The 421,996-nt window shown below is 70.5% G+C and carries 411 protein-coding genes, 4 tRNA genes and 2 pseudogenes (1 of these 417 running past the window's edge); 243 read left to right on the top strand and 174 right to left on the bottom strand.

The features are described from left to right. Positions 1-119: 119 nt before the first annotated feature. Together AB0300_RS08790 and AB0300_RS08785 are read right to left on the bottom strand one after the other, a co-directional pair. The gene (locus tag AB0300_RS08790; protein WP_025104138.1) at positions 120-1,619 is read right to left on the bottom strand and encodes an ABC transporter substrate-binding protein; all 1,500 of its coding nucleotides are present in this window, start codon (positions 1,617-1,619) and stop codon (positions 120-122) included. Between the two features lie 168 nt (positions 1,620-1,787). Then, positions 1,788-3,149 (bottom strand): MFS transporter, encoded by a 1,362-nt coding sequence (locus AB0300_RS08785; RefSeq protein WP_025104139.1) that lies wholly within the window; start codon positions 3,147-3,149, stop codon positions 1,788-1,790. Between the two features lie 152 nt (positions 3,150-3,301). On the opposite strand from AB0300_RS08785, the gene AB0300_RS08780 reads away from it, so the two are divergent. The 3 genes from AB0300_RS08780 to AB0300_RS08770 are packed head-to-tail and all read left to right on the top strand — an operon-like array spanning position 3,302 to position 5,732. Further along, positions 3,302-3,952 (top strand): GntR family transcriptional regulator, encoded by a 651-nt coding sequence (locus AB0300_RS08780; RefSeq protein ID WP_060922906.1) that lies wholly within the window; start codon positions 3,302-3,304, stop codon positions 3,950-3,952. A gap of 5 nt (positions 3,953-3,957) precedes the next feature. Beyond that, positions 3,958-4,800, top strand: coding sequence for an SDR family NAD(P)-dependent oxidoreductase (locus AB0300_RS08775; protein WP_366215858.1), 843 nt, complete (start codon positions 3,958-3,960; stop codon positions 4,798-4,800). Between the two features lie 20 nt (positions 4,801-4,820). Beyond that, the gene (locus AB0300_RS08770) at positions 4,821-5,732 is read left to right on the top strand and encodes a hypothetical protein (RefSeq protein WP_366215857.1); all 912 of its coding nucleotides are present in this window, start codon (positions 4,821-4,823) and stop codon (positions 5,730-5,732) included. A gap of 27 nt (positions 5,733-5,759) precedes the next feature. Here the strand turns inward: AB0300_RS08770 and AB0300_RS08765 are convergent, their stop codons facing one another. Next, positions 5,760-6,347: a helix-turn-helix domain-containing protein gene (locus AB0300_RS08765; protein WP_025104143.1), complete on the bottom strand. Its 588-nt coding sequence runs from the start codon at positions 6,345-6,347 to the stop codon at positions 5,760-5,762. A gap of 77 nt (positions 6,348-6,424) precedes the next feature. Here AB0300_RS08765 and AB0300_RS08760 point away from each other — a divergent pair, with 77 nt between their 5' ends. The 3 genes from AB0300_RS08760 to AB0300_RS08750 are packed head-to-tail and all read left to right on the top strand — an operon-like array spanning position 6,425 to position 9,139. Beyond that, positions 6,425-7,339: an NAD(P)/FAD-dependent oxidoreductase gene (locus AB0300_RS08760; RefSeq protein WP_366215856.1), complete on the top strand. Its 915-nt coding sequence runs from the start codon at positions 6,425-6,427 to the stop codon at positions 7,337-7,339. Between the two features lie 25 nt (positions 7,340-7,364). Beyond that, on the top strand, positions 7,365-7,631 hold the full coding sequence (locus tag AB0300_RS08755) for a hypothetical protein (RefSeq protein WP_060922902.1): 267 nt from the start codon (positions 7,365-7,367) through the stop codon (positions 7,629-7,631). A gap of 32 nt (positions 7,632-7,663) precedes the next feature. Continuing rightward, positions 7,664-9,139 (top strand): amino acid permease, encoded by a 1,476-nt coding sequence (locus AB0300_RS08750; protein WP_366215855.1) that lies wholly within the window; start codon positions 7,664-7,666, stop codon positions 9,137-9,139. A 56-nt stretch (positions 9,140-9,195) separates the two neighbouring features. Here AB0300_RS08750 and AB0300_RS08745 read toward each other — a convergent pair whose 3' ends face one another. The 8 genes from AB0300_RS08745 to AB0300_RS08710 form a co-directional block, all read right to left on the bottom strand. Further along, positions 9,196-11,349 carry a peptidase C14 gene (locus tag AB0300_RS08745; RefSeq protein ID WP_366215854.1) on the bottom strand — a complete coding sequence of 718 codons (2,154 nt, stop codon included), beginning with the start codon at positions 11,347-11,349 and terminating at the stop codon, positions 9,196-9,198. A gap of 104 nt (positions 11,350-11,453) precedes the next feature. Next, the gene (locus AB0300_RS08740) at positions 11,454-12,380 is read right to left on the bottom strand and encodes a GNAT family N-acetyltransferase (RefSeq protein WP_315109305.1); all 927 of its coding nucleotides are present in this window, start codon (positions 12,378-12,380) and stop codon (positions 11,454-11,456) included. Then, complete coding sequence (locus AB0300_RS08735; protein ID WP_366215853.1) at positions 12,377-13,390, bottom strand: hydroxyacid dehydrogenase; 1,014 nt, start codon at positions 13,388-13,390, stop codon at positions 12,377-12,379. The genes AB0300_RS08740 and AB0300_RS08735 overlap by 4 nt, the downstream gene beginning before the upstream one ends. Continuing rightward, positions 13,387-14,472, bottom strand: coding sequence for a dihydrodipicolinate synthase family protein (locus tag AB0300_RS08730; RefSeq protein WP_051582230.1), 1,086 nt, complete (start codon positions 14,470-14,472; stop codon positions 13,387-13,389). The genes AB0300_RS08735 and AB0300_RS08730 overlap by 4 nt, the downstream gene beginning before the upstream one ends. After that, on the bottom strand, positions 14,472-15,506 hold the full coding sequence (locus AB0300_RS08725; RefSeq protein WP_085604397.1) for an NAD(P)-dependent oxidoreductase: 1,035 nt from the start codon (positions 15,504-15,506) through the stop codon (positions 14,472-14,474). The genes AB0300_RS08730 and AB0300_RS08725 overlap by 1 nt, the downstream gene beginning before the upstream one ends. Positions 15,507-15,527: 21 nt before the next feature. Next, the gene (locus AB0300_RS08720; protein ID WP_085604394.1) at positions 15,528-16,433 is read right to left on the bottom strand and encodes a carbohydrate ABC transporter permease; all 906 of its coding nucleotides are present in this window, start codon (positions 16,431-16,433) and stop codon (positions 15,528-15,530) included. Beyond that, positions 16,430-17,335: a sugar ABC transporter permease gene (locus AB0300_RS08715; RefSeq protein ID WP_366215852.1), complete on the bottom strand. Its 906-nt coding sequence runs from the start codon at positions 17,333-17,335 to the stop codon at positions 16,430-16,432. Before AB0300_RS08715 ends, AB0300_RS08720 begins: the two co-directional genes overlap by 4 nt. Before the next feature lie 67 nt (positions 17,336-17,402). Next, a complete protein-coding gene (locus tag AB0300_RS08710) occupies positions 17,403-18,644 on the bottom strand; it encodes an extracellular solute-binding protein (RefSeq protein WP_102208546.1) in 1,242 nt (413 codons plus the stop codon). 186 nt (positions 18,645-18,830) lie between these two features. On the opposite strand from AB0300_RS08710, the gene AB0300_RS08705 reads away from it, so the two are divergent. From AB0300_RS08705 to AB0300_RS08660, 10 genes are all read left to right on the top strand, one after another. Continuing rightward, positions 18,831-20,000: an ROK family protein gene (locus tag AB0300_RS08705; protein WP_366215851.1), complete on the top strand. Its 1,170-nt coding sequence runs from the start codon at positions 18,831-18,833 to the stop codon at positions 19,998-20,000. After that, positions 19,997-21,016, top strand: coding sequence for a Gfo/Idh/MocA family oxidoreductase (locus AB0300_RS08700; RefSeq protein WP_366215850.1), 1,020 nt, complete (start codon positions 19,997-19,999; stop codon positions 21,014-21,016). Before AB0300_RS08705 ends, AB0300_RS08700 begins: the two co-directional genes overlap by 4 nt. Beyond that, positions 21,013-22,035 (top strand): Gfo/Idh/MocA family oxidoreductase, encoded by a 1,023-nt coding sequence (locus tag AB0300_RS08695; RefSeq protein WP_366215849.1) that lies wholly within the window; start codon positions 21,013-21,015, stop codon positions 22,033-22,035. The genes AB0300_RS08700 and AB0300_RS08695 overlap by 4 nt, the downstream gene beginning before the upstream one ends. A gap of 271 nt (positions 22,036-22,306) precedes the next feature. Beyond that, on the top strand, positions 22,307-23,101 hold the full coding sequence (locus tag AB0300_RS08690; RefSeq protein WP_025104157.1) for an SDR family oxidoreductase: 795 nt from the start codon (positions 22,307-22,309) through the stop codon (positions 23,099-23,101). Positions 23,102-23,390: 289 nt separating this feature from the next. Beyond that, positions 23,391-24,392, top strand: coding sequence for a magnesium/cobalt transporter CorA (gene corA / locus AB0300_RS08685; protein WP_025104158.1), 1,002 nt, complete (start codon positions 23,391-23,393; stop codon positions 24,390-24,392). Positions 24,393-24,515: 123 nt separating this feature from the next. Then, entirely contained in the window at positions 24,516-25,043 is a 528-nt protein-coding gene (locus AB0300_RS08680; RefSeq protein ID WP_025104159.1) for a hypothetical protein, read from the top strand. Between the two features lie 165 nt (positions 25,044-25,208). After that, entirely contained in the window at positions 25,209-25,946 is a 738-nt protein-coding gene (locus tag AB0300_RS08675; protein ID WP_366215848.1) for an SGNH/GDSL hydrolase family protein, read from the top strand. Between the two features lie 98 nt (positions 25,947-26,044). Beyond that, on the top strand, positions 26,045-26,785 hold the full coding sequence (locus tag AB0300_RS08670; RefSeq protein ID WP_366215847.1) for a peptidase E: 741 nt from the start codon (positions 26,045-26,047) through the stop codon (positions 26,783-26,785). Further along, positions 26,782-28,137 carry an anaerobic C4-dicarboxylate transporter family protein gene (locus AB0300_RS08665; protein ID WP_025104162.1) on the top strand — a complete coding sequence of 452 codons (1,356 nt, stop codon included), beginning with the start codon at positions 26,782-26,784 and terminating at the stop codon, positions 28,135-28,137. The genes AB0300_RS08670 and AB0300_RS08665 overlap by 4 nt, the downstream gene beginning before the upstream one ends. A gap of 1 nt (position 28,138) precedes the next feature. After that, entirely contained in the window at positions 28,139-29,473 is a 1,335-nt protein-coding gene (locus tag AB0300_RS08660) for a threonine/serine exporter family protein (RefSeq protein ID WP_025104163.1), read from the top strand. Here the strand turns inward: AB0300_RS08660 and AB0300_RS08655 are convergent. The 5 genes from AB0300_RS08655 to AB0300_RS08635 form a co-directional block, all read right to left on the bottom strand. Then, on the bottom strand, positions 29,470-29,724 hold the full coding sequence (locus tag AB0300_RS08655; RefSeq protein WP_025104164.1) for a type II toxin-antitoxin system RelE/ParE family toxin: 255 nt from the start codon (positions 29,722-29,724) through the stop codon (positions 29,470-29,472). The genes AB0300_RS08660 and AB0300_RS08655 overlap by 4 nt on opposite strands. Next, complete coding sequence (locus AB0300_RS08650; RefSeq protein ID WP_025104165.1) at positions 29,721-29,984, bottom strand: type II toxin-antitoxin system Phd/YefM family antitoxin; 264 nt, start codon at positions 29,982-29,984, stop codon at positions 29,721-29,723. Before AB0300_RS08650 ends, AB0300_RS08655 begins: the two co-directional genes overlap by 4 nt. Positions 29,985-30,085: 101 nt before the next feature. Beyond that, on the bottom strand, positions 30,086-30,679 hold the full coding sequence (locus tag AB0300_RS08645; RefSeq protein WP_303709621.1) for a DUF305 domain-containing protein: 594 nt from the start codon (positions 30,677-30,679) through the stop codon (positions 30,086-30,088). Positions 30,680-30,745: 66 nt separating this feature from the next. After that, positions 30,746-31,135, bottom strand: coding sequence for a DUF6153 family protein (locus AB0300_RS08640; RefSeq protein WP_366215846.1), 390 nt, complete (start codon positions 31,133-31,135; stop codon positions 30,746-30,748). A 44-nt stretch (positions 31,136-31,179) separates the two neighbouring features. Further along, entirely contained in the window at positions 31,180-31,734 is a 555-nt protein-coding gene (locus AB0300_RS08635) for an ECF transporter S component (RefSeq protein ID WP_029989525.1), read from the bottom strand. 48 nt (positions 31,735-31,782) lie between these two features. Between AB0300_RS08635 and AB0300_RS08630 the strand changes: the two genes are divergently transcribed. Then, positions 31,783-34,344: a LuxR C-terminal-related transcriptional regulator gene (locus tag AB0300_RS08630; protein ID WP_366215845.1), complete on the top strand. Its 2,562-nt coding sequence runs from the start codon at positions 31,783-31,785 to the stop codon at positions 34,342-34,344. A 51-nt stretch (positions 34,345-34,395) separates the two neighbouring features. Here the strand turns inward: AB0300_RS08630 and AB0300_RS08625 are convergent, their stop codons facing one another. Beyond that, complete coding sequence (locus AB0300_RS08625; RefSeq protein ID WP_366215844.1) at positions 34,396-39,594, bottom strand: isopeptide-forming domain-containing fimbrial protein; 5,199 nt, start codon at positions 39,592-39,594, stop codon at positions 34,396-34,398. Positions 39,595-40,037: 443 nt separating this feature from the next. Here AB0300_RS08625 and AB0300_RS08620 point away from each other — a divergent pair, with 443 nt between their 5' ends. Genes AB0300_RS08620 through AB0300_RS08605 form a run of 4 tightly spaced genes read left to right on the top strand, consistent with a single transcriptional unit; the run spans position 40,038 to position 42,286 of the window. Then, positions 40,038-40,379 (top strand): PadR family transcriptional regulator, encoded by a 342-nt coding sequence (locus AB0300_RS08620; protein ID WP_366215843.1) that lies wholly within the window; start codon positions 40,038-40,040, stop codon positions 40,377-40,379. 1 nt (position 40,380) lies between these two features. Then, the gene (locus AB0300_RS08615; protein ID WP_025104172.1) at positions 40,381-40,752 is read left to right on the top strand and encodes a DUF1048 domain-containing protein; all 372 of its coding nucleotides are present in this window, start codon (positions 40,381-40,383) and stop codon (positions 40,750-40,752) included. Further along, positions 40,749-41,522 (top strand): ATP-binding cassette domain-containing protein, encoded by a 774-nt coding sequence (locus AB0300_RS08610; protein ID WP_366215842.1) that lies wholly within the window; start codon positions 40,749-40,751, stop codon positions 41,520-41,522. Before AB0300_RS08615 ends, AB0300_RS08610 begins: the two co-directional genes overlap by 4 nt. Further along, a complete protein-coding gene (locus tag AB0300_RS08605) occupies positions 41,519-42,286 on the top strand; it encodes an ABC transporter permease (RefSeq protein WP_101847789.1) in 768 nt (255 codons plus the stop codon). Before AB0300_RS08610 ends, AB0300_RS08605 begins: the two co-directional genes overlap by 4 nt. A gap of 135 nt (positions 42,287-42,421) precedes the next feature. Here the strand turns inward: AB0300_RS08605 and AB0300_RS08600 are convergent, their stop codons facing one another. The 6 genes from AB0300_RS08600 to AB0300_RS08575 form a co-directional block, all read right to left on the bottom strand. Continuing rightward, positions 42,422-43,924 (bottom strand): lipase maturation factor family protein, encoded by a 1,503-nt coding sequence (locus AB0300_RS08600; protein ID WP_366215841.1) that lies wholly within the window; start codon positions 43,922-43,924, stop codon positions 42,422-42,424. A 56-nt stretch (positions 43,925-43,980) separates the two neighbouring features. Next, positions 43,981-44,958: a choloylglycine hydrolase gene (gene bsh, locus AB0300_RS08595; RefSeq protein WP_315108949.1), complete on the bottom strand. Its 978-nt coding sequence runs from the start codon at positions 44,956-44,958 to the stop codon at positions 43,981-43,983. Positions 44,959-45,102: 144 nt separating this feature from the next. Beyond that, complete coding sequence (locus AB0300_RS08590; RefSeq protein ID WP_025104177.1) at positions 45,103-46,011, bottom strand: glycine betaine ABC transporter substrate-binding protein; 909 nt, start codon at positions 46,009-46,011, stop codon at positions 45,103-45,105. 163 nt (positions 46,012-46,174) lie between these two features. Then, positions 46,175-47,134: a proline/glycine betaine ABC transporter permease gene (locus tag AB0300_RS08585; RefSeq protein WP_366215840.1), complete on the bottom strand. Its 960-nt coding sequence runs from the start codon at positions 47,132-47,134 to the stop codon at positions 46,175-46,177. Beyond that, positions 47,134-48,495, bottom strand: a complete 1,362-nt coding sequence (locus AB0300_RS08580; RefSeq protein ID WP_238695662.1) for a glycine betaine/L-proline ABC transporter ATP-binding protein — start codon at positions 48,493-48,495, stop codon at positions 47,134-47,136. Before AB0300_RS08580 ends, AB0300_RS08585 begins: the two co-directional genes overlap by 1 nt. A 331-nt stretch (positions 48,496-48,826) precedes the next feature. Further along, positions 48,827-49,942, bottom strand: a complete 1,116-nt coding sequence (locus tag AB0300_RS08575) for a methyltransferase (RefSeq protein WP_126894268.1) — start codon at positions 49,940-49,942, stop codon at positions 48,827-48,829. Positions 49,943-50,147: 205 nt separating this feature from the next. Between AB0300_RS08575 and AB0300_RS08570 the strand changes: the two genes are divergently transcribed. From AB0300_RS08570 to AB0300_RS08555, 4 genes are all read left to right on the top strand, one after another. Further along, positions 50,148-50,537, top strand: a complete 390-nt coding sequence (locus tag AB0300_RS08570) for a GntR family transcriptional regulator (RefSeq protein ID WP_025104181.1) — start codon at positions 50,148-50,150, stop codon at positions 50,535-50,537. Beyond that, positions 50,534-51,451, top strand: coding sequence for an ABC transporter ATP-binding protein (locus AB0300_RS08565; RefSeq protein ID WP_126894269.1), 918 nt, complete (start codon positions 50,534-50,536; stop codon positions 51,449-51,451). Before AB0300_RS08570 ends, AB0300_RS08565 begins: the two co-directional genes overlap by 4 nt. Beyond that, positions 51,451-52,137 (top strand): hypothetical protein, encoded by a 687-nt coding sequence (locus AB0300_RS08560; RefSeq protein ID WP_071327961.1) that lies wholly within the window; start codon positions 51,451-51,453, stop codon positions 52,135-52,137. The genes AB0300_RS08565 and AB0300_RS08560 overlap by 1 nt, the downstream gene beginning before the upstream one ends. A 175-nt stretch (positions 52,138-52,312) precedes the next feature. Further along, on the top strand, positions 52,313-53,431 hold the full coding sequence (locus AB0300_RS08555) for an aromatic acid exporter family protein (RefSeq protein ID WP_366215839.1): 1,119 nt from the start codon (positions 52,313-52,315) through the stop codon (positions 53,429-53,431). Between the two features lies 1 nt (position 53,432). On the opposite strand, the gene AB0300_RS08550 is transcribed toward AB0300_RS08555, so the two are convergent. Continuing rightward, positions 53,433-54,023 (bottom strand): helix-turn-helix domain-containing protein, encoded by a 591-nt coding sequence (locus tag AB0300_RS08550; protein ID WP_025104185.1) that lies wholly within the window; start codon positions 54,021-54,023, stop codon positions 53,433-53,435. A gap of 70 nt (positions 54,024-54,093) precedes the next feature. Here AB0300_RS08550 and AB0300_RS08545 point away from each other — a divergent pair, with 70 nt between their 5' ends. Then, positions 54,094-55,392, top strand: a complete 1,299-nt coding sequence (locus AB0300_RS08545) for an MFS transporter (RefSeq protein ID WP_366215838.1) — start codon at positions 54,094-54,096, stop codon at positions 55,390-55,392. A gap of 15 nt (positions 55,393-55,407) precedes the next feature. Here AB0300_RS08545 and AB0300_RS08540 read toward each other — a convergent pair whose 3' ends face one another. Together AB0300_RS08540 and AB0300_RS08535 are read right to left on the bottom strand one after the other, a co-directional pair. Then, the gene (locus AB0300_RS08540; RefSeq protein WP_025104187.1) at positions 55,408-55,941 is read right to left on the bottom strand and encodes a hypothetical protein; all 534 of its coding nucleotides are present in this window, start codon (positions 55,939-55,941) and stop codon (positions 55,408-55,410) included. Between the two features lie 201 nt (positions 55,942-56,142). Continuing rightward, positions 56,143-56,361 carry an SCO4848 family membrane protein gene (locus AB0300_RS08535; protein WP_025104188.1) on the bottom strand — a complete coding sequence of 73 codons (219 nt, stop codon included), beginning with the start codon at positions 56,359-56,361 and terminating at the stop codon, positions 56,143-56,145. A 119-nt stretch (positions 56,362-56,480) separates the two neighbouring features. Between AB0300_RS08535 and AB0300_RS08530 the strand changes: the two genes are divergently transcribed. Genes AB0300_RS08530 through AB0300_RS08515 form a run of 4 tightly spaced genes read left to right on the top strand, consistent with a single transcriptional unit; the run spans position 56,481 to position 61,671 of the window. Next, on the top strand, positions 56,481-57,104 hold the full coding sequence (locus tag AB0300_RS08530; protein ID WP_238695663.1) for a sigma-70 family RNA polymerase sigma factor: 624 nt from the start codon (positions 56,481-56,483) through the stop codon (positions 57,102-57,104). Then, positions 57,101-57,556 (top strand): hypothetical protein, encoded by a 456-nt coding sequence (locus AB0300_RS08525; protein WP_025104190.1) that lies wholly within the window; start codon positions 57,101-57,103, stop codon positions 57,554-57,556. Before AB0300_RS08530 ends, AB0300_RS08525 begins: the two co-directional genes overlap by 4 nt. Positions 57,557-57,606: 50 nt before the next feature. Beyond that, a complete protein-coding gene (locus AB0300_RS08520) occupies positions 57,607-59,178 on the top strand; it encodes a S8/S53 family peptidase (RefSeq protein ID WP_025104191.1) in 1,572 nt (523 codons plus the stop codon). A gap of 48 nt (positions 59,179-59,226) precedes the next feature. Beyond that, positions 59,227-61,671, top strand: coding sequence for a CHAT domain-containing protein (locus AB0300_RS08515; RefSeq protein WP_366215837.1), 2,445 nt, complete (start codon positions 59,227-59,229; stop codon positions 61,669-61,671). Positions 61,672-61,927: 256 nt separating this feature from the next. Here AB0300_RS08515 and AB0300_RS08510 read toward each other — a convergent pair whose 3' ends face one another. The 5 genes from AB0300_RS08510 to AB0300_RS08490 are packed head-to-tail and all read right to left on the bottom strand — an operon-like array spanning position 61,928 to position 66,488. Further along, a complete protein-coding gene (locus AB0300_RS08510) occupies positions 61,928-62,704 on the bottom strand; it encodes a DeoR/GlpR family DNA-binding transcription regulator (protein ID WP_303709603.1) in 777 nt (258 codons plus the stop codon). After that, entirely contained in the window at positions 62,701-63,633 is a 933-nt protein-coding gene (locus AB0300_RS08505; protein WP_366215836.1) for a class II fructose-bisphosphate aldolase, read from the bottom strand. The genes AB0300_RS08510 and AB0300_RS08505 overlap by 4 nt, the downstream gene beginning before the upstream one ends. Continuing rightward, on the bottom strand, positions 63,630-64,574 hold the full coding sequence (locus AB0300_RS08500; RefSeq protein WP_085604327.1) for a 1-phosphofructokinase family hexose kinase: 945 nt from the start codon (positions 64,572-64,574) through the stop codon (positions 63,630-63,632). Before AB0300_RS08500 ends, AB0300_RS08505 begins: the two co-directional genes overlap by 4 nt. Further along, on the bottom strand, positions 64,571-65,563 hold the full coding sequence (locus AB0300_RS08495; RefSeq protein ID WP_303709599.1) for an ROK family protein: 993 nt from the start codon (positions 65,561-65,563) through the stop codon (positions 64,571-64,573). The genes AB0300_RS08500 and AB0300_RS08495 overlap by 4 nt, the downstream gene beginning before the upstream one ends. 25 nt (positions 65,564-65,588) lie before the next feature. Beyond that, the gene (locus AB0300_RS08490; protein ID WP_085604321.1) at positions 65,589-66,488 is read right to left on the bottom strand and encodes an SIS domain-containing protein; all 900 of its coding nucleotides are present in this window, start codon (positions 66,486-66,488) and stop codon (positions 65,589-65,591) included. Between the two features lie 282 nt (positions 66,489-66,770). Here AB0300_RS08490 and AB0300_RS08485 point away from each other — a divergent pair, with 282 nt between their 5' ends. From AB0300_RS08485 to AB0300_RS08475, 3 genes are read left to right on the top strand one after another with little or no spacing between them, the layout of a single operon-like run. Next, the gene (locus tag AB0300_RS08485) at positions 66,771-68,015 is read left to right on the top strand and encodes an extracellular solute-binding protein (RefSeq protein ID WP_025104198.1); all 1,245 of its coding nucleotides are present in this window, start codon (positions 66,771-66,773) and stop codon (positions 68,013-68,015) included. A gap of 31 nt (positions 68,016-68,046) precedes the next feature. Further along, the gene (locus tag AB0300_RS08480; RefSeq protein WP_025104199.1) at positions 68,047-69,018 is read left to right on the top strand and encodes a sugar ABC transporter permease; all 972 of its coding nucleotides are present in this window, start codon (positions 68,047-68,049) and stop codon (positions 69,016-69,018) included. A gap of 2 nt (positions 69,019-69,020) precedes the next feature. Then, on the top strand, positions 69,021-69,947 hold the full coding sequence (locus tag AB0300_RS08475) for a carbohydrate ABC transporter permease (protein ID WP_025104200.1): 927 nt from the start codon (positions 69,021-69,023) through the stop codon (positions 69,945-69,947). 176 nt (positions 69,948-70,123) lie between these two features. Here AB0300_RS08475 and AB0300_RS08470 read toward each other — a convergent pair whose 3' ends face one another. Next, positions 70,124-71,287 (bottom strand): ROK family protein, encoded by a 1,164-nt coding sequence (locus tag AB0300_RS08470; RefSeq protein ID WP_085604318.1) that lies wholly within the window; start codon positions 71,285-71,287, stop codon positions 70,124-70,126. Between the two features lie 122 nt (positions 71,288-71,409). Between AB0300_RS08470 and AB0300_RS08465 the strand changes: the two genes are divergently transcribed. From AB0300_RS08465 to AB0300_RS08450, 4 genes are all read left to right on the top strand, one after another. Further along, on the top strand, positions 71,410-72,507 hold the full coding sequence (locus AB0300_RS08465; RefSeq protein ID WP_366215835.1) for an ROK family protein: 1,098 nt from the start codon (positions 71,410-71,412) through the stop codon (positions 72,505-72,507). 103 nt (positions 72,508-72,610) lie between these two features. After that, positions 72,611-73,204 carry a short chain dehydrogenase gene (locus AB0300_RS08460; protein ID WP_025104203.1) on the top strand — a complete coding sequence of 198 codons (594 nt, stop codon included), beginning with the start codon at positions 72,611-72,613 and terminating at the stop codon, positions 73,202-73,204. Then, the gene (locus AB0300_RS08455) at positions 73,204-73,746 is read left to right on the top strand and encodes a GNAT family N-acetyltransferase (protein ID WP_025104204.1); all 543 of its coding nucleotides are present in this window, start codon (positions 73,204-73,206) and stop codon (positions 73,744-73,746) included. The genes AB0300_RS08460 and AB0300_RS08455 overlap by 1 nt, the downstream gene beginning before the upstream one ends. A gap of 67 nt (positions 73,747-73,813) precedes the next feature. Beyond that, positions 73,814-75,520, top strand: a complete 1,707-nt coding sequence (locus AB0300_RS08450) for a long-chain-fatty-acid--CoA ligase (protein ID WP_366215834.1) — start codon at positions 73,814-73,816, stop codon at positions 75,518-75,520. Positions 75,521-75,529: 9 nt separating this feature from the next. On the opposite strand, the gene AB0300_RS08445 is transcribed toward AB0300_RS08450, so the two are convergent. Further along, positions 75,530-75,829 (bottom strand): chorismate mutase, encoded by a 300-nt coding sequence (locus tag AB0300_RS08445; RefSeq protein ID WP_025104206.1) that lies wholly within the window; start codon positions 75,827-75,829, stop codon positions 75,530-75,532. Between the two features lie 62 nt (positions 75,830-75,891). Between AB0300_RS08445 and AB0300_RS08440 the strand changes: the two genes are divergently transcribed. Next, positions 75,892-77,112 (top strand): AI-2E family transporter, encoded by a 1,221-nt coding sequence (locus tag AB0300_RS08440; protein ID WP_366215833.1) that lies wholly within the window; start codon positions 75,892-75,894, stop codon positions 77,110-77,112. 157 nt (positions 77,113-77,269) lie between these two features. Here the strand turns inward: AB0300_RS08440 and AB0300_RS08435 are convergent, their stop codons facing one another. The 10 genes from AB0300_RS08435 to AB0300_RS08390 form a co-directional block, all read right to left on the bottom strand. Then, on the bottom strand, positions 77,270-78,190 hold the full coding sequence (locus AB0300_RS08435; protein WP_025104208.1) for an ABC transporter substrate-binding protein: 921 nt from the start codon (positions 78,188-78,190) through the stop codon (positions 77,270-77,272). A 34-nt stretch (positions 78,191-78,224) separates the two neighbouring features. Next, complete coding sequence (locus AB0300_RS08430) at positions 78,225-78,944, bottom strand: ABC transporter permease (RefSeq protein ID WP_126894217.1); 720 nt, start codon at positions 78,942-78,944, stop codon at positions 78,225-78,227. Next, on the bottom strand, positions 78,941-79,624 hold the full coding sequence (locus AB0300_RS08425) for an ABC transporter permease subunit (protein ID WP_025104210.1): 684 nt from the start codon (positions 79,622-79,624) through the stop codon (positions 78,941-78,943). The genes AB0300_RS08430 and AB0300_RS08425 overlap by 4 nt, the downstream gene beginning before the upstream one ends. Then, a complete protein-coding gene (locus AB0300_RS08420; protein WP_025104211.1) occupies positions 79,621-80,481 on the bottom strand; it encodes an ATP-binding cassette domain-containing protein in 861 nt (286 codons plus the stop codon). The genes AB0300_RS08425 and AB0300_RS08420 overlap by 4 nt, the downstream gene beginning before the upstream one ends. Positions 80,482-80,533: 52 nt before the next feature. After that, complete coding sequence (locus AB0300_RS08415) at positions 80,534-80,836, bottom strand: DUF427 domain-containing protein (RefSeq protein WP_085604301.1); 303 nt, start codon at positions 80,834-80,836, stop codon at positions 80,534-80,536. Positions 80,837-80,971: 135 nt separating this feature from the next. After that, positions 80,972-82,408, bottom strand: a complete 1,437-nt coding sequence (locus AB0300_RS08410) for an NAD(P)/FAD-dependent oxidoreductase (RefSeq protein WP_366215832.1) — start codon at positions 82,406-82,408, stop codon at positions 80,972-80,974. A 579-nt stretch (positions 82,409-82,987) separates the two neighbouring features. Continuing rightward, complete coding sequence (locus AB0300_RS08405) at positions 82,988-83,569, bottom strand: biotin transporter BioY (RefSeq protein ID WP_025104214.1); 582 nt, start codon at positions 83,567-83,569, stop codon at positions 82,988-82,990. 75 nt (positions 83,570-83,644) lie between these two features. Beyond that, complete coding sequence (locus tag AB0300_RS08400) at positions 83,645-85,033, bottom strand: MFS transporter (protein ID WP_025104215.1); 1,389 nt, start codon at positions 85,031-85,033, stop codon at positions 83,645-83,647. A gap of 68 nt (positions 85,034-85,101) precedes the next feature. Next, positions 85,102-86,205 carry a beta-propeller fold lactonase family protein gene (locus AB0300_RS08395; protein ID WP_366215831.1) on the bottom strand — a complete coding sequence of 368 codons (1,104 nt, stop codon included), beginning with the start codon at positions 86,203-86,205 and terminating at the stop codon, positions 85,102-85,104. 5 nt (positions 86,206-86,210) lie between these two features. Continuing rightward, positions 86,211-87,497 (bottom strand): adenylosuccinate synthase, encoded by a 1,287-nt coding sequence (locus tag AB0300_RS08390; RefSeq protein WP_025104217.1) that lies wholly within the window; start codon positions 87,495-87,497, stop codon positions 86,211-86,213. 214 nt (positions 87,498-87,711) lie between these two features. Between AB0300_RS08390 and AB0300_RS08385 the strand changes: the two genes are divergently transcribed. Further along, entirely contained in the window at positions 87,712-88,395 is a 684-nt protein-coding gene (locus tag AB0300_RS08385; RefSeq protein WP_029989539.1) for a Pr6Pr family membrane protein, read from the top strand. 79 nt (positions 88,396-88,474) lie between these two features. Here AB0300_RS08385 and AB0300_RS08380 read toward each other — a convergent pair whose 3' ends face one another. Then, a complete protein-coding gene (locus AB0300_RS08380) occupies positions 88,475-89,836 on the bottom strand; it encodes an NAD(P)/FAD-dependent oxidoreductase (RefSeq protein ID WP_126894220.1) in 1,362 nt (453 codons plus the stop codon). Between the two features lie 151 nt (positions 89,837-89,987). Here AB0300_RS08380 and AB0300_RS08375 point away from each other — a divergent pair, with 151 nt between their 5' ends. The 11 genes from AB0300_RS08375 (at position 89,988) to AB0300_RS08325 (ending at position 102,549) form a co-directional block, all read left to right on the top strand. Beyond that, positions 89,988-90,983 (top strand): DMT family transporter, encoded by a 996-nt coding sequence (locus AB0300_RS08375; protein ID WP_366215830.1) that lies wholly within the window; start codon positions 89,988-89,990, stop codon positions 90,981-90,983. A 107-nt stretch (positions 90,984-91,090) separates the two neighbouring features. Beyond that, positions 91,091-92,179, top strand: a complete 1,089-nt coding sequence (locus AB0300_RS08370; RefSeq protein WP_366215829.1) for a MoxR family ATPase — start codon at positions 91,091-91,093, stop codon at positions 92,177-92,179. Between the two features lie 31 nt (positions 92,180-92,210). Then, a complete protein-coding gene (locus AB0300_RS08365) occupies positions 92,211-93,098 on the top strand; it encodes a DUF58 domain-containing protein (protein ID WP_366215828.1) in 888 nt (295 codons plus the stop codon). After that, positions 93,085-93,573 carry a hypothetical protein gene (locus AB0300_RS08360; protein ID WP_062637591.1) on the top strand — a complete coding sequence of 163 codons (489 nt, stop codon included), beginning with the start codon at positions 93,085-93,087 and terminating at the stop codon, positions 93,571-93,573. Before AB0300_RS08365 ends, AB0300_RS08360 begins: the two co-directional genes overlap by 14 nt. Then, a complete protein-coding gene (locus AB0300_RS08355; RefSeq protein ID WP_315107059.1) occupies positions 93,564-94,550 on the top strand; it encodes a VWA domain-containing protein in 987 nt (328 codons plus the stop codon). Before AB0300_RS08360 ends, AB0300_RS08355 begins: the two co-directional genes overlap by 10 nt. Continuing rightward, a complete protein-coding gene (locus AB0300_RS08350) occupies positions 94,547-95,599 on the top strand; it encodes a VWA domain-containing protein (protein ID WP_025105213.1) in 1,053 nt (350 codons plus the stop codon). Before AB0300_RS08355 ends, AB0300_RS08350 begins: the two co-directional genes overlap by 4 nt. A 215-nt stretch (positions 95,600-95,814) precedes the next feature. Then, the gene (locus AB0300_RS08345) at positions 95,815-99,354 is read left to right on the top strand and encodes a PKD domain-containing protein (RefSeq protein ID WP_366215827.1); all 3,540 of its coding nucleotides are present in this window, start codon (positions 95,815-95,817) and stop codon (positions 99,352-99,354) included. A 125-nt stretch (positions 99,355-99,479) separates the two neighbouring features. Next, positions 99,480-100,232, top strand: a complete 753-nt coding sequence (locus AB0300_RS08340) for a hypothetical protein (RefSeq protein WP_366215826.1) — start codon at positions 99,480-99,482, stop codon at positions 100,230-100,232. Beyond that, the gene (locus AB0300_RS08335) at positions 100,226-101,329 is read left to right on the top strand and encodes a DUF4064 domain-containing protein (RefSeq protein ID WP_366215825.1); all 1,104 of its coding nucleotides are present in this window, start codon (positions 100,226-100,228) and stop codon (positions 101,327-101,329) included. Before AB0300_RS08340 ends, AB0300_RS08335 begins: the two co-directional genes overlap by 7 nt. A gap of 27 nt (positions 101,330-101,356) precedes the next feature. Then, the gene (locus tag AB0300_RS08330; protein WP_315107066.1) at positions 101,357-102,055 is read left to right on the top strand and encodes a phosphotransferase; all 699 of its coding nucleotides are present in this window, start codon (positions 101,357-101,359) and stop codon (positions 102,053-102,055) included. An 86-nt stretch (positions 102,056-102,141) separates the two neighbouring features. Next, the gene (locus AB0300_RS08325) at positions 102,142-102,549 is read left to right on the top strand and encodes a pyridoxamine 5'-phosphate oxidase family protein (RefSeq protein WP_025105208.1); all 408 of its coding nucleotides are present in this window, start codon (positions 102,142-102,144) and stop codon (positions 102,547-102,549) included. A gap of 21 nt (positions 102,550-102,570) precedes the next feature. Here the strand turns inward: AB0300_RS08325 and AB0300_RS08320 are convergent, their stop codons facing one another. Further along, a complete protein-coding gene (locus AB0300_RS08320) occupies positions 102,571-103,278 on the bottom strand; it encodes a ZIP family metal transporter (protein WP_085604240.1) in 708 nt (235 codons plus the stop codon). A gap of 79 nt (positions 103,279-103,357) precedes the next feature. Between AB0300_RS08320 and AB0300_RS08315 the strand changes: the two genes are divergently transcribed. The 3 genes from AB0300_RS08315 to argG are packed head-to-tail and all read left to right on the top strand — an operon-like array spanning position 103,358 to position 105,479. Next, positions 103,358-103,591, top strand: coding sequence for an AbrB/MazE/SpoVT family DNA-binding domain-containing protein (locus tag AB0300_RS08315; RefSeq protein WP_249521388.1), 234 nt, complete (start codon positions 103,358-103,360; stop codon positions 103,589-103,591). After that, positions 103,554-103,991 carry a PIN domain-containing protein gene (locus AB0300_RS08310; RefSeq protein ID WP_366215824.1) on the top strand — a complete coding sequence of 146 codons (438 nt, stop codon included), beginning with the start codon at positions 103,554-103,556 and terminating at the stop codon, positions 103,989-103,991. The genes AB0300_RS08315 and AB0300_RS08310 overlap by 38 nt, the downstream gene beginning before the upstream one ends. 42 nt (positions 103,992-104,033) lie before the next feature. Next, positions 104,034-105,479 (top strand): argininosuccinate synthase, encoded by a 1,446-nt coding sequence (argG, locus tag AB0300_RS08305; RefSeq protein ID WP_025105204.1) that lies wholly within the window; start codon positions 104,034-104,036, stop codon positions 105,477-105,479. A 48-nt stretch (positions 105,480-105,527) separates the two neighbouring features. On the opposite strand, the gene AB0300_RS08300 is transcribed toward argG, so the two are convergent. Beyond that, positions 105,528-106,235: a GntR family transcriptional regulator gene (locus tag AB0300_RS08300; RefSeq protein WP_366215823.1), complete on the bottom strand. Its 708-nt coding sequence runs from the start codon at positions 106,233-106,235 to the stop codon at positions 105,528-105,530. A 202-nt stretch (positions 106,236-106,437) separates the two neighbouring features. Between AB0300_RS08300 and AB0300_RS08295 the strand changes: the two genes are divergently transcribed. The 5 genes from AB0300_RS08295 to AB0300_RS08275 all read left to right on the top strand — a co-directional run bounded on the left by AB0300_RS08295 (position 106,438) and on the right by AB0300_RS08275 (position 113,226). Then, complete coding sequence (locus AB0300_RS08295; RefSeq protein ID WP_025105202.1) at positions 106,438-107,064, top strand: TetR family transcriptional regulator; 627 nt, start codon at positions 106,438-106,440, stop codon at positions 107,062-107,064. After that, entirely contained in the window at positions 107,061-107,822 is a 762-nt protein-coding gene (locus tag AB0300_RS08290) for a hypothetical protein (RefSeq protein ID WP_216353862.1), read from the top strand. The genes AB0300_RS08295 and AB0300_RS08290 overlap by 4 nt, the downstream gene beginning before the upstream one ends. Then, positions 107,819-109,654 (top strand): YhgE/Pip family protein, encoded by a 1,836-nt coding sequence (locus AB0300_RS08285; RefSeq protein WP_085604231.1) that lies wholly within the window; start codon positions 107,819-107,821, stop codon positions 109,652-109,654. The genes AB0300_RS08290 and AB0300_RS08285 overlap by 4 nt, the downstream gene beginning before the upstream one ends. Before the next feature lie 132 nt (positions 109,655-109,786). Next, a complete protein-coding gene (locus AB0300_RS08280; protein ID WP_366215822.1) occupies positions 109,787-112,429 on the top strand; it encodes a penicillin acylase family protein in 2,643 nt (880 codons plus the stop codon). A gap of 35 nt (positions 112,430-112,464) precedes the next feature. Further along, a complete protein-coding gene (locus AB0300_RS08275) occupies positions 112,465-113,226 on the top strand; it encodes an alpha/beta hydrolase (RefSeq protein WP_249521394.1) in 762 nt (253 codons plus the stop codon). Between the two features lie 66 nt (positions 113,227-113,292). Here AB0300_RS08275 and mnhG read toward each other — a convergent pair whose 3' ends face one another. From mnhG to AB0300_RS08245, 6 genes are read right to left on the bottom strand one after another with little or no spacing between them, the layout of a single operon-like run. Further along, positions 113,293-113,682: a monovalent cation/H(+) antiporter subunit G gene (mnhG, locus tag AB0300_RS08270; RefSeq protein ID WP_366215821.1), complete on the bottom strand. Its 390-nt coding sequence runs from the start codon at positions 113,680-113,682 to the stop codon at positions 113,293-113,295. Beyond that, positions 113,679-113,948, bottom strand: coding sequence for a monovalent cation/H+ antiporter complex subunit F (locus AB0300_RS08265; protein WP_025105196.1), 270 nt, complete (start codon positions 113,946-113,948; stop codon positions 113,679-113,681). Before AB0300_RS08265 ends, mnhG begins: the two co-directional genes overlap by 4 nt. After that, positions 113,945-114,538, bottom strand: a complete 594-nt coding sequence (locus AB0300_RS08260; protein WP_062637626.1) for a Na+/H+ antiporter subunit E — start codon at positions 114,536-114,538, stop codon at positions 113,945-113,947. The genes AB0300_RS08265 and AB0300_RS08260 overlap by 4 nt, the downstream gene beginning before the upstream one ends. After that, positions 114,535-116,088, bottom strand: coding sequence for a Na+/H+ antiporter subunit D (locus AB0300_RS08255; protein ID WP_062766066.1), 1,554 nt, complete (start codon positions 116,086-116,088; stop codon positions 114,535-114,537). The genes AB0300_RS08260 and AB0300_RS08255 overlap by 4 nt, the downstream gene beginning before the upstream one ends. Next, a complete protein-coding gene (locus tag AB0300_RS08250; RefSeq protein WP_025105193.1) occupies positions 116,085-116,675 on the bottom strand; it encodes a Na(+)/H(+) antiporter subunit C in 591 nt (196 codons plus the stop codon). The genes AB0300_RS08255 and AB0300_RS08250 overlap by 4 nt, the downstream gene beginning before the upstream one ends. Next, positions 116,675-119,647 carry a Na+/H+ antiporter subunit A gene (locus AB0300_RS08245; RefSeq protein WP_062766063.1) on the bottom strand — a complete coding sequence of 991 codons (2,973 nt, stop codon included), beginning with the start codon at positions 119,645-119,647 and terminating at the stop codon, positions 116,675-116,677. Before AB0300_RS08245 ends, AB0300_RS08250 begins: the two co-directional genes overlap by 1 nt. A 120-nt stretch (positions 119,648-119,767) precedes the next feature. Between AB0300_RS08245 and AB0300_RS08240 the strand changes: the two genes are divergently transcribed. After that, positions 119,768-121,270, top strand: a complete 1,503-nt coding sequence (locus tag AB0300_RS08240) for a hypothetical protein (RefSeq protein WP_366215820.1) — start codon at positions 119,768-119,770, stop codon at positions 121,268-121,270. A 13-nt stretch (positions 121,271-121,283) separates the two neighbouring features. On the opposite strand, the gene AB0300_RS08235 is transcribed toward AB0300_RS08240, so the two are convergent. Then, positions 121,284-122,345, bottom strand: coding sequence for a LacI family DNA-binding transcriptional regulator (locus AB0300_RS08235; RefSeq protein WP_366215819.1), 1,062 nt, complete (start codon positions 122,343-122,345; stop codon positions 121,284-121,286). 60 nt (positions 122,346-122,405) lie between these two features. Here AB0300_RS08235 and AB0300_RS08230 point away from each other — a divergent pair, with 60 nt between their 5' ends. After that, a complete protein-coding gene (locus tag AB0300_RS08230) occupies positions 122,406-123,644 on the top strand; it encodes an MFS transporter (RefSeq protein WP_025105189.1) in 1,239 nt (412 codons plus the stop codon). A gap of 1 nt (position 123,645) precedes the next feature. On the opposite strand, the gene AB0300_RS08225 is transcribed toward AB0300_RS08230, so the two are convergent. Then, complete coding sequence (locus AB0300_RS08225; protein ID WP_025105188.1) at positions 123,646-124,290, bottom strand: response regulator transcription factor; 645 nt, start codon at positions 124,288-124,290, stop codon at positions 123,646-123,648. Then, positions 124,287-125,483, bottom strand: a complete 1,197-nt coding sequence (locus AB0300_RS08220) for a histidine kinase (protein WP_366215818.1) — start codon at positions 125,481-125,483, stop codon at positions 124,287-124,289. Before AB0300_RS08220 ends, AB0300_RS08225 begins: the two co-directional genes overlap by 4 nt. 115 nt (positions 125,484-125,598) lie before the next feature. On the opposite strand from AB0300_RS08220, the gene AB0300_RS08215 reads away from it, so the two are divergent. Further along, the gene (locus AB0300_RS08215) at positions 125,599-126,447 is read left to right on the top strand and encodes a GAP family protein (protein ID WP_366215817.1); all 849 of its coding nucleotides are present in this window, start codon (positions 125,599-125,601) and stop codon (positions 126,445-126,447) included. Positions 126,448-126,482: 35 nt separating this feature from the next. Then, positions 126,483-127,178: an endonuclease NucS gene (gene nucS, locus AB0300_RS08210; RefSeq protein ID WP_060923428.1), complete on the top strand. Its 696-nt coding sequence runs from the start codon at positions 126,483-126,485 to the stop codon at positions 127,176-127,178. A gap of 2 nt (positions 127,179-127,180) precedes the next feature. Here nucS and AB0300_RS08205 read toward each other — a convergent pair whose 3' ends face one another. Continuing rightward, complete coding sequence (locus AB0300_RS08205; RefSeq protein WP_085604211.1) at positions 127,181-127,396, bottom strand: hypothetical protein; 216 nt, start codon at positions 127,394-127,396, stop codon at positions 127,181-127,183. 144 nt (positions 127,397-127,540) lie between these two features. Here AB0300_RS08205 and AB0300_RS08200 point away from each other — a divergent pair, with 144 nt between their 5' ends. Then, positions 127,541-128,206, top strand: a complete 666-nt coding sequence (locus tag AB0300_RS08200; RefSeq protein ID WP_338567054.1) for an HAD hydrolase-like protein — start codon at positions 127,541-127,543, stop codon at positions 128,204-128,206. Between the two features lie 92 nt (positions 128,207-128,298). Here the strand turns inward: AB0300_RS08200 and AB0300_RS08195 are convergent, their stop codons facing one another. Further along, positions 128,299-128,505: a cold-shock protein gene (locus AB0300_RS08195; protein ID WP_017203899.1), complete on the bottom strand. Its 207-nt coding sequence runs from the start codon at positions 128,503-128,505 to the stop codon at positions 128,299-128,301. Positions 128,506-128,985: 480 nt separating this feature from the next. Between AB0300_RS08195 and AB0300_RS08190 the strand changes: the two genes are divergently transcribed. Then, entirely contained in the window at positions 128,986-129,807 is an 822-nt protein-coding gene (locus AB0300_RS08190) for a shikimate 5-dehydrogenase (RefSeq protein WP_172400053.1), read from the top strand. 15 nt (positions 129,808-129,822) lie between these two features. On the opposite strand, the gene AB0300_RS08185 is transcribed toward AB0300_RS08190, so the two are convergent. Next, entirely contained in the window at positions 129,823-130,260 is a 438-nt protein-coding gene (locus AB0300_RS08185) for an SRPBCC family protein (RefSeq protein WP_126893808.1), read from the bottom strand. Between the two features lie 148 nt (positions 130,261-130,408). Between AB0300_RS08185 and AB0300_RS08180 the strand changes: the two genes are divergently transcribed. The 4 genes and pseudogenes from AB0300_RS08180 to AB0300_RS08165 all read left to right on the top strand — a co-directional run bounded on the left by AB0300_RS08180 (position 130,409) and on the right by AB0300_RS08165 (position 133,562). Next, positions 130,409-131,728, top strand: coding sequence for a cytochrome P450 (locus AB0300_RS08180; RefSeq protein ID WP_366215816.1), 1,320 nt, complete (start codon positions 130,409-130,411; stop codon positions 131,726-131,728). 105 nt (positions 131,729-131,833) lie between these two features. Then, positions 131,834-132,106 (top strand): annotated as a pseudogene (locus AB0300_RS08175) (ATP-binding cassette domain-containing protein); the annotation flags it as partial. 77 nt (positions 132,107-132,183) lie between these two features. Then, positions 132,184-132,819, top strand: a pseudogene (locus AB0300_RS08170) (ABC transporter ATP-binding protein); the annotation flags it as partial. Further along, complete coding sequence (locus tag AB0300_RS08165) at positions 132,816-133,562, top strand: ABC transporter (protein WP_172400052.1); 747 nt, start codon at positions 132,816-132,818, stop codon at positions 133,560-133,562. The pseudogene AB0300_RS08170 and the gene AB0300_RS08165, both read left to right, overlap by 4 nt. Before the next feature lie 112 nt (positions 133,563-133,674). Here AB0300_RS08165 and AB0300_RS08160 read toward each other — a convergent pair whose 3' ends face one another. Beyond that, a complete protein-coding gene (locus AB0300_RS08160) occupies positions 133,675-133,944 on the bottom strand; it encodes a hypothetical protein (RefSeq protein WP_139833234.1) in 270 nt (89 codons plus the stop codon). A gap of 34 nt (positions 133,945-133,978) precedes the next feature. Between AB0300_RS08160 and AB0300_RS08155 the strand changes: the two genes are divergently transcribed. The 4 genes from AB0300_RS08155 to AB0300_RS08140 all read left to right on the top strand — a co-directional run bounded on the left by AB0300_RS08155 (position 133,979) and on the right by AB0300_RS08140 (position 137,009). Next, positions 133,979-134,341 carry a hypothetical protein gene (locus tag AB0300_RS08155; protein WP_139833233.1) on the top strand — a complete coding sequence of 121 codons (363 nt, stop codon included), beginning with the start codon at positions 133,979-133,981 and terminating at the stop codon, positions 134,339-134,341. A gap of 194 nt (positions 134,342-134,535) precedes the next feature. After that, positions 134,536-135,720 carry a zinc-dependent alcohol dehydrogenase gene (locus tag AB0300_RS08150; protein WP_025105179.1) on the top strand — a complete coding sequence of 395 codons (1,185 nt, stop codon included), beginning with the start codon at positions 134,536-134,538 and terminating at the stop codon, positions 135,718-135,720. A gap of 69 nt (positions 135,721-135,789) precedes the next feature. Continuing rightward, positions 135,790-136,035 carry a hypothetical protein gene (locus AB0300_RS08145; RefSeq protein ID WP_025105178.1) on the top strand — a complete coding sequence of 82 codons (246 nt, stop codon included), beginning with the start codon at positions 135,790-135,792 and terminating at the stop codon, positions 136,033-136,035. Further along, the gene (locus AB0300_RS08140; protein ID WP_366215815.1) at positions 136,032-137,009 is read left to right on the top strand and encodes an SRPBCC family protein; all 978 of its coding nucleotides are present in this window, start codon (positions 136,032-136,034) and stop codon (positions 137,007-137,009) included. The genes AB0300_RS08145 and AB0300_RS08140 overlap by 4 nt, the downstream gene beginning before the upstream one ends. Positions 137,010-137,017: 8 nt before the next feature. Here the strand turns inward: AB0300_RS08140 and AB0300_RS08135 are convergent, their stop codons facing one another. Both AB0300_RS08135 and AB0300_RS08130 read right to left on the bottom strand, forming a co-directional pair. Next, positions 137,018-137,329 carry a hypothetical protein gene (locus AB0300_RS08135; RefSeq protein ID WP_366215814.1) on the bottom strand — a complete coding sequence of 104 codons (312 nt, stop codon included), beginning with the start codon at positions 137,327-137,329 and terminating at the stop codon, positions 137,018-137,020. A 137-nt stretch (positions 137,330-137,466) separates the two neighbouring features. Then, the gene (locus AB0300_RS08130) at positions 137,467-137,601 is read right to left on the bottom strand and encodes a hypothetical protein (protein ID WP_255218720.1); all 135 of its coding nucleotides are present in this window, start codon (positions 137,599-137,601) and stop codon (positions 137,467-137,469) included. Between the two features lie 359 nt (positions 137,602-137,960). Here AB0300_RS08130 and AB0300_RS08125 point away from each other — a divergent pair, with 359 nt between their 5' ends. The 5 genes from AB0300_RS08125 (at position 137,961) to AB0300_RS08105 (ending at position 141,098) form a co-directional block, all read left to right on the top strand. Continuing rightward, complete coding sequence (locus AB0300_RS08125) at positions 137,961-138,227, top strand: hypothetical protein (RefSeq protein WP_366215813.1); 267 nt, start codon at positions 137,961-137,963, stop codon at positions 138,225-138,227. After that, on the top strand, positions 138,224-138,538 hold the full coding sequence (locus AB0300_RS08120; RefSeq protein WP_062766051.1) for a hypothetical protein: 315 nt from the start codon (positions 138,224-138,226) through the stop codon (positions 138,536-138,538). Before AB0300_RS08125 ends, AB0300_RS08120 begins: the two co-directional genes overlap by 4 nt. Before the next feature lie 27 nt (positions 138,539-138,565). After that, positions 138,566-139,039 carry a MarR family transcriptional regulator gene (locus tag AB0300_RS08115; RefSeq protein ID WP_062637668.1) on the top strand — a complete coding sequence of 158 codons (474 nt, stop codon included), beginning with the start codon at positions 138,566-138,568 and terminating at the stop codon, positions 139,037-139,039. Then, positions 139,036-139,839 (top strand): SDR family oxidoreductase, encoded by an 804-nt coding sequence (locus AB0300_RS08110; protein WP_366215812.1) that lies wholly within the window; start codon positions 139,036-139,038, stop codon positions 139,837-139,839. Before AB0300_RS08115 ends, AB0300_RS08110 begins: the two co-directional genes overlap by 4 nt. Positions 139,840-139,961: 122 nt before the next feature. Then, positions 139,962-141,098: a calcium:proton antiporter gene (locus AB0300_RS08105; RefSeq protein WP_366215811.1), complete on the top strand. Its 1,137-nt coding sequence runs from the start codon at positions 139,962-139,964 to the stop codon at positions 141,096-141,098. A gap of 6 nt (positions 141,099-141,104) precedes the next feature. Here AB0300_RS08105 and AB0300_RS08100 read toward each other — a convergent pair whose 3' ends face one another. Next, positions 141,105-142,514: an MFS transporter gene (locus AB0300_RS08100; RefSeq protein ID WP_315104474.1), complete on the bottom strand. Its 1,410-nt coding sequence runs from the start codon at positions 142,512-142,514 to the stop codon at positions 141,105-141,107. A 131-nt stretch (positions 142,515-142,645) separates the two neighbouring features. Between AB0300_RS08100 and AB0300_RS08095 the strand changes: the two genes are divergently transcribed. Next, the gene (locus AB0300_RS08095; protein WP_366215810.1) at positions 142,646-143,647 is read left to right on the top strand and encodes a LacI family DNA-binding transcriptional regulator; all 1,002 of its coding nucleotides are present in this window, start codon (positions 142,646-142,648) and stop codon (positions 143,645-143,647) included. A 3-nt stretch (positions 143,648-143,650) separates the two neighbouring features. Here AB0300_RS08095 and AB0300_RS08090 read toward each other — a convergent pair whose 3' ends face one another. Beyond that, entirely contained in the window at positions 143,651-144,583 is a 933-nt protein-coding gene (locus AB0300_RS08090; protein WP_366215809.1) for a nucleoside hydrolase, read from the bottom strand. Positions 144,584-144,632: 49 nt separating this feature from the next. Here AB0300_RS08090 and AB0300_RS08085 point away from each other — a divergent pair, with 49 nt between their 5' ends. Further along, on the top strand, positions 144,633-145,493 hold the full coding sequence (locus AB0300_RS08085; RefSeq protein ID WP_062766038.1) for a ribokinase: 861 nt from the start codon (positions 144,633-144,635) through the stop codon (positions 145,491-145,493). A gap of 22 nt (positions 145,494-145,515) precedes the next feature. On the opposite strand, the gene AB0300_RS08080 is transcribed toward AB0300_RS08085, so the two are convergent. The 4 genes from AB0300_RS08080 to AB0300_RS08065 form a co-directional block, all read right to left on the bottom strand. Then, positions 145,516-145,983, bottom strand: a complete 468-nt coding sequence (locus tag AB0300_RS08080) for a hypothetical protein (protein WP_025105166.1) — start codon at positions 145,981-145,983, stop codon at positions 145,516-145,518. 64 nt (positions 145,984-146,047) lie between these two features. After that, positions 146,048-152,767, bottom strand: a complete 6,720-nt coding sequence (locus tag AB0300_RS08075; RefSeq protein ID WP_366215808.1) for a GEVED domain-containing protein — start codon at positions 152,765-152,767, stop codon at positions 146,048-146,050. A gap of 120 nt (positions 152,768-152,887) precedes the next feature. Then, positions 152,888-153,349: a hypothetical protein gene (locus AB0300_RS08070; RefSeq protein WP_366215807.1), complete on the bottom strand. Its 462-nt coding sequence runs from the start codon at positions 153,347-153,349 to the stop codon at positions 152,888-152,890. Positions 153,350-153,433: 84 nt separating this feature from the next. Further along, positions 153,434-153,516, bottom strand: a tRNA-Leu gene (locus tag AB0300_RS08065). A 144-nt stretch (positions 153,517-153,660) separates the two neighbouring features. Here AB0300_RS08065 and AB0300_RS08060 point away from each other — a divergent pair. Genes AB0300_RS08060 through pknB form a run of 7 tightly spaced genes read left to right on the top strand, consistent with a single transcriptional unit; the run spans position 153,661 to position 162,539 of the window. Then, positions 153,661-154,386, top strand: a complete 726-nt coding sequence (locus AB0300_RS08060) for a DUF3662 and FHA domain-containing protein (protein WP_025102897.1) — start codon at positions 153,661-153,663, stop codon at positions 154,384-154,386. Continuing rightward, positions 154,383-154,904 (top strand): FHA domain-containing protein, encoded by a 522-nt coding sequence (locus tag AB0300_RS08055; protein WP_366215806.1) that lies wholly within the window; start codon positions 154,383-154,385, stop codon positions 154,902-154,904. The genes AB0300_RS08060 and AB0300_RS08055 overlap by 4 nt, the downstream gene beginning before the upstream one ends. A 7-nt stretch (positions 154,905-154,911) precedes the next feature. Continuing rightward, positions 154,912-156,216 carry a protein phosphatase 2C domain-containing protein gene (locus AB0300_RS08050; RefSeq protein ID WP_025102895.1) on the top strand — a complete coding sequence of 435 codons (1,305 nt, stop codon included), beginning with the start codon at positions 154,912-154,914 and terminating at the stop codon, positions 156,214-156,216. Next, positions 156,213-157,598 (top strand): FtsW/RodA/SpoVE family cell cycle protein, encoded by a 1,386-nt coding sequence (locus AB0300_RS08045; RefSeq protein WP_025102894.1) that lies wholly within the window; start codon positions 156,213-156,215, stop codon positions 157,596-157,598. The genes AB0300_RS08050 and AB0300_RS08045 overlap by 4 nt, the downstream gene beginning before the upstream one ends. A gap of 1 nt (position 157,599) precedes the next feature. Beyond that, entirely contained in the window at positions 157,600-159,054 is a 1,455-nt protein-coding gene (locus tag AB0300_RS08040; RefSeq protein ID WP_025102893.1) for a penicillin-binding transpeptidase domain-containing protein, read from the top strand. After that, the gene (locus AB0300_RS08035; RefSeq protein ID WP_366215805.1) at positions 159,051-160,802 is read left to right on the top strand and encodes a serine/threonine-protein kinase; all 1,752 of its coding nucleotides are present in this window, start codon (positions 159,051-159,053) and stop codon (positions 160,800-160,802) included. The genes AB0300_RS08040 and AB0300_RS08035 overlap by 4 nt, the downstream gene beginning before the upstream one ends. Positions 160,803-160,847: 45 nt before the next feature. Further along, positions 160,848-162,539 carry a Stk1 family PASTA domain-containing Ser/Thr kinase gene (pknB, locus tag AB0300_RS08030; protein WP_025102891.1) on the top strand — a complete coding sequence of 564 codons (1,692 nt, stop codon included), beginning with the start codon at positions 160,848-160,850 and terminating at the stop codon, positions 162,537-162,539. Between the two features lie 15 nt (positions 162,540-162,554). Here pknB and AB0300_RS08025 read toward each other — a convergent pair whose 3' ends face one another. From AB0300_RS08025 to AB0300_RS08015, 3 genes are read right to left on the bottom strand one after another with little or no spacing between them, the layout of a single operon-like run. Beyond that, entirely contained in the window at positions 162,555-163,187 is a 633-nt protein-coding gene (locus tag AB0300_RS08025; protein ID WP_025102890.1) for an aminodeoxychorismate/anthranilate synthase component II, read from the bottom strand. Further along, positions 163,184-163,339 (bottom strand): membrane protein, encoded by a 156-nt coding sequence (locus AB0300_RS08020; protein ID WP_036292274.1) that lies wholly within the window; start codon positions 163,337-163,339, stop codon positions 163,184-163,186. Before AB0300_RS08020 ends, AB0300_RS08025 begins: the two co-directional genes overlap by 4 nt. 22 nt (positions 163,340-163,361) lie before the next feature. Next, positions 163,362-164,156: a class E sortase gene (locus AB0300_RS08015; protein WP_303709544.1), complete on the bottom strand. Its 795-nt coding sequence runs from the start codon at positions 164,154-164,156 to the stop codon at positions 163,362-163,364. Between the two features lie 104 nt (positions 164,157-164,260). Between AB0300_RS08015 and AB0300_RS08010 the strand changes: the two genes are divergently transcribed. Next, entirely contained in the window at positions 164,261-164,500 is a 240-nt protein-coding gene (locus tag AB0300_RS08010; protein WP_025102888.1) for a cell division protein CrgA, read from the top strand. Between the two features lie 150 nt (positions 164,501-164,650). Here AB0300_RS08010 and AB0300_RS08005 read toward each other — a convergent pair whose 3' ends face one another. Next, positions 164,651-165,544, bottom strand: a complete 894-nt coding sequence (locus tag AB0300_RS08005; protein WP_366215804.1) for a rhomboid family intramembrane serine protease — start codon at positions 165,542-165,544, stop codon at positions 164,651-164,653. Positions 165,545-165,565: 21 nt separating this feature from the next. Beyond that, a complete protein-coding gene (locus tag AB0300_RS08000) occupies positions 165,566-166,123 on the bottom strand; it encodes a peptidylprolyl isomerase (RefSeq protein WP_025102886.1) in 558 nt (185 codons plus the stop codon). A gap of 146 nt (positions 166,124-166,269) precedes the next feature. On the opposite strand from AB0300_RS08000, the gene AB0300_RS07995 reads away from it, so the two are divergent. Further along, complete coding sequence (locus tag AB0300_RS07995) at positions 166,270-166,767, top strand: hypothetical protein (protein ID WP_025102885.1); 498 nt, start codon at positions 166,270-166,272, stop codon at positions 166,765-166,767. Next, positions 166,764-167,246 (top strand): YbaK/EbsC family protein, encoded by a 483-nt coding sequence (locus AB0300_RS07990; RefSeq protein ID WP_366215803.1) that lies wholly within the window; start codon positions 166,764-166,766, stop codon positions 167,244-167,246. The genes AB0300_RS07995 and AB0300_RS07990 overlap by 4 nt, the downstream gene beginning before the upstream one ends. A 14-nt stretch (positions 167,247-167,260) precedes the next feature. On the opposite strand, the gene AB0300_RS07985 is transcribed toward AB0300_RS07990, so the two are convergent. Beyond that, positions 167,261-167,683, bottom strand: a complete 423-nt coding sequence (locus AB0300_RS07985; protein WP_025102883.1) for an NUDIX domain-containing protein — start codon at positions 167,681-167,683, stop codon at positions 167,261-167,263. A 134-nt stretch (positions 167,684-167,817) separates the two neighbouring features. On the opposite strand from AB0300_RS07985, the gene AB0300_RS07980 reads away from it, so the two are divergent. Next, a complete protein-coding gene (locus AB0300_RS07980; protein WP_025102882.1) occupies positions 167,818-168,264 on the top strand; it encodes a hypothetical protein in 447 nt (148 codons plus the stop codon). Between the two features lie 50 nt (positions 168,265-168,314). Further along, a complete protein-coding gene (locus tag AB0300_RS07975; RefSeq protein ID WP_366215802.1) occupies positions 168,315-169,436 on the top strand; it encodes a Xaa-Pro peptidase family protein in 1,122 nt (373 codons plus the stop codon). A gap of 9 nt (positions 169,437-169,445) precedes the next feature. On the opposite strand, the gene AB0300_RS07970 is transcribed toward AB0300_RS07975, so the two are convergent. The 13 genes from AB0300_RS07970 to AB0300_RS07910 all read right to left on the bottom strand — a co-directional run bounded on the left by AB0300_RS07970 (position 169,446) and on the right by AB0300_RS07910 (position 183,615). Then, positions 169,446-169,521: transfer RNA gene (locus AB0300_RS07970), tRNA-Ala, on the bottom strand. Positions 169,522-169,547: 26 nt separating this feature from the next. Further along, a tRNA-Ile gene (locus AB0300_RS07965) sits at positions 169,548-169,621 on the bottom strand. Between the two features lie 85 nt (positions 169,622-169,706). Then, positions 169,707-170,615 (bottom strand): DUF4097 family beta strand repeat-containing protein, encoded by a 909-nt coding sequence (locus tag AB0300_RS07960; protein WP_366215801.1) that lies wholly within the window; start codon positions 170,613-170,615, stop codon positions 169,707-169,709. Next, entirely contained in the window at positions 170,612-171,301 is a 690-nt protein-coding gene (locus AB0300_RS07955) for a response regulator transcription factor (RefSeq protein ID WP_366215800.1), read from the bottom strand. The genes AB0300_RS07960 and AB0300_RS07955 overlap by 4 nt, the downstream gene beginning before the upstream one ends. Continuing rightward, entirely contained in the window at positions 171,289-172,620 is a 1,332-nt protein-coding gene (locus tag AB0300_RS07950; protein ID WP_366215799.1) for a sensor histidine kinase, read from the bottom strand. The genes AB0300_RS07955 and AB0300_RS07950 overlap by 13 nt, the downstream gene beginning before the upstream one ends. A 161-nt stretch (positions 172,621-172,781) precedes the next feature. Beyond that, positions 172,782-173,186, bottom strand: a complete 405-nt coding sequence (locus AB0300_RS07945; RefSeq protein ID WP_025102877.1) for a DUF3566 domain-containing protein — start codon at positions 173,184-173,186, stop codon at positions 172,782-172,784. Further along, positions 173,183-175,738, bottom strand: coding sequence for a DNA gyrase subunit A (gene gyrA / locus AB0300_RS07940; protein ID WP_025102876.1), 2,556 nt, complete (start codon positions 175,736-175,738; stop codon positions 173,183-173,185). The genes AB0300_RS07945 and gyrA overlap by 4 nt, the downstream gene beginning before the upstream one ends. Before the next feature lie 72 nt (positions 175,739-175,810). Beyond that, entirely contained in the window at positions 175,811-177,892 is a 2,082-nt protein-coding gene (gene gyrB / locus AB0300_RS07935; RefSeq protein WP_025102875.1) for a DNA topoisomerase (ATP-hydrolyzing) subunit B, read from the bottom strand. Positions 177,893-178,010: 118 nt separating this feature from the next. After that, positions 178,011-178,520, bottom strand: a complete 510-nt coding sequence (locus tag AB0300_RS07930) for a DciA family protein (RefSeq protein WP_025102874.1) — start codon at positions 178,518-178,520, stop codon at positions 178,011-178,013. Beyond that, positions 178,513-179,727: a DNA replication/repair protein RecF gene (gene recF / locus AB0300_RS07925; protein ID WP_366215798.1), complete on the bottom strand. Its 1,215-nt coding sequence runs from the start codon at positions 179,725-179,727 to the stop codon at positions 178,513-178,515. Before recF ends, AB0300_RS07930 begins: the two co-directional genes overlap by 8 nt. A 52-nt stretch (positions 179,728-179,779) precedes the next feature. Continuing rightward, positions 179,780-180,922 carry a DNA polymerase III subunit beta gene (dnaN, locus tag AB0300_RS07920; protein ID WP_025102872.1) on the bottom strand — a complete coding sequence of 381 codons (1,143 nt, stop codon included), beginning with the start codon at positions 180,920-180,922 and terminating at the stop codon, positions 179,780-179,782. A gap of 482 nt (positions 180,923-181,404) precedes the next feature. Beyond that, positions 181,405-182,796, bottom strand: a complete 1,392-nt coding sequence (gene dnaA / locus AB0300_RS07915) for a chromosomal replication initiator protein DnaA (protein ID WP_062765903.1) — start codon at positions 182,794-182,796, stop codon at positions 181,405-181,407. A gap of 183 nt (positions 182,797-182,979) precedes the next feature. After that, a complete protein-coding gene (locus AB0300_RS07910) occupies positions 182,980-183,615 on the bottom strand; it encodes a hypothetical protein (RefSeq protein ID WP_025102870.1) in 636 nt (211 codons plus the stop codon). A gap of 152 nt (positions 183,616-183,767) precedes the next feature. Between AB0300_RS07910 and AB0300_RS07905 the strand changes: the two genes are divergently transcribed. The 12 genes from AB0300_RS07905 (at position 183,768) to AB0300_RS07850 (ending at position 195,645) form a co-directional block, all read left to right on the top strand. After that, entirely contained in the window at positions 183,768-185,051 is a 1,284-nt protein-coding gene (locus AB0300_RS07905; RefSeq protein ID WP_157544401.1) for a hypothetical protein, read from the top strand. Then, a complete protein-coding gene (locus AB0300_RS07900; protein WP_029989164.1) occupies positions 185,048-185,539 on the top strand; it encodes a hypothetical protein in 492 nt (163 codons plus the stop codon). The genes AB0300_RS07905 and AB0300_RS07900 overlap by 4 nt, the downstream gene beginning before the upstream one ends. A gap of 129 nt (positions 185,540-185,668) precedes the next feature. Beyond that, entirely contained in the window at positions 185,669-185,806 is a 138-nt protein-coding gene (gene rpmH / locus AB0300_RS07895; protein WP_022879826.1) for a 50S ribosomal protein L34, read from the top strand. A 6-nt stretch (positions 185,807-185,812) separates the two neighbouring features. Then, entirely contained in the window at positions 185,813-186,163 is a 351-nt protein-coding gene (gene rnpA, locus AB0300_RS07890; RefSeq protein WP_081811539.1) for a ribonuclease P protein component, read from the top strand. After that, positions 186,160-186,510: a membrane protein insertion efficiency factor YidD gene (yidD, locus tag AB0300_RS07885; RefSeq protein ID WP_062765898.1), complete on the top strand. Its 351-nt coding sequence runs from the start codon at positions 186,160-186,162 to the stop codon at positions 186,508-186,510. The genes rnpA and yidD overlap by 4 nt, the downstream gene beginning before the upstream one ends. Before the next feature lie 3 nt (positions 186,511-186,513). Continuing rightward, positions 186,514-187,584, top strand: coding sequence for a membrane protein insertase YidC (gene yidC / locus AB0300_RS07880; RefSeq protein WP_060921330.1), 1,071 nt, complete (start codon positions 186,514-186,516; stop codon positions 187,582-187,584). After that, positions 187,581-188,072 (top strand): R3H domain-containing nucleic acid-binding protein, encoded by a 492-nt coding sequence (locus tag AB0300_RS07875; protein ID WP_025102865.1) that lies wholly within the window; start codon positions 187,581-187,583, stop codon positions 188,070-188,072. The genes yidC and AB0300_RS07875 overlap by 4 nt, the downstream gene beginning before the upstream one ends. 24 nt (positions 188,073-188,096) lie before the next feature. After that, positions 188,097-188,744 carry a 16S rRNA (guanine(527)-N(7))-methyltransferase RsmG gene (rsmG, locus tag AB0300_RS07870; RefSeq protein ID WP_062765888.1) on the top strand — a complete coding sequence of 216 codons (648 nt, stop codon included), beginning with the start codon at positions 188,097-188,099 and terminating at the stop codon, positions 188,742-188,744. Positions 188,745-191,892: 3,148 nt separating this feature from the next. Continuing rightward, positions 191,893-192,816 carry a ParA family protein gene (locus AB0300_RS07865; protein WP_025102863.1) on the top strand — a complete coding sequence of 308 codons (924 nt, stop codon included), beginning with the start codon at positions 191,893-191,895 and terminating at the stop codon, positions 192,814-192,816. Beyond that, positions 192,816-193,790, top strand: a complete 975-nt coding sequence (locus AB0300_RS07860; RefSeq protein WP_025102862.1) for a ParB/RepB/Spo0J family partition protein — start codon at positions 192,816-192,818, stop codon at positions 193,788-193,790. Before AB0300_RS07865 ends, AB0300_RS07860 begins: the two co-directional genes overlap by 1 nt. Positions 193,791-193,851: 61 nt before the next feature. Next, positions 193,852-195,300: a sugar porter family MFS transporter gene (locus AB0300_RS07855; protein WP_197426474.1), complete on the top strand. Its 1,449-nt coding sequence runs from the start codon at positions 193,852-193,854 to the stop codon at positions 195,298-195,300. A gap of 9 nt (positions 195,301-195,309) precedes the next feature. Further along, the gene (locus tag AB0300_RS07850; protein ID WP_025102860.1) at positions 195,310-195,645 is read left to right on the top strand and encodes a hypothetical protein; all 336 of its coding nucleotides are present in this window, start codon (positions 195,310-195,312) and stop codon (positions 195,643-195,645) included. Between the two features lie 110 nt (positions 195,646-195,755). Here AB0300_RS07850 and trxA read toward each other — a convergent pair whose 3' ends face one another. From trxA to AB0300_RS07830, 4 genes are all read right to left on the bottom strand, one after another. Continuing rightward, positions 195,756-196,079, bottom strand: a complete 324-nt coding sequence (trxA, locus tag AB0300_RS07845; protein ID WP_025102859.1) for a thioredoxin — start codon at positions 196,077-196,079, stop codon at positions 195,756-195,758. Positions 196,080-196,147: 68 nt separating this feature from the next. Beyond that, the gene (gene trxB / locus AB0300_RS07840; protein WP_025102858.1) at positions 196,148-197,122 is read right to left on the bottom strand and encodes a thioredoxin-disulfide reductase; all 975 of its coding nucleotides are present in this window, start codon (positions 197,120-197,122) and stop codon (positions 196,148-196,150) included. A 79-nt stretch (positions 197,123-197,201) separates the two neighbouring features. Continuing rightward, positions 197,202-198,818, bottom strand: coding sequence for a murein biosynthesis integral membrane protein MurJ (murJ, locus tag AB0300_RS07835; protein WP_366215797.1), 1,617 nt, complete (start codon positions 198,816-198,818; stop codon positions 197,202-197,204). Then, on the bottom strand, positions 198,811-201,006 hold the full coding sequence (locus tag AB0300_RS07830; protein WP_366215796.1) for a DUF6049 family protein: 2,196 nt from the start codon (positions 201,004-201,006) through the stop codon (positions 198,811-198,813). The genes murJ and AB0300_RS07830 overlap by 8 nt, the downstream gene beginning before the upstream one ends. A gap of 105 nt (positions 201,007-201,111) precedes the next feature. On the opposite strand from AB0300_RS07830, the gene AB0300_RS07825 reads away from it, so the two are divergent. From AB0300_RS07825 to AB0300_RS07815, 3 genes are all read left to right on the top strand, one after another. After that, the gene (locus AB0300_RS07825) at positions 201,112-202,611 is read left to right on the top strand and encodes a methyltransferase (RefSeq protein WP_338567026.1); all 1,500 of its coding nucleotides are present in this window, start codon (positions 201,112-201,114) and stop codon (positions 202,609-202,611) included. Between the two features lie 28 nt (positions 202,612-202,639). Beyond that, entirely contained in the window at positions 202,640-203,698 is a 1,059-nt protein-coding gene (locus AB0300_RS07820) for an LLM class flavin-dependent oxidoreductase (RefSeq protein WP_315104345.1), read from the top strand. Between the two features lie 97 nt (positions 203,699-203,795). Next, complete coding sequence (locus AB0300_RS07815) at positions 203,796-204,446, top strand: dihydrofolate reductase family protein (RefSeq protein WP_366215795.1); 651 nt, start codon at positions 203,796-203,798, stop codon at positions 204,444-204,446. A gap of 81 nt (positions 204,447-204,527) precedes the next feature. Here AB0300_RS07815 and AB0300_RS07810 read toward each other — a convergent pair whose 3' ends face one another. Continuing rightward, a complete protein-coding gene (locus AB0300_RS07810; RefSeq protein WP_366215794.1) occupies positions 204,528-206,291 on the bottom strand; it encodes an alkaline phosphatase family protein in 1,764 nt (587 codons plus the stop codon). A gap of 83 nt (positions 206,292-206,374) precedes the next feature. On the opposite strand from AB0300_RS07810, the gene AB0300_RS07805 reads away from it, so the two are divergent. Then, positions 206,375-207,073, top strand: a complete 699-nt coding sequence (locus tag AB0300_RS07805; protein ID WP_366215793.1) for a PrsW family glutamic-type intramembrane protease — start codon at positions 206,375-206,377, stop codon at positions 207,071-207,073. A gap of 112 nt (positions 207,074-207,185) precedes the next feature. On the opposite strand, the gene AB0300_RS07800 is transcribed toward AB0300_RS07805, so the two are convergent. From AB0300_RS07800 to AB0300_RS07760, 9 genes are all read right to left on the bottom strand, one after another. Then, positions 207,186-208,229 (bottom strand): ABC transporter ATP-binding protein, encoded by a 1,044-nt coding sequence (locus AB0300_RS07800; RefSeq protein ID WP_366215792.1) that lies wholly within the window; start codon positions 208,227-208,229, stop codon positions 207,186-207,188. After that, entirely contained in the window at positions 208,229-209,029 is an 801-nt protein-coding gene (locus AB0300_RS07795; protein ID WP_366215791.1) for an ABC transporter permease, read from the bottom strand. Before AB0300_RS07795 ends, AB0300_RS07800 begins: the two co-directional genes overlap by 1 nt. Positions 209,030-209,031: 2 nt before the next feature. Further along, complete coding sequence (locus AB0300_RS07790; protein ID WP_060921346.1) at positions 209,032-209,859, bottom strand: ABC transporter permease; 828 nt, start codon at positions 209,857-209,859, stop codon at positions 209,032-209,034. Further along, positions 209,856-210,938, bottom strand: a complete 1,083-nt coding sequence (locus AB0300_RS07785) for an ABC transporter substrate-binding protein (protein ID WP_338567023.1) — start codon at positions 210,936-210,938, stop codon at positions 209,856-209,858. Before AB0300_RS07785 ends, AB0300_RS07790 begins: the two co-directional genes overlap by 4 nt. A 42-nt stretch (positions 210,939-210,980) precedes the next feature. Then, positions 210,981-211,451 (bottom strand): DUF3830 family protein, encoded by a 471-nt coding sequence (locus AB0300_RS07780; RefSeq protein ID WP_025102846.1) that lies wholly within the window; start codon positions 211,449-211,451, stop codon positions 210,981-210,983. Next, positions 211,448-212,206: a gamma-glutamyl-gamma-aminobutyrate hydrolase family protein gene (locus tag AB0300_RS07775; protein WP_366215790.1), complete on the bottom strand. Its 759-nt coding sequence runs from the start codon at positions 212,204-212,206 to the stop codon at positions 211,448-211,450. Before AB0300_RS07775 ends, AB0300_RS07780 begins: the two co-directional genes overlap by 4 nt. Beyond that, entirely contained in the window at positions 212,203-213,693 is a 1,491-nt protein-coding gene (locus tag AB0300_RS07770; RefSeq protein ID WP_366215789.1) for an aldehyde dehydrogenase family protein, read from the bottom strand. The genes AB0300_RS07775 and AB0300_RS07770 overlap by 4 nt, the downstream gene beginning before the upstream one ends. Positions 213,694-213,808: 115 nt before the next feature. Further along, positions 213,809-214,834 carry an Lrp/AsnC family transcriptional regulator gene (locus AB0300_RS07765; RefSeq protein ID WP_366215788.1) on the bottom strand — a complete coding sequence of 342 codons (1,026 nt, stop codon included), beginning with the start codon at positions 214,832-214,834 and terminating at the stop codon, positions 213,809-213,811. Between the two features lie 142 nt (positions 214,835-214,976). Next, positions 214,977-217,553, bottom strand: coding sequence for a fibronectin type III domain-containing protein (locus AB0300_RS07760; RefSeq protein ID WP_366215787.1), 2,577 nt, complete (start codon positions 217,551-217,553; stop codon positions 214,977-214,979). Between the two features lie 243 nt (positions 217,554-217,796). Between AB0300_RS07760 and AB0300_RS07755 the strand changes: the two genes are divergently transcribed. Beyond that, a complete protein-coding gene (locus tag AB0300_RS07755) occupies positions 217,797-219,224 on the top strand; it encodes a CCA tRNA nucleotidyltransferase (protein ID WP_366215786.1) in 1,428 nt (475 codons plus the stop codon). A gap of 88 nt (positions 219,225-219,312) precedes the next feature. Here AB0300_RS07755 and treZ read toward each other — a convergent pair whose 3' ends face one another. From treZ to AB0300_RS07730, 5 genes are all read right to left on the bottom strand, one after another. Further along, a complete protein-coding gene (treZ, locus tag AB0300_RS07750; RefSeq protein ID WP_025102840.1) occupies positions 219,313-221,055 on the bottom strand; it encodes a malto-oligosyltrehalose trehalohydrolase in 1,743 nt (580 codons plus the stop codon). After that, positions 221,052-223,400, bottom strand: coding sequence for a malto-oligosyltrehalose synthase (gene treY / locus AB0300_RS07745; RefSeq protein ID WP_338567018.1), 2,349 nt, complete (start codon positions 223,398-223,400; stop codon positions 221,052-221,054). Before treY ends, treZ begins: the two co-directional genes overlap by 4 nt. Continuing rightward, complete coding sequence (gene glgX, locus AB0300_RS07740) at positions 223,397-225,571, bottom strand: glycogen debranching protein GlgX (protein ID WP_366215785.1); 2,175 nt, start codon at positions 225,569-225,571, stop codon at positions 223,397-223,399. The genes treY and glgX overlap by 4 nt, the downstream gene beginning before the upstream one ends. Continuing rightward, the gene (locus tag AB0300_RS07735; RefSeq protein ID WP_025102837.1) at positions 225,568-225,852 is read right to left on the bottom strand and encodes a hypothetical protein; all 285 of its coding nucleotides are present in this window, start codon (positions 225,850-225,852) and stop codon (positions 225,568-225,570) included. The genes glgX and AB0300_RS07735 overlap by 4 nt, the downstream gene beginning before the upstream one ends. 105 nt (positions 225,853-225,957) lie before the next feature. After that, positions 225,958-226,527, bottom strand: coding sequence for a dihydrofolate reductase family protein (locus tag AB0300_RS07730; RefSeq protein WP_025102836.1), 570 nt, complete (start codon positions 226,525-226,527; stop codon positions 225,958-225,960). Positions 226,528-226,597: 70 nt separating this feature from the next. Between AB0300_RS07730 and AB0300_RS07725 the strand changes: the two genes are divergently transcribed. The 5 genes from AB0300_RS07725 to AB0300_RS07705 all read left to right on the top strand — a co-directional run bounded on the left by AB0300_RS07725 (position 226,598) and on the right by AB0300_RS07705 (position 231,236). Then, positions 226,598-227,164 carry a TetR/AcrR family transcriptional regulator gene (locus AB0300_RS07725; RefSeq protein ID WP_085605279.1) on the top strand — a complete coding sequence of 189 codons (567 nt, stop codon included), beginning with the start codon at positions 226,598-226,600 and terminating at the stop codon, positions 227,162-227,164. 82 nt (positions 227,165-227,246) lie between these two features. After that, complete coding sequence (locus tag AB0300_RS07720) at positions 227,247-228,569, top strand: GAF domain-containing protein (RefSeq protein WP_338567015.1); 1,323 nt, start codon at positions 227,247-227,249, stop codon at positions 228,567-228,569. Positions 228,570-228,739: 170 nt separating this feature from the next. Continuing rightward, positions 228,740-230,290 (top strand): aldehyde dehydrogenase family protein, encoded by a 1,551-nt coding sequence (locus AB0300_RS07715; protein WP_366215784.1) that lies wholly within the window; start codon positions 228,740-228,742, stop codon positions 230,288-230,290. Between the two features lie 70 nt (positions 230,291-230,360). Continuing rightward, entirely contained in the window at positions 230,361-230,750 is a 390-nt protein-coding gene (locus AB0300_RS07710) for a DUF779 domain-containing protein (RefSeq protein ID WP_366215783.1), read from the top strand. 81 nt (positions 230,751-230,831) lie between these two features. Continuing rightward, positions 230,832-231,236, top strand: coding sequence for an arsenate reductase ArsC (locus AB0300_RS07705; RefSeq protein WP_366215782.1), 405 nt, complete (start codon positions 230,832-230,834; stop codon positions 231,234-231,236). Positions 231,237-231,243: 7 nt separating this feature from the next. Here AB0300_RS07705 and AB0300_RS07700 read toward each other — a convergent pair whose 3' ends face one another. Further along, complete coding sequence (locus AB0300_RS07700) at positions 231,244-232,155, bottom strand: LysR family transcriptional regulator (protein WP_062765846.1); 912 nt, start codon at positions 232,153-232,155, stop codon at positions 231,244-231,246. Between the two features lie 103 nt (positions 232,156-232,258). Here AB0300_RS07700 and AB0300_RS07695 point away from each other — a divergent pair, with 103 nt between their 5' ends. Beyond that, on the top strand, positions 232,259-233,644 hold the full coding sequence (locus AB0300_RS07695; RefSeq protein ID WP_366215781.1) for an MFS transporter: 1,386 nt from the start codon (positions 232,259-232,261) through the stop codon (positions 233,642-233,644). Next, complete coding sequence (locus tag AB0300_RS07690; RefSeq protein ID WP_366215780.1) at positions 233,641-234,387, top strand: 3-hydroxybutyrate dehydrogenase; 747 nt, start codon at positions 233,641-233,643, stop codon at positions 234,385-234,387. Before AB0300_RS07695 ends, AB0300_RS07690 begins: the two co-directional genes overlap by 4 nt. Positions 234,388-234,391: 4 nt before the next feature. Here the strand turns inward: AB0300_RS07690 and AB0300_RS07685 are convergent, their stop codons facing one another. Beyond that, on the bottom strand, positions 234,392-235,030 hold the full coding sequence (locus tag AB0300_RS07685; protein ID WP_366215779.1) for a TetR family transcriptional regulator: 639 nt from the start codon (positions 235,028-235,030) through the stop codon (positions 234,392-234,394). A gap of 63 nt (positions 235,031-235,093) precedes the next feature. Here AB0300_RS07685 and AB0300_RS07680 point away from each other — a divergent pair, with 63 nt between their 5' ends. Further along, positions 235,094-236,407, top strand: coding sequence for a glycosyltransferase (locus AB0300_RS07680; protein ID WP_126893768.1), 1,314 nt, complete (start codon positions 235,094-235,096; stop codon positions 236,405-236,407). A 224-nt stretch (positions 236,408-236,631) separates the two neighbouring features. Here the strand turns inward: AB0300_RS07680 and AB0300_RS07675 are convergent, their stop codons facing one another. Together AB0300_RS07675 and AB0300_RS07670 are read right to left on the bottom strand one after the other, a co-directional pair. Beyond that, positions 236,632-237,720, bottom strand: a complete 1,089-nt coding sequence (locus AB0300_RS07675; protein ID WP_366215778.1) for a hypothetical protein — start codon at positions 237,718-237,720, stop codon at positions 236,632-236,634. Continuing rightward, positions 237,717-238,622: a hypothetical protein gene (locus AB0300_RS07670; protein WP_366215777.1), complete on the bottom strand. Its 906-nt coding sequence runs from the start codon at positions 238,620-238,622 to the stop codon at positions 237,717-237,719. The genes AB0300_RS07675 and AB0300_RS07670 overlap by 4 nt, the downstream gene beginning before the upstream one ends. A gap of 65 nt (positions 238,623-238,687) precedes the next feature. On the opposite strand from AB0300_RS07670, the gene AB0300_RS07665 reads away from it, so the two are divergent. Next, the gene (locus tag AB0300_RS07665) at positions 238,688-239,047 is read left to right on the top strand and encodes a hypothetical protein (RefSeq protein WP_338567007.1); all 360 of its coding nucleotides are present in this window, start codon (positions 238,688-238,690) and stop codon (positions 239,045-239,047) included. Position 239,048: 1 nt separating this feature from the next. Here the strand turns inward: AB0300_RS07665 and AB0300_RS07660 are convergent, their stop codons facing one another. After that, positions 239,049-239,636 carry an Lrp/AsnC family transcriptional regulator gene (locus tag AB0300_RS07660; protein WP_234024180.1) on the bottom strand — a complete coding sequence of 196 codons (588 nt, stop codon included), beginning with the start codon at positions 239,634-239,636 and terminating at the stop codon, positions 239,049-239,051. Positions 239,637-239,787: 151 nt separating this feature from the next. Between AB0300_RS07660 and AB0300_RS07655 the strand changes: the two genes are divergently transcribed. Genes AB0300_RS07655 through AB0300_RS07635 form a run of 5 tightly spaced genes read left to right on the top strand, consistent with a single transcriptional unit; the run spans position 239,788 to position 244,995 of the window. Beyond that, positions 239,788-241,371, top strand: coding sequence for an ABC transporter substrate-binding protein (locus AB0300_RS07655; RefSeq protein WP_366215776.1), 1,584 nt, complete (start codon positions 239,788-239,790; stop codon positions 241,369-241,371). Between the two features lie 10 nt (positions 241,372-241,381). Continuing rightward, the gene (locus tag AB0300_RS07650; protein ID WP_025102820.1) at positions 241,382-242,443 is read left to right on the top strand and encodes an ABC transporter permease; all 1,062 of its coding nucleotides are present in this window, start codon (positions 241,382-241,384) and stop codon (positions 242,441-242,443) included. Further along, a complete protein-coding gene (locus tag AB0300_RS07645; RefSeq protein ID WP_025102819.1) occupies positions 242,440-243,351 on the top strand; it encodes an ABC transporter permease in 912 nt (303 codons plus the stop codon). The genes AB0300_RS07650 and AB0300_RS07645 overlap by 4 nt, the downstream gene beginning before the upstream one ends. Further along, complete coding sequence (locus AB0300_RS07640; protein WP_062765819.1) at positions 243,348-244,163, top strand: ABC transporter ATP-binding protein; 816 nt, start codon at positions 243,348-243,350, stop codon at positions 244,161-244,163. Before AB0300_RS07645 ends, AB0300_RS07640 begins: the two co-directional genes overlap by 4 nt. Then, on the top strand, positions 244,156-244,995 hold the full coding sequence (locus AB0300_RS07635) for an ATP-binding cassette domain-containing protein (protein ID WP_366215775.1): 840 nt from the start codon (positions 244,156-244,158) through the stop codon (positions 244,993-244,995). Before AB0300_RS07640 ends, AB0300_RS07635 begins: the two co-directional genes overlap by 8 nt. A gap of 59 nt (positions 244,996-245,054) precedes the next feature. On the opposite strand, the gene AB0300_RS07630 is transcribed toward AB0300_RS07635, so the two are convergent. Beyond that, positions 245,055-245,759 (bottom strand): hypothetical protein, encoded by a 705-nt coding sequence (locus tag AB0300_RS07630; protein ID WP_051582178.1) that lies wholly within the window; start codon positions 245,757-245,759, stop codon positions 245,055-245,057. Between the two features lie 224 nt (positions 245,760-245,983). Here AB0300_RS07630 and rpsF point away from each other — a divergent pair, with 224 nt between their 5' ends. The 6 genes from rpsF to AB0300_RS07600 all read left to right on the top strand — a co-directional run bounded on the left by rpsF (position 245,984) and on the right by AB0300_RS07600 (position 250,309). Continuing rightward, positions 245,984-246,352 (top strand): 30S ribosomal protein S6, encoded by a 369-nt coding sequence (rpsF, locus tag AB0300_RS07625; protein ID WP_021201450.1) that lies wholly within the window; start codon positions 245,984-245,986, stop codon positions 246,350-246,352. Between the two features lie 5 nt (positions 246,353-246,357). Continuing rightward, positions 246,358-246,861, top strand: coding sequence for a single-stranded DNA-binding protein (locus AB0300_RS07620; RefSeq protein ID WP_025102815.1), 504 nt, complete (start codon positions 246,358-246,360; stop codon positions 246,859-246,861). 71 nt (positions 246,862-246,932) lie between these two features. Further along, a complete protein-coding gene (rpsR, locus tag AB0300_RS07615) occupies positions 246,933-247,187 on the top strand; it encodes a 30S ribosomal protein S18 (protein WP_017203799.1) in 255 nt (84 codons plus the stop codon). A gap of 11 nt (positions 247,188-247,198) precedes the next feature. Then, positions 247,199-247,651: a 50S ribosomal protein L9 gene (gene rplI, locus AB0300_RS07610; RefSeq protein ID WP_025102814.1), complete on the top strand. Its 453-nt coding sequence runs from the start codon at positions 247,199-247,201 to the stop codon at positions 247,649-247,651. A gap of 140 nt (positions 247,652-247,791) precedes the next feature. Next, positions 247,792-249,927: a CapA family protein gene (locus AB0300_RS07605; RefSeq protein WP_161973053.1), complete on the top strand. Its 2,136-nt coding sequence runs from the start codon at positions 247,792-247,794 to the stop codon at positions 249,925-249,927. Positions 249,928-249,943: 16 nt separating this feature from the next. Further along, positions 249,944-250,309, top strand: coding sequence for a cupin domain-containing protein (locus AB0300_RS07600; RefSeq protein WP_071329808.1), 366 nt, complete (start codon positions 249,944-249,946; stop codon positions 250,307-250,309). 206 nt (positions 250,310-250,515) lie between these two features. On the opposite strand, the gene AB0300_RS07595 is transcribed toward AB0300_RS07600, so the two are convergent. Together AB0300_RS07595 and AB0300_RS07590 are read right to left on the bottom strand one after the other, a co-directional pair. After that, positions 250,516-252,213, bottom strand: coding sequence for a hypothetical protein (locus tag AB0300_RS07595; protein WP_366215774.1), 1,698 nt, complete (start codon positions 252,211-252,213; stop codon positions 250,516-250,518). 102 nt (positions 252,214-252,315) lie between these two features. Continuing rightward, the gene (locus AB0300_RS07590) at positions 252,316-253,380 is read right to left on the bottom strand and encodes a hypothetical protein (protein WP_366215773.1); all 1,065 of its coding nucleotides are present in this window, start codon (positions 253,378-253,380) and stop codon (positions 252,316-252,318) included. A 516-nt stretch (positions 253,381-253,896) separates the two neighbouring features. On the opposite strand from AB0300_RS07590, the gene dnaB reads away from it, so the two are divergent. Beyond that, on the top strand, positions 253,897-255,270 hold the full coding sequence (gene dnaB, locus AB0300_RS07585; RefSeq protein ID WP_025102810.1) for a replicative DNA helicase: 1,374 nt from the start codon (positions 253,897-253,899) through the stop codon (positions 255,268-255,270). A gap of 9 nt (positions 255,271-255,279) precedes the next feature. Here dnaB and AB0300_RS07580 read toward each other — a convergent pair whose 3' ends face one another. Then, the gene (locus AB0300_RS07580; protein WP_366215772.1) at positions 255,280-255,912 is read right to left on the bottom strand and encodes a winged helix-turn-helix transcriptional regulator; all 633 of its coding nucleotides are present in this window, start codon (positions 255,910-255,912) and stop codon (positions 255,280-255,282) included. Between the two features lie 91 nt (positions 255,913-256,003). On the opposite strand from AB0300_RS07580, the gene AB0300_RS07575 reads away from it, so the two are divergent. Next, positions 256,004-256,480: a hypothetical protein gene (locus AB0300_RS07575; RefSeq protein WP_249521450.1), complete on the top strand. Its 477-nt coding sequence runs from the start codon at positions 256,004-256,006 to the stop codon at positions 256,478-256,480. Here the strand turns inward: AB0300_RS07575 and AB0300_RS07570 are convergent. Next, positions 256,477-257,082, bottom strand: coding sequence for a TetR/AcrR family transcriptional regulator (locus tag AB0300_RS07570; RefSeq protein WP_366215771.1), 606 nt, complete (start codon positions 257,080-257,082; stop codon positions 256,477-256,479). The genes AB0300_RS07575 and AB0300_RS07570 overlap by 4 nt on opposite strands. A gap of 32 nt (positions 257,083-257,114) precedes the next feature. On the opposite strand from AB0300_RS07570, the gene AB0300_RS07565 reads away from it, so the two are divergent. Next, complete coding sequence (locus tag AB0300_RS07565) at positions 257,115-258,107, top strand: DMT family transporter (protein WP_366215770.1); 993 nt, start codon at positions 257,115-257,117, stop codon at positions 258,105-258,107. Here the strand turns inward: AB0300_RS07565 and AB0300_RS07560 are convergent. From AB0300_RS07560 to AB0300_RS07535, 6 genes are all read right to left on the bottom strand, one after another. Beyond that, entirely contained in the window at positions 258,047-258,274 is a 228-nt protein-coding gene (locus AB0300_RS07560; RefSeq protein ID WP_025102805.1) for an RNA-binding S4 domain-containing protein, read from the bottom strand. The two genes, AB0300_RS07565 and AB0300_RS07560, sit on opposite strands and share 61 nt — an antisense overlap. A gap of 28 nt (positions 258,275-258,302) precedes the next feature. Continuing rightward, on the bottom strand, positions 258,303-259,181 hold the full coding sequence (locus AB0300_RS07555; RefSeq protein WP_366215769.1) for a hypothetical protein: 879 nt from the start codon (positions 259,179-259,181) through the stop codon (positions 258,303-258,305). Positions 259,182-259,350: 169 nt separating this feature from the next. Continuing rightward, complete coding sequence (locus AB0300_RS07550) at positions 259,351-260,676, bottom strand: HAMP domain-containing sensor histidine kinase (RefSeq protein WP_366215768.1); 1,326 nt, start codon at positions 260,674-260,676, stop codon at positions 259,351-259,353. Beyond that, positions 260,669-261,346, bottom strand: a complete 678-nt coding sequence (locus AB0300_RS07545) for a response regulator transcription factor (RefSeq protein WP_025102802.1) — start codon at positions 261,344-261,346, stop codon at positions 260,669-260,671. The genes AB0300_RS07550 and AB0300_RS07545 overlap by 8 nt, the downstream gene beginning before the upstream one ends. Positions 261,347-261,464: 118 nt before the next feature. Then, entirely contained in the window at positions 261,465-261,998 is a 534-nt protein-coding gene (locus AB0300_RS07540; protein ID WP_366215767.1) for a putative immunity protein, read from the bottom strand. 5 nt (positions 261,999-262,003) lie between these two features. Beyond that, positions 262,004-262,456: a DUF6194 family protein gene (locus AB0300_RS07535; RefSeq protein ID WP_366215766.1), complete on the bottom strand. Its 453-nt coding sequence runs from the start codon at positions 262,454-262,456 to the stop codon at positions 262,004-262,006. A 67-nt stretch (positions 262,457-262,523) separates the two neighbouring features. Here AB0300_RS07535 and AB0300_RS07530 point away from each other — a divergent pair, with 67 nt between their 5' ends. After that, positions 262,524-263,324 carry a MerR family transcriptional regulator gene (locus tag AB0300_RS07530; RefSeq protein WP_366215765.1) on the top strand — a complete coding sequence of 267 codons (801 nt, stop codon included), beginning with the start codon at positions 262,524-262,526 and terminating at the stop codon, positions 263,322-263,324. Here AB0300_RS07530 and AB0300_RS07525 read toward each other — a convergent pair. After that, a complete protein-coding gene (locus AB0300_RS07525) occupies positions 263,257-264,006 on the bottom strand; it encodes a DeoR/GlpR family DNA-binding transcription regulator (protein WP_366215764.1) in 750 nt (249 codons plus the stop codon). The genes AB0300_RS07530 and AB0300_RS07525 overlap by 68 nt on opposite strands. A 54-nt stretch (positions 264,007-264,060) precedes the next feature. Here AB0300_RS07525 and AB0300_RS07520 point away from each other — a divergent pair, with 54 nt between their 5' ends. Beyond that, complete coding sequence (locus AB0300_RS07520) at positions 264,061-264,426, top strand: DUF4406 domain-containing protein (protein ID WP_366215763.1); 366 nt, start codon at positions 264,061-264,063, stop codon at positions 264,424-264,426. 9 nt (positions 264,427-264,435) lie between these two features. Continuing rightward, positions 264,436-264,612, top strand: coding sequence for a hypothetical protein (locus AB0300_RS07515; protein WP_025102796.1), 177 nt, complete (start codon positions 264,436-264,438; stop codon positions 264,610-264,612). Positions 264,613-264,682: 70 nt separating this feature from the next. Here the strand turns inward: AB0300_RS07515 and AB0300_RS07510 are convergent, their stop codons facing one another. The 5 genes from AB0300_RS07510 to AB0300_RS07490 form a co-directional block, all read right to left on the bottom strand. Beyond that, on the bottom strand, positions 264,683-266,047 hold the full coding sequence (locus AB0300_RS07510; protein WP_029989156.1) for an LLM class flavin-dependent oxidoreductase: 1,365 nt from the start codon (positions 266,045-266,047) through the stop codon (positions 264,683-264,685). A gap of 74 nt (positions 266,048-266,121) precedes the next feature. Further along, entirely contained in the window at positions 266,122-266,829 is a 708-nt protein-coding gene (gene pnuC / locus AB0300_RS07505) for a nicotinamide riboside transporter PnuC (protein ID WP_366215762.1), read from the bottom strand. A gap of 2 nt (positions 266,830-266,831) precedes the next feature. Beyond that, positions 266,832-267,359: an N-acetyltransferase family protein gene (locus AB0300_RS07500; RefSeq protein ID WP_366215761.1), complete on the bottom strand. Its 528-nt coding sequence runs from the start codon at positions 267,357-267,359 to the stop codon at positions 266,832-266,834. A gap of 2 nt (positions 267,360-267,361) precedes the next feature. Continuing rightward, entirely contained in the window at positions 267,362-268,279 is a 918-nt protein-coding gene (locus AB0300_RS07495; protein WP_126894528.1) for a DUF808 domain-containing protein, read from the bottom strand. A 48-nt stretch (positions 268,280-268,327) separates the two neighbouring features. Next, the gene (locus AB0300_RS07490; protein ID WP_060923475.1) at positions 268,328-269,050 is read right to left on the bottom strand and encodes a FadR/GntR family transcriptional regulator; all 723 of its coding nucleotides are present in this window, start codon (positions 269,048-269,050) and stop codon (positions 268,328-268,330) included. A gap of 128 nt (positions 269,051-269,178) precedes the next feature. Between AB0300_RS07490 and AB0300_RS07485 the strand changes: the two genes are divergently transcribed. From AB0300_RS07485 to msrA, 10 genes are all read left to right on the top strand, one after another. Then, positions 269,179-270,774 carry an ABC transporter substrate-binding protein gene (locus tag AB0300_RS07485; RefSeq protein ID WP_126894529.1) on the top strand — a complete coding sequence of 532 codons (1,596 nt, stop codon included), beginning with the start codon at positions 269,179-269,181 and terminating at the stop codon, positions 270,772-270,774. 76 nt (positions 270,775-270,850) lie between these two features. Continuing rightward, positions 270,851-271,807: an ABC transporter permease gene (locus AB0300_RS07480; protein ID WP_366215760.1), complete on the top strand. Its 957-nt coding sequence runs from the start codon at positions 270,851-270,853 to the stop codon at positions 271,805-271,807. A 1-nt stretch (position 271,808) separates the two neighbouring features. Then, the gene (locus AB0300_RS07475; protein ID WP_366215759.1) at positions 271,809-273,860 is read left to right on the top strand and encodes a dipeptide/oligopeptide/nickel ABC transporter permease/ATP-binding protein; all 2,052 of its coding nucleotides are present in this window, start codon (positions 271,809-271,811) and stop codon (positions 273,858-273,860) included. After that, on the top strand, positions 273,857-274,657 hold the full coding sequence (locus AB0300_RS07470; protein ID WP_062637826.1) for an ATP-binding cassette domain-containing protein: 801 nt from the start codon (positions 273,857-273,859) through the stop codon (positions 274,655-274,657). The genes AB0300_RS07475 and AB0300_RS07470 overlap by 4 nt, the downstream gene beginning before the upstream one ends. 15 nt (positions 274,658-274,672) lie before the next feature. Continuing rightward, the gene (locus tag AB0300_RS07465) at positions 274,673-275,617 is read left to right on the top strand and encodes a dihydrodipicolinate synthase family protein (RefSeq protein WP_366215758.1); all 945 of its coding nucleotides are present in this window, start codon (positions 274,673-274,675) and stop codon (positions 275,615-275,617) included. After that, entirely contained in the window at positions 275,617-276,549 is a 933-nt protein-coding gene (locus tag AB0300_RS07460; protein WP_366215757.1) for an ROK family protein, read from the top strand. Before AB0300_RS07465 ends, AB0300_RS07460 begins: the two co-directional genes overlap by 1 nt. Beyond that, the gene (locus AB0300_RS07455) at positions 276,546-277,232 is read left to right on the top strand and encodes a putative N-acetylmannosamine-6-phosphate 2-epimerase (RefSeq protein ID WP_062765763.1); all 687 of its coding nucleotides are present in this window, start codon (positions 276,546-276,548) and stop codon (positions 277,230-277,232) included. The genes AB0300_RS07460 and AB0300_RS07455 overlap by 4 nt, the downstream gene beginning before the upstream one ends. Continuing rightward, the gene (locus tag AB0300_RS07450) at positions 277,229-278,146 is read left to right on the top strand and encodes a DUF4862 family protein (RefSeq protein WP_161973081.1); all 918 of its coding nucleotides are present in this window, start codon (positions 277,229-277,231) and stop codon (positions 278,144-278,146) included. Before AB0300_RS07455 ends, AB0300_RS07450 begins: the two co-directional genes overlap by 4 nt. A gap of 107 nt (positions 278,147-278,253) precedes the next feature. Then, positions 278,254-278,721 (top strand): peptide-methionine (R)-S-oxide reductase MsrB, encoded by a 468-nt coding sequence (gene msrB / locus AB0300_RS07445; RefSeq protein WP_062637836.1) that lies wholly within the window; start codon positions 278,254-278,256, stop codon positions 278,719-278,721. After that, positions 278,718-279,260 (top strand): peptide-methionine (S)-S-oxide reductase MsrA, encoded by a 543-nt coding sequence (msrA, locus tag AB0300_RS07440; RefSeq protein WP_025102782.1) that lies wholly within the window; start codon positions 278,718-278,720, stop codon positions 279,258-279,260. Before msrB ends, msrA begins: the two co-directional genes overlap by 4 nt. Positions 279,261-279,348: 88 nt before the next feature. Here msrA and AB0300_RS07435 read toward each other — a convergent pair whose 3' ends face one another. The 5 genes from AB0300_RS07435 to AB0300_RS07415 all read right to left on the bottom strand — a co-directional run bounded on the left by AB0300_RS07435 (position 279,349) and on the right by AB0300_RS07415 (position 283,926). Further along, positions 279,349-280,149 (bottom strand): alpha/beta fold hydrolase, encoded by an 801-nt coding sequence (locus AB0300_RS07435; protein WP_366215756.1) that lies wholly within the window; start codon positions 280,147-280,149, stop codon positions 279,349-279,351. Positions 280,150-280,266: 117 nt separating this feature from the next. Further along, positions 280,267-281,736 (bottom strand): catalase, encoded by a 1,470-nt coding sequence (locus AB0300_RS07430; protein WP_025102780.1) that lies wholly within the window; start codon positions 281,734-281,736, stop codon positions 280,267-280,269. A gap of 64 nt (positions 281,737-281,800) precedes the next feature. After that, entirely contained in the window at positions 281,801-282,220 is a 420-nt protein-coding gene (locus AB0300_RS07425) for a Fur family transcriptional regulator (RefSeq protein ID WP_025102779.1), read from the bottom strand. A gap of 69 nt (positions 282,221-282,289) precedes the next feature. After that, complete coding sequence (locus AB0300_RS07420; protein ID WP_025102778.1) at positions 282,290-283,207, bottom strand: DnaJ domain-containing protein; 918 nt, start codon at positions 283,205-283,207, stop codon at positions 282,290-282,292. A 65-nt stretch (positions 283,208-283,272) separates the two neighbouring features. Continuing rightward, positions 283,273-283,926 carry a YigZ family protein gene (locus tag AB0300_RS07415; protein WP_303709267.1) on the bottom strand — a complete coding sequence of 218 codons (654 nt, stop codon included), beginning with the start codon at positions 283,924-283,926 and terminating at the stop codon, positions 283,273-283,275. Between the two features lie 133 nt (positions 283,927-284,059). Between AB0300_RS07415 and AB0300_RS07410 the strand changes: the two genes are divergently transcribed. From AB0300_RS07410 to AB0300_RS07400, 3 genes are all read left to right on the top strand, one after another. Beyond that, positions 284,060-285,301 (top strand): sensor histidine kinase, encoded by a 1,242-nt coding sequence (locus tag AB0300_RS07410; RefSeq protein WP_366215755.1) that lies wholly within the window; start codon positions 284,060-284,062, stop codon positions 285,299-285,301. Next, entirely contained in the window at positions 285,298-285,921 is a 624-nt protein-coding gene (locus tag AB0300_RS07405; protein ID WP_025102775.1) for a response regulator transcription factor, read from the top strand. Before AB0300_RS07410 ends, AB0300_RS07405 begins: the two co-directional genes overlap by 4 nt. 78 nt (positions 285,922-285,999) lie before the next feature. After that, entirely contained in the window at positions 286,000-286,452 is a 453-nt protein-coding gene (locus tag AB0300_RS07400; RefSeq protein ID WP_025102774.1) for a DUF2871 domain-containing protein, read from the top strand. A 3-nt stretch (positions 286,453-286,455) separates the two neighbouring features. Here AB0300_RS07400 and cycA read toward each other — a convergent pair whose 3' ends face one another. Continuing rightward, the gene (gene cycA, locus AB0300_RS07395; RefSeq protein ID WP_238695705.1) at positions 286,456-287,919 is read right to left on the bottom strand and encodes a D-serine/D-alanine/glycine transporter; all 1,464 of its coding nucleotides are present in this window, start codon (positions 287,917-287,919) and stop codon (positions 286,456-286,458) included. 176 nt (positions 287,920-288,095) lie between these two features. Here cycA and AB0300_RS07390 point away from each other — a divergent pair, with 176 nt between their 5' ends. Together AB0300_RS07390 and AB0300_RS07385 are read left to right on the top strand one after the other, a co-directional pair. Then, a complete protein-coding gene (locus AB0300_RS07390) occupies positions 288,096-289,568 on the top strand; it encodes an MATE family efflux transporter (RefSeq protein ID WP_366215754.1) in 1,473 nt (490 codons plus the stop codon). Between the two features lie 113 nt (positions 289,569-289,681). Then, on the top strand, positions 289,682-290,083 hold the full coding sequence (locus tag AB0300_RS07385; protein ID WP_139833269.1) for a hypothetical protein: 402 nt from the start codon (positions 289,682-289,684) through the stop codon (positions 290,081-290,083). Positions 290,084-290,086: 3 nt separating this feature from the next. Here the strand turns inward: AB0300_RS07385 and AB0300_RS07380 are convergent, their stop codons facing one another. Next, a complete protein-coding gene (locus AB0300_RS07380) occupies positions 290,087-291,754 on the bottom strand; it encodes an AMP-binding protein (protein ID WP_366215863.1) in 1,668 nt (555 codons plus the stop codon). Between the two features lie 84 nt (positions 291,755-291,838). Continuing rightward, on the bottom strand, positions 291,839-292,306 hold the full coding sequence (locus AB0300_RS07375; protein ID WP_025102769.1) for an Lrp/AsnC family transcriptional regulator: 468 nt from the start codon (positions 292,304-292,306) through the stop codon (positions 291,839-291,841). A gap of 112 nt (positions 292,307-292,418) precedes the next feature. On the opposite strand from AB0300_RS07375, the gene AB0300_RS07370 reads away from it, so the two are divergent. Both AB0300_RS07370 and AB0300_RS07365 read left to right on the top strand, forming a co-directional pair. Beyond that, a complete protein-coding gene (locus AB0300_RS07370; RefSeq protein WP_366215753.1) occupies positions 292,419-293,657 on the top strand; it encodes a PLP-dependent aspartate aminotransferase family protein in 1,239 nt (412 codons plus the stop codon). Positions 293,658-293,807: 150 nt separating this feature from the next. Beyond that, complete coding sequence (locus AB0300_RS07365; protein WP_366215752.1) at positions 293,808-295,214, top strand: hypothetical protein; 1,407 nt, start codon at positions 293,808-293,810, stop codon at positions 295,212-295,214. Between the two features lie 94 nt (positions 295,215-295,308). Here AB0300_RS07365 and AB0300_RS07360 read toward each other — a convergent pair whose 3' ends face one another. Then, positions 295,309-295,779, bottom strand: coding sequence for a hotdog domain-containing protein (locus AB0300_RS07360; RefSeq protein WP_081811533.1), 471 nt, complete (start codon positions 295,777-295,779; stop codon positions 295,309-295,311). Between the two features lie 136 nt (positions 295,780-295,915). Here AB0300_RS07360 and AB0300_RS07355 point away from each other — a divergent pair, with 136 nt between their 5' ends. Next, positions 295,916-296,530 carry an ATP-dependent Clp protease proteolytic subunit gene (locus tag AB0300_RS07355; protein ID WP_366215751.1) on the top strand — a complete coding sequence of 205 codons (615 nt, stop codon included), beginning with the start codon at positions 295,916-295,918 and terminating at the stop codon, positions 296,528-296,530. Continuing rightward, on the top strand, positions 296,527-297,129 hold the full coding sequence (locus AB0300_RS07350) for an ATP-dependent Clp protease proteolytic subunit (protein ID WP_366215750.1): 603 nt from the start codon (positions 296,527-296,529) through the stop codon (positions 297,127-297,129). Before AB0300_RS07355 ends, AB0300_RS07350 begins: the two co-directional genes overlap by 4 nt. Positions 297,130-297,199: 70 nt before the next feature. Here the strand turns inward: AB0300_RS07350 and AB0300_RS07345 are convergent, their stop codons facing one another. The 3 genes from AB0300_RS07345 to ribA all read right to left on the bottom strand — a co-directional run bounded on the left by AB0300_RS07345 (position 297,200) and on the right by ribA (position 298,751). Then, on the bottom strand, positions 297,200-297,550 hold the full coding sequence (locus tag AB0300_RS07345; RefSeq protein WP_062637860.1) for a helix-turn-helix transcriptional regulator: 351 nt from the start codon (positions 297,548-297,550) through the stop codon (positions 297,200-297,202). 62 nt (positions 297,551-297,612) lie between these two features. Beyond that, the gene (locus AB0300_RS07340) at positions 297,613-298,083 is read right to left on the bottom strand and encodes a MarR family transcriptional regulator (RefSeq protein ID WP_062767021.1); all 471 of its coding nucleotides are present in this window, start codon (positions 298,081-298,083) and stop codon (positions 297,613-297,615) included. 17 nt (positions 298,084-298,100) lie between these two features. Continuing rightward, the gene (gene ribA, locus AB0300_RS07335) at positions 298,101-298,751 is read right to left on the bottom strand and encodes a GTP cyclohydrolase II (protein ID WP_062765739.1); all 651 of its coding nucleotides are present in this window, start codon (positions 298,749-298,751) and stop codon (positions 298,101-298,103) included. 106 nt (positions 298,752-298,857) lie between these two features. Between ribA and AB0300_RS07330 the strand changes: the two genes are divergently transcribed. Next, positions 298,858-299,697, top strand: coding sequence for a sulfurtransferase (locus AB0300_RS07330; protein ID WP_315107919.1), 840 nt, complete (start codon positions 298,858-298,860; stop codon positions 299,695-299,697). On the opposite strand, the gene AB0300_RS07325 is transcribed toward AB0300_RS07330, so the two are convergent. After that, on the bottom strand, positions 299,685-300,611 hold the full coding sequence (locus AB0300_RS07325; protein ID WP_025102759.1) for a hypothetical protein: 927 nt from the start codon (positions 300,609-300,611) through the stop codon (positions 299,685-299,687). The genes AB0300_RS07330 and AB0300_RS07325 overlap by 13 nt on opposite strands. A gap of 290 nt (positions 300,612-300,901) precedes the next feature. On the opposite strand from AB0300_RS07325, the gene AB0300_RS07320 reads away from it, so the two are divergent. From AB0300_RS07320 to AB0300_RS07310, 3 genes are read left to right on the top strand one after another with little or no spacing between them, the layout of a single operon-like run. Next, positions 300,902-301,552 (top strand): acyl-CoA synthetase, encoded by a 651-nt coding sequence (locus AB0300_RS07320; protein WP_102209785.1) that lies wholly within the window; start codon positions 300,902-300,904, stop codon positions 301,550-301,552. Then, the gene (locus tag AB0300_RS07315) at positions 301,549-301,908 is read left to right on the top strand and encodes a hypothetical protein (protein ID WP_060922574.1); all 360 of its coding nucleotides are present in this window, start codon (positions 301,549-301,551) and stop codon (positions 301,906-301,908) included. Before AB0300_RS07320 ends, AB0300_RS07315 begins: the two co-directional genes overlap by 4 nt. A gap of 49 nt (positions 301,909-301,957) precedes the next feature. Then, positions 301,958-303,391, top strand: coding sequence for an MFS transporter (locus tag AB0300_RS07310; protein ID WP_085605202.1), 1,434 nt, complete (start codon positions 301,958-301,960; stop codon positions 303,389-303,391). Positions 303,392-303,395: 4 nt separating this feature from the next. On the opposite strand, the gene purB is transcribed toward AB0300_RS07310, so the two are convergent. Together purB and AB0300_RS07300 are read right to left on the bottom strand one after the other, a co-directional pair. Further along, positions 303,396-304,778, bottom strand: coding sequence for an adenylosuccinate lyase (gene purB, locus AB0300_RS07305; RefSeq protein WP_366215862.1), 1,383 nt, complete (start codon positions 304,776-304,778; stop codon positions 303,396-303,398). Then, positions 304,775-305,314 (bottom strand): low molecular weight protein-tyrosine-phosphatase, encoded by a 540-nt coding sequence (locus tag AB0300_RS07300; RefSeq protein ID WP_025102754.1) that lies wholly within the window; start codon positions 305,312-305,314, stop codon positions 304,775-304,777. Before AB0300_RS07300 ends, purB begins: the two co-directional genes overlap by 4 nt. Before the next feature lie 164 nt (positions 305,315-305,478). Between AB0300_RS07300 and AB0300_RS07295 the strand changes: the two genes are divergently transcribed. Continuing rightward, the gene (locus AB0300_RS07295) at positions 305,479-305,733 is read left to right on the top strand and encodes a hypothetical protein (RefSeq protein ID WP_366215749.1); all 255 of its coding nucleotides are present in this window, start codon (positions 305,479-305,481) and stop codon (positions 305,731-305,733) included. After that, positions 305,730-307,025 (top strand): hypothetical protein, encoded by a 1,296-nt coding sequence (locus AB0300_RS07290; protein ID WP_366215748.1) that lies wholly within the window; start codon positions 305,730-305,732, stop codon positions 307,023-307,025. The genes AB0300_RS07295 and AB0300_RS07290 overlap by 4 nt, the downstream gene beginning before the upstream one ends. A gap of 25 nt (positions 307,026-307,050) precedes the next feature. Here AB0300_RS07290 and AB0300_RS07285 read toward each other — a convergent pair whose 3' ends face one another. From AB0300_RS07285 to AB0300_RS07275, 3 genes are read right to left on the bottom strand one after another with little or no spacing between them, the layout of a single operon-like run. Next, positions 307,051-307,455 carry a phage holin family protein gene (locus tag AB0300_RS07285; RefSeq protein WP_025102751.1) on the bottom strand — a complete coding sequence of 135 codons (405 nt, stop codon included), beginning with the start codon at positions 307,453-307,455 and terminating at the stop codon, positions 307,051-307,053. Positions 307,456-307,489: 34 nt separating this feature from the next. After that, entirely contained in the window at positions 307,490-307,873 is a 384-nt protein-coding gene (locus AB0300_RS07280; protein ID WP_025102750.1) for a type II toxin-antitoxin system death-on-curing family toxin, read from the bottom strand. A gap of 3 nt (positions 307,874-307,876) precedes the next feature. Beyond that, complete coding sequence (locus tag AB0300_RS07275; RefSeq protein ID WP_029989149.1) at positions 307,877-308,083, bottom strand: ribbon-helix-helix protein, CopG family; 207 nt, start codon at positions 308,081-308,083, stop codon at positions 307,877-307,879. Between the two features lie 67 nt (positions 308,084-308,150). On the opposite strand from AB0300_RS07275, the gene AB0300_RS07270 reads away from it, so the two are divergent. From AB0300_RS07270 to AB0300_RS07245, 6 genes are all read left to right on the top strand, one after another. Beyond that, on the top strand, positions 308,151-309,218 hold the full coding sequence (locus tag AB0300_RS07270; RefSeq protein WP_062765724.1) for a histidinol-phosphate transaminase: 1,068 nt from the start codon (positions 308,151-308,153) through the stop codon (positions 309,216-309,218). A 105-nt stretch (positions 309,219-309,323) separates the two neighbouring features. After that, on the top strand, positions 309,324-310,451 hold the full coding sequence (locus AB0300_RS07265) for a thiamine pyrophosphate-dependent dehydrogenase E1 component subunit alpha (RefSeq protein WP_366215747.1): 1,128 nt from the start codon (positions 309,324-309,326) through the stop codon (positions 310,449-310,451). An 11-nt stretch (positions 310,452-310,462) separates the two neighbouring features. After that, complete coding sequence (locus tag AB0300_RS07260; RefSeq protein ID WP_062638040.1) at positions 310,463-311,428, top strand: alpha-ketoacid dehydrogenase subunit beta; 966 nt, start codon at positions 310,463-310,465, stop codon at positions 311,426-311,428. Between the two features lie 28 nt (positions 311,429-311,456). Beyond that, positions 311,457-312,821: a dihydrolipoamide acetyltransferase family protein gene (locus AB0300_RS07255; protein ID WP_025102745.1), complete on the top strand. Its 1,365-nt coding sequence runs from the start codon at positions 311,457-311,459 to the stop codon at positions 312,819-312,821. A gap of 52 nt (positions 312,822-312,873) precedes the next feature. Then, on the top strand, positions 312,874-313,497 hold the full coding sequence (locus AB0300_RS07250) for a flavin reductase family protein (protein WP_025102744.1): 624 nt from the start codon (positions 312,874-312,876) through the stop codon (positions 313,495-313,497). Between the two features lie 17 nt (positions 313,498-313,514). Continuing rightward, positions 313,515-314,186, top strand: a complete 672-nt coding sequence (locus tag AB0300_RS07245) for a winged helix-turn-helix domain-containing protein (protein ID WP_197426471.1) — start codon at positions 313,515-313,517, stop codon at positions 314,184-314,186. Positions 314,187-314,413: 227 nt separating this feature from the next. Here the strand turns inward: AB0300_RS07245 and AB0300_RS07240 are convergent, their stop codons facing one another. Further along, positions 314,414-315,628, bottom strand: coding sequence for an ROK family protein (locus AB0300_RS07240; RefSeq protein ID WP_366215746.1), 1,215 nt, complete (start codon positions 315,626-315,628; stop codon positions 314,414-314,416). Between the two features lie 96 nt (positions 315,629-315,724). Between AB0300_RS07240 and AB0300_RS07235 the strand changes: the two genes are divergently transcribed. From AB0300_RS07235 to AB0300_RS07155, 17 genes are all read left to right on the top strand, one after another. Further along, positions 315,725-317,050: an ABC transporter substrate-binding protein gene (locus AB0300_RS07235; RefSeq protein ID WP_366215745.1), complete on the top strand. Its 1,326-nt coding sequence runs from the start codon at positions 315,725-315,727 to the stop codon at positions 317,048-317,050. After that, positions 317,047-317,991, top strand: a complete 945-nt coding sequence (locus AB0300_RS07230) for a sugar ABC transporter permease (protein WP_172400071.1) — start codon at positions 317,047-317,049, stop codon at positions 317,989-317,991. Before AB0300_RS07235 ends, AB0300_RS07230 begins: the two co-directional genes overlap by 4 nt. Then, positions 317,991-318,869, top strand: coding sequence for a carbohydrate ABC transporter permease (locus AB0300_RS07225; RefSeq protein ID WP_085605188.1), 879 nt, complete (start codon positions 317,991-317,993; stop codon positions 318,867-318,869). The genes AB0300_RS07230 and AB0300_RS07225 overlap by 1 nt, the downstream gene beginning before the upstream one ends. Before the next feature lie 39 nt (positions 318,870-318,908). Next, positions 318,909-320,600, top strand: coding sequence for a glycoside hydrolase family 13 protein (locus AB0300_RS07220; RefSeq protein WP_366215744.1), 1,692 nt, complete (start codon positions 318,909-318,911; stop codon positions 320,598-320,600). 63 nt (positions 320,601-320,663) lie between these two features. Further along, complete coding sequence (locus AB0300_RS07215; protein WP_366215743.1) at positions 320,664-321,647, top strand: zinc ABC transporter substrate-binding protein; 984 nt, start codon at positions 320,664-320,666, stop codon at positions 321,645-321,647. A 56-nt stretch (positions 321,648-321,703) separates the two neighbouring features. Continuing rightward, complete coding sequence (locus AB0300_RS07210; RefSeq protein ID WP_366215861.1) at positions 321,704-322,495, top strand: metal ABC transporter ATP-binding protein; 792 nt, start codon at positions 321,704-321,706, stop codon at positions 322,493-322,495. A 23-nt stretch (positions 322,496-322,518) separates the two neighbouring features. Next, positions 322,519-323,364 carry a metal ABC transporter permease gene (locus tag AB0300_RS07205; protein ID WP_060923448.1) on the top strand — a complete coding sequence of 282 codons (846 nt, stop codon included), beginning with the start codon at positions 322,519-322,521 and terminating at the stop codon, positions 323,362-323,364. A 119-nt stretch (positions 323,365-323,483) separates the two neighbouring features. Continuing rightward, positions 323,484-323,900, top strand: a complete 417-nt coding sequence (locus AB0300_RS07200; protein WP_025102734.1) for a transcriptional repressor — start codon at positions 323,484-323,486, stop codon at positions 323,898-323,900. Beyond that, a complete protein-coding gene (locus AB0300_RS07195; protein ID WP_187662686.1) occupies positions 323,897-324,937 on the top strand; it encodes a permease in 1,041 nt (346 codons plus the stop codon). Before AB0300_RS07200 ends, AB0300_RS07195 begins: the two co-directional genes overlap by 4 nt. After that, entirely contained in the window at positions 324,930-325,742 is an 813-nt protein-coding gene (locus tag AB0300_RS07190) for a TIGR03943 family protein (RefSeq protein WP_062765693.1), read from the top strand. The genes AB0300_RS07195 and AB0300_RS07190 overlap by 8 nt, the downstream gene beginning before the upstream one ends. Then, positions 325,732-327,618 (top strand): hypothetical protein, encoded by a 1,887-nt coding sequence (locus tag AB0300_RS07185; protein WP_366215742.1) that lies wholly within the window; start codon positions 325,732-325,734, stop codon positions 327,616-327,618. The genes AB0300_RS07190 and AB0300_RS07185 overlap by 11 nt, the downstream gene beginning before the upstream one ends. A 19-nt stretch (positions 327,619-327,637) precedes the next feature. Next, positions 327,638-328,342, top strand: a complete 705-nt coding sequence (locus tag AB0300_RS07180) for a DNA-3-methyladenine glycosylase (RefSeq protein WP_366215860.1) — start codon at positions 327,638-327,640, stop codon at positions 328,340-328,342. 191 nt (positions 328,343-328,533) lie between these two features. Next, complete coding sequence (gene rpmB, locus AB0300_RS07175; protein WP_025102729.1) at positions 328,534-328,770, top strand: 50S ribosomal protein L28; 237 nt, start codon at positions 328,534-328,536, stop codon at positions 328,768-328,770. After that, complete coding sequence (rpmG, locus tag AB0300_RS07170) at positions 328,770-328,940, top strand: 50S ribosomal protein L33 (protein WP_017203558.1); 171 nt, start codon at positions 328,770-328,772, stop codon at positions 328,938-328,940. Before rpmB ends, rpmG begins: the two co-directional genes overlap by 1 nt. Positions 328,941-328,943: 3 nt before the next feature. Then, positions 328,944-329,249, top strand: coding sequence for a 30S ribosomal protein S14 (gene rpsN / locus AB0300_RS07165; RefSeq protein WP_017829734.1), 306 nt, complete (start codon positions 328,944-328,946; stop codon positions 329,247-329,249). Between the two features lie 322 nt (positions 329,250-329,571). Beyond that, entirely contained in the window at positions 329,572-329,859 is a 288-nt protein-coding gene (locus AB0300_RS07160; RefSeq protein ID WP_017203554.1) for an HU family DNA-binding protein, read from the top strand. Between the two features lie 82 nt (positions 329,860-329,941). Then, complete coding sequence (locus AB0300_RS07155; RefSeq protein ID WP_366215741.1) at positions 329,942-331,954, top strand: cytochrome c oxidase assembly protein; 2,013 nt, start codon at positions 329,942-329,944, stop codon at positions 331,952-331,954. Between the two features lie 10 nt (positions 331,955-331,964). Here the strand turns inward: AB0300_RS07155 and AB0300_RS07150 are convergent, their stop codons facing one another. Next, a complete protein-coding gene (locus AB0300_RS07150) occupies positions 331,965-333,035 on the bottom strand; it encodes a hypothetical protein (protein WP_025102727.1) in 1,071 nt (356 codons plus the stop codon). Positions 333,036-333,152: 117 nt separating this feature from the next. Here AB0300_RS07150 and AB0300_RS07145 point away from each other — a divergent pair, with 117 nt between their 5' ends. Next, a complete protein-coding gene (locus tag AB0300_RS07145; RefSeq protein WP_164498184.1) occupies positions 333,153-334,574 on the top strand; it encodes an AAA family ATPase in 1,422 nt (473 codons plus the stop codon). 14 nt (positions 334,575-334,588) lie between these two features. Here the strand turns inward: AB0300_RS07145 and AB0300_RS07140 are convergent, their stop codons facing one another. Both AB0300_RS07140 and AB0300_RS07135 read right to left on the bottom strand, forming a co-directional pair. Beyond that, positions 334,589-335,236, bottom strand: a complete 648-nt coding sequence (locus tag AB0300_RS07140; RefSeq protein ID WP_366215740.1) for a biliverdin-producing heme oxygenase — start codon at positions 335,234-335,236, stop codon at positions 334,589-334,591. A 56-nt stretch (positions 335,237-335,292) separates the two neighbouring features. Continuing rightward, positions 335,293-335,607 carry a DUF2470 domain-containing protein gene (locus AB0300_RS07135; protein WP_025102724.1) on the bottom strand — a complete coding sequence of 105 codons (315 nt, stop codon included), beginning with the start codon at positions 335,605-335,607 and terminating at the stop codon, positions 335,293-335,295. Positions 335,608-335,692: 85 nt separating this feature from the next. Here AB0300_RS07135 and AB0300_RS07130 point away from each other — a divergent pair, with 85 nt between their 5' ends. The 3 genes from AB0300_RS07130 (at position 335,693) to AB0300_RS07120 (ending at position 339,399) form a co-directional block, all read left to right on the top strand. Continuing rightward, the gene (locus AB0300_RS07130) at positions 335,693-336,973 is read left to right on the top strand and encodes a serine hydrolase domain-containing protein (RefSeq protein WP_366215739.1); all 1,281 of its coding nucleotides are present in this window, start codon (positions 335,693-335,695) and stop codon (positions 336,971-336,973) included. 26 nt (positions 336,974-336,999) lie between these two features. Beyond that, complete coding sequence (corA, locus tag AB0300_RS07125; RefSeq protein WP_025102722.1) at positions 337,000-338,016, top strand: magnesium/cobalt transporter CorA; 1,017 nt, start codon at positions 337,000-337,002, stop codon at positions 338,014-338,016. 72 nt (positions 338,017-338,088) lie between these two features. Next, positions 338,089-339,399, top strand: coding sequence for an FGGY family carbohydrate kinase (locus tag AB0300_RS07120; protein WP_126894513.1), 1,311 nt, complete (start codon positions 338,089-338,091; stop codon positions 339,397-339,399). Between the two features lie 6 nt (positions 339,400-339,405). Here AB0300_RS07120 and AB0300_RS07115 read toward each other — a convergent pair whose 3' ends face one another. Beyond that, positions 339,406-340,014 (bottom strand): hypothetical protein, encoded by a 609-nt coding sequence (locus AB0300_RS07115; RefSeq protein WP_126894512.1) that lies wholly within the window; start codon positions 340,012-340,014, stop codon positions 339,406-339,408. Continuing rightward, the gene (locus AB0300_RS07110; RefSeq protein ID WP_366215738.1) at positions 340,011-340,961 is read right to left on the bottom strand and encodes a sugar-binding domain-containing protein; all 951 of its coding nucleotides are present in this window, start codon (positions 340,959-340,961) and stop codon (positions 340,011-340,013) included. The genes AB0300_RS07115 and AB0300_RS07110 overlap by 4 nt, the downstream gene beginning before the upstream one ends. A 138-nt stretch (positions 340,962-341,099) precedes the next feature. On the opposite strand from AB0300_RS07110, the gene AB0300_RS07105 reads away from it, so the two are divergent. The 8 genes from AB0300_RS07105 to AB0300_RS07070 all read left to right on the top strand — a co-directional run bounded on the left by AB0300_RS07105 (position 341,100) and on the right by AB0300_RS07070 (position 349,346). Then, on the top strand, positions 341,100-341,750 hold the full coding sequence (locus AB0300_RS07105) for an SIS domain-containing protein (RefSeq protein WP_366215737.1): 651 nt from the start codon (positions 341,100-341,102) through the stop codon (positions 341,748-341,750). Next, complete coding sequence (locus AB0300_RS07100; protein ID WP_062765661.1) at positions 341,747-343,204, top strand: FGGY family carbohydrate kinase; 1,458 nt, start codon at positions 341,747-341,749, stop codon at positions 343,202-343,204. The genes AB0300_RS07105 and AB0300_RS07100 overlap by 4 nt, the downstream gene beginning before the upstream one ends. Positions 343,205-343,244: 40 nt before the next feature. Then, positions 343,245-344,300: an NAD(P)-dependent alcohol dehydrogenase gene (locus AB0300_RS07095; RefSeq protein ID WP_025102716.1), complete on the top strand. Its 1,056-nt coding sequence runs from the start codon at positions 343,245-343,247 to the stop codon at positions 344,298-344,300. Then, complete coding sequence (locus AB0300_RS07090; protein ID WP_366215736.1) at positions 344,297-345,796, top strand: sugar ABC transporter ATP-binding protein; 1,500 nt, start codon at positions 344,297-344,299, stop codon at positions 345,794-345,796. The genes AB0300_RS07095 and AB0300_RS07090 overlap by 4 nt, the downstream gene beginning before the upstream one ends. A 2-nt stretch (positions 345,797-345,798) precedes the next feature. Further along, positions 345,799-346,836, top strand: a complete 1,038-nt coding sequence (locus tag AB0300_RS07085; protein ID WP_025102714.1) for an ABC transporter permease — start codon at positions 345,799-345,801, stop codon at positions 346,834-346,836. A 49-nt stretch (positions 346,837-346,885) separates the two neighbouring features. Continuing rightward, entirely contained in the window at positions 346,886-347,896 is a 1,011-nt protein-coding gene (locus AB0300_RS07080; protein ID WP_025102713.1) for a sugar ABC transporter substrate-binding protein, read from the top strand. Between the two features lie 68 nt (positions 347,897-347,964). Then, entirely contained in the window at positions 347,965-348,579 is a 615-nt protein-coding gene (locus tag AB0300_RS07075; protein ID WP_025102712.1) for a nucleoside/nucleotide kinase family protein, read from the top strand. Continuing rightward, the gene (locus AB0300_RS07070; RefSeq protein ID WP_025102711.1) at positions 348,576-349,346 is read left to right on the top strand and encodes a glucose 1-dehydrogenase; all 771 of its coding nucleotides are present in this window, start codon (positions 348,576-348,578) and stop codon (positions 349,344-349,346) included. The genes AB0300_RS07075 and AB0300_RS07070 overlap by 4 nt, the downstream gene beginning before the upstream one ends. A 60-nt stretch (positions 349,347-349,406) precedes the next feature. On the opposite strand, the gene AB0300_RS07065 is transcribed toward AB0300_RS07070, so the two are convergent. Both AB0300_RS07065 and AB0300_RS07060 read right to left on the bottom strand, forming a co-directional pair. Continuing rightward, positions 349,407-349,616 carry a multidrug transporter gene (locus tag AB0300_RS07065; protein WP_126893929.1) on the bottom strand — a complete coding sequence of 70 codons (210 nt, stop codon included), beginning with the start codon at positions 349,614-349,616 and terminating at the stop codon, positions 349,407-349,409. After that, entirely contained in the window at positions 349,603-350,958 is a 1,356-nt protein-coding gene (locus AB0300_RS07060; RefSeq protein ID WP_025102709.1) for an APC family permease, read from the bottom strand. Before AB0300_RS07060 ends, AB0300_RS07065 begins: the two co-directional genes overlap by 14 nt. Positions 350,959-351,129: 171 nt before the next feature. On the opposite strand from AB0300_RS07060, the gene AB0300_RS07055 reads away from it, so the two are divergent. Further along, positions 351,130-351,783 (top strand): aquaporin, encoded by a 654-nt coding sequence (locus tag AB0300_RS07055; RefSeq protein WP_025102708.1) that lies wholly within the window; start codon positions 351,130-351,132, stop codon positions 351,781-351,783. On the opposite strand, the gene AB0300_RS07050 is transcribed toward AB0300_RS07055, so the two are convergent. Beyond that, complete coding sequence (locus AB0300_RS07050) at positions 351,740-352,864, bottom strand: FUSC family protein (protein ID WP_366215735.1); 1,125 nt, start codon at positions 352,862-352,864, stop codon at positions 351,740-351,742. The genes AB0300_RS07055 and AB0300_RS07050 overlap by 44 nt on opposite strands. A 50-nt stretch (positions 352,865-352,914) precedes the next feature. Between AB0300_RS07050 and AB0300_RS07045 the strand changes: the two genes are divergently transcribed. The 3 genes from AB0300_RS07045 to AB0300_RS07035 are packed head-to-tail and all read left to right on the top strand — an operon-like array spanning position 352,915 to position 354,936. Then, positions 352,915-353,724: a sugar nucleotide-binding protein gene (locus tag AB0300_RS07045; RefSeq protein ID WP_366215734.1), complete on the top strand. Its 810-nt coding sequence runs from the start codon at positions 352,915-352,917 to the stop codon at positions 353,722-353,724. Between the two features lie 40 nt (positions 353,725-353,764). Beyond that, positions 353,765-354,379, top strand: coding sequence for a DUF1684 domain-containing protein (locus AB0300_RS07040; protein ID WP_315105404.1), 615 nt, complete (start codon positions 353,765-353,767; stop codon positions 354,377-354,379). Further along, positions 354,376-354,936: a dihydrofolate reductase family protein gene (locus tag AB0300_RS07035; protein ID WP_366215733.1), complete on the top strand. Its 561-nt coding sequence runs from the start codon at positions 354,376-354,378 to the stop codon at positions 354,934-354,936. Before AB0300_RS07040 ends, AB0300_RS07035 begins: the two co-directional genes overlap by 4 nt. A gap of 24 nt (positions 354,937-354,960) precedes the next feature. Here AB0300_RS07035 and AB0300_RS07030 read toward each other — a convergent pair whose 3' ends face one another. Both AB0300_RS07030 and AB0300_RS07025 read right to left on the bottom strand, forming a co-directional pair. After that, positions 354,961-356,991 (bottom strand): MMPL family transporter, encoded by a 2,031-nt coding sequence (locus AB0300_RS07030; protein ID WP_366215732.1) that lies wholly within the window; start codon positions 356,989-356,991, stop codon positions 354,961-354,963. A 184-nt stretch (positions 356,992-357,175) separates the two neighbouring features. Continuing rightward, positions 357,176-357,517 (bottom strand): metalloregulator ArsR/SmtB family transcription factor, encoded by a 342-nt coding sequence (locus tag AB0300_RS07025; protein ID WP_025102703.1) that lies wholly within the window; start codon positions 357,515-357,517, stop codon positions 357,176-357,178. Between the two features lie 80 nt (positions 357,518-357,597). Between AB0300_RS07025 and AB0300_RS07020 the strand changes: the two genes are divergently transcribed. The 5 genes from AB0300_RS07020 (at position 357,598) to AB0300_RS07000 (ending at position 362,514) form a co-directional block, all read left to right on the top strand. Then, a complete protein-coding gene (locus AB0300_RS07020) occupies positions 357,598-358,902 on the top strand; it encodes an NAD(P)-binding domain-containing protein (protein WP_085605159.1) in 1,305 nt (434 codons plus the stop codon). Positions 358,903-359,012: 110 nt separating this feature from the next. Continuing rightward, positions 359,013-359,996 carry a thioredoxin-disulfide reductase gene (gene trxB / locus AB0300_RS07015; RefSeq protein ID WP_025102701.1) on the top strand — a complete coding sequence of 328 codons (984 nt, stop codon included), beginning with the start codon at positions 359,013-359,015 and terminating at the stop codon, positions 359,994-359,996. After that, the gene (gene arsB / locus AB0300_RS07010; protein ID WP_025102700.1) at positions 359,993-361,090 is read left to right on the top strand and encodes an ACR3 family arsenite efflux transporter; all 1,098 of its coding nucleotides are present in this window, start codon (positions 359,993-359,995) and stop codon (positions 361,088-361,090) included. Before trxB (AB0300_RS07015) ends, arsB begins: the two co-directional genes overlap by 4 nt. After that, a complete protein-coding gene (locus AB0300_RS07005) occupies positions 361,087-362,076 on the top strand; it encodes a metalloregulator ArsR/SmtB family transcription factor (protein WP_025102699.1) in 990 nt (329 codons plus the stop codon). Before arsB ends, AB0300_RS07005 begins: the two co-directional genes overlap by 4 nt. Positions 362,077-362,100: 24 nt before the next feature. Further along, the gene (locus tag AB0300_RS07000; RefSeq protein WP_025102698.1) at positions 362,101-362,514 is read left to right on the top strand and encodes an arsenate reductase ArsC; all 414 of its coding nucleotides are present in this window, start codon (positions 362,101-362,103) and stop codon (positions 362,512-362,514) included. 480 nt (positions 362,515-362,994) lie between these two features. On the opposite strand, the gene AB0300_RS06995 is transcribed toward AB0300_RS07000, so the two are convergent. Further along, positions 362,995-363,068 (bottom strand) — tRNA-Gly (locus tag AB0300_RS06995). A gap of 86 nt (positions 363,069-363,154) precedes the next feature. Here AB0300_RS06995 and dcd point away from each other — a divergent pair. Further along, positions 363,155-363,760: a dCTP deaminase gene (gene dcd, locus AB0300_RS06990; RefSeq protein ID WP_025102697.1), complete on the top strand. Its 606-nt coding sequence runs from the start codon at positions 363,155-363,157 to the stop codon at positions 363,758-363,760. Between the two features lies 1 nt (position 363,761). Further along, entirely contained in the window at positions 363,762-364,235 is a 474-nt protein-coding gene (locus tag AB0300_RS06985; protein WP_366215731.1) for a hypothetical protein, read from the top strand. Here AB0300_RS06985 and AB0300_RS06980 read toward each other — a convergent pair. Further along, positions 364,168-365,169, bottom strand: coding sequence for an alpha/beta hydrolase (locus AB0300_RS06980; RefSeq protein WP_025102695.1), 1,002 nt, complete (start codon positions 365,167-365,169; stop codon positions 364,168-364,170). The two genes, AB0300_RS06985 and AB0300_RS06980, sit on opposite strands and share 68 nt — an antisense overlap. A gap of 72 nt (positions 365,170-365,241) precedes the next feature. Between AB0300_RS06980 and AB0300_RS06975 the strand changes: the two genes are divergently transcribed. The 3 genes from AB0300_RS06975 to AB0300_RS06965 all read left to right on the top strand — a co-directional run bounded on the left by AB0300_RS06975 (position 365,242) and on the right by AB0300_RS06965 (position 368,173). Then, on the top strand, positions 365,242-365,889 hold the full coding sequence (locus tag AB0300_RS06975) for a TetR/AcrR family transcriptional regulator (RefSeq protein WP_366215730.1): 648 nt from the start codon (positions 365,242-365,244) through the stop codon (positions 365,887-365,889). 813 nt (positions 365,890-366,702) lie between these two features. Continuing rightward, the gene (locus AB0300_RS06970) at positions 366,703-367,284 is read left to right on the top strand and encodes a hypothetical protein (protein ID WP_366215729.1); all 582 of its coding nucleotides are present in this window, start codon (positions 366,703-366,705) and stop codon (positions 367,282-367,284) included. 331 nt (positions 367,285-367,615) lie between these two features. Beyond that, positions 367,616-368,173 carry a MarR family transcriptional regulator gene (locus AB0300_RS06965; protein WP_366215728.1) on the top strand — a complete coding sequence of 186 codons (558 nt, stop codon included), beginning with the start codon at positions 367,616-367,618 and terminating at the stop codon, positions 368,171-368,173. Between the two features lie 6 nt (positions 368,174-368,179). On the opposite strand, the gene AB0300_RS06960 is transcribed toward AB0300_RS06965, so the two are convergent. The 5 genes from AB0300_RS06960 to AB0300_RS06940 form a co-directional block, all read right to left on the bottom strand. Next, positions 368,180-369,097, bottom strand: coding sequence for a cation diffusion facilitator family transporter (locus AB0300_RS06960; protein WP_366215727.1), 918 nt, complete (start codon positions 369,095-369,097; stop codon positions 368,180-368,182). 46 nt (positions 369,098-369,143) lie between these two features. Next, positions 369,144-370,550, bottom strand: coding sequence for an MFS transporter (locus AB0300_RS06955; RefSeq protein WP_366215726.1), 1,407 nt, complete (start codon positions 370,548-370,550; stop codon positions 369,144-369,146). A gap of 70 nt (positions 370,551-370,620) precedes the next feature. After that, positions 370,621-371,109 (bottom strand): DUF3253 domain-containing protein, encoded by a 489-nt coding sequence (locus AB0300_RS06950; protein WP_025102688.1) that lies wholly within the window; start codon positions 371,107-371,109, stop codon positions 370,621-370,623. A 63-nt stretch (positions 371,110-371,172) separates the two neighbouring features. Next, positions 371,173-372,348 (bottom strand): DUF1343 domain-containing protein, encoded by a 1,176-nt coding sequence (locus tag AB0300_RS06945; RefSeq protein ID WP_366215725.1) that lies wholly within the window; start codon positions 372,346-372,348, stop codon positions 371,173-371,175. Between the two features lie 2 nt (positions 372,349-372,350). After that, positions 372,351-373,217 (bottom strand): MurR/RpiR family transcriptional regulator, encoded by an 867-nt coding sequence (locus AB0300_RS06940; RefSeq protein ID WP_029989136.1) that lies wholly within the window; start codon positions 373,215-373,217, stop codon positions 372,351-372,353. Between the two features lie 137 nt (positions 373,218-373,354). Here AB0300_RS06940 and AB0300_RS06935 point away from each other — a divergent pair, with 137 nt between their 5' ends. Genes AB0300_RS06935 through AB0300_RS06920 form a run of 4 tightly spaced genes read left to right on the top strand, consistent with a single transcriptional unit; the run spans position 373,355 to position 377,564 of the window. Next, positions 373,355-374,638, top strand: coding sequence for an extracellular solute-binding protein (locus tag AB0300_RS06935; RefSeq protein ID WP_366215724.1), 1,284 nt, complete (start codon positions 373,355-373,357; stop codon positions 374,636-374,638). 55 nt (positions 374,639-374,693) lie between these two features. Next, on the top strand, positions 374,694-375,650 hold the full coding sequence (locus tag AB0300_RS06930) for a sugar ABC transporter permease (protein WP_025102684.1): 957 nt from the start codon (positions 374,694-374,696) through the stop codon (positions 375,648-375,650). Next, positions 375,650-376,567 carry a carbohydrate ABC transporter permease gene (locus AB0300_RS06925; RefSeq protein WP_366215723.1) on the top strand — a complete coding sequence of 306 codons (918 nt, stop codon included), beginning with the start codon at positions 375,650-375,652 and terminating at the stop codon, positions 376,565-376,567. Before AB0300_RS06930 ends, AB0300_RS06925 begins: the two co-directional genes overlap by 1 nt. A 16-nt stretch (positions 376,568-376,583) precedes the next feature. Beyond that, positions 376,584-377,564: a serine hydrolase domain-containing protein gene (locus AB0300_RS06920; protein ID WP_366215722.1), complete on the top strand. Its 981-nt coding sequence runs from the start codon at positions 376,584-376,586 to the stop codon at positions 377,562-377,564. Between the two features lie 290 nt (positions 377,565-377,854). Here the strand turns inward: AB0300_RS06920 and AB0300_RS06915 are convergent, their stop codons facing one another. Continuing rightward, a complete protein-coding gene (locus AB0300_RS06915; protein WP_126893938.1) occupies positions 377,855-378,751 on the bottom strand; it encodes an Lrp/AsnC family transcriptional regulator in 897 nt (298 codons plus the stop codon). 218 nt (positions 378,752-378,969) lie between these two features. Between AB0300_RS06915 and AB0300_RS06910 the strand changes: the two genes are divergently transcribed. Genes AB0300_RS06910 through speB form a run of 4 tightly spaced genes read left to right on the top strand, consistent with a single transcriptional unit; the run spans position 378,970 to position 384,630 of the window. Beyond that, positions 378,970-380,313, top strand: a complete 1,344-nt coding sequence (locus AB0300_RS06910) for an MFS transporter (protein WP_062765608.1) — start codon at positions 378,970-378,972, stop codon at positions 380,311-380,313. Positions 380,314-380,355: 42 nt separating this feature from the next. After that, a complete protein-coding gene (locus AB0300_RS06905) occupies positions 380,356-382,023 on the top strand; it encodes an amidohydrolase (RefSeq protein ID WP_366215721.1) in 1,668 nt (555 codons plus the stop codon). Between the two features lie 10 nt (positions 382,024-382,033). Beyond that, complete coding sequence (locus tag AB0300_RS06900; protein ID WP_366215720.1) at positions 382,034-383,650, top strand: thiamine pyrophosphate-dependent enzyme; 1,617 nt, start codon at positions 382,034-382,036, stop codon at positions 383,648-383,650. Positions 383,651-383,682: 32 nt separating this feature from the next. Continuing rightward, positions 383,683-384,630, top strand: coding sequence for an agmatinase (speB, locus tag AB0300_RS06895; protein ID WP_025102677.1), 948 nt, complete (start codon positions 383,683-383,685; stop codon positions 384,628-384,630). Between the two features lie 9 nt (positions 384,631-384,639). On the opposite strand, the gene AB0300_RS06890 is transcribed toward speB, so the two are convergent. Beyond that, positions 384,640-385,512, bottom strand: a complete 873-nt coding sequence (locus tag AB0300_RS06890) for an RIO1 family regulatory kinase/ATPase (RefSeq protein ID WP_102209500.1) — start codon at positions 385,510-385,512, stop codon at positions 384,640-384,642. A 249-nt stretch (positions 385,513-385,761) separates the two neighbouring features. Here AB0300_RS06890 and AB0300_RS06885 point away from each other — a divergent pair, with 249 nt between their 5' ends. After that, the gene (locus AB0300_RS06885) at positions 385,762-386,958 is read left to right on the top strand and encodes an MFS transporter (protein WP_062637282.1); all 1,197 of its coding nucleotides are present in this window, start codon (positions 385,762-385,764) and stop codon (positions 386,956-386,958) included. 124 nt (positions 386,959-387,082) lie between these two features. On the opposite strand, the gene AB0300_RS06880 is transcribed toward AB0300_RS06885, so the two are convergent. Further along, on the bottom strand, positions 387,083-387,997 hold the full coding sequence (locus AB0300_RS06880) for an AraC family transcriptional regulator (protein WP_366215719.1): 915 nt from the start codon (positions 387,995-387,997) through the stop codon (positions 387,083-387,085). A gap of 135 nt (positions 387,998-388,132) precedes the next feature. Here AB0300_RS06880 and AB0300_RS06875 point away from each other — a divergent pair, with 135 nt between their 5' ends. Next, the gene (locus AB0300_RS06875) at positions 388,133-388,594 is read left to right on the top strand and encodes a DUF3817 domain-containing protein (protein WP_025102673.1); all 462 of its coding nucleotides are present in this window, start codon (positions 388,133-388,135) and stop codon (positions 388,592-388,594) included. A 33-nt stretch (positions 388,595-388,627) separates the two neighbouring features. Here the strand turns inward: AB0300_RS06875 and AB0300_RS06870 are convergent, their stop codons facing one another. Continuing rightward, a complete protein-coding gene (locus AB0300_RS06870; protein ID WP_366215718.1) occupies positions 388,628-389,431 on the bottom strand; it encodes a MerR family transcriptional regulator in 804 nt (267 codons plus the stop codon). 212 nt (positions 389,432-389,643) lie between these two features. Between AB0300_RS06870 and dnaK the strand changes: the two genes are divergently transcribed. From dnaK to AB0300_RS06840, 6 genes are all read left to right on the top strand, one after another. Beyond that, positions 389,644-391,506: a molecular chaperone DnaK gene (dnaK, locus tag AB0300_RS06865; protein WP_025102671.1), complete on the top strand. Its 1,863-nt coding sequence runs from the start codon at positions 389,644-389,646 to the stop codon at positions 391,504-391,506. Between the two features lie 2 nt (positions 391,507-391,508). Further along, positions 391,509-392,153, top strand: coding sequence for a nucleotide exchange factor GrpE (gene grpE / locus AB0300_RS06860; RefSeq protein ID WP_060921591.1), 645 nt, complete (start codon positions 391,509-391,511; stop codon positions 392,151-392,153). A 7-nt stretch (positions 392,154-392,160) separates the two neighbouring features. Next, entirely contained in the window at positions 392,161-393,144 is a 984-nt protein-coding gene (locus tag AB0300_RS06855) for a DnaJ C-terminal domain-containing protein (RefSeq protein WP_025102669.1), read from the top strand. A gap of 94 nt (positions 393,145-393,238) precedes the next feature. Then, the gene (locus AB0300_RS06850) at positions 393,239-393,652 is read left to right on the top strand and encodes a MerR family transcriptional regulator (RefSeq protein WP_029989135.1); all 414 of its coding nucleotides are present in this window, start codon (positions 393,239-393,241) and stop codon (positions 393,650-393,652) included. A gap of 46 nt (positions 393,653-393,698) precedes the next feature. Further along, positions 393,699-394,358 (top strand): GntR family transcriptional regulator, encoded by a 660-nt coding sequence (locus AB0300_RS06845; RefSeq protein ID WP_025102667.1) that lies wholly within the window; start codon positions 393,699-393,701, stop codon positions 394,356-394,358. Between the two features lie 126 nt (positions 394,359-394,484). Beyond that, positions 394,485-394,928 carry a DoxX family protein gene (locus AB0300_RS06840; protein WP_060921594.1) on the top strand — a complete coding sequence of 148 codons (444 nt, stop codon included), beginning with the start codon at positions 394,485-394,487 and terminating at the stop codon, positions 394,926-394,928. Between the two features lie 4 nt (positions 394,929-394,932). Here the strand turns inward: AB0300_RS06840 and AB0300_RS06835 are convergent, their stop codons facing one another. Genes AB0300_RS06835 through AB0300_RS06820 form a run of 4 tightly spaced genes read right to left on the bottom strand, consistent with a single transcriptional unit; the run spans position 394,933 to position 398,785 of the window. Next, entirely contained in the window at positions 394,933-395,364 is a 432-nt protein-coding gene (locus AB0300_RS06835; RefSeq protein ID WP_025102665.1) for an ATP-binding protein, read from the bottom strand. Then, positions 395,354-395,686 (bottom strand): STAS domain-containing protein, encoded by a 333-nt coding sequence (locus AB0300_RS06830; protein WP_025102664.1) that lies wholly within the window; start codon positions 395,684-395,686, stop codon positions 395,354-395,356. Before AB0300_RS06830 ends, AB0300_RS06835 begins: the two co-directional genes overlap by 11 nt. Next, complete coding sequence (locus tag AB0300_RS06825; protein WP_126893944.1) at positions 395,670-397,634, bottom strand: glycosyltransferase family 2 protein; 1,965 nt, start codon at positions 397,632-397,634, stop codon at positions 395,670-395,672. The genes AB0300_RS06830 and AB0300_RS06825 overlap by 17 nt, the downstream gene beginning before the upstream one ends. Further along, complete coding sequence (locus AB0300_RS06820; protein ID WP_366215717.1) at positions 397,631-398,785, bottom strand: GAF domain-containing SpoIIE family protein phosphatase; 1,155 nt, start codon at positions 398,783-398,785, stop codon at positions 397,631-397,633. Before AB0300_RS06820 ends, AB0300_RS06825 begins: the two co-directional genes overlap by 4 nt. A 199-nt stretch (positions 398,786-398,984) precedes the next feature. On the opposite strand from AB0300_RS06820, the gene AB0300_RS06815 reads away from it, so the two are divergent. The 17 genes from AB0300_RS06815 (at position 398,985) to AB0300_RS06735 (ending at position 415,698) form a co-directional block, all read left to right on the top strand. Beyond that, a complete protein-coding gene (locus AB0300_RS06815; protein WP_085605109.1) occupies positions 398,985-399,905 on the top strand; it encodes a sugar ABC transporter permease in 921 nt (306 codons plus the stop codon). Further along, entirely contained in the window at positions 399,905-400,858 is a 954-nt protein-coding gene (locus AB0300_RS06810; RefSeq protein ID WP_366215716.1) for a carbohydrate ABC transporter permease, read from the top strand. The genes AB0300_RS06815 and AB0300_RS06810 overlap by 1 nt, the downstream gene beginning before the upstream one ends. Before the next feature lie 26 nt (positions 400,859-400,884). Beyond that, the gene (locus AB0300_RS06805) at positions 400,885-402,249 is read left to right on the top strand and encodes an extracellular solute-binding protein (RefSeq protein ID WP_025102659.1); all 1,365 of its coding nucleotides are present in this window, start codon (positions 400,885-400,887) and stop codon (positions 402,247-402,249) included. An 85-nt stretch (positions 402,250-402,334) separates the two neighbouring features. Continuing rightward, positions 402,335-402,811 (top strand): NUDIX domain-containing protein, encoded by a 477-nt coding sequence (locus AB0300_RS06800; RefSeq protein ID WP_062637255.1) that lies wholly within the window; start codon positions 402,335-402,337, stop codon positions 402,809-402,811. Continuing rightward, positions 402,798-403,583 (top strand): class I SAM-dependent methyltransferase, encoded by a 786-nt coding sequence (locus AB0300_RS06795; RefSeq protein ID WP_366215715.1) that lies wholly within the window; start codon positions 402,798-402,800, stop codon positions 403,581-403,583. The genes AB0300_RS06800 and AB0300_RS06795 overlap by 14 nt, the downstream gene beginning before the upstream one ends. Before the next feature lie 85 nt (positions 403,584-403,668). Next, positions 403,669-404,637 (top strand): tripartite tricarboxylate transporter substrate binding protein, encoded by a 969-nt coding sequence (locus tag AB0300_RS06790; RefSeq protein ID WP_126893949.1) that lies wholly within the window; start codon positions 403,669-403,671, stop codon positions 404,635-404,637. Positions 404,638-404,696: 59 nt separating this feature from the next. Beyond that, entirely contained in the window at positions 404,697-405,236 is a 540-nt protein-coding gene (locus AB0300_RS06785; RefSeq protein ID WP_366215714.1) for a tripartite tricarboxylate transporter TctB family protein, read from the top strand. Then, the gene (locus AB0300_RS06780; RefSeq protein WP_085605100.1) at positions 405,233-406,903 is read left to right on the top strand and encodes a tripartite tricarboxylate transporter permease; all 1,671 of its coding nucleotides are present in this window, start codon (positions 405,233-405,235) and stop codon (positions 406,901-406,903) included. Before AB0300_RS06785 ends, AB0300_RS06780 begins: the two co-directional genes overlap by 4 nt. Then, on the top strand, positions 406,900-407,769 hold the full coding sequence (locus tag AB0300_RS06775; protein ID WP_085605096.1) for a dihydrodipicolinate synthase family protein: 870 nt from the start codon (positions 406,900-406,902) through the stop codon (positions 407,767-407,769). Before AB0300_RS06780 ends, AB0300_RS06775 begins: the two co-directional genes overlap by 4 nt. Positions 407,770-407,951: 182 nt before the next feature. Further along, the gene (locus tag AB0300_RS06770; RefSeq protein ID WP_060921604.1) at positions 407,952-408,668 is read left to right on the top strand and encodes an FCD domain-containing protein; all 717 of its coding nucleotides are present in this window, start codon (positions 407,952-407,954) and stop codon (positions 408,666-408,668) included. 86 nt (positions 408,669-408,754) lie between these two features. Further along, on the top strand, positions 408,755-410,002 hold the full coding sequence (locus AB0300_RS06765; RefSeq protein WP_060921605.1) for a sugar ABC transporter substrate-binding protein: 1,248 nt from the start codon (positions 408,755-408,757) through the stop codon (positions 410,000-410,002). Positions 410,003-410,010: 8 nt separating this feature from the next. Continuing rightward, entirely contained in the window at positions 410,011-410,964 is a 954-nt protein-coding gene (locus AB0300_RS06760) for a sugar ABC transporter permease (RefSeq protein WP_366215713.1), read from the top strand. After that, entirely contained in the window at positions 410,961-411,815 is an 855-nt protein-coding gene (locus AB0300_RS06755; protein WP_025102649.1) for a carbohydrate ABC transporter permease, read from the top strand. Before AB0300_RS06760 ends, AB0300_RS06755 begins: the two co-directional genes overlap by 4 nt. A 39-nt stretch (positions 411,816-411,854) precedes the next feature. Further along, entirely contained in the window at positions 411,855-412,940 is a 1,086-nt protein-coding gene (locus AB0300_RS06750; RefSeq protein WP_025102648.1) for a mandelate racemase/muconate lactonizing enzyme family protein, read from the top strand. A 14-nt stretch (positions 412,941-412,954) separates the two neighbouring features. Further along, entirely contained in the window at positions 412,955-413,782 is an 828-nt protein-coding gene (locus tag AB0300_RS06745; RefSeq protein WP_126893954.1) for an SDR family oxidoreductase, read from the top strand. After that, positions 413,776-414,687: a dihydrodipicolinate synthase family protein gene (locus AB0300_RS06740; protein WP_366215712.1), complete on the top strand. Its 912-nt coding sequence runs from the start codon at positions 413,776-413,778 to the stop codon at positions 414,685-414,687. Before AB0300_RS06745 ends, AB0300_RS06740 begins: the two co-directional genes overlap by 7 nt. Positions 414,688-414,714: 27 nt before the next feature. After that, positions 414,715-415,698, top strand: coding sequence for a LacI family DNA-binding transcriptional regulator (locus AB0300_RS06735; RefSeq protein WP_025102645.1), 984 nt, complete (start codon positions 414,715-414,717; stop codon positions 415,696-415,698). 11 nt (positions 415,699-415,709) lie between these two features. Here AB0300_RS06735 and AB0300_RS06730 read toward each other — a convergent pair whose 3' ends face one another. Then, positions 415,710-416,390 carry a hypothetical protein gene (locus AB0300_RS06730; protein ID WP_366215711.1) on the bottom strand — a complete coding sequence of 227 codons (681 nt, stop codon included), beginning with the start codon at positions 416,388-416,390 and terminating at the stop codon, positions 415,710-415,712. Between the two features lie 202 nt (positions 416,391-416,592). On the opposite strand from AB0300_RS06730, the gene AB0300_RS06725 reads away from it, so the two are divergent. Beyond that, on the top strand, positions 416,593-418,110 hold the full coding sequence (locus AB0300_RS06725) for an FGGY family carbohydrate kinase (RefSeq protein WP_366215710.1): 1,518 nt from the start codon (positions 416,593-416,595) through the stop codon (positions 418,108-418,110). Beyond that, positions 418,107-419,741, top strand: a complete 1,635-nt coding sequence (locus AB0300_RS06720; protein WP_085605071.1) for a fucose isomerase — start codon at positions 418,107-418,109, stop codon at positions 419,739-419,741. Before AB0300_RS06725 ends, AB0300_RS06720 begins: the two co-directional genes overlap by 4 nt. 13 nt (positions 419,742-419,754) lie before the next feature. Here the strand turns inward: AB0300_RS06720 and AB0300_RS06715 are convergent, their stop codons facing one another. After that, positions 419,755-420,033, bottom strand: a complete 279-nt coding sequence (locus AB0300_RS06715) for a hypothetical protein (RefSeq protein WP_060922290.1) — start codon at positions 420,031-420,033, stop codon at positions 419,755-419,757. A gap of 115 nt (positions 420,034-420,148) precedes the next feature. Continuing rightward, positions 420,149-421,996: the 3' portion of a heavy metal translocating P-type ATPase gene (locus AB0300_RS06710; RefSeq protein ID WP_249520826.1), read on the bottom strand. Its footprint extends 15 nt past the window's final position; the window shows 1,848 of its 1,863 coding nt (coding positions 16-1,863); its start codon lies off the right edge, out of view; it ends in the stop codon at positions 420,149-420,151.

Here is a 421,996-nt window from a genome sequence, read left to right as displayed (position 1 = left end):
CTCTATTCTTGTTTTTTCCTTTCCTTCGCGGCCTGCCGCCTCCCCCTCTGCCCGGGGGGGGGGGGGGCCCCCCCCCCCCCCCCCCCCCCCCCCCCCGCCGGAGGACGGAGAGGGCCACGTCAGCCCTTCAGCTGCGCGCCCTCGAGGTGCAGCTGTCCGCCGCCCTCGACCCACACGCCGTCGACCGCCGTGCTGGTGGCGGTGACGACCGTCGACTGCAGGGGCACGATGAGCGGCACCTGCTCGTTGATGATGGTCTGCACGGTGCCCCACTTCGCGGCCCGCGCGGTCTCGTCCGGCTCGGCCACGGCGTCGGCGAACGCCGTCTGGAAGTCGGGGTCGACCCAGTTGCACTCGCACCGCCCCTCCAGGTAGAAGTTCAGCGAGTAGGCCGGCTCGGGCGGGGTGGACTGGAAGTTCGGCACGATGTAGCCGGGGTAGCTCTTGCCCGCGGGGTAGAACGCGTCGACCCAGGTGCCGATGTCGTTGTTGTCGATGGTCAGCGTGATGCCGATCTCCTTCAGGCTCGCCTGCAGGATCTCGCCGCTCGTGTTCCACTCGGGGTACTGTCCGGCGACGCCCCACCAGGTGAGCGTGCTGCCCTCGGTCACCCCGGCCTCGGCGAACAGCTCCTTCGCCTTGTCCAGGTCGTAGGAGTAGTCGGTCAGCTCGCCGCCGAACCACGGGTTCACCTCGCCGAGCGCGTTGTTCGTCGGGGAGACCGTGCCCTGGCCGTAGTAGGCGGCGTCGAGGATGGCCTCACGGTCGGTCGCGTACGCGAGGGCCTGCCGGGCGCGCACGTCGTCGAAGGGCGGCGACGTCGTGTCGATCTCCCACGACGGCCACTGGCTCGGGTTCTCGGGCTTCACCAGGGCGATGTCGCCGCCCTCCAGACCCGCCACGTCGCCCTGTGGCACGGACCACAGCACGTCGATGTCGCCGGAACGCAGACCGGTGACGGCGGCGGTGGACTCGGCGGCCTTCACGATCGTGATCTCGTCGAGCGCCGGAGCCTCGCCGAAGTACTCCGGGTTGGGGACGAGCGTGAGGCTGTCGTCCGGAGTGAAGGCGTCCACGACGTACGGACCGGTGCCGATGGGCTCCTTGTCGATGGTGTCGAGTGCGTCGACGTCGATCATCTTCACCCAGACGATACCCGCGGGGAAGGTCGCGATGGGCTCGGACAGCGTCACCACGACGGTCTTCTCGTCCGGCGCGGTGACGTCGGTGACCATCGAGATCTTGTTCTTCTCCTGCGTCGCCGTGTCCGGGTCGAGGTAGTAGTCGAACGCGGCCACCGCGTCGTCGGCGGTGAAGTCCTCGCCGTTCGAGAACGTCACGCCGTCGCGGAGCGTGAAGGTCCAGGTCTTCTGGTCATCCGACGCCTCCCAGCTCTCGGCGAGATCGCCGACGACCTCGCCGGACTCGTCGGTCTTGGTGAGGCCGTTCCACAGCAGCGGGAACAGCACCTCCTCCCACGCGAACGTGCGGATGGCGGGATTGAGCTGCGGGATGCCCTGCGCGGCGGCGACGGTGAGGGTGCCGCCGTCCTGCGCCTGGCCGTCGGGGGTGGATGAGGTGCTGCAACCAGCGGTGATGAGCGCGGCGGTCAGCAGCATCGCTGCTCCGCCGAGCCGAACACGACGACGCGACACGGGTGCCTCCAAGGTCGGGTGGTGCTTCGGGTAAGGGTGTTGCGCTATAGCATGTAGCAAAAGGCAAACGGCGTCTAGAGCGAACCGGGCCGGCGGGGTCACGTTCTCGTCACGACCGCCGGCCCGGACCGGTCACCGGCGGGCGCTGGACGCTTCGACGGCGAGCGCGGGCGCCGTCGTGAAGTCCGTGCGGCGGCTGAGCACGAAGGCGATCGTCGCTCCGAGCAGCGTGAGCCCCGAGATGAGGAGCAGGCCCCACACCGCCGACCCCGTGGTCTCGCTGATCCAGCCGATCGCGTAGGGTCCCGCGAAGCCGGCGAGGTTGCCGACCGAGTTGATGAAGGCGAGGCCGGCCGCGGCCGCCGTGCCGGTGAGCACCATGGGCGGCAGGCTCCAGAACAGCGGGGTGGTCGAGAAGAGCGCCGACATCCCGACGCACAGCGCGGCGAGCGCGAGCACCGGCGTGCCCTGCGCCGCGACCGCCGCGATGAGCGACAGGGCGGTGATGCTGAGCGTGATGCCGATCTGCAGCGGGATGTTGCCCTGCTTCCGGGCGGCGCGCTCCCACGGCAGCATCACGAGGGCCGCGCACAGGTTCGGCAGCGCCACGAGCCAGCCGGTGGTGGCGTTCGAGAAGTCGCCCATGCTCTTCACGATCGTCGGCAGCCACATCCCCAGCCCGTAGGCACCGAACACGACGCCGAAGAAGAGCACGATGAGCGTCCAGAGGCGGCCGTTGCGGAAGACCTCGCCCAGCCGCAGGCGTCCGTGCCGCTGCTCGGTCGCCTGGGTCTCGGCGGCGAGCGTGTCGGTGATCCAGCGCTGCTCGGCGGGGGTCAGCCAGCGCGCGTCCTGCGGGCGGTCGGGGAGCCAGAAGAACACGACGAACGCGAGCAGCACGGCCGGGATGCCCTGCAGCAGGAAGACGAGCTGCCAGCCGTCCAGGCCCCACAGCCCGTGCAGCTCCAGCATCCAGCCGGACAGCGGCGCGGCGACCGCGTTGGCGATCGGGTTCGAGAGCACGAAGACGGCGAGCACCTGCGTGCGGTACTGCCGCGGGAACCACAGCGTGAGGTAGAGCAGCACGCCGGGGAAGAACCCGGCCTCCGCGATACCGAGGATGAAGCGCGCGATCGCGAACTGGGTCGCGTCCTGCACGAACGCGGTCAGCGCCGCGACGATGCCCCACGAGATCATGATGCGGGCGATCCACTTGCGGGCGCCGAACTTCTCCAGGAGCAGGTTGCTCGGCACCTCGAACAGCAGGTAGCCGATGAAGAAGATGCCCGCCGCGAAGCCGAAGGCGGCCTCGGTGATCTGGAGGGCGGCCGTCATCTCGAGCTTCGCGAAGCCGGCGTTGTTCCGGTCGATGTAGGCGACGAGGTAGAGCAGGCCGAGGAACGGACCGAGTCTCCAGATCGCCTTCTTCATGGCGGCGGCTCCCACCGCGTCCTCCGCGGCGCGCGCCTGCGCGAGCGTCTCTCTGCCGGACATGACAACTCCTTCGTCATCGGTTTCGGGTTTTGCTATAGCATCTAGCACCGCGCGGCTCCTGTCCAGTCCCCTGCTCATGCCATAGCATCGACCGAGCGAAGGAGCCCCCGCTCGACGAGCACCGGGCCGCGCGAGATCGAGAAGGGCCCCGGATGCGCAGCGTGTCGGATCAGAACATCGCCGAGCAGGTCACGGACGAGCTGCGGGCGGCGATCCACTCCGGAGAGCTCGCCCCCGGCGAGCGGCTCGTGGAGCGCAAGCTCGCCGACCGTCTCGGCGTCAGCCACATCCCCGTGCGCGAGGCCCTGACCCGGCTCGCCGAGGAGCGCCTCATCACCCGCGAGCCCCGCCGCGGCGCCCGCGTCGCCCAGCTCAGCGCGCAGGACCTGGAGGAGATCTCGAGCCTGCGGATCGTGCTGGAGCAGTTCATGGCGATCCGGGTGCAGGAGCGGTGGAACGACGAGTCGGCGGCCCGGCTGGAAGCGATCATCCAGGCCATGGCGGCGGCGGCGCCGGGCGACGTGGCCGAGGTCCTGCGCCAGGACCGCCTCTTCCACGAGACCCTCGCCGACCTCGCCGAGCACCGGTTCCTCGACGAGCTCAGCGCCCAGCTCCGCGGCCGGATCGCCGGGTTCATCCAGGCGGCCAACTCCGCCCTCGACCCCGCCGAGCAGGAGGAGCACGTGCGCAGCCACCAGCAGATCGTCGACGCCATCGCGACCGGCGATCCGGAGCAGGCGCGCGCCGTGATCGCCGAGCACGTGACCAGGGCCGTCCGCCGCATCACGCCGTCGGCCGAGTGAGCGCCGTGGCCGCGCGCACCATCGTCCTGACCGGAGCCTCGGACGGGATCGGAGCCGCCGCCGCCCGCCAGCTCGCCGGATCCCCGCACCGCCTGCTCCTCGTGGGCCGTTCGCCCGACAAGATGCGGGCCGTCGCGGACGAGACCGGCGCGGAGTGGTTCACCGCCGACTTCGCGCGCCTGGACGACGTGCGCGCGCTCGCCGCCCAGCTCGCGGACGCCGTGGGTGCAGCGGGCATCGACGTGCTGGCCAACAACGCCGGCGGCATCTTCGGCGACCGCACCCCCACGGTCGACGGGCACGAGAAGACGATGCAGGTGAACCACCTCGCCCCGTTCCTGCTGACGAACCTCCTGCTCCCGCAGCTGCTCGCCGCCCGCGGCGCGGTCGTGAACACCTCCAGCGTCGCGCATCGCCTCTTCGGGCATCTCGACGTCGACGATCTCGACAACACCCGCCGGTACTCCCCGAACAAGGCCTACGGCGACGCCAAGCTCGCCAACGTCCTGACGGCGAAGAGCCTGCACGAGAAGTTCCATGCGCAGGGGCTCAGCGCGGTGGCCTTCCACCCCGGCACCGTGGCGACGAACTTCGCCGCCGAATCGTCGAGCATCATGCGCCTCGTCTACCGCACCCCGCTGCGCCGTCTCGTCCTCATCGGCAGCGACCGCGGCGGCGCGACGCTGCGGTGGTTCCTCGAAGGCACGCCGGGCGAGACCTGGATCTCCGGCGGCTACTACGACGAGCGCGTCCTCACCACCCGCGTGAACCCGCAGGTGCACGACCCCGCTCTCGCCGAGGCCCTCTGGCGGCGCAGCGCCGCGCTCGTCGGCGTGGCCGGGGGCTGAGCGCCGTCTACGCTGGGGCGATGGCGCGCCTCGACTGGACCCAGCTCCCTCCCGCTCTCCGAGCCCGGGTCGAGGAGTTCGCGGGCTCCCCGGTGACACGGGCGCAGTCGCAGGACGGCGGCTTCTCCGCGGGGCTGGCCTCACGGCTGACCTTCGCCGACGGACGGCGGCTGTTCGTCAAGGCGGTGCAGGAGTCCGCGGAAGGCACGTTCGCGCTCTACGTGCGGGAGGCCGAGGTGCTCGGCGCGATCCCCCGCTCCCTCCCCGCCGCGCACCTCGTCGACGCCTTCACCGCGGACGGGTGGGCGGTGCTTCTCATCGAAGACGTCGAGGGTCGTCATCCGGAACGCTCGGCCACCGCGCCCGACACCGCGCACGTCTTGGATGCGATCGCCGCCCTGGCCACCGCCGAGGCGCCGCGCACGCTTCCCCGCCTCGCCGACGAGCTGCACGACGACTCCGGATCCTGGCGGCGGCTCGAGGAGGCCGGGCTCCTGGAGACGACCACGCCGTGGTGTGCGCAGAACGTCGACCTCCTCCGCACGGCGGCGGAACGCGTGGGCACCGCGGTCGCGGGCGATCGGCTCCTGCACGCCGACCTCCGGGCCGACAACATCCTCATCGAGGACTCCGGCCGCGCACGGCTGCTCGACTGGCCGTGGGCGGCCCGCGGCGCGGGGTGGGAGGACGCCCTCCTCTACCTGCTCGACCTCCGCGTGGAGGACGCCGCGGCCGAGGTCGATCCCCTGCTCGATCACCCCGTCTTCGCCGGGTCGACCACGCAGGACCATGTCGCCCTCCTGTCCGCCGCGGGCGGCGCCTGGTTCGAGAAGTGCCGTCTTCCCGCGCCGGACGGGATGACGACGCTCCGCGACTTCCAGCGCCGGGAAGCGGTCATCGCCACCGACTGGATCGCCGAGCTCGTCCGCTGATCGCCCCCGAGGCGTGGGCCTCGGCCGTCACCCCTCGGGCTGCGCGCCCGACTCGCCCGCGTGGACTCGTTCGCCCTGTCGGCCGAACAGGCTGAGCACCTCGGCGGGCTCCCCGTCCGCGCTCCCGAACCAGTGCGGCACGTGCGTGTCGAACTCGGCGACCTCACCGGCTGCCATGCGCAGATCGCGCGTGCCGAGGATCAACCGCATGGTGCCGCTGAGCACGTAGAGCCATTCGCGCCCCTCGTGCGCCCGGGGACGCGGATTCACCTGACTCCCCGGGATGAGGATCTTCCAGGCCTGGACCGGACCGGCGTGCGGGGTCAGCGGCACGACGATCCGGCCGTGCACGCGGCGCGGCTTCAATCGCACGCGCGGATCGCCGACGTCGGGCGCCCCGACGAGGTCGTCCAACGGCACCCGGTGGGCGCGGGCGAGCGGGAGGAGAAGCTCGAGGCTCGGTCGGCGTTGCCCGGTCTCCAACCGCGAGAGCGTGCTCGTGGAGATCCCCGTGGCGTCGGCCAGGTCGGTCAGCGTCATCCCCCGCTGCTTCCGGAGCCACCGCAACCGCGGGCCCACGCCGTCGAGCGTCGCGTCGATCTCGTCCCCTTGCACGTCCTCAGTCTGGCCGCATTTCCCAGGAGCAGCAAAGAAGTTTGCCGGCCCGGCACCTCCGGGGCGACTCTCCTGGCATGAAGAGATTCGATGTGCTCATCGTCGGCGGCGGTGCCGCCGGCCTCAGCGCCGCCCTGGTCCTGCTCCGCGCCCGACGCACGGTCGCGATCGTCGATGCGGGGGAGCCCCGCAACGCCCCCGCGGCGCACCTGCACGGCTTCCTCTCCCGGGACGGCGCCGCGCCCGCTGCGCTGCTCGCGAGCGGTCGCGACGAGGTCGCGGGCTACGGAGGCACGATCATCGACGGACGCGTCGCCGAGCTGTCCCCGGGCTTCACGGCCACCCTCGACGACGGGCGACGGCTGGAGGCCCGGCGGGTGCTGGTCACCACGGGCCTGCGCGACGAGATCCCCGACATCCCGCATCTGCGCGAGCGCTGGGGGCGTGATGTGCTGCACTGCCCGTACTGCCACGGCTACGAGGTGCGGGATCGCGCTCTCGGGGTGATCGGCGGCACGGCTGCGTCGGTCGCCCACGCGCTCCTCATCGCCCAGTGGTCCGCCGACGTCGTCTATTTCCCCCACACCCGGACGCTCACGGACGACGAGCGGGAACGTCTCGACGCGCGCGGCGTCCGGGTGCATCCGGGGGAGGTCTCCCGCCTCATCGTCGAAGCCGACCGCCTCCAGAGCGTGGAGCTGAGCGACGGCACCCGTGTCGAGCGCGCCGCGGTGTTCGTCCGCCCCGAGATGCGCGCTCACGACGCCCTCCTCCACGTTCTCGGCTGCGAGACCGACGAGAACGGGTGGGTCCGGCACGATGCCGGCGGGCGCACGAGCGTGCCAGGGGTCTCCGTCGCCGGGAACGTCGCCGATCCGCGTGCGCAGCTCATCACCGCGGCCGGACAGGGCTCCGCCGCCGCGATCGCCCTCAACGCCGACCTCACCGACGACGACCTCGCCGCCCAGCTCGCGACCCACCGCGGCGCCTGACCCCCGAGAGAGAAGGAACACAGCAATGTCCGCAGCACCCGCCCCGACGGCGACCCCCGTCCCCCCGCCCACGCAGCACCAGCTCGCGCTGATGATCTGGATCGCCGTCTTCCCGACCCTCACGGTCTTGAACCTGGTCCTCGCCGCCCCGCTTTCCGGACTCCCGATCGTCGTGCGCACGCTGGTGCTCGTCACCATCGCCGTCCCCCTCGTGATCTACCTGGAGATGCCGCTGCTGCACCGCGTCCGCCGCCGGATCCACGGTCTTGTGACGGCGCGTCGGCGAAGGTAACGTTCTCCCGTTCCTGACGAGAGAAGGCGACGATGCCCCGGACAGATCGACCCCGTTCCACGACGTCCGTGTGGCGCCGCAAGCCCGTCAGCGACATGACGGAGGAGTCGGGCGGGAGCGGTCTGCTCCGGACGCTCGGGCTCTGGCAGCTCACCGCGATCGGCGTGGGCGGCATCGTCGGCGTCGGGATCTTCTCGCTCGCCGGACTCGTCGCCCACGGCGATGCGACGACTCCCGCCGTGGGTCCCGCCGTCGTCCTCTCCTTCCTCATCGCCGGGCTCGCGTCGGCAGCGGCCGCGCTGTCGTACGCGGAGTTCGCCGGCATGATCCCGCGGGCCGGTTCCGCCTACAGCTACGGCTACGTCGCGCTCGGCGAACTCGTCGGCTGGTTCATCGGCTGGGACCTGCTCCTGGAGTACGTCGCCATCGTGGCCGTCGTCGCGATCGGCATCTCCGGCTATCTCGACGCATTCCTCTCCGGATTCGGGCTGGAGCTGCCGACCGCGATCACGGAGACCGCCGACCAGCCAGGGGGTGTGGTCAACATCCCGGCCATCCTCATCTGCCTGTTCGTGACGTTCCTGCTGAGCCGCGGCACCCGCACGTTCGGCCGCTTCGAACTCGTCGCCGTGGCCATCAAGATCCTCCTCGTGGTGTTCATCGTCGTCCTCGGCGTCTTCTTCATCGACCCCGCCAACTACGATCCCTTCCTGCCGAACGGCTTCGGCCCCGTCTTCACCGGTGCCGCGACGGTGTTCTTCGCGGTGTTCGGCTACGACGCGATGAGCACGGCCGCCGAGGAGGCGAAGGACGGGCGTCGGCACATGCCGAAGGCGATCATCCTGTCCCTCGTGATCGCCATGGTGCTCTACGTCGCCGCGACGCTCGTGCTCACGGGCATGCAGAACTACCAGGACATCGATCCGAAGGCGGGCTTCGCCTCGGCGTTCACGGGCGTGGGGCTCCCGGTCGTCGCCTCCGTCATCTCGGTGTTCGCCGTCGTGTCGATCCTCACCGTCATGCTCACGTTCCTGCTCGGCGCCACCCGGGTGTGGTTCAGCATGAGCCGCGACGGACTGCTCCCCGGCTGGTTCGCGCGGGTCGACCGCCGCGGCGTCCCGCAGCGGGTCACCTGGATCGCGGGGCTGGGCGCGGCGTTCTTCGCGGGCGTGTTCCCCATCCGCGCCGTCGCCGACCTCACGAACATCGGCATCCTCGCCGCCTTCGTCGTCGTCTGCATCGCCGTGATCGTGTTCCGTTACACCAAGCCGGATGCACCCCGGACGTTCCGGCTGCCGTTCATGCCCGTGGTCCCGATCGTCGGCGTGGGCTTCTCGCTCTTCCTCATCTCGCAGCTCCACCCCGAGACGTGGCTCCGGTTCGGGGTCTGGCTCGTGATCGGACTCGTCGTGTACTTCGCCTACAGCCGTCGGCACTCGCTCCTGAACCCGGACAGCCCCCGGCGCCGCCCGGGCACGACTTCGGAGACCCCCGGCGACACGCCGTAGACGGGGCCGAGGAGGCGGCGGGTCGCGCCGCAGCTCCGAAGTCGTGCCCGGCGGGATCAGCCGACGACGAGGTTGGCGGTGTCGACGACGCGGTCGCCCTCGGCGGGGAACGCCGTACGGGTGACGCCGGCCTCCACGTTGCCGGTGTGCAGCAGCGTCGACCCGGCCCCGAACGCGTCGTCGCGGAGCTCCAGGGCGCCGCCCTCGAACCGGTTGCCGACCGCGCGGTAGTGGGTCGCTCCGCTCGTCACGGCGACGTGCGTGGTCGCCCCCTCGGCGCGGAAGGTGCTGTCGGAGAGCGTCAGGTGCAGCTCGCCCGCACCCGACCGCGACACCGTCGTCCCGCCCTTCGCCGACACCTCGGATCCCGCGATCTCGACGACCTGACGGTCCTTTCCGGCGGCCGCGATGCGGGCGTTGCGGAGCGTGGAGCCTTCGACGCGCAGCTTCGCCGTCGCCGAGGAGATGGGGGCGGCATCGTCGGCGCCGGAGAGGGTCGAGCCGCGGAAGGTGACCGCACCCGGGCCGTTGATCTTCATGCCACCGACCCGGTCCAGCACCGTGTCGACGAAGGTCACCGGCGTCGTCACCGTCGCGTTGGTGAGCTCGCCGGGAGCGACGAACGTGAAGTGCGAGTCGGCGATCACGGTCGGCCGGGCGGAGTTGTCGGAGGCCTGGGTGATGATGAGCGTGTCCGACGCGGTGCAGCCGCGCAGCTGCGCGCCGTCCGCGTTGATCCACAGCATCCCGGAGCCCGTGAGCGAGGGCTTGCCGATCACCTGCACGTCCTCCAGCGTCAGGTCGGTGATGCGCACGCGCGCGACGAACCACGAGCACACGTGCTTGCGGACGGTGATGCGCTTGGCCGCCGAGCCCCACGCCGCCCCGGAGTTCGCGAAGGTCATGAGACCGGAGTTGCCCGTGTAGGTGAGGTCGTGCTCGTACTGGCCGTGCGTGACGAAGGGACCCTGGTCGTCGCCGTCCCCGTGGCAGTTCTCCACGAGGCAGTAGGCGCTCGCGGTGAAGTCGTTGAGGTGCCGGGCGTTGGCGGTGTGGCAGTTGGCGACGTACCCGTACAGGCAGTAGATCTGCTGCGTCAGGTAGCCGGCTCCACCCCACGTGACGGAGGTCGGGTTCTTCAGCGTGCAGCTCTCCGTGGTGAAGTACGTGTTCCACCGGCGCTGGATCAGCGGCCAAAAGGTCGCCGTGCCGTCGATGTGGTCCACGTCGCAGCGCACCGCGTACTCGAAGGCCAGCGGGTGCGATCCCGTGTACTCGTCCGTCCCCTTGCCGAGGAACTTCAGGTTCGACACCGTCACGTCCTGCACCGGCTTCACGTGCCGCCAGGTCATCGTGCGGTCCTTGCCGAGCGGCCAGCCGTTCTTGTAGTTCACGCGGATGTGCCGACCGTCGACGATCTGGGTCACCTGGACCAGCCGCTGCAGCTCGCGCTCCCAGCGCCCAGACAGGGCGTTGACCTCGGCGGCATACCACTCCCCGACCGCGAAGAACGACGAGTCGGCGACGGGGAAGATGTCGGCGAGGTCGGGCACGTCCTCGCCGAGCTTCGCCTCCTGCACCGCGTCGGTCACCTCGCCGCGGAAGAACATGACGGCCGCGAAGGGGTCGTCCTTCCCGGCGTTCTCGATGCCCTCGGTCGTCATCAGGTGATTCCCGAAGTCGAACGCGATGTTCGACCGGGAGAACTTATGGCGGCGGACGAAGTTGAGGTCGGTGTGCGCCTCCACGCGCCGCACCCGGGCGTCGCCCACCATCGCGTCGAGCGCGTCGTCCGCGGGCGCGGAGGCGTCCATGATGCCGAACTTCCGGAAGTCGACCGTGCCGTCGTGCACGAGCACCCAGGCGCCGCCCTTCGGCCCCGCGAGCACCGTGCCGCCGTTGGCCGCGGGGGCGTCCTTCTTCACGAAGCGGTAGAGCCCGTCGCCGCCGTCGCCGGGGGTCGCGTAGCCGCTCGTGCGCACGAGGTCGCCGTCCTTGCCCTTGCGCGTCGCGAGGGCGGTGGCGACGCCTCCGTGCGCGACGTTCTTCGAGCCCGACGACTCCTGCGGCACGACGGGTCCGGCGGCCTGGGCGGCGGCGGGGGCGCCGATCGCGGCGACCCCGCCCAGGGCGGCGGCGCCGAAACCGGCGAGCAGCATCCGTCGACTGCGCATCGCCGCGGTCTCGGTGGTGGTGTCCAGCTGGGTCATGCTCATCCTCCTTGCGGCGTCCTCGCCGCGGTCAGGCGTCCGGCCCTCGGCCGGATCGCGGTCACCGATCAGTCCCCGATCCCCAGCGCTCTCCGAGCGGATGCTCAGAAGTAGTCGCCCGCCGTGAAGTGGCGGATGCCGTCCACCCGGGCCTCGCGGCGCAGCGGGCGGATCATCCCGGTGCGGTCGTCCTGCCGCACGGCCGCCGGAGCGAATGCGCGGACAGCGCGCTCCTCCGCCGCCAGCGCGGGGACGGCCAGCTCGCAGGTGCGGACGCCCGCCGCGGCCCAGTCCGCGGCCACGGCCTCCAGCACCGCGTGACGCACCCCGGCCGGATCGGCCGCAGTGGGATCGGTCGCGCTCTCGTGCAGCAGCCCGACGCCGTCGCGCACCTCCGCCACCGCGTAGCCGACCGTCGCGTCCGCCTCGGCGAGCCGGTACAGCGTCGCGCCCCGCAGTCGCACCTCCGCCATCGTCCAGTCGCGGTCGCCGCGCACCGGGGCGAGCACGACCACACCGGTGCGGGAGCGCTCGTAGACCTCGCGCAGCGGGCCGAGGACGCCGAGTCCCACGGACTCGCGCACGACCGAGGCGAGCTCCACGGCCGTCGCCGACGCCGCCCACGGTCCGGCCATCGTGCGGGGCATCGAGAAGGTCGTGAAGCCGCTCGACCGGTACACCTCGGGGGTTCCGGTGAACAGCAGGGCCCAGTCGGCGTCACCCGCCGCGTCCAGGGTGGCGGCCACGAGCCGGCGGGCCAGTCCCCGGCCCCGAGCCCGCTCGGCGACCGCGACGCTGCCGATCGCGTGCACCCGCGCCACCGCGCCGTCCGACTCCCGCAGGCTCTTCGGCAGTCCGTAGATCGACCCGCACACGCCCTCGTCGTCCTCCGCGACGAGCGTGTGGCTCAGCCGCTCGTCGTCCACGAGCCACTGGTCCGGCGCGAGGGGCGGCGTGAAGGCGGCCGCCCATAGTGCCGCGAGAGCGGGCTGGTCCTCCGCCCGCGCCGACCGCACGACCACGGCGCTCATGCCATCGAGGAGAGCTGGGCGCGGTCGACGGCGTGTACGAGCGGCCGCCCCGCGGCGAAGGCGTCGAGCTCGTCGGCGACGATCCGCCCCTGCCGCAGCCGGCCTTCCCTGGTCCCGGCCGCGCGGTGCGGGGTGAGCAGCACGCGCGGTGCCGAACGGAAGGGACTCTCCGCGGACAGCGGCTCCTCGTCGAACACGTCGATCGCGGCACTCAACCGGCCACGACGCAGTTCGGCGAGCAGGGCGGCCTCGTCGACCAGCCAGGACCGCGCCGTGTTGACCAGGCCGGCCCCGTCCGGCATCAGGGCGAGCTCGCGCGCACCGATCAGGTGATGCGTCTCCGGCAGGGTCGGGGCGTGCACCGCGACGATCTGCGCACGGCGGAGCGCCTCGTCGAGCGTCACGAGCTCCGCCCCGAGGGACGACGCCTCGGCCGCGTCGAGCGTGGGATCGACGAGCAGCGGCTCGGCGCCCAGGGCACGGAGCAGGTCGAGGTACGCCCGCCCGGTCCGGGAGGCGCCGATGACCGCGATGGGGGCGCCGAGGATCTCGTGCTGCACCCCGACGGCCTCCGCGTCCCACCATCCGTCGCCGGCGCGCAGCGCGTCGTGCATCTCCGGCACCCGGTGCAGCAGGGCGAGCGTGAAGGTCAGCGAGACCTCAGCCACCGACCGGGCCATCCCCGCCCCGGCCTGCGTCACCCGCACGCCGCGGTCGAAGAGCGCGTCGGTCGCGAACGGCTTGATCGTGGCCCCGGTGTGCGCGATGAGCTCGAGCTTCGGAAGGGTGGCGAGCACGGCGTGATCGAAAGGACCCACGCCCCAGCTCGTCACCACGACGCGCGCCTCGTCGAGCACCGCATCCGCGAGTCGGTCCACCCGCACGAACGTCCCGCCGAGCCGCGCCGCGACGGCCTCCAGGCGCGCCGCACCGTCGGGCGAGAAGAACTCGGCGAACAGCTCCGCGGAGACGACCGCGACGACGGTCGGAGCGCTCGTCCCGGCGGTCATCGCAGCCAGGCCTCGAGGTTCTCGGCGATGAACGCGTCGTCGTTGAGCTCCGGATACGCCTGCCGGACGCGGGCGATCTCCTCCGCCTGTCCCGGGGAGAGGCCCTCGGCCGGGTCGAGGCACCAGGTGCCCTCGAGAAGCCCCTGCTGGCGGAGCATCTCGTGCACCCCGGCGATGACCCCGTGGAAGTCGTTGCCCGGGTCGAACACGGCCTGGTTCACGTCCACCATGTCCGAGGCACGGCGTCCCACCTCACGGTAGGCCTCCGCGTCTCCCGCCAGGGCGCGATGCACCCGCTCCAGCAGCGCGACCGCCGCGTGCGTGCCGACCGCCCACTGGCCGAGCAGCCCGCCGACGAACCGGAGGGTGCGCCGCCCGGACGGGGAGTCCACGTGGAACTCGGAGAGCAGGTCGGCGACGATCGCGTCGTCGTTGCCCGTGTACAGCGCGATCTCGTCGGCGCGGCCCGAGGCGGCCACGCCCCGTACGAGCTCCAGCGTGCGATAGCGGTCGAAGGGAGCGGCCTTCACCGCGACGACGGAGGGGATCGCGGCGAACTCCCGCCAGAACTCGCGGTCGAGCACGGGTCCGCCGATCGCGGTCTGCAGGTAGAAGCCGACCAGCGGCAGCACCTCGCCGACGGCGCGGGCGCGGTCGAGCAGGGCACGCTCGTCCGCACCCGCGACGCGGGGACTCACCAGCACGGCGTCGTAGCCGAGGGAGCGGGCGAGCTCCGCCTCGGCGACCGCCTGAGCCGTGTCGCCCGCCACGCCGGCGATACGGACGAGGGTCGCATCGTCGCGGGCGTCCATCTCCTCCGCGGCCAGTGCGAGCACCGGCTCGAAGAGCGCATGCTCCGGGTCGCGGATCTCGAACTGCGTCGTGTGCACGCCGACGGCGAGGCCGCCAGCCCCGGCGTCGAGGTAGTAGCGGGAGAGCGCCCGCTGCCGCCGCTCGTCGAGCGTGCGCGCGGCGGTGAGGGCGAGCGGATGGGCCGGGATCACGGCACCGCGGGCGAGGGTCGCGGCGGCCTCAGGGCGCAGCGACGGCACGGTCGCCGTCCGCGCAGCGGCGTCGGTCATCAGAACTTCCCGTCCCGGACGGCCCACTTGGTGGGCTTGGCGATCATGGGCAGCCCGTCGCGGATCCAGCCGGCCTGCATGCGGATGAGCTCCTCGGCGGAGACGGACGGGTAGCCGAACAGGGCCATGCAGCGGCGGGCGTCGCTGAGCAGCGCGGTCGGCTGCGGCTCGTCGACGATCTCGACCTCCCGCTCGAACAGCTCGCCGAAACGATGGGCGATCGAGGAGACGCTGAGCAGCTCCGGACCGGTGAGGTTGATCACGAAGGGGTCGGTCGAGGCATGCACGAGGCTGCGCAGCACGACCTCGTTCGCGTAGCCCTGCCAGATCACGTTGACGTTCGCGGTGGCGACCGAGACCGGCTCGCCCGCGTGCACGGCGCTGCCGATGTCGGCGAGCACCCCGTAGCGGAGGTCGACGGCGTAGTTCAGGCGGATGATCGCGACCTTGGTGCCGCGCTCCTGCGCCCCGAACTCGAACACGCGCTCCCGACCGAGGCAGGACTGCGCGTACTCGCCGATCGGCGCGGGCGTGGTCTCCTCGGCGGCACCGCCCGAGGTGGCAGGGACGAACGGATACACGTTCCCGGTGGAGAGCACCGAGATCGCGCTGTCGCGGTACCGGCGGGCGATGCGGTCGGGAAGAGCCGCGTTGACCTCCCACGCCCAGGAGGCGTTGGTCGCGGCACCGAACTTCGCGCCCACCATGAACACCACGTTCGGGGCATCAGGGAGACCGGCGAGGTCGTCGTTCTCGATGAGGTCGAACGGCACGACGCGGACCCCCGCGGCCTCCAGGCGCTCGCGGATGGCGGCGTCGCCGAAGCGGGAGACCGCGTAGACGGCGTCGTCCGTGCGGCCGGCGGCGTCCAGGCCGCGCCGGGCGAGCATCGCCAGGGTCGGTCCCATCTTGCCGCCGGCGCCGAGGATCACGAGGTCTCCGGAACCCTGGGAGAGGTCGGCCACGAGCCCGTCGCTCGGGGTGGCCAGCGCCTCCTCGAGCTCGGCCTCGGAGGCGAATGCGTACTGCGTCATTGTCGTGCGGTTCCCTTCTTCTCAGCCCTTGATCCCGGTGCCGGTGACGCCCTCCTGCACGTACCGCTGAGCGATGAGGTACGCGAGGAAGATCGGCAGCAGCGCCACGACGGAGCCGGCGAGCATGGTGCTGAGCGGCACATCCTGCTGCTGCAGCGACGAGATGCCCACGGTGAGGGTGAACATCGAGTTGGACTTGGCGATGATGAGCGGCCAGAGGAAGTCGTTCCAGTGCCAGAGGAAGACGAAGATCCCGAGCGTCGCGAGGATCGGCTTGCACAGCGGCAGCACGATCCGCAGGAAGATGCGGAACTCGCCGGCCCCGTCGATGCGGGCGGCCTCGAAGAGCTCGTCGGGGAGGCCCTGGATGAACTGGCGCATGAGGAAGACCGCCTGCGCGTTCGCGAGCGTCGGCAGGATGAGGCCCCAGTAGGTGTCGATGCCGCCGAGGTTCGCCATGAGGATGAACGTCGGGATCAGCGTCACGTGGAACGGCACCATGACCATCGCCAGGAACGACCAGAACATGACCTCCTTGCCGCGGAAGCGCTTCTTGGCGAAGGCGTATCCGGCGAGCGCGGAGAGGAACAGCACCGCCACGACCGACACGAGCGAGTAGACGAGCGTGTTGAACAGCCAGACGAGGATGTTCTGCCCGGCGAGCACCTGCTCGTACGCCTCGAACGAGATGTCGTTCCAGGGGAGCAGCGAGCCGGGGAGCTCGACGAGCATGCCCGGCTTCAGGCTCAGCACGACCATGGCGTAGAAGGGGAAGAAGCTGAGGATGCCGGCGATGCTCAGCCAGATCCAGCGGACGGCGATGCCCCAGCCGGTCGGCTCGAGCGCGCGGAACGAACGGCGCTTCCGCGCGGCGGGACGGGTCGCGGGCGCCGTCGTCTGCGTCGGCGGCTGCAGGAGGGCGGTCATTTCTGCTTTCCGATCACGAGGCGCTGGATGAGGGCGACCACGAGGGTCATGAGGAACAGGGCCACGCCCACCGCGGCCGCGTAGCCGTAGTCGAAGTAGCGGAAGCCCTGGTCGTAGAGCATGTAGACGAGGGAGTAGCTGGCATTCGCCGGCCCGCCCTGGGTCATCACGTAGATGACGTCGAAGACCTGGAAGGCGGCCGTGGTCTCGATCACCGCGAGGAAGAAGAAGGTCGGGCGCAGGTGCGGGAGGATGATCCACCGGAAGCGCTGCCAGGCGTTCGCGCCGTCGACCAGCGCCGCCTCCTCCAGCTCGCGCGGCACGTCCTGCAGGGCGGCGATGAGGATCATCATCCCGTAGCCGAACCGGGACCAGACGCCCACGACGACGATCGCCGGGATCACGAGCACGGTGCTGCCGAGCCAGGAGCCGCCGAGGCCGAGTGGGGTCATCAGCGCGGACCAGGGACCGTTGGCGGAGAAGATCCAGACGAAGATCGAGCCGGCCAGCACGAGCGAGGTGATGACGGGGAGGAAGAAGATCGAGCGGAAGAACCGGGCGCCGCGGAAGGCGCGGCGCACGCCGAGGGCCATGATCGTCGACAGCACGAGCGCGATCGGCACCGCGAAGACCGTGTAGATGAGGGTGGTCCCCAGCGCCCGCCAGAACAGCGGGTCGGCGACGAGGCGCTGGAAGTGGTCGAGGCCGCGCCAGGCGATCTCGCCGGAGATGTCGTAGTCGAAGAAGCTCAGCGCCACACCCGCGATGCTCGGGCCGAAGCGGAAGGCGATGAACAGCAGGAAGGCGGGGAGCACGAACAGGAACGCGACGCGCGCTTCCCGTCGGGCGAGCAACCGGGCGACCCGTCCTGCGGGCTTCGGCGCCGTGGTGGCCGTCGTCATTGTCGATTCCTCACGTGGGGGGCGGGAGAGAGGGGGCGTGCGGCGGGTACCCGCACGCCCCCGGGTGTCACTTCTGCAGCAGCGGGGCTGCGGCGGCCGCGGCGTCCTTCAGGGCGTCGGCCGGGGACTTCTGGCCGAGCAGGGCGGCCTGGATCTCCGGCGAGAGCACGCCCATGAGCGCACGGGAGCTGGCGTCGAGCTCGCCCACCGTGGTGTCGGGGACGTACTTCTCGACCTCACCGAGGAGCGGGTCGTCGGCGTACAGCGGCTCGGTGGTGCTGAGCGCGGAGAAGTAGCCGGCGGCCTTGAGGTACGGCTCGACGACGTCGGCGCCGGTCGCGAACTCGGCGAACGCGGCTGCGGCCTCGGGGGCCTTCGAGCCCTTGAGCACGGACAGGGAGCCGACGGTGCCGTAGGCCACGGACTCCTTGTCGGTCAGCGGCGCGAGGACCTTGACGTTCTCCTCGCCCCAGAACGGCGCGACCTCGGTCACGGCGTTGTTCCAGGTGCAGGCGACCTTGCCCTGGGCGATGGCGGTCTGCTCCAGCGGGACGTTGGTGGTGAGGGCCTCCGGGTCGAGCGCGCCCTCCTCGGCCAGGTCGGTCAGGAAGGTGAGCGCCTCCTCGCCGGCCTTGCTGTCGAAGCCGACCTCGCCGTCCTCGGTGTAGACCTCGCCGCCGGCCTGCCAGAGCAGCGGGTAGTAGGTGAGGTTGAGGGTGTTCTCGGCCGACGCCGGGTAGTTGAGGGCGTACATGCCCTTGTCGATGAACGCCGGAGCCATCTCGGCGATGTCGTCCCACGTCTCCGGGTACTCGGTCACCCCGGCCGCCTCGAACGCGGCTGCGTTGCAGATGAGCGGCTGCGCGCTGGTGAGGATCGGGGCGCCGAGGATGTCGCCGCCGAGCGTGACCGACTCCTTGACGTTGGGGAGCAGGTCGCCCTGGCGCTCCTCGCTGAGCAGGTCGTTCAGCGGGGCGATCGACTTCTGGTACGCCGCGAGCTGGTCGGGGATGAGGTAGACGACGTCCGGTCCCTTGCCGGCGGCGATCGCCGTCTGCAGGGCCTCGTCACGGTTCGCCCACGGGAAGATCTCGTACTTCACGTTGACGTTCTCGTTCTCCTTTTCGAACGCCTCGATGGTCGAGTCCCAGAAGTCCTTGTGCACCGCCTCGTCGGCGATGACGGGGTAGAGCCAGACCGTGATGTCCTGCTCGCCCTCTGCGGTGTTGCCTCCGCCGGCCGAACATCCGGCCAACAGGGTGGCGGCCGCGACTCCCGCGACGACGCCGGTGATCTTGCTGACGCGCATGGTGCTCCTTTGCGTAAACCGTGCTGAGTACGGTTCATTATGACATTGGCTTTGGATAATTCGTCAAGCACAAGTTCTCAGAGCCTTGTTTCGGCCGTGTTTCTCGGCCGTGAACAACAATCCCCGATCTGAGAATCGGGTGTGCTAATTTGATCGCACCAACGGCGGAGACGAAGGAGGGACCCGATGGGCGCGACCAGTCCGCTCTCGATCGTGGCGCGGTCCGCACTCCGGCTGCGCGACGCCGGACCGGCGACGGTCAGCGACCTCTCCCGGTCGCTCGAGGTCTCCCGCACCTCCGTCGAGAACGCCGTGGCGGTGCTCTCCGACTCCGGCCTCCTCGTCGACGCCCCGGCGCAGGTCGGCGGAGGCGCCGGTCGGCCCGCCCGCCGCTACTCGTTCCACGCCGCCGCCGGCGTGGTGGTGGGCGTCGACATCGGCGTCGCGAGCGTGCGCGTCGTCGTCGCGGATCTCGCGGGCGTGGTCATCGCTCAGCGCACCTTCCCCGGCGTCGCGGAGCAGCCCGACGGCCCGGCCAAGCTCGCCGCCGTGATCGACGACGTGCGACGCACGCTCGCCCGGCTCTCGCTGCCGCGCACCGGTCTGCGGGCGATCGGCGTCTCCCTGCCCGGCATCGTCGACGACGACGGACGGGTCACCACCTCGGTCGTCATCCCGGAGTGGTCCGGCATCGACATCGGCTCGCAGCTGCGCCAGGCGTTCGGCTGCCCCGTGGCGGTCGACAACGGTGTGCGGCTCGCGGCCGTCGCGGAACATCACCTCGGCGTCGCGCAGCTCGTCGACGACGTCATCTACCTGTCGGTCGGCAACCGCATCGCCATGGGCCTCATCCTCGGCGGCCGCCCCCGGCGCGGCATCCACAACGCGGCGGGAGACATCGGCCGCCTCGCGTTCCGGGGCCTGAACACCGAGACCGGTCAGATCTCGTGGCGCACCGCCCCGACCGCCGCCGAGGTGTTCGCCCTGGCGCGCAGCGGAGAGCAGGCCGCCCGGGAGGAGCTCGACGGCTTCATCGACGAGCTCGCCCATGGGATCGCGACGCTGATCATGACGGTCGATCCGGCCATGGTCGTCATCGGCGGCGGACTCTCGGCCGCGCACGAGCAGCTGCTCGACCCCCTGCGCGCCGCTCTGCCCGGCCACCTCGGTCTGCCGTTCCAGGTGCCCGTCGCGGAGGCGCGGCTGGGAGCGGAAGCCGCCGCCCACGGCGCCGTCGTGCATGCATTCCAGCGGCATCCGGGCGACATCTACGGCATCGAGGACATGCCCGCCCCACCGATCACCCCCCTGCCGCACGACCCCGCGGCCGGCGACGACCCCGAGGAGAAGCAGTGAGCACGTTGAAGGTCGGACTCATCGGCGCGGGCGGGATCTCCCGCGTGCACGCCGACGCCTGGCGGGCGCTCGGCGTGCAGGGCTTCGTCACCTCGAAGGAGGGCGCGGAGGACATCGCCGCCGAGTACGGCTTCGAGGTCGTGGCCGACGTCGACGCGCTCCTGGAGCAGGTCGACGTCGTCGACATCGTCACGCCGAGCAGCACCCACGCCGACTTCGCCCTTCGGGCCATCGCCCGCGGGGTCGACGTGATCTGCGAGAAGCCGCTCGCCGCGACCGCGGAGGCCGCCGCCGAGGTGACTGCGGCCGCAGCCGCCGCGGGAGTGCGGCTGTTCCCCGCCCACGTCGTGCGCTACATGGGGGAGTACGGCCGGATCAAGGCCGGCATCGACGCCGGGCAGATCGGCACCCCCGCCGTGCAGCGCTTCCGTCGCCTGGGCGCCGCGCCGCAGGCCCCCTGGTTCTTCTCGGAGCGGGCGGGCGGCGGCGTCATCCGCGACCTCATGATCCACGACATCGATCAGGCGCTGTGGTTCGCCGGCCCGGTCGACAGCGTCTACGCCGTGCAGAACCCGCCGACGGTCGACGACCGCGTGCCCGCCCCGGTCACGGCGCATGTCGTTCTCACCCACCGCAACGGGGTCATCAGCCACGTGCACGCGAGCTGGGTACAGCCCGGCATGCCGTTCCGCACGAGCGTCGAGGTCGCCGGTTCCGAGGGGCGCCTGCGCTACGACAGCGCCGAGGACCACACGCTGCGCACCGACGCCGTGCTCGTCGAGGGCGCGACCGACTACCTCCCGCCGATGTCGCCGGAGGAGAGCCCGTACTACGCGGAGATCGCCGACTTCGTGGCCGCCATCGCGGAAGGACGCGAGGCCGCCGTCACCCCGGAGGACGGCATCCAGGCGGTCGCGGTCGCCGAGGCCGCCTACGCCTCGATCGCCTCCGGAGCCCCGGTCGCCCTCGCCGCTTCGTCCCCCGCCGTCGCCGTCGCCGAGGAGGCCACCCGATGACCGCTCCCCGCCCGCTGCGGATCGCCGTGCTGTCCTTCGCGCACACGCACGCCCTCAGCTACGTGCACGCGCTGCAGCAGATGCCCGATGTCGAGCTGATCGCCGCCGATCCCGACGGCGCCTCCGCCCCGGACGACGCTCCGCGCGGTGCCGCCCTGGCCGCGGAACTCGGGGTGGCCTATGTGGAGACCTACGACGAGGCCTTCGCCTGGGGTCCGGACGCGGTCGTGGTGGCCGCCGAGAACTCCCGTCACCGCGCCCTCGTCGAGCAGGCCGCCGCGGCCGGCGTGCACGTGCTGTGCGAGAAGCCGCTGGCGACGACGGTCGAGGACGCGATCGCGATGCGCGACGCCTGCGACCGGGCGGGCGTGCTGCTCATGGTGGCGTACCCGGTGCGCTTCTCCCCCGGGGTGCGCGATGCCGTCGCCGAGCTGCGCAGCGGACGCCTCGGGAAGATCCTCGGCGTCACCGGCATCAACAACGGCAAGCTCCCGCAGGACCGGGCCTGGTTCACCGATCCCGCGCTCGCCGGCGGCGGTGCCCTGGTCGACCACGTCGTGCACTGCGCCGACCTCCTCGACGAGCTCCTGGGTGAGCGGGCGCAGACCGTCCGCGCGGTGTCGAACTGCATCCTGCACGGGGAGCGCGACCTCGCGGTCGAGACCGGGGGCCTCGTGACGATCCAGTACCCGAGCGGCGTGATCGCCACAATCGACTGCTCGTGGAGCTGGCCGCTGAGCTCGCCGACCTGGGGCGGCCTCACCCTCGAGGTCGTGGCCGAGCGCGGGACCGTGACCGTGAGCCCCTTCGCGAAGGGCGTGGCCGGACACGATGCCCACGGCGAGACCTGGACCCCGGTCGGGGCCGACCTCGACGCCCTGCTGCTCGAGGAGTTCGTGCAGGCCGTGCGCGCGGGCCGTCAGCCCCAGCCCGACGCCGGTGTCGGCATCCGCACCGTCGAGATCGTGAAGGCCGCGCAGGAGTCCGCGTCCCGCGCCGGCACCCCCATCCCCCTCTGACCCCGCCCCGTCCCTCGCGGGATCGAAAACGCTCCCCTTCCGGTCTCCCCCGGCACCTTTCCCGTCCCGCACCCTTCTCCGCGCCCCGAGTTCCCCCTCGCGGGATCGAAAACGCTCCCGGGTCCGTCCCCTCAGGAACGTTTCCCGTCCCGCACGGGACGGTGCGCGCATGCCGGAGTCCCAGGCCCTCCCGTCCCGGAGCGAGCGGGCGGGCATGAAATTGGCGCTGCGGGCGTTGCACCGGAGGCCGCAGCGACACGGAGGAGACAACATGCGCATCGACCTCGCCGGGAAGACCGCCCTCGTCACGGGTTCCACCCAGGGCATCGGGCTCGCCATCGCCACGACCCTCGCCGACGCGGGAGCACGGGTCGCCGTCAACGGCCGGAACCCCGAGACCGTGTCGTCGGTCGTCGCCGCACTGCAGGAGGAGAATCCGGACCGGAACCTCGTCCCTGCTCCGGGCGACGTCACCACGGAAGACGGCGCCGCCCGCGTGCTCGCCGCCACCGGAGACGTCGACATCCTCGTCAACAACCTCGGCATCTTCGGGGCCACCCCCGCGCTCGACATCTCCGACGACGAGTGGCGCCGGTACTTCGAGGTGAACGTGCTCGCCGCCGTCCGGCTCATCCGCGCGACCCTGCCCGGCATGACGGAGCGCGGCTGGGGTCGGGTGCTCGACATCGCCAGCGACTCCGCGGTCGTGATCCCCGCGGAGATGATCCACTACGGGATGTCGAAGACCGCGCTGCTCGCCGTGTCCCGGGGCTTCGCGAAGGAGGCGGCCGGCACGGGGGTGACCGTGAACTCGGTGCTCGCGGGGCCGACCCACACCGGCGGCGTGGAGGACTTCGTGTACTCGCTCGTGGACCCGGAGCTGCCGTGGGAGGAGGCGCAGCGCGAGTTCATGCGCGTGCACCGCCCCCAGTCCCTGCTGCAGCGGCTCATCGAACCGGAGGAGATCGCGAACATGGTCGCGTACCTCGCGTCCCCGCTCGCTTCGGCGACGACGGGCGCCGCCGTCCGCGTCGATGGCGGCTACATCGACGCGATCGTCCCCTGACCTTTCGAATCGCGCACATGGTGGCATCTGCGGCCGGAATGGGGCCATTCGGGCGATTTGAAACGGAGGGGTAAGCTGGCCCCCGGAGAAGCACGGAAAGGCGGTGATGGCGATGTCCGACGATAGTAACGACGCCGCCCTCGCTGCGTTGCGCTTCCCCGCGCACACGCGTTGAGCTCCTGCTCCGCGTTCGCGCCTCTCGCCTCGCAGTCATCGGCGGCGTCTCCCGCCCCCTGACGAATCCGCACGGACCCTCGCATCCGTGCGCCCGCGAGAACGGAGCCGCATCATGGCGCTCATCGACAACGGCGTGTACGTCCACGGACGTCGCGTGGAGACCCCGAAGAACCTGGACGAGACCTACCGGATGCTGGATGCCGCCGGCGGGATCGCGTGGATCGGCCTGTACCGACCGAGTCCCGAAGAGGTCGCCTCCGTCGCCCGCGAGTTCGACCTGCATCCGCTCGCCGTCGAGGACGCGCTCTCGGGGCATCAGCGCTCGAAGGTGGAGCGCTACGGCGACACCCTCTTCGCTGTGCTGCGCCCCGCCCGCTACCGCGACAAGGAGGAGTCGATCGAGTTCGGGGAGCTGCACCTGTTCATCGGCCCCGACTTCGTGGTGACGATCCGCCACGCGGAGTCGCCGAACCTCGCCGCGGTCCGCCGCCGGATGGAGGCGAATCCGGAGCTGCTCGCGATGGGACCGGAGGCGGTCTTCTACGCGATCCTCGACGAGGTCGTGGACGAGTACGAGCCCGTGGTGGCGGGCCTGGAGAACGACATCGACGAGATCGAGGACCAGCTCTTCGGCGACAGCGACGACGACGCCCTCTCCCGCCGCATCTACGAGCTCTCCCGCGAGGTCATCAACTTCCAGCGCGCGGTGCACCCGCTGAGCGGCATGCTGGAATGGCTGCGCCGCGGGTCGGAGAAGTACCGCATCGACGAGGAGCTGCAGCGCTCCCTCCGCGACGTGCTCGACCACACGATCCGCGTGAACGAGCGGGTCGACTCGTTCCGCGCGATCCTCGAGAACGCCCTGACGGTGCAGTCGGCGCTGGTCGCCCGGCGGCACTCGGAGGCGGGGCTCGCCCAGAACGACGAGATCAAGAAGATCTCCTCGTGGGCGGCCATCATCTTCGCGCCCACACTCGTCGGCACGGTCTACGGCATGAACTTCGACGTGATGCCCGAGCTGCACTGGGCGTTCGGCTATCCGATGGCGATCGGGGCGATGGCCGCGTTCGCGGTCGGGCTCTACGGGGTGTTCAAGTACAAGAGGTGGCTGTGATGCGCAGGCGGTCACGGGGAACGCCGGAACGCGGCCGGTCTGCGGGCACGGAGCGCGCCCAGGAGCTCCCTCCGGCGTGAAGAACCAGGGCCCACGGCGGGCGAGATGCGCGAGACTGGAAGCATGGCGCTCGATCTCCTCCTGTCCCGCATCGTCGAGAGCGGTCTGCTCGAAGACCCCGTCTCCGAGAACGGTCTCGTCTACGGCCGGGCGAGCCTGGATGCGGCCGGCACCGTCGTGAACGTGAACGTCGACCCCGAGTTGGAGGGCGATGAGACCGCGGAGGACCTGGATCCCGACGAGCTCGTCGCGGCCATCGCGCGCGTGCTCTCGATGAGCGAGAAGCGCTGGCGGGCGATCGTCGAGGAGGTCGCGCTCGACATCGAGGACGCGGTGGAGGACGAGCCCGTCGTCGAACAGATCGACCTGCGGGACGACCTCGAGGCCACCTCGGTCGTCGTGTTCGCGGATGCCGTGCTGCTCGCGTTCGTCGCCCCCAAGCAGTTCCCGGAGTCGCGCATCCTCGTGCAGCTCGACGAGGAGCTGGAGGTCGACGGCATCGAGGTGCGCGAGCCCGACGGCACCGAGGTCATCGACGTCGACACGCTCGACGAGCTGATGGACCTCATCAGTCGCGCCGACCGGGACTGACCCGCCGGAACAGGCATTCACCGGGCAACAGGCCACACCAGCGGTAAGTGCCTGACCTCGCGCGAGCGCCTGAGACCCACGCCCCGCGGAAAGAGGACGGGGACGGCGCCGGGGCATTACGCTCCCGCGCGAAGCAGAAGGCGGGCGACGGATAAGCTCTGAGGCGTGCCGATCGCCCCTTCCGCCTCCCCCGCCACCGCCTCCGACGACCTGGGCCGCCTCGCCGCCGCCCTCCGCGACCCCGCACCGTTGAACTGGATCATCACCGGCGACTCGATCACCCATGGCCTGGTGCACACCCAGGGCGGGCGCAGCTACCCGGAGCACCTCCACGAGCTGATCAGGGGCGAGCTCGAGCGCGTCCGCGACATCGTCCTCAACACCGCGATCAGCGGCAACCGGATCGTCGACATCCTCGACGACTGGGAGCGTCGGGTCGCCGGCTGGCAGCCGGACGTGGTCACCCTCATGGTCGGCACCAACGACGCCTCGGACGGCGGGCCGCGACCGGTCATCTCGCCGGACGACTACGCCTCCTCCCTCCACGACTTCGTGCGCCGGGTGCGCGAGCTCGGAGCCATCCCGGTGCTCCAGACGCCGCCCGCCATCGACGTCCGCAATGCGCCGGAGCGGGCGCGGATCGCCGACTTCGCCGAGGCCGTGCGCCAGGTCGCGGCCGCGGAGGACGTGATCCTCGTCGACCAGCACGCGCACTTCGCGGAGCTCGGGAACGGCGGCGTGCCGTGGGGCCTCATGAACGACCCGTTCCACCCCAGCGCGGTCGGCCACGCCGCTCTCGCCCTCGAGCTCGCCCGCGTCCTCGGCATCGCGCCGCAGGGTCCGCGCGCCCGCACGGCCGCCCTCCTCGAAGGCCTGGTCGGCACGGCCCGCGTCTTCGGCTGAGAGGCCGGCATTTCACCCGACCCGGGTGACCGCTCTGGACGGCGGTGACGGCGCGACGCTAGGTTGAGCGCATTCACATCCGACAGTGAGGTGGGGGCATGTCGCACGTCGTCGCAACCGGGGCCGGCAAGGCCATGATGGAACGTCGGAACGATCCGACGCACGAGTACATCCTGAAGCTCACCGGCAAGGAGCGGCCCCGGGTCCTCTTCGTCGGCACCGCCACGGGCGACGACACCGCCTACATCGTGAGCTTCTACTCCACGTACGACTCCGACAGATGCGCGCCGCACCACCTGCCGCTGTTCCACCGCGCGGTCGACGACCTCGCCGGCTTCGTGAAGGGCTTCGACGTCATCCACGTCGGCGGCGGGAACACCGCCAACATGCTCGACGTGTGGAAGCGTCAGGGCCTCGACGAGATCATGCGCGAGATGTGGGAGGACCCCTCCTCGAACGTGGTGTTCACCGGCGGCAGCGCGGGCGGCATCTGCTGGTTCGAGGGCGGGACGACCGACAGCTACGGGCCCACGCTGCAGGTCCTCCCGGAGGGTCTCGGCTTCCTGCACGGCAGCTTCTGCCCGCACTACGACGCGGAGGACCAGCGCCGGCCCCTCTTCCACGCCTCGCTCCTCAGCGGTGAGCTGTCCACCGGCTATGCGGTGGGCAACCTCCAGTCGCTGCACTTCGATAACGGCGAGTTCATCACCGCGGTCAGCCCGGTCGAGAACCCGCTGGCGCTGAAGGTCGAGGCGGTCGACGGGGCGATCGTCGAGACCGAGCTGCCGGTGGAGGTCCTCGCCGGATCGGCGCCGATCATGAAGGGGCCATCGTCGTGAACGACAGCGTCTGGATCCTCGTCGCCGAGCTCATCGTCGTCGTCCTGGCGATCTTCATGGGCACCCGCACGAGCGGGATCGGCCTGGGCGTGTGGGGCCTCGTCGGCGTCGCGGTGCTCGTGTTCGTGTTCGGGGAAGCCCCCGGCAACGCCCCGGTCGACGCCGTGTTCATCGTCATCACGGTCATCACCGCGGCCTCGACCATGCAGGCCGCTGGCGGTATCGACTGGATGGTGTCGGTGGCCGCCAAGGTCATCCGCAAACGCCCGAAGTCCGTCGTCTTCCTCGCGCCGGCGATGTCGTTCCTCTTCACGGTCGGCGCGGGCACCGGCAACATCTTCTATCCGCTCCTGCCGGTGATCTACGACGTCTCGTACCAGCAGAAGATCCGGCCGGAGCGGGCGCTGTCGGTCTCGGCCGTCGCCTCGCAGGTCGGCATCCTGTGCTCTCCGGTCTCCGCGGCCACCGCATCGATGGTCGTGCTGCTCGCACCGCAGGGCGTCGATCTCGGCGGGCTGCTCCTCATCATGTGGCCGGCCTCGATCGCGGGCCTGCTCGTCGCCGCGCTGGTCATGATGCGCCACGGCAAGGACCTCGAGGACGACCCGGAGTACCAGAAGCGCCTGGCGGAGGGACAGATCAAGCCGCCCGTGGTCGACGCTCACGAGAACAAGCTCCCGGCGACCGCCGTGCTCTCGGCCTCGCTGTTCCTCGCCGGCGTCGCGGTGATCGTCTTCTTCGGCCTGTTCGAGAACCTCCGTCCGGTCATCGGCACCGACGACGACGGCGATCCGCTGCGCCTGAGCGTCACCGTGATCATCGAGGTCGTCATGGGCATCATCGCCGCACTGATCTTCGTGTTCTGCAAGGTGAAGGCCGCCGACGTGCCGAAGCAGTCCACCTTCCCCGCGGGCATCGTCGGCGCCATCGCCCTGTTCGGCATCGCCTGGCTCGCGAACACGTTCGTCGCCGCGAACCAGACCCTCATCGTCGACGGACTCGGCTCGGTGGTCTCCGGATCCTCCGCCTTCCTCGGAGCGCTGCTGTTCGCGCTGGCGCTCTTCGCGGTCGCCATGCTCACGACCAGCCAATCGAGCGCCACGAACGCGATCGTCCCGATCGGCATCACGATCGGGCTGCCCGCCTCTCTGCTGGTGGGGCTGTGGCCGGCGGCGATGGGCATCTACACGCTGCCCGCCAACGGCAGCCAGGTGGCCACGGTCGCGTTCGACCAGACCGGGACGACGAAGATGGGCAAGTTCGTCCTGGACCACTCGTTCCAGCTGCCGAACCTCGTCTACGTCGGCACGGCCATCGTCGTCGGGGTGGCGCTGTCGTTCCTGTTCTGGTGACATGACCGACGTCGTCGACCGTTCAGCGCTGCGGCAGTTCCTGCTGGGGCTGGCCCAGGGGATGAACGCGTCGGCGGAGTCCGTCGACCGCATCCGGGACACGATCGCCGAGGTCGCCACGGCGTCGGGCGGAGACGGCGCCGACTTCGTCGTCCTGCCCACCATCATCATCGTGGAGACGGGGGACGCGGAGGAGCAGCGGGTCGCATTCCGCTCGGCCACGAACGCCTCGTTCCGCTTCGATCAGATCGCCGCGCTGTACGACCTCATCGCGCAGGCGAAGACCGGCGACGTGGACCCGCTGGACGGCATCCGGCGGCTCAACGAGATCGGTGCGATGCGTCCGCGCCTCGGCTGGTTCACCCGGACGCTGGGCCATGCCATCCTCACGACCGGCCTGGCCCTCCTGCTCGCACCGACCTGGCAGGGGGCGCTCGTCGCCTTCGTCCTCGGGTTCGGGATCGGCCTGCTCAAACTCGTGCGCTCTCCCACCCTGCAGCTCGTCATGCCCATCGCCGCGGCCTTCGTGTGCGCGGCCGCGGTGTTCCTGCTCGCGGAGGTCATCGAGATCGGCGACCCGATCCGCCTCCTGATCGCCCCGCTGGTCACCTTCCTCCCCGGTGGCGTGCTGACCACGGCGACGGTCGAGCTCGCCGCCGGGCAGATGATCTCCGGTGCATCCCGCCTCATCTACGGGTTCGTGCAGCTCGCGCTCCTCGCGTTCGGCATCCTCGCCGCCGGCGCCGTGGTGGGCGTCTCGAGCGATTCGTACGAGGCTCTCGACGCCTCCTCCTCGTACCTCCCCTGGTGGGTGCCGCTGCTCGGCATCCTCGTGTTCGCACTCGGCAACTACCTGCACTTCTCCTCCCCGCCGTCCACGTTCGGGTGGGTGCTGCTCGCCCTGGTCGTCGCGTACCTCGGCCAGTGGGCGGGAACCGAGTTCATCGACCCGGCGGTCGGCGGCTTCGTCGGCGCGGTCGCCGTCACGCCGGTCGTGTTCTGGATCGCCGGGCTGCGTCACGGAGCCCCGTCGCAGCTGACGTTCCTCCCGGCCTTCTGGCTGCTGGTGCCGGGCGCCGCCGGGCTGGTGGGGCTCACCGAGGCGGTCGCGACCGACAACGGCCTCGCCGACTTCACTGCGGCCCTGGTGTCGGTCATGTCGATCGCGCTCGGCGTGCTCATCGGCACGGCGCTCTATCGCGTCGTGCACCATGGCGCGGAGGAGTTCGTCCAGTTCGCCGTCGCCCCGCCTCCCGCCGAGGACGAGGAGCCCGCACCGACGCTGTGGCACCGCCTGTCTGCTCCGCTGCGCCGCTTGCGCCGCCGCGATCGCTAGCGATAGACCTCGCGACGGTGGCCGGCGTGCACGACGACGACCGTCAGGATCCCGTCCTCGATCCGGTAGAGCACCCGGTAGTCACCCGTCCGCACCCGCCACTCCGGTCGGCCGGTGAGCCTGCGTGCCGCGGGGGGCCGCGGGTCTTCGGAGAGGAGCTCGATGACGGCCTGGATACGTCGCCTCGCCTCGGGAGGGAGCTTGCGGATCGCCCGCACGGCGACAGGCAGGACCTGGACGTCGTAGGTCACGGCACGAGCCCGAGGTCCCGCTTCACCTCCTCCCACGGGATCGGCGTCTCGTCGAGTCGCGCGGTCTCGTCCCAGGCGGCATCGACCGCGCGGATGTCGGCCAGCTCCTCCGCATCTTCGAGGAGTCGCTCCAGCAGGCTGGCATCGACGACAGCCGCCACCGGGAGGTTTCGTCGGGTGAGGTAGACGGGCTCGTCACGCGCCTCGTCGATGATGGACGCCAGCCGGGCCCGGGCTTCCGTGATCGCGATCTCGCTCATGAGTACATGATAGTGCGAAACGTACAGAACAGCGCGGTAAGGACGATCGCAAACGGGCGACGGGCCCCGCGCCGCGGAGGCGACGCGGGGCCGGGTGCCGATCAGAGCGTGGCGAGGATCTCCTTCATCTCCGCGATCTCGGCGGTCTGCGCATCGACGATGTCCTGCGCGAGGGCGACGGCGTCGGCGTTCTCGCCGTCCGCCACCTCCGCCTCGGCCATCGCGACCGCGCCCTCGTGGTGCGCGATCATCTGCTCCAGGAACAGCCGGGACGCCTCCGGACCCGCGGCGTCCTCGAGCGCGGCGAGGTCGTCGTCGCTCATCATGCCGTCGCCGTGGTCCATCGCGGCCGGGTCACCCGCCTCGGCACCCCAGTCGTCGAGCCAGCCCTGCATCTTCTCGATCTCCGGACCCTGAGCGGCCGTGATCCGCTCCGCGAGGTCGGCGACCCGGGGGTCGACGTCGTCCTTCGCGAGCACGATGTCCGACATCTCGACGGCCTGCTCGTGATGGACGATCATCATGGACGCGAACATCGCATCGGCCTCGTTCGCGCCGGCCAGCGGAGCGTCCGAGGTGGAGTGCCCCATGCCGGAGTGGTCGGCCGGCCCCGCGGGTGCCGTCGAGGCGCATCCCGCGAGCGCGAGGGTTCCCGCCAGGACGAGGACAGCGGCGGCAGTGGTTCGATTGGTCATTTCTCTCTCATCTCTGTCTGTCGGAAGGGCGTCCGCGGTCGCGGCGCCCGGGCGCATCGGCGCCGATCAGGTCCGACTGATGCAGAGGACGTGGAGTGAGGGAGGACGAAGCGGGGCGGCGGCCGCGTCCACGGGCGAGCGGAGAGCGCGGAGCAGAGGTCCGGTCAGGAGAGCGCGAGAGGGGCGCAGCAGCAGGAGGAGTCCGCCGAGCAGGGCGAGGACGCAGGCCGCCCCGCCGTCGTGCGCAGGGTCATCCGGGACGACGGCCTCATCCGCTCCGCCCGCCTCATGCGCTGCCGACGCCGCAGGGTGCGCGGGGGCCGCGTGCCCCGCGACGGCATGCGCCCCCGGGGTGCCGTGGGTGTCGAGGGCGTGCATGCCGAGGAGGCCGAGGAGGACGCCGCCCACGAGGAGGACGGCGAGCAGCGCCCCCTGGAGCACGCGACGACCGACCATGTGCTCATGGTACCCCGTGGGGGTATGTCCACCGGCATGCCGGCTCAGCGGGCGACGCCGGCGCGCCGCAGCAGCCGGCGGACGGCGAGCACGACACCCGCCACCGCGAGCTCCCCCACCACCCGGCCCAGCAGCGTGGCGACGAGCACCGGCGGAACGAGGTGCTCGGGCGAGAACACCGGGAGGGCGACGACGAAGAGCACCGCACCGGTCACGGCGCCGGCGAGCAGGACCCGGGCCGGGCGGACGGGGGCGTCGCGCCGGAACGGCAGCGCCAGGTCGAGGACCACGCCGCCGAGGACGAGCGGCACGACGCCGAGCAGCCCGATGGGCGACACCGCGACCGTCAGCACGCCGGTCACGAAGGCGGCCAGTGTCGCCATCCCCGGCACGCGGGTGACGACGCGCGCGAGGAACGGCAGCGCGGTGTGGACGCCCGCGACCACCGCGTACGCGGGAGGGGACGTGGCGGCCAGCACGCTCGTGATCGGCACGACGGCCAGGAAGACGAGGGCCTGGACCGCGCCGAGCGCGGCGCTCACGAGGAGGGCGCTGGTCGGCACGCGGCGGGAGGACACGGGGACTGTCGGACCACTCACCCCTCCGAGCCTAGAACCGCGGGCGGGTTGGATATCGTAGGGGTGGGGATGCGTACCTGGGGAGGGACGATGCCGGCTTTCGGCGCGCAAGGGGACAAGAGGTTGCCGCGGGTTTCCGCGCACGTCATCGGACGTCCGCGGGTGAACGCCGCGCTGGACGAGGGAGCTCCGCTCACACTGCTGCGCGGAGCCGCGGGCTCCGGGAAGACCACCGCCCTCGTGGGCTGGGCTTTCACCTCCCCCGACCGCGTCGTGTGGCTCACGGCCACGCCCGCCCTGGCGACGAGCGCGGCCCTCGCCGCCGCCCTGCTGCGGGTGCTGCGCGGCGCGGGCGAGGCCGTCGGCGGCCGTCATCCCGCCTCGGAAACGGGGGAGGGGTGGCCTGCCGTCGCCCAGTACCTGTGCGATCACGAGGAGCCTCTCGTCCTCGTGCTCGACGACGCCGCCGCGCTCGACCGGGATGCGGTCTTCGACCTGTGCCGCACGGTCGCCGTCCCGCCGCACGTCCGCCTGATCGTCGCCACGAACCGCCCCAGCCCTTTCGACAGCGACGGCATCGGCCTCGTGATCGACGCCGCGCTGATCTCTCCGGAGGACCTCGCTTTCGACACGGACGAGATCCGCCGCGCGCTCGACGTCGATGAGGACACCGCCGTCGCCGTGCGGGAGGCGACCGAGGGGTTCGCGGCGGTCATCCGCGCCGTCGCCCTCCGCGGACGTGTCCCCGACGGCACGACGATCGTGGAGGTCGCGACCGCGGCGGTCGACGACTACCTCCGCAGCCGCATGGAGGAGGGCACGTTCGGTGCCGGCGTCCTCGAGGGCCTGATCCGGATCAGCATCACGGACACCGTCGATCTGTCGTTGGCGCAGGCTCTCAGCAGTGATCCGGACATCGGCGCCGCCCTCGACGAGGCCGAGGCGTTCGGCTTCGGGCGGTGGTCGACGGAATCCGGGCGCCGGACCTTCACGATCGCCGCGCCGGCTCGCGCCCTTCTGCGCCGCGACCTCCTGGAGCGCTTCCCGGCCGAGATCCGCCTGCTCCGACGCCTCGCGATCGAGGGTGCGCTGCGGCGCGACGCCCCCTTCGAGGGGCTCCGCCTGGCGATGGAGGAGGACGACCTCCACCTCGCCGCCCACGTCATCATGTCGGGGTGGAGCCACCTTCTGGATCACGACGGTCGCCGGGTCGTGGCGCTGCTGGGCGACCTGCCCCTCGCTCGGCTCAAGCAGGAGCCGCTGGTGGCGATGCTGCTGGGCATCTGCCTCAACGCCAACCGACTCCGACGCGTGCGCGGCCTGCAGCTGCTGCGGATGGCGATCTCCGCCGCGAACGCCCGGCGGAGCGCCCTCTCGCCGACGGAGCGCCTGTTCATCTGGACCGCGGAGAGCGCGGCGCTGCGGGTGGTCGGGATGCCCGAGCGGGCCGGGCAGGTCGCGGCCCGCGCGCTCGCGCTGTACACGGAGACCTCGGAGTCGCAGTGGGAGCAGTACGCGATCGAGATGCCGCTGCTCTGCACGCACCTCGGGATCTCGCTGTACTACGGCGGTCGCCGGGAGCAGGCCCTCCGCCTCTTCGCTGAGGCCGCCGCCCTCGCCGCGTCCCAGGGCACGGGCAACGCCTTCCACGCCGTGAGCCTGCTCAGCGGGATCCACGCCCTCAACGGCGACCTCCCGGAGGCGCGGCACTACGTCGAGATCATCCGGGACGGCTCGTGGGACCCCGCGCTGCTGGACGGGTACCGCGGCACGTTCTACCGCGTCGCGGAGGCGATGCTCGCGGTCGAGGAGGGCGACCTCGCTGCGGCCAAGCAGCACGTGCGCGCCTTCCTGCCGCACCGGGCGACGAGCGAGCACTGGACGACGATGGCGGCGGTCGAGGCGTGGATCGCGCTGCACGACGGCGAGGCCGCCGGCGGACTGGAGCGGCTGGAGTCGTTCGCCCGGATGCGCGGGCGTGAGGCCGGGTCGACGTCGGCGCGCCAGGCGCTGAGCCGCCCCCGGATCCTGCTGCACCTGGCGCTCGGCGATGTCCGTGCCGCGCGCGGTATCAAGCAGCGCGACGCCGGGACCGACCGCTTCGGCACCCTCCTGGAACGGGCCAGGATCGCCCTGATCGACGGTCGCGCTCCGGATGCGGTGCGGCTGCTCGCCGCGACGCGCCTCGAGCCGACCACCTCCCGCGAGCGCGCGGAGGCCGCCGCGGTGCACAGTGCGGCGCTCCACCGCGTCAGTCCCGCCGCTGCGCAGGCCGTGACCGAGGCGCTGCACGCCCAGCTCGCCGACCGGGACCTGCGCACTCCGCTGGCCCTGCTCGGTGCCGAGGACTTCGCCGCCATCCGGGCCGACCTCGCTCCGGTCGGCGACCCGCCGCTCCCCACCCGCTCGGCGCTGCCGTCGTTCGCGGCGCGCCCGAAGCTCTCCTCGCGGGAGCAGGTGGTGCTGCACGCACTCACCACGGGGGCGCCGCTCCCCGAGATCGCCGCGGAGCTGCGGATCTCGCCGAACACCCTGAAGACGCAGCTCCGCAGCATCTACCGCAAGCTCGACGTGGCCAACCGCACGGAGGCGCTCGAACAAGCCGCCCGGCACGGACTCCTCCCGGGATGATGAAGGCCCCGCCCGTCGGAGACGACGGGCGGGGCCTTCTTCGGGAAACCGCTAGCTCTGCATGCGGCGACGTCGCACCAGCAGCAGCACCGCGCCGCCGATCAGCAGGGCGATCGCGAGGCCGAGGATCCACGGCGCCAGCTGTCCGCCGGTGAGGGCGAGCGGCGTCAGCACCCGGTTCTCGGTCGTGCTCGTCGGCGGGGTGATCGTCTCCCCGCCCGGCGGCGTGGCCGAGGCGGTGGCCACGTTCCGCAGCGTCGCCCCCGCCGCGTCGGCGTGCACGGTCACCGCGTAGGTGATCACGACGCGCTCTCCTTCGGCGAGGCTGCCCGTCCAGCGCAGCGTCGTGCCGTCGATCGTCGGCGCGGCCACCACACGGTCACCCACCGTGGCGGTCGCCGTGCCGCGGAGGTCGGCATGCCGCAGCACTCCGGTCAGGTCGTCCGTGACGACGACCTCGTCCAGACCCGTCTCGCCGGTGTTGGTGCCGGTGAGCGTGTACGTCACGACGCTGCCCGTCGCGACGGCGGAGCCGGACGCGGGGTCGGACGACTTGACGAACGTGAAGCCCGGGGTGCCGACGGGGTTCTCCGTCGTCACCGGCGGCGGGGTCAGCTCGGCGCCGCCGGGAGGCGTGGCCGTGCCCTCGACGGTGTTCGCGATGATCGCACCGCCCGCGTCGCCGTGCACGGTCACCGAGTAGGTGATCGTGACACGCTGGCCGACCGCGAGGTCACCGGCCCAGGTGAGCTCGTCGTCCGCGACGACGGGCTCAGGCGCGGTGCCGTCGCTCAGGGTCGCCGTCGCGTCGCCGTTGTAGGCGGCGTGGGCGAGCACGCCCGACAGGTCGTCGAGGATGCGGACCGGAGTCAGCGCCGTCTCCCCCGTGTTCACGCCGGTCACCGTGTAGGTGACGACGCTGCCCGGGTCGACCCGGGTGCCGGACGCGGGATCGGCGGACTTGCGCAGCTCGAAGCCGGGCTTGTTCACGGGATTCTCGGTCGTCGCCGGCGGCGTCTCGATCGGCGGCACCCCACCCGGCGGGGTCGCCGAGCCGGAGGCCGAGTTCTCGAGGACGGCGCCGCCGGCCTCGGCGCGCACGGTCACCGAGTACGTGATCGTGACGCTCTCGCCGACCTGCAGCGCACCCGTCCAGGACAGCCGGTCCGCGGCCACCGTCGGCGCGGTCGTCGCCGTGCCGCCGATCGTCGCGGTCGCGTCGTCGTTGTACTCCGCGTGCGCCAGGACACCGGAGAGGTCGTCGGCGATGGTGACGGGGTCGAGAGCCGTCTCGCCCGTGTTCACACCGGTCACCGTGTAGGTGAGGACGGTGCCCGGGTCGACCGCCGTGCCCGCAGCCGGGTCGACGCTCTTCGAGACGGAGAATCCGGGCTCGTTGACCGGGTTGGTCGTGACACCGGGCGGCGGCGTGATCGTCGATCCTCCCGGCGGGGTCGCCGTCGCGGACGCCGCGTTCTCGATCACGGTGCCGACGCCGTCGGCGCTCACGGTCACGGAGTAGGTGACGGTCACGGTCTGGCCGACTGCGAGCGCTCCCGTCCACGACAGCTCGGTGCCGTCCAGGGTCGCGGGAGCCGCAGAAGCACCTGCGATGCTCGCCACGGCGTCCGCGTTGAACGTCGCGTACGGCAGCACACCGGACAGGTCGTCGGTGATCGTCACCGGGTCGAGCACCGTCTGGCCCGTGTTGGCCGCGGTCAGCGTGTAGGTGAGCACGTCACCCGGGTCGACAGCGGTACCGGCGGCGGGGTCGACGGTCTTGGCGAACGTGAAGCCGGGCTCGTTCACGGGGTGCTCCGTGCTCGACGGCGGCGGCGTGATCGGCGTGCCGGGAGTCGTGGGACTCTCGGGGTCGCTCGGGTCGGCGGGGATCAGCGGGGTCGCCTCTCCGGTGGCCGTGTTCGCGATGGTCTCGCCGCCGGCGGTGGCGTCGACGGTCACCGAGTAGGTGATCACGACGTCCTGGCCGGGGCGCAGCACGCCGTTCCACGAGAGGGAGCCGTCGGCCACGCGGACGTCGCCGCGGGTGGCGGACACGTCGTCGTTGTAGGACGCGTGGGCCAGCGCCGGGCGCAGGTCGTCGCCGATCTCGACCGGGTCGAGGACGGTGTCGCCCGTGTTGCGGCCGGTCACGGTGTACGTGATCACGCTGCCGGGGTCGACGCGCGTGCCCGTCTCCGGGTCGGCCGTCTTGGTGACGGTGAACCCGGGTGTCGCGACGGGGTGCTCCGTCGTCGCCGGCGGGGTCTCGACCGGGGTGCCCGGCGTGGTCGGGCTCTCCGGGTCGGTCGGGTCGGTCGGGATCAGCGGGGTGCCCTCACCGGACACCGTGTTGCGGAGCAGCACGCCGGTCGCATCCTCGTCCACCGTCACCGTGTAGGTGATGTCGACGCGGTCGCCGGGAGCGAGCGTCCCGGTCCAGGTGAGCGTGGTGCCGGAGAGCGCGACGGATCCGGACGAGGCCTTCGCGTCGCCGCCGTACTCCGCGTTCGCGAGGACGGCCGAGAGGTCGTCGACGATGGTCGCAGGGTCGAGGACCGTGTTGCCGGTGTTGACGCCCGAGACCGTGTAGGTGAGGGTGTCGCCCGCGCGGACGGCGGTGCCGGATACCGGGTCGGCCGACTTCGAGACCTCGAAGCCCGTGTCGACGACCGGGTGCTCCGTCTCCGCCGCCGGCGGGACGATCGGGGTCCCCGGGGTCTTCGCCCCGGAGGGGTCGGCGGGGTCGACCGGGATCTGCGGCGTGGCCGATCCGGTGACGACGTTGTGCAGCAGGGCCTTCTCGACACCCGCGTCCACCGTCACCGTGTAGCGGATCGTGACCGATTCCCCGCGCGGGATGGCCCCGGTCCAGGTGAGGGTGGCGTCGGCGACCCGCACGGAGCCGCGGTCGGCCGTGACGTCGTCGTTGTAGCCGGCGGAGCCGAGCACGCCCGAGAGGTCGTCGACGATCTCCGCGGGATCGAGGTCGGTGTCGCCCGTGTTGGTGCCGGTGATCGTGTAGGTGATCGTGTCGCCCGCCGACACGGCCGTGCCGGAGGCGGGGTCGGCCGACTTCGAGATCGTGAAGCCGGAGCCGATCACGGGGTGCTCGGTGGTGACCGTCGGCGGGACGATCGGCTCACCGGGAACCTGCGGCCCGGTCGGGTCGCCCGGGTTCGGGGTGGTCGGGGTGCCCGATCCGGTCACGCTGTTGCGCAGGATCTCGCCGGAGGTGTCATCGCCCACGGTCACCGAGTACGTGATCGTCACGGTCTGTCCGGGCTGGAGCGTTCCGGTCCAGGCGAGGTCGTTCCCGGTCAGGGTCGCACCGCCCGTGGTCACGGTCGTGCCGCCGACCGTGGTCGTGATGTCGTCGTTGAACGCGGCGTTCGCGAGCACGCCGGAGAGGTCGTCGGTGACGGTCACCGGGTCGAGGACGGTCGCGCCGGTGTTCGTGCCGGTGACGGTGTACTCGATGGTCTGGCCCGGCTCCACCACGGTGCCTGCGGCGGGATCGGAGGTCTTCGCGACCTCGAAGCCGGCGACCGGGTGCTCGGTGGTGACGGCCGGAGGGGTCGTCGGGGGCAGGCCCCCGGGTGGGGTGCCGGATGCGGTGACGCGGTTGGCGATGCGCTCGCCCTCCACGCCCTCGTCGACGACGACGGAGTAGGTGATCGTGAGCACCTGCCCGGGCTCGAGGGCGCCGGTCCAGGCCAGGTCGTCGCCCGTGACGGTGGCGGCGCCGGACGACACCGGGTCACCGTCGATCGCCGTCGCCACGTCGCCCTGGTACTCGGCGAACGCGCGCACGCCGGACAGGTCGTCGGTCACGGTGACCGGGTCGAGGCGGGTGTTGCCGGTGTTCTCGGCCTGCACCGTGTAGGTCAGTCGCTGGCCGGCCTGCACCGCAGTGCCGTCGGCGGGGTCGGAGGTCTTGCGGAGAGCGAGGTCCGGCGCGAGGCGGACGTTCGTGTAGGTGCAGGTGACGTCGGTGCCGAGCGGCCCGGCCGGCTGGGTGACCTGCCCGTCCGCGGTGACGGCCACCGGGGTGGTCGAGCCGTCTGCGTTCACCTGCCGGCAGACGAGGGAGGCGTCGTACTTCGTGAGGTCGGTCGAGCCCGCCGCCGATTCGGAGAGCCGGAAGGTGTCGCCCTGGTTCGTGAAGACGGGACCGGCGTAGTCCGGCTGCAGACCGGAGCGGTCGCCGCGGGTGACGGCGTCGGTCTGCGCGACCTGGTAGCCGGCCGGCGACTGCACCCGGAGGCCGAACTGATCGGTCGCCGCGTGACGGCCCTCGGGGAGGTCCTTCTTCAGCGTCAGCGTGTTCGGGAACGTGCAGCTCGCCATGTCGGTCGGCGAGAAAGTGCCCAGCTGGGTCGTGTTGACCGTCTCCCCGCGGGGCAGGTCGACCTCGATGATGCGGTTGCCGCCACCGGAGACCGAGACGAAGATGTGGCCGAGGTTTCCGAAGGCGATGCCGTTGCCCTGCACGCCGGCGCCCATGTCGTGCACCTGCTTGGCGTCGATCGTCGCGGTGCTGGGTTCGAGCGTGGCCGGGAGGTCGGAGGAGTAGATGAAGTTGTCGGCGACGAGCACGAGCTGACCGGAGGCGCTGAAGGCCATGTCGCCGTTGGCGCCGAACGCGCTGCTGCCCGTGGTCGGACGGAGGGTTCCGACCTGCGTGTAGGTCTGCGGCGTGACGTTCTCGTTCCACGCGTAGAGGTTGATGGCGCCGTTCACCGTGCCGCTGGCGAAGTAGTAGACGCCCGTCACGGGGTGCACGGCGCCGCGCAGCACCGAGGAGTTCAGCGTGAACGTCGTCTGCGCGGTCGTGTCGGTGACGCGGTCATGCTTGGCGAGCGTCTTGGTACCGGCGGCGTTGGTGACCGTGTAGGCGTACCGCCCGCTCGACGAGAGCCCGAGGGCGTTGTTGGAGTGGTTCGCGCCGAGGTTGATGGAGCTGAGCGTGCCGCCGTCGCCGGGGGCACCGCCCTGCTCGTTCACGGCGAACTCACGCACCTCGGTGGCGCTCTGCACGTACACCGCTCCCGGCGTGCACAGGAACGGCTCCGCCGCGGCGGCCGGTGCGGCGGTCAGCGTCCCGCCGACGACGATCATCGACGACGCGACGAGCGCCGTGCTCACGGCACCGCCGATCAGCCTCTTCGTCCGGCCCCGCCAGCGGCTGTGCCGCTCCGGCGGAAGGCCATCGGACGTGCGGTCCTTGCGGGCAACACGGAATCCCATGACTGCTCTTCCCATTCATCGCGTTCCGGCACGCATCCGCGCACACGGAAGCCCCCGCCCCCTCAGGCGACCGCCGAGCACCCTTTCGGGCAGAGTGGACTCGGTCCGGGCCTCCGCCAGCCTGCCGGTCCGCCGCGGAGCCCTCCGGCCGAAGCGGAGGAATTCACCCCTCGTTTTCACCCCGGGCGCACGCCGGAGGGCGCACCGGGATGCCGATGCGCCCTCCTCTTCTTTCCGCCGAGACCCCGGGTTGTCGTCGACACCCCGGGGTTTCTACGTCTGTCGCCCGGGGTCTCGCCGCGTACCCGGGGTCTCGGCGGAAAAGAGGGATGAGAAAGTTCAGTATTCGGTGTTGCTAAGTACCGGTACTCAGTGTTACTTTGTACCGGTACCCAGCATCACTGAGTACCGAACGGAAGACACAGGAACGAGAGGAGGGGACGATGGGCAAGCAGATGACCGAGATGCTCAAGGGCACCCTGGAGGGCATCGTGCTGGCCCTCCTCGCCGAGCAGCCGGCCTATGGATACGAAATCACCACGCGTTTGCGGGAGCACGGCTTCACCGACACCGCGGAAGGCACCGTCTACGCCCTGCTGGTCAGGATCGAGCAGAAGAAGCTCGTCGACGTCGAGAAGGTGCCGAGCGAGAAGGGCCCGCCCCGCAAGGTGTACACGCTGAACGCGCAGGGCCGACAGGAGCTGGCGGAGTTCTGGACCACCTGGGACTTCCTCCGGACGCACATCGAACGACTCAACACGAACACCACCAACAAGGAGAACTGACATGGCCGCCAAATGGATCGAAGCGCTCACCGGATCGCTCGAGCAGAAGAAGCAGTACAAGCAGGCGAAGGCGCGGATCGAGGCTCTGCCGGAACCGTACCGCACGGTCGCCAACGCCCAGCACCGCTACACGATGTACTACGGGGGGATCACCGACGGGGACACCCTCGTGCAGATCTTCCTCGACCTCGCCGACCTGTGGGAGCGCGCCGCGATCGACGGCACCCCGATCGACGACATCATCGGCGACGACCCCGTGGAGTTCGCCGAGAACTACGCCGAGGCCTACGGCGGCACGCAGTGGGTCGACAAGGAGCGCGCGCGGCTGAACAAGGCGGTCGCGGAGGCGAGGAAGAAGGAGGACGAGTCATGATGACGTCAGCCCTCTCGGTGCACGGCATCGAGAAGTCGTACAAGGATCTGCACGTGCTGCGCGGCGTCGACTTCGAGGTGGAGCGGGGATCGATCTTCGCCCTCCTCGGGTCGAACGGCGCGGGCAAGACCACCATGGTGCGCATCCTCTCCACGCTGCTGAGGGCCGACGCGGGCACCGCGACGGTGCAGGGCATCGACGTCGCGGCGAACCCGGTCGGAGTGCGCGAGCGCATCAGCCTCACCGGACAGTTCGCCGCGGTCGACGAGATCCTCACCGGACGCGAGAACCTCGTGCTGGTCGCGAAGCTGCGGCATCTGCCCGACGCCGGCGCGGTGGCCGATCGGCTCCTCGCGCGCTTCCGGCTCACCGAGGCCGGCGGCCGCAAGGTCGGCACGTACTCCGGCGGGATGCGGCGCCGGCTCGACATCGCGATGAGCCTGGTCGGCGACCCCGAGGTCATCTACCTCGACGAGCCGACCACGGGCCTCGACCCCGAGTCGCGCATCGAGGTGTGGGACGTCGTGAAGGAGCTCGCGGGCGGTGGCACGACCGTGCTGCTCACCACGCAGTATCTCGACGAGGCGGAGCAGCTGGCCGACCGCATCGCGATCCTGCACGAGGGCCGCATCATCGCGAATGACACGCTCGCCGGACTCAAGCGGCTGCTTCCGGCCGCGAAGGTCGAGTACGTCGAGAAGCAGCCCACCCTCGAGGAGATCTTCCTCACCCTCATCGGCCCCTCATCCGGAAAGGAGAAGGCAGCATGACCACGCACTTCGCCGCCGACACGGCGACGCTCACCGGCCGCTCTATGCGGCACATCTTCCGCAGCCCCGACACGATCATCACCACCGCGGTCACCCCGATCGCTCTGATGCTCCTGTTCGTGTACGTCTTCGGCGGCGCGCTCCAGCAGAGCACCGGCGCCGAGAACTACGTGAACTACCTGCTGCCGGGCATCCTGCTCATCGCGATCGCGTCGGGCATCGCCTACACGGCGTTCCGGCTGTTCACCGATATGCAGAGCGGCATCTTCGAGCGGTTCCACTCCATGCCGATCGCCCGGTCGAGCGTGCTGTGGGCCCACGTGCTGACATCTCTCACGGCGAACGCCATCACCCTCGCGATCATTTTCGGGGTCGGGTTCCTCATGGGCTTCCGCACCGGCGCGAGCGTCTGGGCCTGGCTCGGAGTGATCGGCATCCTGATGCTGTTCACACTGGCACTCACGTGGCTGGCGATCATCGCGGGCCTGAACGCCAAGACGGTCGACGGCGCGAGCGCCTTCTCGTATCCGCTGATCTTCCTCCCCTTCATCAGCTCGGCGTTCGTGCCGACCGACACCATGCCGGCACCGGTGCAGTGGTTCGCCGAGAACCAGCCGGTGACCTCGATCGTCAACTCCATCCAGGCGTTGTTCGCGGGGGAGCCGGTCGGGTCCGACATCTGGGTCGCTCTCGCCTGGTGCGTCGGGATCCTCGTAGTCGCCTACGTGTTCGCGATCATCTCGTACCGGAAGAAGGTCAGCTGATCGACGCTCAGCGAGACGGAACGCTCCGACCGGGGACTCTCCCCGGCCGGGGCGTTTCGCCGCGCTCGGCGGCCGTTCGAATCGCCTGAATGGCTCTATCCGTCCCGGATTTGCCGCACAGTGCGCGACTCGAAGTCAGCGGAGGCCGACCGGACCGAGCACCACGCGGCGACTGGTCCGGACCCAGACGGCGCCGTCGGCACGGTGCTCGGCGCGGGTCGTGAAGCGGTAGCGGTACGTCACGGCGCGCACCCACCGCGGCCGCTCGCCGTGGAAGGGGTCCACGCGCAGCATCCGCAGCGTCGGGGCATCCGCCTCCAGCAGCCGCACGAGGAACACGGAGAACCAGTCGTCCAGCGAGTGCCCGAGCGGCAGGAACCACATCAGCCAGTCCAGCCGCAGGTGATACGGGGCGAACTGCCGCGGGATCCGCCGCACGTCCCCGGGCTTCCCGCGGAACTCGTACTCGCGCCAGTGCCGGCCCTCCTCATCGTCCGACCCCTCCACGACGATCTCGATCCGCTCCCGCGTGACCGTGCCGAAGGCTCCGTAGGCGTTGGCGAGCTGCCAGCGGTGGAAGCTCGCGTTCATGAGCTGTCGTCGCGCGAAGAGGTTGCGCACGGCGGGCACGCTCAGCACGACGAACAGCGCCCCGACCCCCGAGGTCACCACGACCCACCACAGCGGCATGCCGGACACCGTCCACGGCAGCGAGGTCTCCGGCGTCCGCTCCGGAGTCCCGATGCCGGGGAGGCCGATCGCGGAGAACCCGAGCACGATCGTCGCCCAGTTCAGCCACGCGAAGTTCCCGGTGAGCACGAGCCACAGCTGCGTCGCGATCACGATCCCGCCCGCGACGGCACCGACCCACGCGACCCCTTCGACAAGCCCAGGGACCCAGCCACCGCTGTCGGGGAGCCAGAGCGACAGCAGCGGGGCGAAGAGGAAGAACGGCACGACGAGCTGCGCGACGTGGTTCCCGACGACCTCGAGCTTGTGGAACCACCGCGGCAGCAGATGCGCCTGGCGGCTCAGCGGCCCGGGCATCGGCTGGGTCTCGTGGTGGAAGGTCATCGCGGTGAGGTCGCGCCACTCGCGTCCGCCGCGGATCTTGATCATCCCGGCGCCGAACTCCAGCCGGAACAGCAGCCACCAGAACAGCACGATCACCACGGTCGGCGGCGGCTGGTCATTCGAGCCGAGGAAGGCCGCGAGGAACCCCGCCTCCAGCAGCAGCATCTCCCACCCGAACGAGTAGAAGGTCTGCCCGATGCTCACCACCGACATGTAGCCGAACCACAGGGCGAGGAAGGCGAGCATCGGCACCCACGGCGGCCCGAGCTGCGGCACCCCGGCGATGAGCAGGGCGGCGATGACGATCCCCGCCCAGGACAGCGCGACCAGACGCCGGTCGGTGTAGCGAACGCGGGTGAAGAGCGTGGGGTGCAGCAGCTTCCGGCGCTCGCGCTTCTGCGCCACCCAGTCCAGCAGCACGGGCGCGGGCAGGAGTCCGTGCTCACCGAGGAGCGGACGGAACTGGTTGAGCGTCGAGACGAACGCGACGAGGTACAGCGCCGCGATGCCCCGCTGCAGGACCTCGCGGGCGAACCCGAAGTCGACCGCCGCGAACCCGTCCACGGCCACAGGCTACGCCGCGGCCGCCCTCCCGATGAGGGGGTTGCGCGGAGCGGAGATCAGTTCTGCATCGCGATCTGCTGCCCCTTCACGAGCGGGTATGCCGCGAGCTCGGAGCCGTCGAGATCCTCCTTGTGCATGTCCACACCGGTGATCTGGCTGTTCTCGTAGGTCGTGTAGTAGTACACGCCCGTCGCGGTGTTGGCGCATGACGAGTAGATGGTGATCTCGTACTTCTCCTCGTCGCCGACCTGCACGCACCCGCGCTGCTGGGCGACAGCGCCGAGGATCTGGAAGAACTGGCTGATCGACTCCGACTCCGACGTCCCGCACACCGAGTTCATCCGCGTGAACACCGCCTTCACGAACCGCGACGACGACGACAGGTCGCCCGGCAGCCCGATCCCGCCCATGCCGCGACTGTAGAGGTCCATCGGCACGTCCGAGGCGAACGTGTTCTCCGGCTGCCGCTTCGAGAGGTGCTGATAGTCGTTGAGTCGGAAGCTCTGGATGTCGAACGTGGGGTTGTTCGTGAGCACGCCCCACGGGTTGTCGTAGACCTTGAGGCCGCCGCGCACGCTCTCGACCGTGATCGATGCGCTCTTGTCGGCGATGATCCAGTGCAGCGGGGACAGCGGGAACTCCGGGCTGAAGTCGATGTCCACGAGACTCACCGACCGCAGGGCCTCCTTCACCTCGGCCACCGTCTCGAACTGTCCGAGGACCCAGGGGATGAACTCGAACGGCGTGACCTCGGTGTCCCCCGACCCCGGTGCCGGGTAGTGCGCGTTGTCCGGGAAGTTGAGCCCCGCCATGCCGAGCCCCTTCTCGTTGACCGCGTCGTAGTAGAGCGGGTAGCCGTCGGCGATCGTCGCGATCCCGATGATCGCGTGGTGCGTCGGCATCGACGGCAGCCGGTGGAACGGGAACGGGAAGTTCCGCGGTGTGACGGTCACGGTCTCGTTGTACGAGAACTCCAGATCGAGATTCCTCCCGAAGTAGTGGTCGGCGGTCGTGAAGCTCAGTCCTGTGCACATGGTCGTGTCCCCCCATCCGCGGGCCGGTCGACCCGCCGGTTTCGCGCCATGCTTCCACCTTCCGCCCCCGAATGTAAGTGGGTCACCCACGACGAAGGAGGGCCCCCGCTGCGGGAGACCCTCCTTCGAGACGTGCGACGGGAGTCAGCTCGTGACGGTCCAGTCGAACTGGTCGCCGTACTCCTCGAGCCAGGCGTCGACCGCGTCGGCTTCCTTGCCCTCGCCGTACTCGTTGACCACGAGGTCTTCGAGCGCGCCGTACTGCTCGTCGTCGAGCTTGATCTTCTCGATCAGCTCCGCCGCCTCCGGGAACTCGTCCGCGAAGCCCGCGGTGCCCAGGAAGTGCAGGCCCTCGGCCTTGCCCATGGCGCCCTTCGGGTCTTCGAGGTCCTTCACGGGGAAGGCGTCGTTGGCCCAGAACGGACGCCACAGCGTGACGACGATGTCCTCCTTCTTGTCGGTCGCGGTCTTGAGCTCGGTGAGCATCGCCGCGGTCGACGAGGTGACGAGCTCGTACTCGCCGTCGAGGCCGTACTCGGGCATCATCTTCTGGGTCTGGGCGGTCAGGCCCGCACCCGGCTCGATGCCGTAGATCTTGCCGTCGAAGTCGGCGCCCTTGCCCGCGAGGTCCTCGATCGAGGTGAGCTCGGAGTACTCCGGCACCGCGAGGGTCAGCTTGGCGTTCTCGTAGTACGTGCCGAGGTCTTCGATGTCGTCGCCGTACTTGTCCATGTAGGAGGCGTGGGTGAGTTCCGGCCACGCCGACGGGTACATGTCGACATCGCCCTGTGCGAGCCCGGTGTAGAGCGGGCCGGCCTCGGTGAGCGTCTTCATCTCGACCGTGTAGCCGATCTTCTCGAGCTGGTCCTGGAGGAGGTAGGCAGTGCTGAGGCCGTCGGTCCAGGAGGGCAGGAACCCGAGGGTGATGGTGCCCTTGTCCTCGGCACCGTCGCCGCCGCCGCTCGTGCCACCGGCGCCGTCGCCGCTGCATCCGGCGAGGGTGAGCGCTGCGGCAGCCCCGAGGGCGGTGATGGTCAGGATCTTCTTCTTCATGTGACTCTCTCTCTTGCGTTCCGTATGTGATTCAGGAGGTGCGGACGAGGCCGCGGGACAGCTGTGCCGGGATCGAAACCGTGCCGGGATCCGCGCCCCAGCGCCCCATTTCCGTCCCGCACCGGACGAAAAGGGGTGGGGACGGAGACGGGGACGCGGGGGCTCAGGCGCGGGCGAGCTCGGATTCGGTCGAGGCCTCCTCGGCGGGCGCGGAGGCTGCGGACTCCGACGCCACGGGGGCGGAGGGCCGGGACGAACCGCGACCCTTCAGCATGCCGAGGAGCGAGGAGCGGTTCTCACCGGGCGCGCCCAGAGCGGCGGTCACCCGGTCGAGGAACACGGCGATGAGCACGACGCCCAGTCCGGCTTCGACGCCCTTGGGGATGTTGATCGTCGAGATCGCCTCGACGACCATCTTCCCGAGCCCGTCGGCACCGGCCATACCGGCGATGACCGCCATCGACAGGGCGAGCATGATGACCTGGTTGACGCCGGCCATGATGGTCGGCATCGCGAGCGGGAGCTGGATGCCGCGGAGGATCTGCCCCGGCGTCGCTCCGAAGGCGTGTCCGGCCTCGACGGTCTCCGCGTCGACGCCGCGGATGCCCAGCTCGGTCAGGCGCACGCCGGGAGGCAGCGCGAAGATCACGGTGGCGACGAGTCCGGGCACCACACCGATGCCGAAGAACACGATCGCCGGGATCAGGTACACGAATGCCGGCATGGTCTGCATGAAGTCGAGCACCGGCTTCAGCGTCGCGCGCACGGTCGCATTGCGCGCCGACCAGATGCCGAGCGGCACCGCGATCAGCACGGCCACGACGGCGGCGACGAGCACCAGGGCGAGCGTCTGCATCGCCGGCACCCAGAGGTCCATGGCGACGATGAGCCCGAACGACAGGATCGTGCCGATGGCGAGCTGCCACGAGCGCACGAGCCAGGCGATCAGCGCCGCGATCACGATGATCACGGCGAAGTGCGGCGTGAGGAGCAGACGGGTGAGACCGTCGACGAGGAAGCTCACCACGAACGAGACCGCGTCGAGCAGGCCGTCGAGGTTGGCGGTGATCCAGTCGACGCCGGCGGCGACCCAGTCGCCCACGGGGATGCGGAAACCGTCCATCAGCGCACCTCCTCCGCCTGTGCCTCTGAGCCGAAGCCACCCTGTGCCTCTGACCCGAACCCACCCTGGGTCCCTGAGCTCGTCGAAGGGCCGGGCTCGGCCGTCCATCCGTCGTCGAGCACGGCGTCGATCTCGGCCTGGGGCATGGGGGTCATCGGCAGCAGGATCTCCTCGGTCGCTCCGGGCCCGGGACCGAGCGCCGCGAGCAGGGTGACGCGCGGGATCACTCCCGCGAGGCGGCCGTCGGCATCCGTCACCGCAAGGGGCAGCGGCGACTCGACGGCGGGGACGAACAGGTTCATGAGGACGTCGTCCTCGCGCACGCTCTGCAGCACCGGCTTGATGATCGAGTCGAGGCGCGTGGCGCCCTGCCGCACGAGCTTCACGGCGTCGCGGTCGGTGACCACGCCGACGAGCTGGCGGTCCTTGCCGACCACGTAGGTCGCCGACATGTAGGCGTCGCGCATCTGGCGGAGCGCGGTGCGAGGACCGGCCGACTCGGCGACGACGGGGCGCGGACGCTCCATCACGTTGGCGGCGGTGAGCACCCGGGCACGGTCGACGTCCTGCACGAACTGCTCGACGTAGTCGTTCGCCGGGTCCATGAGGATGTCCTCCGGCGTGCCGATCTGCACGATGCGGCCGTCGCGCATGACGGCGATGCGGTCACCGAGGAACATGGCCTCATTGAGGTCGTGCGTGATGAAGACGATGGTCTTCTGGAGCTTCTGCTGCAGCTCCAGAAGCTGCTCCTGCATCTCGCGGCGGATCAGCGGGTCGAGCGCGCTGAAGGCCTCGTCCATGAGCAGGATGTCGCTGTCGGCCGCGAGGGCGCGGGCGATGCCCACGCGCTGCTGCATGCCGCCGGACAGCTCGGACGGCAGCTTGTCGCCCTGACCCTCGAGCCCGACGAGGGCGAGGATCTCCTCGGCCTTGGCCTGGCGCTCGGCCTTGCCGACGCCCTTGAGCTCGAGCGGGTAGGCGACGTTCGCGGCGACCGTGCGATGCGGCAGCAGCGCGAAGTGCTGGAACACCATCGAGATGCGGTCGCGGCGGATCTCCCGCAGGCGGGCGGCCGGAATGCCCGTGATCGGGTCGCCGCCCACGGTGACGGTGCCCGCGGTGATGTCGTGCAGCCCGTTGAGCATGCGGATGATGGTGGACTTGCCCGATCCGGACAGGCCCATGATGACGAAGATCTCACCGCGGTTGACGGTGAAGCTGGCGTCGATGACGGCGGCGGTCCCCGCGTCGGCGACGGCGGCACGGCTCTCCCCTGCCTTCAGCCGGCGGACGGCGGCGCTCGGATTCCTCCCGAACACCTTGTACAGATGGCGCGCTTCGAGTGCTGTTTCGGACACGTTTCCCCTGCGGCTCGGCCTTCGGGTGGCTGAGCCTGCTTCGGTCACGCCCGGGTGATCCTCACGAGGCCGTTCGACGTCTTCGCTGTGGCGGCACAGGCGGCGGATTTCGGATCCGCCGCAGAGGGGATCGACCGTACGCCCACGCCTCTTCGCCGCACAGCTCATCGAAGGAAGGACGTGACCGCGGACTGGTCTATGGGCCGTCAGGCCCGCAGACCAACGTAACGAAATGGCCGGTCAGCGGCAAATCCTGCACTGCGGACGTGCCCGGGTTTCCGGCGCTGACCGGGGGATAGTACGAGCGTCTAGCAATCTCGGCGCACCATGCTCACGGGCGTCGGACGGTGCGCGTCACGGTGAACTTCGGGGTGCGCCGGAGCTGCGCGGTGGGGCCGATGAGCCGGGTCAGCTCGGCCCGGTAGCCGAGGCTCGAGTTGTACACCGTGAACAGCTCCCCGTCCGGTCGGAGCAGGCGCGCGGCGGCCTCGAACAGGCGCGTCGCGGCGCCGGTGTGCACGCTGGCGCCGAGGTGGAACGGCGGATTCAGGAGCACCGTGTCGAAGCTCCCCGCGGCGAGCGCCGAGCCCGCATCATCGTGGGTGACCTCGACCCGATCGGCCACCCCGTTCGCCGACGCGGTGGCGCGGGCGGAGGCGACGGCGGCGGCCGAGCGGTCCGTGGCGACGACCCGGTCCTGCGGGCGAGCACGCGCCCAGGACACGGCGAGCGCTCCCGTCCCGCAGCCGAGGTCGAGCACGCGGCGGCCGGCATCGTTCCCGTCGAGGTCGAGCACATCGAGCAGCGTGCGGGTGCCGATGTCGAGACGGGGTCCGGCGAAGGCGCCGCCGTGGGCCACGAGGACGAGATCGCCGTGCCGCGCCGACACCGGGAACGGCGGGGACTCCGGTACGGGGAGGGGTCCAGCGGCGACGAGCAGCCGCGACTTCCGCTCGGCGCGCTGCGCCTGCACGTGGGCGAAGCTCCGCGCCAGGACGTCGTTCTGACCGAGGGACATGTGCTTCACGCGGCCTCCCGCGACGAGCACCACCTCCGGGGCGGCCCAGCGGGCCACGGCGTCGGCGATCTCCTCGAGTTCGGCGAGGGCCTTCGGCAGCTGCAGCAGCACCAGTCTCGCTCCGGCGAGCAGATCGGCATCGAGCTCATGCGGCGCGAACCCGCCGATTCCGAGCGCCTCCGCGTTGCGTGCGAGGGCGCGGCGTCCGGTCGAGAGGTCCTGATGCACCCGGACACCGGAGCGCCCGGCCGCCGTGAGCGCCAGCGTGATCGCGCCGTACTCGTCACCGATCACGACCGTCTCCGCCCCTGGCACGTCGAGCGCGAGTGCGCGCTCCACGAGCAGGAGGTCGGTCGCATCGTGGGCCTGGAGGTTGTCCGCCTCGACGTCGGGCCAGCGACGCAGGCGGCTGTAGGGGAACTCCGGCACCAGCCCACTGTACGCGGCCCGCCCCACCCCCCTCCCCGTGCACAACTTCGGAGCTGACGGCCGACACGCCGCCGGAACCGACCGACGGGCGGCATGTCGACGGAGATCTCCGAAGCTGTGCCCGCCCACATCCCGAGGGGTTGACACCGTGGCCGGTTCCGTGGTTACTTAGTCAAGTAAGTAACCCAGCAACCACGGAGGACTCGTGATCGAAGAAGGCAAGCCGCTCTTCCTCCAGATCGCCGAGCAGATCGAGGACTCCATCCTCGACGGCTCACTGGCCGAGGAGGCGCAGGCCCCTTCGACGAACGAGCTCGCCGCGTTCTACCGCATCAACCCCGCCACCGCCGCGAAGGGAGTCGCCATGCTCACCGACAAGGGAGTGCTCCACAAGCGCCGAGGCATCGGCATGTTCGTCTCGGAAGGCGCCAGGGAGCTGCTCCTCGGCGAGCGCCGCGCGGCCTTCGCCGACCGCTACATCGACCCGCTCCTCGCGGAGGCCCGCACGCTGGGCCTCGGCGCGGAAGACCTCGCGGACCTGCTCCGGCAGCGCGCCGCATCCGCCCCCACCCCAGAAGGGAAGAACCCCGCATGACCGCCGTCATCGAGGTGCAGAACCTCACCAAGCGCTACAAGGAGAAGCGGGCGCTCGACAACGTGTCGCTCGCTCTCGAGGGAGGCTCGATCTACGGGCTCCTCGGCCGCAACGGCGCCGGGAAGACGACACTCATGTCGATCCTCACGGCCCAGAACTTCGAATCCTCCGGCACCGTGAAGGTGTTCGGCGAGCACCCGTACGAGAACGCCCATGTGCTCGGCCGGATCTGCTTCGTGCGGGAGAGCCAGAAGTATCCGGACGATGCGACCCCGCGGCACGCGTTCGCCGCCGCCCGCCTGTTCTTCCCGCACTGGGACCAGGCCCTCGCGGACGAGCTCATCGCGGAGTTCCAGCTGCCGATGAAGCAGACCATCAAGAAGCTCTCCCGCGGGCAGCTCTCCGCGGTCGGCGTCATCATCGGCCTGGCCTCCCGCGCCGAGATCACGTTCTTCGACGAGCCGTACCTCGGGCTCGACGCGGTCGCCCGGCAGATCTTCTACGACCGTCTCGTGGAGGACTACGCGGAGCACCCGCGCACGATCATCCTCTCCTCGCACCTGATCGACGAGGTCGCGAACCTCATCGAGAAGGTCATCGTGATCGACAACGGCCAGATCCTCCTCAACGAGGACACGGATGCCGTCCGCGACCGCGCCGTGACCGTCGTCGGGGATGCCGCGAAGGTCGACGCCTGGGTCGGCGATCGCGAGGTGCTGCACCGCGACGAGCTCGGTCGCGTCGCCTCCGTCACCGTGCTCGGCGCCCTCACCGCCGACGATCGCGCGGAGGTGCGGGCCGCCGGCCTCGACCTCGCCCCCGTCTCCCTGCAGCAGCTCATCGTCCGCCTCACCCAGAAGGCCGAGACCCGCTCCGGCACCAGAGCCGACGCCACCACGGAAGGAGTCCGCTGATGCGACGCACACTCAACGTCATCCGCCTGCAGCTCATCAACCGGCAGACCTTCGTCTGGGTGCCGTTGATCATCCTCGCCTCGGCCGTGGTGATCTCGGTCCTCATCTACGCGATGATCCCCGGCGACGCCCCCAAGTACGGCGGAGGCGGCCAGGCACCGCTGTGGTACTTCTTCGCGATCGGGCTGTCGGCCATGACGCTGACCTTCCCGTTCTCGCAGGCCATGAGCGTCACCCGGCGCGAGTTCTTCATCGGAACGCTGCTGACCGCAATCCTCGGCAGCGCGCTGCTCGGGATCCTCTTCCTCCTGGGCGGCGCGATCGAGCTGGCCACGAACGGGTACGGCGTGAACGGCTGGGTGTTCCACCTGCCGTGGCTGTGGGAGGCCGGCCCGCTCGGCGCCTTCGTCGTCTACTTCACGCTCGCGCTGTTCTTCTTCGTGGTCGGGTTCACCGGCGCGACGATCTACAAGAGCTGGGGCCCGATGGTGCTCACCATCGTCGGCGTCGCCCTGGCGCTCCTCCTCGTGGGGGTCGTGTTCCTCGTGACACGGCTCGAGCTGTGGGGCGACGTGTGGCTCGGCATCCTCGACCTCGGGGCCGTGGGCCTCGCCCTCTGGGGGCTCGTGGTCGTCGCCGTCCTCAGCGTCGTCTCCTTCCTCGCGTTCCGTCGGGCCACGCCCTGACGCGACGACCGGAATCCGCGGATGCCGCGGCCGCGCACCCCGCGCGGTCGCGGCATCCGCGTTCGGCCGCCCTCTACCCGGCGACCCGAGCCGGGGCAACCCGGTGGCCGCACGCCGCCTGCGGGCCCTATCCTCGCCGGACAGGACCACCCGACCGCCGCGAGGAGAGGATGACGTGACTCCCGACCTCTCGCGCCTGCGCGTCCGCGAACGCCGCTCGTACCTCGCCCGCACCCTCCGCGAGGCCGTCCGCCCCGCGCGCCTGCTCCTCGTGGCCAAGACAGCACTCGCCGTCGGGCTCGCGTGGACGATCGCGCCGCACATGCCGGGGGTCACCGACGAGTACCCGTATTACGCACCCTTGGGCGCGCTCGTGAGCATGTACCCCACGCTCATGGGATCCATGCGGTCGAGCCTGCAGACCCTGTTCGGTCTGGCCACCGGCATCGGTCTGGCCGCGCTGATCGTGCTCACGGTCGGGCCGACGTGGTGGACGATCCCCCTCGTGGTCGGCCTCGGCGTCCTCGTCTCCGGCACCGGCTGGTTCGGCGTCGGCAAGGAGTACGTCCCGATGGCGGCGCTGTTCGTGCTCATCATCGGCGGTCAGAACGCGGACGACTACTCCCTCGGCTACCTCGCCCAGATGGGGGTCGGGATCGTCATCGGTCTGGTGGTGAACCTCCTCTTCGCCCCCGCCCCGCTCATCGGATCGGCCGAGGCGCGGGTGGAGGAGTTCCGACGACAGCTCGCCGGGCGCCTCCACGACATCGGCTCCGCGGTCTCGGAGTCCTGGCCGCCGGAGACCGCACAGTGGGCCGACGATGCCGCAGCGCTCGCCGAGACCACCGCCGACCTCCGTGCCGCCCTGGCCGAGGCCGACGAGAGCGTCCGCTACAACCCGCGCGCGCGACGCCGGCATGCGGGCACCGCCCACATCCACGAGCAGCTCTCCACGCTCGACCGCATCGCGCACCTCATCCGGGACATCGCCGACGCGACGGCCGACACGATCTGGGAGCGTCCGGCGGCCATGCCCCTGGATCCGGCGCTGCCCGAGCCGTTGTCGGCGGCCTGCCACGCCGTCGCCGACGTCATCGCGGAGGACGACCCCGCCTCGAGCGCGGCGCATCGCCGCCGCGCGGAGGCCGCGCGGGCGATCCGGCTCCTGCTGGAGAAGGTCGACGACCGCACGTTCGACGTGCGCAGCTCGATGGGACCGGGCGTGCTCACGGCGATGCACCTCCGCCGCATCCTCATCCTCAGCGGCGAGCGCCTCGACGACGAAGACGAGTGAGTCAGATGGTGTCGTCGGCGACGACGATGTCCAGCTGCCAGTGACGGCCCGCGGGGTCGGTGTCGTCGTGCGCGTCGTCGGCGGCGGAGAGCACGTCATCGATCTTGTGCATCACGTCGTCGAACTCGGCCTCGGTCAGTCGGATGGTGCGCTGCACGAACGACGCATGCACCTCGGCGGTGCGACCGGACACGTACTCGGGCGTCCAGGCCACCACCCGGCGCAGCAGGTCGACGTGGTCCTCTGCGAGCGCGGCCACCACCGCATCGCCGAGCGCCTCGTCCGCGACCGGATTCTCCGGACCGCCGACGGTGAGGGCCCCCTTGCGTCCCGTCCACACGCGGTCGCGGCGGTCTCTGGCCTGCTCCGGAGCCTCCTCGATGAGCCCCGCCTCGGCGAGCACCCGCAGGTGGAAGCTGGCGCTGTTGGCCGGCACGTCGAGCGCACCGGCGATGTCCGCGGCGCGCAGGAAACCGCGGCGTGCGATGAGGCGGAGGATCTGGCGGCGCAGCGGGTGCGAGTAGGCCTTGAGCATGGCCGAGGTCATGAAGGCGGCGTCCTCCCGAGAGGTCTTCTCCGCGTCGTCAGCCATTCCCCGATCCTAGTCACGCAAATGCGCACGAACAGTTGCGCAATTATTCTTGCGGAACTATCGTCGAGCCATGAGCACGACGACCACGCCGCACCGCCTGTGGCAGAACACGCGCTACCTCACCTGGCTCGTCAGCGACACGAGCAAGGGGCTCGCCTCGGCGCTCTTCGGGTTCGCCGTCCCGCTCCTCGCGCTCGTCATCACGAACGACCCCGCACAGGCCGGCATCATCGCGGGGGCGGGCATGGTGGCGCGTGTGCTGCTCACCCTCGTGGGCGGGATCATCGCGGACCGGCACCGGCGCATCGTGCTCATGCTCGTCGGCTCGATTCTGGGGATCGTGCTGGCCGGGGCCTTCACCCTTCTCGCCCTCGGCGGCGCCCTCACCTTCGCGACCCTCCTCGTGATCGACGTGCTGCTGGCCGCGCGGAGCGGCCTCTTCGACGTCGCCGGCGAGAGCGCGCTGAAGGAGATCGTCCCGGACGACGCGATGGGGCGCGCGCAGGCCGCGAACCAGGGGCGCGATGCGGCCCTCCAGCTCGCCGGCGGCCCGCTGGGCGGGCTGCTGCTCGGCGTAGGCGGCTGGCTCGTCGGCGCGGTCATGACCCTGTGCCACCTCGTCGCCGCCGTGACCGCCGGGCTCCTCGGGCGACAGGTCCGGCGCGCGGGCATCGCTGACATGGGCGCTCTGGAGGCGGAAGCGGGCGACGCGCCCCCCGCGCGCCCGAACGCCTGGCGGGAGTTCCGCGAGGGCTTCGGCTGGCTGCTGTCCCGCCCCGACCTCGGCGGCGTCATGCTCATCATGACCATCGTGAACCTCGGCTTCAACGCCGCGATCACCACGGCCGTCTATGCGCTGCAGCAGGCGGGCCATTCCGAACTCCTCATCGGAACCGTCAGCGCGGCCATCGGCGCCGTGATGCTCGTCGGCGCGATCGTCGCCCCGCTCCTCGTGCCCCGGATCCCGGCGGGCGTGCTCACGATCGGCGGGCTCGCAGTGGTCGCCCTCGGCGCCGTCGTGCTGTCGTTCGCGTCGGCGCCGTGGACCGTCGCCGCCGTCCTCGGTGCCACGGTGCTGCTCGTCCCCGCCCTCAACGCGGGGATGATGGGCTACTTCATGGTGGCCACGCCGTCTCGACTGCTGGGACGCGCGAACAGCGCCATGGGGGTCCTCGCGATGGGCGCGATGCCGCTCGCCCCGCTCATCGCCGGCTTCGGCCTGGCCGGGCTCGGACGACAGGGCACCATCCTCATCTGCGCGGCCCTCTGCGTGGTGGCCGCCGCCCTCGCGATCGGGAACCGCGCCCTCCGCAGCCTCCCGGTCGAGTCTCGCTGGGCCGCGCACGCCGCCCGGTACGAGCGGGACTGAGGTGGAGACACTGCGCTAGTCGCCTGGCGTCGGGCCAGTGACGTCGGCGGCACCGAACAGCAAGCTGTCGACGACCTGGTCGCGCCGGGCCGGCCGCGCGGTGGTGTACCTCAGCAGATCTTCGAAGTGAGAGAACACGACGACCGCTTCTTCGAACTCTGGCTCGGAACCGTGGACGACTGCTCCGTCGTCTCGCACCGCCAGGTACTCGTATCCGTTGCGAACGGAAAGCAGGATGGGTGCGTGGCGCCTCCAGAAACGGGAGACCGCGACCGCCTCATCATCCGTCGTCGCAGCCTGGATGCTCAGCAGTTCACACTCGTTCCACGCGAACGCCCCCTCCGCGCCGGTCGAGTAGTCGTCGCGGGACAAGAACCACACCGTCTCGTCTGAGCTCGACAGGAGTGAGAACGAGGACACCCAGCGGATCACCGTTTCGGGTGCCGCGCGCAGCGGGGAGGGAACGCCGTTCTCCATCGACGTCGGCGGCTCAAACGTCCACCCGGCTTCCTGCAAGCTTCCGGCGGCACTTCGGAAGAGTTCCGGCATGCTCCCAGGCTACCGATCCGCACGAATCACCCTTCAGCAACCAATCCTGCGACAACCGCCGTGCCGATTCTCCCGATTCTCGTCCTGTTCAAAGACGTCTAACGCGTAGAGCTGAACACATCTCGCCGGCGGCTCACCCGGGACAGTGGTCGCGATCGATGTCGGTCGCCGTCACATCAGAGCCGATAGGAGACCACCGATTCATGGCGCGAGCGCGAGCACGGTGATCCCCGCCGCCGCGGAGGCCACGGCCAGCACCAGCGCGATCGCGATGAGGATGACGTGCACGCGGAGGAACGGGGTGGCCTTGCCGTTCTCGTCCCTGGCACGCGGGTCCTTCGCGACGCGGCTGTAGAACCGCGGCCAGACGAGCACGTTGAAACCGGCGTTGAGGAACAGCACGACGACGAGAGCGATCACCCCTCCACGCTAGCGAGGGCGGCGTCGCACCACGGATCCGGCCGTCGGAATTCTTGGACGGCGACATGTATCACCGAGCCCTTGCCGTGCTCCTGGTAGGTGTGATCACAATGGGCTTCATGATCGACGGTGCCCCCGGCGCCGCCTTCGATCCGGCATCCGACGACGGGCGCGCACGCTGGGAACGCGCCGCGGACCTGTTCGATGCGTGGCGCGATGGCGACGGCCGCTCGATGGACGACCTGGTGCGGCTGATGACGCCCGTGCTCTGGCACGTCGTGCGCGCCTACGGCCTCGAACGCACCCTCGCGGAAGACGTCGTGCAGACGACCTGGCTCCAGCTCGTGCGCGGCCACGGCACCATCGCCGACTCGCGTGCCGTCTCGGCCTGGCTCACGACCACCGCCCGCCGCGAGGCCTGGAAGGTCGGGAAGGCCGTCGGTCGCGTCGACACCGCGGAATCCGACGACCTGGACGCCCTCCTTCCGGAGCAGGCGTCCGCCGAGGAGCACGCCGCGCTCGACGACGAGAACCGCCGACTCTGGGCCGCCGTCCGCCGCCTCGCCGAGCGCTGTCAGCGCCTCCTCCGGGTGATCGCCTTCGAGGACCGCCCGGACTACGCGCGCCTCGCCCGCGACCTCTCCATGCCGGTCGGCAGCATCGGCCCGACCCGCAGCCGCTGCCTCGCGAAGCTCCGCGACCTCCTCGACGCCCCGGCCACCCGGACGGAGGGACGATCATGAGCGATGAGGACGACGCCCGGCTGTTCGCCCGCCTGCGCAGCCTCTGGAGAGAGGTCGACCCCGTCCCGGCCGGCCTCATCGACCGGATGGTCGCCGCGGTCGCCGCGGACGGGCTCAACCGCGAGTACGCGCTGCTTACGCTCGTGGAAGGCCAGCTCGGCGCGGTCCGCGGCGAGACCGACGCCCTCACCCTGCAGTTCAGCGACGGCAGCACGAGCATCCTCCTCCACGTCACGACGACCGCGTCCGGGCGACGGCGGATCGACGGCTGGGTGGACACCGCCGCCGCGGAGATCCTGTTGCTGCAGGGCGAGCGCGAGCGCCGCACGACCCCGGCGGAGACCGGCCGATTCGTGTTCGACGAGGTGCCGTCCGGGCTCAGCCGCGTGCGCCTGACCGCGACGGTCGGCGACGAGACCCGCACCCTGGAGACCCCGCAGTTCGAGTTGTGACCCCGCATCGCCGGCGCCGTCGCCGGCGATGCCCACGGAGAGGATGACCGATGGAGCAGCCCCAGGGATGGACCTGGCAGGACCGCGCGGAGGGATCGATCCGCCGCGGCACCGCCCTCGACCCCAGCACGGAACCGGTGGATGGGATCCGCGCGTTCCCCACCGCGTACCTGCCCGAGCGGCTGCTCATCACGCGTGCCCTCGGCGAGGAGGAGGCGTACGACCGCGAGCTGCGCGCCCTGAGGGATGCCGCGGACTCCTTCGGCTGGCGGCTGGAGCTGGAGTCGCCGGAGCGAGAGATCGGGAACGGCGAGCTCGTCCCGGGTGTCGCGGGGTTCCTGCGGGCGCGCCTGACCACGCCGGATGAGCCGACCAGGGGCGAGTCCCCCGTGGCGCCCGACGCCTGGCGGGTGCTGCAGCGCGCGCGCCGACTGTCGCGCTCGACCATGCCGCGGACCAGCCTGGAGCACGTGCTGTCGATCGATCCGGTCGGACTCAACCCGTTCACCCGGACGAACCCGTTCACCCGGACCAACCCGTTCACCCGGACGAATCCCGTCCGCGGTGCCGCTCCCGGCGGAGGCGGCAGCGACGACTACCTGGAGCCCGGACGCGGGGCCCGGCAGCCGGTCACCTGGCTCGGCCCCGCTCCGGCTCGAGCCGCCGCTCCGAAGCGCGGACGACGACCGGTCGTGGCGATCCTCGACACCGGCTGCGGCGAGCACGCCTGGCTGCCGTCGGACATCGTCACCCGGCACGTCGAACTCGACGGCGTCCCCGTGGGCTTCACGGACGACGCCGACCCCGAACGCTACCCCGACCTGTACGGGCAGCTCGACGGCGAGATCGACGCGGTGGCCGGTCACGGCACCTTCATCGCGGGCCTCGTGCGTCAGGCCGCCCCGGACGCCGACATCCTCTCCATCCGCGTCGCCGGCGCGCTCGGGGTGGTCGACGAGAGCACGCTCCTGGAGACCGTGGCGCAGGTCGTGGAACTGCTGCGGCGGCACCGCGAGGACCCGACGACCGGCTTCCCCATCGACGTGCTCAACCTCTCCCTCAGCTACTACCACGAGACCCCGACCGACGGGCTCTTCAGCAGGACCCTGTACGAGCTGCTCGCGAAGGCCAGAGAGCTCGGCTGCGTGGTCGTCTGCTCGGCCGGCAACGACGCGATCGATCGGCCCTCGTTCCCCGCCTCGCTGTGGCCGTGGCCCGGCGCCGACAACGGGCTGCCGTCCGACGACGGCGCTCCGCACGTGTCGGTCGGCGCCCTGAACCCGTCGGCGCACTCCGTCGCCCTGTTCTCGAACGTCGGCCCCTGGGTGCAGGTGTACGCCCCGGGCGCCGCCGTGGTCAGCACCTCGCCCGCCTTCGTCGGCGGCGCGCAGGCCGCGACCCGCGCCGACATCGACGGGCTGCCGCGCGAGACGCTCGACCCGGACGACTACCGCGGCGGCTTCGCGGTGTGGAGCGGCACCTCCTTCGCCGCTCCGTACATCGCCGGTCGGGTCGCAGCCCAGCTCGGCGCCGTCCCGGCCGCGGGGGTGAAGCCCGCCGTCGCCGGGAAGGCCGTCGCCGCCGTGCTGAAGTCCCTGCCGACGCCGCACGAGCGGCTCTGACCCCTCGCACCCTTCCGCACGACCGCTCCGGCACGGCATCCTGGACGGATGCCCCTGTCCGCGAGCGCGCTGCACCGACGCGGCGTCGAGGCGGCCAACGCCCGGCAGTTCACCCGCGCCAGGCGGGAACTGGAGAAGGCCGCCGCCCGCACCGACGACGCCGACCTCCGCGCCCGCATCGACGGGACGGCCGCCTACGTGCTCGCGCAGACCGGCGAGCCCGCGGCGGCGGAGGCGCTGTGCCGGGAGGCGCTGGCCAGGTCCGGGCTGCAGGCCGAGACGGTCGCCCTCCTCGGCGGGCAGCTCGGCGCCCTCCTTATGCACGGGGGCAGGATGGAGGAGGCCGAGGCGAGCCTGACCACCGCGATCGACGCCCTGGCCGCGACCGGGACCGAGACCCCCGCCCTCGCCAACTGCCTGATGAACCGGGCGGTGGTGCGGATGCAGCGCCATCAGCTGGACACCTGCATGGCCGATCTCCGCCGTGCGATCTCGATCTACGAGGCGCACGACGAACGGGACTCGCTCGCCGAGGCCACGCACAACCTCGGCTATGCCGCACTCCTCGGCGGCGACCTCGTGTCGGCGCTGCGCCTGATGGCCGAATCCCGGCCGACGTTCGCCGCCACCAGCGCCCTCGCCACCGCCATCAGCGACCTCGACCGCGCCGAGGTGCTCCGCGACGCCGGGCTGACAACCGAGGCGGAGGCGCTGCTCGCCCGCGTGGCCGTGCAGTTCGGTGCCCAGCGGATGCGCCAGACCCGTGGGGAGGCGGAGTTCCACCTCGCCCGCTCGCTCGTCCGCCACGATCCGCGAGCCGCGGCGCGGGCGGCGAGGACGGCCGCCCGCCGCTTCACCGCCCTCGGCAGCAGCGGCTGGGCGGCCCGCGCCGCGGCGGTGGAGCTGGAAGCCCGACAGCGGATCCGGCCCGATCGCCCGCTCGACGCCGCCGCGTGGGAGCAGGTGGCGCAGGAGCTCGACCGGAGCGGCTTCCGCACCGAGGCCACGGCCCTGCGGTTGAGCGCCCGCCGCGACGGCACCGGCCGCCTCCCCCGCATCCCCGCTTCGGCCCCGACGCCGCTCCGACTCCGCGCGCAGGAGGTCCGCGCCGCCCGCGCCGCCGGGCGCGGTCGCGACGGGGACGCGCTGCGCGCCGCCGCCACAGGACTCGACCTGCTGTCGGCATGGCAGCGCTCGTTCGGCGCCCTCGACCTGCAGGCGTCCGTCGCCATGCATGCCAGCGACCTCGTGTTCACGGGACTCGCCGCTGCCGTCCGCCGTCGCGACCCGGCGACGCTCTTCGAGTGGTCCGAGCGCGCCCGGCACCTCAGTCAGCAGGTCGCCCCGGTCCGCCCCCCGCACGATGACGCCCTCGCCGCCGACCTCGCCGAGCTCCGGATGCTGCGTGCCGACCTCGCGGGGGCGGACTGGACGACCGACCCCACCGTCCGCGCGCTCCGCGACCGGGTGCGCGAGCGGCAGTGGTCGGCCACCGGCTCCGGGGCGACGAGGGAGCGCCGAACACTGGCGGAGACCACCGCGCTCCTCTCCGCCAATACCGCGGCGCTCGCCTACGTGTTCACCGGCACCGGACTGCACGGGGTCGTGGTGCAGCCGGACGGCGCGACCCTCGTCGACCTGTCCTGGCCGCGAGTGCGGGCCGCTCTCGACGGCCTGCGCGCCGACCTCGACATGGCCGCTCTCACCCGGGACGGCGCGATGGGGCCGGTGACCGCGCGCGCTCTGACGGCGCGCCTCGCTGTCCTCGACGACGAGCTGCTCGGGCCGATGCGCCGGGCCGCCGCGGGCGCCGCGCGGTTCGTGATCACCGTTCCCGGAATCCTCGGCGGGGTGCCGTGGGCCATGCTCCCCGGCATGCACGGCGTGCCGTTCACCCTCGCGACCTCGGTCTCGCGCTGGCTCGACGGGGAGGCCTCTGCTTCCTCAGTCCCGAGCGTCGGGTTCGCGGCGGGACCGCGCGTGCCGCGGGCGGCGGAAGAGGTCCAGCGCGCGGCGGAGTCGTGGGCGGGACGGGGAACGACCCGGACGCTGCAGGACACCACCGCGACCGTGAGCGCCGTCACCGCGCTGGCGGCCTCCGTCGACGTGCTCCACATCGCCGCGCACGGGCGTCACGCGGTCGACAATCCGCTGTTCTCCGGGTTCGAACTCGCCGACGGCGTGCTCTTCGGCTACGACGTCGACCTCATCGCCCGGGTGCCGCGGACCGTGATCCTCTCGGCGTGCGAGCTGGGTCGGTCCTCCGTGCGCTGGGGCGAGGAGGCCCTGGGCATGACGCGCGTGTGGTTGCACGCGGGCGCGGAGGCGGTGATCGCGGCTCCCGTCACGGTGCCGGACGACGACGCGTGCGAGCTCCTGACCGCGGTCCACGAGGGCCTCGCCGGCGGCGCGTCCCCCGCCGACGCCCTGGCGAGCGCCGCGCTCACGACGGGGGTTTCCGCCCCGTTCCAGTGTCACGGCAACGGATTCTGACTTTTTTCCCGGATCGAGGTATCAGAATCGCACCCGCCTTCTCCTGTTCTTCGGAAGGTGTCGAGCGAAAGGCCTCGAAGGGAGAGGCACGAGGGAGGCGCCGTCGGTTCTGGGGAAACGCCGCTGGGGAGCGGGAAGACGAGACGGACACCATCTGCTCCGGGAGCGTCGCGGTATGCAGCCGCGATGCTCCCGCAGGGCCTCGGCGATCTGGGGACGCCGAGGCCCTCGGGGCGTCCGCGTGCGGCCGGAGGCCTCAGGCGAGCAGGACCGTGTAGCCCGCAGCGCGCAGCGCGTCGACGGCGGCCCCGTCGGCCCCTCGATCCGTGATGACCGTGGCGAAGAGCTCCGCCCCGCCGACGGTGGAGAAGGCCTCGGCCCCGAGCTTGCTGCCGTCGGTCACGACGACGGCCCGCCGCGCGCGCTCCGCCATCATCCGGTTCACCGCCGCCTCGCGCTCGTCCTGCGTGGTCGCCCCGGCTGCCGCGTCCATCCCGTTCACGCCGATGAACGCGAGGTCCAGCCGGACGCCACGGAGCAGCTGCTCGACGAACGGGCCGACGAGCTCGTAGGTGCGCGAGTGGATGACCCCGCCCGTGACGACCACCTTCATCTCCGGCCGGGTCGCGAGCTGGGCGGCGATGTTCACGGCATTGGTGACCACCGTGATCCCGCCCTCCGCCGCCAGGTCCTCGCGGGCGGCGAGCGCGGCCGCGATGGCGGTGGTCGTCGTGCCGCCGGAGAGGCCGACCACCATGCCGGGGGTGACGAGCGCCGCCGCGGTCTGCGCGATGCTCTCCTTCTCGTGCGTGCGGAGATGGCTCTTGTAACGGAGCGGCAGTTCGTAGGCGACGGTCTGGGCCACGGCACCGCCGTGCGTGCGGGTGAGCAGCCGCTGCTCGGCGAGGGAGTCGAGGTCGCGGCGGGTGGTGGCCGGGGAGGCCCCGAACCGCTCCACCAGCTCCTCCACCGTCACCTCCCCGTCCGCCGCGAGGAGGTCGAGGATCGCGTGCAGTCGGGCCGCGCGCTTCACCGGTCGTCGTTTCGCGTCGAGGTCGCAGCCGTGCCGGGAACCTCTGCGACCGGAGCGGGATTCTCCGACGGCGGCAGGGCGAACAGTCGCAGCATCCGGGCGGCCTCGTCCGCAAGGGCGGCGCGGGCGGGAGCGAGGTACTTGCGGGAGTCGACGAGACGCTCGTCGGCGGCGAGCACCTCGCGGACCGCCCGTGTGAAGAAGCCGTTGAGGTGGGTGGAGACGTTGACCTTGGTCATCCCGGCGCGCACGGCATCGGCGATCACGGCGTCGGCCACCCCGGACGAGCCGTGCAGCACGAGGGGCACGTCGGTCCCGTCCGCGGCGGCCCCGCGCAGAGCCGCACGCAGGCGGGCGATGAGGTCGAGGTCGAGGGAGGCCGTGCGGTCGGTCATGGCGTGCGACGACCCGACGGCCACGGCGAGCGCGTCCACGCCGGTCGCGGCCACGAACGCCCGCGCCTCGTCCGGATCGGTGCGCACCCCGGGGGCGTGGGCGCCGTCCTTCCCGCCCACCTCGCCGAGCTCGCCCTCCACGTACACCCCCGCCGCGCGGGCCCGGGCGGCGACCTCGGCGGTGAGCGCCACGTTCTCGTCGTAGGGCAGCGCGCCGCCGTCGAACATGACCGAGCCGAAGCCGAGGGCCACGGCCTCATCGACGAGCTCCGGTCGCTCCGCATGGTCGAGGTGCACCGCCACTGGGGTCTCCGCGCGTCGTGCCGCGGCGAGCGTCGCGAGGGCGATCGGCTCCAGACCGCCGTGGTAGTCGGCGCAGTTCTGCGAGATCTGCAGGATCACGGGGAGCTGGGCGAGCGCGGAGGCCCGCACGAGGCCCTCTGCGGTCTCCAGGTGGATGACGTTGAACGCGCCGATGCCGGTGCCGGCGGTGGCAGCCGCGGAGACGAGTTCCCGAGCGGAGACGAGGGTCACGAAGGGTCCTTCCGGAAGGAGGCGGGGTCGGGGCGGGAGACGCGAAGCTGCTCCTCGAGCGCGCGCCAGCGGGGGGAGATGTCGCCGGCGAGCGGCATGAGGACGGCGGCTGCCGACCACGCGGTCGCGCGACGGAGGATGACCTCGGGGTCGCGCTCGCCCTCCGCGGTGAGCACGGCGCAGGCCGCGACCGCGGCGTCTCCGGCGCCGGTCGGGTTGCCGGAGAGCGGCTCGTCGAGTCGGGCGTGCAGGAGATCGGTCGCGGTGACCGCGAGCATGCCGTCGGCACCGAGCGACAGGAGCACGAGCTCGGCACCGCGGGCCAGCAGCGAGCGCGCGCCCTCGACGGGGTCGGCGATCCCGGTGGCCTCGGCGAGCTCCGCGGCGTTGGGCTTGAGCACGGTCGCCCCGGCGTCGGCGGCGCGCAGGAGGGCCGGGCCGGAGGTGTCGACGATCACCGGGACGCGGGCGTCCGCACCCACCGCGACGAGCATCGGCACGAGCGACTCCGGCGCCCCGGGCGGAAGGCTCCCGGAGACGACGAGGACCGCGGCGCCGGGAAGCCGGTCGACGACCTCCGCGAGGAGCCCGCCCCACTCGGCATCGGTCGGGTTCACCCCTCGCTCGTTGACGATCGTGGTGTCGCCCGCGGCCTCGTCGACGAGGGCGATGCTGCGACGCGTGTCGGCCGCGACGGGCACGAGCACATGGGGCACCCCGCTGGCCGTGAGCTCCGCGGCGAACTCCGCGCCGACCGGACCGCCGGCCGTGGTCAGCGCGAGGACGGAGGCCCCCTCGGCGTGTGCGACCCTGGCGACGTTGAGGCCCTTGCCGCCGGCGCGGGACGCCCCGGTCTCGGCGCGGTGGGTCCCGCCGGCCACGAGCCGATCGACCTGCCAGGTGAGGTCGAGCGCGGGGTTCGGGGTGACGGTGAGGATCATGCGAGCTCCCTGGCACGGAGGGCGGCGCCGATCAGGCCCGCGTTGCCGGACAGCTCGGCGGGGACGAGCGCGGGGAGGCGGTGGAAGCTGAGGCGGGCGGCGAGGCGGGTGCGCAGCTCGTCGAAGAGCGCGCCGCCCGCCCGCGACAGTCCGCCGCCGATCACCACGGCCTCGGGGGCGACCACGGCGGTCAGCTGCGCGAGCGACAGGGTGAGCGCGTCCAGAGCCGAGTCCCAGATGTCGGCGGCGACCCGATCCCCGGCGGCCGCTCGGGCGATGACGTCCTTGGCGCCGTCCGGGGTCGTCCCCGTGGCCTCCCGGTAGCGGCGCGCGATGGCGCCCGCCGAGGCGACGGCCTCCAGACAGCCACGGGCACCGCACGGGCACACCGGTCCGTCGGCGATCGGGGAGTGCCCGATCTCGCCGGCGTAGCCCCCGGCCGTGTAGGGGCGGCCGCCGACGAGCAGGGCGCCGGCGATGCCGGTGCCGATCACGAGGATCACCGCGTCGTCGTAGGCCCGCGCGCCGCCCAGCTCGTGCTCGGCCCAGCTCGCGGCGCGCACGTCGTGGTCGAACGCGACGGGAAGGCCGAGACGTTCCGCGGCGAGCGCGCGCAGCGGCGCGTCCCGCCAGCCCATGTTGCTCGCGAACACGCCGACCCCGGCGGCCGCGTCGACGATCCCCGGCACCACGAGCCCGGCGGCGCGCGGCGTCACGTCGGGATGCTCGTCGCGGAGCTGCGCGGCGAGCACCTGCAGTCGGTCGAGCAGCGCGGGGGTGCGGTCGCCGGCGGCCGTGGGGGTGGGCGTGCGACGGAGGCCGAGCGCCCGCCCGTCCGCATCGAACAGCGCCGACTTGATGTCCGTCCCGCCGACGTCGAAGGCCAGGACGGGCGACCCGGCGCCGAGCGTGCGCACCGCGGCGAGCTTCTCGCCGGCCTCGTCCCTCGCGACGTCGGGGATCGCGTCCGCGGCGTCGTTCGGGGTCATCGCTCGGCTCCGGGGATCGCTGGCGTCATGCATCCAGGATGACGGATCGCGTGAGGTTGCGCGGCTGGTCGGGGTCGAGCCCGCGGGCCACGGCACGGTCGAGGGCCGTCCGGTGCAGGCGCACGAGGTCGGCGAGCGGGTCGATAGCCCGGTGCTCGAAACGGGCGCCCGTGGCGCGCACCTCCGCGGCCAGGCCTTCCGGTGCCTCTCCGAACTGCCACGTCACCCGGCCCGGCGCGGCGATGGCGATCGGACCGTGACGGTAGTCCATCGACGGGTACGCCTCGGTCCACGACTGCGAGGACTCGCGCAGCTTCAGGGCGGCCTCGTGGGCCAGGCCGATCGTCCAGCCCCGCCCGAGGAACGTGTACTGCTCGGCGTCGCGCAGCTCGGTGTCGTCGCCCTCCTCGGCGAGCACGGCGGTGGCGTCGGCGATGGCTCCGGAGAGGTCTTCGCCCAGCGACGCGCGGAAGAGGGCAAGCGCGGTCGTGGCGAAGCGCGTCTGCACGACCGACTGCTCGTCGGCGAACGGCAGCAGCACCGCGTCGTCGACGAGCGAGACGAGCGGGGAGTCGGGGTCGCCGATCACGCCGATCGTGCGGGTGCGCGCCTTGATGCGGTCGACGAGTTCCAGCACCTCGGTCGTGGTGCCGGAGCGGGTGAGGGCGACGACCGCGTCGTAGCCGCGGTCGATGAAGGCCTCGGACGCCGCGAAGGCATCGGTCTCGCCATGGCCGGACGATTCGCGCAGCGCGGCGTACGACTGGGCCATGAACCACGAGGTGCCGCAGCCGACGACCGCGACCCGTGCCCCGCGGGTCGGCAGGAGGGCCTGCTCGGCGGTGAGCTCGGCGGCGGTGGCCCACATCTGCGGCTGGGAGCGGAGCTCTTCGCGCATGTGCGCGCCGGGCAGCGAATCGGTCATGAGGAGGCCTTTCGGACGAGTTGTTGCGTACTTGTGATTGTTTCGGGCGTGATCCGATCATAGTATTTCGTCCCAAGAGAGCAACATCTTGATTTGTTTGTTTGCCTGACAAATAATCGGGACGAGTTCCCCCGAGCCCCCGCTCGGACGATCGCGACCACCTCGGCGGCGTGATCAACACGCACCGTCGCGTGGAGTGTTCTGCGACTGTGCACCACCCCCCTCTCCGGAGAGCGGATCCCGCCCGCTGGAGCAGCACCCACAGTGAGGAATGCAATGCCCATGAACAAGTCACGGCGATACGGGGCCGCAGCGGTCGCGGCCGTCGCCACGCTGTCGCTCGCATCCTGCGGTTTCGGTGGATCGGGAGGAGACAGCGGCGGCGGCGACGACGCCAGCACGCTCGACCTGCTCGTCCCCAGCTACTCCGACGCCACGAAGGGTCTCTGGGAAGACGTCATCGACGGTTTCACGAAGGACAACCCCGACATCACCGTCAACCTCGAGGTGCAGTCGTGGGACAACCTCGAGAAGGTCATCTCCACGAAGGTCCAGGCCGGCGAGGCGCCCGACATCTACAACGGCGGCCCCTTCGCGGGCTTCGTCGAGGACGAGCTGCTCTACCCGGTCGAGGAGGTCGTGTCGGACGACGTCTACTCCGACTTCCAGGACTCCTTCCTCGCCAACGCCGAGGTCGACGGCACCGCCTACGCCCTGCCGATGATCGCCTCCGCGCGTGCCCTGTTCGTCAACAACGACCTCCTGTCCCAGGCGGGCGTCGAGGCGCCGACCGACTGGGACTCCCTGCTCGACGCGGCGACCAAGGTGTCCGGGCTCGGCGGCGGTGTCGCGGGCTACGGCATGCCGCTCGGCTCGGAGGAGGCGCAGGCCGAGGCCGCCGTCTGGCTCTGGGGCGGCGGTGGATCCTTCGGCGACGCGTCGGAGATCACCATCGACACCCCGGAGAACCTCGTCGGCGCCGAGCAGATCAAGAAGATGATCGACGCCGGGGCGACCCAGGCCGACCCCGGCTCCACGCAGCGCTCCCCGCTGATGGACATCTTCATCCAGGGCAAGATCGGCATGCAGGTCGGCCTGCCGCCGACGGTCGGCCAGATCGCCGACAACAACCCGGACCTCGACTACTCGATCGTCCCGATCCCGACCGAGGACGGCTCGCCGTTCACCCTCGGCGTCATGGACCAGCTCATGGCGTTCGAGAACGACGGCGACAAGCAGGAGGCGATCACGAAGTTCCTCGACTACTTCTACTCGCCCGAGGTCTACGTGCCGTGGGTGCAGGCGGAGGGCTTCCTCCCCGTCACGAAGTCCGGCGCCGAGGAGCTGTCCGGCGAGGAGGCCCTCAAGCCGTTCCTCGACGTGCTGCCCGACGCGCAGTTCTACCCGTCGACCAACCCGAAGTGGTCGGCCGCGGACGGCGCCTTCAAGTCGCTGTTCGGACAGATCCAGGATCAGCCGGCCGCCGATGTGCTGAAGCAGATCCAGGACCAGGTGGACGCGGGCTGACCCGCGGAACGGAGAGGTTCGGGAATCCCCCATGAGCCAGACGACAGAATCCTCGAACCTCGCGGGGGCGGCCACCGGCCGCCCCCGCACCCCGGACGCCGGGACGGCCGTGCGCGGTCGCCCCGGCGGGCGGGACCTCCTGCAGGCGCTGCCGTGGATCGCCCCCGCGCTGGTGCTCATCATCGGCGTGGTGCTGTTCCCCGCCGGCGTCATGTTCTTCAACTCCACCCGCGACATCTCGCTGTCGGGCCTGGACAAGGGCTCGGTCGGCTTCGACAACTTCGTGACCGTCTTCACGTTCCCGGAGTTCTGGCCGATCTTCGTCCGCACGATCGTGTGGGTCGTGTCGGTCGTGCTGTTCACGGTCGTCATCTCGCTCGGACTCGCGCAGATCCTCAACAAGGCGTTCCCGGGTCGCCAGCTCGTGCGGATGGCGGTCATCGTGCCGTGGGCCGCGTCCGTGGTGATGACCACGATGGTCTTCTACTACAGCCTCGAGCCGTACTTCGGGGTCTTCAACAAGTTCCTCTACGACATCGGGCTCTCCGACGACGCGGTGGGCTACGGCTGGACGAAGAACCCGACGACGGCGTTCGCCTGGTCCATCGTCATCGCGGTGTTCGTGTCGCTGCCCTTCACGACCTACACGATCCTCGCGGGGCTGCAGTCCGTCCCCGCCGATGCGATCGAGGCCGCCAAGATGGACGGCGCCGGAGCGGCCCGCACCTACTGGTCGATCGTCCTGCCGCAGCTGCGGAGCGCCCTCGCCGTGGCGATCCTCATCAACATCATCAACGTCTTCAACTCGCTGCCGATCCTCAAGGTGATGACCGGGTCGATCCCGGGCTACGGCGCCGACACGATCATGACGCTGATCTTCAAGTACATCGAGCTGCAGAAGAAGGTCGACGTCGCGAGCGCCCTGTCGGTCGTGGCCTTCCTCATCGTGATCGCGATCGTCGCGGCCTACGTCAAGATCGTCAAGCCCATGAAGGAGGTCTGATCATGACCGTGACCGAGACCGCCCTCGTGACCACCGCCGACTCCCGCGGACGACGCACCCCGCCGATCCCCGGCCGCCGGCGCCGCTACACCGCGGATCAGGTGACGCTGCCCCGGGTGATTCTGCGCACCGCCGCCGGGTTCCTCGTGCTCGCCATCTTCGTGCTGCCGTACCTCATCATGTTCTTCGGATCGGTGAAGACGAAGGCGCAGATCCGCTCGGTCGACCCGACCTACCTCCCGGTGGAGTGGCACTGGGAGAACTACCTCACGATGTGGTCGACGCCCGAGACGCCGCTGCCGTACAACCTCGTCTCGACCATCGTCATCTCCGTGTTCGCGACGCTCCTGGTGCTGCTCGTGTCGCTCCCGGCGGCGTACTACACGGCCCGGTTCCGGTTCCCCGGCCGCATGGTGTTCCTGTTCCTCGTGATCGTGACGCAGATGCTGCAGCCGGCGGTGCTCACGTCGGGCCTGTTCCGGCAGTTCACCGTCCTCGGCCTCGGCGACACCTGGACCGCGATGATCTTCATCAACGCGGCCTTCAACCTGTCGTTCGCCGTGTGGATCATGCACTCGTTCTTCGCCGGCATCCCCAAGGAGGTCGACGAGGCGGCGCAGATCGACGGCGCCGGGCGCCTGACGGTCCTGTTCCGGATCAACCTCCCGCTCGTCTGGCCGGGCATCGTCACCGCGATCGTGTTCACGTTCGTGGCCTGCTGGAACGAGTTCGCCGCCTCGCTGGTGATCCTGTCGACGGACAAGAACCAGCCGCTGTCGGTCGCGCTCACGAAGTTCGTCGGTCAGTACGAGACGAGCTGGCAGTACGTGTTCGGCGTCTCGATCGTCGCGATCCTGCCCGTCATCATCCTCTTCATGCTCATCGAGAAGCGTCTCGTCGGCGGCCTCACCGCCGGCAGCGTGAAGTAGCCCGTCCCGGTTCCCGTCCCCCGGGTTCCCGTCCACCCCCCGGGTTCCCGTCCGGCGCCCCTGCACGACCGCGGCGCGCGGGCAGGGGTTCCGGGCGGATCCGGTCGTGCGCCCGTACCCGGATCGTGCCGCCGGAACATCCGACGGGAGTGGTCAGGGGCGGGTCGGGGGCGGGATCAGGGGCGGGGGCCGCCGGCGCGGAGCTGCTCGGGGCTCCATCGCACGCCGAGGACGGCGGTGAGGGCGGCCTGCGCGGGGCCGGCGGAGGGGGCCACGCGCGGGTCGGCGTACCGGATCGGGATGTCAGCGGTGCCGCGCGCGGGGTAGCCGCTCTCGGCCCGCACCCGCTCCAGGAACCGGGGGCCGAGCTCCGTCGCGGGGCCGCCGATGACCACCTCGATCGGATCGAGCAGCGCCCCGATGAGCTTGATGGCGCGGGCCAGCGCCCGCGCCCCGTCGTCGATCAGCGTCTGATCCGCCCGGGCGACGAGGGCACGGACCGCCGACGCGTCCAGGGCGTCCGAGAACTCCTCGCCGAGCATCGGTCCCATCGCGGCCGCCGACTCCAGGCAGCCGCGCCGCCCGCAGCGGCACGGGCGGGCGGCATCGCCGAACACCACCTGCACGTGCCCGATCTCCCCGGCACGGTCGCGGGGTCCGGGCGCGAGCTCCCCGTCGAGGGTGACCGCGGCGCCGATGCCCCCGCCGCTGTGGATGAACAGGCGGTAGCCCGAGGGGGCGGCGTCCAGCCCGGCCTCCGCGATGGCCTCGGCGTCGACGTCGTTGACGAGGAGGACCGGGACGCCCGCGATGCTCTCGAAGCGCTCCGCCAGCGGCACCTCGTGCCACTCCAGTTGCACGCTCTCCAGCACGGTGCGCCCGTCCGTCGTCCCCGGGACCTGCACACCGACCGCGAGCAGCCGCGACCCGGTTGCGGCGACGACCTCCGCGACCGTCTCGTCGAGGACCCGGTCCCGGGTCTGCATCGTGTAGGAGATGCTGCGTCGTTCGACCTCGGAGCCGTCGAGGGCGACGAGCGCCAGGTACGCGCTGGTCGGCTGCACGACGAGCACGAGGATCAGGTGGTGCTCCGCGTCGATGCTGAGCGTGGTCGCGCGCTTGCCCCCCGTGCTCACCGCCTGCTCACCCTCCGCGATCAAGCGGTTCTCGATGAGCTCGGCGACGAGGGACGACGCGGTCGCCGCCGTGAGGCCGGTCGCCCGCGCGATGCCGGCGCGGGTCTGCGAACCGGAGGCCTGGAAGACGAGCTGGAGCGCCCGTCGCAGGTTCGCTCGCCGAACCGCCGCCTGGGTGTCCAGCGCGTCGTCGTGGGTGAACATCTGCGGGTTCCTTCTCGGGGCCGAGGTCCGTCGATTGACAGCGCGCGTACCGCTCCGTACGCTCGGTCCGTTAGTTTATTCATTGAACTTAGTCAGCCCGAGCGTCGATCGGGAGGAGCATCGTGCGCTACCCCCAGATCCTAGAGCGCCCCGCGGATCGGGCACGAGCCGCGCAGCCACCGGGCAACGGTCACGCCCGCGGTATCCGGGAGCGGAACCGCGCCCTCGTCCTCCGCACCCTCATGGAGCAGTCCGCCCTGAGTCGCGCCGATCTGTCCCGGCTCACCGGCCTCGCCCGCCCCACCGTCTCCGAGGTCGTGCGCGACCTGCTCGCCGACGGTGTGATCCGGGAGAGCGGACCCAGCCAGGAGTCCCGGCCGGGGAAGCCCGCCGTGATGCTCGAGTTCGACCAGCGTGCCGTCCAGGTCATCGCACTCGACCTCTCCGCACCCGACGACATCGTCGGCGCACTGGCCTCGCCGGACGGCCGCATCGCGCACCGCCTCCGCCGGCCGCGCACCCCGGACGCCGCCGCCGCCATCGCCGGTCTCGTCGCCGAGCTGCGGGCCCTCGCCGACGGTCCCGCGCTCGGCATCGGCATCGGCGTGCCCACCGGCTCCTCCGCGCTGCTCGGTCTCGGCCCTCGACTCGCGGACGTCCTCGACGCGCCCGTCCACCTGTTCGACGACGCCGATCTCGTGGCCGACGCCGCGCAGCGGTTCGGCTCCGTCGGCACCGACTTCCTGCTCGTCCGCATCGGCGCCCGCATCGGCACCGCGATCCGCGTCGTCGGCGACGACGGCGCCCCGGTGGAACGCTCCATCGGCGCCCGCGAGCTCGCGCACGTCGGTGCGGGTGGCGACCCCGGTGAGCTGTGCCTGTGCGGCCGCGACGGCTGCGTCCACGCGTGGGCGGCGGCTCCCGCGATCGCCCGGCGCCTGGAGACCCCGGGCGCAGACCACGCGACGGTGCTCACCGCCGCCGGCGCCCGGCTCGGTACGTCGCTCTCGGTCATCGCCGCCGCCGTCGACCTGCCCACGATCGTCCTGAGCGGTCCGGACGGGATCGTCTCCCCGGAGTTCGTGGACGCGACGGCCGCCGCGGTCCGTGCCGCCTCGCACCCCTCCCTCGGACCGACCGTGGTGCCGAGCGCGCTCGACGACGCCGTCCTGCTGGGCGCGGCGACCCGCGTGGTGGCCGCCGAGTTCAGCCCGCGCTGACGGACGCGCCCGTCATCCGTCCCCTCCCGCCCGGAAGGGATGGGAGACTCGATCCCGCGAGGCGGCCGTCCGTCGTCTCGATCCGTCCTGGGAGGGAATCCGCATGAAGGTACTCGTGATCGGCGCGACCGGCAGCATCGGCGGGGTGGTCGCCGCCACCCTCGACGTGCGGGGACACGAGGTCGTGCGGGCGTCCCGCTCCGGCGAGCAGAACGTGGACGTGACCGACCCCGCCTCCATCCGCAGCCTCTTCGAGCGGGTCGGCCCGGTCGACGCCGTCGTGGTCGCCGTGGGCTCCGTGCCCTTCAAGCCGCTCACCGATCTCGACCGCGACGACTATCTCGCCGCCTTCACCGGGAAGACCCTCGCGCAGCTCGACGTCGTGCGGGTCGCCCTCGACCACGTGACCGACGGCGGCTCCATCACCCTCACCAGCGGCGTGCTCGCGCGGGAGCCGATCGCGACGGGAGCGGCGGCGGCGATGGCCAACGGCGCCCTGGAGTCGTTCGTGATCACGGCGGCGGCCGAGGCCCCGCGGGGGATCCGCATCAATGCGGTCTCCCCCGACGTGCTGGCGAACTCCCCCGGGTACTTCTCGACCTTCCCCGGCCACCGCCCTGTCACCGACGACGAGGTCGGCCAAGCGTACGTGCGCGCGGTCGAGGGCATCGTCTCGGGGCGGGTGCTCCCCGTCTGATGGCGCTCTCCCTCACTCCCGTCCCCACCCTGACCACCGAGCGGCTGGACCTCGTGCCGCTCGGACCGGAGCATCTCGACGGCACCTGGGCGGCCCTGCAGGAGCCCGAGGTGCTGCGGCTGACCGGCACCCACGCGCGCTTCACCCGCGAGGGCGTCGAGACCTGGCTCCGGTCGCTCGCCGACCGGGACGACCGGGCGGATTGGGCGATCCTCCGTCGCGACGACGGCGCGCACATCGGCGAGGTGGTCCTCAGCGACCTGGACGAGGACAACGGCTCGGCCGGTTTCCGCATCGCCCTCGCCGGCCCGCGGTGGTTCGGCGCCGGATACGGGACCGAGGCGACGCGCGCGGTCATCCGGCACGCCTTCGACACCGTGGGACTGCATCGCGTGGAGCTCGAGGTGTACGCGTTCAACCCGCGGGCGCAGCGCGCCTACGAGAAGGCCGGGTTCGTCGTCGAGGGCCGGCGTCGGGAGGCGCTGCGCTGGGACGGCGAGTGGGTCGACGCCATCGTCATGAGCGTCCTCGCGGACGGGTGACTGCACGCCGAGCGGTGGTGAGCGCAAGGGGGAGACGGAGCACAGGTCCGTGTCGGAAGATGAGGGCATGACCGACGCGCCGCTGTCTTCCCGTCCCTGGCTCCGCTCCTATGCCGAGGGCGTGCCGGCCGACATCGACGAGCCGACGCAGACCCTGCCGCAGATGCTGGCCGCCAGCGTCCGGCGGTATGCGCGCCGCCCCGCCCTCGAGTTCTTCGGTGCCGTGACCACCTACCGGGAGCTCGGCGAGCAGATTGACCGCGCCGCGGAGGGACTCCGCCACCTCGGGGTCACGAAGGGCGACCGGGTGGCGCTGGTGCTGCCGAACTGCCCGCAGCACGTCGTCGCGTTCTACGCGGTTCTGCGCCTCGGCGCGATCGTCGTCGAGCACAACCCGCTCTACACCGCGCGGGAGCTGCGCCACCAGTTCGAGGACCACGGGGCCCGCGTCGCGATCGTGTGGGACAAGGTCGCCGACACCGTCGCGGGGTTCCCCGACGACCTCCGGGTCGGCCACATCGTGAGCGTCGACCTCACGGGGGCGATGCCCCTGTCGAAGCGCCTCCTGCTGCGACTCCCCGTCCCGAAGGCCCGGGCATCGCGGGCGAAGCTGACCGGCACGCCACGCGCGCGGCACCTGACGCCGTGGAAGAAGCTCGTGTCGCACCGCCGGCTCCCCCGCCGCACCCCCGGGCCGTCACTGGGCGACACCGCCGTCCTGCAGTACACGAGCGGGACGACCGGGGTCCCCAAGGGCGCCATCCTCACCCACGCGAATCTGCGGGCCAACGCGATGCAGGGGCGGGCCTGGGTGCCCGGACTCCGCGACGGCGAGGAGACTTTCTACGCCGTGCTTCCGCTCTTCCACGCCTACGGACTCACCCTGTGCCTCACGTTCGCGTTGAGCATCGGGGCGAAGGTGGTGCTGTTCCCGGCCTTCGATGTGAGCCTGGTCATGGACGCCGCCCGCACGAGCCCGCCGACCTTCCTCCCCGCCGTCCCGCCCATCTACGACCAGCTGGCCCGCGCGGCCGGCCGCGGCACAGTGGACCTCTCGACGGTGCGGTTCGCGATCTCCGGGGCCATGAGCCTCCCCGTGGCGACGGTGCGACGCTGGGAGGAGGCCACCGGGGGACTGCTCGTCGAGGGGTACGGGATGACCGAGGCCTCCCCGGTCGCGCTCGGCAACCCGATGGGTCCGACGCGGCGTCCCGGCACCGTCGGCGTCCCGTTCCCGAGCACGGAGATCCGTGTCGTCGACCCCGACGACCCCGATGTCGACGTGCCCACAGGCGAGCCCGGTGAGCTGCTGCTGCGCGGACCGCAGGTCTTCCAGGGATACTGGGGGCGCCCCGGCGAGACGGCCGAGACCCTGTTGCCGGACGGCTGGCTCCGCACCGGCGACATCGCCGAGGTCTCTCCCGACGGGTTCGTCACCATCGTCGACCGCCGGAAGGAGCTCATCATCACCGGCGGCTTCAACGTCGCGCCCAGTGAGGTGGAAAGCGCGCTGGAAGCCCACCCGGACGTCGTCGCGGCCGCCGTCGTGGGGCTCCCTCGGGCGAGTGGCGGCGAGGAGGTCGCCGCGGCAGTGGTGCTCCGCGAGGGCGCGGCGGCGGACATGGACGGGCTCCGCGACTTCTGCCGCACCCACCTGACCGCCTACAAGGTGCCGCGCCGGATCACCGCCGTCGACGACCTCCCGCGGTCGCTCATCGGCAAAGTGCTGCGGCGCGAGGTGCGCGACCGGCTGCTCGCCGAGCGCGGGGCCTGACGCGCGGGCTCAGCGCCCTTCCGCGGCCTCGGTGTGGTGGCGGATGACCTCGGCCACGACGAAGTTGAACCACTTCTCCGCGAACTCCGGGTCGAGGTGGGCGTCCTCTGCGAGCGCGCGGAGCCGGGCGACCTGCTGCTCCTCGCGGTTCGGGTCGGACGGCGGCATCGCGTGCTCGGCCTTGAGGTGGCCCACCTGCTGCGTGGCGCGGAACCGCTCCGCGAGCAGGAAGATCAGCGCCGCGTCGATGTTGTCGATGCTCGCACGCAGCCGGAGCAGTTCGGCCTTCGGATCCTCAGCGGCAGTCATGCCCCTACTCTAGAGCCGCGGATCACCCGGCCTCCGACGAGGGGCACCGCTATCGTGTGCTCATGAGCAACGACCAGTCGCCGGCCTCCGCTCCGCACGACGGCCAGGGCGGTCCCGCCCCGGAAGCCGTCCCCGTCGATGCCGCGCTGGTCGGCGCTGCGGTGGAGGCGCCCGACGCCGCCGCGAAGCCGTCCGTCCCCGTGGTGATCGAGCCGACCACGCCCAGCCGCTCGTTCTGGACGCGGATCGATCGGCCGTTCGTCTTCGGGTTCCTCGTGACCCTCGGAGGCCTCGGGGCGATCGTGATCGGCAGCGCGCTCTACAACCTCTCCACCGTCCTCATCTACATCGCGCTCGCCCTGTTCGCCGCGCTCGGCCTCGACCCGGCCGTCCGCTTCCTCGAACGCCGCGGTATCTCCCGCGCGCTCTCCGTCGTGGTGACGATCCTCGCTCTCATCGTCGTCGTGGCCCTCGTCCTCTGGATGATCGTGCCCATCGTCGTCGATCAGATCGCGGGGTTCGTGAAGTCGGTCCCCGGCATGATCCAGGACTTCACGAAGTCCGACCTCTACGCCACCCTCAACAACCAGTTCGGTGACCAGTTCCAGGACCTCGTGTCGGAGGTGCAGAAGTTCCTCTCCGACTTCGGCAACCTCGCGACGATCGGCGGCGGGGCGCTCCAGGTGGGCGCGTCCATCGCGAGCGGGATCTCGGGCGCGATCGTGGTGCTCGTGCTGACGCTGTACTTCCTCGCGACCCTGCCGGCCATGCGCCAGGGGATGCTGCGTCTCGTCCCGGCCCGCGACCGCGACCGCGCCGGCGACATCTCCCAGCAGATCACCGATTCGGTCGGCGGCTACGTGATGGGGATGGTCGTCCTCGCGTTCTGCAACGCGACCCTCGCCCTCATCCTCTACACCGTGCTCGGCCTGCCGTTCCCGCCGCTCATGGCCGCGATCGCCTTCTGCGTCACACTCATCCCGCTCGTCGGCTCCGTGCTGTTCTGGATGATCGGCACCATCCTCGCGCTGTTCACGAACCCGATCGCCGCGCTGGTCTTCGCCGCGATCTACCTCGTCTACATGCAGATCGAGGCGTACGTGCTCACCCCCCGGGTCATGAACAAGGCGGTGGCCGTGCCGGGCTCGCTCGTCGTCATCGGCGCCCTCGCCGGCGGCACGCTCCTCGGTCTGCTCGGCGCCCTCGTGGCCGTGCCCGTCACCGCCTCGATCCTCATCATCGTCAAGCAGGTGGTCGTGCCGAAGCAGGACTCCCGCACCTGACCCCACCCCTGCACAACTTCGGAGATCCGAGGCGACACGCCGTGAGCCCAGGGTCCTCCGCGGCGTGTCGGGCGAGATCTCCGAAGCTGTGCACGCGGCGGTCGAGAACGACGAAGCGCCCGACCCCTGAGGGCCGGGCGCTTCGCGGGGAGACGACTCAGATGAGGTCGTTGTCCGTCAGCCACTGCTTCGCGATGTCCTCCGCCGACTTCTGGTCGACCGTGCTCTGCACGTTGAGGGCGACGAGCTCCTCGGCGGTCAGCTTGGCGCTGATGCCGTTGATGACGTCGGCGATCTCGTCGGCCACGTCGCTGGACGCGATCGGGACGACGTTCGAGGCCAGGATGATGTTCTCCGGGTCTTCCAGCGCCACGATGTCCTCGGTCTGGAAGGCCGGGTCGGCCGAGTAGATGTCCGCGACCTGGATCTCGCCGGCAAGCAGCGACTCCAGCGTCGTGGGACCGGTGGCCGAGAACGCCAGGTCGACGCCGTAGACCTCCTTGGCCGCGGCGGGACCGTACGGACGCTGCTCGAACTCCGGAGCCGCGCCGATCGTGACCGGGGTGGTGACGTCCGCGAGGTCGGCGATCGAGGTGAGGTCGTTCTCCTCGGCGAAGCTCTTGAGCACCGTGTAGGTGTCCTGGTCGGAGGCCTCGGCGTAGTCGAGCGCGGTGAGGCCGTCCGGGAGCGCGTCCTTCAGGGCCGCGTAGACGTCGTCCGGGCTGGTGGCGGTCGCATCCTTGTCCAGGTACTCGAGCAGGTTGCCCGTGTACTCGGGGAACAGGTCGATCGCCCCGGACTCGACGTCCGGCATGTAGGCGTCGCGCTGGCCGATGCTGAACTGACGGTCGACGTCGAAGTCGGCGGCCTCGAGCGCCTGCGCGTAGATCTCGGCGATGATCTCGTTCGAGTAGTAGGCCTGCGAGCCGATGACGATGGTGTCGCTGCCCCCACCGTCGCCGGCGTCGTCGGTCGGCGCGTCCAGCGGGTTGCTGTTGGCGCAGCCGGAGAGGGCGAGGGCGGCGGCGAGCGCGACGCCGCCGGCAAGGGCGAGGCGGGACTTTCGTGCAGTGAACATGGACTTCCTCTTCTCTGGGGGACGATGCTGTGGTTCAGGCGGGTGCGGCCGCGCGGGCGGTTGCCCGAGCGCGGCGGCGTTGCGGACGGGTGCGCACACCGCGGGGCACCGCGGCGTGCTGGGCGAGCGCGAGCAGGAGGTCGACGAGGAGCGCGAGCACCGCGACGAGGATCGCGCCGCCGAGCACCTGGTCGAAGCGGCGGAGCGGGATGCCCTGGATGATCGGCCAGCCGAGGCCGCCGAGGTTCACGTAGGCCGCGATCGTCACCGTGGCGATGACCTGCAGCAGCGCCGAGCGGAGGCCGCCGACCAGCAGCGGCATGCCGAGCGGCACCTCGACCTTCCAGAACACCTGCCAGCCGGTCATCCCCATCGCCCGCGCCGCGTCGATGGTGCGGCGATCGACCGCCTCCAGGCCCGTGTAGGCGCCGGCCAGCAGGGACGGGATCGCCAGGACGACGAAGGTGATGATCGCCGCGAGGGGCGTGCGCAGCACCCCGAGCAGGAGCACCAGCAGCACCATGAGGCCGAAGGACGGGATGGCGCGGGCCGCTCCGGAGACGGCGACCGCGATCTCCCGCCCCTTCCCGGTGTGCCCGATGAGCCAGCCGAGCGGTACGGCGATCACCGCGGCGATCAGCACGGAGACCACCGTGTAGAAGACGTGCTGGCTGAACAGGACGGGGAGCGAGTACGTCCCGACCCAGCGGTCGGGAGAGAACAGCCAGGCGAAGGCCTCGGTGAACACGTTCATGCGGCCGTCCTCAACGTGATCGTCCGCCGCGCAGCGGCAGGGGTGGCCGCCGCCCGCGTCCACGGCATGAGGGCCCGCCCGAGGAGGACCAGCAGGAGATCGATGACCAGGGCGATGACGACGACGGCGACGATGCCGGTGAAGACCTCGGCGAGGATGCGGCGCTGGAGGCCGTTCGTGAACAGGTAGCCGAGGTTCGTGACGCCGACGAGGATGCCGACCGTCGCGAGCGAGATGGTGCTCACCGCCGCCACTCGGAGGCCCGCGAGGATGACCGGCCCGGCGAGCGGGAAGTCGACCGTCCAGAAGCGGCGGAACCCGCCGTAGCCCATCGCGACCGCCGACTGCCGGATCGCGGGGTCGACCGAGTCCAGGCCGTCGGACACCGCGCGGACGAGGATCGCGATCGCGTAGATCGTCAGGCCGATGACGAGGTTGGCCGGGCTGCGCGCCGGGTAGCCCGCCACCGACGGCAGCAGGATGAGGAGGGCGAGGGAGGGGATCGTGTAGAGCAGCCCGGTGAGGACGATGACCGGACCCTTCACAAGCTGATAGCGCCAGGCCACCCACCCCAGCGGGAGCGCCAGCACGAAACCGAGCACGATCGCGATCGCGCTCTGCTGCAGGTGCACCGCGGTGAGCTCGAGGATCAGCCCGAGGTTGTCGCCGACCCAGTTCACGGGGCCGCCTTCACCGTGTCGGCTCCGTCGACCACGCCCTCCGGCGCATCGACGATCGCCCCCTGCGTGCGGCCCTCGGAGTCGACGACCACGGTTCCCCGCGGGGTCTGCTTGAGGTGCAGCGCGCGGCGGCCGCGGTCGGCCCCGATGAAGGAGGAGACGAAGTCGTCGGCCGGGTTCTCGATGATCTCGCTGGGGCTGCCGACCTGCACGATCCGGGCGCCCTTGTCGAGGATGACGACCTGGTCGCCGAGGAGGAAGGCCTCGTCGATGTCGTGCGTGACGAACACGACCGTCTTGTCGAGCTCGTGCTGCAGCCGCAGGGTCTCCTGCTGGAGGTCGGCGCGGACGATGGGGTCGACCGCACCGAACGGCTCGTCCATGAGGAGGATATTCGGATCGGCGGCGAGCCCGCGGGCCACCCCGACACGCTGCTGCTGACCACCCGACAACTGACTCGGGTACCGGTCGGCGAGCGCCTGGTCGAGGCCGACGGTCGTGAGCAGCTCGCGAGCACGCTCGTGCGCCTGCGCGCGCTTCACTCCGTTCAGCCGCAGCACGGTGGCCACGTTGTCGATGACGGTGAAGTGCGGCATGAGCCCGGAGTTCTGCATCACATAGCCGATGCGCCGGCGCAGGGCGACCGGGTCGCCCGAGAGCACGCTCTCCCCGTCGATCTCGACCTCTCCCGACGTCGGCTCCACCATGCGGTTGATCATCCGCAGCAGGGTGGTCTTGCCGCAGCCGGACGAGCCGACGAACACGGTGGTCTTGCGGGAGGGCAGCACGAGGCTGAAGTCGTCGACGGCGAGCGTTCCGTCGGGGAAGCGCTTCGTGACGTTGCGGAACTCGATCATGAGGGTGTCTCTCCGACGGTCGTGCGGACGTGCGGTCGTGGGTCGTGTGGGACTAGGCCGAGACCTCGACGCCCGGGGCGAAGGCGACGTAGCCGGAGAAGTCCTTGCCGACCCGGTCGAACGCCGACGGGTACGGGTGCGGGTACGACCACGCGAGATCCTTGTGCAGCTCTCCGTCGACCTGGACGGAGTAGTACTGGCACTCGCCCTTCCACGGACAGGTGTACGGCGTGGGGCTCTCGACGAGGACGTCCGGCGCGACGGCTGCCGGCGGGAAGTACCAGTTCCCCTCGATGCGGATGAGGTCGTCCTGGTCGGCCTCGGCGATGACGTTTCCTGCGAGTACAGCCTTCATGGTCCTGCCTCCTCGGATGTGGGTTCGAGCGTATAAGACGGGTGCGACATCCGGCACGGGGTTGCGCGCGTGGTCGTCAATCTGGGACACAATGCGCGTTCTGTTCGTCACGCGACCGGGATCGGATTGCCCGGATCAGGCCGAGTCGCGGCCGTAGCCCTCCAGCAGCCGCAGCCAGATCTCGCTGATCGTGGGGTAGGAGGGCACGGCGTGCCAGAGTCGGGCGATCGGGACCTCGCCGACGATCGCGGTGGTCGCGGCCTGCACGAGCTCGGCGACCTCGGGGCCGACGAACGTCGCACCGATCACGACGTCGCGGTCGGAGTCGACGACCAGGCGCGCCTGCCCGGCGAAGCCGTCCTCGTACAGGCTCGCGCCCGCCACCCACCCGAGGTCGTAGTCGACGACGCGGACGGCGGTGCCGGCGTCCTTCGCTGCCGCCTCGGTGAGTCCGACGGACCCGACCTCCGGGATCGAGAAGGTGACCTGGGGCACCGCGGCGTGGTCGGCCGTGGCGACGTGACGGCCCCAGGGCGCGTCGTCCACCGCGTCGCCCTTCGCCCGCGCGACGATGACGTCGCCCGCGGCGCGCGCCTGGTACTTGCCCTGGTGGGTCAGCAGCACGCGGCCGTTGACGTCGCCGACGGCGTACAGCCAGTCGTGCCCGGGGACGCGGAGGGTGTCGTCCGTCTCGATCCAGCGGCCCGGCTCGAGTCCGACCGCGTCGAGCCCGATGTCGGCGCTGCGGGGAGAGCGTCCGGTCGCGACGAGCACCTCCGCCGCGGTCACCGTCTCGCCGTTGTCGAGAGTGATCGTGACCCGGTCACCGTCGCGGTGCACCGCCGTCGTACCGGTGTCGGTGCGGACGTCGACGCCGAGCTCACGCAGGCCGTCGGCCACCCGCTCTCCGGCGAAGGGCTCCATCCCGCCCAGCAGCCCGCTGCGCGCGAGCAGCGTCACCGAGGAGCCGAGCGCGGCGTACGCGGTGGTCATCTCGACCGCGACCACGCCGCCGCCGATGACCGCGAGACTGTCGGGCAGCTCCTCGGCGCTGGTCGCCTCGCGGCTCGTCCAGGGCGAGGCCTCCCGCAGACCCTCGATCGGCGGGATGACCGCATCCGAACCGGTGCTGATGGCGACCGCGTGGCGCGCGCGCAGCACCCGGGTGCCGCCGTCCTGGTCGGTCACCGTCACCTCGCGCTCGCCGGTCAGCCGGCCGTGCCCCCGGGCGAGGTCGATGTGGGCGGACTCCAGCCACTTCACCTGCCCGTCGTCGGACCAGTTGCTCGTGAAGGAGTCGCGACGCTCGAACACCGCGCGCACGTCGAGGGAGCCGGTCACGGCCTGCGCGGCGCCGGCGACGTGCTGCGCGGCACGGAGCGCCTGGGCCGAGCGGAGCAGCGCCTTCGACGGCATGCAGGCCCAGTACGAGCACTCCCCGCCGACGAGCTCGCTCTCCACGATGATCGCGGTGAGACCGCCCTGCACGGCACGGTCCGCCACGTTCTCCCCGACCGGACCACCGCCCAGCACGATGAGGTCGTATTCGTCGGTCTTGTCGGCAGCAGTCATGCTCGCCCCTCTCGTGGCCGCGGCGGTCCGTGGCCCAGTCTCGCTCATGAGGAACGTCGAGTCACGGGTGAGTTGTTCCCGTCCGCCGATATGCCCGTCCTTCCCGTTCGGTTCCCGGTTCCGATGTTCCGGGTGCACGACCTGGATGCACGACGTTCCTTCCTCCGACGTTTCGGATGCACGACCTGAGGACGGCCGCACGACTCGGACGGGACGATCCCCCGGCAGCCGTCCCCCGGTCGTGCATCCGAAACCTGAACGACCGGGACTGCCCGGACCAGCCCGGGGGTGGTTCGATCCCAGCCGAGTCGTTCTTCGTGGTCCCGTCAGAGAGGTCGGGTCAGAAGGGTCCGGTCAGAAGGGTCCGGTCAGAAGGGTCCGGTCGGAAGGGTCGGGTCAGAAGGGTCGGGCAGACGTTCCGGATGCACGACCCGAGGACGGATGCACGATCGGGACAGGGCGATCCGACGGCAGTCGTGTCCTGGTCGTGCATTCGAACCAGGACAGACGGAGTCGACGGGACAGACGGAGTCGACGGGACGGACGGTGCCGACGGGACCGTCCGGGACGGCCCTGGGGTCAGGCGACGACGGCGGGGCGCGCGGGACGCGTGTCGGCGAAGGCCCGGGGATAGGCGCGACGGAGGGCCACGACGATGAGGGTCGCCGCGGTCACCTTGATGAGGTCGCCCGGGAGGAAGGCCAGGGTCGAGAGGGCCGTGAGGTCGAGGGGAACGCCGGTGACGAGGGCCTGGACGGGGATGCCGAAGGCGTAGACGACGAGCACACCGCCGACGAGGGCCGCGAGCGCGGTACGCCACCAGGTCGGGCGGCCGGTGCGCATCAGGAGTCCGATGACGACGACGCCCGCGATCCAGCCGAGCAGGTACCCGGCCGTGGGGCCGACGAAGACCCCGAGACCTCCGCGTCCGCCCGCGAGGACGGGAAGACCGACCGCCGCGAGCACGAGGACGAGGGCGACCGACCACGGTGCGACCCGGGGGCCGAGGACGAGACCGGCCAGCATGACGGCGAGCGTCTGTCCGGTGATGGGCACCCCACCGGGCAGCGGGACGACGACCGTGCCGAGCACGATGATGAGCGCGGCGAAGACAGCGACGCGGCCGAGGGTCGCGGAGGTGTCGCGGGGGGTGGATGCCATCGGGTGCCCCTTCCTGAACGGTGTTCACCTGAACACCGTTCACCAGGGTAGGGGCGCCCGCACATCCCGCGCAAATCACTCCGCAGCGGGCTCCACACTCCTGGTCCGCGGGGCGAGGACGGCCGCCGCCGCACCGATCACCGCGGCGAGCGCGAACACTCCCGCGAACGCATCCACTCCGGCAATGGCCCCGAGCGTGACGAAGAGCGAGCCCGTGACGGCGAGGGCGAGCGCACTTCCGAAGGAGTCGGCCACGGTCATCGCCCCGCTGTTGAACCCCTGCTCCGCCGGGGAGGACATCGCGAGGACGAGCGCACTGGATCGCGGGCTCATCAACCCCATGCCCGCACCCGCGACGACCCAGGCGAGGGCGGCGAGCAGCGGGGTGGCCTGCGTAACCGTGATCGCCAGGATCAAGGCGATCCCGATGACCACGAGGACCGTCCCCACCCGCACCGCGGTCACGCTCGACAGGCGCTCGCCCATCCGCCCCTGGACGGTCGCCGCCGCCGACCAGGCGAGCGCACCCCCGGTCAGCGCGAGCCCGGCGAGGGTCGGCGACAGCAGGTACCGATCGGTGAGCAGGTACGGCAGGTAGATCTGCGCCCCGAAGAACGCCGCCGCCCCGAGACCGCGCACCAGGATCACCGACGGCAGGCCCCGGCGGGCGATGAGCGCGCCCCGCGGAAGGAGCGGGCGCACCGCCGCGATCGCGATCACCACCGCGGCCGCCGACAGGAACGGCCCGGCGACCGGGACCTCGCCCACGAGGTCGAGGGCGAGCACGGCGGAGGCGGCGAGCACCGACCACCCCAGCCGTCCGAGAGCCCACGGCGTGGTGGCGTCTCCGCTGCGCGCGAGGCCGCGGAGGGCCGGGACGACCATCAGCAGCGCGAGCACGACGAGCACCACGACCCCGAGGAAGACCCAGTGCCAGCTCCATACCTCCGTGACCGCACCCGCGATCGTCGGACCGATCAGCGAGGGGATGACCCACGCGGCGGCGAACCCCGCGAAGATCGCCGGATGCAGGGACGTCGGGTACACCCGGGCGACCACGACGTAGAGAGCCACCATGAGTCCGCCGTTGCCGAGCCCCTGCGCGAAGCGTCCCGCGACGAGGACCTCCATGGTCGGCGCGAGCCCCGCGACGAGCAGTCCCACGGTGAACAGGGCGACGGACGCGTATAGCGGCGCCACGGGGCCCCGCCGATCGGACCAGTTGCCGGCGACCACCATGCCGATCACGCTCGTCGCGAGCGGTCCGGCGAAGGCCAGCGCGTACAGCCGCTCGCCGTCGAGGTCGGCGCTGACCGCCGGCATCACCGTGGTGACCGCCAGCGATTCGAAGGCGCCGAGGAACACGAGGGCGCACGCGCCGATCGTGATCCAGACGTACTCGCCGCCGAGGATGCGGGACGGGGCGGGCGTGGACGGCGCGGTGCGCCCGGTCTCGGTCGTCATGAGGACGACGCTAGAACCTCAAGAATGGTTGAGGTCAAGTCCCGGATGGACGCGGGTCCGGCAGGGAGTCAGCGGAGCGGGAGGATGCTCGTCGGCGCGGGAGCCTGCGCCTCGTGCCGGACTCCGAGCGGTGCTCCCGTCCGCTCGTCGAGGTCGAGCAGCGTGACGGTGTCGGAGCGCTGACCGGCGACGAGGAGCTTGCCCTGGTAGACGAGGTGGTGTCGCGGCCAGTCGACTCCGGAGTCGGCGAGCGCGACCGGTTCCAGAGCCTCGCCGCTGCCGCGCACCCGCAGCGCCGCGATGGTGTTGCTGCCACGGAGGGCGGTGTAGAGGAACTGACCGTCCTTGGAGCGGGTGAGCTCGGCAGGGAAGTCCACGCCGACCTGCGCGATGGGGCTGGCCGGAGCCGAGGAGACGACACCCCAGGTGCCGTCGGCGGCGGCCGCGAGCGTGAAGACCTCGCAGGAGTACTCGGTCACGACATGCAGGTGACCGCTCGGATGCACGACCATGTGGCGCGGACCGGTGCCGCGCGGAAGCACGACCTCCTGGTCGAGGACGAGCCCGGGGCCCTGCAGGCGCCAGAACCGGACGAGATCGAAGCCGAGGTCGGTCGTCGCCACGCGGCCGTCCGGCAGGAAGGCGGCGGCGTGCGCGTGAGATGCGCGGCCCGCGGCGCCGTACGGGTCGACCGCCGCGATGCCGTCCCCGGCGGGCGTGGCCGGGGCCGCATCCGGATCGCCGTCGCCGAAGAGGGCGGCACGCAGGGCTGCCGCCGCGTCCTCCTTCGCCGGCACGAGACGACCATCCGCGGCGAGTCCGAAACGGACGACCCGCCCGTCGCCGTAGCAGCTGGCGACGAGCGTCTGGCCGTTCGGCGACACCGCGAGATGACAGACGCCGTCCCCCGTCGCCACCGGATCGCCGAGCGGCGTCAGCGCCAGCTCCCCCGTGCGCGCGAACGCCTGCACGGCGGCGTCGCCCTCCAACGCCGCGTACACGACGTCGAGGGACGGATGCGCCGCCAGCCACGACGGCGACGGCGTCTGCGTCACGGGTCCGCGGTAGGCGAGCGTCGTGGCCTCACGGCCCTCGTCGCCTGCCAGCACGCCGATCCCCTCGGCGGAGCCCTCCATCGCCGGGCCGTAGCCCCCGAGCCAGAACCGCGTCATGCCGGTCAGTCGAGCAGGTCGTGGCGCACGATCACCTGATCGCGCTCCGGACCGACGCCGATCACCGAGATGCGCGTGTTGCTCATCTCCTCCAGCGCGAGCACGTAGTCCTGCGCCGTCTGCGGAAGGTCCTCGAAGGTGCGCGCGGTCGAGATGTCCTCGCTCCAGCCCGGGAAGTACTCCAGGATCGGCTTCGCGTGGTGGAAGTCGGTCTGGTTCACCGGCACCTCGTCGAACCGCTCCCCGTCCACGTCGTAGGCCACGCACACCGGGATCTTCTCGAGCCCGGTGAGGATGTCGAGCTTCGTGAGCACGAGGTCGGTGATGCCGTTGATGCGCGTGGCGTACCGCGTGATGGGGGCGTCGTACCAGCCCACGCGGCGCGGACGCCCGGTCGTGGTGCCGAACTCGAAGCCCTGCTTGCGCAGCCACTCGCCCTGCTCGTCGAACAGCTCGGTCGGGAACGGACCGGAGCCGACGCGGGTCGTGTAGGCCTTGACGATGCCCACGATGCGGTCGAGGGCGCCGGGGCCGACCCCGGAGCCGGTCGAGGCGCCGCCGGCCGTAGCCGAGGACGAGGTGACGAACGGGTAGGTGCCGTGGTCGATGTCGAGCATCGTGGCCTGGCCGCCCTCGAACACGACGACCTCGCCGCGGTTCAGGGCCTGGTCGATGAGGTAGCCCGTGTCGGCGACCATCGGGCGCAGACGCTCGGCGTAGGAGAGCAGGTCGTCGACGATCTCGTCGCAGGTGACGGCGCGGCGGTTGAAGACCTTCACCAGGAGGTGGTTCTTCTGGTCGAGGGCGCCCTCGACCTTCTGGCGCAGGATGTTCTCGTCGAAGAGGTCCTGCACGCGGATGCCCACGCGGTTGATCTTGTCGGCGTAGGCCGGACCGATGCCGCGGCCGGTGGTGCCGATGTTGCGCTTGCCGAGGAAGCGCTCGGTGACCTTGTCGAGTGTGCGGTGGTACTGGGTGATGATGTGCGCGTTGGCGCTGACCTTGAGCCGCGAGACGTCGATGCCACGGGCGGACAGGGCCTCCAGCTCGGAGAAGAGCACCTCGAGGTCGATGACCACGCCGTTGCCGATGACCGGGTTCACGCCGGGCGACAGGATGCCGGAGGGCAGCAGGTGCAGGGCGTACTTCTCATCGCCCACGACGACGGTGTGCCCGGCGTTGTTCCCGCCGTTGAACTTCACCACCCAGTCGGTGCGCTCACCGAGCAGATCGGTGGCCTTGCCCTTTCCTTCGTCTCCCCACTGCACGCCGACGATAACGATTCCTGGCATGGGTAACCCCTTGGCTTTCGCCGGGTTTGCACCGGCCGATGAGCTGGCCCTCTTCGGGCGCTCCCATCCTATCGGCAGGCCTCGGACAGCCCCCGGGAAGGCCGATACGGGACGGAATACGCACCTTCCCGGGGCCGCGGAGGCACCTTTTCGGTCCCGCATCGTGCCGGGCGGGACGGCAGAGGGGGCCGCTACAGTGGCGACGGAGGTGGCGATGACGCGGTGGTGGCCCTATGTCCGACTCTCGGCGGCGGCGCTCGCGGTGGCGGCGATCGTGGCGCAGCTCGTGCGCACGCTGGAGATCGCCCTCGCCGCGGACACCGCGTGGGGCGCGCACCTGCCCACCGTGTTCGCGAACTTCTTCAGCTTCTTCACGATCCTCTCCAACGTGCTGGCCGCTGTGGTGCTGGCCGTCGGCGGGATCTGGGGGCTGACGCACCGCGACGCGAGAGTCGAGCCGACGTGGCTGGCGACGCTGCTCGTGTGCGCGAGCACCTACATGATCGTCACGGGCGTCGTCTACAACACGCTGCTCCGCGGGATCGCGCTGCCGCAGGGGGCCACGGTCGCCTGGTCGAACGAGGTGCTGCACGTCGTCATCCCGCTCGTCCTGCTCGCCGACGTGCTGTTCGCGCCGCGTCGTCGTGCCCTCGGCTGGGGCACCGTGGGGATCGCCGCGATCTTCCCCATCGTGTGGGTGGTCTACACGCTGCTCCGCGCGAACCTTGTGACCGCACCCGCGACCGGGAACCCGTGGTGGTACCCGTACCCCTTCCTCGATCCCGCGCTGAACGGCGGCTACGGCGGCGTCGCGCTCTGGGTGCTCCTCATCGCCGCGATCATCCTCGCCACGGCCGCGCTCGTCGTGGGGATCGGGCGGCGTCGGGCCCGGCCGTGACCCACCCCTTCCCGTGCGCCCCACCCCCTTGCGGACATACGAAAAGGGGTGGGACGGCCGGAAGGGGGTGGGTCGGCGATCAGACGAGGAGCGCGTCGGCCTCGAGATAGCGCTCGAGGGAGTCGTCGAGCTCGTCCAGCCACGGGGTGTGGTGTGCGGCGGCGAGCGTCCCGGTCATGACCGAGGGGTACACGCGGTCGCGGTAGCCCATGATGTCGGCCTTCTTGTCCCGCTTCCAGGCGAGGAAGATCTCCACGACGCGATCGAGGTCGAACGCCGGATAGTCGGTGCACTCCAGCAGGTCGCGGATGTAGTCGGCCTGGAAGCGGATCTCCGTCGCCGCCGAGTCGATCTCCGCGAACCGCTTCCGCCACGCGGCGATGGACGCGGCGCGCTCGCCCTCGTCGGGCAGGGCGATCCGGCCCAGGATGACGTCGCGCACGAACCACGCCTGCGCGTCGAACATGTTGAACGTGAACCACTGGTCCTGCGCGCCGAGGTAGGCGAGGCGCGGGTTGCCCTGCCAGAGCACGCCCCGGTACAGCCCGTCGGGGTAGACGTTGTTCGGCGAGGACAGGGCGAGCTCCGCGGGCAGGAACGGGTACTTGTGCAGGTAGCCGGTGCAGAGGATGACCGCGTCGACCTCCTTCGAGGTGCCGTCGGCGAAGTGCACGGTGCGGCCCTCGAAGCGCTCGACGCACGGGCGCTCCTCGAAGCCCTCCGGCCAGTCGTAGCCCATCGGCGCGGTCCGGTAGCTCGCGGTGACCGAGCGGGCGCCCATCTTGAAGGCCTGGCTGCCGATGTCCTCCGCCGAGTAGCTCGACCCGATCACGAGCACGTCCCGCCCGGCGAGGGCCTCCGCGCCCCGGAAGTCGTGCGCGTGGGCGACGGATCCGGGGAAGGTCTCGATGCCGTCGAAGTGCGGCACGTTCGGGAAGGAGAAGTGTCCGCTGGCCACGACGACCCGGTTGAACTCCTCCGTGGTCGTGCGCCCGGTCGGCAGGTGCTCGCTGGTGAGACGGAACACCTCACGGTCCTCGTCGAACTCCACCCAGCGCACCGCGGTCTCGAAGCGGATGAGGTCGCGCACCTGCGTCTTCGCGAGGCGCCCGGCGATGTAGTCCCACAGCACCGGACGCGGCGGGTACGACGAGATCGGCCGTCCGAAGTGCTCGTCGAAGGTGTAGTCGGCGAACTCCAGGGCCTCCTTCGGGCCGTTCGACCACAGGTTGCGGTACATGCTGGAGTGCACGGGCTCGCCGTACTCGTCCAGCCCGGTGCGCCAGGTGTAGTTCCACTGGCCGCCCCAGTCGGCCTGCTTCTCGAAGCAGACCAGTTCGGGGATCTCCGCCCCCGCACGGGCCGCGGACTCGAAGGCCCGCAGCTGCGCCATCCCCGAGGGGCCGGCGCCGATGATCGCTACTCGTTCACTGTTCGTCACGTATCGTCCTCAAACTCTTCCGTCATGTATCGGGCGCAGCCGTATCCGGGAGAGGAGGACAGTTCTTCCCCGGTGGGAGCGGAACGCTCGACCTGCCCGGACAGTGGCTGCTCTTCGACGTTAGCAGTGCCCCGCGGCGACGCTGGCGGGAATGCGACGACGGCTGTCGCTTCCGCGCATCGCCGATGTCGGCGGCCGGCGCCAGGATCGGACGGTGCGACAGGACATCAGGGCATCGGAGCGGCTCGACCCGCAGGGCTCGCCGGCGCGATCGCGCGGCGCCCTGGTCCTGCTCGCGGCAGCGGTGACGGTGGTGCTCTGGGCCTCGGCCTTCATCGGGATCCGTGGCGCGGGGCCGCACTACGACCCCGGGGCCTTGGCGCTGCTGCGCATGGCCGTGGGCACCCTCGTGCTGACGATCATCGCGCTGCGGCACGGCATCCGGCTCCCGGAGCGCCGCCACTGGCTGCTGATCGCCGCGTGGGGAGTCGGATGGTTCTGCATCTACAACCTGGCCCTCAACAGCGCCGAACGGACCCTCGACGCCGGGACCGCCGCGATGGTCGTGAACCTGGCGCCGCTCATGGTCGTCGTCTTCAGCGGTCTCTTCCTCCGGGAGGGATTCCCCCGCCCCCTGGTGATCGGCGCCCCCATCGCCTTCCTCGGGGTGGTCCTCATCGGCATGAACTCCACCAGCAGCACCGGCCCCGACCTCACGGGCCTCCTGCTGGCCCTTCTCGCCGCGGTCATGTACGCGGGGTGCACCCTGCTGCAGAAACACCTGCTCACCTCGGGGGTCGACGCCACCACGCTGACCTGGCTCGGGGCGGCCGCCGGCACGATCGCCCTGCTTCCCTGGCTCGGCGCGTTGATCGCCGACGTGCAGACGGCGCCCCTCGACGCGACGCTGTGGGTGGTCTACCTCGGCATCTTCCCCACCGCCATCGCCTTCACCACCTGGGCGTACGTGCTGCAGCGCAGCACCGCGGGGAAGACCTCAGCGACGACCTACGTGGTCCCGGCCCTCGCCATCCTCCTGTCGTGGCTGATCCTCGGGGAGGTGCCCACCCCGCTCATGTTCGTGGGCGGCGCGCTGTGCCTGCTCGGCGTGCTCATCACGCGCATGCGGGGGCGGCGCTCGCGCTGAGCGCGCCCCCCGCGCGGGTCGAGGTCGGTCCGGGCGGATGCGATTACGCTGGTCGGCGGAGGGGCGCGCCGTGCGGGCCCGCGTGTGACCGAGGGAGACGAAGACCGATGACCGACGCCGACGCGCAGACCCCGCCGACGATCTCCGCGCCCCCGCCGCCCCCCGCGTCCGCCGCGCCGATCGCCGCGCCGGCACCCGCCGCTGGCTCCGCCGCTCCGACCGACGCCGAGATGGCGCGCGCCGGTGCCGTGCTGCAGACGATCTCCGACGCGTACTCCGCGAAGATGGTGGGCCAGGAGCGCCTGCGCACCAGCCTGCTCGTGGCGCTCATCGCCGGCGGCCACATCCTCCTGGAGAGCGTGCCCGGCCTCGCCAAGACCACCGCCGCCAGCACGCTCGCCGACACCGTGAAGGCGAAGTTCAAGCGCATCCAGTGCACGCCCGACCTCCTGCCGAGCGACATCACGGGCAACCAGATCTACGACGCCGCGACGGGCAGCTTCCGGACGGTGCTCGGCCCCGTGCACGCGAACTTCGTGCTGCTCGACGAGATCAACCGCTCCAGCGCCAAGACCCAGAGCGCCATGCTCGAGGCGATGCAGGAGCACCAGACCACCATCGGCGGCGAGATCCACCCGCTGCCGAAGCCGTTCCTCGTGATCGCGACGCAGAACCCCATCGAGCAGGAGGGCACCTACGAGCTGCCCGAGGCGCAGATGGACCGGTTCCTCCTCAAGGAGATCGTCGAGTACCCGAGCCCGGCGGAGGAGTTCGAGATCCTCAGCCGCATCGACTCGGGAGTGCTCGACCCCGACCGGCACGTGCACAGCGCCGTCACGCTGGATGACGTGCACCTGCTGCAGGACGTCGCGAGCCGCATCTACGTCGACCCCGCGATCCGCAACTACATCGTGTCGATCGCGTATGTGACCCGGAATCCCGCGCCGTACATCGGGGAGGAGCGCGCCCGCTTCATCAAGTACGGCGCGAGCCCTCGGGCCAGCATCGCCTTCCTCCAGGCCTCCCGCGCCCTCGCCCTCCTCAGCGGCCGGACCCACGTCCTTCCCGAGGACATCCGCGCCCTGCGCCACCTCGTGCTGCGGCACCGCGTGCTGCTGACGTTCGAGGCCGACGCCGAGGGCATCCGCAGCGAGGAGATCATCGACCAGATCTTCGCCGCCGTGCCCACCCCCTGACCCGCCGACACGTCCAGGGATCCCGCGCCCGATGCCCAGCCTCATCACGCAGGTGAAGAGCAAGCTCTTCATCCACTCGAACCGCAAGTCGCTGCACGCGCTCGACGGCGCCTACGCGTCGTTGCTGCACGGGCGGAGCCTCGACTTCGAGGACCTGCGCAAGTACGAGTACGGCGACCAGGTGCGCGACATCGACTGGCGCGCGACCGCCCGCCTCGGCACACCGTTGGTCAAGCGGTCTCGGGCCACGCGCATGCATACGGTGATGTTCGTCGTCGACACGGGACGGTCGATGACCGCTCTCGCCGCGGACGAGCGCTCGAAGAAGGACCTGGCGATCCTGGCGACCGGAGCCCTCGGGGTGCTGACCCTCCGGCACGGCGACGACTTCACGGTCGTCTACGGCGACTCCTCGCGCGTCCGCCGGCTGGCGCCGGGGCGCAGCGAAGGGGCCCTCGAACACGCACTGCGGACGATCGACCGCGCGGTCGACGACGCGGCGGTCCCCAGCGATCGCGACGCCCTGCTGTCCTTCGTCACGCGGACGATCGCGCGGCGGATGATCGTCGTCGTGCTCACCGACGAGGCCCCGGTCACCACCGAGACCGAGCGCCTGCTGCGCCGCCTGCGCGTGCAGCACGACGTGCTCTGGCTCACCCTGCGCGACGCCGAACCGGTGCTCGACCATCGTTCCGCCCGGATGCGCGCCGACGTCGACAGCCTCTGGGAGGTCCCCGATTTCATCCAGGGCGACCGCACGATCGTGAACGAGCTCCGTGCGCAGCGGGCGGCCGACGCCGCCCGACTCGCCGACCTGCTCACGCGGATGGAGATCAGCCACGCCGCGCTCGACGGTCAGGACGACGCCGTTCCGCAGCTGCTGCACCTGCTGAACCGGAGGTCCGATGCCCGGTTCTGACGAGCTCTACCCGCCCGCGCAGTACGGGTGGGGATGGATGCTGCTCGCGCTCGGCATCCTGGCCCTGCTGATCGTCGGCACGTGGCTGCTGTTCCGGCTCACGCGCCCCCGCACCGCCGCCTCCGGAGCGGCCGCGGATGCCGGCCAGCCGTCCACGCTCGACGTGCTGTCCGCCCTGCGCTCGGAGTACCTCGATCGCATCGACCGCGTCGAGCACGACTACCGGGACCGCCGTCTCTCCGCGCGGCAGGCCAACCTGGAGCTGAGCCGCGTCGTGCGCACGTTCGTCAACGAGTACAGCGGCTTGGAAGCACCGGTGCTCGCCCTCGACGACCTCGTCTCCCGCGGCGTGCACCCGGCGCTCATCGACGCGATGGGCCGCCACTACTATCCGAGCATCTTCCGGCAGGGACCCGCCATCGATCCGGTCGCCGGCGCCGAAGCCGCCAGGACGGTGGTGCGCGCGTGGCACTAGCGAACGTCTGGATGCTGGTCCTCGCCGCGGCGGTCGTCGTCGCCGCGGTGGCGATCGGTCTCGCGGTCGGCCTGCGCCGTCACCGGGACCGGCGCGCGGCGGACACCGCTCGCGTGGCCAGGGCGGAGCGGCTGCGAGCGCTGCCGTCCTTCCGCCAGGCGCTGTCCCGTCGCGCCGTCGCCCTGACGGGTCTGCTCGCCCTCGGTGCGGGGGCCGCGCTGGTCGCCGGCGTCGTGGCCGCGCGTCCGATGTCCGCCCAGACGATCCAACCCGTCGACACGAGCCGCGACATCATGCTCTGCCTGGACGTTTCCGGGTCGATGTCGGAGGTCGACGTCGAGGTGCTCTCCGTGTTCGACGAGCTGCTCGACGGCTTCGAGGGCGAGCGCATCGGCCTGACGATCTTCAACAGCTCTCCCGTGCAGATCTTCCCCCTCACCGACGACTACGACTTCATCCGCGAGCACCTCGCGAGCATGATGTCGAGCTTCGACTACGTGGACGAGATCCCGGAGCACTGGCTGGGCACGCTCAACGGCGACGGCGCCTCCCTCATCGGGGACGGACTCGCGGCCTGCACCATGGGCTTCGATCACCCGGACGACGACCGGTCCCGGTCGGTGATCTTCGCGACGGACAACGAGATCAACGGCGCCTCGATCGTGACGCTCGATGAGGCCGCGGCGTATGCGGCGTCCCAGGACGTGAGGGTGTTCGCGATCAACCCGGTCGAGGGCAAGGACGCCGACGTCAGCGCCGAGCTGGCCGCCGCCGCCGAGGCCACGGGAGGCGCCGCCTACGGGCTCCGCGACACGACCACGGTCGGGGACATCATCGACGAGGTCCAGAAGCAGGAGGCCACGGCGCTGCGCGGCGAGGCGCAGGTGGTCTGGACGGACACCCCGAACCTGTGGATCGCCGTCCTGTCGGTCCTCGCGCTCGGCTTCGTCGTGCTGGTGTGGAGGGTGCGCCTGTGATCTTCCAGCCCGTGCTCCCCGTGTTCCTCATCCTGCTGCTGTGCGCCGGCGTCGCCGGCGTGGCGGTCTGGATGCTCGTGCGTGCTCCGCGGGCCGGGGGCGAGGTCGTGACCGACCGACGCGCTCTCGCCGTGCATCGGTCCCTCTGGGCGCTGCGCCTCGTGATGGTGCTCGCCTGCGCCGTGATGCTGCTGCGGCCGGGGCTCCCCGGAGGCTCCACGCAGACCCTGGCGACCGACACCGACATCGTGCTCGTCGTCGACACCACCGCGAGCATCGTGGCCGAGGACTGGGACGACGGCTCCCCCCGGATCGACGGTGTGCGCGCCGACGTGCGCGCGCTCGTGGAGGAGTACCCCGGCGCCCGCTTCGCCCTCCTCACCTCGGATGCGGCAGCCCAGCTGAGGATCCCGCTGACCACCGACACCACCGCCCTGCTCGGCTCACTCGACGTGCTGCGCCCCGAGGTCACGAGCCAGTCGCGTGGCAGCTCGATCGGCGTGGCCGCTCCGCTGCTGAGCGAGACCCTCGCCGCCGCGGCGGAGTCGTCGCCGGACCGTTCGCGCATGGTCTTCTACTTCGGCGATGGCGAGCAGACCACGGGGTCCGCCCCGGAGTCCTTCGCCGACAGCGCGCGCTACACCGACGCCGGAGCCGTCTTCGGATACGGGACGGCGGAGGGCGGGCCCATGCGCGTGACGACGGGGGGCCTCGATCAGAGTGACTCCGAGTACATCCAGTACCAGGGTGCGGACGCGCTGTCCGTCATCGACGAGGGCAACCTCGAGACGATCGCCGGGCAGCTCGGCGTCGAGTACGAGCACCGGGAGGCGGATGTCGCCCCGTCGCTCCCCGCCGCACCGTCGAGCACCACGGCCTACGCGGACGCCGGCGAGGTGGGGAACGTGATCGAGCTGTACTGGGTCGCCGCGCTGGTCGTCCTCGCCGCGCTCGGCGTGGAGCTCACGCGCGCGACAATCCTGGTCGCCCGGCTCCGCGGGCTGCGCGCTCCCCGCTCGGCACGGCCCGCTCCACTCGACACCCCCTGACAGGCCCCGAGACCCCGGGCATCCGTGCGGGTACGGCGTGTACTCCGCGTCCGGCGATGGTATTGTGTTACCCGCCGGAGGCTTCTGTGCCTTCGACGGGGGTTCGTCGGAACGAACCGCCGCGGTCCGAGCATCTCTGGGGGAGCTCTCGCGGTCGATCGTCCGACGATGACGTGCCGACGTGGGGTCGGCCATCGAATGACTGGGGAACACACATGGGGAACAGTGCTGTCTGGAAGCGCGCACGCACGGGCGTGGCCGGGGTGATCGTGGGGGTGATGGTCACCGCGGCGCTGGTCGCCCTCGGCGGCGGTGCCGCCGCGGCGGCCGACGATCCGGGCGGACTGCCTCCGCTGCTGCAGCGGGATGAGAACGTCGTCACATCCGATCCGATCCCGACCGTGCAGATCGACAACGGGTACGTCTGGGCCCAGACGACGATCGGCTCGACCGTGTACGCGGTCGGCAAGTTCGACAACGCCCGGGAGCCGAAGGCGGCACCGGGGACGGCGCTGACGGCGCGCGCGAACGTGCTCGCCTACGACATCGACACGGGCGCGCTCCTGCCGTTCGCTCCGCAGGTCAACGGCGTGATCAAGGCCGTCGCCGCTTCGCCCGACGGCACCCGCATCTACATCGGCGGCTCGTTCAACAAGGTCAACGGCAAGGACCGCTGGAACATCGCCGCGATCGATGCGAAGACCGGCGAGCTCGTCCCGGGCTTCGTGCCTTCCATCGGCGGATCCGGCGTCTACGCGCTGGCGACGTCGGGCACGACGGTCTACGCGGGCGGCCTGCTCACCCAGGCCAACGGCACGCCGCGGAAGAACCTGGCCGCCTTCGACACCACCAACGGCGCCCTCCGTCCGTGGGCCCCGCAGACCGACCTCCAGGTCGATGCCATGGTCATGGACCCTGCGGGTGCGGACACCATCGTGGGCGGACGCTTCTCCCAGGTCAACGGCAACACCGAGATGCGCGGCAGCGCCTCTGTCGACAAGACCACGGGCGCCCTGAACACCGAGTGGGAGCTCGCGAAGACGGTCAAGAACGGCGCGGGATCCGGCATCTACGCCGGCAAGGCCGGGACGTTCGGTCTCGCCACCGACGCGACCGGCGTGTACGGCACAGGCTGGGGCTTCGCCAACGCGGCGACGGGCAGCCTCGAGGGCACCTTCGCCGCCGAGGCCGGCACCGGTAAGGTGCGCTGGATCGCGGATTGCCTCGGCGACCATTACGGCGTCTACTCCACGGGAAAGGTCGTCTACACGACCAGCCACACGCATTCATGCGAAACTCTGGGACTCCACCCGGAGCAGGCTCCGCGCGTACACCGCTATTCCGAGGCATACACGGCGGATGCTCGCGGAACGCTGGCACCCGCGCCGACCGCGCCCAGTCGCAAGGACTGGGGCGGCACGCCCGCCCCGTCGCCGTACGCCTGGTCACCCGATTGGGCGGTCGGGACCACCACAGGACTCGGTCAGGCCGGGTTGTCGATCACCGGCACCGGCAACATGATCTCCATCGGCGGCGAGTTCCGCTCCGTCAACAACGGACAGTTCGAAGGACTCGTCCGCTTCTCGACCACCCCTCCAGAGGGCCCGAAGGACGGACCGCGCCTCTCCGGCGACAAGTGGGTGCCGACCGCGACTTCGCTCACCCCCGGGCGCGTGAAGGTCACCATTCCCGCCAACTGGGACCGTGACGATCTCACGCTCACATACGAGTTGCGCCGCGCCGACTCGACCACCCCGTTGTTCACCACCAAGGTGGACTCCACGTGGTGGAACCTGCCCGCAGTCAGCTTCGAGGACACGACGGCTCCGGTCGGCGCACAGCAGCAGTACACCTTCACCGCCACGGACAGCAACGGCCACACGGTTTCGAGCAAGACGACGACCGCCACGGCGGCCGCGTCCACACCTGCGTACTCCAACGCCGTGCTCGCTGACGGCCCCCAGTTGTACTACCCGTTGGGAACCGTCGCGCAGGATGTGGCAGGTACGAACAGCCCGCTCATCCGCTCAGGAGCGACGCCTCGGTCATCAGGCGTGCCGAAGGGCGTGGCCGGGGCGACAGCCCTCGACGGGACAGAGACCGGACGAGTCGACACGACCACGAAGGCCGCGGCGCCAGCATCGTTCTCGGCCGAGATGTGGTTCCAGACCTCGACGACCGCGGGCGGCGTGTTGTTCGACTTCGAGAGCTCGGCCGCTGGCTTCTTCTCGAAGAACTACGACCGAACCGTCTACATGTCAGACAATGGCCGCCTGAACTTCGGGGTATACAACGACGGCACCAAAGTGCTCACGACCGCGACGGCATACAACGACAACCGCTGGCATCATGTCGTCGCGTCGGTGAGCCCCGAGGGAATGAAGCTCTTCATCGACGGAAAGCTCGACGGCCAGCTCCCTACCGTCACCAAAGCGCAGGACTTCAACGGGTACTGGAAGATTGGCGGTGGCAGGCTGAAGGGTTGGGCGAATGAGCCGACCAAGACGCTTGCCGCCCCTGCCAACCTTGCCGGCGATGCCCACCTGGTCGGCAATGTCGATGAGTTCGCGGTCTACCCGTATGGCCTGACCGCGGGACAGGTCAAGACCCACTACAGCGTCGGGAATGGCTCCACAGCCCCCGTCGCCGCTTATACGGCCGCGGCAAGCGGCCTCACCGTGACCTTCGACGCGAGCACGTCCGTGCCGCCCGGCTCCGCCACGATCTCGGACTACCGCTGGGACTTCGGCGACGGGTCCACGGGCACCGGCAAGACGCCGACGCACACGTACGCCAAGCCCGGCACGTACGCGGTCACGCTCACGGTCACCGACAACCAGAACCTCGTCGGCTCGGTCACGAAGCAGATCGTCGTTCAGGGCGCGAACACCCTGCCCACGGCCTCGTTCACGCTCTCGGCCTCGGGGCTGACGGTGTCGACCGACGCGTCGGCATCGACGGACGCCGACGGCAGCGTCCGCAGCTACCGCTGGGACTGGGGCGACGGCACGACCGGCGAAGGCGCGTCGGCGACGCACACCTACGCCACCGCCGGCACGCGGACGGTCACCCTCACCGTGACGGACGACGTCGGGGGCTCGGCGACGACCACCCGGGAAGCCGTGGTGGCGGAGCCCGCGCCGCTCGCGAGCGACGAGTTCGACCGCACGGCCGGTCCCGGCTGGGGCGAAGCCCTCGCCGGCGGCGCCTGGAAGATCATCGGCGGATCCGCCGCCGCGGCCAGCGTCGCCGACGGCTCGGGGCAGCTGAAGCTGGCCGCGGGAGACACCCGCCACGCGACGCTGAACGCCCCGTCGGTGCCGAACCCGGCGCTGGAGACGACCTTCCGCGTGGATCAGCCGTCGAGCACTGGAGGCTCCTACATCGGGGTCATCGCCCGGGACTCGTCCGCCGGTCGGTATCTCGTGCGCGCCTGGCTCCGCCCCGACGGCACGGTCTGGCTCGTGGCGCACCGCGACGGCACCGTCCTCGCGACCCGGGCACTGAACGGCGTCACGGTCACCCCGGGCACCACCTACACGCTCAAGGCGGCCGTGACCGGGGCGGACAAGGCCTCCCTCGTCGCGAAGCTCTGGGCGACCGATGCCGCGGAGCCCGCCGACTGGCAGCTGCGGGCGACCGACGCCGCCCCGCTTCCGGCGGGTGGCGTGGGTCTCAGCGGCAGCCGCTCTGCGAGCGCCACCGCACCGCTCGGCGTGTCCTTCGACACGTTCCGCGTCAGGGCAGCGGAGTAACCGGACCGCTCACGCACGGACGCCGGCCTCGATCGCCTCGGGGCCGGCGTCCGTCGTCTGGAGCCTCCCGTCCGCTGGCCGCGGATAGGATGTTCAGACGCCGACGACAGGGGAGGAGGTGGGTCGTGACGCCTGCGCAGGACGCCACCGCCGCAGCCCTCCTCCGCTCGAACCGCCGTCGCCGGCTCATCCGCCGCTGGGTCGCGATCGGGACGATCCCGCTCACCCTCGCCGCGCTGCTCTTCGTCGGCAAGCTGCTCAGCATGTACGCGTTCGCCCATCAGGCCATCACCGCCTACGTCGTCGACGACTTCGCGGGTTCCGAGTCCTCGGCGCGAGGACAGGACGTCCTGAACTGGTTCGAGCCGTTCAAGGCGCCGTACAACATCGGCACCGCACTGGCCGGGGCCGATGAACTCCCCGCCTCCCGCGCAGAACTGGAGCGTGCCCTGGATCTCGCCACCGGGCTCGAGGTCTGCCCGGTCCGGATCAACCTCGCCCTCGTGGTCGAGCGGATGGGCGACGCCGCCAGGGCCGAGGGCGACGGTGCCGGGGCGACCGCCCTCTACGGCGAGGCGCTGACGATCACGGTCGAGACCCCGGAGGAGTGCCACAGCGAGGAGGCGCAGCAGCAGTCTCCCGATCCCGAGCGCGACATGACGGACACTCTCGACAGCACCGAGGACCGCCTCAAGCAGAAGCAGCAGGAACAGGAGCAGCAACAGCAGCCGCAGGAGCCGCAGGACGAGCAGGAGGAGCCGCAGCCGTCGGAGGACAAGCTGCAGGATCTCCAGGACAAGCTCGAGCAGGGGACGCAGGAACGCGATCAGCAGCAGGGCGATGAGCCCGGCGGCACCGGGGTGGACAAGCCATGGTGAGCGATCACGAGCGACAGCGCGCCCGGTATGTGGGCGGCACCGAGGGCGCCCCGCCGGTCCCGCCGCCCGGGGGCTATCGCGGCGCCCGGCGGCAGCACCAGGTGGGTCCCACGCCGCCCGCCCTCTCCCCGCTGCCGCCCGAGGAGAAGACGCCCTCGGCGAACGCCCTGGGCTGGATCGCGCTGGTCGCCGCGATCCTCTTCGTCCTGATCCTGTTCGGCACGCTCGTGGTCGGCGGCACCGACCTGCTGTACGGCGTGACGATGATCACGCTGCAGCTCGTGGTGCTCGCCGTCATCGTGGCCGCGCTCTTCACCCCGGGAGGACGGCGGCTCGGGATCATCGCGCTCGTCCTCACCATCCTGTTCAACGTCGCGACCGTCGGGGCGCTCAGCGCACTGCGCACCTCGGCGTCCGGCAACTACGAAGGCGTGAAGACCGCGGAGCAGCGGCATGCGGAGGCCTACCCCGGGATCAAGGGCACGGCCCCGCAGGAAGCGCTCACCCAGCAGTCCATGGAGGAGGTGCGCGCCGAGGCCGAGGCTCTCTTCGCCGACATCCGCGAGCGGCTCAGCGCCGACTTCGGGTTCACCTGGGTCCAGGTCGGCGAGGAGGACGTGCGACCGGAGCGGAACGGGTACGGGGGTGAGTCGATGCTGTCGGAGTACACCTCGGCGGCCTGGGCGACCGAGCAGCCCGTGCAGGGCTACGCGCGCAAGCTCGAGGTGATGGCCGCGATCGACGAGGTGGTGGCCGCGCACGGCCTGTGGAACCTGTACTCCTTCAACGACCCGGCGAACTCCGGAATTGACCCGTCCATGATCGCCAAGCTCTACGGCAGTGACGACCCGCGCACGCAGACGACGTGGGAGTACTACACGGAGAACTACCCCGACCCGCTGCGCTTCTACGCGAACATCTATGACCTGTCGAACGATGCCGACGGCGGCTTCCGCACCTCGCGAGAGGCGCAGAGTGCGCGCACCGGCGAGCCGGTCGAGGGGCTCCAGCTCGTGGTCATCGCCGGCAAGGTGCTGAGCGAGGCCGACCGCGCGGAGTTCGAGGAGCGGCTGCAGGACTATCCCGGCTTCGAGTGACCACCCGCCCGGTGCGAGGATGACGGGATGAGGCAGGGAGCGGTCGGCGCGGTGCGGCTCGTCGAGCACGGCGGACGCCGGCTGGTCGAGAAGCGCCTCGCCGATCCGGCACGGCACGACAACGAGCTGCGGGCCCTCCGCGGACTCGTCGGCTCCGCGCTCCCGGTGCCCGAGGTGGTCGAGGAGCGGCCGGGGGCGATCCTCATGACGGCGCTCCCCGGCACCCGCCTCGACGACGCCGCCGCCGACGCCCGGATCCTGGGCCTCGGTTCGTCGGCACCGCTGCTCCGCGCCCTGCATCGGCTCGACCCACCCGACGACCTTCTTCCGGCGCCCGACGACGCCATGATCATCGAGCGGTATCGCGCCGCCGGTGCGCCTCCCCTCCCGCTGCGCATCCCGCCGTCGTCTGGGACCGTCTTCTGCCACGGCGACTGGACCGACGGCAACCTGCTCGCGCAGCACGGCCGCATCTCCGGGATCGTCGACTGGGAGGCGTCCCACCGTGGCGATCCGCTGCGGGAACTGGCGCGAGCCGCGTGGGGAGCCGCCCGGAAGGATCCGCGGTCGGAGCGGGCGCTCATCGACGGCTACGGCGCCGATCCCGCCCGGGTCCGCGCGTGGTACCCGGTGCACGCCGCGGAGCTGTGGCTGTGGTTCGCGGAGGCCGGCCCTCCCGCGTACCTCGCTGCGCTCACCGCCGAGCTGGAGCGGTGGTCGGACTGACGCTCACCGGGTGATTCCGGTCGGACGCCCTCGATGATCCGACGCGCCGTGGCTACACTGGCGGCACAGGGGGAGGGAGCGTCCGCATGATCCACGAACTCGACGAGCAGCAGTCCTACGAGTTGCTGGCGACCACCACGGTGGGCCGCATCGGATTCGTCGACGAGGGCCTGGTGCAGATCCATCCGGTGAACTTCGTCGTCTCGGGGCACGAGCTGCTCCTGCGCACATCTCCGGATGGCCACCTGGCGGCCCTCTCCCGCGAGTCGGCCGAGGTGTCGTTCGAGGTCGACTACCACGATCCGATCGGCGGCCTGGGCTGGAGCGTGCTGATGCACGGTGTCCTGTCGCAGGTACCCGAGGAGGACGCGGCCGGGGCGGCGGCGCGGGTGCATCCGTGGGCCGGAGACGACCGCGACCTCCCGCTGTCGTTCCGCATCGAGCGCATCACCGGACGCAGCGTCCGCCGCGACGCCCGCACGGGCGGCGTCTGAGCCGCCGAGCGCGCGTTCCGCTCAGGACGCGAAGGCGAGACCGGCGGCGAGCGCGAATCCGAGGACGGTCGCCAGCCCCGTGGACTCCTTCGCCTTCGACTGCGCCTCCGGGACCATCGAGTCCACCAGCATGACGAGCAGGGCGCCCGCGGCGAAACCGCTCGCCCCCGAACGGAAGACCTCGCCGGTCACGCTGGCCAGCGCGAAGCCGGCGACCGTCGCCAGCGCGCAGACCACGGCGACGCCGGCCCACAGCAGCAGCACTCTGGACCGTCGCATGCCGCCGTCGAGCAGGTCGGCGGCGGAGCCGATGGACTCCGGGAGGTTCGAGACGAGGATGGCGACGACGAGCGCGATGCTCACCGGCTCCCCCGAGGCGAGACCGATGCCGAGGACGAGCTGCTCCGGGATCCCGTCGAGGAGGGCGCCCACCGCGAGCTGGCCTCCCCCGGCCTCGCCCTTCTTCCTCGCGGCCCTGGCGTCGAGGATGCGGGCGGCGATGTAGTAGCTGAGGGCTCCGAGGGCGACGCCGGTGACGAGCGGGATCGGACCACCCCGGTCGAGCCCCTCCTCCCACAGCTCGAAGGCGATGGAGGCCATCAGCGCTCCGGCGCCGAAACCCAGCACGATGCCCAGCCACCGCGGCGGCCAGCTGCGCAGCATCGCGAGCACCGCGCCGACGAACAGCGGAGCCGCCGCGACGGCTCCCCACAGAATCGCTCCACCCATGTCCGACCTCCCGTGCGCCCACTCTCTCACTTCCCGCAGCTAAGACTCGTGCCACCCACCCGAATGGTATTCTCTCGGCATGAAGGCAACCATGGACAAGGCAGGACGAATCGTGATCCCTGCCGCACTCCGCGAGCGTGTCGGATTGGTTCCCGGGCCGGTGGACCTCGTCCTCGACGGCAACGGCATCCGGATCGAGATCGAGGCCCCCGACAACCTCGTCGAGAAAGACGGCCGCCTCGTCGTCCGCTCTTCCGGCACCACCCTCACACCTGATGACGTTCGCGAGCTCCGCCTTGCCGACCAGCGCTGACTTCGTCCTCGACACGAGTGCGGCGGTCGCTCTTCTCGTGGAAGACCACACGGCGCACGGCGCGGTGCAGACCTTCTGCGCCGGTGCGGCCCTCGGTCTCGCCGGACACGCCTCGGCAGAGACGTACTCCGTCCTGACCCGCCTGCCGCCCCCCGATCGACTGACCCCCTCGGCCGCGGCGCTCGCCATCCGCACCGCCTTTCCCCGTTCGGCGTCACTCGCGGGGCACACCGCGCTCACCGCCGTCGATGTTCTCGCCGATGCGGGGATCTCCGGCGGGGCGGTCTATGACGGCCTCGTCGGCCTCGCCGCACGGGATGCCGGCGTCCCGCTCGTCACGTGCGATCGCCGCGCGCTGGGCACCTATGCGGCGCTCGGCGTCATGACGCGGCTCGTCTGAGGCGAGACGGGACGACACGCCGCCGCCGATAGACTGGGAGCCATGTCCAAGGTCCTCCAGTCCCTGCCCGTCGGCGAGCGCGTCGGCATCGCCTTCTCCGGAGGACTCGACACCTCCGTCGCCGTCGCCTGGATGCGCGACAAGGGCGCCGTCCCCTTCACCTACACGGGTGACCTCGGACAGTACGACGAGGACGACATCGCCTCGATCCCCGGGCGCGCGCTGGAGTACGGCGCCGAGGCCTCGCGCCTCATCGACTGCAAGACGGCGCTCGTCGAGGAGGGCTTCGTCGCGCTCTCCTGCGGCGCCTTCCACATCCGCTCCGGCGGCAAGACCTACTTCAACACCACGCCGCTCGGCCGCGCGGTCACCGGCACCCTGCTCGTGCGTGCGATGCGCGAGGACGGCGTCGACATCTGGGGCGACGGCTCGACCTACAAGGGCAACGACATCGAGCGGTTCTACCGCTACGGCCTGCTCGCCAACCCCCGCCTGCGCATCTACAAGCCCTGGCTCGACGCGGACTTCGTCACGGAGCTCGGCGGTCGCCAGGAGATGAGCGAATGGCTGGTCGCGCACGGCTTCCCGTACCGCGACTCGGCCGAGAAGGCGTACTCGACGGATGCGAACATCTGGGGCGCGACCCACGAGGCGAAGACGCTCGAGCACCTCGACGTGTCGCTGGAGACCGTCGACCCGATCATGGGCGTGAAGTTCTGGGACCCGTCCGTCGCCATCGAGACCGAGGACGTCTCGGTGACGTTCGAGGGCGGCCGTCCGGTCGCGATCAACGGCGTCGAGTTCAGCGACCCGGTGGCCCTGGTTCAGGAGGCGAACGCGATCGGCGGGCGCCACGGCCTCGGCATGAGCGACCAGATCGAGAACCGCATCATCGAGGCGAAGTCGCGCGGCATCTACGAGGCTCCGGCCATGGCGCTGCTCTTCATCGCGTACGAGCGCCTCGTCAACGGCATCCTCAACGAGGACACCCTCGCCACCTACCACGAGCAGGGTCGCCGCCTCGGCCGCCTCATGTACGAGGGCCGCTGGCTCGAGCCGCAGTCGCTCATGCTCCGCGAGTCCATCCAGCGCTGGGTCGGCTCGACCATCTCCGGCACCGTGACGATCCGCCTGCGCCGCGGCGACGACTGGACGATCCTCGACACCGTCTCGCCGAACCTGTCGTACGGGCCGGAGAAGCTGTCGATGGAGCGCGTCGGCGACGCCGCGTTCGGCCCGGTGGACCGGATCGGCCAGCTCACGATGCGCAACCTCGACATCGCCGACTCCCGCGCCCGCCTGGAGCAGTACGCGGGCCTCGGCCTCGTCGGCGGCGCGACGGGCGAGCTCGTCGGACGGGTGACCGCGGGCGAGTCGGCCGAGATCACCGAATCGGTGCACGGCTCGATCTCGGAGGCCGACGAGAATCTCGCGGACGCGGTCGACACCGCTTCCGAGCGCGCGGCCTTCGACTCCGGCACCGACTGAGCGCACGGGGCGCCGCGGCTCACCGGGCGCCCCTCCCTGGGGCCGCGATCAGGACGCGGCGGCGAGCGGACGCGTCGGTGCCACCGCGCGGTCGACGATCCCCGGCAGCACGTCATCGAACAGCGTCATGAGGGCGGCGCGCATCGCCGCGGCGTCGCGTCCCGGGAGCACGGCGGCGATCCGTGCGACCGCGGCGCGCACATCCGACCAGTCGAAGACACTTCCCGCGCGACGGGCGACGCACGCGAGAAGCGTGCCCAGGTTCCCGACCAGCTCGGCACGCTCCGTGTTGCCCTCGATCCGGGCGAAGGCCACGGCGAGAGCACGCAGGCCTCCGCCGAACGCGGCTCCGTCCCGCCACCGGACAGCCAGGGCCACATCGTCGACGAGCTCGTCCAGGTACGCGAGGTCGTCGGCGTGGAGCACCGTCATCGTGCGCCGGACGGAGCCGATCCAGACGTCGCCGAACAGGGCCACCACGTCACGCGCCCGGTCGCCGTCGAGCGCGGTCACCCACCGCGTGCCATCGCGGCGCACCGCGACGAGCCCGACCGCGGCGAGGCGGTCGAGGGCGCGGAGCACCTCGGCCGGCCGGGCGTCGAGTGCGACAGCGAGGTCTCGCTCGTCCAGCCGTGTCCCCGGCGCGAGCGCCCCCGAGACGATCGCGTCCGTCAGCCTGTCCTGCAGACCGCGGTGCCGATCCCCTGCCACCGATGTCGCACTCCCCGCGCGCACATCATCCTTCTTCTCGATCATGGCGTCCCCCCGCCGTTCCCTGGACCGATCCCGCCGGAGTCCCGGTCCGGACCGGTCTCTCCGCTGAGAATGCGCCGAAGCGCGACGCGTAACATAACACGGCGCGGCCCGGACGAACCTCCGCGTCCTCCCGCACGGCCGGAACGCTGCGAGATTGCTGAGTTATCTTGCACAGAGCTGTGCATGTTATTACCATGAAGGGATGACCACTCGCGCCCTTCGTCGCGACGCTGCGGAGAACCGCGCCGGCATCCTGTCCGCGGCTCGCAGCGCCCTTGCCACCGACCCGCACGCCTCCCTCGACGCGATCGCCCGCACCGCCGGCCTGTCCCGCCGCACCCTCTACGGGCACTTCGAGGATCGGGACGCCCTGATCCGCGAACTCGTCTCCACCGGCGCCCAGCGCTTCAACGCCATCGCCGCCTCGATCGACGACCCCGACGCCCGCCTCGCTCTCGCCCGACTGGCCGCCCGGCTCTGGGAGGAGGCGGGGCACATCCAGGTCGCCGCCGCGCTCGCCCTCGACGAGGCGCACGTCGAGCACACCGCCGCGGCCCTCGCGCCGTTGCGCCGGAGCGTCGCCGCCCTCGTACGACGGGGACAGGAGGACGGCAGCTTCCGCACGGACCTCGCCGCCCCGACGCTCGCCCGACTGATCGAGGAGATGGCGCGCACCGTCGTCTCCCGCACCGACGCGCAGAGCCGCGGCGCGGGAGACGTCGCCGTCCGGGCCGTGCTCAGCATCGCGGGGCTCTCCTGGCGCGAGGCCGACGAGCTGCTCTCCACTCACCAGGACATCACCGCCGAGGACCAGGAGGTCCGCGCATGAGGATCACGTTGCACGAGGTCAGCAAGGGCCGCGCCGGCCAGGCGCTTCCGTCCATGAGTCTCGAGTTCCACTCCGGCGCCGTCCGCTACGCCCTCGCGGAGACCGAGCAGCGGCCGACCGTGCTCGGCCTCATCGCGAGCGGGCGGATGCGTCCGGACACGGGCCGCGTCACGATCGATGCGGCGGCGAGCCCGAAGGAGCTGCGCCGCCGCGTCGCGCTCGTGGACGCCCCCGACGTGAGCGACCCGCACCCGGACATCACCGTCGCCGGGGTGGTGGGCGAGGAGCTGATGTTCGCCGGACGCGGCGCGACCCCGCTCCACGCCCGCCGCTGGCTCGGCCGGGTGGGGTACCAGGAGCTCGCCTCCGTCCCCATCGGCTCGGTCGACCCGGCCGCGCGCGTGCGCATCCTGTGCGAGCTCGCGGTGCTCCGCGAGGGCGTCGAGGGCATCGTCCTCGTCGCCCCGGATCGTCACGGCGGCAGCCCGGACGGATGGTGGCGCATCGCGGCCGAGTTCGCGGACCGCGGGTACGCGATGCTCGTGATCGTCGGCGGTTCCGCCGCCGTCGCCCTCGAGCGGATGCACGAGTTCGATGCGATCAATGCGTCCGGACCGATCGAGCCCCTGGTGCTCGAACGTCCGGAACCCGCGGCGGACACGCCGGAGGAGAGCGTGGCGGCGGACGGATCCGCGACCGACGATGACGCCCCAGACCAGGGCGAACCCACGACCGATGAGGAAGGAGAAGCGCGATGAAGGTTCCCGCCATGATCGCCGCCGAGCTCCGCCGCCTGACCGCGAGCCGGATGGGCATCCTCGCCCTCGTGGCCCTGATCTGCGTGCCGATCCTCTACGGCGGCCTCTACCTCTGGGCGAACCAGGATCCGTATGCCAAGTTCTCCGAGGTCCCCGTGGCCCTCGTGGTCGACGACGAGGGCGCTCCCGCCCCCACGACCGGTACCGAGCCGGCGACCGACGAGACCGTCAACTACGGCGAGGACGTGGCGGAGAACCTCATCGAGGGCAACGCCTTCGACTGGCAGCGCATGACCGAGGACGAGGCCGCCGACGCCCTGCGGCACGGCGTGGTCGACTTCACCGTGACGATCCCGGCCGACTTCTCCGCCGCCCTCACCTCCGCGGCGGGCGACGACCCGCACCAGGCCCGGATCGAGCTGGAGACGAACGACGCGAACAACTACCTCGCCTCGTCGATGGGCTCGCAGGCCGTGGAGAAGATCCGCAGCTCCGTCGCCGAGATGGTCGGCAGCGAGGCCGCGGAGAGACTGCTGACCGGGCTCAGCGACGTGCGCGACAACCTGGTCTCCGCGACGGACGGCGCTACGCAGCTCGCCGACGGCGCGAGCACCGCGGCCTCCGGCAGCACGTCCCTCGCCGACGGCACAGCGCAGCTCGCCGAGGGCTCCGCGCAGCTCGCCTCCGGGGCGCAGACCCTCGCCGACGGCGCCCAGCAGGTGAGTGCCGGCAACCGCCAGCTCGCCGACGTCGCCGACCGGGCCGGAGCCGCAGTGCAGGAGGCGACGAATGCGCTGCCGCAGGTGCGCGCGGACATCACCGACGTCCTCACCGAGCAGGGACTCGCGCCTGAGGAGATCGACGCGGTGCTCGCGCGCCTGGATCCTCTCGGCACCCGGATCGAGGAGGGCAACGCCCAGGTGCAGGACGCGGTCGGCAAGGTCGATCAGCTCGCCGCCGGTTCCGCCTCGCTGGCCGCGGGGGCGAGTGATCTCGCCGGCGGCGCCGGCACCCTCGCGACGGGCGCGGCCGCGGCGAACGCGGGCGCGGCCCAGCTCCGCGACGGTCTGCAGACGCTGTCCTCCGGAACCGCGGAGCTGCGGGACGGCCTCGCCGACGGCGTGCAGGCCATCCCCGCCTCCACCCCCGACCTGCGCTCACTGCAGGCCGACACGATCGCCGACCCGGTGAAGGTCTCCAGCGACAAGGTCGCCTCCGCCGAGGACTACGGCGCGGGCCTCGCCCCGTTCTTCGCCGCCCTCTCCGCGTGGATCGGCATCTATGCGCTGTTCCTCATCGTGAAGCCGATCTCCCGCCGCGCCGTCACGGCGCTGCACTCCCCGATCCGGATCACGCTCGCGGGCTGGCTGACGCCGGCGATGCTCGGCGCGGTGCAGATGCTCGGGCTGATGGGCATCCTGGCGCTGACACTCGGCTTCACGTTCGATCATCCGCTGGGCACCCTCGGGGTGATGATGTTCGCCTCGGCCACGTTCGCCGCGATCATCCTCGCCCTCAACGTCTGGCTCGGCTCCGTGGGGCAGTTCCTCGGGCTCGTCCTCATGGTGCTCCAGCTCGTCACCGCGGGCGGGACGTTCCCGTGGCAGACCCTGCCCGCTCCCCTCGCCGCACTGCATCACGTGCTGCCCCTCGGCTACGTCGTCGATGCCATGCGCCAGCTCATGTACGGCGGCGACTACGCCCGGGCCGGCTGGGATCTGGCGGTGCTGGGCGCCTGGCTGGCGGGGGCGCTGCTGCTGGCGATGATCGGGGTGACCCGCATGACGCATCGCCGCACGCTGCGGGATCTGCAGCCCAGCCTCATCGGCTGAGCCTCCCGCTCGCCGCGGTCCGTCCCGCGGCGAGCGCGGGACGGCTATGATGCGAGAGCGCGTACCCGTGAAACGCGTACTGGGGCTCGGTGGGACTGAGTCCCACCTGGCTACCCGAAAGAGTTCTCGACGATGATGACCGATTCGCCGGCGTCCGCCGTTCCCCCGCGCCCCTCCCTGGGTGCCCGCATCGGACGCATCGCGTTCCTCGTGGTCGCCGCCATCGTGATCGTGGCCGTCGCCGCCGCGTTCTTCGTGACGTGGACGATCCAGCGCTCCTTCCCGCAGACCTCCGGCACCACGACGCTCGACGGCCTGAAGGCGGAGGTCACCGTGCAGCGCGACGCCAGCGGGGTGCCTACGATCACCGCCGACTCCTCGGACGACCTCTTCTTCGCCGAGGGCTTCGTGCACGCGCAGGACCGGTTCTTCGAGATGGACTTCCGCCGCCACGTCACCTCCGGGCGGGTCGCCGAGCTGTTCGGCGCCTCCCAGGCCGGCACCGACGCGTTCCTGCGCACCCTGGGCTGGCGCACCACCGCCGAGGCCGAGGTCGAGGCGATGGACGACGTCACCCGCGGCTACTACGAGGCCTACGCGGCCGGCGTCAACGCCTACCTGTCCTCGCGTTCGGGCGCGGAACTGTCGCTCGAGTACGCGGTCCTCGGACTGCAGAACCCCGACTACGAGCCGGAGCCGTGGGAGCCGGCGGACTCGGTGGCGTGGCTGAAGGCGATGGCCTGGGATCTCCGCACCAACGTCGAGGACGAGACCGAGCGCGCACTGCTCGCCGGGCAGCTCGCCGACGACCCGGACGCCGACGTGGAGGCCCTGCTCGGCACGCTCTACCCGGACTACCCCTTCGACCGGAACCCGGTGATCGTGCCCACCATCTCCACCGTCCCGCCGCTGGAGCCCGGCGCCGAGCCTGCGGCCTTCCCCACGCCTCAGGGCGACGGCGAGGCGCAGCAGGCGCTCACCACGGTGGAGTGGGAGGAGACGTCCTCCGTCATCGAGGCGGCGAGCATGCTCGTCGGCGACGTCGGCGAGGGCATCGGCTCCAACTCCTGGGTGGTCTCCGGCGACCTCACCGAGTCCGGGATGCCGCTGCTCGCCAACGACCCGCACCTCGGCGCCTCGCTCCCGTCGGTCTGGTACCAGGTGCAGCTCAAGTGCTCGACGGTGGACGAGGACTGCCCGTTCGACGTCGGCGGGTTCTCCTTCTCCGGGCTGCCCGGCATCGTCATCGGTCACAACCAGCGCGTGGCGTGGGGCTTCACCAACCTCACCACCGATGTCACCGACCTGTACGTCGAGCGCATCGAGGGCGACTCCTACTGGCGCGACGGCGAGCTCGTGCCGCTGGAGGAGAGCACGGAGACCATCGAGGTCGCCGGCGGGGACGACATCGAGCTCACCATCCGCTCCACCGTGCACGGACCGATCATCTCCGGCCTCACGGACGACTTCACCGCGATCGCGGACGACCCGACGCCCGGGCTCACAGCGGAGGGCACCGTGCCCGATGCCCCCGGGTCTGACGATGCCGAGTACGCCGTGAGCCTGCGGTGGACGGCGCTCGACCCCGGCACCACCGCGACGGCGATCTTCGCGCTGTCGACCGCCCAGGACTTCGAGGACTTCCGCCGCGCGGCCTCCCTGTTCGACGTGCCGGCGCAGAACCTCATCTACGCCGACGTCGACGGCAACATCGGCTACCAGACCCCCGGCCGCCTCCCGATCCGCGGGGCCGGCGACGGCTGGATGCCGCAGCCCGGATGGGACAGCAGCTACGACTGGACCGGGTACATCCCGTTCGAGGAGCTGCCGGTGTCCTACAACCCCCGCTCCGGATACATCGTCACGGCCAACAACGCCATCGTCACCGACGACTACGAGCACTTCCTCTCGCGGGACTGGGACCAGGGCTACCGCGCCGCCCGCATCGCCCACCTCATCGAACGCCGGGCCGCCGCCGGGCCACTGACGGCCGACGACATGCGCGAGATCCAGATGGACGGCGAGATGTGGATCGGCACGCAGCTCGTGGCCGCGATGGCCGACGTCGAGGTCGAGGGAGCGGGTCCGCAGCGCGCGGTCGAGCTGCTGCGCGGGTGGGACGGGCAGAACAGCGCGTCGTCCGCCGGGGCCGCGTACGCGAACGTGCTGTGGTCGAACCTCGTGCAGAACATCTTCGCCGAGCGCGAGCAGCCTCTCCCGATCGACGGCCAGGGCCGCCTGTTCACCGTCGTCGGCGCGATGCTGGAGGACCCCGACGACCCGCTGTGGAGCAACCCCGAGCTCGACGTCGACGGCCGGGACGAGATGCTCGCGCTGTCGGCCGAGGAGGCGTACGACGAGCTGTCCGGGATTCAGGGCACGGACGTGGCGCGATGGAACTGGGGCGACCTGCACGCCCTCACCCTCACCAGCGACACGTTCGGCTCCTCGGGCATCGCCCCCATCGAGGCCCTCTTCAACCGTGGGCCCTATCCGGTGGGCGGCGGGGCTTCCGTGGTCGATGCGACGGGGTGGCAGCTCGGCGTCTCGTACGCCACCACCACCGTCCCCTCCATGCGCATGGTCGTCGACCTCGCCGACTTCGACGGCTCGACCTGGATCCACCTGACCGGAGCCTCCGGTCACGCGTTCCACGCGCACTACGTCGATCAGACGAAGGACTGGTCGACGGGGGTCCAGCGTCACTGGGCGTTCACGCCGAAGGCCGTGAAGGCGGCCGCGGTCGACACCCTGACACTCACGCCCGCCGGCTGAGAGGCGGGTGGAGGGTGCTCGGCTAGCGTGGACAGGTGCCCACCAGCTACCTCGCCCCGAAGGGGACGCCGGCCACCCTCCTCGAGTTCGAGCACGGCGGTGCGACCCTGATCGCCGAGACCTTCGGCGACGGTCCGCCCACCTACCTGCTGCTGCACGGCATCGGCATGGGGCGCAGCGTCTACCTCGACCTCACCCAGCGGCTGCAGGGGCGGGTGATCGCGCTCGACCTCCCCGGCTTCGGCGAGGCCCCGGAGCCCACGCGGACGCTGACGATGCAGCGGCACGCCGACCTGGTGGCCGCCTATCTCCGGCATGTCGACGCCGACCCCGTCGTGGTGATCGGGCACTCCATGGGCAGTCAGATCGCGGCGGAACTCGCCGCCCGGCATCCGTCCCTCGTGGCCGGGGTCGTGCTGGCGGGCCCGACCGTCGACAAGGCCGAACGGAACATCGGCGCCCAGGCCCGCTACCTCCTCCAGGACCTCCTGGGCGAGCGCCCCCTCGTGATCTGGCGCGGTGCCCGCGAGTACCTCCGCGGCGGCCCGCACCTGATCCGCAAGATGCGGGCGACCATCGTGCATCAGCCGGAGAAGGCGTTCGTGCGTATCGCCTGCCCGGTGCTGGTGCTGCGCGGCGAGGACGACCCGCTGGCCCCGATGAGCTGGTGCCAGGACATCCTCGACGCCATCCCGGGGGCGGAGCTCGCCGTCATCCCGGACCACGGACACGGCACCCTCATCAGCGACTCCGAGCCCGCCGCCCGCCTCATCGAGGCCTTCGCCGCCCGCACCTAGCCCTTCGAATCGCTCACTGTGCGGCATCTGCGGCCGAAATGGAGCACAGTGCGCGACTCGAAACGGTCAGCCGGCGGCGGGAGGGGTCTGCTTCGACTCGGCGAGCTCGTCGACGACGAGACCCCGCTGCTCGATCGTGCCGTTGCGGTAGGCCTGACGCCCGACCATGTGCGCGGACAGGGGCGCGGTCGCGAACTGCATGAGCACCACGGGGGCCACGAGCACGAGGCCGAACAGCACACCGCCGACGGACCGCTGCGACAGCGCGATCGCCACGCAGATCAGCAGCAGCCCGAGCACCTGCGGCTTCGTCGCGGCGTGCAGTCGCGTGGGCACGTCGCGGAAGTGCAGGAGTCCCACGGAGGCGGAGAGGCAGAGGATCGCCCCGAGCAGGATGAGCACGAGCACCGCCACGTCGACGACGGCATCAGGGATCGTCAGACCGAACACGTTCATGGTGTCGTGTTGTCCCTTCTCGCGACGAACCGGGCGACCGCGATCGATCCGAACACACCGACCGCCGCGATGATGAGGAGCACGGGGATGTTGCGGGTGTGGCCGTTGATGGCCATCTCGGCGCCGAGCACGCACATGACCTCGGTCAGCAGCACGTCGGCGGCGACGGCACGGTCGAGGATCGACGGACCGCGCACGATGCGGATGACGGCGAGGATCGCGGCCACGCCGAACACGGCGAGGATGATGAGGAGCAGGGTGTTCATCGGGCACCGCCGATCGTCGCGGGGTCGATGCGGCCGGCACGTTCGTCGGCCTTGAGCGCCCGGTACTGGGTCGGATTGCCGAGTGCCCGGACGATGCGCTTCTCCCAGCCGAGCACGCCCTGCCGCTGCTTCTCGACGTCCTCCCGGCTGCGCACGCCGATCACGTGCAGGTAGAGGATCCCGCGGTCGCGGTCGGCCTCAACCACCAGGGAGCCCGGGATGAGCGACGACACCACGGCGACGTGCGTCATGACGAGGTCGTCGGCATAGCGGAGCGGCACCGCGATGATGGCGGTGCCGGGCTGCCGGCGGAAGTCGAACACCTGCACGGTCACCGAGAGCGCGCCACGGAGGATCGCGAAGAGGAACTGCACGACGAACAGCGCGCCGTACCAGAGGTTGATGCGCCCGGAGAGCTCGACCGTGGGCAGGCGGAACACCCGCGTCACGAAGATCGCCACCACGAGTCCCGTGAGGAAGGAGAGCACCGTGAACTGGGCCCACAGCAGCATCCACAGCACGATCAGCCAGGCGAGGAACGGCAGCTGCATGCCGATGTCCCGCCAGACGCTCTTGGTCTCGGGGCTCATCCCTCCACCTCGTCTTCCAGCTGGACGAGGTTGACCGGCTGCAGCAGGCCCGCCCCGATACGGTCGCACAGAGCGTACAGCGGTCCGGCGAAGATCGTCAGGGCCACCGTCACGGTGACCATCCCGGCAGTGGCCACGGTCATGATCTTGGGGATGTGCCGGCGCTCCTGCTGCTCATCCGCGGCGGGGGCTCCGGTGAGGTACGAGATGCGCCCCTCGGTCTCGGTCGAGTCCTCCTCCTCACGCCAGAACGCGAGGTTCCAGGCCCTCATGAGCGCGTAGAGGGTGAGCAGCGACGTGATGATGCCGCCGAAGATGAGCACGATCATGAGCGGCGTGCCCACGGACGCGGCCGCTTCGAACAGGGCGAACTTGCCGATGAACCCGGAGAACGGCGGCAGACCACCGAGGTTGATCGCCGGGATGAAGTACAGCAGGGCGATCACGGGAGCGATCTTGAGCAGACCCTTGACCCGGAGGATGGAGGTGCTGCCGGCCCGACGTTCGATGAGTCCCACCGCGAGGAACAGGGTGGTCTGCACGACGATGTGGTGGACGATGTAGTACACGGTCGCGCCGATCGCCGCCGGGGTCGCGATCGCGAGACCGAAGATCATGTAGCCGACGTGGCTGACGAGCGTGAACGACAGGATCCGTTTGAGCTCGGCCTGCGCGACGGCGCCGAGGACCCCGACGATCATCGTCGCCAGCGCGATGATGAGCAGCAGCGTGTCGATGCTGTTCGAGGCGAAGAGCTGCGTCTCCGTCCGGATCAGCGCGTACACGCCGACCTTGGTCAGCAGGCCGGCGAACACGGCGGTCACCGGCGCGGGGGCCGTCGGGTAGGAGTCGGGCAGCCAGAACGACACGGGGAAGATCGCGGCCTTGATCCCGAAGGCGACCACGAGCATGAGGTGCAGCACGAGCTGCGTGTCCTGCGGCAGCTCCGCCATCCGCTCGGCGATCTGGGCCATGTTGACCGTGCCGAGGGCGCCGTAGATCATCGCGATCGACGCGAGGAACAGGATCGACGAGACGAGCGAGACGACGATGTAGACCGCGCCGGTGCGGATGCGCGACTCCGTGCTGCCCAGGGTGATCAGCACGTACGAGGCCACGAGGAGGATCTCGAACCCGACGTACAGGTTGAACAGGTCGCCGGCGATGAAGGCGTTGAAGATGCCGGCGGCGAGGATCAGGTACGAGGGGTTGAAGATCGAGATCGGGGTCTCGTCCGGCCCGTCGGCCACGCCCTGACCGATGGAGAAGAGGAGGACCGCGAGCAGCACCACGCTGGAGACGAGCACCAGGAGCGCGGCGAGACGGTCGACGTAGAGGACGATGCCGAACGGCACCGGCCACCCGCCCACCGAGACCGCCAGCGGGGAGCCCGCGTCGACGACGACGAGCAGCACCGCCGCGATGACGGACACGACCGCGAGTGTCGCGACGGTGACGAACACCTGCAGGCGCGCATTGCGACCGAAGACCAGGGTGATCGCCGCACCGAGGAGCGGCAGGGCGACGAGGAGCGGGACGAGCGTGGTCATGGCCTGCCCTCCCCGTCTGTCGTGTCGTCGTCCCGGTCTGCAGCGCCGTCGGCGGCACCGTCGGGTTCGGGCTCCGGCTCGGGGACGAAGGGCGCGTCGTACGGCGCGTCATCGTGGATCGCCGGGTTGTCGCGCATGTGCAGGACGGTGATCGGAGCGGTCTGCACGCCCACGAAGTCGGTGGTGGCGTCGTCGTCGCCCGACTCGGACTCGTCGTCCATGAGGTCTTCGTCGGCGTCGGTGCGCTCGCGCAGCGCGATGTCGGCCTCGTCGTCCTCGACCGTGTCCGCCTGGCCGAGCTGCCACGACCGGTAGATGAGCGCGAGCAGGAACGCGGAGACCGCGAACGTGATGACGATGGCGGTGAGCGTCAGGGCCTGCGGCAGCGGGTCGCTCAGGTCGCCCTCGGTGCCGAAGAACGGCGCGTTGCCCGGCACGCCCATCACGATGAGCAGCAGGAGGTTCGTGGCGTTGCCGAGCAGGAGGAAACCGATGAGGACGCGGGTGAGGCTGCGCTCCAGCATCGCGTACACGCCGCACGCGAAGAGCACGGCCATGATCGCGATGAGGGCCAGCGAGACGTCCATCAGCCGTTCCCCCCTGCCCGCGAGGAGAAGTCGACGGCGACGCCCGCGCCGGTGCGCTGTGCCGCCTGCCGGTCCACTTCCGCACCGAGACTGCGGAGCACGTCGAGGACGAGTCCGATCACGACGAGGTAGACGCCGATGTCGAAGATCGTCGAGGTGACGAACTCCATGTGTCCGATGCCGGGGATCTCCCACTCCCAGAAGGTGCTGGTGAGCGGCGCGAGGCCGAAGAACAGCGGCACGACCGCGGTGCCCACGGCGAGGATCAGACCCGTGCCGAGGAGGCGACCGGCATCGGTCGGCGCCGCAGCGCCCAGCTCCCAGCGCCCTCCCGCGATGTAGCGCATGACGAGCGCCATGCCGGCGACGAGCCCGCCCGCGAAGCCGCCGCCGGGGAGGTTGTGCCCGGCGAAGAGCAGGAAGATCGACACGACGATGATCGTGTGGAACAGGATGCGGACGATGACCTCGAGCAGGATCGACCGGTTCTCGGGCTTCATCTTCTGGCCGCCGACGAGCCAGGCGCGCGGCGCCGAGCGGTTCTCCGCGGTCTGGAAGCGCACGCCGTCCGTGGTTTCCACGAGCGGCCGACTGCGCGCGGACTTCCGCACCGAGCGGGGCAGGGTCTTCGTGGCGGCGAGGAGATCGGCGCGGTGCGTGACGAACACGAGTGAGGCGACACCGGTCGCGGCCAGCACGAGCACGGAGAGCTCGCCCATCGTGTCCCAGCCGCGGAGGTCGACCAGCGCCACGTTCACGACGTTCTTGCCGTGGCCGATCTCGTACGCGATCTCGGGGAAGATCGCCGAAATCGGGTCGGCCACGCGGGACTGGGTCGCGACGACGGCCACGAACGCCATGGTGAGGCCGACGCCGATGCCGAGGAGAGCGCGCGGGATGCGGCTCACGGAGGCGTTGTGCTCGCCCATGCGCGCCGGCAGTCGGCGCAGGACGAGCGCGAAGGTCACCATCGTCACCGTCTCGACGAGGATCTGGGTGAGCGCGAGGTCCGGTGCCCCGCTGGTGGCGAAGAGCACGACCATGCCCAGGCCGGTGACCGAGGCGAGCACGACGCCGGTGTAGCGCTTGCGCGCACGCACCGCCACGACGCCGGCGACGGCCATGATTGGCGCGACGGCGAGCTGGGCCGGCGTGTGCCACAGCGAGAGCTGATAGCGGTCGATGTCGCTCGCCACGAGCGCGGTGACCTCGGCGGCGACGAAGACGACGAAGATCGTCCCCACGTAGACGGGCAGCGAGCCCCGCTGGGTGAGCGTCGTGCTCAGCACCGAGAGCCGGTCGATGCCGCGCATCACCACGTAATAGGCGTCGGCGGCCGTGAATGGCAGGAGGCGGGGGCGGCGGTCCCACCCGGTCCGGCGCGTGAGCAGGAAGAGTCCGATGCCGAGCAGGATCGACAGGATCGAGATGCCGAGAGCGGGCTCGAGGCCGTGCCAGAGCGCGAGGTGACCCGGTCCCTCGACGGCTGCGCCTTCGTGGTCGAGTCCCGGGGTCGCGGTCAGCGCATACGGCTGCAGGGCGACGTCGAGGGCCGGGGCGCCGATACCCGCGGCGAGCGTCACTCCGGCGAGGATGATCGGCGCGGAGAGGAAACCCACCGGGGGGTCGGGCCAGACCGTGTCCGGCTGCCGCTGTCCCTCGGCATCGCGCTTGGTCCAGAACGCGCCCCAGAGGAAGCGCACGCCGTATGCCGCAGTGAGCATGGATCCGAGAGCGACGCCGATCAGGGCGACGAGGCCCCACACCGAGCCGCCGAGGGCGTCGTCCAGGAGCGCCGTGAGCGTCGACTCCTTCGCCACGAATCCGATGGTCGGGGCCACGCCGGCCATCGACGCCACGGCGATGAACGCGGTCGTGGCCATGACCGGTGCCTGGCGGCCGACGCCGGAGAGCTCGGTCACGTCACGGGTGGACAGCTGCCGGTCGATCACGCCGACGATGAGGAACAGCGCCGACTTGAACAGCGCGTGCCCGATCACGAGGGCGATGCCGGCGAGCGCCGCCGCCTGCGTGCCGTAGCCGACGACGACCGCGAAGAAGCCGAGCTGGCTCACGGTGCCGAACGCGAGCACGCGCTTGAGGTCGGTCTCCCGCAGCGCCTGGATGCCGCCGAGCAGCATGGTGAGGATGCCGAGCGTGAGCACGATCGGCCGCCACGTCGGGCTGAAGGCGAAGATGGGCGCGAAGCGGGCGATGAGGTAGATGCCGGCCTTCACCATGGCCGCGGCGTGCAGGTAGGCGCTGACCGGGGTGGGGGCCGCCATGGCGCCGGGCAGCCAGAAGTGGAAGGGGAACAGCGCCGACTTGCTGATGGCGCCGATCAGGAGCATGACGATCGCCGCATCGACGATCGGGCCGGTCGGCGCGATGGCGAGGATCTCCCGGATGCTCGACGTCCCGGTGTCGACGACGAGCAGCACGACGCCGACGAACATCACCAGTCCGCCCAGGGTGGTCACGAGGAGGGCCTGCAGCGCGGCGCGTCGGCTGGCGGCACGGCGGCGGTAGTGACCGATGAGGAGGTAGGAGAGGATGCTCGTGGCCTCCCAGAACATCACGAGCATCACGAGGTCGTCGGTGAGGACCAGACCGTACATCGCGCCGGCGAACGCGAGGAGGACGCCCGCGAACTGCCCGATGCCGGCGGCCTCGTCGTGGAAGTACCAGCGGCAGTAGAGGAGCACGAGCGCGCCGACGCCCGTGACGATGAGCGTGAGAACCCACCCGAGGACGTCCATGTTCATGGACAGGTTCAGTCCGAGCTGCGGGATCCACGGCACGGAGACGAACGGCACGGGACCGTCGAGCACCTGCGGCGTGAGCACGAGCGCGTGCACGAACGCGGCGGCCGGGACGAGGGCGGCGACGGCGAAAGCCTGAGCTCCCAGCCAGCGCACCAGGACGGGCATCAAGAGCGACCCGAGAAGGAACACTGCGAGGAGCATCAGCATATACGCGGCTCCTCGGGGCTCGTCGGCCGTGTGGCTCAGGCGGGCGGTCTCCGTACAGTTTACCGGGCCGAGGCGCCTGTCGGCCCCGCGAGCTTCGAGATCGCGTGTCAGAGTGGTCGCATGCGGCGGGTCTGGGGGCGCGAGCTGGCGGGGTGGGCGGCCGCGCTGGCGCTGGCGCTCCTCGCCGTGGGACACCTGGCGACGTCACCCCGATCGATCCTGATGTTCGACGACGGGGACTCGCTGATCGTGGCCCTCGTCGGCCGATCGCTCCTGGATGGGGGTGGGGGCGACTGGGCGCTGTCCAGCGTGCTCTTCCTGCCCGAGATCGCGGTGTTCACGGCCCTCGATGCCGTGCTGCCGTTCGACGTGAACGGCGTGCTGGCGGTCAACGGGGTCGTGAACGTGCTCGCGCTCTACGGGGCGATCCGGCTCGTCACCGGGCGGTGCGTCGAGGGTCGCGCACCGGTCGCCTGGTCGGTCGGCGCCCTCGCCGTGTTCTGTCTCCTCATCGTCACGGAGTCCTCGCCGTCCCGAGACGCGCTCGAACTCGCATCGCTGGTGCTGACGACGACGTACTACTCCGCGACCGTCGTGGGCGTACTGCTCGCCGTCGGCCTGTGTCGGCGTTTCCTCGATCGCCCCCGCCAGGGTGCGGCACTGCCCGCGTCTCTGGGGATGGTCGCGACGGTGGCGACCCTCAGCAATCCGCTGTTCGCCGTTTGGGCCACGGTGCCCCTCTCCCTCGTCCTGGGCGGCCTCTCTCTCACCACGCTCGCGGTCCGGCGCCGGGGGCTCGCGCTGATCGCCGCGCTGGTCGGGGGCAGCATCCTGGGCTTCCTCGTTCGCATTCCCTTCTCGGCATGGATCGCGAACTCCGGCGCGGGCTACATCCAGCCCGCGGAATGGATCCACTCCGCCGCGTACTACGCCGACCTCGCGATCGATCGGCTGTCGTCCCCCGGCGGGGTGCTCGGCACGGTCGCCGTCCTGGCGCTGACGCTGCTCGCGGTCGTGCGGACGGCCCACGCGTCGGACGCCGGTGACCGCCTGGTGGCCACGGCCGCCTGGGCACTCCCGCTCGTCGTGCTCGTCGGCGGCATCGCGGCGGGAACCCACGCGGCGCGGTACCTGCAGCCGCTCGCCTTCGCCCCGATTCTCGCCCTCCTCACCCTGCCGCGCGTCCGGATGCGGCGAGCCTCGCTGACGCGGGTCGTCTCCGCCGTCGTCGCCATCGCCCTTCTCGCCGGCGGCTCCGCGTCCGTACCCCGCGTCGTGCAGGCGGCGAGCGCTCCCGACCCCGACCTCGCCTGCGTCAGGGATTGGGTGGACTCGTCGGGGCGCACCGGTGCCGGACAGTTCTGGACCGTGCGGCTGCCGAAGCTGCACGCGGCCGACCCGGCCCGGCTCGTGCAGGTCGATCATGAGCTCCGCGGCTATGCGTGGCTCGTGGACCGCCGCGACTTCGCGGCGGGGGAGGTGTCGTTCCTCATCGAGGACGCGCAGACGGTGGCGTGGAACCTGCCGACCGCTGCGGCCCCGACAGCCGTCATCGCGTGCGGGCGATACCGCATCCTCGACTACGCCCCGGCGACGCTTCCCCTCGGACCCGCCCGCTCCTGACCGGTGCGCGCGGTCAGCGCGACGGAGGCGGCGCGGTCGTGGTGCCGGCGCGGAACACGCAGTGCAGGTCCTGCGTGATGCCCGGCTCACCGCGCAGCATCCTGGCGACCTGCTCTCCCGCCGCCCTGCCCTTCTCCACCGCCGGCTGCACGCTCGTGGTGAGGGTGAGGTCGCCGAGGCCGTCGAGGGGGATGCCGTCGAAACCCGCGACTGAGAGGTCTTCGGGAACGCGGAGTCCGAGCTCCTCCGCGGCGCGGATCACACCGACGGCCAGCAGGTCGCTCTGCGCGAGCACGGCGGTCGGGCGGGTGGAGGGATCGGCGAGCAGCATCCGCCCGACGAGGATGCCCTCGTCGATGAGGCTGCCCGAGGCCGAGATCGCCGGTGCGTCCGGGAAGACCTCCCGCATGCCGGCGAGGCGGTCGACCGTCACGTCGACGGTGGCGCGGGCCAGACGCTCCGGCGTGATGAGGGTGCGCTCGCGCTCGGCGTCCAGCGAGAGCGTGACGAGCGCGACGTCCCGGTGTCCGAGGTCGCGCACGTGCCGGGCGATCTCGGCGGAGGCGGCGACGTTGTCCAGGGTGATGCGCGGGACGTCGAGCCCCGCGTCCCCCTCGATGACGACGACCGGGAGACCCCGTCCGCGCACGATCTCCAGGGACGCGCGGGTGCGCCCCGAGCAGCCGATGAGCACCACCGCGTCGACGGGGGCGCTCGCGATGGCCGAGCCGTCCTCGCCCGGCTCGTCGCGCATGAGGAGGACTCCGGCGCTGAGGTCGGCCAGGCCGTCGGTGAGGCCGTCCATCATGGCGGTCGTCACGGGGTCGAGGAAGGCCGCGCGCAGATGCCCCTCGAGGACCACCGCCACGATGCCGCTGCGTCCGCGGCGGAGGGAGGCGGCGCGCGGGTCGGGCCCCGTGTAGCCGAGGTCGGTCGCGGCGGCCAGCACCCGGTCGCGGGTGGCGGGTGCGACCTTGGCCTTGCCGCTGAAGACGACCGACGCGGTCGAGGTGGCGACCCCCGCCTCGCGAGCCACATCGGCGATCGTGGGCCGGCGCGGCGTCTCCCTGGTCATACTCCGAGGATAGCCCGGTTCGGTCGCGCAAGGTCGAATCGATTCGATAGGCTGTCCGCCATGGACACCGCCCTTTCCCGTTCGCAGTTCGTGCGCTGGCGCACCGCGATCTTCGCCATCTTCCTCGCCAGCGGCCTCTCGATCGCGACCTGGGCCTCCCGCGTGCCCGGGATCAAGGAGGCGCTCGACCTCGACAATGCGCAGGTCGGCCTGATCCTCCTGGGCATGGGCGTGGCGTCCATCCTCGGCATCTCGACCAGCCCCGCCGTCATGGCCCGGACCGGTGCGCGGCGCGGCATGCTCCTGGCGATGCTCACGTTCGCCACGGGCATCGCCCTCGTCGGCCTCGGCGCGACCGTCTTCGGGTCGGTGCCGGTCGTCCTCATCGGCATGGTGCTCTTCGGCTTCGGCAACGGCTGCGTCGACGTCATGATGAACGTCGAGGCCACCGCCATCGAACAGCAGATGGGCCGCACCATCCTGCCGGTCTTCCATGCGTTCTTCAGCTTCGGCACCGTGCTCGGCGCCGGCATCGGCGCCCTCGCCGCGGCCCTCCAGGTCGACGTCGGCACGCACGCGGTGTCGATGGGCGTCCTCATCGCCGTCATCGCCGTCGTCTGCTTCTTCCAGGTGCCCGTGCGGGAGGCCGCCCTCGACCCCGAGGACCACGAGAAGCCCCCGTTCCGCCAGCGCATGCACACCGCGCTCGAGGCCTGGCGCGAACCGCGCACGTATCTGCTGGGAACCGTCATGCTCGGCATGTCCTTCGCGGAGGGCGGCGCCAACGACTGGATCGCCCTGGGCACCGAGCAGGGACACGGCTTCGCGGAGGGCACAGGCGCCGTCGCCCTGGCGGTCTTCTCCGTGGGCATGACGGTGGTGCGCCTCTTCGGCGGGCCGCTGGTCGACCGCTTCGGCCGGGTGCTGGTGCTGCGCATCCTGGCCGCGACCGCCGCCACCGGAATCCTCCTGTTCATCCTCGCGCCCACGCTGCCGCTGGTCCTCGTCGGCGCGGCGCTGTGGGGCATCGGTGCGTCGCTCGGCTTCCCCCTCGGCATGTCGGCCGCGGCGGACGATCCGGCCAAGGCCGCCGCACGGGTGAGCGCGGCGGCGACCATCGGATACGTGGCGTTCCTCGGCGGCCCGCCCGTGCTCGGGGTCATCAGCGAGCACATCGGGCTGCTCAACACGCTCTTCATCCTCGTCGCACTCGTGGTGCTCTCGGGGCTCTTCTCCGGCGCCGCCCGCCCGCTCCGCGCGGAGGAGAAGGCTCCGGCGGTTCCGACCGTCGAGGGCTGACTCAGTCCTCGACCCCGCGGACGAGCGCGGCCGCGTGCGACCGGCTGCGCGCGCCGAGCTTGGTGAGGACGTTCGAGACGTGCGTCTTCACCGTCGGGACGGAGATCCGCAGGCGCGCGGCGAGCTGGGCGTTCGACCACCCCTGCAGGATCCCGTCGAGGACGTCGCGCTCCCGGGGCGTCAGCTCCGGCAGCGCGAACGTCGTCATCGGCGCCGGCTCCGGGGTGGACGCCGCCACCGCGGCGAGCGCGCGGCGTGTGACCCGCGGATCCAGCGCTCCCTCTCCGGCGGCGACAGCACGCACCGCCTGGACGAGAGTCGGCGCGTCGACCGTCTTCAGGAGGAATCCGACCGCTCCCGCCCGGATCGCCGCGAGCACGAGCTCGTCCTCGTCGAAGCTCGTCAGGACGAGCACATCCCCCAGTCCGCGCTCGACGATCTCGCGGGTGGCCGAGACCCCGTCGCGTCCCGGCATGCGCAGATCCATGAGGACGACATCCGGCCGGAGCGCTGCGGCGTTGCGCACGGCCACCTCGCCGTCGGCGGCCTCCCCGACGACCGTGATGTCGTGCGTCTCCAGCATGATGCGCAGGCCGGCCCGGATCGCGCCGTGGTCGTCGGCGAGCAGCACAGTCGGTGCGGTCATGCCCGGCCCCCCACCGGCAGTCGCGCCTCGACCAGCCAGCCGTCGGGTTCCGCACCGGCCCGGAACGTCCCGCCCAGCGCGGTGATGCGCTCGCGAAGCATCTGCAGCCCCCACCCCTCGCCGCCTTGCCCAGCGGTGACGGTCGGCGCGCCGCCTCGCGACCGCACCGTCACGTGCGCCTGACCGTCGACAGGACCGATGGCCACGTCGACCACGGCGCCGTTCGCATGGCGGACGCAGTTCCCCAACGCCTCACGCACCACCCGCACGAGCGCCTGCTCTCCGCCGCCGCCGAGCGCACCCGGATCCTCGACGGCGAGGCGCACGTCCAAGCCCGAGCGTCGGGCCTCCGCGGCGAGGCCCTCGAGGTCGGCCCATCCCGGGGTCGGCGCGAGCGCCCCGTCGCCGCGGCGCAGCACCCCGATCATGGTCCGCAGGGCTCCGTGCGCGTCCAGCCCGGCATCGCGCACGGCCTGCAGCGCGGCGCGATCGTCCGACCGTGCCGCGGGCGCGGCGAGCGCCGCCTCCGCCCGGATGGCCATGGCCATCACGTGCCCCGCCACCACATCGTGGAGTTCGCGCGCCATCGCCTCGCGCTCGCGCTGCACGGCCTGTGCCCGATCTCGGGCGGCGGTCGCTGCGGCGTCCTCCGCCCGCTGACGGTGCAGGTCGGCCAACTCGTGCGCCTGCGACACCGCCACCGCCCACCAGTAGTCCGTACCGAAGATCGCGCCGAACTGCACCGCGAACAGGACCGCGACCGCGGGCGTCGCCGCCGAGAGGAGCAGGGCGGCGAGGAAGAGGACGACGGTCGCCGCGCCCAGGAGCACGAGCAGCACGCGGCGCCCGCGTGGGCCGGCGAGGAAGGCCGCCGTCCACAGCACATCCAGCAGCACCACGAGTGTCCCGACGCCGCCGACGGTGAGGAGGTCGGCGACGAAGAGCCCGGCGACGAGCGCGAGCACCGTCCACGGATGACGCCGCTTGCCGAGCGCGAGAGCGCAGGCCGGGATCGCGAGAACCAGGGCCCACCACGGCGAGACGTCCTCCGGTAGAAGGGAGAAGGGTCCCCAGATGCCGTGGAACCCGAGCGCCGCCATGACCGTCGCGAGAGCGGCCATGCCCAGCGGGTCCACCCACCACCGGTGCCGCCGGTACCAGGCGGCGGGCCCTCCGTCGGCCGGATCGTGCATGTCCTCATGCAACCACGGCGCGATCGGCGTCGCATCCGACCAAAGGATGAGGGCATCCGGACGACCCCGACTTTCGCCCGATCCGCGCTCGGCGTGCCGCCGGGATCGTGGAAGCATGGAACTCTTCGGCGGGCTGCCGCTGCCCCTCTCCCTCGCCGTGCTCGCGCTCATCGACGGTCTGAGCGTCGGGACGCTGCTCATCCCGGTCTTCCTCCTCCTGCACCCCGGACGCGTACGCGCCGGACGGATCCTCCTCTATCTCGCGACGATCGCCGTGTTCTATCTCGTGGTCGGGCTCCTCTTCCTCTGGGGGCTGGTGAACCTCGTCGACGTCGCCTCCGACTTCCTGAGCTCTCCCGCGGGCATGATCACCCGTCTCGTCGTCGGTGCCGCGCTGCTCGTCACCGCCTTCGTGATGCCGACGAAGCCTGCGGAGGCGGCGCCGGTCGGAGCGCCCGCGGCCACCACCGCGGCGACCGGCCCCGGCGGACCGGGCGGCGAACCGCTGTCCGGGCCGAACGCCCCGGCATCCCCTCCCGTTCCGTCCGCCGCCGCGACGGCCGCTGCGCGTCCCGGTCGGATCGTTCGGTGGCGGGAACGCCTGCTCGACCCGCAGACTCGGGGGTTCGCGGTCATGGCCGTCGCCATCGCCGCGGGGCTCGTGGAGGTCGCGACGATGCTCCCGTACATCGTGGCGATGACGATGCTCGCGGACGCCGGCGTCGACACGCCGCTCCGGGTGCTCTCCCTCGCCGGGTACTGCGCGCTGATGATCGCCCCGGCGCTCGTGCTCCTCGTGCTCCGACTCGTGGCGGCCCCGCTCGTGCAGCGTCCGCTGGAGCGCTTCGCCGCCTGGATGGAGCGGACGGGCGCGGAGAACACGGCGTGGATCATCGGCATCATCGGCTTCCTCATCGCCCGCTCGGCCGCGACGGAGCTCGGACTCTTCGACGCGTTCCTCTGACCGCGTGACCGGCGACGACGAAGTAGGCTCGTCGGGTGCGTCTCGTCATCGCCCGCTGCTCGGTCGACTACACCGGCCGACTCAACGCCCATCTTCCGCTCGCCACCCGCCTGCTCGTGCACAAGGGTGACGGGAGTCTGCTCGTGCACTCCGACGGCGGCAGCTACAAGCCGCTGAACTGGATGAGCCCGCCGTGTGTGCTCGCGACCGAGGAACCGGGCGAGGAGGAGGCCGGCGCCGGCGTCGTCGAGGTGTGGCGCGTGACCCACAAGAAGACCGGCGATGCCCTCCGCGTGCAGATCTACGAGGTCATCCACGACTCCAGCCACGAGCTCGGGATCGACCCCGGTCTGCAGAAGGACGGCGTCGAGGCCGACCTGCAGCGCCTGCTCGCGGAACAGGTGGACCGCGTCGCCGAGGGCGCCACCCTGGTCCGGCGCGAGTACCCCACGGCCATCGGCCCGGTCGACCTGCTGGTGCGCGACGCCGACGGCGTGGCGATCGCGGTCGAGGTCAAGCGCCGCGGCGACATCGACGGCGTCGAGCAGCTCACCCGCTACCTCGAGCTCCTGGGACGCGACCCCCACCTCGCCCCGGTGCAGGGCGTGTTCGCCGCCCAGGAGATCAAGCCGCAGGCCCGCGTCCTCGCCGAGGATCGCGGCATCCGGTGCCTCGTGCTCGACTACGACGACATGAAGGGCATCGAGTCGGGCATCCCCCGCCTCTTCTGACCTCAGCGCGTCGAGACCAGTCGCGGCCGCGGACCCTCCAGCCGCGCGATCGCGATCTTGACCTCGGTGAGCTCGTGCTCGATCCGGTCGAATTTCGCGTCCACCGCGGCGAACCGCGTGTCCATCCGACCGATCATCCAGCCGAATCCGCTGATGATCGCGACGAGAGTCGTCGCGGCCGTCGCCAGCATCGTGATGACTTCCACCGACACGTACATGCCCCCATTCTCACCCGTGATCCCGCCGCTGTCACGACTCTAGATCGGCGTGAAGGGTGTTCCCGCGTTCGGTGGATGAACCCGTTTCGTGCACACCTGTGCAGGACGGGCGGGCACCCGTTCGCGGGACCCTAGGCTGGAGGCATGCCCTCTTCGCCTTACTCGTGTGTGCTCTGGGACGTCGACGGGACCATCGTCGACGCCTCGGTCGGGATCCTGCGTCGCCTGAACATCGCCCTGACGCACTTCGGCCACCCGGCGCCGACGCGCGAGGAGCTCGTGCACTGGATCGGCCCTCCCATGTTCCAGTCCTTCCAGGACCAGGCGGGGATGACGCCGGAGCAGTCGGCCGAGGCGGTGGCGTTCTACCGCACCCTCGGCAAGGCCGACGGGTACACGACCGACGTGCAGACGTACCCCGGGGTCGCCGAGCTGATCCACGACCTGCACGCGGCGGGCGTCCCCCAGGCGACGGCGAGTTCGAAGCCGGAGAATCAAGTCGACGCCCTGGTGGATCACTTCGGACTGCGGCCGTCGTTCCTCACGACCGTGGGCGCCACGCCGGACGAGGCCACGCTCGCGTCAAAGACCGACATCGTGGCCGAGGCGCTGCGCCGGCTGCGCGCGCTCGGTGCCGACACCTCCCGCCCGGTCCTCGTGGGCGACCGGCACCACGACGTCGAGGGCGGTCTCGCCAACGGCGTGCCCGTGATCTTCGTCGGCTGGGGCTTCAGCGACCCGCACGAGGGCGACGACGCGGCGTTCCGCGTCTCGAGCGTAGACGAGCTGCGCGCACTCCTGCTGCCCTGACCGGCTCCAGGGCCGTCAGGGAAGACGAAACTCCCCGCCGGGTCAGCGCCTGCGCGTGGATCCGACGGGGAGTTCCCGGTGTTGCTTCCGCCTCAGACGGGGCGGATGTTCTCTGCCTGCAGGCCCTTGGGACCCTGCGCCACATCGAACTCGACCCGCTGGTTCTCTTCGAGAGAGCGGTAGCCGGATGACTGGATGGCGGAGTAGTGCGCGAAGACGTCAGCGCCTCCGTCGTCGGGGGAGATGAAGCCGAAGCCCTTCTCCGAGTTGAACCACTTGACCGTGCCCTGGGTGCTCATGTACTGCCTGTTCTGCTGATGTAGAAGCCGACGCAGGGGTGCACCGACATCGCTAACGCTAGTGGAGGGGACCCCCGGCGGAATAGCCGTTGCGAGAAGGTAATCCAAATGTTGCATGAGCGGACGCGCCCGGAAAATGGTGTGGCCCTCACCGCGGGGGGAGCGATGAGGGCCGAAGACGACCGGAGGGTGCGTCAGAAACAGCCTAACCCCTCCGCGCGCTTCTTGTCCCCCTTTTGGGGGACAAATTTGAAAATCTTCGTGGCGGACGGCCGGGTAGCGGCCCTCTCGAGGAGTTCATTGGGGACTGAACTACTCGAGAGGGCCCAATCGCATGCACGGATCGCCCGGCCCGTGGGGAGGGCCTCCGCCTCCTGGGGAGAGGCGTAGACGATCGATCCCCTTGCATGCACTTTCACCATAGGGGAGGACGCGATCTTCCGCCATGGACCTTGACAGACGCAGGGGTAGCCTGATTCGGTGACCATGCTGAACAAGGACATGACGCTCTGCATCTCGCTGTCCGCGCGGCCGAGCAACAACGGCACGCGCTTCCACAACCACCTGTACGAGGCCCTCGGTCTGAACTGGATCTACAAGGCATTCGCGCCGACCGATCTGGCGCAGGCCATCGCGGGGGTGCGCGGCCTCGGCATCCGCGGGTGCGCGATCTCGATGCCCTATAAAGAGGACGTCATCGCGCTCGTCGACCGCATGGACCCCTCGGCACAGGCCATCGACTCCGTCAACACGATCGTGAACGACGACGGCGTCCTCACGGCCCACAACACCGACTATTCGGCGATCGCGCAGCTGATCGCGGAGAACGACCTCGACCCGGCGTCGTCGGTCCTCCTCCGGGGTTCGGGCGGCATGGCGAAGGCGACGGCCGCCGCGTTCCGCGACGCCGGCTTCACGGACGTGACCATCGTCGCCCGGAACGAGACGGCGGGCCGCGCCCTCGCCGAGCTGTACGGGTTCGCCTGGCGCGCCGAGGTCGGAGACGCGAGGGCCGACGTGATCGTGAACGTCACCCCGCTCGGCATGGCCGGAGGTGCGGAGGCCGACGCCCTCGCCTTCCCGGAGCCGACCATCGACGCCGCCGCGGTCGTGTTCGACGTCGTCGCGCTGCCCGCCGAGACGCCGCTCATCGCCGCCGGTCGGGCCGCGGGTAAGACGGTGATCACGGGCGCCGAGGTCGCGACGCGACAGGCGCTGGAGCAGTTCGTCCTCTACACCGGCATCCGCCCCTCGGCGGAGCAGGTGCGCGCCGCCGAGGAGTTCATGCGCGCCGGAGCCTGATGCGCAGAGCCCTCGTCAGGAGGCGCGGCCCTCGGCCAGGTAGCCGAGACGGTGGAGCGTCTCCGCATTCCGCCAGCGGAGCATCGGCGTGGTCAGGAACCGGGGCAGGATCGTCGCCGGGCCCTTGACCGGCTCCTCATCGATGCGCACCTGGCATCCGCTCGGGGTCGTCCGCGCGCGGATCGTCACCTGCGCCTCGCCCACCGGCCAGCCGCGCGCCCGCATGACCGCACGGTGCGGCGGGTGCCACTCCACCAGTTCGGTCGTGTCGTCCAGGAGCGCGGGCCACGTGCCGACCGAATGGTGCAGCTGGGCGCCCGCCGCCGGCCAGGAGTCGTCCACGTCGCGCATGCGGGAGGCGCCGACCACCCACGCGGGGTAGAGCCAGCCGTTCGCCAGCACGCGGAACACGTCATGGGTGGTGCACGTCAGGTCGCGGGTGTTGGTGGCCATGGTTCCTCCGTTCCGACCTCATCCTGCGCGCTCCGGAAGACGGTCGGACAGGTGCTTGACATCCGCAGAGCCGACCGTCCGGCTAGCACAAGCGTCTCGAGGATGCTTCCCCCTGGGCCCCGTCGAGATCCCGTGTCAGGGTCGGATCATGCTTCAGCGACTGACTTCCCGACTGTCCGACGGTGTCGACGCGGTCCTGCACGAGGACTCGCCGTCGCTGCTCACCCGCGGCTACGACTTCGGCGAGCGCATCTGGCGCCGAGCCCGCCCCGGCGCCCGGTCGGCCCCGATGCGCCTCCTCGGGCACCCGGCGGCCTTCGTCCGCGGTGCCGAGGGGGTGGAGCTGTTCTACGACGAGAGCCGCATCGCCCGCGCCGGGGCCATGCCGGGGATCGTCCGCGAGCCCCTGTTCGGGCACGGGTCCGTGCACGCGCTCGACGGCACCGCCCACCGCCACCGCAAGGCCACGTTCGTCGAAGCCGCGTACGAGGATGCGCAGGTCGAACGGCTCACACCGTTCCTTGAACGGGAGTGGGCGGCCGAGCGTGAGGACTGGCGCGCCGGCGGCACCCGCAGCGCTTACGACGCGGCCGTCGGCGCCTTCGGGCGCGCCATGATGCGCTGGGCCGGACTGCCGGGGACCGCGGCGGCGCAGACCCGCTGGGCCGCGCGCCTCGCGCAGATCGTGGACGGGTTCGGCGCCCCCTACTCCCCCGCCTACGTCGAGGCCTTCGCGAACCGGATCTTCTCGGACCGGCACGCGCGTCGCCTCATCGAAGCCGTCCGCGCCGGCGAGTTGACGGCACCGGAGGGCACCGCGCTCGCCCTGTGGGCCGCGCATCGCGACGAGAACGGCGAGCTGCTGCCCGCCCGGGTCGCCGGGGTCGAGCTGCAGAACAGCATCCGTCCGATGATCGCCGCCGCGCGGTTCGTGGCCTTCGCCGCGAAGCAGCTGCACGACCACCCCGAGTGGCGTACCCGGATCGCCGCCGAAACCGCCGAGCGGGGATCGCTCGTGGGTGGAACGCTCGCGACGATGTTCGCGCAGGAGGTGCGGCGGACCGGACTGTTCGTGCCGATGCTGCCTGGTCGCACCGTCGCCGAGGTCGAGATCGACGGCGTCACGGTCCCGGAGGGCGGCCGGGTCGTCCTCGACATCCTCGGCACGAACACCGACGAGCGGTCGTGGTCCCACCCGGAGCGCTTCGCCCCCGAGCGGTTCACCGACGTGGACGACTACGAGGAGATCACGACCTTCGTCCCCCAGGGCGGGGGCGACGTCGCCACCGGTCACCGCTGCCCCGGGGAGAAGCTCGTCATCGCGGGACTCTCCGCCGCCGTCGCCGTGCTGAGCGACCCGGAGCTGACGGTGCTCGACGAGGGGCTCGACGTGAACCGCCGCCGTCTGCCCACCAAGCCCACGTCCGGAGGACGGGTCTGCCCCTTCAGCCGACTGACGGCCGGATAGAGATCGGCCGCCCGCCCCCGGGCCCTCCTCGCCCCCTTCGCCGACCGGATGATTCCGAACACTGCTGTACGCTGACGACTCATCGATGGACGGGAGGCTGTGCGAATGGGGGGTCATCGCTCGGACGCGGCCCTTATCACGCTGGAGAACGTCACGAGGACGTACTCCCGCGGCGCCGACGAAGTGGAGGCGGTGCGGGGTGTCTCCGGGGAGATCCGATCAGGGGAGATCGTCACCTATCTGGGTCCCAACGGTGCAGGCAAGACGACTCTGATCAAGATGATCGCCACTCTGCTGACGCCCACGGATGGTCGGATTCTCTTTCGCGGGATGGACGTCACGACGCACTACCGGCATGTCCGTGCTCGTATGAGTCTGGTGCTCGGCGGTGACCGCGGGTTCTATATGAGAGCGTCCGCCACAGACAACCTTCGGTTCTTCGCAGAGCTGCAAGGCGTCCCCGGAGGAAGCGTGATCAGCGGATCTCCGATGCTCTGGAGATGGTCGGGCTCGGCGAGCGGAGCAAGGACCGGGTCGAGCAGTTCTCGCGCGGAATGCGGCAACGCTTGCACATCGCCCGTGCGGTCCTGTGTGAACCGGAGTTGATCCTGCTCGACGAACCCTCCATCGGCATCGACGCGGAAGGGGCCCGGGAGTTGCGGGCCCTCGCCCGAGGTCTTCGTGAGGCCGGCACGGGAGTGCTCCTCACTACCCACTACATGCAGGAGGCGGAAGAACTCGCGGATCGCATCGCTGTCATCGACAATGGGCGCATCGCCGTCGAGGGCAGCGTGGAGGACATCGCCTCCGCCGCAGGGCTGACAGGAGTGACCAGCTACCGGACGCTCACCTTCTCCGACGAGGTCGAGGCGACGCTGAGGAGCGTCGAGGGTGTCGTCGAGGTGCTCCCCACGCAGACCTACGGGGGGTGGAATGTGGACGTCGCATGGTCCGACACCGACCCGCACTCCTCGTTCGCGCAGCGGCTGAACCTCGAGCCGCTGGGGCTGCGCAGGCCGAGCTTGGAAGAGTCCTACCTCGCGTTTCTGGCGAGGAGCCGCGTCCCGGCAGAGAATCCGGGCGACGCGTGATGCGCGTGTTCTTCGCTCTCGCGGGCTTCCACGCCCGGCAATTGCTGCGGGTGCCGTTCTTCATGCAGACGGCATTGCTCGCTCCGGTGAGCTTCCTCCTGCTGCGGGGACTCGGCGCGATTAACGTCGGCGCCCCGCTGGCGCCGCTCACGTGGCTGGACGCGTCGACGGCCGGCGTCTGGGCAACCACGACCACGGCAGCGGGACTCATCATGTATCAGCGATTCCAGGGCACTCTGGAATCGCACGTTCTGAGCGTGCACCGGCCTGGAGTCGTCTTCGGAGCCCTGACCGCGTCTGCGGCGCTCATCGGGATGGTGGGGATTCCGTTCGCAATGCTCATCCAGTTCGTGATCTCGCATGAGCTCGAGCTGACGATCGAATCGACGATCGGCGTGCTGGTAGCACTCATCGCTTGCATCGGATCAGCAGCGCTGCTGTCCTCCTTGTTCGTCGTGAACCCCTCCGCCTCCGCACTCGAACCCCTCATCCTGGTTCCGGTGTGGATGCTCATCGGAATCGTCGTGCCATTCGCGGAGCTCCCCGGTTGGCTCGCACCCGTCGCCCTGGTGCACCCGCTCACCAGCGCGGTTCTCGCCGGCCACGCAGAATCCGTCGGTGCCGCAGTGGCATGGGGCGGGCTCTCGGTCGCCGTGAGCTGTGTGTGGGTGGTGCTGGCCGGTGTGGGACTGCGCGCGGCGATCACGCGCGCCCGCGTCAACGGAACGTTGGCCGTCTCGTGAGGGGCGCATTCGCGGTGGGAGCCCGGGTCTCTTACGTGTCTCTGCCGGAGACACGATCCCCGATCACTTTCCTGGTCGGGCTCGTGGTGGTCCCTTTCCTCACCGCGCTGTTCTACCTCTTGCTCGCCTCCGGCGGGACGGCGAGCCTCAGGCCCGGCGACGCCCTGGCGGCGTCTCTCGCCTCCGGAGCGATCGCTGCCACGGTGACGGTGAGCACTCTTGTGGTCACCGATCGTTTCGAGGGAACGAGAGCGTTCCTCCTTCTCTCACCCCGCACGAACACGTCGCTGTGGCTCGGGCGGCTGTCCGTACCCGTGCTGATCGGCGTGGTGACCGGAATCGCATCGTCGTACGCCATCCTTCTCTTGTCGCGGGCGTCCATCGCGCCATCGGTCTGGTTGCAGATCCCTCTCTTCGTGGCAACGGCTGTGGTCGCCAGTGCAGGCCTCGGTGTCATCATCGGAGGCCTCGGGCTCGGTATGCGCGACCCGCTCGTCGCCTCGAACGTCGCCGGCTACGCGCTCCCTCTCGTATGCGGGGTGATCGCACCCGTCACGCTCTTCCCGGCGCCGCTCGAAGCGCTGGCGGGCGTACTTCCGTTGACCCATGTGACGACCGCGGCACGGTCCTTCATCGAATCCGGAGGTCTCGCTGCGGCGGGCAGCGAGATGCTGACGGCGATCGTGGTCGGTGCCGCATGGGGGCTCGTCGGCGTGGTGACCTGGAAGTGGCACGAGCGACGCATCGTGCGCGAGGGAGCTTCTGAGCAGGTGCTCTGATCGGCCGCCTCAGACGGTTCGAGCGACCCTTCGAGCAACCCCGGTCGACAATCCGCCACCGGATCCGGGCGCGGCTGCCCCTTCCACTGATTCCCGGGGATCGCACGTCGGCCACGACCTGTCAACCGGGTGGCCACGCATCCGCTCTCCCGAGAGCGTGGAGGGACGACGGACATCGAGACGTGGAGGACATGATGAAGGCACTCACCTGGCAGGGCAAGCGGAACGTGACGGTGGAGGAGGTCGCCGACCCGGTGATCCAGCAGCCGGCGGACGCCATCATCCGGATCACCTCGTCGGCCATCTGCGGCTCCGATCTGCACCTCTACGAGCTCCTGGGGCCGTTCCTCGACCGTGGAGACATCCTCGGACACGAGCCGATGGGCGTCGTGGTGGAGGTCGGTGCGAACGTCACGAAGCTGAAGCCGGGCGATCGCGTGGTGATCCCCTTCACCATCGCCTGCGGCGTGTGCTTCTTCTGCCTCCGCGGGCTGCAATCGCAGTGCGAGACGACCCAGGTGCGCAAGTACGGCAGCGGCGCGGCGCTCTTCGGCTACACCAAGCTCTACGGCCAGGTCCCCGGCGGGCAGGCGGAGTACCTCCGCGTGCCGCTGGCGGACTACAACCACATCCCGGTGGCGCCGGACCTGCCCGATGAGCGCTACCTCTTCCTCAGCGACATCCTGCCGACGGCGTGGCAGGGCGTGGAGTACGCGCAGCTCCCCGAAGGCGGCACCCTCGCGGTGATGGGCCTCGGACCCGTCGGACAGTTCGTCAGCCGGATCGCCCGCCACCGCGGCCACCGCGTCATCGCGGTCGAACCGGTGGCGGAGCGGCGCGCGATGGCCGAGCGGCACGGCATCGAAACGCTCGATCTCACCGACACGGCCGTGGAGGAGATCCGCGATGCCACGGAAGGCCGTGGCGCCGACGCCGTGGTGGATGCGGTGGGGCTGGAAGCGCACGGCAACAGCGGAGTGGAGTTCCTGCAGAAAGCGGTGGGCCTGCTGCCCGATCCCGCAGCGCGGCAGATGCTCGACAAGGCCGGTGTCGACCGGCTCGCGGCGGTGTACGCCTCGATCGACGCCGTCCGCCGAGGCGGCACGGTCTCGCTGAGCGGCGTGTACGCGGGCGACGCCGACATCCTGCCGATGAAGACCCTGTTCGACAAGCAGATCAGCCTGCGGATGGGGCAGTGCAACGTGAAGAACTGGATCGACGACATCCTTCCCCTCGTCGAGGACCCATCCGACCCGCTCGGCGTGATGGATCTGACGACGCATCACGCGGCGCTGGAGGACGCCCCGGAGCTGTACCGGACGTTCCAGGAGAAGAAGGACGGCTGCATCAAGGTCGTGCTGCACCCCTCCGGCGCCTGACGGGCCCGTCGAGGGGCCCCGGAGCAACCCGGGTTGACAGGGCTTCGGCAAGCAACGTAGGTTGACAGCATGGAGTCCCTCGACATCGCCCGCACCGCGGCGGACACGACCGATCCGCGTGCCGGGCTGCGCGCCGTGGCCTCGCTGCGGAGCCTCGCCGACGCCCTCGAGCTGCGTCAGGTGGAGGCCGCGCTCCGCGCCGGAATGAGCTGGCAGACCATCGCGGATGCCCTCGGCGTCACGCGGCAGGCCGTGCACAAGAAGCACAGCCGCCGCATCGATCCGAGCATCCCGGTGCCGCGGAGGAACGCATGAGCCGGTTCACGCAGGCGGCTGCCACCATGCACACGCTGTCGCTCGCGGCGATGGAGGAGGCGTCGCGCCTCGGCGTGCACGACGCGGACATCGATCATCTGCTGCTCGCTCTCACGCTCGATGCGGACACCGGCGGGCAGGTGCTCCGGAGGGCCGGGATCCGCCTCGATACCGCCCGGGCGGCCGTCGAGGCGCAGCACGCGGGGCAGCTCCTCGCCATGGGGATCGATGCCCCGGCGGTGGGTCCGGGTCGCATCGTCTTCCACGAGACCGACGGCTACGACTGGACCGAGCGTGCCCTCGCGGTGCTCCGAGCCGCATCCCAAGGAGGTCGCCGCGGGGACTCCGCCGCCGTACTTCGCGCCCTGCTCGCGGAACCCAGCGGCCTGATCGCCGCCATCCTCGGCCGGCTGGCCGTGACGGAAGACGACCTCACGGCCCAGCTCGACGAGGTCGAAGGCACCGCGCGCTCCCCTCAGCCGGGCCGAAAGCCGACCGCCGGGGGGATCACCGGGTCCCGCTCGATGTTCGTGCCGGCCGCCCACGCCGAGGTCCGGGCGGTGCTCGCCGATCCTGAACGGCTCCCGGAGTGGGAGCAGAGCGTCGCCGGCGTCCTCCCCGCCGGGAGTGACGGCCCCTGGGAGGCGTTCGCCCCGACCACAGCGCCGGACGGACGACCCCTGCGCCGCAAGCCCGAATTCCATCGCCTCTGCGTGATCCGGGACGAAAAGGACGGGGCGCTCACCTGGCGCTTCGAGTACCCCGACGCGCCCCATGCGAATCCGCGCGTCCTCACGATGGCACTCGAACCGGCCGCGGGAGGGACGCAGCTCCGCGCGACGATGACGTGGGAGACCAGGCCCCGCGGTCCGGTGCGACGGGCACTGCGGGCACCTCTGCGTCCGCTCTGGCGCGGCCTCGTCTTCATCCAGCTCGCGCAGGTGGAGAGCGGGATCACCCGCCTCTTCCGCTGAGCGCCGGCTCAGTCGCCCTCGTGCCGCGGACCGACGCCCGGCTCCTTGCTGTGGGTCGACTCGTAGGCGGGCTCCGGCGGGTTCTTCGACGACGGGTCGACGCGGGCCGCGTTTCCGGCCCCGGCGTCCGCACCGGCGCCACCGGCGGGCACGTCCTGCAGGGCGTCGGGGTCGTCGCCGCCCCGTTCGGCGAGGTGCGCCGCGACGCCCTCGCGGGAAGGCTGCTCGTCGGATTCGACGTCGTCCTCCTCCGCGAGCCGCAGGGCCTCCTCCGACAGCAACGGCTCGTCCGGGTACATGAAGGCTTCCGGATTCGACATGACGCGCTCCTCTCGTAGCGGGGACTCCAGAGTGCGTCGGATCCGCGCTGAGGACAAGGCCCGTTGACAGGTCGCCGTCGCCCCGGTAGCCCCGGTGGGCGCGGCGGAGCATCGCCACCCCCACCGGGCCGGAGTCCTCAGCTCTTCGCGCCCTTGCGAGGCTTGAGGAACTCGTCCGGGGCGTTCTTCGCGCGCTTCGCCGCCCGCTTCTCCTTGAGTGAGAGCTGCGGCGCCTTCTTCCCTGCGCGACCCGGTGTGGACTTTCCTGACATGGCGCTTCCCCTTTGTGACTGGCTGGCGTAACCCCCGACCATACCCGGAAGCACAGGGAAGTCAAATTTGCCGCTGAACGGGAGAAAAACGCACGCGGCAATCGCTCAGGACCCCATCCGGCGTGCGGACGATTCGCCACTTCTTTTGAATGACTCAAAATAACGTGGTACCGTCGAAGGACAGCAACCGGCCAGGCCGACCGCTCCGCACGCCCCTCACCGGGCCGCCGGCGGAGCGCGCGCCACCGCACCACGCGCACCGACCCCGGGGAGACCACCCCGCCGTCCGACGTGCGCCTCGCGAGGGACCCCCGTCCCTCGGCGCGAGCCTGCCCATCCGCCCCGAGAGAGGAACACGCATGCCAGAGACACGACCCACTGATCAGCGCAGGACGGAGTTCACCTCGATGCCGCACGCCCTCGGCCGCGGTGGCCGCGAGGACATCGTCTGGGAGGCGCTCGAGCGGGTGGACGGCAAGCCGGCGCCCGCGATCGGCGTCATGCAGGCGGCGATGGGCACGGAGGCGCAGATCCGCCTCACCGCGGACGTGATCCGCGCCTACCTCGATGCCCAGGGCCTTCGGGACACCCGGGAGTGGGCGGCGCGCCAGGGCGGTGCCGCATGAGGCGCCGGCTCCGCACGGAGACCCAGGAACACGCCGACACCGTCCTCCGCCTGCAGCCGGCCGAGCTCCATGACACGGCGCCGTTCGCGCCCGGTGACGACCGCTTCGTCGCCGAGCTCGCCTCCCCCGGCCTCGGGGCGTGCTCGTTCGTGCTCGGCCCGCAGGGCACGCCTGCGCCCGCGTGGATCGTGCTCGACTACGCCGACGGGCAGCAGCGCCGGTGGCGACGCGCGCGGCGCGCGGGCGGTCGCCACTTCTTCGCGCTCGTGGAGGACACGGCGAGCGCGGGGTACATCACAACTGTTGCCTGAGGCAACTTTGAGGCGTACCCTGGACACATGACCACCGGCGAAGACGTCGCCGGCATCCACCTGGCCCTCGTCCGGGTGGTGTCGGAATGGAGTGAGAGCGACCTGCAACGTCAGGTCGCCGAAGCCGTCGACGTCGCCCTCGATCCGTCCGCCATCCGCGCGCTCTACCTGCTCGGGATGAACGGCGGTGCGATGGGCTTCGGCGACCTGGCCGCGCACGCGACACTGTCGCGGCCGACCACGTCGAAGCTCGTCGCCCGCATGGCGACGCAGGGCGTCGTCGACCCCGTGCGCTCGGGACGCACGGTCGAGGTGCGCCTGACGGACGCGGGCCGGACGGCCTATGCGCGCCTGGTCGAGGCCGGCCATCGGATGGTCGACGATGCGCTCGCAGGCTGGTCACCGGACGAGATCGACGGATTCCGCCGCCAGCTCGGCCGCTTCGTCACCGCACTGTCCGGCACGCCGCCGGTCGTGTCCATCAAGGAGGAAACCTCATGACCCGCACCTATGTCGTCACCGGATCCGCATCCGGCATCGGCGCCGCCACCACCGAGCTGCTCCGCGCCCAAGGCCACACCGTGATCGGCGTCGACCTCGCCGGCACCGAGGTCGACGGGGATCTGTCCACCCACGAGGGCCGGCTGGCCGCGGCGAGCGCCGCGGTGGAGGCGGCCGACGACGGGATCGACGCCGTCATCGCCTGCGCCGGCATCTCGGCTCCGATCTCGAAGACGGTGTCCATCAACTTCTTCGGCGTGACCGAGTTCCTGACCGCGCTCCAGCCCACGCTGAGCCTGGCCGACGCACCCCGCGCCGCCGTGGTGTCGTCGATGGCCTCGCTGCAGCCGGTGTCGCCCGAGCTCGTCGACGCCGCCCTCGCCGGCGACGAGGCGCGCGCGATCGAGATCGGCGACCGCCTGGCCGCGACGCCCGAGGCCGGGTTCCTCAACTACTCGTCCAGCAAGCGCGCCCTGTCGCGCTGGGTCCGTCGCGAGAGCGTCACCCCGGCGTGGGCGGGAGCGGGCATCCCGCTGAACGCCGTCGCCCCCGGTACCGTCACCACGGCGATGACGGCCGGCCTGCTCGACTCGCCCGAGGGCCTGGCCATGGTGGATGCCGCCGTGCCGATGCCGCTGAACTACCACCAGCCGGCGTCCTCCATCGCCGAGCTGCTCGTCTGGCTGACCAGTCCGGCCAACACCCACATGGCGGGGCAGACGATCTACTGTGACGGCGGGGCCGACGCGGTGCTGCGCGGCGACGACATCTGGTCCTGGAACGACGCCCCGCAGGGCTGAGTCCGGCTCTGCTCAGCCGCTGTTCCGGGAGCGCGGGTATCCTGGAGGTGTCTCCGGCACCCGGAGCAGCGGACGAGGGAGCAGTACCCGCACACGACGACTGACTCATGAAGGAGTCCGTCATGATCCGGTCGTTCATCACCCGCACCGATGTGCTGCGCGTGGCGCTGGGGTGGGGGGCGTTCGCCGCCCTGCTCGCCCTGCACCCGCTGCTCGCGCCGCCCGTGCCCGGGCCGCTCCTGGTGGTGGCCCTCCTCGCGATCGTCGCCGTCATCCTCGTGTGCGCCTTCGGGGTCGTGAAGCAGGCCGAGGCCCTCGCCCACCGACTGGGCGACCCCTACGGCTCTCTGGTGCTGACGCTGTCGATCGTGCTCATCGAGGTGATCCTCATCTCGGCGGTCATGCTCGGACCGGGCGAGCACGCCACGATCGCGCGCGACTCGGTCATGGCCGTGTCGATGATCATCCTCAACCTCGTGATCGGTCTGGCCCTCCTCCTCGGTGGCCTCCGCCATCGGGGGATGGCACACAACCGCACCGGCACGTCCGCGTACCTGTCGATGCTCGTGATCCTCGTCGCTCTGGCATTCGGGCTCCCCGGCCTCATCGGCGACAACGGTGCGTACACGATCGGCCAGGAGATCCCGATCATCGTGCTCACCCTCGCCCTCTACGCGTTCTTCCTGTTCCGGCAGATGGGTGCGCAGGCCGATGACTTCACCGAGGTGGACGAGCGGCTGCGACCGGTCCGTGCGGCGGAGAGGGAAGAACCCCGGACCCCCGTCCGGGAGGTGCTCGCGGCCCACCGCGTCGAGGTGCTGACCCGCCTCGTGCTCCTCGTCGTCACGGTCGTCCCGATCGTGCTGCTCTCGCACGACATGGCGGCCCTGCTCGACGACGGTCTCGGCCGGCTCGGCGCTCCGGTCGCCCTGGCGGGACTGCTGATCGCGGGCATCGTGTTCCTCCCCGAGTCGATCACCTCGATCCGCGCCGCCCTGAACGGAGAGGCGCAGCGGGTGAACAACCTCTGCCATGGCGCGCTCGTCTCGACGGTCGGCCTGACCATCCCGGCGGTCCTCCTGATCGGCATGCTCACCGGCCAGGAGGTGGTGCTCGCCGAGTCGCCGGCGAACCTCCTCATGCTCGCCGTGACGCTGCTGCTCTCGGTGACGACGTTCGCAGCGAAGCGGGTCACCGCGATGCACGGCGCGGCGCACCTGGCGACCTTCGCCGTCTACGTCCTCATCCTCTTCAGCTGAGACGCCTCAGCGGGTCAGCTCGGCGTGGACGGGCTTCGGGATGAAGAGGGAGAACGTCAGCGCGCCGGCGAGCACGACGGCACCGGTGAGGAGCGCGGCGACGTAGCCACCCGCCGCGTCCCCGCTGCCGCCGAACGACGTCTGGGCCGCGTAGATCACGACGAAGCTCAGCCCGGCCCCGAGGTTGATCGCACCGGTGTTCAGCCCGGGAAGGGAGCCCGGCTTCTCCGCGGGCGACAGCACGACCCCCAGGCCGTTCAACATGATGTTGCCGATGCCGGCGTAGGTGATGCCGGCGGCGACTGAGAGGAGCAGCAGGGTGATCCGCGACGAGGTCCCGACGTTCGCGACCATCAGCACGAGCACCACGATCGTGCCGACCAGCCCGATCCGCAGCATCGCCCGGTAGCCCACCGTCGCGGCGAGCCGTCCGGTGAGGGGTCCCATCAGCAGGCCCGCCAGCGCGTACGGCATCAGGATCCAGAACGACACCTCCTCCGCGCTCATCGCGAGTCCCATCGCGGTGTCCTGCGCCAGTGCAGGGACCACGCCGTTCATCACCGCGAAGATCCCGGACAGGGTCAGCAACGACGTCGCGGAAAGCGCCCAGGTGGCACGCTGCTTCAACTGGGCGGGCGAGACGAGCGGGTCCCGCAGCGCACCCTCGAGCTTCCAGAACGCGAGGAAGGACACCACGGAGACGACGGCCAGGACGACCACCAGGAGCACGTCCGCCTCGGCGAGCTTCCCGAGCTCGTTCAGGGCGATGAGCATCGATCCGACGGAGACGACCAGGAGCAACGACCCCCACCAGTCCATGCGCGGGCGGTCCTCCGCCATCGTCTCCGGGGCGAGAAAGCGCACGACGAGTGCCGCGACCACGGCGACGCCGGCCATGGTCCAGAAGATCGAGGCGAAACCGTGGTTCGTGGCGAGGTAGCCGCCGAGCAGCGCGTCGCCGCCGGCGATCCCGCCGTTGACGGCTGTCACGACGCCGAGCAGGGTGCCGTACACCTTCGGGTCGGCGACGGCCGCGCGCAGCATGATCAGACACAGCGGGACGACGGGACCGGAGACACCCTGGATGAGGCGGCCGACGAAGAGCATCGGGACGTTGGTCGCGAGCGCCGCGACCACGCAGCCGACCGCCATCACCACGAGCATGCCGACGAGCACCCGGCGCCGTCCGATGAGGTCGCCCAGCCGCGGGAGGAAGAGCGTGAACAGGGCGGCGGCGGTGAAGAACACCGTCTGGGTGGCGGCGATCTCGGAGGCCGTCGCGTCGAGCTCGCGCTCCATCGTGACCAGCGCCGGGCTGAGCATGCTCGCGTTGAGCTGGAACGCAAGGCAGGCCGCGAGGAGGGCGACCATCAGGGGCGCGACGGCCGTTCGGGGTCGGAGGGCGGTGGTGTGCATGTCGTACTCACTTCTTCGTGTCGGTGCGGGGGCGCCGGAATGCGTAATCCTTTACGCGCGGCTTATCTTGGGAGTCGAGGCGCCGATGTCGGTGCCCGTCGGGAGTCGAGGTGCGGATGAGGAAGCCGTCGGTGACGCTGCACGATGTGGCAGCCGCGGCCGGGGTGTCGATCGCCACGGTCTCCCGCGCGCTGAACGGCAAGGAGCGCGTGTCCGGAGCCACCGCGGAGCATGTGGCGCGGGTGGCCGAGCAGCTCGGCTACCGGGTCAACCTCATCGGCCGCGGCCTGCGCGAGGGCACGGGCGCCACCATCGGCGTCGTCGTCCCGGTGATCAGCAACCCGTTCTACGGCGAACTCGTCCACCGGCTCGAGGACCACCTGCAGCGTCGCGGGTTCGATCTCGTCATCGCGGACTCGCACGGCGATGTCGACCGCGAGCGCGCCCGCCTGCGCATGCTCGTCGAGCGCCGTGTCGAGGGGGTCTTCGTCGTTCCGTCCGACGCGGAGCTGTCCTTCGACGCCGTCGCCGACACCGCCCAGCGGCTCCCGCTGGTCCAGGTCGACCGGCGGGTGCTGGACCTCGATGCCGACTTCGTCGGGGTGGACAACGATCATGGCATCGGGCTCGCCGTCGACCATCTGGCCTCCCGCGGCGCCTCTCGCATCGTCCTCGTGTCGGGCAACGACGTGACGTCGGTCGGCCGCGAGCGCCGCGCCGCGTTCGAGTCGATCGTCCGTGCGCGGTCGCTGCCGGTGGAGGAGAACGTGTTCGGCGAGTACCTTCTCTCCTTCGGAGAGTCCGCCGTCGCGCGGCTGCGGGCCCGCGGTCCGCTTCCCGATGCGATCGTCGCGGGGGACGACCTGGTCGCCGCGGGCGCGATCGCCGCGTTGAAGCGCGCAGGCCTGCGCGTCCCGGTCGACATCCTCATCACAGGGTTCGACGGCACCATGCTGGCGGACGTGTGCGAGCCGCGGCTCACGACCGTGGTCCAGCCGTTCGACGAGCTCGCCGCGGAAGCGGTGGAAGCGCTCGTGCGGCGGATGGACGATCCGGAGACGCCATACGCCCTGCGGCGCGTGACGCCGACTCTGCGCGTGGCGGAGTCGACGTCTCCCCCGCCGGGCGCGTGATCGTCAGGCCAGCGCTGCGACGGCATCCGTCACCAGATTCCAGAAGGCCGGCCCGTCCAGGGTCAGCGCGATGTCGGCGTTGGGCTCCTTGCCCAGCATGTCGTGGAGGTCGACGCAGGTCGCACCGGCCGTGAACTCGCCCGCCGTCTCGATGTCGACGTGGCAGCGCTGCACGGTGGCGACGGCGCGATCGATCGCGATGGCGACGGTGATCGGGTCGTGCAGCGGCCCCTCCGGCATCCCCTCGGCCCGGTCGTACGACGCGGAGAAGAAGCGCAGCAGCTCGACACCGAACGCCGCCGTGCGGTTGCCGACCGCCGCGATCCGCTGCACGACCTCCTCGGTGATGAGGGCCTGATGGGAGATGTTGAGTCCGACCATGGTGAGCGGCAGACCGGACGCGAACACGACCGCAGCCGCCTCGGGGTCGGCCCAGGCGTTGAACTCGGGATAGGCGCCGACGTTGCCGCGCCCGGTCGATCCGCCCATCCAGATGATCTCCTTGATCTTGCGGGCGGCCTCCGGGTGCTGCTGGAGGAGCAGGGCGATGTTCGTCAGGGGCCCCGTGGGGATCACCGTGATCGGCTCCGCGGACGCGTTCAGGGTGTCCGCGAGGAAGTCGACGGCGTGCCGCGGGTCGAGCGGGACCGTGGGCTCAGGGAGGACGGGTCCGCCGAGGGCGTTGTCGCCGTGGATCCAGGCCCCCGGCGTGAGCTCACGGCGAAGCGGCTTGTCGGCCCCCGCCGCGACCGGCACGCCGGTCACGCCCGCGACCGTGAGGGCGATCTGGGCATTCCTCGTGGTGTGCTCCAGGTAGCCGTTGCCGCCGACGGTGGTGACGCCGCGGAGGTCGATCTGCTCGTTCCCGGCCGCCAGCCAGATGGCGAAGACGTCGTCGTGGCCGGGGTCGCAGTCGAGGAGGACGGGGACGGGCATGGGGTGCTCCTTTGCAATCGGGTGTGCGTAAACGTTTACACTCTTTCTCATGAACGTCAAGCCGGACGCCGTCCTCGCCCCCGCCCTCGTCGTCGTCGGAAGCGCGAACGTCGACCTCACCGCCTTCGTCGACCGGCTCCCGACCGCCGGGGAGACGGTCGCCGGGGGCCGACTCTCCCGCGACCTCGGCGGCAAGGGCGCCAACCAGGCCGTCGCCGCCGCGAAGCTGGGAGGGCGGGTCCGCATGGTGGGCGCGGTGGGGGCGGACGCCGACGGCGCCTGGATGCGCGAGGAGCTCGCGAGGGCCGGCGTCGACACCACCGATCTCCGCCAGGTCGCCGCACCCACCGGGACCGCGCTGATCGTCGTGGACGCCGAGGCCGAGAACCAGATCGCGGTGTGTCCCGGCGCGAACGAGCTCGTCTCCCCCGAGGGCGTCGCCTTCGCGCCGGACGAGGCCGTTCTGCTGCAGCTGGAGATCGCGCTGTCCGTCGTCGAGAACGTGGTCGCCCGCGCCGAAGGGTTCGTCGCGGTCAACGCCGCCCCCGCACAGCCCCTCCCTGACGCGCTGCTCGAGCGGGTGGATCTGTTCATCGTGAACGAGACCGAGCGCGAGCTGATGCCGGAGCTGGCGGATGCCGCACTCGTCGCCGTGACCTACGGCGCCGCGGGCGCGGCCCTGTTCCGCGGCGGCGAGGAGATCGCCCGGGCGGACGGCGTGCCCACCCGCGCCGTCAACACCGTGGGCGCGGGGGACGCCTTCTGCGCCGCGCTCGTGCTCGCCCTGCAGAGCGGACTCTCCCCGCGAGCGGCCCTGCAGACGGCCTGCGCTGTCGGCGCGGCCGCTGTCGCGGACCTCTCCTCGCAGCCGCCCTTCGAGCCGCTCGCGCGCTACGTGCCCGTGTCGTAGCGGCCCCGCGACCGGGATCGGGTCAGGACGCGGCGCCCGCTCCGCGCAGCGCGCAGCGGAGGTCGCTCGGCGGCACGAAGTCCGCGGTGAGGGACCAGTCGGCCTCCTCGCCGGCGGGGACCTCCACCGTCGCTTGACCGGACCCGACGACCGTGGCCGCATCGGTGGTGAAGAACACGGTCACGACGTAGGTCGCGTCCGCGTCCGTGGGATTGCCGACCACGCCTTCCGCCGTCCCGCCGTCGTCCTCCGTGGTGCAGGTCGTGATCTGGGTCCCGGCGCGCACCTCTGGGGCGTCCGGCACGTCCTCCGGCACGCTCGTCGCTCCGACGACCCCCTCGTCCTCACCGGGGATCTGCGGCGCCCCCTCCGCGGCCGTGCGCGTCGGGGCCGGCTCCTCGGCGGCGGGGGAGCAACCGCTGAGCAGGAGACCGAGGATCAGGATCGGTGCCGCGAGGCGCGAAGTGCTGCGGTGGCGTGTGGACATCATGGGCTCCTCCTTCGACCGGGATCGCCCGTGGCGGGTGGACGCACCCGCCACGGACGACACTCGGTCAGCGCTGTTCCTGCTCTTCCTCTCGGCGTCGTAACCGCGTCAGGCCGAGACCCAGGCCGGCGAGGACCATCACTCCGCCCAGCAGCAGGCCGCCGGCGGCGAGCGTCCCACCCGTGACCGCGAGCCCGGTCGGCGGCGTCGGCACCACGCGGGTGACCGTCTGCGAGGTCGGCGGATCGATCGGCCCGCCCGGCGTGTTCCCGCTCACGGTTGCGACGTTGCGCACCTCACCGCGACGCACGTCGGCGGCATCGATGGTGTGCGGCGGCACGATGCACGTCATCCGCTCCCCGGAGGCGAGGCTGGTCGCCGGGCAGGTCACCGGGCCCGCGGTCGGATCGGACACGACGATGTCGGAGACCGTCTGCGCCCCTATGTTGCTGACGACGATCGTCCACTCCACCCGGTCGCCGAGGTCGACGATCCCGTTGCCGTTCACGTCCACGGTCGTCGCGCGCTTCTCGATCGCAAGCTCGTTCGTCCCGTCGAAGGGCACCTCGACGGTCGACGGCGGCGACACCGGCGGCGTGCCCGATGGCGGTGTGCCGGTGGCCGTGGCCGTGTTGGTCAGCCGGCCGGAGTCGACGTCCGCCTGCGTCGTCGTGTACGTCGCCGTGCAGGTCACGGTCTGCCCGGGGATGATGCGCGCGGCCTCATCGGGGCAGGAGATGGCCGAGAGGTCGCCCTCTCCGGAGAACTCGGTCTCCTCGACCGCCACGTCGCTCAGCGTCACGTTGCCCGTGTTGGTCACGACGAAGGAGTACTCCAGCGTCTCCCCCACGGTGGTCATCACGGCCGGGGTCGCGGACTTCACGATGCTGAGGCCCGGGGTCGGCAGCGCGGGGACGCGCGCCTCGGACGGCGGCGACACCGGGGGCTGCAGGTCCCCGGGCGGCACACCGGTCGCGGTCGCGGAGTTCGTCACCTGGCCGGCGTCGATGTCCTCCTGCGTCAGCACGTACGTCGCCGTGCAGATGAGCTGGGCCCCGGGGGCCATCGACGCGGTCCCGGCCGGGCAGTCGATCGCCGACAGCGGACCCGTCCCGGAGAAGTCGCCCTCGGTGATCGCGACATCGGTCAGCGTGACGTTGCCGGTGTTGGTCACGACGAAGGAGTAGGTGATGTCCTGGCCCACGACGTAGGCCGCTGCCGTGTCGGGGCTGGCCGACTTCACCACGGCGATCGCCGGGTTCCGGTCACCGGGCAGCTCGACCGTCGACGGAGGCGTCAGCGGCGGCTCGCTGGTCGGCGGCTCTCCCGTCGCGACGGCCGTGTTCGTGAGTCGCCCGGCATCCACATCCGCCTGCGTGACCACGTACGGTGCCGTGCAGGTCACGGACGCACCGGGGGCCAGCGAGGCCGCCGCGGCCGGACACGTGATCACCGGCGCGGTTCCCGTCCCCGAGAACGACACCTCGTCCACGCCGACATCCGTCATCGTGACGTTGCCCGTGTTGGTGATGAGGAACGAGTACGTGATCGTCTGCCCTGCGGCGCTGATCCTCGTGAGGTCCGCGGTCTTCGCCACCGTGAGGGCCGGCGACCCGTCCGAGGGCACCTCGACCGTCGAGGGCGGCGAGACCGGCGGCTGCCCCGACGGCGGTGTCCCCGTGCCGGTAGCGGTGTTGGTGACGCCACCCGCATCGATGTCGGCCTGCGTCACGACGTACGGCGCGGTACACGTCACCTCCGCTCCCGGAGCGAGGGACTCCGCCCCCGCGGGACAGGTCACCACCGGCGCGGTGCCGGTGCCGGTGAACGAGACCTCGTCCACCCCGACATCCGTCAGCGTGACGTTGCCCGTGTTCGTGAGGAGGAACGAGTACGTGATCGTCTGGCCCGCCGCGGTGATCTCGGTGCGGTCGGCCGTCTTCGCCACGGTCAGCGCGGGAGCCGGGTCACCGGGGACCAGGACGGTCGACGGCGGCGACACCGGGGGCTCGCCCGAGGGCGGCGTGCCGGTCACGGTCGCGGTGTTCGTCACCCCGCCGCCGTCGAGGTCGGCCTGCGTCACCACGTACGGCGCGGTGCAGGTGACCTGGGCTCCCGGCGCGAGGGACGCGGCGCCCGCCGGGCACGTCACGACCGGAGCCGTGCCGGTGCCGGTGAAGCCCGTCTCGTCCACCGTCACGTCCGCGATCGTCACATTGCCCGTGTTGGTGACCAGGAAGGAGTAGGTGATCGTCTGACCGGCCGCGGTGATCGTGGTGCGGTCGGACGACTTCACCACCGACAGGCCCGGCGACGGCTCCGACGGCACCTCGACCTCGGACGGCGGCGACACCGGCGGCTCCCCCGACGGCGGCGTGCCCGTGGCGGTCGCCGTGTTGGTCACTCCGCCCGCGTCGATGTCGGCCTGGGTGACGACGTACTCCGCGGTGCAGGTGACGTCGAGCCCCGGTGCGAGCGAGGACACCGCAGGCGGGCACTCGACCACCGGCGGGGTCCCCGTACCGGTGAAGGAGGCCTCCGTCACCTCGATGTCCGTCAGAGTGACGTTGCCGGTGTTCGCGACGACGAACGTGTAGGTGATCGTCTGGCCCGCGGCCGTGATCTCGGTCCGGTCCGCCGTCTTCGACACCGTCAGCGCCGGCGACGGCTCCGACGGCACCTCGACCTCGGACGGCGGCGACACCGGCGGCTCCCCCGACGGCGGCGTGCCCGTCACCGTGGCGGTGTTGGTCACCCCACCCGCGTCGATGTCGGCCTGGGTGACGACGTACTCGGCGGTGCACGTGACCTGCGCGCCGGGAACCATCGTGGCGGCACCCGCGGGACAGGTCACCACCGGAGCAGGACCCGTACCGGTGAAGGTGCCCTCCTCCACCGTGACGTCGCGCACCGTGACGTTCCCGGTGTTCGTCACGAGGAAGGAGTAGGTGATCGTCTGCCCCGCTGCCGTGATCTCCGTCCGGTCAGCGGTCTTCGCCACGGTCAGTGCCGGGGCCGGGTCGCCGGGGATCTCCACCGTCGTCGGCGGCGACACCGGTGGCGTCCCGGAAGGCGGTGTGCCCGTCGCCGTCGCCGTGTTCGACAACTGCCCGGCGTCGATGTCGGCCTGCGTCAGCGTGTACGTGGCGGTGCACTCGACCTGCACCCCCGGCGCGAGCGATGCGGCCCCCGCGGGACACGTGATCGCCGACACCTCGCCCGAGCCCGTGAACGCCGTCTCGTCCACCGTCACGTCGGTGAGGGTCACGTTGCCCGTGTTCGTCACCACGAAGGTGTAGGTGATCTCCGTCCCCACCGTGTAGCCGGCGGCGGTGGAGGGATCGGCCGACTTCACGACCGTGATGCCGGGCGTCTGGATCGACGGCACCTCGACCTCCGACGGCGGCGACACCGGCGGCTCGAGGGTTCCGGGCGGGTCGCCCGTCACGGTGGCGGTGTTCGTCACGCCGCCTGCATCGATGTCGGCCTGCGTCACCTCGTAGGTCGCCGTGCACGTCACCTGAGCTCCGGGTTCGAGGGACGCGGCCGCTGCGGGGCAGGTGACGACGGGAGTCGCACCGGTACCCGAGAACGACACCTCGTCGACGGTCACGTCCGCGATGGTCACGTTGCCCGTGTTCGTCACGAGGAACGAGTAGGTGATGACGTCCCCCGCGGCGGTGATCTCCGTCCGGTCGGCCGTCTTCGCGACCGTGAGGGCGGGCGCGCCGGGCACCGTGACGATCGCCGTGGAGGGCGCCGACACCGGCGGTTCGAGGTCGCGGGGCGGCGTGCCCGTCGCGGTGGCGGTGTTGGTCACCTGACCCGCGTCGACGTCCGCCTGCGACGCCTCGTAGGACGCGGTACAGGTCACCTGGGCGCCCGGAGCGAGTGTCGCCGCGGCGGCGGGGCAGGTGATCTCCGGCGCCGTGCCCGTGCCGGAGAACGCGGTCTCGGTCACGGTGATGTCGGTGAGGGTCACATTGCCCGTGTTCGTCACGAGGAAGGCGTAGTCGACGGTCGCCCCGGCGGCGGTGATCGACGTCGGATCGGCCGTCTTGACGAGGGTGATCGCGGGCGTCTCGTCCGCGGGGACCACCACGGTCGAGGGCGGTGACACCGGCGGCTCCCCCGTGGGCGGCTCCCCCGTCACGGTCGCGGTGTTGGTCACCCCGCCCGCGTCGATGTCCGCCTGCGTCACCACGTAGGGCGCGGTACACGTCACCTGGGCGCCGGGGGCCAGGGAGGCGGCCGCCGCGGGGCAGGTGACGACCGGAGCGGTACCGGTGCCGGTGAACGACGTCTCCGTCACCCCGACGTCGTCGATGGTCACGTTCCCCGTGTTGGTGATGAGGAACGAGTAGGTGATCGTCTGTCCGGCCGCGGTGATCTCCGTGCGGTCCGCCGACTTCGCCACCGTGAGCGCCGGGGCGGCGGTGACGGGGATCTCGACCGTGGACGGCGACGACACGGGTGCCGCGCCCGTCGGCGGCGTTCCCGTCGCGGTGGCCGTGTTCGTGAGCGCCGAGGTGTTGTAGTCCGCGGCCGTCACGGTGTAGCTCGCGGTGCAGGTCACCTGCGCTCCCGGAACGAGGGATCCGGCGCCGGCGGGGCAGGTCACGTCGAGGGCTCCGGTGCCGGAGAAGGACTCCTCGTCGATGCCGACGTTCGTCAGGGTCACGTTCCCGGTGTTCGTGACGAGGAAGGAGTAGTCGATGGTCTGCCCGGCGCCGGTGATCGCGGTCGTCTCGGAGCGCTTCTCCAGCGAGATCGCCGGAGCCGGGTCCACCGGCACGCGCACGGTCGACGGCGGAGACACCGGAGGCGTCAGCGACCCGGGAGGCACACCGGTGGCGGTCGCCGTGTTGCTGACCGATCCCCCGTTCACGTCGGCCTGGGTCAGGGTGTAGCTCGCGGTACAGGTCGCCTGCGCGCCCGGGGCGAGCGGTGCCGTCGGGCATACGGCCGCCGAGAGCGTCCCGGAGCCCGTGAACGCCGTCTCGTTCACCGCGATGTTCGAGACGGTCACGTTGCCCGTGTTGGTGACGATGAACGAGTAGTCGATCACCTGTCCGACCGTGAAGTCGTCCGGTCCGGACGGGGTCGCCGACTTCACGACCGTGAGCGCCGGGGTACGGGTCGTCGTGACCGTCGCGGTGCTCGGGTTGCTCTCCACGCCGGTGTTGGCCTCGGAGGTTCCGGTGGCGAGCGCGGTATTCGTCACCGTGCCCGCGTCGATGTCCGCCTGGGTCAGCGTGTACGCCGCCGTACAGGTGGTGTTCTGCCCCACGGCGAGCGTCGTCGCCGCACAGTTCACCGCCCCGAGCGTCCCCGTACCGCTGAACGCGGACTCGCGGATGCCGAGCCCCGAGACGGCGACGTTGCCGGTGTTCGTGACCGCGAACGAATAGGTCACCGTGTCCCCCGCCGCGCTGGCGGTGGTCGGCGTGACCGTCTTCGTCAACGCCAGAGAGGGCGCCGGAGCCGTGATCGTGACGGCGTAGTCCTCCACCTCACCCGGACCGCCCGTCCCCGTCGGCGTCGCCGTCGTCAACCCCGTCCCGCTCTGGATGCGGAATCGGGCGAACGTCTGCCCGCCCACCGTCTGCGAGGCGATGCCGGACCAGTTCAGCGTCACGGACGAGCCGTCCGCCGTGCCCGCGGGGACCGTCGCGGTGGCGCCCTCGTTCGCATCGAACACGCCGTTGCGGTTGAAATCGATCCAGCCGACCAGGGTCGCCGGCACACCCGGCACCTTGTTCGACGCCAGCACCGACACCGAATAGGTGTTCGTCACGCTCGCCATGATCGGCCCGAACGACGCCAGCCCCGTCTCGTCGTTGATGGTCTGGTTCGGGGCCGTGCCGCCGACGACGTTGTCGCCCGTCGCGTTCGCGCTGTACTGCATCGCCGTCTCGGCATCGGCCGACCACCCGAGATACGTCGCCGCATTCAGCTCCTGGGAGGCCGAGCCGTAACTGGCCGGCGCATCGCCGAAGTCGTCGGGGATGGTCGTACAGGAAGGGTTGAACCCGTCGATGCCCTCGCCACCGCTCTGCGCGCGGTAGCCGCGCACGACGATGTCGCTCGTCCCGGTCGTCCCGGCGGGGCCGCATCGGGGGGTCGGCGTGTTGAGGCCGCCGTTCGTGTTGAAGTTCTGCCCGGCGGTGAGGACGGTGGCGGAGGCCGCGAGGTCGATCCGCAGCTCCCCCGCGGTGGTGAAAGTCATCGGACGGCACGTGATCTGCACGGACGAGGGCCACCGCGCGCCGTTGTCGCCGACGAAGGTGGTGCCGGTGATGCGATGCACGAAGGTGTTCGCCGGACACGTCGCCGTCTGCACGTTCCCGCGACCCTGGTCGTAGACCGGCCCCTCGATCCACGTGGGGTTCACCGTGGAGGTGATGACCCCCGCATTGCTCACGGTGATCGACGCGCACTGGAGGCTGAAGCGCGTGAGGATCGAGTTCGCCGAGGAGCCTGGCGCGTCCGCGGTGCGGTTCTCCGTCCGCACGGCCGTGAGGACGGAGTTCGCCGGGCACTCGGTGGGGGCGGTCAGATCCTTGTCCGACCCGACGACGGGTCCTTCATACGACACGCCGAGGTATAGCTGAGCCGGGTCACCCGGGGCCGCCGTCGCGGGGAGCACGGGCGCGACGAGCGATCCGAGCACGAGGGCGAGCATGGTCGCCACCGCCCACGGACGCCGCGGCGACAGCAGCCGCCGTCGCGTTCTCCGGTCCTTCTTCTCTTCACGCGCCGAATTCGTATGCAGAGAGAACTGCATGAACACTCCCCTGTCCGTGCCCAGTCCCCCCACCCCTCCGAACTGGGATACGGCTGAGAGTAGGGCGGCCCCGGATGGAACTCCAGGCCACCTTTCGTCGCTACAGGATGAGGACTTTCGTCACTGCCCGGGAGGGGAAGGCACCTCGAGTCGACGGCGCAGAGCCGTCGCGCGCTCCTCGAGTTCCGCGCGGATCTCGTGGGCGGCGAGCGAGCCACCGGAGAGGAAACCGGCCTCCAGCGCCTCCCGCCACCGACGGTTCACCTCGTCCAGCTCGAGGGTGAGGCGCTCCCTCTCCTCGGCCGAGATCGGCTCCGGCGGGACGGACTCCTCCGCCCCGTCCTCCGGCACGACGTACCACCGGAAATCCTCGCGACCGCGGGCATCGTTGAGTCGCCAGAGGAGGAAGAGGGAGAGAAGGAACCCTGCTCCCCCCGTCGCGATCATCACCCAGGCGAACCCGGGCGTCTCGTCCAGAACGCCGATGCCGTACCAGAGGAGCAGCAACGCGGTCAGAGCCAGGGCGCCGGGGAGGACGATGCGGACGAGGACGAGTCCGACGGTGTGCATCCAGGGGCTCATGCGGCAGACCGTTCGATAAGCGTTCGCGGGGAAACAGAAAGAGCCGGTCAGACTCTGACCGACTCTTTCATGAATGTCTCGCTGTGCGCGAGGGGGGACTTGAACCCCCACGTCCATACGGACACTGGCACCTGAAGCCAGCGCGTCTACCATTCCGCCACTCGCGCGAGCGTCTCGCTCCGAAGAACTCAACTTTCCGAGGATATCACGCGTTTTCGCCCGCGTTGCACACCCCGGCAGGGGCGTCGGCGGCGTTCCCCCAGGTCACCTGGCTACGATGTCCCTACCGGTCGGCATGCCAGAGGAGCCCAGTGGGACTACTTGACAGCTTTGAGAAGGGTCTCGAGCGCGCAGTGAACAGCGCGTTCGCGAAGACCTTCCGCAGCGGCATCCAGCCCGTGGAGATCGCTTCGGCGCTGCGACGCGAGGCGGATACCACTGCGGCCGTGGTGAGCCGTGACCGCATCATCGCGCCCAACAACTACGTCGTGCGCCTGAGCCCCGACGACGCGGAGCGCATGCGCGGGCTCGGCGGCGCGCTGACGGACGAGCTGCACGCACTCCTCACGAAGCACGCGAAGTCGCAGGGCTACAGCTTCGCCGGCCCCCTGTCCCTCACACTCGAGGCGGACGACAAGGTCGCCACCGGCACCGTGCGCGTCACCTCGGGCACCGTCGAAGGACGCGTGAGCTGGCAGGCCGTGGTCGACGTCGACGGACGCCGGCACACCCTCACCCGTGCCCGCACCGTGATCGGCCGTGGCTCCGACGCCGACATCACCATCGCCGACGCCGGATCCAGCCGTCGTCACGCCGAGATCCTCTGGGACGGCGAGCGCGCGATGCTCCGCGACATGGGATCCACCAACGGCACGAAGGTCGATGGGCAGAAGCTCCGCGAGGCCGCGCTCCCCTCCGACACCACGATCACGATCGGTCGTACCGACCTCGTGTTCCGCATCGTCCCCGTCGCCACCCCGTCGCGGTCGTCGCGCCCCGACGACGACGCGACCCGCGTGTTCGGAGCCCTCGGATGAGTGAACTGGTCCTGCTCCTGCTCCGCATCGGCTTCCTCGTGCTGATGTGGTTCTTCGTGTTCGGGGTCGTCTACTCCCTGCGCGCCGACCTGTTCGGGGTGCGCGCTCGGAAGCTCCCCGCGGAGGCGACAGCGGGAGCACCCGCCGCCGCTCCGGCCGCGGCACCGGCTGCCCCGCCCCGTCCCTCGTCGGCGCGACCGTCGACCGGGCCCGCGACCGTGGCCACGGCGAAGCGCCTCGTGATCACGTCCGGACCGAAGGCGGGTCTCGAACTGCCCCTGGGCTCCGACACGATGACGATCGGCCGCTCCAGCGAATCCGCCCTGGTGATCCGCGACGACTACACGTCCAGCCATCACGCCCGGCTCCTGCTCCGCGGCGACACGTGGGCGATCCAGGACCTCGACTCGACGAACGGCACGTTCGTGGCCGGCCAGCGGGTGACGGGCGGCCCGGTCTCCCTCAGCCTCGGCACCCCGGTCAAGGTCGGCGCGACGACGTTCGAGCTGAGGGCCTGACGCCGGCATGGTCTTCGAAGGCTCGAGCGCCGCGATCTCCCACACCGGGAAGGTCCGCTCCAACAACCAGGACTCCGGGTACTCCGGGGCGAACCTGTTCGTCGTCGCCGACGGCATGGGCGGACACGCGGGCGGCGACGTCGCCTCCAGCATCGCGATCCAGCGCATGGAGCCGCTGGATCAGCCGTACTCCTCCACGGAAGACGCGCAGGCCGCCCTCCAGGCCGCCGCCACGACGGCCGCGGGCGACCTCATCCGCGCCGCGAAGGATCGTCCCGAGCTCGCCGGGCTCGGCACCACGCTCAGCGCGATCATCATGGTCGACGAGTACGCCGTCATCGGCCACATCGGCGACTCGCGCATCTACCTCTACCGCGACGACGCGCTCACGCAGATCACCGCGGACCACACCTTCGTGCAGCGACTGGTCGACTCCGGCCGGATCACCCCGGAAGAGGCCAGATACCACCCGCGTCGTTCGGTGCTCATGCGGGTGCTCAGCGACATGGACGCCGACCCCGAGCTCGACATGTTCGTCATGCACGCGCAGCCCGGCGACCGCTGGCTGCTGTGCTCCGACGGCCTCTCGGGCGTGGTGGACGAGGCCCGCATCCTCAAGGCCATGCAGCTCGGGCTCGCCCCGGGGCGCACGGCCGACAACCTCCTCAAGCAGGCCCTCGACGGCGGTGCCCCGGACAACGTCACGATCGTGATCGTCGACGTCGGCGGACAGCACCCCGTCCACTCCGGCACCGCCACGATCGTCGGCGCGGCGTCGAACCCGTCCGGGGTCTACGTGCCGCCGGTCCGCGCGCCGCGGAGCAACTGGCTGCACCCGGTGCGGCAGGCCGCGAACGAGCCGAGCCACTTCGAGCCGGCGCCCGAGTACCTCGAGGAGCTGATCGAGGAGGATCGCCGTCGCGCCAAGCGCCGCCGACTGGGCTGGATCGCCGGCGCGGTCGTCGTCCTCGCGATGCTCGGCTTCGCCGCGTTCGCGGCATACAGCTGGACGCAGACGCGCTACTTCATCGGCGCCGACGAGGACAGCGTGGTGATCTTCCAGGGCGTTCAGCAGAACATCGGTCCGATCACCCTGTCGACCCCGGTCGACGACACCGAGATCCTCCTCGCCGATCTGCCGCCGTATCAGCGGGCCTCGGTCGAGCGCACCATCAGCGCCCGCTCGCTCTCGGACGCGATGGCCATCGTCGACCGGCTTCGCTCCGGCGCCGAGGCCAACATCATCGAGCAGACGCCGCTGCCCACCCCGCTCCCCTCGCCGAGCGAGACGCCGTCGGGAGGTGCCGGATGAGCACCGACGTCCAGGCCGACACCACCGTCATCAAGGCCCTGCGCCGACTGCGCATGCCTCAGACGCAGCGCAACCGTGAGTTCTGGTTGCTCCTCTTCGCCTGCGCGATCAGCGGCGCCGCCCTCACGCTCGTCCAGCTCGGCGCTCTCGGCACGATCGACCCGATGATCCTGGCGATCGGCGGCGGACTCGCCGCCCTCGCCTTCGCGCTGCACGTCGTGCTCCGCTTCGTCGCCGCCGACGCCGACCCGTTCGTGGTCCCGATCGCGACGCTGCTCACCGGCCTCGGCGTCGCGATGATCTACCGGATCGACATCGCGTTCGGGAACACCGGGTGGAACGCCTACTCCACCAAGCAGCTCGCCTGGACGGCCATCTCCCTCGCCGGCGCGATCGCGGTGGTCATCCTGCTGCGCAACTACCGGATCCTCTTCCGGTACACCTACATCTTCGGCCTCGCCGGCATCCTCCTGCTGCTCCTGCCGTTCGTGCCCGGTCTGCGGATCCCCGACGCGAACGCCCAGGTCTGGGTGTCGCTGGGCGGCATGTTCGCCTTCCAGCCCGGCGAGCTCGCCAAGATCTGCCTGGCGATCTTCTTCGCCGGTTACCTCGTGCGCACGCGGGAGAGCCTGACCTCGGTCGGCAAGCGGGTGCTCGGCATCACCTGGCCGCGCATGCGCGAACTCGGTCCGGTCCTCGTCGTCTGGCTCGTCTCGCTCGGCATCATCGTCTTCCAGCGCGACCTCGGCACCGGAACGCTCATCTTCGGCATGTTCGTGGCGATGCTCTATGTCGCGACGGGCAAGACGAGCTGGGTGCTGATCGGTCTCGGCCTCGTGGTGGCCGGCGTCGCCGCCGCCTCGCAGATCCTCAGCTACGTGCAGGGTCGTTTCATCAACTGGCTGTTCCTGTTCGACTCCTCCAAGGTCGACCCCGACGTCGCCGGCTACCAGCCCATGCAGGGACTGTTCGGTCTCGCCCGTGGCGGCCTCATCGGCACCGGCTGGGGCCAGGGCCGCCCGGAGATCACCCCGCTGGCGCACAGCGACTACATCATCACGAGCCTCGGCGAGGAGCTCGGCCTCATCGGCCTCTTCGCGATCCTCTGCCTCTACATGGTGTTCGTCAGCCGCGGCGTCCGCATCGGGCTCGCGGGTCAGGACGACTTCGGCAAGCTGCTCGCCACGGGGCTGTCGTTCACGATCGCCCTCCAGGTCTTCATCATGGTGGGCGGCGTGACGCGGGTCATCCCGCTGACGGGTCTGACCACGCCGTTCCTCGCCGCCGGCGGCTCCTCCCTCGTCGCGAACTGGCTCATCGTGGCGCTCCTGCTCCGCATCTCCGACGGCGTCCGCCGTCAGCCCCGGGTGGTGATCGGCTGACATGACCAAAGAGCTCCGCAGACTCAGCATCGTCATGCTGTTCATGTTCGTCGCGCTGTTCGCCGCGACGAGCTGGATCCAGGTCGTCGAGACCGATGTCCTGTCGCAGAACCCGCACAACAAGCGGACGCGGCTGGACAGCTACGAGATCCAGCGTGGCGCGATCATCGTCGACGGCACCGCCATCGCCAACTCGGTCCCGAGCGACGACCAGTACCGGTTCCAGCGCGTGTACACCGACCCGGGCCTGTGGGAACCCGTCACCGGGTACTTCAACCCCGCCCTGGGCTCGGCCACCGGCATCGAGGAGGCGATGAACGCTGATCTCTCCGGCACCGGCTCGAACGCCTTCTTCGCCGAGATCGAGCGCATCCTCTCCGGCCAGCCTCAGCGCGGCTTCAGCGTCGAACTCTCCCTCGACACCGCCGCACAGCGCGCCGCCGTCGAGGCCCTGGACGGCCTGCAGGGAGCGGTCGTCGCGATGGACCCGAAGACCGGACGCATCCTCGCGATGGCCTCCACCCCGGGCTTCGACACGAACCGCATGGCGACGCACGACGCGAACGCGGCCAACGCCACGTACGACGAGCTGGTGGCCGATCCGGGCAAACCGCTCTCCAACCGGGCGATCGCGGGTGACCTCAACCCCCCGGGCTCGACCTTCAAGATCGTCGTGGCGGCCGCCGCCTACGCGAGCGGAGACTGGACGCCGGAGTCGACGCTGCCCAACCCGACCTCGTACACGCTCCCCGGCTCGAACAATCGCGTCTCCAACGCCTGGGGAGGCGCCTGCGGCCCCGGGGAGACCGTCACGATCGCCGAAGCGATCCGCCTGAGCTGCAACATCCCCATGGCCGAGCTCGCGGTCGAGCTCGGCGACGACACGATCCGGGAGATGGCCGAGAAGTTCGGCTTCAACCGCAGCTTCGACACGCCCCTCACCTCGACGCCCTCCAGCTACCCCCAGGGCCTGGACGACGCGCAGACCGCGCTCACCGGGTTCGGGCAGGGACAGGTCACCGCGACGCCGCTGCAGATCGCCATGGTCTCGGCGGGCATCGCGAACGACGGCGTGGTCATGAACCCGCAGATGGTGGACGCCGTGATCGGCAACGACCTCTCGGTGATCCGGTCGTTCGAGAGCACCGAGTTCGGGCGCGCGATGGACGCCGACGTCGCCGACGACGTCACCTCCGCCATGGTCGCGAGCGTCTCAAACGGTGCGGCGCAGGGTGCAAGAATAGACGGGGTCGACGTAGCCGGTAAGACGGGAACGGCGGAGAACGGAAACAGGCCGCACACGCTGTGGTTCACGGGGTTCGCCCCCGCGGACGACCCCGCGGTCGCGGTAGCGGTCGTCGTCGAGAACGGCGGCGGACAGGGTCAATCAGGAAGCGGGGACACCATCGCCGCTCCGATTGCGAAGAAGGTCATAGAGGCGGTGCTGGGCAGATGAGGCCGACGCAGGGTGTGTCGTTCGGTGGTCGCTACGAGCTGCAGTCGCGTATTGCGATCGGCGGCATGGGCGAGGTGTGGGAGGCGACGGATCACGTCATCGGTCGCACCGTCGCCATCAAGATCCTCAAGGACGAGTACATGGGGGACCCCGGGTTCCTCGAGCGGTTCCGCGCGGAGGCGCGTCACGCCGCGCTCGTCAACCACGAGGGCATCGCCAGCGTGTTCGACTACGGCGAGGAGAACGGCAGCGCCTACCTCGTCATGGAGCTCGTGCCGGGTGAGGCCCTGTCGACGATCCTCGAGCGGGACGGCTCGCTGAGCGCGGACAAGACGCTCGACATCGTCGCGCAGACCGCCTCGGCCCTCCAGGCCGCGCACGCCGCGGGTCTCGTGCACCGCGACATCAAGCCGGGGAACCTCCTGATCACGCCCGACGGCCGTGTGAAGATCACCGACTTCGGCATCGCCCGCATCGCCGATCAGGTCCCGCTCACCGCGACCGGCCAGGTCATGGGCACGGTGCAGTACCTGTCGCCGGAGCAGGCGTCGGGTCACCCGGCCTCCCCCGCGACCGACACCTACTCGCTGGGCATCGTCGCGTACGAGTGCCTCGCCGGCAAGCGCCCCTTCACCGGCGAGTCGCAGGTCGCGATCGCCATGGCGCAGATCAACGAGCAGCCGCCGCCGCTGCCGCCGACGGTCCCGATCCCCGTGCAGAACCTGGTCATGGCGATGATCGCCAAGAAGCCGGCGGATCGCCCCTCCTCCTCGGCCACGGTCGCCCGCGCGGCCCAGGCCCTGCGTCGCGGCGACCTGAACTCCGCGGCCATCGCCGTGCCCGCCATCGCGACGGGCGGCATCGCCGGCGACGACGACGCCACGCGCATGCTCACCGCGACCGGTGACGACGGCACGACACGCATCCTCCCCACCACCGCGCAGCTTCCCACCGACGAGGCCGCCGCGGAGGAGCAGGAGAAGAAAAAGAAGAAGAAGAGCGCCTGGACGTGGCCGCTCATCGCGCTGCTCGTGCTGCTGCTCATCGTGGCCGGCGGCACGCTGTGGGCGCTGTTCGGACCCCAGACCGACGACGTGGATCCCAAGCCCACCGGGAGCTCGAGCCGCACCCCCACCCAGGTCGAGTCCGAGACGCCCTCGGCGCCGCCCACTCCTCAGGAGACGCGCGTCGACGTGACGGCGCTGAACCTCACCGACATGGACTGCGCCACGGCGACGGCGACGCTCAAGGAGGCCGGCTTCAGCGACATCACGTGCGCCGACGGCGACCCCGCGCCGAGCGACGGCGAGGTGGGCAAGGTCTACCGCGTGCAGCCCTCGGGCAACGTCGCGACGACCACCCCGATCGCATTGACCGTCTACGCCGGCCGCACACCGCTCCCGACGCCCACGGACAAGCCGACGATCACCGGGGACCCGGTCGCGGGCAGCACCGTCACCATCTCCTGGGGCACCGGTTTCACGTGCCCCAGCGGCACGACCCTGTCCGGCTACGTCGTCTCGCTGCAGAACGGCACCTTCGCCGCGGGCGGCCCGAACTTCCAGCCGACCCAGCGCAACGCGCAGGTGACGGTCGGCGACGCCGTGGGCCAGCAGCTCATCGCCACCTACCAGGGCCTGTGCTCGGGTGGGGACCAGCGGACGTCGAACGCCTCGCCGCCGCTGTCCGTCACCATCGTCGCTCCGGAGGACGGCGAGGGTGACAGCGGGGAGAGCACCGAAGGGTAGCCTGAATAGCCAGTCCAGCCGCAGTCGATTCCAGGGGGTTCATCCGTGTCCACAGAGCCACGAGTCATCGCGGGCCGGTACCGCGTCGACGAGCTCATCGGGCATGGCGGGATGGCGAAGGTGTACCGCGGGTACGACCTGACCCTGGGCCGCGAGATCGCGATCAAGATCCTCGATCCCGAGCTCGCCCGCGACACCAGCTTCCGGACGCGGTTCCGTCTCGAGGCGCAGTCGGCGTCCCGCATGTCGCACCCGTCGATCGTCCGCGTCTACGACGCGGGTGACCCCTCGACGGTCGACAGCTCCTCCGACGAGCCGCCGTACATCGTCATGGAGCTCGTCAAGGGCACGCTCCTCAAGAAGATCATCGCCGACGGTCCGGTGCCCGTCGAGGACGCGGTGCGTTATGTCGACGGCATCCTCGAAGCGCTCGACTACTCGCACCGCGCCGGCGTCGTGCACCGCGACATCAAGCCCGGCAACGTCATGGTCACCGACAAGGGTCAGGTGAAGGTGATGGACTTCGGCATCGCGCGCGCGGTGTCCGACTCCTCCTCCACCGTCGCCGAGACGACGCAGATCATCGGCACCGCCGCGTACTTCTCCCCCGAGCAGGCCAAGGGCGAGCCCGTCGACGCGCGTGCGGACCTCTACTCCACCGGGGTCGTGCTGTACGAACTGCTGACCGGACGCCAGCCGTTCCGCGGGGAGTCCCCGGTGGCCGTGGCCTACCAGCACGTCAGCGAGACGCCGGTGCCGCCCTCCGAGGTCAACGAGGAGTCTCCCGCGGCCCTCGATCCGATCGTGCTCCGCGCCCTCGCGAAGGACCCGTACCAGCGGTATCCGGACGCCGCCCACTTCCGCGCCGCCCTCGACGCGGCGGTGACGGGTGCGGCACCGACGCGCAAGCAGATCGGCGCGCTGACCAGCGAGCTCTACGGACCCAATCCGCGGCAGGCGCAGGAGACGGCGCGATCGCTCCGTCAGCTCAGCACCGACACCACCATGGCCCGCACGCAGTCGGGGCCGCCCGTCGCGTGGATCTGGGCCGGCGTCGCCCTGCTCGCGGTGCTCCTGGCCTCCGTGCTGTTCTGGGTCTGGACCATCAGCATGCGGCCCGCCGACGTGCCCAGCACCTCGCGCGTCGTCCCGGATCTGACGAACGTCGCCTCGGAACGTGCGCAGGACGACCTCGCGGAACTCGACCTCTCGTCCAAGATCGTCATCGAGTCGAGTCCCTCGATCGCGGAGGGCAACGTCATCCGCACGGATCCGGAGGGCGGGGTGTCCGTGGAGCAGGGCTCGACCGTCACGCTCTACGTGTCCTCGGGCGAGGAGACGGTCGTCGTACCGAAGCTGGAGGGCCTGTCCCTCGATGCCGCCACGAAGGCGCTCCAGGACGCGGGACTCGAGCTCGGCACCGTGACCCAGCGCAACGACAAGGGTCTTGCCGCGAACACCGTCATGACGGCCAGTGAAGAAGAGGATGCCGAGGTGGCCCCCGGCACGGTGGTGAACCTCGAGGTCGCCAGCGGCAAGGTGACGCTGAAGAACATCGTCGGCTGGTCCATGGATTCGGCCACCGAGGAGCTCGAGAGTATCGGGCTCACCCCGGTGCCGACCGAGGCACCGGAGTGCCCGGCGTCGGATCCGGCGACCGTGCACTCGATGTCCGTCGCGCCGGGAGACGTTCCCGTCGGGTCGTCGGTCGAGCTCCGCTACTGCACCGGATCCTGACCCGGACCCGCCGGCTCAGCGCGCCAGCGGATCGAGGCGCGCGGATCGGGAGACGGCCTCCTCGTCGCCGCACAGCCCGAGCCAGTTCGCGAGCAGTCGATAGCCACCCCGGGTGAGCACGCTCTCCGGGTGGAACTGCACCCCGTGCAGCGGCAATGTCCGGTGCGCGAGGGCCATCACGGTGCCGTCGGGCGCGGTGGCGGTCACGGTGAGGTCGGCGGGCAGGTCGCCCGCCGCGAGAGCGAGCGAGTGGTAGCGCCCGACGTCGAACGGCGACGGGAGCCCCGCGAACAGCGCGGAGCCGTCGTGACGGACCGCCGAGACCATGCCGTGCATCACCGCAGGTGCCGACCGGACGGGCGCCCCGAGCGCGGCTCCGATGACCTGATGTCCCAGACACACGCCGAGCGTGGGCACGCCGCGCCGCATCGCGATCCGGGCGGCCTCGACAGAGACCCCGGCGTCGACGGGGGCCCCGGGCCCGGGAGAGAGGAGGAGGGCGTCGTGGGAGTCCAGCATCCGTTCCACCGCCGCGGCGTCCGTCGCGTCCGACTCGACGAGGGTGGTGTCCGCCCCGAGCTCCCGGAGATAGCCGACGAGGGTGTGCACGAAGCTGTCGTGGTTGTCGACCACCAGGACGCGCGTCATTCGACGTCGACCTCGCCGGGGGAGATGAGGGGGCTGACCCAGGGGAACACGTACCAGAACAGCGCGTAGAGCACCGCGGCGATCACCACGAGCAGGATGAGGACGCGCAGCCACCACGGGCCGGGCAGCAGGCGCCAGAGTGCGGCGTACATGGGTCTTCTCTCTCCTGGGGGGTCACACGGACGGCGCGGCCGGCGGCGGTGGCGGATCGGTCAGGGCCGGCGGGGGTCCCTCGGCTCGCGGTTGGAAGCTCTCGAACACCCCGTACGCGACGATGCGCTCGGCGAGCGAGTACAGCGGCGAGCATGCCGTCAACGTGATGTACTGCTCCCCCGTCTGCTGCTCCGGCATCTGCGGCACGTCGGCGAGCACGTCGGTCTGCGTCGGCTTCACGTACTCCAGGGTGCGGAACCGGTAGGTGTACCACCCGTCCGGCGTCTCCACCACGATCGCGTCGCCCACGTGCAGCTTGTCGAGCTGGTTGAACGGCTTGCCCCAGGTCGTGCGGTGGCCGGCGAGCGAGAAGTTGCCGACCTCTCCGGGCATCTTCGACTGCGTGTAGACCCCGATGCCCTTCTGATCGAGGGTGCGCGCCCGGCTGGTCCCCCCGTAGATCCCGAAGTTGTAGTCGGCCCCGAACCGGGGGATGTGCATCTGCCCGAACCACTCGCCGTCGGCCGGTGCCGCCGGGACCGGCGCCTGATAGACCGTCTCGCCATCGTCCGTCTCGATGAGAGGCGGGAGCTCGGGGGCTTCGCCCGCGGCGAGCTGCTGCGAGATCGCGGCGCCCTCCTCGTTCTTCTGGGCGGCGATGATGATGTCGCCGATCCACATCTGCCAAGCGACGAAGAGGAGCACGATGACGCCGGCGGTCAGGAGGAGTTCGCCGAGCACACTCGCGAACGTGGCGCGCGACCGGGGTCGCTGCCGCCGTCCGCGCCGCCCCCCAGGCACGACAGATGCAGTCATGGGCGTGATCATATCCGCCCCACCTGTGCAGCAGGAGTCGGGGCACCGCCGATCCGCGTCCTCACGTCTCGTCGGCGCCGAGGTCTCCCGGGTACAATGACGGCATGGCACGTGACCGCAAGACCGAAGAACCCGCCGTCGAGCGCGCCGAGGGCGACGCCGCTCCCAACGCCGTCTGGTTCAAGCCGGTGATGATCGGCTTCATGCTCCTCGGCCTCGCCTGGATCCTCGTCTTCTACATCTCGGGAATGCAGTTCCCCATCCCCGGCCTCGACAACTGGAATCTGGCCATCGGTCTGGGCATCGCCCTCATCGGATTCCTCATGACCACACGCTGGCGCTGACCGGCCGCAACGACAAGAACCCCTCGCCACCGCGGCGAGGGGTTCTTTCGTCTGTCCGAGAGGCGAGGTTATCCACAGGTTATCCCCACACTGGGGAGAATTACACCGATGTTATTCACAGGGGTTAACAACCCTGTTAACAACTCGGGATCAGGCCAAAAGGATGAGGGGCGGCACCACGGCGACCACGACGACCAACAGCACCACCAGGGCGGCGAGCGACACGATCTGCCAGGTCCGCTGGTCGCGGCGCTTCGTGCGGACGTAGATGAGGGCCACGAGCGCGCCCGTGATCGCGCCGCCGAGGTGCGCCTGCCAGGAGATGCCACCGGCGAAGAACCCGAAGGCGAAGTTGATGCCGAGGATCACGAGGATGCCCGTGACGTTGGCCCCGATGTGGCGCCCGATGATCAGGAGCGACGCCAGGAGCCCGAAGATCGCCCCGGAGGCGCCGACCGTCCACGTCTCCGGCGCGAGGACGGTCACCGCGACGGATCCGCCGAGACCGCTGATGAGGTACAGCGCGAGATAGCGGACACGACCGAGCATCGGTTCGAGGTTCTGCCCGAGCATCCACAGAGCGAGCATGTTCAGGGCGAGATGCACGAAGCCCCCATGCACGAACAGCACGGTCAGCAGTCGCCACGGCTCGAACGGCAGGAGGGAGAGGTTCGGGTAGAGGAACGGCGCGTAGAAGCCGAGAGCCTGGATGATCGGGGCGTTGAGCCCGGGGATGAGCTGCACGAGGCCGATGAACGACGTCACCGCCAGCAGGACGTACGTGACGACGGGCTTGCCGCTGCGCACGGCCCCCATGGTCGTGGCGCCGCCGCCGCGCCAGCGTCGCGCGGCCTTCTTCTGAGCGGGGGTGCGGTTCTTGCGCTCGGCATCCATGCACTCGGGGCAGATCACGCCGACCGGGGCGGGCGTCTGGCACTCGGGGCAGATGGTGCGGAGGCACCGCTGGCAGAGCACGAAGGACTGCCGATCCGGATGCCGGTAGCAGAAGTTCTCACGGTTGTTCGTGAACTCGGGCGTCGTCATCCGGATCGGCCGTCGCGGTCGTCAGGCGGCGACGATGTCGATCGACTGCAGCACCACGGGCTCGATCGGGCGGTCGCCCGCCGCCGTCGGGACCGCGGAGATCGCGTCGACGACCTTGCGCGATGCGTCGTCGGCGACCTCGCCGAAGATCGTGTGCTTGCCCTGCAGCCACGGGGTCGGGTCGGTGGTGATGAAGAACTGCGAGCCGTTGGTGCCCTCGACCTTGCCGGTGATGGCGTTGCGGCGGAGGCCCGCGTTGGCCATCGCGAGGATGTAGGGCTCGTTGAAGTTGAGCTCGTTGTTGATCTCGTCGTCGAAGTTGTACCCCGGACCGCCGACGCCCTGGCCGAGCGGGTCGCCGCCCTGGATCATGAAGTTCGGGATGATGCGGTGGAAGATGACGTCCTTGTAGAGGGGACCCTCGCCCGGCTTGCCGGTGGCGGGGTGCGTCCACTCCTGGGAGCCGTCGGCGAGACCGACGAAGTTCTTGACCGTCTTCGGGGCGTGGTCGCCGAAGAGGTTGATGACGATGTCACCGTGGTTGGTGTGCAGAGTTGCGACGTGGGAAGCGTGAACCATGCGTTCATTCTCGCAGAGCTTCCGGTGAGCGGGCCGGGCGTGTACAACGCGGGAGCCGATGATGCAAGGGGCGGGCGATTCCCTCGCCGCATCCAGCCTCTCGTGGCAAGATGGGGAACCCGTACTCCAATGGACAGGAGAGCATCGTGAGCCTCAGCCGCAAGCGGAAGAAGCAGCTTCGTCGTCTTCAGAAGGACGCGAACCAGCTGTGGGAAGACCAGCAGGTGCTCGTCGGCCACGCCGCCGACGTCGCTCGTGAGGCGGGTCGCCAGCTCGGCAACTTCAATCGCGAGCAGATCGTCCCCGTGGTCCAGGACACCTACAACCGCCGCGTCGCCCCGGTCGTCGACCGCTCGGTGAAGGCCGGTAAGCATGTGGTGGACGACAAGGTCGTCCCCATCGTCGGCGGGGTCGTGGGTACGGCGCTGACCGCCTGGGACGTCGCGAACGCGAAGCGCCACGGCGTCGAGTACAAGGCCCGCAAGGCCGTCTCGCAGAAGAAGGGTCCGGGCCTCGGATCCGTCATCGCCATCGTCCTGGGCGCCGCCGCCGCGGTCGGCGTGCTCTACGCCGCCTGGCAGGCGCTGCGGGCCGACGACGAGCTCTGGGTCGCCGACGACCCGCTGTCGGCTCCCGACGCGTGACCACTCCTGACCCGCACGCGCGGGTGAGGGATGCTGCGGCCGCCCGCGGACTCGACATCGAGATCCGCGAGCGGCCGCAGGCGCGTAGCCTCGTCGAAGCCGCCGAGATCCTCGGCATCCCGCCGTCCGGGATCGTGAAGACCCTCGTGGTGAAGCGCTCGGATGACACCTATCTGTTCGCGCTGGTCCCGGGTGGGCGGTCCATCTCGTGGCCGAAGCTGCGCGCCGTCGTCGGAGTGAACAAGCTCCGTCTGCCCGAACCCGAGCTCGCTCTCGCAGCGACCGGTTACGAGCGCGGAACCATCGTCCCGATCGGCAGCACCACCGACTGGCCGGTCTACGCCGATGAGTCCATCGTCGGCGAGCGAATAGCGATGGGTGCCGGTGCGCACGGCTACAGCCTGTTCGTCGACGCCGACGACCTCATCGCGGCGTACGGCGCGACCGTCGCCGACATCTCGGTGCCCGAAGAGCGCTGACCGTCGCCGGAGCCTCAGAGCAGGCCGGCCATCCGCAGGGCGATGTCCACCAGCCGTACACGCTGCAGCCCGGCGACGGCGGAGAGCGCGAACCACTCGGCGCGATCGGTGGATCCCTCCGTCTCCCAGCGCAGCTTCCCCCCGGTGACCTCGGCCCGATAGACGATGCGCAGGGTATGCAGGGGGTCGGACGACTTCTGCACGCGCCGTCCGGCCGGGATGACACGGGAGTGGATGCCGAGGAGCTGTCCGACCCGGACCGTGTACCCGGTCTCCTCGCGGAGCTCCCGCCGCACCGCGTCCTCCGGCGCCTCGCCCGGTTCCAGGCCGCCGCCCGGGAGCGTCCACGCCACGCGCCGGCCCTCGGTCCACCGCGCCAGCAGGAGGCGCCCACCCTCATCGGTGACGACCCCGTATGCGGCGACGCGCAGGTCCATGCGTCACACCTTATCCGGGTCTCGGGCCGTCCCCCGCCGCGTGACGATCGGGGTGATCGATCACGAATCGAGAAGCCCGACATCACGGGCCGTCCCTACGCTGGGAGCATCATCCGGCCCACGAGAGGAACATCATGGCTGACACCGAGAAGAACTTCACCGCCGAGGAGCGCGAGGCCATGCAGGCCGCCGCCAAGGAGGCCCGCACCCGACGCTCGCGGGCCAAGAAGTCGCCCGAGGAGCTGCGGGCCGCCGGAGAGGCCGATCTCAAGGAGGCCGTCGCGAAGCTCACCGACGAGGACAAGCTGCTCGCCGAGAAGCTGCACGAGCTGGTCTCCGAGGTGGCGCCGGAACTCGTGCCCCGGACGTACTACGGCATGCCGGCGTGGGGGCGCGACGGGAAGGTGCTGTGCTTCTTCCAGCCGGCCAGCAAGTTCAAGGTCCGCTACGGCACCTTCGGGTTCGAGCCGATCTCCAACCTCGATGACGGCACCGTCTGGCCGACCGCGTACGCGGTGACCGCGCTCACGGAGAAGGACCTCGAGTTCCTCGCCGGACGCATCCGCCAGGCGATCAGCTGATCCCGAAGTGGGTCTGACGCAGCGGGGCCGCTCGCGTTAGCGTGGTGCCTGTGAGCACCCTTCCCTTCTCCGCCGCCGTCTACGCCCGCCGTCTGGCACGCGCGCAGGAGCGCGCCCAGGAGGCTGGCCTCGACGCGATCATCGTCGGCCCCGGCCCCGACCTGCAGTACCTCCTCGGCGTCGAGGGTGACACCATCGAGCGGCTGACCGCCCTCGTCCTGCCGCAGCAGGGCGCGGCGACGGTCATCGTCCCGCGGATGGAGCTCGCCAAGGTGCGCAGCACGGCCGTCGGAGAGCTCGGACTGACCGTCGCCGACTGGGTCGACGGCGACGATCCGTACGCCCTCGTCGCCGCGGCGACAGGTCCCGTCTCCCGCGTCGGGGTGTCGGATGCGCTTCCCGCGCTGCACGTCGTCCCGATCGGGGAACGGCTGCAGGCCCGGCTCGAGCTCGCGACACCCGTCCTCCGCGAGGGCCGGATGACCAAGGACGACGAGGAGATCGCCGAGCTGCGCCGAGCCGGCACGGCGATCGATGCCGTGCACCGCCGCGTGCCCGGATGGCTGCGCGCCGGCCGTACCGAGCGGGAGGTCGCCGCCGACATCGCCGCGGCGATCGTGGAGGAGGGGCATCGGACCGTCGAGTTCGTCATCGTCGGCTCCGGGCCCAACGGCGCCGACCCGCACCACGAGGTCTCCGACCGGGTCATCGAGGACGGCGACGTGGTGGTCGTCGACATCGGCGGCGCGGTGCCGAGCGGCTACAACTCGGACAGCACGAGGACCTACGTCGTCGGCACTCCCGATCCGGTGGCAGCCGATCGCATCGCCACCCTCGTCCGCGCCCAGCAGGCGGCCGTGGACGCGGTACGCCCCGGGGTCACGGCGGCAGAGGTCGACGCGGCCGCCCGCTCGGTTCTCACGGAGGCGGGGCTCGGCGAGGCGTTCCTGCACCGCACGGGTCACGGGATCGGCGTCTCGGTGCATGAGGAGCCCTACATCGCCCCCGGCAACGACCTCGTCCTCCGAGAGGGCATGGCCTTCAGCATCGAGCCCGGCATCTACTTCGCCGGCGAATGGGGCGCCCGCATCGAGGACATCGTGGTCGTAACGGCGGACGGCGCCGAGCGCCTGAACACGGCACCGCATGAACTCACGGCGACCGACCGGTGAAGGGGAGGATGGTGGAGCCTAGGAGATTCGAACTCCTGACATCCTGCTTGCAAAGCAGGCGCTCTACCAACTGAGCTAAGGCCCCGTGAGGGAATTCTTGAATTGAAAGGGTGGGGCTACCAGGACTTGAACCTGGGACCTCTTCATTATCAGTGAAGCGCTCTAACCGCCTGAGCTATAGCCCCGTCAACCTCCAGAACTTTACCGGAGTTTCGCCGAAAATCCGAATCGAGGGCGAGGACCCCCTCCGGGATCCTCGCCCTCGGCCGGTCACCGTCCCGGACTGACGTCCACGCTGCCGGCCGACACGGACACGTCGATCGTGCGGCGGGCGCTCGGGGACTCGTCGACCCGGGCATCGAACGAACCCGCGTTGACGTCCTGACTGATCCGGTACTCCACATCGGGGAGGGTCAGATTCAGGGACCCTGCGCTCACGTCGATCGTGGTCGTCTCCGGCGCATCGCCGGTCAGCTCCACCGTCAGATCGCCCGCAGCGATGCCGAGATCCGCCCGGTCGACGCCGTCGAGGAGGACGTCCGCGCGTCCCGCGTTCATCTGCACGTCGAAGGCCGAGGCCGCACCGGAGACGTCGAGGGATCCGGCGTTGATCTGGACTTCCAGGGAGCCGAACTCACCGGAGACGTCGAGAGCGCCGGCATCGAGAGTGAGATTCGCGTCGAGGTCGGAGCCGCTGAGCTCCTCCGGCAGCGTGAGGACCGCGCGCTCGTCGTCGCCGAACCAGTTGCCGAACCACCAGCCGAAGGCCGGTCGAGGACTCCGGACGACGAGCTCGTCCGCCTCGCGCTCGAACGTCCACGCACCGCGGCCGTTGGTCACGGAGAGCTCCGCCGCGTCGACATCGCCGAAGTCGATGCGCACCATGCTCGCGTCGGCGTCGAGATCGATCGCGGTGACGCCGTCGACGTCCACCGTCTGCACCGAATCCGGTCGGCTGGAGGAGAGGAGGGTCCCGGTCGCCGCGACGGCCGCCGTGCCTCCGGCTCCGAGCAGGGCGATCCCACCGACCACCGCGGTGACGATCATGACGGCGGTCGCTCCGGAGGAGCGCCGGGGTCCGGGCGCGCCGGGCGCCGACGCGGGGGAAGCCGCGGACGGCGGCGGGGGAGGAGTGATCGGGGTGTGGCGGCCCTGTGCTCCCGTGTTCTCGGTGGTCATCGTGTGACTCCTGTCTGGCCGTTCGGCGGCGTCGTGCCGCCCGTGTTCTCGAGGTGGGCGAGGGCGGCGAGCACGCGGCGGTTGCCCGACTCGTCCTGTTCGAAGCCCAGCTTCTGGAAGATGGAGGTGATGTGCTTCTCGACGCTCGCCGCCGAGAGGAAGAGGAGGCCGGCGATCGCCTGGTTCGACTTGCCCTCCGCGAGCAGGGCCAGCACGGTGCGCTCCCGCTCGGTGAGCCGCATCATGCGGTCGTCGCGGTTCCGCCGGGTGAGGAGCTGAGCCACCACTTCCGGGTCGAGCACCGTGGCCCCGTCGGCGATCCGCTGCACCGAATTGATGAACTCCGCGACATCCGCCACCCGGTCCTTCAGGAGGTAGCCGAGCGGACCGCCCTGCGCGGCGATGAGATCGGACGCGTAGCGCTCCTCCACGTACTGCGACAGCACGAGGATGGCGAGCGCCGGGTGCACGGCACGGAGGTCCAGCGCCGCGCGGATGCCCTCGTCCGTGAACGTGGGCGGGAGCCGCACATCGAGGATGCAGAGGTCCGGGGAGGTGGATGCCACAGTGGCACGGAGGTCGGTGGTGTCGGTGAGGGCGGCGACCACCTCGTGGCCGGCGTCCTCGAGCAGACGCACGAGCCCCTCGCGCAGGAGGACGGAGTCCTCGCAGATCAGGATGCGCATGGCACGTTCACCTCCAGGCTGGTCGGACCGCCCTGCGGGCTGTCGAGTCGGAACGTCCCGCCCGCGGCGAGGATCCGGTTCGCGATGCCGTCGAGGCCTCCGCCCGGGATGACCTGGGCTCCGCCCATGCCGTTGTCCTCGACCCGCGCCCAGAGGGTGTTCCCCTCGCGGAGCCGGACCGTGACCCGCGCCTCGCTGGCCCGGGAGTGCTTCGCCGCATTGGTCAGCGACTCGGCGATGGAGAAGTACACCGCCGCCTCCGCATCGCGCCCGGGCCGCGGAGCCCCTGAACCGTGCCCCTGGGTCCCTGAGCCGTAACCCTGGGTCCCTGAGCCTGTCGAAGGGTCCATCCGCACGTCCAACTGCACGGGGATGGGGGAGCGGCTGGCGAGCGCCGACAGTGCGGCGTCCAGGCCGCGGTCGTCGAGCACTGACGCGTGGATGCCCCGCGCGAGCTGCCGCAGCTCGGTGATCGCCGCCTTGGTCGACGTGTGCGCCTCGGAGATGAGCTCCTTCGCGGCGTCGGGATCGGTGTCGATCTTCTGCTGCGCGAGCCCGAGGGTCATCCCGACGGACACGAGCCGCGGCTGGACGCCGTCGTGGAGGTCGCGTTCGATCCGCGTCCGTTCCAGGTCGGCCGCGCGGACCGCTCCCTCCCGCTGGGCGGTGGATGCCCGCACGCGCTCGGTGAGCTCGACCTCCCGCGCCCGGGCGACGATCGCCAAAGCCAGCGTGCGAGCCAGGAGGGCGAGGCCGATGATGCCGGCGGCCGAGGCGAGCGCACCGAGGATGCCGATCAGGGGCGCCCAGGACACCGGGATCTGCCCGCCGCCGAAGGGACCGATGATCGTCTCGGCCGAGGTCAGCGGCGCGAAGGCGATGATGATCGACCAGAGGAGGGCCCAGAAGAGCCGCAGCACCACGAAGCCGAGGACGGCGCTGATCGCGAAGTTCGCGACCGCGCGCCACATCCGTCCGTCGATGGCCTGCCGCCCGAGTGAGCGGAGCCAGCCGCCGAAGCCGGGACGGTCCCGCGGCTGGAGCCGGAGCGGGGTGTTCGGCACGCGGTACAGGCCGGCGACGCGGGCGATCTCGAACCAGCCCACGCCGAAGAGCGCGTACACGAGGCCCACGAGCACGACGATGCCGACGCCGAAGACGAAGAGGAGTCCGAGCCCGGTGCCGAGGAGGCCGCCGAGCATCCCGAAGATGCCGCCCCCGATCACCCCGACTCCGGCGAGGTGCAGGATCGTGAGCGGGATGCGCAGCGGCGGCTTCCCGGTCGCAGCGGCCTCGGGGGTCGCAGTCTGTGTGGTCATGCTTCCACGGTAGGGCCGCCGCACGACCTCGCCCACCGAGTCAGCCGGACACTCCCGTTCGGGTTTTCCCTACCCCGCCGAAACCCCGCTCTACCGCCGAAACCCCGGCCTGCATCGGTGCGCAGGCCGGGGTTTCGGCGGAAAGGCGGGGTCTCGGAGGCTCAGTTCGACATGAAGCCGACGAGCAGCCCTCCGGTGACCTTCACGGCCAGGTTGTAGATACCCGCGACGACCGCACCGAGCACCGTGAACACGATGAGGTTGAGGATCGCGACGACGGCGGCGAACGCCATCACCTGCGGCAGACCCACGAGCTCCGACAGCGGGATGGCGCCGTCCGTGAAGCTGCGCACGAACTCGTCGGCCGTGGACATGATGCCGGTGGCCTGGAGCACGAGGAAGATCAGGAAGAACGACACCATCGTGACCACGGCCAGTGCGACCGCTCCCAGGAAGGAGAGCTTCACGGCGGACCAGAAGTCGACGTAGACGAGGCGCAGACGGACCTGCTTACCGCCGGTCTTCCGTGTCGACTTCTTCGCCAGCTTGTCGGCCACTGTGCTCATGCGTCTGTATCCTCGGGTGTCTCAGTCGTCTGGGGGGCCTCGGCATCGGCATCCGGCTCGGTCTCCTCTTCGGTGAGACCACGCTCGCCGTTCCGGGCGATGGCGAGGATGCGGTCGGCCTCCGTCGTGCGGGCGAACACCACTCCCATGGTGTCGCGACCCTTGGCGGGGACCTCGGCCACGGCAGAGCGTACCACCTTGCCGCTGGACAGAACCACCAAGACCTCGTCGTCCTCGGACACGATCAGACCGCCCGCGAGAGTGCCCCGATCGTCGTTCAACTTGGCCACCTTGATGCCGTATCCGCCGCGCCCCTGGACCCGGTATTCCTCGACGGCGGTGCGCTTGGCATAGCCGCCGTCGGTGACGACGAACACGTACTTCCCGGGTGCGGCGACCGAAGCGGACAGCAGGCTGTCGCCCTCGCGGAACTTCATGCCCTTCACACCGGCGGTGGCGCGACCCATCGGGCGCAGCGCCTCATCGGTCGCCTGGAACCGCACCGACATGCCCTTGCGGCTGATGAGGAGGATGTCGTCCTCGGCGTTGACGAGGAGAGCGCTGACCAGCTCGTCCTCGTCGTTCAGCCGGATCGCGATCACGCCGCCCTGGCGGTTGGTGTCGTAGTTGTCGAGACGGGTCTTCTTGACCAGGCCGTCGCGCGTGGCGAGGACGAGGTAGTCGGCCACGGCGTAGTCGCGGATGTCGAGGACCTGCGCGATGCTCTCGTCCGGCTGCAGTGCGAGGAGGTTCGCGACGTGCGTGCCCTTCGCGTCACGCCCGGCCTCCGGCACCTCGTACGTCTTCGCGCGGTAGACCCGGCCCTTGTCGGTGAAGAACAGCAGCCAGTGATGGGTCGTCGTGACGAAGAAGTGCTCGACGATGTCGTCGGCGCGCAGCTGGGCGCCCTTGACGCCCTTGCCGCCGCGGTGCTGGGAGCGGTAGTTGTCGCTGCGCGTGCGCTTGATGTAGCCCTCGCGCGTGACGGTGACGACCATCTCCTCTTCCGCGATGAGGTCTTCCATCGACACGTCGCCGTCGAAGCCGTGCAGGATGTGCGTGCGCCGCTCGTCCCCGAACCGGTCGACGATCGCGGTGAGCTCCTCGCGGATGATCGTCCGCTGCCGGCCCTCATCGGCGAGGATCGCCTTGTAGTCCGCGATGAGCGCCTCGAGCTCGTTCGCCTGGTCGATGATCTTCTGACGCTCCAGCGCGGCGAGGCGACGGAGCTGCATCTGCAGGATGGCATCGGCCTGGATCTCGTCGATGTCGAGGAGCTTCTGCAGACCCTCGTTCGCATCCTGCGTCGTCTGGGAACGGCGGATGAGCGCGATCACCTCGTCGAGCGCGTCGAGCGCCTTCAGATAGCCGCGCAGGATGTGCATGCGCTTCTCGGCCTCGTTCAGCCGGAACTGCGTCCGTCGCACGATGACGTCGATCTGGTGGGCGATCCAGTTCGAGATGAAGCCGTCGATCGCGAGCGTCCGGGGCACGCCGTCGACGATCGCGAGCATGTTCGCGCCGAAGTTCTCCTGCAGCTGCGTGTGCTTGTAAAGGTTGTTCAGCACCACCTTCGCCACGGCATCGCGCTTGAGCACGACGACGAGGCGCTGACCCGTGCGGTCCGAGGACTCGTCGCGGATGTCGGCGATGCCGGTGATCTTGCCGTCGCGCGCGAGGTCGCCGATCTTGACCGCCACGTTGTCGGGGTTCACCTGGTACGGCAGCTCGGTGATGACCAGGCAGGTCCGCCCCTGGATCTCCTCGACGTTGACGACCGCGCGCATCGTGATCGAGCCGCGGCCGGTGCGGTACGCCTCGTGGATGCCCTTCGTGCCGAGGATCTGCGCGCCGGTCGGGAAGTCCGGTCCGGGGATGCGCTGGATCAGCCCGTCGAGCAGCTGCTCCCGGGGGAGGTCCGGGTTGTCCAGCGCCCAGAGCGCGGCATCGGACACCTCGCGGAGGTTGTGCGGCGGGATGTTGGTCGCCATGCCGACCGCGATGCCGACCGAGCCGTTGACGAGGAGGTTCGGGAACCGGGACGGCAGAACCGTCGGCTCCTGGGTCTGGCCGTCGTAGTTGTCGGCGAAGTCGACGGTGTCCTCTTCGATGTCGCGCACCATCTCGAGCGCGAGCGGGGCCATCTTCGTCTCGGTGTACCGCGGTGCCGCCGCGCCCATGTTGCCGGGCGAGCCGAAGTTGCCCTGGCCGAGAGCGAGCGGGTACCGGAGCGACCACGGCTGCACGAGACGGACGAGCGCGTCGTAGATCGCCGAGTCGCCGTGCGGGTGGTACTGACCCATGACCTCGCCGACGACGCGGGCGCACTTGGAGAACGACTTGTCGGGCCGGAATCCGCCGTCGTACATGCCGTAGATCACTCGGCGGTGCACCGGCTTGAGACCGTCGCGCACATCGGGGAGAGCACGGCCGACGATGACCGCCATGGCGTAGTCGAGATAGCTGCGCTGCATCTCCGACTGCAGATCGACCTGGTCGATCTTGCCGTGCTCGTGGCCCTCGGTGATGTCGGGGCGTTCTTCGTCAGTCATGTGTCTTTCCTGGTTGGCTGAGCTTGTCGAGGCGTCGGATCCCCTGGCACACGCTCAGGGACCCCGCGGTGATCAGATGTCGAGGAACCGGACGTCCTTGGCGTTGCGCTGGATGAAGCTCCGACGCGATTCCACGTCCTCGCCCATCAGCACGCTGAAGATCTCGTCCGCGGCGGCGGCGTCCTCGATGGTCACCTGGCGGAGCGTCCGGGTGGTGTGGTCCATCGTGGTCTCCCAGAGCTCCTTGGCGTTCATCTCGCCGAGACCCTTGTAGCGCTGGATGCCGGCGTCCTTCGGGATGCGCTTGCCGTTCTCCAGCCCGTAGGCCAGCAGCGCGTCGCGCTCGGCGTCGCTGAACACGTACTCGTGTGCCGCGTTCGACCACTTGAGGCGGTAGAGCGGCGGCATCGCGAGGTACACGAAGCCGGCCTCGATGAGTCCGCGCATGTAGCGGAACAGCAGCGTGAGCAGCAGGGTGGTGATGTGCTGGCCGTCGACGTCGGCATCGGCCATCAGCACGATCTTGTGATAGCGCGCCTTCTCGATGTCGAACTCCTCGCCGATGCCCGTACCGAAGGCCTGGATCATCGCCTGGACTTCCTTGTTGCCGAGCGCCTTGTCGAGACGCGCGCGCTCGACGTTGAGGATCTTGCCGCGCAGCGCGAGGATCGCCTGCGTGTGCGGGTCGCGACCCTGCACCGCGGAACCACCGGCCGAGTCGCCCTCCACGAGGAAGATCTCGCTGATCGACGGGTCCTTGCTCGTGCAGTCCTTGAGCTTGTCGGGCATCGCCGCCGACTCGAAGACGCTCTTGCGTCGAGCCGTCTCGCGCGCCTTGCGGGCGGCGAGGCGTGCCGTCGCCGCGTCGATCGCCTTGCGGATGACGTTCTTCGCCTGGGTCGGGTTGCGGTCGAACCAGTCGCCGAGCTGATCGCCGACGACCTTCTGCACGAAGGCCTTCGCCTCGGTGTTGCCGAGCTTGGTCTTGGTCTGACCCTCGAACTGGGGCTCGCCGAGCTTGATCGAGATGACGGCGGTCAGCCCCTCACGCACGTCGTCGCCGGAGAGGTTGTCGTCCTTCTCCTTGAGGAGGTTGTTCGCACGGGCGTAGCGGTTGACGAGCGTGGTGAGCGCCGCCCGGAAGCCCTCCTCGTGCGTGCCGCCCTCGTGCGTGTTGATCGTGTTCGCGTAGGTGAACACGTTCTCCGTGTAGGACGTGGTCCACTGCATCGCGACCTCGAGCGAGATCTTGCGCGCCGTGTCCTCCGACTCGAAGGCGATGATCTCCTCGTTGACGACCTCGGCGTGGCGCACCTTGTTCAGGTACTCGACGTAGTCGACGAGGCCGCGCTCGTAGAAGAAGACGTCGCTCGGCTGCTTCGTGACCGCCTGGCCGTCTTCCTCCGTCTCGTACGCCGACTCCGGGCGCTCGTCGGACAGCTCGATGCGCAGTCCCTTGTTGAGGAACGCCATCTGCTGGAACCGGGTGCGGAGCGTGTCGTAGTCGAACTCGACCGTCTCCTGGAAGATCTCCGCGTCCGGCCAGAACGTGATGCTCGTCCCGGTCTCCTCGGTGGCCTCGCCCTTCTCGAGCTTCTGCTGCGGGACGCCGCCCTCGGCGAAGCTGTGCCGCCAGACGAAGCCCTTCTGCTTGACCTCCACGTCGAAGCGGGTCGAGAGGGCGTTCACGACCGAGGAACCGACGCCGTGCAGACCGCCGGAGACGGCATAGGCGCCGCCGCCGAACTTGCCGCCCGCGTGCAGGATCGTGAGCACGACCTCGACCGTGGACTTCGACGGGTCGGAGGAGTGCGGGTCGACGGGGATGCCGCGCCCGTTGTCGACCACGCGCACGCCGCCGTCGGCGAGAAGGGTGACGAGGATCGTGTCGGCGTAGCCGGCCAGCGCCTCATCGACGGAGTTGTCGACGATCTCGTAGACGAGGTGGTGCAGGCCGCGGGGTCCGGTCGAGCCGATGTACATGCCGGGGCGCTTGCGCACGGCCTCGAGTCCTTCGAGGATCTGGATCGAGTCGGCGCCGTACTCACCGGGCTGCTGCTTCTTCGGTGCGGGTGCCGCCGATTCTCCGGCCTGTGAGCCCGACGAAGCGTCGTTGTTCGGTTCCGTCTCGTCAGCAGGGGATTCAGGCGTCATCAGAGGGCATTCTCCAGATCGATATCTCGAACTCCCATTCTAGCCGGGTTTCGAGTCGAAATGCCGCTCAACGGCCGCGTGTGGCCCTCTGAGCGTTTCGGACCCCTTGCATGGTGCCCTACCCGTAGGTATCGCGCGGGCCCCGCCCTGGAACGGCTCTGGGACCCCATTTCCACGAGGGGACGTCCGGTCCGATGAAGCGGAGGTTCTCCACCCCCGCCTCCGGATACCGTCGTCCGATCTCCGTGAGGATGGTCGCACGCATGAACTGCAGGTTCTTCGCCCACGCCGTGGAATCGCACTTCACGGTGAGCAGTCCCCGCTCGAGCGACACCGGCTCCGAGTGCTTCGCGGTGTCCGCTCCGGCGAGGTCGGCCCACTGCCGGACGAGGTCCTCCCGCGCGAGCGTCGTCTCCCAGCCGGATTCACGGGTGAGGGTGTCGAGGACCGCACCGAGGGTTCCCGGATCGCGTCCGGGAGTGAACGGCGCGTTGTCGTCGTCGACCGAGATCCGTCGCTTGCGCTTCCAGTTCTTGGCGCTCGGCTTGAGCCCGCGCAGCCGCAGATAGGTGGCGACGGTCTCCGGCGCCTCCGCCGGGGCTGCGCTGTCCGTGACGACGTCAGTCATCCTGCGCACCCTCCTCTTCCTGCGACCGGTCGCGCTCGTCGGTGATGGTGCCCGCTGCGATGCGCACGACGTGGGCGTGGAGCACATCGGGGATATCCTCCTCCACCGCGGCAGTCACCACCACCTGCTCGTAGCCCGCGGTGAGGGTGGCGAGGCGCTGGCGCCGATCGGCGTCCAGCTCGGCGAAGACGTCGTCGAGGATGAGCACCGGGTCGCCGGCGGGAGACTCGCTGCGCAGCAGCTCGGCGGATGCCAGCCGCAGAGCGAGCGCGACCGACCAGGACTCGCCGTGCGAGGCGTAGCCCTTCACGGGAAGGTCGCGGACCCGCAGCACCAAGTCGTCCCGATGGGGTCCGGTGAGGGTGAGACCGCGGTCGAGCTCATTCGATCGTTTGGCCGCCAGCGAGGCGCGGAACATCTCGGCGATCCGGCGGGAGTCTCCGCGCACGTCATCCACGGGAGTGGGGCCGTCGGCGGCGTCCCGATCGTCGTCGTCCTCCGGATCGCTGCCGGCGACGGACAGGGCCCAGTCCAGTTGCGGTCGGTGATCGGCGCCCGCAATCGCCGCATAGGCATCGGCCACCGGCTGCTGCAGATCGGAAGCCAACCGCTGCCGCGCCGTGATGATCTCCGATCCCAGCGAGACGAGCTTGTCGTCCCAGACGTCCAGGGTGCTCAAGGCCTCACCGCGGATGCCGCGCGCCCGCGCCGACTTGAGAAGGGCGTTGCGCTGCTTGAGCACGCGATCGTAGTCGGCCAGTACCGCGGCGAGGCGCGGGGTGCGCTGGATGAGGAGTTGATCGGCGAACCGGCGCCGAGCCGACGGGTCTCCACGGACGATCTGGAGGTCTTCCGGCGCGAAGAGGACGACGTGCGCGTAGCGGGGGAGCTCGTTGGTCTTCGACGGCGAGCCGTTGATGCGCGCCTTGTTCGACCCCTGTCGATTGAGCTGTACCTCGACGAGCACACGCCGCTCACCGTGGGAGAGCCGCGCACGGATGACCGCGTAGTCCTGGCCGTCCCGCACCATCGGAGCGTCGGACGACACCCGATGCGACCCGAGCGTCGCGAGGAAGACCACGGCTTCGGCGAGGTTCGTCTTGCCCTGGCCGTTCCGCCCGACGAGGACGTTCGGCCCTCGGTGCAGGGCGAGTTCCGCGGTCGCGTAATTGCGGAAATCGACCAGGCTGAGGTGCTCCACAATCACGGAGCCAGCCTACCTTCCGGGTCGGACACTCCCTCGGGGCGAGAGCTCGCGCTCAGCGCAGGAGGAGGTTGGGCTGCAGCAGGTACTTGAACGAGTCCAGGCCCGCCTGGTCGACCGAGGTCTGGCTGGTGATGAGCACGGGGCTGAGCTTGTTGGCGTTGTCGCTGGAGGTGAAGGTCACCCGCACGAACTCGCTCTTGACCGCGCCGAGCGCCTCGATGAGGTACTGCGGGTTGAGCCCCAGGGTCACCTCGTCGCCGCCGGAGAGGATGGCGTCGACCGACTCGGAGGCGCGGGCGTGCTCGCTACCGGAGGCGTCCATCGTGACGCTGTCGGTCGAGAACGTGAAGCGCAGCGGCGCGGCGCGGTCGAGCACGAGGGACACGCGGCGGACGGCCTCGATAAGGTCGGCGGTGTTGACGACGGCGTAGTGGTCGGTCTGCTCGGGGAAGAGGCGCCGGACCGGGGGGAAGTTGCCCTTGATGAGCAGCGAGGTCACGGTCTTGTTGCCGGCGGTGAACGCGATGATCTCGCGGTCTCCGGCCCCCGAGAACGCGATCTGGATCGTGCCGGCGTGCCCGAAGGTCTTTCCGACCTCGACGAGCGTGCGAGCGGGGACCAGCGCGGTGGCCTCGACGGCTTCTCCATCCCACGGCACGTCACGGAGCGAGACCCGGTAGCGGTCGGTGGCGACGAGGCTGAGGGTGTGTCCGGTGACCTCGAGCTGGACACCCGTCAGCACCGGAGTCACGTCGTCACGGGATGCGGCGAAGCCGACCTGGGCGATCGCGGTGCCGAATTCGTCGGCCGGGACGACGCCGGAGGATCCGGAGACCTCGGGAATCGACGGGTATTCCTCGACCGGCATGGCCGCGAGGGTGAAGCGCGCCGAGCCGCAGGTCACCGCGATCCCGCCGTCATCCTCCACGGCGATCTCGATGGGGGCGTTCGGGAGGCGGCTCGCGATGTCCGAGAGCAGGCGGCCGTGGACGAGGATCGTGCCCGGGGTCTCGACCGTCGCCTCGATGGTGGTCCGTGCGGAGGCCTCGTAGTCGAAGGCCGAGAGCGTGAGTCCCGAACCGTCGGCCTCGATCAGCACTCCGGCGAGGATCGGCTGCGGATTGCGCTGGGGGAGCAGCTTGACGACGAAGGACACAGCCTCGCTGAAGACATCGCGGTTGACCTGAAACCTCACGGGTGCTCCCTTGTCGTCGAACATGACGGGTCGTCGTCGGGCCCTGCCTGTGCAGGGAATCCCATGCTAGCCCCACAGTCCTGCGCTTCCCTACGCCGGAGGACTTGTGATGCCCCGGACCGGTTCTCCCCACCGTCTGGTGATCGGATCGCACCCTGAATGACTTAACTCCTTAACGGTGTTAACACCTGTGGATACTGTGGATAAGTCGGTGGAAAGCAAGCGCGAGTAAGGAACTACACACTTGTCACTTGTGGAGACCCTGAGGAATCCGCGGGTGGACGAGGGTCCGTCGCGATCAGACCGTCCCGCGGTTATCCACAGGTTTCCCCGATCGACACACATCTGCGTCGGCGCGTTCCACGGTCATCCACAAGTTATCCACATGTGCATAGACGTATTTATCCGGCGGTCAGGGACCTGTCAAACGCCGAAGGGACGCCCTCCGGTGTCGGATGGCGTCCCTCTCGTGCGCTCAGGCGTCAGCGACGACCGAGCTGCGTGGTGATCTCGGTCACCTGGTTGTAGATCGAGCGGCGCTCCTTCATGAGCTCGCTGATCTTCTTGTAGGCGTACATGACCGTCGTGTGGTCCCGGTTGCCGAAGAGCTGCCCGATCTTCGGGAGGGAGAGGCTGGTGCGCTCACGGCAGAGGTACATGGCGATCTGCCGTGCGGTGGCGATCTGCTGCGAGCGGCTGGAGCCGTAGAGATCGTCGACGGTGAGCTTGAAGTACTGTGCGGTCGCCGTGATGATGTCGGTCGGCGAGATGATGTTGTCCTCGGCCGTGTCGATGATGTCCCGCAGCACGGTCTGGGCGAGGGAGATGTCGAGGGCCGAGCGGTTCAGGCTCGCGAACGCCGAGACGCGGATGAGTGCGCCCTCGAGTTCGCGGATGTTCGAGGACACGACCGTGGCGATGTACTCGAGCACCTCGTCGGGGATGTGGAGGGCTTCGCTCTGCGCCTTCTTGCGCAGGATCGCGATGCGGGTCTCGAGGTCGGGTGCCTGCACGTCGGTGATGAGGCCCCACTCGAAGCGGCTGCGCATGCGGTCCTCGAAGCCGGTCAGGTGCTTCGGCGCGACATCGCTCGTGATGACGACCTGCTTGTTGTGATCATGCAAGGTGTTGAAGGTGTGGAAGAACGCCTCCTGCGTCTCCGCGCGCCCCTGGAGGAACTGGATGTCGTCGATGAGGAGGATGTCCACGTCGCGGTAGCGCGCCTGGAACGCGGCACCGCGGTTGTTGGCGATCGAGTTGATGAAGTCGTTCGTGAACTCCTCACTCGACACGTACCGCACCTTGACCCCCGCATAGAGGGACTGCGCGTAGTCGCCGATGGCGTGGAGGAGGTGGGTCTTGCCCAGTCCGGAGTCGCCGTAGATGAAGAGCGGGTTGTAGGCCTTGGCCGGCGCTTCGGCCACCGCGACCGCCGCGGCATGGGCGAACCGGTTGGACTGGCCGATCACGAAGTTGTCGAAGGTGTACTTCGGGTTGAGGCGCGACTCGTGACGCACGGCCGCGGGCTGCTCCATCGGGGACTCGGCGCGCACCGGTTCCTGCCGACCGAAGTCCGCCACGGCGATGGGGGCGGTGGGCTGCTCGGCCAGTTCGTGGTTCACGACGACCCGGTACGAGGTGACCTCCTCGCCGATGTGCGCGAGGGCTTCCATGATGGGCAGCCGGAGGCGCTTGTTGATCTGGGCCGCGGTGAGGTCGTTCGGCACCTCGAGGTAGAGCGTCGCCGACATCACGCCGGCCGGTACCGCGAGACTCAGGAACCCCTGGAGCTGGGGGGTGACCCGGTCGTCGGCTTCCAGCAGCTCCTGCACCGTGGTCCAGATCGGGACTTCGGGCTGGGCTGATGAGGACATGGTGCTCCGGACGATGTTCGGGAAGGGAGCGCGGGAGAGGCTGCCCTGTGGATAACTACGGATGCCCACGCTAGTCATCGTCGTCGGGAACGGCAACCTGCCGCGGAGAATCAAGCCCCGTGGCGGCTCGGTCGCGTGGCCGGGGTTGTGGATAGCTCCTGTGTGGAGCGGAGGCGAGTGCTCTCAGTCGGCGTCGTACTCGCAGCTGACCGTGCCGGAATCCGACGTCTCCTCGACGACCAGCTCGTCGTTCCAGTAGATCTTGCATCCCACCGTCTGATCGTCGCTGTCGGTGGGTGCCGTGATCGTGATCCAGGCCGACGACTCCGACGTGGTGTACTGCGCGTTCCCGACCGCCGGCCAGGGGAGGGTCCTGGTCTCGGTGTCGCTGCTGAAGGTGGCTGTCACCCCGGACTGCGGTCCCGTTCCTTCGAGGAACACCTTGTTCAGCGGGGGTGACCAGAGTCCGCTCAGGAAGACGATCAGCAGGATGAGCGCGAGGAGGAGGGCGGCGAGGGCGGCTGCCAGCCCGAGACCCGCCGTGCGGCGCTCGTCCGAAGGAGCGCGGCGCGCGCGGCGGGCAAGGACGATTCCGCCGATCGCGGCTGCGGCGCCGAGGACGAAGACGGGGATCAGCCAGGGATTCTGGAGCGCGTAGTACGGAACGGCGAGGGCGACCAGGAGGATGAGAGAGACGACTCCCGTGGCGATCGCCGCGGTGGGGAGCGTCCGAGTCCGCCTGCCGTCGCGGGTGGTCTCGGAACCGGAGTCGGAATGGGTCTGCTGGTGGGTCATCGCGGCCTCTCGCTGGGACAGCACTTCCCGCTCATCGACGGTTCGAATAGCATACCCGGGGGGATACGGACGTCCTCCGGTTCGCATGGTCGACCGGATCGATGCCGCCCTCATTCGACGAGACGGGGGGATGAGAAGTGGCCGGATACGCCGAGCTGGACGAGATCATCGGAAAGATGAAACGAGCCGCCATCGACTGTTGGATGGCGGACCAGGGCTTCGACCCCGTGTGGGGGAACGAGGGCACCTACGCGAAGTGGGGCTGGGCCCCGTATCAGTACTTCCGGCCCGAAGCCGACGGCTCCGGCGGCGGTGAGAGCGTGGGGTACGGGGACGGTGTGTCCTGCGTCGCCCAGTTCGACGCCATCCGTTCCACGATCGACGGCCTCGTCGAGCGGTGGCGGAATCTCCCGGACGGTTCCGCGTGTGCCACCCCGCAGAGTGCCGCCAACGCGGCGGCAGCTCAGCTCGGCGCCTCGGGGACGGATCCGAACGCCATGGGCGGGAGCGATATCGCCACATCCAACGGGACCGTCGCCGAGGTGGTCCTGAACCGGATGGACGGGAGCTTCCGGGATCCCTTCGTCGACAAGTACTACACCCAGTTCTCGGCGGTGCACCCGGGCATCGGGCAGGCCGCGAAGATCCTCCAGGCGAACTACGCCGCGTGCGGGGCGATGTGGCCGGCGGTGGGTGACGACGTCGCGACGATCTGCGACAGCGCCCGGGTGGCCTGGGAGACCCAGGCGAAGAACTCGTCGGCGGCGACCGCGACGTTCCAGTTGACGGTGCTCGCCGCGGTCGCCGGTGCAGTGGGATCGATCGTCACGGCGGGCGCGGGAACCGTCGCTGCCGTCGCCGGTCTGGGCGGTGTGGCCTTCGCGGCGAACACGGCCCTCGCCGGCATTACCGCCAATGCCGCGATCTCGGGGAGCTCCTACGACACGATCCTGAAGTCCCTGACCGACGCGCTGAAGAAGCTGGACGAGACGATCACCGCCCAGGAGAAGGCGCTGGCCACGATGCTGACCTCCGCCGAGTCGACGATCCGCGGTGATCTCGCGAGCTACAACCTCGACGCGTCCACGCTGGGCGAGTATCCGGTCCGCGACGGGGCGATGCGGATCGACAAGACGGACGCGAACATCGTGTCACGCAACATGGGTCGGATCGAGGAGACGCTGTCCGGTGCCCGATCGGCGCTCGGCAGCGCACCGGCCAGTGCGCCCACGCCGCGAAGCGCGGGGATCGGCTGGTCCTCGAACGGAACGCACGCAGAGGCGACCGCCCTGCATGCCCTCGTCGTGCGCTGCCTTGACCTGACGATCGCCGAGTACTCCCGCGGCCACGACCTGTTCGACGCGACGGTGGCGGATTACTTCCAGACCGATGCGAACGCGGAGCAGACGGTGCGGACGCTGCTGGCCGATGAGCGCCTGAGCGCGGATCTCGGGGTGTGACGGCCATGGAGAGTCGGCATCTCGGACCCATCCTTCTCGACGGCGGCGCCGGCGGCGGCGCCATGGAGGAGACGATCGACTTCGCGGGAGAGCAGATCCGTGCGCGACTGGAGATCGACTATCCCGACCGGCTGACGCAAGCGGCCGTCGACGACATCGATGTGATGCTCGATCACCCCCAGGTGGCCGATGGCCTCGCCCGGGACACCATCGCGTCCGCGCTGCGCCGGGAGGACTCCGCCGCGGCGCAGCTCTTCCAGGCGTGGGAGGGTGCGCGATGGGGGAGGGACAGCTCGGAGGAGGAGTTCCTGCGGGCGCTTCGGCCTGTCGCGATGACCATCACCCCGGATGGTGGAAGGGTGAACCCGGACCGTGTGGTCCTCGCTTACGGGGTCGGTGACGGCTCGGCGACCGGCCTGGTGACGGTGCGCCTTCGGCAGTGGGCGCCGCCGGAGGTGGATCGCACCCTCGCGCGCGGGGCCGCCTAGGCCGTGACAGGCAGATTTGCCCTGTGCGCCGCCAAGACGTACCCTTAATCGGTTGACTTATGCCTGTACGGCAGTTCCCTATGTCTCCGGTCGAAGTGAATCCGGTGGCAGCATTCCCGGAGTGATCTCATGAGCAAGCGCACCTTCCAGCCCAACAACCGTCGTCGCGCCAAGAAGCACGGCTTCCGTGCCCGCATGCGCACCCGCGCCGGCCGTGCCATCCTCTCGGCACGCCGCGCGAAGGGCCGTACCGAGCTCTCCGCGTAAGCAGCTGTGCTCGCCCGCCCGTTCCGTTTGACCCGCGGGAGCGACTACCGACTGGTCGTTCGACGCGGATCGCGTTGTGGCGGGGCCCGCGTCCTCACCTCCATGCTGGCGACCGGTGAGAGCAGAGCAGCGCGTTTCGGTTTCATCATCAGCAAGCAGGTGGGCACCGCTGTGGTGCGCAACACCGTGCGCCGGCGACTCAAAGCCGTCTGTGCGGAGGCGCTCCCACGTGTTCCTCAGGGCACGGATGTCGTCATCCGTGCCCTTCCTGCGTCGGCGACGGCGTCGTATGCGGAACTCCGCAGTGACGTGCACCGCTGTCTCGCGCGGCTCGCGCCCGTCGAGGCCACATCATGACCGCCTTGCCGGCGTCGTCGGTGGGCACGGGAGAGATGCGCGGACGCGACGTGCTCCGGAGCATTCCGCTCCTTCCGCGCAACGCCGTGCTGACCCTTCTCGCGGGGTACCGCAAGGTGGTCTCGCCGATGTACGGGGACGTGTGTGCGTACTACCCCTCCTGTTCCGCCTACGCTGTAGGTGCGGTGCAGCAGCACGGCGCCGTGCGGGGGGCTCTGCTCTCGGCGTGGCGCATCCTCCGCTGCAACCCCTGGTCTCGCGGAGGCGTCGACGACGTCACACCGCATCGACACTTCCGCTACGACCTGACCGCACACGGTTTCGTCGTCCCCTCCCGAAAGGACTGATCGGTGGGTCTTGACCTTCTGTTCGCCAGTGCCACCCCCAGCCCGGAACCGGCATCCGGCGGATTCGATCTGCTCGGCACGATCCTGTGGCCGCTGAAGTGGGTCGTCGAGCTCATCCTCGTCGCCTGGCACTGGCTGCTGACGGCCGTCGGTCTCCCGGCGGCGTCCGGCATCACCTGGGTCCTCTCGATCGTCGGCCTCGTGATCGTGGTCCGTGCAGCGCTCATCCCGCTGTTCGTGAAGCAGATCAAGAGCCAGCGGAAGATGATGGAAATCGCTCCTGAACTGCGCAAAGTCCAGGAGAAGTACCGCGGCAAGAAGGACCAGCTCTCTCGCGAGGCGATGAGTCGCGAGACGATGGCGCTGTACAAGAAGCACGGCACGACGCCGATGTCGAGCTGTCTGCCCCTGCTCGTGCAGATGCCGATCTTCTTCTCGCTCTACAGCGTGCTGAGCGACGTCAGCAAGCACGCGACGCAGGGCGTCGGCGGTGTCGGGCTGCTGAGCGCGGAACTCACGCAGGAGTTCTACGACGCCAAGCTCTTCGGGGTCGCGTCCCTGCACGAGAACCTCGGCAACGCGATCGAGGCCCAGAACGTCACGGCGATCATCATTCTGATCACCCTGGTCGTCCTGATGATCGCGTCGCAGTTCTTCACGCAGCTGCAGATCATCTCGAAGAACCTCTCGCCGGAGGCCAAGACCGGCCAGGCGTACCAGATGCAGAAGATCATGCTCTACGTTCTGCCGCTGGGCTTCATCTTCTCCGGTGTCTTCTTCCCGCTCGGCGTGGTCGTGTACTGGTTCATCTCGAACCTCTGGACCATGGGGCAGCAGTTCCTCGTCATCCGTGAGATGCCGACTCCCGGTTCCGAAGCCGCCAAGGCCCGCGAAGAGCGGCTCGCCCGCAAGGGCAAGGCGATCGACTCCTCCGGCAAGGTCGTCCCGATGGCTGCCTACGAGGCCGAGCAGCAGCGTCTGCTCGAGGAGGCTGAGAAGGCGAAGGCGGCGGCGCCGAAGCGGCAGCAGCCGGTCGGCAAGAAGCGTGCGAAGAAGAAGGGGAACGCGTCATGAGCGAGGTCGTGACCGGGAGCACAGAGCCCACTGTGGCGCAGCTCGAGAACGAGGGGGATGTCGCGGCGGACTACCTCGAGGAGCTGCTCGACATCGCAGACATCGACGGTGATCTGAACCTCGACGTCCGTCAGGGTCGTGCTTACGTCTCCGTCGAGGCCGAGGGTGACGGGCTCGCGCTGCTCTCCGCTCCCGATACGGTGCAGGCGTTGCAGGAGCTCACGCGTCTCGCCGTCCAGAACAAGACCGGCTCGTTCTCGCGCCTCATCCTCGACATCGGCGGATCCCGCGACGCGCGGCGCCGTCAGCTCGTGACTCTGGTCGAGGCGGCGGCCGCGAAGCTCGATGAGGGCTCGTCGCAGGCCTCGCTGCCGGCGATGTCGAGCTATGAGCGCAAGCTGGTCCACGACATCGCCGCCGAGCGCGGGCTCGTTTCCGAGTCGTACGGCGAGGGCGCGGACCGGCACACGGTCCTGCGTCGGCACTGACGCGCGGAAGGCGAGCGCTGGCACGTGTCCGAGACGCAGGACTTCGGCGAGAAGACCGTCGAGCAGGAGCCGGCCGTCGCTGCCCGGATCTTCGGGGAGCGCCTGCAACTCGCTCGACGGTTCACGGACTCCCTTGCGCGTGAGGGGGAGGAGCGGGGCCTGATCGGGCCGCTGGAACTGCCGCGCTTGTGGACGCGCCACATCCTGAACAGCGCGATCGCCGCGCCCCTCTTCCACGGCTCCGTCGCGGATATCGGGTCCGGGGCCGGACTGCCCGGTCTGGTGCTCGCGATCGCGCGGCCCGACGTGTCGTGGACCCTCGTGGAGCCGATGGAGCGTCGGATCAATTGGTTGACCGAGCAAGTGAACGACCTGGAGCTCACGAATGTCACCATTCTCCGCGCTCGTGCCGAGGACGTGCGTGCGAAGGGCGCCTTCGATGTCGTCACGGCTCGTGCGGTGAGCGCATTGCGGACCCTGATCCCTCTGACCGCTCCGCTGGTCCGCGATGGTGGGGAACTGGCCCTGTTGAAGGGGATGAACGCCGCGAACGAGATCGAAGCGGCACGGAAGCAGATCGCGAAGTTCAAGCTCGCGGATGTTCGGGTCGAAGTGCTGGGCGAGGGGTTGCTCCCGGAGACCACTCGAGTCGTCCGCGCCTCCGTGCGCTGAAGACGTCGCCGTCTCCCGGGACACGGGGCTGACCCGGGGTCCTACCGTGCCCCCATGTTTCCGGCGCCGTCGATACGTCGCCGGGAGATCACTCTCCATGGGGCGATGTCGTGCGATCACGTCCGTAGGCCGCTCCGCTGCGGTTGCGGCTGTGTTCGTCCAGATCGAAGTCGGAGCAGTCGTCGTTCACCGCGCCCCGCGAAGGTTCGTCCTGTCGTCGCATCGATTGAGCCGCTGCGCGGATCGATGCGCCAGGGCTGGGAAGCGCTGAGTCGGTGCGCCGCGCAATGGGCGTGAATCCGACTGGCTGCGGCGAACTGGACGGGTCCGGACGTCTGCATGGCGCGTGTGAACGCTGCAGTTCGGGTGGTCTACGGCAGTTGTTTCACGTGAAACAGCTTCATTTCCGCACCGTTGGCCGAGGCGGATAGGAAAGCGATGCAGGGGAGTAGGTAACCGTCACACTGCCGTGCGCCGATGCGTCGACAGGTGTCGCTCTCGGGCCTCGGCGGGCACCTGAACGCGGATGGGCCGCGGCGCGATGGTGAGGCGAAGGTGTCACCAAGGCGGGGCGGGATGAGGCCCGTCCGGTTGAGGGGTGGGCGGTGCCCGTCGACCGTTGGGGGTAGGGTCGTCCGCGCCGTGGCTGTCGCCATACCTCGTCTTCCGGGAGCTGCCAAGGCAGGGTTCCCGTGCCCGCATGAGCAGGGCCGGGGCGCCCCAGAAGTTACCCACGCCACGTACCGTGCAGAACCACTCGTCACGAACGCCCGACACGATGTGTCGTGGGGCCCGCAATCCTAAAAGGGGCGCCCAGATGCGAGATCGGGTGGCAATGCAAGTTCTGCTCCGCTCGGCACGTCCTCGCGACGGCGGGCGGAGGACTGGCTGGCTCAGCCGGCCGGACGCATTGGCGAGAGGTGTGTGCGTCGCTTTGATGGCCCCCTGGCGACCCTGGTCCGTTTCATGTGGAACACGGGCGACGAGGTGTCCGGACTGCGGCTCACCGAGGGTCCGCGCGGCTCGATGGGCGTACGCAGGTGCGTCGTCGACAGGCGCAGCTTCTGGCATCGGGCCCGTCGGTGCGCTGAGGTCAGAGTCACGGGCCGACGTTTCAGTGAAACGGCAGGATGAATACAGCTGGGGGCCAAGCGCTGCTCTCGAGGGGAGATGTCGCCTCGCTGCCAGAGCCAGCGCGTACGGCTGTGCGGCGACGTAGGTCAGGGAGCGTGGAGCGCAGGGACGAGGGTTGGGAGCCGTGCGGCCGTTGCACGTGAAACGCTGGCGACAGCTGCTGGGTTACAGGGCTCTCAGTAAGCAGAGCAATCGCCTTGCTATCCAAGGGGCGTGCCTGGTCCGCAGGGGCGGGAGTTTGCAGGGAGTGCAGCACGCAGGGCCGAGCATCGGGGGGAGGGCTGTTTCACGTGAAACCATGACCGACAGCGGTTGACGGCCGAGGGCTGTGCGTGTGCGGGACGGCCGGGACAGTACCCAAACGGAGTGCCTCATGCTGCGAGGCGGCATGGGCCACCGGTGGCAGCACGTAGAGGCTGACGTCGGGCGTCATTCGGCGGTTTCACGTGAAACGGTTGCCGACAGCAGGTGTAGACGGACGACGGGCCGTGAGGTGACCAGCCGTGTCGCTAAGCAAGCCCAGCATCTGATGCTGCCCGGCGTCGTCGGCTAAGGAGCGCAGCGCGCAGAGCCGAGATCCGGGCGCCGTGCCGCTGGTTCACGTGACCACCCTCTCGGGTGCGGCGGGGGTCGGGGCGGTTGTGTCATCTGACGAAGCCCGGCACGCTGAGAGTCAGTTCGTCGTGAGCCGTTAGTCGTGGGGGATCGGTCGTGGGTTGCCCCGCGCTCACGGTGGTGCCCGCGGTGTTTGACACCGCTGGGGAGCGGTCGTCGGTGGGCGCGGGGGCTCCACTGGTGAGGGATTCGGCGTGGGCTGTCCGATTCTCTGGTTGTAGGCGGCAGTGACCACCCCGGCGGGCGCGGGCGAATGAGTTGTGCTTTCTGGGCCGGCGACTGCGTGGGTTTCATGTGCGTGACCGAGCGCCGAGGGATCGCCGTGATGTCGACGGGGTCCGCACGGGAGCTCGCGTGTCGGCTTGGGGAAATCGCGAGGGCATACCGTGGCGAGCACTCGTGCTGAGCTACTCGATTGGGGCGCGGCATGGAGGGCGCACTCCAGCGGGCGTCAGTGCTCGCGGTCTTCGACAGATCGCGTGACGCCGGCCTACTGGATCACCTGCGGTACTCAGCGACACGGAGTGAGCGCTCGCCCACAGGGGGCATCCCTGGGCGTTTCACGTGAAACGGCACCGAATGTGTGGGCTCATCGCCTGTCCCCGCGCATGAGGAGCAGTACGTTCACCGGACGCGTGGATCGCGTGCCGGGGGAGGGGCATGCGCCACTCCGGCCCGTGCGGCAGCGACGGGTGGAGGCAGGCGCGGTCGGAACACCAGGCGTACGCGGACTACGCCGAGTTCCTGGGGTAGACAAGGCTCGATGTGGGGGTTCAAACGACGTTGGCGTGGTGCGGGCGAGCTAGGCGGGTGCAGGGGGCTCAGACACGGACAAGGAAGCCGGCATGGGTGGGTGCTCCCGCCTGGCGGCCTGGCTCCGTGGTGGCTGTCTCGGTCTCCGATTGGGACCCGTAGAGGTGGGGCCTGCGTGTGCCGTAATGCCCATGTCCAGGCGCGAGCCCCGGGGGTCGGGGCCCTTACGGATCTTGGACTGCGGGACTGCATGGAAACACAGACGGGGCGGGGGAGGAGCATCTGCGGGGGCCGAGGAGAGCGTGCCAGGGCCTCGTAGCGCGACGGATCCGATGAAGAAGGAGGAGATGATTCGCGGACCTGACGGAAGCATGCTCCCGACCCGACGTGACCCGGGGGGGCCGCGGATGATGGCGAAGCCAGTTCCGCCCGTCACGCCGGACCACAGGCCAAAAAGGTGTGGCACCTAGGCCGATCTCCAGGACGGGAGGGTAGCCAGGCGTTTCACGTGAAACGTCCGTGTCCAGCGCCATGCGGTCCGTTCGGCGGACACGGCGCGCGAGGCACGCACCCTGCTGCCTGGTCGCGCCTGTGATGCGAGGTCCGTACCTGCGATTAGAGTGGAACGCGGCCCCGAAAGGAGTGGATGTTTCACGTGAAACAGTCCGAGAAGGCATCGTCGAACGAGTCGTTCGGGATGGATACACCCCTCGCGCGAGAAATCGCGGATCTCTCCGCCCGGCGCCGCGCGCTGGAAGGGGTCTCCGTCGAGTTCAGTGGCGACACCCGCATCCTGACGGTGTCGAATCAGAAGGGCGGGGTGGGTAAGACCACCAGCGCCGTGAACATCGCATCCGCGCTGGCGGGACTGGGCGCGAAGGTCCTCGTCATCGACCTCGATCCCCAGGGGAACGCCTCCACTGCCCTTGGGGTGCCGCACAACGCCGACACCCCGAGTGTCTACGATGTCCTCATCGACGAGTTCCCCCTTGCGGAGATCGTTCAGCCCAGCCCCGAGAGCCCGAACCTCTTTTGCGCGCCGAGCACGATCCACCTTGCGGGTGCTGAGATCGAACTCGTCGCGCAGGTGGCGCGAGAGCACCGCCTCCGCCGGGCTCTGGAGGACTACCTCGCGGAGCATCCGGTGGACTTCGTGATCATCGACTGCCCTCCTTCCCTCGGGCTGCTCACGATCAACGCTTTCACTGCCGCGAACGAGGTCTTCATCCCGATCCAGTGCGAGTACTACGCCCTGGAGGGTCTGAGCCAGCTGCTCGGCAGCATCCAGATGATCCAGAAGCACCTCAACCCGGGGCTGCATCTGTCGACCATCCTCCTCACGATGTTCGACGGACGGACGCGGCTGGCCCAGCAGGTGGCGGAGGAAGTGCGGTCCCACTTCCCCTCGCAGGTGCTGGACACCGTGATTCCGCGCTCCGTCCGTGTGTCGGAAGCCCCCAGTTTCGGCCAGACGGTCATCGCCTACGACGGTCAGTCCGCCGGGGCGATCGCGTACCGCGAGGCCGCCGTCGAAATCGCGTCGCGACAGACGCAGAGCAAGGAGAAATAATGGCGAAGCGCACTGGACTCGGCCGCGGCATCGGCGCCCTCATCCCGACGGCGGACCAGACCGAGCGTCCCGTCGACGTGTTCTTCCCCGGTGCGAAGATCGCTCCGACCCCCGAGGCTCCCTCCACGAGCGCCAACGCCGCGCCCGAGACCGAACTCGAGGCGGTGCCGGGGATCCACCTGATCCAGGTCGACCCGCAGGCGATCGTGCCGAACCCGCGGCAGCCCCGCACGCACTTCAACCCCGAGGACCTCGCGGAACTCGTGCACAGCGTCCGTGAGTTCGGCGTACTGCAGCCGGTGGTCGTCCGGAAGAACAGCGACGGCGAGTACGAGCTCATCATGGGGGAGCGGCGCACGCGGGCCGCCCGCGAGGCCGGACTCGAGGCCATCCCCGCCATCGTCCGCGACACGGCCGACGAGGACCTCCTGCGTGACGCGCTGCTGGAGAACCTGCACCGCTCGGAGCTGAATCCTCTCGAAGAGGCTTCGGCCTACCAGCAGCTCCTCGACGACTTCGGGATCACCCAGGAGGAGCTGGCCACGCGCATCGGCCGCTCCCGTCCGCAGATCAGCAACACCATCCGCTTGCTCAAGCTGCCGGTGCCGGTGCAGCAGCGGGTGGCCGCCGGCGTACTGACCGCCGGACACGCCCGCGCGATCCTCAGCGTGGACTCTCCGGAAGCGATGCAGCGTCTGGCGGACAAGGTCGTCAACGAAGACCTGTCCGTTCGCGCGACGGAGGAAGCCGCCAAGTCGCAGCCGTCCGCAGGGAAGACTCCCAAGCCCACCCCGGGTGCGCGGCGGGCCTACCTGGACGAGGTCGCCGGCAAGCTCGGAGACCGGCTCAACACGCGCGTCCGGATCTCCCTGGGTGCACGAAAAGGCCAGGTCACGATCGATTTCGCATCGATCCAGGATCTGAACCGCATTCTCGAGGAGCTGGGCGAAGAAGGGTACGGCTCCGCGCGGTGACCGCGCCCCCGGTCGGGGGTGACATAGACTCGCGTCATCTTGACGATGCGAGGGGGATGTCATGTCCAGATCAGCTGATCCAGCGAGTATCAAGCGTCGCGTGATCGCCGTCAGTATCGCGGCGGCTCTGGGCGGATTCCTCTTCGGATTCGACACCGCGGTGATCAACGGCGCCGTCGACGCTCTGGCCGGAGACGTCTCCGGTTTCGATCTGGGCACGGGCCTCAAGGGCTTCGCCGTGTCGTCCGCCCTGATCGGCTGCGCCGTGGGGGCCTGGTTCGCCGGGCCCGTCTCGAACAAGTTCGGACGAATCCCCGTGATGGTGGTCGCCGCGGCCATGTTCTTCGTCTCGGCGATCGGCTCCGGCCTCGCCTTCAGTGTCGTCGACCTCATCGTCTGGCGCGTGATCGGCGGCCTCGGCGTCGGTGCGGCGTCGGTGATCGCACCCGCGTACATCGCGGAGGTCTCGCCGGCAGCGATCCGCGGTCGGCTCGGATCGCTGCAGCAGCTCGCCATCGTCCTCGGCATCTTCGCCGCCCTCCTGTCCGACGCCCTGCTGGCGGGCATCGCGGGGGAGGCCGACCAGCCGCTGTGGGGCCTGACCGCGTGGCGGTGGATGTTCATGGTCGCGGCCATCCCCGCGCTCGTCTACGGACTCGTGTCGTTGCGGCTGCCGGAGTCGCCGCGCTACCTGGTCCGCAAGGGCGAGGTGAAGCGCGCCGCGGAAGTGCTCCAGACCGTCACGGGGACGATCGACACCGAAGCGAAGATCAAGGAGATCACGGGCACGATCGACACGGAGCGCTCCGAGTCGCTGCGGGATCTGCGGGGGAGCCGACTGGGGCTCAAGCCGATCGTCTGGGTCGGCATCCTGCTGTCGGTGTTCCAGCAGTTCGTCGGCATCAACGTCATCTTCTACTACTCCACGACGCTGTGGCAGTCGGTGGGCTTCGACGAGTCCAGCGCGCTCCTCACGTCCGTCATCACCTCCGTCACGAACATCGTCGTCACGATCGTCGCGATCCTCCTCGTCGACCGGGTCGGTCGTCGGATCATGCTCCTCGTCGGCTCGGTCGGCATGACGGTGACCCTCGGGCTCATGGCGCTCGCCTTCTCGTTCGGCACGCTCGACGCCTCCGGAACCGCGACCCTGCCCGATCCCTGGGCCACCGTCGCCCTCATCTGCGCCAACGGCTTCGTCGTATTCTTCGGTGCGAGCTGGGGCCCGCTCGTGTGGGTGCTCCTGGGCGAGATCTTCCCGAACTCGATCCGTGCCGGCGCTCTCGCCGTCGCCGCGGCGGCGCAGTGGGTGGCCAACTTCTTCATCTCGACGACGTTCCCGGCGTTCGCCGAGATCGGCCTCACCTTCGCGTACGGCTTCTACGCGTTCTTCGCGCTGCTGTCGTTCTTCTTCGTGTTCTTCAAGGTGCCGGAGACCAAGGGCCGCGAGCTCGAGGACATGAGCGAGGATGCGAAGGTGGAGCGCCGACCCCGTCGCGCACGCGCGTAGGCTGGAGGGATGACCGAATCCGTCCCCCGTCGCGCCAGCCTGGAAGTGCTGCGCGCCGAGGCGTCGGACGAACTCGCCGTCCTCGTCCAGGAGCGCCTTCTGGGCGGTGAGGACCCCTGGGAGTTCATGGAGGAGCTGCCCAGCGTCGACGAACTCGTCGTCTACCTGCTCCGTGCGGACAACATCGCTGCGAACGACGGTGTGCGACCCAACGCCGCACGACACTACCGGGTGCTGCGCCAGATCGCCCTCGAATACCCGGAGCTCACCCCGGCCGTCTGGGGGCTTCTGGATGAGAAGCAGCGACACCGTCGCTGGGACCCGCGCATCGCTGACGCCTCCTGACGCCGATGCTCCTCGTTCTCTCCTGATCCGTCGCTGACCGGTACGGGCGGCGCGGAGAATGCGAAAAGGGCCGCACCCGGAGGTGCGGCCCTTTTCGTGGTCGTGGGGGATCAGCCGAGGAAAGCGGCGAGATCCTGCTCGAGGGCGAACTTCGGCTTGGCGCCGATGATCGTCGTCTTGACCTCTCCGCCCTGGAAGACCTTCATCGCCGGGATCGACGTGATCTGGTACTTCATGGCCAGCTCCGGGTTCTCGTCCACGTTGAGCTTGAGGATGGTGATCTTGTCGGGGTTGTCGGACTGGATCTCGTCCAGCACCGGCGCGACCATACGACACGGACCGCACCACTCGGCCCAGAAGTCCACCAGCACGGGACCATCGGCCTGCAGCACGTCCTGCTCCCAGGTCGCCTGGCTCGTTGCCTTTGCACTCATCAGAGTTCTCCTTGTTCGAGGTTCGCCTGTTGCAACAACGGGCGGGGGGAAAGTGTTCCCGGCCGTGGTCAGGCCGTGATGACCTCGGCGGCCTCGGCCGCGGGGACCTCGACGGAGGAGTCCTCCAGGTCTGCGAGGAAGTGCTCGGCGTCGAGGGCCGCGATCGTGCCCGTCCCGGCGGCGGTGATGGCCTGGCGGTAGGTGGGGTCGATCACGTCGCCGGCGGCGAAGACTCCGGGAACCGACGTGCGCGAGGAGCGACCGTCGACCCAGATCGTCCCCTCGGGCGTGAGCTCGAGCTTCTCGTGGACGAGGTGGGTGCGCGGGTCGTTGCCGATGGCGATGAACAGGCCGTCGAGGGGCAGGTCGCGCAGCGAGCCGTCCTCGGTGGAACGAAGCTGCACGCCCGAGACGGCGTTGTCGCCGAGGATCTCCACGACCTCGCTGTTCCACACGAACTCGATCTTCTCGTTCGCGAAGGCGCGCTCCTGCATGATCTTCGAGGCCCGCAGGGTGTCCTTGCGGTGGATGACGTACACCTTGTCCGCGAAGCGCGTGAGGAAGGTGGCCTCCTCCATCGCCGAGTCACCGCCGCCGACGACGGCGATCGTCTTCTGACGGAAGAAGAAGCCGTCGCAGGTGGCGCACCAGGAGACGCCGAAGCCGGAGAGACGCTCCTCGCCCTCGATGCCGAGCTTGCGGTAAGCGGAACCCGTCGCGTAGATGATGGTCTTCGCCTCGTGGGTGGCGCCCGAACCGAGGGTGACCTTCTTGACGGGGCCGGCGACGTCGAGCTCGGTGACGTCGTCGTAGAGCACCTCGGTGCCGAACTTCTCAGCCTGCTCCTGGAACTTGGCCATGAGCTCGGGGCCCTGGATGCCCTCCGGGAAGCCGGGGTAGTTCTCCACCTCGGTCGTGTTCATGAGCTCTCCGCCGACCTCGACGGAGCTCGCGATGAGGAGCGGCTCCAGGTTCGCGCGCGCCGCGTAGATGGCAGCCGTGAATCCGGCGGGGCCGGAGCCGATGATGATGACCTGACGCATGTGATCTCCGTTAGAAAGGCGGTGCCGTCGAAAGACGTCCGACTGCTTCAACCCATGGTAACCGCGGGGCATTCCCGCGTCAGCGGCCGGGAAGGAAGCGGCGGACGAGGCCGCCGGCGGCCTTCAGCTCCGGGGCGCGGAAGACCGCGAGGATCGCGACGTAGACGAGTACGACGACGAGGCCGATGACGGCCGTCGCCAGGGTGCCGGGAATGACTCCGGACGTCGCCCATCCCGTCGTCCCGCCGAGGAGGAGGAAGGTGCCCCAGCCGGCGAGACCGGCCGGGATCGCGGCGATCGCGAAGAGCGCCAGGACACGCATCCACGAGAGGACGCCCAGCCCGCCGATCTTGCGATGCAGCAGCCAGGTCGCCACGATCGTCTGCAGCGTGCTGGCGATGGACTGGCCGAGAGCCACGGCGGCAGCCAGCTGGGTCAGGGCGATGACCTCTGCGGACAGGAGCGCGGCGGCGCCCAGCGCGGTCACGACGATCAACGTGCACTGGAAGATCGTGAACCAGAAGGGCGTGCGCGTGTCGTCGTAGGCGTAGAAGGTGCGCTGGACGATGAACAGGATCGTGAGCGGGATGAGGCTGATCAGATAGCAGAGGAGGACGATGGCCGCGCCCTCGGCATCCGAGGGGCTCTCGGTGAAGACGCGGGAGGCGGGGATGGCCGCGGCGGCGACGGCGGCGACGGCGGCGACGATGAAGAAGAGCAGAGTGCGGATGCTTCGCGAGATGTCCCCCCGGACCTCGTCATCGCGACCTGCGGCGGCGTGCTCGCTGATCTGCGTGAAGTACGGGGTTCCGATCGACAGGACGATGACGGAGTACGGCAGCATGAAGATGAGCCACGCGTTCGTGGTCACGGCGAGCGATGCCCCGGTGCCGGACGCGTTGCTGACGATGTTGCCCTGGAGCACGCCCGCAGCCAGGGAGGCGAATGCCATCAGGAACGTCCATCCCGCGAGCTTCCCCACGTTGCCGAGGCCGACCCCTCGCCACTGGAAGTCCGGACGGAGGGAGAGGCCCGTCCGCCTCCAGAACAGGAGCAGGATGAGCGCCTGCACGGCGATGCCGAGGGTCGCCGTGCCGCCGAGAGTGGCGATCATCTCCGGGGTCCACTCGGCGGAGTTCCGGGAGACCGGTGCGAAGACCCACCCGAGGATGAGGAACCCGATGATGGAGACGATGTTGTTGACGACGGGGGCCCAGGTGAACGGCCCGAAGATACGCCGCGCGTTCAGAGCCTCGCCCAGCAGCGCGTAGAGGCCGTAGAACAGGATCTGCGGCAGGCACCAGTAGGCGAGGGCGGTCGCGAGCGCTTGGGTCGCGGGCGAGAACCCGCCGGCCACGATCTGCACGAGCCAGGGTGCTGCGATCGTGGCCACCGCCGTGACGGCGACCAGGACGACGGTGCCGAGGGTGAAGAGCTTCGAGATGAAGGTGTTTCCCCCGTCGGCGTCAGCCGTGGCCTTGACGATCTGCGGCACGATGACCGCGGTGAGGATCCCGACGGAGATGAGGGAGAAGACGCTGTTCGGCAGGGTGTTGGCCGCGGCGAACGCGTCGGCAGGACCCGACCCGAACGAGCCGATCACCGCCACGAGGATGATGCTGCGCAGCAGCCCGGTCACGCGGGAGACCAGGGTGCCCGCGCCGATGATGGCGCTGGCGCGCCCGAGACTAGTCACGCGACTCCTTCGCGGAAGGGGCATCAGGGCCGTCGAGACGCTCCTGCACCGCGGCCTCCGCCTCCTTCTCCTCGATCAGTTCCTCGACGGCCGCCTCGACCGCTTGCTCCTCGATCGCCTCCCGGCGCTTCCGACGCACCGTGCGGACGACGCCGAGAGCGATGAGCAGCACGGCCAGGCCGCCGAAGATGACGAGCCCGATGGTCTCCCACTCCGCCCGCACCGCCACGCGGACGGTCTGCTCCGACTGGATCGGCACTCCCGTCGGGCTGGTCAGCGCGAGACGCAGATCGAGCTCGCCGCTGCCCACCCGGGCGGAGACGGGCACCTTCGCCCTGGTCGTCGAGTTCGCCTGCACCTCGACGTCGATCACGGGCTTCACCTCGAGGCGCGGATCGCTGGGGGCCGCGAACAGCCGCACGGTCACAGGCCAGGAGAGGTCGTTGCGCACCGCGATCGGCAGGTCGGCGTTGGCCGTGAGCAGCTGGATGGTGCTGGAGTCGGGGACGCTGACCGCGCCGAGCGTCTCGGTGGTGCGGGCTCGATGGGCCGCGACCTTCTCTGCGAAGGCCTCATCGGACGAGCCGACCGCGATCGTGCGCAGGATCCGGATGCGCTCCGGGCTCAGCAGTACGAGGGGGTCGTCGAGGACGGTGGCGAACGCGGTGAGGGCGCCCTCGTCCGTGAGCAGGTTCGCGAGGTCAGGGGCCCTGGTGGCCGCAGCGGCCTCCGGGACAGTGACGGAGGCGGCAGGGGCCGCGCGCACCGCGGAGAGCTCGAATCCGACGGAGTCCGCCGCCGAGATCGCGTCGCGGAGCGCGTCGGCCGAGCGGTTCTCGTCGCGATCCAGCCCCACGAGGAGCGGGGCACCGGGGGCACGGGCACCCGCGAGGAACAGCTGCGCCGCGGCCTCGGCCAGGTGCGCCTGACGCGGGGCGGAGGAGGATTCGGCCGCGGCGGCCGACAGCGCGGCGGACGTGGCGGCGTCGATGACGAGCAGGTCCTGGCCGCCCGACGTCGCGTGGGCGGAACTCTGCCCACCGACCGTCGTCGACGACACCACCGTCGTCGTCTTCCGGTCCAGGTACCCGGAGAAGGCGGCGAGGTCGCCCTGCGCGAGGTCGCTCTCGGGCCAGACGATCCCCGGGATGGCCCCGTCGATCTCCGCCAGCTCCTCATCGGTGGGCAGCGCGGGGCCGTCGGTCGGCGTGGGAGACGGTACCGCCGCGGTCCCGGGCGTGCTCGTGGGCGTGACGGCGCGCTGCTGCGGGAAGGCGGCGGGGTCGAGCAGGGAGGTCAGGGGGAGTGGCGCCAGGGCATCCGGGAGACCGGCCTGGGCCTGCACGGTGAGGTCGGCGTCGCCGAACTGCAGGGCGAAGCGGGCGTTGGGGAGCTCGTCGAGCCTCTCCAGCCAGTCCGTGGCCGTCGAGGGGGCGGCCGTGCCGAGGGCGCGGATGGCGGCGGGGATGGCGGGATCGAGTGCGAGCACGGCCGTCGTCCCCGCCACGCCGTCGAGCTGTGCGGTGAGGTCGCCGTCGGGGGCGGTGAGGTCGGTGAGCTCCTCGGCGCTCAGCAGGGCTCCGCCGGCCGGGGTCGCGGTGATCGGGACGAGCACCCCGATCGGACTGGTCGGCGCGGAGGTGACGACGAGGACGCTCGTCGCGGTCGCATCCCAGGTGGTGGTGCGCTGCCCCGCGGTGTCCTTCGTGCGGGCATCGCTCAGGACGGCCCGCAGCGGGTACACGCCGGGCGCGAGGGGCTCGAGCGTCTCCTGCGGCACGAACACCGTCGTGGTCGCGGATCCTCCGGCCTCGGCCGTCTTCGTGGTCTCGTCGCCGAGCGGGAGGAACGAACCGGCAGCACGCCCCTCGTCCAGCCAGTTCGTGACGGCGGCATCGTCGCCGAGCGGCGTGCTGCCGAGCTCGACCTCGACCCGGCCCGTGGAGAGCTCCGACGCGGTCTCGTTGTCGATCGTGATCACCGCCGAGGTCGACGTGCCCGGCGCGACGGTGCCGCGCAGGCCCGCCGTGACATGCAGCTCCACCCGCTGGTCGTCGTCCGCGGGGGGCTGGTCGGCCGCCATCGCCGGTCCGCCGACCCCCAGGACGCAGACGCCGGCGGCGACCACGAACGCCGCGAGCCGGCGCACGCGCGCGCGGAGGCCCGTCTCGGGAGTGATCGCGGTCATGAAGGTCTTCCTCGAACGCCGGGAGGAGGCGGATCGTGAGTACTGACCCTGCGATTCTAGGAGGCCGGAGGGAGGAGAACCCTGAAGACGCGTAGAGTGACGGCCGTGTCCGACACCCCCGCCCCCCATCCCGACCCGCTCCGCAGTGCCGCGTTCGCCGCGGATCTCGACGCCGCCGACCTCCGATCCGAGCCCCTGCGTCGCCTCTGGGGAGAGGAGGCGGACGATGCCCTCGCCCGCGGCCTGCGCGAACCCATCCTGCGGGCGATCGCCGGGGACGAGGGCGTGCTCGCGACCCTCGGACGTCTCCTGGTGCTCGGGCTTCCGCAGCCCCGCGCGGCGGTGGAGCGCGCCCTGCCCACCCTCGGCGTGGACGGTCTGGAGGCCCTGGGGCTGGCGACGGTCGACGCCGACTCCGTGATCCCGGTCGCGCTGCTGCGCCCGCAGTCGTTCGTCGACGAGGACGGTGTCGGGGAGTGGTGGATCGCGAGCGATCTGGACGAGGTCGCCCTCGACGGTCCGCTGCCCGCCGATCACGTGCTCGGCGTGGGCGGGGCCTCGCGCACGCTCGCCGAGACGGTCGTGCCGCTCGCGGTGGATCGTGCCCTCGACCTCGGCACGGGCTGCGGCATCCAGGCGCTCCTCGTGGCGCGGCGAGCCGGCCGGGTCGTCGCCACCGATGTCTCCCGCCGAGCACTCGCCTACGCCGCGCTGAACGCGCAGCTCAACGGGGTCACGAACATCGAGTTCCGCCACGGCAGCATGTTCGAGCCGGTCGCCGGGGAGGCGTTCGACCTCATCGTCTCGAACCCTCCGTTCGTGATCACCCCCCGAACCGAGGGGGTGCCCGCCTACGAGTACCGCGACGGCGGTCTCGTCGGCGACGCGCTCGTCGAGCAGTTCGTGCGCACGGCACCGGCGCATCTCACCCCGGGCGGCATCGCCCAGCTGCTGGGCAACTGGGAGTCCCGCACGGGGATCACGGGCCTTGCCCGGCTGGACGCGTGGGTGCCCGCCGACCTCGACTTGTGGGTGGTGGAGCGGGAGGAGCTGTCGCCCCTCGCGTACGCCGAGCTCTGGATCAGGGACGGCGGCATCACGCCGCGCGACGCCGCGTTCACCCCGCTGCTCACCGCGTGGCTCGACGACTTCGCGGCGCGGGGCGTGACCGCGATCGGCTTCGGCTACGTGCTGCTCCGCCGGGGGCAGGGCGAGCCGCTGCGGCGGTCGGAGCGGGTCTCGCAGCCCGTGGCGAACGTGGGGGCGGCGCTCGCTCTCGGCCTGGCGGCCCACGATGCGCTCGCCGGGGGACTGCCCGACACCCTCGTCGTGGCCCCTGACGTGACGGAGGCGCGCCACCTGCTTCCCGGCAACGACGACCCGAGCGTGATCGAGCTGCGTCAGGGCGGCGGGTTCGCGCGAACGGTCGCGGTGGACCCGGCGCTCGCCGGGTTCGTCGGCGCCTGCGACGGGGAGCTCCAGGTGCTGCAGATCGCCCCCGCTCTCGCCGACCTCTTCGAGGTGCCCTTCCCGCAGCTGTGGGCGGAGCTCGAGCCGCGCATCCGGGGACTCGTGCTCGACGGCTTCCTCCTCCCGGGGGAATAGTCCCGGCTTCCATGCGTTCGAATACACCATGAAGGCTTTCGGATTCCTCTCGTTCGGTCACTATGCCGACGTGCCCGGCTCGGCGACCCGCACCGCGGGCGACATGCTGAAGCAGACCATCGAGATCGCGGAGGGCGCGGACGAGCTCGGCGTCAACGGCGCCTACGTCCGCGTGCACCATTGGGCCCGCCAGGCGGCGTCCCCGATGCCGCTGCTGACGGCCATGGCCGCGCGCACCGAGCGGATCGAGGTCGGCACCGGCGTGATCGACATGCGCTACGAGAACCCGTTCCAGTTCGCGGAGGAGGCGGCCGCACTCGACCTCATCGCGGACGGCCGGATCGCGCTCGGCGTGAGCCGTGGGTCACCCGAGACGGCGCTGCGCGGCTACGAGACCTTCGGCTTCCGCGACGAGGAGGACCCGGAGCGCGGCAGCGTGCTCGCACGGGAGAAGTTCGAGATCTTCCTGCGGGCCATCGACGGCGAGCGACTCGCCCCCGGCGACCCCCGCATGGTGGGCGCGGGACAGTACCTCGCGATCGAGCCGCAGTCGCCCACGCTGCGCGACCACATCTGGTGGGGCTCGGGTTCGCGCGCCACGGCCGAGGAGACCGGACGCCAGGGGCTCAACATGATGAGCTCGACGCTCGTGACGGAGGCCACGGGGCAGCCGTTCCACGAGCTGCAGCGCGAGCAGATCGAGCTGTTCCGCTCCGCCTACCGCGAGGCCGGCCACACCAGCACACCGCGCGTCTCGGTCAGCCGCAGCGTGTTCCCGCTCGTGTCGGATATGGACCGCGCCTACTTCGGGCTGCGCAGCGAGGAGAACGCCGACCAGATCGGCATCATCGACGGGTTCCGCTCCACGTTCGGCAAGACCTACGCCGCGGAGCCCGACGTCCTCATCGAGCAGCTCCGGCAGGACGAGGCCGTCATGGCCGCGGACACCCTCATGCTGACCATCCCGAACCAGCTCGGGCCGGAGTACAACCTGCATGTGCTCGAGGCGTTCGCGGAGCACGTGGCGCCGGCCCTCGGGTGGAAGCCCAACACGGAGGGTCCGGTCCAGGGCGACCCCGTGGCCTGATCCGGCACGGCGGTCCGCTCTTGACAGGGGCCGCGTTACGCCCGACGCTGGGGACGGCGCGCCGACCGGTGCCCGTCCCCACCGCTTCGGAGGCACCATGACCCGCGTGCGCGTCGACCTCAACATCACCCTCGACGGCTTCGCCACGACGACCGATCAGACGCCGGAGAACCCCTTCGGCGAGGACTGGGGACGACTCACCGCGGCCTACACGGCGACCCGCACCTTCCAGGAGCGAGTCTTCCACGACACGAGCGGCGCGGGCACCACCGGGGTGGACGAGAAGTACGCGGCGCAGTACTTCGAGGGGATCGGCGCCGAGATCATGGGCGCCGGGATGTTCGGGCTCCACGCGAACCCGGACGACCCGGAGTGGCGCGGCTGGTGGGGCGAGGAGCCGCCGTTCGAGGTGCCGGTGTTCGTCCTCACGCATACTCCGCGCCCGTCGATCGAGTTCGCGAACGGCACGAGCTTCCGCTTCCTCTCCGCGACACCGGAGGAGGCGCTGCGGGAAGCCGTGGCGGTGGCCGGAGGGCGTGATGTGCGCGTCGGCGGCGGGGCGACCATGGTCCGGGAGTTCCTGCGCGCCGGGCTCGTCGACGACCTGCACGTGGGCATCACCCCCATCCTCATCGGCAGCGGCATCCGACTCTGGGATGACCTGCGCGGCCTCGAGGCCGGCTATCGCGTGACGTCCGAGGTCGCGGAGTCCGGAGTGACCCACGTCACGTTCTCCCGCGAGGGCTGAGGAGCCGGCACACGGTCGCAGAGTCACACCGAGGTCGCGGGGACTCCGTGAATCCCTGCGACCTCGTGCGGAAGTGCGGCGTCAGAGCGGAGGGCCGAACAGCTCCTCGCCGTGCTCGTGGAGGAGCCGGAACGCGTCGGCGAAGGTCTCCGGTTCCTTCTCGCCCGGCGCGCCGTAGCGGGCGAGGAGGAGCCCGAGCAGGCCGCGGGCGGGAGGCGTGAGCGGCTTGAGGTGATCCGCGTCGTTCGGCTGCGGGGTGCCGTCTTCGGGGTTCGGCGGGGTGTACGCGGGTGTGGTGACGGGCCAGTCGGCCGGGTGCCGCGGCTTGTCGAGGTTCACGACGTTGAGCAGCGTGTTGGCCGATTGGTCCCGGTCGTTCAGCGGCTCCAGCCCGTGCAGGCGCGACAGCGTGGCGGTGACCGATCCGTGGTGCATCTCGTCGTGGATGATCGTGCCGCGCCGCGTGTACGCCGACACCGCGATCGCCGGGACACGACAGCCGAGCCGGTCGAACGTGAAACCCATCTCCCCGGCGCCGGCGTCCTTCGTGGGTTTCGTGGCCGCGGGCGGCGGCACATGGTCGTAACAGCCGCCGTGCTCGTCGAAGGTGATGAGCAGCAGGGTGTTCACGGCGTTCGAGCCGCCGGGCGTCGCGCTCGTGCGCACGGCCTCGTAGATGTCGTGGATGAGCCGATCGCCCGCCCGCACATCGGAGATGGCGCTGTCGAACACGGGCTCGCCGTCGACCACGCTCTCCCGCGGCTTCCCGAACGGCGGATGGAAGTCGTTGTGGTCGTAGACCATCCGGGGTTCGATGAACGCGTAGGCCGGGAGGGTGCCGTTCTTCGCGTCGGCGTAGAAGTCCTCCATCGTGCCGAAATGGTCCGTGCGCCAGTACTTCTCGAGCACCGCCGCATGCAGCATCCCCGTGAAGGAGACCAGCTGGAGCTTGTCGATGTAGATCCGCCAGCTCACCTTGCGGTCTTCCAGGCGGTTGAACACCGTCGGTGCGGCCGGGGCGTCGAGCCACTTCCGGTAGCCGCCGCCACCCTGATTCGTCACGAAGCCGTGCGAGGTCGAGGCGTGGAAGAAGGAGCGGTTGCAGAAGGTCTGGGAGGGCACTCCGGCGTACCAGTGGTCGAACACGGCGAACTCGGCGGCGAGGGTGGAGAGCACCGGGAGCATCTCCGGCGAGAACGAGCCCATGATGTGCCGCGCTTCGTCCAGGCTCGGCTCCTTCCCGTCGCGCAGTCGGCGGAAGTTGATGATGTAGTCCTCGAGGAACCCGGACATCGTCGCCTTCTCCCCGTGGGTGGGGGCGTTGAAGGGCGTGGTCATCTCGTCGACGAACAGGTCGGCGTTGGTCTTCGGATCGACGGTGCCGAAGATCTGCGTGTTGACGTGCGGGTACTCCTCACCCGGGTCCGGATCGGGGAGGCTCATGATGCGATCCGTGTCCCCCCGGTAGACGTGCGCCTCCACCACCGTGCCGTCCGGGGCGGTGTTGCTGTGGGTGCCGAACGCGAGACCTTCGAAGGTCTCGCCCGCCGGCAGCGTCTCGGCCGTGTAGAGGTAGCCGAGGAGGTTGTCGAAGGAGCGGTTCTCGCCCATCACCACGACCACGTGATCGAAGCCGGGCTCCGAGCGGGGCGCGAGTGCGGCGAACGGATCCGGATCGTCGGCGAAGCCGTCCCGGCCTCCGGCCCCGGCAACGGAGGCCCCGATCGCCGCTCCTCCCGCGCCCCCGATCACCGCTCCGGCCAGGGCGGCACCGCCCACGGTGAGGAATCCGCGCCGGGAGGGGTCGCGGGGAGAGGCGCCGGAGGGTTTGTCGTCGTCGACCATGCCGCGATCCTATGACCGCGCGAGCCAGTGCAGCATTCCGGTGTCCCAGGAATGTCGCGGAACGGGTCTGGAAGGATCGGGGAGTGCATTCCGCGGTCGTCCCTCCGACGTTCGTCGCCCGCTGGATCGCTCCGCGGGGTGCGCGGTCATGGGGGTCGTCCCTGCTCGCCCTCGCCTGGGGCGCCGGCGCGGCCGTGCTCCTCGCCACCGGGATCGGCGCGTGGTCCGCCGAGCAGGCGATGTACGTGGACGATCAGGGCATCCTCCGGGAGGCGATCCCCACGATGTGGGTGCTGACGCCCGTCGTGGAGGAGGTGGGGAAGGGCCTCGGGGTGCTGCTCATCCTTCTGCTCGCACGGCGGATCGGGCTGCGCGGCGTGCTCTTCGGCGCGATGGTCGGGGCCCTGGTCGGCGTCGGTTTCGCAGCCGTGGAGGACGCCTCCGCGATCGCGGCGGACATCGCGGCGAACGATCTCGGCTCCGGCATCGCGACCTGGATCGTCCGCACCTTCACCTTCCCCACCCATGCCGCGCTCACCATCTGGACCGGCGCGGCGCTCGGTCTCGCTCTCGACGCCCGACGCGCCTGGTCGCGCCCGCTCCTCGCGCTCGCCGGACTCCTGGTGGCGATCGCGGCCCACGGCGCGATCAACTACGGGAACGTGGCCGGCGCCACCGACCAGGCCTCGTTCTTCGTGGCCCTGGGCACGGCCTTCGGCTGGATCGTGGTGTCGACGGTCCTCGCCGTGACCCTCCGTCTCGTGCTGACCCGCCGGGTCTGAGTCGCACGCCGGCCGGACGGGCACAGCTTCGGAGATCGCGGCCGACACGCCGCCGTGCGGGGTGGCCGCACGGCGTGTCGGGGCTGATCTCCGAAGCTGTGCGCGGGGTGGCTCAGGCGGCGGGGATCCAGAGGACGGCGCCGTCGCGCCAGCCGAGACCGGCCGCGCCCTCGGGGAGCGGGTCCTCGTGCCGGGGACGGACCACACGGAGGCGGCGCCCCGCGAGCTCGACGATGTAGACGACGTCGGCGCCGCGGTAGACGTGCGCGATGACCTCGACCGGGACGGGGGCACCCGGACCCGCCGCGGGCGACAGATGCAGATCCTCCTGCCGGAGCACGACCTCGCCGGAACCGTCCGGTCCGGCGCCCGTGAGCGGGACCTGCACGGCGGTGCCGTCGAGGGTCGCGATCGCGCCGGAGCGCGTGGCGGGAAGGAGGTTCGCGGCACCGATGAAGTCGGCGGCGAAGGGGGTGAGCGGGGCGCTGTACAGCTCCGCCGGCGCACCCTCCTGTTCGATGACCCCGCCGTTCATGAGCACGATGCGGTCGGAGAGGCTCATCGCCTCCTCCTGGTCGTGCGTGACGAACACGGTCGTGAGACCGAGCGTGCGGTGCAGTTCCTTGAGCTCGACCTGCATGTCCTCGCGCAGACGCGCATCGAGGTTCGACAGCGGCTCGTCGAGCAGGAGCACGCGCGGCTCGAACGCGATGGCGCGGGCCAGGGCCACGCGCTGCTGCTGTCCGCCGGAGAGCTGCGCGGGCATGCGATCGGCGAGGTGGCCCATCTGCACACGCTCCAGCGCCCGGACGGCGAGCTCCTTCTGCTCCGTCTTCGACTTCTCGCCCGACATCCGCAGCCCGAAGCGCACGTTCTCGGCGACGCTCATGTGCGGGAAGAGCGCATAGCTCTGGAACATCATGCCGAGGTGACGCTTCTCGGGCGGCAGCTTCGTGACGTCCTGCCCCGCGATCTCGATCGTGCCGCTCGTGGGCGACTCGAGCCCGGCAATGCAGCGGAGGAGCGTCGTCTTCCCGCAGCCCGAAGGACCGAGGAGGGAGACGAACTCGCCGGACCGCATCGAGAGGTCGATGCCCTTGAGCACCTTCGTCCCCTTGAAGTCCTTGGTGAGTGCAGTGATGGTGAGCGTTGTCATCAGACGAACAACCTTCCCAGGCCGATGATGCGTTCGAGGACGATCATGAGGACGACGGTGAGCAGGACCATCAGGGTCGAGACGGCCGCCACGGTGGGCGACGTGCTGAACTCCAGCTGGCCGTAGATGGCGATGGGCAGGGTCTCCAGCTGCGGGGTGCGCAGGAAGAGGGCGATGACCGCATCGTCGAACGAGATGTTGAAGGCGAAGAACGCTCCGGCCGCGATGCCGGGACGCGCGATGGGCAGCACCACGAGGCGGTAGCGGTTCCAGGTGCCGGCGCCGAGGGTGCGCGCGGCCTCCTCCGTGAAGTGGTCGGCCCGGGTCATCACGCCGGTCACGGTGCGCATGACGTAGGGGATCGCGATGACCACGTGGATCGCGACGAGCACGCCCACATTCGGGGACCCGATCGTGAGCGAGGCGATGGAGAGGGCGCCGATCGCGAGGATGATCGTGGGGATCGTCAGCGGCGACATCAGCAGCGCCTGGATCGCCGCGCCTCCCGGAACGCGGAACCGCGTCAGCGCGAGGGCGGCCGCGGTGCCGATGGCGGCGGCGAGGATCGCGACCGTCACACCCACCACGAGGCTCAGGCGGAACGGTTCCAGGTAGGTGTCGGAGGTGAGGGCCTCCACGTACCAGTCGAGCGTGAAGCCCTGGCCGGGGAACGTGAGGAAGCGGTTCTCTCCCACCGAGGCCCCGGCGACGACGAGCAGCGGGACGAGCATGTACAGCGTCACGATGACGCCGAGGAGGATCGCGAGGATACGGCCGAGGATCGGGACGGAACGGACCATGGTCACACCTTCTGCTTCCCGAGCCGGGACGTGGCCGCGAGCACGAGCATCACGCCCGCGAACAGCAGCACGGCCTGCGCCGCCGCGAACGCCCAGTCGAGGTTGGTGGTCGCGTCGACGTAGATCGTCTGTGCGAACACGGGGATCTGCGAGCCGCCGATGAAGCGGGGGGTGATGAAGGAGCTCACCGAGAGCACGAACACCAGGGAGGCACCGGCGACGATGCCGGGCACCGACAGCGGCAGCACGACGTGCCGCAGCGTGCGCCAGAATCCGGCGCCGAGGGTGCGGGAAGCCTCCTCCAGCTGCGGACGGATGCCGGAGATGACGCCGAGGATGCTGAGCACGGCGAACGGCAGCAGCACCTGCACCATCGCGATCACGACGCCGGTCTCGGTACCGAGGAATCCCTGGGTGCCGCCGACGAGGAACTCCGCGCCGGGGATCTGCATCATCAGGCCGGACGGCCCCATGAGCACCACCCAGCCGAAAGTGCGGACGACGACGCTCGTCATCAGCGGCAGGATCACCACGATGAGGAGGAAGGAGCGCACCTTCGAGCCGGCGCGCGCCATGATGTACGACAGCGGGACGGCGATGACGAGGGTGATCACCGTCTGGATCACCCCCAGGCGGAGCGATCGCAGCGCCGCCTGGAGGTGATACTCGCTCGCGAACAAGCGGGTGAAGTTGTCGAGGGTGAACCCGCCTGCCGGCGATTGCACGCTCATGAGCAGCATGCCGGCCACCGGGGTGACGAAGGCGAGCGCGAGCAGCACGATCGCCGGCAGGAGCAGGAGCCAGGGCTCCTTACGGGTTCGGACGCTCATTTGGTGATCAGCGCATTCCACTCGTCGGTCCACGCCTGACGCGACGCGGCGATGTCGCCCGGGGCGTAGACCACGACGTCGTCGAGCTCGTCGCCGGTGAGCACGGCCTCGGCCGCCTCGTCCGACAGCTCGGCCTTCGTGTTGACGGGGGAGTAGCGCATGTTCTCCGCGAAGACGGCCTGCGCTTCGGGGCGCAGCTCGTAGTCGATGAAGAGCGTCGCCAGCTCGGGGTTGTCCCGACCCTCGACGACGTTCGCCGTGATGAGCGACGCGGTGGCGCCCTCCTCCGGGACGATGAACTCGACGGGGAGACCCGCGTCCTGCAGGGTGCCCGCGTAGTCCATCGCGTACGGGGCCAGCCAGGTGCCGCGCTGGGCGAAGGCGGTCTGCAGGTCCGGCGAGGTGGGGACGACGATCGCGTCGCCCGAGGACGCCAGCGCCCCGAGGTCGGCGATGGCCGCGGACGGGTCCTCGATGCCACCCCCGAGCGCATCGGCCACCCGGAGCATCGACAGCACCCCGTAGGTGTTCGAGAAGTCCGTCAGGGCGACGTGACCGGCGTAGGCGTCGTCGAAGAGGTCTTCCCAGGACGTCGGCGCCGGGGCGTCGGCCTCGGTGTTGTAGACGAGCCCGATGGGCGCGAGCTGGATGACCGGACCCTCGCCGCGCTCGAGGCCGGCGGTCGCGATGTCGACGAGGTCCCCCGCTGCGGACAGGTCGTCGGCGGCGATCGGGGCGATGAGGCCCTGCTCGGCGGCGGTGAACTCCTGTCCGCCGGAGAAGTGCACGACATCGATCTGCGGGCTCGCCTTCTGGGCGGTGACCTGGGCGAGGGCGTCGGCGCTGTACAGGGTGATCAGCTCGACCTTCGCTCCGGTCTCCTCCTCGAACGGGTCGACGACGGCCTCGATGAAGGCCTTCTCCCAGTCTCCGCCGAACGACGTGACGACCAGGGTCTCGCCGGCGAACTCTTTGTCACCACCGGACGAGGACTCGCCGTCGCCGGACGCGCAGCCGGCGAGGACGAGGGCACCGGTGGCGACGAGCGCGCCGGCGGTGAGGATTCTGCGGGTGTTCATGCACTGCTCCTTCGGGATGGGTCCAGCACGGGGGGTGGACGCCTAGACCAGGCGTCCGATGGTGAGCTGCTTCGCTCCGTCGATGCGGATCGCGGCGCTCTCCTGAGCGAACTCCGCGAGTCCTTCGGTGATGCCGGCCCAGATGTTGACGGGTGTCCATCCGAGGGGGCCGAGAATACGGGCACCACGATCGTAGAAGACTCCGATCTCGTACCACTCGAACGGCAGTCCGCCCATCTGCATGGGGCGCTGCCAGTACCACTGCAGGTCACCCGGTGCGGGCACGACCTGCTGGTTCTCCGCGGGCACGGCCTCGGGGTCGAAGTTCTGGGCCTCCTCGGGAAGACCGACCATGACCTCGGGTCCGGCGTACATCGCGTGCATCGCCTGCATCGTGACCGGCTTCTCCAGCGCGCCCCACATCGCCTCGCACGTGCGAGGGGCGAGGTCCTCGAACAGGGTGGCGACGGCGCGGACGCCGTTCTCGTACTCGAGGAAGACCTGCTTGGTCATCGTGTTCCTTTCTGGCCAGCGGACGGTTCCGCTGCGCGTTCACGGGCGGCCGCGACGAACGCCGCGAACAGCGGGCGCTCCTCGGCGGCCTCTTCGGGGGCTGTCATCTTCTCGGGGTGCCACTGCACCGCCCAGAAGGCCCAGTCGTCGTCCGACTCGACGGCTTCGACGATGCCGTCAGGAGCCCAGGCGACGGGGCGCAGCCCGGGGGCGGGGGTGTCGACGGACTGGTGATGGATGGTGTTGACGGTCCTCGTCGTCGTCCCGTAGAGCGCGGCGAGCCTGCTGTCCTCCGCGAACGCGACGGCGTGCCGGGCGGAGAGCTGCTCGTCTGCTCCTCGCACCGGGTGATGGTCGGCCGTGGCGGGGATGCCGACGATGAGGGAGCCGCCGAACGCGACGGTGCAGACCTGGAGCCCGCGGCAGATCGCCAGCACCGGCAGGCCGCGTTCCCGGGCGCCGAGGGCGAGCGCGATCTCGTAGCCGTCGCGGGCCGAGTCGTAGGACTTCCCGTCCTGGGGCTCGGCGCCGTAGTGCGAGGGGTGCAGATCCTCCCCGCCGGAGAGCACCAGCCCGTCGAGCCGATCGAGGACCTCGTCGACACCGGCGGTCGGCGGCAGCAGCACGACGGCGCCGCCGGCGGCCTCGATCGGCGTGGCGTACTCGGTGCCGAGGCTGTGCGCGGGGCGGCCCGTGCCGAGGTCGGTGTCGATGGCGCGGCGCCAGGTGGTGATGCCGATGAGCGGGCGGGTCACGACAGCTCGATCCACGTGGTCTTCAGGTCGGTGAACTTCTCCATCGCGTGCAGACTCTTGTCGCGCCCGAAGCCGGAGCCCTTGACCCCGCCGAAGGGGATGGTCATGTCGCCCTCCTCGAAGCAGTTGACCCAGACGACACCCGCCCGCAGCCGGCGGGAGAGGGTGTGCACGGCGTTGAGGTCGGTGCTCCACAGCGCGGCGGCGAGGCCGTACTCGGTGCCGTTGGCGATGGCGAGGGCGTCGTCGACGTCGTCGTACGCGATGACCGACAGCACGGGGCCGAAGACCTCGCGCTGCGCCACCTCGTGCGCGGGGGTCACGCCGAGCACGACCGGGGCGAAGTAGCTGCCGCCGTCGACGGCGGAGAACCGTTCGGTGCTGCCGGCCGCGAGCTCGGCGCCGTCGGCCTCCGCGCGCTCGACGAACCCGGCGATCCCGGCGAGCTGCTTCTCGCTGACGATCGCCCCCATCGACGTGGACACGTCGAACGGGTCTGCGGGAAGGCTCGTGCGGGCGACCTCGGCGGCGATCTCCAGGGCCCTGTCGTAGTGCGCGCGGGGGACGAGCAGCCGGGACGAGGCCGTGCACATCTGCCCCTGGTTGTAGAAGCAGCCGTCGGCCGTGGCCCGGACCGCCCGCTCCAGATCGGCGTCCGGGAGCACGAGGCTCGCCGTCTTGCCGCCGAGCTCCGGCCACACGCGCTTGCCGTTCGACGCCGCGGCGTATCCGAGGAATCGGCGGCCGACCTCGGGCGAGCCCGTGAACGTGACGACGTCGACATCGGGGTGCTCGCCGAGTGCGCGGCCGGCGACGTGGCCGGCGCCGGGGGTGACGTTCAGCACGCCGGCAGGGAGCCCGGCCTCGTGGGCGAGCTCGGCCAGGCGCAGGGCCGAGAAGGTGGTGTGCTCGGCGGGCTTGAGGACGACGCTGTTGCCGACGGCGAGAGCGGGAGCGAGCTTCCAGGCCGTCATCGTGAGCGGGAAGTTCCACGGCACGACCGCGGCGACGACGCCGGCCGGTTCGCGGGTGACGAGCGCGAGGCTGTTCGGGGCGGTGACGGGGAGCTCGTCGAGCACCTTGTCTGCGGCCTCGCCGTACCAGCGGAAGCAGTTCACGACCGCGCGGATTTCGGTCTGCAGCGCCTCGCGCACGGGCTTGCCCATCTCGAGGGAGATGGTGAGGGCGAGCTCTTCGGCGTTGTCGTGGATCTTCTGCGCGAAGGCGATCAGCAGCTGGCCGCGCTCCCGGGGGGCGATGCGCGACCAGACGCCCGCGTCGAACGCGGCACGGGCGGAGCGGACCGCGCGGTCGATGTCGGCGGCGGAGGCGGCCGCGATCGGGGGCAGAGCCCGGCCGTCCCGGGGGCTGATCGGTGCGAGGGGCTCGGCGGTCCCGTCCTCCCAGGAGCCGTCGATGAACATGCGGGTGTGCAGCGACAGCGCCGCCGCGCGGTCCGCCCAGTCGTCTCCAGATGCCGTGAACACGGTCGTCCTCTCCAGGGGTGAAGGCCCTGGAAGGGATACTCGCTCTATTTCGCCATTGGGTCAAGACAATGCGAACGATCCCGCCATTTCTTTACACGTCCGTAACAGAATCGGCCTACAAGCGGATGGCTCCCGTCGGCATGTCCTGCGCCAGCGCCGCCGGCGCCTCGTCCACGATCAGCGACCCACGGAGCACCGGCGTGATGACGACGAGCGACTCCACGACCTCCAGCCCGTCGTGGCCCGCCACTGCGGGACCGGTGAGGAAGTCATAGAACTCGTCCGCGTCGCGCACGAGCACGTTCATGAGGAGCTGCGACGTGCCGGTCGTCGCGACGATGAACTTCACCTCGGGGGCGGCGGCGAGGGCGGATCCCACCTTCTCCAGCCGATCCATCGGCACCCGCAGCCACACGAGTGCCTCCAGCCCGAGGCCGAAGAGGCTCGGGACGATCTCCGTGCGGGGGTGCATGAGACCGCGGCGGTTGAGGGACTCCATTCGTCGACGCGTCGTGGTGACGTTCAGTCCGAGCGCGCGGGCGAGCTGTGCCACGGGCATCCGTCCGTCCTTCAGCAGGAGCCGGATCAGCGCTTCCTCGTCCTCGCTCAAGGCGTCCGCCGGGTCGACCTCGGATCCCGAGGACTCGTCCAGCATGCGCACCTGCTCGTCGGACAGCACGCCCACCCGCCAGTCGTGCCCGGAGCGGAAGAACTTCAGCACCGTGGTGACGTTGATCGACGCGATGCCCTCCACCTCGGGGAAGTCGGTGAAGAGCAGCTCGCGGATCGATGCGTCGTCGTGGGGGAGGAGCATGCCGGCGATGTCGCTGCTGCCCTCGAGGACCGACACCGACGACGCGTCGGCACGACGGGCGAGGGTGCGGGCGACGTGCCAGAGCGCATGCGGTTCGGTCGTGATCCGGAACAGGACGGCGCGCGCATGGAGCACGCGCGCGGGGTCGACGTAGGTCGAGACGCGCACGAGCCCGCGGTCCAGGAGACGCTGCCCGCGGCGGGCGACCGTCCGCTCCGGGAGGTCGACCACGCGGGCGATCTCGCCCCAGGACGCGCGGCCGTTCACCTGCAGGGCCGCCGCGACGATCCGATCGGTGTCATCGGCCAGGGCATCGTTCGCGGGCACGGGTTCTCCTTCGCGGGTCGGGCACGTGAAGGTTATCCCAGACCCGGAGGGGACCGGTGCATGGTCCGAGGCGAGAGCCGGGGGAGACGGCACGGGCGCCGCCGGAGGACCGGCGGCGCCCGCGGAGGGACAGACGACCGGGTTACCCGGCGTCCGTCGTCTCGACGACCGCGGTCGCACGACGGCGACGCAGCGCGAACAGGCCGAGGCCGGCGGCGAGCAGCACGATGGCGCCGATGACGAACGGCGTGCTGTCGGCACCGGTCGTCGCGAGGTCGCCGTCGGTCGCGCCGCCCGAGTCGCTCTCACCGGGGACGATCGCGCCGCCGCCGTCGCCGTCGCCGTCAGCCGCTGCGGTCACGGTGAGGGAGGCCGTCACCTCGGTGCCGTCGGGGAGGATCACGGCGAGTGTGTGCGTCCCCGCCGGGGTGGCCGCGGGGATGGTGACGGTGCGCGAGAACGTGCCGTCGGCCGCGACCGTGACCGTACCGAGCGCGACCGGGTCGGACCGCAGCTCGAGGGCGAGCTCCGCGCCGGCCGCGAAGCCGCTTCCGGACACCGCGAGCGTGCCGCCGGCCGGGACCGAGGACGCGCCCAGCTCGACCGCCGCGGGCTTCTCCGGCTCCGGCTCCTCCGTGACCGGCGGGGTGACACCGGCCTCGGTGACCCACTTCTCACCAGCATCCGACTTGGTCACCGTGAACGTGTCGTAGACGGCGCCGACGGGGAGGTCGGTCGTGGCGTCCGGCTGCTTCTCGGCGAGGTACGACCGATAGACGAGCTGGTTCTTCGAGACGTCGATCACCTGGTACGTCGTCACGCCCTGACCGCGCAGCACCTGCGTGGCGCCGTTGTTGGTCCAGACGTTCTTCTCCGGGGTCTCCAGGTCGTAGTGCTTCGCGCCGGAGTTCGACACGACGTAGACCGGACCGGTGGTGAGGCCCGGAGTCTCGGTCGCATCCGTGTTCACGTAGCCGCGGGCGTACGTGTGGTCGTGGCCCATGAGCACGAGATCGATGTCGTTGCGCTGGAAGACGGGCAGCCACTCGGCGCGGAGCACCGGCTCGTCACGACCGGCCGAGGCCGAGAAGACCGGCTGGTGGAACGTGACGACGTTCCACTTCGACGGGCTGTTCTGCAGCAGCAGGTCGAGCCAGGCGGCCTGGAAGCGCGTCCACAGGGTGCCGATCTGGGACGACGGGCACTCCGCTCCCGTGCAGGACGGGAGCCCGGCCGGGGTGAGGAAGGTCGTGTCCCGGGTCGCGTTCAGGGTGATGAAACGGACGCCCTGGTAGTCGGTGTAGTACGCGGTCTCGGCGGCGAACGAGCTCCAGTGGTCGAAGAACGCGCGGTACTGCTGCGCGACCTCGGAGTCGCCCTTCGCGAGGTCCGCCAGCTCGCCGATCGAGCTCGTCGACGGGTTGTTGTGCGGGTACTCGAACGCGGCCTTCCACGCCGTGAGCAGCTTGTCGCCCGAGTACTCGTGGTTGCCGGGGGCGGCCATGACGTTGGTGCGGACCGCCGAGTCCTTCATGCCCTGGAACCAGTTCAGCCACTCGTTCTCGTTGCTGGAGGTGTTGATGAGATCGCCGGCGTGCACGGAGCCGATCGAGCGAGGAGCGTGTGCCTCGGCCTGCTTCACGACGCTCGGCCATGTGGTGTCGAGACCGATCTGGGCGTCGCCGTAGTAGATGAACTGGAAGTCGTTCGCCTTCGGGTCGGCGGTGCGGAACTCGTACCAGTCGCTCCAGCTCCCGGGGAGACCCACCCGGTAGCGGTACGCCGTGGCGGGGGTGAGGTCGGTGACCGTGGCCGAGAAGTGCTTGTTAGGGTTGCCGTTCACGACACCGGCGTCGTACGCGTCGACCGTGCGGGTGGCACCACCGGTCGCGAGGCCGATCTCGACCTGGCCGACCGTGTGCGAGGCGTCGCCGGCGAGCCAGGAGAACGACTGCGACACCTCGGGCTTCTCGGTGGGGGTGAGGATGACACGGGTCGGCGGGGCGACCACGGGCGTGCCGGGGTCGGAAGCCTTCACGAGGGTGAGCGATGACATGTCGAAGTAGATGTCGGAGCTGGACGCGCGGTCCTGGAACAGCGACACGGCGATCGTGTTCGTGCCGTCACGGAGCAGGTCGCCCTCGGCGCTGAACGTGCTGGTCAGCGGGTCGCCGTTGGAGTCGCCGGCGTACTCGACGTTGGTGGTGTCGGTGATGCGGCCGTCGACGTAGCGGGCGACCTCCTCGCCGTTGATCCAGACGATGATGGCGTCGTCGTAGGTGATGGTGCTCTGCAGAGCGGCGACCTGCTCGGCGACGCCGGCTTCGAGTTCGAACGTGGTCCGGAAGAAGTAGGTGGGCACGGTCGGGGCCGCGGCGCCGTCGAGGTAGTGGTTGAGGAGCGTCTTCGGCGTCTGCGGGCCGACGGGGGCGAGCTTCCCGCCCTTGGCGCCGAACGAGCCCGGTGCGGTCTTCCACGCGCTGTCGTCGTAGGCCGGCAGGGTCCAATCGCGCAGTGCGGCCGGGGCAGGGGACGGGTCGGAGCCGTCGTCGAGGTAGTGCCAGGGGGTGTCGCCGGTGACGAGCGATCCGGTGGGCACCTCGGGATCGGGCGCGGCGAGGGCCGCGGGGGCGACGACGGCGCCGCCGAGCACGGCGAGCAGCGCGACGGACGTCAGTCCGCGACGCCGCCACCGCACCGCAGGGGTGGGGGAGGTCATGTCAGTCCTTCGTGGGTGGGTGCCCGTGCTCAGCCGCACGGGGCGCCCCCAGCCCAGCGGAGCCGGATGACCGCGGTCTGACATCGAGGCGACGGGGAGGTGAACGCGGCGCGGGCGGGCACAGCTTCGGAGATCGCCCGAGACACGCCGGGGGTACCGGCTCGGAGCCGGCGCGTCGGCCGGAAGCTCCGAAGTCGTGCCCGGTCCGGAAGGGGTGGAAAGCGGGCCGGTACGCTGGAACCCATGCTCAACATGGCCGACGGCCTCGCCCGTCTCGGCGCGCTCGCCGAGAATCCCGTCGTCCGCACCCTCGCGGAGGCCTTCGACGAAGCCGGTTTCGAGCTCGCCGTCGTCGGCGGTCCGGTGCGCGATGCGCTGCTCGGCCGTGAGACGCACGACCTCGACTTCACGACGAGCGCCTCGCCGGACGAGATCCTCGCGATCGTGAAGCCGGTCGCCTCCGCGCACTGGGACATCGGCCGGGCCTTCGGGACCATCGGCGCCCGGGTGCGGGGCGAGCAGGTCGAGATCACCACCTATCGCGCCGACAGCTACGACGGCGTGACGCGCAAGCCCACCGTGGAGTTCGGCGACTCGATCGACGGCGACCTCGTCCGCCGCGACTTCACGGTCAACGCGATGGCCCTCCAGGTGCCCGCGGTGAAGCTCGTCGACCCGACCGGCGGGGTCGAGGACCTCGTGGCGGGCGTGCTGCGGACACCCGCGGATCCCCGGGTGTCGTTCGGCGACGACCCGCTCCGGATGCTGCGCGCCGCCCGGTTCAGCGCGCAGCTCGGCTTCACGGTGGCGGAGGACACGGAGCGGGCGATCACCGAGCTCCGCGAGACCCTGACGATCGTGAGCCCGGAGCGCGTGCAGTCCGAGCTCGTGCGCCTCATGCAGACCGACGACCCCGTCCGCGGCATCCGGGTGCTGGTGGAGACCGGACTCATCGAGGAGTTCCTCCCCGAGGTCAGCGCCCTCAAGCTCGAGGTCGACGAGCACCACCACCACAAGGACGTCTACGAGCACTCGCTCACGGTGCTCCGTCAGGCCATCGCGCTCGAGCACGCCAGGAACCCCGGGGCCGCTCCGGACGTGCCGCTGCGGATCGCGGCTCTGCTCCACGACATCGGCAAGCCCCGCACGCGCAAGCTCGAGCCGGGTGGCGCGGTCACGTTCCACCACCACGACGTCGTCGGCGCCCGGATGGCCCGCAAGCGGCTGCAGGCCCTGCGCTTCGACTCGGCGACCACGGACGCCGTCGCGACCCTGATCGAGCTGCATCTGCGGTTCTTCGGCTATGCGGAGGGGGCGTGGACGGATGCCGCCGTGCGCCGCTACGTCCGCGATGCCGGGGACCTGCTGGAGCGGCTGCACATCCTCACGCGCGCCGACGTCACCACGCGGAACAAGCGCAAGGCCGCTCGGCTCGCCGCCGCCTACGACGACATCGAGTCCCGGATCGCGGCTCTTCGCGAGCAGGAGGAGCTCGACGCGATCCGTCCGGAGCTCGACGGCAACCGCATCCAGGAGGTCCTCGGCATCTCGCCGGGCCGGGAGGTCGGCGAGGCGTACAGGTTCCTCCTCGATCTGCGCCTCGACGAGGGCGTGCTGGGTGAGGACGTCGCGGAGCAGCGTCTCCGCGAGTGGTGGGCTTCGCGCGGCTGACTTCTGCCGACCCACCCCCTTCCGCGCACCCCGGCCCCTTGCGGACGCACGCAGAGGGCCGGGCCGACCGCAGAGGGGTGGGTCGACCTCAGTTGATGATGGCGGCGGCGTCCGGGGGGAGAGTCAGGAGCGTGGGGGTGCTCGACGCGGGGGCGGTTGTGAGGAGGAGTTCGGCCGTCGAGGGCACCGCAAACGTTGCGGGGGTGGGGGAGAGGTTCACGAGCACCGACACTCCACCGCGATCGATGCGGTAGACGCGGTGCTCGGGGCGGCCGTCCGTCTCCCGGACCTCGACCGTCGTGTGCGCGGAGTCCGGGTCGGTGAGCTCCGGTCGCGCTCGCCGCAGTCGGGCGAGGTCGCGGTACAGCGCCAGGAGCCGGGCGTGCACCGGCGCCTCGGCCTCCGCCCAGTCGAGGTGCGAGCGATGGAAGGTGTCGGGATCCTGCGGGTCGGGCACCGCATCCGGATCCCAGCCCATGCGGGCGAACTCCGCCGTGCGACCCTCGGCGACCGCGCGGCCGAGTTCGGGCTCGGGGTGGGCGGTGAAGAACTGCCACGGTGTCGTCGCGCCCCACTCCTCGCCCATGAAGAGCATCGGGGTGCCCGGGGCCGTCAGCGTGAGGACGGCGGCCACCGCGAGCCGATCGGGGGACAGGGTGGCGGAGAGCCGGTCCCCGGCCGCGCGGTTCCCGATCTGGTCGTGATCTTGCGCGAAGGTCACCAGCCGCCAGCTCGGCACCTCGGCCGGGATCGGCGACCCGTGCGGACGGTCGCGGAAGGACGAGAAGGTGCCGTCGTGGAAGAACCCGCCCTCTGTCACCTTGGCCACCGCCTCGGCCGCGGCGAAGTCGGCGTAGTACCCGGCGGTCTCCCCGGTGAGCGCGACGTGCACGGCATGATGCCAGTCGTCCGACCACTGCGCCGTGAGTCCGTAGCCCCCGGCTTCCCGCGGCAGGATGAGCGTCGGGTCGTTGAGGTCGGACTCGGCGATGAGGGTCAGCGGCCGATTCTGCTGCGCGGAGAGGGCGTCCACCCGTTCGGAGAGCTCCCGCAGCAGGTGCACGGGCCGCCGGTCGTGGAGTGCGTGCACGGCGTCGAGGCGGAGCCCGTCGACGTGGAAGTCGCGCAGCCACATCAGGGCGTTGTCGAGGATGTACTCCCGCACCGCGTCCTCGTCGAGGTTCACCGAGTCGCCCCACGTGTTGCTCTCGCCCTCGCGCAGGTACGGACCGAAGAGGGGGAGGTAGTTCCCGCTCGGACCGAGGTGGTTGTAGACCACGTCCTGCACGACGGCGAGCCCGTGCGCGTGGGCGGCGTCGACGAACCGCTGGTACGCCGCGGGACCGCCGTACTCCTCCTGCACCGCATACCAGAGCACGCCGTCGTATCCCCAGTTCCAGGCGCCGTTGAAGGCGTTGACGGGCAGCAGCTCGACATGGGTGACGCCGAGGTCCACGAGATGCGCCAGGCGGCCGATCGCCGCGTCGAGCGTGCCCTCCGGCGTGAAGGTGCCGAGGTGCAGCTCGTAGATCAGCCCGCCCGCGAGCTGCCGTCCGGTCCAGGAGGCGTCGGTCCAGGCGAAGGCCGCGGGGTCGAACGCCGCCGAGGCGCCGTGCACGCCGTCCGGTTGCCGCCGCGAGCGCGGGTCCGGGCGCAGGTCGTCGCCGTCGTCGAGCAGGAACCCGTAGCGCTCGCCGTCCGCGAGGACGAGGTCGGCGGTCCAGTGCCCCTCAGTGGTCGCCGTGAGTTCCCGCTCCTCCACGGTCGCGCCCGCGGCGTCGAGGCGTCGCACCCGCACACGCCTCGCCCGCGGCGCCCACACCGAGATCATCGGGCCAGCTCGATCAGCGCGACCGGATACGTGTCGAGCAGTTCCGCCAGCCGCACCGGTCCGGGCGGGATCCGCCGACCGGTGAGGAGATCCGTCCCCGGCAGCTCCGGGCGCATCAGGACGGTGTCGCCCCAGCCGCCGCGGCGCGCCAGCGTCACCGGCAGCCGCGTGGCCACGGCGGTCGCGCCGCCGCGGTGCACGGCGACGGCGTGGTCGGCGGCCGCGCCCTCGACGACGGCCGGCCGGTAGAAGCGGAACAGCTCCGGGTTGTCCCGCCGCAGTCGCAGGGCCCGCGAGGTCACCAGCAGCTTTGCGGCACCGGAGTCGTCGATGGGCGGGAGCACACCGCGGGCGTGGTCCGCGTCGAGCTCCCGCAGCATCCGGGCGCGCAGAGCGAAGTCCACGGGTCGACGGTTGTCGGGATCGACGAGCGAGAGGTCCCACAGCTCGGTGCCCTGGTAGACGTCGGGCACGCCGGGACCGGTGAGCTGCAACAGCTTGGCGGAGAGGGAGTTCGAACGGCCCGCATCGACGATCTCCGCCACGAACCGGTCGAGGATCGGCGCGGCGTCGCCCTCCACGGATCGCGCGATCGCGGCCAGACCCTCCTCGAAGGCCGCGTCCGGATGCTGCCAGGTGGTCCGCTCGGCGGCCTCGCGCGCGGCCTTGGTGGCATAGGCGAGGAGCCGGTCGGAGGGCAGCGGCCAGGCTCCGACGGCGGCCTGCCAGATCAGCGCGTCGAGGGGACCGTGTCCGGTGGTCGCGACGGCGCGCAGCTCCGCCAGCACCTCGCCCCACCGCTCCGGGATCTCCGAGAGCACGGACAGGCGTGCCCGCACGTCCTCCGAGCGCTTCGTGTCGTGCGTGGAGAGCGTCGTCATCGAGTGCGGCCAGGCGGCCAGTCGTGCCCGCTGCGCGTCGTGGAACTCCTCGACCGACAGGGCGGGGATCGACGGATCGGCGCCGACCTCGGTCAGCGTCCCGAGGCGGGTGAACCGGTAGAACGCGGTGTCCTCCACGCCCTTCGCCATCACGGCGCCGCTCACCTGCGGGAACCGCTGCGCGACCTCGAGCGAGGGGTCGACCAGGAGCGGTTCGAGCGCCGCGAAGGCGGCGGAGAGGTCGGGGCGTCGACGCCGGGCCTCCGCGAAGGCGGCGCACAGGTGCTCGCGACCTTCGGGGAGATAGGAGCGGTACACGGGGAAGCAGGCGAGGAGCTCGGCGAGGGCGTCGTCGGCGTGCACGATCCCGTGGGGGAGCGTGCGGACCAGGCGGCGCACCTCCGCGGCCAGGAGCGTGTCGGCGATCATCCGCTTCGTGTCGTGGATGAGGTCGTGCCAGGGGAGCGCGTCCGGGAGGCCGGTCTCCGCGCGGAGCCGGGCGTCCAGCCGGTCCAGCGCCGCGACACCCTCCGCGTCGACGAACAGGCGGTCGAGCTCGGCCAGCGCGTCGTAGCCGGTCGTGCCGTCGGTGCGCCACCAGGCCGGGAGGGCCTCGCCGGGCTCCAGGATCTTCTCCACGAGCGTGTACGCGCGCCCGGTCGCGTCGGCGAGCTGCTCCAGATACGCACCGGGGTCGACGAGGCCGTCCGGATGATCCACCCGCAGCCCGTCCGCGAGTCCGGTCCGGAGCCAGCGGAGGATCTCCCGATGCGACTCCGCGAAGACGTCGGGACGCTCCACCCGGATGCCGGCGAGTTCGGAGACCGCGAAGAATCGGCGATACGTGAGATCGGTGTTCTGGTCCTCCCAGAATCGCAGCTCGTAGTTCTGGGCCGCCAGGAGTGCCGGGAGGTCGTCGGCCAGCGCCGCGGTGCCGGGGGCGAGCGGCAGCTCGTGCTCGAAGTAGCGCAGCACCCCGTCCGGCGCATCGGCGGCCGGGGTGGTGTCGACGTCGAGCTCGCCGTTCGCGACGACCTCCTCCGGGCTCGCGCCCAGCAGCGGGAGCAGGAGCCGTCCGCCGCCGGCGTCCCAGTCGATGTCGAAGGCGGCGGCATGACGGGTCTTCCGGCCGAGTCGCAGCACCTCCCACCACCACGGGTTCTGCCGCGGCACCGCGACGCCCACATGGTTGGGGACGATGTCGGCGAGGATGCCGAGGCCGGCCGTGCGCGCCGCCGAGGCGAACCGGACGAGACCGTCCTCGCCCCCTCGGTCCGGATCGATGCGCGCATGGTCGACCACGTCGTAGCCGTGGTTCGAACCCGGCGTCGCCGCCAGCAGCGGCGACAGATACGCCCAGGACGCGCCGAGCTCGGCGAGGTAGCCGACCACATCGGCCGCCGCTTCGAGGGGGAAGCTGCCGCTGATCTGGAGGCGATAGGTCGACAGCGGCCTGTCGGTCATGAGGCGGCCTGCTCGCTCTGCGCGCGGAGCGAGGCGTCGACGGAGTCGTCGGTGTCGACCGGCTCGCCGTCGATCTCCTGCAGCACGAGCATGGCCTTGCCCTCGAGCGGCACGGTGTCGCGGGCGCGGAGGTTCCCGTCGCCCAGCTCGCCGGCGGTGTCCACGGCGACGAGCCATTCCGCACCGTGGCGATCGTCCGGCAGGGCGAGGTCGACGGGCTCGTCGCCGCTGTTGAAGTAGACGAGGAAGTTCACGTCCTCCACGGGTCGCCCTCGCCGGTCGTTCTCGCGGATCCCGCGGCCGTTGAGGAACATGCCGACAGAGCGGCCGAAGCCGGAGTCCCAGTCCTCCGGGGTCATGCGGGCGCCGTCCGGTCGCAGCCACACGACGTCGGGGATGCGCTCGCCGTCCTCGTCCGTGACCGGGCGTCCGTCGAAGAAGCGGCTGCGGCGGAAGGTCGGATGGTCGTGGCGGAGCCGTGCGACCGCCGCCGTGAACTCCACGAGCGGCAGGTCGGCCGCCTCCCAGTCGATCCAGGTGAGCTCGTTGTCCTGCGCGTAGCCGTTGTTGTTGCCGTGCTGCGTGCGGCCGAGCTCGTCGCCGTGGGAGATCATCGGCACGCCCTGCGAGAGCAGCAGCGTCGCGAGGAAGTTCCGCTGCTGACGCGCGCGCCGCCGGTTGATGTCGATGTCGTCGGTCGGTCCCTCCGCGCCCATGTTGTCGGAGCGGTTGTGGGATTCGCCGTCGTTGTTGTCCTCGCCGTTGTCCTCGTTGTGCTTCTCGTTGTAGGAGACGAGGTCGCGCAGCGTGAAGCCGTCGTGCGCGGTCACGAAGTTGATGGAGGCGACGGGTCGTCGGCCGGAGTGCTCGTACAGGTCGGCGGAGCCGGTGAGGCGCGAGGCGAACTCGCCGAGGGCCTGCGGCTCCCCGCGCCAGAAGTCGCGCACGGTGTCGCGGTACTTGCCGTTCCACTCCGTCCACTGCGGCGGGAAGTTGCCCACCTGATAGCCGCCGGGTCCGATGTCCCACGGCTCGGCGATGAGCTTCACCTGGGAGACGATCGGATCCTGCTGCACGAGCTCGAAGAAGGCCGCGAGGCGGTCGACGTCGTAGAACTCGCGGGCGAGGGTCGCCGCGAGGTCGAAGCGGAAGCCGTCGACGTGCATCTCGGTCACCCAGTACCGCAGCGAGTCCATGAGCAGTTGCAGGGCGTGCGGGTTGCCCGCGTTCAGGCTGTTGCCCGTGCCGGTGTAGTCCGTGTAGTACCGCTTGTCCTCTTCGAGCCGGTAGTACGCCTCGTTGTCGATCCCGCGCATCGAGAGCGTCGGACCGAGGTGGTTGCCCTCCGCCGTGTGGTTGTAGACCACGTCGAGGATGACCTCGATGCCGGCCTCGTGGAGCGCGCGCACCATGGCACGGAACTCCTGCACCTGCTGACCGTCCTGGCCGCCGGCGGCATAGGCGTTGTGCGGGGCGAAGAAGCCGAGGGTGTTGTAGCCCCAGTAGTTCGACAGGCCCTTGTCCTGCAGCACCGAGTCGTTGACGAACTGGTGCACGGGCATCAGCTCCAGGGCGGTGACGCCGAGACGCTGGAGGTGCTCGACGACCGCCGGATGCGCGATGCCGGCGTAGGTCCCCCGCAACTCCTCCGGCACCTCGGGATGCCGCTGGGTGAGCCCCTTCACATGGGCCTCGTAGATGACGGTCTCGGCGTACGGCGTCTTCAGCGGCCGGTCGCCGCCCCACTCGAAGAACGGGCTGACGACGACGCCCTTCGCCATCGCGCCCGCGGAATCGTCGTCGTTGCGGGAGTCAGGGTCGCCGAAGTCGTAGCCGAACAGGGACTGACCCCAGTCGATCTCGCCGGCGACGGCTTTGGCGTACGGGTCGAGGAGCAGCTTGTTCGGGTTGAACCGCTGCCCCTGGGCCGGGTCGTAGGTGCCGTGCACCCGGTAGCCGTAGCGCTGTCCCGGCTGAACCGTGGGCAGGTAGCCGTGCCAGACGAAGGCGTCCACCTCCGTGAGGGGCACGCGCGTCTCCGTGCCGTCCGCGTCGAAGAGGCAGAGCTCCACGCGCTCCGCGCCCTCGCTGAAGAGGGCGAAGTTGGTGCCCTGCCCGTCGAAGGTGGCCCCCAGCGGGTAGGCGGACCCGGGCCAGACCTCGCGGCTCATCCGGCGAGGGCGTGGTCGCGCGAACCCGCGGCCATGGCACTGACGATGCTGACGGCATGGTCGTAGTCGTACACCTGAGCGATCTCCACAGCCCGAGGATACGGGTGTCCGAGGTAGCAGACATAGAGCGGCGGCACGACCTCGATGTACCCGACAGGGGCGTCGTGTGCGACGACGTACCGGTCGAAGTCGATCCGCTCGCAGGCCGGCTCGATCGCGGCGGGGTGGGCCGCGTCGGCGCGCTGCGAGGAGCCAGTGCTGGTGGGGGTGTGGACGTTCATGGCGCCTCCTGACTCGTGATGGGACCACGATAGGAACCGGGAACGGATCCGAGAACGGTATTGCCAACCGGGCGTCGACCGGCTATGCACCCGATGACGACGGGATCACTCGCCGCGCCATCGCACGTACTCCGTCACCACGACGCCCGATTCATACGGGGTCGTCTCCACGGCCTCGAACCGTTCGGGACGGTAGGGGCGGTCGCCGAAGAGCGGGATGCCGGATCCGAAGAGCAGCGGCTGCCGTTTCAGGATGAGCCGGTCGATCTCGTCGGCGAGCGTCGCCGCGAGAGCCCCGCCGCCGCACAGCCAGATCGCGCCGCCCTCGGCACGCTTGAGCCGCCGCACGACCTGCACCGGGTCCTCCGCCGTCACCTCGAGGTTCTCGGCCTCGGCGGTGCGGGTGCGGCTGAAGACGATCTGCCGCAGATGCCGGTACGGGCTTGCGAGCCCGCCCACCTCGTACGTGTTCCTGCCCATCAACACGGTGTCGAACACGTCGTTGCGCTGCGGGATGCCGAGGGCTTCGGCGGCCACGGTCGGCAGGGTGTCGGCGAAGCGGGCGTTGATGCCGTCCATGTGGTCGCCCTCGACGAGGAAGGCGTCGAACTCCCCGCCCGGCCCGGCGATGAAACCGTCCAGGGTCACCGCGGCGTAGTACACGAGCTCTCGCATGGTTCTCCAATCACTACATCTGTTGCGGTTGAGAGTACAACAGTCGTAGTGATTGCGCTAGGGTGGCGGCATGGCGAGGAACGAGCCGCGACGACGGCAGATCGCGGATGCCGGGCTGGCGGTGCTCGCCCGCGAGGGATCCCGGGGGCTCACGCACCGCGCGGTCGACGCCGAGGCGGACGTCCCCGCGGGGACGACGTCGAACTACTTCCGCAGCAGGGAGGCGCTGATCGAGGGCCTCGTCGACCGCATCGGGGAACGCCTGGCTCCGACGCCCGAGGACCTGGAGCGGAGGGCCGAGATCACGCCGAGCCGGGAGCTCTTCGCCGACTACATCCGGGACATCGTGCGCCGCCTCACCGCTGATCGCGACGTGACCCTCGCCCTCTTCGAACTGCGGCTCGAGAGTGCGCGCCGTCCCGAGCTCGCCGCCGTGCTCGGCGCCTGGCAACGGGCCGGCTTCGATGCGGACGTCGCCTTCAACACCCGGGCGGGTCTCCCCGGGGGCCGGCGGGAGATCGCCCTGTTCCACTACGCGATCGACGGTCTGCTGCTCGACCGGCTCACCACCCCGATCGACCCGGAGACCTCGACCGACGACGTGATCGACGATCTCGTGGCCGGGCTGCTGCCCTGACCGCCGCCGCGGCTGCTGTTCCGCCCGGTCGATCCTGCTCGTACACTGAGGGCACGCTCCCGGCTCCAGGAACGGAGAACGCGTGTCTGCGACGTGGCACGATCCGCGGGAGGCGTCGCCGACGGCGTCTCGCCTCCTCGTCGAGCGCGCGCACGAGGAGCTCATCGCCGGGAACCTCGACGATCACCGCCTCCGCGAGGTGCGTCCGCTCGTGCGCGAGTCGTGGGAGCGGTCGTGGCGCCGCCGCGTCGGTCCGGAGGGGCTGCCGCCGCTCGATCTGCATGAGGACGAGCTCGACGCCTATCGTCTGGCTCATCCGCTCGCCTCGGCGATGGAGATGATCCGCGCGCTGCTGCTTCCCGGCGACTCCGAGGACTCGGGGGTCGTGATCGCCGTGGGGGACCAGGCCGGGCGCCTGCTGTGGATCGAGGGGGACGCGCAGCTGCGGTCCCTCACCGAGGGCATGGGGTTCGTCGCCGGCGCGAACTGGGCGGAGGACGCCGTGGGCACGAGCGCTCCCGGCACCGCGCTCGCCCTGGAACGGTCGGTGCAGATCCGCGGGGCCGAGCACTACAACCGGCTGGTGCACCCGTGGTCATGCACCGCGGCGCCCGTGCGCGACCCGGAGACGCAGCGGGTCCTGGGCGTGATCGACATCACCGGGGGGCCGGAGGTGGTGACCCCGCAGGCGCGACTGCTCGTCGACGCGACGGCGCGAGCGGTCGAGTCCGAGCTCCTCGTGGCCCGGCTGCAGCGACGGGCGGAGCCTCCGGCTCGACGACTGCCCGGCAGGACGCCGCCGGAACCCCTCGCCCGCGCGCGACTGCACGTGCTCGGACGCGACCGCGCCCGGCTGGAGACCGTGTCGGCGCACGAGGAGGCGGTCACCGAGCTCAGCGCCCGGCACGCCGCCATCCTCCTGATGCTGGCCGTGCACCGTCAGGGGCTCTCCGCCGACCGGCTCGCCGAGCTCGTCTACGGCCCTGGCGTCTCGCCGGACACCTTGCGGCCGGAGATGGTGCGTCTGCGGAAGGTCCTGGAGCGGGCGGCTCCGGACCTCGTGCCGGAGTCCCGCCCGTATCGTCTTCCGGTGCCGCTGGAGACCGACGCCCACGACGTGCTGTCCCTCCTGGATCGCGGGGCGCACCGGGTCGCTCTGACGGCGTATCGGGGGCCGGTGCTGCCGGAGTCGGCCTCACCCGGCGTGGAGGAGTTCCGTGACTCGGTCCGGGCGGCCCTGCGGGAGGTGATGCTGTCGGGGGCGAGTCTCGACGTGCTGCTCGCCTACGCGGACACCCCCGAGGGCAGCGAGGACGCGGAGGTGCTGCGGCTCGCGTTGGAGATGCTGCCGGCGCGCTCGCCGCGTCGTGCCGGTCTCGTGACCCGGATCGAGCGCCTCACCTGATTCGAATCGCCCGATTGGTCCCATTCCGGCCGCGGATGCAGCACAGTGCGCGATTCGAACGGGGTGCAACCGGCTGCAACGTTGCGCACCGGGAGTGCAACGGGGAGCGGCCTAGCGTCGAGGGAACACCGCGGCATCGACGCCGCGGCGCCCCCGTCGAAGGAGACCCCATGACCATCGTCGAAGAAGACGTGTCCCTCGCCTACGCGGCCCCCGGGCAGCCCGGAGCAGTCGCGAACTATCGGCCCCGCTACGGCCACTACATCGGCGGCGAGTTCGTCGAACCCGCCAAGGGCCAGTACTTCGAGAACATCAGTCCCGTCAACGGCAAGCCCTTCACCGAGGTCGGCCGCGGCACCGTGGAGGACATCGACCGCGCCGTCGACGTCGCCTGGAAGGCCTTCACCGCCTGGGGCAAGACCAGCCCCGCGGAGCGCTCCGTGATCCTGAACCGCATCGCCGACCGGATGGAGCAGCACCTGGAGGAGATCGCGGTCGCCGAGACCTGGGAGAACGGCAAGCCCGTGCGGGAGACGCTCGCCGCCGACATCCCGCTCGCGATCGACCACTTCCGCTACTTCGCCGGGGTGCTCCGCGCGCAGGAGGGCGGCATCAGCCAGCTCGACGAGAACACCGTCGCGTACCACTTCCACGAACCGCTCGGCGTCGTCGGGCAGATCATCCCCTGGAACTTCCCGATCCTCATGGCCGTGTGGAAGCTGGCGCCGGCGCTCGCCGCGGGCAACTGCATCGTCATCAAGCCCGCGGAGCAGACTCCCGCATCGATCCTGTTCCTGTTCGACATCATCGGCGACCTGCTGCCGGCCGGAGTCGTCAACATCGTGAACGGTTTCGGCATCGAGGCCGGCGCCCCGCTCGCCCAGCACAAGCGCATCCGCAAGGTCGCCTTCACCGGGGAGACCACGACCGGGCGCCTCATCATGCAGTACGCCTCGCAGAACCTCATCCCCGTCACCCTGGAACTCGGGGGCAAGAGCCCGAACGTGTTCTTCGAGGACGTGGCCCGATCCACGAGCGACCCGTTCTACGACAAGGCGCTCGAGGGCTTCACGATGTTCGCGCTCAACCAGGGCGAGGTCTGCACCTGCCCGTCACGCGCCCTCATCCAGCGCTCCATCTACGACGGGTTCCTCGCCGACGGCCTCGAGCGTGTGAAGAAGGTCGTGCAGGGCAATCCGCTCGACCCCGCGACCATGATCGGCGCGCAGGCCTCGAACGATCAGCTGGAGAAGATCCTCAGCTACATCGACATCGGGAAGCAGGGCGGGGCCCGGCTGCTCACGGGAGGCGAGCGCGCCGACCTCGGCGGCGATCTCAGCGAGGGCTACTACGTGCAGCCGACCGTGTTCGAGGGGACGAACGACATGCGGATCTTCCAGGAGGAGATCTTCGGTCCGGTGCTCTCGGTCACGAGCTTCGACGACTTCGACGACGCGATCTCGATCGCGAACGACACCCTGTACGGCCTGGGCGCCGGGGTGTGGAGTCGCAGCGGGGACACGGCGTACCGCGCAGGCCGGGCGATCGAGGCGGGCCGTGTGTGGACGAACACCTACCACCAGTACCCGGCCCATGCCGCGTTCGGCGGGTACAAGCAGTCGGGCGTCGGCCGCGAGAACCACAAGATGATGCTCGACCACTACCAGCAGACGAAGAACCTCCTCGTCTCGTACGCGGACGGTCCGATGGGCTTCTTCTGATCCCCCCCGCCCGGGTGTCGGACGGCGCTCGCCGCCCGGTCCGACACCCGGCATCCCGGAAGGAGTCCCCATGGCCGACGCCGCCCTGCCCACCCGCGTCGCGGTGACCGCCCCCGCCGCCGCGCTCGTCCGCGAGCTCACCGCGCAGCACGGGCCGCTCATGTTCCACCAGTCCGGCGGCTGCTGCGACGGCTCCGCGCCCATGTGCTACCCGGTGGGGATGTTCCTCACCGGCCCCGGCGACGTGCTCCTCGGCGCCCTCGACGTCGGGCTCGACGATCCGGTCGAGGTCTTCATGTCGGCCTCGCAGTTCGAGTACTGGAAGTTCACGCACCTGACGATCGATGTCGTGCCGGGACGCGGCGCCGGGTTCAGCGTCGAAGGTCCGACGGGGATGCGGTTCCTCATCCGGTCGCGGATGCTCGACCCCGCGGAGCTGGCGAGCCTCGGCCTGGCCTGAGGGCCTTCGAATCGCCCGATTGGTCCCATTTCGGCCGGAGATGCAGCCAATCAGGCGATTCGAACGGGATACGCTGGGCCGGTGAACGCACCACACCGGCCCTCCGTCCTCTTCGTCTGCGTCCACAACGCGGGGCGCTCGCAGATGGCCGCCGGCTTCCTCCGGCACCTCGCCGGCGACCGCATCGAGGTGCGCTCCGCCGGGTCGATGCCTGCTGCCGAGATCAACCCCGTCGCGGTGGCGGCGATGGGGGAGCTCGGCATCGACATCACGGCCGAGCAGCCGAAGGTGCTCACGACCGAGGCCGTGCAGGCGTCGGACGTCGTGATCACGATGGGCTGCGGCGACGCCTGCCCGTTCTTCCCCGGCACGCGCTACGAGGACTGGGTGCTCGACGACCCCGCCGGCCAGGGGATCGACGCCGTCCGGCCGATCCGCGACGACATCCGCGGTCGCATCGAAACCCTCGTGTCCGAGTTGCTCTGACCGGCGCTCAGCCGGCCCCGTCGAGCATCGCCTTGGCAGCACGCGTGCGGGCGCGCAGGGCTTCGGCGAGCGCCGCGACCGCGGGGAGCCGCAGCGACTCGGGCCGCGCGACCATGTAGTACGGGAGCTTCTCGGCGAAGACCTCGGGCAGCAGGCGCACGAGATCCGGGTGCCGGTCGGCCGCGAAGCAGGGGAGCAGGCCGATCCCGGCTCCCGCGCGAGTGGCCTCGACGTGCACGAAGACGTTGGTCGAGGTGAGTCCGTCCTGCATGCCGGGAACGAGGCGGCGCGGAAGGTCGAGCGCGTCCACCTGGAGCATCGAGTCGACGAAGTACACGAGTCGATGCTGCTCCACCTCGGCACGCGATGCCGGGGTGCCGGTGCGGCCGAGGTAGTCCCGGGAGGCGTACATGCCGAGGGTGTACGTGCCGAGCTTCACGGCCTGCGCGCGGCGGGTCTGCGGCGCGCCCACGACCACCTCCAGGTCGAGCCCGGCGCGGTGCTCGGCGGCCCTCCGCGTGGCGGCGACGATCTCGACCGTCAGCCGTGGGTGTGCTCGGCGCAGCTCTGCGATCGCGGGGGCAGCGATGTAGGCGCTGAAGCCGTCCGTGGCGGACATGCGCACGACGCCGGCGATCGGATCAGGAGTCTCGCCGGGGGCGGAGTCGAGCTGGGACAGGGCGGCCTCGATGCGTCCACCGGTCTCGGCGGCGGTGCGCCCGAGATCGGTGAGTTCCCACCCGGACGCGGATTGCGCGACGACCCGTCCGCCGAGCGCGTCCTCGAGGGCAGCGATGCGGCGCGCCACCGTCGTGTGATCGAGACCGAGGTGGGCGGCGGCGCTCGTGTACCGGCCGGTGCGGGCGACCGCGAGCAGCACGAGCAGATCGTCGGCACGAGGCCTCTTCGCCGCATCCATGCTGCAATTATGCACAGCCGCTGCGCGCCACTGGGCATTGCTGCAAATCCGGCCGGTGCCGACACTGGAACGGATGTGTCACCGTCGACACCGAAGGAGAGAAATGACCGCCCCCACCCGCGCCTCCGGTCACCCCGCCGCCGCCCCGTCCTCCTCGAAGCTCAAGCGCGTCGTCGCCGCCTCCATGGCCGGCACCGTCGTCGAGTGGTACGAGTTCTTCCTCTATGCGACCGCCGCCAGCCTCGTCTTCGGCACCTACTTCTTCCCGGCCACCGGATCGCCGCTCGACGGCATCATCGCCGCTTTCGTGACGTATGCGGTCGGCTTCATCGCGCGGCCGCTCGGCGGCATCGTCTTCGGTCAGATCGGCGACCGTTTCGGCCGCAAGCCCACGCTGCAGGCCACGATCATCATCGTCGGCGCCGCGACCTTCCTCATGGGGTGCCTCCCCGGCTTCCAGAGCATCGGCTACTGGGCGCCCGCGATGCTCGTCGCGCTGCGCTTCATCCAGGGCTTCGCTGTCGGCGGCGAGTGGGGCGGGGCCGTCCTCCTGGTCGCGGAGCAGAGCCCCGACCGGTCGCGCGCGTTCTGGTCGAGCTGGCCCCAGGCCGCGGTTCCCGTCGGCAACCTGCTCGCCACGCTCGTGCTCCTCGTGAGCTCGTGGGCGATGAGCTCGGCGGCGTTCCTCGAGTGGGGCTGGCGCATCGCGTTCTGGCTCTCCGCGGTGATCGTGCTCGTCGGCTACTACATCCGCCGCAACGTCGAGGAGGCTCCGATCTTCCTGGAGGCGAAGGCGCAGGTCGAGGCGGAGAAGGCCACCTCCTACTGCGTCGTCGAGGCGCTGCGCCGGTATCCGATCGGGATCGTGCAGGCGATGGGCCTCCGTTTCGCCGAGAACATCGTCTACTACATCGTCGTCAGCTTCACGATCGTCTACCTGAAGACCGTCCACGAGTACGACACCAGTCAGCTGCTGCTCGCTCTGCTCATCGCGCACGTCGTGCACTTCGCGATCATCCCGCAGGCAGGGCGGCTCGCCGACCGCTGGGGCCGCAAGCCCGTGTACCTGACCGGCGCGATCCTCAGCGCGACCTGGGCCTTCTTCGCCTTCCCGATGTTCGACACCCTGAACCCCGTGCTCATCGTGCTCGCCGTCACCATCGGCCTCTGCTTCCACGCGTTCATGTACGCGCCGCAGCCGGCGGTCATGGCCGAACTGTTCCCGACGCGGATGCGGTACTCCGGCGTCTCGCTGGGGTCGCAGGTCACGGCGATCCTCGCCGGGTCGCTGGCGCCGATCCTGGCGATCCAGTGGCTCCGGGACTTCGGCTCCTGGCTGCCGATCGCGCTCTACATCGTGTTCGCCTGCATCGTCACGGCGATCGCGGTGCTCTCGCTGCGGGAGACGAAGGGCGTGTCCCTGCAGGCCATCGACGACGCGGATGCCGCCCGCGCGAACGCCCGCACCGCGGCTGCGAGTGCCGCATGACGGATCTGCACGGACGTCGTGCTCTCGTCACCGGGGGAGCGAGCGGCATCGGTGCCGCCTGCGCGAGAGCCTTCGCGCAGGCGGGCGCCCGCGTGACGATCGCCGACATCGACGGTGACGCGGCCGAAGCCCTCGCTGACGAGATCGGCGGGCAGGCGTGGCAGGTCGACCTCACCGACCGCGATGCGCTGGCCGCACTCCGCCTGGACACCGACATCCTCGTCAACAACGCGGGCGTGCAGCACGTCAGCCCGATCGAGGATTTCGACCCCGCCCGCTTCGCGCTTCTCCTGCAGCTGATGCTCGAGGCGCCGTTCCTGCTGACCCGCGCCGTGCTCCCGGGGATGTACGAGCGGGGCTTCGGGCGGATCATCAACATGTCGAGCGTCCACGGTCTTCGCGCCTCGCCGTTCAAGGCGGCCTACGTGGCGGCCAAGCACGGCCTGGAAGGGCTGTCGAAGGTCACGGCGCTGGAGGGTGCCGCGCACGGCGTCACGAGCAACTGCATCAATCCGGGGTATGTGCGGACCCCGCTGGTGGAGCGCCAGATCGCCGACCAGGCGCGGGTGCACGGTATCCCGGAGAACGAGGTCCTGGAGAAGGTGCTCCTCACCGAAGCCGCGATCAAACGCCTCGTGGAGCCGGAGGAGGTCGCCGGCCTTGCCGTCTGGCTCGCCGCTGACGCCGCCGGGATGGTGACCGGCGCGAGCTACACGATGGACGGCGGCTGGTCCGCGCGGTGAGCCGTCACGCCGACGGAGAGGCCGCGGCGAGCACAGCCCTCCGCAGCCAGGAGCGGTAGCGCTCCGGCGACCATCCGGACTGCACGACGAGCTGCTGGTGGCTCTCCGGCGAGAGCAGGAACGACAGCACGTCGGCGAGGGCGTCGCCGTCGTGGTCCGAGTCGACGATGCCCCGGCGCTGCAGTTCCGCCGCGAACCCCCGGTAGTCCGCAGCCCGGTTCTCGAGGATGCGCTGGAGGGCGGCATCGACGACCGGATCGGAGAGCGCCGCGCCCAGGAGGACCGTCCAGAGGGCATGCCCCCGCTCGTTCGCCGCGCCGATCTGCGTGATGACCGCGTCGAGGAAGACGTCGTCGGGCAGAGTCGTCAACCCGGAGCCGGCCTCGGTGTCGGCGAGGGTCTCGGCGGCCTCCGAGCCGGAGAAGGTGACCTCGAAGGCGGCGATGAGCAACTCCGCCTTCGCCGCCGTGGTCTTCACCGTCTCCGCGGAGACCCCGGCCTCCTTGGCGATCGCGGAGATCGTCGTCGCCTGGTATCCCTGCGCGGCGAACAGGCGGGCGGCTGCCGCGACGATGCGCGCACGGGTCTCCTCGGCCTGTCGGGTCCGCAGGGCGGAGCGGTAAGGGCGTGCATTCGACGTCATTGACTTTCCTCAAGGGGTGATGAATACTTCAACGGTACAACCAACCCTATCGAGAGAGTCGCCATGTCCCGTTACCTCCTCACCTGCACCCCCGCCCACGGGCATGTGCTCCCGCTGCTGCAGGTCGCCAGGCACCTGGTCGCCGGTGGGCACGACGTCCTCTTCCTCACGAGCACCCGGTACGAGGAGCAGGTGACCGCGGCGGGCGCGCGGTTCCGTCCGCTGCCGGCGGAGGCCGACGTCGATCTCGACGACGCGAACGGCGCGTTCCCCGAGCGCGAAGGTCTCACCGGGGTGGCTGCGCTCCGCTTCGACATGAGCACTCTGTTCATCCGTCCGGGGCGGGCTCAGCTCGAGGCCGTGCGCGTCGAGCTCGCGCGGAACCGCGTCGACGCCGTCCTCACCGAACCGCTGTTCGTCGGTGCGGCGCTGCTGCAGCGGCTGCCGAAGGCCGAACGGCCCCCGGTCGTGGTCCTCGGCATCTTCCCGCTCGGCGCCCGCAGCGTCGACACGGCCCCGTTCGGGCTCGGAGTCACGCCGATGCGCGGGCCGTTCGGCCGGATGCGCAACGCCTTCCTCCGCACCGTGGCGGAGCGCGTCATCTTCGGCGGCGTGCAGAAGGAGGCCGACGCCATGGCGCGCGAGGCGGTCGGCCGCGATCTCGGCGGATTCGTGCTCGACTGGGCGGGCCGCGCGGACGCGTACGTGCAGTTCTCGGTGCCGGCGTTCGAGTACCCGCGCTCCGACCTCCCGGCGTCCGTGCACTTCGCCGGCCCCCTGCCCGCGGCGGCGGCGACCGTGCCACTGCCCGAGTGGTGGTCCGACCTGGACGGACGGCGGCCCGTGATCCATGTCAGTCAGGGGACGATCGCCAACGCCGACTTCGGCCAGCTCGTGCTTCCCACGATCGCCGGGCTCGCCGCGACGGACGCCCTCGTGGTGGTCTCCACCGGTGGACGCCCCGTCGAGGCGCTCCCGGCGGAGCTCCCGGCGAACGTCCGCGTCGCCGAGTACCTGCCCTACGACCGGCTGCTGCCGGAGGTCGACGTGTTCGTCACGAACGGCGGTTTCGGCGGGGTGCAGCAGGCCCTTGCCCAGGGCGTCCCGCTGGTGGTCGCGGGGCAGACGGAGGACAAGGTCGAGGTCTCCGCCCGAGTCGGGTGGACCGGGGTGGGCATCAACTTGCGGACGAATGCGCCGAAGCCGGGACAGGTCGCCGAGGCCGTGCGCCGGGTGCTGGCCGAGCCGACGTTCCGGGATCGCGCGCGGCAGGTCGGAGAGGCGATGCGCGCTGCGGACGCCTGGCAGACGCTCGACACGGTCCTGGCCGCGGAGACCGCGACAGGGGCCGCGGCCGACAGTTCGATGCACCGCTGAGCGCCGCGCGGGAAAGTGCATTCCCGCGCATGAACGCAACCGGGTGCAACGTCCGCCGGTATACCGTCCCGGTATCGCCACGCAGCGTCAGTCCCCAGCTGACCACGGGCGGGACGGTCGAACCGTCAATGCGGAGGGAACGTCGAATTCCTTTCGATCCCGAGGGGGGATGGGGTGGGCGTCGGTTCCCCAGAACGGCACCCACCCCCACATCGGGTTCGGCCTCAGTTCCAGCGGCTGAGCATCCAGACGACCGCGAATCCGATCACCACGACGATCGGCACCCAGGTGCCCGTGCGCTTGAGGCGCCGACCCTGCGGCGCGACCCCCGGCGGTGGGGTGATCATCCCGGCCGGCGCAGCGAACGGGAGAGCGTGGCCCCCGGGCGTCGCGGCGGCGGCGAGGCGGTCGTCGCGCCACCGCGCCCACTGGTCGAGCTTGGTCAAGAGCGCCCCCACCGTCCCGAACAGCCACGCCCAGGTCGCCGGGTCGAGCGTGGACGCGCGGCGGGGCGTGTAGAGGAACAGCCAGTCGTCGACGATCTCGACGTCGAGCTGCGCGGCGTTGTCGATGAAGCGCGCCATGATGTCGGGCGTGAAGAGGTAGAGCGCGTCCTGCTCGTAGCCGTCCGGGCAGTACAGGGTGAAGTGCTGGTCGAAGTCGCCCTCGAGCGACAGGCGCTGTGCCCGCTGGAACGAGGCCGGCAGGTTGGAGCCGAAGCCGTTGTTGCCCTTCGCGTCGAGCACGATGTTCGGCAGGGGCACATCCAGCTTCACGGCCACATAGCCCCAGCGATACGTCGTCGAGTTCTTCCCGGACTGCACCGTGTACTGGTAGTTGCCGAACTCCACGAACCGTGGGCTCGTGCCGCGGACCAGGTCGGTGGCCATGCGCGAGCGGCCGAGATGGAAGATCATTCCGGGGAGCGGCGGATCGTCCACGCGCGGCTCGTACGTCATGCCGTTGGCCTGGGCGAACCGGTGCAGGCGATACCGGGCGGTACGCGCGTTGCGGACGCCCATCCAGATGAGTACGCCCACCCCCGCGGCCACCAGCAGGAGGAGCACGAGGGGGATCGCCGCCGCGGCGGGGGAGCCGCTGCCCGCTGCCAGCGCCACCACCAGGGACGCGAGGATCGGGAGCAGCACGACCCCGGCGATCGCGACGGCCACGACGGCGATGATCGACGACACCGCCATGCCGGTCGTCCGCCGGGACCGGAGCTCCGCCGTGAAGGCGCGGACGGCGGCCGGGTCGACCGGATCGGTGAGGGGGCGCGCATCGAACGACGCCGACGCCTGCGGAGACGTCATCGGTTGACCTCGTCGGCATCCCACGTGAGGTCGGCGCCCTCGCGAAGTGCCTTCGCCTCCAGCCGCGCGTCCGTGCAGATCGCGCGGATGAGGTCGGGCGAGCCCGCCACGATCGTGGAGTCGTAGTCGATCTCCGAGACCATCACCCAGACGCGATCGGCGGGCCAGAGGATGTTCGGGCTCTGGGCGGCGGGCGGGAAGCCGTGTTCCTCGCCGACCCGGTCGCGCCACGGCACGCCGAGCACCCAGTCCGGATCCGCGAAGGCCCTGGCACCCCCGGAGAACAGCACGTAGTCGCGCCCCGGGAGCTGCAGCCGGGGCCCTTCGGAGATCTCGCGGGAGAGGATGCCGTCCTGCCAGGTGGGCTTCCGGAAGACGTTGTTGAAGGGGTCGTGCGTGCTGCGGTCGAGCATCGCCTGATGGTGCGGGTCTTCGCTGAACGTCAGGAAGACACGGGACGGCCCGTCTCCGAAGAAGCCGACCAGACCGCCGAATCCCTCCCAGAGCGCGACGACCCCGTCGTCCGGTGTCGCGGTGTGGGCGGCGAGGTGCCCGGCCAGGACCGTCACGAGGTCGCTGTCGAGCGCGCCCTCCATCGGCGCCGTGAACTCGCGGCCGTCCGGAGCGATGCGGGTCCGCCAGTCGGCGTCGACGGGAGTGCGCACGATCCGGTTCCACTGCGCCTCTGCGTGCATCGTCGTGCCGAAGGCGGCGGCGGTGTCCGCCCAGCTGACGCGCACGTCGGAACCCGCCGCCGTGGGACTCTCCCGCACCGCGGCGGGATGGAAGATCCGGGCGTACGCGGGGAAGCCGCGGGGGACGACCGCGTGCATGCTCCCCAGACCGTCGTCGAGGGTCTCCCGCAGCCACGCGCCGACGCCGGGGTCTGCGATCCACTCCATGCGACCACGGTACCGGCCGCGTCCGACGACGCGAGCCGCGGCCGTCGATCCCCCATAATCGAGGGGTGACTGCCACCGCCACCCTCCCCTCCCTCGACGGCCGACGCTTCCGCATGGTCTCGTCCACGACCTCCTCCGTCGACCCCGACGCGCCCAGCGTCTTCGAGTACTTCGAACGCGACGGCGCGATCTGGGGCGGCTACGAGGGCGACACGGTCACCTTCGGGAAGTTCGTCGGCACGCGCACCGGCGACACGATCTGGGTCTCGTTCGTCCATGTGCTCAAGGCCGACGGCACCGTGGTCACCGGCGATGGCGAGAGCGAGCTGGAGCTCACCGACGACGGCCGCATCCGGCTGGTGGAGCACTACGAGATGCACGGCCTCCCGCAGCTCAGTGTCGTCGAGGAGATCCCGGCCGCCTGACTCAGCGCGGCGGGAGCGCATCCCGCCCCGGCGAGGCCGGCGTCCATCGCGTCATCCCGAGCGGCACCTCGGTCTGCCGCTCCGGCAGGTCTCCGGGAAGCAGGTAGGGCCGCCGGATGACCTCGTCGAGCACGACGACGCTGACCACCGTCCGCACCTCGGGAAGCTGCGCGATGACCCCCGTCGAGAACTCGTGCACACCGCTCACGTCGACCGCGCGGATGAGCAGCATCGCGTCGTGCTCCCCCGTCGTGATCGCGCACCACTCCACGTCCGGCATCTCGATGATCCGCTCCCGGAACGAGGCCCAGGCCTGCGGCATCACGGTCACGAAGACGAGGGCTCCGATCGACAGCCCGGCCTTCGCCTGATCCACGCGTGCGCTGAATCCGGTGATGACGCCGTCGTGTACGAGCGACTCGACCCGCGTGTACGCGCTGGCGCGCGAGATGCCCACCTTCTCGGCCAGCGCGGCGATCGAGACGCGACCGTTATCGCGCAGCACATCGAGGATTCTGTACGCCGTCTCATCCAAAGGGGCGGCACTTCGTCCAGATTGCTTCGACGGATCCGCGTCCTTGCTGGACATATTGCTCCTCACATCCGAGGTTCTCGACAATGCGTGCCTGTGTGACGCGCACTTGCTGGACACATCGTCGCATATGATGCGAATCTGATCCCCGGTCGTCCACATCGGTGGCGACCGGACCCGAATGTACTCCTCGCCCTTGGAGGCCCTGATGTCGTCACGCCGTATCACGCCGGTCATCGCGCTCGGAGCCGTCGCGCTCCTGGCGCTCGCAGGTTGCTCGGGAGGGAACTCGGCGAACACCTCCGAGTCGTCCCAGGGCTCCGACTCCCTCGTCATCGACACCGCGTTCTCGATCGAGACGGCCGACCCGGGTCACACGTACGACCCGACCGGCAACATGATCGCGAAGGCGCTGTACGAGACCCTCGTCGACTTCGAGGGCTCCGACGTCTCCACTCCGGTCCCGGGCCTCGCGTCGTGGGAGCAGAACGACGAGGCGACCGAGTTCACGTTCACGCTCGAGGGCGACCGCGTGTTCTCCGACGGCTCGCCCATCGAGGCGAAGGACGTCGTGTTCTCGCTGCAGCGCATCCAGGGGATGGAAGACGCCAAGCCGAACTTCCTGCTCGGCGGCCTCACGATCGAGGAGGTCGACGACAAGACCATCCGGTTCACCTCGGAGACCCCGCTCCTGCAGCTCCCCGCGATCCTCGCGAACCCGGCGCTCGGCATCGTCAACGCCGACGTCGTGATGGAGAACGGCGGAAGCACCGACGGCTCCGACAGCGCCCAGGGCTTCCTCGACGGCGAGTCCGCCGGATCCGGCCCGTTCGTGCTGGACACGCTCGACCTCAGCTCGCAGGTCGTGCTCACGCGCAACGAGGAGTACAACGGCGACGAGGAGTCGGCATACAGCCGCGTCGTCGTGCGCAACGTCTCGGAGAGCGCGACGCAGCTCGCCAACCTCAAGGGCGGCGACTCGATGGTCGCGATGGATCTCAACGGCGACCAGGTCGCCGGTCTCGGCGATGACATCAGCGTCGACTCGGTCCCGTCCGGCCAGACCATCTTCCTGCTGCTCAACCAGGGCGAAGCCGGCGGTGACCTCGCGAACGTGAAGATCGCGGAGGCCATCCGCTACGCGCTCGACTACGACGCGCTGCTCGAGCTCGCCGGCGCCGGTGCCGTCCAGGCGACCGGCGTCATCCCGCCCGGGTTCGAGGGTGCCCTCGACAGCGGCGTGAAGCAGGACCTCGACAAGGCGAAGGCCGCGCTGGAGGAGGCCGGGTACACCGGTCAGACCCTCAAGCTCCAGTTCCCGAACGACTACCCGGTCGGCGGCGTGGAGTTCACCCCGCTCGCGGAGCGCATCCAGGCGCAGCTCGAGGACGCCGGCATCGCCGTCGACCTGGCTCCGGCACCGTTCGCGACCGAGCTCGACGCGTACGTCAACGGCACCGAGGGCTTCGGTCTGTGGTTCTGGGGTCCGGACTACGCCGACTCGGCGAACTTCCTCCCCTTCGCCCCGGGTCTGAAGGTCGGTCTCCGCGCCGGCTGGGCGGCCGAGGCCAACCCGGAGATCGCGGGCATCGCCGCCGGTGCGGCCGCCGCGACCGACGCCGAGCAGCGCACCGAGGCCTTCACCGAGTTCGCCGAGGCCATGCAGGCCGAGGGCCCGTTCGTGCCGCTGATCGTCCCCGGTCGCAACATCTCCTCCGCCTCCAGCGTGTCCGGCGCCGTGTACAACTCCGTGTGGGAGATGGACATCGCCGAGATCCAGCCGGCCGGCTGAGCGGATCGCCATGACGACAGTGGCCGTGCAGAGGCAGGCGCAGCGGCGCCGCTCGCCTCTCGTCGGATACCTGCTGCGGCGGGCCGGGACCTCTCTGCTCCTGTTGGTGGGCGTGACGATCGTCACGTTCGCGCTCACCAACCTGGTGCCGGGAGACCCGGTCTCGGCCGCGCTCGGTGAGGGCGCGTCGCAGAACCCCGCGACGCGCGAGGCGTTCATCAAGGCGAACGGACTCGACCAGCCACTGTTCGTGCAGTACTTCATCTATATGGGGAACCTGCTCCGCGGGGACCTCGGCACGTCGCTGGTGACCGGACGCCCGGTCACCAGCGACCTCGCCACCGCGGTGCCCGCGACGATCGAGATCGCGATCGGCGCGATCATCGTCAGCCTCGCGGTCAGCATCGTGCTCGGTACCCTGGCCGCCTACCGCCGCGGCCTCGTCACCGACCAGGTGATCCGCGTCGTCACGCTCGTCGGGCTCAGCGTCCCGACCTTCTGGCTCGCTCTGGTCAGCTTCTACGTGTTCTTCCTGGAGCTGCGGATCGCCCCGGGTTCCGGACGCATCTCGCCGTCGATCACCCCGCCGCCGCGCGTGACCGGGCTCTACACGGTCGACTACCTGCTCAACGGCGACGCGGTGGGCTTCTTCGACGCCCTCGCGCACCTCGCGCTTCCGGTCATGGTGCTCTCGCTCGTGACCATCGGGCTGCTCACCCGCTTCATCCGCACGTCGGTGCTCGAGGTCCTCGGCAGCGACTACGTGCGCGCGGCCCGGGCCAAGGGCCTGCCGGCGATGCGCGTCATCATCGACTATGTGCTCCGGGGCGCCTCGCTGCCGATCCTCACCGTGGTGGGTGTCGCGTTCGGGGCCCTGCTCTCCGGAACCGTGCTCGTCGAGTCGGTGTTCGCCTGGCCGGGACTGGGAACGTACGCCTACAACTCCGCCGCCAACCTCGACCTGCCCGGCATCATGGGCGTCGGTCTCGTGGTCGGCGTCATCTACCTCCTCATCAACTTCATCGTGGACCTGCTCTACGGCGTGCTCGACCCGAGAGTGAGGATCGCATGAGCCGCATCGCCGCAGCGACCCCCGCCGGACGCTTCCGCTTCCGCTGGCCGCGTGCCTGGCGCACTCCGCTCGGCATCATCGGCACCGTCATCGCCGGTGCGTGGATCATCGTCGCCTTCACCGCGCAGTGGTGGGTGCCCTACCCGCCGAACGCGCAGGTGCTGCCGCGCCTGCAGCCGCCGGGCATCGACACGATCCTCGGTACCGACGGCAACGGCCGCGACATCTTCTCCCGGTTGATGACCGGCGCGACGGTGAGTCTGCCGCTCGCGCTCATGCTCGTGATCGCCGCCCTCATCATCGGTACCCTCGTCGGTGCGGTCGCCGGGTACTTCGGGCGCGCGGTCGACGAGACGCTCATGCGCATCACCGACCTCTTCATGGCCTTCCCGACCGTGATCCTCGCCATGGTGGTCGCGGCCTCGCTCGGCCCCTCGCTGTTCAACGCCGTCATCGCCGCGATCGTGGTCTCGTGGCCGCAGTACGCCCGCGTCACCCGCAGCATCGTGCTCGGTCTCCGCGGGCAGAACTATGTGATCGCCGGGCGCCTGCTCGGCCACTCGCCGCTGCGCACGCTCTTCGTCGACATCCTGCCGAACATCGCCGGCCCGGTCCTCGTGCTCGCGACGCTCGACATCGGCGCGGCGATCCTGCTCCTCTCAGGGCTCTCCTTCCTCGGTCTCGGTGCGCAGCCGCCGACGGCGGAGTGGGGGTCGATGATCTCCGGGGCGATGCAGAACTTCGACGCCTGGTGGCTCGGAGTCTTCCCCGGACTCGCGATCCTCACCGTGGTGCTCGCGTTCAACTTCCTCGGCGACGCGATGCGCGACGTGCTCGACCCGACCGCCGAGATCACACACGAGAAGCAGGCGGAGCACACCGCCTCCGCGACGGGGGTGCCCGCATGACCGCGCAGAGCACGGCGACGCTGAGCATCCGCGACCTCACGATCGACATCGGCCGTCCGCTGGTGAAGGGCGTGTCCCTGGAGCTCGAACCCGGGCGCATCCACGGCCTCGCGGGGGAGTCGGGCTCCGGCAAGACGCTCACCTCCCTGGCGGTGCTCGGCCTCCTGCCGCGACAGGCGAAGACCGGCGGCTCGATCCTGCTCGCGGGGGAGGAGCTCGTCGGTCGCAACCGCCGGGGGCTCAACCGCGTCCGCGGGAAGCGCATCGCGATGGTCTTCCAGGACCCGTCGGCCTCGCTGCACCCGCAGCTGCCGGTCGGCCGTCAGCTCACCGACCACATGCGCGTCCACCTCGGACTCAAGGGCGCCGCTGCGCGCGAGCGGGCGGTCGAGCTGCTCCAGACGGTGCAGGTGCCGAACCCGGCCGAGGCCCTGAAGCGGTATCCCCATCAGTTCTCCGGCGGACAGCGGCAGCGCATCGCGATCGCGTGCGCCCTCGCGTGCGACCCGGAGGTGCTGCTCGCGGACGAGCCGACGACCGCCCTCGACGTGACGGTGCAGGCCGGCATCCTGAAGCTCCTGCGCGACCTCGCGATCGAGCGGAACCTCGCCGTGCTGCTCGTGACCCACGACCTGGGCGTGATGAGCGCGATCGCGGATACGGTCGCCGTCATGAAGGACGGCCGCATCGTCGAGCTCGCCGATCGGGAGACGCTCTTCCGCGCTCCGCAGCACGAGTACACCCGCATGCTGCTCGCGGCCCTGCCGGGGTCGCGCATCGACGAGAGCCCCGAGGAGGCCGCGGATGAGTGAGGTCAGCGTCCTCGACGCCCGCGACGTGGTGGTGCGGTACCCGGGCACCCCGCCCGTGATCGCGGTCAACGGCGTCTCGCTGAGTGTCGCGGCGGGAGAGACGGTCGCCCTCGTGGGCGAGTCCGGCAGCGGCAAGTCGAGCCTGGCCCGCGCCGTCGTCGGCATCGAGAAGACCGCCGCCGGGACTGTGGCGTTCCGCGGCGCCCCCGTCGCGCCGCTGGGGATCCGTCGTCGTGACACGGCGCTCACCGGCATCCAGATGGTCTTCCAGGACCCGGCGACCTCGCTGAACCCGCGCCGGCGGATCGGCGACCAGATCTCCGACGGCATCGCGACCGCCCGTGCGCGCGGTGCCGCCGGTTCCACCGTGGAGGAGTGGCTGGAGCGGGTGGGACTGCCCGCCGAGGTGCGCACCCGCTTCCCGCATCAGTTCTCCGGCGGACAGAAGCAGCGCATCGCGATCGCCCGGGCCCTCGCCGCGCGGCCCTCGCTGCTCGTGGCCGACGAGCCCATCTCCGCCCTCGACGCGTCCACGCAGACGAGCGTCGCGGGACTCATGCGCGATCTGGTGGCCGAGTCCGGCGCGGGGATGCTCTTCATCTCCCACGACCTCGCCGTCGTGCGCCGCATCGCCGACCGCACGTTCGTCATGTTCGGCGGGAGGGTGCTCGAATCGGGGCCGACCGACGAGCTCTGGGCGGCGCCGCGGCACCCCTACACGCAGGCGCTGCTCGCCGCGATCCCGGAGCCCGACGGCACCGGCCGGATCCCCGATGCCCCCTCCGCCGACGACCGCGCGGTCTGGGCCGAGGTGCCTCCCGTCGCCTACTGACGCCGAATACGGCGAAGGGCCGGAGCGTGCGCTCCGGCCCTTCCGTGTGTCTCGTCCGATCAGAGCGGCGCGACGATGTCCTGCTTCACGTCCCACTCGGTGATCTCGAGGGCGACGTCGACCGACTGTCCCTGGACGGTCGCGGAGCTGGTCGAGGCGAGGTTGACGTAGTCCTCGGTGACCTCGAACACGACCTCGACCGGCGTGCCCGCCTGCTCGACGGTGCCGCTGACGAGGTAGACCTTCTGGCCGAGGCGCTCGCCCGTGCCGGTCACGGTGAAGTCACCCGTGATGGCCTTCGCCGTCTCGGCGGGGTCCATCGCGGTGACGTCCTTCGCGGTGGTGCTGAGGCCGGCGATGATGGGGTCGCTCGACGACGGGTCGGCGGCCTGCCAGTCGCTCGACGGCGACTTCACCCAGACGTCGTCGCCGATCGCGACGATCGAGCCCATCGGCGAGAGCGACTCCAGCGCCTTCTCGGACGGGTTGAAGCGCGTGGTGGACTCCATGCCCATCACGACGGTCTTGGCGGCGTAGCCGGCGGTGTCGGTCATGGCCTCGGCGATGCAGGCGCCGAGCGCGGAGCCGTCGACGGTGGCACCGTCGGCGAGTTCGGGGCAGTCGCTGGACGGCGCTTCGGCCTCCTGCGATGCGGCACCGCTCGGCTTCGACTCGGCCGGCTTCTCCGAGGCTCCCGCCGAACATCCGGTGAGCATGACGGCGGCGGCCAGCACGACGCCGACCCCCCACTTGTTGACGCGCATGGCGCCCCCCTCCAGGTCCGTGCCGATGACCGTCACCAGGCACGCCCTCCAGCATGCCAAGGTCGGGCGGGAAGTGCGGGAGGCAGCTCCGAGGAAACTCCGCTAGACTGTCGAGGTTGTCTGCCTTCCGGCGTCCACTCGGTCGCCTGGGGCGGGCACGTGCACACACCCTCCTGCTCCCGGGAAAGTCCCGAGAGCCGTTCTAGTCCGAAGGAGGTGGGTAAGTGACGCACCAGTACGAACTCATGGTCATTCTGACCCCCGAGATCGACGAGCGCCAGGTCGCCCCGACGCTCGACAAGTTCCTGAAGGTCATCACCAACGATGGTGGCTCTATCGAGAACGTCGACATCTGGGGCAAGCGCCGTCTCGCCTACGAGATCCAGAAGAAGACCGAGGGCATCTACGCCGTCGTCAACTTCACCGCGACCAGCGCCGCCACGCAGGAGCTCGACCGTCAGCTCAAGCTGAACGAGCAGATCATGCGCACCAAGGTGCTCCGCGCCGAAGAGGCTCAGGCGATGATCGCTTCCGAGGCCAAGCGCTCCGAAGAGAAGGCTGCCCGCAAGGCCGCCAAGGCTGCGAAGGCCTAAGTCTCATGGCCGGCGAAACCGTCATCACCGTGGTGGGCAACCTCACCGCCGACCCCGAGCTGCGCTACACGCAGAACGGGCTGCCGGTGGCGAACTTCACCATCGCATCGACGCCTCGCAACTTCGACCGTGCCGCGAACGAGTGGAAGGACGGCGAAGCGCTGTTCCTCCGCGCCTCGGTGTGGCGTGAGTTCGCCGAGCACGTGGCGGGCTCGCTCACCAAGGGCATGCGCGTGATCGCGCAGGGTCGTCTGCGCCAGCGTTCCTACCAGGACCGTGAGGGCAACCAGCGCACCGCGATCGAGCTGGAGGTCGACGAGATCGGCCCCTCGCTGCGGTACGCGACCGCGCAGGTCACCCGTGCGGCCTCGGGCGGTGGCGGCGGGGGACAGTCCCGTCCCGCGCAGCAGCAGCAGGTGTCGGAGGAGCCGTGGTCCACGCCCGGCTCGTCGACCAGCGCCGATGCCTGGAGCACTCCGGGCAGCTTCGGCGACGACACCCCCTTCTGAAAACACTTCTTCACGGGTGGGTCCCTGAGCTTGTCGAAGGGCCGCACCCCGCTCATCACTAAGGAAAAGCAATGGCTGGAAAGTCGAGCGGCGACCGCCGCAAGCCGCGGAAGGGCGCGAAGAACGCCGCTCCCGCGAAGTCCATCCGGGTCGGCGTCATCGATTACAAGGATGTCGCCACCCTCCGCAAGTTCGTCTCGGAGCGCGGCAAGATCCGCGCCCGTCGCATCACCGGTGTGTCGGTGCAGGAGCAGCGTCTGATCGCCACCGCGATCAAGAACGCGCGCGAGATGGCGCTCCTGCCCTACGCTGGCGCCGGCCGGTAAGGGGTACTGAGATGGCAAAGCTGATTCTCACGAACGAGGTCGCCGGGCTGGGTAGCGCCGGTGACGTGGTCGAGGTCAAGAACGGGTACGCCCGCAACTACCTCATCCCCCAGGGCTTCGCTACGGCGTGGACCCGTGGTGGCGAAAAGCAGGTCGCGTCGATCCAGGCCGCGCGTCAGGCACGCGCGATCCACGACCGCGACGAGGCTGTGGCCCTGAAGAACACCCTCGAGGGCACCAAGGTGCGTCTCGCGGTGAAGGCCGGCAAGGAAGGCCGTCTGTTCGGCTCGGTGAAGACCGCCGACGTCGCAGAGGCCGTCACGGCTGCGGGCCTCGGCTCGATCGACAAGCGCAAGGTGCACATCCCCTCGCCCATCAAGGCGACTGGTGAGCACGAGGCGACCGTGCGTCTGCACGAGGACGTCACTGCCGTCATCACGCTGCAGGTCGTCGCCGCCAAGTAAGGCACCCGACGGGCGCACGCCTGTCGAACGGAACGCCCCCTGTCCTCCGGGACAGGGGGCGTTCTGCATCGGGACGAGGTGAGGATCAGGCGACATTTCTCATACGCCGACGCAACATGCTGTGCTGTTGGCTCTATTCCATGGTGACACCACCCCCCTTCCCGACATCCAGAGCGCCCTGGGGCGATGCCGCGAAGGGGCTGCTGATCGTCCTCGTGGTGTTCTGGCACGTCGTGCTGAAGACCTACCTGCAGGTCGACTGGCGGCTCGGCATCCCCCTCCCCGGAGCCTGGGGTCTCGCGAGCGACCTCATCTGGCCGTTCCTCATGCCGTTGTTCCTGTTCCTGTCCGGGTACTTCGCCTCCGCGGCGCTGGCCCGACCGTGGGCCGTCGTGTTCCGTCCCCGCGTCGTCCGCTTCCTCTACCTGTATCTGCTGTGGAGCCTCATCCACGCCGCCGCGATGTGGGCATTCCCGGACTTCCCGACGTTCGTGCCGCGGAGCGTCTCCGCGTTCGTGGAGGGGGTGACGATCAGCCCGCCGAACACCTGGTACCTCTACGCGCTCGCGCTGTACTTCGTCGTCGCGAAGGGCCTGCACCGACTGCCGCGCGGCGTCCTGCTGGTGGGTGCCGGCATGCTCTCGGTGGCGGTGGCCGCCGGACTGGTCGACGTGGTGAGCAACCGCGGATCGCTCCTCTACAACCTCTTCTTCTTCCTCGGAGGTGCATACCTCGCGCCGCGCATCCGTCGCTTCACCGCTCGACCGCGACCCGCACTCGCCGGGGCCCTGATCCTCGGGTACCTCGCCGCCTACGCCGTCATGCGCGTGACGGGCACGGAGACCGTTCCCGGGGTGTGGCCGACCGTGTCCGTCCTCGGGGTGGCGATGGGAATCGCGGTCGCCCCGATCCTCGCGGGCCTCCCTCTGGTCGGGCGGGGTCTGCAGGCGCTCGGCGTCCGCACCCTGCCGATCTACCTCCTGCACATGCCGCTGCTCGCGCTCGCCGACGCCGCGCTCGTGGGAGTGCTGTCCGACGCGGGGCAGGCGGTGCAGCTGATCGCGGCCCTCCTGCTCCCGATCGTGCTCACGGTGGGTCTCGTCGCCGCGTGCATCGGCCTCGATCGGCTCACCGCTCGCGACGGACTCGCCTGGCTGTGGGATCTGCCTCGTCGGCGGGCCGCGGTCGACGGCGCGCCACGCAGAGTCCCCTGGCGGACCCCGGTCGCGGTGCTGGCACTGCTGGGGGTCGGCCTCGCCGTCACCGCGGCAGCGGCGATCCCCGCTCGGCCTTCCGCGATCATCGACCGCGCCGCCACCAGCGAGGGAGAAGTCAGCATCGGCGCCGTGGGCGACATCCTGCTGTACGACGCGTCGCGCGGAATCCCGGCGGATCGCGGGCGATCGACCTTCGACGAGGTACGCCCCTGGTTCACCGAGGACCTCGTCACCGGCAATCTGGAGCAGGTGATCGCGGCGGACACCGGCGTCGACAAGTGCGGCGGGAGCGACCACTGCCTCGCGTTCCGCAGCGAGCCGGATGCCGCTGCGGCGCTGCGCGGCTTCGACGTGCTCAATCAGGCGAACAACCACAGTCACGACTTCGGCCGGAAGGGCGTCGACGAGACGAGGGCCGTTCTGCGCGCGGAGGGCATGGACGCCGTCGGGGACCGGAACGAGGTCGTCGTGACGAGGGTGGGGGAGACCACCGTGGCCCTGGTCGGCTTCGCGCCCTATGGGGGATTCAACCGGGTCACCGACCTGCGTCACGTCGGTCAGGTCGTGCGTGCGGCGGCGGAGCAGGCCGACCTCGTCGTCGTCCACGCGCACATGGGCGCCGAGGGACCGGAGGCCGACGCGGTCACCGGGGGGACCGAGCTCAGCTTCGGGGAGAACCGGGGAGATCCGCAGGCGTTCGCGCACGCGGCCGTCGACGCCGGGGCCGATCTGGTGGTCGGGCACGGCCCGCACGTCGTCCGGGGTGCGGAGTTCTACCGCGGCCGCCTCATCGCGTACAGTCTGGGCAACTTCGCGGGAGGGGGCGTCTTCGGGGCCGAGGAGGAGACGCGCTTCGGCGCCTACCTGTCGGTCCGTCTCCGTGCCGACGGAACGTTTCTCGGCGGACAGGTCCGCTCGATCCGCTTGGCGGCCGACGGCGGCGCCCCGGAGCCCGATCCGACCGGTCGGGCCGGCGCCCTGATGGACGAGCGCGGCCGGCGGGACTTCCCGGGCAGTGCTGTCGTCGTCGACGCCGACGGGTCGATCGTCCTGCCGTGAGGATAGGCTGCTGGCCATGACGGACGACGTTCGCAATGTGCACGAGGCCCTGTCCACCATCCACGAGCACTGGCAGCCGCACCGGCTGACGAGCGTCAACGACTACGACGTCAAGGTCGTGAAGCTGCAGGGCGAATTCGTCTGGCACACGCATCCCGAGACCGACGAGCTGTTCTTCGTGGTGAGCGGACGCCTGACGATCCAGCTCCGCGACCGCGACGTCGTCCTGAACCCGAACGACGTGTTCGTGGTGCCCCGGGGCGTCGAGCACTGCCCGAAAGCCGAGGAAGAGGTGCACGCGATCCTCTTCGAGCCGAAGGGCACGGTCAACACCGGAGACGCAGGCGGCGACATGACGGCGGAGCTCCAGGAGCTCGGCTAAGCCCCCGCATCGCGTCCCGTGCGTCCGCAGAACGGGCACACGGATGCCCCGCGGTGGGGGGACCACGGGGCATCCGCCGTTTGCGCGGCGGTCACGCTCGGCAGAGGAAGCGCAGCGAGGGCTGCACCGCACGTGCGGACGCTGCCGCGCACCGGCGGGGGCGAGTCTCCTCCCCCGAGGACATCGCCGCCGCCGGGGCTCAGCGCCTACGCCGTGCGACGGCGCAGCAGGCCCGCACCTCCCAGCAGCAGGAGAGCGGCGAGGGCCCACAGCCACGCGGCCGAGGCGCCACCGGTCATCGCGAGGCCGGTGGCCTCACCCGTCGCGGCGGCACCCGCAGCCCAGGGCATGCTGGTCATGCCGGCTCCGGTGCTCGGCGTCGTTCCCGGGTTCACTCCGGGGTCGGTGCCGGGGTTGGTGCCGGGGTCCGTGCCGGGGTCGGTGCCGGGGTTGGTGCCGGGATCAGTGCCCGGATCCGTGCCCGGGTCCGTTCCGGGGTTCGTGCCGGGATCGGTCACCGTGCTTTCGCCGACGACGGAGATCGCGTTCCCGCCGATCGTGATGGGAAGCGTCACGGGGAGCTCCAGCTGAGTCCCGCCGAGGATGCTGTCGTCGCCGCCGGTGGTGCTGCCTCCGGTCGCGGGTGCGGTCGGGGACGTGGTGCCGCCGGTGGTGCCGGTGACGGTGGCGTCGTCGGTGACGGAGATGGCGTTGCCGGTGACGCCGATGGGGGCGGTCACGGGTGCGACCACCTGGGTGCCGCCGAGGGTGCTGTCGTCGCCCCCGGTGGTGCTGCCTCCGGCCGCGGGTGCGGTCGGGGCCGCGGTGCCGCTGGAGGTGCCGGAGGCCTCGCTGTCGCCGAGGAGCGAGATGGCGTTGCCGCCGACGCTGACCGGGGCCGTCACCGGGGCGACGACCTGGGTGCCGCTCGCGGTGCCGTCCTCGCCCGAGGTGCTTGACCCGGTCGCGGGTGCGGTCGGGGTCGCAGTGCCGCCGGTGGTGCCGGAGGCCTCGCTGTCGCCGAGGAGCGAGATGGCGTTGCCGCCGACGGTGACAGGCGCCGTCACGGGTGCCACGGCCTGCGTGCCCCCGAGGATGCTGTCCTCACCGCCGGTGGTGCTGCCGCTGGCCGCGGGTCCGGTCGGGGCCGCGGTGCCGCCGGAGGTGCCGGAGGCCTCGCTGTCGCCGAGGAGCGAGATGGCGTTGCCGCCGACGGTGACCGGGGCCGTCACCGGGGCGACGACCTGGGTGCCGCTCGCGGTGCCGTCCTCGCCCGAGGTGCTCGACCCGGTCGCCGGGGCAGGCGCCGGTGCTGCGGCGCCCTCTCCCTCGGCGGCCGACTCGGAGTCACCGAGCAGCGAGATGGCGTTGTCGGACACGGTCACCGGGGCGTTGACCGCCACGAGAGCCTGGGTGCCCGAGAGCACACCATCCAGGCCGTCCGTGTCGAGGGAAAGCACCCCGGCCGCGTCAGGGGCCTGGGGAGCCGCGCTCTGGGGAGGAGCGGCGGCCGGGGTGCTGGTCGTGGAGTCTTCGGTGAGACTGATGGCGTTGTCCGTCACCGTGACGGGAAGGTTCACGGTCACCACGGCTTGGGTGCCGGATGCCGTGCCCTCCTCGCCGCTCGTCTGCGGAGCGGGGGCGGGAGCCGGGGCAGGGGCTGGTGCCGGTGCCGGTGCCGGAGCGGGGGCCGGGGCAGGCGCCGTGGATGCCGCGTCGCCGAGCACGGAGATCGCGTTGTCGACGACCGTGATCGGGGCGGTGATGGGCGCTACGGCCTGGGTGCCGGAGAGCAAGCCGTCGTCTCCGGATGTCTCGGCCGCATTGGCGGCCGTCGCGCCGAGCAGGGTGATCCCGCCGGCGATGAGCGTGCCCCAGAGGACGCGCTTCGCGTAGGTACGCATGATGGTTCTCCTGACGTGACTGGTCTGTCTGATGGGATGCACGCGAGGAAGTGCGCGCGCAGCACGGCATCTGTCATCCGGGTGGGATGACGTGACAGTCCGTCAGTCGGGAGAGACGTCGGTGTCGGCGACGGGGGCGCCCGGCAGGGCGTCGTCCCGTGCGCCGGCGGCCCGCTCCCCAGCACGGAGCGGGGTCGCGCCGATCTCGCTGAGGCGAGCGGGGGCGCTGGTGGAACCTCCGGCCGAGGTGGCGGAGGAAGAGGCGGGGGCGGCCGGAGCGGCCGGAGGAGCACCGAGCGGCACCGGAGCAGCGTCACCGGCGCCGACGTCCGAGGAGTGGGGCGCGGAGACCGGGCCTGCAAAGGAAGCCACGGTACGGAGCGCAGAGTGCTGGCCCGTGCTCGGGGAGGCCGACGGCGCGGGCGCAGGCTCGGGAAGCGCGGCGATCTCGTCGCGCGCCGTGGTCACACCCGCGGGGACGGAGCCCTCCGGGGTCTGCGGTGCGGCCGGCTCGTGTGGCGTGAGCACCTCGACGACCGGCGGAACGGTCTCCTCGACGACGCCGCCGATCAGGCCGGTCGTGCCATCGACGACGCCGACGACGTTCTCGACCAGGTCGATGGCGCCGGAGTCGACGACGATTCCGCCGACCAGCGGAAGGCCGCCGACGAGGTCGAGTACGGGCGCCGTGATCTGTGAGACCGGTGCAGAGCCGAGCGCGTCGGTCACGGGCTCGACGACCGTCTCGGTGGTCTCGGCGACCGCCTCGAGCACCGGGGCCGCGGTGTCTCCGACGACCGGGACCTGCGTCACCGTCTCGGTCACCGTCTCGACGACGGCGGGAGCGGCCTCCTGCACGGGAGCGACGGTGTGGGTCACGACCGGAGCCACGACCTCGTGCACCACGGGCGCGACGACCTCCTGGACCACCGGAGTCGCCACCTGGTTCACCACCGGAGCCACGACGTCGTTCACGACCGGCTTCGTCACGGCGGTGACGGTCTCGGATACGACCGAGGTGAGGCTGTCGAGCGGACCCTTCGGCTGCTCGTCCGCGTGCGCGGAGCCGCCGCCGGTGAGGACGGTCAGGGCTGCCCAGGCGAGCGCGCCGATTCCACCCCAGAGGACGGCGTGGGGTACGCCGCGTCGGGTGGTCCGAGCGTCCACGTCGTCCTCCCCCTCCGAAGGTCCACGGGTGTGTCGATGGGAGGCAGAATACTCGCGGACCCCCTGTCTGTCCAGGGGCGTTTACATCCGATTCTTCTCGTGTCAGATCGTGACGCGCCCGGCGGATTTCCGGCTTGACTTTCCCCAGGTTCTACACATGCCCCCTCCGGAGGGGAAACCTTCAACGCGCAATTTAAACTCGTTTTCATCCACAGGGTGGGGAAACGATGAAACCCCGGTCAGGGCGATAAAAAAAGTTCGGCGTTCACACCGTCCACCGGGTTATCCACACCTGTTCTGCACAGACACTCCGAGATTGTCCGCACGCTGTCCACATGGTTATCCACAGGCCGTGTTGCACCGTGTGGAGACCGCTCATAGCGTGGTCGAGCGACCGAATGTCGGGGGCACCTGCTTGTCTGGGGATGGCCGCCGCGCGGCCGCGGTCCCCCGCACCGGCATCCGCGGATGCGCGCGCGGGGCCCGCCTCAGAACCGTCGCATCGAAGGGAACACAGTGTCGATCGCCGACATCTCCGAGGAGCGCCTGGGAGGGCAGCGTCCGCCCGAGCGCACCCCTCCGCACGACCTCCTCGCCGAGCAGAGCGCCCTGGGTGGCATGCTCCTGTCGAAGGACGCCGTCGCCGATGTGATCGAGACGCTCAAGGGTGCCGACTTCTACATTCCCAAGCACGAGCTCATCTTCGAGGCGATCCTCTCGCTCTACTCCCACGGCGAGCCGACCGACGTCGTCGCGGTCACCGACGAGCTGATCAAGACCGGTGAGCTGAACAAGGCCGGCGGCGCCGACTACCTGCACACGCTCACGTCGATCGTCCCGACCGCGGCCAACGCCGGCTACTACGCCGGCATCGTCTCCGAGCGCGCGATCCTCCGCCGCCTCGTCGATGCCGGGACGCGCATCGTCCAGCTCGGCTACGACGGCCAGGGCGACGCGACCGACATCGTCAACAACGCGCAGGCCGAGATCTACTCGGTGACCGGCTCGGAGACGGCCGAGGACTACGTGCCGCTCACGGTCGCCGTCGACGCCGCGGTCGAGGAGATCGAGGCGGCCAACGGCCGCGACGGCTCCATGACCGGCATCCCCACCGGCTTCCGCGAGCTCGACGAGCTCACCAACGGCCTGCACGGCGGGCAGATGATCGTCGTCGCCGCGCGACCCGCGATGGGAAAGTCCACGCTCGCCCTCGACTTCGCCCGTGCGGCCTCGATCGGGCACGACTTCCCCTCGATCTTCTTCTCCCTCGAGATGGGCAAGAGCGAGATCGCGATGCGTCTGCTCAGCGCCGAGGGGGCGATCCCGCTGCAGAACATGCGCAAGGGAACGCTCGACCCGCGGGACTGGACGACGGTCGCCGCCACCCGCGGCCGCATCAACGACGCCCCGCTCTACATCGACGACAGCCCGAACATGACGCTCGTCGAGATCCGGGCGAAGTGCCGACGGCTGAAGCAGCGGGCCGGTCTGCGCATGGTCATCATCGACTACCTCCAGCTCATGACGTCGGGTAAGCGCGTCGAGTCCCGTCAGCAGGAGGTCTCGGAGTTCTCCCGAAGCCTCAAGCTCATCGCCAAGGAGCTGCAGGTCCCGGTCATCGCACTGTCGCAGCTGAACCGTGGTCCCGAGCAGCGCCAGGACAAGAAGCCCGCCATCAGCGACCTGCGAGAGTCCGGATCGATCGAGCAGGACGCCGACATGGTCATCCTGCTGCACCGCGACTCGGTCTACGACAAGGACGTCCGTCCCGGCGAGGCCGACCTCATCGTGGCCAAGCACCGTAACGGTCCGACCGCGACCATCACCGTCGCCTTCCAGGGGCACTACTCCCGGTTCGCCGACATGGCGCCGGGCGGCGACTTCAACTGATCCCCGGCGTCAGCTTCCTGCGTCGGACGCCGACTCCTCGCGGAGGCTGAGCCGGACGTGGCAGGAGTGCGCGCTCGTGAACGGGATCACGCGTTCGATCTCCACGGGTCCGCCGGCTCTCGCCAGCACCGACTTCATGAGCTCCTCGTGCACCCGGCAGACCACGGTCTGGTCATCGGTCAGCAGCGTGTGGAAGCGGCAGGGGGAGAGGTCGACGGTCATCGCCTTCTCGTCGATGTCGGGCTGCAGGCCCACGTCGTCGAGGTGATGGAACAGTGCGTCGAGCTGATGCGTCGCGGCCTCCGGGAGCGCGGATCGCGTCGCCGGGAGCACCGCGCGCATGAGGTCGCCGTGGCGGATCGCCTCCTGGACCCGCCGTTCCTCGATCTCATTGGGCTCACTCGGCAGCACGGGGGAGAAGCGGAGGCGCGGTCTTCCGCGCCGACCGGTGTGCTCCACCTCGGACCGGGCGAGACCCTCACCCTCGAGCACGCGGAGGTGGTCGCGCAGGGTGTTCACGTGGAGGCCCATGCGGAGGGAGAGCTCGGCGAGGCCGATTCCCGGAGTGTCCATCAAGGCGGCGAGAACCCGCAGCCGGCTGCTCTGCATGAGTCCGCGGTAGGCGTCGGTAGGACGTGGCATGTTACCCATTATCCCCTGAGCGCAGAGCGAGGGGCCGATTTCCACGGTCACCCGCCGCCGGGGGTGCGGATCGCCCGGTTAGCCTGAGGCCATGACGGGTGGACGCACGGTGACGGCGCTGCGCCTGCTGCTGCCCGCTTTCCTGCTCGGGGCGATCATCGCGATCTCGTTCCTGGAGGCACCGCTGAAGTTCCTGGCTCCCGGAATCACGATCCCGCTGGGTCTCGGCATCGGTCGCCTCGTGTTCACCGCCCTCAACGTCCTCGCGGGAGCGGTGCTCCTCGTGTTGACGGCGGTCAGCGTCCGTGCCCGTGCCGGGCGTTCCTCGGCTCTGCTGCTCGGCGGGCTCTGGCTGGTGTTCCTCGTCGAGGTCATCGTCATCCGCCCGATCCTCAATCGGCGCAGCGACCTCGTCATCGCAAGGCAGGAGGCTCCGGGAACCGACGGCGCGCACTACGCCTACATCGTCGCGGACGTGACGATGGTGGTGCTGCTCGTGGCGTTCCTCGTGGTCACGGTGCGCGCGGTGCTGCCGCCGCGCGCGTCCTCACCGACGACCGGCGTCTAGGACGCGTCGGACGCCGCGGATTCCAGCAGTCGGCGCGCGCTGTCCCGAGCCGTCGCGAACGGCTCCGCGAACGTCCCCATGCCGACGGTGACGATCGCGCCTTCATAGAGGAGCATGAGCGTCTCGGCGAGCCGGTCCGGGTCGTGGAACCCGGCCTCACCGCAGAGCTCAGCGAAGACCGCGAGCAGCCACTCCTTCTCGCGACGAGCCTCGGCGAGCACCAGCGGGGCGTCCCCGGGGCCGTCGATCTCGGCGCGCGCGTTGATGGCGCTGCATCCCTTGGTGCTGTGGTCCGGCACCCAGGAGATGGCGGCATCGAAGATCGCGAGCACGCGGGCGTGCCCCGGCTCCGGGACCCGTGCGAGGTGAGCGGCGACGTGATCCCGCCAGCGGGCGTCCCGGTGCTGCAGGTAGGACACGACGAGCGCTTCCTTCGATCCGAAGCGGTCATACAGGGTCTTCTTCGTCACCCCGGCCGCACCGGCGATGGTGTCGACCCCGACGGCGTGGATGCCGCGTTCGTAGAAGAGGTCGGAGGCGGCGTCGAGCACGCGGCGCGCCCCGGGCGTCAGCGGCGGCAGCTCCGGCACGGTTGTCGACATGCAGAGAGTATACCAACCTGTATAGTGACGGGATGAGTAAACAGATCGGTATACTCTCCCGGGTCGTGACCGCGGGTGCGGCGGTGGCCTTCGTCCTCACGTGGAGCTCGGGATTCCTCATCCCCGCGGTCGCCACCGCGGACGTCGACCCGCTGACGCTCCTGGTCTGGCGGTTCACGCCGCTCGCCGTCCTGCTCGTGGTCCTCGCCGCGATGTCCGGAGCGACGAAGGGGATGACCGCGCGGGAACTCGGTGTCCAGGCGGTCATCGGCGCGCTCGCCCAGTTCGGCTACTGTGCTGCTGTGTACGCAGCCGTCGCGACGGGGATCGCCACCGGCACCGTCGCGCTGATCGACGCCGTCCAGCCGCTGCTCGTCGCCGTGCTGGTCGGGCCCGTGCTGGGCCTTCGTGTGCGCGGCGCCCAGGTGGCGGGACTGGTGATCGGGGCGGTGGGGGTGCTGCTCGTCGTGCAGTCGCAGTTCGGTGCCGGCTCCGCGCCGCTCGTCGCGTATCTGCTTCCGGCGGCGGCGATGGTCTGCCTCGTGATCGGCACCCTGGTGCAGCGGCGGACGGCCGTGCGTACGGGGGTGCTGCTGACCCTGACCATCCACGTGAGCGTGACCGCCGTGCTGCTCCTCGTCATCGCCGCGCTCGCCGGGGCACTCGTTCCGCCGGCGCGACCGTCGTTCTGGATCGCCGTGGTCCTGACCGCCGTCTTCCCCACGCTCGGCGCCTATGGCCTCTACTGGTGGCTACTGCGCCGGGTCGGCATCACCGCACTGCAGGCGCTGCTCTTCCTCGTCGCCCCGGCGACCGCGATCGGCGGGGCGATGCTGCTCGGCGAACCCCTCACGGCGATCACGCTCGGCGGGTTCGTGCTGTGCGGCGCCGGAGTGACCGCGGTGCTCGTGAGCGAGGCGCGGAACCGGGGCGCGGAGGTGGAGGGAGGCTCCGCGATGCAGGGTCAGGGCCGGACGCGGACCGCCCGGCCCTCGAAGGTCACCACATCGCCGTCGCGGAGCTGACGCCCGCGGCGCCGGTCCACCTCGCCGTTCACGGTGACGTAGCCGTCGATGATGACCTCTTTCGCGTCGCCGCCCGAGTCCAGCAGTCCCGCGAACTTGAGGAACTGGCCGAGGCGGATGACCTCGCCGCCGATGGAGACCTCGTCGATCGGATCGGAGTTCGTCATCCTTGCATGCTAGCCGTCAGGGCCGCGGTCACTCGTCGACGTCGGTGCCGACGACCGCGAACGAGGCGTCGAAGGAGATGTCGATCGAGCGGTTGTCCGTCGTGAGGACGGAGGCGTCGTAGGGGCTCACGTCGTCGGATTCCACATCGAGGTCGGTAATCATCCCCTCGGCCTCGGCGAGGGCGGCGTCGACGAGAGTGCGGATGGTCTCCTCGTCCAGCGTGAGAGTCGGTCCCTTGTCGTCGTCGTCTGCGGCGTCGGTCGACACCACGGTCGCGGTGAGGTCGTCGTCCACGCGCACCTCGGTCTCGTCCCCGGCGGACGTGGTCAGCTGCACTTCCCACGTTCCGTCGCGCTTCGCGTCGATCGAGGTGACCTCGCCCTCGGCGGCGTCCTGGGCGGCGGCGGCGATCGCGAGGAGCTCGTCGACGTCGTCGGTGCCGATGCCGGTGACAGGGCCGCGGTCGCCCCGGTCTCCGCTCGGGCGCGCATCCTCATCGCCGCGGTTGTCACCGCGCGGGCCGTGGTCGCCCTCGTGCCGGGGGCCCTCCATGGCGGGGCGGTCGTCGTCGTCGCCGAACTCGTCGCCGATCGCGGCACCCACCGCGACGCCTCCGCCGGCGAGCAGCACCGCGGCCGCGATCCCGCCGCCGATCAGGAGCGCGCGCTTGCGTCCGGGCGTGGCGGGGGTTGCGGCCGCCGGTGCCTCCGGGGCGGCGTTCGGGCCGGGGGTCGGTGCGACCGGGACCGTCGGGGCGTCGGCGGTGGTGCCGCGGCCGGCGGGGGAGTCCTGTCCGGCGTGCTGGTCCTGGCCCGCGCTCGGGACCGCGGGTGCCGCGTTCTGACCCGCGGTGTCGTTCTCGTCCGGCGTGGGGTTCTGGTCGGGAGCAGGAGTCTTGTCGTTCATGTCTCGATGGTCTCCCGACGCCGCTGAAGCCACCCTGAAGCCTCCTGAAGCCCCGTTCAGGAACCGATATCTCGGGCACGACTTCGGAGCTCGGGAACGACACGCCGCCGTGCGTCGGCTATGACCGGGGTGTCGTCGGGGATATCCGAAGCTGTGCCCGGGCGGTCGGTCAGGAGAGAGGGCCGGCCGAGGGGAGGGTGACGGTGAAGCGGGCGCCGCCCCACCGGGACGTGTCCACCGTGATCGCGCCGTGGGCGGCGGTGGCGATGCCGTGGGCGATCGCGAGACCGAGCCCGCTGCCTCCCGCGTCGCGACTGCGGGCCTCATCGAGCCGGACGAAGCGCTCGAAGATGCGGTCCCGCTCCTCCGGCGGGATGCCGGTGCCGTCGTCTTCGACCGTGAGCACGACTTGCTGCGGCTGCGGTTCCACCCCGATCGCCACCCGGCCGTTGCTGTGCCGCGCGGCGTTGTCGGCGAGGTTCCGCAGCAGCTGGCCGAGCAGCCGGGGGTCGCCGACGGTGCGGGCCGCACGGATGCCGGAGCCGTCGACGTCGAGCCCGGTGGCCCGCAGCCGACGCACCTCCGCGAGGGCCAGGTCGTCCAGGTCCACCGGTTCGGTGCTCCCGGTGACACCCTCGTCGAGGCGGGCGAGGAGCAGCAGCGACTCCACGATGCCCTGCAACCGCAGCCCCTCCTCGGACACCACCTCCGCGAGCTCGTCGATGCTGGTCACCTCCGGGTGCGCCTGGGCGAGCTCCGCGTGCTGACGGATCGTCGCCAGGGGGGAGCGGAGCTCGTGCGAAGCATCGGACACGAAGCGGCGCTGCGCGGTCGCCGCCGCGTCGAGCCGGTCGAGCATCCCGTTCATCGTCACGGCGAGGGAGTGGATCTCGTCCGCGGTGTCGGGAACGGGCACCCGGTGATCGAGGCGCTCGGCGGTGATGCCCTCGACCTCCTGACGGATGCGGGTGACAGGGCGCAGCGCGCGCCCCGTGACGAGCCAGGTCGTGACGGCCACGAGCAGCAGCAGCGCGGGGACGGCGATCACGAGCAGCGTCGCCACCGTCGACAGGGTCTCCGCATCCTCGTCCATCGGCACCGCGAGGACGAGGGTCTGGTCGCCCTCGACGTCTTCCGACACCACGACCATCGGCTCGCCGTCGATCCGGACGACTTGCGGATCGTCGTCCACGGGCAGCGGGGTGGCGCCGAGCGCATCGGCGGCCTCCTCGCTCGCCGCGCGCACCGCTCCGTCCCGCCCGAGCAGCTGCACGAGGTCGTCATCGAGCTGGTCCGGACCGCGGCGTCCCGGACCGTCGAGCCGGCTGACGAGCTCTTCCAGCCGCTGCTCCGCCGCGCGTTCGGTGCTGCCGTGGATGCTCGCGCTCAGCACCCCGTAGAAGGAGAAGGCTCCGAGGAGCAGCGCGACTGCGACGACGAGGGTGGCGCCCAGGGTCGTCCGGCCGCGGACCGACCGCCAGAGCCGCCTAGCCACCGTTCGCCGCCAGCCGATAGCCCGCGCCGCGGATGGTCTCGATCGCCTCGCGCCCGAACGGCTTGTCGACCTTGCGGCGGAGGTGGCCGATGTACACCTCGACGATGTTCGGGTCGCCGTCGAAGTCGTCGTCCCAGACGCCGGCCAGGAGGTCGCGCTTCGACAGCACCTGCCCGCGGTGGCGCATCAGATGCTCGAGCACCGCGAACTCGCGGGCCGTGAGGGAGATCGGGGTCTCGCCACGCCACACGTGGTGTCCGGCGGGGTCCAGCCGCAGGTCGCCGGCCTCCAGGATCGTCGGTCGTGCCACGGCACCGCGGCGCACGAGAGCCCGGAGCCGCGCCACGAGGATCGCAAACGAGAAGGGCTTGGTGACGTAGTCGTCGGCGCCGCTCTCCAGCGCCTCCACCTGATCCCACTCGCCGTCCTTGGCGGTGAGCATCAGCACGGGAGTCCAGTTCTCCTCGGCGCGCAGGGCCTCGCACACCTTCCACCCGCTCATGCCGGGCATCATCAGGTCGAGCACGATGGCGTCGTACCGGGTCTCGCGGGCCCGCCAGAGGCCGTCGATGCCGTTGTGGGCGACGTCGACCGCGAAGCCCTCCGCCTCGAGTCCGCGGCGCACGCCCTCGGCCAGACGCACCTCGTCGTCCACCACCAGGATCCGCATCCCCCCAGTGTGGCGCGTCGTCGCTGAATCGGGGCTGAAGCGGTCGGGCCGCTTCGAATCGCGCACCTGGTTCCATTCCGGGCTCAGATGCAGCCAGTTGCGCGATTCGAAGAGGGACTTACGACGAGAGGTGCGTCTGGATCTCGCGGATCACCACGCCGAGGGGGCCGGAGGAGAGGAGCCCGGGGCCGAGGGGGCCGGCGGGGTCGGTGCCCAGGGGCGGGAGGGGGCGCAGGGCTGCAGCGGCTTCGGGGGAGAGCTGCGCGAGTTGCCAGCGCACTTCGGCGGCACGGGAGTCGGGATCATCCGGGTGTGCCAGCTCGACAGCTCGCGCGGCGTAGGCGGCTGCCCCGAGAGCATGCGCTCCCATGTGCGCGACCCCGGCGGCCTGAGCCGCGGAGCGGGCGGCCGCGGTGCCGGCAGGGGTCACGGCACCTCGGGCGGCCCTGCCGGCGACGAAGCGACGACGGATCTCGCCCGCAGCCGTCAGCTCGCCCCGCGCGAAGGCGCGCGTCCTGGCGATGGCATCGCGCGCACGGTCGTCGTCCGGGGCCTCGCTCTCGAACAGCGGCAGCACGCGCGCAGCGCAGTCGGCCGCCCACACCGCGACGATCCGGCGGTCGGCCTCGGTCATGCCCTGCGGAGTCGACACGGGACTCACCTCGCCCGTCGTCCGGTGCGCGCCCGTGCCGCCTCGTGCGCCTCGCGGAGAAGAGTGAGCACGGTACCCGCCGTCGCCTCTGCGGGGTCGATCACGCATACCCAGCCGGCGTCGCCGTACAGGGGGTGAGGGCGGAAGACGTCGACCGCCGTCGGGTCGGTGTCGCCGAGCGTGAGAGACGCCGCCGCGATGATCGACTCCGCGCGCTCGCGTCCGACGTGGATGTTCACCCGGAAGCGCCCTGGAGCATCCAGCGCGGAGGACGTGTCGTCGGGATAGTCCTTGGTGATGATCGTCCCGTACGGCTGCGTGCGCTCCGGCATCCGGCCGTCGGGCGCGTGGTAGAAGTACGCGTCTCCCCATGACAGTTCGGGGAAGTCGCTGCCCGCCTCCGGGGCGACGACGAGCGCGCCGTCGAACGAGTGGACCTCTGCGATGATCTCCTGCATCTCCATCCTTCAATGCTGAGGCTGACGTGCTTATGTGGACTCAAGGACCGGAAAGACGAGGAAGCACGTGCACAACCCTCAAGAGCAGGTGATGACGACGGCGGCGCTCGGGCGGCTGGTCGACTACTCGACGCAGCAGGTGCGCGACCTCGAGCGCCTCGGTGTCCTCCCCGCCGCCGAGCGCGGTGCGAACGGGTACCGGCGGTATCGGACGTCGCATGCCCTGGCGCTGCGCGCCTATCGCGCGTTGGCGACGGCGCTCGGTCCGGTGCCCGCGCGTCGACTGATGCCCGCTCTCATCGGCGGATCGGTCGAGCATGCGGCGGAGCGGATCGATGACCTGCACGCGGATCTCGCCCTCGAACGCTCACGGGTGCGCGCGGCCCTGCGCGGACTCGAGGATGCGGTGGCGGAGGCCGACGATCCGTTCGTCGAGGATGATGCGATGGCCATCGGCGAACTCGCCCAGGCGCTCGGCGTCCGTTCCTCCGCACTGCGGCACTGGGAGCGAGAAGGGTTGGTGCGCCCCCTTCGTCGTGCGGGATCGGTCCGCTCCTATGACTCCCTCGCGATCACCGAGGCGCGGATCGCCGCCGCCCTGCGCTCGGGCGGCTACGGCATCCCCACCGTTTCGCGGATCATCGACGAGGTGCGCGCGCACGGTGACACCGAGCAGGTGCAGCGCATGCTCGCGGAGCGGCTGGCCGACCTCACGCGCCGCAGCGTCGCGCTTCTCGCGGCGGCAGGTCACCTGCACGCCCTGCTCGCGGAACGCCTCGCGGGAGAAGACGGATCGTCGCTCACGCCCGTCCCGGGATCTGCGCCAGGATCTCAGGGATCAGCGGATTCTCGTCGAGCGGGTCGGTGATGACCGCGGCGACCGCCTCGAACGGCAGCACCGGGTAGCGCGAAGCGGCGCCGATCTTCTCGTCGCTGGCCAGCACGACGGTCGCGGCGCATCGGGAGGCGATCGCCCGCTTGGTGACGGCATCATCGAGCTCGCCCGTCGTGAGGCCGTGTCGGGGGTCGACGCCCGTGACGCCGACGAAGAACACGTCGGCAGCGAGGTGCTGGATCGCCTCCATCGCGAGTCCTCCGCTGGCGACGAGGGAGTGCCGGGTGAGCTCGCCGCCGATCATGATCACGCGCGCATCCGAGTGCTCGGCGACGGCCAGCGCGACGGCAGGACTCGGGGTGATGACCGTGATGTCGGTGCCGGAGGGAAGCAGTCGCGCCATCGCGAGCGTGGTGGTGCCGGCATCCAGCACGATCGTCGATCCGGGGCGGATGGTCGTGACCGCCTGGCGGGCGACCCGCTCCTTGCTCTCGGTCGCCAGATCGTGGCGCTCCCGCACCGGGCGATCGGCCGCGGCGATGGGCAGCGCGCCGCCGTACACGCGCTGGAGCCTCCCCTCCTGAGCGAGTTCGCGGAGGTCGCGGCGGATGGCGTCCTCCGAGACTCCGAGGTCATCGGCCGCAGCCTTCGCCACGACCCGTCCCTCGCGGGCGAGCACGGCGAGCAGGTGGTCCTTGCGCTGAGCAGCGAGCATAAGTTTCCTCACGAAGTTGCACGTTTATGCACGATTCAGACTACAGTCGTCTCCATGATGAAGCCACTCCTGATCCTGATCGCGGGTCCCTACCGTTCCGGCACCGACGGCGACCCCGCCCTGATCGCTCGGAATCTGGCGCGCCTGGAGGAGGCGTCCGGTCCGATCTTCCGCCTCGGCCACGTGCCGATGATCGGGGAGTGGGTCGCGCTCCCGGTCCTCCGCACCCTCGAGCCCGCCGACTCCGGCGAGGGCGACGTCATGTACGAGACCGCCCGCCGACTGCTCCTGCACTGCGACGCGGTGCTCCGGCTGCCGGGGGAATCGTCGGGCGCGGACAAGGACGTCGAGATCGCCCACGAGCTCGGGCTGCCCGTCTACCGATCGCTCGACGAGATTCCCGCAGCGTCGACTCCGTAGGCTGGAGGCATGACCAAGAACATCTGGACCGTCCTCGGCGTCATCCTCGCCGTCGTGATCGCGTGGTGGATCGTCAGCGCGCTGTTCTCGGTGCTCTGGTTCATCGCGAAGCTCGCCATCGTCGCTGTCGTGGCCGTGGTGGTCTTCCTCGTGCTGCGGAGCCTCTTCACTCGCGACGCCGACTGACCTGCCTTCGAATCGCTCACTTTGCGGCAAAACGGCCGGTTTTGCAGCAAAGTGGGCGACTCGAACGGGGTCAGAGGCGGTACTGGGCGGCGCGGTGCGTGGGCTGGACCCGGTCGCCGCGGCCGTGCAGTTTGTGGCGGAGCGTGCCGGGGACGTACTCCTCGGGGTACGCGCCCCGCTCGCGCAGCACCGGGATGACGTGCTCGATGACGTCCTGCCAGGTGCCGGGAGTGACCGCGTACGCGAGGTTGAAGCCGTCGATGTCGGTCTGCTCGACCCAGGACTGCAGCTCGTCGGCGATCTCGACCCCGGAGCCGACGATCGTCGGGCCGAGCCCGCCGATCGCGTTGTGGCGGCCGAAGTCGCCCACCGTCCACTCGCGACCGAGGTCGGCCTCCTCCTTGAGGTGCTGCAGCACGGACTGGATCGCGTTCGACTCGACGTTCCCGACCGGCTCATCCTCGGCGTATTGCGACAGGTCGACGCCCATCCACCCCGACATGAAGGTGAGCGCGCCCTCCGGGCTCGCGTAGGAGAGGTACTCGGCGTGCTTCGCGGCCGCCTCCTCGCTCGTCGCCGCGGTGATCACCGTGAGCAGCGTGTAGATGCGGGCGTCGTAGCGGTCGCGCCCCGCGGCCTCGAGGGCGTCGCGGATGCGCTTCACCGTCCCGGCAAGCACCTCCTTCGAGGGCGCCGCGACGAAGATGGCCTCGGCGTTCTCCGCCGCGAACCGCACCCCGCGCGGGCTGGCGCCGGCCTGGTAGATCACCGGGGTGCGCTGCGGCGACGGCTCCGAGATGTGGATGCCGGGTACGGAGAAGTGCTTGCCCTCGTGCCGGATCGGGTGCACCTTCGACGGGTCGGTGAAGATGCCGCGCTCGCGGTCCTCCACCACCGCGTCGTCCTCCCACGACCCCTCCCAGAGCTTGTAGAGCACCTCGACGTACTCGTCCGCGTGGTCGTAGCGGTCGTCGTGGGCGAGCTGGTCCTCCTGGCCCATGTTCCGCGCGGCGCTGGGCAGATAGCCGGTCACGACGTTCCAGCCGACGCGGCCCTGCGTGAGGTGGTCGAGCGTGCTGAGTCGTCGAGCGAATGGGTAGGGGTGCTCGAACGCGGTGCCGGCCGTGACGCCGAACCCCAGATGCTCGGTCACCGCGGCCATCGCGCTGACCAGGAGGATCGGGTCGTTCACCGGCACCTGGGCGCCGTTGCGGATGGCGGCCTCGTTCGTGCCGCCGTAGACGTCGTAGGTGCCCAGGACGTCGGCGATGAAGATGCCGTCGAAGGTCGCGCTCTCCAGCAGCTTCGCCAGGTCGGTCCAGTACGACAGGGTGTTGTACTGCCGCGAGCGGTCTTCCGGATGCCGCCAGAGGCCGGACGACTGGTGGGCGACGCAGTTCATGTCGAAGGCGTTGAAGCGGATCTGCCGGGTCATGCCCCCATGAAACGGGACCGGACGGGGCCGGGGCGAGCGGGATCGACACGCACGGAAACAATCCGTGGTGCGGCTCAGCCCTCGTCGTCCGGACGGCGGGGGCTCGGGTCGGGAGGGAGGATCTCGATCGGGCGCGCGGCCTGTCGCTGCGCTCGCCACCAGATCACGAACCCGACCGCCGTGAAGACGCCGTAGAACACGTACATGAGGCCGGTCGCGTAGTAGCCGGAGCTGAACAGCAGCGGCACCCCCACCACGTCCACCGCGATCCAGATGAGCCAGAACTCGGTCCAGCCCTTCGCCATGCCGTAGGTCGCGAGCAGCGACCCGACGAAGGTCCAGGCGTCGGCCCAGACCGGCTCCCACGAACCGAGGGCGCGGAACAGGGGGGTGAGCGCCACGGTCCCGACGACGAGGACCACGACCAGACCGATGCGGGCCCCGGTCGGCGCCCACCGCGGCACGATACGACCGCCGTCGGCATTCCGCCAGCGAACCCATCCATAGATCGCGACGGCGATGAACATGATCTGCCGCCCGGCCTGACCGAGCAGATGCGGGAGCGAGGGATCGGGGCTCAGCGCGGATCCGAGGAACACCGTGAGCAGCAGGAGGTTGCCGACGATACCGACCGGCCACGCCCAGACCTTGCGCCGCATGCCGCCGAGGGCGCTCGCGAGTCCGAACGCGTTCCCGACGACCTCACGCACCAGGAGCGTCTGCCCACCCGGAAGCACCCAGGACGAGGAGAAGGCGTCGACGAGCCACTGCAGGAAGCCCATCGCTAGAGCGCCGCGTCGGGGGTGGGGCGCTCGTCGAGCACGAGCTGCAGCATGCTGAGGTCGAGCCACCGGCCGAACTTCGCGCCGACCTGGGGCATACGGCCCACCTCCCGGAATCCGAGGCGTTCGTGGAGGGCGAGGGAGGCGGTGTTGCCGCTCTCCACACCGCCGATCATCACGTGCATCCCGGCTGCCCGGGCCCGGGCGATGAGCTCGATCATGAGGAGCGTGCCGATGCCCCGTCCGCGCTGATCGCCGCGCACGTAGACGGAGTGCTCCACGGTGAGGCGGTAGCCGCTGTGCGGGCGCCACTGGGCGTAGGACGCATAGCCCACGACGCCGCTCTCGTCGGCGGCGACGATGACGGGACAGCCGCGCGCGGTCCGGCCGGCGAGCCACGCCTCCCGGTCGGCGCGATCCACGGCTTCCTCGTTCCAGATCGCGGTCGTGTGCAGGACGGCGTGGTTGTGGATCTCGGTGATCGTGTCGAGGTCGGCGCTCTCGGCGGGCCTGAGGTGCACGGCGGTCATCGTCAGACGCGGATGTCGGCGGGAGAGGCCTCGCCCTCGTGGAAGCTCGGCTTCCTGCCGAAGAGCTTCGCGATGCCGAGGACGACGCCGACGATCACGAGGCCCCAGACGAGACCGGCGATCGCGGAGATGATCGTGTCGACCACCCACACCACGAAGCCGCCGAGGGGCTCCAGCGCGTGCTCGACCGCGTGGAGAACATCGGCCGGAGCGTGCAGCCCGACCTCGCCGAGGTTGATGAGGACGAGGTGCCCGCCGACCCACAGCATCGCGACGGTGCCGAGCACGCTGATGAAGCGGAAGACCGCGGGCATGGAGCGGACGATCCGGGTGCCGGTGTGCCGCACGCGCTGCGCGGGGTTCTTCGCCATCTTCAGGCCGATGTCGTCGACCTTCACCAGGAGCGCCACGGCCCCGTACACCGCGACGGTCATGACCAGCGCGATCACGGCGAGGATCGCGAGGGTGGACCAGATGCCGAGTCCCTTGTCGAGACTGGCGAGCGAGATGAGCATGATCTCCGTCGAGAGGATCAGGTCGGTGCGCACCGCGCCCAGCACGAGCTTCCGCTCATCGCGCGCCCCCTCGTCGGCGTGGCCGTGCTGCACGCCGAACCATTCCAGCACCTTCTCGGCCCCCTCGAAGCACAGGTACGAGCCGCCGAGGATCAGCAGGTAGGGCAGCACCCACGGCGCGAAGGCCGTGAGTAGCAGCGCGATCGGGATGATGATGACGAACTTGTTCACCAGCGACCCGAGGGCGATCTTGCCGACCACGGGGAGCTCGCGGGCCGGGGTGAGGCCCTGCACGTACTGCGGGGTCACGGCGGCGTCGTCGATGACGACTCCGGCGGCCTTCGCCGACGCCTTCATCGCGGCGCTCAGGATGTCGTCGACGACGGCGAGCAGTCCAACGGACATGCGGGTCCTCTTTCCGTGGTGGGAAAGTCAGACTACCGACTCCCGGGCTCAGGCCCGCACGTCCTCCGCGGTCGCCAGCACCCGCTGCAGCGGCTGGTAGTGCTCGATGACGGCCTGGCGGTAGCGCTCGACGTCGCCGGAGCGCGCGGCGTCCAGCATGTCGCCGTGCGCCTTGGCGGTCTTATGGATGTCGTCGGGCTGCGCGATGCCGAGCTGCGGGAGCACGGCGGTGTGCACGTCCCAGAACGCGCCGACGAGCTGGCCGACCAGGCGGTTGTCGATGGCGCCGAAGAGGCGGGTGTGGAACGCCCTGTCCTCGTCGAGGAAGTACTCGCCGCGGCCGGCCTTGTCGACCATCTCGGCGACGAGCTCGTCGAGCTCCGGGTCCGCCTGCGCCTGAGCGGCCTCGACCACGCGCTCGGCCATGGAGAGGTCGAGCGCGAGGCGCACCTCGACGACCTCGCGCAGGGCCTGCAGCGACCCCTCGGGGGACAGCACGCCCCGGAAGACGAGCGCCTCGACCATCGGGTCCAGCGACATCGGACCCACGTAGGTGCCGTGTCCGTGCCGGACGTCGACGATGTCGAGGGTGGAGAGCGTGCGGATCGCCTCACGGACCGAGGAGCGCGACACGTCGAGCTCCTCGCAGAGCTCGGCCTCGGTCGGCAGCGGGTCGCCGGGGGTGAGTCCGCGCGTGAGGATGAGCTGCTTGATCTGATCCGCCGTCGTGGCTCGCCGCATCCGCGACGCCCTCCCCGTGGTGGACTTCATAGGGTCCCTCTCCTGCCTGCCGGAAACGCTCCGATCCTCTCACTCTTGTGATCCGGTCGAACGTGTGTTTAGAGTACATCAGACGTCAGATGTCCTCAAGGCGTCGCCCCCCACCACCTGGAGCACACATGAACCGACACAGCACTCGCCGCCGCGCGGGTCGTCTCGCGATGGCGGTCGCCGGCACGGTCGCCGCGTCCCTCGCCCTCGCCGGCTGCGGCGGCGGCGCCGCCAGCACCGCCGAGAGCCCCGCCGCGAGCGACATCGACCCGGACGGCATCATCGAGGCCGGGATCTCGTACACCCTGAACGGCAGCTTCGACCCGATGGTCGCCTCCGGCGCCGTGACGGTCTCGGCGAACTGGCACGTCTTCGAGGGACTCATCGACCTCGACCCCGTCACGCAGGAGCCCGCCCCCGCCCTCGCCGCCGACTTCCCGACGCAGGTCGACGAGACGACCTACGACATCGACCTCCGCGAAGGCGCGACCTTCCAGAACGGAGACCCGGTCACCGCCGACGACGTGGTCTTCAGCTACGAGCGCGTCCTCGACCCGGCGAACAACTCGCTGTTCCGCTCGTTCGTCGAGTTCATCGACACGGTCACCGCCGTCGACGAGGACACCGTCCGGATCACCACCGACTACCCGTTCTCCCTCATCGACGACCGTCTCGGCGTCGTCAAGATCGTGCCGAAGGCCGTGGTCGAGGCCGATCCCGAGGAGTTCGGCGCTAACCCGATCGGCTCCGGTCCGTACGCGCTCGTCTCCGCCGTTCCCGAGGACAAGATCGTCTTCGAGCGGTACGACGACTACAACGGCCCGCGTCCCGCGCTCGCCGCGGGCATGAACTGGAACCTCCTCGCCGACGCCTCCGCCCGCGTCACCGCGATGTCGACCGGCACGGTGCAGGCGATCGAGGACGTGCCCTACATCGACGCCGACGGGCTGGCCGCCTCGGCCGAGGTCGAGAGCGTGCAGTCCTTCGGCCTCCTCTTCATGATGTTCAACACGAAGGCCGAGCCGTTCGACGACGTCCGCGTCCGCCAGGCCCTGCACTACGCGCTCGACATGGACAAGATCATCGAGACCGGCATGCTCGGCAACGCCACCCCGGCCACGTCGTTCCTTCCCGAGGACTACCCGAACTACCACGAGGCCTCCACGGTCTATTCGTACGACCCGGAGAAGGCGGAGGAGCTGCTGGAGGAGGCCGGGGTCTCCGACCTCGCGATCACGCTGCGCATGACCGACACCGGATGGGTGAAGGAGGTGGCCCCGCTCATCAAGGAGTCCCTCGACGCGATCGGCATCGACACCACCCTCGACATCAGCCAGTCGGCGTCGATGTACGAGAAGGTCGACTCCGGCGACTACACCGTCGCCATCGCCCCCGGTGACCCGTCGGTGTTCGGCGTGGACCCCGACCTGCTCATGAACTGGTGGTACGGCGAGAACGTCTGGACCCAGACGCGCACCGCCTGGGCCGACTCCCCGGAGTACGCCGAGCTGCGCACGCTGCTCGACACCGCCGTCACCCAGGAGGGCGAGGAGCAGCAGGAGTCCTGGAACCAGGCGTACGACCTGATCTCCGACCAGGCCGTGCTGTACCCGCTGTTCCACCGCAAGCTGCCCACCGCCTGGAGCTCGCAGGAGCTGGTCGGCTTCCAGCCGGTGCCCACGACCGGACTGTCGTTCCTCGACGTCGGCGTGGCCGCGAAGTAGCACCTGCCCGACAGTGCGGGGGCGCGCTCGCCCGAAGAGCGCGCCCCCGCCACCCCACCCCCGGAAGGAGCGGCACGTGTCCCACACGCTCCGCCTCGTCGGCCGGCGACTGCTGCAGTTGCCGCTGATGATCCTCGGCATCACGTTCCTGGTCTTCTTCGTGATGTCCCTCTCGCCCGTCGACCCGGCACGCACCGCGCTCGGCGAGACCGCGTCCCCCGAAGCGCTGGAGGCGTACCGCGAAGACCACGGACTGAACCTCCCGCTGTTCGTCCGCTACGTGAACTTCCTGTTCGGCCTCGTCCAGGGCGACCTGGGCACCTACTCCGCCCGCAGCCTGCCCGTGGTCGACGAGGTCGCCAGGGCCTTCCCGGTGACGCTGGCCCTGACCTTCCTCGGGCTCGTGATCGCGGTGGTCGTGGCGTTCGTGATCGGCGTCCTCGCCGCGGTCTACCGCGACCGCTGGCCTGACCAGGTCATCCGCGTCTTCGGCGTCGCCGCGCTGTCCACGCCCTCCTTCTGGCTCGCGATCCTCCTCATCCAGGTGTTCACCCTGGCGCTCGGCGTGCTGCCGGCCTCGGGCCCGCTGCCGACCTTCGCCGACGACCCGTCCGGGTGGCTCGCCCGGATGACTCTTCCCGCGATCGCGCTCGCGGTGCCCGTGATCGGGCAGCTCTCCCGGGTCGTGCGCACCTCGATGGTCGAGGAGCTCGACCGCGACTACGTGCGCACCGCCCTCGGTGCCGGCATTCCGCGGGTGATCGTCGTCGGCCGCAACGTGCTGCGCAACGCGCTGATCACCCCCGTGACCGTGCTGGGTCTCCGCATCGGGTACCTGCTCGGCGGCGCCGTGGTGATCGAGATCATCTTCGCGATCCCCGGGATGGGCACCCTCATCCTCAACGGGGTCACCAACAACGAACCCAACCTCGTGCAGGGCGTGACGCTCGCGGTCGCGCTCGCGTTCGTCGTGATCAACATCATCGTCGACCTCCTGTACGTGCTCATCAATCCTCGAATCCGGGCGGTGTGACATGCGACGCAGACTCACGGAACGGCTCTCCGTCCCCGGCCTCCGCTGGGGCCGCCTCTCCCTCGGCTCGGTCATCTGCCTCGCCGTGCTCGCGATCATCGCGCTCGCCGCGATCCTCGCTCCGCTGATCTCGCCGTACGACCCGCTCGCCTCCGGCTCCCCGGTGCAGCCGCCGAGTGCGGAGCATTGGTTCGGCACCGACCGGCAGGGTCGCGACATCTTCTCCCGACTGGTCTACGGGGCCCGCTACTCCCTCGTGATCGGGCTCGGGGCCACCCTCGTCGCCCTCGCCGTCGCCTGCGTGCTGGGCACGATCGCCGCGACCGCGCCGAAGTGGATCTCCGAGACCCTCATGCGCGTCATGGACGTGATCATGTCGTTCCCCGGCATCGCGCTCGCCGCGGTGTTCGTGGCGGTGTTCGGCAAGTCGCTGCCCGTGCTGGTGCTGACCATCGCGTTCCTCTACGTGCCGCAGCTCACCCGCATCGTCCGTGCGAACATCCTCGACCAGTACGGGGAGGACTACGTCTCGGCCGTGCGCGTGATGGGAGCGGGCACCCCGCGCATCATCGTGCGACACGTGGCGCGCAACGCGATGGCGCCTGTTCTCGTCTTCGCGACCGTGCTCGTCGCCGACGCGATCGTGTTCGAGGCCTCGCTGTCGTTCCTGCAGGCCGGCGTGCCCGACCCCGAGCCGTCGTGGGGCAACGTCATCGCCGCGGGCCGCAACCTGCTCATGAGCGGAGCGTGGTGGGCGACCTTCTTCCCCGGCATCCTCATCATGATCACGGTGCTGTGCCTCAACATCCTCTCCGAGGGGATGACCGACGCCATGGTCTCGCCGCGCGCCAGGAAGATCACGGCCGACGCCGCGAACACGGAGGAGTCGACGCACGACCTGGAGGAGGCCGCCGCCCCGGACGACACCCACGTCATCCCGACGGTCGACACCGCGGTCAACCTCTCGGTGCCCAGCGGTGTGCCCGACGTACTCGTGCCCACCGCGGAGACGGTGCCGCTGGCGGAACGCCTCGCGGAGCTGCGCGTCCGCGAACTCTCCCGTACTGATCGCCTGGTCTACACGGGAGACGCCGCGCCGCTGCTCGAGGTGCAGGACCTGTGCATCTCCTTCCCGCGCCACGGCGACGTCGACGTGGTCGACCACGTCAGCTTCACCGTGCGCCCCGGCGAGACCATGTCGCTCGTGGGGGAGTCGGGGTGCGGCAAGTCCATCACCTCGCTGGCGATCATGGGGCTGCTCGATCCGAAGGCCGACATCCGCGGGCGCATCCTGTTCGACGGGAAGGATCTGCTGCGGATGACGCCGAAGGAGCGCAACGCGCTGCGCGGCCACGACATCGCGATGATCTACCAGGACGCCCTGAGCTCGCTGAACCCCGCGATGCTGATCCGCGCGCAGATGAAGCAGCTCACCTCCCGCGGCGGCACCCGCACGGCCGAGGAGCTGCTGGAGCTCGTCGGTCTCGATCCGAAGCGCACGCTCGCCTCGTACCCGCATGAGCTCTCGGGCGGCCAGCGGCAGCGCGTGCTCATCGCGATGGCCCTGACCCGCGACCCGCGGCTGGTGATCGCCGACGAGCCCACCACGGCCCTCGACGTGACAGTGCAGGCGCAGGTCGTGGAGCTGCTCATGCGGCTGCAGCGCGAGCTCGGGTTCGCACTGGTGTTCGTCTCGCACGACCTCGCCCTCGTCGCCGAGCTCTCGCACCGGATAACCGTGATGTACGCGGGCCAGGTCGTGGAGCAGGGCACCACCCGCGAGGTGCTCACGCAGCCCGTCCACGAGTACACCCAGGGCCTGCTCGGGGCGGTGCTCTCGATCGAGGCCGGCTCCGACCGCCTGCACCAGGTGTCCGGTGTCGTCCCCTCCCCGCGGGACTTCCCGCAGGGCGACCGCTTCGCGCCGCGCTCCGCGGAACCCGCCCGGTACGCCGGAGTGGAACCCGTGCGGCGGCACATCGACGGCACCGAGCACTACTACTCCGCGCATCCCGACGATGCGCCCGTCGAACCGATCGGAGCAGGACGATGAGCGAACCCGTCATCCAGCTGCAGGACGTGCGCGTCCGCTACCGGGCCCGCAGCTCGTCGTTGTTCCGCCCGCACTACGTCGACGCGCTCGCCGGGGTCTCACTCACGGTCCGCCGCGGACAGACGCTGGGCATCGTGGGCGAGTCCGGCTCGGGCAAGTCCACCTCCGCGAAGGTGCTGATCGGCCTCGAGAAGCCCACGAGCGGTCAGGTCGTCTTCGACGGGGAGACCGTGCGCTCCTTCACCCCCGCGGTGCGCAAGCGCCTGGGACGCATCCTCTCCGTGGTCTTCCAGGACCCGGCGACGGCTCTGAACGCCCGCATGACCGTGCGGGACGCGCTGCTGGATCCGCTGCAGGTGCATCGCCTCGGCTCCCCGGCGAGCCGGGAGCGCAAGGTGCGCGACCTCATCGGGCTCGTGGGGCTGCCGTCGTCGGCGCTGGAGGCGCTGCCCAGCCAGCTCTCCGGCGGCCAGCGGCAGCGCGTCGCGATCGCCAGGGCCCTCGTCCTCGACCCCCAAGTCATCGTGGCGGACGAGCCGACCTCGGCCCTCGACGTCTCCGTGCGCGCGCAGATCCTGAACCTGCTGACCGACCTGAAGCAGCAGCTCGGGCTCGGCATGGTCTTCATCTCCCACGACATCCAGACCGTCCGCTACCTCTCCGACGAGATCGCCGTGATGAACAAGGGCCGCGTCGTCGAGCACGGCGACGCCGCCCGGGTCTTCGACGACCCCGCCGACCCCTACACCCGCACGCTGCTGGGCGCCGCGCCCTCGCTGCTCGAACCCCACCACTGAAAAGACGGAACACCTATGCCTTCCCCCGCTCCCGCCCTGTCGTTCTCCAGCGTCGTCCCGCCGGTCGCCACCCCGCTGTTGCCCGACGGGACGATCGACCACCCGTCGCTCACCCGCCTGGTCGAGCGTCTGATCGGGGAGGGCGTCTCCGGACTGTTCGCGCTCGGCTCCACCGGGGAGACGGCGTACTTCACGGACGACCAGCGCGTCGAGCTGCTGCAGACGATCGTCGCCGCGAACGCCGGACGCGTGCCCGTCATCGCCGGCGCGATCGAGCTCACGGCCCCGCGCATCATCGAGACCGCCCGCCGGCTCGTCGCCGCGGGCGCGCAGGCGATCGTGACCACCGCGCCGCTGTACACGCTGAACTCGCCGGCCGAGGTCGCCGCGCACTTCCGGACGATCGCCGCCGCGATCGACGTGCCGCTCTGGGCCTACGACGTGCCGGTGCGGGTGCACTCCAAGCTCGGCATCGACCTGCTCGTGCAGCTCGGCCGGGAGGGCGTGATCCAGGGGGTGAAGGACTCGTCCGGCGACGACGTCGGGTTCCGCCGGCTGATCGCGGCGAACGAGGCCGCCGGTCGCCCGCTGCAGCTGCTCACCGGACACGAGGTCGTGGTCGACGCGATGGCCCTCGTCGGTGCCGCGGGTGTCGTCCCCGGCCTGGCGAACGTGGAGGCCGCGGGCTACGTGCGCCTCTGGGAGGCCGCGCAGCGCGGTGACTGGGCGACCGCCCGGGCCGAGCAGGAGCGCATCAACCGGCTCTTCGACATCGTGTTCCAGCCGCAGGGGCTGTCCGGCGACGCCACCGGTGTCGGGGCGTTCAAGGCGGCGATGCACGCGCGGGGCATCATCGACCACGCGGCGATGGCCGACACGGTGGAGCCGCTCTCCCCGGAGGCCGTCGCCGGCATCCGCACGATCCTCGACGAGCTCGGTCTGCTTCCGGTCGCCGTCTGATGCACGAGGTCGTCCTCGCCGTCGACATCGGCGGCACCAAGACGGCCGCGGCGCTCGCCGATCGGGCGGACGCGCTGCTGCGCACCGCCGCGGCGCCGACCCCCGCGAGCGCGGGACCCGCCGCCGTCGTGGCGACCGTCGCCGCGCTCGCGGAGGAACTGCTCGACGAGGAGTCCGCGCTGGCGGGCGTCGGCATCGGCACCGCGGGCGTGGTCGACGCGCGGACGGGGACGATCGTGTCGGCCACCGACACCTTCGCCGACTGGCCGGGCACCCCGCTGGCCGCCCTGATCCGGGAAGCCCTTGCGGATCGCCTCCCCGCCGCCGCCCCGGTCGCGGTGCAGAACGACGTCGACGCGCACGCCGCGGGGGAGCACCGGCACGGAGCCGCCGCCGGAGCCGCGAGCGCCCTCGTCGTCGCCGTCGGCACCGGCGTCGGCGCGGGCGTCATCCTCGACGGCCGTCCGGTGCGCGGCGCCCATCACGTGGCGGGCGAGCTCGCGCATCTCCCGATCCCGGGTGCCGCGCACCTCCGCTGTCCCTGCGGGCGGAACGGACACCTCGAAGCCCTCGGCTCCGGCATCGGCCTGCACCGGCACTACCTCTCGCTCGGCGGCGACCCGGCGCTGCGCGATGCGCGCGGGGTCGCCGTCGCGGCCAGCGCGGGGGACCCGCTCGCCGCCCGCGCCATCCAGGACTCCGCCGCCGCCGTCGGCCGCGCGCTCGCGGGAGCCGCGACCCTCCTCGACCCGGAGCGGATCGTCGTCACCGGCGGCGTGCCGCGCATCGGCGAGCTGTGGTGGGACTCCCTGCGGGCGGCCTTCCACGCGGAGGCCATCGACGCCCTGCACGACACCCCCATCCTGCCGGGAACCCTCGGCGACGACGCGCCGCTGCGAGGAGCCGCGGCATCCGCCTGGAGGCGACCATGACACCGACCCCCATCCTCGAACGCCTGCGCGGCGGCCTGATCGTCTCCTGTCAGGCCTACCCCGGGGAGGCGATGCGCGACCCGCGGACCATGGCGCAGGTCGCCGACGCCGCCCTCGTCGGCGGTGCCGCCGGGATCCGCGTGCAGGGGACCGACGACATCCGGGCGGTCGCGGACCTCCCGGTGCCGATCATCGGACTGTGGAAGGACGGCGATGCCGACGTCTTCATCACGCCGACGCTGGAGCATGCCGTGGCCGTCGCCGACGCGGGCGCCGACATCGTGGCGATCGACGGCACCCGACGCTCGCGGCCCGACGGCCGTACCCTTGCGGAGACCATCGTCGGGCTGCGCGCGCACTCCGACGCGCTCATCATGGCCGACTGCGGTTCCCTCGACGACGCGATCGCCGCCGAAGCCGCGGGCGCCGACATCCTCGGCACGACCCTGTCCGGCTACACCGGGGAGCGGCCGAAGGGCGACGGCCCCGACCTCGAGCTCATCGGCCTCATCGCGGCACGCTGCACCCGCCCGATCGTCGCGGAAGGGCGCATCCACACCCCGGCGCACGCCGCCGCCGCGATCGCCGCGGGAGCCTACGCGGTCTGCGTCGGCACGGCCATCACCCATCCGGCCACCATCACGTCGTGGTTCGCGCGGAGTCTCGCCGAGGCCCGTCCGTGACCCCCGTGCTCCTCAGCGCCTATCCGCTGTCGCCCGCGCACGCCCGGTGGGATCCGGCGCTGGAGGCCGCGCTGCTGCCGCAGCTCTGCGCGCTCCCCGGGGTGGCCGGGCTCGAGGTGCCGTGGATGGGGGCGGTCCATCCGCACGACCCGTCCTGGTTCCTCGGCCATGTGCCGGGCGTGCCCCTCGCGGTCACCCCGGTGCCGTTCGTGATGCGGCGGCTCGCGGAGGACCCGTCGTACGGACTCGCCTCGCCGCAGGAGGAGGGGAGAGCCGCGGCGGTGGCGGATCTGCGGCGCGTGGCGGACGACGTCGCGCGGCTCACCGCCGAGAGCGCCCCATCGGTCGCGGTGGTGATGCTGCACACCGCGCCCCGCGGGAGGGGAGACGGGGACGCGCTCGCCCGGTCGCTGGAGGAGGTCGCGGCGTTCGACTGGAGCGGAGCCCGGCTCGTCATCGAGCACTGCGACGCCGCCGTTCCCGGTCAGACGCCGGAGAAGGGGTTCCTCCCGCTCGCTGCCGAGATCGCGGCCATCCGGTCCGCCGACGCCCCGGTCGGCCTCTGGCTCAACTGGGGGCGGTCGGCGATCGAGCTGCGAGACGCGGACGCGGTGACCGCGCAGATCGCCGACGCCGCGGCCTCGGGGCTGCTGACCGGGCTCGCGTTCTCCGGGGCCGCGCCGGTCGAGAGCCCGTACGGCCCCGCCTGGGTGGACGCGCACCTGCCCATCGCGGAGACCCATCCCGCGTCCGCCTCGCTGCTCGACGCGGCACACGTCCGCGCGGGGCTCCGCATCGCGGGCGACGTGCCCTGGCTCGGCCTCAAGGTCGCGCGACGGCCGGAAGATCGCACGGTCGCGGAGATCGTCCGCACCGCGGAACGGAACCTCGCCGTCGTCCGAGACGCGGGCTGAGCGCGAGAAACTCTCAGCCCGCTCCCAGCCCCGCGGGACCAAAACGGGCTCGTCCCTGGTTCTCCTCAGTGACGCCGCAGCCAGCGGCGTCGGACAAGGAGCCACTCATGTCGAACGACTACGGCAGGACCCCCGAGGCCGTCAGCGGTCTCACGAACCTGCAGTACGAGGTCACGCAGCAGGACGCCACCGAGCCGCCCTTCCGCAACGCCTACTGGAACAATCACGACGACGGCATCTACGTCGACGTCGTCTCCGGGCAGCCGCTGTTCTCCTCCCGGGACAAGTACGACAGCGGCACCGGCTGGCCGAGCTTCACGCGCCCGATCGACGCCGACGCCGTGACCACGAAGACCGACCGCACGCTGTGGATGACCCGCACCGAGGCGCGGTCGTCCGGCGCCGACAGCCACCTGGGGCACGTCTTCGACGACGGACCCCGCGCCGAGGGCGGCCTGCGCTACTGCATGAACTCGGCGGCCCTCCGCTTCATCCCGGCGGAGGATCTCGAGAAGGAGGGGTACGGTCGCTACAGCCCCCTCTTCACCACCCACACCTCTGAGGAGCAGTCATGACCGACACCGGAACCATCACCCGCACCCCCGGGACCGAGACGGCCGTCCTCGCGGGCGGCTGCTTCTGGGGCATGGAAGACCTCATCCGCCGCCAGCCCGGGGTGATCGACACCCGCGTGGGCTACACCGGCGGGGAGAACGACCACGCGACCTACCGCAACCACCCCGGTCACGCGGAGGCCGTGGAGATCGTCTTCGACCCGAGTGCGACGACCTATCGCGACATCCTGGCGTTCTTCTTCCAGATCCACGACCCGTCGACGCTGAACCGTCAGGGCAACGACATCGGGTCGAGCTACCGGTCGGCGATCTTCCCGCTCACCCCCGAGCAGGAGCAGGTCGCCCGCGACACGATCGCCGACGTCGACGCCTCCGGTCTGTGGCCGGGTAAGGCCGTCACGACGATCGAGCCCGCCGGTCCGTTCTGGGAGGCCGAGCCCGAGCACCAGGATTACCTGATCAAGTACCCGAACGGCTACACGTGCCACTTCCCCCGCGCCGGCTGGGTCCTCCCGAAGCGCGAGGACGCCACCGCCTGATCCCCGAGACCCCGCTTTCCCGCCGAGACCCCCTCCTACACTCGCGTGTAGGAGGGGGTCTCGGCGCGTAGACGGGGTCTCGGCGCGCTCAGGACTCGGCGAAGAAACCGAGCGCGGCCTCCTTGAAGTCGCGGGAGCCGGGGGCGTTGAAGTGGTGGCGGTTCGGGAGCTCGACGAAACGGGCATCGGGGGCCGCGGCAGCCAGAGCCCGGGATCCCTCGATGATCGCGTCCTTCGATCCCGTCGCGAACAGCAGTGGCACGACTGGGGCGTCCGCGGGATCGGGATCGATCGTGCCGGAGCCCCGAAGTCCCTCGGCCAGGGCGATGAGCGCGCGCAGATCGTTCCCGGGCACCCGCTCGGTCAGCGCGATGTAGTTCTGCGTCGTGCGGTCCTCCACCGGGGTGCCGTCCGCGATGTACGCGCGCACCTGGTTGAGGTCGAGACGCGCGAGGGGGATGCCGTCGGGGACCCCACCCAGGACCGCCCGGCCGATCCGATGCGGGAGCTCGCGGGCCACCTCCCACCCCACCCGGGCGCCGAGCGAGTAGCCGAGGTAGAACGCGTCGTCGACGAGGTACGTGTCCATGACGGTCTCGACGTCGGTCACGAGGTTGCGGATGGCGTAGGCGTCGGACTCGTGCGGCTTGTCGCTCTGCCCGTGGCCCCGCTGGTCGAGTGCGAGCACGCGGTACCCGGCCCTGGTCAGCTCGCGCACCCAGCCGGTGAGCACCCAGTTGTCACGCGCGCCCGAGGCGAAGCCGTGCACGGTCACCACGACGGGGGCGTCGAGCTCTCCCCACGTGTACGTCGCCAGTCGTGTGCCGTCCGCCGCGTAGACGTGCTGCGGGTCGGGCATCTCGGTGAGGTCGGAGAGGGGAACAGCCACCCCACCATCCTCCCCCCACTCCTCCCTTCCGTGGCGCCGAGACCCCGGTTACACGCCGAAACCCCCTCCCCGCGGTGTCGCGGAGAGGGGGTTTCGAGGAGAACCCGGGGTCTCGGGTCAGACGCGGTCGCGCAGAGCGGCGCCGAGCTCGGCGTCCACGTTCGTCCAGTACTGGAAGAAGCGCTCGCGGATGGCGTCGACCGTGATCGAGCGGCCCTGACCGGTCAGCACCTCCAGGAAGCGGGCGCGCTGCGGGCCGTCGAAGACCTCGCGGTACAGCGTGCCGGCCTGACCGAAGTCGTCGTCCTCGGCGTGCAGCGTCGCGGCGGAGCGGGTGAGCTCGCCGTCCGCCGACCAGTTCACCTCGATGCCCTTCGCCGGGTCGGCCGCGGGGCCACCGGGGGTCCCGAAGGAGTTCGGCTGGTAGGTGCGGTGCGCGGCGTCGTTGTACTGGTACCGCATCGAGCCCTCGTGCTGGTAGTTGCGGGTCTCGGCGGCGTGCGGCTGGTTGACCGGCAGCTGGTTGTAGTTCGCGCCGATGCGGTGACGCTGGGCGTCCGGGTAGGCGAACATGCGGCCCATGAGCATCTTGTCGGGGGAGATGCCGGTACCGGGCACCTGATTCCCCGGCGCGAAGCCGGCCTGCTCGATCTGCGCGAAGAAGTTCTCCGGGTTGCGGTTCAGGGTCAGCGTGCCGACCTTGATGCGCGGGTAGTCCTTCTTCGAGATCGTCTTGGTGAGGTCGAAGGGGTTGAAGCGGTAGTCCTTGGCCTCGTCGTACGGCATGATCTGCACGTACAGGTCCCACTTCGGGAAGTCGCCCTCGGCGATCGACTGGAACAGGTCGCGACGGTAGTGGTCCGCGTCGGAACCGGCCAGCTGCTCGGCCTCCTCCGGGCTCATCGCCTCGACGCCCTGGTGGGAGATGAAGTGGTACTTGACCCAGAACACCTCGCCCTCGGCGTTGATCCAGGAATAGGTGTGCGAGCCGTAGCCGTTCATGTGACGCCAGCTGCGGGGCAGGCCGCGCTCGCCCATGAGGTAGGTGACCTGGTGGGCGCTCTCGGGCGAGAGGGTCCAGAAGTCCCACTGCATGTCCGCGTCGCGCAGGCCGGAGTCGCCGAGGCGCTTCTGCGAGTGGATGAAGTCGGGGAACTTGATGGCGTCGCGGAGGAAGAACGTCGGGGTGTTGTTGCCGACGATGTCGAGGTTGCCCTCGGTCGTGTAGAAGCGCAGCGAGAACCCGCGGACGTCGCGCCAGGTGTCGGGCGAGCCCTGCTCACCGGCGACGGAGGAGAAGCGGAGGAGGGTCTCCGAGGTGGCGCCCGGCTGGAACACGGCCGCACGGGTGTACTTCGAGACGTCCTCGGTGACGACGAACTCGCCGAACGCACCGCCGCCCTTGGCGTGCGGGTTGCGCTCCGGCACCCGCTCGCGGTTGAAGGAGGCGAGCTTCTCGACCAGGTAGTGGTCGTGCAGCGCGGTGGGGCCGTCGGGGCCCACGGTCAGCGAGTGGGTGTCGCTCGCGATCGGCGCTCCGGCCTGCGTCGTCGTGGCCGGACGGCCCGCGTCGGTGGGGTTGGTCATGGTCTTCTCCTTCTCCGCGCGGACATGCCGAACGGACCCTCGGGGAGGGGATCGGTGGATGCGCCTACGCGGCGTTCTGGCAGCTGGGGCAGAGGCCCCAGAAGGTGACTTCAGCTGTCTGCACGGTGAAGCCCCCCGTCGAGGACGGGGTGAGACACGGCGCCTCGCCGACGACGCAGTCCACATCGCCGACCGCACCGCAGGAGGTGCAGACGACATGGTGGTGGTTGTCGTCGATGCGCCGCTCGTACAGCGCCGCGGAGCCTGCCGGTTCGATCCGGCGGATGAGGCCCGCCGTCGTCAGGTCCGCGAGGATGTTGTGCACCGACTGGATCGACGTGGTCGGAAGCACGTCGGACACGGCGCGGTAGACCCGCTCCGCATCCGTGTGGGCCATGGAGCCGAGAGCCTCGAGAACGGCGACGCGGCCCGCAGTCGCACGCAGCCCGGCGTCGCGCAACGCCGAGTCGAGTTCCGTCTCCATGCCCTCGACTCTACACGTGTTTTGAGTGATTCAAAAGAGCATGCCGCGATGCCGGGCGCGTCGCCGCCGTCAGACGAAGCGGACCGTCTGCTGCAGACGGGTGCGGACATCGAACAGCTCGTTGCCGCCGATGGCCCGCGCCCCGGGGACGCCCTGCCGCAGGACCATCGCCAGCGCGCTGCGCCGCACCACCACGACCGGGACCCCGCGGTTGCTGCCGAGCGGGGTGACCGCCTGGGCGAGGTCGTCGTCGGGGAGCACCACGATCGCCCCGCCGAACTTCACCTTCGCGGCCTTCGCCACCGCGCGCATCCGGGCGAGAGCCGCCGTGACCGGGGCCCGCGTGCCGAGGCTCGGGCCGGTGATCTCCCCGCGGCGGAACCCCACGACCCCGCCGAAGTCCTCGGACATGACGCCGTAGAGGCCGGACGGGCTGAGCACCACGTGGTCGAGCTTGTCCTCGGGGGTCTGTCCTGCGGCGACGTCGTGCCAGACCGTGAAGCCCATGCCGAGGTCGGAGACCGTGCGGGCCGTGGCCTCCTCCGCGAGCGCGTCGGCGAGCAGCCGCCGGAGCTCCCGTGGGGCGGCGCGCACGAGGGCCGGGGCGTACGGGTCGGGGACCTCGACCCCGTGACCCGCCCACTCGCGGATCAGGGAGAGGTAGCGTTCGCGGCGCCAGCCCCCGGGGTGTCCGTAGGAGCGGGCGCGCGGCCGGGTGTCGGTGCGCACCGTCGGGGGACGCCAGCCGCTCCATTCGCCGCCGTCGTCGGTCAGGCCCGCGCGGCGGTCGTACGCGGCGCGGTCCTCCGCGGTGCCGATGAGCTCCCACGCGCGCTGGACCTGGATGAACACGGCCGCGTCGCCGCCGGTGTCGGGGTGGGTCTGCCGCAGTCGCAGCCGATACGCCCGCCGGAGCTCGGCGTCGTCGACGGCCGGATCCACGCCGAGGATCTCGTACGGCGAGGCCGAGAGCGGACTGTCGAACATCGCTCTCCTTCCGCGACCGCGGCGTCCAGGATATCCGTCGGACGGTGTGCGGCCGCCGGGAGGCCTCAGTCCGCGACGTCGACGATCCGTTCGATCCCGGCCGCCGGGGCCACGGAGCCCCCGGACGCGGCGGCGAGGTCGGCGGTCAGACGCGGAAGCGCGGCGGCGGGTACCCACAGCTCCAGCTGGGCGGAGGCCCCGTAGGTCGGCGTGCCGAGCGTGGCCCCGTGGGACGCCGCCCAGTCGCGGAGCAGGTTGTCGTAGCGGCCGGCCTCGGCGTGCGGGACCTCGACGGTCGCCTGGGTGAGCGCCGCGCGACGGACGAGTGCGGCATGGTCGAGCGTCTCGGACACCGCGGTGGAGTAGGCGCGGATGAGGCCGCCCGCCCCGAGCTTCACCCCGCCGAAGTAGCGGGTCACCACCGCGACGACGTCCGTGAGGCCGCGGCGCCGGAGGACCTCGAGCATCGGGACGCCGGCTGTTCCGGAGGGCTCGCCGTCGTCCGAGGAGCGCGCCTGATGCCCGTGCAGACCGGTCACCATCGCGGTGCAGTTGTGGTTCGCGTCCCAGGCGCGCTTCCGGATCGTCGCGATGACGGCTTCGGCCTCGGCCACCGTCGACACCGGCGCGACGTGCGTGAGGAAGCGCGACTTGCGGATGACGAGCTCGTGGTCGACGGCTGCCGCGATCGTCGCCGGGAACGGGTGCGGTGTCGACATCGGCCCCACGATACCTCCGTTCGAATCGCCTGATTGGTCCCAAATCCGGCCAGGATGGCGCCAATCGGGCGATTCGAACGGGGTCGACCGAACGATGGAGGCGCACACCGCCCCGGCGGACGAGAATGTCAGCATGCCGACCGGAGACACCGCCGAGACCGACCACCCGGGAGGGCGGACGGGACGCACGCGCTCCTGGGGGCGCCTGGTCACGTCGCTCCGTATCGGCCAGGCGGTCATCACCGTCGTGCTCACCGTCGTCGGCGTCGTCCGCTCCCTCGCCGACGGGGTCCCGGTGCCGTGGCTGCTCGCGACCGCCCTCGCCTTCCTCGGCTGGTACGGCGGCGGACTCCTGCTCTCCTCCCGCACGGACGACCGGGCGCTCGCCGCCGGCTGGCTGCTGGGGCTCACGGCCATCTGGCTGGGGGCGGTGGCGCTGTCGCCGGAGTTCGTCTGGCTGGCGTTCTCGCTGTGGCTGCTCGCCGGCTTCCTGCTGCGACTGCGATGGGCCGTGCTGCTCAGCATCCTCATCCTCGCCGTCGTCATCGTGGCGCCGCTGCTGCACACCGGGACGACCACCTACGCGAACGTCATCGGGCCGCTGGTGGGCGGCATCTTCGCCCTCGGGATCTCCCGCGGCTACCTGGAGCTCGTCCGCGACGGGCGGGAGCGGCGGCGACTCATCGCGTCCCTCGTCGCGACGCAGCAGGAGATGGCGGCCCTCCAGGACGAGCTCGCCCGGACCCAGCGGGAGTCCGGCGCCGCCGCCGAGCGCACCAGGGTGTCGCGGGACATCCACGACACGGTCGCCCAGAGCCTGTCGTCCATCGTCCTGCTGGCGCGGTCGGCGGCGGAGCACGAGGACGGCCGGGATCGGGTGCTCGCGCAGATCGGGGCGCTCGCCGCGGAAGGGCTCGCCGACGCCCGGCGCATCGTCGACGACCTCATGCCCGCCGAGCTGGACGGCTCCGCGCTGAGCGACGCCCTTGCCCGGATGCTCGAGCGCCTGACCGCCGAGACCGGGATCGCGGCCACCTTCCATGCCGACGAGGATCTGCCCGCACTCGGCCTCGACGCGGAGGTCGCCCTGCTGCGGACGGCGCAGTCCGCGCTCGCCAACGTGCGCAGCCATGCCGGCGCCACTCGGGTGGTGGTGACGCTCGCGGACGCCGGCGACGCGGTGCGGCTGGACGTTGTCGACGACGGTCGCGGCTTCGACCCGTCGCGGCTGGACTCGGCGGGGCCCGGCGGCGGCTACGGCCTGCGGGCGATGCGCGCCCGACTGCGCGAGCTCGGCGGCGGTCTCGACGTGGAGAGCGCCGCCGGCGACGGCACCGCGCTGTCCGCACACCTGCCCCTCGGAGGCCGGTCGTGACCCCCGTGCGGATCCTGCTCGTCGACGACCACCCCATCGTGCGCGCCGGCGTGCGCTCGCTGTTCGACCGCCGCGACGACGCCGAGGTCGTGGGCGAGGCCGCGTCGGGGGAGGAGGCGGTCGTGCTCGCCCGGCACCTGCGTCCCGACGTCGTCCTCTGCGACCTGCGGCTGGGCGCCGGCATGGACGGCGTGCAGACGACGGCGGCGCTCCGGGCGCTCGACCCGGCACCGGCGGTGCTCATACTCACGACGTTCGACCGCGACGCCCAGATCCTCGGCGCGATCGAGGCGGGGGCGGCGGGATATCTGCTCAAGGACATCGACCCGGAGGACATCGTCCGGGCCGTGCGACAGGCCGCGTCGGGCGGGCAGGCGCTGACGCCGGAGCTCACGGCGCGCGTCGGCCGCGCCCTCCGCGCCCCGCGGGTGCAGCTCACGGGGCGCGAGCTCGACGTGCTGCGGCTGCTCGACACCGGGGCCTCGAACCGGGAGATCGCGAAGGCGCTGTTCGTCACGGAGGCGACGGTGAAGACCCACCTCGTGCACGTCTTCGAGAAGCTCGGGGCCGACAGCCGCGCGAAGGCGGTCGCGATCGCCAGGGAGTCCGGTCTGCTCTGACGCCCGCGGTCTCAACCGTTCGATGGATCCGCGGCGACGGCCCCACGGCGAGGCTGGAGGCAGACAGAAAGGACTCCCATGCGCAGGCTCTTCACCGCCGCGTTCGCCTCCATGCTGGTGGGCGTCGCCTCCGGACTCTTCTACCGTGAGTTCACCAAGATCAACGGCTTCCCGGAGGGGGCGCCGACGCAGCTCGGACTCGTGCACACGCATCTGCTCGTGCTGGGCTTCGTCGTCTTCCTCGTGGTGATGCTCCTGGAGAAGGCTTTCGCGCTCTCCGAGAGCCGGCTGTTCGGCTGGTTCTTCTGGACCTACACCGCCGGGCTCGTGCTGACCTCGGCGATGCTCGTCTGGCACGGCTGCCTCACGGTGCTCGGCCAGGAGTCGACGAAGATGATCGCCGGCATCGCGGGCGTGGGGCACATGCTGCTCGCCGCCGGCATGGTGCTGCTGTTCCTCGCGCTCCGCCCCCGCGTCTTCGCCCCGAAGGTCGCGGCCGCACGGCCCGCGACCCTCGAGTCGGTCGCCTGACGCTCAGTCGGCCGGGATCGTGTCGTCGCGCAGGTACGCGATGTGCGCGGCGTGGCGCTCCAGGTGGTGCGGCGACTTCCGCACGAACAGCCAGGCGACGATGAGGATCGCGAACCAGATCGGTGTCACGAGCAGGGCGATCAGGGTGTCCGGCTGAGTGGTCAGCGCCCAGAGGATGAACAGGAAGAACGCGAGCACCACGAACACCATGAACACGCCGCCCGGCATCGTGAACGCCGAGGTCGCCGCCTTCTCCGGACGCCGGCGCCGGTACACGAGGTAGCTGCAGAGGAAGATCGTCCACACGAACATGAAGCACACGGCCGACACCGTGGTGACCATCTCGAACGCCGTGCCGATGTCCTTGCCCGCGTAGAGCAGCACGACGCCGGACAGCAGCAGGATGCAGGACAGGAACAGGGCGTTCTGCGGCACGCGGCGCTTCGAGAGCCGGCCGAAGAACCGGGGGGCGTCGCCGTCCTGCGCCAGCCCGAAGACCATGCGCGAGGTGGAGTAGATGCCGGAGTTCGCGCTGGACATCGCGGAGGTCAGCACCACGAGGTTGACGACGGTGGCGGCGATGCCCAGTCCGGCGAGGGCGAACATCGCGATGAAGGGGCTCTCGCCGGCGACGTACTCGGTCCACGGCGTGACGGACATGAGGATGATGAGCGCGCCCACGTAGAACAGCAGGACCCGGATCGGGATGGCGTTGATGGCCTTAGGAAGGTTGCGCTTCGGGTCCTTCGTCTCCGCGGCGGCCGTGCCGACGAGCTCGATCCCGACGAACGCGAACACCGCGATCTGGAAGCCGGCGACGAAGCCGAGGAAGCCGTGCGGGAACATGCCGCCGTGCTCCCACAGGTTGGCGAAGCTCGCGGTGCCGGCGTCGTGCGAGAAGCCGGTGAGGATCATGACGAGACCGGTCACGATGAGGGCGACGATCGCGACGATCTTGATGAGCGCGAACCAGAACTCCATCTCGCCGAACGCCGCGACGGTGGGCAGGTTGAGCGCCAGGAGGATCACGACCACGAGGAGGCCGGGGATCCACAGCGGGATGCCGGGGATGAGCGCATCGGTGTACCCCGCGATCGCGATCACGTCGGCCACGCCCGTGACCACCCAGCAGAACCAGTACGTCCAGCCGGTGAAGAAGCCCGCCCACGGGCCGAGCAGGTCGCTCGCGAAGTCGCTGAACGACTTGTACTTGAGGTTCGACAGCAGCAGCTCGCCCATCGCCCGCATGACGAAGAACAGCATGAACCCGATGATCATGTAGACGAAGATCACGGAGGGGCCGGCGACGGAGATCGTCTTGCCGCTGCCCATGAACAGGCCCGTGCCGATCGCCCCGCCGATCGCGAGCAGCTGGATGTGCCGGTTGCTGAGCGCGCGCCGCAGGTGCTCCTCGCCTCCGGCTGCGGTCTGCCCCTGGCGGATGGCCCCCGTGTCTTCCTTCGTCACGCTCATCTCCTCCGGTCGTCCTCGACTGATGCAGAGTAACCACCGGGGCCCGCTCGTCCGAAATCGACGCCCCGGCGACGGCAATCCGGCCCGGGGTGTTCCGTTCGCCCGAAACGATTCGATAAACTGGGCGCACCCCCGATCCATCCCCTCTTTCCCTGCGAGCCCCTTCCTTCATGGCCACCACCCTCACCACGGGCCGTCCGTGGCGCGTCATCCTCGCCTTCTCGATCCCGCTGCTGCTCGGCAACGTCGTGCAGCAGCTCTACCAGTTCGCCGACGCGATCGTCGTCGGACGCCATCTCGGCGTCCAGTCCCTCGCCGCCGTCGGCGCGACGGGCAGCCTGCTCTTCCTCCTCCTCGGCTTCGCCTGGGGTCTCACGAGCGGCTTCGCGATCCCCATCGCCCAGGCCTTCGGTGCGCGCGACGACACCGCCGTGCGCCGCTCGGTCGCGACGGGCGTGCTCCTCAGCGGCATCACGAGCGTGGTCCTCACGGTGGTCGCGCCGCTCATCGCCGGGCCGATCCTCGCGCTGCTGCAGACGCCGCCCGAGCTCATGGCCGAGGCGACGGTGTTCACGCAGATCAGCTTCCTCGGCGCGGGCGCGACGATGTTCTTCAACTACCTCTCCGCCATCATCCGCGCCATCGGCGACTCGAAGACCCCGCTGGTGTTCCTCACGGTCTCCTGTGCACTCAACGTCGGCCTCGTCGTGCTCATGGTCGGTCCGCTGGAGTGGGGCGTCGCGGGTGCCGCGCTCGCCACCGTGGTCGCACAGGCCGTCTCGGTGATCCTCTGCCTGGAGTTCGTGCGCCGGCGGCTGCCCATGCTGCACCTGCGTCGTTCGGACTGGCGCATCTCCCGCACGGACATCGCCGACCACCTGCGCCTCGGCCTCCCCATGGGCTTCCAGGCCTCGATCATCGCGATCGGGACCCTCACGGTGCAGGTCGCGCTCAACACGCTCGGCGCCGACGCGGTCGCGGCCTATACGACGGCGTCCCGCGTGGACAGCCTGGCGGTCGCCCTGCTCTCCTCGCTCGGGCTCGCCGTGTCGATGTACGCGGCGCAGAACCACGGTGGACGCCGCCCCGACCGCATCCGGCGCGGCGTGGTCGAGGCCACCTGGATGGCGGTCGCCGCGGCGATCGTCCTCGGCGGGCTGCTCATCGCGTTCGGCGCGCCGATGGTCCGGCTGTTCGTCGGCGACGGCTCGGACGACGTCGTCGACATGGCGCACCGCATGCTCATCATCAACGGCTGCGGCTACTGGGCGCTCGGCATGCTCTTCGTGCTCCGCGGCGCGCTGCAGGGGCTCGGCCACACGCTGGTGCCGACGGTCACCGGCGTGATCGAGCTCGTGATGCGCGTCGTCGCCGCGGTCGTCCTCGGGGCGATGATCGGGTTCGACGGCGTGGCTCTCAGCAACCCGCTCGCCTGGGTGGGCGCGATCGTGCTCCTCGTGCCGGCCTACGTCAAGGCGCATCGCGCGCTCGCGACGCAACCCGTGGCCCCGGCCGAGGCCACGGAGACCTCCGCGATCGCGATCGTCGGCCCCACCGACGGCTCGATGGTGGTCGACGCAGTCGTCACCCGCCCGGTCCGCGTCGTGCGCCCCCGCCGGCTGCGGTGGCCGGTCCGGCGCTGATCCGCGATATCCACCGGAAGGATGACCCGGATCGGACTTGAGACGGATGGCCTTCCGGAGAGACACTTCTAATGTCGAAGGTGCGGAGGGGTTCCGCCGGACGGGGGGTCGTCATGACGACATTGGGAGTGGCCAGAGACCTGGCCGCCATTCTGGTACCGATCGGATACGTGGGTGCGGCGCTCGCCGCGGTCTGCGCGATCGTGGCCGCGATCGCGATCATCCGCGGAGCCGGGGGGCTCGCGGGCGGCGCGGTCGGACTGTGGATCGTGTGCGCGCTGATGAGCTTCACCGCGAGCTTCGCGAATCAGTGGCTTCCGCTGATCGCGGCGGGCGCGTCGCTCGTGGGCATGCTCGTGATCGGCGGGATCGTGCGCGCGATGCTCACGGCCGGCGGCTTCGAGTCGCGACGCCGGGCCGCGCGCGTGAAGCCGGCGCCGTCGACCACGACGACGGCCACGCTCAAGACCGGCTCGACCGCGACGCCCACGGCACCGGTCGCCGTCATCTCCTAGCGCTCAGCGGTAGTCGCGGTCGCGGTGCTGCCGCGCCTCGTCGCCCGCGGCCACGCGGGCGCTCTCGCGTGCCCGCAGCTCGACGCGGCGGATCTTCCCGGAGATCGTCTTCGGCAGCTCGGGCACGAACTCGATGATCCGCACCCACAGGTGCGAGGACAGCCGTTCGTGCGCGTAGCCGAACACGGCGCGCGCGGCGGCGGCCTCGTCCGCGCCCGCGTCCGGCGTCAGGCACACGTACGCCTTCGGGACCGCCAGGCGCGTGGGGTCGGGGCTGGGGATGACGGCCGCTTCGACGACGAGGTCGTGCTCCAGCAGCACGGACTCGAGCTCGAACGGCGAGATCTTGTAGTCGGAGGCCTTGAACACGTCGTCGGAGCGTCCGATGTAGGTCAGGTAGCCGTCGGCGTCGCGCACGGCGATGTCTCCGGTGTGATGGAAGCCCCCGGCCCGCGACTCCGCGGTCTTCTCCGGATCGTCGTAGTACCCCGCCATGAGGCCGAGCGGCGGCTGCGCGAGGTCGAGCGCGATCTCGCCCTCGTCCTCCACGACCTCGCCCGTCGACGGATCGAGCAGCACGACCGGGTACCCGGGCAGCGGACGGCCCATCGATCCCACCTTGACCGTCTGCCCCGGGGAGTTGCCGATGCAGGCGGTCATCTCGGTCTGGCCGAAGCCGTCGCGGATCGTGCCGCCCCACGCCTCGCGCACCCGGTCGATGACCTCGGGGTTCAGCGGCTCTCCGGCGCCGACGAGCTCGCGCGGAGGGTGCGCGAGCCGCGAGAGGTCGGCTTGGAGGAGCATGCGCCAGACCGTGGGCGGGGCGCAGAACGTCGAGACGTGGTGGGTGTCCATGACCTCCATGAGCGTGTTCGCGTCGAAGCGGTCGTAGTTGTAGACGAACACCGTCGCCTCGGCCAGGAACGGCGAGTAGAAGCTCGACCAGGCGTGCTTTGCCCACCCGGGGGAGGAGATGTTGAGGTGCACGTCGTCCGGGCGCACGCCGAGCCACCACATCGTGGAGAGGTGGCCGACGGGGTAGGAGACGTGGGTGTGCTGCACGAGCTTCGGGCGGTTCGTCGTGCCGGACGTGAAGTACAGCAGGGCCGTGTCGCCGGCGGGCGTCGGGCCGTCCGGAACGAACTCCTCGGTGGTGGCGGCGGCGTCCGCGAACCGCTTCCAGTCCGCAGGCAGCGACGCGCCGACCCCGATGCGCAGCACCGCGGGGTCGATCCCCTCGAGGCGGTCGGCCAGGCTGCCGAGGGTGACGACGGCGCCGGCGCGGCCGTGCTCGATCCGGTACGCGAGGTCGGAGGCCGACAGCAGCGTCGAGGTCGGGATCGACACCGCGCCCAGCTTCGTGATCGCGAGCATCACCTCCCACAGCTCGATCGTGTTGTTGAGCATGACGATCACGTGGTCGCCGCGGCCGATGCCGAGGCCGCGCAACCAGGCGGCGACCTGGTCGGACCGGGCGGAGAGCTCGCCGTACGTCCAGGAGCGGAGGCTGAGGTCGGCCTCGACGATCTGCACGGCCGGACGGTCGGGGTTCTCCCCGGCGACGACGTCGAACCACTCGAGCGCGAAGTTGAATTCGGCGAGGTTCGGCCAGGCGAACTCGCGCCGCGCGGCGTCGTAGTCCGTGGCGTGCGTGAAGAGGAGGTCCCTCATCCCGCGGATCGCTTCGGTGGCGGGGGTGGCACGACGGCTCATGGTGCTCCTTTGCAACGGCGTCCCTCCATCCTGCCCCCTCGTTCAGCGGGGGAGGAAACCCGTGCCGTCGCGGAGCTCGAACACGAGCTGGGTCTCGGTGCCGCGGACGACGGGGTGGACGGTGATGTGCTCGAGCACGATGTCGCGCAGGGCTGTCGCATCCTGGACGGCGACGTGCACGAGGAAGTCGTCCACCCCGGCGACGTGGAACACCTGGAGCACGCGGGGGATCGCGACGAGCGCGTCGAAGAGCGCCGTGACCTTGGGCCCGGTGTGATGCGCGAGGCGGACCTTGATGATCGCCTGCAGGGGGTAGCCGAGGGCGGAGCCGTCGAGGCGGACGCGCGTGTCGCGGATGACTCCGCGCTCGCGCAGGCCGCGGATCCGGTGGGCGCAGGTGGATTCCGCGAGTCCGAGGCGGTGGGCCAGAGCCTTGTTGGTGACGGCCGCGTCGCGACTCAGGGCGGCGAGCAGCTCCAGGTCGATCTCGTCGAGTTGCGCTTTCGCCAACGTGCCCTCCTCGGTGCGGCCGGATGTTGCACAGAATAGCGAGGATCCGGGATTCGATGAGTTGTTCTGTCGAAGACCAGCGAGAACCCCGCGATTCGGCCAGCGTGGAGGGATGACCGCACCGCTGCATCCCGACACCCTGGCCGTCCACAGCGGCCGTGCCGACCTCGAGGCGCTCGGGGTCCACGCCCTGCCGATCGACCTCTCCACGACGAATCCGCTGCCCGACGTCGAGCGCGGCGGTGACTCGTACGAGGCGATGGCGACCGGGGGCCGCCCGCCGCAGGACGGCAGCATGGTCTACGCCCGCCTCTGGAATCCGACGGTCGCGCGCTTCGAGGATGCGCTCGCCGAGCTGGAGCACGCCGAGGCCGCCGTCGCCTTCGGCTCCGGGATGGCGGCCATGACCGCCGTGATCCTCGCGCACACGGGTGCCACGGGAGCGCGGCACGTCGTCGCGGTGCGTCCGCTCTACGGAGGGACCGACCACCTGCTCGGGTCCGGTCTGCTCGGCGTGGAGACGACGTACTGCCGTCCCGACGAGGTCGCCGCCGCGCTGCGCGCCGACACCGGACTCGTCGTCGTGGAGACACCGGCGAACCCGACCCTCGAGGTCACGGACATCGCCGAGGTCGTGCGGCAGGCGGGGAGCGTGCCGGTCGTGGTCGACAACACGTTCGCGACCCCCGTGCTGCAGAACCCGATCGATCACGGCGCGGCGATGTCGCTGCACAGCGCCACCAAATACCTCGGCGGCCACGGTGATGTCATCGCCGGCGTCGTCGCCTGTGACGAGACGACCGCGGAGGCGCTGCGTCGCGTGCGTGCGGTGACCGGGGGGCTCCTGCACCCGCTCGGCGCGTACCTGCTGCACCGCGGTCTCACGACCCTGCCGGTCCGCGTGCGGCACCAGCAGGAGAGCGCTCGTCGCATCGTGCAGTGGCTGGTCGATCGGCCCGAGGTCGCCGAGGTCTTCTATCCCGGGCTCGACGGGGATCCGCGCGGCATCCTGGAACGGCAGCTCCGCGGGCCGGGGGCGATGATCGCGTTGCGGCTGCGCGGCGGCTATGCAGCGGCCGCAGCGGTGGCCGGAGCGACCCGCCTCTTCACGCACGCCGTGTCGCTCGGGGGCGTGGACTCCCTCATCCAGCACCCCGCCGCGCTCACGCACCGCCCGGTCCCCGCGGAGGCGCGTCCCGCCGCCGACGTCCTGCGTCTGTCCATCGGCCTCGAGGACGTCGACGATCTCCTCGCCGACCTCGCGAACGCCTTCGCCACTCTCGCCGACCCACCCCTTTCCGTGCGACCCACCCCCGAAAATGCGTCACATATGGGGGTGGCTCGCACATAAGGGGCCGGATCGGCGATTGTGTGAGGGCGACAAGAAACTGAGTACCACCGTAGATGGCACTTGGTACCTGGCGGCAAAACCGGGGGGTCGCGGAGAGGGCGGGCCTACAGTCGCGGGTGGCAACGACGCCACTGACCTCGGGAGTCCTCAATGACGAGTGAAAAGACCCACGCGCACGGCCTCGGCATGCGCATCACCGTGATCGTCCTCAGCCTTCTGCTGGCGGCGATGGTGCTGTTGTTCTTCGCCACGATGAGTAAGGTGTCCGCGGGCGCCTCGGAACTCGCGGACGGCACCACCACCGCGCAGGGGGGATCCGCGGACCTCGCCGCCGGAGCCGCCGACCTCGCCGCGGGGGCCGACGAGCTGGCCGCGGGCACGCAGGATCTCGCGACAGGCACCGCGACGGCGCAGCAGGGATCGGCGAAACTCAGTGACGGCGCGACGACCGCCGCCGCGGGCGCCACCACGCTCGCGGAGAGTGCGGGCACCCTCGCCGCGGGAGCCGCCACGGCCCTCGACGGTGCGGGACGGGTGAGCGGCGGAGCCCAGACGGCGCTCGCCGGATCGCAGGAGCTCGCGGCGAAGATGGCGGCGGCGGACGCCGGGGCCCGGCAGCTCGTCGACGGCGCGACCACTCTCGCCGCCGGTGTCGACGGCGCGCACCGGTACGCGAACGGTGTGCTCGAGGGGGCGACGACCCTCAGCACCACCCTGCGCGCCGGAGTGAGTGCCGATGTGCAGAAACTCGCCCATCCGGAGACGAAGGCCCTGCTGACGGGCGTCGCCACGAGCGCTCCCGGCAATGCGCGGACGCTCGCCGCGGGTCTGCAGGGTCTCCTCGCCGCACACCCTGATGACGTGCAGCTCCAGCAGCTCGCGGCGCTCGCCGCCGGCGTCGAGAAGCAGGTCGGCGCGCTGGCCGCCCCCGCCGCGGCTGCTCCGGGCCTCGCACAGGGACTCATCGGCGCCGCCGACGGCTCCGCTCGTGTCACGGCCGGCGTCGGTGCGCTCATCAACGGCGACACCTCGAAGGGCTGGCCGGGAACCGTGGCGCTGGTCTCCCCGAAGGGCGCTCCCGCCCTCGTCGCCGGAGCGCAGACGCTGCAGGACGGCACCTCCCGGCTCGCGGCGGGCGCGGCGGATCTCTCGTCCGGGCTCCAGACCCTCTCGACCGGAGCATCGTCGCTGTACTCCGGCACCGCGGAGCTCAGCGCCGGCGCGGCGCGGCTCGACGAGGGTGCCGGGACTCTGGCCACGGGCGTCGGGGCGCTGCAGTCGGGTGCCGGTGACCTCCGGTCCGGGATGACCGAACTCCGTACCGGCGCCGACGCGGTCGCCGAGGGGTCCGGCACCCTCGCGGTCGGAAGCGCGAAGCTCGACGCGGGTGCCGCCGATCTTGCGGCGGGCAACGGACGCATCGCCGACGGCTCCGGCACCCTCGCGACGGCCACGGCCGGCGCCGCACCGTCCCTGCTCCCGTGGATCCTCGGGATCGGTCTGGTCGGCCTGATCGCGATCGGCTTCTGGATCGGCCACCGCGTCACCCACCGCTGACCGTCGACCCACCCCCTTCCGTACGACCCACCCCCATAAATGACGCACTTTCGGGGGTGGGTCGACCTCAAGGGGGTGGGTCGGCGAGAGCCGGTCAGCGCTTCGGGAGGGGGATCGTGCCGGTGGCGATGCGCTCGGTGGGCATGCGGTCGCGATCGTAGGTGATCTCGTCGTAGCCGTGCGGGGTGGGCAGGCCGTCCTCGCCGATGCTGACGAACACGATCTCGTCGATGGTGAGGATGCGCTTGCGCGTGATCATGTTGCGCGCGACGGCGCGCATCGTGAGCGAGGTCGTGCCGAAACGGGTGGCCTGCAGTCCGATCTCGATGAGGTCGCCCTGCACCGCCGACGCCTCGAACGTGATGGCGGAGATGTGCCGGGTGACGACGCGGTAGTTGCCGAGCTGCACGATCGCGTAGATCGCGGCCTCCTCGTCGATCCACTTCAGCAGGCTTCCGCCGAACAGCGTGCCGTTCGCGTTGAGGTCTTCCGGGCGCACCCACTTGCGGGTGCGGAAGTTCAGGCCGTCCTCGGACTGCCATGCGGGTGCTTTCTGTTTCGCCATGCCCCGAGGCTAGGCGGGTCGTGCGTCGGCGGTGTTACGTCGCGTTTTCCGGCGGGTGCACACGCCGCCGCCCACAGCGGATCTGCTCCGGGCGGATTCGCTCCCGCCGGCGCCGGGGGAGCCGGATGCTGGGGTCATGAGCGAAGACAAACCTCTCCCGCAGTTCGGCCCCGAGGCCCGACGCGCCCTGTTCCACGAGCGGGTGCTCGTCCTCGACGGCGCCCTCGACGACGACAACGGCACCCTCCTGATGACGCAGATCCTCGGCCTCTCCGCCGAGGATCCGGCGGCCGACATCGCCCTCTGGATCCACTCGCCCGGCGGGTCCGTGCCGTCGATGCTGGCGATCCGCGACCTCATGCACCTCATCCCGAACGACGTCTCCACCCTCGCCCTCGGTCTCGCCTGCAGCGCCGGGCAGTTCCTGCTCTCCGCGGGGACGAAGGGCAAGCGGCGCGCTCTCCCGCACGCGCGGATCCTCATGCACCAGGGCTCGGCGGGGATCGGCGGATCGGCGGTGGAGATCGAGGCACAGGCCGACGACCTCCGGCACATGCGCGACACCGTCCTCGGCCTCATCGCCGACGACACCGGTCAGCCCCTCGCGCGGATCTTCGAGGACTCCCTCCATGACCGCTGGTACACCGCCGACGAGGCGCAGGACTACGGGTTCATCGACGAGATCGTGCAGTCGACGGCGGAGATCCTGCCGCGTCGTCGTGCGCGGGTGGGACTGGGGGCGGACGCATGAGCAGCTACACGATCCCGAACGTCATCGCCCAGCATCCTCGGGGTGAGCGGGTCATGGACGTGTACTCGCATCTGCTCGCCGAGCGGGTCATCTACCTCGGCACCGGCATCGACGCGGGGGTGGCCAACGCCCTCATCGCGCAGCTCCTGCACCTCGACGCGGACAGCCCGGAGACCGGCGTCCAGTTCTACATCAACAGCGAGGGCGGGGATCCCGGTGCCGCGCTGGCGATCTACGACACCATGCAGCACATCCATCCGCGGATCGCGACGACGTGCGTCGGGCAGGCCATCGGTCCGGCCGCCCTGCTGGTCGCGGCGGGAGCGCCGGGGGAGCGGGCGGCCCTCGCCCACGCGCGCATCGTGCTGCATCAGCCGGCCGGTCAGTCGCGCGGAGCCATCCCGGACCTCATCCTCGCGGCCGACGAGGTCGTGCGGGTGCGCGCGGACATGGAGACGATCCTGGGTCGGCACACCGGCCGCTCCCTCGCGGAGCTCCGCGCCGACACCGACCGGGACCGGGTCTTCACCGCCGCCGCCGCCCTCGACTACGGCCTCATCGACACTGTGCTCGGTCCCCGTGATCCGGAGGCACGATGAAGTGACGGGTGCACGACGGATCTCCAGGATCCGTCGTGCACCCGGACTCCGGTCGTGCAGGGGAAACGGGTCAGGCGGCGAGGGCGAAGGCGCCGCGGGAGGCCGACACCACCGCCGCGGCGGGGGTGGCCTGACGAAGCTCCTCGGCGACCGCGCTCGTGAGCTCCACGAGGGTGGCGTCCAGGGCCCCGGCGATCGCGGCGATCATCTCGCTGGACGGTTCCTTCCGGCCGCGCTCGACCTCGGAGAGGTACTGCGGCGAGACCCCGGCCTTCTCCGCGGTCTCGCTGAGCGTCTCGCCGCGGTCATGGCGCCGCCGCCGGAGCTGATCCCCGAGCAGGTCGCGCCACAGCGGTTCGGGGCCGTTCGACGGCGGACGGACGGGATGCGGGGCGCGGGGGAACGGGACGATGTCGGCCATGCCTCACGATAAGCCGCCGTCTGTGCGGCGATCGAGGCGTTCTGCTCAGAGCAGAACGCCTCTCACAGCGCCGCCGTGACGCCGGGAAGCAGCGCGCCCAGGATGTCCTGCAGCCGCTGCCGATCCTCCGCGGACAGCGGGTCGAGGATGAGCTCGCGGATCTGGGCGACGTGGACGGGTGCGGCCGCCCGGAGCATCTCCCGCCCCGCCGGGGTCAGCGTCGCGGAGAGCGTGCGCTTGTCCGTGGAGCACGACGTCCGCTCCACCCACCCGCGCTCCTCCAGGGAGTCCAGGGCGTGGCTCAGCCGCGACCGGCTGAGTCCGGCGATGCGCGCGAGCTCGGTCATGGTGACGGCCTCCTCGCCCTGCCCGGCGAGGGTCACGAGGATCGCGTAGCGGGCGTGGTTCAGGCCCACCTCGTCCTTCAGCGCCCGGTCGAGGACCTGGGGCAGCAGTTGGACGAACCGGATGATCGGGAGCCACGTCGCGAGCTCGTCGTCGTCGAGCCGCCGCGGGTGCCGCGTCTCGCTCATGTCGTGCTCCTCGGAGGTCACGCCGCGGTCAGGTCGATCGTGTGCGCCGTGTGGTCGCGCTTCGCCTGGAGGTAGCGCGAGTTCGCCTCGGACAGGTGCACCTCGGTGCGCACCCGTTCGGTGACGCGGACGCCGAGCCCGTCGAGCTGCGCGGCCTTGTCGGGATTGTTGCTCAGCAGGCGGATGCGGTCCACGCCCAGCGCGCGCAGCATCTGCGCCGCGACGGTGTAGTCCCGCTCATCCTCGCCGCGTCCGAGGGCCACGTTCGCCTCATAGGTGTCGAGGCCGGCGTCCTGCAGCGCGTACGCGTCGAGCTTGGCGTAGAGCCCGATGCCGCGGCCTTCCTGCCGGAGGTAGAGGAGGAAGCCGCCCTCGGCGGCGATCCGCTCGACGGCCTCCCGCAGCTGCGGCCCGCAGTCGCAGCGCTCGGAGCCGAACACGTCTCCCGTGAGGCACTCGCTGTGCGGGCGGACGAGGGGAGCTTCGCCGCCGGCGGCAGAGCGGGCGAGCGCCGCCTGCCAGTCACCGAGTCCGAGCAGCAGGTGCTCGCGCCCGTCCACGAGTCCATCGAAGGTCACGACGTCGGCCGTCGTCGCGAAGCCGTCCGCGAAGCGCAGGGGCACCCGCACGCGGGTGCGCTCCGCGGCGACCGTTGAAGTTTCAATCATGTGAGGGGAAACGCCGTGGGCGCGTGGCTATTCCCGGGCCGCGAGGACCGTGTCGGTCCGTGACGGCGATCGACGCGTGGCGCCGCGGACTCGGTAGCCTCGCACCATGAGTCACTTCGTCTCCGCGGCAGAACTCCACGACCTCCTCGAGAACGGCGCCCCGATCCGGGTCGTCGACGTGCGCTGGCGCCTGGACCGTCCCGAGGCGGGCCCGGGCGACTACCGCTCTGGCCACATCCCCGGCGCCGTGTTCGCGTCGTTGGATCAGGAGCTCTCCACGCCCGGAGCGCCCACCGAGGGCCGGCATCCGCTCCCCTCGACGGAGACCCTGCAGGCGGCGGCACGGCGCTGGGGCGTGCGGCAGGGCGACACGGTCGTGGCCTACGACGACACCAAGGGACTCGCGGCGGCTCGGGCGTGGTGGCTGCTCCGGCAGGCCGGCGTCGAGGTCCGGGTGCTCGACGGCGGGCTGCGGGCCTGGACCGCGGCCGGATACGACCTGGCGACCGACGACGTCGTGCCGGAGACCGGTGACGTCGTCCTCGCGGATCCCGGCCAGGACGCCCTCTCGATCGACGAGGCGGCGGCGTTCCCGGAAACCGGGGTCCTGCTCGACGTGCGCGCCCCGGAGCGCTACCGGGGCGAGACCGAGCCCCTCGACCCTATCGCCGGACACATCCCCGGTGCCCGGAACCTCCCCACCACCCGACACCTCGACGAGAGCGGGCGCATCCGTGACCGCGACACGGTCCTGGCGACGCTCGCGGAGGTCGGCATCACGGCCGAGACGCCGGTCGCGGCCTACTGCGGCTCCGGCATCACGGCGGCGCATACGGCTCTCGTGCTGCAGGAGGTCGGCATCCCGGCGAAGGTCTTCCCCGGCTCCTGGAGCCAGTGGTCGAACACGCCGGGACGACCGGTCGCGACGGGTGATCAGCCGGGCTGATCGCCGCCGCGAGGGCCGTACCCCCAGCGCAGACCGAGGGCGCCGGGACCGAACGCCCGGCGGACCTGGTGCACCGACGTGCCGCGAGGTCGCGGGAGCGCGGTGACGACGGTGCCTCCGGCGGTCTCGACGAGCTCGTCGCACCAGTCCGGCACGGCATCGGGGTGGAAGCGCGTCCACACCAGGAGCTCGCGAGCCTGGCGGGACAGAGCATGCCCGGTCTCCCGATCCGAGGGGCGACCGGGCTCGTACTGCACCGACCACTCGACGACCGCGGTGTCCGGAGCCTCGAGCGGGACATCGAGCTCGATCAGCGCGCCGTGCGCCTCGCCGTTCGGGTGGGAGTAGCGCGCGGCGATCCGTCCGCCGGCCACGGCCGTGAGGAGCGGTGGAGGCCCGGGGACGCCGGGGGTGAGGTCGAGGACGGGGATGGCGGTGATCACGCCGCTCGTCGACTGCACGATGCTGCGGGTGAGGCAGGAGGACACCTCGCCGTCGGCGTCCACCTCCGTGACGGAGTGGACGGTGAGCTCCCGCGACGGATCCGGGTACGTGGCGCCGAGGGCCGCGTAGACCTCGCGGACCGCCCGCTCCATGTCGACCTGCTCCAGCGGGAACCCCTGCGGCCCCAGGGGCCCGGTGCGGTGCGGACGCAGGAGCCTGCTCAACGCGCCGGACTCGAGGCACAGCAGGTCCTCGATGTCGGCGAGGGCGGCGAGCGACTGCGGTCCTTCCGGGCGGCGGGCTCCCGACCGCCAGTAGCTCAGCGTGGCCATCGAGACGCGGTTGCCCCGGTCGCGGAGCTGTCGCTGCAACCACGACAGCGTCACCGGTCTCGCGTTGATCGCATCCCGCAGCGCCGCCGCGAACGCGTCCGGCGTCGCGGCCCTCTTCTCGTCGTCCCCAAAACCCATCACAGCCCCCACCCGGTATGTGAAGAACACACCTCTAGAGTGAGCATACGACCGCACGCGCACACCTCAGGGGACCAGGTGGGCAAGTGGGTCACGGGGCTGTGATGTCGCGGGGAGGGTGCCCGACCCTGCGGCAGCGGCCCGACGCAGTGATGCCCCCCTTGCTGCGTATGTCGTGAAGCCCGGCAATCGATCTGGGGAGATCCGCCGGGCTTCACGAGCATCCCCCGGCGCGTGCGGCTCGCGGCCCCGCGTAGACTGGTGGGGAAACCCCGGAGGATCTGGCCGTTATGTCTGCCCCTGCTCGCGCGTTCACCATGCGCCACGTGCAACTGCTGCGCGCGCTGTTCGCGGCCGTCGCCGCCCTGATGATCACCTTCTCCTCGGATCACTCCGCCGCGGTCGGGCTCGCCGTCTTCAGCGGCTTCGCGCTGGTCACCGCCCTGGTGCACATCCTCGCGGCCTGGCTCGTCCTCCCGTCGGGGTCGCGCTGGTCGGCGATCCTCCTGGCGGTCGTGAGCGCGATCGCCGGAATGGCCGGGGGCGTGCCGGCCTGGCGCACGGACGACATGTTCTTCATCGTGCTCATCACCTGGGGCGTGCTCAGCGGCGGCCTCGAGCTGCTCGCCGGCATCCGCGCCCGCCGCGTCGGGGGAGCGCTCGCCACCGACGCGATCACGGTCGGGGCGCTGGGCGTGCTCCTCGCGGTCGTCCTGCTGCTGATCCCGTCGGGCTTCGTCCAGGAGTACACGATCGAGAAGGCGGGCACGTTCGAGCTGTCCGGCATCATCCTCGGCGTGGGGATGTTCGGCGGGTATGCGGCCATCGTCGCCGTCTTCCTCGGCATCGCCGGCCTCACCCCGAAGCGCGCGGACGCCGATGACGTCGCTGCCGCCCCCGAGAACGATGCGGCTCCTGTGGAGCACGGAGGAGAGCGATGAGCGACGATAAGCCCACCCGACGGGACATCCTGCGGCCCCTCCACCTGCTCGGCATCGCGCTCGGCTGCGGCGTGTTCGCCATGGTGGTCACCCTCGTCTCCACCGGCGCCTTCACCCTCCGCGTGAACACCGCCATCGCGAACGGCACGTACGAGGGCCTCACCCCCGTGGCGCTGAGCCTCGTCGTGGGCGGCGGCGCCTTCATCGCGACCCTTCTGATCCTCGCGATGCTCATGCTCGCGGTCGATCCCGCCGACGTCACGAAGACCGTCGACCGCCCCGTGCTGTACGACGCGGAGGACGAGGGCGCGAGCGACGGCACCACCGACGAGCCGGGACGCCCCGCCTCGTCGTGACGCGGAGATCGGGCGGAATATCGGTGAGGTCGTTCCGCTTGTCTCTGGAGTGACTGCCTCCGTCGACCGCGCCTCCATCGGACTCCGGTCGGAGCGGGGACCCATCCTCGGCGCGCTCATGCTCGCCACCGGCCTCATCGCGATCGACGCCACGATCCTGGCGACCGCGGTGCCGAGCATCGTGCGCGACCTCGGCAGCTACCAGCAGTTCCCATGGCTGTTCTCCGTGTATCTGCTGGCGCAGGCCGTGAGCGTGCCGATCTACTCGCGGTTCGCCGACACCGTGGGCCGCAAGCCGATCATCCTGCTCGGCATCGCCCTCTTCCTGCTCGGATCCGTCCTCTGCGGGTTCGCCTGGAGCATGCCGGCGCTGATCGTCTTCCGCATCATCCAGGGCATCGGTGCCGGTGCCGTCGCGCCGATGTCGATGACCATCGTCGGCGACATCTACACGGTCGCCGAGCGCGCGAAGGTGCAGGGATACGTCGCCAGCGTCTGGGCCATCTCCTCGGTGGTGGGCCCCGCACTCGGCGGCATCTTCGCCCAGCTCGACGCCTGGCGATGGATCTTCTGGATCAACGTGCCCCTGTGCCTGATCGCCGGATGGATGCTGCTGCGCACGTACAAGGAGCAGAAGCAGACCCAGCGGCACAGCATCGACTACGGGGGCGCGGTGCTGCTCACGATCGGGTTGACTGCGCTCATCCTCGGCATGCTGGAGGGCGGGAACGCCTGGGCGTGGCTGTCCGTGCCGAGTGCCCTCTGCTTCGGGATCGGGGCGGTCGCGCTCGGGGCCTTCGGGTTCGTCGAGCGCCGGGTGGCGGAGCCGATCGTCGATCTGCGCCTCGTGACCCGTCGGCTCATCCTCACGACCACGGTGGTCTCGCTCGGCATCGGGGCGCTCATGCTCGGCGTGACGAGCTTCGCCCCGGCCTACCTCGAGGGGTCCATCGGCATCGCTCCGCTGCTGTCGGGTCTGGCGGTGGCCGCTCTGACCCTCGGCTGGCCGCTCGCCGCCGCGAACGCCGGACGGCTGTACCTGCGCATCGGCTTCCGTCGCACCACGCTCATCGGCATGAGCATCACGACCGTCGCCGCCATCGCGCTCGCCGCCGTCGCCTCCTGGCCGAATCCGTTCGTCGTCGCGGGCATCGCGTTCCTCCTCGGCTTCGGGCTCGGGTGGAGTGCGGCCCCGACCCTCATCGCCGCACAGGCCTCGGTCGGCTGGGGGGAGCGGGGCGCGGTGACCGGGATGAACGCGTTCGCACGGTCAGCGGGAAGCGCCGTGGGCGTGGCGGTGTTCGGGGCGATCTCGAACGCGGTCATCGCGCAGGGTGCGGGACCCGATGACCCCGACACGATCGTCCACGCGTCGGTGTGGGTGTTCGTCGCGGTCGCCGTGACCGCGGTTCTCACCCTCCTGGCGGCGTCGTTCATGCCGAAGGACAGGGTCGAGGAGCACTCCGGGGAGTCGGGCTCCTAGCTCCTCAGCGGGCGAGGCGCTCCGCGATGCCGGTGTAGGTCGCGGGGGTCAGCGCGAGGAGCCGCTGCTTGGCCGCGTCCCCGATCTCCAGACCCTCCACGAACGACGCGAGGTCGGCGGCGCCGACGCGGTGCCCGCGGGTGAGCTCCTTGAGCAGCGCATACGGGTCCTGGATGCTCGACCGGCCGGCGACGACCTCGGCGCGGATCACCGTCTGGATCGCCTCGGCCAGCACCTCCCAGTTCACGTCGAGGTCGGCGAGCAGCACATCGCGCGAGAGCGAGATCGCGTTCAGGCCGCGGCGCAGGTTGTCGAGAGCGAGCAGCGAGTGCCCGAACGCGACGCCGATGTTGCGCTGCGTCGTGGAGTCGGTGAGGTCGCGCTGCAGGCGGCTCGTGACCAGCGTCTGGCCCAGCGACGCGAGCAGGGCTCCCGAGATCTCGAGGTTGGCCTCGGCGTTCTCGAAGCGGATCGGGTTGATCTTGTGCGGCATGGTCGACGAGCCGGTGGCGCCGGCGACCGGGATCTGCGCGAAGTAGCCGAGCGAGATGTAGGTCCAGATGTCCGTCGCGAGGTTGTGCAGGATCCCGCCGGCGTGACGCACGCGGTCGTAGAGCTCGACCTGCCAGTCGTGCGACTCGATCTGCGTCGTGAGCGGGTTGAAGCCCAGGCCCAGTCCCTCGATGTACTCGCGGGCGATGGTCGGCCAGTCGGCGTCCGGGTCGGCTGCGAGGTGAGCGGACCAGGTGCCGGTCGCCCCGGAGAACTTCGCGAGGTACTCGGAGCCGGCGATCTGGCTGCGCACGCGCTCGAGGCGCGAGGCGAAGACCGCGAGTTCCTTGCCCATCGTCGAGGGGGTGGCGGGCTGCCCGTGCGTGCGGGACAGCATGGCGGCGTCGGCGTGCTCGACCGCGAGCTCGCGCAGCTTCGCGATCACGGTGTCGAGGGCCGGGAGCCAGACCTCCTCGACCGCGCGCTTGACGGTGAGGGCGTAGGACGCGGAGTTGATGTCCTCGCTCGTGCAGGCGAAGTGCGTGAGCTCGGCGATGCGGTCGAGGCCGAGCGTCGAGAGCCGGTCGCGGACGAGGTACTCGATGGCCTTCACATCGTGCTGCGTGACGGCCTCCTTCTCGGCGAGCCAGTCGATCTCGGCCTGCCCGAAGTCGCGGTACAGGGCGCGCAGGCGCTCCTTGTCGTCGTCCGACAGCGGGGTCGTCTCGAACAGCGAACGGTCGGTGAGGGCGATCAGCCATTCCACCTCCACCTCGACCCTGGCGCGGTTGAGTCCGGCCTCGGAGAGGAAGTCGGCGAGCCCGGTGACGGCACCGCGATAGCGGCCGTCGAGGGGGCTGAGGGGCTGCGGCGGGAGTGAAGGCTGGAAAGTCAGGGGAGTCCTCCTGATGAGGCCCCGAAGGTTCGGGGCGTGCGGGGCAGGCGCAGGGCGGGTTCGAGCTGGCGGAACAAGCCGCGAGTCGCCGTCTCGATCATACCGAGCACCGAATCGAACATCTCCGGGCCGGCGTAGTACGGGTCGGGGACGTCGTGCGTCGAGGCATCGGGATCGAAAGCGAGGAGGAGGGTCACCTTGCCGTCCTCGTCCTCGTCCCCGGCCCATTCGCGGAGGATGCGCTCATGCGTGCGGTCCAGGGCCACCACGAGGTCGTTCTCGGCGAAGGAGGCGGCGGTGAACTGGCGGGCGCGGTGCAGCGAGCCGTCGTAGCCACGGCGGGCGAGGGCGTCGATGGTGCGGTGGTCGGCGCGCTCTCCGAGGTGCCAGTCCCCGGTGCCCGCGCTGCGCGAGACGATCTGGGAGCCGAGACCCTGCCGCTCCGCGAGGTCCCGGAACACGACCTCCGCCATGGGGGAGCGGCAGATGTTGCCGGTGCAGACGAAGATCACGCGGAAGGGATCTCGGGCTGTCACGGATCCATTCTGCCGGTCGATGCCGTTCCTGCACAGCGGGCGTCGGGTCGCGGGGTGGCTCGAGCCTCCTGCACGGTGCTGGGGGAGAACGGGCTCTCCACTGGTCGTGGCCGTCTGACGGGGCCCTGGCCGTAACGGACGCGGTCCGGCGGAAGGCTGGGTCCATGTCGTCCTTCGCCCTCACCGCGCCCTCTGCCGACGTCGATCCTGCGCTGCGGGCCGGAGTGCTGTCCGAGCTGGACGCCGCCATCGCGGGGCTCGACGATCTCGCTTCCACGCTGACGGCGCTGCGTGACGCGTGCGCCTGGGAGTCCGACGGCGTCGAGGCGCTGCGATGGGCCCTCTGGCGGCTGTCGGACGACACGGCGACGGTGCGCCGGACGCTGCAGGCGTGCCGCGGGGAGGTCGAGGGTGCATGAGCGGGCTCGACATCGACCACGGCGGCGCGATCGCGGTGGACACGGCGCAGCTCCGCGAGCTCGCGGTGCGCGTGCGGGCCGCCGAGCCGGTGTGCGCGGAGGTGCAGGACGCGGTGGGGCGTGCCGAGGCGCTGCTCGGCTCCGCCGCATGGACCGCGCTCGCCTCGGCGGCGTGGTCCCTGCGGTCCGCAGTGACGGCGCTGGAGGCGCTCGCGGCGCGTGTCCAGGAGACGGCCGCCGATCTCGACCTCATGGCCGAGGTCTACGAGGTGGTCGAGCTGCGGGCGCAGGCGGAGGCGCTGGCGCGGACGGATACGGTTGCGGCCGCTGCGGTGGAGGGGCGCCTGCGGCTGCTCCTCGCCGGCGACGAGCGTCTGGCCGCGCTGGCCGACGCGCGGGAGCGGATGGCGGACGACCGACGCTTCCGTGGCTTGGGCGACCAGTTCGACGCCGGGGGACTGCTTCCACCGGTGTTCCTGGGCGGCGCTGTCGTCGGCGTGACGTCGGGGCTGGGGCGGGTGCGACCGGGGATGGCACTCGGCGCGACGGCGGATCCGGTGCGGGTATCGGTCACCTCGCGTTCCCGCCCGGCCGGGGCTCCGAACGGACTGGCTAGCGCCTTCGGGCGCCTGCCCTCCGCTTCCGGGGCGCAGGTGGCGATCGAGAAGTACACGGTTCCGGGCGAGTCTCCGCGCTACGTCGCCTACGTCTCGGGCAGCCGCTCGATGTCCCTCCGGGAGGGCGGGGGTGTCGAGGCCTGGGACATGAAGTCGAACATCGAGCTCTACACCGGGGCCCGGTCCGCGTCGTATCAGGCGACCCTCGACGCGCTGGCCGCGGCGGGTGCGAGACCCGGGGATCGGGTGGACGTCGTCGCCCACTCGCAGGGTGGCATGATCGCGGCGCACCTGTCGATGGAGAGCGCGTTCACGGTGACGACCCAGATCACCGCCGGGAGCCCGGTCGAGCCGACGCTGCCCGCCGACCAGACGCTCGTGCAGCTCCGGCACACCGACGACGCGGTGTCCGCGCTCGCCGCAGGAGGGGCGAGGGAGGGCACGGGGTCCGCCGACAGCTTCACCGCGAGCCGGGTGGGCGATCCGGATGCCGGTCGCCAGGACCTCGCGCTCGAGACCCACTCCCTGGAGAACTACATCGATACCGCGGCGATGGTGGACGCCTCCGCCGACCCGCGGGCGGTGGCTCTCGACGCCTACTGGGCCGACCTCGACCGCGCCGTCACCGTCGAACGCACCGAGTACCGCGCGGAGCGGGTGCTCCCCGATCCGTGAGCCGTACGCGCCCTCCGCAGACGGGTCAGTCGCGGCGGGAGCGCTTGTTCTGCGGACGCAGGATGAAGCCGAAGATGCCGTTGATGATCGAGATGATCAGCGCGGCGAGCACTCCCCACCAGAACGACTCGACCGACAGGCCCCACCCGAAGCTGCTGGTGATCCACGCGGTCAGCCAGAGCAGGAAGCCGTTGATGAGGAAGCCGATGAGGCCGAACGTGAGGATGTACAGCGGGAAGGCGACGATCTTCACGATCGTGCCGATGATGGTGTTCACCAGCGCGAAGAGGGCGCCGACCGCGAGGAGCGTCAGGACGAGCTGCAGCGTCTCGCCCGGCGGGAAGGCGCGCACCGTGACCTGGAGCACGGGGATGAGCGTGACGACCCAGATGGCGAACGCGTTGACGACGACCCGGATGATGAAGCGCATGATGCGTTCAGTCTCCCACGCGGGGCCCGCGGTGTCAGCCGCGGTCGTCCACGGGACGGATGTGGGCGGCGAGAACCTGGGCGATCTCCCCGAGATCCATCCGGCTCTGCGCGACATCGATGACGAACTCGAAGGCTTCGTCGTTCGTGAAGGTGATGTCGTAGCCGTTCAGCCGGATGAAGATGAAGGTGAGATAGAGCGCTGTGCGCTTGTTCCCGTCGAACAGCGCGTGATTCTGGGCGACGGAGCTCATCAGGGCCGCCGCCTTCTCCGCGAACGTCGGATACGCATCGACGCCGAACATGCCGGCGGCGGGTCGCGCCAGAGCGGAGAAGAGCAGCCCCTCGTCGCGCACATGCAGGCCGAGCTTCGCGATCAGCGCGAGGGCCTGCTCGGGCTCGACGTACTCGGTGGCCATCGATCAGGCGTCTTCGAGGCGCGTGATGGCGTCGCCGTAGCGTTCGGTCACCTCGTCCGCGAGCGCCAGAACTCGATCCGTCTTGGACTCGCTGTTCGCGAACCGGGTGGCCGCCTCGATGATCACGGCGTGCTTGGAGACGTGCCGGGCTCGTGCGATGTCTTCGAGCCGCGCATCGAGTTCCTCAGGGAGTCGCACCGTCATAGCCATACCAGAATGGTATCACCGCACCCTCGGCCTCGAAAGGGTGGCGGGCCGCACGTCCTAGACTCGACGCGTGACCGAGCCGACCCTGCCCCGCATCCGTCCCGCCATCGCCTCCCTCGCGCCGTATCGACAGGGCAAGCAGGCCGGTCCCGAGGCCTTCAAGCTCTCCAGCAACGAGAACCCGTTCGATCCGCTGCCCTCGGTCCTCGACGCGCTGCAGCACACGACGCCGATGAACCGGTATCCCGATGCCACCGCCGGCCGCCTGCGTGCGCGGCTCGGGGCTCGCTACGGGGTCGAGCCCGAGCAGGTCCATGTCGCCTCCGGCAGTGTCGCGATCCTGCATCAGCTCGTCCTCGCCACTGCCTCGGTCGGCGACGAGGTCGTCTACGCCTGGCGGTCGTTCGAGGCGTACCCGAGCCTGCCGCTGGTCGCGGGCGCGACCGGGGTGCAGGTGCCGCTGACGGCCGACTCCCGCCACGACCTCGACGCGATGGCCGACGCCGTGACCGACCGCACACGCGCGATCATCGTCTGCACGCCGAACAACCCGACCGGTCCCATCGTCACGTCTGCCGAGTTCGCGGCGTTCGTGGACCGCGTGCCGTCCGACGTGCTCATCATCCTCGACGAGGCCTACGCCGAGTTCGTCACCGCCCCCGATGCCGTCGACGGCCTGGCCGAGCGCGTCTTCGAGGCGCACCCGAACGTGGTCGTCCTCCGCACGTTCTCCAAGGCCTACGGTCTGGCCGGGCTCCGGGTCGGCTATGCGGTCGGCCACGAGAAGGTGCTCGACGCGGCACGGACGACCGGCATCCCGCTGTCTGTCACGTCCGCGGCCGAGAACGCCGCCATCGCGAGCCTCGACGCCGAAGCCGAGCTCCTGGAGCGCGTCGCCGTGATCGTCGAACGCCGCGCTCGTCTCGTCGAGGGGCTCCGCGCGCAGGGCTGGGAGGTGCCGGACGCCCAGGGCAACTTCGTCTGGCTGCCGACCGGCGCGCGCACCGACGAGGTCGCAGCGGCGTTCATCGACGCCGACCTGATCGTGCGTCCGTTCTCCGGCGACGGCATCCGGATCTCCGTCGGCGAGGAGGCGGCCGTCGCCCGCGTGCTCGAGGTCGCGGCGACCCTCCGCTGAACGCGGCACCGCCCTGCGAACCGCGGAATCTCGGGGTTCCGGGGAGATACGAGGGCGTCCTAGGTATGCGTGACCCGGCATGCCGACGCGGGTAGCGTGGGGGCCGTGAGCACCTCTGAGACCCCCCTCGTGCGCGTTCTGGACGAGACCGGAAAGGTCGCCCCGACGCCGGCTGCGGAGCAGTACCTGCCGCTCATCGAGGCCATCCCCGACGACGAGCTCGCGCAGTTCTACCGCGACATGGTGGGCATCCGCGCGATCGACACCCAGGCCACCAACCTGCAGCGCCAGGGCCAGCTCGCCCTGTGGCCGCCGAGCCGCGGACAGGAGGCGGCGCAGGTCGGCTCCGGTCGGGCCGCCCGCGCGCAGGACACGATCTTCCCCTCGTACCGCGAGCACGCGGTCACCCGGATCCGCGGCGTGGATCCGTTGGACATCATCAAGCTCATGCGCGGCGTCTCCCACGGCGGCTGGGATCCGACCGACCCGAAGAACGGCAACACCCGGCTCTACACGCTCGTGCTCGGCTCCCAGGTGCTGCACGCCGCCGGCTATGCGATGGGCCTCACGTTCGACGGCCGCACCGGCACCGGCGACCCCGAGCGCGACGAGGCGGTCGTCGTCTACTACGGCGACGGCGCCTCCAGCCAGGGCGACGTGCACGAGGCCATGGTGTTCGCGGCCAGCTACCAGGCCCCGACGCTCTTCTTCCTGCAGAACAACCACTGGGCCATCTCGGTCCCCGTCACCACGCAGTCCCGGGTGCCGCTCGTGCAGCGCAGCGCCGGGTACGGCATCCCGAGCGTCCGCGTGGACGGCAACGACGTGCTCGCCAGCTACGCGGTGTCCCGCGTGGCCCTCGACGAGGCGCGCGCCGGCGGCGGACCCCGTGCCATCGAGGCCGTGACGTACCGGCTCGGCGCGCACACGACCAGCGACGATCCCACGAAGTATCGCGGCGACGACGAGGAGCTCGCGTGGGCCGGGCGTGACCCGATCGTCCGTATGCGCGCCTTCCTGGAGAACCGCGGCGCCGAGGAGGGCTTCTTCGCCGAGGTCGACGCCGAGGCCGCCGATGCCGCGGAAGACCTCCGCGCCCGCACCGTGCAGCTCGGCCCGCCCCGCGCCGACCTCATGTTCGACCACGTGTACAGCGAGCCGCATCCGCTGATCGAGGAGCAGAAAGCGTGGCGCGCCCGCTACGAGGCGTCGTTCGAAGGAGAGGGCCAGTGAGCCGGGAGACCATGCCGCTGGGCAAGGCGCTGAACGCCGGAATGCGCAAGGCGATGGAGGACGACCCCAAGGTCATCCTCATGGGCGAGGACATCGGCAAGCTCGGCGGCGTGTTCCGCATCACCGAGCACCTGCAGCGCGACTTCGGGGAGCAGCGCGTGCTGGACACCCCGCTCGCGGAGTCGGCCCTGGTCGGCACCGCGATCGGCCTCGCGATGGCGGGGTTCCGTCCTGTCGTCGAGATCCAGTTCGACGGCTTCGTCTTCCCCGCGTTCGACCAGATCACCACCCAGCTCGCCAAGCTCACCAACCGGCACGAGGGGTCGCTGCGGCTGCCCGTCGTGATCCGCATCCCGTACGGCGGGCACATCGGGGCGGTCGAGCACCACCAGGAGAGCCCGGAGGCCTACTTCACGCACACCCCTGGTCTGCGGGTGGTGTCGCCGTCGACCGCGAACGATGCCTACTGGATGATCCAGGAGGCCATCGCGTCGGACGATCCGGTGATCTTCCTGGAGCCGAAGAGCCGGTACTGGCCGAAGGGCGAGGTCGAGCTCGACGCCCCCGCCGTCCCGCTGCACTCCTCGCGGGTGGTGCGGACCGGGACCGACGTGACGCTCGTCGGACACGGCGCCATGGTCACGACGCTGCTCCAGGCCGCCGCGCTCGCCGAGGCCGAGGGCACGAGCTGCGAGGTCGTCGACGTGCGCTCGCTGTCGCCGGTGGACTACGAGCCGATCCTCGGGTCGGTGCGCAAGACCGGTCGCATGGTCTACGCGCAGGAGGCTCCGGGCTTCACGAGCCTCGGCAGCGAGATCGCCGCGACCGTGATGGAGCGCGCGTTCTACGCCCTCGAGGCTCCGGTGCTGCGCGTCTCCGGGTACGACACCCCGTTCCCGCCCGCGAAGCTCGAGGGCGCCTACCTGCCGGATGCCGACCGCATCCTCGAAGCCGTCGACCGCTCCCTGGCCTACTGACACCCGGCATCCGCCGAAAGGACCCGTCATGAGCACGCAGAACTTCCCCCTTCCGGACGTCGGCGAAGGGCTGACCGAGGCCGAGATCGTCGCGTGGAAGGTGGCACCGGGCGACCGGGTGGCCATCAACGACGTCATCTGCGAGATCGAGACCGCGAAGTCCCTGGTCGAGCTGCCCTCCCCGCACGCGGGGGTGGTCGGTGAGCTGCTCGTCGACGAGGGGGCGACGGTCGAGGTCGGCACCCCGATCATCACCTTCGTGACCGACCCCGCGGCCGGCTCGGGGACCGGTTCGGTCGCACCCGGGACCGTCGCCACGGCGGAGGCGCCCGCACCCGAGGAGGGCGGCGGGTCGGTCCTCGTCGGCTACGGCTCCGGAAGCGGTGCGACCTCGCGGCGGAAGCGCCCGGCCGAGCGCCCCGTCCGGTCGTCGGTCGGCGTGATCGCGAAGCCGCCGATCCGCAAGCTCGCCCGCGACCTCGGCGTCGACCTCACGAGCGTGACGCCCACGGGTGCCGATGGCGAGGTCACCCGCGACGACGTGATGAAGCACGCCTCCCAGGCCAGCGTCTTCCGCAACATCGAGACCCCGGAGTGGGGGAGCGTGCGCGAGGAGACCGTCCCGGCACCGCAGGCCCCGTCCGGCCTGGCGCGCGGCCTCGCGCCGGTGCGCCCGTCGGCGGCCGGCGACGACCGCACCGAGTCCATCCCCGTCAAAGGCGTGCGCAAGGCGACGTCGTCGGCGATGGTGCAGAGCGCGTACTCCGCCCCGCACGTGACGGTGTGGAAGGAGATCGACGCCACCCGCACGATGGAGCTCGTCAAGCGCCTCAAGGCCTCGCCCGACTACGCCGACATCAAGGTCTCGCCGCTGCTCATCATGGCCCGCGCGGTGATCTGGGCGGTCCGCCGGACGCCGATGGTCAACGCGGCCTGGATCGACACCGAAGCCGGGGCCGAGATCGCCGTGCGTCACTACGTGAACCTCGGCATCGCCGCCGCCACGCCCCGGGGTCTGCTCGTGCCGAACATCAAGGACGCGCAGGACCTCAGCATGAAGGACCTCGCCCGCGCCCTGAACCGGCTCACGCTCACGGCACGCGAGGGCAAGACGCCGCCGGCGGACCAGCAGAACGGCACGATCACCATCACGAACATCGGCGTGTTCGGTATGGACGCGGGCACGCCGATCATCAACCCGGGCGAGGCCGGCATCGTCGCCATGGGCACGATCAGCCAGAAGCCCTGGGTCGTCGACGGCGAGGTGCGTCCGCGCTGGGTGACCACGGTCGCCGGCTCGTTCGACCACCGCGTGATCGACGGCGACGGCATGAGCCGCTTCATCGCCGACGTCGCCTCCATCCTCGAGGAGCCCGCGCTCCTGGTGGACTGAGGGAGTCCACACTTCGGCGCGGCCCGAACGATCGGGTGGCGAGAATGGACGGATGAGAACCACGCGGAGCGTCGACCTGCCGGTGTTGTACTTCGGGACTCCCGTCGCGCTGATCACCACGGTCAACCCGGACGGGTCGTCGAACATCAGCCCGATCTCGTCCGCATGGGCGCTGGGGACGCGGTACATGCTCGGGCTCGGTGCCGAAGGGCAGGCGGCCGCGAACATCGAACGGGTCAGGGACCTCGTCATCAATCTCCCCTCCGCCGACCTCGTGCACGCCGTGGAGGCGATCGCGCCGACCACGGGCCGCTCGCCGGTTCCCGCCGAGAAGGTTCCCGCGTACCGGCATGAGCCGGACAAATGGAGTCTCGGGGGCTTCACCCCTGTGCCGTCGGACGCGGTGATCCCGTTCCGGATCGCGGAATGTCCGGTGCAGATCGAAGCGCGCGTGGCGCAGATCATCCCGATCGACGACGGCGACGCGCTGGCGGTCGAAGCGGAGGTCCTGCAGGTCCACGTGCACGAGGACATCCTGAAGGCGCACGGACCGGACCGCATCGACACGGACAAGTGGGACCCTCTCTCCTACGCCTTCCGCCACTACTTCGCCCAGGGGCCTCGGGTCGGCTCCAACTTCCGCGCGCCGCTCCTCGACGACCCCGTCGTGGCGTGATCGTCGATCCCTCGTCCGTGTCCCAGCTGGGACACGCGCTCAGCAGCCCGACCCGGGTGCAGATGTGTCTGGCGCTCCTCGACGGCCGGGCATGGACGTCCGGCGAGCTCGCGCGTGCCGCCGGGGTGTCGAGGTCGACGGCGTCGGAGCACCTGACGACGCTCCTCGACGTCCGGCTCGTCGCACTCCGCCGACAGGGGCGGCACTCCTACGTCACCCTCGCGTCTTCTGACGCCGCGCACATCATCGAGGCCGCGACGGCATACGCCGGGAAGGCGGCTCCCGTCTCGAGCCTTCGTTCGGCGACGGCGCGAGACGGCATGGCCCTGGCCCGCACCTGCTACGACCACCTCGCCGGTCGCCTGGGGGTCGCCCTCTTCGACGCGCTCGTCGAGCGGGGGCACCTCACGCCGGACCTCGCGGTGACCGCGACGGGGCGCGACCTGTTCGAGAGCATCGCGGGGCCGGACGCGTTGGTGCCGTCGTCTCGTCGTCCTCTTGTGCGGAGCTGCCTCGACTGGACCGAACGGCGCTCGCATCTCTCGGGTCACCTCGGAGCCGTCCTCCTCCGCGCCGCGCGCGACAGGGGTTGGATCCACGCTCAGCAGACCTCGCGCGCCGTGACGATCTCTCCCGCCGGCACGGCCGCCTTCCACAGCCTCTTCGGTATTCCGCCGACACTGTCCTGACCGCGACCACCCCGTCCGTGCGACGCGCGACACAGGCGTTCGCGCGGGAACAGGCTGCTAGGGGTGGGAGAGCCTGAACTCCCGCGTTCGCCTGAGTCCGCGCGGGGGCCTGTTCTCGCGACAACTGACCCCGACACAGGCGTTCGCGCGGGAACAGGCTGCCAGGGGTGGGAGAGCCTGAACTCGCGCGCTTGCCTGTTCTCGCGGGGAGAGAGGGAGGGAGAGGGTCAGGCGGTGAGACGCTGTTCCGCGAGGCGGGGGACGGCCCGTTCCCTGGCGGCCTTCCGGGCGGTCGCGATCGCGCCGGCCGACACGACCTCCGCGCCGAGCGTCGAGGCGAGGATCTCCGGCGCGGGCAGGTGCAGCTCGTCGGGGAGGATGCGGCGGGCGGCGGCCAGCACGGGTTCGATGCTCTCCGCCACGGCGCCGCAGATGATCACGCGCGCGGGGTCGTACATGCTGCCGAGCACGCCGACGACGCGGGCGAGGGTCGCGCCCACGCGCTCGGCGACGTGGAGGGCGTCGGGGTCTCCGGAGGCGGCGAGCGTCAGCACCAGTCGGGGGTCGACCGGCCCGTCCGCCACGAGCCGGCCGAGGGCTCCATCGGCGGGGGCCTCGCCCTCCGCGACGGCGGCCCGGGCCTGCTCCTCCAGCGCGTACCGCAACCCGACCGCCGAGCCGACGCCGATGATGTGGTCGAACACCACGCCCTCGCCGACGCCGCCGTGGGCGCCGTGCAGCACATGCCCGTCGACGACGACGCCGCCGCCGAAGCGCTCGCTGGCGAGCAGGGCCACATAGTCGCGGCAGCCGACGGCGACCCCGAGCGTCCCCTCGGCGATCGCGGCCAGCTGGGCGTCGTTCTTGACCTCGACCACCGGGGCCCAGTCGCGCAGAGCCTCCGCGAGGCCGGGGTTCGTGCGCTCCCAGAAGCCGTCGGGGTGCGGGGGTGAGATGCCGTCGCGGTTCACGGGGGCGGCGACGCCGGCGCACACCGCGAGCACGCGCTCCGGGGGCACCCCGGCCTCGTCGCGCGCGGCGGCGAGATGCCGCAGGATCGTCGCCCGGCGGTCCTCGACGCTCTGCGCGGGGTCGACCTCCACGCGATGATGCACGAGCGTGCGGTCGAGCAGATCCGCGACGGTGACCGCGAGGTGGGTGTCCCCGGCGTCGATGCCCATCACCACACCGAGATCCGCCGCGAGGGCGAAGCGGCGCGCGGGGCGTCCGGAGCGGTAGTCGCCGATGGCGCGAGCGTTCGGAAGCTCGCGCAGCACCTCGGCGGTGACGAGCGTGTCGATGGCGTCGATGGCTGTGGAGCGGGTGAGCGAGGTGCCGGCCATCGCCTCGGTGGCGGTGAACTCGCCGGCCGTCCAGGCGAAGTCGAGCACCGCGCTCACACTCGCGCGGCCGGTGCCGAGTCCTGTCGAGACCTCTGCCACTCCCCTTGACCTTTCTGTCGCCCAGATGAGACAGTACCTCTAGACGGACTAAATTCGCTCACTAGATTTACTCCGCGGATCTACGAAAGGACGACGGTGTCTGCCACACGATCACGGGCGGTGCGCTGGGCCGCCGGAGCGCTCGGTCTCGTGCTGACCGGCACGGCGCTCACGAGCTGCGCCGTCGGCGGGGGAGCGGAGACCATCCGCTTCACGTTCAGCAAGCGCGAGGCCATCCCGTTCATGACGGAGCTCGTCGCGGAGTACAACGCGTCGCAGGACGACGTGCGGGTGGAGATCGACACGTCCGGCGTCGACGTCGTCTCCGCGAGCTTCGTCCGGGGCAATCCGCCCGACATCATGCTCGCCAACTACAACTACGAGGTCGCCCGGTTCGTGCAGCGCTGCGCGCTCACCGATCTCTCCGACACCGAGGCCGCCGCCGGGATCCGCGAGGACCTGCAGCCGCTCATGGACCAGTACGGCTCCTGCGCGGGCCGCACCAGCGCCCTGCCCTACTCGGTCATGGCCGCCTCGGTCATCTACAACAAGCAGATCTTCGCGGAGCAGGGCCTGGAGGTGCCGCAGACCTGGGACGAGCTCCTCGCCGTCAGCGACAGCCTCCGTGAGGCCGGGATCGATCCGTTCTACGCCACCTTCAAGGACGACTGGACGGTCGGACAGGGGTGGTACGACTACGCCGTCGGCGGCTCGCTCGACGTGCTGGCGTTCTTCGACGCGCTCGCCGCCGAGGGCACCGATGTCGGGCCGGACTCGGAGGTCTCCTTCGAGAAGGACTTCGCGGAGCCGATGGACAGGATGATGGTGCTCGCGGACGAATACACGAACGAGGACGCCGCGAGCCGGGCGTACGGAGACGGGAACCTCGCCTTCGCGAAGGGCGAGGCCGCGATGTACCTGCAGGGGCCGTGGGCGTTCAGCGAGATCGCCAAGACCGACCCCGACCTCGACCTCGGCACCTTCCCGCTGCCCATGACCGACGAGCCGGACGACCTCGCGGTCCGCGTGAACATGGACCTCGCGGTCATGATCCCCGAGGAGTCCCGGCACCAGGAGGCCGCGCGCGACTTCCTGGATTACCTCTACCTCCCCGAGAACATCGAGGAGTACAACGCCTCGCAGCTGGGGTTCACCCCGACGACCGACGCGGCGCCGCCGGACGACCCGCGCATCGAGGGCATGATCCCGTACTACGACGAGGGCCGCATCTACCAGGGCCCCTCGGTGCTCGTCCCGAAGACCCTGCCGATCTTCAACTACGCGCAGGCCATGGTCCTCGGCGCCGCCCCGTCGTCCATCCTCCGGACCATGGACGCCGACTGGGCCCGCATCGCCTTCCGCGCCCCCATCCCGAGCTCCGAGGATTCCGCATCGGGCGAGACAGAGGAGTCCGCGCCATGAGCACCACCACGACCACCGGCGCCGACGCCGGGACGAGCACCACCGCGATCCTCACCGGCGGGCCGCGGAAGATCCGCCGCCACACCCGCCGCGTCGAGCCGATCTACTACCTTTTCCTCCTGCCGACCCTCGTGATCTTCACGCTCGCGATCACCGTCCCCGGTGTCATCGGCATCTTCTTCAGCTTCACCGACTCCATCGGCATCGGCGAGTGGAGCTTCAACGGGCTGACGAACTACATCGCGCTGTTCAGCGACCCGGCGATCCTGCAGAGCTACCTCTTCACCTTCGGGTTCTCGATCGCGACCGTGATCGTCGTCAACGTCATCGCGTTCCTGCTGGCGGTCGGCCTCACCTCCCGCATCCGGTTCAAGACGGGGCTGCGGACGATCTTCGTGATCCCGATGGTGATCTCGGGCATCATCATCGCCTACGTCTTCAACTTCCTGTTCTCGAACTCGATCCCCGCGGCGGGCGCGGCCACCGGCATCCCATGGCTGGAGACGAGCCTGCTCGCCAACCCCGATCTCGCCTGGGTCGCGATCGTCATCGTCACCGCCTGGCAGGCGGTCCCCGGTACCCTCCTCATCTACATCGCCGGACTCCTGTCGGTGCCGGGCGAGGTGTACGAGGCGGCGAGCATCGACGGCGCCAGCCGCACGCAGCAGCTGACCCGCATCACGATCCCCCTCGTCGCCGGATACGTCGTCATCAACGTGATCCTCGGCTTCAAGGGCTTCCTCAACGCCTACGACATCATCGTCGGCCTCACCAACGGCGGCCCGGGCACCGCCACCCGCAGCGTCGCGATGACGATCATCGCGGGCTTCAACGGCGGCGACTACGCCTACCAGATGGCCAACGCCACGATCTTCTTCATCGTGGCCGTGCTCATCTCCGTCCTCCAGCTCTCGCTGACCCGCGGAAGGAACACGTTCTGATGTCGACGGAGACCCTCACCACCATCCCCGCGGACGGACGCCGGAAGCGGCAGAAGATGGAGCGCGTCAACTGGTCGGGCACCATCATCCTGATCCTGTGCACGGCGACGATCCTCATCCCGCTGTACGTGACGATCTCGATGGCGTTCAAGACCACCGGCCAGGCGGTCGACGGCAACGCGTTCTCGCTGCCGGCGCCGTTCAGCATCGACGGCTTCGTGCAGGCGTGGACGCTCACGAAGTTCCCGGTGGGCGCCGCGATCTCGCTGCTCGTCACGGCCGGCACGGTCATCGCGACGATCGTGCTCGCGGCCTTCGCGTCATACGCGATCGTGCGCAATTGGGACCGCCGGCTGTTCCGCTACTCGTTCTTCTACCTGCTCGCGGCGATGTTCATCCCGTTCCCCGTCGTGGCCCTTCCGCAGATCCAGCTCACCGGACGCGTCGGCCTCGACAACCCGTTCGGCGTGATCATCCTCGCCACGATGTTCCAGCTCAGCTTCAGCGTGCTGCTGTTCACGGCGTTCCTGCGCTCGATCCCGATCGAGCTGGAGGAGAGCGCGCGGATCGACGGCGCCACGACGTGGCAGACGTTCTGGCGGCTCATCTTCCCGCTGCTCGCGCCGATGAGCGCCACGGTCGGCATCTTCGCCTTCCTCTACGCCTGGAACGACTTCATGATGCCGTCCTTGATCATCTCCGACCCGGCGCTGCAGACGCTCCCGGTGCGGCAGAACCTCTTCCAGAACCAGTTCAGCAACAACTACAACGTCGCCTTCGCCTCGTACCTGATGGCCATGGCTCCCGCGATCGTCGCCTATCTCTTCACTCAGCGCTGGGTGATGGAGGGCGTCACGCAGGGCGCCGTCAAGGGCTGACCCGACCCCCGCAAGAAGACCAAGGAGAGCCTCTTCCTCATGACCGATTCGCTGCTCACCGCGACCCGCGAAGACGACAAGACCGCGACCTGGTGGCGCCAGGCCGCCGTGTACCAGATCTATCCGCGGAGCTTCGCGGACGCCGACGGCGACGGCCTCGGCGACATCCCCGGCATCGTGTCGCGCGCCGACTACCTCGCCGAGCTCGGCATCGACGCGGTGTGGCTGAGCCCGTTCTACCCGTCGGAGCTCGCCGACGGCGGGTACGACGTGGCGGACTACCGGAACGTCGACCCCCGCCTCGGCACCCTCGACGACTTCGACGCCATGGTCGAGGCGCTGCACGCGCGGGGCATCCGCGTCGTCGTCGACATCGTCCCCAACCACACCTCCGACCAGCACGCCTGGTTCCAGGAGGCACTCGCCGCCGGCCGCGGCTCGGCCGCCAGGGAGCGCTACATCTTCCGGGAGGGCACCGGCCCCGACGGTGCGGAGCCGCCCACCGACTGGGTCTCGGTCTTCGGCGGCAGCGCCTGGGAGCGCGTCGCGGACGGCCAGTGGTACCTGCACAACTTCGCCGTCGAGCAGCCCGACCTGAACTGGGACCACCCGGAGGTGCGCGAGGACTTCCTCACGACGCTCCGCTTCTGGTCGGACCGCGGCGTGGACGGCTTCCGCATCGATGTGGCCCACATGCTGACGAAGGATCTCACCGAGCCGCTGCCGTCCCGCGCGGAGCTCGACGCGATGGACCGCACCTCCGGCACCCATCCGATGATCGACCGCGACGACGTGCACGAGATCTACGCGCAGTGGCGCGCGGTCTTCAACGAGTACGACCCGCCGCGCACCGCGGTCGCCGAGGCGTGGGTGGAGACCCCGGAGCGCCGCGCGAAGTACGCCTCCGCGGAGGGGCTCGGGCAGGCATTCAACTTCGACCTGCTCGTCGCCGACTTCGATGCGACGGACTTCCAGCGCATCATCGCCGACAACCTCGCCCAAGCGCAGGCTGCGGGCTCGTCGACCACCTGGGTGCTCTCGAACCACGACGTGACGCGGCACGCCACCCGCTACGGCCTGCCGCCGCTGCGCGGCCGCGCGGTCAAGCAGGGCACCGAGTGGGTGCGCGCCGGCGGCCCGGAGGAGGGCCTCGACCGTGAGGGCGGCCTGCGCCGGGCGCACGCCGCGACGTTGCTGCTGCTCGGCCTGCCCGGCAGCGCCTACCTCTATCAGGGCGAGGAGCTGGGCCTGCACGAGGTCGCGGAGATCGCGCCCGACCAGCGTCAGGACCCCGGGTTCTTCCGCGGCGCGGACTTCGACGGCCTGGGCCGCGACGGCTGCCGCGTGCCGCTGCCGTGGACGGCGTCCGGCAGCTCGTACGGCTTCGGCGCCGCCGGCGCGCACCTGCCGCAGCCCGCCTGGTTCGCGGCGCATGCGGTGGAGGTGGAGGACGCCGACCCCGGCTCGACCCTCAACCTGTACCGCGAGGCGCTGCGGCTGCGACGACTGCTGCAGACCGGGGAGACGCTCGAGTGGGTCGACACGGGTCGGGAGGACGTGCTGCGGTTCCGCCGCCCGAACGGGTGGGAGGTCGTGACGAACTTCGGCACCTCGCCGTTCGAGCTGGGCGCCGCGGCCGACGACGCCGTGCTGTCGACCGTCGCGTTGGACGGGTCCGCGCTGCCGGGCGAGGCCACGGTCTGGATCGCCCCGGGAGCGCTCGCGAGCTGAGGCGGCGCCGGCGGGCGAGGGCCGGTTTGATAATGGTTCTCATTAGCGTTTAGAGTGGGACCCATGAAGAAGCCCGCCCTCGCCCTCACGCTCGCCTCGGTCGCCGCCCTCTCCCTGGCCGGATGCTCGTCGACCTCCGGCGCGGCGGAGGACGACGGCGCGGTGACGGTCGTCGCCAGCACCAACGTCTACGGCGACATCGCCGCGCAGGTCGGCGGAGACCGGGTCGACGTCACCTCGATCATCGACTCGGTCACCCAGGACCCGCACTCCTACGAAGCGAGCGCTCGCGACCGCCTCACGCTGCAGAAGGCCGACCTCGTGGTGGAGAACGGCGGCGGCTACGACGCGTTCATCGACAGCCTCCTGCAGGATGCGCAGGACCCGCACGTCGTCACCGCGGTGGAGTTCTCGCACGACTACCCGGGGAACGAGGGCGACGACGAGGCCGCGACCGAGGAGCCGCACGATCACGAGCACGCCGAGGGCGAAGACGAGCACGCCGACCACGACCACATCGAGGGCTTCAACGAGCACGTGTGGTTCGACCCGCACACGATGATCCACGTCGTCGAGGCGATCGCCGACGAGCTCACCGAGATCGACCCCGACGGTGCCGACACGTTCCGCACGAACGCGGACGAGCTCGTCGCGGAACTGGAGGGCTTCGAGGGCGACCTCGAGGCGATCAAGGCGGACGCCGCCGGTGCGACGGTGTTCATGACCGAGCCGTTGCCCGGGTACCTGGCCACGGCCGCCGGGCTCACCGACGTCACCCCCGAGGGCTTCGCGGAGTCGGTGGAGGAGGGCAGCGATGTCGCGCCCGCCGTGCTGCTCGAGGCGCTGCAGGTCGTCGGGTCCGGCGATGTGACCGCCGTGCTCACCAACGCCCAGACCGGCGGCGCGGAGACGGAGCGCGTGGAGAAGGCCGCGGAGGACGCCGGGGTGCCCGTGGTCGCGTTCACGGAGCTGCTCGAGGACGGATCGTCGTACTCTGAGTGGATGAGTGACGCGATCCAGAGCCTCGCCGCCGCCGTCCAGTCGTGAGCGGAGCCCGTTCACAGGCTCAGCGACCCGCGAGGGAGACCGGTCCGGTCCTCGAGATCGCCGACGGCGCCCTGCAGCGGGGCGACCGCGAGCTCTGGTCGGGGCTCGACCTCGCGGTGCAGCCCGGCGAGTTCATCGCGGTTCTCGGTCCGTCGGGCTCCGGGAAGACGACGCTCCTGCGCAGCATCCTGGGACTCCAGCCCCTGTCCCGCGGCAGCATCCGCGTGGCCGGCGAGCCCGTGCACCGCGGCAACGCCCGCATCGGGTACATCCCGCAGCAGCGTTCGCTCGCGCCCGACACGAGCATGCGGGCCCGTGACCTCGTCGCCCTCGGCGTGCAGGGCAGCCGCTTCGGCTTCCCTGTCCCGCACCGCGGCGACCGGGCGAAGGTCGACGCGCTGCTGGCCGCGGTCGGGGCGACGTCCTACGCGGACCGCCGCGTGGGCCTGCTCTCCGGCGGGGAGCAGCAGCGCCTCCGGGTCGGACAGGCGCTGGCCGACGAGCCCGCGCTGCTGCTCTGCGACGAGCCGCTGTCGAACCTCGACCTCGCCAACCAGGTCGCCGTCACCGACATCATCGACCGCCAGCGTCGGGAGCGCGGGGCCGCCGTGCTCTTCGTCACGCACGACGTCAACCCGATCCTGAACCGCGTCGACCGCATCCTCTACATCGCCGGGGGCCGGTTCCTCCTCGGGACCCCGGAGGAGGTGCTGCAGACCCGCGTGCTGACGGATCTCTACGGCACCCCGGTGTTCGTGCTCCGGGCCGGCGACCGGCTCGTCGTGGTCGGCGTCCCCGATGCGGAGCCGCACCACGACCACGACCACGAGCACGGGGGCGCCGCATGACCGCCGCGTCCGCCCTCGTCCCGATGGTCGGCTGGGACGACATCTTCTCCTTCCAGGACTACGGCGAGCTCGTCGCCCTGCTCTCGAACTCGATCATCGCGGGTGCCGTGCTCGGCCTCGTCGGCGGCCTCATCGGGGTCTTCGTCATGCAGCGCGATCTCGCCTTCGCGGTGCACGGGGTGAGCGAGCTCTCCTTCGCGGGAGCGGCGGCGGCGCTGCTGTTCGGCGGCAGCGTCGTGCTCGGCTCCCTCGGCGGAGCCCTCGTGGCGGCGATCCTCATCGGGGTCCTCGGCGCCAAGGCCAGGGACCGCAACTCGATCGTGGGCGTGCTCATGCCGTTCGGGCTCGGTCTCGGCATCCTGTTCCTGTCGCTGTACGACGGCCGGAGCGCCAACCGGTTCAGCCTCCTGACGGGGCAGATCGTGTCGGTCTCGAGCCCCGACCTCGGCTGGCTCATCGGCATCAGCCTCGTGGTGCTGCTCGGCCTGCTCGTGATGTGGAATCCGCTGCGCTTCGACTCGCTCGACCCGGAGTCGGCGGCCGCCCGCGGGGTGCCCACCCGCACCGTGAGCCTGCTGTTCATGGTGCTGCTGGGGCTCATCGTCGCGGTGAGCGTGCACATCATCGGCGCGCTGCTGGTGATGGCGCTGCTGGTGACACCGGCGGCCGCCGCCATGCGGATCACGGCGGGCCCTGTCGCGGTGCCGGTGCTGGCGGCTGTGTTCGGGTTCGTGTCGGCCGTCGGCGGGATCCTCCTCGCGCTCGCCGGAACCCTCCCGGTGAGCCCCTACATCACGACCCTGTCCTTCACGATCTACGTCGTGTGCTGGATCGTGCAGCGCGTCCGGTCCCGGGTCACCCGCGTCTGACCCTGCTTCCAATCGCGCACCTGGCTCCATTTCGGCCGGAGATGCCGCCAATCGGGCGATTCGAAGCGGGGAAGGCCGCTCCCAGCCCTCGCCAACCGTCCCGGCCTAGAATCGATGGCATGGCTCAGCGGAACACCTGGCAGCGCGAACGTGTGCGCGAAGCGCTCGCCGACGCGCGCGGTTTCGTGAGCGCGCAGAGCCTCCACGCGACGCTCCGCGACGACAACACCGGGATCGGCCTGGCCACGGTCTACCGCGCTCTCGCCGGGCTCGCGGCCGCCGGCGACGCCGACTCGCTGCAGAGCCCCGAGGGAGAGGCGCTCTACCGGGCGTGCACCACCCAGGGCCACCACCACCACCTCATCTGCCGATCCTGCGGCCTCACGGTCGAGATCGAGGCGAAGGACGTGGAGCAGTGGGCGCACCGCACCGCCGCCCTGCACGGCTTCACCGAGGCCGCCCACGTCGTCGACATCTTCGGGCTCTGCACCCCCTGCGCCAACAAGCGCGACGCGGAGAGGGCTGCGACAGCGTGACCGCCCCGGCACGAACGGCCACCCGTCCGGGCCACACGCACCGTCGAGCGCCCTCGCCGCGCTCGACGTGGATCGCCGTCGGCATCGGCGTCGTGATCGTCGCGGCCCTGTTCCTCATCGACGCCTTCCTCCCCACCCTCTTCCCCGCCTCGCTGCCCACTCGCGCGCAGGACGGCCTGACGCTCGCCCTCAGTGTGCTCATCGAGGCGCTGCCGTTCGTCGTGCTCGGCGTGCTCCTGTCGATCGTCGTGCAGGTCTGGCTCCCGGCAGACGTCATCCACCGCTGGCTCCCCCGCCGCGCCTGGGCCCGTCGCGCGGTGCTCTCCCTGCTCGGCATGCTCATCCCGGTCTGCGAGTGCGGCAACGTGCCGTTCGCCCGCGGGCTCATGATGCGCGGCCTCGCCCCCGCGGAGGCGCTGACCTTCCTCATCGCGGCGCCGATCGTCAATCCGATCGTGATCCTCACGACGCACGCCGCCTTCGGGTGGGACGGCGGCATCCTCGTCGCCCGCCTCGTCGGCGGCTACCTCATCGCGAACCTGATCGGCTGGATCTACAGCCGCCACCCCTCGCCGGAGTCGCTGCTCACCCAGCGCTTCGTCGATACGTGCGAGCGCGTCACGCACGAACCGGGAACCCCCGTGCGCCGCAGCCTCACGCAGTTCCTCGTGGAGCTGCGGGCCGTGATGCCGGCGCTCGTGATCGGCTCCGCGCTCGCCGGGGCCGTCCAGGTGCTCATCCCGCGCGACGTCCTGCTCACGATCGGCGCCAACCCCGTGCTGTCGATCGTCGCGATGATGCTGCTCGCGATCGTCGTGGCGATCTGCTCCAACGTCGACGCCTTCTTCGCGCTGTCGTTCGCGTCGACCTTCTCCTCGGGTGCGCTCGTGGCGTTCCTCCTGGTCGGCCCGCTCGTCGACATCAAGATGCTCGCGCTGATGCGCACGACCTTCACCACCCGCACGCTCGTGGGCATCACCGCTGTCGTGCTGGCATCGGCCTTCGCGATCGGGATCGGGGTGAACGTCCTTGCCTGAGCTCTCCGCCCGCTCCCGCGCCCTCGCCACCCGGTGGCTGGGGATCGGCCTGGCATCCGTCGTCGCGGTCGTCACCCTCGGCCTCGCGGTGACCGACCGTCTCAGCCTCTACATCAGCCCGGAGTCGGTGTGGTTCGCGTGCGCGGCCGCCGTCGTGACGCTCGCCGGGGCGATCTGGTCGTGCGCGCTGCCGCTGGGGGCCGAGGAGGACCACGGACACGACCACGGTCCCGCGGCCTCGCGCTCCGACGAGCCGGCCGCGTCCGTGGACGACGAAGCCGACCGCCCGTCCGGGCTGTCGCGCCGGCGCCTCGCGGGCGTCGGTGCGCTGGCCGGCGGCGTGGTCGCGACCGGGGTCGTCGTCTCCGCGCTCGTCCTCCCGCCCGCCTCGCTCTCGGTGGAGCTCGCGATGTCCCGCGCCGGAGAGGAGACCGCGCTGTTCGCCGGGGCCGACACCGTCGCCCTCGGGGTCGCGGACACCTCGACCTTCGGTGTGGGCGACTGGGCGAGCGTCTTCGCCGCCGCGACGAACACCGCGGCCTACGACGGGGCCGACGTCACGCTGCAGGGCTTCGTCACGCCCGGTGAGGGAGACGGCGTCAACCTCACGCGCCTCGTCATCACGCACTGCGTCATCGACGCCCAGACCGCCGCCTTGCCGGTGAGCGTCGACGCCGACGCCTACAAGACCGGACAATGGGTCGAGATCACGGGGAAGGTCCGCGCCGACGACGACGGCTCCCTGCACATCGAGCCGACCGATGTGGTGGCGATCGACGAGCCGAAGGACCCGTATGAGTACTGACGACGAGCGGCCGGAGCCGCCCGCCGTCCCGCGGACCCGCGCCGAGCTGCGCGCCGCCCGGGAAGCGGAGGAGCGCGCCGCGGAGGAGCAGACCGCGGCCGAGCGCGCCGCCGTCGAGCAGGCCGAGGCGGAGCAGGTCGCCGAGGAGCGTGCGGCCGTGGAGCGCATGGCGGCGGAGGTCGCGGCCGAGCAGGCAGCCGTCGACCGTGAAGCCGCGGAGCGTGAAGCCGCGGAGCGTGCTGCGGCCGAGCGTGCTGCGGCGGAGCGTGCTGCGGCGGAGCGTGCTGCGGCGGAGCGTGCCGCGGAGCGCGAAGCCGCGGAGCACGCGGCAGAGGAGTCGGCCGCTGGCATCCCCGCGATCCCGCAGGCACCCGAACCGGTGTTCACCCCCGCGGGCCCGACGTCCACCTCCCGAGCAGACGGTGCCCCGGACGACGCGGCGGAGCCGGGCTGGACGCCCACGACCGACCTCCCCGCCGACGATGAGGCGCCGCGGAGCGCCCCGTGGTCCCGCCGCCGGTTCCTCGTCACGATCGGCGCCGTCGTCGGAGTGCTCGTACTCGTCGGCACGGGGCTCGGAATCGTGAGCCTCCTCCAGGGCCCGCGGGTCACCGACGTGCAGGTCGACGCCGCGCAGGCCATCGAATCGTCCGGAAGCCGCGTCATCCTCACTGCGAACCAGCCCCTCTCCGCGATCGACCCCGAGCAGGTCACCGTCGAGCCCTCCGTGCCTTTCACGGTCGATGCCGCCGGCCGCGGGGTGGGCGTGCGTTTCACCGTGCCCCTCGACGACGACACGACCTACACGGTCACCGTCGCCGGGGTGACCGGCGCCGGGGGCGGCCCCGCCGCGGACCTCACGACGTCCTTCGAGACCCCGCCGTCGTCGATCTTCCTGCTGCGCCGCGACCCCGACGGCGACGACATCATCTTCCGCACCGATCTGAGCGGGGAGAACGCGCAGCCGGTGTTCTCCCACCCGCGCATCGACGACTTCCGGGCCACGTCCACGCAGCTTGTGGCCGCCGTCGAGGACGACGACCAGTCGCGGCTGCTCGTGATGGACAGGGACGGCTCCGATCAGCGCGAGCTCCCGCTGCCCGGCGAGGGCTACGTGGGCGCGATCCAGGTGTCCGAGCGCGGCAACCTCGTCGGCTACAGCTACTCCGATCGCGAGCTCAGTGACACCGAGGGGCGGGCGAGCGTGCTCGTCACCCAGTCGCTGAGCGGCGACGACGAGCCCCGCATCATCGAGGTCGGCGACGAGGAGGTGAGCGTCTTCGTGTGGCAGTTCGTGCCCGACAGCGCCGCCGTGCTGTTCATCGACTTCGACGGGGCGCTCTCGCTCGTCGATCAGTCCGCCGACACCGGGGTGCAGTCCCTCGGGCTCGCGACGACCATCCAGGGCATCTCCCGCGGCACGTACACCGCCATCGTCGAGCGGCTGGACGGCTCGGTCGTCGAGCTCGACCTCGCGGACGGCTCCGAGGAGCCGCTCGCCCCCTCCGAGCCGGACTACGGCAGCGCCACCTCCATCACCCCGTTCCCCGGGGGGACCCTGCGACACGTCGTCGCCCGGGACGAGGGCGGTCTCCCGGTGGGCGAGGCCGTGATCCGCGTCGACGACTCCGGTGCGGCCACCCCGCTCGTGGAGGTGAGTGCCGCCGATTCGATCCTCCAGGCCTGCGCGTCGCCGAGCGGCCAGTACGCCGCCGTCGTGATCGCCCCCGACATGGCCGACAACGCCTATGACGGGATGCTGCTGCCCCTCCCGGAGGAGCTCGAGACGCACCTGATCGACATGAAGACCGGGGATGAGCTCGTGGCGCTGACCGGCTTCGACGCGTCCTGGTGCCAGACGGCGCCGCGGTTCTGACGTGACGGAGCCGGAGGCCTTGCGCCGCGCCACCCGAGAAGACGTGATGCGTTCCGCTGTGGACGTCGCGCCGACGCTGCTCGGCGCGGAGCTGCGGACCGTCGTCATCGAGGACGGCCTCCCCGTCGAGGTGCGCGTGCGCATCACCGAGGTCGAGGCGTATCACGGGCAGGGCACGGGGGCGGTCGCCGACCCCGGTTCGCACGCCCGCATGGGGCGCACGGCTCGGAACGCCACGATGTGGGGCGAGCCCGGGCATCTGTACGTGTACCTGAGTCACGGCATCCACTCCTGCGTCAATGTGGCCTGTGGCCCCGAGGGGCAGGGCGACGGCGTTCTGCTGCGTGCCGGGGAGATCGTGTCCGGCGTGGACGCGGCGGCCCGACGACGACGGGCCGTCCCGCCGCTCGGCCGCACCGCCCTCCGTGACCTCGCGCGCGGACCAGGGCGGCTCGGACAGGCGGCGGGGCTGCGGCACTCCCTGCACGACGGCATCGACGCCATCACGGGCGACGAGCAGAACGGCGCCAGGGCGGAGCTGTGGCTCGGCCCTCCCGTGGCCGACGTGGCCCAGGGCCCGCGGGTGGGGGTGGCGGGTGTCGCCGGGACGGACGCGTTCCCCTGGCGCTTCTGGATCCCCGGCGACCCCACGGTCTCCCCGTTCCGCTGGGGGCGGGGTGCCGCCGACGCTTCGAATCGCGCGAATGGCGGCTTTTCGGCCTGAGATGGGGCCATTCAGGCGATTCGAACGGCCGACCGAGGCCGTGCTACACTGACTCTTCGTCTGCGCACGCTCCTGTGCGCAGTTCGTGTGCTCCCCCTTCTTCCGCCGAGAGATCGGCATGCGGGGCGGCGTGCAGACAAGGGATCTTGGGTGAGGCCGTCCGGTCTCACGGTAATGAAGGAGTCATCATCATGGCAGCAGTGTGCCAGGTGACCGGAGCTGTTCCCGGCTTCGGTCACAACGTCTCGCACTCGCACCGCCGGACGAAGCGTCGCTTCGACCCGAACGTGCAGAAGAAGACCTATTTCGTGCCCTCGCTCGGTCGTAAGATCACGCTCAACGTGTCCGCCAAGGGCATCAAGGTGATCGACGCGCGCGGCATCGAGAACGTCGTCAAGGATCTCCAGGCGAAGGGTGTGAAGCTCTAATGGCCAAGAAGGCTCAGGACGTCCGTCCGATCATCAAGCTGCGTTCGACGGCGGGTACGGGTTACACGTACGTGACCAAGAAGAACCGCCGCAACACCCCCGACCGCCTCGTTCTCAAGAAGTACGACCCGGTCATCCGTCAGCACGTCGAATTCCGAGAGGAGCGTTGATCCATGGCTAAGAAGAGCAAGATCGCGCGCAACGAGCAGCGCAAGGTCATCGTCGAGCGCTACGCCGAGCGTCGTGCCGAGCTGAAGAAGACCCTGGTCGACCCGAACGCCACCGACGAGGCCCGCGAGGCCGCCCGCGTCGGCCTGCAGAAGCTGCCGCGCAACGCGTCGCCGGCTCGCGTGCGTTCGCGCGACGTCATCGACGGCCGCCCCCGTGGTGTCCTCACGAAGTTCGGCATCTCGCGTGTCCGCTTCCGTGACATGGCGCACCGTGGCGAGCTGCCCGGCGTGACCAAGTCGAGCTGGTAAGCACCAGCGAAGAAGGGCGAGGATCTCGGATCCTCGCCCTTTTTGCATGCCCGGCGGCGCAGGCGATCGCGCGGGATCAGGCGCGTACGCGGGGGAGCGCCTGTTGTCGCGCGGGGGCCTGGACCGGCGAGAGGGCGACCGAAAACCTGTGACGCGAGTGGCCAATGTGACGCGACACGCCGGGAAATCGGTCGAAACCCGCGAAATGACGCGGAAATCCGGGTGGCCGTTGGTACATTCGAGGCGGTCACACGACCAACGGGGAGCACCCGCTCCTCGCACCCACACACGATGCGACGGTCCTTCGTCGCTGGAGGATGACATGGCTGACAAGTCCATCACCAAGACCGAGCTCGTCGCGAGCATCGCTTCCGCCACCGGCCAGAGCCAGGCCACCGTCTCCGGTGTCCTCGACTCGCTGTTCGCCACGGTCTCCGACGCTGTCGCCAAGGGCAGCAAGGTCTCCATCCCGGGCTGGATCTCGTTCGAGCAGGTCGACACGGCCGCCCGCACGGGCCGCAACCCGCAGACCGGCGCCGAGATCAAGATCCCGGCCGGCAAGCGCGTCAAGGTGACCGCCGGTTCCAAGCTCAAGGCTGCCGTCAAGTAAGACCGCACCCTTTCGAAGGCCGCCCCCGCTCCGGGGGCGGCCTTCGTGCATCCTCCCTGCTGCGCGCGCCTAGGCTGGAGGGGTGAGTTCCCGCACCGAGACGCCGCGCTCGACGTCGGCGTACCGTCTCGCCGGCATCGTCATCCTCCTCGCCGCCGCCGGCGTCGCCCTCGTCTGGGCGCTGCTCGTCGGGGGAGGGGCGAACCCGCCGCTGCTGCAGGACCCCGGACCCGTGGTGCTGTGGGGCACACCGCTGGCGAAGCTCGTCATGAACCTCGCCGGTGCGCTCATGCTCGGATCGCTCGTGCTGGCCCTGTTCGGACTGCGAGCGGGAGAGCGCACGTTCGACACGGCCCTGAACATCGCCTCGGTCGGCGCCGCCGTCTTCACCGTCTCCGCGGGTCTCGCCGGGTTCTTCTCCTTCATGGCGGCCTTCAACCCGCAGCTCAGCATCGAGCGCGAGTTCGGCTCGCAGCTCGGGCGCTTCCTGCTGGAGCTCCCGCTGGGGCAGTCGTGGTTGATCACGACGATCCTCGGTGCGGTCATCACGGTGCTCGCGTTCGCCTGGCGCACCTGGACGCCCACGCTGCTCACCGCCCTGCTGGCCGCGGTGTCGTTCCTGCCGCTCGCCACCCAGGGGCACGCCGGCGACCTCGACGGACACAACATGGCCGTCAACTCCATCCTCCTGCACACGATCGGCGCGGCCGTGTGGCTGGGCGGACTGCTCCTCCTCGTGCTCCTCCGTGGGCAGCAGGGCCTCGATCTGCCCACGCTCGTCGGCCGGTACTCCTCCCTCGCGATCGCGGCCTTCGCGGTCGTCGCCGTCTCCGGCTTCACCCGCTCCATCGTCGCTATCGGGAGCTGGGAGGCCGTGTGGACCACCCCCTACGGACTCATCGTCGTCGTCAAGGCCGCTCTGCTCGTCGGGATGGGGCTGCTCGGCGCCTGGTACCGCACGCGTCTGATCCCGAAGCTGAGCGGGGACCGCGCGTCCCGGTGGTTCTGGGCGCTCGTCCTCGGTGAGGTGGCGCTGATGGGACTCGCCTCCGGTGCCGCGGCCGCGCTCGCGCGCACGCCCCCGCCCACCGGCGAGGTCGCGGCGTTCGCGCAGACCCCGGCGCAGATCCTCACCGGATCGCTGCTGCCGCCCGAGCTCACCCTGGAGCGCTGGTTCACGGCGTGGGACATCGACGTGCTGTGGCTCGTCGCGGCGGGTTTCGGACTCTTCCTCTATCTCGCGGGCGTGCGCCGGCTCCGGCTCCGCGGCGACCGCTGGCCGATCCACCGCACCGTCTTCTGGGTGCTCGGCCTGCTGCTGCTGGTGTGGGTCACGGGTGGTCCCATCAACGCCTACCAGGAGTACCTCTTCAGCGTGCACATGCTCGGGCACATGATGCTCTCGATGGCGATCCCGCTGCTGCTGGTCTCCGGGGCGCCGATCACCCTCGCCCTGCGCGCCGTCCACAAGCGCGACGACGGCACGCGCGGCGGCAGGGAGTGGATCATGTGGGCCGTGCACTCGCCGTTCGCGCGGGTCGTCACGCACCCCATCGTGGCGGCGGCGATCTTCATCCTGTCGCTCTGGGCGTTCTACTTCACCGACCTCGTGCGCTGGTCGATGTACGAGCACCTCGGGCACGAGTGGATGGTCATCCACTTCCTGATCTCGGGCTACCTGTTCGTGATGAGCCTGATCGGCGCCGACCCCGTGCCGTACCGCCTGCCGTACCCCGGCCGGCTCATCACCCTCATCGCGGTGATGGCGATGCACGCGTTCTTCGGCATGGCGATCATGATGCAGGAAGGGCTGATGGTCGCAGACTGGTTCGGCGCGATGGGCCGCGACTGGGGTGCCGACCCGATGACCGACCAGTACGTGGGCGGCGGCATCGCGTGGTCGATCGGGGAGATCCCCACGCTCATCCTCGCCATCACGGTCGCGATCCAGTGGAGCCGGAGCGACACCAAGCTCCAGCGCCGTCGCGATCGGCACGCCGACCGCACGGGCGACGCCGAGCTGGAGGAGTACAACGCCCGGCTGGCCGACCTCGCGGCCCGCGACCAGCGCGCCGCGGAGCGTCAGCGCCGCTGACGCGACGGCTTCACTGCCCGAGGTCGTCCGGCGATCCGACGCGGATCGAGGCGGAGCCGTCGGGGAGGATCGCGATCGATCCGTTCACGCGGAACGGCACGTCTTCGGAGACCGGCTCGACGGAGCCGTCGAACAGCGACTGGATCTCGACCTCGACGTGCGCCACGGCGGTCGTGGGCGGGATCTGCCAGTGGCCGTCGTCGGAGGGCGCGACCATGATCTCGGGCTGCTGGGCGATCGACCACTTCGGAGGCGACGCGATCCGGTTCTCGACGCGGAGCCCGAACGGGCAGGCCGTGGGCTGGAGCACCTCCTGCGTGGTGCAGCCGGTGAGGAACTCCTCGACGCGCTCCTGGACGACCTCGACGAACTCCTCCGTCGGCTCCGACTGCACGTCCAACGGGGTCACGGCGAGCGGCTTGTCGGCGAGGACGCCGTGGCCGGACGACTCCGAGATCGCGGTGTCCACGGTGACGGAGTAGACACCGGGGGTGAAGACCAGCAGGGGCAGCGGCTCGAGCGGAGCGGCGGCGGCGCCGGCGGCGGAGACCTGGCGACGGTCGACCTCGAAGCCGTTCACGGCGAAGCTGTCGGAGCCGCGCACGGTGAGCTCGACCACCGCCAGGGGGCTCGTCGTGAAGCGCCAGTTCGGGGTGACCCCCGCCCAGCCGTCCTGCGTGACGTGGAAGGTGGTCGTCCCGGAATGGCCGCCCGCCCGGTAGCTGACCGTGACCGCGGTGTCGTCGCCGGAGGTCTCTTCCGACTCGACCTCGATGTCGGTGAGCGGGCCGAGGGCGGAGCGGCGCAGCATCGCCTCGGATGCGGCGGGGTCGATCCCGGCCTCGTCGAGGGTCTCCCGATCGATCGCGACGCCGGGGACCCGGAGGGCGTCGGCCGCGCGCCCCTCGGCGAGCAGATCGAGATAGCGGACCACGAAGGCCGACGGACCGTAGAACTGCCGGTAGAGGGTCGCACCCCCGGCGCCGATCGCGGCCAGCAGGAGGACGCCGATGAGCCCGAGGATCGCCAGATCGGCGCCCAGGCGCGACCGCCGGGGCGCGCGCGTCCCGGCCCGCTCCATGCCGGTCAGTCTAGGAGGGCGTCCTGAGGGGACGCCGAGCGTCGGCGAGCCCCCACCGGACGGGGCACGTACCATGGGGGAGCGTCCCGTGTCCGACCCGCCAGCCCTGTGAGAACCGTGTCCCTTCCCGCCCTGTCCGAGGAGCAGCAGGAGTTGTTCCGGCTCATCGAGGACACCAGGGAGCACGTCTTCATCACGGGACGCGCGGGCACCGGCAAGTCCACGCTGCTGCAGCATTTCGCCTGGAACACGAAGAAGCAGATCGCGATCTGCGCCCCCACCGGCGTCGCGGCCCTGAACGTCGAGGGGCAGACGATCCACTCTCTCTTCCGGCTGCCGATCGGGCTGATCGGGGACGGGGACATCGACCAGAACGATGCGACCCGACGGATCCTCAACGCGATCGAGACCCTCGTCATCGACGAGATCTCCATGGTCAACGCCGACCTCATGGACGCCATCGACCGCTCCCTCCGGCAGGCCAGGGGCCGACGGGGCGAGCCCTTCGGCGGCGTGCAGATCGTCATGTTCGGCGACCCGTACCAGCTCGCCCCCGTCCCCCCGCGCGGGGACGAGGCCCGGTACGTGAAGGATCACTACCGGTCGTTCTGGTTCTTCGACGCGAAGGTGTGGGCGGGCCCTTCGACAGGCTCAGGGACCCACTCTTCGACAGGCTCGGGGACCCAGGGGGGCCAGGGGGCGCTGTTCGAGGTGGACACCCGGGCGGAGCTGCACGTGCGGGAGCTCGTGCAGATCCACCGCCAGTCGGACGACGGCTTCAAGTCCATGCTCAACGCGGTCCGCTACGGCCGGGTGACGGCGGAGATCGCCGGGATCCTCAACGCCCAGGGCGCGCGCACCCCTCCGGACCCCGAGCCGGGCGAGGTGCCGATGATCACCCTCGCCACCCGCAACGACATCGTGAACAGCATCAACAGCCGGCATCTGGCCGCGCTCCCCGGCAAGGAGCAGACCGCGCGGGCGGAGGTCAGCGGCGACTTCGGACGCGGAGAGGCCTCCCTCCCCGCCGAGTCCGAGCTCAAGCTCAAGGTGGGGGCGCAGGTGATGTTCCTGCGCAACGACACCGCGATGACCGGAGAGCCGCCGCGCTGGGTCAACGGCACCATCGGGACGGTGACCCGCATCCTCGGCGGGACCGTGCGCGTGGAGATCGACGGCGAGGAGGTCGACGTCGAGCCGGCCGTCTGGGAGCGGTTCCGGTACGCCTACGACCCGAACACGAAGAAGCTCTCCCGGGACGTCGTGGCCGAGTTCACCCAGTTCCCGCTGCGCCTGGCCTGGGCCGTGACGATCCACAAGTCGCAGGGCAAGACCTACGACCGGGCCGTGATCGACCTGGGCTCCGGGGCGTTCGCGCCGGGACAGACCTACGTCGCCCTCAGCCGTCTCACGTCGCTGGACGGCCTCTACCTCTCCCGACCCCTGCGGCCGAGCGACATCCGCGTGGACGAGGACGTGCGGCGGTTCATGCGCGATGCGTGGCTCGCCGCCTCGACGCCCGAGCTGCCGCGGACCTGACGGCGACCGCCGGGTCAGGCGGCGGCGCGGGCGCGGTCGAGGTCTTCGAACAGCTCGGTGTTGAAGCGGTACGCGAGGAGCACCTCGTCGATGACGCGCTCGCGCTCGGCCTCGTCCCACGGAGCGGCGTCGAGCTGCTCGCGATACACGTCCTTGAAGGCGGAGGGGTCGGCGATGTCGTCGAAGAGGTAGAAGCCGATGCCGTTCGTCTCGAAGCCGAAGCGCCGCGCCATCACCCGGCCGATGAAGATGCCGCCGGAAAGGTCGCCGAGGTAGCGGGTGTAGTGGTGGGCGACGAAACCGCCCGCCCACGTCGCGCCGACCTGACGGATGCGCTCGACGTAGCGCTGCGTGGTGGGCAGCGGAGCGATCCGCTCGCGCCACTCTGGTCCGAGGAGGAAGGCGAGGTCGGCCTCGAGCGCGGGGAGGCGCGTGAGCTTGTCGCTCAGGAACACCGACACCACCGGGTCCTGGCGCATCCGCTCGCCGGCGCCCTCGAGCGCGTCGTAGATGAAGTAGTGCTGCGCGACGAGCGCGATGTAGTCCTCGCGCGACCCCTCGCCCTTGAGGAGATCGGACATGAAGCCCGCCGTCTCGCTGCGGGAATGCGAACCGGAGGAGCGCTCCCGGAGGGCGGCGGAGAAGGAGAGGATCTCGGGCATGGCTTCAGTGTAAGGGCAGCCTAACCTTGGAGGGAAGCCCGGGGCGCCGCCGGCGGTCAGTCGTGAGGTCGGGGCTCCACGCCGAGGCGGGCGCAGGCGTCGTCGTACAGCGCCACGATCTCCCGGCGGACCTCCCGGCGCTCGGTGATGGGACCGCCCGGCCACGGCACCCGGAGCTCCGACGTCGCGCCGCCACGCGAGACCTCCCACCGTCCGGCCTCCCCGTCGAAGCCCGTCATCACGGCGCCGTCGACGTCGTCCACGGGCGGTGCGGAGAAGGCGCGGGCGATGAGCAGGTTGTCGTCGGTGTGGTCGTCGTTCATGTGGCGGAGGACGGCGGCGATCACGTCGGCAGCGAAGTCATGGGGCACAGGGACACCCTACGACGGCTCGCGGGGCCGACTTTCAGCATCCGCGCTCTAGACTCAGGAGACACGTCTTCGGGGGTTCCCACACATGCAGCTTCTCTCGTCGCGCCGGTGGCGCGCCGCAGCGGCCACGGCGGCCGTCCTCGGTCTCGTCCTCACCGGATGCTCCGCTGAGGAGACCTTCAGCTATACGCCGCCCGAGCAGGTCGACGCGACCCTGCCCGACGAGACCGTCGCCGCACTCCAGGGCGCCGTCGACAACGCGATCGCGGCCTCCGGTGCAAGCGGCGCGATCGTCGGCGTCTGGGTGCCGTGGAGCGGGACCTGGGTCGCCGCCACGGGCACGCAGAGCAAGGCGGACGGCGGCGAGCTCTCCACCGACATGTCGTTCCGCATCGCCGACGTGACCCGCCTGATGACCTGCGACGTGCTCTACGCGCTCGCCGACGAGGGCACGGTCGAGCTGGACGCGAAGGTGCCGGAGTACGTCTCCGGCGTCGCCGACATGGACGACATCACCCTGCTCGACCTCTGCAACGGGACCAGTGGGGCCGGCTCCTCGGAGAAGACGGTCAAGGCGGCGTGGAAGAACACCCCCGACCGTGTGTGGGCGCCGCTCGAGCTCGCCGGGTACGGCCTCGGTCGCACCCGCGTGGCTCCGCACACGACGTTCCGCGACTCCGACGCCGGGTACCTCCTGCTCGGGCTCGCCCTCGAGCGCGCGTCCGGGATGAGCGCGCGTGAGCTCATCGCGGAGTACGTCACCGAGCCGCTCGAGCTGGCCGAGACGTCGCTTCCGCCCGCGGCCGCCGCGCCGCCCTCGGACGGCCCCGTGCTCGAGGGGCACTACATGAACAAGGGCGAGGGCGGTTACGACTGCGCCGCCCCCGTCGACATCACCACGCTGTCGTCGAGCACCGGCTTCACCGACTCCGGGGCCGTGTCGACCATCACCGATCTCGGTCGCTACATCCAGGCCGAGGCCACGCAGGCCCTGCGCACGAAGGACGATCCCGACCGGTTCGCCACTCCGCTGCCCGTGGCCGAGGACGCGCCGACCTGGTACCAGGCGACCGGGGGAGCGTACATCGCCGGGTCGATGATCGGTCAGCACGGGTGGACGCCCGGGTACGCGACCGCGGCCTACTCCGATCCGACCACGGGGTTCACCGTCGCGGTCGTGCTGAACGACTCCACCGCCGGAGCGGTGTTCGCTCAGCAGCTCTCGTGGGAGCTCGCGGCGATCGCCTCCAAGGCGCCGGCCGCGTCCGGGGAGACGGCACCCGAGTTCGGTCTCCCCTTCACCGCGGAGCAGTACCACGCGGCGACGGCGGAGGCGGCTCTTCCCTGCATTCCGCCGGCGGAGTGATCCCGGCCCGAGCGAGCGAGGTCCGGATGGCGATCGTCGACAACGCGATCTACGTGGACGGAGTGCGCGCCGAGAACCCGCGCAGCTTGAACGAGACGTTCGAGCGGATCCGGGAACGGCGGGGCATGGGGTGGATCGGCCTCTACCGCCCGAGCGCGGAGGAGGTCCGGGCCGTCGCCGACGAGTTCGGCATCCACGAGCTCGTCGTCGAGGACGCCCTGTCCGGCCATCAGCGCGCCAAGCTGGAGCGGTACGGCGACGTGCTGTTCATGGTGCTGCGGCCCGCCCGCTACCTCGACGAGCGCGAGGAGGTCGAGTTCGGCGAGGTGCACGTGCTGGTCGGGCCGGACTTCGTCGTGACGATCCGTCATGCGGAGTCGCCCGACCTCGGCCGCGTGCGGCGGCGGCTCGAGGCCGACCCGGCGCTGCTCGCCCACGGTCCCGAGGCGGTGCTCTACGCGATCCTCGACGAGGTGGTCGACGAGTACTCCCCGGTCCTGGCCGGTCTCGAGAACGACATCGACGAGATCGAGGGTCAGCTCTTCGAGGAGGACGCCGACGCGACCCAGCGGATCTACGACCTCGGCCGCGAGGTGATCGACTTCCAGCGGGCGACCCAGCCGCTGGCCGGCATGCTGGAGGCGCTGCTGCGCGGCTCCGAGAAGTACCGCGTGAGCGAGGAGCTCCAACGGTACCTGCGCGACGTGCTCGACCACACCCTGCGCGTGAGCGACAAGGCGGCCACCTTCCGCTCCGTGCTCGACAACGCCCTCACGGTCGAGTCGACCATCGTCGCGCGGCGCCAGAACGACGAGATGCGCCGGATGACGGAGCTGAGCATCCGCCAGAACGACGAGGTGAAGAAGATCTCCGGCTGGGCCGCGATCCTCTTCGCCCCGACGCTCGTCGGCACGGTCTACGGCATGAACTTCGACCACATGCCCGAGCTGCACTGGGTGTTCGGGTACCCCATGGCGGTGCTGCTCATGGTCGCGATGGGGGTCGGGCTCTACGCGGCCTTCAAGCGCAAGGGCTGGCTGTAAGCCGGTCCGCAGCGGGATCCGGGTCGCGGCCGTCGCGACGGGCGGTGAGGTCGGGCATGGGATGATCGCACCATGGAACTCGTGGCGGGAATCGACTCCTCGACGCAGTCCTGCAAGGTCGTCATCGTCGATGCGGTCTCCGGCCGGGTGATCCGGGAGGGTCGCGCTCCCCACCCGCCGGGGACCGAGGTCGATCCCGAGGAGTGGTGGCGTGCTCTGCAGGCGGCGATCGCAGTCGCAGGCGGCTTCGACGACGTGGAGGCCTGGGCGATCAGCGGTCAGCAGCACGGAATGGTCGCGCTGGACGCACAGGGCCGGGTCATCCGGCCTGCTCTGCTGTGGAATGACCTGCGCTCGGCCGACGCCGCCGCCGCGCTCATCGCCGAGCACGGTGCGGCGGTTCTCGCCGCGCGTACGGGACTCGTGCCGGTGCCCTCCTTCACGCTCACCAAGGTGCGGTGGCTTCGGGAGCACGAGCCCGCGAACGCGCGCCGGGTGGCCTCGGTGGCGCTCCCGCACGACTGGCTCACGTGGCGCCTGCGCGGCTTCGGACCGGAGAGCGAGCGCGGCGCCGTGCTGGAAGAGGTCGTCACCGATCGCTCGGAGGCGTCCGGCACCGGGTACTGGACCGATGCCGGGTACGACCGCGAACTGTTCTGCGCGGCGCTCGGACAGGATGCGATCCTGCCGCGGGTGCTCGCCCACGACGCAGCCGTCGACGACGCCCGGGGGCGCCCGGTCGGTCCCGGGTCCGGGGACAACGCCGGCGCGGCGCTCGGTCTGGGCGCGGGCGTCGGCGACGTGGTGCTCTCGCTCGGCACGAGCGGCACCGTCTTCGCCACGAGTGCGCACCGCACGGTCGATCCCACCGGAACCGTGGCGGGCTTCGCGGATGCGGCCGGCGGCCATCTGCCCCTCGTCGCCACGGTGAACGCCGCCCGGGTGCTCGACGTGGTCGCGGCCCTTCTCGGCGTCGACCACGATGGGCTCGGCCGACTCGCCCTCGCCGCGGAGCCCGGCGCGGGCGGACTGATGCTCGAACCGTACTTCGAGGGAGAGCGCACGCCGAACCTCCCGGATGCGACCGGGACGCTCTTCGGCATGACACTCGGGTCGACGACGCGGGAGAACCTCGCCCGCGCGGCGTTCGAAGGGGTGCTCGGCGGTCTGCGCTATGGCCTCGACGCCATCCGGGACCTCCGGGTGCCGGCGGAGCGCGGGATCCTCATCGGCGGCGGTGCGCGGTCGGCGGCGGTGCGGGCGATCGCGCCGCTGATCCTCGACATCCCGATCGACGCGCCGCCGCCCGGCGAGTACGTGGCGTGGGGCATGGCCCGTCAGGCGGCGCGGACGCTGGGGCGGGATCTGCCTCCGGCCGCCTGACCGCGATCAGGCGAGGACGTCGGCCCAGGCCGCGGTCCGGTCGCCGACGAGATCGGTGCCGACGACGACCCAGTCCGCCCCCGCCGCGGCGAGGGCTGCGGCGTCGGCCCGGCGCACGCCGCCGTCGACGCCGATGCGACGCGACGGCGAGGATTCCCGCAGGGCAGTGACCTTGGCGAGGACGGCGCGGTCGAAGGCACTGCCGGCCTGACCCGGCACGATCGACATGCAGAGCACCGCCATGTCCGCCGGCACGCTCGTCGCCGGCGTCTGCGGTGACACCGCCAGGCCGGGCGTGCCGCCGCGACGCGCGATGCGATCGACGGCGGCCTCCCAGTCGTCGCTCTCGACGTGCACGATCACGAGGTCGCAGAAATCGGTCCACGGGTCGACCTCCACCGCCGAACGCCGCGCCATGACGTGTGCCTCCGCCGTCAGACCGGTCTCAGCGGCGAGGGTCGCCGCCTCCTCGGGGCGAAAGCCGCCTGCCGCGGCGAACCGTCCGTCGGTCGTGTCCCAGTGCAGGCGGCGCAGTCCGGCCGCCCGCAGCCGCTCGGCGGTCGCCCGTCGTTCGGTCGCGGGCACCGACCACAGCGACCCGGCGACCTGGATCACGCGTCCTCCGCGAGCACGGCCTGGGCGAGCGCGTGATCGGTGAACAGCTCGGTGATGAGGCCCACCCGGGAGACCGTGCGGATCGCGTCGGCTTTGGCGGCGCCGCCCGCCACCGCGACGACGCGGGGCACCTTCTGCAGCTCCGCGTAGGAGATGTTCACGCAGCGGTCTTGGAACTCATCGTCGACCGGGGTGCCGTCGCTGCCGATGAGGATCCCTGCGATGTCGGCCATGCATCCCTTCTTCAGGGCATTCGCCAGATCGTCGATGGGGAGCACGTCCCGCACCTGCGACACGGGCGGGTCCCACGCGCCGACCGAGAGCAGGGCTGTCGTGACGGAGGGGAACAGGTCCATCGCGGAGCGGATGTCGGGGTGATTGCGCAGGCTCGCCGCGGTCTCGCGATCCCCGACGATGAGCGGCGAGAAGATCGGGTAGACCGCGCCGCCCGCGCGCCGCGAGGTCTGTCGGACGACCTCGATGGGGGAGGAGGCGAGATCGCCGGCGACCACGCCGGTGAGCTGCACGATCGACAGGCGCGGCAGATGGGCGAACTGGCTCGCGGTGGCCGTGAGCGTGCGCCCCCAGGTGACGCCCAGCACCTCGTCCTCATGGAGGGTGTCGCTGAGAGCGCGAGCCGCGGCAGCGCCGATCTGGCGGCGGACGTCGTCGTCGTCGCCATGGGAACGGACGACGAGGCAGTTCTCGAGGCCGAGCTTGTCCTGCAGGCGCTGACTGAGCTCGACGTCCGGCAGGCCCCAGTCGTGGATCTCGATCGTGACCACGCCCTCCTCCTTGGCGCGAGCGAGCAGCCGGGCCACCTTGAAGCGGGAGATACCGAGGGCATCGGAGATCTCGACCCGGGATCGATCCTCCAGATAGTGCGCCCTGGCCACCGCCGCCATCAGTGCGCGCTCGTGTTCCAGGCCCTTCGGCACTTCGCTCATTTGAGCGCTGAAATCACGAAATTGTGACATATGTGATTCTGCCTTCCTCCGGCTCCGGCCGCTTTCCTATGCTCAAACGTACATCCAAGCATCACAGATGAGCGAAGTGAATCTTCACGCGCGATCAAAGGAGACGTGTTGACGGTCAATGACGACATCCTGGCGGTGGCGCGCGAGCGCTTGCGGGCCGAGGCCGATGCCGTGACGGCGCTCATCGACACGATCGACGACACCCTCGTGACCGCCGCGTCGCTGATCCTCGCCGGTACGGGCAAGCTCTTCGTCGGCGGCTCGGGGACGTCCGGCACCGTGGCCCGTCGCATGGCGCACATCCTGTCCGTCACCGGCACTCCCGCACTGCCGTTCTCCCCGATGGACGGCCTTCACGGCGCGTCCGGAGCGATCACGGCCGACGACATCGTCCTGCTCATCTCGAACGGCGGGGCCTCCGACGAGGTCGTGCAGCTCGCCCGCATCACCCGCGGTCGCGGTGCCCGTGTCATCGCGCTCACCCGGAGCCACACGACCCCGCTGGCACAGCTCGCCGACCACAGCGTGGCCGTCGCGGTGTCGCCCTCCGCCGACATCGGCGGCATCGTGGCCACCGGCATCACCATCGCCCAGTCCGCCTGGGGCGACGCGCTCGCCGAGGTGCTCATGCGCGGCCGCGGGTACACGTGGGCGGAGTTCATGACCACGCACCCCGCCGGTGCGGTCGGTCGCCTCGAGGACCTGCCGTCGGACCCGGCGCGCATCGTCATCCCCGCTCCCGGCGGAGGTGCGCGATGATCGACGTCGTCGCCGGAGTCGACAGCTCGACGCAGTCCTGCACCGTCGAGCTCAGGGACGCCACGACCGGAGCCCTCATCGGCACCGGTCGGGCGCCGCACCCGATCACCCACCCGCCCGTGAGCGCGCAGGACCCCCAGGCGTGGTGGGAGGCGCTCGTCCTCGCCATGGCCGAGGCGCGGGCCGACCACGACGTCCGCATCGTCGGCGTCGGCGTCGGGGCGCAGTGCCACGGGCTCGTCGTCTCCGGCGCCGACGGAGGCGTGCTGCGCCCTGCGCGCCTGTGGAACGACACGACCTCCGCCGGTCAGGCGGCCGCGCTGGTCCAGGCCCGCCCCGCGGCGTGGTGGGCCGAGCAGATCGGCGTCGTGCCGTCGGCGGCGCTCACCCTGCCCAAGCTCGTCCAGCTCGCCGAGACGGATGCCGAGACGTGGGGCCGTACCCGCCACCTCGCCGTGCCGCACGACTGGCTGACCTTCCGCCTCACCGGCCGTCACGTCACGGACCGCTCCGATGCGTCGGGCACCGGCTACTACGCGGCCGCCGCAGGGCAGTGGCGCACCGACATCCTGGACGAGTTCGTAGGACCCCGCGACTGGGCGGCCCTGCTGCCCGAGGTCCTGGGACCCGACGAGGCCGCCGGACGCATCCTCCCCGAGGCCGCCGCGGCGCTGGGCATCGATCCTGCGGCCGTCGTCAGCGCGGGCGGAGGCGACCAGCACCTCGCGGCGCAGGGCATCGGTCTCGGCACCGGCGACATCGCCTACAGCCTCGGCACCTCCGGCGTGGTGTTCGCCACCACGCCCGACCCGGTCGTCGACCCCCGCGGAGCCGTCGACGGCGTGGCCAACGTCACCGGCGGGTACCTGCCGCTCGTCTGCACGCTCAACGCCACCAAGGTCACCGACACGATGGCGCGGCTGCTCGCCGTCGACCACGCGACGCTGACGGCCCTCGCCCTCGACGCGCCGCTCGCCCCCGACCGTCCTGTGCTCGCCGCCTACCTCGACGGGGAGCGCTCGCCGCGGCTCCCCGCCGCGCGGGGCATGCTCGCCGGACTCACCACCGCGACGAGCCGCGAGCAGCTCGCCCTCGCCGCCTTCGAGGGCGTCGTGCTCGGCCTGGTCCGCGGGGAGCGGGCCCTCGCCGACCTCGGCATCCCGGTGACGGGGAACACCATCGCCATCGGTGGCGGCGCGCGGTCGCTCGCCTACCGGCAGGTGATCGCCGACCTCACGGGTCGCCCGGTGCACACCGTCGACGCGCCCGAGGGCACCGCGCGCGGCGCCGCCGTGCAGGCCGCGGCCGTGTGGCGCGGGACCACGGTCGCCGCCGTGACCGCGGAGTGGCGGCCGGAGATCACCTCCGTCACCGCCCCCGCCGCCGATCGCACCGACATCGCGGACCGCTACCTCGAGCTCGCCGAGCTCCAGGCCGACGGCCGACGGTTCTAGGCGGACGCATGCCCGCTTCCACAGGAGAGAGAGGACACCCATGACGGAGATCCCCACCACCATGACCGCCAGCGTGCTGCGGGGGGTGAAGGACCTGGCGCTCGAGGAGCGCCCCGTCCCGGTCCCCGCGGCCGACGAGGTGCTGATCGAGGTCGCCAGCGTCGGCGTCTGCGGCTCCGACGTGCACTACTACGAGCACGGCCGCATCGGCCCGTACGTCGTCGACAGCCCGCTCATCCTCGGCCACGAGGTGAGCGGACGCATCGTCGCGGTGGGTGCGGACGTCGACCCGGCGCGGATCGGTCGGCGCGTCGCCATCGAGCCGCAGCGGCCCTGCCGCCGCTGCGACTTCTGCCGGGCGGGCGACTACAACCTCTGCCCGCAGATGGCCTTCTACGCCACCCCGCCCGTGGACGGCGCGTTCTGCGACTACGTGCTCATCCAGGACGACTTCGCCTACGACGTCCCCGACTCGATCAGCGATCACGCCGCCGCCCTCATGGAGCCGCTGTCGGTCGGGATCGCGGCCGCGCAGAAGGGCGGCATCAAGGTCGGCGACACCGTGCTGATCGCCGGAGGCGGTCCCATCGGCATCATCACGGCGCAGGTCGCGAAAGCATTCGGTGCGGTCGACGTCGTGATCGCCGACATCAACCCGGCCCGCCGCGAGCTCGCCGCGTCGTACGGTGCGCGCACGATCGATCCGGCCGCCGACTCCACGGTGGAGCTGGAGGCGAACGTGTTCATCGACGCCTCCGGCGCGACGCCCGCCATCGTCAACGGCATCCGCTCCACCCGGGCCGGCGGCACGGTCGTGCTCGTGGGCAGCGCCGACGAGTTCCCGCTGTCGGTGCCCGAGGTCGCCATGCGCGAGCTCAACGTCACCGGCATCTTCCGGTACACCGGCACGTGGCCCATCGCCCGCGCGCTCCTCGAATCCGGTCAGGTGGAGCTCGACTCGCTCGTGACCCACGTCTACGGCATCGAGCAGGTGGAGGAGGCGCTGTCGGGCGAGGGATCGATCGACTCCCTCAAGCGCATCGTCCTGCCCCGCGTCCGGCGCGTCGACGAGCCCGCCGTGAAGGCGGCGTCATGACCGAGGCCCTGCTCTCGGTCGAGGGCGTCTCGAAGTCGTTCCCCGGGGTGAAGGCCCTGGACGATGTCTCGTTCGACGTGCGTCCCGGCACCGTCCACGCCCTGTGCGGAGAGAACGGCGCCGGCAAGTCGACGCTGATGAAGATCATCAACGGCATCTACCAGCCCGACGCCGGGACCATCCGGGTGCGCGGCGAGGAGGTGCGGATCAAGAACCCCATCGACGCCCGCGCCCGCGGCATCGCGATGATCTCGCAGGAGCTCAACTACGTGCCCGGCATGACCATCGCCGAGAGCTTCTTCCTGGGCCGCTTGCCGATGAAGTTCGGCAAGGTCGACTGGCGGTTCATCCGCAGCGAGGCCCGGCGCATCCTCGCCGAGGAGGGGCTCGACTTCTCCATCAACCGCCGTCTCGGCACCCTCACCGTGTCGGAGATCCAGACGCTCGAGATCCTCCGCGCCGTGTACCACAGCGCGGACGTGCTGATCATGGACGAGCCGACCTCGGCGATCGCGCACAAGGAGGTCGAGTCGCTGTTCGCGAAGATCCGCGACCTGCGCGCCCAGGGCAAGTCGATCATCTACATCTCGCACAAGATGGACGAGGTCTTCGAGCTGGCCGACGACATCAGCGTGCTGCGGGACGGCACGGTGGTGAGCTCGCAGCCGGCCTCCGAGATCACGTCGAGCCAGGTGATCGCGCAGATGGTGGGCCGTGACCTCGACCACCAGTCCTACCCGAAGGAGCGCGTCGAGATCGGCGACACGGTCTTCCGGGCCACCGGGCTGTCCGCCGAGCACATGTTCGAGGACATCGACCTGCACATCCGCGCCGGCGAGATCGTCGGGCTCGCCGGGCTCATCGGCGCCGGGCGCAGCGAGGTCATCCGCGCCGTGTTCGGCCTCGACAAGCTGGACGCCGGGGAGATCGAGGTCGACACGCAGACCGTGAAGATCAAGAACCCGACCCAGGCGATCAAGGCGGGCGTCGCGATGCTGTCCGAGGACCGCCGGCTGGTGGGGATCGTCCCGCAGCTGAGCATCATGAAGAACGCCACCCTCGCCAGCCTCCGCAAGGTGATCCACGGCGGCTTCGCCCGGCGTCGGGAGGAGGAGGAGCTCGTCACCGAGTACTTCCGGAAGATGAACGTCAAGGCGCCGAGCCTGCAGACGCGCATCGCGAACCTCAGCGGCGGCAACCAGCAGAAGGTGCTCCTGGCCCGCTGGCTGATCGCCGATCCGAAGGTGCTCCTCCTCGACGAGCCGACGCGCGGCATCGATGTGGGCGCGAAGTTCGAGATCTACAAGATCATGACCGAGCTCGCCCGCCAGGGACGCGGCATCCTCATGATCTCGTCCGAGCTCCCCGAGCTCATCGGCATGTGCGACCGCGTCTACGTGATGTCGGCCGGACGCCTCACCGCGGAGCTGACGCCCGATCAGTTCTCGCAGGAAACCATCCTCACCTACGCCATGAATGAAATCGAGGTGGCATGACAATGCTCCAGACACTGAAGAGACTCGAGGTGAACCGCTTCTCGATCTACATCATCCTGCTGGTGGTGATCGTCGCGGCGAGCTTCCTGAGCCCGAACTTCCTGAGTTCGGACAACATCTTCAACGTGCTGCGCCAGGTCGCGGTGATCACGATCCTCGCCTTCGGGGCGATGACGCTGATCATCGGCGGCATGATCGACCTGTCCGCCGGCGCCGTCATGGCGTTCGCGGGTGTCGTGTCGGTGCTGGTCTACAAGTCGACGGGCAACCTGCTGCTCGCGATCCTCGCCGGCATCCTCATCGGCATGCTGTGCAACCTGGTGAACGCCTTCCTCGTCGCGACGTTGAAGACCCCCGCGTTCATCGTGACGCTCGGGATGATGCTGATGGCCCGCGGCGCGGTGCTGGAGCTGACCCAGGGGCAGAACGTCCTCCAGCTGGGCGACTTCATCCTCATCGGCCAGGGCAACCTCGGCTGGCTGCCGATCCCGGTGCTCGTGCTGATCGGCGTGACGATCGTGATCTGGTATCTCATGAACCAGACCAGGTACGGCCGCTCGGTCTACGCGGTGGGCGGCAACGAGGAGGCGGCACGCGCCGCCGGAATCTCCGTGGAGCGCGTGAAGTACCAGGCGTTCCTCGTGAACGGCGCCCTGGTCGGCATCGCCGGTGTCATCTTCATGTCCCGCGTCAACGCCGGTCTCCCCAACGCGGGCGTCGGCTACGAGCTGCAGGCCATCACCGCCCCGATCATCGGTGGCACGAGCTTCTCCGGCGGCGTCGGCACCGTGATGGGCACCCTCGCCGGTGCGCTCATCGTCGGCATCCTCGGCAACATCATGAACCTCATCGGGATCGGCTCGTACATCCAGCAGATCGTGATGGGCGCGATCATCGTCGTCGCCGTCGCCTACGACGTGTTCAGCAAGCGCGGCAAGGCCAAGACCACGATCCTCAAGTCCGACGCGAAGGGCGATCCCTTCCCTGTCGGAGCATCCGCATCCGCATCCGACCCGGGAGGCGGCAGGACGTCGTCCTGACCGCGCCCACCCGACCGCTTCACCCCACCCAGAGAAACAGGAGAAGACAATGAAGAGTCTTACCCGCAGGATCATCGCGTTCGGCGCCGCTGCCGCCGCGGCGATCAGCCTCGCCGGCTGCGCCGTCACCACCGGGAACCCGACCGGGAACGGCGGAGGCGGTGGCTCCGAGGACAAGGACGAGTACCGCGTCGCGTACATCGCCCGTGCGCAGGCCGACTCGTTCGCCGCCTGGCTCGCGAACGAGATGAAGACGGCCGCCGGCGAGTACGACGACATCACCCTCGAGGTCTTCGACGGCCAGGCCGACGACGAGATCGAGAACAAGATGATCGAGAACGCGATCGCGAACAAGTTCGACGCGATCATCGTCCAGGCCAACAACGCCGACGCACAGCTGCCGTACATCCAGCAGGCCATCGACGCGGGCATCGTGACCATCACGACCAACCCGCGCGTGGAGGGCCTGACCGGTGGCGACTCGGTCGACGCCGACCCCTACAAGCAGGGCGCGGTCGTCGCCGAGCTCGCGGTGGAGCAGATCCCGGACGGGGCCAACGTCGTGGTGCTGAACGGCCCGGCCGGCAACTTCCACAGCACGGCTCGCCGCGACGCCTGGGAGAAGGAGTTCTTCGCCGAGCGTCCCGACGTGACCATCGTCGCCGAGGACATCGCGAACTGGAACAAGGACGAGGCGATGACCCTGATGGAGGACTGGTCGCTGGCCAACTCCGACATCGACGCGATCATCTCGATGAACGACAACATGGCCTCCGGTGCGCTGGAGGCGGTGAAGGGCAAGGGCGGCTTCGACGGCATCCTCGCCTACGGCGTCGACGGCACCCCCGAGGCCGTCCTGCTGATCGAGGCCGGCACCATGACCGCCACCTCCCTGCAGAACGCCCGCGAGCTGGCGGAGCTCAACCTCAAGGCCGTGCACGATCTCCTGACGGGCGCGGAGGACGAGGTGAACGTCGACATCGGCAACCCGCTCATCACGAAGGACGGCGTCCAGGAGTACATCGACCTGTACAAGGAAGCCGGACTGCTCGACCAGTGACACCGGCCGGGGGAGCGGGCACCCGCCCGCTCCCCCGATCCGTGCCCGACCACCGCCGAGGACCGCTGATGCACGCACTCACCGCCGCCGATGCCCTGACCCGGGTGCGGGAACTGTCCCGCGACGGGCGGCCGTTCCTGCTCGGCGTCGTCGGGCCGCCCGGGGCCGGCAAGTCCACCCTCGCCGAGCGGCTCGGGATGCCGGTCCTCCCGATGGACGGGTTCCACCTCGCCAACGACGACCTCGATCGCCGCGGACTCCGCGACCGCAAAGGGGCACCGGAGACGTTCGACGTCGCCGGTTTCGCGGCCCTCCTCGGCCGCCTCCGCGCGGGGGAGGACGTGCGCGCCCCGCGGTTCGACCGCGACATCGACGCCGCGGTCGCCGAGATGCTGCCGCTCTCCGCCCGGGATCGCGTGATCGTGGTGGAGGGCAACTACCTGCTGCACGACGCCGACGGGTGGGAGCACGTGCGCCCCCTGCTCGACGAGACCTGGTACCTCGACGTGCCCGAGGACCTGCGGCTGCGTCGTCTCGTCGCCCGCCACGAGGCGTACGGGAGGTCGCACACCGACGCCGTCGCCTGGGCGACCGACGTCGACGGCCCCAACGCCGTCCTCATCCGCGCGACCCGGCATCGGGCCGACGCCATCATCACCCTGAACGAAGGAGACGACGCATGAGCGTCATGGATGCATTCGCCCTCACCGGCAAGACGGCGCTGGTCACCGGCGCCACCCGCGGCCTCGGGCGCGAGTTCGCCCGTGCCCTCACCGAGGCCGGCGCCGACGTGGTCGTCCACGGCCGGGACGAGGCCGCAGCGAAGGAGACCGCGGCCGAGATCGAGGCCGTCGGCCGGCGGGCCTGGGTCGTGCTCGGCGACCTCACCGAGCGCTCCTCCGTGGACCGCATCGCGGCGGAGGCGATCGAGGCTGTGGGCGGGCGTCTCGACATCCTCATCAACAACGCGGGCGCCTGCATCCACCGCCCGGCGCTCGAGGTGACGGACGACGAGTGGGCGCACGTCATCGACACGAACCTCACCGCCTTGTGGCGACTGTCGCAGACGGTCGGTGCGCACATGGTGGCGCGCGGCTCCGGGTCGATCGTGAACGTCGGCTCCATCTCGGCCCAGATCGTCAACCGCCCGCAGATGCAGCCCGCCTACAACGCCTCCAAGGCCGCGGTGCACCACCTCACCAAGTCGCTGGCGGCCGAGTGGGCGCCGGCGGGGGTGCGCGTGAACGCCGTGGCGCCCGGCTACATCAAGACCGACATGTCGCCGGTGGACGAGCCGCGCTTCCGACGGTTCTGGATCGAGGACTCCGCGCAGCAGCGCTACGCCACGCCGAGCGAGGTCAGCCCGTCGGTGGTCTTCCTCGCGTCGGATGCCGCGAGCTTCATGTCCGGCACCGTCCTGGTGGTCGACGGCGGCTACACACTGTTCTGACCCCGCACGTGCGAGCGCCCGCTTCCGGGGAGGAGAGCGGGCGCTCGTGCGTGTACGGACTCAGTCGTCGCCGTCGGCCTCGGGCATGCCAGGACCGGGGCCCGGACGCACCTCGGCATCGTCCCGGATGTCGATACGGGTGTTGCCGTCGTGCTCCGAGACGTCCACGCGCGGCGCGGCGTCGGCCTCCGTGGCGTCGGGGGCCGAGGTCAGCTGGTCGTGACGGTTCTCCTCGAACGTCTCGTCGGCGGTGTCGTCAGGCGTGCTCATGGCTCTCCTTCGTGTCGGCGGTCTTCGAGCGGTTGCGGGTCCACCGGGCGACAGCGTAGAGCACGCCGCCGACGGCGAGCAGGATGGCGCCGAAGAGCCACACCTGCGGGCGCTGCTGGGTGAGCAGCAGGATGCACGACGCGATGCCGAGCACCGGGACGAACGTCCACACGCGGAAGTGGTCGTGCTCGACCTTGTCGCGGCGCAGGACCAGCACCGAGATGTTCACGCTGAGGAACACGACGAGCAGCAGCAGCACGACGGTCTCGGCGAGCGTCGCGAGGTCTCCGACCAGCGTGAGGCCCATGGCCACGAGCGTCGTGGTGAGGATCGCCACCCACGGGGTCTTCCGCTTCGGCAGCACGCGTCCGAGCACCGACGGCAGGAGGTTCTGCTCGGCCATTCCGTAGGTGAGGCGGCTGACCATGATCATCGTCAGCAGGGCGCCGTTGGCGACGGCGATGAGCGCGATGAGGCTGAACATCCAGGACGGGACGCTGACCCCGGTGGCCTCGACGACCGCGAGCAGCGGGCCGCTGGACTCCTGCAGCTCGGAGGCCGGCAGCGCGACGGCGCTGGCGATGCCGACGAGCACGTACACGACGCCGGCGGTGAGGAGCGCGCCGAACAACGCGCGCGGGTAGGTCCGCCGGGGGTTCTTGACCTCTTCGATCATGTTGGCCGAGGTCTCGAAGCCGACGAACGAGTAGTACGCGATCACTGCGCCGGAGAGCACCGCGAGGGCGACGTTCGCCCCCTCGGGCACCTGCGTCGCCCGGGACAGATCGCCGCCTCCGCCGCCGACGAACACCGCGACGACGACGATCACGATCACGAGGCCGCTGAGTTCGATCGCCGTCATCACGAGGTTCGCGCCCATCGATTCGCGGATGCCGCGGGCGTTGAGCAGGCCGACGATCGCGAGGAAGACGATCGCGACCGGGATCGTCGGCAGGTCGATGAAGGTGCTGAGGTAGTCGCCGGCGAAGGCGATGGCGAGACCGGCCGCGCTCGTCACGCCGGCCGCGAGCATGCTGAAGCCGACGAGGAAGGAGACCAGCGGGCTGCGGAACGCCCGCTCGGCGAACACCGCGGCGCCGCCCGCGCGGGGGTACTTGGTGACGAGCTCGGCATACGACCCTGCGGTGAGCATGGCGAGGAGGAGCGCGAGGACGAGCGGTGCCCAGAGCAGGCCGCCCACGTCCTCCGAGAGCACACCCATCAGCGCGTAGATCCCCGCCCCCAGCACGTCGCCGAGGATGAACGCGAACAACAGGGGGCCGGTGATGGCGCGGCGCAGCCGGGTTGGGTTCTCGGCGCGCGGCTCGGTCTGGACGGTCATCCTTGCACGGTAGGGGCCGGGACTCCGGCGGGCGACGGGCTTGACAGTTCCGCCGCCAATGAGCCAGCGAGAGCCGACCGCGCGCTATCCTCGGTGCCGCAAGGCGGGTCGTCGCCCGGGCCGTTCCGGGGAGACGGGGGGCCGCCTGCGATCCCACAGAAGGACACCATCATGACCGGTACACCTCGAAAGGCGCTCGCAGAAGCGGTCGCCACGTTCCTCTTCGTCCTCGCCATCATCGCCGCGGTGAACAGCGGAAGCCCGCTCACCCCGCTCGCGATCGGCTTCACGCTGATGGTGCTCGTGTACTCCACGGGCCACATCTCCGGCGCCCACCTCAACCCGGCGGTCTCGCTGGGCGTGTTCCTGCGCGGTGGGCTCAGCGTCGCCGACTTCGTCTCCTACCTCGTCGCGCAGTTCGCCGGTGGGGCGCTCGCGGCTCTCGTGGCCCTCGCCGTCTGGCCGGCAGGGGAGAAGGCGATGGTCATCGAGGTCGGCCCGGCGTTCCTCGTCGAGGCGTTGTTCACGCTGATCCTCGTCTGGGTCGTGCTGAACTCCGCCACCTCGAAGGACACTGCGGGCAACTCGTTCTACGGGCTCGCGATCGGTGCGACCGTCTTCGTCGGTGCGGCGACGGTCGGCTCCATCTCGGGCGGCGGATTCAACCCGGCGGTGGCCCTCGGCCTCTCGGTCAGCGGGCACTTCGCGTGGGGCTCGCTCTGGCTGTACATCGTGGCCCCCGCGGTCGGTGCCATCATCGCCGCCCTGCTGTTCCGGGTGCTCAACGCCGACGATGCGCGGAAGATCGCCGCGGACGCCGAGTAGAAGCCTCGCCTCGGAGCGCCGCATCCCTCCCGGGGTGCGGCGCTTCGTCGTCTCGCCAGCGGCGTCGGCTCCGTCGGCGCAGTGCGGCGGACGTGACGGCCACCACCGTTCCGACCACGACGCCGATGATCGTCTCCAGCACGCGGTCGGTCAGCAGGTCGGCGACAGGAGTCGGCGCGGCCAGGTGCACCATCAGGAGCGCGAGCGGGGTGACGAACACCATCGCGATGCCGTAGTTGCGGCCGATGAACAGTTCGGCCGCCCCCTGCAGGACCACCACGACGGCGATCACGGCGAGCGGCGGCATGTCGAGGGCGAGGATCCCGGCGGCGACCAGCACGCCGAGCAGCGTGCCGACGAGGCGCTGGATGCCGCGGATCACGCGGGCGTTGAGCTGTGCGCCGCTGACCGCCGCGACCGCGCCGACCGCCGCCCAGTACCAGTGGGTGCCGCCGAGGAGCAGGCCGACCACACCCGCTCCGACGATCGCGGCGGCGACCGAGGCGGCCATCTCGGCGGCGACCGGCCCGACGGCCGGGCGTGCCTTCGGTGCCGCCTCCGCCGTGGTCCGGGTGACGACGGCGACCAGGGCGGTCAGCGCGAGGCCGAAGAGCACGCTCGCCCCGCCGACGAGCAGGACCGCGCCGAAGGAGGCGCCGGTGGCGGGGATGGTCGCGCAGGCCCCGGTCGCGAAGACCGTGAACAGCGGACCGGGCGGGTGCCACTGGAGGACGTAGGCCAGCAGCGTCACGGCCGACGCGACGAGTGCGACGACGACGATGCTCAGCACGGCGGGTGCAGCGAGGACCGACAGGGCAGTGCCGATCAGCATCGCGCCGAGCAGCACTCCGCCGGCGCTGGCCTGCATGCGGATCCGGTCGCGGAAGACGTCGTGCCGGCCGTAGAGCGCGGCGAAGGCGCCGAAGCTCGCATAGATGCTGAGGTCGAGCCGGCCGACGGCCCACAGCACGAGGAGCGGGACGGCGACACTGACCGCGGCGCGCAGGGCGACCCGATGATCCCCGCGGTGCGGACCGACGCGGAGGACTCCCGTCCACACCCGTCCCTGCGATTCCGTCACCGATCAAGCCTACGTCCGTCGCTCGGCGACGATGTGCGAGGGTGGGAGGGATGACCACTCCGCCTCCGCCGCGCCGCACCCTCCTGGTCGGCTTCGGGAAACTCGGCACCCGGCTCGCTCCGCTGCTCCTCGCGGACGGTGGTGAGGTCCTGGCCCTCCGCCGCAGTGACGGACCCGTGCCGGACGGGGTGACGGCGCTCGCGGCCGATCTGACCGTTCCGCTCACCACGCCGCTGCCCGAGGTCGACGCGGTTGTGATGACCCTGCCGCCCGGTCCGGACGTGTCGTCGTATCGCACGGCGCTCGCGCATCTCGCGGCGGCGTTGCCGGCCCGGCCGACGCGGACGGTCTTCGTCTCGTCCACCGGGGTGTTCGACGGCGCCGGGAGCTCCGAGCCCGTGACCGAGCGGGTCGAGCCGGCGCCCACCACCGACCGGGGCCGCGGTCTGCGGGACGGCGAGAAGGCGGCCGTCGAGCTCTTCGACGCGGTGGTCGTGCGCCCCGCGGGCATCTACGGTCCCGGGCGCGAATTCCTCCCCCGGAAGGTCAGGGAGGGGGCACCCGTCACGCACCGCCGCCGCACGAACCGGATCCACGAGACCGACCTCGTACGCATTCTCGACCTGCTGCTGCGGATGCCGGAGCCCCCGGGGCTCGTGCACGCCGTCGACCAGGCGCCCGCTCCGCTGGGAGACGTCGTGACCTTCCTCGCCGATCGCCTCGGCGTGCCCGTGCCCCCGGACGACGGCGGTGCGGCGACCGGATTCGTCTACGACGGCTCGCTGGTGCAGGCGGTCCTCGGCAGGCTCGACTACCCGACCTACGAGGACGGCTACGCGGACATGATCGACCGGGACTGAGGCCGTTCCGAGCGTCCGTCGTCCGGCGTACCGTGGGCGCATGACGAATGCGCAGACGGCCGTCGAGGTCGTCGACTGGCGGCGGCGGGTGTTCGCCCTGTACGAAGCGGTGCGACGGGCCGACTCCCCGGAGGAGGCGCACGAGCTGTGGCGGATCGAGCGCGACGAGCTGCTGCTGCGGCACCCGGCGACGCCCCTCCTCCCGCAGGACAGGGCGCTGTTCGAGGGGCTGCCGATCGCCTCGTACGACCCCGCCTGGCGGTTCGAGCTCCCGATCCTCGACACGGAGCCGGCCACGTTCGAGTTCGCCACGGGGACGGACGGCATCGTGCCGTTCGAGCGCGTCGGCGTCGTGGAGATCCCTGACGTCGGGTCTCTCGACGTGTGGCGGCTCGCCTCCTACGGCGGCGGCCTGTTCGTGCCAGTGCGCGATTCCTCCGCCGGGCAGAGCGGGGGGACGTACGGCGGCGGGCGGTACCTCATCGACACGATCAAGGGTGCCGACCTCGGGGCCGACCCGCGCCGCGGCACGCTCGTGCTCGACTTCAACTTCGCGTACAACCCGTCCTGCGCCTACGACCCGGCGTGGGCGTGCCCGCTGGCGCCACCCGGCAACGTGCTGACGGTGCCGATCCCGGTCGGAGAGCTCCGATGAGACCGCTGCGGTACGCGATCAACGTGACGCTCGACGGCTGCTGCCATCACGAAGCGGGACTCCCGCCCGACGAGCAGTCGATGCGCTTCTGGACCGCGGAGCTGCAGCGCGCCGACGCGCTGCTCTACGGCCGGGTGACGTACGACATGATGCGGGCCGCGTGGCGGCGTCCGGAATCCGGAGTCTGGCCGGACTGGATGGAGGAGTGGGAGACGCCCTTCGCAGAGACCATCGATCGCCTGCCGAAGCATGTGGTGTCGGCGACGCTCGATGCCGTCGACTGGAACGCGGACCTCGTACGCGGCGACCTCTCGGAGGCGGTGCGGGGGCTGAAGGATCAGCCTGGGGAGGGCTTGTCGGTCGGCGGAGTGGCTCTGCCCGCGGCGCTCGCGGACCTCGGGCTGATAGACGAGTACCTGTTCGTGGTCCACCCGGTCGTCGCGGGGCATGGTCCCCGGCTGCTCGACGGCGTGCACGAGCGTCTTCGGCTCGAGCTCGTGGAGCGGCGGGAGTTCCGCTCCGGCGCCGTCGCGCAGCGGTACCGTCCGGTGGCGTGAGCGACGCACAGCGACCCCGACGCATCAGCCGGCGTCAGCGTTGCGTCCGGAGGCAGGTCGCCCCGGCCACCAGATGCGGTCGCCGACGAGAGCGAACAGCGCCGGGACGATCACCGTCCTGACCACCAGGGTGTCGACGATCACACCGACGCCGACGATCAGCCCCAGCTGCCCGAGGGTGACCAGCGGCAGGACGCCGAGCGCCGCGAACACGGCGGCGAGGACGATCCCGGCGCTCGTGATGACGCCGCCGGTGTGGGCGACCGCTTCGACCATGCCGTCCCGGGTGCCCCGCAGCACCGCCTCGGTCCGGGCGCGGTGGACGAGGAAGATCGTGTAGTCGATGCCGAGGGCGACCAGGAACAGGAAGGCCAGCAGCGGTACCGGGAGATCGAGCGCGTGCTGCCCGAACAGCACGCGACTGAGCCAGGCCCCGGCGCCGATGGCGGCCACGGCACTCGCCACGTTGACGGCGAGCAGCAGCAGCGGCGCGACCAGGGACCGCAGCAGGAATGCCAGCACCAGGAAGCTCACGGCCAGGACCAGCGGCACCACGACGCCGAGGTCTGCCAGGTTCCCGGCGCGGGCGTCGAGGTCCGTCGCCACCGCGCCGCCGACGACGGCCCCCGCCCCCGGCACATCGTGCACGGCGTCCCGGAGGTCCGTGATCTGAGCCAGGCTCTCGTCGGTGCTGGGCGCATACTCACTGGTCACCAGGATCTTCGTGAGGTTCTCATCGTGCGCGGTCCCGACAGGAGTGGCGCGGACGATGCCCTCCACGTCGCGCGCCGCAGCGAGGACGGCTTCGGCTTCGCCGCTGTCCGTGACGATGAGGATCGGCTGCGCCTCTCCCGCCGGGAAGTGGTTCGAGAGCACCTCGAGACCCGTCGCGGACTCGGACGGGACCCGGAACTTGTCGACCTGGTCGAGCCCGACGGTCGTCCCGACGAGGCCGACCGTCATCACGGCCAGCAGGGCCGCACCGCCGAGGAGGCTCACGACCGGCCGGCTCACGACGCGCGTCGCGATCGACCGCCACACCCCGCCGCGTCGTGCGGCAGCTCCGGGACGAGGGACGAACGGCCAGAACACCGTCCGTCCGCACACCGCCAGCAGGGGAGGCAGGAGGAAGAGGACGGACGCCAGGGCGACCAGCAGCCCGATGGCGGACGAGACGCCGAGTCCGTGCGTGCCGGGGATCACCGCCAGGGCGAGTGTCAGGAGGGCGAGGACGACCGTGAGGTTCGAGGCGAGGATCGCCGGAGCGGTCCGGCGCCAGGCCGTGCTGAGCGCGCGGCGGTGGTTCGTCGTGGTGGTGAGCTCCTCCCGATATCTCGAGATCAGGAGCAGGGCGTAGTTGGTCCCGGCGCCGAAGACCAGGACGCTGATGATCCCGGCATCGAACTGCAGGTCCCACGCCGAACCGGCAGCCGCGGTCAGGCGTCCGGCGAGCCCATCGGCAAGGCCGACGGCGGCGAGCGGCAGCAGCCACAGCACCGGCGATCGGTACGTGACGATGAGGAGCACGGCGACGATCAGCACGGTCACGAGGAGCAGGGTGAAGTCGGCGCCTTCGAAGGAGGCGGCGATATCGGCGCCGAAGGCCGGACCGCCGGTCACGAGCAGGGTCATCCCGTCCGGTGCGTGCTCGTCGATGTCGGCGCGGAGCGCCGCGATCACCGCGGCGGTGTCGGTGCTCGTCTGGCCGACCGCGATCGGCGTCACGAGAACCGCGGCCCTCTCGTCCTCGCTCACGAGAGGCCCGGTCGGATCCGCGTCCGCGTGCGAGCCGAGCACCGGGAGGAGGCCTTCGAGCGCGGCGACGTCAGGTGCCGAGAGCGTCGCACCGTCGTCGCGCGACGCGACCACGATCACGGACTGCCGATCCGCGTTCGGGAACTCGGCCAGCAGGGCGCTCGTGCGTGCGGACTCCGACCCCTCGGGGGCCTGCTCGTTGCCGGCGGGTGCCTTCGCCGACCCGAACAGGCCGAAGAGAGCCGTCATGATCAGGAGGACCACGCCGAGCGTGATCCACGCTCCGCCACGGGAGGTCATCCACTCGGGAAAGCGCCGAAGAGCGCGAGAATCTGCCATACCCGTCACTCCACCAGGAGCGTCGCGCGGCGACATCGTCAAGACGATGGAGGGAAGTCTCCCTCTTTCGATGGATGCCGGTCGGGCACGCGTCCGCACGGGCGGGCATCACGAAGAGCCAGCTCCAGCCGGCTCGGTGCGCTGGTCACACCGCGCGGAGCGCACTGGCGGCAGCATCCATCGCCCCCGCGTCCAGAGCGAAGTAGGCCCACTTGCCGCGCTGCTCACGTGTGACCAGGCCCGCTTCCACCAGTAGTTTCATGTGATGCGACACCGTGCCCTGTGAGAGTCCCACGGGTTCGGTCAGGTCGCAGATGCACGCTTCCCCGCCGGCTCCGGCGGCGATGAGCGACAACAGTCGGACGCGCGTGGGGTCGCCCAGCGCTTTGAAGACCCGGGCGACACGCTCGGCGTCCGCGACGGTCATCGACGGCGCTATGGGCGGAACGCAACAGCTGGTCGCTTCGATTGTCGTCGGCAAGCTCACGGGTCTAGTGTGACACGTATTGACAATCTTCGATAGATAAGCGACAGTCTTCGTATTGAAGTTTGTCAATTTGAGGAGACATGATGTCCGAGCTTCCTGTCGTCGTCATCGGAGCGGGTCCGCAGGGTCTCGCCGCAGCGGCGCGTCTTGTCGAACGCGACGAGAACGTGATTGTCGTCGAGCGCGGGCAGGGGCCTGCTGCTGCGGTCGCTGAATGGGGGCATGTGCGCCTCTTCTCGGCATGGCCAGAGCTCACTGACGCGGCGGCACGACGTCTTCTTGAGCCGACCGGATGGACCGCACCCGACTCGGGGTACCCGACCGGCGCCGAATGGGTGGACAGCTACCTGGCGCCTCTCGCGGATGCCTTGGGCGAGCGGGTTCACTACGCGACCACCGTTACTGGAGTCGCTCGTCAAGGTCGTGACAAGGTCGTCGACGGCGGACGCAAGGGCCAGCCGTTCGTCGTGCATACGGTCAGCGCGGACGGCCAAGAGTCGCGAGTTCTCGCTCGCGCGGTCATCGACGCGAGCGGCACCTGGGCGCTTCCGAATCCGGCGGGCGCGGATGGATATCCCGCCCTCGGGGAGGCCGCAGCATCCGATCTGATCTCGTACCGCATCCCGGCCGATGTGTCAGAACTCGCGGGGTCGCACGTCGTCGTCGTGGGAGCGGGGCACTCCGCCGCGCACGCTGTCCTGAGATTGAGCGAGCTGGCACGCCGGGCCCCTGGCACCCGCGTCACCTGGATTCTCCGTAGGGGGGAGGCAACGAACGTCTTTGGGGGTGGCGCCAGAGATGAACTTCCCGAACGGGCCGCGCTCGGCTCTCGTGCGCGCAAGATGGTCGACGAGGGTGTCGTGGAGCTGGTGACCGGATTCCGTGTCGCCGAGTTCCGGCAAGCCGCTGACGGCCTGACCGTGGTCGCCGAAGACGGGCGCGAGGTCGCGGGTGTCGGGCGTGTATTCGCACTCACGGGCTTTCGGCCGGACACGGAGATGCTGCGAGAGCTCCGTATCGATCTTGATCCCGCGCTCGAGGCGGTCGTGGGCATCGCGTCCGAGATTGACCCGAACATCCACTCCTGCGGATCTGTGGGTGCCACGGGGGCGCGAGAGCTCGCGCAGCCGGAGCAGGGGTTCTTCATCGTCGGCGCGAAGTCCTACGGTCGGGCGCCGACCTTCCTCGCGTTGACCGGCTTCGAGCAGGTGCGAAGTGTTGCCGCGCACCTCGTGGGAGATCACGAGGCCGCCGGGCGCAGCGAACTCGTCCTCCCCGACACCGGGGTGTGCGGGGGGTCCGGCGACTTCGATGACAACGCGGGCAGCTGCTGTGCGGCTCCTTCAACCATCCAGATCGGCGCACGGCCCGTCACCGTCAGCTGATCTCCGCTGACGGAAGGGCGGGGCTCATGAGTGGAGCCCCGCCCTTCCGTGTCAGACCAACGCGGATCGTAGCGGTTGCCTCAGGCATTGATGAGTGTCAATATAGACACATGTCGATACAAGAAGTCGAGCTTGCGGTCATCGGGTCCGGCCCTTCGGGCTACACCGCAGCCATCTATGCTGCGCGAGCTGGCCTCGCGCCCGTGGTGCTTGCCGGATCCGTGACGGCGGGTGGCGCGCTGATGACGACGACCGAGGTCGAGAACTTCCCTGGGTTCGTTGACGGCGTACAGGGGCCCGAACTGATGGAGTCGATGCGCGCGCAGGCGGAGCGTTTCGGTGCCCGCATCCTCCTGGACGACGCGATCCGGGTCGACCTCGACGGGCGCACCAAGACCATCGAGACCGGCACGGGGAACACTATCCATGCTCGCGCCGTCATTCTCACGATGGGCTCCGCCTATCGCAAGCTGGGACTGCCAGACGAGGAGCGCCTCACTGGCCGCGGCGTGTCCTGGTGTGCCACGTGTGACGGCTTCTTCTTCCGTGACCAGGAGATCGTCGTCGTCGGCGGCGGGGATTCCGCAATGGAGGAGGCGCTGTTCCTCACCCGCTTCGCATCGAAGGTGACTATCGTGCACCGCCGCGGCGAGTTCCGCGCATCGAAGATCATGGCCCAGCGCGTGCTCGACCACCCGAAGATCGAAGTCGCCTGGAACGCGGAAGTCGCGGGCCTCATCGGCGCCGAGAAGGTCGAGGCGGTCGCACTCCGCGACAGCGTCACCGGTGCGGAACGGGAACTGCCCGCCACCGGAGTGTTCGTCGCCATCGGTCACGACCCGCGCTCCGAGATCGTCACCGGGCTCGTCGAAACCGACGCCGATGGATATGTCCTCGTCGACCACCCCTCCACCCACACGAACGTGTCGGGAGTCTTCGCCGCCGGCGACCTGGTGGATCATACCTACCGTCAGGCGATCACTGCGGCGGGCACCGGATGCGCCGCGGCTCAGGATGCCCAGCACTACCTGGCCGCGCTTGACGAAACCGCACCCATCGAGGCTGACGCCGCCGCAGAGGCGCTCCTCGCATGAGCACCGCAACTGTTCCCACTACTGCTCCAGCCACTCGACGTCTGTCGACTCTCGACCGGTGGTTGCCACTGTGGATCGGCCTGGCCATGGTCGGTGGAATCCTCGTCGGCCGCTTCATCCCCGGCGTCTCCGATCTCCTGGCCGCTCTCGAACTCGGTGGAATCTCCATTCCCATCGCCCTCGGCCTGCTGGTGATGATGTATCCAGTCCTCGCGAAGGTCCGCTACGACAGGATCGCTGCCGTCACCGGAGACAAGAGACTGCTCATCTCGTCGCTGGTGCTCAACTGGCTCGTCGGTCCTGCGCTGATGTTCGTCCTCGCCTGGGCGTTCCTCCCCGATCTGCCCGAGTATCGCACGGGGCTCATCATCGTCGGGCTCGCGCGCTGCATCGCCATGGTCGTCATCTGGAATGACCTCGCCTGCGGCGACCGGGAGGCGGCAGCCGTTCTGGTCGCCATCAACTCGGTCTTCCAAGTCGTCGCATTCTCGCTGCTCGGATGGTTCTACCTGACCGTCCTCCCCGGCTGGCTCGGGTTCGATTCGCAAGGCCTGGAGATATCGGTCTGGCAGATCGCATTGAACGTCCTGATCTTCCTGGGCATCCCCCTCATCGCCGGCTTCGCTTCCCGCCTCATCGGAGAGCGTGCGAAGGGACGCGACTGGTACGAAGGTCGTTTCCTGCCGAAGATCGGTCCCTGGGCCCTCTACGGTCTGCTCTTCACCATCGTGCTGCTGTTCGCTCTTCAGGGGGAACAGGTCACCAGCCGCCCGTGGGACGTCGCGCGGATCGCGCTTCCTCTGCTGGCCTACTTCGCGGTCATGTGGTTCATCGGTCTCTTCACCGGGAAAGCACTTGGACTCGGCTACGCCCGCTCATCGACCTTGGCGTTCACCGCGGCCGGCAACAACTTCGAGCTCGCCATCGCCGTCGCCATCGGCACGTTCGGAGCGACGTCCGGACAGGCCCTGGCAGGCGTCGTCGGTCCGTTGATCGAGGTCCCGGTTCTCGTCGGGCTCGTGTATGTCTCGCTCTGGGCAGCCCGCCGCTGGTTCCACACGGACCCGTACGCGGCTGAAAGGATGCAGTCATGAACGTCACTGCAACGACGGACATCGACACGTGCAGTCCGGTCGCGACGCACGCCATCGGGCTGGAAGCAGCCTCCACAGTCGCCGTGACGCTGAAGGCGCTGTCGGATCCGCTGCGCCTACGGATGCTGTCGGCCATCGCCTCCGACCCGCGAGGAGAATCGTGCGTGTGCGACCTCGCTGAGCTCGCCGACGTCTCCCAGCCCACCGTCTCCCACCACCTCAAGGTGCTCAGGGACGTCGAGGTGCTCACATCTGAGCGACGCGGCACATGGGTCTGGTATCGGATCAACCCGACGCGACGTGGTGCCGTCACCGCACTGCTGGACTCCTTCGCGCCGGCTTCGGTCGCGCCCGGCCGCGTCGACGAAGAAAGCCCGCTACGGCCGGACTTCGACGCGCGCGTGACCCGCCTCGCCGAGGAGCTCGCGGCAGAAGTGCCCGAGCTCGACCCAGATGTCGTCCTCACGACCGTCCGAGAGTCTTACACCGCGCTCGCGCGGACCGCCCGCGTTACCTCGACGCTCATCCCTCTCACCGAGCGCTTCGCGCGGCAACGGCTCGCGGACTTGACCCGAGACCGCGGCTCGGCCCTCCCGCAAGTGCTGTTCGTCTGTGTCGCCAATGCGGGACGGTCGCAGCTCGCCGCCGCGCTCGTCAACCAGCTCGCCCCCGGCAAGGTCGTCGCACGCTCCGCCGGTTCCGCTCCCGCCGACGTCGTCCACCCCCACGTCCGCTCGCTCCTAGCGGAGATCGAAGGTGACGGGGCTGCTGAGCGATTCCCGAAGCCGCTCACCGACGATGCCGTCCGCGCGGCCGACGTCGTCATCACCATGGGGTGTGGCGACGTCTGCCCCATCATTCCCGGCGTCCGCTACGACGACTGGGCGGTCGGCGATCCCGCCCTCGCCTCCCGCGAAGGCGTCGAGGCCATCCGCGACGAGATCGCCCAACGCGTTCGCGCACTCGTCGACGACCTCGTCCACTGACCACGCCTCTCACCAGGAGCACCAATGACTGACACGACCACGAGCACCAAGCCCTCGGTCCTCTTCGTCTGCGTCCACAACGCCGGACGCTCACAGATGGCCGCCGGTTTCCTCCGTGACATCGCCGGCGACCGCATCGAAGTGCGCTCCGCTGGCTCCATGCCAGCCGACCAGATCAACCCGATCGCCGTGGAGGCGATGGGCGAGCTCGGCATCGACATCACGGCCGAACAGCCCAAGGTGCTCACAACCGAAGCCGTGCAGGCGTCTGACGTCGTCATCACGATGGGATGCGGCGACGCTTGCCCGTTCTTCCCGGGCAAGCGCTACGAGGACTGGAAGCTCGAGGACCCGGCCGGACAGGGAATCGACGCAGTCCGCCCGATACGCGACGACATCCGCGCGCGCATTCAGAAGCTGGTGGCCGAACTGCTGTGATCCCTGGGCCGGCTGAACACCACGGCGCATTCTTATTGCAGCTGCCGTCGGACATCGGGATGAACTCGGCCTCCGGCGGGCAGTCTGCCTGAGAACGGGTACACCCGGAGCCCCGCCACGGAACGTCGGGGTCGGAACGGCAGGGTCGCGATTCGGCGACGAACCATCCGTCCGGGAGTGGCCCGTACCTTGCGACACGATGCGGCGTTCTTCGCGGCATCGCTCGTAGCTCGGCGATGTCCCCTACCTCGCCTCGGGCGCGGGACCCTGGGTGCCTCCCTGCCGCAAGCTCACTCCTCCGAGAACCCTGACCCATTCCAGGCCACCTTCCAGACCCTGCTGCTCATCACGACGACCGTCAGCATCATCAGCGTCATCAGGGAGGATCGACGCAACAAGCGGGCAACCGCGGGAGCACAAGAGGCGAGCTCCGGTCTGGAGTATCTCCGGAATGTCCGGATCAGCTGTGGAAGTCACATATGGAGGGGCTGACGGGAATCGAACCCGCGCTGTCTGCTTGGGAAGCAGAAGTTCTACCATTGAACTACAGCCCCGCACCCGCCCGAGAGCAGGTGGAGCAAGCCTACCTGTCGCGGGCCGGATGGCCAAAGCGCGGGTCGCTCATGACTAGGCTTGTGCCGTGCTTCTCAGCGATCGCGACATCAGAGCAGAACTCGCCTCCGGCCGCGTCGGCCTGGAACCGCATGCGCCGGAGATGATCCAGCCGTCGAGCATCGACGTGCGACTGGACCGCTACTTCCGCCTCTTCGACAATCACAAGTACCCGTTCATCGACCCCTCGGTCGACCAGCCCGAGCTGACGCGGCTGATCGAGGTCGATCCGGACGAGCCCTTCATCCTCCACCCCGGCGAGTTCGCGCTGGGGGCCACGTTCGAGCAGGTCACCCTGCCGGACGACATCGCCGCGCGGCTGGAGGGGAAGTCGTCGCTCGGGCGCCTCGGGCTCATCACCCACTCGACCGCCGGCTTCATCGACCCGGGCTTCTCCGGGCATGTGACGCTGGAGCTCGCGAACGTGGCGACGCTGCCGATCAAGCTGTGGCCCGGCATGAAGATCGGCCAGCTCTGCTTCTTCCGGCTCACCTCACCGGCGGAGAACCCGTACGGCTCCGGTCCCTACGGCAACCGCTACCAGGGTCAGCGGGGTCCGACGGCGTCCCGGTCGTTCCAGAACTTCCACCGCACCGACGTGGGTGTGACCGACATCGGAGCCGTCGGAGGCTGACATGAGCGACGCGAGCGGGACGGGTTCCGACGAGTCCGCGGTGCCTGACGGGGCGGCGCTGCCGGACGATCCGGGGCTGGATATCGCTCCCGCCGACGCGGTGATCCCGCCGGCCGACGCCGTGATCCCGCCTCCGCCGCCGGAGACGCCGCTCCCGGAGGGGCTGCTGGCTGCTCCCGAAGCCGCAGGCGATGCGCTTCCGGCACCGACCCGTCGCTCGGAGCGATCCCGCCCGACGCCCGCGATCCTCCAGGGCGAGCAGCCCGCGGCGGCTGCGGACGACTGGGCGCAGCGATCGATCGCCCCGGAGGTCGCCGACACCGGCAGCTACCGGATGCTCGCGGTCGTCGTCTTCGTCGTGCTCTTCCTCCTGCTCGCGGCGGCTGTGGTGACGCTCGTCGTGCTGATCACCACTGTCGGGCTGCCGTTCGCGGCCGTCGACCCGGGCGCGGGCTTCCTGCCGACCCGGGTGTAGGGCTCCGAAGGGCGGCGGGCGGGTCCGCCGGTGCGGCATCAATGTCGGCTCGTCCCGTGGCGGTGCCGAGCGCATCCACGGCGTCGAGACCCCCGGTCACGAGAGCGACCACGGCGTCGAGGGTCGGATCAGCCGACAGCACTCTCGTATGACCGAGACCCACCGTGCGGACGAGACGGGAGCGGCCGGGATGAGCGGCGTGCAGCCGGAGGGCGTCGTGGTCGGGCATCCGGCGGTCGCCCCGGTCGTGCACGATGAGCAGTGTGGTGCCGGCGGGGAGTGGATGCGCGCCTGCGTCATACCGTTCGACGGCGGTTGCGGGATCGAGCCGGAGGCGGCGGTGGAAGCGGGTGCGGAGTCGGTCCGCGGTGGCGGGGTCGAGCCGGAGGTCACGGACGAACTGGGCGAGGAACGCCTCGGGTGCGGCGGCCCCGGCGACGACGGCGACGGCGGGGACCGAGCCGGACGACCGGGCGACGGTCAGCGCCGCGAGTCCGCCGAAGGAGTGTCCGATGAGAGCGGAGAAGGGGCCGTGGGTGCGGTCCAGCTGCTCCGCGGCATCGACCCAGTCGCGGATATCGGTGTGCCGCCCGCCGGAGGAGCCGTGCGCCGGGGCATCGAAGGCGACGACCCGGAATCCCTCGGCGACGAGTTCCCGCACGAGCGGGGCGAACTGGGAGGCGCGGCCCCGCCAGCCGTGCAGGAGCAGCACGGTGCGCGGACCCGTGCCCCACGTGTAGGTCGTGACGGGGATGCCGCGCACGAGGAGCGTCCCGCGGCGGGCGTCGTCGTGGGTGGCGGCGTCGGCGGCACGCACGGCCATCCGTGGGCGGGTGGAGAAGAACAGCCGGTAGGCGAGATCGCCGGCGAGGAGAGGGGAGAGGCGTCCCACAGTCGGGAGGGCGCGGACGAGGAGAGAGGACGCGGACGGCATGGAGGCTCCTTCACCGAACTATACGAACGATCATCCGTATACTAGACGAACGGTCGTTCGTATACTAGGGCCATGGTGGATGGTGTAATTCAGGACGGCCGGCGGGCACGCGGCGACGCCTCCCGCCGCATCGTGCTGGAGAGTGCGACCGACCTCGCCTCCGTCGAGGGTCTGGACGGCGTGACGATCGGACGCCTCGCGACCGCCTCGGGGTCGAGCAAGAGCAGCATCGCGACGCTGTTCCAGAGCAAGGAGGGCCTGCAGCTCGCGACGGTCGCCGCCGCTCGGGACATCTTCGTCGAGCGGATCATCGAGCCCGCCCGCGCTCAGCCGAGGGGAGCGCACCGCCTGGCCGCGCTCCTCCATAACGCCTTGGTCTACTCGAAAGACCGCGTCTTCACGGGCGGGTGCTTCTTCGCGGCGACCGCGGCGGACGTCGACTCCAAGCCCGGTCCCGTGAGCGATGCCGTGCGGGCGGCCCTCGTCGACTGGTACGGATACATCGAGGCCCAGCTGCGGTTCGCGGCCGCGGAGGGGGAGGTCGACGCGGCTGACGTCGAGGTGCTGGCGTTCGAGCTCGTCGCCCTCAATGAGCAGGCCAACGCGCGGTCGCTCCTCCTGCGGGGCGACAGGCCGTATGCGCTTGCGGCGGCCGCGATGCGCTCACGCCTCCGTGACGCGGGCGCCCCCGACACCGCCCTCGCCCTCCTCGACCTCTAGCCCCGTCCCGCGCCCGCGCCCCACGCCCCCGTTCCCCCTGCGGGCTCAGGAACGCACCGCAATCCCGTGTCGACGGCCCGTTTCTGATCCCGCCCCACGGTCGGGCCCGGCCCCCTTATGCGTGCGGGATGGGAAATGCGCGCCGCGGTCCGTCGGAAGGATCGTTTCTGATCCCGCCCGACGGTCGGGCCGTCCACTCTTTCGCTCGCGGGATGGGAATCGGGCCCCGAGGTCCGTCGGGAGGGGCGTTACTGATCCCGCCCGACGGTTGGGGCCTGCCGTCTTGCGTGCGGGGCGAGAATCGGGTCCGGAGGTCCGTCGGGAGGGGCGTTTCCGATCCTGCTTAACGGTCGGGGGCCTACCGTCTTGCGTGCGGGACGGGAATCGGGCCCCGAGGTCCGTCGGGAGGGGCGTTTCTGATCCCGCCCGACGGTTTGGGGCCTGCCGTCTTGCGTGCGGGATGAGAAGTGGCCCGCGAGGTGCGAAGGAGAGGCCGTTCTTGATCCGCGCACGTGCCTTCCCTGTACCTGTCACCTCAGGCCCTTGCGCTTCCACCGGGCGCCTCGTTCCTTGCTCCCCTGCCTGCATGACCCTGCGGGATGGAAAACGTGCCGCTGGGGTGTTCGGGAGGGGCGATTCTGATCCCGTCCGGAGAGTAGGTGCTCGCGTCGCCGCGGCGGGGGATCGAAGACGTGCCTCGAGTGCGCTCGGGAGGTGCGGAAGTGATCCCGGAGGGGCGTCCCGGTGCGCGGAAGCGCCCCAGCCGGGGTTCCGGTGGGGCGCTTCGAGGAGGTGAGGTCAGGCGGCGTGGCCGTGGCGGAATCCGGCGTCGAAGCCACGCTCGAATGCGCGCTCCGCCATCCGCTGCGCGCGGTGGCCGTGCCCGTGCCCGTGACCGCGGCCGTGGTCGCGGTGTGCGTGACCGTGGTCGCGGTGCCCCTGGCCGTCGTGGTGACCGCGCCCGCGGTACCCGCCTTCCTCGGCTCCGTCGTGACGGTCGAAGCCGTGCCGGGGGCCGAAGCCCTCCTCGGGGCCGAAGCTGTGCCGGGGGTCGAAGCCGTGCCGGGGGTCGAAGTCCCCGTGCCCGAAGCCGTGCCCGAAGCCGCGCCCGTGCTCGTTCCCGTGCCCGTGCCGGCGAGCGAAGCCGCCGCGGGGGCCGAAGCCGAACCCGGGGCGCTGCTTCCGGGGGAGAGGGGTCTCCTCGTCCCACCCGAAGGCGCGGGCGATCTTCTCGAGCGCCGCGAGGGTCGTCGCCATCTCCTCGTCGGAGACCGCGTCGGCGACCTTCGCGCGGATGCCGTCGACGGCGGCGCCGAGACGCTCCTTCGCCGCGCGGCCCTCGTCGGTCAGCGCCCATCCGTCGCCGTCCGCCTCGACCCCAGCCGCGGTCGATGAGATCGTGCAGCTTGTGCGGGTTCAACGGGCGGCGGGCGGGTACCGAGCCATCGACGACGTTCAGCAGCCGCCAGTCGCGGCGGGTCGCGCCCTCCGCGGCGAAGACAGTGGCGAAGTCCTGTGCCATCAGGCGGTCGACGGCCTTGAGCCAGAAACCGAACGGGCGGGAGGTGTTGTCAAAAGTGCTGTCTGCAGTGGTGTTCATGGTGATCCTTCGTCGTCTGTGGTGCACCGATGACGGATGTCATCCGACATATCAATGTCACTGTGCATGTACATGCAGTGTGACATGGAACCGAGACGCATGTCAAGCTGCATGTAAACTCGGGGCATGGCCACCGATCCGATCGACCCCGCGTCCCCCGACGCCGCCGAAGCGATCGCGCAGGCGCTCTCCCGACTGCGCGGACGCCGACCCGGACCCGGCGGCCGCGAGCACGACGGGCCCCGCGGTGCACACGGGCACGGGCCCCACGGAGACCCGCGCGAGCACTTCGCCCATCACCGCGGCCACCCGGGGATGCCGCCGTGGATGGCCGACGGCGGCCGCCTCGGCGGACCGGCCCGTCTCCGCATGCTCGAAGCCCTCGCCGCCGCGCCGGAACCCCTCAGCGTGAGCGCGCTCGGGCAGGCGATCGGCGTGGATCAGCCGCGGGCGTCCCGGCTCGTGCAGCAGGGCGTGCAGGCTGGGTTCGTGCGGCGCGAGGCCGACCCGGACGACGCCCGCCGCACCCGCATCGCGCTGACCGACGAGGGGCGCCGACTGGCCCGCGGGATGCGGGGCGAACGCCGCGAGCTGCTCGGTCGCGCGCTCGAGTCGTTCACCCCGGAGGAGCGCACGGAGCTCGCGCGGCTGCTCACCAAGCTCGCCGACAACTGGCGCGCCTGACCGGCCTCACGCGCGGGCGAAGTCCAGCGAGGGCTCGTCGTCCACCGAGAGGGACAGCACGACGGTCTCCACCGCGTCGTGCGCCTCGATCCGCCGCTCCACCTCACGCAGACGCCGGGCCACGTCGTGCTCGCGCGCATCGCCCGCGAGGTCGACCTCGGCGACGAGGAACAGCCGGTTCGGCCCCACGTACTCGATGTGCAGGTAGGTGACCCGCTCGATGTCGTCCATGCCGAGGAGGGCCGTGCCGACCCGGGAGCGCAGGGCGGGGGACACCGACGTGCCGACGAGGAACGCGATGTTCCGTCCGATCAGGATCACGGCGACGATGCCCAGCAGGATCCCGACGAGGATCGACCCGATCGCATCCCATGCGGCGACACCGGTGAGCTGATGCAGGAGGATCGACCCGCCCGCCAGCACGAGGCCGATGAGGGCGGCGGAGTCCTCGAAGAACACCGCCCGGAGCGTGGTGTCGCTCGTCTCGAGCACGAAGTCCCACGTGGAGGATCCGCGCTCCTGGGCCAGCCGACGGGAGCGGACCATCGCCTGTGTGAACGACGCCCCCTCCAGCACGAAGGCGATCCCGAGCACGATGTACGCCACGACCGGGCTCTCCACGGGGCCGGAGTCGGACAGCTCCTGGATGCCGTGCATGATCGAGACGATCGAGCCGGCGGTGAAGATGCCGAACGCCGCGATGAGGGACCAGACGAACGCATTGCGGCCGTAGCCGAGCGGATGCCGGGCGTCCTTGGTCTTCGCGCCGCGTCGATCGGCGATGAGCAGGAAGACCTCGTTCCCCGCGTCCGCCCACGAGTGCGCGGCCTCGGCCACCATCGACGCGGACGAGGTGATGACGGCGGCGACCGTCTTCGCGATCGCGACGAGGATGTTGGCGAGGAAGGCGAGGACGACGGTCACCGGGTCAGGCTACTCCCGCCCGACCCGTCCGACTCCCGGAGCGGGCTCAGCGCGGCGCCTTCACCGGGAGCAGGAGGAGGAACCCGATGATGAGCACGATGATGATGCCGAGGATCCCGTAGGCGGTCTGGCTCGTCGAGACGATGAGCACGGTCCAGGCGGCCGAGGCCATCCAGCTCGCGGCCCTGCCGGTCGTGGCGTAGAGACCGAAGATCTCGCCCTCCCGGCCTGCCGGGGTGACGCGGGCGAGGAAGGAGCGCGCCGCCGCCTGCGCCGGGCCGACGAAGGCGCAGAGCACGAGGCCGCCGATCCAGAACACGAGCGACCCGGCGTCGCGGAGCAGGAACACGGCGAGGCCGGCGACGACCATCGATCCGATCGAGCCGAGGATGATCCGCTTGGGGCCGAGGCGATCGTCGAGGCGCCCCGCGATGATGGTCGAGACGCCGGCGACGAGGTTCGCGGCGATGCCGAAGACGATGATGTCCTGCGTGCCGAACCGGAACACCGCGGTGCCGATGATGGCGCCGAACGCGAAGACCCCGCCGAGGCCGTCGCGGAACACGGCGCTGGCGAGCAGGTACCAGAACGTCGACCGGGTCTGCGGGTCGCGGTAGAGGCCGATCACGTCTTGGACGAGGAGAACGTAGGAGCGGAAGAACCCCACCTTGCGCTCCGGCCGACCGAGCGACGGCTCCGGCACGTTGAGGAAGATCGGGATGCTGAAGACGATCGCCCAGACCGCGCATCCCACGGCGATGAGCCGGTACGCGAGGCCGTTGTCGGTGGACATGCCGAACCAGTCGAAGGTGTCGAGCAGGACGACGATGACGAGGGCGATGATGCCGCCGAGGTAGCCGAAGCCCCAGCCCAGGCCGGAGATGCGGCCGACGTTCTTCGGGTTCGCAATGCCGATGAGCATGGCGTTGGAGTTCACCGCGGCGATCTCGCCGAACACGGAACCGGCGGAGATCAGCGCGACGCCGAGCCAGAACAGGGCCGGCTGCGGCTCCACGAACCACAGTCCCAGCATGCAGAGGATGAGAGCGCCGGTGCCGATGCCCAGCCAGAGCTTCTGTCGTCCGGCGGCGTCCGCGCGCTGACCGAGGACGGGGGCGAGCAGGAGGATGCCGAGCGCGGCGATCGTCGAACCCAGTCCGAGACCGGAGGCGAGGTCGGCCTCCGCGGCGACGCGGACCGGGTCGCTCGGGTCGAGGGCGGCGATCTCCGGCGGCAGGAACGAGGCGCTGACGAGGTACAGCGCGGTGAAGACGAACGTGAGGATGACGGTGTTGAACGGCTGCGTCGCCCAATCCCACAGCGCCCAGGAGTACACCTGCTTCCGAGGTGCGGGGGTGTCTCCGCGCAGATCGAGGCCGACGACGGCCACGGCGCCGCTGTTCGCTGTCGCCACGGGCTCGGGGGCGCCCGCCGCGGGATCGGGTGAGGTCATGGTCGAAGTCTGGCCGCGGACGGTGAACGCCCGGTGACGGCGCGCCGTCGGCGTCGGGCGCCCGGGGCGTTCAGAGGGCGGGGCCGCGGCGGATGCGGACGGGTCCGCGGGCGTCGGCGATCTGGACCGGCTCGCCCTTCTGCGTGACGACCACGACGTCGCGGGAGGCCAGGTCCGCGGCGACGCGGCGCACGTCGGGCATCCGGTCGCGCCACTCCTCGCCGCCGACCGCGCGGGCGACGTCGCTCGGGCAGATCGACGAGTCCGCGCGTTTCCGGGTGAGGGCGCGCATCGTCGCGGCGATCCGCTCCTCGGCCTGCGCCGCGGAGGGCTCCTCCCACCACGGGGCACCCCGCTCGCCGAGGGCGGTCTTCGCATCCTGCACGCGACGGCGGGCGTCGGGCTCCGCCGCCTTCACCGCGCGCCGTGCGGCCATGAGCTCGTCGACGAGCTCCTGCCGCAGGTTCTCGGGGATCGACGGATCGGTGGCGCGCCACCGCCGGCCGTTCACGACGATGTGGTGTCCGTCCGCGGTGGGCGCGGGGCCGTCGTCCGTCATACCGGCCATCCTGCGCGGCGGCCGCGCGCGCCGCCATCCCCTTGACGTCCGCGCGGCTGCCGGTCAGCGGTAGAGGAGGTCGGCGTCGACGAGCCCCGGCCAGTCCGGCACCGCGAGCGACTCCGGCTCGTCCCACTCGCCCGCCGTGATCCGGCGGAAGGCGCCCTCGACCCCGAACAGCTTCTCCAGAGGGGACCAGTCGGACTCCCCGGGCATCGGCACCAGCGCCCGCTCGGCCAGGGCCTCGGGGTAGAGGGTGGCGAGCAGCGACAGCAGGCGGACGCCGGTGTGCACCGGCCGGAAGGCGACCGGGTCGGTCACATGCAGGAGGAGCCCCTGGCAGGCCTCGCCGGCGTGATCCCGCACCAGAGGGGTGAAGCCGTAGGGGGATGCGGTGACGCCGGGAAGGGCGAGCTCGACGAACGCGGTCGTGTACTCCTCGGCGTCGATGAACGGGGCGCCGATGACGCGGAAGGGCACGGCCGTGCTGCGACCCTCGGAGACGTTCACGCCCTCGGCCAGACACGTGCCGGGGTACAGCAGGGTGGTCGCGGCACTGGGCAGGTTCGGCGAGGGCGGCATCCAGGTCAGCTCCTGCCGGCCGAGGGCGGTCTGATCGCGCGTCCATCCCTGCACCTCGACGACGTGCAGCTCCACGTCGATCCGGCGCGTGCGCACCCAGTGCCGCGCGAGCTCGCCGATCGTCAGACCATGGCGGACGGGCATCGTCCACCGCCCGACGAGCGAGTTCGCCGCCTCGTCGAGCATCGGCCCGTCGGCTTGCTCCAGGCGTCCGCCGAGCGGATTCGGGCGGTCGAGCACCATCACGGCGACGCCCGCGTCTGCGCACGCCTCGAGCACATGGCTCATCGTCCAGATGTACGTGTAGAAACGCGCACCCACGTCGGGAAGGTCGACGAGCACGACGTCGAGGTCGGCGAGGTCGGCGGCCGCGGGACGCACGTCCGCGCCGTAGAGGCTGCGCACCGGGAGCCCGGTCAGCGTGTCCCGCAGATCCCCGATCAGCTCTCCCTCCCTGGCCCGGCCGTCGAGGCCGTGCTCGGGGCCGAAGAGGAGCGTGAGCGGGAATCCGGCGTCGGCGAGGCCTGCGCGTCCACGGGCGAGGGTCGAGGTGAGGGCCAGGTCGTTCGTGACCATCCCGAGGCGGGCGCCCCGGAGGCGGTCCCGCTGCGGCTGCGTCAGGTCGTCGTGGAGGAGGCGGTCGATTCCGAGCTGCATGATCAATCGATTCTGTGAGCGGTGACGGCGTCGTGCGTGCGCTGGAGGTTCGCGGAGATCCGGTCGTAGTCGGCCTGGGCGATGCGCGTGTAGAGGAAGTCGAGGACGGCGAGCTGGGCGATGCGGCTGGCCATCGCGCCGGAGCGGAAGGTCGACTCCGACACCGCCGTGACGAGGGTGTGCGCGCACGCGCGGGCGAGCGGCGAGCGCGGGTTGTTGGTGATGGCGATGGTGGTGGCGCCGGCGGCGGCGGCCACCTCGGCCGCCTGCACGATCTCCAGGGTGCGGCCGGAGTGCGAGATGGCGATCGCGGCGTCCCGATCGTCCAGGAGCGCGGCGCCGGTGAGGGCGAGGTGGTGGTCGGTCCGCGCCTGGGCGACGAGGCCGGCGCGATGGAGCTTCTGCTCGAGGTCCTGCGCGGCGAGTCCGCTGGAGGCCGCGCCGTAGATGTCGATACGACGCGCGCCGCGGACCACGGCGACGCACCGCTCCAGCTCGGCGATGTCGAGCTGGCGGGCGGTGCGCTCGATGGCCTCGGCCTCCGCGAAGGCGATCTTGCGCACCGTGGTCGCGGCGTCGTCGTGGCGGCTCACATCCCCCGCGGACACCTGGAAGCGCTCGCGCTCGGATGCGCTCCGCGTGAGCTCTCCGGCCAGGGCGATCCGCAGGTCGGGGTACCCGGGGAACCCGAGGCTGCGGGTGAAGCGGGCGACGCTGGCGACCGACACCCCGCACTCCTCGGCGAGGCGGGTGATGGAGTTCTCCAGGACCGCCTGCGGTTCGGCGAGCACGCGTTCGGCGATGCGACGTTCCGTGGGGGTGAGCGCGGAGAGGCGCTGATGGATGGCTGTCACGACACTGTTCGGCACGAGCCCATGATGGCAGGTCGGGTCCGCACTCGGTAGGAATTTTCAGAAACGCTTGCATTTTTGTAAGAGATTGCCCACAGTGGCAGTGTCGGCATCGTCCCCGTGCCGCGACGAAGACGTCACCCGAGAGGAACACCATGCGAAACCGCCCCGTCCGCCTCGCTCTCACCGGAGGGATCCTGGTCGCCGGACTCGCCGTCGCCGGCTGCGCGCCCGCAGCCTCGAGCGGCGATGGTCAGGATGATGTCACCCTGACTATCTGGTCCTGGCAGGCCTCGTCGTCCCCGAAGTGGGAGGCCGTGTTCGACGCCTACGAAGAGTCCCACCCCGGCGTCACCATCGAGTTCGAGGGCTTCCAGCCCACCGAGTACAACCAGATCCTCGCCACCGGCCTCGAGGGCAGCGACGGTCCGGACATCGCGATGCTGCGCGCCTATGGCGGCGTGCAGTCGGCGATCCAGTCGGAGCAGATCGTGCCGATCGACGACATCGTCGACGGTCTCGACCAGTTCGACCCCACGGTCCTGCGCGCGGCCCAGGGCAAGGACGACGGCAAGACCTACGGCGTCCCCTTCGCGTACCAGACCATGCAGATGTTCTACAACAAGACCATGTTCGACGAGATGGGCCTCGAGGAGCCCACCGACTGGGACGAGTTCATCGAGCTGCAGGAGACCCTTCTCAAGGAGGGCGTCACCCCCATGGCGCTCGGCGCCCGCGAGGACTGGGTCCTGCCGATGTTCCACGACATCGTCGGTTCGGCGCACTACGGCGGTGCGGACTTCGAGGAGAAGGTACTCGCCGGCGACGTCGACTTCACCGACCCCGCCTACGTGTCCTCGCTGCAGATCGTGCAGGACATGCAGAAGTACCTCGACAAGAACGTCAACGCGATCGCCGTCGCCGACGCCGTCCTGCAGTTCACCTCGGGCCAGGCCGCGCAGTGGCCCGGCGGCTCGTTCGACCTGCCCACGTTCCAGAGCTCCGCGCCCGACACCGAGTGGGGCGTCTACGAGGTCCCGCCGTCCCCCGACAGTGCTCTCGACCACGCGGTCACCCCGGGCTACGCGGACGGCAGCTTCGGCATCAACGCGGCCAGCGAGAATCAGGAGGCGGCCACCGAGCTGCTCAACTGGATGACGACGAAGGAGTTCGGCCACCTCGTCGCCGACGAGGTCGACCAGTTCTCCGCGCTCCCCGGGGTGGAGTACTCCGACCCGCTCATGCAGGAAATGAACGAGCAGTACACCGCCAACCCGGCTCCGTACCTGCTGCTCGTCGACTTCCGGTACGGCGACCCGACCGGCACCGCGGTGCTCGGCCCGGACATTCAGGCCATGTTCCTCGGTCAGAAGACCCCGGAGCAGCTGGGCGCCGACCTGCAGTCGGGCATCTCCACCTGGTTCACCCCCTCCTCCTGATCCGAGCGTGGTGGGGCGCCGCGTCCGGCGCCCCACCACGAGCGAAGGACCCCCCATGGCTCTGACCCTCCCCGTGCGCCCGCCGAAGAGCCGGCGCCCCCGCACCGGCATCGCGCTGTCGACGCCGACGGCCGCGCTGTTCGTGCTCCCGGCCGCCGTGCTCTTCGCGGTGCTGATCCTCTACCCGATGCTCGCCGCGCTCAGCTACTCGTTCTTCGACTGGCAGGGCACCAAGCAGGGTGGATTCGCCGGTATCGGCAACTACCTCACGCTCCTCACCAAGGAGCCCTACGCCTCCGAGCTGTGGAACGCGTTCGGCCACAACCTGCTGCTCTTCGCCGGCGCCCTGGTCTTCCAGAACTCGCTCGGCCTCGGCATCGCGACCCTGCTGCACCGCCGCAAGCGCACCAAGCGGTTCTTCCAGACGATCTTCGCCCTGCCCTACCTCGTGAGTCCGATGGTCATCGGCTACCTGTGGTCGCTGATGCTGTCTCCGCTGTTCGGGCCGGTGAACGCGATCCTCCGCGGCGTCGGCCTGGAGAGCCTCGCGCTGCCGTGGCTCGGCGATCCGCAGCTCGCGATCTGGGTCATCGTGCTGGTCAGCGCCTGGCAGTGGATCGGATTCCCCATCCTGCTGTACGGCGCCGCCCTCGGCGGCATCCCCGAGGAGATCGAGGAGGCGGCGTCGCTCGACGGCGCCACGGCCGCGAAGCGCTTCCGCTACATCACGCTCCCCATGCTCACGCCGACGATCGGCATCATCACCGTGCTCACCTTCATCGGCAGCATGGAGGCGATGGCCATCCCGTTCGCGCTCGCCGGGTCGAACGGCGCTCCCGCCGGCTCCACCGACGTGATGATGCTGTTGTTCTACCGCACCGCGTTCGAGTCCGGGAACCCGAACTCCATCGGGGTCTCCTCGGCCCTCGCGACCGTCCTGTTCATCTTCATCATGGTCATCTCCGTCGTCATCACGACGACGATGCGCCGCGCCGAACGAAAGCTGTTCTGATGAGCACCGCCCTCGACACCCGTCAGGAAACGACCACCGAGGCGATCGTCTCCGGCCGGCCCTCCGCCCCGCGGCGCCGCTCCCGTCGCACGAACGACACCCCATTCGTGGGCCGCCTCCTCGCCAACGTGTTCCTGTGGGGGTATGCGCTGGTCGCGATCGGTCCGCTGCTGCTCATGGTCAACAACTCCCTGCGCACGCAGCAGCAGATCGCCACCGAGCCGCTCGGACTCCCCGTCCCCCCGACGTTCACGAGCTTCCAGAACGCGTGGATCACCGCCTCGTTCGACACGTACTTCGTCAACTCGATCACCGTCACGGTCGGGTCGGTCATCGTCACGACGGTCGTGTCGGTGCTGGCCGCCTACGCCTTCGCGCGGGCCAGGGCGAAGTTCTTCCGCGGGATCGAGGCCGTGTTCCTCTCGGGCCTCATGCTGCCGGTGCACCTGGCGATCCTGCCGCTGTTCTATCTGCTCGACGCGCTCAAGATGACGAGCAACGTCTTCAGCCTCATCCTCGTCTACGGTGCCCTCGGCATCCCGTTCACCACCTTCGTGCTGACGGTGTTCTTCCGGGCGCTGCCGATCGAGCTGGAGGAGGCCGCGCGCATCGACGGCGCCGGACCGCTGCGCACGTTCCTGCAGATCCTGCTGCCGCTCGTGCGCCCGGCGCTCGCGACCGTGATCGTCTTCCGGTTCGTGCCGGTCTGGAACGACTTCTTCTACCCGCTGATCCTGCTGCGCGACCGCGACTCGTACACGCTCCCCGTGGGCCTGACCCGGTTCTTCGGGGAGTACTCGACCGATTGGCCGCAGCTGTTCGCCGGACTCACGATCGCCACCATCCCGCTCGTGGTGCTGTTCCTGCTGGCGACGAAGCAGATCATCAACGGCCTCACCTCCGGCATGAGCAAGTGACGGCCGCAGGCGGATCATGGTGAACGGAGCCCCGGGCTCGGCGTGGGCGTCGGTGCGGGCGGTCGCCGGGGGCGCGGAAGAGCTGCAGCTCCTCGGGTCTCCGGCGCACGACGATCCCGCTCCGCTCACCGCCGCGCACCTGTTCGATCTCGCATCGCTGACGAAGGTCTTCACCGCCATCGCCGCGCTGCGGCTCGTCGACGCGGGCGTGATCGACCTCGATGAGCCCGTCGAGCGCGTCCTCCCGGTGGGCAGCGGCACCGGAGCGGAGCGGATCACCCTCCGGCACCTCCTCACCCATACCTCCGGGCTGCCGGCGGAGGGCCGCGAGTGGCGGGAGGGCCTGCGCGGGGACGAGTTGCGTGCCCGCGTGCGGCGTCGGGCGCTCGGTGCCGAGCCGGGCGCTCGCCATCTGTATTCCGACGTCGGGTACATCGCGGCCGGAGATTGTCTGGAAAGGGTCTCCGGGCGGCCGCTCGCGGCGCTCTGGGCGGAGGTGGCCACGGGGATCGGCGCCGCGTCGCTGACCGCGGCTCCGGAGCGGGAGCAGGCGGTCGCCACGGAGACGCAGCCGCACCGCGGGAACGTGCGCGGTGCGGTGCACGACGAGCTCGCCCATGCACTCGGCCGTCCCGCCGGCCACGCGGGACTGTTCGGCACGGTGGGGGACGTCGCCGCTCTCGCCCGTCTCCTCCGCGATGAGGGCGAGGGGACGCACGGGCGAGTGCTGTCACGGGAGTCGTTCCGCGGGATGACGACCCCGTCCGTCCAGGCCGACGCCGGCTACGGCCAGGCGATCGGTCTGCGCGTGCGCGATGCCGCGTGGATGGGTGACCTTGATGCGGTCGGCCACACCGGCTTCACCGGCACGTGCTTCGCGGTCGTCCCCGAGACGGGCGCCTACGGCGTGCTGCTCCTCAACCGCGTGCACCCCACGCGCGAGGACGCCGACGTCGCCGCCGTCCGCCGTGCCTTCCTCGCCCCCCTCACCCCCTGACCCCCCTACCCGCCCCGCTCCCGGTCTCGCCCCGGTCCCGGGATCGATAAGGCCCCTCCCCGAGCCTTCCGACGCCCCATATTCATCCCGCACCGAGAACTCTTCCCGGTGGAAGTGCCGAGGGTGCCGGATCAAGAAGGGTCCTCCACGCGGCTTCCGAAGCCCCGTTTGCATCCCGCGTGGGGAACCCCTCGCGGTGAGTGTGCAGAAACGTGCCGGGGATGGGTGAACGAGGCGCAGTTTTGATCCCGGGCGGGACCGGACGGGGACGGGGCCGGACGGGGCCGGGGTCAGTCGGTGCGGAGGGGGCGGAGGGTGCGGGCGTAGTCCTCCTTGAGCACCGCGAGATGCAGCCACGCCTCGATCCGGGTCACTCCGGGGAGCGCGCGCAGCCGCTCGAGACTCGCATACAGGGCGCCGGCGGAGGGCTCCACGAGGGTCGCGACGGCGTCGAACCGCCCGAGGGTCCGGGCCGCGAAGTCGACGCCGCGCCCCCGCCGCAGCTCATCGATCACGGCCTCGTCGTCGTCTCCGAGCGTCATGCCCACGCCCATCGAGAGCTGCCGGTGCGCGAGGCCTCGGGCCTCCACGGCACTGATCTTGATGACACCGGCGTCGATGAGCCGCTGCACCCGGGTGGCGACCGCGCTGGGGGAGAGCCGCACCTGCTCGCCGAGGGCACGGAAGCTCATCCGCCCGTCGGACTGCAGGTGCTCGATGAGGGCTTCGTCGATGCCGTCGAGGGTCACGCCGCCGTGGTACTCCGAGACGAAGAACCCCTTGATCACGGTCGAGTAGATGATGGTGTTGATGTCGAGCACGCCGGCGCTCCCGCGGATGCGCGCGAGCAGGTCGTGCAGCTCCGACATCGAGCCCACCCGCACCTCCGTCACGATGTCGTGGGCGCCGCCGACCGCCGACACCAGCACGGTCTCGGACATGTCGCGCAGGTGCTCGGCGACCACCTCGACGGCCCCGTCGGTCCGGATCGACACGTGGGCGAGCACGTGCTGCCCGAGGAACACGGGGTCGACGGCCGCGACCACCCGCACCGTGCGGTCGCTGAGCAGCGTGCGCAGACGAGCCGCCACGATGGCGCGGGACTGCCCGACGCGCTCGGCGAGGGAGAGGATGCTGGCGCGGCCGTCCTCCTGCAGCGCCCGGATGAGTTCCGCGTCGAAGTCCATGTGCCGTCCGATTCCGTCGATTTCCCCGCAGTGCACGCTCGCCCCCGCAGAACCTCAGCGTAGGGCGCTGTTCGACCGAGCGGAAGGCCCGGAGTGCGCGATGCGTCTCACACAAATCCAGTGAATGACGCGTATCGCTGGAGTTCTGCCCTTGCTCCCGATGCTCCACGTCCGTAGCATCCTTCGCTATCCGACACCATCCGCGAAGGAGCGGGTCCATGACCACTACCCCCACCCCCCGAAGCGGCGTCCACAGCCGCGCGCGCCGCGCCGGCTTCGCCGCCTTCGTCGGCACCACCATCGAGTGGTACGACTTCTACGTCTACGCCACGGCCGCCGCCCTCGTCTTCGGCCCGCTGTTCTTCCCGAGCGACGACCCCCTGGCCGAGACCGCCGCGGCGTTCGCGACGTTCGCGGTCGCCTTCCTCGTTCGCCCCCTCGGCGGCATCGTCTTCGGCCACATCGGCGACAAGCTCGGTCGGCGTGTCTCGCTCGTCATCACGCTGCTGCTGATGGGGGCCGCGACCGTCCTCGTCGGCTGCCTGCCGACATACGAGAACATCGGCATCCTCGCGCCCATCCTCCTCATCCTGCTCCGCGCCATCCAGGGCCTCGCGGTCGGCGGCGAATGGGGCGGCGCGGTGCTCATGAGCGTGGAGCACGCTCCCGAGAAGTCGAAGACGTTCTACGGCGGCTTCACCCAGCTCGGCAACCCGGCCGGCGCCCTCCTCGCCTCCGGCATCTTCGCGATCATGGCCCGCGGCGGCGACACGTTCATCATCGACGGCGGCTGGCGCATCCCGTTCCTGCTGTCGATCGTGCTGATCGGCGTCGGTCTGTGGGTCCGGTATCGCGTCGAGGAGTCGCCGGTCTTCGAGGAGAAGATCGAGGGCCGGAAGCAGTCCATGCCGCTCGCCTTCGCCCTCCGCGTCAACTGGAAGCCGATCCTCCTCGGCATCGGCATCCTGCCCATCTCCACCGGCGGCTACTACCTCGCCACCACCTTCGCCACCGCCTACGCGACGGGCGAGCCCATCGCGATCAGCGAGCAGGTCATCCTCGACGCGATGACCTTGGCCTCCTTCGTGGAGTTCGTCGTGACGCTGCCGGTCGCCTGGCTCGGTGACAAGTGGGGCCGGAAGAACGTGATGTACATCGGCCTGATCACCTCGGTGCTGACCTTCGCGCCCTTCCTGCTGCTGATGCCGGGTCGCGTGGAGCCGCTGATCTTCCTCTTCGCCTCGCTCGTGCGCATCGCGATGAGTGCGACCTACGCCCCGATCGCGGCGATCCTCGCCCAGATGTTCCGTCCGCAGGCGCGCTACACCTCGATCGCGCTGTCGTACGGCGTCGGCGCCGCCATCTGGGCCGGATTCTCGCCCTGGTTCGCGACCCAGCTCATCGCCTGGACCGGCAGCGTCTGGTCCGTCATCGCGATGTTCGTGGGCATGGCCGTCATCGCCGGGATCTGCACGCGTCTCGCGCCGCAGCACTCCGACGAGGCCCCGGTCACGGCGTCGTTCACCGCCCGGACCGACACCACGGCGAACCGCCTGCCCTGACCGGCACCCTTCCCCCGCACGACACCACCGCGAACAGGCATCATGAGAAAGCTCACCCCCTTCGACCGCTCGGCCCAGGCCGCTCCCGTCCTCGTCACCGCGCGAGCCATCCACACGGCGGACCCCGCGGACACCACCGTCACCGCGATGCTGACCGACCGGGGGCGCATCGTCGCCCTCGGCACGGCGGCGGAGTGCGAGGACGTGGCGGCACGGGCCGGACTCACTCCGGAGCGCGTCGATCTGGGCGAGGCGGTGGTCGTGCCCGGCTTCGTGGACGCGCATGCGCATCCGCTGATGTTCGGGCAGATGATGACCTGGGTGGACTGCGGTCCGGAGAAGGCGGGGAGCATCCCGGAGATCGTGGCGCTGCTGAAGGCCGCGGCCGCCGAGCTCCCCGCCGGGCGCCCGGTGCGCGGCTACGGCTACGAGCAGCGGAACCTCGCCGAGAAGCGGCACCCCACCCGCTTCGAGCTCGACGAGGTCGCCGCCGACCGCGAGGTGTACCTCATGAACGCCTCCGGCCACGGCGGGGTGGTGAACTCGTACACACTCGACCTCAACGGCGTCGACTGGGACACCCCGAACCCGGACGGCGGCGAGTTCTTCCGCGACGCCGACGGCGAGCTCACCGGCGAGCTGTCCGACGCGGCGTGCAACATCCTCACCGGCGTCCACGGGGTGAAGATCGGCCACCACGGTCCGAACTTCCACCTCGCGGACGAGCCGGAGGAGCACCTGCGCCAGCTCGACGCGGCGACGCAGCGGTTCCTCGCGGGCGGGGTCACCTCCATCGGCGACTGTCAGGTCACGCGTCGCGAGTTCGACATGTACCTGCGGCTCGCCGAGGCCGGGAGGCTGGAGCTGCGCGTGTCGATGTACCTGCTGTCGCACCTGCTCGACGAGGCGCTGGAGATGGGGCTCGTCGGGCAGTTCGGCAACGCGCACCTCAGCTTCGCCGGCATCAAGTTCTACGCCGACGGCACGCTGGGCGGCTGGACCGCGTACTTCCCGGACGGCTACGTCGGCGACCCCTGCCGCACCGGCCAGCTCTACCACGAGCCCGCCGACTACGCGGAGCTCATCCGCAAGGCGCACGCGGCCGGACTGCAGACCGCGACCCACGCCCAGTCGCCCACCGCGATCGAGATGGTCGTGTCCGCGATCGAGGCCGCGCTCGCGGAGCGTCCGGATGCGGACGCCCGGCACCGCATCGAGCACTGCGGCCTGCCGACCCCCGGGCAGATCGAGCGGATGGCGGCCGCCGGCATCCGTCCCGTGAACCAGACGCAGCACTACTTCAACTGGGGCGAGGGCGTGGAGGAGGCCATCGGCACGCCCGGTGAGCGCTTCAACCCCCTCGGGGAGTTCGAGCGTGCGGGCGTGCCCATGACGATCTCCTCGGACGCCCCGGTCGCCGAGCCCATCCCGCTGGAGGCGATCCAGACCGCGGTCACCCGGGTCACCCGGCGCGGGCACACGCTCGGCCCGGACGACCTGCGCATCTCCGCGACCGCGGCGTTGCGGGCGCACACGATCGAGGGCGCGGTCTCGATCGGCCGGGAGGACGACCTCGGCTCCCTGGAGCCGGGCAAGTACGCCGACTTCGCGGTGCTCTCGGACGACCCGCTCGCGGTGCCGGCCGAGGAGATCGCGGCGATCGAGGTCCGTGAGACCTGGGTCGACGGCGTCCGTCGGCACGCGATGTGAGGATGACACGATGAGCACCGACACCACCGGAGACGACCGGTACGCCGACACCGCAGGCCGTGCGGTCCTGGAGACCATCCGCGGCTACGGGGTGACCGCGGTCTTCGGCATCCCCGGCACGCACAACCTGGAGTTCTACCGGCCCCTCGCCGACCTCGGCATCCGCGCCGTGACCAACCGCCACGAGCAGGGGTCGGGGTACGGTGCCGACGGGTGGGCGCAGCAGACCGGGCTCCCCGGCGTGGTGATCACGACCTCGGGCCCCGGGCTCCAGAACGCGATGAGCGCGATCGGCACGGCCTTCTGCGAGTCGCGACCCCTCATCGTGCTCTCGCCCGGCGTGCCGCTCGGGGCGGAGTTCGCCGACGTGGGCACGCTGCACGAGACGAAGGACGCGACGGCCATGGTCGGCGCGATCGCGGAGTGGTCGCGACGGGTGTCGACCGCGGCGGAGGCGGTGCAGGCCGCGCACGACGCGTTCGACCTCTTCCGCACCGGCCGTCCCCGCCCCGTGCACATCGAGATCCCGCTCGACGTGCTGGAGGCGCCCGCCGCCGTGCCCGCGGAGGACCGGAAGCCGCGCCCGATGCCCGACCGCGTCTCCGGGGATCCGATCGCGCTCGCCGAGGCCGCCCGGCTGCTGTCCGCCGCCCGCCGCCCGGTGATCGTGGCCGGGGGGGGTGCGGTGGACGCCGCGCACCAGATCGCCGCGGTGGCGGAGCGGCTCGGAGCCCCCGTGCTCACGACCCTGAACGGCAAGGCGGTGCTCGACGAACGGCACCCGCTCTCGCTCGGCTCGAACCTGCGCCTCGCCGCCGCACGGGCTGTGGCCGAAGATGCCGACGTGCTGCTCGTGGTCGGCTCGAAGCTGGGCGAGGCGGAGCTCTGGGCTCCGCGGCTCGAGGCACGCGGCGCCGTGATCCGCGTCGACATCTCTCCGGAGCAGCGGGACAAGAACCTCACCGCGACGGTCGCTCTCACCGGAGACGCCGCCGCCGTGACCGACGCCCTCCTGCCCCTGCTGCCGGACCCCGCCCGTCCCGCCCGGGACCTCGCGGCCGAGCGAGCCGCGATCGAGGCGGAATCGCGGGAGACCGCGCCGGACACCGTCGCGCTGGCCGAGATCATCGCCGACGCCCTCCCTGCCGACGCGATCGTCGCCGGCGACTCCTCCCAGATCGTCTACATGGCGCTCGGCAGCGTGCTGCGGCAGGAGCAGCCGCACTCCCTCCTCTACACGCCGACCTACGCCACGCTCGGCTATGGCCTCCCCGCCGCGATCGGCGCGGCCGTCGCGCAGACCGAACGCCCGGTCGTCACCGTCATCGGCGACGGCGCTCTGATGTTCTGCGTGAACGAGCTCGTCACCGCTGTCGAGCAGCGCCTCGATATCACCGTGGTGTGCGTCGACAACGGCGGGTACGCGGAGATCCGCCAGAACGAGCTCGACCGGGGCATGACCCCGGTCGGCGTCGACCTCGTGCAGCCGGACTGGGCCGCGCTCGCCACCGCCTTCGGGGCGACCGGGCGACGGGTGGCATCGCGTGCTGACATCGCCCCGAGTATCCGCGCGGCCATCGCCGACGGCGGGGTGCAGCTCGTGCACATCCCGCAGCACGCCCTCTGAGACCCACACCTCCCGACGAACAGGAACGAGAAATGACCGACAACATCGGCCCCGTCGACGCCTCCGTGAACCCGCGGTACTCCGGCATCGCCACCTTCGCCCGCCTGCCCCGCATCGAGGACGTGCCGCGCGCCGACATCGCCGTGGTCGGCATCCCGTTCGACTCCGGCGTGAGCTACCGCCCCGGCACCCGCTTCGGCCCGTCGCACGTGCGGGAGTCGTCCCGGCTGCTGCGGCCCTACAACCCCGCGCAGGACGTGTCGCCGTTCCAGCTCGCCCAGGTGGTGGATGCGGGGGACATCCCGGTGAACCCGTTCGACCTCACCGAGGCGGTGACCGAGGTCGAACGCGCGGCGCTGGCGCTCGGCGAGCAGGTGCAGCGCCTCGTCACGATCGGCGGCGACCACACCGTGGCCCTTCCCCTGCTGCGGGCGGTGGCCGCGAAGCACGGACCCGTCGCGGTCCTCCACTTCGACGCCCACCTCGACACGTGGGACACCTACTTCGGGGCCCCCATCACGCACGGCACCCCCTTCCGCCGCGCGAGCGAGGAGGGGCTGATCGACCTCACCGCGAGCTGCCACGTCGGCACCCGCGGACCCCTGTACTCGAAGCAGGACCTCGAGGACGACGAGCGCCTCGGCTTCTCCATCGTCTCCAGCGAGTACATCGAGGAGCACGGGGTGGAGGCCGCGATCGACCGCATCCTCACCCGCATCGGGGACAAGCCGCTGTACGTCTCGATCGACATCGACGTGCTCGACCCCGCGCACGCGCCCGGCACAGGGACCCCCGAGGCGGGAGGGCTCACGAGTCGCGAGCTGCTGCGCATCCTCCGGGCGCTGCGCGACCGCGACATCGTCGGTGCCGACGTCGTGGAGGTGTCGCCCGCGTACGATCACGCCCAGATGACCGGGATCGCCGCGAGCCACGTCGTGTACGAGCTGGTGACCCTTCTCGCCGCCCGACTCGCCTCCTGACACCCGGGGTCAGAACAGCGTCCCGAGGAGGTCCGCGAACAGGGCCTCGGCGTCGCACTCCACCCGTCGCCGTGCGAACCAGTCGCACACGTTGACGCAGTCGCGGTGCAGGAGGTCGAGGCCCTGCGGATTCGCGATCACGTCGACGATCTGCGGCAGGTCGATCACCCGCACACGCCCCTCGTGCACGAGGAGGTTGTAGGCGGAGAGGTCGCCGTGCGCGAAGCCTGCGGCGGCGAAGACCCGCATGAGCTCGACCACCTGCGTGAAGTACTCCTGCATCTCGGCGTTCGACCCGCGCACCTGGGCGAGCCGGGGTGCCGCGATGCCCCGGTCGTCGCCGAGGAACTCCATGAGCACCTCGGTGCCGCTGACCTGCACGGGATAGGGGACCGGGGCGCCGCGCTCCCACATCCGGCACAGGGCCTCGAACTCCGCGAGCGACCACTGGGCTGCGGCGACCTCCCGCCCGTGGGCGGTCTTCTTGGCGAGGGCGCGCGTGTCGCGGGTGTTCCGCGTGCTGCGTCCCTCGGTGTAGACGGCGGAGCGCTGGAAGCTCCGGTTCTCGATGCCGCGGTAGCGCTTGGCGGCGAGGAGGGTGCGCTGCGTCGGGTCGTCGGGCACGGCGCGCTCCAGCAGGAACACGTCGGCCTCCTTGCCGGTCTTCAGGATGCCGAGCTCGGTGTCCAGGGCGCCGGCGGAGGTCACCACCCAGGCGGGGCGGGGGTCCGGTCCCCGCTCGGTGGGGGTGGACGAAGGCCAGGTCGTCCAGCGCTGGTTCGGGCCGGGCTCGACCTCGGCGAAGGAGAGAGCGGTCTCGAGGGAATCGAAGGAGGTGGCGTCGAAGGACGCGGCTTCCGAGGAAGCGGGGGATTCGGTCACGGTGTGGCTCCGGGAAGGGAGGCCACGCGGCGATCAGGAGCGGGTGGCCTCGAAGGGAAGGTGGTCGGCGATAGGCGCGACGACGACAGCGTTCATCTCCTCGCCTCCTTCGCTCGGGCTTCCCGGGCGGATCCCGGTGCGTCGTCGAGCCTAGGGGGTCTCCCGGGGGTTGTCCAGGGGCGGACGATCGGTCGGATGCGGCGGACGACCGGTCGGGCGCGCGCCCGCCCCCGTTGCGAGTCTGGAAGCATGACCACGACCGCCCCCGTCCCGACCCTGCCGACCACCCGCGTCGACCGCATCCGCTACGGCGGACTCATCGCCCTCATGGTGATGGGTTTCCTGCTGGTGACCGCCGAGTTCCTCCCCAACGGAGTGCTCACCGAGATGGCAGACGGTCTCGGGGTGACCCCCGGCCAGGCCGGGCAGACCGTCACCGTCACCGCGCTCGTCGGGCTCTTCGTTGCCCCGACCGTCGGCCTCGTGTTCCCCCGTCTGGATCGTCGGTCGCTGCTGGTGTGGATGGCGCTCGCCGCGGCCGTGTCGAATCTCGTGGTCGCGATCGCGCCGAACCTCGTGGTCGTGCTGCTGGCGCGGTTCCTGCTGGGAGCGGCGATCAGCGCCTACTGGACGATGTCGATCACGGTCGCCGCGCGGCTCGCGGGGCCGGAGCACCTCGGTCGCGGGGTCATGTTCACCTCCGCGGGCGTCTCGCTCGCCACGGTCGCCGGCGTCCCGCTCGGGGTCATGCTGAGCGAGGTCGTCGACTGGCGTGCCGTGTTCGCGATCGCGGGAGTGCTCATGGTGGTGCTGGCCGCGGCCCTGCGGTGGGCGCTGCCGACCGTCCCGGCAGAGCGGGCGTCGAGCCTGCGTCTGCTCGTCGACACGGTGCGGCGTCCGGGCATCGGTCTCGGGATGGTCGGACACGTGCTCGTCGTGCTCGGCCACTTCCTCGCCTACACCTACGTCCGCCTCGCGCTGGAGCGCATCCCGGACGTGGACGCCTCGACGATCGTCGTGCTGCTGGCGCTGTTCGGCGTCGGAGGCCTTCTCGGCAACCTCTCCATCGGCCTCGTGATCGACCGCTCCTTCGCCTTCTTCGCGGTGTTCGCGCCGCTGGTGATCTCGGCCGCCGTGCTGTCGATGGTGCTCTTCTCCGGATCGATCATCGGCATCGGTGCGGTCGTGCTCCTCTGGGGCTTCTTCTTCTCGTCGTGGCTGATCGTCGTGAACACCTGGGTGGGCCACCGCATGCCGGACCGCCTGGAGGCCGGGGGGAGCCTCGTGGTCGTCGGGTTCCAGGGGGCGATCACGCTCGCGGCCGGTGTGGGCGGACTCCTCGTCGACACCCTGAGCATCGAGCTCGTCTACACCATCGGTGCGGTCTCGCTCCTCGCCGGTGCCGTGCTGTTCGGCCTCTCGAACCGCCGCAGCTCCCGCTCCTGACCCCGGGTCTCCCGGGCACGACTTCGGAGCAGGCCGACGACACGCCGTCCCCTCGGGCTCGGGGCCGGCGTGTCGCCCCGGATCTCCGAAGCCATGCCCGCCGGGCAGGGGCGAGGTCGTGGGATCAGGCAGGAACGAGGGAGTGCGAGGCGCGCCAGGAGGAGGGCGTCATCCCCGTCCGGCGGCGGAAAGCACGACTGAACCCCTCGTCCGAGGCATAGCCGAGCTCGCGCGAGACGCTCGAGACCGACTGCCCGGCCTGGAGCATCCGCTTCGCGGCGTCGATCCGCACCTCCGTCACGTAGTCGGCGGGGGAGCGGCCCACGGCCAGGCGGAACCGCTCCGCGAAGGCCGAGCGTGACATGGCCCCGACGGCGGCCAGGCGCTCGACGGTCCAGTCCCGTCCCGGCTGCTCGTGGATGGCGTCCACCACGCGGTCGAGGAAGGGGTCCTTCGACAGCGAGGGCCACCCCGCGGGCGCACAGCCGTTGGCCGCCCAGGCCCGGATGACCGAGAGCAGCACGGTGGTCGCCATCATCCGGCAGATCAACGGGTCTCCCTGGCGCACCGGGCACGCGGGCGCATCGACCACGCCCATGTTCTCGGCGAGGGCGGCGGCGGCCGGCTCCAGCGCGTCGAATCCGGTCACCGCGAGGAAGGGCGGCAGGAGCGCGGGGAGGGGAGAGGCGGTGTCCGCGAGCTCGATGTCGACGACGAGGAGCGTGGTGTCGGCATCGGCCTCCAGCGCGAAGGTGTCGCCGCGGAGCAGGAGGAAGGCGTCGCCGGCGACGAGTCGATCGCGGTGCCCTGGCTCCTCGACCGTGAGCTGCTGCGACGAGGGGTCCACGTCGAGGCGGCACCCCGTGCCCAGGGGAGGGTGTCCGTGCACGGCGCCGTCGGCGATGTAGACGAGGGTGATCCGGCCAGGCGGCAGCGAGAGGAGTCCTCCGGTGGTCAGCCGCACGCGGCGGGCGATCCCCACCCGCAGGTCCACCGTGCCGAGCACAGCGGACAGCGCATCCGCGTCCACCGTCACCATGCCTTTGGCAACGTCGGCTGCCGTCCCCCTATTCCCCTTCGAATCGCTCACCTTGCTCCATTTCGGCGCCGGATGGGGCCAAGTGGGCGATTCGAAGCGGGATACGCTGGAGGGGTACCCCACCCGAGGAGTTCCGTGTTCCGCACCCCTGGCCGCCTGTACCGTGTCCTCGCGATCGCGGAGGCGATCACCTGGACCCTCCTCATCGCCGCGATCATCGCCCGCGCCGTCGGAGCCCCCGGTGGCGTCGTGACGGTCGGCGGCGGTATCCACGGGTTCGTGTTCCTCGCCTACGCCGCGACCGCCGTCCTCGTCGCGCTCAACCAGCGGTGGCACCCGGGCGTCGGTGTGCTGGCGGTCCTCAGCGCCGTCGTGCCGTACGCCACCATCCCGATGGAGATCTGGCTGCACCGCACCGGCCGTCTTCGGGGCGACTGGCGCCTCGACGCCACCGACGACCCGCGCGACCGCCGCTGGTACGACCGCCTGATGCGCTGGTTCCTCCGCCGCCCCTGGGTGCTCGCGGTGCTGCTGGTCGTGGGCATCGTCGCGCTGTACGTGATCCTGCTGCTGGTCGGCCCTCCCGGGGGCAAGTGACCCCGGCGTCGCCCCGTCTGTGCGGTCTCCGCGTCAGCGGCGCGCGACGGGCTGCTGGAGTTCCGTGACCCAGTCCGACTGGTCCTCCCCGACGGCGCGGACGTAGAGCTCCCGACACGGCCCGGCGTGCACGAGGCCGCGCGCGACCACCTCGGTGTGGATGGCGTGCCAGCTCTCCGCGATCCGCTCCATCGAGCCGAGGTGCACCCCGCAGACGGCGTCCTCCTCGGCGGGGAGTTCGATGATCTCGATCCCGTCGGCGGCGGGGCCGGAGTAGGAGTATCCGGCGACGACCTCCATCCCGTCCGGCAGCGTCCGGTACTGGGCGATCGGGGTGGTGAGGGCGCCGCACTCGTCTCCGATGACCTCGGCCACGGCGTCGAAGGAGGGGCCGACGACCTCGGCGACCGCCGGCTGCTCGGCGACGACGGTGCGCACGGCCGCCAGACGCACGGCGGGGAGGGGCTTCTGGACGATCTCGATCTGCGACATGTGCTTCTCCTTCTCGATGAGGTGGAGGCGCCGCTCCACATCGACGAGTCGCGCCGCGGCGAGCCGGTGCTCCTGCTCCACCTCGGCGCGCCGGATGCGCAGGAGTGCCGCGATCCGGTCGGCGTCGACGCCCTGGGCGAGGATCGCCGAGATGTCGTCGAGGCCGAAGCCGAGCTGACGCAGGGCGACGATCCGGTGCAGGCGCTCGAGCTGCGACGGGTCGTACGACCGGTAGCCGGTGAACTCGTCCACGTGGGCGGGGACGAGCAGCCCGGCCGTGTCCCAGTGCCGGAGCATCCGGTGGGTCACCTGGCCGATCTGCGCGAACGCTCCGATGGACAACATGTCTCTGTTCTCCCGTCTGACACCGTGTGAGAGTCAAGCATGGCGGCTCGCGGACATCTGACCGCCCGGCGGGCAAAACTTGAGCCTGTTCATATCAAGTTCATTTGACAGCGTTTCGGCCCCGGCGTACACTTGAGCCATCGCGACTCAGGTTTCCCTGATCGCCGCAGGTTTCCAGACCACTACAGACTTCCCAACAAAGGAGAGAACACATGGCACGTGCTGTCGGTATCGACCTCGGAACCACCAACTCCGTCGTCAGCGTCCTCGAGGGTGGCGAGCCCAAGGTCATCGCCAACGCCGAGGGCTTCCGCACGACCCCTTCGGTCGTCGCCTTCACCAAGGACGGGGAGGTGCTCGTCGGCGAGACCGCGAAGCGCCAGGCCGTCACCAACGTCGACCGGACGATCGCGTCGGTCAAGCGCCACATGGGCACCGACTGGAGCTTCGACGTCGACGGCAAGAAGTGGACGCCGCAGGAGATCTCCGCGCGCATCCTCCAGAAGCTCAAGCGCGACGCCGAGTCCTACCTCGGCGACACCGTGACCGACGCCGTCATCACGGTTCCGGCGTACTTCAACGACGCCGAGCGTCAGGCCACCAAGGAGGCCGGTGAGATCGCGGGCCTCAACGTGCTCCGCATCATCAACGAGCCGACCGCGGCCGCCCTGGCCTACGGCCTCGACAAGGGCAAGGAGGACGAGCTCATCCTCGTCTTCGACCTCGGTGGCGGAACGTTCGACGTCTCCCTCCTCGAGGTGGGCAAGGACGACGACTTCTCCACGATCCAGGTGCGCGCCACCGCCGGTGACAACCGTCTCGGTGGAGACGACTGGGACCAGCGTCTCGTCGACTACCTGATCAAGCAGTTCAAGGAGACCACGGGCGTCGACGTCTCAGGTGACAAGATCGCCCTGCAGCGCCTCAAGGAGGCCGCGGAGCAGGCGAAGAAGGAGCTCTCCAGCTCGACGTCCACGAGCATCAACCTCCCGTACCTGTCGCTGACCGACTCGGGTCCCGTCTCGCTCTCCGAGACCGTGACCCGCGCGAAGTTCGAGGACCTCACGAAGGACCTGCTCGACCGCACCAAGAAGCCCTTCGAGGACGTCATCCGCGAGGCCGGCATCAAGGTCTCCGACATCGACCACATCGTCCTCGTGGGTGGTTCGACCCGTATGCCCGCCGTCGCCGAGCTCGTCAAGCGCGAGACCGGCAAGGAAGCCAACAAGGGTGTGAACCCGGACGAGGTCGTCGCCGTCGGCGCCGCGCTGCAGGCCGGTGTCCTCAAGGGCGAGCGCAAGGACGTCCTGCTGATCGACGTCACCCCGCTCTCCCTCGGCATCGAGACCAAGGGCGGCATGATGACCAAGCTCATCGAGCGCAACACGGCCATCCCGACCAAGCGGAGCGAGACCTTCACCACGGCCGACGACAACCAGCCGTCCGTCGCGATCCAGGTCTTCCAGGGCGAGCGTGACTTCACGCGCGACAACAAGCCGCTCGGCACGTTCGAGCTCACCGGCATCGCGCCGGCTCCTCGCGGCATCCCGCAGATCGAGGTCACGTTCGACATCGACGCCAACGGCATCGTGCACGTGTCCGCGAAGGACAAGGGCACCGGCACCGAGAAGTCGATCGTCATCTCCGGCGGCTCGTCGCTGTCGAAGGAGGACATCGAGCGCATGGTGCGCGAGGCCGAGGAGCACGCCGCCGAGGACAAGGCGCGTCGTGAGGCTGCGGAGACCCGCAACCAGGCCGAGACCCTCGCCTACTCCATCGAGAAGCTCATCTCCGAGAACGAGGACAAGCTCCCCGAGGACGTGAAGACCGAGGTCAAGGCCGACGTCGACGCACTCAAGACGGCACTGGCCGGCGACGACGACGAGGCCGTGAAGACCGCGTTCGAGAAGCTCAACCAGTCCCAGTCGAAGCTCGGCGAGGCGATCTACGCCTCCTCGCAGGCGGACGCCGCCGGCGCTTCGGCCGAGGGCGAGACCCCGACCGGTGACGCCCCCTCCTCCGACGAGGACGTCATCGACGCCGAGGTCGTCGACGACGAGGACGAGAAGAAGTAATCATGACGGACAAGAACTTCGACGAGAACGAGGTTCCGGAGGGGTCGGATGCTCAGGCATCCGGCCCCGTGCCGCAGAACCAGGACTCCCGCGAGGCGAAGGCCGCCGAGGGCTCGGACGAGACCCCGGTCGACGCGGCTGCCGAGGCGGAGGAAGGGCTGACGGTCGAGGACATCCTCGGTGCCGCGCAGACGGCCGATGCCGCCGCGGGCGACGCCGCGATCGCCGACGCCGAGAACGCCCTGCTGACCGACCTCAAGCGCCTGCAGGCGGAGTACGCGAACTACCGCCGCCGTACGGAGGAGCAGCGCCAGATCGAGATCGAGCGCGCGAAGGGGGAGGCCGCCAAGGGTCTCATCCCCGTGCTCGACGACCTGGCCCGCGCCGAGCAGCACGGCGATCTGGTCGAGGGCAGCCCCTTCGCCGTGATCGCCGAGAAGGTGCGCGCGGTCGTGGAGCGCCTCGGCGTGGTCGCCTACGGCGAGAAGGGTGAGGAGTTCGACCCCCAGCGTCACGAGGCGATCTTCCAGCAGCCGACCCCCGGCACCTCGAAGACCACGGTGCTCGAGGTCGTCGAGGTGGGCTACCGCCTCGGCGAGGTCGAGCTGCGTCCTGCGAAGGTCGTCGTCGCCGTCCCTGCGGAGTAGGTGATCGATGGCCAGCCAGGATTGGTTCGACAAGGACTTCTACAAGACCCTCGGGGTCTCGAAGGACGTCAGCGACGCTGACCTGAAGAAGACGTACCGCAAGCTCGCGCGCAAGTATCACCCCGACTCCAATCAGGGCGATGCGAAGGCCGAGGCCAAGTTCAAGGAGATCAGCGAGGCGTACTCGGTGCTCTCCGACGCCGAGCAGCGCAAGGAGTACGACGAGATCCGCGCCATGGGTTCGGGCGCTCGCTTCACGGCGAGCGGCTCGGGCGCCGGCGGGTTCGAAGACGTCTTCAGCCGGTTCGGACAGCAGGGGCGCGGCCAGACCGCCGACTTCGAGGACATCTTCGCGATGTTCAACCAGGGCCAGGGCAGCTCGTTCGGCGGTGGCCGGTTCGGGCAGCCGAGCGGCGGCTTCCGGGGCTTCGGTGGTCCGCAGCGCGGCGCCGACGTCACGGCCCGCACCACGCTGGACTTCAGCACCGCCGTGCAGGGCGAGACCATCACCCTGCAGGGAGAAGACGGCAAGCCGTTCAAGGTGAAGATCCCCGCGGGCGTCGCCGACGGGCAGAAGATCCGGCTGCGCGGCCGTGGTCGCCCCTCGCCGGACGGCGGGGAGAGCGGAGACATCGTGGTGCAGATCACGGTGCGTCCGCACCCGGTCTTCACGCGGGACGGCCTCAACCTCCGCGTGGTGGTCCCCGTGACCTTCACCGAGGCGACGCTGGGCGCGACCATCGAGGTCCCGACGCTCGGCGGCGACGTGGTGAAGCTGCGTGTGGCCCCCGGAACTCCGTCGGGCCGCGTGCTCCGCGTCAAGGGTCGGGGTGTCGCGACCGCGAAGGGGACCGGTGACCTGCTCGCCGAGCTCCAGGTCGCGGTTCCGACGCACCTCGACGACGCCGCGCGCGAGGCTCTCGAGCGGTTCCAGGAGCTGGAGCCGCAGGAGAATCCGCGGGCCGAGCTCATGGCGAAAGCCCGCCGTTGACGAGCACAGGCTTTCGCGTCGGGTCAGGCGCTTCCGGAAGGGAGTTGCCTGACCCGGCGCGACGGCCTGACGTGAAATCAGGAAGGAAGGCGTGATGGACGCGGACACCCCGGTCTTCGCGATCGCCGCAGCCGCCAAGCTCTCCGGCCTGCACCCCCAGACCCTCCGTCAGTACGACCGGATCGGCCTCGTGGTGCCGGGACGGACGCCCGGCGGCTCCCGTCGGTATTCTCACCGCAACATCGAGCAGCTGCGCGAGGTCGCCCAGCTCTCCTCCGAAGGGGTCAGTCTCCCCGCGATCGCCCGGCTCCTCGACCTGGAGGACGAGAACCGGATGCTGCGCGACCGTGTCGTCGCGCTGGAGGGCGCCCTCCGCGCCGAGCGCGAGAGCCGTCCCGGCGTGCGGGTGTTCGCCGCCGGATCCGCGGGGGTCGTGCCCATGCCGACCGGCCGCCGCATTCGCCGCTCGACCGAGCTCGTGCTCTGGAGTCCGCGCTCCGGAGCCTGACCGCGCACCCGGTGTGTATCCTGTCAACTGTTAACAGGAGGTCACCATGACGCAGACCGTCACGCGCGGGGAGTCGCTCGGAGCGCAGGTCGCGCGCGTGCTGCGCCAGCGCATCGTCCGAGGGGAGCTCGCGCCGGGGGCCCGGCTCACCGAAGAGGCCCTCGCGGAGGAGTTCGCCGTCAGCCGCGGTCCCGTGCGCGACGCCCTCACCCAGCTCAGCTTCGAGAAGCTCGTCGAGGTGCAGCGCCCGCGCGGCGTCTACATCGTGGGCCTCACGAGCGACGACGTCGACCAGCTCTACAGCCTCCGAGGCGCATTGGAGCAGCTCGCCCTGTCGCGCGCGATGCGGGTCGACGACGACGACCGATGGCAGCCGATGGCCGATGCCGTCCAGCGCATGGCCGAGGCCGCGGACGCGGGTGACCATGCCGCCTTCGTCACGGCCGACCTCGACTTCCACTCCCAGATCTACGCCCTCGCCGATCACCCGCGGCTGGAGGGCGCCTGGAACCAATACCTCCCCACGTTCACGGCCCTGCTCGAGGTCACGATCAATCACGACGAAGACCTGCACGAGTCGTCGGACGATCACGTGAAGCTGCTCGACGTCATGCGCACGGGAGCCCCGGAGGACGCCGCCGCGGTCCTCTCGGCTCACCTCGACGGCGCCCGGGAGCGGATGCTCCACGAGGTCGGCTCCCGCTGAGGTCGCCCCGTCCGCGAACCCGATGCGTTCAGCGGACGGAAAAGAACGGTTCCTACCGTGGGGGCCAGGGCAAGAGCCCTGGTCCGCGCCCGCGCGGGTGTCCTGCCACGAAGGAAGAACCTCCTCATGACGAACACCACAGCCTCCGCCTCCTCCGCCTCGTCGCTCGGACTCCTCGTCCTGCGCATCGTCGTCGGCGCGATCTTCGCCGCCCACGGCGCCCAGAAGATCTTCGAGTTCACGATCCCCGGGACCATCGGCAGCTTCGCCGGCATGGGGGTCCCGCTCGCCGAGATCGCCGCGCCCGTCGTCGCCTTCCTCGAGCTCATCGGCGGGATCCTGCTGATCCTCGGACTGCTGACGCGTCCGGTCGGCATCCTCCTCGCCGTCGACATGCTGGTGGCCCTCGTGCTCGTGCACCTGCCCGCGGGCCTGTGGGTGACGGCCGGCGGCTACGAGTTCGTCGCCGTGCTCGGTGCGGCGGCTCTGGCGCTCGCGCTCACGGGGGCGGGCCGCTACTCCATCGACGCCGCGGCACTCCGCGGACGCGCACCGGCCTGGCTCGCCTGACGGGTCAGCCGCCCGCCTCGCGCGCCGGATCCACGCGCCGGACGAGGACCCAGGTGTTGCCGAGATCGGTGACCGTGTGGGTGAACTCGTCGAGCGCCGCCTGCGACAGCGCGAGGCCGCGTCCGCTCTCCGCCTCCTCGCCCGGCATCGACACCGCGTCCCAGTCGATCGGTGCCGGCGGGGCGGTGTCGCGGATGTAGGCCCGCAGCTCCTCCGCCGTCACGCGGACGTCGATGCTCAGGACGACGTCCGCGTGCTCGTTGTGCTGCGCGACGTTGGTCGTGACCTCGCTCAGCGCCAGGGTGAACAGCACCTGGTCCTGCGCCGGTACCTCCGGAGCCTGAGTCCAGAGCCGGTCGAGCTCGTCGAGGGCGCGGTCGACGAGGGCGAGCCCGGCGGGCCCGTCGATGTGGAAGGCCCGGATGTCAGCGTCCATCGAACGCCGATTCCGGCGTCGGGTAGTCGCGGAGCACGCGATCCAGGTTGGTGAGGTGGAGGACGGTGCGCACGGCCTCGGGGACGGCGGCGATGCGCAGATCGCCGCCGGCCACCCGGGCGCTCTTGAGGCCGCCCACCAGGGCGCCGAGGCCCGAGGAGTCGACGAACTCGGTGCCGCTGAGGTCGATCGCGATGCGCGGCTGCCCGGCGGCGACGAGGTCGCTCACCGCGTTGCGCAGCAACGGCGCGCCCGAGGCGGTCAGGCGCCCCGTGATCGCGACGACGGCGTACCCGTCCCTGGTGTCAGTGCTGACGTTCATTCGACTCCTTCTCGAGGACCTGCGCGGCGGGACCGCGATAGCGCGCCGCCTGGATGATGACGCTGAGGACGACCAGGTCGTACAGGACCCAGGCCGTGTTGACGAGGGTGCCGGTGCCGTCGCCCGTGCCGACGATGACCCGGGCGACCCCGATGACGAGGGCGACTACGAGTACGACCATGGCGGTGAGCTGCGGCCAGATCTCGCGCCAGGGGACGCCGCGCGGATCCCGGCCGTCCTTCCTGGTCACGGCGAAGGACAGCGGCCGGCCGAGCACGACGTTGGCGAAGGCCGTCCAGCACGCGCGGATCCACACGGGGAACAGCGCGAGCGAGTACTGCTGACCCCGCCAGGTCTTCACCCCCTTCGCGACCACGAGGAACAGAGCCTGGTTGACGAGGAAGTACGGCAGGAACCGCACGAAGAAGTCGACCGACCAGGCGGTGACGGGAAGCACCCCGAACACGAGATAGATCACGGGCGCGGCGAGGTAGACGATCGCGGCGAAGCCGGAGAGGTAGCTCCACATCGTCGCGAAGTACATGAGGCGCTGCCCCACCGAGAGTCCGCGCTTGGCCAGGGGGTTGTCGCGCAGCATCACCTGCAGCGTCCCCTGGGCCCACCGCAGCCGCTGCGTGAGCATCGTCCTGAGGTCTTCCGGGGCGAGGCCGTGCGCCAGGATCTCGTGGTGGTAGACGCTCTTCCAGCCGAGGGCGTGCAGCTGCATCGCGGTCGCCATGTCCTCCGTCACCGAGATCGTGGCGAGGGGGAGGATCGGCTGGGCCTCATCGGCCCGGTCGAGGCGGAGCGCGTCGAGCAGTCCGCGGACGGCCTCCACGGCGGTGAGGGGGGAGAGGTCGGAGGCGGCCAGAGCGTCGAGCCCGGCCTCGTCCACGATCACCTGTCCGAGCTCGGCGTCGTGCTGCACCGGCAGGGATTCGATCACGGCGAGGTCGGCGCGGATGCCAGCGAGGTCGTGCGCCACGAGGATGCGGGAGGCGTCGTCGACCGCTGTGCCCACGCGGGCGGCGACCTCGGCGACCGACGTACCCGCGGCGAGCTCCTTGCGTCCGCGCGCGATCGCGATGCGTAGCGCGCCGAGCTCGGTGGCGAGCGCGGGGTCGGTCGCGGCCTCGGCCTCGCGGGCGATCAGCGCCTCGGAGGTCTTGAGCGCCCGCGCCGCGGAGTCGGTGACGTTCCGCACGTAGCCCACGATGCCGAGCTGCATGAGCGCCTCGCGGCGGAGCACGGCGTTCGAGCCGCAGAAGAAGGCCGCGTTCCAGCCGTCCTTCCCCTGCTGGATCGGCCCGTAGAACAGCGGCGCCTGGCTGCCGAGCGGGTCGGCCTCGTCGACGTTCACGAACCACTGCGGCGTCTGCACGAGGGCGACTTCAGGATCATCGGCGAAGTAGCCGAGTGTGCGGTGCAGGATCAGCGGGTCGGGCACCTGGTCGGCGTCGAGGATGAGGAGGAACTCGCCGTCGGTCTGGAAGAGCGCGCTGTTGAGGTTGCCGGCCTTGGCGTGCCGGGGCTTGCCCGTCCAGTCCTCGGAGCGGGTGAGATAGCCGATGCCCGCGGCCCTGGCCTCGGCCTCGAGTTCGGGGCGGGAGCCGTCGTCGAGGATCCAGGTGGAGTGCGGATAGGCGATCCGCTTCGCCGCCCTCGCCGTCGTCATGACGAGCTCGATCGGCTCGTCGTAGGTCGTGATGAACACGTCGACGGTGCCCTGCGGCGGCGATACCGGCGCCGGGCGCTCCTTCGCGCGCCACATCGTGAGGCAGAAGAGGAACGTGTCGATGAGGCTGTAGGTCTCGGCGATCACGAGCGGCACCGCGATCCACCAGGCCGACCAGTTCACTGACTCCAGCCACCGCCATGCGACGTAGTTCACGCCGAGCAGGACCGACAGCAGGGCGAGGACGCGGATGGTCGCGAACCGGGCGGTCACGCGTCCCTCCGCACGACCACGACGGTGATGTCGTCGGTGGCGCGCTCGTCGTTCGCGAGCCGCAGGGCTTCCCGCACGGCGCCGTCCGGCCCCATCGCCGTGAGCACCCGCTCCACGTGGCCGAACGGGTCGTCGGCGTCGAGCACGTCGAGCAGACCGTCGCTGCAGCAGAGGAAGGCGTCGCCGACCTCGAGCCGCGTCGTCACCGGAACCCGGGGGACGACGAGGCCCATGCCCATGCCGAGGGGCAGGTTCGTGGAGCGCAGCGGCGTCCACGACCCGTCCGCCCGGACGACGAAAGCGAGGCTGTGGCCGGCGTCGATGACCTCGAGGTCTCCCGTCTCCGGCTGCAGCTCGGCGACGACGGCCGTGACGAACATCGACGTGTCCGCGAGATCGTCCTCGAGCAGGCGGTCCACCTCGATCACGGCGTCGGACAGCGAGCGCTCCGGCGCCGTCCGCAGGGAGGCGCGCACCGTGGCCGCGACCAGCGCCGGTCCCGTGCCCTTGCCCATCGCGTCGGCCAGGGTCACGCGCAGGGCCTCCCCGTGGCGTGAGAAGTCGTAGTAGTCCCCGGCGAGCGTTCCCCGTGGGGCGGCGCCGGCGGCGATCGTGTACCCGTCGATCTCCGGGTGCACCCGCGGGCGCAGAGCCCGCTGCACCACGGCGGCGTGGTCGACGTCGGCGTCCTGTGCCAGCTCCGTCTGCACCCAGAACGCGAGGTCGCGCAGGAGGTCCTGCTGGGCGTCGGTGAATGTGTGCGGCTCCGTGTCGAGCACGCACAGCGTCCCCACCGGCTCGCCGCCCGGCGCGTGCAGCGGATGGGCCGCATAGAAGCGGAGGTGCGGATCGCCGGTCACGAACGGGTTCTCGGCGAAGAGGTCGGTCGTGCTCGCGTCCTCCACCACCACCGTCCGGTCCTGCGACACGGTGTAGTCGCAGAACGAGTCCTGGCGCGGTGCCTCGTTCCCCCCGAGGCCGATCTGCGATTTGCGCCACTGCCGGTCGCGGTCGATCAGCGAGACGCTGACCATCGGCACGCCGAACATCTCCTTCGCCAGTCGTGCCACCCGATCCACCCGCTCATCGGGTGGTGTGTCAAGGATCCCCAGTTCCTCGAGCGCTGCCTGTCGCCGTCGCTCGTCGAACATTCCCCCGGCCCTCCTCCGTGTTTATTCCCCTCATCCTAGGGAGGAACCGCAGCCGGGGCACCAGGGCGTCCACGCGGCATTCAGGCGAACCACAGGAAACGGTTCTGCGCAAGCCCCGCGGAGAACCGCTTCTCCGGACCTAGCATCGCGCCAGGACGGGAGCGCCGTGTCTGCACGTCCTCGGAAAGGAGGCAGGTGCATGCCGCTCAAGACCCGCCAGCGGGACCGGTACAACCGCCGGGAGGCCCTCGCCGGCTATCTCTTCATCTCGCCCTGGCTCATCGGATTCCTCATCTTCACGGCCGGCGCGATGGTCTACAGCCTGTACATCTCGTTCAGCAGCTACAACCTCGCCACGAACAGCGCCCGCCCGGTCGGCATCGACAACTACGCCAACCTCTTCGAGGACCCGCGGGTGGGCGTCTCGCTCGCGAACACGCTGTTCTACGTGGTGATGGCGGTGCCGCTGGAGATCGTGTTCGCGCTGATCCTCGCCCTGCTGCTCAACCGTGTCGGGCGGGGCGCGGGTGCCTTCCGCGTGCTCTACTACCTGCCGAAGATGACGCCGGCCGTCGCGACCGCGGCGGTGTTCTTCCTCCTCCTGAACGGCAATTCCGGAGCGATCAACCAGTTCCTCCGGGTGTTCGGCATCCAGGGGCCGCAGTGGCTCGTCGACCCCGCGTGGGTCAAGCCGAGCATCGTGATCATGACGCTGTGGACCGTCGCGGGGACCATGGTGATCTTCCTCGCGGCGCTGAAGAACGTGCCCGTCGAGCTGTACGAGGTGGCCTCGCTCGACGGCGCGGGACCGATCAGGAAGTTCTTCTCGATCACCCTCCCGATGATCTCGGGGGCGATGTTCTTCAACGTCATCGTGCTCTCGATCGCCGCGTTCCAGATCTTCGACCAGGCGTACCTGCTGTTCTGGCGGGATCAGAGCAATTCGTCACCGGAGGCCTCCCTCTTCTACGCGATCTACCTGTTCCAGCAGGCCTTCCGGCAGTTCAACTTCGGCTTCGCGGCGGCGATGGCATGGCTGCTCTTCGTCATCATCATGATCATCACGCTCATCCAGGTGAAGGTCGGCAACCGCTTCGTCTACTACGAGGGAGACCGCTGATGTCCCAGACCCTGCGTCAGGTCCCCGTCGAGGCGGAGCCCGAGAAGTCCCCGGGCACGTTCACGACCACCGTCGCCACCCGTTCGCGCTGGCGACGGCAGCTGCGGCAGCCGAAGAGCCTCGTCGCCCGGATCGTGCTGAACGTCATCCTCGTGCTGTTCGCGCTGCTGTTCCTGTACCCCTTCGCGTGGCTCATCGCGGCGAGCTTCAAGCCGCGGGGAGAGGTGTTCGACAACGCCCTCATCCCGAAGACGTTCGTGCCGGAGAACTACGTCGAGGTGTGGAATCAGCTCCCGTTGCTGAACTGGATGGGCAACAGCATCGCCATCGCGCTGCTCGCCGCCGGTGCCGTCGCGATCTCCAGCTCGATCGTGGCGTTCGGGTTCGCCTACTTCCGCTTCCCGGGGCGCGGCCTGCTGTTCGGCCTCGTGCTCGCGACGATGATGCTTCCGGGCGCGGTGACGATGATCCCGATCTACCTCATCTGGAAGGAGACCGGACTCCTCGGCACCTGGGTGCCGCTGTGGGGCATGAACCTCTTCGGCTCGGCCTTCTACATCTTCCTGCAGCGTCAGTTCTTCCTCGGCCTGCCGCGGGAGCTGTTCGAGGCGGCGCGGCTCGACGGGGCCAGCGCCTGGGGCCTCTTCTGGCGGATCGCGATGCCGCTGTCGATCCCGTCGTTCGTCATCGTGTTCCTGTTCGAGTTCCAGGCGAGCTGGAACAACCTCCAGGCCGCCCTCATCTACCTCAACGCCGGGTCGGTGGACGAGTTCACCGCGCCGCTCGGCATCGCGTACGCCATGACCAAGTACAGCCCCACCGCGGGCGGTCATGGCGACTACCAGTACGTCATGGTCGCCTCCCTCCTGGTGACCCTCCCGATGCTCATCCTCTTCGCCTTCGGGCAGCGCGCCTTCATCGAGGGCGTCGCGACCCAGGGGCGCAAGGGATGACGAACCACAGATCGAAAGGAGCAGTCATGCGCACACGCATGCTGGGAATCACCGCGGTCGCCGCGGCATCCGTCCTCGTCCTCGCCGGGTGCGGCGGGGGAGGGGGCGACGACCAGGCGGCCGACGCCGACTTCGGGGCGGAGCCGAGCGGCACGCTGAAGGCGTGGGGCTTCGAGAACGCCGACGATGTCGGCACCTCGCGCATGGACTATGCCGCCGAGCAGCTGAAGGACGTCGAGGTCGACCTCGACGCGACGGCCTTCGACGCGCAGAAGTTCACCACCCGCATCGCGAGCGGTGACGTGCCCGACGTGGTGCAGATGGATCGCCGGTACGTGACCACGTATGCCGCGCAGGACCTCATCATGCCGCTCGACGAGTGCTTCGCGGCCCAGGACGTCTCGCCGCGCGACCACTGGTACCCCTTCGTCGTCGACGACGTCACCTACGACGACGCGGTGTGGGCGGTGCCGCAGTTCTACCAGCCTCCGGCGATCCTGCTGAACAAGGCCGTGCTCGACGAGGCGGGGGTGACGGCGGACGAGATCGACACCTCGAAGCCCGACGTGCTGCTCGGCGCGATCGAGAAGATGTACCAGGAGTCCGGCGGTGTGCCCACGCGGCTCGGTTTCGACCCGGTCGCGACCGGTCAGGCCGGGCTGTGGATCCTCGGCATGGGCGGCCAGCTCAACGATGACAAGGGGGCGCCGACCCTGGACGACCCCAGCAACGTGGCCGGCATCGAGATGCTCAAGCAGATCACCGACGCGCAGGGCGGCTTCGCGGCCGTCAAGAGCTTCACCGACTCGTTCGACGCCTTCGGCGACCAGAACCAGTTCGTCGCCCAGCAGGTCGGGGCGCAGGTGAACGCGCAGTGGTACCCGAACGTGCTGAGCCCCTACGCCGACCAGATCGACCTCGAGGCGGTGCCGTTCCGGAATGCCGACGGGGAGCCGTTCTCGGTCGCCTCGGGTACCGCGTTCGTGATCCCGGCCGGCGCGGAGAACCCCGCGGCGGCGTGCGCGTGGATGGTCAACCTCACCTCCGACGACGCGTGGAACGCGGCGGGCGAGGCGCGTGCCGAGACCCTGAAGACCGACGGCGGGATCAACACCGGGCTGTTCACCGGGTCGCCGTCCGCCGACCAGTCCATCCGCGAGACCTTCGTCACCGACAGCGGCAACGCCGGCTTCGACCAGGTCATCTCCACCTACTACGACGTGGTGGACTACGGGCAGTCGTTCGGCTCCTCGCCGGCGGGCCAGGAGATCCAGAACGAGCTCAACAACGCCATCACGGCGGCGCTGCTCGGGGACAAGTCGCCCGAGGATGCGTTGAAGGAAGCCCAGGAGGCCGCGATGCGGGCGTACGAGAACGCCACGGCCGGCTAGCCCGGTCAGACGTGGAGGGACGGCGCCAGGCGGGCATCCCCGCCTGGCGCCGTCCCTCGCGCAGGCGGGCGTGGATGATGGTGGCATGGGAATCGACCGCTCCACCATCCGCGTCAAAGCCATGCTGGTCGCTCCGAGCGCGGACGGGATGTCTCACCTCGTCAGTGTCAACGCACCGACCACGGAGAATCCTCGGGGATACCATCGGCTGATCGGGGGGAGTGTCGAACTCGGCGAGTCTTTCCGGGACGCGATAGTCCGAGAGGTGGATGAAGAGCTCGGAGCACGCATCGACGGCCTCGAACACGTCGGGATCGTCGAGAACATCTTCCGCTTCAACGGTGAGATCGGCCATGAGATCGTCGCTCTGTACTCCGGCTCACTCGATCCGGCACCGGGCGTCGAAGGTGGGACCCTCACCGAGTCGGACGGCTCGGCCGTCCCTGTCGTGTGGCGCTCGTTCGACGACGCCGGCCACGAGGTTCCCCTGTACCCGACCGGAGCGGCTGACTTGATCCGAACGTCGCGCGAGGGGAGAGAGGCCGACCATGGACCAGCGTGAGCTCGACGAGCGGATCCGCGACTACTACGAGGAGCAGTTCGACGAATCGGCGCGGTTGACGACCCGCTCGGCGCAGGGGCCGCTGGAGCACCAGCGCATCCAGGAGCTGATCGCCAGGCACCTCACCGAGGGCCGTGTGATCGATGTCGGAGGCGGGGCGGGTGTCCATGCGCGCTCTCTCCTGGACCGCGGCCATCACGTCACGCTCGTCGACCCGGTGCCCGGGCACGTCCGCGGTGCGGCGGAGCGAGGTGTGGACGCCCGCGTGGGCGACGCGCGCTCCCTGCCGTTCGCCGCGGACAGCTTCGATGCCGCCCTTCTCCTCGGCCCGCTCTACCACCTGGCCGACCGCGCGGACCGTCTCGAGGCGCTCGGCGAGGCCGCACGGGTGGTGCGATCCGGCGGCTGGGTGTTCGCGGCAGGCCTCTCGCGGTTCGTCGGATTCGGTCAACTCGCGCTGGGCGTGACCGACCTCCAGCTCGACGACGAGCACGGCGCCCTGCTGGAACACGGGACTCCCTCCTCGCGGGGTCGCTTCCCGGCGGGGCACTTCCATACGGCGGAGTCGCTCGCCGAGGAGGCCGTCTCGGCCGGACTCGACGTTCTGGAGGTCCATGGCGTCGAAGGGCCCGGCGGGCTGTTGCTGGAGGGGATGCCGGTGGCGGAGACGGCGCTCACGCAGGCGGCCCTCCAGCTGGCACGAGCCGGGAGCACCGTTCCCGGAATCCGGGAGCTGAGCCCGCACCTCCTGGCCGTGTGTCGCGTGCGGTGACTCGGCCACAGTGTTGACTGTTAACAGTCAACACTGGTAGCCTCGCGGTGTCGACAACACGGTCGACCCACGTAGAGGAGCAAAGATGCCCCGCATGCGCATCACTCGGGCGGCCGCTGCCTTCGCCGCCCTCGCCGCCACCGCTCTGGTGCTGTCGGCCTGCACGAAGGTCGACGAGAGCGAGGGGGCCGCCTCGACCTATCCCGAGGACGACATCCGGCTGATCATCCAGGCCAACCCCGGCGGCGGCTCCGACCTGTCGTCCCGCGCGCTCGCCACCGAGCTCGAGAAGATTCTCGGCGTCAGCGTGATCCCGGAGAACATGCCCGGAGCCGCGGGAGCGCTCGCGATGGAGTACGTCGGCTCGCAGGATCCGGACGGCTACGTCATCGGGTTCGCCCCGGTCGAGATCGCGATGCTCAACACGACCCAGAGCGCCGACGTGCTGCCCGACGACTTCGACCTGCTCGGACAGATCATGCTCGCCCCCGGGGTCATCACGGTGGGTGCCAACAGCGGCATCGAGACCCTCGACGACCTCGTGACCCAGGCGAAGTCCGGCGCGGTCACGGTCGCGAACTCCGGCGCCGGCTCGATCTGGGAGGCCGCCACCCTCGGTCTCGGCAAGGCCACGGACGCCGACTTCACCCCCGTTCCCTACGACGGTGGCGCCACGGCGGTCGCGGCCGCCGCGTCCGGTGAGACCGTCGCCGCCGTCTCCGGACTCGGCGAGGCCCTCGCGCAGGGCGAGGCCGTCCGCATCCTCGCGGTCATGAACGACGAGCGTCACCCGGACGCGGAGGACGTCGAGACGGTCGAGGAGGCCATCGGCGAAGAGGTCGTCTTCGGCGGCTGGGGCGGCATCTACGCACCGGCCGGCCTGCCCGACGACGTGCACGACGCCCTCGAGGCCGCCGTCAAGGAGGCCGTGGAGTCCGAGAGCTACCAGAAGTTCCAGGCGGACGCCGGCAACCTCGTGGTCTACCGCGACTCCACGGAGTGGACCGGGTTCGTCGACGACCAGTTCGCCCTGTTCCAGGATCTCCTGGGCTGAACACCTCCGGTGGGGGCGGCACGCGCCGGCCCCACCGCGTCCTCCGACGAAGGAGCACCATGACCAGCCCCGACACCGCGGCCGGGTCGGCCGCGCCGGGCGGCTACGAGGGGGCGACCGCCTCGCGACCCCTCGAGATCGCGTTCGCCGCCGTCGCCCTCGCGATCACCGCCGGCTATCTCTTCCTCGCCACGCAGATCCCGCTGCGCCGCGAGGCCGCCCCCGGACAGATCGACGCGCGCTTCTGGCCGCTCGTCATCGGCGTGACCGGCGTCGTGATCGCGATTGCCCTGCTCGCCGTGGCGATCACGCGACCGGCACCCACGCGGGAGGACCTCGAGCGCATCCAGCCGGGCGGCGTCCTCCGGGTGGTCGCGACGATCGCGATCGCCGGTGCCTTCATCGCACTCTGGTCCCTCGGCTCGGTCATCCTCTTCGGCTACCGGATCGAGGTCTTCCCGATCGCCTGCGCCCTGCTCATGGCCGCACTGATGCTCCTCTACGGCCACCGCCGCTGGCTGAGCCTCGTCATCTACTCCGCCGCCGTCACGGCGTTCGTCTACGTCGTCTTCGGCATGCTCCTGAGGATCCCCCTGTGAACGCGCTCCTGGAGGGGCTGAACTCGCTCCTCGACATCTCGATCCTGCTGTACATGGCGGTCGGCCTCGTCCTCGGCTTCATGGTCGGCGCCTTCCCCGGCATCACCGCGACCATGGCCGTCGCGCTCGCGGCCGGCTTCACCATGACCCTCGAACCCGTGCAGGGCCTCGCGGTGCTGCTGACGATCTACGTCGCGGCGAACTTCGGCGACCGGGTGCCGTCCATCCTCATCAACACCCCGGGGACTCCCGCCTCCATCGCCACCACCCTCGACGGCTATCCGATGGCGAAACAGGGCAGGGCCGGTCTCGCGCTGACGATCTCCGCGATCGTGTCGGCCGTCGGCATCCTCGCCTCGCTCGTGCTCTTCTCCGTCGCCGCCGTGCCGATCGCCAGCTTCGCCCGGGACTACTTCAAGTCGCCCGAGCTGTTCGCGCTCGTCGTCTTCGGCATCGCGATCATGATCGGCATCTCGTCCAAGTCGATGCTCAAGGGCATCCTCGCGGGCCTCTTCGGACTCATGCTCGGCAGTGTCGGAACGTACGCCGCCACGGCCGACCAGCGCTTCACGTTCGGTGTGCTGGAACTGGTCGAGGGCGTGAACTTCATCGCCGTCATCATCGGCCTCTTCGGCATCGCCGAGCTGTTCGACCAGCTCCTCACGCACCGGAAGTCGCACGTCCGACCGATCTCGAGCCTCGGGCGGTGGTGGCCGAACCGCGCGGAGCTGAAGCAGAGCGGACGGGCCACCGCGGTCGGCGGCGCGGTCGGCCTCGGTGTCGGCCTCATCCCGGCGGCCGGCGGCGACATCGCCGGGCTCATCGGCTGGGAGCGGGCGCGCAAGGCGTCGAAGCACCCGGAGATGTTCGGCAAGGGATCGATCGAGGGCGTCGCCGCGTCCGACACCGCCTCCAGCGCCACGCTCGGCGGCTCGCTGACCACCACGATGGCACTCGGCATCCCCGGGGACTCCGTGATGGCGGTGATGATCGGCTCGATGATCATCTGGGGCATCACCCCCGGGCCCACGCTGTTCACCAACCGCCCCGACCTCGTCGTCTCGATCGTCGGGATCATGCTCGTCGCGACCCTCCTGTCGCTCGCGCTGAGCCTCGTGCGGATGAAGGGCATGGTCAAGCTGCTCGACGTGCCGCAGCCGTATCTGTGGAGCGGCATCCTCATCTTCTGCATCATCGGCACGTACGCCACCTCGAACAGCTTGTCGACGGTCGTCACGATGCTCGTCTTCGGTGTGGTCGGCGTGCTGCTCAAGCGCATGCAGGTCCCGGCAGGACCCGTGGTGCTCGGTCTCCTGCTCGGTCCGCTCGCCGAGGAGAACCTCGCCCGCACGCTGGCGATCCTGCCGACGCGGCCGTTCTTCGAGGTCGTCAGCCCGATCGCCCTCGTCCTGCTCGCGCTCGCGGTGCTGTCGATCGTGATGCCCGCGATCCGCGCCGCCCGCACGCCCCGGGCAGAGCGGGCCTCGGTGGAGGACTCGATCCTCCACACCGACAGCATCGTGCAGATCGAGAAGGCACACGACGAGCTCGCGGCGCAGCCCGACCTGCTCACCTCCACCGTCCGCAACGTCGACGCCGGTGCGCGCCGGGGACGCGCCGACCGCAAGAACCGCAAGAGCACGACCCCCGAGGAGACCGAGAAGTGACCCGCTACGACATCCTGACCGCCGTCCCGACCGCGTTCCACCGCGACGGGGCCCTCGACCTCGACGGGTCGCGTGCGATCTTCCGGTTCGTGGCCGACTCGGGGAACGAGGGCGCCTTCGTCCTCGGCACCACGGGCGAGTTCCCCGCCGTGGACGCGGGCGAGTTCCGGGCGCTCGTGGGTGCTGCGCTGGAGGAGCTGGCCGACCGGATGCGCGTCATCGTGCACGTCGGACAGCCGAGCACCTTCGAGGCCGTGCGCCTGGTCGGCATCGCGAAGGAGCTGGGGGCCACGGAGTTCGCGGCCCTCACCCCCTACTACCTGCGTGCCACGGACGACGCGATCCTCGACTACTACCGCGCCGTCTCGGCAGCCGTGGGGGAGGGGCGCCTCTACGTCTACATCTATCCCGCGCGCAGCGGGAACCCCGTCTCGCCGGAGCTGCTCGTGCGCATCGCCGCCCTGCCGAACGTGGTCGGGGCCAAGGTGAGCGAGCTCTCGCTCGACGACATCGCGGCGTACCGCGCGGTGGTGCCGGCCGACTTCGAGTTGTACACCGGCGCCGACCGTGACCTCATCGCAGCCGTCGAAGCGGGCGCGCAGGGCGTCGTCTCTGGTGTCTCCTCCGTGACGCCGAAGCCGTTCCGCGCCCTCGCCGACGCCGGACGCTCCGGCGATGCCGATGCCATCGCCGCGGCACAGGCCGCCGTGGACGACGTCGTCGCGCTCATCGGCGGCGACATGGCGCGCATGAAGGAGGCGTACCGCGTGCTCGACGTCGTGGACACGCACTGCCGTATGGCCATCGCCGAGCCCTCCGCCGACGAGCGGGCGTCCGTCGCGCAGGTAGTGGCCGCGCACCGCTGACGCGAATCCGGGACACGCACGGACGGGATGCCGCGGCCTTCGGGTCGCGGCATCTCTGCGTATCCGCTCGCTTGCTTGTCGGACAAGTAGCGGCGACCGGACGGTCACTTGACGACAGGTACACGGACTGTCTAGGCTCAGAACCGAGAATTCCGCCGATGTCGCGAAGGAGCGAACGGAACATGTCAGACAAGATCGAGGTCACCGGGTCCGACTTGTCGGACGCGCTCGCGCGACGTCTGGCTCAGCACCTGCAGCGCTCCGGGCTGGAGATCGGTGACCCGCTGCCCACCGAGGCCGAGCTCGGCGCCGTGCTGGAGGTGGGACGGCAGCGTATCCGCGAGGCCCTCAGTGTCCTCGAGGCGTTCGGCATCGTGGTGTCCCGGCAAGGGGCGCGCCGGGTCTGGCGAGGATTCCGCGCCGCCGATCTCGCCACCCGCTGGATCGGCTTCGTCGACGACCCGGAGGCCGCCACCCGCGAGCTCCTGGAAGTGCGTCACGCGCTGGAGACGTCTCTGCTGCCTCTGGTGATCCCGCGCCTGCAGCCGAGTGATCTGGCCCGTCTGCGGCTGCTCTCGGAGGAGATGGTGGAGCGCGCCCTGCGCAATGAGAGCTTCGCCGAGCTCGACCAGCAATTCCACCGCGGGCTGCTGGCACCGATGGGCAATGCGTTCGTGGATCAGTTCCTGCAGTCCTTCTGGGTCGTCTTCGCCGCCGCGCGACGCGAGGAGCCCGTCGAGGAGGATCCCGCCATCGCCGCGATGCACGGTCGCATCATCGATGCGATCGAGGCCGGCGACACCCGCCGGGCCGTCCATGAGCTGGACGCCCACTTCTACGGTGTCCGCAACCGCTATCCGGACATCGACTTCGGCACCACGGCCCCGCTGCCGGTCTGACCCTCCCCGCACCGGCGCGTTCTGTCGCACCCGTCTTGAAATCGATTTCGCACGACCCTCATCTGATCGACGAAGGAGTACGCATCATGAGATCCACCCGAATCCTCCCCGCCCTGGCCGCCCTCGGCGTCGTCGCCCTCGCCACCGGCTGTGCCGGCAGCGCCCCGTCCGGGGAAGGGGACGGCCCCGTCGAGATCACCTACTGGCTCTGGCAGGACGACGCGACCGATCCCACCTGGACGGAACTCGCGGACGAGTTCAACGGCGCTCAGGACGACGTGAAGGTCGTGCTGGAGACGATTCCGCTCGACCAGTACCAGAACCAGCTCGTGTCCTCCGCGATGAACGGCACCGGGCCGGACGCCGCCCGCAGCAAGGACTGGTGGCTCGGGCAGTTCGCGCCGCAGGGCGCCATCGCCGACCTGACCTCGTACGTCGACGGCTGGGACGCCTCGGACGACGTCGTCGACTCGCTCTGGGCGACGGGTCAGCTGCCCGGCGAGGACGCGGTGTACATGCTGCCCCACCAGTACACGACGCTCTACCTCTACTACCGCACGGACTACTTCGAGGAGCTCGGGCTCGAGGCGCCGCGCACCCAGCAGGACCTCCTCGACGCGGCGGCCGCCCTCACCGGTGACGGCCGGTACGGCATCGACGTCCGCGGCGGTGCGGGCGGACAGGACCAGTGGCTCGCGTGGATGTACGCCGGCGGGGCGTCGGTCGTCGACGACTCCGGCGAGGTCGTTCTGGACGACGCGAAGGGCGTCGCGGTGAACGAGGACTACCTCCGCATCGTCACCGACCTGCAGGCGGCGCCCCCCGGATCGATCACGGCCGCCTTCGCCGACGTCAAGACGAACTTCGTCGAGGGCCTCACCGGCATGATGATCCACCACCCGGGTTCCCTGAAGGAGCTGCAGGGGGTCTTCGGCGACAAGCTCGGCGTCGTCCCGATCCCGACGGCCGACGGCAAGCCCGGCGCGACGCTCGGCAGTATGAGCGGCAACGTCATCCTCGAGGGCTCCGACAAGAAGGACGCCGCCTGGGAGTGGATCTCCTGGCTGAGCGAGGAGGCGCAGATGGAGAAGATCTCCGCCTCGCCGCAGGGTCAGCTGCCGGTGCTCGAGTCGGTCATCGACACCGAGGCGTACTCGTCCGACCCGCAGCTCGCGGTCGCCGTCGACGCGATCCCCACCGCCAAGACGTGGCCTGCGCTGGAGGGGGTGGCCGAGCTCGCCGCGAAGGAGTGGAACCCGCTCATCCAGCAGGCGTTCCAGGGCGAGATCAGCAGCCAGGACGTGCTGACGAAGATGTCCGACGTGCTGCGCTGAGGATCGACATGGCAAGCTCCACCCTCACGGAAGCGGTCGTCACCGGCCGGCCGGCCCCGCGCCGGCCGGTGACCCGGCCCCGGCGACGCGCGCGCCGCGGCTCGGTCGCCCCCCTCGTCCTGCTCGCGCCGGCGATCGTGCTCGTCGCGGTCTTCGCCGGATATCCGCTCGTCCGCTCGATGTGGTTCTCGTTCAACGACGTGAGCGTCTTCACCGGCGTGCTCGAGTTCGTCGGGTTCCAGAACTTCGCCAGCGTCATCGGCACCGCGGAGTTCGTCCCCACGCTGGGCCGCACGGCGTTCTGGACCTTCGGTGCCGTCGCGCTCCAGCTGATCGGCGGGCTGTCGCTCGCGCTCATGCTGAACAACCGCTTCCCCCTGCGGGGCGTGTACCGCGGGCTCATCATGATCCCGTGGGCGACGCCGAGCGTCCTGGTCGCGCTGATGTGGAAGTGGATCCTCGACCCCAACAACGGCGTCCTCAACCAGTGGCTGCTGAACGCGGGGATCATCGACGCGCCGATCGAGTTCCTCTCGCAGAACAGCACCGCGCTGCCGACGCTCGTGATGATCGACGTCTGGCAGGGCATCCCGCTCTTCGCCATCATGATCCTCGCGGCACTGCAGAGCGTGTCCGGCGAGCTCAAGGAATCGGCGCAGATCGACGGGTGCGGCCCGGTCGGCGTGTTCCGCCACGTCGTGCTGCCCGCCATCCTCCCGACGATCCTCATCACGACGCTCCTGCGCCTGATCTGGACCTCGAACTACGTCGACCTCATCTTCATCCTCACCGGCGGCGGGCCGGGCACCTCCTCGACGACCCTGGCGCTGGAGTCCTATCTGACGACCTACAAGGCCAGCGACTTCGGCGCCGGCGCGGCGTACGCGGTCATCCAGGCCCTGTTCCTCGCCGTCTTCATCGCGCTCTACGTGCGCCTCACCCGGAAGGACGCCACGCGATGAGCACGACAACCGCTCCCGTCCGCTTCGGCCGTCTCGCGGGACGGACCGGCTTCGCGATCGCCCTCCTCGGCGTGCTCGCGATGGTGCTCGGTCCCTACATCGTCATGTTGCTGACGTCGCTCACGCCCCGGGACGAGCTCGCCGGCGCCGGAGCGAACCTCATCCCCTCCGAGTTCACGACCGCGTCCTACGCCGAACTGCTGTCGACGACGCCGTTCCTGACCTATCTGCGGAACAGCCTCACCGTCGCCGCGATCGCCGTCCCGGTCACGCTCGTCGTCTCCACCGGCGCCGCGATCGCGATGTCGCGGTTCGACTTCCGCGGCCGCGGGGCCGTGATGATCGGGCTGCTGCTCGCGCAGATGTTCCCCGCCGTGCTGCTCGTGATCTCGCTGCAGGGGCAGCTGCGCGGGATGGGGCTGATGGACACGACGCTCGGTCTCGCGCTCGTGCACGCCGCGTTCGCCACGCCGTTCGCCACCTGGCTGCTCAAGGGGTTCGCGGACTCCATCCCCCGGGAGATCGAGGAGGCCGGCCAGATCGACGGGGCCTCGTCCGCGCAGATCGTCCGCATCCTCCTGCTGCCCCTGCTGCGGCCCGGGATGGTGGCGGCGGGAACCTACGCGTTCATCCTCACCTGGAACGAGTTCCTCTACGCCCTCACCTTCACCTCGCAGACGGCGACGCGCACCCTGCCGGTCGGGCTGCACCTGTTCATCGGCGAGTACCAGATCCGGTGGGACCTCCTCACCGCGGGCGGCGTGCTCTCGGTGCTCCCCGTCGTCGTCGGCTTCCTCCTCGTGCAGAAGCGCCTCGTCGCCGGTCTCGCCGCCGGCGCCGTCAAGGGCTGAAGCGCCCGTCCCCTCCTCGTCGTCCCGGAAGGACCACGCATGAAAATCGAATCGATCGACCTCCAGCTCTCCCGCATCCCCCTCCCCAAGGGGCCGTGGGGAGACCAGATCCATCGGGTGACCCACATCGAGATCATCCTCGCCGACATCACCACCGACACCGGGCTGGTCGGCACCGGCTTCAGCCACACGTCTGGTGTCGGCGGTCAGATGATGATGGCGGCGCTGCGTGAGCTCATCCCCACGCTCATCGGCCGCGAGGTCAATCCGCGGGCCGTCTGGCAGCACTCCTGGCAGCACCTGCGCGACAACGGCCCCGGCGGGACCACTACGCTCGCCCTCGCCGCGATCGATGTGGCGCTGTGGGACCTGCTGGGGCTGCACTACGAGCAGCCGCTCGCGAAGCTCCTCGGCCAGGTGCGCGACCGGGTCGCACTGTACGGCAGCGGCATCAACCTGAACCTGTCCGCCGAGGAGGTCGTCGAGCAGGTCAAGGAATGGAAGGCCGACGGGTACGCCGCCGGGAAGGTCAAGGTCGGCAAGCCGGACCTCGAAGAGGACGTCTACCGGCTCACCAAGATCCGCGAGGCGGTGGGCGAGTATCCGCTCATGGTCGATGCGAACCAGGGATGGACGTACGGGGAGGCGGTCCGGGCGGTCACCCGGTTCCGCGACCTCAACCTCTACTGGGTGGAGGAGCCGCTGCGCGTGGACGACGTCGCCTCGCATGCGCGCCTCCGGGCCCGCTCGCCGATCCCGATCGGGCTGGGGGAGAACGTCTACACGCTCCAGCAGTTCAACCAGTACCTCCTCGCCGACGCGTGCGACTTCATCCAGGCCGACGTCGGTCGCGTGGGCGGCATCACGCCCTACATGGACATCGCCGCCCTGGGCCGGGCGTACAACGCCCCGATGACGCCGCACTTCGTGATGGAGCTCACGGCGAACGTGCTCTGCGCGGTGCCCAACGCCCTGTTCGGCGAGATGACGGACGGGGGCACGCTCAGCGACCTCGGCGTCATCGTGCCGCAGCGGCCGCAGAACGGGTTCTTCGTCCCGACCGGAGCGCCGGGGAACGGCCTGGAGTACGACCGTGAGAACCTCGCGCGGCACGCGGTGAGCTGAGGGAGGCGAACGACATGACGGACATCTTCGACCTCACCGACCGCATCATCCTGGTCACCGGCGGCCTCGGCCAGATCGGATCGGCCTTCGTCCGCGAGCTCCACGGACGCGGTGCCCGGGTGGCCGTGGCATCGCGCACGGTCGACGCCGCACGCCTGAAGGAGGTGTTCCCCGAGATCGCCGACAGCCCGCGCCTCCTCGGCGTCTCCGTGGACATCGTCTCGAAGGACAGCGTCGAGGCCGGCCTCGACGCGATCGTCGAGGCGTGGGGTGCGGCGCCGGACGGCGTGATCAACAACGCCGGTCTGGACACCCAGCCGAGCGCGCCCCCCGAGGTCTCCGGGCCCTTCGAGGACTTCCCCCTCGAGGTGTTCCGGGAGGTGGTCGACGTGAACCTCGTCGGCACCTTCCTCGTCACGCAGGCCGCCGGCGCCCGGATGCGCGCGGCCGGCACGCCGGGCTCGATCATCAACGTCGGCTCGATCTACGGGATGGTGTCGCCGGTGCAGGACATCTACGCCTACAAGGAGGAGCAGACCGGGGTGCCGTTCGTGAAGCCGGTGGCCTACTCGGCGGCGAAGTCGGGGCTGTACAACCTCACCCGGTACTGCGCGACGTACTGGGGCCGACAGGGCATCAGGGTCAACACCCTCACCCCCTCCGGCGTCGGTCGGGACACGCAGGACGCGGCGTTCCAGCAGAACTACACCGCGCGCATCCCGATCGGACGCATGGCGGAGGCGACCGACTTCAACGGGGCCGCGGTCTTCCTACTCTCGGATGCCTCGCGCTACATGACCGGAGCGAACCTCGTCGTGGACGGGGGGTGGACCGCATGGTGACCACCGCGGCGGACCTCGGGGTGCTGATGGCGGCGATCGCCACTCCCTACGACGCGGACGGGGCGGTGGACACCGGACTGCTTTCGACGCTCGTGGAGGACTACGTCTCCCGCGGCGTCGAGGGGATCTACTGCTGCGGGTCGTCGGGGGAGGGTCTCCTCCTGTCAGCGGATGAACGGACCGCGGTGGTGGAGACCGCCGTGCGCGCCGCCGAGGGGCGCATCCCCGTCGTCGCCCACGTCGGCGCGCTGTCGACGCGGGAGGCGATCGAGCTCGGACGGCGGGCGCAGCGCGCCGGCGCCTCCGCCCTCTCGATGATCCCGCCGATCTACTACTCCTTCGGCATCGAGGCCGTCCTCGACCACTACCGCGCGGTGCTGGACGCCGTGGACCTCCCGCTGATCGTCTACAACATCCCGCAGTTCACGGGGACCGAGTTCACGCTGGAGACGGCCGGAGAGCTCTTGGGCGATGATCGCGTGATCGGTCTCAAGCAGACCGCGCACAACATGTACGCCCTCGAGCGCATGAAGGCGGCGTTCCCCGACAAGGCCTACATCAACGGGTTCGACGAGGTGTTCGTGCCCGCGCTCGCCGCCGGTGCCCGCGGGACGATCGGCACGACCGTGGGGCTCCAGGTCGAGCTCTTCCAGGCGGCGCGGCGCCTCCTCGACGCCGGCGACCTGGTCGGAGCGCAGCGGGTGCAGAGCCGGATCAACCATGTCATCGCCGAGCTCGTCGCGGTCGACGTCTTCCCCGCGGCGAAATACCTCTCCGGTCGCAGCGCGGGAGGTGCAGGAGCGCTGGGGGACTGCCGTCGTCCGTTCCGACCGCTCTCGGAGGCGGCTCGGACCCGGCTCGATGCTCTCGGAGCGACTCTCGATCGATTCCTCGCGGAGGGCTGAGGCTGAAACCGGTTACAGTGGGTGCCCATGGCCACGATCTACGACGTCGCGCGGCGGGCCGGCGTCTCCCCGGCCACGGTCTCGCGCGTCTTCAACGGCACGAGCGTGTCGGAGGAGAAGGCGGCGGCGGTGCGGGCGGCGGCCGAGGAACTGCGCTTCACCCCGAACCGGACGGCGCGTACGCTGCGGACCCAGAGCTCCGAAGTCATCGCCCTGGTGATCCCGGACATCGAGAACCCGTACTTCACCGAGATGGCGCGCGGCGTGGAGGATGCGGCGTCCGAAGCGGGGTATTCCGTCGTGCTGTGCAACTCCGACGCCCAGGCCGAGAAGGAGGCGACGTACCTCCGGATCGCGATCGCCGAGAACATGTCGGGCGTCATCATCGCGACGGCGGACGAGCACTCGGATCTGGGGCCGGTGCGGGCGACGGGACGGCCGGTCGTCGCGGTGGACCGTCGTACAGACGCCGACATCGACGGTGTGGTCATGGCCAACCGGGAGGCGGGCGCCGCAGCGACGCAGAGCCTGCTCGACGCCGGGTATCGGCGCATCGCGTACATCGGTGGCCCCGCGCACATCGACACCGCGGCGGAGCGTGCGGAGGGCTGGCGGGAAGCGCTCTCGGCGATGGATTCCGATCATGACCTCTCCTCGCTCCAGCGCTTCGCCACGTTCCGCGTCGACGGCGGGCGCGCGGCCATGGAGGAGCTCCTCGCGCTGCCGGAGCCGCCGGACGCGGTGGTCGCCGGGAACAACCTCATCGGTGTCGGCGCGATCCAGGTCCTCACGGAGCACGGACTCACCCCGCCGCAGCTCGGCGTCGCGGTGATCGGGTCGCTGCCCTTCACGACGCTGTCGCCGTCCGCCGTCACCGTCGTGAGGCTCCCCGCGCGCCTCATGGGTGTGACGGCGGCGCGGATGCTGCTGGATCGGATCAAGGGCGACGAGCAACCGGCCCGGACGATCGTCCTCTCCGGCGAGGTGCAGCGCGCGGCCGCGCGCGCCTGAACGGGGCGTCGCTACTGCGAGCGCCAGAACCGCGCTGCGAGGTTCGTCATCTCCTTGTCGAGATCGTCGACCTTCACCTCCAATCGATCGAGGCGGTGATCGAGGCCGTCGAGCCGCGCGGTCATCTCGCCACGGAGGCCGATCATTTCGCCACGCAGCCCGATCATCGCCCCGTGCAGCGCACCCATCGCCGCGCGCAGCCCGCCGACCTCGCGCATCATCACTGCGTGCAGCGCTGCCAACGCCCCGTGGAGTCCGCTGACCTCGTTCGTCATGTCGGTGCGGAGGCCCCCGGTCTCGGTGCTCGTGTCGGTGCGGAGGGTGCCGATCTCGGTCGTCATCTCGGTGCGGAGGCCGGAGATCTCGGTGGTCATCTCGGTGCGGAGGCCGGAGATCTCGGTGGTCATCTCGGTGCGGAGGGCGCCGATCTCACTGCGTAGTCGTGTGGTCTCGGTGGTCATGTCGGTGCGGAGGGTAGCGATCTCGGTGGTCATGTCGGTGCGGAGGCCGGAGATCTCCGTGGTCATCTCGGTGCGGAGGGTGCCGATCTCGCCGGTCATCTCCCCACGCAGCCCGCCGATCTCCGCACGGAGCACGCGGCCGAACTGCGTCGTCATGAGGGTCATGCCGCCGAGCATCGTCGTCACGAAGATGCCGATCAGCGTCCATACCTGCGGGTCATTCAAGGGCATGCCTCCAGTCTCGATCGGAGGGGTCAGGATGTCACGGTATTCCGGTGCTGAACCGGCGTTTTTCCGGCCGGAGGCGAAGACTGTGGAGACTCTCGATATCGGTCCTCGTGGTGCAGAAGCGGTCGGCTCCTTGCGCCTTGAAATCGATTTCGCGTAGCCTGGGTCCAGGCCTGCACGGCCCGTCGGGATCAAAGGAGAGACCATGCGCTGCACCCTCGGGGTGGACATCGGCACGTCCAGCAGCAAGGGCGTCCTCGTGGACCCCGCCGGCACGATCCTCGCGACGGCGACCCGCGCGCACGATGTCTCCCGTCCGCAGTCCGGATGGGTCGAGATGGACGGCCGGATCTGGTGGGACGAGTTCGTCGAGCTGGCCACCGACCTTCTCGCCGCGGTCCCCGACGCGGAGGTCGTGGGCGTCGGCGTGAGCGGCATGGGCCCGTGCGTCCTGCTCGCCGACGAGGACGACGAGCCCGTGCGCCCCGCGATCCTCTACGGTGTGGACACCCGTTCCACGGCGCAGATCGAGCGCATGACGGCGGAGCTCGGCGTCGAGGAGATCACCCGCGTGGGTGGCTCGACGCTCACCTCGCAGGCCGGTGGGCCGAAGCTCGCCTGGGTCGCCGACGAAGAGCCGGAGTCCTGGCAGCGCGCGCGGCGGCTCTACATGCCCGCCTCCTGGCTGGCCCGCAAGCTCACCGGCGCCTACGTCCTCGACCACCAGTCGGCCAGCCAGGTCTCGCCGCTGTACGACATCGAGCGCGAGCAGTGGCACGACCCCTGGTGGCAGCGGTTCGCCGGGACGATCGAGCAGCCCCCGCTGCGCTGGGCCGGGGAGATCGCGGGCACCGTGACCGCCGCTGCAGCGGACCTGACCGGCCTGCCCGAGGGGACTCCGGTCATCACCGGCACGATCGACGCCTGGACCGAGGCGGTGAGCGTCGGCGCCCATGAGGTCGGCGACCTCATGCTGATGTACGGCACGACGATGTTCCTCGTCGCGACCGGGGAGCAGACGCTCCGCACGCCCTCGATGTGGACGACGGCCGGCGCCTTCGCGGGCACGCGCAACCTCGCCGGCGGGTTGTCCACATCCGGAGCGCTCACCGCGTGGCTGAAGGACCTCTCCGGCGCCGACTACCCGGCGCTGCTCGCCGAGGCGGAGGAGTCGGGTCCCGGCGCGAACGGCCTGCTGATGCTGCCGTACTTCGCCGGTGAGCGCACCCCGATCCAGGATCCCGACGCCCGCGGCGTCATCGCCGGGCTCACCCTCCGGCACACCCGAGGAGACCTCTATCGCGCGGCCCTCGAGGCCACCGCGCTGGGCGTGCGCCACAACGTCGAGACCATGCGAGCCGCCGGCGCCGACATTCGCCGCATCGTGGCGGTCGGCGGCGGCACGCAGGGACGGCTGTGGCTGCAGATCGTCTCGGACATCACCGGGCTCGTGCAGGAGGTGCCGCAGACGACGATCGGCGCGAGCTACGGGGCCGCCTTCCTCGCGGCGACCGCCACGGCCGCCGACGGGGCCGCGCCCGCGATCACCGACTGGAACCCCATCGCCGACACCGTCCGCCCGGACGAGGCGCTGCGTCCTTTCGCGGACGCCCTCTTCGACCGCTACGTGCGCCTGTACGACGGCTCGAAGGACGTCGTCCATGAACTCGCCGCCGCCCAGCGCGACGGATCCCCCACCCCCTCGACCCCGGAGAACTCATGACCGCCTATACCCTGCCCACCCCGGCATCCCGTCCCACCGCTGCGCCGAAGACCGCGTACCTGATCGCCTCCGGCGACCTGCGCGAGTCGGCCAACACGGCCGGCTGGCCCACCCAGGTCGAGCTCGAGGCCGGGGTCACCGGCGTGCTGAACGACCTCGGCTGGACGGTCGTCCGCGCCAATGAGGTCGACCCGGAGACCGGTCACGGCTTCATCTCCAGCCAGCGCATGGGTCTCGAGGTGTTCAAGAACATCCCCGTCGACGCGCCGCTCATCGTCGCCGAGGCCGTCTGGCAGTACTCGCACCACGTGCTCGCGGGCCTCCGCACGCACGAGGGCCCGATCCTCACGGTGGCGAACTTCGCGGGTGACTGGCCCGGCCTCGTCGGCCTCCTCGGCCTCAACGCGGGCCTGACGAAGATGGACAAGCCGTACGCGACGATCTGGTCGGTCGACTTCACCGACGACTGGTTCCGCGACGGCATCCGGGAGTGGACGGAGACCGGCGCCATCACCCACGATGCCTCCCACGTGCGTCCGCTCCCCGCACTGCCGGACAGCCCGGAGAAGCAGCTCGGCGAGGCGCTCGCCGCGGAGCTGCGCGCCGAGAAGGCCATCATCGGCGTCTTCGACGAGGGCTGCATGGGCATGTACAACGCCATCTTCGACGACGAGCTCCTCAACCAGACCGGCATCTACAAGGAGCGCCTGTCGCAGTCGGCTCTCTACGCGGAGATGCTGAACGTCACTGAGGAGGAGGCCGACGCCGCCTACGACTGGCTGATCGAGCGCGGCATGACCTTCCGCTACGGCGAGGACGCCGCGACCGAGCTCACCCGCGAGCAGGTGCAGTGGCAGCTGAAGATGTACATCGCCGCCCTCCGCATCGCCGACGACTTCGGCCTCGACGCGGTCGGCATCCAGTACCAGCAGGGCTTGAAGGATCTCGTTCCGGCGTCGGATCTGGCGGAGGGCATCCTGAACTCCACCGAGCGCCCGCCGGTGACCTCGCGCGACGGCTCCCGCGTGCTGCACGAGGGGCGCGCGTTCCCGCATTTCAACGAGGCCGACGAGGGGGTCGCCGTCGATGCGCTCGTGACCGACCGCGTCTGGCGGGCGATGGGGCTCGTCCCCGACAACACTCTCCACGACGTCCGTTGGGGCGAGGACTACGACGGGCAGTTCGTGTGGGTGTACGAGATCTCCGGCTCGGTGCCGGCCTCCCACCTCGGCGGCTGGCAGAACGCGGAGGGGTGGCGCCAGGGTCACGTGTTCTTCCCCGCCGGCGGCGCCACGATCAACGGCGTCTCGAAGCCCGGCGAGGTCGTGCTCTCCCGGGTGTTCATCGCCGAGGGCGTCCTGCAGGCGGACATCTTCCGGGCGTCGGTCGTCGAGCTGCCGGCGGAGGAGACGCAGCGCCGGAAGGACGCCACGAACCCGGAGTGGCCGATCGCCCATGTGGTGCTGCACGGCATCTCGCGCGACCAGTTCATGGCGCGGCACAAGGCGAACCACGCGCAGCTCGTCTACGCGCCCGACGCCGAGACCGCGGACAAGGCGCTGATCGCGAAGGCCGCGATGTTCGACGGCATGGGCATCAAGGTCAACCTCGTCGGCGACGTGGCGATCTGAGGCCGCGGGCCGGTCACTGCGAGCGCCAGAACCGCGTCGCGAGGTTCGTGAGCTCCCTGTCGAGATCGTCGACCTTCGTCTCGATGCGTCCGAGCCGGGCGTCGAGGCCGTCGATCCGTGCGGAGAGGGTGCCGTCGATGCGATCGATCCGTGCGGAGAGGGTGCCGTCGATGCGGTCCACCTCCGCACGGATCACGCGACTGAGCTGCGACGTCATGAGCGTCATGCCGCCGAGCATCACGGCGGCGAAGACGCCGATCAGTGTCCATACTTGCGGGTCGTCCACGGTCATGCCTCCAGTCTGAGTCCGGGGCCTCAGGCTGTCACGGTATTCCGCGTCCACAGGATCGCGAACACGGGACCTGTGGACGGGAGAGGCGGAACCGCGTGCGGTGCAGGAACAGCGCTCAGGCGGAGGGGCGGAGATCGCTCGGCGGGCCGCTCAGCGCGCGCAGGGCGTAGAGGATCGTCGCGAGGTCGACGAGCTCCTGGACCAGCGCGCCGACGACCGCGGGGATGGCGCCGGTCATCGCGACGACCATCAGCCCCACGCTCAGCCCGATCCCGATCCAGATCGCGGTGAGGGCGACGCGGAGGGTGTGCCGTCCGATCGCGACGGCGTCGACGACCTTGGCGAGCGAATCCACGAGGATGACGACGTCGGCGGCGTCCCCGGCGGCCGTCGCTCCCTTCGCGCCCATCGCGATGCCGATGTCGGCCGCTGCCAGCACCGGCGCGTCGTTCACACCGTCGCCGACCATCAGCACAGGCCGTGGTTGCATCTCGGCGGCCAGACGCACCTTCTCGGGCGGCAGGAGTTCGGCGTGGATCTCGTCGATCCCGACCTGCCGTCCGATCGACGCCGCGGTGGTCTCCACATCCCCGGTCAGCATCGCGAGCCGGTCGACCTCGTGCGTCCGCAGCCACGAGATCACGGCCGGTGCCTCCGGGCGGGCGGCATCGGCGAGGACCAGGACCCCCGCGAACCGTCCGTCCACGGCGACATAGGCGGCGGCCTGTCCCGGCGCGAGCTCCGCCCGTACGGTGTCCGGGGCGAGGGACGCCACATACGCCGGCTTGCCGACGACAACCGCGCGGCCGCCGATCGTCGCGGACACCCCGTTCGTCGCGGTCTCGCTCGCCTCCGTCGCCCCGTGCAGCGCCAGGCCTCGGGCGGCGGCGGCGCGGCGGATGCCGTCGGCGAGCACGTGCGAGGAGTACTGCTCGGCCGAGGCGGCGAGTCGCAGGATCTCATCCGCATCGAAGCCCTGTGCCGGACGCACGTCGACGAGCTCCGGCCTCCCCTGGGTGAGCGTCCCGGTCTTGTCGAACGCCGCGGAGCGCACGCGCGCGATCTGCTCGATCACCGCACCGCTCTTCATGATGACGCCCGACTTCGCCGCCCGGGAGAGTCCGCCGAGGAAGGCGACGGGAGCGGCGATCAGCAGGGGACAGGGCGTCGCCAGCACGAGCACTTCGGCGAACCGCGTGGCGTCGCCGGAGAGCGCCCAGGCCGTCCCCGCGAGCACGAGCGCGACGGCGGTGAACGGGATCGCGAACCGGTCGGCGAGGCGCACGATGGGCGCGTGGGAGGACTCGGCCTGGGCGACCAGGGCGACGATCTGCTGGTACTGGCTGTCGGCGCCGGTGCGGAGGGCACGGAGGCGGATGGCCCGGCTGCCGTTGATCGCGCCAGACAGCACCTCGTCGCCCGCGCCGCGCGTCACGGGCAGGCTCTCGCCCGTGAGCGAGGATTCGTCGAACGACGCGCTGTCCGTGAGCAGTTCACCGTCCACGGGGATGATCTCCGCCGGGCGGACGAGAAGCACGTCGCCCACGGCCACATCGTCGACCGGCACCTCCCTCGCCGCGTCCGAGTCCGCATCCTCGGGGTGTGTCAGCACATGGGCGCTGCGCGGCGAGCGATCCAGCAGAGCGGAGAGGTCGCGCTTGGCCCGGCGGCCCGCGAAGTCCTCCAGCGCCTCGCCCCCGGAGAGCATGAGGACGATGATGAGCGCCGCGATGTACTCGCCCACCGCGAGTGTCGCCACCATGGCGACGACCGCGAGGATGTCGAGTCCGACGTGGCCGCGGAGCACGTCGCGGACCATGCCGATGAGCGTCCACACGACCACCGCAGCCACGAAGATCGTCGCGACCCATCGGCCGATGGTCTCTTCGCCTGCGGCGTGGAGCGCCCCGACCACGGCGAAGACCAGGACCGTGAGCGTGATGACCGGATACCGCCAGAGGAG

The sequence above is a fragment of the Microbacterium sp. NPDC078814 genome (genome assembly GCF_040702645.1).
GTDB lineage: Bacteria > Actinomycetota > Actinomycetes > Actinomycetales > Microbacteriaceae > Microbacterium.
This window is presented reverse-complemented; position numbering and strand designations above follow the sequence as displayed.

Bases quoted from the DNA above. Each gene is read 5' to 3' on its own strand.
- AB0300_RS07370 (WP_366215753.1), top strand. From the start codon at position 292,419: ATGACCGCACCGCTGCATCCCGACACCCTGGCCGTCCACAGCGGCCGT.
- AB0300_RS07490 (WP_060923475.1), bottom strand. From the start codon at position 269,050: ATGAAGTCCACCACGGGGAGGGCGTCGCGGATGCGGCGAGCCACGACG.
- AB0300_RS07420 (WP_025102778.1), bottom strand. From the start codon at position 283,207: ATGTTCGACAGTCCGCTCTCGGCCTCGCCGTACGAGATCCTCGGCGTG.
- AB0300_RS08320 (WP_085604240.1), bottom strand. From the start codon at position 103,278: ATGGGTGGAGCGATTCTGTGGGGAGCCGTCGCGGCGGCTCCGCTGTTC.
- AB0300_RS08050 (WP_025102895.1), top strand. From the start codon at position 154,912: ATGGTCTTCGAAGGCTCGAGCGCCGCGATCTCCCACACCGGGAAGGTC.
- AB0300_RS08330 (WP_315107066.1), top strand. From the start codon at position 101,357: ATGAGGCAGGGAGCGGTCGGCGCGGTGCGGCTCGTCGAGCACGGCGGA.
- AB0300_RS08375 (WP_366215830.1), top strand. From the start codon at position 89,988: ATGCGACGACGGCTGTCGCTTCCGCGCATCGCCGATGTCGGCGGCCGG.
- AB0300_RS07680 (WP_126893768.1), top strand. From the start codon at position 235,094: ATGTCCCGTTACCTCCTCACCTGCACCCCCGCCCACGGGCATGTGCTC.
- AB0300_RS08720 (WP_085604394.1), bottom strand. From the start codon at position 16,433: ATGACCGCCCTCCTGCAGCCGCCGACGCAGACGACGGCGCCCGCGACC.
- AB0300_RS07365 (WP_366215752.1), top strand. From the start codon at position 293,808: ATGACGAGTGAAAAGACCCACGCGCACGGCCTCGGCATGCGCATCACC.
- AB0300_RS07580 (WP_366215772.1), bottom strand. From the start codon at position 255,912: ATGCCACGTCCTACCGACGCCTACCGCGGACTCATGCAGAGCAGCCGG.
- AB0300_RS08180 (WP_366215816.1), top strand. From the start codon at position 130,409: ATGCTTCAGCGACTGACTTCCCGACTGTCCGACGGTGTCGACGCGGTC.
- AB0300_RS07110 (WP_366215738.1), bottom strand. From the start codon at position 340,961: ATGAGCGAAGTGCCGAAGGGCCTGGAACACGAGCGCGCACTGATGGCG.
- AB0300_RS08565 (WP_126894269.1), top strand. From the start codon at position 50,534: ATGACCGCCGTCATCGAGGTGCAGAACCTCACCAAGCGCTACAAGGAG.
- rplI (WP_025102814.1), top strand. From the start codon at position 247,199: ATGGCAAAGCTGATTCTCACGAACGAGGTCGCCGGGCTGGGTAGCGCC.
- AB0300_RS08545 (WP_366215838.1), top strand. From the start codon at position 54,094: ATGAGCACGACGACCACGCCGCACCGCCTGTGGCAGAACACGCGCTAC.
- AB0300_RS08035 (WP_366215805.1), top strand. From the start codon at position 159,051: ATGAGGCCGACGCAGGGTGTGTCGTTCGGTGGTCGCTACGAGCTGCAG.
- AB0300_RS07150 (WP_025102727.1), bottom strand. From the start codon at position 333,035: ATGGAGCGGGCCGGGACGCGCGCGCCCCGGCGGTCGCGCCTGGGCGCC.
- AB0300_RS08360 (WP_062637591.1), top strand. From the start codon at position 93,085: ATGCCCGGTTCTGACGAGCTCTACCCGCCCGCGCAGTACGGGTGGGGA.
- AB0300_RS07185 (WP_366215742.1), top strand. From the start codon at position 325,732: ATGAGTACTGACGACGAGCGGCCGGAGCCGCCCGCCGTCCCGCGGACC.
- AB0300_RS08245 (WP_062766063.1), bottom strand. From the start codon at position 119,647: ATGCTGATGCTCCTCGCAGTGTTCCTTCTCGGGTCGCTCTTGATGCCC.
- AB0300_RS08610 (WP_366215842.1), top strand. From the start codon at position 40,749: ATGATGACGTCAGCCCTCTCGGTGCACGGCATCGAGAAGTCGTACAAG.
- bsh (WP_315108949.1), bottom strand. From the start codon at position 44,958: ATGTGCACAGGACTGAGCTTCACGACCGCCGACCACTACTTCGGGAGG.
- AB0300_RS07850 (WP_025102860.1), top strand. From the start codon at position 195,310: ATGACCGAATCCGTCCCCCGTCGCGCCAGCCTGGAAGTGCTGCGCGCC.
- AB0300_RS07460 (WP_366215757.1), top strand. From the start codon at position 275,617: ATGCACGAGGTCGTCCTCGCCGTCGACATCGGCGGCACCAAGACGGCC.
- AB0300_RS07140 (WP_366215740.1), bottom strand. From the start codon at position 335,236: ATGCCCGAGATCCTCTCCTTCTCCGCCGCCCTCCGGGAGCGCTCCTCC.
- AB0300_RS07340 (WP_062767021.1), bottom strand. From the start codon at position 298,083: ATGAGCGAGACGCGGCACCCGCGGCGGCTCGACGACGACGAGCTCGCG.
- AB0300_RS07875 (WP_025102865.1), top strand. From the start codon at position 187,581: ATGAGCGAGGTCGTGACCGGGAGCACAGAGCCCACTGTGGCGCAGCTC.
- corA (WP_025104158.1), top strand. From the start codon at position 23,391: ATGGCGCTCATCGACAACGGCGTGTACGTCCACGGACGTCGCGTGGAG.
- AB0300_RS08335 (WP_366215825.1), top strand. From the start codon at position 100,226: ATGGTGAGCGATCACGAGCGACAGCGCGCCCGGTATGTGGGCGGCACC.
- AB0300_RS07560 (WP_025102805.1), bottom strand. From the start codon at position 258,274: ATGACGAACTCCGATCCGATCGACGAGGTCTCCATCGGCGGCGAGGTC.
- AB0300_RS06725 (WP_366215710.1), top strand. From the start codon at position 416,593: ATGCGCTGCACCCTCGGGGTGGACATCGGCACGTCCAGCAGCAAGGGC.
- AB0300_RS07485 (WP_126894529.1), top strand. From the start codon at position 269,179: ATGAACCGACACAGCACTCGCCGCCGCGCGGGTCGTCTCGCGATGGCG.
- AB0300_RS08660 (WP_025104163.1), top strand. From the start codon at position 28,139: ATGACCGACGTCGTCGACCGTTCAGCGCTGCGGCAGTTCCTGCTGGGG.
- AB0300_RS08415 (WP_085604301.1), bottom strand. From the start codon at position 80,836: ATGAAGGCTGTACTCGCAGGAAACGTCATCGCCGAGGCCGACCAGGAC.
- AB0300_RS08205 (WP_085604211.1), bottom strand. From the start codon at position 127,396: ATGTACGTGTCGGTGGAAGTCATCACGATGCTGGCGACGGCCGCGACG.
- AB0300_RS08705 (WP_366215851.1), top strand. From the start codon at position 18,831: ATGGGCGCGACCAGTCCGCTCTCGATCGTGGCGCGGTCCGCACTCCGG.
- AB0300_RS07205 (WP_060923448.1), top strand. From the start codon at position 322,519: ATGGTCGGCTGGGACGACATCTTCTCCTTCCAGGACTACGGCGAGCTC.
- AB0300_RS07040 (WP_315105404.1), top strand. From the start codon at position 353,765: ATGACGAATGCGCAGACGGCCGTCGAGGTCGTCGACTGGCGGCGGCGG.
- AB0300_RS08735 (WP_366215853.1), bottom strand. From the start codon at position 13,390: ATGACCGCCGGGACGAGCGCTCCGACCGTCGTCGCGGTCGTCTCCGCG.
- AB0300_RS08140 (WP_366215815.1), top strand. From the start codon at position 136,032: ATGAGCCGGTTCACGCAGGCGGCTGCCACCATGCACACGCTGTCGCTC.
- AB0300_RS08215 (WP_366215817.1), top strand. From the start codon at position 125,599: ATGGAACTCTTCGGCGGGCTGCCGCTGCCCCTCTCCCTCGCCGTGCTC.
- AB0300_RS07645 (WP_025102819.1), top strand. From the start codon at position 242,440: ATGAGCCGCATCGCCGCAGCGACCCCCGCCGGACGCTTCCGCTTCCGC.
- AB0300_RS08015 (WP_303709544.1), bottom strand. From the start codon at position 164,156: ATGACTGCATCTGTCGTGCCTGGGGGGCGGCGCGGACGGCGGCAGCGA.
- AB0300_RS07275 (WP_029989149.1), bottom strand. From the start codon at position 308,083: ATGGCTATGACGGTGCGACTCCCTGAGGAACTCGATGCGCGGCTCGAA.
- AB0300_RS08120 (WP_062766051.1), top strand. From the start codon at position 138,224: ATGAGGCGCCGGCTCCGCACGGAGACCCAGGAACACGCCGACACCGTC.
- AB0300_RS07670 (WP_366215777.1), bottom strand. From the start codon at position 238,622: ATGGAGTGGATCGCAGACCCCGGCGTCGGCGCGTGGCTGCGGGAGACC.
- AB0300_RS07790 (WP_060921346.1), bottom strand. From the start codon at position 209,859: ATGAGCGTCCGAACCCGTAAGGAGCCCTGGCTCCTGCTCCTGCCGGCG.
- AB0300_RS07515 (WP_025102796.1), top strand. From the start codon at position 264,436: ATGACCAAGAACATCTGGACCGTCCTCGGCGTCATCCTCGCCGTCGTG.
- AB0300_RS07080 (WP_025102713.1), top strand. From the start codon at position 346,886: ATGAAGAGTCTTACCCGCAGGATCATCGCGTTCGGCGCCGCTGCCGCC.
- AB0300_RS07595 (WP_366215774.1), bottom strand. From the start codon at position 252,213: ATGCGTACCTACGCGAAGCGCGTCCTCTGGGGCACGCTCATCGCCGGC.
- AB0300_RS06985 (WP_366215731.1), top strand. From the start codon at position 363,762: ATGAGCGACGCGAGCGGGACGGGTTCCGACGAGTCCGCGGTGCCTGAC.
- AB0300_RS06930 (WP_025102684.1), top strand. From the start codon at position 374,694: ATGGCTCTGACCCTCCCCGTGCGCCCGCCGAAGAGCCGGCGCCCCCGC.
- AB0300_RS08000 (WP_025102886.1), bottom strand. From the start codon at position 166,123: ATGGTTCACGCTTCCCACGTCGCAACTCTGCACACCAACCACGGTGAC.
- AB0300_RS07735 (WP_025102837.1), bottom strand. From the start codon at position 225,852: ATGAACGTCCACACCCCCACCAGCACTGGCTCCTCGCAGCGCGCCGAC.
- AB0300_RS07260 (WP_062638040.1), top strand. From the start codon at position 310,463: ATGCCGCTGGGCAAGGCGCTGAACGCCGGAATGCGCAAGGCGATGGAG.
- rpsR (WP_017203799.1), top strand. From the start codon at position 246,933: ATGGCTGGAAAGTCGAGCGGCGACCGCCGCAAGCCGCGGAAGGGCGCG.
- AB0300_RS06795 (WP_366215715.1), top strand. From the start codon at position 402,798: ATGGACCAGCGTGAGCTCGACGAGCGGATCCGCGACTACTACGAGGAG.
- AB0300_RS07700 (WP_062765846.1), bottom strand. From the start codon at position 232,155: ATGGATGCGGCGAAGAGGCCTCGTGCCGACGATCTGCTCGTGCTGCTC.
- AB0300_RS07760 (WP_366215787.1), bottom strand. From the start codon at position 217,553: ATGACCTCCCCCACCCCTGCGGTGCGGTGGCGGCGTCGCGGACTGACG.
- AB0300_RS08225 (WP_025105188.1), bottom strand. From the start codon at position 124,290: ATGACCGCACCGACTGTGCTGCTCGCCGACGACCACGGCGCGATCCGG.
- AB0300_RS07345 (WP_062637860.1), bottom strand. From the start codon at position 297,550: ATGGCCGACATCGTCCCGTTCCCCCGCGCCCCGCATCCCGTCCGTCCG.
- AB0300_RS07355 (WP_366215751.1), top strand. From the start codon at position 295,916: ATGAGCGAAGACAAACCTCTCCCGCAGTTCGGCCCCGAGGCCCGACGC.
- AB0300_RS08630 (WP_366215845.1), top strand. From the start codon at position 31,783: ATGCGTACCTGGGGAGGGACGATGCCGGCTTTCGGCGCGCAAGGGGAC.
- AB0300_RS08470 (WP_085604318.1), bottom strand. From the start codon at position 71,287: ATGTTCACCCACGACGACGCGCTGGACACCCAGGCGGCGGTTCGGCGA.
- AB0300_RS08645 (WP_303709621.1), bottom strand. From the start codon at position 30,679: ATGACCAATCGAACCACTGCCGCCGCTGTCCTCGTCCTGGCGGGAACC.
- AB0300_RS08590 (WP_025104177.1), bottom strand. From the start codon at position 46,011: ATGAAGAAGAAGATCCTGACCATCACCGCCCTCGGGGCTGCCGCAGCG.
- AB0300_RS08200 (WP_338567054.1), top strand. From the start codon at position 127,541: ATGCCCTCTTCGCCTTACTCGTGTGTGCTCTGGGACGTCGACGGGACC.
- AB0300_RS07035 (WP_366215733.1), top strand. From the start codon at position 354,376: ATGAGACCGCTGCGGTACGCGATCAACGTGACGCTCGACGGCTGCTGC.
- gyrB (WP_025102875.1), bottom strand. From the start codon at position 177,892: ATGACGCCTGAATCCCCTGCTGACGAGACGGAACCGAACAACGACGCT.
- AB0300_RS07575 (WP_249521450.1), top strand. From the start codon at position 256,004: ATGACGGGTGGACGCACGGTGACGGCGCTGCGCCTGCTGCTGCCCGCT.
- AB0300_RS06965 (WP_366215728.1), top strand. From the start codon at position 367,616: ATGGCCACCGATCCGATCGACCCCGCGTCCCCCGACGCCGCCGAAGCG.
- AB0300_RS08695 (WP_366215849.1), top strand. From the start codon at position 21,013: ATGACCGCTCCCCGCCCGCTGCGGATCGCCGTGCTGTCCTTCGCGCAC.
- AB0300_RS07060 (WP_025102709.1), bottom strand. From the start codon at position 350,958: ATGACCGTCCAGACCGAGCCGCGCGCCGAGAACCCAACCCGGCTGCGC.
- AB0300_RS08650 (WP_025104165.1), bottom strand. From the start codon at position 29,984: ATGAGCGAGATCGCGATCACGGAAGCCCGGGCCCGGCTGGCGTCCATC.
- AB0300_RS07320 (WP_102209785.1), top strand. From the start codon at position 300,902: ATGTCTGCCCCTGCTCGCGCGTTCACCATGCGCCACGTGCAACTGCTG.
- AB0300_RS06810 (WP_366215716.1), top strand. From the start codon at position 399,905: ATGTCCCAGACCCTGCGTCAGGTCCCCGTCGAGGCGGAGCCCGAGAAG.
- AB0300_RS08755 (WP_060922902.1), top strand. From the start codon at position 7,365: ATGTCCGCAGCACCCGCCCCGACGGCGACCCCCGTCCCCCCGCCCACG.
- AB0300_RS08540 (WP_025104187.1), bottom strand. From the start codon at position 55,941: ATGCCGGAACTCTTCCGAAGTGCCGCCGGAAGCTTGCAGGAAGCCGGG.
- AB0300_RS06845 (WP_025102667.1), top strand. From the start codon at position 393,699: ATGACGCAGACCGTCACGCGCGGGGAGTCGCTCGGAGCGCAGGTCGCG.
- trxB (WP_025102858.1), bottom strand. From the start codon at position 197,122: ATGCGTCAGGTCATCATCATCGGCTCCGGCCCCGCCGGATTCACGGCT.
- AB0300_RS08040 (WP_025102893.1), top strand. From the start codon at position 157,600: ATGACCAAAGAGCTCCGCAGACTCAGCATCGTCATGCTGTTCATGTTC.
- AB0300_RS08005 (WP_366215804.1), bottom strand. From the start codon at position 165,544: ATGACGACGCCCGAGTTCACGAACAACCGTGAGAACTTCTGCTACCGG.
- AB0300_RS07650 (WP_025102820.1), top strand. From the start codon at position 241,382: ATGACGACAGTGGCCGTGCAGAGGCAGGCGCAGCGGCGCCGCTCGCCT.
- AB0300_RS08495 (WP_303709599.1), bottom strand. From the start codon at position 65,563: ATGACCCCGAACGACGCCGCGGACGCGATCCCCGACGTCGCGAGGGAC.
- AB0300_RS07555 (WP_366215769.1), bottom strand. From the start codon at position 259,181: ATGAACGACAAGACTCCTGCTCCCGACCAGAACCCCACGCCGGACGAG.
- argG (WP_025105204.1), top strand. From the start codon at position 104,034: ATGTCCAAGGTCCTCCAGTCCCTGCCCGTCGGCGAGCGCGTCGGCATC.
- AB0300_RS07500 (WP_366215761.1), bottom strand. From the start codon at position 267,359: ATGACCGCCGTGCACCTCAGGCCCGCCGAGAGCGCCGACCTCGACACG.
- AB0300_RS06850 (WP_029989135.1), top strand. From the start codon at position 393,239: ATGGACGCGGACACCCCGGTCTTCGCGATCGCCGCAGCCGCCAAGCTC.
- AB0300_RS08525 (WP_025104190.1), top strand. From the start codon at position 57,101: ATGAGCGATGAGGACGACGCCCGGCTGTTCGCCCGCCTGCGCAGCCTC.
- AB0300_RS08680 (WP_025104159.1), top strand. From the start codon at position 24,516: ATGGCGCTCGATCTCCTCCTGTCCCGCATCGTCGAGAGCGGTCTGCTC.
- AB0300_RS08605 (WP_101847789.1), top strand. From the start codon at position 41,519: ATGACCACGCACTTCGCCGCCGACACGGCGACGCTCACCGGCCGCTCT.
- AB0300_RS07865 (WP_025102863.1), top strand. From the start codon at position 191,893: ATGTTTCACGTGAAACAGTCCGAGAAGGCATCGTCGAACGAGTCGTTC.
- AB0300_RS06905 (WP_366215721.1), top strand. From the start codon at position 380,356: ATGAGAAAGCTCACCCCCTTCGACCGCTCGGCCCAGGCCGCTCCCGTC.
- AB0300_RS08640 (WP_366215846.1), bottom strand. From the start codon at position 31,135: ATGGTCGGTCGTCGCGTGCTCCAGGGGGCGCTGCTCGCCGTCCTCCTC.
- rpmH (WP_022879826.1), top strand. From the start codon at position 185,669: ATGAGCAAGCGCACCTTCCAGCCCAACAACCGTCGTCGCGCCAAGAAG.
- AB0300_RS08625 (WP_366215844.1), bottom strand. From the start codon at position 39,594: ATGGGATTCCGTGTTGCCCGCAAGGACCGCACGTCCGATGGCCTTCCG.
- AB0300_RS08125 (WP_366215813.1), top strand. From the start codon at position 137,961: ATGCCAGAGACACGACCCACTGATCAGCGCAGGACGGAGTTCACCTCG.
- AB0300_RS07795 (WP_366215791.1), bottom strand. From the start codon at position 209,029: ATGGTCCGTTCCGTCCCGATCCTCGGCCGTATCCTCGCGATCCTCCTC.
- AB0300_RS08260 (WP_062637626.1), bottom strand. From the start codon at position 114,538: ATGAGCCCCGAGACCAAGAGCGTCTGGCGGGACATCGGCATGCAGCTG.
- rpmG (WP_017203558.1), top strand. From the start codon at position 328,770: ATGGCCAAGAAGGCTCAGGACGTCCGTCCGATCATCAAGCTGCGTTCG.
- AB0300_RS08020 (WP_036292274.1), bottom strand. From the start codon at position 163,339: ATGTACGCCGCACTCTGGCGCCTGCTGCCCGGCCCGTGGTGGCTGCGC.
- AB0300_RS07755 (WP_366215786.1), top strand. From the start codon at position 217,797: ATGCTCAACATGGCCGACGGCCTCGCCCGTCTCGGCGCGCTCGCCGAG.
- dnaK (WP_025102671.1), top strand. From the start codon at position 389,644: ATGGCACGTGCTGTCGGTATCGACCTCGGAACCACCAACTCCGTCGTC.
- AB0300_RS08195 (WP_017203899.1), bottom strand. From the start codon at position 128,505: ATGAGCACCCAGGGCACGGTCAAGTGGTTCAACTCGGAGAAGGGCTTC.
- AB0300_RS08615 (WP_025104172.1), top strand. From the start codon at position 40,381: ATGGCCGCCAAATGGATCGAAGCGCTCACCGGATCGCTCGAGCAGAAG.
- AB0300_RS08405 (WP_025104214.1), bottom strand. From the start codon at position 83,569: ATGGCATCCACCCCCCGCGACACCTCCGCGACCCTCGGCCGCGTCGCT.
- AB0300_RS07330 (WP_315107919.1), top strand. From the start codon at position 298,858: ATGAGTCACTTCGTCTCCGCGGCAGAACTCCACGACCTCCTCGAGAAC.
- AB0300_RS07455 (WP_062765763.1), top strand. From the start codon at position 276,546: ATGACACCGACCCCCATCCTCGAACGCCTGCGCGGCGGCCTGATCGTC.
- yidD (WP_062765898.1), top strand. From the start codon at position 186,160: ATGACCGCCTTGCCGGCGTCGTCGGTGGGCACGGGAGAGATGCGCGGA.
- AB0300_RS08410 (WP_366215832.1), bottom strand. From the start codon at position 82,408: ATGACTGCTGCCGACAAGACCGACGAATACGACCTCATCGTGCTGGGC.
- AB0300_RS07250 (WP_025102744.1), top strand. From the start codon at position 312,874: ATGAGAACCACGCGGAGCGTCGACCTGCCGGTGTTGTACTTCGGGACT.
- AB0300_RS08730 (WP_051582230.1), bottom strand. From the start codon at position 14,472: ATGACCGACGCCGCTGCGCGGACGGCGACCGTGCCGTCGCTGCGCCCT.
- AB0300_RS08235 (WP_366215819.1), bottom strand. From the start codon at position 122,345: ATGACCAGGGAGACGCCGCGCCGGCCCACGATCGCCGATGTGGCTCGC.
- AB0300_RS06740 (WP_366215712.1), top strand. From the start codon at position 413,776: ATGGTGACCACCGCGGCGGACCTCGGGGTGCTGATGGCGGCGATCGCC.
- AB0300_RS08075 (WP_366215808.1), bottom strand. From the start codon at position 152,767: ATGCAGTTCTCTCTGCATACGAATTCGGCGCGTGAAGAGAAGAAGGAC.
- AB0300_RS07425 (WP_025102779.1), bottom strand. From the start codon at position 282,220: ATGGAGACGGAACTCGACTCGGCGTTGCGCGACGCCGGGCTGCGTGCG.
- AB0300_RS07945 (WP_025102877.1), bottom strand. From the start codon at position 173,186: ATGAGCACAGTGGCCGACAAGCTGGCGAAGAAGTCGACACGGAAGACC.
- AB0300_RS08080 (WP_025105166.1), bottom strand. From the start codon at position 145,983: ATGATGTCCACACGCCACCGCAGCACTTCGCGCCTCGCGGCACCGATC.
- AB0300_RS07005 (WP_025102699.1), top strand. From the start codon at position 361,087: ATGAACGTCACTGCAACGACGGACATCGACACGTGCAGTCCGGTCGCG.
- AB0300_RS07570 (WP_366215771.1), bottom strand. From the start codon at position 257,082: ATGTCGACAACCGTGCCGGAGCTGCCGCCGCTGACGCCCGGGGCGCGC.
- AB0300_RS08435 (WP_025104208.1), bottom strand. From the start codon at position 78,190: ATGTTCACTGCACGAAAGTCCCGCCTCGCCCTTGCCGGCGGCGTCGCG.
- AB0300_RS06750 (WP_025102648.1), top strand. From the start codon at position 411,855: ATGAAAATCGAATCGATCGACCTCCAGCTCTCCCGCATCCCCCTCCCC.
- AB0300_RS07475 (WP_366215759.1), top strand. From the start codon at position 271,809: ATGCGACGCAGACTCACGGAACGGCTCTCCGTCCCCGGCCTCCGCTGG.
- trxA (WP_025102859.1), bottom strand. From the start codon at position 196,079: ATGAGTGCAAAGGCAACGAGCCAGGCGACCTGGGAGCAGGACGTGCTG.
- AB0300_RS07255 (WP_025102745.1), top strand. From the start codon at position 311,457: ATGAGCACGCAGAACTTCCCCCTTCCGGACGTCGGCGAAGGGCTGACC.
- AB0300_RS07280 (WP_025102750.1), bottom strand. From the start codon at position 307,873: ATGGCCACCGAGTACGTCGAGCCCGAGCAGGCCCTCGCGCTGATCGCG.
- AB0300_RS08105 (WP_366215811.1), top strand. From the start codon at position 139,962: ATGATCCGGTCGTTCATCACCCGCACCGATGTGCTGCGCGTGGCGCTG.
- AB0300_RS06820 (WP_366215717.1), bottom strand. From the start codon at position 398,785: ATGTTCGACGAGCGACGGCGACAGGCAGCGCTCGAGGAACTGGGGATC.
- AB0300_RS06760 (WP_366215713.1), top strand. From the start codon at position 410,011: ATGGCAAGCTCCACCCTCACGGAAGCGGTCGTCACCGGCCGGCCGGCC.
- AB0300_RS06765 (WP_060921605.1), top strand. From the start codon at position 408,755: ATGAGATCCACCCGAATCCTCCCCGCCCTGGCCGCCCTCGGCGTCGTC.
- AB0300_RS08420 (WP_025104211.1), bottom strand. From the start codon at position 80,481: ATGATCGAGTTCCGCAACGTCACGAAGCGCTTCCCCGACGGAACGCTC.
- AB0300_RS08670 (WP_366215847.1), top strand. From the start codon at position 26,045: ATGTCGCACGTCGTCGCAACCGGGGCCGGCAAGGCCATGATGGAACGT.
- AB0300_RS07725 (WP_085605279.1), top strand. From the start codon at position 226,598: ATGGCGAGGAACGAGCCGCGACGACGGCAGATCGCGGATGCCGGGCTG.
- AB0300_RS07695 (WP_366215781.1), top strand. From the start codon at position 232,259: ATGACCGCCCCCACCCGCGCCTCCGGTCACCCCGCCGCCGCCCCGTCC.
- AB0300_RS07985 (WP_025102883.1), bottom strand. From the start codon at position 167,683: ATGGACCTGCGCGTCGCCGCATACGGGGTCGTCACCGATGAGGGTGGG.
- AB0300_RS06955 (WP_366215726.1), bottom strand. From the start codon at position 370,550: ATGACCTCACCCGATCCCGCGGCGGGCGCCCCCGAGCCCGTGGCGACA.
- AB0300_RS07930 (WP_025102874.1), bottom strand. From the start codon at position 178,520: ATGACTGACGTCGTCACGGACAGCGCAGCCCCGGCGGAGGCGCCGGAG.
- AB0300_RS07230 (WP_172400071.1), top strand. From the start codon at position 317,047: ATGAGCACCACCACGACCACCGGCGCCGACGCCGGGACGAGCACCACC.
- AB0300_RS07565 (WP_366215770.1), top strand. From the start codon at position 257,115: ATGAGTAAACAGATCGGTATACTCTCCCGGGTCGTGACCGCGGGTGCG.
- AB0300_RS07950 (WP_366215799.1), bottom strand. From the start codon at position 172,620: ATGACCACACAGACTGCGACCCCCGAGGCCGCTGCGACCGGGAAGCCG.
- AB0300_RS06755 (WP_025102649.1), top strand. From the start codon at position 410,961: ATGAGCACGACAACCGCTCCCGTCCGCTTCGGCCGTCTCGCGGGACGG.
- AB0300_RS06745 (WP_126893954.1), top strand. From the start codon at position 412,955: ATGACGGACATCTTCGACCTCACCGACCGCATCATCCTGGTCACCGGC.
- rpmB (WP_025102729.1), top strand. From the start codon at position 328,534: ATGGCAGCAGTGTGCCAGGTGACCGGAGCTGTTCCCGGCTTCGGTCAC.
- AB0300_RS08455 (WP_025104204.1), top strand. From the start codon at position 73,204: ATGGCGCTCTCCCTCACTCCCGTCCCCACCCTGACCACCGAGCGGCTG.
- AB0300_RS08315 (WP_249521388.1), top strand. From the start codon at position 103,358: ATGAAGGCAACCATGGACAAGGCAGGACGAATCGTGATCCCTGCCGCA.
- treY (WP_338567018.1), bottom strand. From the start codon at position 223,400: ATGACCGACAGGCCGCTGTCGACCTATCGCCTCCAGATCAGCGGCAGC.
- AB0300_RS07525 (WP_366215764.1), bottom strand. From the start codon at position 264,006: ATGCTCGCTGCTCAGCGCAAGGACCACCTGCTCGCCGTGCTCGCCCGC.
- pnuC (WP_366215762.1), bottom strand. From the start codon at position 266,829: ATGGGCTTCCTGCAGTGGCTCGTCGACGCCTTCTCCTCGTCCTGGGTG.
- AB0300_RS07215 (WP_366215743.1), top strand. From the start codon at position 320,664: ATGAAGAAGCCCGCCCTCGCCCTCACGCTCGCCTCGGTCGCCGCCCTC.
- AB0300_RS08485 (WP_025104198.1), top strand. From the start codon at position 66,771: ATGAACAAGTCACGGCGATACGGGGCCGCAGCGGTCGCGGCCGTCGCC.
- AB0300_RS07430 (WP_025102780.1), bottom strand. From the start codon at position 281,736: ATGACCAACCCCACCGACGCGGGCCGTCCGGCCACGACGACGCAGGCC.
- AB0300_RS08490 (WP_085604321.1), bottom strand. From the start codon at position 66,488: ATGACCGATTCGCTGCCCGGCGCGCACATGCGCGAAGAGCTCCGCTCC.
- AB0300_RS07380 (WP_366215863.1), bottom strand. From the start codon at position 291,754: ATGAGGGACCTCCTCTTCACGCACGCCACGGACTACGACGCCGCGCGG.
- AB0300_RS08530 (WP_238695663.1), top strand. From the start codon at position 56,481: ATGATCGACGGTGCCCCCGGCGCCGCCTTCGATCCGGCATCCGACGAC.
- AB0300_RS07520 (WP_366215763.1), top strand. From the start codon at position 264,061: ATGATGAAGCCACTCCTGATCCTGATCGCGGGTCCCTACCGTTCCGGC.
- AB0300_RS06815 (WP_085605109.1), top strand. From the start codon at position 398,985: ATGCCGCTCAAGACCCGCCAGCGGGACCGGTACAACCGCCGGGAGGCC.
- AB0300_RS07295 (WP_366215749.1), top strand. From the start codon at position 305,479: ATGTCGTCCTTCGCCCTCACCGCGCCCTCTGCCGACGTCGATCCTGCG.
- AB0300_RS08240 (WP_366215820.1), top strand. From the start codon at position 119,768: ATGCGGCGGGTCTGGGGGCGCGAGCTGGCGGGGTGGGCGGCCGCGCTG.
- AB0300_RS06915 (WP_126893938.1), bottom strand. From the start codon at position 378,751: ATGGACTTCGACGCGGAACTCATCCGGGCGCTGCAGGAGGACGGCCGC.
- AB0300_RS08255 (WP_062766066.1), bottom strand. From the start codon at position 116,088: ATGACCACGCTCGTCCCGCTCCTCGTCGCCCTGCCGCTCCTCGGTGCG.
- AB0300_RS08750 (WP_366215855.1), top strand. From the start codon at position 7,664: ATGCCCCGGACAGATCGACCCCGTTCCACGACGTCCGTGTGGCGCCGC.
- AB0300_RS07470 (WP_062637826.1), top strand. From the start codon at position 273,857: ATGAGCGAACCCGTCATCCAGCTGCAGGACGTGCGCGTCCGCTACCGG.
- AB0300_RS07130 (WP_366215739.1), top strand. From the start codon at position 335,693: ATGCAGCTTCTCTCGTCGCGCCGGTGGCGCGCCGCAGCGGCCACGGCG.
- AB0300_RS08135 (WP_366215814.1), bottom strand. From the start codon at position 137,329: ATGTCGAATCCGGAAGCCTTCATGTACCCGGACGAGCCGTTGCTGTCG.
- AB0300_RS08265 (WP_025105196.1), bottom strand. From the start codon at position 113,948: ATGAACACCCTGCTCCTCATCATCCTCGCCGTGTTCGGCGTGGCCGCG.
- AB0300_RS06835 (WP_025102665.1), bottom strand. From the start codon at position 395,364: ATGGACGCTGACATCCGGGCCTTCCACATCGACGGGCCCGCCGGGCTC.
- AB0300_RS07085 (WP_025102714.1), top strand. From the start codon at position 345,799: ATGCTCCAGACACTGAAGAGACTCGAGGTGAACCGCTTCTCGATCTAC.
- AB0300_RS07000 (WP_025102698.1), top strand. From the start codon at position 362,101: ATGACTGACACGACCACGAGCACCAAGCCCTCGGTCCTCTTCGTCTGC.
- AB0300_RS08740 (WP_315109305.1), bottom strand. From the start codon at position 12,380: ATGAGCGCCGTGGTCGTGCGGTCGGCGCGGGCGGAGGACCAGCCCGCT.
- AB0300_RS08550 (WP_025104185.1), bottom strand. From the start codon at position 54,023: ATGGCTGACGACGCGGAGAAGACCTCTCGGGAGGACGCCGCCTTCATG.
- AB0300_RS07955 (WP_366215800.1), bottom strand. From the start codon at position 171,301: ATGCGCATCCTGATCTGCGAGGACTCCGTCCTCCTGCGCGAGGGGCTC.
- AB0300_RS07830 (WP_366215796.1), bottom strand. From the start codon at position 201,006: ATGACCGCGATCACTCCCGAGACGGGCCTCCGCGCGCGCGTGCGCCGG.
- AB0300_RS06785 (WP_366215714.1), top strand. From the start codon at position 404,697: ATGACCAGCCCCGACACCGCGGCCGGGTCGGCCGCGCCGGGCGGCTAC.
- AB0300_RS07635 (WP_366215775.1), top strand. From the start codon at position 244,156: ATGAGTGAGGTCAGCGTCCTCGACGCCCGCGACGTGGTGGTGCGGTAC.
- AB0300_RS08150 (WP_025105179.1), top strand. From the start codon at position 134,536: ATGAAGGCACTCACCTGGCAGGGCAAGCGGAACGTGACGGTGGAGGAG.
- AB0300_RS07660 (WP_234024180.1), bottom strand. From the start codon at position 239,636: ATGTCCAGCAAGGACGCGGATCCGTCGAAGCAATCTGGACGAAGTGCC.
- AB0300_RS07715 (WP_366215784.1), top strand. From the start codon at position 228,740: ATGACCATCGTCGAAGAAGACGTGTCCCTCGCCTACGCGGCCCCCGGG.
- trxB (WP_025102701.1), top strand. From the start codon at position 359,013: ATGTCGATACAAGAAGTCGAGCTTGCGGTCATCGGGTCCGGCCCTTCG.
- AB0300_RS06925 (WP_366215723.1), top strand. From the start codon at position 375,650: ATGAGCACCGCCCTCGACACCCGTCAGGAAACGACCACCGAGGCGATC.
- AB0300_RS07600 (WP_071329808.1), top strand. From the start codon at position 249,944: ATGACGGACGACGTTCGCAATGTGCACGAGGCCCTGTCCACCATCCAC.
- AB0300_RS08445 (WP_025104206.1), bottom strand. From the start codon at position 75,829: ATGACTGCCGCTGAGGATCCGAAGGCCGAACTGCTCCGGCTGCGTGCG.
- AB0300_RS07605 (WP_161973053.1), top strand. From the start codon at position 247,792: ATGGTGACACCACCCCCCTTCCCGACATCCAGAGCGCCCTGGGGCGAT.
- AB0300_RS07200 (WP_025102734.1), top strand. From the start codon at position 323,484: ATGGCTCAGCGGAACACCTGGCAGCGCGAACGTGTGCGCGAAGCGCTC.
- AB0300_RS08280 (WP_366215822.1), top strand. From the start codon at position 109,787: ATGATGACCGATTCGCCGGCGTCCGCCGTTCCCCCGCGCCCCTCCCTG.
- AB0300_RS06720 (WP_085605071.1), top strand. From the start codon at position 418,107: ATGACCGCCTATACCCTGCCCACCCCGGCATCCCGTCCCACCGCTGCG.
- AB0300_RS07225 (WP_085605188.1), top strand. From the start codon at position 317,991: ATGTCGACGGAGACCCTCACCACCATCCCCGCGGACGGACGCCGGAAG.
- AB0300_RS08295 (WP_025105202.1), top strand. From the start codon at position 106,438: ATGACCACTCGCGCCCTTCGTCGCGACGCTGCGGAGAACCGCGCCGGC.
- AB0300_RS08745 (WP_366215854.1), bottom strand. From the start codon at position 11,349: ATGACCCAGCTGGACACCACCACCGAGACCGCGGCGATGCGCAGTCGA.
- AB0300_RS08725 (WP_085604397.1), bottom strand. From the start codon at position 15,506: ATGACGCAGTACGCATTCGCCTCCGAGGCCGAGCTCGAGGAGGCGCTG.
- dnaA (WP_062765903.1), bottom strand. From the start codon at position 182,796: ATGTCCTCATCAGCCCAGCCCGAAGTCCCGATCTGGACCACGGTGCAG.
- AB0300_RS07030 (WP_366215732.1), bottom strand. From the start codon at position 356,991: ATGACCTCCCGTGGCGGAGCGTGGATCACGCTCGGCGTGGTCCTCCTG.
- AB0300_RS08290 (WP_216353862.1), top strand. From the start codon at position 107,061: ATGAGGATCACGTTGCACGAGGTCAGCAAGGGCCGCGCCGGCCAGGCG.
- AB0300_RS07090 (WP_366215736.1), top strand. From the start codon at position 344,297: ATGACCGAGGCCCTGCTCTCGGTCGAGGGCGTCTCGAAGTCGTTCCCC.
- AB0300_RS08400 (WP_025104215.1), bottom strand. From the start codon at position 85,033: ATGACGACCGAGACCGGGCGCACCGCGCCGTCCACGCCCGCCCCGTCC.
- AB0300_RS07095 (WP_025102716.1), top strand. From the start codon at position 343,245: ATGACGGAGATCCCCACCACCATGACCGCCAGCGTGCTGCGGGGGGTG.
- AB0300_RS07675 (WP_366215778.1), bottom strand. From the start codon at position 237,720: ATGACGTCTCCGCAGGCGTCGGCGTCGTTCGATGCGCGCCCCCTCACC.
- AB0300_RS07710 (WP_366215783.1), top strand. From the start codon at position 230,361: ATGGCCGACGCCGCCCTGCCCACCCGCGTCGCGGTGACCGCCCCCGCC.
- gyrA (WP_025102876.1), bottom strand. From the start codon at position 175,738: ATGACTGACGAAGAACGCCCCGACATCACCGAGGGCCACGAGCACGGC.
- AB0300_RS08085 (WP_062766038.1), top strand. From the start codon at position 144,633: ATGAACGTCAAGCCGGACGCCGTCCTCGCCCCCGCCCTCGTCGTCGTC.
- AB0300_RS07630 (WP_051582178.1), bottom strand. From the start codon at position 245,759: ATGCGCGTCAACAAGTGGGGGGTCGGCGTCGTGCTGGCCGCCGCCGTC.
- AB0300_RS08710 (WP_102208546.1), bottom strand. From the start codon at position 18,644: ATGCGCGTCAGCAAGATCACCGGCGTCGTCGCGGGAGTCGCGGCCGCC.
- AB0300_RS07100 (WP_062765661.1), top strand. From the start codon at position 341,747: ATGATCGACGTCGTCGCCGGAGTCGACAGCTCGACGCAGTCCTGCACC.
- AB0300_RS08345 (WP_366215827.1), top strand. From the start codon at position 95,815: ATGGGGAACAGTGCTGTCTGGAAGCGCGCACGCACGGGCGTGGCCGGG.
- AB0300_RS06910 (WP_062765608.1), top strand. From the start codon at position 378,970: ATGACCACTACCCCCACCCCCCGAAGCGGCGTCCACAGCCGCGCGCGC.
- AB0300_RS08100 (WP_315104474.1), bottom strand. From the start codon at position 142,514: ATGCACACCACCGCCCTCCGACCCCGAACGGCCGTCGCGCCCCTGATG.
- AB0300_RS06830 (WP_025102664.1), bottom strand. From the start codon at position 395,686: ATGAACGTCAGCACTGACACCAGGGACGGGTACGCCGTCGTCGCGATC.
- AB0300_RS07160 (WP_017203554.1), top strand. From the start codon at position 329,572: ATGGCTGACAAGTCCATCACCAAGACCGAGCTCGTCGCGAGCATCGCT.
- AB0300_RS07045 (WP_366215734.1), top strand. From the start codon at position 352,915: ATGACCACTCCGCCTCCGCCGCGCCGCACCCTCCTGGTCGGCTTCGGG.
- AB0300_RS08585 (WP_366215840.1), bottom strand. From the start codon at position 47,134: ATGGACGGTTTCCGCATCCCCGTGGGCGACTGGGTCGCCGCCGGCGTC.
- AB0300_RS08070 (WP_366215807.1), bottom strand. From the start codon at position 153,349: ATGAGCCCCTGGATGCACACCGTCGGACTCGTCCTCGTCCGCATCGTC.
- AB0300_RS07510 (WP_029989156.1), bottom strand. From the start codon at position 266,047: ATGACCCGGCAGATCCGCTTCAACGCCTTCGACATGAACTGCGTCGCC.
- AB0300_RS08010 (WP_025102888.1), top strand. From the start codon at position 164,261: ATGGCACGTGACCGCAAGACCGAAGAACCCGCCGTCGAGCGCGCCGAG.
- AB0300_RS08785 (WP_025104139.1), bottom strand. From the start codon at position 3,149: ATGTCCGGCAGAGAGACGCTCGCGCAGGCGCGCGCCGCGGAGGACGCG.
- AB0300_RS08620 (WP_366215843.1), top strand. From the start codon at position 40,038: ATGGGCAAGCAGATGACCGAGATGCTCAAGGGCACCCTGGAGGGCATC.
- AB0300_RS08560 (WP_071327961.1), top strand. From the start codon at position 51,451: ATGCGACGCACACTCAACGTCATCCGCCTGCAGCTCATCAACCGGCAG.
- AB0300_RS07620 (WP_025102815.1), top strand. From the start codon at position 246,358: ATGGCCGGCGAAACCGTCATCACCGTGGTGGGCAACCTCACCGCCGAC.
- AB0300_RS06805 (WP_025102659.1), top strand. From the start codon at position 400,885: ATGCGCACACGCATGCTGGGAATCACCGCGGTCGCCGCGGCATCCGTC.
- AB0300_RS08760 (WP_366215856.1), top strand. From the start codon at position 6,425: ATGAAGAGATTCGATGTGCTCATCGTCGGCGGCGGTGCCGCCGGCCTC.
- AB0300_RS07065 (WP_126893929.1), bottom strand. From the start codon at position 349,616: ATGAGCACGCCTGACGACACCGCCGACGAGACGTTCGAGGAGAACCGT.
- AB0300_RS07810 (WP_366215794.1), bottom strand. From the start codon at position 206,291: ATGGTCGACGACGACAAACCCTCCGGCGCCTCTCCCCGCGACCCCTCC.
- AB0300_RS06950 (WP_025102688.1), bottom strand. From the start codon at position 371,109: ATGACGGACGACGGCCCCGCGCCCACCGCGGACGGACACCACATCGTC.
- AB0300_RS08385 (WP_029989539.1), top strand. From the start codon at position 87,712: ATGACGCGGTGGTGGCCCTATGTCCGACTCTCGGCGGCGGCGCTCGCG.
- AB0300_RS06790 (WP_126893949.1), top strand. From the start codon at position 403,669: ATGCCCCGCATGCGCATCACTCGGGCGGCCGCTGCCTTCGCCGCCCTC.
- AB0300_RS07390 (WP_366215754.1), top strand. From the start codon at position 288,096: ATGGCCACCACCCTCACCACGGGCCGTCCGTGGCGCGTCATCCTCGCC.
- AB0300_RS08460 (WP_025104203.1), top strand. From the start codon at position 72,611: ATGAAGGTACTCGTGATCGGCGCGACCGGCAGCATCGGCGGGGTGGTC.
- AB0300_RS08110 (WP_366215812.1), top strand. From the start codon at position 139,036: ATGACCCGCACCTATGTCGTCACCGGATCCGCATCCGGCATCGGCGCC.
- AB0300_RS06770 (WP_060921604.1), top strand. From the start codon at position 407,952: ATGTCAGACAAGATCGAGGTCACCGGGTCCGACTTGTCGGACGCGCTC.
- AB0300_RS08450 (WP_366215834.1), top strand. From the start codon at position 73,814: ATGACCGACGCGCCGCTGTCTTCCCGTCCCTGGCTCCGCTCCTATGCC.
- AB0300_RS07315 (WP_060922574.1), top strand. From the start codon at position 301,549: ATGAGCGACGATAAGCCCACCCGACGGGACATCCTGCGGCCCCTCCAC.
- AB0300_RS07055 (WP_025102708.1), top strand. From the start codon at position 351,130: ATGACCGGTACACCTCGAAAGGCGCTCGCAGAAGCGGTCGCCACGTTC.
- AB0300_RS07820 (WP_315104345.1), top strand. From the start codon at position 202,640: ATGAAGGCTTTCGGATTCCTCTCGTTCGGTCACTATGCCGACGTGCCC.
- AB0300_RS08130 (WP_255218720.1), bottom strand. From the start codon at position 137,601: ATGTCAGGAAAGTCCACACCGGGTCGCGCAGGGAAGAAGGCGCCGCAG.
- AB0300_RS06855 (WP_025102669.1), top strand. From the start codon at position 392,161: ATGGCCAGCCAGGATTGGTTCGACAAGGACTTCTACAAGACCCTCGGG.
- AB0300_RS06935 (WP_366215724.1), top strand. From the start codon at position 373,355: ATGCGAAACCGCCCCGTCCGCCTCGCTCTCACCGGAGGGATCCTGGTC.
- AB0300_RS08365 (WP_366215828.1), top strand. From the start codon at position 92,211: ATGCCCAGCCTCATCACGCAGGTGAAGAGCAAGCTCTTCATCCACTCG.
- AB0300_RS07685 (WP_366215779.1), bottom strand. From the start codon at position 235,030: ATGACGTCGAATGCACGCCCTTACCGCTCCGCCCTGCGGACCCGACAG.
- AB0300_RS06920 (WP_366215722.1), top strand. From the start codon at position 376,584: ATGGTGAACGGAGCCCCGGGCTCGGCGTGGGCGTCGGTGCGGGCGGTC.
- AB0300_RS08220 (WP_366215818.1), bottom strand. From the start codon at position 125,483: ATGCACGATCCGGCCGACGGAGGGCCCGCCGCCTGGTACCGGCGGCAC.
- AB0300_RS08520 (WP_025104191.1), top strand. From the start codon at position 57,607: ATGGAGCAGCCCCAGGGATGGACCTGGCAGGACCGCGCGGAGGGATCG.
- arsB (WP_025102700.1), top strand. From the start codon at position 359,993: ATGAGCACCGCAACTGTTCCCACTACTGCTCCAGCCACTCGACGTCTG.
- AB0300_RS07730 (WP_025102836.1), bottom strand. From the start codon at position 226,527: ATGCGAGAGCTCGTGTACTACGCCGCGGTGACCCTGGACGGTTTCATC.
- AB0300_RS08160 (WP_139833234.1), bottom strand. From the start codon at position 133,944: ATGGACGCCCGCGACAAGAGAAGGATGGCGTACGACGATGCGATTCCG.
- AB0300_RS07220 (WP_366215744.1), top strand. From the start codon at position 318,909: ATGACCGATTCGCTGCTCACCGCGACCCGCGAAGACGACAAGACCGCG.
- AB0300_RS07465 (WP_366215758.1), top strand. From the start codon at position 274,673: ATGCCTTCCCCCGCTCCCGCCCTGTCGTTCTCCAGCGTCGTCCCGCCG.
- AB0300_RS07495 (WP_126894528.1), bottom strand. From the start codon at position 268,279: ATGTCCGTTGGACTGCTCGCCGTCGTCGACGACATCCTGAGCGCCGCG.
- AB0300_RS07860 (WP_025102862.1), top strand. From the start codon at position 192,816: ATGGCGAAGCGCACTGGACTCGGCCGCGGCATCGGCGCCCTCATCCCG.
- AB0300_RS08090 (WP_366215809.1), bottom strand. From the start codon at position 144,583: ATGCCCGTCCCCGTCCTCCTCGACTGCGACCCCGGCCACGACGACGTC.
- AB0300_RS06800 (WP_062637255.1), top strand. From the start codon at position 402,335: ATGGGAATCGACCGCTCCACCATCCGCGTCAAAGCCATGCTGGTCGCT.
- AB0300_RS08055 (WP_366215806.1), top strand. From the start codon at position 154,383: ATGAGTGAACTGGTCCTGCTCCTGCTCCGCATCGGCTTCCTCGTGCTG.
- AB0300_RS06980 (WP_025102695.1), bottom strand. From the start codon at position 365,169: ATGCCGTCCGCGTCCTCTCTCCTCGTCCGCGCCCTCCCGACTGTGGGA.
- AB0300_RS07815 (WP_366215795.1), top strand. From the start codon at position 203,796: ATGACCCGCGTGCGCGTCGACCTCAACATCACCCTCGACGGCTTCGCC.
- AB0300_RS07800 (WP_366215792.1), bottom strand. From the start codon at position 208,229: ATGACAACGCTCACCATCACTGCACTCACCAAGGACTTCAAGGGGACG.
- AB0300_RS07120 (WP_126894513.1), top strand. From the start codon at position 338,089: ATGGAACTCGTGGCGGGAATCGACTCCTCGACGCAGTCCTGCAAGGTC.
- AB0300_RS08475 (WP_025104200.1), top strand. From the start codon at position 69,021: ATGACCGTGACCGAGACCGCCCTCGTGACCACCGCCGACTCCCGCGGA.
- AB0300_RS07535 (WP_366215766.1), bottom strand. From the start codon at position 262,456: ATGCAGGAGATCATCGCAGAGGTCCACTCGTTCGACGGCGCGCTCGTC.
- AB0300_RS06730 (WP_366215711.1), bottom strand. From the start codon at position 416,390: ATGCCCTTGAATGACCCGCAGGTATGGACGCTGATCGGCATCTTCGTG.
- AB0300_RS08325 (WP_025105208.1), top strand. From the start codon at position 102,142: ATGATCCACGAACTCGACGAGCAGCAGTCCTACGAGTTGCTGGCGACC.
- AB0300_RS07690 (WP_366215780.1), top strand. From the start codon at position 233,641: ATGACGGATCTGCACGGACGTCGTGCTCTCGTCACCGGGGGAGCGAGC.
- ribA (WP_062765739.1), bottom strand. From the start codon at position 298,751: ATGATTGAAACTTCAACGGTCGCCGCGGAGCGCACCCGCGTGCGGGTG.
- AB0300_RS08115 (WP_062637668.1), top strand. From the start codon at position 138,566: ATGACCACCGGCGAAGACGTCGCCGGCATCCACCTGGCCCTCGTCCGG.
- AB0300_RS08515 (WP_366215837.1), top strand. From the start codon at position 59,227: ATGCCCCTGTCCGCGAGCGCGCTGCACCGACGCGGCGTCGAGGCGGCC.
- AB0300_RS07855 (WP_197426474.1), top strand. From the start codon at position 193,852: ATGTCCAGATCAGCTGATCCAGCGAGTATCAAGCGTCGCGTGATCGCC.
- AB0300_RS08310 (WP_366215824.1), top strand. From the start codon at position 103,554: ATGACGTTCGCGAGCTCCGCCTTGCCGACCAGCGCTGACTTCGTCCTC.
- AB0300_RS07545 (WP_025102802.1), bottom strand. From the start codon at position 261,346: ATGCGGATCCTGGTGGTGGACGACGAGGTGCGTCTGGCCGAGGGCGTG.
- AB0300_RS07785 (WP_338567023.1), bottom strand. From the start codon at position 210,938: ATGAACACCCGCAGAATCCTCACCGCCGGCGCGCTCGTCGCCACCGGT.
- AB0300_RS08780 (WP_060922906.1), top strand. From the start codon at position 3,302: ATGCGCAGCGTGTCGGATCAGAACATCGCCGAGCAGGTCACGGACGAG.
- AB0300_RS07385 (WP_139833269.1), top strand. From the start codon at position 289,682: ATGACGACATTGGGAGTGGCCAGAGACCTGGCCGCCATTCTGGTACCG.
- AB0300_RS07980 (WP_025102882.1), top strand. From the start codon at position 167,818: ATGGCTGACACCGAGAAGAACTTCACCGCCGAGGAGCGCGAGGCCATG.
- msrB (WP_062637836.1), top strand. From the start codon at position 278,254: ATGTCGAACGACTACGGCAGGACCCCCGAGGCCGTCAGCGGTCTCACG.
- AB0300_RS06715 (WP_060922290.1), bottom strand. From the start codon at position 420,033: ATGACCGTGGACGACCCGCAAGTATGGACACTGATCGGCGTCTTCGCC.
- msrA (WP_025102782.1), top strand. From the start codon at position 278,718: ATGACCGACACCGGAACCATCACCCGCACCCCCGGGACCGAGACGGCC.
- treZ (WP_025102840.1), bottom strand. From the start codon at position 221,055: ATGATCTCGGTGTGGGCGCCGCGGGCGAGGCGTGTGCGGGTGCGACGC.
- rpsN (WP_017829734.1), top strand. From the start codon at position 328,944: ATGGCTAAGAAGAGCAAGATCGCGCGCAACGAGCAGCGCAAGGTCATC.
- AB0300_RS07655 (WP_366215776.1), top strand. From the start codon at position 239,788: ATGTCGTCACGCCGTATCACGCCGGTCATCGCGCTCGGAGCCGTCGCG.
- AB0300_RS06975 (WP_366215730.1), top strand. From the start codon at position 365,242: ATGGTGGATGGTGTAATTCAGGACGGCCGGCGGGCACGCGGCGACGCC.
- AB0300_RS07400 (WP_025102774.1), top strand. From the start codon at position 286,000: ATGCGCAGGCTCTTCACCGCCGCGTTCGCCTCCATGCTGGTGGGCGTC.
- AB0300_RS07640 (WP_062765819.1), top strand. From the start codon at position 243,348: ATGACCGCGCAGAGCACGGCGACGCTGAGCATCCGCGACCTCACGATC.
- AB0300_RS08285 (WP_085604231.1), top strand. From the start codon at position 107,819: ATGAAGGTTCCCGCCATGATCGCCGCCGAGCTCCGCCGCCTGACCGCG.
- AB0300_RS07960 (WP_366215801.1), bottom strand. From the start codon at position 170,615: ATGACCACCGAGAACACGGGAGCACAGGGCCGCCACACCCCGATCACT.
- AB0300_RS08715 (WP_366215852.1), bottom strand. From the start codon at position 17,335: ATGACGACGGCCACCACGGCGCCGAAGCCCGCAGGACGGGTCGCCCGG.
- AB0300_RS08370 (WP_366215829.1), top strand. From the start codon at position 91,091: ATGACCGACGCCGACGCGCAGACCCCGCCGACGATCTCCGCGCCCCCG.
- AB0300_RS08395 (WP_366215831.1), bottom strand. From the start codon at position 86,205: ATGACGCGGTTCTGGCTCGGGGGCTACGGCCCGGCGATGGAGGGCTCC.
- AB0300_RS08690 (WP_025104157.1), top strand. From the start codon at position 22,307: ATGCGCATCGACCTCGCCGGGAAGACCGCCCTCGTCACGGGTTCCACC.
- AB0300_RS08390 (WP_025104217.1), bottom strand. From the start codon at position 87,497: ATGCCAGGAATCGTTATCGTCGGCGTGCAGTGGGGAGACGAAGGAAAG.
- AB0300_RS08300 (WP_366215823.1), bottom strand. From the start codon at position 106,235: ATGATCGAGAAGAAGGATGATGTGCGCGCGGGGAGTGCGACATCGGTG.
- mnhG (WP_366215821.1), bottom strand. From the start codon at position 113,682: ATGAACGTGTTCGGTCTGACGATCCCTGATGCCGTCGTCGACGTGGCG.
- AB0300_RS08230 (WP_025105189.1), top strand. From the start codon at position 122,406: ATGGACACCGCCCTTTCCCGTTCGCAGTTCGTGCGCTGGCGCACCGCG.
- AB0300_RS06880 (WP_366215719.1), bottom strand. From the start codon at position 387,997: ATGGTGACGGTGGACGCGGATGCGCTGTCCGCTGTGCTCGGCACGGTG.
- AB0300_RS07360 (WP_081811533.1), bottom strand. From the start codon at position 295,779: ATGGCGAAACAGAAAGCACCCGCATGGCAGTCCGAGGACGGCCTGAAC.
- AB0300_RS06870 (WP_366215718.1), bottom strand. From the start codon at position 389,431: ATGTTGTCCATCGGAGCGTTCGCGCAGATCGGCCAGGTGACCCACCGG.
- glgX (WP_366215785.1), bottom strand. From the start codon at position 225,571: ATGAGCCGCGAGGTCTGGCCCGGGTCCGCCTACCCGCTGGGGGCCACC.
- grpE (WP_060921591.1), top strand. From the start codon at position 391,509: ATGACGGACAAGAACTTCGACGAGAACGAGGTTCCGGAGGGGTCGGAT.
- AB0300_RS08440 (WP_366215833.1), top strand. From the start codon at position 75,892: ATGAGCAACGACCAGTCGCCGGCCTCCGCTCCGCACGACGGCCAGGGC.
- AB0300_RS08790 (WP_025104138.1), bottom strand. From the start codon at position 1,619: ATGCTGCTGACCGCCGCGCTCATCACCGCTGGTTGCAGCACCTCATCC.
- AB0300_RS08045 (WP_025102894.1), top strand. From the start codon at position 156,213: ATGAGCACCGACGTCCAGGCCGACACCACCGTCATCAAGGCCCTGCGC.
- AB0300_RS08025 (WP_025102890.1), bottom strand. From the start codon at position 163,187: ATGACGCGCGTCCTGGTGGTCGACAACCACGACAGCTTCGTGCACACC.
- AB0300_RS07415 (WP_303709267.1), bottom strand. From the start codon at position 283,926: ATGTCGACACCGCACCCGTTCCCGGCGACGATCGCGGCAGCCGTCGAC.
- AB0300_RS07325 (WP_025102759.1), bottom strand. From the start codon at position 300,611: ATGGGTTTTGGGGACGACGAGAAGAGGGCCGCGACGCCGGACGCGTTC.
- AB0300_RS08185 (WP_126893808.1), bottom strand. From the start codon at position 130,260: ATGGCCACCAACACCCGCGACCTGACGTGCACCACCCATGACGTGTTC.
- AB0300_RS07290 (WP_366215748.1), top strand. From the start codon at position 305,730: ATGAGCGGGCTCGACATCGACCACGGCGGCGCGATCGCGGTGGACACG.
- AB0300_RS08145 (WP_025105178.1), top strand. From the start codon at position 135,790: ATGGAGTCCCTCGACATCGCCCGCACCGCGGCGGACACGACCGATCCG.
- AB0300_RS07020 (WP_085605159.1), top strand. From the start codon at position 357,598: ATGATGTCCGAGCTTCCTGTCGTCGTCATCGGAGCGGGTCCGCAGGGT.
- AB0300_RS08480 (WP_025104199.1), top strand. From the start codon at position 68,047: ATGAGCCAGACGACAGAATCCTCGAACCTCGCGGGGGCGGCCACCGGC.
- AB0300_RS07905 (WP_157544401.1), top strand. From the start codon at position 183,768: ATGAAACGAGCCGCCATCGACTGTTGGATGGCGGACCAGGGCTTCGAC.
- AB0300_RS07350 (WP_366215750.1), top strand. From the start codon at position 296,527: ATGAGCAGCTACACGATCCCGAACGTCATCGCCCAGCATCCTCGGGGT.
- speB (WP_025102677.1), top strand. From the start codon at position 383,683: ATGACCGACAACATCGGCCCCGTCGACGCCTCCGTGAACCCGCGGTAC.
- AB0300_RS06900 (WP_366215720.1), top strand. From the start codon at position 382,034: ATGAGCACCGACACCACCGGAGACGACCGGTACGCCGACACCGCAGGC.
- corA (WP_025102722.1), top strand. From the start codon at position 337,000: ATGGCGATCGTCGACAACGCGATCTACGTGGACGGAGTGCGCGCCGAG.
- AB0300_RS07285 (WP_025102751.1), bottom strand. From the start codon at position 307,455: ATGCGCTTCATCATCCGGGTCGTCGTCAACGCGTTCGCCATCTGGGTC.
- AB0300_RS07410 (WP_366215755.1), top strand. From the start codon at position 284,060: ATGCCGACCGGAGACACCGCCGAGACCGACCACCCGGGAGGGCGGACG.
- AB0300_RS08500 (WP_085604327.1), bottom strand. From the start codon at position 64,574: ATGATCCTCACCGTCACCCCGAACCCCGCGCTCGACCTCACCTGGCAG.
- AB0300_RS06885 (WP_062637282.1), top strand. From the start codon at position 385,762: ATGACCACGACCGCCCCCGTCCCGACCCTGCCGACCACCCGCGTCGAC.
- AB0300_RS07070 (WP_025102711.1), top strand. From the start codon at position 348,576: ATGAGCGTCATGGATGCATTCGCCCTCACCGGCAAGACGGCGCTGGTC.
- AB0300_RS06945 (WP_366215725.1), bottom strand. From the start codon at position 372,348: ATGCAGCTCGGAATCGACCGCCTCCTCCACGACGACCTGACGCAGCCG.
- AB0300_RS07780 (WP_025102846.1), bottom strand. From the start codon at position 211,451: ATGACCAAGCAGGTCTTCCTCGAGTACGAGAACGGCGTCCGCGCCGTC.
- AB0300_RS08770 (WP_366215857.1), top strand. From the start codon at position 4,821: ATGGCGCGCCTCGACTGGACCCAGCTCCCTCCCGCTCTCCGAGCCCGG.
- AB0300_RS06735 (WP_025102645.1), top strand. From the start codon at position 414,715: ATGGCCACGATCTACGACGTCGCGCGGCGGGCCGGCGTCTCCCCGGCC.
- AB0300_RS08430 (WP_126894217.1), bottom strand. From the start codon at position 78,944: ATGAACGTGTTCACCGAGGCCTTCGCCTGGCTGTTCTCTCCCGACCGC.
- AB0300_RS07075 (WP_025102712.1), top strand. From the start codon at position 347,965: ATGCACGCACTCACCGCCGCCGATGCCCTGACCCGGGTGCGGGAACTG.
- AB0300_RS06840 (WP_060921594.1), top strand. From the start codon at position 394,485: ATGACGAACACCACAGCCTCCGCCTCCTCCGCCTCGTCGCTCGGACTC.
- AB0300_RS08250 (WP_025105193.1), bottom strand. From the start codon at position 116,675: ATGGACGTCTCGCTGGCCCTCATCGCGATCATGGCCGTGCTCTTCGCG.